Annotated in this window: 323 protein-coding genes, 2 rRNA genes, 2 pseudogenes and 2 riboswitches (2 of these 329 only partly in view); of the genes and pseudogenes, 168 read left to right on the top strand and 159 right to left on the bottom strand. The window is 72.7% G+C overall.

The window, feature by feature from the left end; all coding sequences use genetic code 11:
* The 12 genes from ACGH52_RS07420 to ACGH52_RS07365 all read left to right on the top strand — a co-directional run.
* A 23S ribosomal RNA gene (locus ACGH52_RS07420) occupies positions 1-1,461 on the top strand (it extends 1,662 nt beyond the left edge of the window).
* An 85-nt stretch (positions 1,462-1,546) separates the two neighbouring features.
* Positions 1,547-1,663, top strand: a 5S ribosomal RNA gene (gene rrf / locus ACGH52_RS07415).
* Between the two features lie 110 nt (positions 1,664-1,773).
* Positions 1,774-2,382: a CDP-alcohol phosphatidyltransferase family protein gene (locus tag ACGH52_RS07410; RefSeq protein WP_052838778.1), complete on the top strand. Its 609-nt coding sequence runs from the start codon at positions 1,774-1,776 to the stop codon at positions 2,380-2,382.
* A gap of 112 nt (positions 2,383-2,494) precedes the next feature.
* Positions 2,495-4,990, top strand: a complete 2,496-nt coding sequence (locus ACGH52_RS07405; RefSeq protein ID WP_059297746.1) for a mannose-1-phosphate guanyltransferase — start codon at positions 2,495-2,497, stop codon at positions 4,988-4,990.
* Positions 4,991-5,089: 99 nt separating this feature from the next.
* Complete coding sequence (locus tag ACGH52_RS07400) at positions 5,090-5,998, top strand: DUF881 domain-containing protein (protein WP_079032760.1); 909 nt, start codon at positions 5,090-5,092, stop codon at positions 5,996-5,998.
* On the top strand, positions 5,995-6,327 hold the full coding sequence (locus ACGH52_RS07395) for a small basic family protein (protein WP_003977440.1): 333 nt from the start codon (positions 5,995-5,997) through the stop codon (positions 6,325-6,327). Before ACGH52_RS07400 ends, ACGH52_RS07395 begins: the two co-directional genes overlap by 4 nt.
* Positions 6,328-6,332: 5 nt before the next feature.
* A complete protein-coding gene (locus ACGH52_RS07390) occupies positions 6,333-7,175 on the top strand; it encodes a DUF881 domain-containing protein (RefSeq protein WP_076973374.1) in 843 nt (280 codons plus the stop codon).
* Between the two features lie 148 nt (positions 7,176-7,323).
* Positions 7,324-8,175 (top strand): FHA domain-containing protein, encoded by an 852-nt coding sequence (locus tag ACGH52_RS07385; RefSeq protein ID WP_238696783.1) that lies wholly within the window; start codon positions 7,324-7,326, stop codon positions 8,173-8,175.
* Between the two features lie 44 nt (positions 8,176-8,219).
* The gene (locus tag ACGH52_RS07380; RefSeq protein WP_399938273.1) at positions 8,220-8,957 is read left to right on the top strand and encodes a MerR family transcriptional regulator; all 738 of its coding nucleotides are present in this window, start codon (positions 8,220-8,222) and stop codon (positions 8,955-8,957) included.
* A gap of 108 nt (positions 8,958-9,065) precedes the next feature.
* Positions 9,066-9,539 carry a bifunctional nuclease family protein gene (locus ACGH52_RS07375; RefSeq protein WP_030189411.1) on the top strand — a complete coding sequence of 158 codons (474 nt, stop codon included), beginning with the start codon at positions 9,066-9,068 and terminating at the stop codon, positions 9,537-9,539.
* Positions 9,540-9,702: 163 nt separating this feature from the next.
* Entirely contained in the window at positions 9,703-10,389 is a 687-nt protein-coding gene (locus ACGH52_RS07370; RefSeq protein WP_171987048.1) for a MerR family transcriptional regulator, read from the top strand.
* 73 nt (positions 10,390-10,462) lie between these two features.
* Positions 10,463-11,896, top strand: a complete 1,434-nt coding sequence (locus ACGH52_RS07365) for a DNA polymerase IV (RefSeq protein ID WP_121702270.1) — start codon at positions 10,463-10,465, stop codon at positions 11,894-11,896.
* On the opposite strand, the gene ACGH52_RS07360 is transcribed toward ACGH52_RS07365, so the two are convergent.
* On the bottom strand, positions 11,812-12,189 hold the full coding sequence (locus tag ACGH52_RS07360; protein WP_171987047.1) for a PRC-barrel domain-containing protein: 378 nt from the start codon (positions 12,187-12,189) through the stop codon (positions 11,812-11,814). The two genes, ACGH52_RS07365 and ACGH52_RS07360, sit on opposite strands and share 85 nt — an antisense overlap.
* Before the next feature lie 150 nt (positions 12,190-12,339).
* Positions 12,340-12,435: riboswitch (glycine riboswitch) on the top strand.
* 179 nt (positions 12,436-12,614) lie between these two features.
* On the opposite strand from ACGH52_RS07360, the gene gcvP reads away from it, so the two are divergent.
* Positions 12,615-15,500, top strand: coding sequence for an aminomethyl-transferring glycine dehydrogenase (gcvP, locus tag ACGH52_RS07355; protein ID WP_121702269.1), 2,886 nt, complete (start codon positions 12,615-12,617; stop codon positions 15,498-15,500).
* A 67-nt stretch (positions 15,501-15,567) separates the two neighbouring features.
* Here the strand turns inward: gcvP and ACGH52_RS07350 are convergent, their stop codons facing one another.
* The 8 genes from ACGH52_RS07350 to ACGH52_RS07315 all read right to left on the bottom strand — a co-directional run bounded on the left by ACGH52_RS07350 (position 15,568) and on the right by ACGH52_RS07315 (position 21,844).
* Entirely contained in the window at positions 15,568-15,987 is a 420-nt protein-coding gene (locus tag ACGH52_RS07350) for a molybdopterin-binding protein (protein ID WP_399938270.1), read from the bottom strand.
* Positions 15,988-16,013: 26 nt separating this feature from the next.
* Entirely contained in the window at positions 16,014-17,165 is a 1,152-nt protein-coding gene (locus tag ACGH52_RS07345; RefSeq protein WP_399938268.1) for an ABC transporter ATP-binding protein, read from the bottom strand.
* Complete coding sequence (locus tag ACGH52_RS07340; RefSeq protein WP_399938266.1) at positions 17,162-18,022, bottom strand: ABC transporter permease; 861 nt, start codon at positions 18,020-18,022, stop codon at positions 17,162-17,164. The genes ACGH52_RS07345 and ACGH52_RS07340 overlap by 4 nt, the downstream gene beginning before the upstream one ends.
* Positions 18,019-18,861: a molybdate ABC transporter substrate-binding protein gene (modA, locus tag ACGH52_RS07335; RefSeq protein WP_399938264.1), complete on the bottom strand. Its 843-nt coding sequence runs from the start codon at positions 18,859-18,861 to the stop codon at positions 18,019-18,021. The genes ACGH52_RS07340 and modA overlap by 4 nt, the downstream gene beginning before the upstream one ends.
* A 204-nt stretch (positions 18,862-19,065) precedes the next feature.
* Complete coding sequence (locus ACGH52_RS07330) at positions 19,066-19,461, bottom strand: molybdopterin-binding protein (RefSeq protein ID WP_076973421.1); 396 nt, start codon at positions 19,459-19,461, stop codon at positions 19,066-19,068.
* Between the two features lie 27 nt (positions 19,462-19,488).
* Positions 19,489-20,541, bottom strand: coding sequence for a LacI family DNA-binding transcriptional regulator (locus tag ACGH52_RS07325; protein ID WP_399938262.1), 1,053 nt, complete (start codon positions 20,539-20,541; stop codon positions 19,489-19,491).
* Positions 20,542-20,769: 228 nt separating this feature from the next.
* Positions 20,770-20,973, bottom strand: coding sequence for a DUF5999 family protein (locus ACGH52_RS07320; RefSeq protein WP_059297722.1), 204 nt, complete (start codon positions 20,971-20,973; stop codon positions 20,770-20,772).
* 286 nt (positions 20,974-21,259) lie between these two features.
* Positions 21,260-21,844: a hypothetical protein gene (locus ACGH52_RS07315; RefSeq protein WP_076973366.1), complete on the bottom strand. Its 585-nt coding sequence runs from the start codon at positions 21,842-21,844 to the stop codon at positions 21,260-21,262.
* 560 nt (positions 21,845-22,404) lie between these two features.
* Between ACGH52_RS07315 and ACGH52_RS07310 the strand changes: the two genes are divergently transcribed.
* Positions 22,405-23,922, top strand: a complete 1,518-nt coding sequence (locus tag ACGH52_RS07310) for a glutamate-cysteine ligase family protein (protein WP_076973365.1) — start codon at positions 22,405-22,407, stop codon at positions 23,920-23,922.
* An 81-nt stretch (positions 23,923-24,003) separates the two neighbouring features.
* On the top strand, positions 24,004-24,831 hold the full coding sequence (locus ACGH52_RS07305) for a CPBP family intramembrane glutamic endopeptidase (protein WP_121700514.1): 828 nt from the start codon (positions 24,004-24,006) through the stop codon (positions 24,829-24,831).
* 28 nt (positions 24,832-24,859) lie between these two features.
* On the opposite strand, the gene ACGH52_RS07300 is transcribed toward ACGH52_RS07305, so the two are convergent.
* Positions 24,860-25,669, bottom strand: a complete 810-nt coding sequence (locus tag ACGH52_RS07300) for a PhzF family phenazine biosynthesis protein (protein WP_210976968.1) — start codon at positions 25,667-25,669, stop codon at positions 24,860-24,862.
* Positions 25,670-25,822: 153 nt separating this feature from the next.
* Here ACGH52_RS07300 and ACGH52_RS07295 point away from each other — a divergent pair, with 153 nt between their 5' ends.
* The gene (locus ACGH52_RS07295; RefSeq protein WP_399938259.1) at positions 25,823-26,485 is read left to right on the top strand and encodes a PadR family transcriptional regulator; all 663 of its coding nucleotides are present in this window, start codon (positions 25,823-25,825) and stop codon (positions 26,483-26,485) included.
* A gap of 96 nt (positions 26,486-26,581) precedes the next feature.
* Here the strand turns inward: ACGH52_RS07295 and ACGH52_RS07290 are convergent, their stop codons facing one another.
* Positions 26,582-26,749 carry a hypothetical protein gene (locus tag ACGH52_RS07290; RefSeq protein ID WP_076973362.1) on the bottom strand — a complete coding sequence of 56 codons (168 nt, stop codon included), beginning with the start codon at positions 26,747-26,749 and terminating at the stop codon, positions 26,582-26,584.
* A gap of 218 nt (positions 26,750-26,967) precedes the next feature.
* Here ACGH52_RS07290 and ACGH52_RS07285 point away from each other — a divergent pair, with 218 nt between their 5' ends.
* The 3 genes from ACGH52_RS07285 (at position 26,968) to ACGH52_RS07275 (ending at position 29,748) form a co-directional block, all read left to right on the top strand.
* Positions 26,968-27,507, top strand: a complete 540-nt coding sequence (locus ACGH52_RS07285; RefSeq protein ID WP_059297714.1) for a Clp protease N-terminal domain-containing protein — start codon at positions 26,968-26,970, stop codon at positions 27,505-27,507.
* Positions 27,508-27,606: 99 nt separating this feature from the next.
* Entirely contained in the window at positions 27,607-28,611 is a 1,005-nt protein-coding gene (locus ACGH52_RS07280) for a DMT family transporter (protein ID WP_076973361.1), read from the top strand.
* Between the two features lie 186 nt (positions 28,612-28,797).
* Positions 28,798-29,748, top strand: coding sequence for a DMT family transporter (locus ACGH52_RS07275; RefSeq protein WP_076973360.1), 951 nt, complete (start codon positions 28,798-28,800; stop codon positions 29,746-29,748).
* 99 nt (positions 29,749-29,847) lie between these two features.
* On the opposite strand, the gene ACGH52_RS07270 is transcribed toward ACGH52_RS07275, so the two are convergent.
* Complete coding sequence (locus ACGH52_RS07270) at positions 29,848-30,534, bottom strand: pyridoxamine 5'-phosphate oxidase family protein (protein WP_076973359.1); 687 nt, start codon at positions 30,532-30,534, stop codon at positions 29,848-29,850.
* Positions 30,535-30,569: 35 nt separating this feature from the next.
* On the opposite strand from ACGH52_RS07270, the gene ACGH52_RS07265 reads away from it, so the two are divergent.
* Positions 30,570-31,907 carry an aminotransferase class I/II-fold pyridoxal phosphate-dependent enzyme gene (locus tag ACGH52_RS07265; protein ID WP_076973358.1) on the top strand — a complete coding sequence of 446 codons (1,338 nt, stop codon included), beginning with the start codon at positions 30,570-30,572 and terminating at the stop codon, positions 31,905-31,907.
* 39 nt (positions 31,908-31,946) lie between these two features.
* Here the strand turns inward: ACGH52_RS07265 and ACGH52_RS07260 are convergent, their stop codons facing one another.
* Positions 31,947-32,972: a DMT family transporter gene (locus tag ACGH52_RS07260; protein ID WP_121702761.1), complete on the bottom strand. Its 1,026-nt coding sequence runs from the start codon at positions 32,970-32,972 to the stop codon at positions 31,947-31,949.
* Between the two features lie 74 nt (positions 32,973-33,046).
* Here ACGH52_RS07260 and ACGH52_RS07255 point away from each other — a divergent pair, with 74 nt between their 5' ends.
* On the top strand, positions 33,047-33,958 hold the full coding sequence (locus ACGH52_RS07255; protein WP_076973356.1) for a LysR family transcriptional regulator: 912 nt from the start codon (positions 33,047-33,049) through the stop codon (positions 33,956-33,958).
* A gap of 47 nt (positions 33,959-34,005) precedes the next feature.
* Here the strand turns inward: ACGH52_RS07255 and ACGH52_RS07250 are convergent, their stop codons facing one another.
* On the bottom strand, positions 34,006-34,473 hold the full coding sequence (locus ACGH52_RS07250; RefSeq protein WP_399938255.1) for a pyridoxamine 5'-phosphate oxidase family protein: 468 nt from the start codon (positions 34,471-34,473) through the stop codon (positions 34,006-34,008).
* A complete protein-coding gene (locus ACGH52_RS07245) occupies positions 34,470-34,967 on the bottom strand; it encodes a Rieske (2Fe-2S) protein (RefSeq protein WP_059297706.1) in 498 nt (165 codons plus the stop codon). Before ACGH52_RS07245 ends, ACGH52_RS07250 begins: the two co-directional genes overlap by 4 nt.
* Positions 34,968-35,287: 320 nt before the next feature.
* Between ACGH52_RS07245 and ACGH52_RS07240 the strand changes: the two genes are divergently transcribed.
* Positions 35,288-36,895 (top strand): S8 family peptidase, encoded by a 1,608-nt coding sequence (locus ACGH52_RS07240; RefSeq protein WP_399938253.1) that lies wholly within the window; start codon positions 35,288-35,290, stop codon positions 36,893-36,895.
* A gap of 43 nt (positions 36,896-36,938) precedes the next feature.
* Entirely contained in the window at positions 36,939-37,487 is a 549-nt protein-coding gene (locus ACGH52_RS07235) for a hypothetical protein (protein WP_076973354.1), read from the top strand.
* Between the two features lie 56 nt (positions 37,488-37,543).
* On the opposite strand, the gene ACGH52_RS07230 is transcribed toward ACGH52_RS07235, so the two are convergent.
* Complete coding sequence (locus ACGH52_RS07230) at positions 37,544-38,527, bottom strand: helix-turn-helix transcriptional regulator (protein WP_171987044.1); 984 nt, start codon at positions 38,525-38,527, stop codon at positions 37,544-37,546.
* Between the two features lie 172 nt (positions 38,528-38,699).
* On the opposite strand from ACGH52_RS07230, the gene ACGH52_RS07225 reads away from it, so the two are divergent.
* Positions 38,700-40,112, top strand: a complete 1,413-nt coding sequence (locus tag ACGH52_RS07225) for an aminopeptidase P family protein (protein WP_399938250.1) — start codon at positions 38,700-38,702, stop codon at positions 40,110-40,112.
* A 28-nt stretch (positions 40,113-40,140) separates the two neighbouring features.
* On the opposite strand, the gene ACGH52_RS07220 is transcribed toward ACGH52_RS07225, so the two are convergent.
* Both ACGH52_RS07220 and ACGH52_RS07215 read right to left on the bottom strand, forming a co-directional pair.
* Complete coding sequence (locus ACGH52_RS07220; protein ID WP_399938248.1) at positions 40,141-42,867, bottom strand: LuxR C-terminal-related transcriptional regulator; 2,727 nt, start codon at positions 42,865-42,867, stop codon at positions 40,141-40,143.
* A 63-nt stretch (positions 42,868-42,930) separates the two neighbouring features.
* Complete coding sequence (locus ACGH52_RS07215) at positions 42,931-43,503, bottom strand: ATP-binding protein (RefSeq protein WP_399938246.1); 573 nt, start codon at positions 43,501-43,503, stop codon at positions 42,931-42,933.
* A 263-nt stretch (positions 43,504-43,766) separates the two neighbouring features.
* Here ACGH52_RS07215 and ACGH52_RS07210 point away from each other — a divergent pair, with 263 nt between their 5' ends.
* Positions 43,767-44,522 carry a HipA family kinase gene (locus ACGH52_RS07210; protein WP_076973350.1) on the top strand — a complete coding sequence of 252 codons (756 nt, stop codon included), beginning with the start codon at positions 43,767-43,769 and terminating at the stop codon, positions 44,520-44,522.
* The gene (locus tag ACGH52_RS07205) at positions 44,519-44,902 is read left to right on the top strand and encodes a DUF3037 domain-containing protein (protein ID WP_399938244.1); all 384 of its coding nucleotides are present in this window, start codon (positions 44,519-44,521) and stop codon (positions 44,900-44,902) included. The genes ACGH52_RS07210 and ACGH52_RS07205 overlap by 4 nt, the downstream gene beginning before the upstream one ends.
* A gap of 48 nt (positions 44,903-44,950) precedes the next feature.
* Here ACGH52_RS07205 and ACGH52_RS07200 read toward each other — a convergent pair whose 3' ends face one another.
* Entirely contained in the window at positions 44,951-45,721 is a 771-nt protein-coding gene (locus ACGH52_RS07200; RefSeq protein WP_399938243.1) for a hypothetical protein, read from the bottom strand.
* 266 nt (positions 45,722-45,987) lie between these two features.
* Here ACGH52_RS07200 and fabG point away from each other — a divergent pair, with 266 nt between their 5' ends.
* The 5 genes from fabG (at position 45,988) to ACGH52_RS07175 (ending at position 50,732) form a co-directional block, all read left to right on the top strand.
* Entirely contained in the window at positions 45,988-46,749 is a 762-nt protein-coding gene (gene fabG / locus ACGH52_RS07195; protein ID WP_059297697.1) for a 3-oxoacyl-ACP reductase FabG, read from the top strand.
* Between the two features lie 43 nt (positions 46,750-46,792).
* Entirely contained in the window at positions 46,793-47,554 is a 762-nt protein-coding gene (locus ACGH52_RS07190) for an SDR family oxidoreductase (protein WP_059297696.1), read from the top strand.
* A 208-nt stretch (positions 47,555-47,762) separates the two neighbouring features.
* Positions 47,763-49,349: an ABC transporter substrate-binding protein gene (locus tag ACGH52_RS07185; protein ID WP_210976980.1), complete on the top strand. Its 1,587-nt coding sequence runs from the start codon at positions 47,763-47,765 to the stop codon at positions 49,347-49,349.
* A 72-nt stretch (positions 49,350-49,421) separates the two neighbouring features.
* Positions 49,422-50,105 carry a uracil-DNA glycosylase gene (ung, locus tag ACGH52_RS07180; RefSeq protein ID WP_210976981.1) on the top strand — a complete coding sequence of 228 codons (684 nt, stop codon included), beginning with the start codon at positions 49,422-49,424 and terminating at the stop codon, positions 50,103-50,105.
* Positions 50,106-50,189: 84 nt separating this feature from the next.
* Positions 50,190-50,732 (top strand): hypothetical protein, encoded by a 543-nt coding sequence (locus tag ACGH52_RS07175; protein WP_076973345.1) that lies wholly within the window; start codon positions 50,190-50,192, stop codon positions 50,730-50,732.
* A gap of 40 nt (positions 50,733-50,772) precedes the next feature.
* Here the strand turns inward: ACGH52_RS07175 and ACGH52_RS07170 are convergent, their stop codons facing one another.
* The 3 genes from ACGH52_RS07170 to ACGH52_RS07160 form a co-directional block, all read right to left on the bottom strand.
* The gene (locus tag ACGH52_RS07170) at positions 50,773-51,267 is read right to left on the bottom strand and encodes a hypothetical protein (RefSeq protein ID WP_076973344.1); all 495 of its coding nucleotides are present in this window, start codon (positions 51,265-51,267) and stop codon (positions 50,773-50,775) included.
* A gap of 102 nt (positions 51,268-51,369) precedes the next feature.
* Positions 51,370-51,882, bottom strand: coding sequence for a DinB family protein (locus ACGH52_RS07165; RefSeq protein WP_076973343.1), 513 nt, complete (start codon positions 51,880-51,882; stop codon positions 51,370-51,372).
* Positions 51,883-51,924: 42 nt separating this feature from the next.
* On the bottom strand, positions 51,925-52,545 hold the full coding sequence (locus ACGH52_RS07160; protein WP_399938239.1) for a TetR/AcrR family transcriptional regulator: 621 nt from the start codon (positions 52,543-52,545) through the stop codon (positions 51,925-51,927).
* A gap of 102 nt (positions 52,546-52,647) precedes the next feature.
* On the opposite strand from ACGH52_RS07160, the gene ACGH52_RS07155 reads away from it, so the two are divergent.
* On the top strand, positions 52,648-53,838 hold the full coding sequence (locus ACGH52_RS07155; RefSeq protein WP_210976982.1) for an FAD-dependent monooxygenase: 1,191 nt from the start codon (positions 52,648-52,650) through the stop codon (positions 53,836-53,838).
* Between the two features lie 13 nt (positions 53,839-53,851).
* On the top strand, positions 53,852-54,757 hold the full coding sequence (locus ACGH52_RS07150) for a Gfo/Idh/MocA family protein (protein WP_399938237.1): 906 nt from the start codon (positions 53,852-53,854) through the stop codon (positions 54,755-54,757).
* Here ACGH52_RS07150 and lnt read toward each other — a convergent pair.
* Entirely contained in the window at positions 54,681-56,255 is a 1,575-nt protein-coding gene (gene lnt / locus ACGH52_RS07145) for an apolipoprotein N-acyltransferase (protein ID WP_121700809.1), read from the bottom strand. The genes ACGH52_RS07150 and lnt overlap by 77 nt on opposite strands.
* 170 nt (positions 56,256-56,425) lie before the next feature.
* Here lnt and ACGH52_RS07140 point away from each other — a divergent pair, with 170 nt between their 5' ends.
* Positions 56,426-57,166 (top strand): SDR family NAD(P)-dependent oxidoreductase, encoded by a 741-nt coding sequence (locus ACGH52_RS07140; protein ID WP_210976984.1) that lies wholly within the window; start codon positions 56,426-56,428, stop codon positions 57,164-57,166.
* A gap of 47 nt (positions 57,167-57,213) precedes the next feature.
* Here the strand turns inward: ACGH52_RS07140 and ACGH52_RS07135 are convergent, their stop codons facing one another.
* From ACGH52_RS07135 to ACGH52_RS07125, 3 genes are all read right to left on the bottom strand, one after another.
* On the bottom strand, positions 57,214-57,393 hold the full coding sequence (locus ACGH52_RS07135) for a hypothetical protein (RefSeq protein WP_063124331.1): 180 nt from the start codon (positions 57,391-57,393) through the stop codon (positions 57,214-57,216).
* A gap of 63 nt (positions 57,394-57,456) precedes the next feature.
* On the bottom strand, positions 57,457-58,332 hold the full coding sequence (locus ACGH52_RS07130; protein ID WP_059297687.1) for an undecaprenyl-diphosphate phosphatase: 876 nt from the start codon (positions 58,330-58,332) through the stop codon (positions 57,457-57,459).
* Positions 58,333-58,527: 195 nt separating this feature from the next.
* Positions 58,528-59,304 carry a TVP38/TMEM64 family protein gene (locus ACGH52_RS07125; RefSeq protein ID WP_076973338.1) on the bottom strand — a complete coding sequence of 259 codons (777 nt, stop codon included), beginning with the start codon at positions 59,302-59,304 and terminating at the stop codon, positions 58,528-58,530.
* 49 nt (positions 59,305-59,353) lie between these two features.
* On the opposite strand from ACGH52_RS07125, the gene ACGH52_RS07120 reads away from it, so the two are divergent.
* The 3 genes from ACGH52_RS07120 to ACGH52_RS07110 all read left to right on the top strand — a co-directional run bounded on the left by ACGH52_RS07120 (position 59,354) and on the right by ACGH52_RS07110 (position 62,404).
* Positions 59,354-60,076 carry a DNA alkylation repair protein gene (locus ACGH52_RS07120; RefSeq protein ID WP_399938234.1) on the top strand — a complete coding sequence of 241 codons (723 nt, stop codon included), beginning with the start codon at positions 59,354-59,356 and terminating at the stop codon, positions 60,074-60,076.
* A 272-nt stretch (positions 60,077-60,348) separates the two neighbouring features.
* Positions 60,349-61,527 carry an elongation factor Tu gene (tuf, locus tag ACGH52_RS07115; RefSeq protein WP_121701339.1) on the top strand — a complete coding sequence of 393 codons (1,179 nt, stop codon included), beginning with the start codon at positions 60,349-60,351 and terminating at the stop codon, positions 61,525-61,527.
* Positions 61,528-61,558: 31 nt separating this feature from the next.
* Complete coding sequence (locus ACGH52_RS07110) at positions 61,559-62,404, top strand: fused MFS/spermidine synthase (RefSeq protein WP_059297683.1); 846 nt, start codon at positions 61,559-61,561, stop codon at positions 62,402-62,404.
* Between the two features lie 24 nt (positions 62,405-62,428).
* Here the strand turns inward: ACGH52_RS07110 and ACGH52_RS07105 are convergent, their stop codons facing one another.
* Positions 62,429-63,457, bottom strand: a complete 1,029-nt coding sequence (locus ACGH52_RS07105; RefSeq protein ID WP_399938231.1) for a hypothetical protein — start codon at positions 63,455-63,457, stop codon at positions 62,429-62,431.
* A gap of 75 nt (positions 63,458-63,532) precedes the next feature.
* Positions 63,533-64,504 (bottom strand): hypothetical protein, encoded by a 972-nt coding sequence (locus tag ACGH52_RS07100; RefSeq protein ID WP_399938229.1) that lies wholly within the window; start codon positions 64,502-64,504, stop codon positions 63,533-63,535.
* Between the two features lie 84 nt (positions 64,505-64,588).
* On the opposite strand from ACGH52_RS07100, the gene ACGH52_RS07095 reads away from it, so the two are divergent.
* Together ACGH52_RS07095 and ACGH52_RS07090 are read left to right on the top strand one after the other, a co-directional pair.
* Complete coding sequence (locus ACGH52_RS07095; RefSeq protein WP_059297680.1) at positions 64,589-65,026, top strand: DUF4442 domain-containing protein; 438 nt, start codon at positions 64,589-64,591, stop codon at positions 65,024-65,026.
* A gap of 82 nt (positions 65,027-65,108) precedes the next feature.
* Entirely contained in the window at positions 65,109-65,732 is a 624-nt protein-coding gene (locus ACGH52_RS07090; protein ID WP_121701184.1) for a DedA family protein, read from the top strand.
* 87 nt (positions 65,733-65,819) lie between these two features.
* On the opposite strand, the gene ACGH52_RS07085 is transcribed toward ACGH52_RS07090, so the two are convergent.
* The gene (locus tag ACGH52_RS07085; protein ID WP_121701185.1) at positions 65,820-66,356 is read right to left on the bottom strand and encodes a gamma carbonic anhydrase family protein; all 537 of its coding nucleotides are present in this window, start codon (positions 66,354-66,356) and stop codon (positions 65,820-65,822) included.
* 107 nt (positions 66,357-66,463) lie between these two features.
* On the opposite strand from ACGH52_RS07085, the gene ACGH52_RS07080 reads away from it, so the two are divergent.
* The 3 genes from ACGH52_RS07080 to ACGH52_RS07070 all read left to right on the top strand — a co-directional run bounded on the left by ACGH52_RS07080 (position 66,464) and on the right by ACGH52_RS07070 (position 68,599).
* Positions 66,464-67,270 carry an acyltransferase gene (locus tag ACGH52_RS07080; protein ID WP_059297677.1) on the top strand — a complete coding sequence of 269 codons (807 nt, stop codon included), beginning with the start codon at positions 66,464-66,466 and terminating at the stop codon, positions 67,268-67,270.
* A gap of 155 nt (positions 67,271-67,425) precedes the next feature.
* Positions 67,426-67,998, top strand: coding sequence for a helix-turn-helix domain-containing protein (locus tag ACGH52_RS07075; RefSeq protein ID WP_059297676.1), 573 nt, complete (start codon positions 67,426-67,428; stop codon positions 67,996-67,998).
* A 43-nt stretch (positions 67,999-68,041) separates the two neighbouring features.
* Positions 68,042-68,599 carry a YbaK/EbsC family protein gene (locus ACGH52_RS07070; protein WP_121701187.1) on the top strand — a complete coding sequence of 186 codons (558 nt, stop codon included), beginning with the start codon at positions 68,042-68,044 and terminating at the stop codon, positions 68,597-68,599.
* A gap of 4 nt (positions 68,600-68,603) precedes the next feature.
* Here the strand turns inward: ACGH52_RS07070 and ACGH52_RS07065 are convergent, their stop codons facing one another.
* Complete coding sequence (locus tag ACGH52_RS07065; protein WP_399938226.1) at positions 68,604-69,833, bottom strand: 4-hydroxybenzoate 3-monooxygenase; 1,230 nt, start codon at positions 69,831-69,833, stop codon at positions 68,604-68,606.
* Positions 69,834-69,995: 162 nt separating this feature from the next.
* Here ACGH52_RS07065 and ACGH52_RS07060 point away from each other — a divergent pair, with 162 nt between their 5' ends.
* The 3 genes from ACGH52_RS07060 (at position 69,996) to ACGH52_RS07050 (ending at position 74,118) form a co-directional block, all read left to right on the top strand.
* Positions 69,996-71,450 (top strand): hypothetical protein, encoded by a 1,455-nt coding sequence (locus ACGH52_RS07060; protein WP_399938224.1) that lies wholly within the window; start codon positions 69,996-69,998, stop codon positions 71,448-71,450.
* 110 nt (positions 71,451-71,560) lie between these two features.
* Entirely contained in the window at positions 71,561-72,817 is a 1,257-nt protein-coding gene (locus ACGH52_RS07055; RefSeq protein ID WP_399938222.1) for an AAA family ATPase, read from the top strand.
* Between the two features lie 5 nt (positions 72,818-72,822).
* A complete protein-coding gene (locus ACGH52_RS07050) occupies positions 72,823-74,118 on the top strand; it encodes a VWA-like domain-containing protein (protein WP_076973328.1) in 1,296 nt (431 codons plus the stop codon).
* 12 nt (positions 74,119-74,130) lie between these two features.
* Here ACGH52_RS07050 and ACGH52_RS07045 read toward each other — a convergent pair whose 3' ends face one another.
* The gene (locus ACGH52_RS07045; protein WP_399938220.1) at positions 74,131-74,538 is read right to left on the bottom strand and encodes a CoA-binding protein; all 408 of its coding nucleotides are present in this window, start codon (positions 74,536-74,538) and stop codon (positions 74,131-74,133) included.
* A gap of 150 nt (positions 74,539-74,688) precedes the next feature.
* Here ACGH52_RS07045 and ACGH52_RS07040 point away from each other — a divergent pair, with 150 nt between their 5' ends.
* From ACGH52_RS07040 to ACGH52_RS07025, 4 genes are all read left to right on the top strand, one after another.
* On the top strand, positions 74,689-75,417 hold the full coding sequence (locus ACGH52_RS07040; RefSeq protein WP_210976993.1) for a hypothetical protein: 729 nt from the start codon (positions 74,689-74,691) through the stop codon (positions 75,415-75,417).
* A gap of 30 nt (positions 75,418-75,447) precedes the next feature.
* Positions 75,448-76,074: a YigZ family protein gene (locus ACGH52_RS07035; RefSeq protein ID WP_399938218.1), complete on the top strand. Its 627-nt coding sequence runs from the start codon at positions 75,448-75,450 to the stop codon at positions 76,072-76,074.
* Positions 76,075-76,179: 105 nt separating this feature from the next.
* A complete protein-coding gene (locus tag ACGH52_RS07030; protein WP_399938216.1) occupies positions 76,180-77,343 on the top strand; it encodes an exonuclease SbcCD subunit D in 1,164 nt (387 codons plus the stop codon).
* On the top strand, positions 77,340-80,336 hold the full coding sequence (locus ACGH52_RS07025) for an AAA family ATPase (protein WP_399938215.1): 2,997 nt from the start codon (positions 77,340-77,342) through the stop codon (positions 80,334-80,336). Before ACGH52_RS07030 ends, ACGH52_RS07025 begins: the two co-directional genes overlap by 4 nt.
* Before the next feature lie 29 nt (positions 80,337-80,365).
* Here the strand turns inward: ACGH52_RS07025 and ACGH52_RS07020 are convergent, their stop codons facing one another.
* Positions 80,366-80,812 (bottom strand): Lrp/AsnC family transcriptional regulator, encoded by a 447-nt coding sequence (locus ACGH52_RS07020; protein WP_076973323.1) that lies wholly within the window; start codon positions 80,810-80,812, stop codon positions 80,366-80,368.
* A 121-nt stretch (positions 80,813-80,933) separates the two neighbouring features.
* Here ACGH52_RS07020 and ACGH52_RS07015 point away from each other — a divergent pair, with 121 nt between their 5' ends.
* Genes ACGH52_RS07015 through ACGH52_RS07005 form a run of 3 tightly spaced genes read left to right on the top strand, consistent with a single transcriptional unit; the run spans position 80,934 to position 82,864 of the window.
* Positions 80,934-81,425, top strand: coding sequence for a rhodanese-like domain-containing protein (locus ACGH52_RS07015; RefSeq protein ID WP_399938213.1), 492 nt, complete (start codon positions 80,934-80,936; stop codon positions 81,423-81,425).
* 21 nt (positions 81,426-81,446) lie between these two features.
* Positions 81,447-81,965, top strand: coding sequence for an immunity 21 family protein (locus ACGH52_RS07010; RefSeq protein WP_059297663.1), 519 nt, complete (start codon positions 81,447-81,449; stop codon positions 81,963-81,965).
* A gap of 53 nt (positions 81,966-82,018) precedes the next feature.
* Positions 82,019-82,864 carry an SDR family oxidoreductase gene (locus ACGH52_RS07005; RefSeq protein ID WP_121704799.1) on the top strand — a complete coding sequence of 282 codons (846 nt, stop codon included), beginning with the start codon at positions 82,019-82,021 and terminating at the stop codon, positions 82,862-82,864.
* Between the two features lie 22 nt (positions 82,865-82,886).
* Here the strand turns inward: ACGH52_RS07005 and ACGH52_RS07000 are convergent, their stop codons facing one another.
* Positions 82,887-84,575, bottom strand: coding sequence for a DUF885 domain-containing protein (locus ACGH52_RS07000; RefSeq protein WP_076973321.1), 1,689 nt, complete (start codon positions 84,573-84,575; stop codon positions 82,887-82,889).
* Positions 84,576-84,653: 78 nt separating this feature from the next.
* On the bottom strand, positions 84,654-85,181 hold the full coding sequence (locus ACGH52_RS06995) for an Lrp/AsnC family transcriptional regulator (RefSeq protein ID WP_399938210.1): 528 nt from the start codon (positions 85,179-85,181) through the stop codon (positions 84,654-84,656).
* 59 nt (positions 85,182-85,240) lie between these two features.
* On the opposite strand from ACGH52_RS06995, the gene ACGH52_RS06990 reads away from it, so the two are divergent.
* A complete protein-coding gene (locus ACGH52_RS06990; RefSeq protein WP_059297659.1) occupies positions 85,241-86,464 on the top strand; it encodes a PLP-dependent aspartate aminotransferase family protein in 1,224 nt (407 codons plus the stop codon).
* A 17-nt stretch (positions 86,465-86,481) separates the two neighbouring features.
* On the opposite strand, the gene ACGH52_RS06985 is transcribed toward ACGH52_RS06990, so the two are convergent.
* The 3 genes from ACGH52_RS06985 to ACGH52_RS06975 all read right to left on the bottom strand — a co-directional run bounded on the left by ACGH52_RS06985 (position 86,482) and on the right by ACGH52_RS06975 (position 91,247).
* A complete protein-coding gene (locus ACGH52_RS06985) occupies positions 86,482-87,840 on the bottom strand; it encodes a GNAT family N-acetyltransferase (protein ID WP_399938208.1) in 1,359 nt (452 codons plus the stop codon).
* Between the two features lie 188 nt (positions 87,841-88,028).
* On the bottom strand, positions 88,029-89,615 hold the full coding sequence (locus ACGH52_RS06980) for an alkaline phosphatase D family protein (protein ID WP_399938206.1): 1,587 nt from the start codon (positions 89,613-89,615) through the stop codon (positions 88,029-88,031).
* A gap of 168 nt (positions 89,616-89,783) precedes the next feature.
* A complete protein-coding gene (locus tag ACGH52_RS06975; RefSeq protein WP_399938204.1) occupies positions 89,784-91,247 on the bottom strand; it encodes a PLP-dependent aminotransferase family protein in 1,464 nt (487 codons plus the stop codon).
* A 162-nt stretch (positions 91,248-91,409) separates the two neighbouring features.
* Between ACGH52_RS06975 and ACGH52_RS06970 the strand changes: the two genes are divergently transcribed.
* The 9 genes from ACGH52_RS06970 to ACGH52_RS06930 all read left to right on the top strand — a co-directional run bounded on the left by ACGH52_RS06970 (position 91,410) and on the right by ACGH52_RS06930 (position 100,394).
* A complete protein-coding gene (locus ACGH52_RS06970) occupies positions 91,410-91,916 on the top strand; it encodes a hypothetical protein (protein WP_076973316.1) in 507 nt (168 codons plus the stop codon).
* Positions 91,900-92,862, top strand: coding sequence for a bifunctional lysylphosphatidylglycerol flippase/synthetase MprF (locus tag ACGH52_RS06965; RefSeq protein WP_121704804.1), 963 nt, complete (start codon positions 91,900-91,902; stop codon positions 92,860-92,862). Before ACGH52_RS06970 ends, ACGH52_RS06965 begins: the two co-directional genes overlap by 17 nt.
* A 72-nt stretch (positions 92,863-92,934) precedes the next feature.
* Positions 92,935-94,068, top strand: coding sequence for an acyl-CoA dehydrogenase family protein (locus ACGH52_RS06960; RefSeq protein WP_121704805.1), 1,134 nt, complete (start codon positions 92,935-92,937; stop codon positions 94,066-94,068).
* Positions 94,069-94,122: 54 nt separating this feature from the next.
* On the top strand, positions 94,123-95,244 hold the full coding sequence (locus ACGH52_RS06955; protein ID WP_399938201.1) for an SDR family oxidoreductase: 1,122 nt from the start codon (positions 94,123-94,125) through the stop codon (positions 95,242-95,244).
* Entirely contained in the window at positions 95,241-96,602 is a 1,362-nt protein-coding gene (locus tag ACGH52_RS06950; protein WP_399938199.1) for an aspartate aminotransferase family protein, read from the top strand. The genes ACGH52_RS06955 and ACGH52_RS06950 overlap by 4 nt, the downstream gene beginning before the upstream one ends.
* Positions 96,603-96,682: 80 nt before the next feature.
* Complete coding sequence (locus tag ACGH52_RS06945; RefSeq protein WP_210976999.1) at positions 96,683-97,150, top strand: aromatase/cyclase; 468 nt, start codon at positions 96,683-96,685, stop codon at positions 97,148-97,150.
* Positions 97,122-97,721 (top strand): flavin reductase family protein, encoded by a 600-nt coding sequence (locus ACGH52_RS06940; protein WP_193777937.1) that lies wholly within the window; start codon positions 97,122-97,124, stop codon positions 97,719-97,721. The genes ACGH52_RS06945 and ACGH52_RS06940 overlap by 29 nt, the downstream gene beginning before the upstream one ends.
* Positions 97,718-99,040, top strand: a complete 1,323-nt coding sequence (locus tag ACGH52_RS06935) for an FAD-binding oxidoreductase (RefSeq protein WP_210977001.1) — start codon at positions 97,718-97,720, stop codon at positions 99,038-99,040. Before ACGH52_RS06940 ends, ACGH52_RS06935 begins: the two co-directional genes overlap by 4 nt.
* Positions 99,041-99,152: 112 nt before the next feature.
* Positions 99,153-100,394, top strand: coding sequence for a wax ester/triacylglycerol synthase domain-containing protein (locus ACGH52_RS06930; protein WP_121704809.1), 1,242 nt, complete (start codon positions 99,153-99,155; stop codon positions 100,392-100,394).
* 58 nt (positions 100,395-100,452) lie between these two features.
* On the opposite strand, the gene ACGH52_RS06925 is transcribed toward ACGH52_RS06930, so the two are convergent.
* The 6 genes from ACGH52_RS06925 to ACGH52_RS06900 all read right to left on the bottom strand — a co-directional run bounded on the left by ACGH52_RS06925 (position 100,453) and on the right by ACGH52_RS06900 (position 106,886).
* The gene (locus ACGH52_RS06925; protein WP_399938196.1) at positions 100,453-101,331 is read right to left on the bottom strand and encodes an SAM-dependent methyltransferase; all 879 of its coding nucleotides are present in this window, start codon (positions 101,329-101,331) and stop codon (positions 100,453-100,455) included.
* Positions 101,332-101,375: 44 nt separating this feature from the next.
* On the bottom strand, positions 101,376-102,953 hold the full coding sequence (locus ACGH52_RS06920; protein WP_399938194.1) for an ABC1 kinase family protein: 1,578 nt from the start codon (positions 102,951-102,953) through the stop codon (positions 101,376-101,378).
* A gap of 92 nt (positions 102,954-103,045) precedes the next feature.
* The gene (locus ACGH52_RS06915) at positions 103,046-103,768 is read right to left on the bottom strand and encodes a hypothetical protein (RefSeq protein WP_398912063.1); all 723 of its coding nucleotides are present in this window, start codon (positions 103,766-103,768) and stop codon (positions 103,046-103,048) included.
* A gap of 53 nt (positions 103,769-103,821) precedes the next feature.
* Positions 103,822-104,406, bottom strand: coding sequence for an RNA polymerase sigma factor (locus ACGH52_RS06910; RefSeq protein WP_079032753.1), 585 nt, complete (start codon positions 104,404-104,406; stop codon positions 103,822-103,824).
* 90 nt (positions 104,407-104,496) lie between these two features.
* Positions 104,497-106,254, bottom strand: a complete 1,758-nt coding sequence (locus tag ACGH52_RS06905) for an NAD(P)/FAD-dependent oxidoreductase (RefSeq protein WP_210977814.1) — start codon at positions 106,252-106,254, stop codon at positions 104,497-104,499.
* A gap of 50 nt (positions 106,255-106,304) precedes the next feature.
* Positions 106,305-106,886 carry an HD domain-containing protein gene (locus ACGH52_RS06900; RefSeq protein ID WP_399938192.1) on the bottom strand — a complete coding sequence of 194 codons (582 nt, stop codon included), beginning with the start codon at positions 106,884-106,886 and terminating at the stop codon, positions 106,305-106,307.
* A 455-nt stretch (positions 106,887-107,341) separates the two neighbouring features.
* Between ACGH52_RS06900 and ACGH52_RS06895 the strand changes: the two genes are divergently transcribed.
* The 9 genes from ACGH52_RS06895 (at position 107,342) to ACGH52_RS06855 (ending at position 115,423) form a co-directional block, all read left to right on the top strand.
* Positions 107,342-108,460 carry a thioester reductase domain-containing protein gene (locus ACGH52_RS06895; protein ID WP_399938190.1) on the top strand — a complete coding sequence of 373 codons (1,119 nt, stop codon included), beginning with the start codon at positions 107,342-107,344 and terminating at the stop codon, positions 108,458-108,460.
* Between the two features lie 70 nt (positions 108,461-108,530).
* Complete coding sequence (locus ACGH52_RS06890) at positions 108,531-108,803, top strand: acyl carrier protein (RefSeq protein ID WP_399938188.1); 273 nt, start codon at positions 108,531-108,533, stop codon at positions 108,801-108,803.
* Positions 108,803-109,765, top strand: a complete 963-nt coding sequence (locus ACGH52_RS06885) for a ketoacyl-ACP synthase III (protein WP_121704815.1) — start codon at positions 108,803-108,805, stop codon at positions 109,763-109,765. The genes ACGH52_RS06890 and ACGH52_RS06885 overlap by 1 nt, the downstream gene beginning before the upstream one ends.
* Positions 109,766-109,775: 10 nt before the next feature.
* Positions 109,776-110,747 (top strand): thiamine pyrophosphate-dependent dehydrogenase E1 component subunit alpha, encoded by a 972-nt coding sequence (locus tag ACGH52_RS06880; protein WP_399938186.1) that lies wholly within the window; start codon positions 109,776-109,778, stop codon positions 110,745-110,747.
* Positions 110,744-111,757 carry an alpha-ketoacid dehydrogenase subunit beta gene (locus ACGH52_RS06875; protein ID WP_399938184.1) on the top strand — a complete coding sequence of 338 codons (1,014 nt, stop codon included), beginning with the start codon at positions 110,744-110,746 and terminating at the stop codon, positions 111,755-111,757. Before ACGH52_RS06880 ends, ACGH52_RS06875 begins: the two co-directional genes overlap by 4 nt.
* Positions 111,754-112,872 (top strand): 2-oxo acid dehydrogenase subunit E2, encoded by a 1,119-nt coding sequence (locus ACGH52_RS06870; protein WP_210977820.1) that lies wholly within the window; start codon positions 111,754-111,756, stop codon positions 112,870-112,872. The genes ACGH52_RS06875 and ACGH52_RS06870 overlap by 4 nt, the downstream gene beginning before the upstream one ends.
* 89 nt (positions 112,873-112,961) lie before the next feature.
* Positions 112,962-113,219 carry an acyl carrier protein gene (locus ACGH52_RS06865; RefSeq protein WP_059297636.1) on the top strand — a complete coding sequence of 86 codons (258 nt, stop codon included), beginning with the start codon at positions 112,962-112,964 and terminating at the stop codon, positions 113,217-113,219.
* The gene (locus ACGH52_RS06860) at positions 113,216-114,517 is read left to right on the top strand and encodes a beta-ketoacyl synthase (RefSeq protein WP_076973297.1); all 1,302 of its coding nucleotides are present in this window, start codon (positions 113,216-113,218) and stop codon (positions 114,515-114,517) included. Before ACGH52_RS06865 ends, ACGH52_RS06860 begins: the two co-directional genes overlap by 4 nt.
* 36 nt (positions 114,518-114,553) lie before the next feature.
* Positions 114,554-115,423 (top strand): alpha/beta fold hydrolase, encoded by an 870-nt coding sequence (locus ACGH52_RS06855; protein WP_210977822.1) that lies wholly within the window; start codon positions 114,554-114,556, stop codon positions 115,421-115,423.
* Here the strand turns inward: ACGH52_RS06855 and ACGH52_RS06850 are convergent.
* On the bottom strand, positions 115,375-116,253 hold the full coding sequence (locus ACGH52_RS06850) for an alpha/beta fold hydrolase (protein ID WP_399938180.1): 879 nt from the start codon (positions 116,251-116,253) through the stop codon (positions 115,375-115,377). The genes ACGH52_RS06855 and ACGH52_RS06850 overlap by 49 nt on opposite strands.
* A gap of 153 nt (positions 116,254-116,406) precedes the next feature.
* On the opposite strand from ACGH52_RS06850, the gene ACGH52_RS06845 reads away from it, so the two are divergent.
* Positions 116,407-117,294, top strand: coding sequence for an RNA polymerase sigma-70 factor (locus ACGH52_RS06845; protein WP_399938178.1), 888 nt, complete (start codon positions 116,407-116,409; stop codon positions 117,292-117,294).
* A 183-nt stretch (positions 117,295-117,477) separates the two neighbouring features.
* Positions 117,478-118,239: a GntR family transcriptional regulator gene (locus tag ACGH52_RS06840; protein WP_399938176.1), complete on the top strand. Its 762-nt coding sequence runs from the start codon at positions 117,478-117,480 to the stop codon at positions 118,237-118,239.
* A gap of 24 nt (positions 118,240-118,263) precedes the next feature.
* Here the strand turns inward: ACGH52_RS06840 and ACGH52_RS06835 are convergent, their stop codons facing one another.
* The 3 genes from ACGH52_RS06835 to ACGH52_RS06825 all read right to left on the bottom strand — a co-directional run bounded on the left by ACGH52_RS06835 (position 118,264) and on the right by ACGH52_RS06825 (position 121,353).
* Entirely contained in the window at positions 118,264-119,418 is a 1,155-nt protein-coding gene (locus ACGH52_RS06835; protein ID WP_399938174.1) for an ROK family transcriptional regulator, read from the bottom strand.
* Positions 119,419-119,518: 100 nt separating this feature from the next.
* A complete protein-coding gene (locus ACGH52_RS06830; protein ID WP_399938172.1) occupies positions 119,519-120,181 on the bottom strand; it encodes a response regulator in 663 nt (220 codons plus the stop codon).
* Between the two features lie 14 nt (positions 120,182-120,195).
* The gene (locus tag ACGH52_RS06825) at positions 120,196-121,353 is read right to left on the bottom strand and encodes a sensor histidine kinase (RefSeq protein ID WP_399938170.1); all 1,158 of its coding nucleotides are present in this window, start codon (positions 121,351-121,353) and stop codon (positions 120,196-120,198) included.
* Between the two features lie 107 nt (positions 121,354-121,460).
* On the opposite strand from ACGH52_RS06825, the gene ACGH52_RS06820 reads away from it, so the two are divergent.
* From ACGH52_RS06820 to ACGH52_RS06810, 3 genes are all read left to right on the top strand, one after another.
* The gene (locus ACGH52_RS06820) at positions 121,461-122,381 is read left to right on the top strand and encodes an ABC transporter ATP-binding protein (RefSeq protein WP_399938168.1); all 921 of its coding nucleotides are present in this window, start codon (positions 121,461-121,463) and stop codon (positions 122,379-122,381) included.
* Between the two features lie 2 nt (positions 122,382-122,383).
* The gene (locus ACGH52_RS06815; protein WP_210977827.1) at positions 122,384-123,109 is read left to right on the top strand and encodes an ABC transporter permease; all 726 of its coding nucleotides are present in this window, start codon (positions 122,384-122,386) and stop codon (positions 123,107-123,109) included.
* A 70-nt stretch (positions 123,110-123,179) separates the two neighbouring features.
* Positions 123,180-123,620, top strand: a complete 441-nt coding sequence (locus ACGH52_RS06810) for a hypothetical protein (RefSeq protein WP_059297626.1) — start codon at positions 123,180-123,182, stop codon at positions 123,618-123,620.
* Between the two features lie 3 nt (positions 123,621-123,623).
* Here ACGH52_RS06810 and mug read toward each other — a convergent pair whose 3' ends face one another.
* The 7 genes from mug to ACGH52_RS06775 form a co-directional block, all read right to left on the bottom strand.
* Entirely contained in the window at positions 123,624-124,139 is a 516-nt protein-coding gene (mug, locus tag ACGH52_RS06805; protein WP_121704826.1) for a G/U mismatch-specific DNA glycosylase, read from the bottom strand.
* Between the two features lie 44 nt (positions 124,140-124,183).
* The gene (gene purB / locus ACGH52_RS06800; RefSeq protein WP_076973286.1) at positions 124,184-125,626 is read right to left on the bottom strand and encodes an adenylosuccinate lyase; all 1,443 of its coding nucleotides are present in this window, start codon (positions 125,624-125,626) and stop codon (positions 124,184-124,186) included.
* 85 nt (positions 125,627-125,711) lie between these two features.
* Complete coding sequence (locus ACGH52_RS06795; RefSeq protein WP_059297623.1) at positions 125,712-126,494, bottom strand: SGNH/GDSL hydrolase family protein; 783 nt, start codon at positions 126,492-126,494, stop codon at positions 125,712-125,714.
* A gap of 85 nt (positions 126,495-126,579) precedes the next feature.
* Positions 126,580-127,593 carry a hemolysin family protein gene (locus ACGH52_RS06790; protein WP_076973285.1) on the bottom strand — a complete coding sequence of 338 codons (1,014 nt, stop codon included), beginning with the start codon at positions 127,591-127,593 and terminating at the stop codon, positions 126,580-126,582.
* On the bottom strand, positions 127,590-128,972 hold the full coding sequence (locus ACGH52_RS06785) for a hemolysin family protein (protein WP_210977828.1): 1,383 nt from the start codon (positions 128,970-128,972) through the stop codon (positions 127,590-127,592). Before ACGH52_RS06785 ends, ACGH52_RS06790 begins: the two co-directional genes overlap by 4 nt.
* Positions 128,973-129,054: 82 nt before the next feature.
* Positions 129,055-129,480 carry a GNAT family N-acetyltransferase gene (locus tag ACGH52_RS06780; protein ID WP_399938164.1) on the bottom strand — a complete coding sequence of 142 codons (426 nt, stop codon included), beginning with the start codon at positions 129,478-129,480 and terminating at the stop codon, positions 129,055-129,057.
* Between the two features lie 72 nt (positions 129,481-129,552).
* The gene (locus ACGH52_RS06775; protein WP_121704828.1) at positions 129,553-130,443 is read right to left on the bottom strand and encodes an LLM class F420-dependent oxidoreductase; all 891 of its coding nucleotides are present in this window, start codon (positions 130,441-130,443) and stop codon (positions 129,553-129,555) included.
* Between the two features lie 119 nt (positions 130,444-130,562).
* Here ACGH52_RS06775 and ACGH52_RS06770 point away from each other — a divergent pair, with 119 nt between their 5' ends.
* The gene (locus tag ACGH52_RS06770) at positions 130,563-130,790 is read left to right on the top strand and encodes a toxin-antitoxin system, antitoxin component (protein ID WP_076973281.1); all 228 of its coding nucleotides are present in this window, start codon (positions 130,563-130,565) and stop codon (positions 130,788-130,790) included.
* A gap of 22 nt (positions 130,791-130,812) precedes the next feature.
* On the top strand, positions 130,813-131,187 hold the full coding sequence (locus ACGH52_RS06765) for a hypothetical protein (RefSeq protein ID WP_059297618.1): 375 nt from the start codon (positions 130,813-130,815) through the stop codon (positions 131,185-131,187).
* 12 nt (positions 131,188-131,199) lie between these two features.
* Here ACGH52_RS06765 and ACGH52_RS06760 read toward each other — a convergent pair whose 3' ends face one another.
* The 4 genes from ACGH52_RS06760 to bioB all read right to left on the bottom strand — a co-directional run bounded on the left by ACGH52_RS06760 (position 131,200) and on the right by bioB (position 135,153).
* A complete protein-coding gene (locus tag ACGH52_RS06760; protein WP_059297617.1) occupies positions 131,200-131,874 on the bottom strand; it encodes a class I SAM-dependent methyltransferase in 675 nt (224 codons plus the stop codon).
* An 88-nt stretch (positions 131,875-131,962) separates the two neighbouring features.
* Positions 131,963-132,679: a dethiobiotin synthase gene (bioD, locus tag ACGH52_RS06755; RefSeq protein WP_399938161.1), complete on the bottom strand. Its 717-nt coding sequence runs from the start codon at positions 132,677-132,679 to the stop codon at positions 131,963-131,965.
* Position 132,680: 1 nt separating this feature from the next.
* Positions 132,681-133,967, bottom strand: coding sequence for an adenosylmethionine--8-amino-7-oxononanoate transaminase (locus ACGH52_RS06750; RefSeq protein WP_399938159.1), 1,287 nt, complete (start codon positions 133,965-133,967; stop codon positions 132,681-132,683).
* Positions 133,960-135,153, bottom strand: coding sequence for a biotin synthase BioB (bioB, locus tag ACGH52_RS06745; protein ID WP_121704830.1), 1,194 nt, complete (start codon positions 135,151-135,153; stop codon positions 133,960-133,962). Before bioB ends, ACGH52_RS06750 begins: the two co-directional genes overlap by 8 nt.
* 150 nt (positions 135,154-135,303) lie before the next feature.
* On the opposite strand from bioB, the gene ACGH52_RS06740 reads away from it, so the two are divergent.
* On the top strand, positions 135,304-136,431 hold the full coding sequence (locus tag ACGH52_RS06740; RefSeq protein ID WP_399938157.1) for an 8-amino-7-oxononanoate synthase: 1,128 nt from the start codon (positions 135,304-135,306) through the stop codon (positions 136,429-136,431).
* A 42-nt stretch (positions 136,432-136,473) separates the two neighbouring features.
* Here the strand turns inward: ACGH52_RS06740 and ACGH52_RS06735 are convergent, their stop codons facing one another.
* A complete protein-coding gene (locus ACGH52_RS06735) occupies positions 136,474-136,704 on the bottom strand; it encodes a DUF397 domain-containing protein (protein ID WP_076973414.1) in 231 nt (76 codons plus the stop codon).
* A gap of 21 nt (positions 136,705-136,725) precedes the next feature.
* Positions 136,726-137,586, bottom strand: a complete 861-nt coding sequence (locus ACGH52_RS06730) for a helix-turn-helix transcriptional regulator (RefSeq protein ID WP_076973276.1) — start codon at positions 137,584-137,586, stop codon at positions 136,726-136,728.
* A gap of 217 nt (positions 137,587-137,803) precedes the next feature.
* Between ACGH52_RS06730 and ACGH52_RS06725 the strand changes: the two genes are divergently transcribed.
* Complete coding sequence (locus ACGH52_RS06725; RefSeq protein ID WP_076973275.1) at positions 137,804-138,316, top strand: ATP-binding protein; 513 nt, start codon at positions 137,804-137,806, stop codon at positions 138,314-138,316.
* On the opposite strand, the gene ACGH52_RS06720 is transcribed toward ACGH52_RS06725, so the two are convergent.
* The 3 genes from ACGH52_RS06720 to ACGH52_RS06710 all read right to left on the bottom strand — a co-directional run bounded on the left by ACGH52_RS06720 (position 138,287) and on the right by ACGH52_RS06710 (position 140,226).
* A complete protein-coding gene (locus tag ACGH52_RS06720; protein ID WP_059297610.1) occupies positions 138,287-138,760 on the bottom strand; it encodes a C40 family peptidase in 474 nt (157 codons plus the stop codon). The two genes, ACGH52_RS06725 and ACGH52_RS06720, sit on opposite strands and share 30 nt — an antisense overlap.
* 3 nt (positions 138,761-138,763) lie before the next feature.
* Positions 138,764-138,897: riboswitch (cyclic di-AMP (ydaO/yuaA leader) on the bottom strand.
* Between the two features lie 377 nt (positions 138,898-139,274).
* Positions 139,275-139,583 (bottom strand): hypothetical protein, encoded by a 309-nt coding sequence (locus tag ACGH52_RS06715; protein ID WP_059297609.1) that lies wholly within the window; start codon positions 139,581-139,583, stop codon positions 139,275-139,277.
* A gap of 7 nt (positions 139,584-139,590) precedes the next feature.
* Complete coding sequence (locus ACGH52_RS06710) at positions 139,591-140,226, bottom strand: ATP-dependent Clp protease proteolytic subunit (protein WP_399938154.1); 636 nt, start codon at positions 140,224-140,226, stop codon at positions 139,591-139,593.
* Between the two features lie 111 nt (positions 140,227-140,337).
* On the opposite strand from ACGH52_RS06710, the gene ACGH52_RS06705 reads away from it, so the two are divergent.
* The 8 genes from ACGH52_RS06705 to ACGH52_RS06670 all read left to right on the top strand — a co-directional run bounded on the left by ACGH52_RS06705 (position 140,338) and on the right by ACGH52_RS06670 (position 147,278).
* The gene (locus ACGH52_RS06705; RefSeq protein ID WP_059297607.1) at positions 140,338-140,619 is read left to right on the top strand and encodes a type II toxin-antitoxin system Phd/YefM family antitoxin; all 282 of its coding nucleotides are present in this window, start codon (positions 140,338-140,340) and stop codon (positions 140,617-140,619) included.
* A 264-nt stretch (positions 140,620-140,883) separates the two neighbouring features.
* Positions 140,884-141,186, top strand: coding sequence for an urease subunit gamma (locus tag ACGH52_RS06700; RefSeq protein WP_059297606.1), 303 nt, complete (start codon positions 140,884-140,886; stop codon positions 141,184-141,186).
* A gap of 13 nt (positions 141,187-141,199) precedes the next feature.
* Positions 141,200-141,511, top strand: a complete 312-nt coding sequence (locus ACGH52_RS06695) for an urease subunit beta (protein ID WP_059297605.1) — start codon at positions 141,200-141,202, stop codon at positions 141,509-141,511.
* Positions 141,504-143,225 carry an urease subunit alpha gene (locus ACGH52_RS06690; RefSeq protein ID WP_399938151.1) on the top strand — a complete coding sequence of 574 codons (1,722 nt, stop codon included), beginning with the start codon at positions 141,504-141,506 and terminating at the stop codon, positions 143,223-143,225. The genes ACGH52_RS06695 and ACGH52_RS06690 overlap by 8 nt, the downstream gene beginning before the upstream one ends.
* A gap of 8 nt (positions 143,226-143,233) precedes the next feature.
* Positions 143,234-143,908: an urease accessory protein UreF gene (locus ACGH52_RS06685; protein ID WP_076973270.1), complete on the top strand. Its 675-nt coding sequence runs from the start codon at positions 143,234-143,236 to the stop codon at positions 143,906-143,908.
* Between the two features lie 164 nt (positions 143,909-144,072).
* Positions 144,073-144,750 (top strand): urease accessory protein UreG, encoded by a 678-nt coding sequence (ureG, locus tag ACGH52_RS06680; protein ID WP_210977835.1) that lies wholly within the window; start codon positions 144,073-144,075, stop codon positions 144,748-144,750.
* On the top strand, positions 144,747-145,511 hold the full coding sequence (locus ACGH52_RS06675) for an urease accessory protein UreD (RefSeq protein WP_399946664.1): 765 nt from the start codon (positions 144,747-144,749) through the stop codon (positions 145,509-145,511). The genes ureG and ACGH52_RS06675 overlap by 4 nt, the downstream gene beginning before the upstream one ends.
* Positions 145,512-145,664: 153 nt before the next feature.
* Positions 145,665-147,278: an alpha/beta hydrolase gene (locus ACGH52_RS06670; protein ID WP_399938149.1), complete on the top strand. Its 1,614-nt coding sequence runs from the start codon at positions 145,665-145,667 to the stop codon at positions 147,276-147,278.
* A 63-nt stretch (positions 147,279-147,341) separates the two neighbouring features.
* Here ACGH52_RS06670 and ACGH52_RS06665 read toward each other — a convergent pair whose 3' ends face one another.
* Both ACGH52_RS06665 and ACGH52_RS06660 read right to left on the bottom strand, forming a co-directional pair.
* A complete protein-coding gene (locus ACGH52_RS06665; RefSeq protein WP_399938148.1) occupies positions 147,342-148,367 on the bottom strand; it encodes an NAD-dependent epimerase/dehydratase family protein in 1,026 nt (341 codons plus the stop codon).
* Between the two features lie 77 nt (positions 148,368-148,444).
* A complete protein-coding gene (locus ACGH52_RS06660; RefSeq protein WP_059297599.1) occupies positions 148,445-149,167 on the bottom strand; it encodes a 1-acyl-sn-glycerol-3-phosphate acyltransferase in 723 nt (240 codons plus the stop codon).
* A 217-nt stretch (positions 149,168-149,384) separates the two neighbouring features.
* Here ACGH52_RS06660 and ACGH52_RS06655 point away from each other — a divergent pair, with 217 nt between their 5' ends.
* Both ACGH52_RS06655 and ACGH52_RS06650 read left to right on the top strand, forming a co-directional pair.
* Complete coding sequence (locus tag ACGH52_RS06655) at positions 149,385-150,827, top strand: helix-turn-helix transcriptional regulator (RefSeq protein ID WP_121704837.1); 1,443 nt, start codon at positions 149,385-149,387, stop codon at positions 150,825-150,827.
* Positions 150,828-151,079: 252 nt separating this feature from the next.
* Positions 151,080-154,280 (top strand): M20/M25/M40 family metallo-hydrolase, encoded by a 3,201-nt coding sequence (locus tag ACGH52_RS06650; protein ID WP_399938147.1) that lies wholly within the window; start codon positions 151,080-151,082, stop codon positions 154,278-154,280.
* Positions 154,281-154,368: 88 nt separating this feature from the next.
* On the opposite strand, the gene proP is transcribed toward ACGH52_RS06650, so the two are convergent.
* Positions 154,369-155,883, bottom strand: a complete 1,515-nt coding sequence (gene proP / locus ACGH52_RS06645; RefSeq protein WP_059297596.1) for a glycine betaine/L-proline transporter ProP — start codon at positions 155,881-155,883, stop codon at positions 154,369-154,371.
* 141 nt (positions 155,884-156,024) lie between these two features.
* On the opposite strand from proP, the gene ACGH52_RS06640 reads away from it, so the two are divergent.
* The gene (locus ACGH52_RS06640; RefSeq protein ID WP_059297595.1) at positions 156,025-156,483 is read left to right on the top strand and encodes an RpiB/LacA/LacB family sugar-phosphate isomerase; all 459 of its coding nucleotides are present in this window, start codon (positions 156,025-156,027) and stop codon (positions 156,481-156,483) included.
* A gap of 15 nt (positions 156,484-156,498) precedes the next feature.
* On the opposite strand, the gene rocD is transcribed toward ACGH52_RS06640, so the two are convergent.
* From rocD to ACGH52_RS06625, 3 genes are all read right to left on the bottom strand, one after another.
* Positions 156,499-157,722, bottom strand: coding sequence for an ornithine--oxo-acid transaminase (rocD, locus tag ACGH52_RS06635; protein ID WP_121704840.1), 1,224 nt, complete (start codon positions 157,720-157,722; stop codon positions 156,499-156,501).
* A complete protein-coding gene (ddaH, locus tag ACGH52_RS06630) occupies positions 157,719-158,576 on the bottom strand; it encodes a dimethylargininase (protein ID WP_399938146.1) in 858 nt (285 codons plus the stop codon). Before ddaH ends, rocD begins: the two co-directional genes overlap by 4 nt.
* 125 nt (positions 158,577-158,701) lie before the next feature.
* Complete coding sequence (locus ACGH52_RS06625) at positions 158,702-159,205, bottom strand: Lrp/AsnC family transcriptional regulator (RefSeq protein ID WP_061446010.1); 504 nt, start codon at positions 159,203-159,205, stop codon at positions 158,702-158,704.
* Between the two features lie 77 nt (positions 159,206-159,282).
* Between ACGH52_RS06625 and ACGH52_RS06620 the strand changes: the two genes are divergently transcribed.
* The 4 genes from ACGH52_RS06620 to ACGH52_RS06605 are packed head-to-tail and all read left to right on the top strand — an operon-like array spanning position 159,283 to position 163,438.
* A complete protein-coding gene (locus tag ACGH52_RS06620) occupies positions 159,283-160,044 on the top strand; it encodes a LytTR family DNA-binding domain-containing protein (protein WP_121704842.1) in 762 nt (253 codons plus the stop codon).
* 3 nt (positions 160,045-160,047) lie between these two features.
* Positions 160,048-160,443 carry a hypothetical protein gene (locus ACGH52_RS06615; RefSeq protein ID WP_121704843.1) on the top strand — a complete coding sequence of 132 codons (396 nt, stop codon included), beginning with the start codon at positions 160,048-160,050 and terminating at the stop codon, positions 160,441-160,443.
* Positions 160,440-162,203 (top strand): cation acetate symporter, encoded by a 1,764-nt coding sequence (locus tag ACGH52_RS06610; protein WP_399938145.1) that lies wholly within the window; start codon positions 160,440-160,442, stop codon positions 162,201-162,203. The genes ACGH52_RS06615 and ACGH52_RS06610 overlap by 4 nt, the downstream gene beginning before the upstream one ends.
* Positions 162,204-162,211: 8 nt before the next feature.
* Positions 162,212-163,438: a sensor histidine kinase gene (locus ACGH52_RS06605; RefSeq protein ID WP_059297814.1), complete on the top strand. Its 1,227-nt coding sequence runs from the start codon at positions 162,212-162,214 to the stop codon at positions 163,436-163,438.
* Here the strand turns inward: ACGH52_RS06605 and ACGH52_RS06600 are convergent.
* From ACGH52_RS06600 to ACGH52_RS06580, 5 genes are all read right to left on the bottom strand, one after another.
* Positions 163,404-163,574, bottom strand: a complete 171-nt coding sequence (locus ACGH52_RS06600; protein WP_107291848.1) for a hypothetical protein — start codon at positions 163,572-163,574, stop codon at positions 163,404-163,406. The genes ACGH52_RS06605 and ACGH52_RS06600 overlap by 35 nt on opposite strands.
* 43 nt (positions 163,575-163,617) lie before the next feature.
* Positions 163,618-164,568 (bottom strand): cytochrome c oxidase assembly protein, encoded by a 951-nt coding sequence (locus tag ACGH52_RS06595; RefSeq protein ID WP_059297588.1) that lies wholly within the window; start codon positions 164,566-164,568, stop codon positions 163,618-163,620.
* A gap of 201 nt (positions 164,569-164,769) precedes the next feature.
* Positions 164,770-165,795 carry a 6-phosphofructokinase gene (locus tag ACGH52_RS06590; RefSeq protein WP_076973257.1) on the bottom strand — a complete coding sequence of 342 codons (1,026 nt, stop codon included), beginning with the start codon at positions 165,793-165,795 and terminating at the stop codon, positions 164,770-164,772.
* 192 nt (positions 165,796-165,987) lie between these two features.
* Complete coding sequence (locus tag ACGH52_RS06585) at positions 165,988-166,716, bottom strand: type 1 glutamine amidotransferase (protein WP_059297586.1); 729 nt, start codon at positions 166,714-166,716, stop codon at positions 165,988-165,990.
* A gap of 23 nt (positions 166,717-166,739) precedes the next feature.
* Positions 166,740-167,978 (bottom strand): MurT ligase domain-containing protein, encoded by a 1,239-nt coding sequence (locus ACGH52_RS06580; RefSeq protein WP_076973256.1) that lies wholly within the window; start codon positions 167,976-167,978, stop codon positions 166,740-166,742.
* Positions 167,979-168,156: 178 nt separating this feature from the next.
* Between ACGH52_RS06580 and def the strand changes: the two genes are divergently transcribed.
* Complete coding sequence (gene def, locus ACGH52_RS06575) at positions 168,157-168,696, top strand: peptide deformylase (protein WP_171987039.1); 540 nt, start codon at positions 168,157-168,159, stop codon at positions 168,694-168,696.
* A 58-nt stretch (positions 168,697-168,754) separates the two neighbouring features.
* Here def and ACGH52_RS06570 read toward each other — a convergent pair whose 3' ends face one another.
* Positions 168,755-169,411: a TetR family transcriptional regulator gene (locus tag ACGH52_RS06570; RefSeq protein WP_059297584.1), complete on the bottom strand. Its 657-nt coding sequence runs from the start codon at positions 169,409-169,411 to the stop codon at positions 168,755-168,757.
* 170 nt (positions 169,412-169,581) lie between these two features.
* On the opposite strand from ACGH52_RS06570, the gene ACGH52_RS06565 reads away from it, so the two are divergent.
* Positions 169,582-170,808: an acyl-CoA dehydrogenase family protein gene (locus ACGH52_RS06565; protein WP_121704845.1), complete on the top strand. Its 1,227-nt coding sequence runs from the start codon at positions 169,582-169,584 to the stop codon at positions 170,806-170,808.
* Here the strand turns inward: ACGH52_RS06565 and ACGH52_RS06560 are convergent.
* From ACGH52_RS06560 to ACGH52_RS06525, 8 genes are all read right to left on the bottom strand, one after another.
* On the bottom strand, positions 170,805-171,338 hold the full coding sequence (locus ACGH52_RS06560) for a cupin domain-containing protein (protein WP_076973253.1): 534 nt from the start codon (positions 171,336-171,338) through the stop codon (positions 170,805-170,807). The genes ACGH52_RS06565 and ACGH52_RS06560 overlap by 4 nt on opposite strands.
* Positions 171,335-172,549, bottom strand: a complete 1,215-nt coding sequence (locus tag ACGH52_RS06555; protein ID WP_399938144.1) for a cytochrome P450 — start codon at positions 172,547-172,549, stop codon at positions 171,335-171,337. The genes ACGH52_RS06560 and ACGH52_RS06555 overlap by 4 nt, the downstream gene beginning before the upstream one ends.
* A complete protein-coding gene (locus tag ACGH52_RS06550) occupies positions 172,546-173,763 on the bottom strand; it encodes a type III polyketide synthase (protein ID WP_399938143.1) in 1,218 nt (405 codons plus the stop codon). The genes ACGH52_RS06555 and ACGH52_RS06550 overlap by 4 nt, the downstream gene beginning before the upstream one ends.
* A gap of 75 nt (positions 173,764-173,838) precedes the next feature.
* Positions 173,839-174,075 carry a DUF6213 family protein gene (locus ACGH52_RS06545; protein WP_059297580.1) on the bottom strand — a complete coding sequence of 79 codons (237 nt, stop codon included), beginning with the start codon at positions 174,073-174,075 and terminating at the stop codon, positions 173,839-173,841.
* 25 nt (positions 174,076-174,100) lie between these two features.
* The gene (locus ACGH52_RS06540; protein ID WP_399938141.1) at positions 174,101-175,486 is read right to left on the bottom strand and encodes an NADP-dependent succinic semialdehyde dehydrogenase; all 1,386 of its coding nucleotides are present in this window, start codon (positions 175,484-175,486) and stop codon (positions 174,101-174,103) included.
* A gap of 95 nt (positions 175,487-175,581) precedes the next feature.
* A complete protein-coding gene (locus ACGH52_RS06535; protein ID WP_399938139.1) occupies positions 175,582-176,043 on the bottom strand; it encodes an NUDIX domain-containing protein in 462 nt (153 codons plus the stop codon).
* The gene (locus ACGH52_RS06530) at positions 176,040-177,578 is read right to left on the bottom strand and encodes an ATP-dependent DNA ligase (protein WP_399938138.1); all 1,539 of its coding nucleotides are present in this window, start codon (positions 177,576-177,578) and stop codon (positions 176,040-176,042) included. The genes ACGH52_RS06535 and ACGH52_RS06530 overlap by 4 nt, the downstream gene beginning before the upstream one ends.
* Before the next feature lie 83 nt (positions 177,579-177,661).
* Entirely contained in the window at positions 177,662-178,627 is a 966-nt protein-coding gene (locus tag ACGH52_RS06525) for an NAD(P)/FAD-dependent oxidoreductase (RefSeq protein WP_076973410.1), read from the bottom strand.
* Positions 178,628-178,704: 77 nt separating this feature from the next.
* Between ACGH52_RS06525 and ACGH52_RS06520 the strand changes: the two genes are divergently transcribed.
* The 6 genes from ACGH52_RS06520 to ACGH52_RS06495 all read left to right on the top strand — a co-directional run bounded on the left by ACGH52_RS06520 (position 178,705) and on the right by ACGH52_RS06495 (position 184,024).
* Positions 178,705-179,280, top strand: coding sequence for a helix-turn-helix domain-containing protein (locus ACGH52_RS06520; protein ID WP_121704851.1), 576 nt, complete (start codon positions 178,705-178,707; stop codon positions 179,278-179,280).
* Positions 179,281-179,427: 147 nt separating this feature from the next.
* A complete protein-coding gene (locus tag ACGH52_RS06515; RefSeq protein WP_399938135.1) occupies positions 179,428-180,408 on the top strand; it encodes an NADPH:quinone oxidoreductase family protein in 981 nt (326 codons plus the stop codon).
* Complete coding sequence (locus ACGH52_RS06510; RefSeq protein WP_121704852.1) at positions 180,405-181,586, top strand: acyl-CoA dehydrogenase; 1,182 nt, start codon at positions 180,405-180,407, stop codon at positions 181,584-181,586. The genes ACGH52_RS06515 and ACGH52_RS06510 overlap by 4 nt, the downstream gene beginning before the upstream one ends.
* On the top strand, positions 181,583-182,671 hold the full coding sequence (locus ACGH52_RS06505; protein ID WP_399938133.1) for an acyl-CoA dehydrogenase family protein: 1,089 nt from the start codon (positions 181,583-181,585) through the stop codon (positions 182,669-182,671). The genes ACGH52_RS06510 and ACGH52_RS06505 overlap by 4 nt, the downstream gene beginning before the upstream one ends.
* A 179-nt stretch (positions 182,672-182,850) precedes the next feature.
* Positions 182,851-183,714, top strand: a complete 864-nt coding sequence (locus ACGH52_RS06500) for a phosphatidylinositol-specific phospholipase C/glycerophosphodiester phosphodiesterase family protein (protein ID WP_076973244.1) — start codon at positions 182,851-182,853, stop codon at positions 183,712-183,714.
* Between the two features lie 115 nt (positions 183,715-183,829).
* On the top strand, positions 183,830-184,024 hold the full coding sequence (locus ACGH52_RS06495) for a hypothetical protein (protein ID WP_003977636.1): 195 nt from the start codon (positions 183,830-183,832) through the stop codon (positions 184,022-184,024).
* Here ACGH52_RS06495 and ACGH52_RS06490 read toward each other — a convergent pair.
* Positions 184,014-185,503 (bottom strand): annotated as a pseudogene (locus ACGH52_RS06490) (MDR family MFS transporter). The gene ACGH52_RS06495 and the pseudogene ACGH52_RS06490 overlap by 11 nt on opposite strands.
* A gap of 102 nt (positions 185,504-185,605) precedes the next feature.
* On the opposite strand from ACGH52_RS06490, the gene ACGH52_RS06485 reads away from it, so the two are divergent.
* Complete coding sequence (locus ACGH52_RS06485; protein WP_399938132.1) at positions 185,606-186,175, top strand: TetR/AcrR family transcriptional regulator; 570 nt, start codon at positions 185,606-185,608, stop codon at positions 186,173-186,175.
* Positions 186,176-186,202: 27 nt separating this feature from the next.
* Here the strand turns inward: ACGH52_RS06485 and ACGH52_RS06480 are convergent, their stop codons facing one another.
* A complete protein-coding gene (locus ACGH52_RS06480) occupies positions 186,203-186,571 on the bottom strand; it encodes a DUF779 domain-containing protein (protein WP_059297808.1) in 369 nt (122 codons plus the stop codon).
* A gap of 162 nt (positions 186,572-186,733) precedes the next feature.
* Here ACGH52_RS06480 and ACGH52_RS06475 point away from each other — a divergent pair, with 162 nt between their 5' ends.
* Complete coding sequence (locus tag ACGH52_RS06475) at positions 186,734-187,207, top strand: MarR family winged helix-turn-helix transcriptional regulator (RefSeq protein WP_121704855.1); 474 nt, start codon at positions 186,734-186,736, stop codon at positions 187,205-187,207.
* Between the two features lie 73 nt (positions 187,208-187,280).
* The gene (locus ACGH52_RS06470) at positions 187,281-188,882 is read left to right on the top strand and encodes an MFS transporter (RefSeq protein WP_399938129.1); all 1,602 of its coding nucleotides are present in this window, start codon (positions 187,281-187,283) and stop codon (positions 188,880-188,882) included.
* Here the strand turns inward: ACGH52_RS06470 and ACGH52_RS06465 are convergent.
* The 10 genes from ACGH52_RS06465 to ACGH52_RS06420 all read right to left on the bottom strand — a co-directional run bounded on the left by ACGH52_RS06465 (position 188,845) and on the right by ACGH52_RS06420 (position 207,461).
* Positions 188,845-189,270, bottom strand: coding sequence for a luciferase family protein (locus ACGH52_RS06465; protein WP_076973240.1), 426 nt, complete (start codon positions 189,268-189,270; stop codon positions 188,845-188,847). The genes ACGH52_RS06470 and ACGH52_RS06465 overlap by 38 nt on opposite strands.
* Before the next feature lie 157 nt (positions 189,271-189,427).
* Positions 189,428-190,525, bottom strand: a complete 1,098-nt coding sequence (locus ACGH52_RS06460; protein ID WP_399938127.1) for a lytic polysaccharide monooxygenase — start codon at positions 190,523-190,525, stop codon at positions 189,428-189,430.
* 173 nt (positions 190,526-190,698) lie between these two features.
* Positions 190,699-191,853 carry a cellulose binding domain-containing protein gene (locus ACGH52_RS06455; RefSeq protein ID WP_399938125.1) on the bottom strand — a complete coding sequence of 385 codons (1,155 nt, stop codon included), beginning with the start codon at positions 191,851-191,853 and terminating at the stop codon, positions 190,699-190,701.
* A 226-nt stretch (positions 191,854-192,079) separates the two neighbouring features.
* Entirely contained in the window at positions 192,080-193,105 is a 1,026-nt protein-coding gene (locus ACGH52_RS06450) for a LacI family DNA-binding transcriptional regulator (RefSeq protein WP_121700644.1), read from the bottom strand.
* A 65-nt stretch (positions 193,106-193,170) separates the two neighbouring features.
* Positions 193,171-195,180: a hypothetical protein gene (locus ACGH52_RS06445; RefSeq protein ID WP_399938123.1), complete on the bottom strand. Its 2,010-nt coding sequence runs from the start codon at positions 195,178-195,180 to the stop codon at positions 193,171-193,173.
* Positions 195,177-198,884 carry a DUF5682 family protein gene (locus ACGH52_RS06440; protein ID WP_399938121.1) on the bottom strand — a complete coding sequence of 1,236 codons (3,708 nt, stop codon included), beginning with the start codon at positions 198,882-198,884 and terminating at the stop codon, positions 195,177-195,179. Before ACGH52_RS06440 ends, ACGH52_RS06445 begins: the two co-directional genes overlap by 4 nt.
* Positions 198,885-198,889: 5 nt before the next feature.
* Positions 198,890-200,059, bottom strand: coding sequence for an AAA family ATPase (locus ACGH52_RS06435; protein ID WP_121703166.1), 1,170 nt, complete (start codon positions 200,057-200,059; stop codon positions 198,890-198,892).
* Between the two features lie 53 nt (positions 200,060-200,112).
* Complete coding sequence (locus ACGH52_RS06430; protein ID WP_399946661.1) at positions 200,113-205,302, bottom strand: hypothetical protein; 5,190 nt, start codon at positions 205,300-205,302, stop codon at positions 200,113-200,115.
* A 5-nt stretch (positions 205,303-205,307) separates the two neighbouring features.
* Complete coding sequence (locus ACGH52_RS06425) at positions 205,308-206,162, bottom strand: DUF4132 domain-containing protein (RefSeq protein WP_076973233.1); 855 nt, start codon at positions 206,160-206,162, stop codon at positions 205,308-205,310.
* A gap of 120 nt (positions 206,163-206,282) precedes the next feature.
* Entirely contained in the window at positions 206,283-207,461 is a 1,179-nt protein-coding gene (locus ACGH52_RS06420) for a MerR family transcriptional regulator (protein ID WP_399938118.1), read from the bottom strand.
* A gap of 118 nt (positions 207,462-207,579) precedes the next feature.
* Between ACGH52_RS06420 and ACGH52_RS06415 the strand changes: the two genes are divergently transcribed.
* A complete protein-coding gene (locus ACGH52_RS06415) occupies positions 207,580-208,338 on the top strand; it encodes a YqjF family protein (RefSeq protein ID WP_121703163.1) in 759 nt (252 codons plus the stop codon).
* A 20-nt stretch (positions 208,339-208,358) separates the two neighbouring features.
* On the opposite strand, the gene abc-f is transcribed toward ACGH52_RS06415, so the two are convergent.
* Complete coding sequence (gene abc-f / locus ACGH52_RS06410) at positions 208,359-210,062, bottom strand: ribosomal protection-like ABC-F family protein (protein ID WP_399938116.1); 1,704 nt, start codon at positions 210,060-210,062, stop codon at positions 208,359-208,361.
* Between the two features lie 300 nt (positions 210,063-210,362).
* On the opposite strand from abc-f, the gene ACGH52_RS06405 reads away from it, so the two are divergent.
* Positions 210,363-211,019, top strand: coding sequence for a hydrolase (locus ACGH52_RS06405; protein ID WP_399938114.1), 657 nt, complete (start codon positions 210,363-210,365; stop codon positions 211,017-211,019).
* Between the two features lie 551 nt (positions 211,020-211,570).
* Here ACGH52_RS06405 and ACGH52_RS06400 read toward each other — a convergent pair.
* On the bottom strand, positions 211,571-212,038 hold the full coding sequence (locus ACGH52_RS06400; RefSeq protein WP_076973228.1) for a MarR family winged helix-turn-helix transcriptional regulator: 468 nt from the start codon (positions 212,036-212,038) through the stop codon (positions 211,571-211,573).
* A 184-nt stretch (positions 212,039-212,222) separates the two neighbouring features.
* Here ACGH52_RS06400 and ACGH52_RS06395 point away from each other — a divergent pair, with 184 nt between their 5' ends.
* The 3 genes from ACGH52_RS06395 to ACGH52_RS06385 are packed head-to-tail and all read left to right on the top strand — an operon-like array spanning position 212,223 to position 213,912.
* Complete coding sequence (locus tag ACGH52_RS06395) at positions 212,223-212,531, top strand: GNAT family N-acetyltransferase (RefSeq protein ID WP_399938112.1); 309 nt, start codon at positions 212,223-212,225, stop codon at positions 212,529-212,531.
* A 30-nt stretch (positions 212,532-212,561) separates the two neighbouring features.
* A complete protein-coding gene (locus tag ACGH52_RS06390; RefSeq protein WP_399938110.1) occupies positions 212,562-213,551 on the top strand; it encodes a pirin family protein in 990 nt (329 codons plus the stop codon).
* A gap of 22 nt (positions 213,552-213,573) precedes the next feature.
* A complete protein-coding gene (locus ACGH52_RS06385) occupies positions 213,574-213,912 on the top strand; it encodes a GNAT family N-acetyltransferase (protein ID WP_076973226.1) in 339 nt (112 codons plus the stop codon).
* A gap of 339 nt (positions 213,913-214,251) precedes the next feature.
* Here ACGH52_RS06385 and ACGH52_RS06380 read toward each other — a convergent pair whose 3' ends face one another.
* The 3 genes from ACGH52_RS06380 to ACGH52_RS06370 all read right to left on the bottom strand — a co-directional run bounded on the left by ACGH52_RS06380 (position 214,252) and on the right by ACGH52_RS06370 (position 218,519).
* Entirely contained in the window at positions 214,252-214,953 is a 702-nt protein-coding gene (locus ACGH52_RS06380; protein WP_121703158.1) for a response regulator transcription factor, read from the bottom strand.
* Positions 214,950-216,191 (bottom strand): sensor histidine kinase, encoded by a 1,242-nt coding sequence (locus ACGH52_RS06375; RefSeq protein ID WP_399938108.1) that lies wholly within the window; start codon positions 216,189-216,191, stop codon positions 214,950-214,952. Before ACGH52_RS06375 ends, ACGH52_RS06380 begins: the two co-directional genes overlap by 4 nt.
* Positions 216,192-216,287: 96 nt before the next feature.
* Positions 216,288-218,519 carry an MMPL family transporter gene (locus ACGH52_RS06370; RefSeq protein WP_399938106.1) on the bottom strand — a complete coding sequence of 744 codons (2,232 nt, stop codon included), beginning with the start codon at positions 218,517-218,519 and terminating at the stop codon, positions 216,288-216,290.
* 390 nt (positions 218,520-218,909) lie between these two features.
* Here ACGH52_RS06370 and ACGH52_RS06365 point away from each other — a divergent pair, with 390 nt between their 5' ends.
* Positions 218,910-219,485: an SMI1/KNR4 family protein gene (locus tag ACGH52_RS06365; RefSeq protein WP_399938104.1), complete on the top strand. Its 576-nt coding sequence runs from the start codon at positions 218,910-218,912 to the stop codon at positions 219,483-219,485.
* 63 nt (positions 219,486-219,548) lie between these two features.
* Here ACGH52_RS06365 and ACGH52_RS06360 read toward each other — a convergent pair whose 3' ends face one another.
* Positions 219,549-224,021, bottom strand: a complete 4,473-nt coding sequence (locus ACGH52_RS06360; protein ID WP_399938102.1) for a hypothetical protein — start codon at positions 224,019-224,021, stop codon at positions 219,549-219,551.
* Positions 224,022-224,739: 718 nt separating this feature from the next.
* Here ACGH52_RS06360 and ACGH52_RS06355 point away from each other — a divergent pair.
* The 4 genes from ACGH52_RS06355 (at position 224,740) to ACGH52_RS06340 (ending at position 228,664) form a co-directional block, all read left to right on the top strand.
* Positions 224,740-225,165, top strand: coding sequence for a hypothetical protein (locus tag ACGH52_RS06355; RefSeq protein ID WP_076973221.1), 426 nt, complete (start codon positions 224,740-224,742; stop codon positions 225,163-225,165).
* 277 nt (positions 225,166-225,442) lie between these two features.
* On the top strand, positions 225,443-226,036 hold the full coding sequence (locus ACGH52_RS06350) for a hypothetical protein (protein WP_399938100.1): 594 nt from the start codon (positions 225,443-225,445) through the stop codon (positions 226,034-226,036).
* A 97-nt stretch (positions 226,037-226,133) separates the two neighbouring features.
* Positions 226,134-228,458 carry a transglycosylase domain-containing protein gene (locus tag ACGH52_RS06345; RefSeq protein ID WP_399938098.1) on the top strand — a complete coding sequence of 775 codons (2,325 nt, stop codon included), beginning with the start codon at positions 226,134-226,136 and terminating at the stop codon, positions 228,456-228,458.
* A gap of 53 nt (positions 228,459-228,511) precedes the next feature.
* Positions 228,512-228,664, top strand: a complete 153-nt coding sequence (locus tag ACGH52_RS06340) for a hypothetical protein (protein WP_399938096.1) — start codon at positions 228,512-228,514, stop codon at positions 228,662-228,664.
* A 91-nt stretch (positions 228,665-228,755) separates the two neighbouring features.
* On the opposite strand, the pseudogene ACGH52_RS06335 reads toward ACGH52_RS06340, so the two are convergent.
* The 5 genes and pseudogenes from ACGH52_RS06335 to xylB form a co-directional block, all read right to left on the bottom strand.
* Positions 228,756-230,278, bottom strand: a pseudogene (locus tag ACGH52_RS06335) (aldehyde dehydrogenase family protein).
* Positions 230,279-230,417: 139 nt separating this feature from the next.
* Positions 230,418-231,713 (bottom strand): GAF domain-containing protein, encoded by a 1,296-nt coding sequence (locus ACGH52_RS06330; RefSeq protein WP_399938094.1) that lies wholly within the window; start codon positions 231,711-231,713, stop codon positions 230,418-230,420.
* A gap of 97 nt (positions 231,714-231,810) precedes the next feature.
* Positions 231,811-232,416, bottom strand: a complete 606-nt coding sequence (locus ACGH52_RS06325; RefSeq protein WP_076973218.1) for an N-acetylmuramoyl-L-alanine amidase — start codon at positions 232,414-232,416, stop codon at positions 231,811-231,813.
* Positions 232,417-232,755: 339 nt separating this feature from the next.
* Positions 232,756-233,964 carry an ROK family protein gene (locus tag ACGH52_RS06320; RefSeq protein WP_399938091.1) on the bottom strand — a complete coding sequence of 403 codons (1,209 nt, stop codon included), beginning with the start codon at positions 233,962-233,964 and terminating at the stop codon, positions 232,756-232,758.
* 214 nt (positions 233,965-234,178) lie between these two features.
* A complete protein-coding gene (gene xylB / locus ACGH52_RS06315; RefSeq protein WP_059297541.1) occupies positions 234,179-235,624 on the bottom strand; it encodes a xylulokinase in 1,446 nt (481 codons plus the stop codon).
* 155 nt (positions 235,625-235,779) lie between these two features.
* Between xylB and xylA the strand changes: the two genes are divergently transcribed.
* Positions 235,780-236,943, top strand: coding sequence for a xylose isomerase (gene xylA, locus ACGH52_RS06310; RefSeq protein ID WP_059297540.1), 1,164 nt, complete (start codon positions 235,780-235,782; stop codon positions 236,941-236,943).
* 178 nt (positions 236,944-237,121) lie between these two features.
* Here xylA and ACGH52_RS06305 read toward each other — a convergent pair whose 3' ends face one another.
* Together ACGH52_RS06305 and ACGH52_RS06300 are read right to left on the bottom strand one after the other, a co-directional pair.
* Complete coding sequence (locus ACGH52_RS06305; protein ID WP_399938089.1) at positions 237,122-238,390, bottom strand: SWF or SNF family helicase; 1,269 nt, start codon at positions 238,388-238,390, stop codon at positions 237,122-237,124.
* Positions 238,387-241,251, bottom strand: a complete 2,865-nt coding sequence (locus tag ACGH52_RS06300; RefSeq protein ID WP_399946658.1) for a DEAD/DEAH box helicase — start codon at positions 241,249-241,251, stop codon at positions 238,387-238,389. Before ACGH52_RS06300 ends, ACGH52_RS06305 begins: the two co-directional genes overlap by 4 nt.
* Positions 241,252-241,474: 223 nt before the next feature.
* Between ACGH52_RS06300 and ACGH52_RS06295 the strand changes: the two genes are divergently transcribed.
* Positions 241,475-241,657 carry a hypothetical protein gene (locus tag ACGH52_RS06295; protein ID WP_059297537.1) on the top strand — a complete coding sequence of 61 codons (183 nt, stop codon included), beginning with the start codon at positions 241,475-241,477 and terminating at the stop codon, positions 241,655-241,657.
* A gap of 4 nt (positions 241,658-241,661) precedes the next feature.
* Here ACGH52_RS06295 and ACGH52_RS06290 read toward each other — a convergent pair whose 3' ends face one another.
* The 3 genes from ACGH52_RS06290 to ACGH52_RS06280 form a co-directional block, all read right to left on the bottom strand.
* Positions 241,662-243,053, bottom strand: coding sequence for a tannase/feruloyl esterase family alpha/beta hydrolase (locus ACGH52_RS06290; RefSeq protein ID WP_121701637.1), 1,392 nt, complete (start codon positions 243,051-243,053; stop codon positions 241,662-241,664).
* Positions 243,054-243,229: 176 nt separating this feature from the next.
* The gene (locus ACGH52_RS06285) at positions 243,230-244,159 is read right to left on the bottom strand and encodes a hypothetical protein (protein ID WP_121701636.1); all 930 of its coding nucleotides are present in this window, start codon (positions 244,157-244,159) and stop codon (positions 243,230-243,232) included.
* Positions 244,160-244,301: 142 nt separating this feature from the next.
* Positions 244,302-244,628, bottom strand: a complete 327-nt coding sequence (locus ACGH52_RS06280) for a hypothetical protein (protein ID WP_076973211.1) — start codon at positions 244,626-244,628, stop codon at positions 244,302-244,304.
* 79 nt (positions 244,629-244,707) lie between these two features.
* Between ACGH52_RS06280 and ACGH52_RS06275 the strand changes: the two genes are divergently transcribed.
* Positions 244,708-245,604 (top strand): oxygenase MpaB family protein, encoded by an 897-nt coding sequence (locus tag ACGH52_RS06275; protein WP_121701634.1) that lies wholly within the window; start codon positions 244,708-244,710, stop codon positions 245,602-245,604.
* Here the strand turns inward: ACGH52_RS06275 and ACGH52_RS06270 are convergent.
* Positions 245,590-246,114, bottom strand: coding sequence for a PadR family transcriptional regulator (locus tag ACGH52_RS06270; RefSeq protein ID WP_076973209.1), 525 nt, complete (start codon positions 246,112-246,114; stop codon positions 245,590-245,592). The two genes, ACGH52_RS06275 and ACGH52_RS06270, sit on opposite strands and share 15 nt — an antisense overlap.
* 124 nt (positions 246,115-246,238) lie before the next feature.
* On the opposite strand from ACGH52_RS06270, the gene ACGH52_RS06265 reads away from it, so the two are divergent.
* Positions 246,239-246,994, top strand: a complete 756-nt coding sequence (locus ACGH52_RS06265; protein ID WP_121701633.1) for an alpha/beta fold hydrolase — start codon at positions 246,239-246,241, stop codon at positions 246,992-246,994.
* A gap of 1 nt (position 246,995) precedes the next feature.
* Here the strand turns inward: ACGH52_RS06265 and ACGH52_RS06260 are convergent, their stop codons facing one another.
* Positions 246,996-247,592, bottom strand: coding sequence for a class I SAM-dependent methyltransferase (locus ACGH52_RS06260; RefSeq protein ID WP_076973207.1), 597 nt, complete (start codon positions 247,590-247,592; stop codon positions 246,996-246,998).
* 152 nt (positions 247,593-247,744) lie between these two features.
* Between ACGH52_RS06260 and ACGH52_RS06255 the strand changes: the two genes are divergently transcribed.
* The 5 genes from ACGH52_RS06255 to ACGH52_RS06235 all read left to right on the top strand — a co-directional run bounded on the left by ACGH52_RS06255 (position 247,745) and on the right by ACGH52_RS06235 (position 252,677).
* Entirely contained in the window at positions 247,745-248,521 is a 777-nt protein-coding gene (locus ACGH52_RS06255) for an MHYT domain-containing protein (RefSeq protein ID WP_210976091.1), read from the top strand.
* A gap of 62 nt (positions 248,522-248,583) precedes the next feature.
* Positions 248,584-251,190, top strand: a complete 2,607-nt coding sequence (locus ACGH52_RS06250; protein ID WP_399938084.1) for a nitrate- and nitrite sensing domain-containing protein — start codon at positions 248,584-248,586, stop codon at positions 251,188-251,190.
* Positions 251,187-251,624 carry a roadblock/LC7 domain-containing protein gene (locus ACGH52_RS06245; RefSeq protein WP_076973204.1) on the top strand — a complete coding sequence of 146 codons (438 nt, stop codon included), beginning with the start codon at positions 251,187-251,189 and terminating at the stop codon, positions 251,622-251,624. The genes ACGH52_RS06250 and ACGH52_RS06245 overlap by 4 nt, the downstream gene beginning before the upstream one ends.
* An 18-nt stretch (positions 251,625-251,642) precedes the next feature.
* Positions 251,643-252,056: a DUF742 domain-containing protein gene (locus ACGH52_RS06240; RefSeq protein WP_059297526.1), complete on the top strand. Its 414-nt coding sequence runs from the start codon at positions 251,643-251,645 to the stop codon at positions 252,054-252,056.
* Positions 252,057-252,071: 15 nt separating this feature from the next.
* Positions 252,072-252,677, top strand: coding sequence for an ATP/GTP-binding protein (locus ACGH52_RS06235; RefSeq protein WP_059297525.1), 606 nt, complete (start codon positions 252,072-252,074; stop codon positions 252,675-252,677).
* A 33-nt stretch (positions 252,678-252,710) separates the two neighbouring features.
* Here the strand turns inward: ACGH52_RS06235 and ACGH52_RS06230 are convergent, their stop codons facing one another.
* Positions 252,711-253,139, bottom strand: coding sequence for a PPOX class F420-dependent oxidoreductase (locus tag ACGH52_RS06230; RefSeq protein ID WP_121701406.1), 429 nt, complete (start codon positions 253,137-253,139; stop codon positions 252,711-252,713).
* Between the two features lie 105 nt (positions 253,140-253,244).
* Between ACGH52_RS06230 and ACGH52_RS06225 the strand changes: the two genes are divergently transcribed.
* Both ACGH52_RS06225 and ACGH52_RS06220 read left to right on the top strand, forming a co-directional pair.
* Positions 253,245-253,658, top strand: a complete 414-nt coding sequence (locus ACGH52_RS06225; protein WP_059297523.1) for a roadblock/LC7 domain-containing protein — start codon at positions 253,245-253,247, stop codon at positions 253,656-253,658.
* 149 nt (positions 253,659-253,807) lie between these two features.
* Positions 253,808-254,743 (top strand): DUF6397 family protein, encoded by a 936-nt coding sequence (locus tag ACGH52_RS06220; protein ID WP_121701407.1) that lies wholly within the window; start codon positions 253,808-253,810, stop codon positions 254,741-254,743.
* A gap of 1 nt (position 254,744) precedes the next feature.
* Here the strand turns inward: ACGH52_RS06220 and ACGH52_RS06215 are convergent, their stop codons facing one another.
* Both ACGH52_RS06215 and ACGH52_RS06210 read right to left on the bottom strand, forming a co-directional pair.
* The gene (locus ACGH52_RS06215; RefSeq protein ID WP_399938082.1) at positions 254,745-255,611 is read right to left on the bottom strand and encodes an acyl-CoA thioesterase; all 867 of its coding nucleotides are present in this window, start codon (positions 255,609-255,611) and stop codon (positions 254,745-254,747) included.
* 19 nt (positions 255,612-255,630) lie between these two features.
* Entirely contained in the window at positions 255,631-258,144 is a 2,514-nt protein-coding gene (locus ACGH52_RS06210; protein ID WP_193777513.1) for an RNA helicase, read from the bottom strand.
* A 145-nt stretch (positions 258,145-258,289) separates the two neighbouring features.
* Here ACGH52_RS06210 and ACGH52_RS06205 point away from each other — a divergent pair, with 145 nt between their 5' ends.
* Complete coding sequence (locus tag ACGH52_RS06205) at positions 258,290-259,084, top strand: metal-dependent hydrolase (RefSeq protein ID WP_059297519.1); 795 nt, start codon at positions 258,290-258,292, stop codon at positions 259,082-259,084.
* 20 nt (positions 259,085-259,104) lie between these two features.
* On the opposite strand, the gene ACGH52_RS06200 is transcribed toward ACGH52_RS06205, so the two are convergent.
* The 4 genes from ACGH52_RS06200 to ACGH52_RS06185 form a co-directional block, all read right to left on the bottom strand.
* A complete protein-coding gene (locus ACGH52_RS06200; RefSeq protein WP_059297518.1) occupies positions 259,105-259,377 on the bottom strand; it encodes a type B 50S ribosomal protein L31 in 273 nt (90 codons plus the stop codon).
* 63 nt (positions 259,378-259,440) lie between these two features.
* The gene (locus ACGH52_RS06195) at positions 259,441-259,911 is read right to left on the bottom strand and encodes a DUF5709 domain-containing protein (protein ID WP_059297801.1); all 471 of its coding nucleotides are present in this window, start codon (positions 259,909-259,911) and stop codon (positions 259,441-259,443) included.
* Between the two features lie 363 nt (positions 259,912-260,274).
* A complete protein-coding gene (locus tag ACGH52_RS06190; RefSeq protein ID WP_210976089.1) occupies positions 260,275-262,056 on the bottom strand; it encodes an ABC transporter ATP-binding protein in 1,782 nt (593 codons plus the stop codon).
* The gene (locus ACGH52_RS06185) at positions 262,053-263,930 is read right to left on the bottom strand and encodes an ABC transporter ATP-binding protein (RefSeq protein WP_210976088.1); all 1,878 of its coding nucleotides are present in this window, start codon (positions 263,928-263,930) and stop codon (positions 262,053-262,055) included. Before ACGH52_RS06185 ends, ACGH52_RS06190 begins: the two co-directional genes overlap by 4 nt.
* A 230-nt stretch (positions 263,931-264,160) precedes the next feature.
* On the opposite strand from ACGH52_RS06185, the gene ACGH52_RS06180 reads away from it, so the two are divergent.
* Positions 264,161-264,919 carry a L,D-transpeptidase family protein gene (locus tag ACGH52_RS06180; RefSeq protein ID WP_059297515.1) on the top strand — a complete coding sequence of 253 codons (759 nt, stop codon included), beginning with the start codon at positions 264,161-264,163 and terminating at the stop codon, positions 264,917-264,919.
* A gap of 77 nt (positions 264,920-264,996) precedes the next feature.
* On the opposite strand, the gene ACGH52_RS06175 is transcribed toward ACGH52_RS06180, so the two are convergent.
* Positions 264,997-265,458: a MarR family winged helix-turn-helix transcriptional regulator gene (locus ACGH52_RS06175; RefSeq protein WP_059297514.1), complete on the bottom strand. Its 462-nt coding sequence runs from the start codon at positions 265,456-265,458 to the stop codon at positions 264,997-264,999.
* Between the two features lie 146 nt (positions 265,459-265,604).
* Between ACGH52_RS06175 and ACGH52_RS06170 the strand changes: the two genes are divergently transcribed.
* Positions 265,605-267,407, top strand: a complete 1,803-nt coding sequence (locus tag ACGH52_RS06170; RefSeq protein ID WP_399938078.1) for an ABC transporter ATP-binding protein — start codon at positions 265,605-265,607, stop codon at positions 267,405-267,407.
* Positions 267,408-267,615: 208 nt separating this feature from the next.
* Positions 267,616-268,437 (top strand): endolytic transglycosylase MltG, encoded by an 822-nt coding sequence (mltG, locus tag ACGH52_RS06165; protein ID WP_171987053.1) that lies wholly within the window; start codon positions 267,616-267,618, stop codon positions 268,435-268,437.
* Positions 268,438-268,449: 12 nt separating this feature from the next.
* On the opposite strand, the gene ACGH52_RS06160 is transcribed toward mltG, so the two are convergent.
* Positions 268,450-269,529: an NAD(P)-binding domain-containing protein gene (locus ACGH52_RS06160; RefSeq protein ID WP_121701645.1), complete on the bottom strand. Its 1,080-nt coding sequence runs from the start codon at positions 269,527-269,529 to the stop codon at positions 268,450-268,452.
* Between the two features lie 82 nt (positions 269,530-269,611).
* Between ACGH52_RS06160 and ACGH52_RS06155 the strand changes: the two genes are divergently transcribed.
* Positions 269,612-270,034, top strand: coding sequence for a YjbQ family protein (locus ACGH52_RS06155; RefSeq protein WP_121701646.1), 423 nt, complete (start codon positions 269,612-269,614; stop codon positions 270,032-270,034).
* 461 nt (positions 270,035-270,495) lie between these two features.
* On the opposite strand, the gene ACGH52_RS06150 is transcribed toward ACGH52_RS06155, so the two are convergent.
* From ACGH52_RS06150 to ACGH52_RS06135, 4 genes are all read right to left on the bottom strand, one after another.
* Positions 270,496-270,819 (bottom strand): putative quinol monooxygenase, encoded by a 324-nt coding sequence (locus tag ACGH52_RS06150; protein WP_076973191.1) that lies wholly within the window; start codon positions 270,817-270,819, stop codon positions 270,496-270,498.
* 91 nt (positions 270,820-270,910) lie between these two features.
* Positions 270,911-272,410: a tripartite tricarboxylate transporter permease gene (locus ACGH52_RS06145; protein ID WP_399938075.1), complete on the bottom strand. Its 1,500-nt coding sequence runs from the start codon at positions 272,408-272,410 to the stop codon at positions 270,911-270,913.
* A gap of 1 nt (position 272,411) precedes the next feature.
* The gene (locus ACGH52_RS06140; RefSeq protein ID WP_121701647.1) at positions 272,412-272,957 is read right to left on the bottom strand and encodes a tripartite tricarboxylate transporter TctB family protein; all 546 of its coding nucleotides are present in this window, start codon (positions 272,955-272,957) and stop codon (positions 272,412-272,414) included.
* The gene (locus ACGH52_RS06135) at positions 272,954-273,940 is read right to left on the bottom strand and encodes a Bug family tripartite tricarboxylate transporter substrate binding protein (protein ID WP_399938073.1); all 987 of its coding nucleotides are present in this window, start codon (positions 273,938-273,940) and stop codon (positions 272,954-272,956) included. Before ACGH52_RS06135 ends, ACGH52_RS06140 begins: the two co-directional genes overlap by 4 nt.
* Before the next feature lie 273 nt (positions 273,941-274,213).
* Between ACGH52_RS06135 and ACGH52_RS06130 the strand changes: the two genes are divergently transcribed.
* Positions 274,214-275,860: an ATP-binding protein gene (locus ACGH52_RS06130; RefSeq protein ID WP_399938071.1), complete on the top strand. Its 1,647-nt coding sequence runs from the start codon at positions 274,214-274,216 to the stop codon at positions 275,858-275,860.
* The gene (locus tag ACGH52_RS06125; protein WP_399938069.1) at positions 275,857-276,657 is read left to right on the top strand and encodes a response regulator; all 801 of its coding nucleotides are present in this window, start codon (positions 275,857-275,859) and stop codon (positions 276,655-276,657) included. Before ACGH52_RS06130 ends, ACGH52_RS06125 begins: the two co-directional genes overlap by 4 nt.
* Here ACGH52_RS06125 and ACGH52_RS06120 read toward each other — a convergent pair.
* Positions 276,620-277,210 carry a TetR/AcrR family transcriptional regulator gene (locus tag ACGH52_RS06120; protein WP_059297503.1) on the bottom strand — a complete coding sequence of 197 codons (591 nt, stop codon included), beginning with the start codon at positions 277,208-277,210 and terminating at the stop codon, positions 276,620-276,622. The genes ACGH52_RS06125 and ACGH52_RS06120 overlap by 38 nt on opposite strands.
* Positions 277,211-277,408: 198 nt before the next feature.
* Here ACGH52_RS06120 and ACGH52_RS06115 point away from each other — a divergent pair, with 198 nt between their 5' ends.
* The 4 genes from ACGH52_RS06115 to ACGH52_RS06100 are packed head-to-tail and all read left to right on the top strand — an operon-like array spanning position 277,409 to position 282,276.
* Positions 277,409-278,011: a 2Fe-2S iron-sulfur cluster-binding protein gene (locus ACGH52_RS06115; protein WP_123621966.1), complete on the top strand. Its 603-nt coding sequence runs from the start codon at positions 277,409-277,411 to the stop codon at positions 278,009-278,011.
* The gene (locus ACGH52_RS06110; RefSeq protein WP_399938066.1) at positions 278,008-279,000 is read left to right on the top strand and encodes an FAD binding domain-containing protein; all 993 of its coding nucleotides are present in this window, start codon (positions 278,008-278,010) and stop codon (positions 278,998-279,000) included. The genes ACGH52_RS06115 and ACGH52_RS06110 overlap by 4 nt, the downstream gene beginning before the upstream one ends.
* The gene (locus tag ACGH52_RS06105; protein WP_399938064.1) at positions 278,997-281,147 is read left to right on the top strand and encodes a xanthine dehydrogenase family protein molybdopterin-binding subunit; all 2,151 of its coding nucleotides are present in this window, start codon (positions 278,997-278,999) and stop codon (positions 281,145-281,147) included. Before ACGH52_RS06110 ends, ACGH52_RS06105 begins: the two co-directional genes overlap by 4 nt.
* Positions 281,140-282,276 carry an XdhC/CoxI family protein gene (locus tag ACGH52_RS06100; protein ID WP_059297499.1) on the top strand — a complete coding sequence of 379 codons (1,137 nt, stop codon included), beginning with the start codon at positions 281,140-281,142 and terminating at the stop codon, positions 282,274-282,276. The genes ACGH52_RS06105 and ACGH52_RS06100 overlap by 8 nt, the downstream gene beginning before the upstream one ends.
* A 32-nt stretch (positions 282,277-282,308) precedes the next feature.
* Here ACGH52_RS06100 and ACGH52_RS06095 read toward each other — a convergent pair whose 3' ends face one another.
* From ACGH52_RS06095 to ACGH52_RS06080, 4 genes are all read right to left on the bottom strand, one after another.
* The gene (locus ACGH52_RS06095) at positions 282,309-284,087 is read right to left on the bottom strand and encodes a glycoside hydrolase family 15 protein (protein WP_399938062.1); all 1,779 of its coding nucleotides are present in this window, start codon (positions 284,085-284,087) and stop codon (positions 282,309-282,311) included.
* A gap of 10 nt (positions 284,088-284,097) precedes the next feature.
* Positions 284,098-284,964 (bottom strand): polysaccharide deacetylase family protein, encoded by an 867-nt coding sequence (locus tag ACGH52_RS06090; protein WP_399938060.1) that lies wholly within the window; start codon positions 284,962-284,964, stop codon positions 284,098-284,100.
* An 89-nt stretch (positions 284,965-285,053) separates the two neighbouring features.
* Entirely contained in the window at positions 285,054-285,962 is a 909-nt protein-coding gene (locus tag ACGH52_RS06085) for a DMT family transporter (protein ID WP_076973179.1), read from the bottom strand.
* A gap of 16 nt (positions 285,963-285,978) precedes the next feature.
* The gene (locus ACGH52_RS06080) at positions 285,979-286,833 is read right to left on the bottom strand and encodes an SDR family oxidoreductase (RefSeq protein WP_079252570.1); all 855 of its coding nucleotides are present in this window, start codon (positions 286,831-286,833) and stop codon (positions 285,979-285,981) included.
* Between the two features lie 253 nt (positions 286,834-287,086).
* Here ACGH52_RS06080 and ACGH52_RS06075 point away from each other — a divergent pair, with 253 nt between their 5' ends.
* The 3 genes from ACGH52_RS06075 to ACGH52_RS06065 all read left to right on the top strand — a co-directional run bounded on the left by ACGH52_RS06075 (position 287,087) and on the right by ACGH52_RS06065 (position 289,193).
* Positions 287,087-288,172 (top strand): galactosyldiacylglycerol synthase, encoded by a 1,086-nt coding sequence (locus tag ACGH52_RS06075; protein WP_399946655.1) that lies wholly within the window; start codon positions 287,087-287,089, stop codon positions 288,170-288,172.
* Between the two features lie 97 nt (positions 288,173-288,269).
* The gene (locus ACGH52_RS06070) at positions 288,270-288,656 is read left to right on the top strand and encodes a DUF2267 domain-containing protein (protein ID WP_121700868.1); all 387 of its coding nucleotides are present in this window, start codon (positions 288,270-288,272) and stop codon (positions 288,654-288,656) included.
* Between the two features lie 45 nt (positions 288,657-288,701).
* On the top strand, positions 288,702-289,193 hold the full coding sequence (locus tag ACGH52_RS06065; protein WP_059297492.1) for a DUF1360 domain-containing protein: 492 nt from the start codon (positions 288,702-288,704) through the stop codon (positions 289,191-289,193).
* A 27-nt stretch (positions 289,194-289,220) separates the two neighbouring features.
* Here ACGH52_RS06065 and ACGH52_RS06060 read toward each other — a convergent pair whose 3' ends face one another.
* Positions 289,221-289,619 (bottom strand): DUF5997 family protein, encoded by a 399-nt coding sequence (locus ACGH52_RS06060; protein WP_059297491.1) that lies wholly within the window; start codon positions 289,617-289,619, stop codon positions 289,221-289,223.
* A gap of 58 nt (positions 289,620-289,677) precedes the next feature.
* Between ACGH52_RS06060 and ACGH52_RS06055 the strand changes: the two genes are divergently transcribed.
* Positions 289,678-290,451: a LysR substrate-binding domain-containing protein gene (locus tag ACGH52_RS06055; protein WP_121700869.1), complete on the top strand. Its 774-nt coding sequence runs from the start codon at positions 289,678-289,680 to the stop codon at positions 290,449-290,451.
* A gap of 34 nt (positions 290,452-290,485) precedes the next feature.
* Here the strand turns inward: ACGH52_RS06055 and ACGH52_RS06050 are convergent, their stop codons facing one another.
* From ACGH52_RS06050 to ACGH52_RS06040, 3 genes are all read right to left on the bottom strand, one after another.
* Positions 290,486-291,226, bottom strand: coding sequence for a DUF4142 domain-containing protein (locus ACGH52_RS06050; protein WP_059297489.1), 741 nt, complete (start codon positions 291,224-291,226; stop codon positions 290,486-290,488).
* Between the two features lie 111 nt (positions 291,227-291,337).
* Complete coding sequence (locus ACGH52_RS06045; protein WP_399946652.1) at positions 291,338-292,033, bottom strand: HAD family hydrolase; 696 nt, start codon at positions 292,031-292,033, stop codon at positions 291,338-291,340.
* A gap of 38 nt (positions 292,034-292,071) precedes the next feature.
* A complete protein-coding gene (locus ACGH52_RS06040; protein WP_059297488.1) occupies positions 292,072-292,548 on the bottom strand; it encodes an Lrp/AsnC family transcriptional regulator in 477 nt (158 codons plus the stop codon).
* A gap of 218 nt (positions 292,549-292,766) precedes the next feature.
* Here ACGH52_RS06040 and ACGH52_RS06035 point away from each other — a divergent pair, with 218 nt between their 5' ends.
* Entirely contained in the window at positions 292,767-294,257 is a 1,491-nt protein-coding gene (locus ACGH52_RS06035) for an FUSC family protein (RefSeq protein ID WP_399938056.1), read from the top strand.
* Between the two features lie 138 nt (positions 294,258-294,395).
* Positions 294,396-295,436 carry a lactonase family protein gene (locus ACGH52_RS06030; protein ID WP_121701310.1) on the top strand — a complete coding sequence of 347 codons (1,041 nt, stop codon included), beginning with the start codon at positions 294,396-294,398 and terminating at the stop codon, positions 295,434-295,436.
* A 173-nt stretch (positions 295,437-295,609) separates the two neighbouring features.
* Here ACGH52_RS06030 and ACGH52_RS06025 read toward each other — a convergent pair whose 3' ends face one another.
* The 5 genes from ACGH52_RS06025 to ACGH52_RS06005 all read right to left on the bottom strand — a co-directional run bounded on the left by ACGH52_RS06025 (position 295,610) and on the right by ACGH52_RS06005 (position 301,347).
* Positions 295,610-296,536, bottom strand: a complete 927-nt coding sequence (locus ACGH52_RS06025) for a sirohydrochlorin chelatase (protein WP_123621935.1) — start codon at positions 296,534-296,536, stop codon at positions 295,610-295,612.
* A 139-nt stretch (positions 296,537-296,675) separates the two neighbouring features.
* The gene (locus ACGH52_RS06020) at positions 296,676-297,662 is read right to left on the bottom strand and encodes an N-acetylglucosamine kinase (protein ID WP_121701308.1); all 987 of its coding nucleotides are present in this window, start codon (positions 297,660-297,662) and stop codon (positions 296,676-296,678) included.
* Positions 297,659-298,336: a uracil-DNA glycosylase gene (locus ACGH52_RS06015; RefSeq protein ID WP_030182040.1), complete on the bottom strand. Its 678-nt coding sequence runs from the start codon at positions 298,334-298,336 to the stop codon at positions 297,659-297,661. The genes ACGH52_RS06020 and ACGH52_RS06015 overlap by 4 nt, the downstream gene beginning before the upstream one ends.
* Positions 298,337-298,406: 70 nt before the next feature.
* Positions 298,407-299,561 carry a sialidase family protein gene (locus tag ACGH52_RS06010; protein WP_121701306.1) on the bottom strand — a complete coding sequence of 385 codons (1,155 nt, stop codon included), beginning with the start codon at positions 299,559-299,561 and terminating at the stop codon, positions 298,407-298,409.
* 82 nt (positions 299,562-299,643) lie between these two features.
* Entirely contained in the window at positions 299,644-301,347 is a 1,704-nt protein-coding gene (locus tag ACGH52_RS06005) for a DNA alkylation response protein (protein ID WP_399938052.1), read from the bottom strand.
* 102 nt (positions 301,348-301,449) lie between these two features.
* Here ACGH52_RS06005 and ACGH52_RS06000 point away from each other — a divergent pair, with 102 nt between their 5' ends.
* A complete protein-coding gene (locus tag ACGH52_RS06000; protein ID WP_399946649.1) occupies positions 301,450-302,205 on the top strand; it encodes a PaaX family transcriptional regulator C-terminal domain-containing protein in 756 nt (251 codons plus the stop codon).
* Between the two features lie 4 nt (positions 302,206-302,209).
* Here ACGH52_RS06000 and ACGH52_RS05995 read toward each other — a convergent pair whose 3' ends face one another.
* Both ACGH52_RS05995 and ACGH52_RS05990 read right to left on the bottom strand, forming a co-directional pair.
* A complete protein-coding gene (locus tag ACGH52_RS05995; protein WP_121701303.1) occupies positions 302,210-303,013 on the bottom strand; it encodes a pectate lyase in 804 nt (267 codons plus the stop codon).
* 201 nt (positions 303,014-303,214) lie between these two features.
* Positions 303,215-304,294 carry an NADH:flavin oxidoreductase/NADH oxidase gene (locus ACGH52_RS05990; protein ID WP_399938050.1) on the bottom strand — a complete coding sequence of 360 codons (1,080 nt, stop codon included), beginning with the start codon at positions 304,292-304,294 and terminating at the stop codon, positions 303,215-303,217.
* A gap of 173 nt (positions 304,295-304,467) precedes the next feature.
* Between ACGH52_RS05990 and ACGH52_RS05985 the strand changes: the two genes are divergently transcribed.
* Entirely contained in the window at positions 304,468-304,830 is a 363-nt protein-coding gene (locus ACGH52_RS05985) for a transcriptional regulator (protein WP_210976071.1), read from the top strand.
* A 180-nt stretch (positions 304,831-305,010) separates the two neighbouring features.
* On the top strand, positions 305,011-305,466 hold the full coding sequence (locus ACGH52_RS05980) for a DUF6214 family protein (RefSeq protein WP_210976070.1): 456 nt from the start codon (positions 305,011-305,013) through the stop codon (positions 305,464-305,466).
* 148 nt (positions 305,467-305,614) lie between these two features.
* On the opposite strand, the gene ACGH52_RS05975 is transcribed toward ACGH52_RS05980, so the two are convergent.
* Positions 305,615-306,271, bottom strand: coding sequence for a DUF305 domain-containing protein (locus ACGH52_RS05975; protein WP_121700688.1), 657 nt, complete (start codon positions 306,269-306,271; stop codon positions 305,615-305,617).
* A 207-nt stretch (positions 306,272-306,478) separates the two neighbouring features.
* On the opposite strand from ACGH52_RS05975, the gene ACGH52_RS05970 reads away from it, so the two are divergent.
* Complete coding sequence (locus tag ACGH52_RS05970; protein WP_059297475.1) at positions 306,479-307,981, top strand: LVIVD repeat-containing protein; 1,503 nt, start codon at positions 306,479-306,481, stop codon at positions 307,979-307,981.
* Here the strand turns inward: ACGH52_RS05970 and ACGH52_RS05965 are convergent.
* The 5 genes from ACGH52_RS05965 to ACGH52_RS05945 form a co-directional block, all read right to left on the bottom strand.
* Positions 307,969-308,685: a TetR/AcrR family transcriptional regulator gene (locus ACGH52_RS05965; RefSeq protein ID WP_399938048.1), complete on the bottom strand. Its 717-nt coding sequence runs from the start codon at positions 308,683-308,685 to the stop codon at positions 307,969-307,971. The genes ACGH52_RS05970 and ACGH52_RS05965 overlap by 13 nt on opposite strands.
* Positions 308,686-308,828: 143 nt before the next feature.
* Entirely contained in the window at positions 308,829-309,518 is a 690-nt protein-coding gene (locus tag ACGH52_RS05960) for an HAD family hydrolase (RefSeq protein ID WP_210976068.1), read from the bottom strand.
* Positions 309,519-309,541: 23 nt separating this feature from the next.
* Positions 309,542-310,213 carry a phosphatase PAP2 family protein gene (locus tag ACGH52_RS05955; RefSeq protein ID WP_210976067.1) on the bottom strand — a complete coding sequence of 224 codons (672 nt, stop codon included), beginning with the start codon at positions 310,211-310,213 and terminating at the stop codon, positions 309,542-309,544.
* A gap of 57 nt (positions 310,214-310,270) precedes the next feature.
* Positions 310,271-311,206 carry a M56 family metallopeptidase gene (locus ACGH52_RS05950; RefSeq protein ID WP_210976066.1) on the bottom strand — a complete coding sequence of 312 codons (936 nt, stop codon included), beginning with the start codon at positions 311,204-311,206 and terminating at the stop codon, positions 310,271-310,273.
* A 128-nt stretch (positions 311,207-311,334) separates the two neighbouring features.
* Complete coding sequence (locus ACGH52_RS05945) at positions 311,335-311,883, bottom strand: DUF5134 domain-containing protein (RefSeq protein WP_076973159.1); 549 nt, start codon at positions 311,881-311,883, stop codon at positions 311,335-311,337.
* A 212-nt stretch (positions 311,884-312,095) separates the two neighbouring features.
* Here ACGH52_RS05945 and ACGH52_RS05940 point away from each other — a divergent pair, with 212 nt between their 5' ends.
* Both ACGH52_RS05940 and ACGH52_RS05935 read left to right on the top strand, forming a co-directional pair.
* Positions 312,096-313,781, top strand: a complete 1,686-nt coding sequence (locus tag ACGH52_RS05940; RefSeq protein WP_399938045.1) for an FUSC family protein — start codon at positions 312,096-312,098, stop codon at positions 313,779-313,781.
* Positions 313,778-314,341 (top strand): MarR family winged helix-turn-helix transcriptional regulator, encoded by a 564-nt coding sequence (locus ACGH52_RS05935; protein ID WP_076973157.1) that lies wholly within the window; start codon positions 313,778-313,780, stop codon positions 314,339-314,341. Before ACGH52_RS05940 ends, ACGH52_RS05935 begins: the two co-directional genes overlap by 4 nt.
* A gap of 217 nt (positions 314,342-314,558) precedes the next feature.
* On the opposite strand, the gene ACGH52_RS05930 is transcribed toward ACGH52_RS05935, so the two are convergent.
* Both ACGH52_RS05930 and ACGH52_RS05925 read right to left on the bottom strand, forming a co-directional pair.
* Complete coding sequence (locus tag ACGH52_RS05930) at positions 314,559-315,323, bottom strand: VOC family protein (RefSeq protein WP_399938043.1); 765 nt, start codon at positions 315,321-315,323, stop codon at positions 314,559-314,561.
* 121 nt (positions 315,324-315,444) lie between these two features.
* Complete coding sequence (locus tag ACGH52_RS05925) at positions 315,445-315,837, bottom strand: VOC family protein (RefSeq protein WP_361465508.1); 393 nt, start codon at positions 315,835-315,837, stop codon at positions 315,445-315,447.
* A gap of 79 nt (positions 315,838-315,916) precedes the next feature.
* Between ACGH52_RS05925 and ACGH52_RS05920 the strand changes: the two genes are divergently transcribed.
* Positions 315,917-316,456: a GNAT family N-acetyltransferase gene (locus ACGH52_RS05920; RefSeq protein ID WP_076973155.1), complete on the top strand. Its 540-nt coding sequence runs from the start codon at positions 315,917-315,919 to the stop codon at positions 316,454-316,456.
* 42 nt (positions 316,457-316,498) lie between these two features.
* Here ACGH52_RS05920 and ACGH52_RS05915 read toward each other — a convergent pair whose 3' ends face one another.
* Positions 316,499-317,182, bottom strand: a complete 684-nt coding sequence (locus tag ACGH52_RS05915; protein WP_059297464.1) for a glycerophosphodiester phosphodiesterase family protein — start codon at positions 317,180-317,182, stop codon at positions 316,499-316,501.
* 240 nt (positions 317,183-317,422) lie between these two features.
* On the opposite strand from ACGH52_RS05915, the gene ACGH52_RS05910 reads away from it, so the two are divergent.
* The 4 genes from ACGH52_RS05910 (at position 317,423) to ACGH52_RS05895 (ending at position 321,359) form a co-directional block, all read left to right on the top strand.
* A complete protein-coding gene (locus tag ACGH52_RS05910) occupies positions 317,423-318,826 on the top strand; it encodes a DUF6421 family protein (RefSeq protein WP_399938040.1) in 1,404 nt (467 codons plus the stop codon).
* A gap of 59 nt (positions 318,827-318,885) precedes the next feature.
* On the top strand, positions 318,886-319,632 hold the full coding sequence (locus tag ACGH52_RS05905; RefSeq protein ID WP_399938038.1) for an SDR family NAD(P)-dependent oxidoreductase: 747 nt from the start codon (positions 318,886-318,888) through the stop codon (positions 319,630-319,632).
* A complete protein-coding gene (locus ACGH52_RS05900) occupies positions 319,629-320,699 on the top strand; it encodes a low specificity L-threonine aldolase (protein WP_121702975.1) in 1,071 nt (356 codons plus the stop codon). The genes ACGH52_RS05905 and ACGH52_RS05900 overlap by 4 nt, the downstream gene beginning before the upstream one ends.
* Before the next feature lie 87 nt (positions 320,700-320,786).
* Positions 320,787-321,359, top strand: a complete 573-nt coding sequence (locus tag ACGH52_RS05895) for a transglutaminase family protein (protein WP_171987033.1) — start codon at positions 320,787-320,789, stop codon at positions 321,357-321,359.
* Between the two features lie 10 nt (positions 321,360-321,369).
* On the opposite strand, the gene ACGH52_RS05890 is transcribed toward ACGH52_RS05895, so the two are convergent.
* Entirely contained in the window at positions 321,370-322,098 is a 729-nt protein-coding gene (locus ACGH52_RS05890; RefSeq protein ID WP_052837115.1) for a 1-acyl-sn-glycerol-3-phosphate acyltransferase, read from the bottom strand.
* 264 nt (positions 322,099-322,362) lie between these two features.
* Here ACGH52_RS05890 and ACGH52_RS05885 point away from each other — a divergent pair, with 264 nt between their 5' ends.
* From ACGH52_RS05885 to ACGH52_RS05865, 5 genes are all read left to right on the top strand, one after another.
* Positions 322,363-322,743: a TlpA family protein disulfide reductase gene (locus ACGH52_RS05885; RefSeq protein ID WP_399938036.1), complete on the top strand. Its 381-nt coding sequence runs from the start codon at positions 322,363-322,365 to the stop codon at positions 322,741-322,743.
* Positions 322,744-322,889: 146 nt separating this feature from the next.
* Positions 322,890-323,399 carry a flavin reductase family protein gene (locus ACGH52_RS05880; protein WP_399938034.1) on the top strand — a complete coding sequence of 170 codons (510 nt, stop codon included), beginning with the start codon at positions 322,890-322,892 and terminating at the stop codon, positions 323,397-323,399.
* A gap of 220 nt (positions 323,400-323,619) precedes the next feature.
* Positions 323,620-324,408 carry an electron transfer flavoprotein subunit beta/FixA family protein gene (locus ACGH52_RS05875; protein WP_059297456.1) on the top strand — a complete coding sequence of 263 codons (789 nt, stop codon included), beginning with the start codon at positions 323,620-323,622 and terminating at the stop codon, positions 324,406-324,408.
* Positions 324,409-324,463: 55 nt separating this feature from the next.
* Positions 324,464-325,426, top strand: a complete 963-nt coding sequence (locus ACGH52_RS05870) for an electron transfer flavoprotein subunit alpha/FixB family protein (protein WP_399938032.1) — start codon at positions 324,464-324,466, stop codon at positions 325,424-325,426.
* 168 nt (positions 325,427-325,594) lie between these two features.
* On the top strand, positions 325,595-326,893 hold the full coding sequence (locus ACGH52_RS05865) for a DUF6986 family protein (protein ID WP_059297454.1): 1,299 nt from the start codon (positions 325,595-325,597) through the stop codon (positions 326,891-326,893).
* On the opposite strand, the gene ACGH52_RS05860 is transcribed toward ACGH52_RS05865, so the two are convergent.
* Complete coding sequence (locus ACGH52_RS05860) at positions 326,874-327,737, bottom strand: hypothetical protein (protein WP_399938029.1); 864 nt, start codon at positions 327,735-327,737, stop codon at positions 326,874-326,876. The two genes, ACGH52_RS05865 and ACGH52_RS05860, sit on opposite strands and share 20 nt — an antisense overlap.
* Before the next feature lie 121 nt (positions 327,738-327,858).
* Positions 327,859-328,935, bottom strand: a complete 1,077-nt coding sequence (locus ACGH52_RS05855) for a LacI family DNA-binding transcriptional regulator (protein ID WP_059297452.1) — start codon at positions 328,933-328,935, stop codon at positions 327,859-327,861.
* Between the two features lie 213 nt (positions 328,936-329,148).
* Here ACGH52_RS05855 and ACGH52_RS05850 point away from each other — a divergent pair, with 213 nt between their 5' ends.
* The 4 genes from ACGH52_RS05850 to ACGH52_RS05835 all read left to right on the top strand — a co-directional run bounded on the left by ACGH52_RS05850 (position 329,149) and on the right by ACGH52_RS05835 (position 331,781).
* Positions 329,149-330,102 (top strand): ROK family protein, encoded by a 954-nt coding sequence (locus tag ACGH52_RS05850; RefSeq protein WP_076973146.1) that lies wholly within the window; start codon positions 329,149-329,151, stop codon positions 330,100-330,102.
* Positions 330,103-330,193: 91 nt separating this feature from the next.
* Positions 330,194-330,388: a hypothetical protein gene (locus tag ACGH52_RS05845; protein ID WP_076973145.1), complete on the top strand. Its 195-nt coding sequence runs from the start codon at positions 330,194-330,196 to the stop codon at positions 330,386-330,388.
* A gap of 166 nt (positions 330,389-330,554) precedes the next feature.
* A complete protein-coding gene (locus tag ACGH52_RS05840; RefSeq protein WP_399938026.1) occupies positions 330,555-331,598 on the top strand; it encodes an NUDIX domain-containing protein in 1,044 nt (347 codons plus the stop codon).
* 27 nt (positions 331,599-331,625) lie between these two features.
* Complete coding sequence (locus ACGH52_RS05835) at positions 331,626-331,781, top strand: hypothetical protein (RefSeq protein WP_399938024.1); 156 nt, start codon at positions 331,626-331,628, stop codon at positions 331,779-331,781.
* A gap of 2 nt (positions 331,782-331,783) precedes the next feature.
* Here ACGH52_RS05835 and ACGH52_RS05830 read toward each other — a convergent pair whose 3' ends face one another.
* Both ACGH52_RS05830 and ACGH52_RS05825 read right to left on the bottom strand, forming a co-directional pair.
* Positions 331,784-332,488: an MBL fold metallo-hydrolase gene (locus ACGH52_RS05830; RefSeq protein WP_121702970.1), complete on the bottom strand. Its 705-nt coding sequence runs from the start codon at positions 332,486-332,488 to the stop codon at positions 331,784-331,786.
* A 75-nt stretch (positions 332,489-332,563) separates the two neighbouring features.
* Positions 332,564-333,919, bottom strand: coding sequence for a dipeptidase (locus ACGH52_RS05825; protein ID WP_121702969.1), 1,356 nt, complete (start codon positions 333,917-333,919; stop codon positions 332,564-332,566).
* 144 nt (positions 333,920-334,063) lie between these two features.
* On the opposite strand from ACGH52_RS05825, the gene ACGH52_RS05820 reads away from it, so the two are divergent.
* The 3 genes from ACGH52_RS05820 to ACGH52_RS05810 all read left to right on the top strand — a co-directional run bounded on the left by ACGH52_RS05820 (position 334,064) and on the right by ACGH52_RS05810 (position 337,348).
* The gene (locus ACGH52_RS05820) at positions 334,064-335,332 is read left to right on the top strand and encodes a geranylgeranyl reductase family protein (RefSeq protein WP_121702968.1); all 1,269 of its coding nucleotides are present in this window, start codon (positions 334,064-334,066) and stop codon (positions 335,330-335,332) included.
* 89 nt (positions 335,333-335,421) lie between these two features.
* Entirely contained in the window at positions 335,422-336,651 is a 1,230-nt protein-coding gene (locus ACGH52_RS05815) for a sensor histidine kinase (protein ID WP_076973403.1), read from the top strand.
* A gap of 31 nt (positions 336,652-336,682) precedes the next feature.
* On the top strand, positions 336,683-337,348 hold the full coding sequence (locus ACGH52_RS05810; protein ID WP_121702967.1) for a response regulator transcription factor: 666 nt from the start codon (positions 336,683-336,685) through the stop codon (positions 337,346-337,348).
* Here ACGH52_RS05810 and ACGH52_RS05805 read toward each other — a convergent pair.
* The gene (locus ACGH52_RS05805; RefSeq protein WP_121702966.1) at positions 337,309-337,593 is read right to left on the bottom strand and encodes a DUF6332 family protein; all 285 of its coding nucleotides are present in this window, start codon (positions 337,591-337,593) and stop codon (positions 337,309-337,311) included. The two genes, ACGH52_RS05810 and ACGH52_RS05805, sit on opposite strands and share 40 nt — an antisense overlap.
* A gap of 76 nt (positions 337,594-337,669) precedes the next feature.
* Here ACGH52_RS05805 and ACGH52_RS05800 point away from each other — a divergent pair, with 76 nt between their 5' ends.
* Complete coding sequence (locus tag ACGH52_RS05800) at positions 337,670-338,065, top strand: MarR family winged helix-turn-helix transcriptional regulator (protein ID WP_121702965.1); 396 nt, start codon at positions 337,670-337,672, stop codon at positions 338,063-338,065.
* 18 nt (positions 338,066-338,083) lie between these two features.
* Here ACGH52_RS05800 and ACGH52_RS05795 read toward each other — a convergent pair whose 3' ends face one another.
* Both ACGH52_RS05795 and ACGH52_RS05790 read right to left on the bottom strand, forming a co-directional pair.
* Positions 338,084-338,824, bottom strand: a complete 741-nt coding sequence (locus ACGH52_RS05795) for a maleylpyruvate isomerase family mycothiol-dependent enzyme (protein WP_121702964.1) — start codon at positions 338,822-338,824, stop codon at positions 338,084-338,086.
* A gap of 79 nt (positions 338,825-338,903) precedes the next feature.
* On the bottom strand, positions 338,904-339,669 hold the 3' portion of the coding sequence (locus ACGH52_RS05790; RefSeq protein ID WP_399946646.1) for an MFS transporter. The gene runs 407 nt beyond the window's last position; the window shows 766 of its 1,173 coding nt (coding positions 408-1,173); the start codon falls outside the window, past its right edge — the gene reads right to left on this strand; the stop codon is at positions 338,904-338,906.

The following is a 339,669-nucleotide window of genomic DNA, read 5'->3' as shown; positions in this document are numbered from 1 at the left end:
ATCCCGGGCGGTGGTTGTCCCGGGGTAAGGGTGTAGGCCGCAAGGTAGGTAAATCCGCCTTGCATACGGCTGAGACCTGATGCCGAGCCGATTGTGGTGAAGTGGATGATCCTATGCTGTCGAGAAAAGCCTCTAGCGAGTTTCATGGCGGCCCGTACCCTAAACCGACTCAGGTGGTCAGGTAGAGAATACCGAGGCGTTCGGGTGAACTATGGTTAAGGAACTCGGCAAAATGCCCCCGTAACTTCGGGAGAAGGGGGGCCACACCCGGTGACCGGATTTACTCCGTGAGCTGGGGGTGGCCGCAGAGACCAGCGAGAAGCGACTGTTTACTAAAAACACAGGTCCGTGCGAAGCCGTAAGGCGATGTATACGGACTGACGCCTGCCCGGTGCTGGAACGTTAAGGGGACCGGTTAGCTCCATTTCGGTGGGGCGAAGCTGAGAACTTAAGCGCCAGTAAACGGCGGTGGTAACTATAACCATCCTAAGGTAGCGAAATTCCTTGTCGGGTAAGTTCCGACCTGCACGAATGGCGTAACGACTTCTCGACTGTCTCAACCATAGGCCCGGTGAAATTGCACTACGAGTAAAGATGCTCGTTTCGCGCAGCAGGACGGAAAGACCCCGGGACCTTTACTACAGTTTGATATTGGTGTTCGGTTCGGCTTGTGTAGGATAGCTGGGAGACTTTGAAGCTCGCACGCCAGTGTGGGTGGAGTCGTCGTTGAAATACCAGTCTGGTCGTGCTGGATGTCTAACCTGGGTCCGTGATCCGGATCAGGGACAGTGTCTGATGGGTAGTTTAACTGGGGCGGTTGCCTCCTAAAGAGTAACGGAGGCGCCCAAAGGTTCCCTCAGCCTGGTTGGCAATCAGGTGTTGAGTGTAAGTGCACAAGGGAGCTTGACTGTGAGACCGACGGGTCGAGCAGGGACGAAAGTCGGGACTAGTGATCCGGCGGTGGCTTGTGGAAGCGCCGTCGCTCAACGGATAAAAGGTACCCCGGGGATAACAGGCTGATCTTCCCCAAGAGTCCATATCGACGGGATGGTTTGGCACCTCGATGTCGGCTCGTCGCATCCTGGGGCTGGAGTCGGTCCCAAGGGTTGGGCTGTTCGCCCATTAAAGCGGTACGCGAGCTGGGTTTAGAACGTCGTGAGACAGTTCGGTCCCTATCCGCTGTGCGCGTAGGAGTCTTGAGAAGGGCTGTCCCTAGTACGAGAGGACCGGGACGGACGAACCTCTGGTGTGCCAGTTGTCCTGCCAAGGGCATGGCTGGTTGGCTACGTTCGGGAGGGATAACCGCTGAAAGCATCTAAGCGGGAAGCCTGCTTCGAGATGAGGACTCCCACCCCCTTGAGGGGTTAAGGCTCCCAGTAGACGACTGGGTTGATAGGCCGGATCTGGAAGCACCGTGAGGTGTGGAGGTGACCGGTACTAATAGGCCGAGGGCTTGTCCTCAGTTGCTCGCGTCCACTGTGTTGGTTCTGAAACCACGAACAATCAGACCGTGTTGGTCACCGGTTGGTTGTCTGTTTCATAGTGTTTCGGTGGTCATAGCGTAGGGGAAACGCCCGGTTACATTTCGAACCCGGAAGCTAAGCCTTACAGCGCCGATGGTACTGCAGGGGGGACCCTGTGGGAGAGTAGGACGCCGCCGAACTCCTTTTAGAGCTCTGGCTCTTGGGCACGCAGCCCGAGAGCCAGAGCTTTTTTGCGTTGAGGTAAGGTCAGTGGGCATCATTGACTCGTTTCCCACCAGGAGGCCCCCGCGTGGAGGTCCAGGAGACCCGCGTGCAGACCGACCGGGTCCTCACCATCCCGAACATCCTGAGCATGGCGCGCCTGCTCGGCGTGCCGCTGTTCCTGTGGCTCATCCTGCGGCCCGAGTTCGGCGGTCCGCAGAGCGACGGCTGGGCGCTGTTGGTGCTGGCCCTGAGCGGGGTCAGCGACTACCTGGACGGAAAGCTCGCGCGGCGTTGGAACCAGATCAGCAGCCTCGGCCGGCTGCTGGACCCGGCGGCCGACCGGCTCTATATCCTCTCGACACTGGTGGGCCTCACCTGGCGCGAGATTCTCCCGCTCTGGTTGACCCTTGTACTGCTTGCCAGGGAGGCGATGCTGCTGGTCATGGTGGGCATCCTCCGGCGCCACGGCTATCCGCCGCCGCAGGTGAACTTCCTGGGCAAGGCCGCCACGTTCAACCTCATGTACGCCTTCCCGCTGCTTCTGCTCAGTGACGGAAGCGGATGGATCGCGTCACTCGCCGCAGTCTTCGGATGGGCGTTCGCCGGATGGGGTACAACCCTGTACTGGTGGGCAGGTGTTCTCTATGTGGTGCAGGTCCGCCGTCTGGTGCGTGCGGACGTCGCAGCCGATTGAACTCGCTGATTCCGCGGTCCCGGTGGCCGGATGGCCCCCGCTGGAAAAGTGCGGGACCCTGGACGGGTGAAGTCGGCTAAACCGTCGTCTCTCAGAGGAGGACGCTTCCGACATGAAGGCCGTCGTGATGGCTGGAGGCGAAGGCACACGCCTTCGTCCCATGACCTCGAGCATGCCCAAGCCGCTCCTGCCGGTGGTCAACCGGCCGATCATGGAGCACGTTCTCCGGCTGCTCAAAAGGCATGGGCTCAATGAGACCGTCGTGACCGTCCAGTTCCTGGCCTCGCTGGTCAAGAACTATTTCGGTGACGGCGAGGAGCTCGGTATGGAGCTCACCTATGCCAACGAGGAGAAGCCACTCGGTACCGCCGGAAGCGTCAAGAACGCCGAGGAAGCATTGAAGGACGATGCCTTCCTCGTGATTTCCGGCGATGCCCTGACCGACTTCGACCTCACCGACCTGATCAATTTCCACAAGGAAAAGGGCTCGCTCGTCACCGTGTGTCTGACGCGCGTGCCCAACCCGCTGGAATTCGGCATCACCATCGTCGACGAAGAGGGCAAGGTCGAGCGCTTCCTGGAGAAGCCGACCTGGGGCCAGGTCTTCTCGGACACCGTGAACACCGGAATCTACGTCATGGAGCCCGAGGTCTTCGACTACGTCGACCCCGATGTGCCCGTGGACTGGTCCGGTGACGTCTTCCCGCAGCTGATGAAGGAAGGCAAGCCCATCTACGGCTATGTCGCCGAGGGCTACTGGGAGGACGTCGGTACCCACGAAAGCTATGTGAAGGCCCAGGCCGACGTCCTGGAGCGCAAGGTCGACGTCGACATCGACGGCTTCGAGATCTCGCCCGGGGTCTGGGTGGCCGAGGGGGCCGAGGTGCATCCCGACGCCGTGCTGCGCGGGCCCCTGTACGTGGGCGACTACGCCAAGGTCGAAGCCGGCGCCGAGATCCGCGAGCACACCGTCATCGGGTCCAACGTCGTCGTCAAGAGCGGCGCCTTCCTGCACAAGGCCGTGGTGGCCGACAACGTGTACGTCGGACCGCACAGCAATCTGCGGGGCTGCGTGGTCGGCAAGAACACCGACATCATGCGTGCCGCGCGGATCGAGGACGGCGCGGTCATCGGTGACGAATGCCTGGTCGGTGAAGAATCGATCATCCAGGGGAACGTGCGGGTCTACCCGTTCAAGACCATCGAGGCCGGTGCCTTCGTCAACACCTCGGTCATCTGGGAGTCCCGCGGCCAGGCGCACCTGTTCGGCGCCCGCGGGGTCTCCGGCATCCTGAACGTGGAGATCACGCCCGAGCTCGCCGTGCGGCTGGCCGGTGCGTACGCGACGACCCTGAAGAAGGGCTCCACCGTCACCACGGCCCGTGACCACTCCCGTGGTGCCCGTGCCCTGAAGCGGGCGGTGATCTCCGCACTGCAGGCCAGCGCCATCGACGTACGCGACCTGGAGAACGTACCGCTGCCCGTGGCACGGCAGCAGACCGCGCGGGGCAGCGCCGGCGGAATCATGATCCGGACCACTCTGGGGGTGCCGGACTCCGTCGACATCATGTTCTTCGACGGACAGGGCGCCGACCTGTCGCAGGGCAGCCAGCGAAAGCTGGACCGGGTCTTCGCGCGGCAGGAGTACCGGAGGGCGTTCCCCGGAGAGATCGGGGACCTGCACTTCCCGTCCAGCGTGTTCGACTCGTACACCGGGTCCCTGCTGCGCAACGTCGACATCACCGGCATCGCGGACTCCGGGCTCAAGGTCGTCGTCGACGCCTCCAACGGCAGCGCGGGGCTGGTGCTGCCCAGCCTGCTCGGGAAGCTGGGCGTCGACTCGCTGACCATCAATCCCGGTCTCGACGAGGCCAGGCCCACCGAGTCGGCCGACATGCGGCGGTCGGGGCTGGTGCGGCTCGGGGAGATCGTGGCGTCCTCGCGGGCCGCGTTCGGTGTGCGGTTCGACCCGGTCGGTGAGCGGCTGTCGCTCGTCGACGAGAAGGGCCGGATCATCGAGGACGACCGGGCGCTGCTGGTGATGCTCGACCTGATCGCGGCCGAGCGGCGCAGCGGCCGGGTCGCGCTCCCGGTGACGACCACCAGGATCGCCGAGCAGGTCGCCGCGTACCACGGCACGCAGGTCGAGTGGACGACCACCTCTCCGGACGACCTGACCCGGGTCGGCGGCGAGGAAGGGGCGATCTTCGGCGGCGACGGCAAGGGCGGCTTCATCGTCCCCGAGTTCAGCAGCGTCTACGACGGCACGGCGGCCTTCGTGCGGCTGATCGGGCTGGTCGCCCGTACGCAGCTCACGCTGAGCCAGATCGACGCGCGGATTCCGCGGGCCCATGTCCTCAAGCGTGATCTGGCGACCCCGTGGGCCGTCAAGGGCCTGGTGATGCGGCGGGTCGTCGAGGCGGCCGGAGACCGGTTCGTGGACACCACGGACGGGGTGCGGGTGGTCGAGACCGACGGGCGCTGGGTGATGGTCCTGCCCGACCCGGCGGAAGCGGTCACCCACCTGTGGGCCGAGGGTCCCGACGACGCCTCCGCCCAGGCGCTGCTGGACGAGTGGGCCGCGGTGGTGGACAGCGCGGGCCGCTGAGAACGCGCCGCACGCGTGCGTGCCGGACAAGTGTCCCCAAGGGGGCCTGTCCGGCACGCCGGTGGGGCCGTTCGGAGGTAGTGGCCGTGGCGTGCGACGATGTGCGGCATGCCGCAGCCACCCCCCGTTCGGAGCACATCCACGCGGCCCGCGCGCCCGGACGCGTCCATGTCGCTGCTCACCAACGTCATGGACCACAGCCTCGACGACGGCTACGCCGAGGCCGCCGCGCGGAAGAAGGCCGACGGCAGGGGCGGCATGCCGAAGACGCTGCGCGCCAAGCTGGGGCTGGCGGCCGGTCTGGTCCTCGCGGCCCTGGTCGTGACGGTCGGCGCGGCCCAGGCGCGGGTCGCCGCTCCCGTCGTTGCGAAGGAGCGTGAAGAGCTGGTCGACCGCATAGAGGGGGAGACCTCGGCGGCCGACAAGCTGGAGAAGAGCGTCGACGAGCTGCGCGACGACGTGAACACGCGACGGCGCGAGGCGCTGGAGAAGAGCGGCGACGGCGACCGCACCGACCTGGTGGGGATCCTGTCGGGCGCGGTGGAGGTGCACGGCCCCGGCGTGAAGCTCGTGGTGAACGACGCCAAGGACGTCGGCGGCGCAGGCGCCGACGGGCAGCCGCGCGGCACCTCCGGGTTCTCCGACACGGGCCGGGTGCGGGACCGGGACATGCAGCGCGTGGTCAACGGTCTGTGGGAGTCCGGCGCCGAGGCGATCTCCATCAACGGCCAGCGTCTGACGGCACTGTCGGCGATCAGGGCCGCCGGTGACGCGATACTGGTCGACAACAGGCCGCTGGTGCCGCCGTACACGGTGCTCGCGGTGGGGGACGGCGAGCGGCTGAGCAGGGGCTTCCAGGACAGCGCGGACGGGCTGTACCTGCATGCGCTGGAGGAGAGCTACGGCATCCGGACCGCCATCTCCGTCGCCGACGACCTCAAGCTGCCGGCCGCACCGAGTGTGATCGTACGTACAGCACAGCCGATAACCGAGAAGGGCACATCGTGATCGCCGTACTGGGCCTCGTCGTGGGAGTCGTGGCCGGATTGCTGGTCCGGCCCGAGGTGCCGGCGGCCGTGGAGCCGTATCTGCCGATCGCCGTCGTGGCGGCGCTGGACGCCGTCTTCGGTGGTCTGCGGGCCATGCTCGACGGCATCTTCGACGACAAGGTCTTCGTGGTGTCGTTCCTGTCCAACGTGGTGGTGGCCGCGCTGATCGTGTTCCTGGGCGACAAGCTGGGCGTCGGTGCCCAGCTGTCCACCGGCGTCGTGGTGGTCCTCGGCATCCGCATCTTCTCCAACGCGGCGGCGATCCGACGCCACGTCTTCCGGGCGTGAGGCCGATGAGCGACCACGAGGAGCGGCCCGCGCACCGGCTGCGCAAGGAGCTGCCCGACGAAGTGCCGCCCTCGCCGTCCGCGGCCGGGGAGGACCGGGGAGGCGCACGGCCGGAGCGGAACGGAGTGACCGGCAGGCAGCGGCTCCTGAAGGGGCTGTGGCCGCCTCGCCTGACACGGGCACAACTCATCGTCGCCCTGCTCCTGTTCGGGCTCGGATTCGGCCTTGCGGTCCAGGTGGCGTCCAACAGTGACAGCGACAGCGCACTGCGTGGCGCCCGCCAGGAGGATCTGGTCCGCATCCTCGATGAACTGGACGACCGAACTCAGCGTCTTGAAGACGAGAAACAGGGTCTCGAGAAGCAGCGCGACGAGCTGGAGAACAGTTCCGACCAGGCGGAGGAGGCCCGCAAGCAGACGCTCGAGAAGGAGCGGCAACTGGGCATCCTCGCGGGCACCGTGGCCGCGCAGGGGCCCGGCATCACGGTGACCATCGAGGACACGAAGGGGACGGTCGAGGCGGACATGCTGCTCGACGCGATCCAGGAGCTGCGCGCGGCGGGTGCGGAGGCGATCCAGGTGAACGGGGTACGGGTCGTCGCCGGCACGTACCTCGCGGACGCCGACAAGTCCGTCAGCGTCGACGGGAACAAGATCAACGCGCCCTATCGTTTCCAGGTCATCGGCAAGCCGCAGGACCTCGAACCGGCTCTCAACATTCCTGGAGGAGTGGTGCAGACTCTGGAGAAGGAACAGGCCACCGTTACTGTTGAGCGGTCGAGCAAGATCGTCGTGGACGCCTTGCGAGCGGCGGAGCGGCCTGACTACGCTCGGTCGTCCTCCCAGTGAACCGACGGTGCATGGGGGACGTCCGGCGAGGGCATGAGGTTGCGGGGGGTCGGCGCACCGATTGGGTGGTGCGTGGTGGAAACTGTCTGGTGGAGACGGACGTTGTGAAGGTGTCCGGGTCGGCCAGTGCGTTCAGTAAGGGTTCGTCCTGCCCCACGGGCGGGTCTGTTTCGGTCAAGGGGAATCGCCCGTGAAGTTGTTTGCGAAGTTGTTCGGCAAGAGCGCGCGAGAGGGCAGCGGCGACAACGCGACCGCCCGTCATCGCGCACAGCCCGACGCGGAGGGCCGACGCCCGATGTACCGGGACCAGGTGGGTGGTCCGGGCGCGCCGTCTGTTGACCCTGCTCAGTCCGGCGGCATAGGTTTCGGCCAGCCCTCGGCCGCAGGTCCGGGTGGAGGGTTCAATCCCGACCCGTACGCGTCGAACGCCCCGGCGGGGCAGCCGCGGCAGGAGGATCCGTCCATGTCGGCCCTGGTGTGTACGAGGTGCGGCAACCGCAACGCGGAGAACAGCCGCTTCTGCTCCAACTGCGGCGCTCCGCTGCGGCCCGGGGCGGTCCCGGAGCGCGCGTCCGAGACGACCTCCACGATCTCCATCTCCGGCCTGGAGGCCTACGACGCGGAGGTCACCGGCCAGACGGCGGTGCCGGCGCTCTCCCCCGAGGCGCAGGCGGCCGTGGACGCGCTGCCGCTGGGCTCCGCGCTCCTGGTCGTGCGGCGCGGTCCGAACTCGGGCAGCCGCTTCCTGCTGGACGGCGAGCTGACGACCGCCGGTCGTCACCCGCAGAGCGACATCTTCCTGGACGACGTGACGGTCTCGCGTCGGCACGTGGAGTTCCGCCGCAGCCCGGACGGTTCGTTCACGGTCGCCGACGTCGGCAGCCTGAACGGCACGTACGTCAACCGGGAGCGCATCGACCAGGTCGCCCTGTCGAACGGTGACGAGGTGCAGATCGGCAAGTACCGGCTGGTGTTCTACGCGAGCCAGCGGGGTTACTGACCCGCCCCCGGGCGGCCCGCCCGGGGAACCTCCAGGGAAGGTCCATGTTTCAAACACCGAGCGGCGGTGCCGGGCAAGGCGCCGCCGTCACGGACAGTGGGCTGATGAGCATCGGCGCAGTGCTGAACGCGCTGCGTGACGAGTTCCCCGACATCACCATCTCCAAGATCCGTTTCCTGGAGTCGGAGGGCCTCGTCGAGCCGCGGCGGACCCCGGCCGGGTATCGCAAGTTCAGCGCGCACGACGTCGAGCGCCTCGGCCACGTGCTGCGCATGCAGCGGGACCACTATCTGCCGCTCAAGGTCATCCGCGAGCATCTGGACGCCGTGGAGCGCGGCGAGGCCGTCGCGCTGCCCCGGGTCGGCCGGCAGCGGGACGGCGAGCCCGTAACGGAGTCCGCCGAGAGCCCCACCGTGGCCCGGATCGGGCGGGACGAGCTGCTCGCCACGGCCGGGATCGGTGACCAGGAGCTGAAGGAGTGGGAGTCGTACGGACTCCTCGCCCCGCTGCCCGACGGTGCGTACGACGCCGAGGCGGTCACGGTGGCGTCCTTGGTCGTGCAGCTGGGACGCTTCGGCATCGAGCCGCGGCACCTGCGGGTGATGAAGGCCGCCGCCGACCGGGAGGCCGGGCTGGTGGACCAGGTGGTGGCCCCGCTGAAACGGCACCGCAACCCGCAGACCAGGGCACACGCGGAGGCCCGCACCAAGGAGCTGGCCGGGCTGGCGGTGCGGCTGCACGCCGCATTGGTGCAGACCGCCCTGGGCGTGCGGCTGCCCTGAGACGAGCGGGACCGCGGATCCGGATCACCGACCCGATCCAGACCCGGATCGCCCACCCGATCCCGGCCCGACTACCCAAACGTCCCGGGCACGGCCTAGGGTTGCTGTGTGAACGAGCTCGATGTCGTAGGTGTCCGGGTCGAGATGCCCTCCAACCAGCCGATCGTGCTGCTGCGCGAGGTGGGCGGCGACCGTTACCTTCCCATCTGGATCGGACCTGGGGAGGCGACGGCGATCGCCTTCGCCCAGCAGGGCATGGCGCCCGCGCGGCCGCTGACCCACGACCTGTTCAAGGACGTGCTGGAAGCCGTCGGCCAGGAGCTCACGGAAGTGCGCATCACCGACCTGCGGGACGGCGTCTTCTACGCCGAGCTGGTCTTCGCGAGCGGGGTCGAGGTCAGTGCCAGGCCGTCCGACGCCATAGCGCTGGCCCTGCGCACCGGTACGCCGATCTACGGAAGCGACACGGTCCTCGACGACGCCGGCATCGCCATTCCGGACGAGCAGGAGGACGAGGTGGAGAAGTTCCGCGAGTTCCTCGACCAGATCTCGCCCGAGGACTTCGGGACCAGCAACCAGTGAGACGCGGCCCCGTCCGCGCACATCCGGCTAGCCTTTCCCGGGAACAGGGCACGCGAAACCACTCGTAGGGTGATTATCACTCGGCGTGCCGAGTGTGGCGATCGTTGACGCACCCTTGGTGACTGCCTACCTTCGAGGAGGCAGGTCAAGGACGGAGGTCGGCGTGAGAATCAGCGGCGACGGTACGGTTGGGGGTGGCCCCGGGCACAGTCTCGGGGCAGGCGGTCCGTACCCGCCCCCGGGTTCCCGGTTGCGCGCGAGCGCGGGTCACGCCCAGCACGGTGGCGCGGCCGATCACGGTCCGCAGCGACCGGCGGGCGTGCCGACCAGCGGAGGGGCGGCGTCCATGGCGTCCGAGCAGATCGGCTATCGCGGCCCGACGGCCTGCGCGGCCGCCGGCATCACCTACCGGCAACTCGACTACTGGGCCCGCACCGGCCTCGTCGAGCCCAGCGTGCGGCCCGCGCACGGTTCCGGCACACAGCGCCTGTACAGCTTCCGCGACGTGGTCGTGCTGAAGATCGTCAAGCGCTTCCTCGACACCGGTGTCTCCCTGCAGAACATCCGCTCCGCCGTCCAGCACCTCAGGGAGCGCGGCTTTCGCGACCTGGAGCGCATGACGCTGATGAGCGACGGCGCCACCGTCTACGAGTGCACGTCTCCCGACGAGGTGCACGCCCTGCTCCAGGGCGGCCAGGGTGTCTTCGGGATCGCCGTCGGCGTGGTGTGGCGGGACGTGGAGAGCGCGCTGTCCCAGCTGCACGGGGAGCGGATCGACACGGGGGAGACCCTGGTCGGGCACAATCCGGCCGACGAGCTGGCCCGGCGGCGGAACAACCGGGCGGTCTGAACCGTACGCCGCCGCGGGGTTCCTCCGGCCGGTGATGGCGGGATTGTCAGTGGCGTAGGGCAGCATCGGGGATGTGAGAACCGCGCCCACGATCCTGCATCTCGACATGGATGCCTTCTTCGCCTCGGTGGAGCAGGCGTCCAAGCCGAGCCTGCGCGGGAAGGCCGTGGTGGTGGGTGGCCTCGGACCGCGCGGCGTGGTCGCCACCTGCTCGTACGAGGCGCGGGTGTTCGGCGTGCACTCCGCGATGCCGATGGGCCAGGCCCGCCGGCTCGCGCCGCACGCCGCCTACCTCGTTCCGCGCTTCGAGCTCTACCGGTCGATCAGCGAGCAGGTGATGCGGCTGCTGCGGGAGCTGTCGCCGCTGGTGGAGCCGCTGAGCCTGGACGAGGCCTTCGTGGACCTGGAGGCCGGCGGGACGGCCTGGGACGCGGAGTCGGCGCGGCTGGCCGGGGTGAAGCTGCGCACGGACATCCGCACCGCCACGGGCCTCACCGGGTCCGTGGGCCTCGCCGCCTCCAAGATGCTCGCCAAGATCGCCTCGGAGGAGGCGAAGCCCGACGGACTGGTGCTCATCCCGCCGGGGACGGAGCGGGCCATGCTGGAGCCGATGACCGTGCGGACGCTGCCCGGGGTGGGTCCGGCCACGGGTGACCACCTGCGGCGGGCCGGGATCACCACGGTCGGCGAGATCGCCGAGGCGGGCGAGGACGAGCTGGTGCGGCTGCTGGGCAAGGCGCACGGCCACGCCCTGTACGCCATGGCGCTGGCGCGGGACGAGCGGCCGGTGGTGGCCGAGCGGGAGACCAAGTCGGTGTCCGTCGAGGACACCTACGACGTGGACATCCACGACCGGGTGCGGGTCGGCGTCGAGGTGGGGCGGCTCGCGGACCGCTGCGTCCGGCGGCTGCGCGGCTCCGGTCTGTCCGGGCGGACCATCGTGCTCAAGGTGCGCCGCTACGACTTCTCCACGCTGACCCGCTCCGAGACCCTGCGCGGGCCCACCGACGACCCCGCGGTGGTGCGCGAGGCGGCGGCCAGACTGCTGGACTCGGTGGACACCACGGGCGGCGTACGGCTGCTCGGGGTCGGCGTCAGCGGCCTCGCCGACTACACGCAGGAGGACCTGTTCGCCCAGGCGGCGGGGGAGCGGGCCGACGAACCGGCCGAGGAGATCGAGACCCGGCCCGCCGAGGAGCACAGACCCTCGCCCACCGAGCGCCGGTGGGCGGCGGGGCACGACGTGCGGCACACGGAGCTGGGGCACGGCTGGGTGCAGGGCAGCGGCCTGGGGCGGGTCACTGTGCGGTTCGAGACGCCGTACTCGGAGGTCGGGCGGGTGCGGACCTTTCCGGTGGACGACCCCGAGCTGACCCCCGCGGACCCGCTGCCGCTGGTCGCCGCTGCGGAAGGCGCGGCGGGTCAGCCCTCGTCGTTGCCCCTGCCGGCCAGCTTGCCGAAGTCGTGGTCGGGAGGCGGGGGAGCGGCCGCCACGTCCAAGCCGTAGTGGTGGTAGAGCTGGAGTTCCTGCTCGGGCGAGAGGTGGCGGCCGACGCCGAAGTCGGGCGCCTCCTTGATCAGGGAGCGGTCGAAGGGCACGCGCAGGGTGCCGTCGACCAGCTCGCTGGGCTCCAGGGGGACGAAGGCGTCCCTGCTGAAGAGGCCGGTTCGTATCGCCGCCCACTCGGGGACGCCGGTGGCATCGTCGAGGTAGACCTCGTCCACGGTGCCGATCCTGGTGCCGTCGCGGTCGAACGCCTTGCGGCCGATCAGGTTCCGCGGATCGATGTCAGTACGCACGGGGCCCTCCACTTGATCGCACCACTGGGCCGCACTGGGGTCACACACCAGCCGCCTAATCATCCGTAAGTACTACAAAAGAGCACAAGTGGCAGGTCGGCCACTCGAAGTCCGTGCGGCGGCCTCGCTGGTACGCTGGCAAACGGCTGCTGACCCCGCGCGGGAGAGTCCTCCGGACACCATCGGAGGCGCCGAAGGAGCAAATCCTCCCCGGAATCTCTCAGGCTCACGTACCGCACGGACGAGGTCACTCTGGAAAGCAGGGCGGGTGTCGACGGCTTCCGCTCTCACCGACGGTGAAAGCCGGGAGGAGCCCCAGGGCTCGCCCGGTGAAGCTCTCAGGTTGAGATGACAGAGGGGGAGGCCGTCCGGGTACCCGCGCCGTGGTGCCCCTCGAAGGTCGTCAGACCAGGAGGCCTCCGCACATGACCGCCCATCGCACTCCGCTCTCCGAACTCGAACAGGCCATGCCCTTCGAGCAGCGCCACATCGGCCCCGACCACGAGGCCAGGGCCAAGATGCTCGCGCAGGTCGGTTACGGCTCGCTCGACGAACTGACGGCCGCCGCGGTGCCGGATGTGATCAAGAACGCCGACCGGCTGGATCTGCCGGGCGCGCGCTCCGAGGCCGAGGTGCTGGCCGAGCTGCGCTCCCTGGCCGACCGCAACCAGGTCCTCGACTCCATGATCGGCCTCGGCTACTACGGCACCTTCACCCCGCCGGTCATCCTGCGCAACGTCATGGAGAACCCGGCCTGGTACACGGCGTACACGCCCTACCAGCCGGAGATCTCCCAGGGCCGCCTGGAGGCCCTGCTGAACTTCCAGACGATGGTCGCCGAGCTGACCGGCCTGCCCACGTCGGGCGCCTCGCTGCTCGACGAGGGCACCGCCGCCGCCGAGGCGATGGCCCTCTCCCGGCGCATGGGCAAGAACAAGAAGGGCCTGTTCCTGGTCGACGCGGACACGCTGCCGCAGACCGTCGCCGTGATACAGACCCGTGCCGAGCCGACCGGCGTCGAGGTCGTCGTCGCCGACCTGAGCGAGGGCATCCCCGCCGAGGTCGCCGAGCGCGAGATCAACGGCGTCCTGCTCCAGTACCCGGGCGCCTCCGGAGCCGTCCGCGACATCAAGCCGGTGATCGACCGGGCGCACGAGCTGGGCGCGCTCGTCACCGTCGCCGCCGACCTGCTCGCGCTCACGCTGCTCACCTCGCCCGGCGAGCTGGGCGCGGACATCGCCGTCGGCACCACCCAGCGCTTCGGCGTACCGATGGGCTTCGGCGGACCGCACGCCGGCTACATGGCCGTGCACGAGAAGTTCGCCCGCAGCCTCCCCGGCCGCCTGGTCGGCGTCTCCGTGGACGCCGACGGCAACAAGGCCTACCGCCTGGCCCTGCAGACCCGCGAGCAGCACATCCGCCGCGAGAAGGCCACCAGCAACATCTGCACCGCGCAGGTGCTGCTCGCCGTCATGGCCGGCATGTACGCCGTCTACCACGGCCCCGAGGGCCTGCGGGCCATCGCCCGGCGCACCCACCGGTACGCCACCATCACCGCGGCCGGTCTCGCCGCCGGCGGCGTCGAGATCGTGCACGGCGCGTACTTCGACACGGTCACCGCGCGGGTGCCCGGCCGGGCCGACGCGATCGTCCACGCCGCGCGCGACAACGGCATCAACCTGCGGCTCGTGGACGCCGACCACGTGTCCTTCGCCTGCGACGAGACCACCACGCGTGCCCAGGTGGGCGGGGTGTGGAACGCGTTCGGCGTCGAGGGCGACGTCGAGGCGCTGGACGCGGAGGCCGGGGAGGCGCTGCCCGAGGCGCTGCTGCGCACCGACGACTTCCTGACCCACCCCGTCTTCCACCAGCACCGCTCCGAGACCGCGATGCTGCGCTACCTGCGCCGCCTCGCCGACCGGGACTACGCGCTGGACCGCGGCATGATCCCGCTGGGCTCCTGCACCATGAAGCTCAACGCGACCACCGAGATGGAGCCGGTCACCTGGTCCGAGTTCGGCGCGCTGCACCCCTTCGCGCCCGCCGAGCAGGCGCAGGGCTACCTGACCCTCATCCGCGAGCTGGAGGAGCGGCTCGCCGAGGTCACCGGGTACGACAAGGTCTCGCTCCAGCCCAACGCCGGGTCGCAGGGCGAGTTCGCCGGACTGCTCGCCGTACGCGGCTACCACCGGGCCAACGGCGACGAGCAGCGCACCGTCTGCCTCATCCCGTCCTCCGCGCACGGCACCAACGCCGCCAGCGCGGTGATGGCCGGGATGAAGGTCGTCGTCGTCAAGACCGCCGAGGACGGCGAGATCGACGTCGAGGACCTTCGCGCCAAGATCGAGAAGCACCGCGACGAGCTGGCCGTGCTGATGATCACGTACCCCTCCACGCACGGCGTGTTCGAGGAGCACGTGGCCGACATCTGCGCGCAGGTGCACGACGCGGGCGGCCAGGTCTACGTGGACGGCGCCAACCTCAACGCCCTGGTCGGCCTCGCCAAGCCCGGGCACTTCGGCGGCGACGTCTCCCACCTGAACCTGCACAAGACCTTCTGCATCCCGCACGGCGGCGGCGGTCCCGGCGTCGGCCCCGTGGCCGTACGGTCGCACCTGGCGCCGTACCTGCCCAACCACCCGCTGCAGCCCGCGGCCGGTCCGCAGACCGGCGTCGGACCGATCTCGGCGGCGCCGTGGGGCTCGGCCGGGATCCTGCCGATCTCCTGGTCGTACGTCCGGCTGATGGGCGGCGAGGGCCTCAAGCGCGCCACGCAGGTGGCCGTGCTGTCCGCCAACTACATCGCCAAGCGCCTGGAGCCGCACTTCCCGGTGCTGTACACGGGCCCGGGCGGGCTGGTCGCGCACGAGTGCATCATCGACCTGCGCCCGCTGACCAAGGCCACCGGCGTGAGCGTCGACGACGTCGCCAAGCGTCTGATCGACTACGGCTTCCACGCGCCGACGATGTCCTTCCCGGTGGCCGGCACGCTGATGATCGAGCCGACCGAGTCCGAGGACCTGGCCGAGCTGGACCGGTTCTGCGAGGCGATGATCGCCATCCGCGCGGAGATCGAGAAGGTCGGCTCCGGTGCCTGGTCCGCCGACGACAACCCGCTGCGCGGCGCTCCGCACACCGCGGGCGCGCTGGGCGGCGAGTGGGACCACGCGTACACGCGCGAGGAGGCCGTCTTCCCGGCCGGTGTGTCCGCCGCCGACAAGTACTGGCCGCCGGTCCGCCGCATCGACCAGGCCTACGGCGACCGGAACCTGGTCTGCTCCTGCCCGCCGCTGGACGCGTACGAGGACTGAGTCCCGCCGCAGCAGTGAGAGAGGCTCCGTCCGGGCTCCCCAGCCCCGGACGGAGCCTCTCGGCGTCTCATCCCGTGGCGAGCGACACCTCCGTCGACTTGACCAGTGCGACGACGGGAACGCCGACGGACAGCTCCAGCTCGTCGGCGGCCTGCCGGGTGATGGCGGCGGTCAGTTCGGCGCCCTCGACGGCGACCGCGACGGAGACCATCGCCGCGCCGATGGTGAGGGCGGTGACGGTGCCCGGCAGCCGGTTGCGGATGGACAGGCCGTCGACGCGCCCGGTGGCCAGCGCCACCTCCGTGGACTTCACCAGGGCCCGTACGGCGGTGCCGGGGGCGAGCGCGAGGTCCTCGGTGGCCTCCCGGGTGATCGCCGCGGTGAGGTCCTGGCCGCCGGAGAGACGGACGCCGACCGTCGCCATGGCCTCGCCCGGGGTGACGGCGGTGACGATGCCGGGGAGCTGGTTGCGGATGCTCAGGCTCATGGGGGCACCGTAGCCCGGCAGAGGCGCTATGCCGGGTATGCGTGGGTCTGCGTCGCTTTGACCGTCGCCCACACCGGTGCGCCCGGGTGGAGGCCCAGTTCGGCCGCGGCGACCGTCGTGAGGTCGGCGGCGAGCGCGAGTTCGCCCGTGAGGTCCACACGGATCTGGTCGCCGTGACTCTCCAGGCCCGCGACCTCGCAGCGCCACAGGTTGCGGGCGCTGGAACCGGTGGGGCGCGCGCCGTACAGGGTCACGGCGCTGGGCGGGAACGCGACGAAGACCGGGCCCGCGAGGTGCTCGGTGGTGGTGATGGCGGGGCCCGCGTCGAGCCGCACGGTGTGGCCCTCGGCCCGTCCCCGGTAGAGGTTCAGGCCGACCAGCCGCGCGATGTAGTCCGTGCGGGGCCGGCGGGCGATGTCGGCGGGCCCGCCCTCCTGGACGACCGCGCCGTCCTCGACCACGACCAGCCGGTCGGCCAGCACCATGGCGTCCAGCGGGTCGTGCGTGACCAGTACGGCGACGGCCTCGAACTCCGCGAGATGGCGGCGGAGCTGGGACCGCACCTCCAGCCGGGTCCGGGCGTCCAGGGCCGCGAGGGGCTCGTCCAGCAGGAGCAGTCGCGGGTGGGTGGCCAGTGCGCGGGCCAGGGCGACGCGCTGGGCCTGGCCGCCGGAGAGGCGGCGCGGCTTGGCACCCGCGTGGCCGGCCAGGCCCATCCGGTCCAGCCACGCGGCGGCCCGCGTCCGGGCCTCCGCCTTGCTCGCGCCCCGGCAGCGCGGTCCGAAGGCGACGTTGTCGAGGGCGGTCAGGTGCGGGAAGAGCAGGTAGTCCTGGAAGACGACGCCGACCGGGCGGGACTCCGGCGGCGTACGGTCCAGCTCCGCGCCGTCCAGGCGCAGGTGACCGCCGGTGAGCGGGACCAGACCGGCGAGCGCGCGCAGGGCGGTGGTCTTGCCCGCGCCGTTGGGTCCGAGGAGGGCCACGACCTCGCCGGGCGCGGCGGTGAGCGCGACGTCCAGGCGGAAGGTGCCGCGGTCCACGACCAGGCGGGCGTCGAGGCCGTCCTTGAGCCGAGGGCTGTCGGGGGTGGGGGCGGCGTCGGCGTTGGCGTTGGCGTTGGCGTTGGCGTCGGCGTCGGGGGAGTCCATGGCGGCCTTCCGTTCGTCGGTGCCGGTCATGACGCGCTCATCCAGCGGTCCCGCAGACCTGCCAGGACGGCGATGGAGACGGCCAGCAGGACCAGGCTGAGGGCGATCGCCGCCGCCGGGTCGTTCTGCAGGGCGAGGTAGACGGCCAGCGGCATGGTCTGGGTCCGGCCGGGGAAGTTGCCCGCGAACGTGATCGTCGCCCCGAACTCGCCCAGTGCCCGCGCCCAGGCCAGCACGGCACCCGCCGCGACGCCCGGCGCGATCAGCGGGAGCGTCACCCGGCGGAAGGCGGTGAAGCGGTTGGCGCCGAGGGTGGTGGCGGCCTCCTCGTAGCGCGGGTCGGCGGCGCGCAGGGTGCCCTCCACGCTGATGACCAGGAACGGCATCGCCACGAACGTCTCGGCGAGGACGACGCCCGTCGTCGTGAACGGCAGGGTGATCCCGAACCACGCGTCGAGCCACTGCCCGATCACGCCGTTGCGTCCGAACGCCAGCAGGAGCGCGACGCCGCCCACCACCGGCGGCAGCACCAGCGGCAGCGTCACCAGCGCGCGGACGAACCCCCGGCCGGGGAAGTCGGTACGGGCCAGCAGCCAGGCCAGGGGCACGCCGACGAGCAGGCTCAGCACCGTCGCGGACGTCGCGCACAGCAGCGACAGCCGCAGCGCCTGCCACACCTCGGGGCTGGACAGCTGCTCCGGCAGGCCGCTCCACGGCGCGCGGATCACCAGGGCCAGCAGCGGCAGCAGCAGGAACGCCAGGCCGATCAGGGCGGGCACCAGCAGGGGGACCGGCACCATGCGCCCGCTGCGGCGGGGACGGCGCGGCCCACCGGCCACGAGGTCGGTCCCGGGTGGCGCGGGCTTCGTTCCGGCGGCCCTGGTCATGGCGTGCGGAACCCGGCCCCGGTGAGCACCCGCTGTCCCTCGGCGGATTTCACCAGCTCGACGAAGGCCCTGGCCGCGTCGGCGTTGGGGGCGTCCTTGAGGAGGGTGATCGGGTAGTCGTTGACCGCCTTGGCCGACTCCGGGAAGTCGACGCCCGTCACCTTGCCGCCGGCCGCCATCACGTCGGTCTTGTAGACGACGGCGGCGTCCGCCTCCTTCAGTTCGACCTTGGTGAGGGCAGCCTTGACGTCCTGCTCGTAGGAGACCGGGGTGAGGTCGAGACCGCCTGCGTCCAGGGCCTTCTGGGCCGCGGCACCGCACGGCACGGTCCGGTCGCACAGCACGACCTTGAGGCCGGACCCGGTGAGGTCCTTCAGGGAGGAGATGTGCTCGGGGTTGCCGGGCAGCGTGGCGATCTCCAGCTGGTTGCGCACGAAGGTGGCGGGGGTGCCGGCCGCGGCCCCGGCGTCGGTGACGGTGGCCATCGTCTTCGGGCTGGCGGAGGCGAACACGTCCGCCGGGGCGCCGCCGGTGATGCTGGCGGCGAGGGTGTCACTGCCGGCGAAGTTGAAGGTGACCTCGGTGCCCGGGTGCTGCTTCTCGAAGGTCTCGCCGAGCGTCGTGAAACTCTCCTTGAGCGAGGCCGCGGCGAAGACGGTGACCTGGCCGGAGAGCTTCGCGGAGGAGGACGACGAGGCACCGGCGGAGTCCGAGCCCGTGTCCGTGTCCGCGTCCGACGATGACGAGCACGCGCTCAGGGCGAGCAGCGCGGCGGCCCCGGCTCCGGCCACCCGCGCGGTACGGGGGATGCGGTGGGTCCTGCGCACGGAACGGGTCATCACGGGCCACTCCCTCGGCGTTCTGGGCAGGGGCCGACGGCTCGGCGGCCGAGTGAACGGTGTCCCCCTTGCGCCGATCATACTTCCGCATGTGCGAGGGCAATGTCTCCTGTCGCATCGCATGAGCGAGCCATGGGTGAGGAAAGGCTGGCATGTGCGTTCTCACGGTCGGCGGGTGCCGACGTGCGTCCGCAGGGCGGGTGCTCACGTCCTGTCGATATGGACATTCGTCGACTTCACCCGGGCGGTGGCCTCCACACCCACCTCCAGACCGAGTTCCTCCACCGCCTCCCTGGTCAGCAGGGAGACGAGCCGGTGTGGACCGGCCTGGATCTCGACCTGGGCCGCGACGTCCCCGAGCTTGATCGCGGTCACGATCCCGGGAAACGCGTTGCGGGCCGAGGTGTACGGGGTCTCCTCGTCGGCGCCGTCCGAGCGGGCGAGTTCGACCGAGAACGCGGCCAGGTCGCGCCCGTCGACGACACGCCGTCCGCCCTCGTCGCGACGGGTGGTGATCCGGCCCGCGTCGGCCCAGCGGCGCGCGGTGTCCGGGCTGACGCCGAGCAGCCGCGCCGCCTGGCCGATCGTGTAGGACTGCATGCCGGTCACGATAGGCCGCGGGAGCGCTCAGCGGGGAACGGGCGGGGGCGCCGTGCTGGAGCGCAGGATCAGGTCCGTGCCCAGTTCGACCCGTGGCGGGTCCGGCCGCTCGTCGCGGGTCCGGCGGAGCACCGCGCGAGCGGCCGCCCTGCCCATGTCGGCGAGCGGCCGGCGCACGGTCGTCAGGGGCGGTGCCGACCAGCGGACCTCGGGAAGGTCGTCGAAGCCGACGACGCTCAGGTCCTGCGGCACCCTCAGTCCGTGCCGGCGCAGCGCCTCGATGGCACCGAGCGCCATCTGGTCGCCGGCCGCGAAGACGGCCGTCGGCGGTTCGGGCAGGCCCAGCAGGGCCTCGCAGGCCGCGAAGCCGGACTCGTGGCGGAAGTCGCCGGGGACGATCAGGGACTCGTCGACGGCGAGGCCCGCGCCCTCCAGGGCGGCGCGGTAGCCGGCGCGGCGGTCCCGCGAGCAGAGCAGCCGCGGCGGCCCGGCGATCAGGCCGATCCTGCGGTGTCCCAGCTCCAGCAGGTGCTCGGTGGCCGCCAAGGCGCCCGACCGGTTGGCGGCGCCGACGGCGGGCACGTCCGGGGCGGGAGAGCCCGCCGGGTCGACGACGACCAGCGGGACGCCGAGGATCCGCAGCTCCTGGTGGAGCACGGGGTCCAGGGCCGAGGTGACGAGGACGACGCCGTCGGAGGCCCGGGCCCGCAGATTGCGCATCCACTGACGGGCGTCGCCCGAGCGTCCGCGGACCGCGGAGACCACGGTGCCGACCCCGGCGGCGTGGGCCACCTCCTCGACCCCGCGGATGATCTCCACGGCCCAGGGGCCGTCCAGGTCGTTGAAGACCAGGTCGATCAGGTCGGCCCGGCGGCCGGGCGCCGTGGCGCGCTTGCGGTACCCGTGCCGGCGCAGCAGTTCCTCCACCCGCGCCCTGGTTCCGGGCGACACGTCCGAGCGGCCGTTCACGACCCGGGACACGGTCGGCACCGAGACGCCCGCGCGGCGGGCGATGTCCGTGATCGTGACCCTGCCCCGGCGGCCGGAAGGCGTTACGGCCCGGGCCTCGTCTGCTGCCACTTCCCCACCCCCGCCGATACCGACCGCGAAAACCCCAGGAGCCTTCCGGAGTCCGGGCGCGCGGGGAAGGCGTTCCGGGCCAGGAAACGGGACCGGTCGTCGCGGCGGAGCGGACATGTCACGCGGAGTGACCGGCCCCGGACGCGCGTGGGGGCCGGTGCGCAGCAGTGGCTGCGATCCGGCCCCGTGATGCACCGGGCGCGGTGACGGGCACCGCCCGGCGGGTGGTCAGGCGGCCGGCGTCAGGCCCGCGCCGACGGGTCGGTGCGGGGCGATGGCCTGACCGTCCGGCAGTAGCTCACCGGTGTCCTCGAAGAGGACGACACCGTTGCACAGCAGGCTCCACCCCTGCTCCGGGTGGTGCGCCACGAGACGGGCGGACTCCCGGTCGGCGGAGACGGCTGAGGGGCACGGTGGCTGGTGCTGACACATGAGTGGGGTCTCTCGGTCTGTGGTGATGGGTGAGTTCGTCGTGTTGTCTGTCCCGCGGCGTGAAGCCTCGTTCATGGCCGCCCCCCGTTGGTGTGAGTCGTTCCGAACCCAGTGTTGCCCCACGGGCGTCGATCCGCAGGTATTTCGCAGCACCGCTTCTCACTGGTTGATGACGCGTCACCCGCGCGGACGGTTCAGCTCAACTGCACTGTCACTTCGGATGGTTCGGCATGGCCGAATGGGGCTAGTCCGCGCGGGTGGGCGGGGGAGCGGTGCGGCGGGACGGTCAGGCGGGAGAACCCAGCAGCCGCGTCGGCGTCACCCGGTGCGTGAGGACCGGCAGCAGTTCGGCGACCCGGTGCGGCCGGTGCGCCGCGATGCCGGGCGGGGCCGGTGCCAGCGGCACCAGCAGATCGGTGGCCGCGGGGTGCCCGGCGGCAGGGTCCGCGGTGCAGTCGCCGTGCAGCCACAGCGTGAGCATGTACAGCTCGGGAACCGACAGCAGGCGCGGCTGGTAGGGCTGGGGCATCGACTCGGCCTGCCGCAGCGCGCGCTCGGTCGAGGCGACGTAGGGGCCCTCGAAGAAGTGCGAGAACGCCCAGCCGTCGGGGGTCAGCATCGTCTCCGCCGCCGCCACCGCCCGGTCGCCGCACCGGATGTGGAACCGCCACCCGGCCAGTCGCGTCGCCGCCACGCCCTCCGCCGTGACCCGGTCGAGCACATGCACGGGAAGCGGCAGTTCGGGTGTCGCGGGTCCCTGGGCGCCGAGCAGCGCGGGGGTCCGGGCCTCGCGGACCGCGGTGGGCGAGGAGAGGGCGGTGAGGACGGAGCGCAGGGCGGGCGCGGGGGCCACGGGGACACGCAGGGGCATGATGGGTCGCCTCTCATTCGAAGGCACGGTGGCGCGAGGGCGGAGCTGGGCGGACGACGCTGTCGGCTCACAGGGCTGGGGAAGGCAGGGGCCGGGTCCGGGAACCGAGATGCGGGAGAGGTCTGCCGCGCGTCGGCGCGACGGCAGGATCCTTCGACCGTGGGCGCCGATCCGCTGCCTTGTCCGCGGAGTTTATACGACATGTGTTCAGACTGTGTTTCGGCTAGCCGATTCCGGCAACGAGTACAAGGTTGAATTCGGTCGTCGAGATGCGGTAATCCTCCGCATTTCGGGCCAGGTGTACGGCGATGACCTCGGGGAATGTTCACCGCGCGGTCGGCCAATTGTCGTCGGCGTTTTTCACGAGTTGCCGACCCGGGAAACTGCTCGCCGTGCCATGCCCGGTGAATGTGCCACCGGTCACACCGGCACAGCGTAGCGGCTGCCGGGTCGGCGCGGGGACGTTATCGATCGCTTCGGCGGGGCATCATCCCACCTGACCGGCCACCGGACGGCGGCGGCCGGATCTTCCACTCATCGCTCCGAGAAGGGACTCTTCCATGGGGGAGAAGGTCGTGGCAGGTCAGTACGACCTGTCCGATCGCCAGCGCTACCGCGAGAAGCTCCAGCGGTGCCTGACGGGCCTGGAGCGACTTCTGGCGGAGAAGCGGTTCGACCGCCCGAAGAACCTGATGGGGCTGGAGATCGAATTGAATCTCGTCGGTGCCGACGGGATGCCGAAAATGTTGAATGCGCAAGTCCTTGAGCGCATCGCGAGCCGGGACTTCCAGACCGAGCTCGCCATGTTCAACCTGGAAGTCAACATCGCTCCCCACCGCCTCGGCGGCCGGGTATTCGACCGGCTCGCCGAGGAGATCCGAACCTCCTTGGCATATGCGGACCGCAAGGCGGGCGAGGTGGACGCGGGAATCGCGATGATCGGCATTCTGCCGACGCTGGACCGGGACGACCTGGTCTCCTCCAACCTCTCCGCCGTCGACCGCTACGCCCTGCTCAACGAACAGATCGTGGCCGCCCGCGGGGAGGACTTCACCCTCGACATCGAGGGCGTCGAACGTCTGACCTGCACCTCCAAGTCGATCGCCCCCGAGGCCGCCTGCACCTCGGTGCAACTCCACCTCCAGGTCACCCCGGACCGCTTCGCCGACGTGTGGAACGCGGCCCAGGCGGTGACCGCCGCCCAGATCGCCCTCGGCGCCAACGCGCCCTTCCTCTTCGGCCGCGAACTGTGGCGCGAGTCCCGGCCCCCGCTGTTCCAGCAGTCCACCGACACCCGCCCGCCCGAACTGCAGGCCCAGGGCGTCCGGCCGCGCACCTGGTTCGGCGAGCGCTGGGTGACCTCGGCGTACGACCTCTTCGAGGAGAACCGGCGCTACTTCCCGGCACTGCTGCCGATCTGCGACGACGAGGACCCGCTGGAGGTGCTGGACGCGGGCGGTGTGCCCTCGCTCTCCGAACTCGTCCTGCACAACGGCACCGTCTACCGCTGGAACCGCCCCGTCTACGACATCGCCGACGGCGTCCCGCACCTGCGCGTCGAGAACCGCGTCCTGCCCGCCGGCCCCACCGTCACCGACGTCATCGCCAACGCGGCCTTCTACTACGGCGTCGTGCGCGCGCTCGCCGAGGAGCCCCGGCCGGTGTGGACCCGGCTGCCGTTCGAGGCCGCCGCCGCCAACTTCGAGGCCGCGTGCCGCCACGGCATCGACGCCCGCTTCGAGTGGCCCCGGCGCGGTCGCCTCGGCGGCACCACCGAGGTCGACGCCGCCGTCCTCGTACGCGACGAACTGCTGCCGCTCGCCGCGGCCGGTCTCGACGCGTGGGGGGTGGAGCCCGCCGACCGGGACTTCTACCTCGGTGTGATCGAGGAGCGGTGCCGACGCCGGGTCAACGGAGCGTCCTGGCAGGCGGCCACCTTCCACCGGGCGCTGGAGGCGGGTCTGTCCCGGGAGGCCGCGCTGGCCGCCACGACCCGCCGCTACGTCGAGCTGATGCGCGAGGGCGACCCGGTGCACCTGTGGCCGGTGGGCCTGCCGGAACCGGCCCCGCTGAGCTGACCGCCGCCCGGCCCGCCCCCGCCGCGCGCCGCCCCATACTGATCGGGCAAGCTGTGACGTCCCAGCTGGAGGCAGGTGTGCATGGCGGAGGCGGGCCCGGTGGACGACGCGTTCCCTCAGAAGCGACTCGGCGAACAGCCCTTGGCCGAGGAGCGGCTCTCACGGCGGATCCTGCGTGACGAGACGCTGCTCGTCCTCGCGCTGTCGCTCGGTGCGAGCGGCGTGTCCGCGCTCATCAGCTTCATCGGCTCGGTCACCCGGCCGGGCGGGCTCAAGGACCAGGCGGCCACCCTCAACGCCTCCGCCGCACCGGGCCGCCCCTGGCTCGACCTGGCCTGGCAGCTCTTCGGGATCACCACCGCACTGGTCCCGGTCGCCCTCGTCGCGCACTTCCTGCTGCGCGAGGGTCGCAGCCTGCGCAGCCTCGGCTTCGACCGCACCCGTCCGTGGCCGGACCTCGGCCGCGGGGCCGCCGTCGCCGCCGTCATCGGCAGCACCGGCATCGCCTTCTACCTCGCCGCCCGCGGCCTCGGCTTCAACCTCACCGTGGTGCCCGAGGCCCTGCCCGAGGTGTGGTGGAAGTACCCCGTCCTCATCCTCTCGGCGGTGCAGAACTCCGTCCTGGAGGAGGTCATCGTCGTCGGCTACCTGCTGCGCAGGCTGGACCAGCTCGGCTGGAGCACGGGCGCGTCGCTGGCGGCCAGCTCGGTGCTGCGCGGCTCGTACCACCTGTACCAGGGCATCGGCGGGTTCATCGGCAACATGGTGATGGGCGTCGTCTTCGTCTACCTCTACCGCCGCTGGGGGCGCGTGGGACCGCTGGTCGTGGCGCACTCGCTGCTCGACATCGGGGCCTTCGTCGGTTACGGGCTGCTCGCCGGGAACGTGGACTGGCTGCCGACGGCGTGACCGCCGGGAGCCGCGTCCCTTCGCGAGGTCAGGCCAGCAGTTCGCCGTCGATCACCGTCACCGCGTGTCCGCTCAGCAGCGTGCGCTCTCCGCGCACCTGTGTGCGCACCAGGCCGGAGCGGGACGACGCCTGGAGGCCGGTGAGGTCGGGGCGGCCGAGACGCTCGGACCAGAACGGCGCCAGGGCCGTGTGGGCGCTGCCGGTGACCGGGTCCTCGTCGACGCCGACGTTGGGGAAGAAGCAGCGGGAGACGTAGTCGTAGCCGCGGGCCGGGTCCTCGGCGCGGGCGGTGGCGATGACGCCGCGCTCGGAGTGGGCGGCCAGCGCCTTGAGGTCCGGCTTCAGTCCGCGGACGGTTTTTTCGTCGGCGACCTCGACCAGCAGGTCCCCGATGCCCGGCCCGGTGTCCAGGACGGTACGGGGCTCGGCGCCCAGGGCCGCGGCGACGCCCGCCGGGGTCGCGACCGGGGTGAGCGGCGCGGTCGGGAAGTCCAGGGTGATCGAGCCGTCCTCGCGGGGCGTCGCCACCAGGACGCCGCTGCGGGTGGCGAACCGCACGGGTCCCTCGTGCGCGCCGGTGGTGTGCAGGACGTGGGCCGTGGCGAGGGTGGCGTGGCCGCACATCGCGACCTCGGTGGCCGGAGTGAACCAGCGCAGCGCCCAGTCGGCCTCGCCGCCCGCCGCCAGCGGGTGGGCGAACGCCGTCTCGGAGTGGTTGACCTCCAGGGCGACCCGCTGGAGCCGGTCGTCGTCCGGGAAGGAGTCGAGGAGCAGGACCCCGGCGGGGTTGCCGGCGAACGGCCGGTCGGTGAAGGCGTCGACGATTCGGATGCGCATGCCCCGACGCTAGGGCCTGCCGGGGGCAGCGGACCAAGGCCAATTCCGGAGCGCTGGACCGGTTTCCGGGCACCGAGGGGGCTTGCCGCGCGATACGTTCCGATATATCGTTGAGGCATCGCGACTGATCAACGACTGAATGGAGTGATCGTGATGCACAACCACGGATACGAGCGTGGACATGGTGGACACGGCCCCGGGCGCGGAGAGGGCGGTCCCTTCGGAGCCTTCGGCCGCGGCGGGTTCGAAGGGCGGCGCGCGGCGTTCGGTCCCTTCGGGCCGGGCGGTCCCGGCGGCGGCCCCGGCGGCCCCTTCGGGCCGGGCTTCGGTCACGGGGGGGCCTGGGGCGGCCGAGGGCGCGGCGGGCCCAGGGGGAGGGCACGGCGCGGCGACGTGCGGGCCTCGATCCTGGCCCTGCTGAAGGACCGGCCGATGCACGGCTACGAGATGATCCAGGAGATCGCCGAGCGCAGCGGCGGGGCGTGGAAGCCCAGCCCCGGTTCGGTGTACCCCACCCTCCAGCTGCTGGAGGACGAGGGGCTGATCGCCAGTGAGAGCGAGGGCGGCAAGAAGCTCTTCGCGCTCACCGAGACGGGCCGCACCGCCGCCGAGGAGGGCCCGGAGGCGCCCTGGGAGGAGGCCTCGCGGGGTGTCGACTGGGAGGCGCTCAACGACGTCCGGCAGGCCGGTTTCGGACTGATGGAGGCCTTCGGCCAGGTGTGGAAGACCGGCAGCAAGGAGCAGCGGGAGAAAGCGCTCGCCGTCATCGGCGACGCCCGCAAGAAGCTGTACCTGATCCTCGCCGACGAGGACTGACAGCCGACGAGGACTGACACCGACCGAAATGATGGGGCTCCGCGGAGAGGATCCGCGGGGCCCCTTCGTGTGCGGTGCGGTGTCCGCGGGGGGCGTTCAGTCCACCCGTCGTATCACCGCCGCGTCGAAGACGTCCCACGCGCGCGGGAAGGCGCTCTCCTCGTGGCAGTGCCAGGCGTCCCAGAACAGGTCGGCGAGCAGCGCCTCCGCGGGGGCGTCCACCCGGTACACGTACTGCCTGCCGTCGACGGCGGGCAGTGCCACGAGCCAGCACCTGCTCCTCATGCCCTGTCCGACCCGCGAGGCGGCCTTTCGGTTGCCCCCAGGAGGCGCGGCAAGGCGGCGCGCACCCCATCGGCCGGAACGACCTGATCTCATCCCCAAGGAGGAGATTCCGCCCGGCCGGGTCCACTCTGTGTGGGACGACGAAATGCTTCCCTTCGGGGATGACCGGGCCCCGCGGGACTGATGTGCTGGGAGATGTGCAACCCCGTATCCCCCGGCAGTCGGCCGGCGAGCAAGGCGGCCGGTGCCCGGACGGCACCGACCTCGAGGACAGGTTCAGCGCGGAACTGGCCTCGGCGGTCTCCGGTGCCCGCCGCCGGGCGGTGCGGGACGGGGACCGGCAGATCGACACCGCCCACCTGCTGCACTCGCTGCTGGAGTGCGACGCGCAGGCCCGTGAGCTGCTCGGGGACGGACCACGGATCGTCCGCGTCCTCGGCTACCTCGTGCAGCGCAGCATCGGTTACGGCCTGCGTTGGCAGAGCTCCGTCGAGGACTCCGGCGCCGTGCCCGTCGTGACCGGCGTCGCCGGGTTCTCCCCGCCCGCCGCGGCGGCCCTGGAGGACGCCTGCGCCCGGGCGGCCGGGCGCGGGGCCGTGCGGGCCGGTGGCGTGGACCTGCTGGCCGCCCTGGTCGCGGAACCACGGACGCGGGCCGCCGAGGTGCTGGCCCGAGCCGCCGTCGAGCCGCACACCGTGCTCGCCCGCGTCGAGAGCCATGTCGAGCCGACACCCTGAGCGCCCGTCCCGTCGCGCCCGCCACGGGCGCCACCCCGCCGTCCAGTCGGTGAGACAGGTGTCATCGGGGGTGACGGTCATGTCGACCCCTGTCATCATGTGCCGGTGCATACGACTGACAGCGCCCGCGGCAACCGCGGCAAGGGCACCGGGCTCGGCCTGGCACTGGCCTCCGCGGTCGCCTTCGGCGGCTCCGGAGTCGCGGCCAAACCGCTGATCGAGGCCGGACTCGACCCGCTCCACGTGGTCTGGCTGCGGGTGGCCGGCGCGGCCCTGGTGATGCTGCCGCTCGCGGTGCGCCACCGCGCGCTGCTGCGCCGCCGCCCCGCCCTCGTCGCCGGGTACGGCCTGTTCGCCGTGGCCGGTGTCCAGGCCTGCTACTTCGCCGCCATCTCCCGTATCCCGGTGGGCGTCGCGCTGCTCGTCGAGTACCTGGCGCCCGCCCTGGTCCTCGGCTGGGTGCGGTTCGTGCAGCGGCGGCCGGTCACACGGGCCGCCGCGCTCGGCGTGGTCCTGGCGGTCGGCGGCCTCGCCTGCGTGGTCGAGGTCTGGTCGGGACTCGGCTTCGACGCCCTCGGACTGCTGCTCGCCCTCGGCGCCGCCTGTTGCCAGGTCGGCTACTTCGTCCTGTCCGACCAGGGCAGCGACGCCGGTGAGGAGGCGCCCGACCCGCTCGGCGTCATCGCCTACGGGCTGCTCGTCGGCGCCGCCGTGCTCACCCTCGTCGCCCGGCCCTGGTCGATGGACTGGTCGGTCCTCGGCGGCACCGCACCCATGGACGGCACACCCGTCGCCGCCGCCCTGCTGCTGGCCTGGATCGTGCTCATCGCCACCGTGCTCGCCTACGTCACCGGCATCGTCGCCGTACGCCGACTGTCGCCGCAGGTCGCCGGGGTCGTGGCCTGCCTCGAAGCGGTCATCGCGACCGTCCTGGCCTGGGTGCTGCTCGGTGAGCACCTCTCCGCCCCGCAGATCATCGGCGGCGGCGTCGTGCTGGCCGGAGCCTTCATCGCCCAGTCCTCGACCCCGGCCAAGGGCTCCGCGGACCCGGTGGCCAGCGGCGGGCCCGAAAGGGAGTTGTCGAGCCGAGGGACGGCGACCTAGGGTGCGGACCATGCATTCCGACGCACTCGTCCTCCCGCCTCCGGCCGCCTGAGGCGGGCCCCTTGACGAGCCCGGCGCGCTGTCGCCGGGCCGGATGGTGCTGCCCGCAGACGAAGGTCCCCGCGTCCCGGTCGTTCCGGGCCGCTCCGAACTTCCGCGCCTCGTGCGCGTCTGCGGAGAGAACTCGTGTCGAATGCCGTCTCCGGCCTGCCCGTCGGGCGTGGCCTCCTGTATCTGATCGTCGCCGGTGTCGCCTGGGGCACCGCCGGTGCCGCCGCCTCACTGGTCTACCGCGCCAGCGACATGGGCCCGGTCGCCCTGTCGTTCTGGCGCTGCGCGGTGGGGCTCCTCCTGTTGCTCGCCGTCCACCCGCTGCGCCCGCGGGTGCGCCCGGCCGTCCGCGTACCGTTCGCCCGCAAGGCGCTGCGCGCCCTCGTGACCGGTATCGGGCTCGCGGTGTTCCAGACCGCCTACTTCGCCGCCGTGCAGTCCACCGGGCTCGCCGTGGCCACGGTCGTCACCCTCGGCGCGGGCCCCGTGCTGATCGCCCTCGGCGCGCGCCTCGCCCTCGGTGAACACCTGGGGGCGGGCGGTGCCGCGGCGGTCGTCGGCGCGCTCGCCGGGCTCGTGGTGCTCGTCCTCGGCGGCGGGGGTACGACCGTCCGCCTGTCGGGTGTGCTCCTCGCGCTGCTGTCCGCCGCCGGGTACTCGGTGATGACGCTGCTCACCCGCCGGTGGGGCCGGGACGGCGGGGCGGACGCGGCCGGTACCTCCGTGGGGGCGTTCGCCGTCACGAGCCTGTGCCTGCTGCCGCTCGCGCTGGTCGAGGGCCTGGTGCCGCACACCGCCGAACCGGTCCGGCTCCTGTGGCTCCTCGCGTACGTCGCCGCCGTCCCGACCGCGCTCGCCTACGGGCTCTACTTCGCCGGTGCGGCCGTCGTCCGGTCCGCGACCGTCTCCGTGATCATGCTCCTCGAGCCGGTCAGCGCCGCGGCGCTCGCCGTCCTGCTGCTCGGCGAGCACCTCACGGCGGCGACCCTGGCGGGCACACTGCTGATGCTCGGCTCGGTCGCGGGGCTCGCGGTGGCGGAGACGCGGGCGGCGCGGGAGGCGCGGACGCGGCCCGCGCCCGCGTGACGGCGGGGCCCGCGTGACGGCGGGGCCCGCGTGACGGCGGGGCCCGCGTGACGGCGGGGCCCCTCCCGAGGGGCCTCGCGCCTCCCGCGCGGGCCGGTGTCACCCGGCCGACAGGTAGTCGGGCAGCCCGGTGCCGGGCGCCAGGGCCGGGTCGGCGACCGGGGCCGCGTACCCCTTGCGCAACGGGACGAGACCGGCCCAGTGCGGGAGGGCCAGGTCCTCCGGCTCGTCGTTCACCCCGCCGGTGCGGAGCTTGGCGGAGACCTCGTCCAGGTCGAGGCGGATGACGGCGGTGGCGGCCAGCTCCTTCTTGTTGGCCGGCCGCGAGTCGCGGGAACGGCCCGGGACGACGTGGTCGACCAGGGCGTCCAGGGCCGTGCGCCGCTCCTCGGGGTCCGTCACCTCGTACGCCGTGCCGTGCACCACCACCGACCGGTAGTTGATGGAGTGGTGGAAGGCCGAGCGGGCCAGCACCAGCGCGTCCACGTGCGTCACCGTCAGGCAGACCGGCAGCCCCGGGTCGGCCGCGCCCGTCATCCGCAGCGGGCGCGAGCCCGTCGAGCCGTGCACGTAGAGCCGCTCGCCCACCCGGCCGTACAGCGTCGGCAGGACCACCGGGGCGCCGTCGCGCACGAAGCCGAGGTGGCAGACGTAGCCCTCGTCGAGTATCGAGTGCACCAGCTCCTTGTCGTACGCGGCCCGCTCGGGGGAGCGGGTGGGGACGGTGCGGTCGGTGGGCGGGTAGGTGTCGGCGGGCCGCGACGGCGTCCCCGTGGTCCCCTGCATGGCGCTCTCCATTGCACTAGTGCATAATTGTCTTTGTGCTAGGAGAGTATCGGATCACAGGGCGGGGCGCAGCGGAGATTTCCGCGAGCGTCGAGCGGGCGGTCGGCTCGGGGGAGCTGCGACCGGGACAACCCCTGCCGCCGATGCGGGAGTTGGCCGAGCGCCTCGGGGTCAACCCGAACACCGTCGCCGCCGCCTACCGCACCCTGCGCGAACGCGGGGTCATCGAGACGGCCGGGCGGCGCGGCAGCCGGGTGCGCGCGAAGCCGGCCACCACCGGGCGGGAGTTCATCCGCGTCGACGTGCCCGCGGGCGTGCGCGACGTCTCCGACGGCAATCCGGACCCGGCGCTGCTGCCCGCGCTGGGCCCGGTCTTCGCCGCGGCGGCCGGACAGGGCGACCGCGAACCGGTGCTCTACGGGCACGCGCCCGTGGACCCGGAGCTGGCCCGCGTCGCGCGGGCCGAACTGGACGCGGACGGTGTGCCGGACGGGCCCGTGGCGGTGACGTCCGGCTCGCTGGACGCGATGGAGCGGGTCCTCGCGGCCCACCTCAAACCCGGGGACGCCGTCGCCGTCGAGGATCCCGGCTGGGGCAGCCTCCTGGACCTGGTGCCCGCGCTCGGCCTGCGTACCGTCCCCGTCTCGGTCGACGACCAGGGGCCGCTGCCCGAGGACGTACGCCGGGTCCTCGCGGCCGGTGCCCGCGCCCTGGTGGTCACGGACCGCGCGCAGAACCCGACGGGAGCCGCGGTGGGCCCGGCCCGCGCGCGTGCCCTGCGGTCCGTCCTGCGCGACCACCCGGAGACACTCCTCATCGAGGACGACCACGGCCACGGCATCGTCGACCTCCCCCTGCACCCCCTCGCGGGCACGACCCGCAGCTGGGCCTTCGTCCGCTCCGCCGCCAAGGCCTGCGGCCCCGACCTGCGGCTCGCGGTGCTCACCGGGGACCCCCTCACGCTCGACCGGGTGCGCGGGCGGCAGCGGCTCGGCCCCGGCTGGGTCAGCCGCATCACCCAGCGGGCCGTGGCCCGGCTCTGGGCCGACGGCGCGGTGGACGCCCGCGCGGTGGCGGGGGTGTACGGGCGGCGCAGGGACGCGCTCCTCGGCGCCCTCGCCGAGCACGGGATCACCGGACACGGCCGCAGCGGCATGAACGTGTGGATCCCGGTGCCGGACGAGACCGGCGCCGTCGCCCGGCTCCTGCACGCGGGCTGGGCCGTGGCCCCCGGCGCCCGCTTCCGCCTGGGCGCGCCGCCCGGCATCCGGATCACCGTCTCGACGCTGGGGGAGGAGGACGCCGGGCCGCTGGCGGCGGCGGTCGCCGCGGCGGTGGGGCCGGGGGAGGGACCGCCACGCAGCTACGTCTGAGCGACTTTCCTCAGACGTGGCTCCGCGCGCCCCCGCACCTCAGACCCGCGAGCCTTCACGTGCCCCGGGAGACGTCCGCGGTGACGGTGCGGGCGCGGTGCCGCCCCGGTCGGTCCGGTCGGCCCGGTGGGCCCCGTCGGTCCTGTTGGCCCTGGGGCGGGACTGGGTCAGTGCCGCGCCGGCGAGGACGACGGCCGCGCCGACCGGTGTCGACCAGGACAGCGACTCGCCGAGGAGCGCGACGCCCGCGGCCGTGGCGATGACCGGGGTGAAGTACGTGACCATCTGGGCCGTCGTCGGGCCGACCTCGGCGACCAGGTCGTACTGGATCAGGAAGGCGAGCCCGGTGCCGAGGACGCCCAGGGCCGCGACCGCCAGCACGGGGAGCACCGGGAAACCGGTCGGCACCGAGGTGAACACCGGCGTCACGACGGCCAGTTGCAGCGTGGCCAGACCCAGCTGGGCGCCGGTCAGCGACAGATGGGAGTGGCTGGACCCGGCCAGGGTGCGGCGGACGTAGATCCAGCCGACCGGGTAGCTGAACGACGCCAGCAGGGCCAGCGCCGTGCCCGTGACGTCGAGGCCGTGGAAGCCCTGCCAGACGCCGAGCACCGTCAGGACGCCGAGAAAGCCGACGCCGAGACCGGCCACCCGGCGTCGCGTCGGGCGGTCCTCGGACAGGGCGACCAGTGACAGGGCCATGCCCCACAGCGGCGAGGTCGCGTTGCAGATGCCCGCGAGCGACGACGGGATCGTCAGCTCCGAGAAGGCGAACAGGGAGAACGGCAGCGCGTTGAGGAGGAACCCGGCCACCGTCAGGTGCACCCACGTCCACGCCCCGCGCGGGAGCCGCTCCCGCTTCACCGCCATCGCCGCGGCCACCACCGCCGTACCGAACGCCAGACGGCCGAGCGTCACCTGGAACGGGGCGAAGCTCTCGGTGCCCACCTTCATGAAGAGGAAGCTGAAACCCCAGACGAGGGAGAGGAACCCGAAGCGCAGCCGCCAGTCGAGGACGCGGCGGGCCGGGGAGGGGACGGAGGGGGACGGGGCGCTGCTGCTCATGCAGGCAACGATGAGGCAGTCGTCCTCGTAGCACAATCGAGATTTCGCACCGGGTATCTCGTAGTATCGCTTACATGTTGAACCTGGAGCGCCTGCGGACCCTCGACGCCCTCGCCCGGCACGGATCGGTCAGCGGTGCCGCGGCCGGACTGCACATCACCACCTCGGCCGTCTCCCAGCAGATGGCCAAGCTGGAGCGCGAGGCCGGTCAGCGGCTCCTCGCGAAGAACGGACGCGGCGTGCGCCTCACGGACGCCGGCCGGCTGCTCGCCGAGCACGCGGCCCGCATCCTCTCCCAGGTCGAGCTGGCCCAGGCCGACCTGGAGGCGCAGCGCGGGCAGGTGGCGGGCGAACTGAGGCTGTCCGCGTTCCCGACGGCCGCCCGCGGACTCTTCCCCGCCGCGCTGGCCGCCCTGCGCACCGAGCACCCCGCGCTGCGCATCCGCTCCTCGGAGCTGGAACCGGAGCGCGGCATCAACGGCGTGGTCCGCGGCGACCTGGACCTGGCCGTCGTGCTCGACTGGTACAACAAGCCGATGCCGCTGCCCGACGGCCTGATCAAGGCGCCGCTCCTGGACGACCCCGCCGATGTCGCCATGCCCGTCGGCCACCGGCTCGCCGGCCGGGACGAGGTGGACCTCGCCGAGTTCGCCGAGGACGAGTGGATCACCTGGGGCGAGGGCGAGTTCTGCCACGAGTGGCTGATGTTCACGCTGCGTTCGAGGGGCATCGAGCCCATCGTCGGCCACCGCGCCGCCGAGACCCACACCCAGCTCGGGCTGGTCGCCGCGGGGCTCGGCGTGTGTGTCGCGCCCCTGCTCGGGCGCCATCCGATGCCCGCCGCGGTGGTCACCGTGCCGCTGAAGCAGCGGGTGCGTCGGCACGTGTACGTGGTCTGGCGCGCGGACGCCGACCGCCGCCCGTCGATCCGGGCGGCGGTGGACGCGCTGCGGGCGACGGCGCGGGAGGTGGGCGAAGTCGGTTGAACGGCGGGCGGGGATGCCGGGGCTACCCGGCATCCCCGCCCGTCGGGCTACCCGGACGCCAGCTTGCGGAAGTCCCAGGAGACGACCTTCTCCGGCGTCAGCCGCAGCCAGGCGTGCCGGCCGTCGTGCGGCATCTCGTGGAGGCCGAAGTTCTTGCGGGCGAACAGCGTCTCCGGGAAGTCGAGTTCGGCCCACAGCTCACCGGTGCGCGGTGCCTCGCCCACGAACTCCACCCGGCCGGACAGCTCCGCGCCCCGCAACTCGTCGTACTCCTCACCGGCGTCGACGACGACCGCCACCCGCGGATCGCGCCGCAGGTCCGTCCAGCGCCGGCTGCGCACGACCGAGTAGAGCCACATCGAGGCACCGTCCCAGACGAACCAGAGGGTGCTCACGTGCGGGTCGCCACCGGCCGAGACGGTGGCGACCCGGCAGGTGCGCTGGGTGGTGAGGAACGCCTCCAGCTCGCCGGGGGTCATCATGATCCGGCGCCCCCGGCGCTGCGTCACGGTCATCCGGCCAGCCGGATCGAGTCCCCGCTGACCGTGATCTGCACGGCGGGCAGGGGCTTGGGCGCGGGACCGCCCTGCACGCTGCCGTCGGTGATCGAGAAGCTGCTGTTGTGGCAGGGGCAGTTGATGAGACCGTCGGCCACGCTCTTCACGGCGCAGCCCTGATGGGTGCAGGTGGCGGAGAACGCCTTGAAGTCGCCCGCCGCGGGCTGGGTCACCACCACCTTCTGGTCGGGGAAGACCTTCCCGCCGCCCTCGGGGATGTCGGCCGTCGCCGCGAGGGCGGCCCCGGCCCCTGCGTTCTCACCGCCGCCCGAACCGCTGCCGCCCCCCTCCTGGGAGGGGCTGCCGGAGGGAGCCGTGCCGGTGTCGCCGGACGCGTCGTCGTCCGAGCCCGAGCAGGCGGCCAGCACGGCGGTGAGTCCCGCCGCCCCGGCCGCCGCCACGACGGTTCGACGGGCCGGTCCCGCTGCCGGATGAAACGGTGCGCTGGTCATGCTGGGGTCCCTTCCGGGGTGGGTGCGTGATGATCTGCCGAGAGGTACGGCCCCGCGGCACGTGTTGTTCAGAACCGGCAGCCGCCCACGGCCGACCGGCCGCCGGGCCACCACGTGTGGAACTCCACGAGCCGTACCGTGCGCCGTAATTACTTGCGTGTACGTGCCGGTGCCACCCGGATAGGCGGGCGCCGGGCCGGTGCCTAGGTTCCCTTCCACGAGACACCGTCGCACCGATCCGCGCCCCGGGAGGCGTGGATGGCGTGAAAGGTGGCTCGAACCCCGACATGTCATGCGCACGACACCCCACGGAGATGCTCATGGAACGCATGAAGTTCGACGGCCGTGCCGTACGGGGGCTGCTCGCCGCCGGTGCCGCGTCCGCCCTGCTCGTAGGCGCCGCGGCCACCACCGGCGCAGCGGCCCCCGTACCGCCCGACGACGGGGGCCGCGTCGTCGGTGCCGACCGCGCCGGAGCGGTCGAGGGCTCCTACATCGTCACGCTCGAGAACGACGTCCCCAGAGCCGACATACCGGCCTCCGCCAAGGCGCTGGCCAAGCGCCACGGGGGCAGCCTGCGCTACACCTACACCACCGCCCTGCGCGGCTTCGCGGTGAACATGACGGAGCAGCGGGCCGAGGAACTCGCCGCCGACCCGTCGGTCGCCCGCGTCGAGGCCGACGCCGTGGCCTACGCGGTCGGCACCCAGCCCAACCCGCCCTCCTGGGGCCTGGACCGCGTCGACCAGCGCGACCTGCCGGTCGACCGTTCCTACACCTATCCCGATGGCGCCTCGGACGTCACCGCCTACGTCGTCGACACCGGAGTCCGCCTCGGCCACCGCGACTTCGGCGGCCGCGCGGTCAGCGGCTACGACTTCATCGACGACGACTCCAACGCCTCCGACTGCCAGGGCCACGGCACCCACGTGGCGGGCACCGTCGGCGGCACCGCCCACGGCGTCGCCAAGGACGTCCGGCTCGTCAGCGTCCGGGTGCTCAACTGCCAGGGCACCTCGGGCAACACCTGGGCGCCGGTGCTCGCGGGCATCGACTGGGTCACCAGGAACGCCGACGGCCCCTCGGTGGCCAACATGAGCATCGGCGGCGGCCGGACCCAGTCCGTCAACGACGCCGTCGACGCCTCCGTCGCCTCCGGCGTCACCTGGGTGGTCGCGGCCGGCAACAACAACGCCGACGCCTGCTCGTACTCGCCCTCGTCCACCCCGGCGGCCGTCACCGTCGGTGCCACCGACAGCCGTGACGCCCGCGCCACCGGCTGGTCGAACGGACAGGGCTCCAACTACGGCTCCTGCCTGGACATCTTCGCCCCCGGCGACGACATCGTCTCCACCTCCAACGCGGGCGACTCCGCCTCCCGCGTCGACAGCGGCACCTCGATGGCCTCCCCGCACGTCGCCGGTGCCGCCGCGCTCCTGCTGTCCGCCCACCCGGACTGGTCCCCCGCCCAGGTTCGCGACCGGCTCGTCGCGGACGCCACGTCCGGCAAGGTCACCGACCCCCGCAACGGGTCCCCCAACCGCCTGCTGTTCACCGGCACCGGCGACACCCCGCCCCCGGACGGCGAGCGGTTCGAGAACACCGACGACCACCCGATCCGGGACGGGGCCACCGTCGAGTCGCCCCTCACGGTCACCGGCACCAGCGGCAACGCCCCGGCCGACCTCTCCGTCGCCGTGGACATCCGCCACACCTACCGCGGCGACCTCCGGGTCGAGCTGGTCGCCCCCGACGGCGGTGTCTTCCGGCTGAAGGACTACGCCGCCAACGACGGCGCCGACGACGTCCGGGGCACGTTCGCCGTCGACGCCTCCGGCAAGGCCGCGAACGGCACCTGGAAGCTCCGGGTGAGCGACAACTGGGTCAACGACACCGGCTACGTCAACGCCTGGTCGCTCCAGTTCTGAGCGCCGCCCGCCCTCCTCACCCCCCCACATGAAAGGACCCGACATGTCCGTGCTCAAACGGGGCGCCGGAGCGCTCCTGGCCTCCCTCCTGCTGGCGGCCCTGCCCTTCACCGCCGAGGCGGCCGAGACGTCGGCCACCACCCCCGCCGTGCCCGCCGCGTCGGCCGAGGCCACCGCCGCGACCGGGGTCGTCGCCCTCACCGGCGACCGGGCCGGGGACCGGGCGACCGCGCGGCCGCCGAAGCAGCCCGCGAGCGCCGCACAGGCGAGCTGGTACTACCACATCACCGCCTCCTGCCGGGGCTACGAGAACGCCATCACCGCCGGTGCCGACTACTGGGGAGGCGGTGTCCGCACCGCCTCCAGCGGCACCCCGGTCTCCTGCACCAACGGCTACGTGGCGGGCTGCGGCATATCCAACGCCGTCGGCTGCAACTGGAACTACGGCGGCCGTATCGCCCTGTCCACCATGGTGCGCGACTTCGCCCTGCTCTCCGCGCACGAGTTCGGGCACAACTGGTACGACCACAGCGCCGTGGGCTGCGCGAGCTGGAACAGCGCCTACGACGTCATGAAGACGCAGATGTGCTGACGACCGCGTCGACGACCCCCGTCCGGGACCGGGCGGGGGTCACGGCCGGGGCGGGATCACAGCCAGCCCGCGCGCTGCGCCTGCAGGGCCAGCTGGAAGCGGTTCGCGGCACCGAGGCGGGCCATGAGGACCTGGAGGCGGCGGAACAGCGTACGGCGGCTGATGCCCAGCTCGCGGGCGGTCACCTCGTCGGTCGCGCCGCCGGCCAGGAGCCGCAGCAGACGCCGGTCGGCCGGCGCGAGCCCGGCGGGACGGGGCGCGAGACCGTGCAGCGGGACGGCGTCGCGCCAGGTCTGCTCGAACAGGGCCGTCAGCGCGGAGAGCAGACCGCAGGGCTGCACCACCAGCATGGTGTTGTGCACGTCGACGTCCCTGATCGACAACGACACCAGTGCGTACGCCTCGTCGATGATCAGCAGCTTGACCGGCACCGACGGCAGCACCCTGGCCTGCTCACCCGCCTCGACGCAGGGTTCGATGACGTGCTCCAGCTGGCCGGGCCGCTCCAGCGCCTCGCGGGCGTACACGACCCGCTGCGTCACCCCGCGGGCCAGCGTCGCGAGGGCGTCGTCGGTCGCGCCCGGCAGGTGGACGTAGGGCGGGGACTCGAACTGCCGGATCTGCTCGCGGGCACTGGCCCACGCCTGACGCATCCTCGGACCGATGTCCTCCCCGGTGACGACTTCGACGAGGTCGTCGTTGTAGGCGGCGAGCCGTCGGCGCCGGAACGACTCGAACGCGCCTCCGACGGCGACGCGCGACTCCTCCAGCTCGGCCGCCCGGTGCCGGGCGAGGACCTCCAGGCCCGCCGCGGGCGGCACCGGGGCCACCATGTCCCCGCCCCCGGCCGCGGCACTGGCCAGACCGGCCTCCGCCAGAGTGGCGTACGCCGCGGTGAGCCGGGCCCCGCTCAGGCCGGTCGCCGCGCCGATCGCCGCCAGCGGCGCGGGGGACAGCTCCAGGAGGGCCAGATACACCCGGCGGGCCGTGGGGTCGAGCCCCAGTACGCGGAGGGACTCGCCGAGTTTCTCGTTCGCCATGAGTCGATTATCGGCCCGACCGGTCCCGTGGTGGCCGATCGGTGCCACTGGCACTCCTGGGCCCCGGAGCCCGTCCCGGGGCGGTACCGTCCGTGCCGCCGCGGGCACGGACCCGCGGCGGCGGGGCCCGCGTACCGGCCCCCCGGCAGCCCAACGGAAGAAGGTGCACGACGTGGCGAACCGTCGGAAGAACAGCCTGTACCCGAAGCTCTCGGCGGAGCTGTCCGCCCTGATGCGCACGGGCTGGGCGGACACGGAGCGGCACGACCTCACGCCCGCCGAACAGGCCCCGTACGCGGCCCGGCGCCGTGCGGCCCTCTCCGCGCGGTTCCCCGGCGAACGACTGGTGGTCCCCTCGGGCAACCTCAAGGTCCGCTCGAACGACGACACCTACCCCTTCCGCCCGTACTCCGGCTACGTGCACATGACCGGGGACCAGGCCCGGGACGGAGCCCTGGTGCTCGAGCCCCGCGCGGACGGCGGACACGACGCCTACTGCTACCAACTGCCCCGGGACAGCCGGGACAACGACGAGTTCTGGACCGGCGCCCACGCCGAACTGTGGACCGGCCGACGCCGCTCGCTGGCCGAGTCGGAGCGCGTGCTCGGCCTGCCGTGCCGCGACGTGCGCGCCGCTGCCGCCGACCTGGCGGCCGTCCAGGGCGTGCCGACCCGGATCGTGCGCGGTGTCGACCCGGCCCTGGAGGCGGCCGTCACCACCGACGTCGAGCGGGACGACGAGCTGGAGGACGCCCTCAGCGACCTGCGCCTGGTCAAGGACGCCTGGGAACTCGGGGAGCTGCGCAAGGCCGTGGACTCCACGGTGCGCGGCTTCACCGACGTCGTGGGTGAGCTGTCCCGGGCGGTCGCCTCCTCGGAGCGCTGGCTGGAGGGCACCTTCTTCCGCCGGGCGCGCCTGGAGGGCAACGCGGTCGGCTACGGCACGATCTGCGCCGCCGGCGAGCACGCCACGATCATGCACTGGACGGACAACGACGGCCCGGTCCGCCCGGGGGACCTGCTGCTCCTGGACGCGGGTGTGGAGACGCGCTCCCTCTACACCGCCGACGTCACCCGCACCCTGCCGATCAGCGGCACCTTCACGCCGCTTCAGCGCGAGGTCTACGACGCGGTGTACGAGGCCCAGGAGGCCGGGATCGCGACGGTCAAACCGGGCGCCGCGTACCGCGACTTCCACGAGGCGGCCCAGCGGCACCTGACGGCGCGGCTGGTGGAGTGGGGCTTCATCGAGGGCCCCGTCGAGCGGGCGTACGAGCTGGGTCTGCAGCGCCGCTTCACCATGGCCGGTACCGGTCACATGCTGGGCCTGGACGTCCACGACTGCGCGCGGGCCCGCACGGAGGAGTACGTGGACGGCCTGCTGGAGCCCGGCATGTGCCTGACCGTCGAACCGGGCCTGTACTTCCAGGCGGACGACCTGACCGTTCCCGAGGAGTGGCGCGGCATCGGCGTCCGGATCGAGGACGACCTGGTCGTCACCGACGACGGCCACGAGAACCTCTCGGCGGGACTGCCCCGCGGCGCGGACGAGGTCGAGGCCTGGATGGCCCGCTTCGCGGGCTGAGCCCGCGGCACGGACGAAGCGGCAGGTCTCAGGGGGCCGTGCGCAGGAGGTCACGGCGGGACAGAGCACCCGTCTTGCGTATCGCGCGGGCGACATGCTGTTCCACCGTGCGCGGCGAGAGGTGCAGCACCACCGCGATCTCACGGTTCATCAGTCCGCGGGCCGCGAGCTGCGCCACCTCCCGCTCCCTGGGGGAGAGCCGGTCGTCGAACGCGGGGCGGCCCGGCCGGCGCACCTCCGGGGGCTGGTGGGAGCGCAGCAGGGTGCGGGCCCGGGCGGCGTCGTAGACCGCGCCGAGTTCCGTGTACCGCTCGACGCAGCGCCGCAAGGACGCGACGGCGTGGGCCCGCCCGTCGTCGTCCCCGGCGGCGCCGTCCGCGCTGCCCCGGGCCGCCGCCTCGTCGGGCGCACCGGAGTGCTCCGCGCCGTGGGCGAGCGAGCAGCGTGCCGCGCCCTCGGTCGTCAGGGCCCGGGCGTAGGGGCGGGACAGCTCCCGGTAGGCGGCCGCGGCCTCACGGTACGAACCGGCTGCCTCCCGGTGGCGGCCCTCGCACTCCTCCAGCGCCGCCCGGCTCCAGGCGACGGCGGCCCGGGCGGACGGCGCGTCCTGTCCCGCCAGCCCCTGGACGAACTCCGTGGTCATCCGGCGGGCGGCCGCGGCGTCCCCCGCCCGGGCCACCGCCTCGACCGCCCAGGGCGCCAGCTCCGCGGCCCACGCCCAGATTCCCTTGTCCGCGACGGCCGTCCAGGCCGCGCGGGCCTGTTCCGCCGCGGTCGCCAGGTCGTCGCGGACCAGGGCGAGACGGATCAGCGCGCCCGCCGTGGCCGCCGCCAGCGGCATGCGCGTGCACTCCGGCGCGGGCGCCCCGAGCGCGGTCAGCCAGTGCACGGCCTGCGTCCAGTCCCCCTGGGTGAAGGCCAGCATGCCCCGCACCAGATGGGCGTCGGCCGCCACCACGGGCATGTCGGCCGTGTCCGCGACGAACCGCTCGCACCGCTCACCCAGCCCGGTCCACCGCCCGGCCCACCAGTCCAGCAGCAGACGGGTGCCCTGCGCCGTCTGCTCGGTGTACGAGGCACCGATGCGGGCCGAGAGGTCCAGCCCCGTCGACAGCAGCTCCTCGCCCCACTGGTACGAACCCCGCCAGAGCGCGGCGTCCGCGGCGTTGCACAGCCCCCGCGCCGCGTGCTCCCGGCAGCCGGCCCGCGGACCGTCGACGGGCAGGGCCGCCACCAGCTCCCGGGCCTGCGGATCACCGCAGGCGACGGCCAACGAGGCGTGGTTGGCGGCGACGGCCGCCCGCGCGACCTCGCTGTCACCGGCACGGGCGAGCTCGGCGGCCCTGCGCAGCCACTCCCGGTGCCCCGCCAGCGTCCCCGTCGGCCACTCCGGCATGGCCAGCGCCACCATCGCCCGTGAGGTGAGCACCGGACGGACCTCGCCCAGCTCGTCGACCGCCGCCTCCAGCTCGCGCATCCCGGCGGCGAGGTCCCCGACCTGGTTGGCCAGCATCAGGCCCAGGTCCAGCCGCAGTTGACCCCGGACGTCCACCGGCAGACCGGGGTCGCGGACGGCCTGGGTGAGCACCTCCACCGTCTGGTCCGAGCGGAGCCCGACGACGGCGCTGCGGGCCAGCAGCGGCGCCAGCCGGGCCCGGTACCGCGCCGGTACCTCGCGCACCGCGAGCGTCCGTTCCAGGAGACCGATCGCCTCCTGGTGACGTCCCTCCTCGACCGCCGCCAGGGCGGCCTTCTCCACCGCCTTGAGCCAGCCCTTGCGCCGCCCCGCGGCCCCGCGGTGCCGGGCCACCTCCGCCCACGGCACCGGCCGTCGGCGGGCGAGCACCCGCGCCGCCCGCCCGTGCAGCTCCTCGCGGACCGGCCCGGGCACCCGCTCGCGCACGGCCGTCGCCGCGAGCGGCACGGAGAAGCCGTAGCGTCCCAGCGGTCCCCGCGACACCTCCGACAGCGCCGCTCCTGCCAGGGCAGCGAGCAGCGCCGCACGGCCCCGCTCCGGGTCCATTCCCGCCACGGACAGCAGTTCGTCCCGCCCCGCCGGCTCGCCCAGCACCGCGGCCGCCCACACGACGGTCCGGTCCCCGGCGGCCAGCGCCTCGGTACGGCTCAGCACCAGTTCGGCCAGCCTGACCGGCACACCGGCCGCGTCCACGTCGGCGGCCGTGCACCGGGAGCCCGACCCCGCGCGCAGTGTGCCGAGCAGGTCGGCCACGACCTGCGGCACCCCGCCGGAACACGCGTACAGCCTGGCGACGGCCTCGTGCGTCGCCCGCTCGCCGAGGACCTCCGAGGCGGCCCGGCGCACCCGGTCCACGCTCCAGGCGCGCAACCGGTGCCGGAAGACCGCGAGACCGGGAGGGTAGGAGACGGCCGGCGCGCCCAGCGGCAGACCGCCGGCGCCCAACTCCTCGGGACGGTAGGCCACCACGGCCGCCAGCCCCTCCCACGGCCGTTCCAGAAGCCCGCGCAGCCACTCCCTCTCCTGCGGCGTGGCCCGGTGCGCGTCGTCCACCAGCAGCAGGGCGGGGCCGGGAGCCGTCTCCGGCCGCTCCTGCGCCGCACCGCACCGCCACAGGGTCCGACGGGCCTCGGCGGCCTCCGGCAGGCAGCTCAGGCCATGCAGCGCACGGCTCTTCCCCAGGCCCGCGCAACCCTCCACGAGAACGAGGACCGAGCCGCTCCCTCCGAGCGCCTGACGCAAGGGGGCCAGCCAGGGGGACCGTCGCACAGCGGCCATGTCGTCGACCATCGCTTTCCGTCGGCCCGCGCGGCCGAGGACACGCCACCGCGAGTGGGCGTCCTAGGCGAACGGGACGTTCTCCTTCCCCATCCTGACCACGCCGCTTCCCACCGCGGCAAGGGCCGCTCCCGCGGGCTCCACCACCCACCGCGTGCTCCCCAGCCGTTCCAGGTCCGACGACGCGGCGGGGAGCACCCCGCCGGGAAGCGTGACGACGGCCCAGAACCGCGGCCCGGCAGGCGTGCGTTCGGTGCCGTGCGCCGTGCAGTGGGCGTCGACCAGGGCGAGACCCCAGCCGTCCTCGTCGTGGGTGTCGGGGTGCGCGGTACGGACACCGGCGGGCGGCGGGGCGCCGCCGAGCACGTCGACGATGAGCTGGTCGCCCTCCACGTCGACGCCCACCGCGAGCCGACCCTCCGGTCGTCCGGCCGCCCGCCGTACCGCGCGGGCGAGCAACTCGCCGCAGACCACGGTGAGTGACCAGGCGGAGTCGTCGTCGAGACGTAGGCCCCAGGAGAGCAGTGCCGTACGGACGCGGTGGCGGCCCTCGCGGACGGCCGAGGGCACCGCGGGGAGGAGGAAGGACGCCGTCCTGGACGCCGCGGGACACGGATCGAAGACCGAGTTGGCCAAGGCAGGCTCCTGGTGCGATGAACGGCGGGAAGGGGAGGCACGCGTGCGGGCGTGGCCGGCCGATGTCGGCAACCTAGGGACCGCGGCCGCCACACGTACATCCGGGCACGGGCGCTACGGATACGTAAGAAAAGCGTTCCGGAGGACGTCGGCCCGGGCCCGTCTCGCCGACGGTCACCCGCGGTCACTATGCTCACCCCATGCCCGGGGGGAAGTCTCCCCGCGGGGACGGGCAAGGCTGAAGAGACGGGTGGCCCGCACAAGTGTTGAGAGAGGTCCTCGCGACCCGCTACATCACGCCGCTGCGTGAGGGCGGCTCGCTGCCGGGACTCGTCGAGGCCGACGACCTCGGGACCTACGTCCTGAAGTTCACCGGCGCGGGCCAGGGCCGCAAGACGCTCGTCGCCGAGGTGGTCTGCGGCGAGCTGGCCCGCAGGCTGGGTTTCCGGGTGCCGCGGCTGGTGACCGTCGACCTCGATCCGGTGCTCGGGCTCGGCGAACCCGACCAGCAGGTGCAGGAACTGCTCAAGTCCAGCGGCGGCACCAACCTCGGCATGGACTTCCTCTCCGGCGCGCTCGGCTTCGACCCGCTCGCCTTCGAGGTGAGCGCCGAGGAGGCCGGGCGCATCGTCTGGTTCGACGCGCTGGTCAACAACGTCGACCGCTCCTGGCGCAACCCCAACCTGCTGCGCCTGGGCGGCGAGACGTGGCTCATCGACCACGGCGCCACCATGATCTGGCACCACAACTGGCCCGGCGCCGAGACCTCCGCCGCCCGCCCCTACGACGCCGCCGACCACGCCCTCGCGCGCTTCGCGCCGGACGTCCGCTCGGCCGCCGCCGCACTCGCGCCGCTGGTCACCGAGGATCTCCTCGCCGAGGTCACCGCCGAGATCCCGGACGTCTGGCTGCGCGACGAACCCGGCTTCGCCACCCCCGACGACCTCCGCAGGGCCTACGCCGGACCCCTGCTCGCGCGGGCCGCCACCATCCACGAACGCGTCAAGGGGGTGCGGTGAGCGACCGCCACGTCTTCGAGTACGCGCTGCTGCGCGTCGTACCGCGCGTCGAGCGCGGGGAGTGCGTCAACGCCGGAGTCCTCGTCTACTGCCGCGCCAAGTCCTACGTCGGTGCCCGCACCCACCTCGACGAGAACCGGCTGCTGGCCCTGGACCCGCGGGTGGACCTGCCCGGGGTGCGCGCGGCGCTGCGCGCCGTGGAGGGCGTGTGCGCCGGAGGGGACGCGGCGGGCCAGGCGGCCGAGGACGACCCCGGCCGCCGGTTCCGCTGGCTGATCGCGCCCCGGTCGACCATCGTCCAGCCGGGCCCCGTCCACACCGGCCTGACGGCCGATCCGGCGGCCGAGACGGAACGGCTCCTCGACCTGCTGGTGCGGTAGGGGCGGGACCCGTCCGGACGACCGGGCACGTGCCGCCCGGGGCGGATCTCAGGCGCGTCGGCGGCGCCTGATCACGTAACCCGCGGCGAGCGTGGCGCCGGTGACGAAGCTCAGGCCGATGCCGAGGTCCCAGTCGCTGGGCCCGGCGCCCGAGGCGCCGCCCAGGCCGCCCTGCGTGCCGAGGGTGGGTGTCGCGGCGGGGGAGGCCACGGGCGCCGGTGTGGTCACGGCGGGGGCCGGTGCCGTGGTGGCCGGACGCGGCACGGAGGTGGCGGAGATGGTCGGGAGCCGGTCCCGGTCCGAGCGGGCCGCGCCGCCCGCGCCGTCGTCGTTCCGGATCTCCCTCTTCCCGCCCTGGCCCTGGTCGAAGGGGCCCTGTCCGGTGGCGTGCGACTGCCCGGACATGTCCTGGTCGATCCGGCCCTCGTCGGGCCGGTCCTGGCCCGGTCCGCCTGAGCCGGGGCCGTTCTCGTCCGGTCGGACCTGTCCCGTTCCGCCTCCGTCGGGCAGCCCCCCGTCGAGTCGCCCGTCGTCGACTCCGCCCCCGTCGACTCCGCCTCCGTCGAGTCGGCCGTCGTCGAGTCGGCCCTCTTCCGGCGGGGCCTCGGCGGACGGGTCTTCGGACACTTCGTCGGGGCACGACGGGTCCGGGACGCCCGGATCCTCGTCCAGCCCGATCGGTACCGCTTCCTGGTAGGTGAAGCTCCGGCAGTCCGGCTCCAGGTTCGAGTCGAGGTCCTGAGCGGGTGCGGGGTTGGCCAGCGGCACGATCGCGGCGATCGCGACGGCTATGCCTGCTGCACCGGTACGACGGCGCATGGACGCCTCCTTTCCGGCCACGAGTGGCTCGCGCTTCGACGCTAGGGGCCCGGCGGCCGGGCGGCCCGCAGCGCTGGGCCGATCGGGCGAGGGGGGCGGCGCGGCGCTCCGGGAAGGCCAGGTAATGGATCACACCGGGCCGGTGTCCCGTTGACACCGGGTGCCAGGGCTTCTAGCGTCACGTCTGCGGAAGGTACTAAGCGGTCGCTCACCCCAGGGCGCACGCTCCGCACGGGCCGCATCCCCAGGACGAGGAGAAGCAGCGAATGTCCACCACTGAGCAGCGGGTCGCCGTAGTCACCGGAGCCGCGCGCGGCATCGGCGCCGCCACCGCCGTACGACTGGCCGCCGAGGGCCGCGCCGTCGCCGTCATCGACCTCGACGAGGCCGCCTGCAAGGACACCGTGGAGAAGATCACCGCGGCCGGCGGCAAGGCGATCGCGGTCGGCTGCGACGTCTCCGACGAGGCGCAGGTCGAGGCGGCCGTCGCGCGGATCGCCGAGGAGCTGGGCGCGCCGACCATCCTCGTCAACAACGCGGGCGTGCTGCGCGACAACCTGCTGTTCAAGATGAGCGTCTCCGACTGGGACACCGTCATGAACGTGCACCTGCGCGGTGCCTTCCTGATGTCGAAGGCCTGCCAGAAGCACATGGTGGACGCCAAGTTCGGGCGCATCGTCAACCTGTCCTCGTCCTCCGCCCTCGGCAACCGCGGCCAGGTCAACTACTCCGCCGCCAAGGCCGGTCTCCAGGGGTTCACCAAGACCCTCGCCAAGGAACTGGGCAAGTTCGGCGTCACCGCCAACGCCGTCGCCCCCGGCTTCATCGCCACCGAGATGACCAAGGCCACCGCCGACCGCGTCGGCATGGGCTTCGACGACTTCAAGGCCGCCGCCGCCACCCAGATCCCGGTCGCGCGCGTCGGCGAGCCCGACGACATCGCCAACGCCATCGCCTTCTTCACCGGCGAGGCCGCCGGCTTCGTCTCCGGCCAGGTGCTGTACGTGGCCGGCGGACCGCTCGACTAGGGCGCGCGGAGACTAGGGAACACTGGGATTAGGGACCACTGACATGACTGAACTCCCCGCCCTCTCCGGCAAGGTCGCGCTCGTCACCGGCGCCAGCCGCGGCATCGGCTACGGCGTCGCCGAGGCCCTCGTCGCGCGCGGCGACCGGGTCTGCATCACCGGCCGCAACGAGGACGCGCTGAAGGAAGCCGTTGAGAAGCTCGGCTCCGACCGGGTCATCGGCGTCGCGGGCAAGGCGCACGACGAGGCCCACCAGGCCGTCGCCGTCGAGCGCGTGATGGAGGCCTTCGGCCGCGTCGACTTCCTGGTCAACAACGCCGGTACCAACCCGGTGTTCGGCCCGATCGCCGATCTCGACCTGAACGTCGCGCGCAAGGTCTTCGAGACCAACGTGATCTCGGCGCTCGGCTTCGCCCAGCGCACCTGGCACGCCTGGCAGAAGGACAACGGCGGCGCGATCGTCAACATCGCCTCCGTGGCGGGCCTCTCGCCCTCGCCCTTCATCGCCGCGTACGGCGTCAGCAAGGCCGCGCTGATCAACCTCACCGCGCAGCTGGCGCACGAGTTCGCGCCCAAGGTGCGGGTCAACGCGATCGCCCCGGCGGTCGTGAAGACCAAGTTCGCCGCGGCCCTGTACGAGGGCCGCGAGGAGGAGGCCGCCGCGGGTTACCCGCTGGGCCGGCTCGGCGTGCCCTCGGACATCGGCGGCGCCGCCGCGTTCCTCACCTCGGAGCAGTCCGCCTGGGTCACCGGCCAGACGCTCGTCGTCGACGGCGGCATCTTCCTGAACGCCGGCGTGGCCTGATCTCGCCCACGAGGACCCCTCCAGACCGATCCCGGACACGGGCGCCGTCGACGCGAACGGCGCCCGTGTCCGCGTATCGGAGCCCCGCGCACGATGACAACGTAGTCATCCTCAAATGATCAAAACCCCTGTTCAGAAGGGGGTTCAGGGGGCCGGGCGCTGCGGTATGGTCTGCCGACCTTGGTACGGCGGATCGAGGAGCGTGCGCGTGTTCAACCGGAAGCGAGGCCTGCGGCGGGTCGCGGCCATCGTGTCCATATCGTCACTGGTCACCGGATGCGGCATCCTGTCGTCCGACAGCTCGCAGGACGAGGGGCCGATCGTCGTGGGGACCACCAGCGCCCCCAGCACCCTCGATCCGGCCGCGTCCTGGGACGGCTCCTGGGAGCTGTTCCGGAACATCTACCAGACGCTCCTCAGTTACCCCAGCGGGGCCACCGCGCCCCAGCCCGACGCCGCCGAGCAGTGCTCGTTCACCGACAGCACCAACCAGGTGTACCGCTGCGAACTGCGCGAGGGCCTGACCTTCTCCAACGGCGACCGGCTCGACGCCCGGGCCGTCAAGTACTCGATCGATCGGATCAAGGACATCAACGTCAACGGTGGTCCGGCCGGCCTGCTCGGCAGTCTCGAACGGGTCCAGGCGCCGAGCGAGCGCGAGGTGGTCTTCCACCTCAACAAGCCCGACGCCACCTTCCCGTTCGTGCTCGCCACGCCCGCCATGTCGATCGTCGCCCCCGGCGGCTACCCCGCGGACGCCCTGCGCGAAGGCGACGGCGTCGTGGGCTCCGGCCCGTACACCCTCCAGACGTACGAGGACGGCGAACGGGCCGAACTCGTGCGCAACGACCGCTACGAGGGCTTCGCCGAACGGCACAACAAGGCGGTGACCATCCGCTACTTCAAGGACTCCGCCGGCATGGTGAAGGCGCTGCGCGACGGGGACATCCAGGTGACCTACCGCGGCCTCGCCGCCGACGACGTCGTCACGCTCCAGGGCCAGGAGGGCAAGGAGGAGAACCTCCAGTTGGTCGAGGGCAGCGGTACGGAGATCAGCTACCTCGTCTTCAACCCCGAGGACCCGTGGGCGGGACGCAAGGAGGTGCGCCAGGCCGTCGCCCAGGTGATCGACCGGACGGTGATCGCCCACAAGATCCACCAGGACACCGTCGACCCGCTGTACTCGATGGTCCCCAAGGGCCTCACCGGTCACACCACGGGCTTCTTCGACGAGTACGGCGACCCGAACGTGCCCAAGGCCCGCGAGACACTCGAGGACGCCGGTATCACCGACCCGGTCCCGCTCACCCTCTGGTACACCACCGACCGCTACGGCTCCGAGACGGCCAAGGAGTTCGAGGAGATCAAGCGCCAGCTCGACGCCTCCGGCCTGTTCAAGGTCACCCTCAAGAGCCGCCCCTGGAAGACGTACGTCGCCGGCTACCAGAAGGGCGAGTACCCGGTGTTCGGGCGGGGCTGGTCCCCGGACTTCCCGGACGCGGAGAACTTCATCGCACCCTTCGTCGGCGAGCAGAACGCGCTCGGCACGCCGTACCTCACACCGGAGATCACCGGCAAGCTGCTGCCGCGCTCGCGCCGGGAGAGCGACCGCGCCAACGTGGAGCGGGAGTTCGAGCTGGCGCAGCAGATCATGGTGGACGACGCACGGCTGCTGCCGCTGTGGCAGGGCAAGCAGTACGTGGCCGCCAGCACGGACATCTCGGGGGCGGAGCAGGCCCTGGACCCGTCGACGATCATGATGATGTGGCAGCTCGAACGGAAGACGAGCTGGTAGGGCCCGCGTTGTCAGTGGTCGGCGGTAGGTTCTTGGGCAGTGGAAGCGACCGCACAGCGTAAGGAAGCCGACGTGACCGACATCGCCATGCTGCCCGAGTCCTGGCGCGAGGTGCTGGGCGGCGAGCTGCAACAGCCCTACTTCAAGGAGCTGATGGAGTTCGTCGAGGAGGAGCGGGCGAACGGCCCCGTCTACCCGCCGCGCGAGGAGGTCTTCGCCGCGCTGGAGGCCACGCCGTTCGACCGGGTGAAGGTGCTGGTCCTCGGCCAGGACCCGTACCACGGCGAGGGACAGGGGCACGGGCTGTGCTTCTCGGTCCGGCCCGGCGTGAAGGTCCCGCCGTCCCTGCGCAACATCTACAAGGAGATGCACGCGGAGCTGGACACCCCGATCCCGGACAACGGCTATCTGATGCCGTGGGCGCAGCAGGGCGTCCTGCTGCTCAACGCGGTGCTCACGGTCCGGGCCGGTGAGGCGAACTCGCACAAGTCCCGCGGCTGGGAGCTGTTCACCGACGCGGTGATCCGCGCGGTGGCCGACCGGAGCGACCCGGCGGTGTTCGTGCTGTGGGGCAACTACGCGCAGAAGAAGCTGTCGCTGATCGACGAGACGCGGCACGTCGTGGTCAAGGGGGCGCACCCCTCCCCGCTGTCCGCGAAGAAGTTCTTCGGCTCCCGCCCCTTCACGCAGATCAACGAGGCGGTCGCCGGGCAGGGCCACGAGCCGATCGACTGGACCATCCCGAGCCTGGGCTGAGCCGGGCCCGGTGCCGCCTGACGGGCAAAGCGGGTGCGTGCGGTTAGCGTCGTCGGGACAGCCGACGAGGGCACGGAGGACGCGGTGGCGAAGGGACAGGAGCAGGCGGCGCCGGACGCCGTGCTGACGCGGATCGGCCAGGTCGCCATGCTGCACCACGCGGGCGACCGTGAGGAGGCCCGGCACCGCTTCCTCGGCCTGTGGGCGGAGATCGGCGAGCACGGCGACGCCCTGCACCGCTGCACGCTGGCCCACTACCTGGCCGACACCCAGGACGACCCCGAGGAGGAGCTGGCCTGGGACCTGCGGGCGCTGTCCGCCGCCGAGGAGCTGACGCAGGACCTGTCCGCCGACCGGCACGAGGGCACGCCCGCCGCCCGGGCCCTGTACCCCTCCCTCCACCTGAACGTGGCGGCGGACTACGACCGGCTCGGTCACCGCGAGGCAGCCCGGCTGCACCTCGGGCGTGCCCGCGCCGCGGCCGAGTCCCTCGCGCCCGGGCGCTACGGAGAGGGCGTACGCGCCTCGATCGACCGACTGGAACTGCGCCTGGACCGCACGGCCCGGGGCACCGACGGACCCGACCGGCCCGGCGAGTGGGGCCGACCGCCGCGGCAGCGGCCCTAGCCCCGGCCTCGGCCCGTTCCGGTGCGGCGTGGGGTCGGGCTCAGTGGCCGTAGGCCTGCTCGCAGATGCGGGCCTCGGGGCTGCCGGGCCGCCAACCGCCGTACTGCTTGCCGAGGGAGCACACGTCCGCCTTTCCGCCGGTGCCGTCGCCGGACACGGGGGGCAGGTCCGGCACCCGGGGCCGGGAGGGCTCGGGCGCACGGGTGTGTGCCGGTGGCGCCGGGCGGGCCGGCCGCGGTTCGGGGGCGCGGGTGGCCGGGGGACGGTGCGGCGCCGCCGGGGGCCGCGTGCGGCGCGGTTCCCCGGTGCGCTCCGGGCTCGGGGAGGGGCCGATCATCTCCAGCGCCTCCCGGGCCGGGGCCTGGACGACCCGGGGCTCGGCCGGGCCGTCCGGGCGCGGCGCGGACGAGCGGGCCCCGGGCGCCGACGGGTCGGCCGGGGCCGGGCCCCTGACCGTCGTACAGCCGGTCAGGGCCGAGACAGCCACGGTCACCAGAAGCGTTGCGGTGGTCGTCGTTCGATGCACCCGCGCCACTCTGCTGGTCCGGGCACCCCGACCGGCGCCGGACGGGCGGAGGTTGCCCCGCACGGGTGATCTCCGGCCCCGTACGGAGTCCCGTGGCGGCCCGGGGTGACGTCAGTCGCCGGTGGCCCCGTCCAGGCGCTCGCGGATCAGGTCCGCGTGCCCGTTGTGACGGGCGTACTCCTCGATCATGTGGGTGTGGATCCAGCGCAGCGTGTAGCGCTCGCCGGTGCGCAGGTGCCTGCCCCGGGTCGGTTCGTCCAGCGGGACGCCGGCCGCGTTGCGCCGGGCCGCCTCGATCTCGGCCTGCCAGGTGGCGTGGGCCTGCGCGAAGGTGTCCGACTCGGTGAGCCGGAACTCGCCTTCCGGGTCCTCGTCGGAGTAGTAGATCGGGCCCGCGTCCTCGGCCGCCAGCACCCTGCGGTACCAGCTGCGCTCCACCTCCGCCATGTGCCGGACCAGTCCCATCAGGGACAGTGTCGACGGTGCCACGGCGGCCGTCCTCAGCTGCTCGTCGGTGAGCCCCTCGCACTTCCAGGCCAGGGTCTGCCGGTGGTACTCGAGCCAGCCCTCCAGCATCGTGCGTTCGTCGGCGTCGACGGGTGGTTCACGGCGTTCGGTCGTCATCCTGGCATCCTCGCCCACAACGGACGGTCCCACCAGGGCTTTTCAGCTGTCCGAACCGCCGCCCAGCATTCCCCCGAGGAGTTCCCGCAGCCCCGACCGCACCTCCTGGAGGCTCGGCACCTCGGCGTGGAAGGTCCCGGCCACACAGCTGAACATCAGGCCGTCCGCCCAGGCGACCAGCGAGAGCACGTGCCGGGCCGGGTCGGCCGAGCCCATCGCGGTGACGAGGGCGCCCAGCTGCTCCCGGAAGCGGGCGCCCGCCGTGTCGAAGTGCGCCCGCAGCTCGGGGCGGCGGGTGGCCTCCAGCGCCAGTTCGTACCGGGCCAGCGTCAGCGCGCGGTTGCGGGTCAGGGCGCGGTGCGTCGCCAGCGCCAGCGCGTCCACCAGGCCGGCGAGGCCCGCACGCGGGTCCGGCAGCTCGTGCAGCGCCAGCACCCGGGCCTCCCGGTCGGCCAGCCGCCGCACCGCCAGCTCCAGCAGCGCCTGCCGGGTCCGCGCGACGTTGGAGGTGGAGCCCTGGGGGAGTGCGGCCGCCTCGTCGACCGCCCGGTGCGTGAGCCCGCGCATCCCGCGCTCGGCGAGCAGGGCCAGGGCGGCGTCGGCGACCAGGTCGGCGCGGGAGGCGCCCGCCGAGGGTCCGGGGGGTGCGGTGTGTGCGGACATGGAGATCAACCTACCCGCCTCACTACGGCTGTAGTACAGTCGGCGGCAGGTGCTACTACATCTGTAGTGAGCCATGGGTCGAGAAGAGAGCCGAGGAACGTCATGACACGCATGAAGACGGCCGTCGTGATCGGCGGCGGCATCGGCGGCCTGACCGCGGCGGCCGCCCTGCACCTCAGCGGCCTGCGGGTCACCGTCCTGGAGCGCGCGCCCTCGCTCCGCCCGATCGGCGCGGCCATCTCGCTGTCGCCCAACGCCCTGCGCGCCCTGGACGTGATCGGCCTCGGCGAGGAGATCCGCGACCTCGCCGCCTGGCAGGGCGACGGGGGACTGCGCACCCCCGGCGGCCGCTGGCTCTCCCGGTCCAGCGCCGAGGCGGCGGCGGCACGCTTCGGCGGTCCGCTGGTGCTGCTGCACCGGACCACGCTCATCGAGAGCCTCGCCCGGCTGCTGCCGCCGGACGCCGTCCGCACGGCCGCCGACGCGACGGTGGCCGACCCCGGGGGCCGCGACCGTCCGGCCACCGTCCGCACCCCGGACGGCGAACTGGAGGCCGACCTGGTCGTCGCGGCCGACGGCATCCACTCCGGCGTGCGCCGCGCGCTCTTCCCGGACCACCCGGGCACCGTCTACTCCGGGTTCACCACCTGGCGGGTCGTGATCCCCGTCCCTGGCGCCGAGTTCGCCTCCCACGAGACCTGGGGCCGGGGCCGTATCTGGGGCACGCACCCGCTCAAGGACGGCCGGGTCTACGCCTACGCCGCCGCGGTCGCCCCGGCCGGAGGGCACGCGGCCGACGAGCGGGCCGAACTGCTGCACCGCTACGGCGACTGGCACGACCCGATCCCCGCCGTCCTCGCCGCCGCCCGCTCCGAGGACGTCCTGCGCCACGACGTGCACCACATCGCCGAACCGCTGCCGGCCTACCACCGCGGCCGGGTCGCCCTGCTCGGGGACGCCGCCCACGCCATGCCGCCCAACCTCGGCCAGGGCGGCAACCAGGCCATCGAGGACGCGGTCGTGCTCGCCCACCACAGCGGGGACCTCGCCGCCTACACGGCCGCCCGGCTGCCCCGCACCACCGCGATCGCCCGGCAGGCCGTCAGGGTCGCCCGCCTCAACCTGATGAGCAACCGGGCCGGGATCGCCGTCCGCGACGTCGTGATCGCCGCCCTGTCCAAGACCGGACCGGCCCTCTTCCTGCGCGGCTTCGACGGCATCGCCGACTGGCGGCCCCCACGGCCCCCGTATGCTTCCCGGCGGACCCAGGTCGGCGAGCGTTACGAGCGTTAGAGGAGCACATCCCGTGAAGGTCGGCTGCATCGGACTCGGCGACATCGCGCAGAAGGCCTACCTGCCGGTGCTCGCCGCCCTCCCCGGGATCGAACCGCACCTGCAGACCCGCACCCCCGCCACCCTCACCCGGGTCGCGGACCGGCTGCGCATCCCGCCGGCGCAGCGCCACGCCGACCTCGACGCGCTCCTCGCCCAGGGCCTGGACGCCGCCTTCGTGCACGCGCCGACCGCCGCCCACCCCGAGATCGTGACCCGGCTCCTCGAAGCCGGTGTCCCCACCTACGTGGACAAGCCCCTCGCCTACGAACTCGCCGACTCCGCGCGCCTGGTGACCCTCGCCGAGGAGCGCTCCACCAGCCTCGCCGTCGGCTTCAACCGGCGCCACGCCCCCGGGTACGCGCAGTGCGCCGAGCACCCGCGCGAGCTGATCCTCATGCAGAAGAACCGCACCGGACTGCCCGAGGACCCGCGCACGATGATCCTCGACGACTTCATCCACGTCGTCGACACGCTGAGGTTCCTGGTGCCGGGACCGGTCGACGACGTGACCGTCCGCGCCCGGACCGAGGGCGGCCTGCTCCACCACGTGGTGCTCCAGCTCGCCGGGGACGGCTTCACCGCGCTCGGCGTGATGAACCGGCTCAGCGGCTCGGCGGAGGAGATCCTGGAGGTCTCCGGACAGGACACCAAGCGCCAGGTGGTCAACCTCGCCGAGGTGATCGACCACAAGGGCCAGCCCACCGTGCGGCGGCGCGGCGACTGGGTTCCCGTGGCCCGTCAGCGCGGCATCGAGCAGGCGGTGCTCGCCTTCCTCGACGCGGTGCGCTCCGCGAAGGTGCTCAGCGCCCGGGACGCGCTGGAGACCCATGAGCTGTGTGAGCGGGTGGTCCGGGCCGTGCAGGACGGCCCCGCCTGAAGCGCACCGCCCGCACGCCCTCGGCGGCGCCCCAGGCGGCGAGGATGCCCAGCGCCGCGTACACCGTCCAGTCTCCGTAGCGGACGTACGGCGTGCTGCCGTGGGTGAGGGGGATCTCGTACACCCGCGAGGCGCTCGCGTCGGTGCCGAGCCAGGAGCCGATCCGTGCGCCGTTCGCGTCGTAGACGGCGGAGACTCCCGTCAGCGTCGCGTGCACCATGGGCCGGCCGGTCTCGGCGGCGCGCAGCGCGGCGAGCGAGGCGTGCTGCTCGGGCGCCCAGGTGTGCTGGAAGGTCGAGGTCGAGGACTGGGCGACCAGCACCTCGGCGCCGTCGGCGACGAGGCTGCGGCTCATGTCGGGGAACGCGCTCTCGAAGCAGACCATCGGCCCGATCCGCAGGCCGTCGCCGACGTCCATCACCACCTGCTCGGTGCCCTGCCTGCGGTCCTCGCCGGCCGCCTTGCCGACGGAGGTGGCCCAGCCGAGCACCGAGCGGAAGGGCACGTACTCCCCGAAGGGGACGAGCCGCATCTTGTCGTACCGGTCGCCGGTCGGGCCCTCGGGTCCGACGAGCACCGAACTCTTGTAGATGCCGGGTTTGTCGGAGCGCCGCGCGTCCACGTTGACCAGGATGTCCGCGCCGGTCTCCCGGGAGAGCGCGGCGAGCCGCCGGGCGAGGTCCGGCCGGTCGTCCAGGTCGAAGCCGACGCTGCTCTCGCCCCAGACGATCAGATCGAGGTCCCGGTCCGCGAGCCGCCGGGTCAGCTGCTCCTCGCGGTCGAACCGCCGGTCGGCGCTGTCCGCCCCGGCGACGACGCCCGGCTGCACCACGGCGATCGCGGCCCGCTCGTCGGTGCCCGGGCGAGGTGACCAGACCCACGCCGCCGAGGTGGCCGCGGCCGTGGCGACGAGCCCCGCCAGGGCCGGCACCCTCGCCCGGCGCACGGCGACGAGGACGGCGAGCGCGACGTTGACGGCCACGACCAGGAAGCTGAGCAGCCACACGCCGCCCACCGAGGCGAGGCGCAGCGCCGGGGCGACCTGCCACTGGCTGGCGCCGAGCATCCCCCAGGGGCCGCCGAGCCCCTGCCAGGAGCGGACCAGCTCCGCCAGCAGCCAGCCCGACGGCAGCACCACCAGGGCCGCCGCGACCCGGCCGGTGGACGGAGCCCCGCCCAGCGTCCGGCGCACCAGCCAGCCCCAGGGGACCCACAGCGCGCCGAGCAGCGCCGCGATGACGAACGTGAACACGTGCAGGTTGGGCAGCAGCCAGTGGTGCATGGCCAGCACGAACCCGAACCCGCCGCACCACCCGTCGTACGCCGCGCGCCTGCCGCCCGGCGCGGTCCGGGCCAGCAGGATCCAGGGGACCAGCGCGAACCAGGCCCACCACCACAGGGCGGGGCCCGGGAAGGCGAGCACGGGCAGGGCCCCGACGAGCACGGCGAGGGTCGAGCGCCGCCACGGGGAGGCGAGCCAGCGGTCGAGCGTCTTCATGGGCTCCTCCCTACCGATGTGTTCCCTACCCGGTGATCCCTACAGTGTGCGCACGCGACGAGGCGAATTCAGTTGATCACACCGAAGCCCGTGTGGATCACACCGAACCCTGTCCAGCGCGTGAAGCCTCGCCTAGGATGATCGATGATCGATCAAAAGTGGAGGTACTCATGGCACGGCCCATCACGGTGGTCACCGGCGGCAGCCGGGGGATCGGTGCGGCGACCTGTCTGCGCCTCGCGGCGGACGGCCACGACGTCGTCGTGGGCTACGCGCGCGACTCCGCGGCCGCCGAGACGGTCGTGGCAGGGGTGCGCGAGGCGGGCGGGAGCGGTGTCGCGGTGCGCGCGGACACGTCCGTCGAGTCCGACGTCGAGCGGATCTTCGACGTGGCGGAGGAGCGGCTCGGCCCGGTGACGGGGCTGGTGAACAACGCGGCCGTGACCGGCCCGCTGGGACGGCTGGCCGACAGCGACACCGCGGACCTGCGACGGGTCCTCGACGTCAATCTGCTGGGCGTGCTGCTGTGCGCCCGGCGGGCGGCGCGGCTGATGACGCCGCGGGGGAGCGGTGCGATCGTGAACGTGTCGTCCGGCGCCGCGACCCTCGGCAGCCCGGGGGAGTACGTGCACTACGCGGCGAGCAAGGCGGGTGTCGACGCGCTGACGCTGGGGCTGGCCAAGGAACTCGGCCCGGACGGGATCCGGGTCAACGCCGTCGCGCCCGGGGTGATCGACACCGAGATGCACGCGGCGGCGGGCGATGCCGGCCGGGCGGCGCGGATGGGGGCGGCGGTGCCGATGGGGCGCGCGGGCCGCGCGGAGGAGATCGCCGCGGCGATCTCCTGGCTGCTGTCGCCCGAGGCGTCGTACACGACGGGGACGGTGCTCCGGGTGGCAGGCGGGCGCTGACCGGGGCCGGGGGACCGGGTCGCGGCGGGCGGGGGCCGGGCCCCCGCTCAGGCCGCCTCGATGACCTCGCCGCGGAGCGCGGTCGCCCACTCGACCACCAGCAACTCGTACTCCACGCGCTCCTGCGCGGACAGGGTCCCGCCCGCGCGCCGCCACAGCGCGCGGATCTGCTCGTTCAGCTCCGCGGCGGACCGCACGGAACCAGGCGTCACGTAATCGGGGGACATGCGGACAAGCCTAGGGGCAAGCACTGACACTGCGCTACCGGACGGCTACACAAGCGGTGCGCCTCAGCCGGAGGACTCCGCGGCGTGCGGGCTGAGGGCACCCGTCGCGACCAGGGCGATGATGACGATCCCGAGCGCGATGCGGTACCAGACGAACGGCATGAAGCTCTTGGTGGAGATGAACTTCATGAACCATGCGATGACCACGTAACCGGTGCCGAAGGCGATGACCGTGGCGAAGAGCGTCGGTCCCCACGAGACGTGGTCGCTCTCCATCGCGTCCTTCAGCTCGAAGACGCCGGAGGCGAGCACCGCCGGGATCGCGAGCAGGAACGAGTACCGCGCGGCGGCCTCGCGCCGGTAGCCCATGAAGAGGCCGCCGCTGATGGTCGCGCCGGAGCGGGAGACGCCGGGGATGAGGGCCGCCGCCTGGCACAGGCCGTAGATCAGGCCGTCCCGCACGCCCAGGTTCTCCAGCTCCTTGCGCTGCTGCGGCGCGCGGTGCCGGCCGCCCTTCTCGTCCCGGGCGGCCATCCGGTCGGCGATGCCGATGATCACACCGACGACGATCAGCATCGTCGCGGTGATCCGCAGGTCGCGGAAGGGGCCCTCGATCTGGTCCTTCAGCGTCAGGCCGAGCACCCCGATCGGGATCGAGCCGACGATCACCAGCCAGCCCATGCGCGCGTCGGGGTCGTGGCGCATCGACTTGTCGGTGAGTGAGCGCGTCCACGCCGAGATGATCCGCCCGATGTCCTTGCGGAAGTAGATGAGCACCGCGGCCTCGGTGCCGATCTGGGTGATCGCCGTGAAGGCCGCGCCCGGGTCGTGCCAGCCGGAGAACGCCGCGGTCAGCCGCAGGTGCGCGCTGGAGGACACGGGCAGGAACTCGGTCAGCCCCTGGACGAGTCCGAGGATGAGGGATTCAAACCAAGACATGGAGTTGCGTCAGTCCAAGCGGCGATCGAGGAACGGCGAGAAACGGTCGGCGGACACGCCGAACCGTCGCGTGCGGTGATCGGGACCTGGCGTGCCGAGGGGCAGCGTAGCGCCCCGAAATGAACCCCGGACGTCGGGGGGTGAGCAGGCCCCCGCACCACCGCGGGGCCCGCCCGGCGGCGGTGCGACGCCTCGTCAGTGGCCGCGCAGCCGGTGCCGCTTGCGCCAGGCCACCACGGCACCCGCGAGCCCCGGCAGGGCGATGCAGGCCAGCGCGATCAGGAAGGCGGGCGAGGTGGGCGTCGAGGCACGGGCGCCCGCGACGACGTAGGCGGCGGTGTTGGGGATCGAACCGAGCCCCGTCGCCAGCAGGAAGGGCAGCAGGCCCATCCGGGAGACGGCGGCGCAGTAGTTGGCGGCGGCGAACGGCACCCCGGGGAACAGTCGCGCCGCCAGCATCGAGCGGAAACCGTGCCGGCTGAGCTGACCGTCCGCGGCCTTGAGCCACTTGCCCCGCAGCAGCGGCCGCAGCGCCTCCTGGCCCAGCACCCGGCCGAGACAGAAGGCGATCCCGGCGCCGAGCACCGTCCCCGCCAGCGCGGAGCCCAGCCCCAGCTGCGAGCCGAACAGGGCGCCGGCCGCCAGATTGAGCAGCGGGCGCGGCACGAAGGCGACCGTGCACAGCCCGTACGCCACCGCGTACGCGAGGGCCGCCGCCGCACCCCCGAGCTGCGGCGGCCAGCCGTTCGTCAGCAGCTGCTGCGGCTGGAACAGCACCACCGCCGTCGCGGCCGAGGCCAGCAGGGCGACAAGCAGGGAGAGCCGGGACCACGGCGACAGCAGCACTCTCGTCACACGCGCGGCGAAGCCGGTCGGCGCGGCGGGCCCGGCGGCGGTGGCGACGGCGAGTTCGGCGGCGGCCCGGGGAGAGACCGTGGCGGTGCCCCCAGAGCGGGTGGTGGCATCGAGCATCCGGTGACACTAACCGACATATGTGTGTGATCGCCGTATGGTGCGTCTCATGAGCGTCACAGCCCGGCCGATTCCGGACGCGCCGCACAGCGCCCTCGCCGACACGGTACTGGAGCGGCTCACCGTCGAGTACCCCGCCGCGGCCGACCCCGAGCGGGCCGCCGGGATGCGGGCGTACATGAAGGACGTGGCGCCTTTCCTGGGCCTGACCTCGCCCGTTCGCCGCTCCCTGTCCCGCACGGTGCTGGCGGACGTGCCCCGCCCGGACGAGTCGGACTGCGCCGCGGTCGCGCTGCGCTGCTGGCGGCTGCCCGAGCGCGAGTACCACTACTTCGCCGTCGACTACCTGCGCCGGTATGTGACGCACTGCTCGTCCGGTTTCCTGCCCGTGACCCGGTATCTGCTCACCACGGTCCCCTGGTGGGACACCGTCGACCTGCTCGCCGCGCACGTCGTCGGGGGCCTGGTCGCCGCCGACCGCGGCCTCACGGCCGACATGGACGCCTGGATCGAGGACGAGGACCGCTGGCTGGTCCGCGCGGCGCTCCTGCACCAGCTCCGTTACAAGGAACGCACCGATACCGACCGCCTCTTCGGCTACTGCCTGCGCCGGTCGGACCACGGCGACTTCTTCGTCCGCAAGGCCGTCGGCTGGTGCCTGCGCGAGTACGCCAAGACCGACCCGGACGCCGTGCGCGCCTTCGTGGCCGAGCACCGCACCCGCCTCGCACCCCTGTCCGCGCGGGAGGCGCTGCGGACCATCGGCCGGTAGCCCGCGATACGCGGCATCGAACTCCCGTTCCCGTGAAAACCATTCGACGGGGGACGAAGCGTCGGCGATGATCGGCGTCATGTTCCGGTACGCCTTCCACCTCGCAGCATCCGCGGTCGCGGATGCCCCGAAGGCTGCCGTCGCCCACTTCACCGCCGCAGTCGACGGCGCCCGAAGCTGACCCTCCCCGGATCGTCCGGCGGACCCCGCAGGGGGAGGGTCGGCCGGCCCCAGGGGTCCCCACCACCGCCACGAGGCTTCGAGGTACCGCCATGTCCAAGACGGCGTACGTCCGCACCAAACCGCATCTGAACATCGGCACGATGGGCCATGTCGACCACGGCAAGACCACCCTGACCGCCGCCATCACCAAGGTCCTTGCCGAGCGCGGGGCCGGCGGCACCACCCAGTACGTCTCGTTCGACCGCATCGACCGCGCCCCGGAGGAGGCGGCGCGCGGCATCACCATCAACATCGCGCACGTCGAGTACGAGACCGACACCCGGCACTACGCGCACGTCGACATGCCCGGCCACGCCGACTACGTCAAGAACATGGTCACCGGCGCCGCCCAGCTCGACGGGGCGATCCTCGTCGTCTCCGCCCTCGACGGGATCATGCCGCAGACCGCCGAACACGTGCTGCTCGCCCGCCAGGTGGGCGTCGACCACATCGTGGTCGCGCTCAACAAGGCCGACGCCGGGGACGAGGAGCTGACCGACCTGGTGGAGCTGGAGGTCCGCGAACTGCTCAGCGCGCACGGCTACGGCGGCGACGCCGTGCCCGTCGTACGGGTCTCGGGGCTGAAGGCCCTGGAGAACGACCCGAGGTGGACGGCGTCCGTCGAGGCGCTGCTCGACGCCGTGGACACGTACGTGCCCATGCCCGAGCGGTACCTGGACGCGCCGTTCCTGCTGCCGGTGGAGAACGTGCTCACCATCACCGGCCGCGGCACCGTCGTCACCGGCGCCGTCGAGCGCGGCACCGTGCGCGTCGGCGACCGGGTCGAGGTGCTCGGCGCGTCCGTCGAGACGGTCGTCACCGGCCTGGAGACCTTCGGCAAGCCGATGGAGGAGGCGCAGGCCGGGGACAACGTGGCGCTGCTGCTGCGCGGAGTCGCCCGCGACGCCGTGCGCCGCGGGCACGTGGTCGCCGCGCCCGGCAGCGTCGTGCCCGCGCGCCGCTTCACCGCGCGGGTGTACGTGCTGTCGACGCGCGAGGGCGGGCGCTCCACTCCCCTGACCACCGGCTACCGGCCGCAGTTCTACATCCGGACCGCGGACGTGGTCGGCGACGTGGACCTCGGCGAGGTGGCCGTGGCCCGGCCCGGGGACACCGTCACCATGACGGTCGAGCTGGGGCGGGACGTGCCCCTGGAGACGGGGCTCGGTTTCGCCGTCCGCGAGGGCGGGCGGACCGTGGCGGCCGGGACCGTGACCGCGGTGGAGTAGGCGTGCCGCCGGGCACCGGCACAATGGGCGGGTGAACGAAGCCATACCCGTCAGCCGCGTCACCGACCACGGCACCGCCAAGCTCATGCCCGACGTCGACCGCGAACGGGCCTGGCTGCTCACGGTCGACGGAGCGCCGCAGTCGTACGTCGACCTGGACGAGCCGGCGCACCTGGAGTTCGAGTACACGCGCCGGCTCGGCCACGTCCTGGACACGGTCGCCGAGCCGGGGCGTGCGCTGGACGTCCTGCACCTGGGCGGCGGCGCGTTCACCCTGCCCCGGTACGTGGCCGCGACCCGGCCCGGCTCGCGGCAGCACGTCGTCGAGGCCGACGGGGGGCTCCTCGACCTGGTCGCCGAGCACCTTCCGCTGCCCCCGGACGCGGGCGTCACCGCACACGGCGCCGACGCCCGCGCCTGGCTCGCGGCCGCGCCCGCGGACTCGGCCGACGTGCTGGTCGCCGACGTCTTCGGCGGCTCACGGGTGCCCGCGCACCTGACGTCCGTCGGCTACGCGCGCGAGGCGGCCCGGGTCCTGCGCGCCGACGGTGTCTACGTGGCCAACCTGGCCGACGGGGCGCCGTTCGGCTTCCTGCGCGGCCAACTGGCCACCTTCGCCGCGTACTTCGCGGAGCTGGCGCTGATCGCCGAACCGGGCGTGCTGCGCGGGCGCCGCTTCGGCAACGCGGTGCTCGTCGCCGCGCACCGGCCGCTGGACACCGCGGCCCTGGCCCGGCGCACCGCCGCCGACGCCTTCCCCGCCAGGGTCGAGCACGGGCCCGCCCTGCGGGACTTCACCGGCGACGCCCGTCCGGTGCGCGACGAGGACGCCGTACCGTCGCCCGAGCCGCCCGCCGGGGCGTTCGGCATCGGCTGAACGGCGCCGCCCGGCCCGGTGTGCCTACGACTCGGTCGGCGGTTCCTCGGTGAGGCGCACGGTGCTGAGGATCTTCTGGACCGTCGCCTCCGGGACCTCCTCCTTGACGCCCTTGGCGCCGTACAGGTTCCAGGTGACGTAGTCGCCCGCGCTGTTCTTGAACGCGAAGGTGATCGCCTTGCCCTCGGTGTCGCACTTGCCCTTCTGGGGCGTGCCCTCCGAGTGCGCGGTGATGACGCTGCCCTTGATGCCGGACGCGGTCGTGTACGCCTTCGGCTTGCCGTACTTCACGCTCTTCTTGTCGGGCTGGGTGTAACCGCCGTAGATCCACCACGGCACCCGCGTCTCGGCCGCCTGGTCGGTGGTCTTCGCGCCGCTCTCGCCCCGGGTACCGACGGTGGCGAGGGAGGTGCTCTCCTTGCGGCCGTCCTTGTTCTCGTCGGTCGTGCACCACTCGGACTTCAGATAGGCCGGGGCGGTGACGGTGGTGCGGTCGGTCTTGCCGTCCTCTTCCCACTCGAAGCCGACGCTGGTGTCGGTGCTCTCGATCTCCCAGTCCGCCGGCACGTCGAACATGGTGCCGAAGCGCGGGTTGGCGACGACCTTCCAGCCGTCGACGGTGGCCTTCGCCCCCTCGCCCCCGCGCGGGTTCTCGGCGGAGCCGGACGCGCTCGGGTCGGCGGAGGGGGACTCGGACTTCTCCACGGTCGGACTCGCGGACGTCTTCTTGTCCTTGCCGTCGTCCGCCTGGTCGTCCTTGTCACCACCCAGCACCAGGAACCCGGTGACGCCCGCGGCCACGACCACGGCGAGGGACGCGATGATCGCGACCAGCTTCGTCCGGTTGCCGCCACCGCCGCCCCCGCCGCCGCCCGTCACCGGCTGCGGAGCGGTGGCCGGCTGCGGCGTGCTCCACTGCTGCTGCCCGTACGCGCCGGGCTGCTGCTGGTAGCCGGGCTGCTGATACGGATTCGGCTGCTGGTACCCCGGCTGCTGGTACGGATTGTTCTGCGGGTTCTGCTCGCCCCCGGGCGGCTGCTGTCCTGGCCACATGAGCAGTCACCCTAACGCCGCCCAGGACACGATTCGGTCACCGGGCCTTGTCAGGGACGTACCGAAACGGGGGACTCAGGACTCCGACGGGGCGTACTCCCTGACGGTGGCGAGGATTTCGCGGACGGTGGCGTCGGGCACCTCGTCGGCGACATCCGCCGCGCCGAAGAAGGACCACGAGAGGAAGTCGCCGTCGGCGGACTCGAAGGCGAAGGTGGTCGCCTTGCCGTTCACGTCGCACTTGTCCTTCTTCGCCACCCCGGACGACCGGGAGGTGGCCACACTGCCCTCGATGCCGGAGGCGGTGGTGAACGACGTCACCGGCCCGGTGGTGACCTTGTCCCGGTCCGGCTGGGTGAAGGCCCCGTAGACCCAGGCCGCGGAGTCGTTCCGGGCGATCTCCTCGGTGCTCCGGGCGCCGTTGTTGCCGCGGGTGCCCGCACTGGCCAGGGGTGTGTGGTCGACCGAACCGTCCCGGTCGTCGTCCGACCCGCACCACTTCTCCTTCAGCACGGCGGGGGCCTTCATGGCGACCAGGGGCTTCTCGTCGGGGTCGTCGTCCTCCGCGACGTAGGTGACCCAGTCGCGCGACTGCGGCACCCAGGACGCCGGTACGTCGAAGGCGATGCCATGGTCGGGGTTGGCCACGACGGTCCAGCCCTCGACGGTGGGCTTCGGGGCGTCGTCACCGCCGCGCGGGTCGTCGGCGGCGGACGCGGCCGGGGAGGAGGCCGCCGCGGAGGAGGCGGCGGGACCCGGCCGGGCCTCCTCGTCCTCGCCCCCGCCCAGCAGGACGGCGCCGGTCACGGCCGCGGCGACCACCACGGCCGCCGCGGCGACGACCGCGATCACCTTCGTACGGCCGTTGCCGGGCCCCCGGCCGGCCGGGCCCCCGCCCGGACCGCCGGAGGCGACCGTCGGCGCGTTCCAGGGAGCGGGCTGCGGCTGCCCCGCGTACGGCGGCTGCTGCTGGTAGCCGGGCTGCCGGTACGGGTTGGGCTGGTGGGGGTCCGGTCCGCCGGTGGATGACTGCTCTCCTGGCCACATGGGCGCCCAGCATACGGCGATCTTCCCGGGTGCCTGGCCCCGGTTGCTACTCACGGGTAACCTGCGGGCATGAGCGCAGATCAGATGTCGATCGGCGAGTTGCTCGCCGCCACGGTGCCGATGGTCAGGACCCTGAACCTCGCGTACCTGGAGACCACCCCGGAGAAGGCCGTCCTGGCCCTCCCCGACCAGGCCGAGTACCGCAACCACGTCGGCGGGCCGCACGCCGGAGCCATGTTCACGCTGGGCGAGTCGGCCAGCGGCGCGATCGTGCTGGCCGCCTTCGGCGACCAGCTCTCCCGGGCGGTGCCGCTGCCGGTCACCGCGGAGATCGCCTTCAAGAAGATCGCCCTCGGCCCGGTCACCGCCACCGCGACCCTCGGCCGCCCCGCCACGGAGGTCGTCGCCGAACTGGACGCCGGCAGCCGCCCCGAGTTCCCGGTGAGCGTCGCCATCCGGCGCGAGGACGGAGCCGTCACCGGTGAGATGACCGTCATATGGACCCTGCGCCCCAACGGCTGACCCCCGCAGACCCGGTACGCTTCCCGGTGCGCCCCGATCGGGGCGCACCGGGAAGCAGCCACGCGAAGCGGAGGATGGGGCGTTGCACGTCCAGGAATGGCTCGACACGGTGCCCGCGGCGGCCGTCTACGCCGTCGTCGCGCTGGTCATCGGTCTGGAGAGCCTGGGCATCCCGTTGCCCGGCGAGATCATCCTGGTGTCGGCGGCCCTGCTGTCGTCGCAGCACGGCGGGGTCGACCCGCTGGTCCTCGGCGCCTGTGCCAGCGCGGGCGCGGTGATCGGCGACTCCATCGGATACGCCATCGGCCGCAAGGGCGGCCGGCCCCTGCTGGCCTGGCTGGGCAGAAAATTCCCCAAGCACTTCAGCGAGGGGCACGTTGCCACCGCCGAGCGGTCCTTCCAGAAGTGGGGCATGTGGGCCGTGTTCTTCGGCCGCTTCGTCGCCCTGCTGCGGATCTTCGCGGGCCCGCTGGCCGGTGTGCTGCGGATGCCGTACTGGAAGTTCCTGATCGCCAACGTCCTCGGCGGCATCGTCTGGGCGGGCGGCACCACCGCCGTCATCTACTACGTCGGCGTCGTCGCGGAGGACTGGCTCAAGCGATTCTCCTGGCTGGGCCTGGTCCTGGCCGTCGTCATCGGCGTCGCCTCGATGCTGATCGTCAAACGCAGGGCGGGCAAGGCCCAGCCGATCACTGCGGGGGAGTGAAGCGCGCCCGAAGGGGCGCGGGGCTGTGTCGATGTGCGGCTCCGCCGCGTGAGCGCGAGCAACCACAACCGAGCCGCGGACGGCCGATTACAGATCGTCCCCCACCGCATCCCGATGCTCCCCGGCCAGCGCCGCGTACATCGTGCCGTTCAGCGTGACCCCCTGACGCTCCTCCTCCGTCAGCTCCCGCTTCACCTTCGCCGGCACCCCCGCGACCAGCGACCCCGGCGGCACCCGCATCCCCTGCGGGACCAGTGCCTGGGCCGCGACCAGTGAACCGGCGCCGATCACCGCGCCGTTGAGGACCGTGGCGCCCATGCCGATCAGGCAGTCGTCCTCGACGGTGGCGCCGTGCACCACGGCGTTGTGCCCGATGGAGACGCGCTCCCCGACGGCGACGGGGAAACCGGGGTCGGCGTGGAGCGTGCAGTTGTCCTGGACGTTGCTGTCCGCGCCGACGGAGATCCGCTCGACGTCGCCGCGCAGCACCGCGCCGTACCAGACGCTCGCCCCGGCGTGCAGCGTCACGTCCCCGACGACCGCGGCCGTCGGCGCCACGAAGGCCTCCGCGTCCACCTTCGGGTCCTTGCCCGCGATGCCCGTGATCAGCGCCTTCTGCGTCATCTTCGCCTCCTGCTCGGTTGTTGTACGGCACCGTACGCCACCCGGTGGGGTGAAGATCACAGCACGGCGCGGACCTGTCCGCCGCGCGCGCGGACTACCGTGAGCGGGTGCCCCACCGCAAGAACACGTTCTCGTCCTGGCGGAGCCGCCTCGCGCAGCGGGCCGTCCACGCGGGCTGGGCCTGGGTGCAGCGCACCGGTTCCGTCACCGCCGCACACCCCGGGCGGTTCCGCTTCGGCGCGCTGGGCACGGGCACCCGGCTCGCCTTCCCGCTGGGCACGGTCTTCGGCGAGCCCTGGATCCACGTCGGCGCCCACTGCATCATCGGCGAGCAGGTCACGCTGACCGCCGGGCTCATGCCCGACCTCGACCTCGGCCCCGAGCCGATCCTGCGCATCGGCGACGGCGTCGTCCTCGGCCGCGGCAGCCACGTCATCGCGGACACCACCGTCACCATCGGCAGCGACTGCTACTTCGGCCCGTACGTCTACGTCACCTCCACCAACCACTCCTACGACGACCCGCACCAGCCCATCGGCAAGCAGTGGCCGCGGATGGACCCGGTGGAGATCGGCCCCGGCTGCTGGATCGGCACCGGCGCCGTGATCCTGCCCGGCGCGCGGATCGGGCGGAACGTGGTCGTGGCCGCCGGCGCCGTGGTCCGGGGCACGGTCCCCGACCACGCCGTGGTGGCGGGCGCCCCGGCCCGCGTCGTACGGCGCTGGACACCCGCCGAGGGCTGGCAGCCGCCGCTCAGGACCCCGGCCCCGGTGCCGATCCCCGACGGGATCACGCCGGGGCAGCTGCGGGAGCTGTCGAAGCTGGACGACGAGGCGGTGGCCCGTCTCGCCGCGTTGGACGCGGACCCGGAGCGAGCGCCGGGCAGGCTCGCGGAACCGGCCGCGGAGAGCTGACGGAACGGCCCGCGGACGACGGCCGGGCGCGCTGTCATGATCCGGTCGCCTCGCAGTACAGTGCGGTGCACCTTCGGGTGCGGCGGAATGTAGTCCAGTCCGCCGCGCCACGTCGTGCACACCTGCACGTACCTGTACGACTCCCTGGACGGAACGTGGCGGACCTCGACCTGCTGACCCAGTCCCTGGCGCGCAACGTCAAGCGCTGGCGCACCGAGCGCGGCTTCACCCTGGAAGCGCTCGCGGCGCGCGCCGGGGTCAGCCGCGGCATGCTCATCCAGATCGAGCAGGCGCGCACCAACCCCAGCCTCGGCACCGTGGTGAAGATCGGCGACGCCCTCGGCGTCAGCATCACCACCCTGCTCGACTGGGAACAGGGCCCCACGGTCCGCGTCGTCCCCGCAGAGCAGGCCGTCCGGCTCTGGCACACCGACGCCGGCAGCTTCAGCAGACTCCTCGCCGGAGTGGAGGCCCCCGGCCCGCTGGAGATGTGGGAGTGGCGGCTGATGCCGGGCGAGCACAGCCCCTCCGACCCGCACCCCACCGGCACGGTCGAGCTGGTGCACGTCACGGCGGGTGAACTCGCCCTCACCGTGGACGGCGTGACCCACCGCGTGCCGACGGGCGCGAGCGCCTCCTTCGAGTCCGACACCCCGCACACCTACGGCAACGAGGGCGACGCGCCGATGGAGATGATCATGGCGGTCTCGGTGCCGCCCGTGCGCTGAGACGGCCGTTCTCCAAGGGCCCGGCAGTTGTTAGCGTGCCGCCATGCACGCACCCATCGGGAACTTCGACAGCGCCACGCCCGCCCCGGAACGCCTCGACGAGCTGACCCGCCCGGTCGCCGACGCCGTACGCCACTGGAGCGGCACCGTACCGGCCGACCAGATCCTCTACGTCGACACCGAACCGGAGTGGGCCGACACCGCCACCTTCGTCGAGCACTACGGCCGTGACCTGCTCGAACAGTCCGCCAACTGCGTGGTGGTCACCGGCAAGCGGGGCGGCGGCACCACGCTGGCCGCCTGCGTGGTGCTCTCCACCACCCGGGTCGACGTCAACGGCGTCGTACGCCGCCACCTCGGAGCGCGCAAGGCCTCCTTCGCACCGATGGACACGGCCACCGGGGAGACCGGCATGGAGTACGGCGGCATCACCCCGGTCGGCCTGCCCGGCGACTGGCCCGTGCTGGTGGACTCCGCCGTCGTCGACCTGCCCTACGTCCTCGTCGGCAGCGGACGCCGGCGCGGCAAACTGCTCGTGCCGGGCAAGGCCTTCGCGGAGCTGCCGGGCGCCGAGGTCCTGGAGGGGCTCGGCGTCGCCTGACCCGTCACGCGGAGTCGTGGGCGCGGACGCCGAGGTACCGCTCGGCGAAGTCCGTCGCCGCGACCGGCGAGTCGAACAGGCGACGCAACCGGGCCCGCGCGGCACCCGCGCGGGACGGATCTCCCGACGCCGTGCCGTGGTACATCTCGGCGAGCCACTGGGAGAACTCCTGGTAGTCCCACACCCGGGCCAGGCACGTGTCCGAGTAGCCGGACAGTCCGGAGTCGTCGCCCCGCGTCAGGGACGCCACCAGGCCGTCGCCGAGCAGGAAGGCGTCGTACAGGGCGAGGTTCAGCCCCTTGGCGGCGATGGGCGCGGTCAGGTGCGCCGCGTCCCCGGCCAGGAAGAGCCGCCCGAAGGCCATCGGCTCGATCACGTAACCGTGCATGTCCAGCACGCGCTTCTCGATCAGCCGCCCCTCTGTGAGCGGCGGTGCGCCGGCCGCGCCCAGCCGTTCCCGCAGCTCCGCCCAGACCCGCTCGTGCGGCCAGTCCGCCGGGTCCTCGCCCGGCCGGCACTGCAGGTAGTAGCGGGTCACCTCGGGGCTGCGTGCCATGTGCCCGGCGAAACCCCGCGGATGCATGCCGAACACCACGCAGTCCGAGGACGGGGGCGCCTCGGCCAGCAGCGCCAGCCAGCCGACGCCGTAGTCGTGGCGAGCCAGGCGGGCCCGCTCCGGAGGCAGCGACGCGCGCGTCACCCCGCGCGCACCGTCGCAGCCCGCGACGAAGTCCGCCGCCACCACGCGGCGTTCGCCGGACTCCGGGCACAGGTACGACACCGACGGCCGCCCGGACCCGAGACCGTGCAGGCGTACGTCCCGGACGCCGAACCGGATCTCTCCGCCCCGCACGTCCGCGTACTCCCGGAGCAGGTCCGTCACCAGGAACTGCTGTGGATAGATGAAGTGATGACGGCCCGTCAGTTGGGTGTACGCGAAGCGGTAGCGCTCCCCGGCGAAACGGAACTCGCACGCGGTGTGGGTCTGCGCCCGCTCCAGCAGGGTCCGCGCCAGCCCGCGCCGTTCCAGCCCGCGCACGGCCCACTCCTCGATGACCCCGGCCCGCGGCCGCCGTTCGACGAACGCACGGGTCTCCGTCTCCAGCACCAGACAGTCGACACCCGCCGCGCGCAGGATGTTGCCGACGGTCAGCCCGGCGGGACCGGCGCCCACGACCACGACGGAAAAGCGGTGCGGGGTGCCGGAGTCGGCGTGGGGGGAGGGGGCGGCCACGCGGTCATTATGCGGGCGGCGCGCGGGCCGCGGGAACGGTCGCGACGGCCCTCGCTGCGGGAAAACACCTGGCGGGTTCCGAGCGGGCGCGGCTATGCTCCGCGCGATGACTACTCCTCCTGTCGGCAGATTGGGGGACCCGTCCGCGCAAGGTGAGTGCTGATGGCCACTCACTTCGTGAACGGGGACTCCGACTCCCGCCTTTCCTTCTGGCAGCGCGTGCGCGAGTTCGCCGTGCCGCCCTCCATGATCGAGACCGCGACCGTCCGCCGCCGTGCCGGGGACTGGGCGGGCGCGTGCGCCGCCGCGGCCGTCGACGTCGACCTCGACCTGCGTTCGCCGGCGCGCACCCACGGCCACGCTCTCGCCTCCCGGCTCCGCGCCGACCTGCGGCACCTGGCTCCCGACCTGCTGCGCTGGCACCTGCCGAGGATCGCCCCGGACGGGCTGCTGCGCCCGGGCCTCACCCTCACCCTGGCCCGGTACGACACCGAGGGCCGCGACGGCCTACGCCCGCTGCACCTCGTCGTGCGCACCCCGCCCGCCTGGGCGGACGGCGGCCAGCGCATCAGCCTGGCGCTGTGGGACGGTTCGGGCGCGTACGCCGGTACCGCGCGGCATCCGCACCCCCGGCCCAGCCGGCGCTTCCGGCTCGACCTGCACCGTCACCTGTGGGACGCGCGCAGAACCGGTGAGCTGCGCGTCCGCGCGGGCGCCGACCTGCCGGCGTCCGGCGAGGCCCCGCCCGGCCTCTTGAGCGCGGGGGTGACGGTGCCGCCAGGGCGGCGCTGGGCCCTCGACCGGTGGGAGGCCGAGGCACGGCTCCTGCTCCGGGACGAGGCCCGGGCGAGAGCGGGTGCGGGGACGCGGGACGGCACCGGCGGTGACGAGCGCACCGGGCCCGCGGCGGTCGTCGTGCGGGTCGGAGCCGGACAGTGGTGGTCGCTGGAGACGTCCGGGGACCGCACGCCGTCGTCCGCCGCCCGGATCGTGGCGGCGCCCGCGGGTGGCGCCACGTCCGCGCTGCCGGTGCTCCCCGACGCCGCCACCTGGGTACTGCCCGACCTGGAACTTCTCCGCGCCGGAGCGATCGAGGCCGACCGGCTGCACCCGCTGGTCGCCCCCGCACTGGTGCCCGGCCATGCGCCGACCGCCCCGCTCCGGACACCGGACCCGGTGGCGGGCCCGCGGTTCGTGGACTGCCGGGGAGCCAGGCACCGCGTCGGCCTGGTCGACGGAGCGCTGGCGGCCCTGGACCACGATCCGGCCGAGGTGCGCCGGGAGGAACTGCTCGCCGCGCTGAGCGGCACGCCGCTGCCCTGCTTCCAGGTCATCGACGAGGCGCACCGGCGTCCGGAGTGCCTCCCCGACATCCGTGAACGCCTCAACCACGGGGACACCGCCGGTGCCCTCGCCGTCGTGGAGAGCCTGCTGGGCCCCGCCGCGCGTCTGCGGGACGGCGCCCTGCGGGACGACCTGGAGGCCGCCGCGCTGCGACGGATCGCCCACGGCATGTACCGCGCGGGCCTCGACGAGCCCCCTCCTGGACGCGTCTGCCCCGACCGGCACCGGCCCCGCGCGGGCCGCTCCCGCCCGCGCCACGCCACCTTCGACTGATCCCACCCCCGGGACGGCCGACGTCCCTTCCGCGCCCAACCTCCCTGCGCCGAGCCTTCCCGCGCCGGAACCCCACTACCGACCACCGATTGATTCCCAGGTGATGACACATGACGACACACGCGCCCGCCGTGCCCTCCCAGCTCGACGTCGCCGGTGAACTGCTGACGCTCCTGCGCGACACCACCACCGAACCGCGGCCCGACATCCAACTGGAGGCCCTCACCCTCGCCGTGGCCGCCGATCTCCCCGTCCTGTTGTGGGGCGAGCCCGGGATCGGCAAGACCGCGGCCCTCACCCAGCTCGCCGGCGCCCTCGACCTCCCGCTGACCACCGTGATCGCGAGCGTGCACGAGCCGTCCGACTTCTCCGGGCTCCCCGTCGTCGGCGACGACCCCGCGGAACAGGGCGTGCCGATGGCCCCGCCGGACTGGGCCGTGCGCCTGGTGCGGGCCGGCCGGGGGCTGCTGTTCCTCGACGAGTTGTCCACCGCGCCGCCCGCCGTGCAGGCGGCGCTGCTCCGGCTCGTCCTCGAACGGCGGATCGGCGCGCTGCGGCTGCCGCCCGGGGTCCGGATCGTGGCCGCCGCCAACCCGCGGTCCTCGGCGGCCGACGGCTGGGAGCTGAGCCCGCCCCTGGCCAACCGGTTCGTCCATCTCCAGTGGACCCACGACCAGGACGTCGTCGTACGGGGCCTCGGCGGTACCTGGCCGCGGGCGACCCTGCCGAGCCTCGACCCGGCCGGGCTGGCCCAGGCCGTGAGCCACGCGCGGCGGGCCGTGTGCGAGTTCCTCACCGCCCGCCCCGGGCTCGTGCACCGGCTGCCCGGCGGCGAGACGCGCCGGGGCGGCGCCTGGCCGTCACCCCGGAGCTGGGAGATGACCCTGTGCCTGATCGCCTTCGCGACCGCGGCCGGCTCGCCCAAGGAAGTGCTCTCCCTGCTGGTGCGCGGGACCGTGGGGGACGGCCCCGGTCTCGAACTGATGGCGAGCCTGGACCGGATGGACCTGCCGGACCCCGAGACACTGCTCGCCGACCCGGCGGGCGCCGTGCTGCCCGACCGGGGGGACCTGCGCCAGGCCGTACTGGACGGGGTGGTGGCCGTGGTGCGCAAGCGGCCGGAGAAGGCCCGGTGGGACGCGGCGTGGGCGCTGCTGGCCCGGGCGATGGAGACCGGCGCGCCGGACGTCGTGGTCGTCCCGGCGACGACCCTCGCCACGCTGCGGCAGCAGGACTGGGAGGTGCCGGCCTCGATCGACCGGCTCGCCGCGGCCATGTCCCTCTCCCGTCGCGCGGACCGCGCGGCCGACCGCGCGGCCGACCGCGCGGCGGCACGGCTCGCGGGCACCGCGAAGGCGGGCCGATGAACGCGATGAGTGCGACGAAGCCGATGGAGCCGATGACCCCGGGGCGTCCGGACCGGGTGCGGATGGACCTCGACAAGCTCTACGCCGCCCGGCTGCACGCCGCGCGGGCCCGGCCCTACCTGGCCACGGCGCTGTTCGCCCTGCACGTCGTCCCGTCGCGCAGGGTGCCGACGATGGCCGTCGACCGGTACTGGCGGTGCTACGCCTCGCCGGTCTTCGTGGACCGCACGCCGGTGGAGGAACTGGCCGGGGTCTGGGTGCACGAGGTCTCGCACCTGCTGCGCGACCACCACGGGCGCAGCGACCGGGTGGCACGCGAGCGCGGGCTGACCGGCCCGGCGGAACGGCTGCGGATGAACATCGCCGCGGACTGCGAGATCAACGACGACGTGTTCGGCGACGGACTGGTCCGCCCCGAGGGCGCGGTCGACCCGGAGTTCCTGCACCTGCCCGCGGGGCAGCTCATGGAGGACTACCTGCGCCGGTTCCGGCTCGGGCGGCTCACCGAGAGCCTGGCCTGGCTGGACTGCGGCAGCGGTGCCGACGGCCTCGAACGGGAGTGGGACCTCGGTCCGGACGGCGCGGACGGACTCAGCGAGCAGGAACGGGACGCGGTGCGCTTCCGGGTGGCACGGGGCATCACCGCCCGCCCGGGCAGCGCGCCGAAGGGCTGGCGGCGGTGGGCGGAGCAGGTGTTCCATCCGCCGCAGCCCTGGCGCGAGTTGCTGGGGGCGGCGGTCCGCTCGGCGACCTCCTCGGGCGGCGCGGGCGAGGACTACACGTACGGCCGGCCGTCGCGCCGCTCGGCCGGGACACCCGGTGTGGTGCTGCCCAGCCTGCGGCGCAGACCACCCCGGGTCGCCGTGGTCGTCGACACCTCGGGATCGGTCAGCGACGCCGAGCTGGGCAGCGCCCTCCTGGAGGTCGCCGCGATCGTCCGTGCCGTCGGCGGCCGTCGCGACCTGGTCAGCGTGGTGCCGTGCGACGCGGCGGCCCGCCTCGCGCACTCCCTGTGCCAAACCGAGGGGATCCCGCTCGTGGGCGGCGGCGGCACGGATCTGCGCACCGGCTTCGCGAAGGCGCTCGGGGCGCGTCCCGCGCCGGACGCCGTCGTGGTGCTGACCGACGGACAGACACCCTGGCCGGACACGCGGCCCGCCTGCCGGACGGTGGTGGGCCTGTTCCCCCGGGAGCGGACGGGCGGCTCCTGGGACGAGGACGACCCCGAGTACGTCCCCGGCACACCGCCCGACTGGGCCCGCGTGGTGGTCATCGAGTCCGGTCCCGGCGCGGGCGGGTGAGCCCCGGCGCGATCAGCCCAGCCGCGGGATCTCGATCGCCGGGCAGCGGTCCATCACCATCTCCAGGCCCGCGGCCCGGGTCCGTGCGTACGCCGCCTCGTCGACCACACCGAGCTGGAACCAGACCGCCCGGGCGCCCCTGGCGACCGCCTCGTCGGCGACCGGTCCGGCCAGCTCGCTGTTGACGAAGACGTCGACGACGTCCACGTCGAACGGGAGGTCCGCGAGCGAGGCGTACCCCTGCTCGCCGTGCACCGTCTCCGCCTTGGGATGCACGGGCACGACGCGCTTGCCGAAGCGCTGCAACACCTCCGCGACGCCGTACGCCGCGCGCTGCCGGTTGTTCGACAGGCCCACCACGGCCCAGGTGTCGCCCAGCTCGGTGAGGATCTTGCGGACGGTTGCCTCGTCGCCGTACACCGGCGGCCTCCTCGTGCTCCCGGGCGACCCGCGGATCGAGCCACCCGGTCCGGACAACGGACGGCGACGTTCCGGGATTCCCGTGCGCCGGGCGGGACCCGGCGAGCGCGCCCCGGTGCGCCGCCGCGCCGTCCCGCCTAGGCTCGCCTCGTGCTGCGCATCATCGACGCCCGTACCGGAGAACCCGCCCCCGCCGCCCCCGCCCGCCGGGCCCCGACCCGGGTCGAGGCGCACGTGCCGGAGCGCGACGCCACCGCCCTGCGCGTCCTGCTGGTCGCGGACCTCCTGGCGCGGGCCCTGGAACTCGACGGGACGCCCGTGTGGGCGGTGCTGACCGGCGCGGCGGCGCGGGACCGGCTGCGCGAGGACGCCGCCGCCCTCGGCATCCGGCCCTTCGAGGACGGCGCCGCCGCCGGACACGGACCGGGCACCGGGCAGGGTGTGCGGGTCGTGAGCGAAGCCGTGGCTGAAGGGGCGGGCGAGAGCGCGGACGCCCCCACGGTCGCCGTCGCCCCCGCGCACCCGGCCGGAGTCGACCTCGCCGACCCCGACGCCGTCCGCCTCGCCCTGCTGGTACGGCACCACCACGCGCGCGTGGAACTCGACGCGGCGGCGCTGGACGAGGCCCGGGACACCCTCGCCCGCCTGCGCCGCGCGGTCGCCGCCTGGGCCCGGCACCCCTCGCGTCCGGTACCGGGCGAGGTGCGCGACCGGCTGCGGGCCGCCTGGGAGGACGACCTGGACGCGCCGGGAGTGCTGCGTGTCCTGCGCCAGGTGGAGACCGACCCGGACCTTCCGGACGGAGCCCGGTTCGAGGTCTGCGCCTACGCCGACCGGTTCCTCGGCCTCCACCTCACCCGGGACGTCGGCGCCGAGTAGCGCGGCGGGGCGAGCGCATAGGCTGGCCGGATGCAGGATGAGTACCGCACGGTCGCCCGCGCGGGTGTGCACGAAACCGAGATCAACCGCTCGCGCTTCCTGTGCGCCCTCGCCCCGGCCGCCACCGAACAGGACGCCCAGGCGTTCATCGCGGGCGTGCGCAAGGAGCACGCGGACGCCACCCACAACTGCTGGGCGTACGTGATCGGCGCCGACGCCGCCGTCCAGAAGGCGAGCGACGACGGCGAGCCGGGCGGCACCGCGGGGGTCCCGATGCTCCAGATGCTGCTGCGCCGCGACATGCGGTACGTCGTCGCCGTCGTCACCCGCTACTACGGCGGCGTCAAGCTCGGCGCGGGAGGTCTCATCCGCGCCTACGGCGGCGCGGTCGGCGAAGCCCTGGACGACCTCGGCACCCTCACCCGGCGCCGGTTCCGCCTGGCCACGGTGACCGTCGACCACCAGCGCGCCGGGAAGCTCCAGAACGACCTGCGCACCGCCGGCCGGGCCGTGCGCGACGTGCGGTACGCCGAGGCCGTCACCATCGAGGTCGGCCTGCCGGAGGCCGACGTGGACACCTTCCGCTCCTGGCTCGCCGACGCCACCGCGGGCTCGGCCGGGTTCGAACTGGGCGGAGAGGCCTACGACGACGCGTGACAAGACGGACAACCGGGTCGTACCGGGGCTTAGTGGAATGCGAGTGAGGGGCGAAACGGGAGTTACCACCCGGGCTGTCGGACCCTCCCGTTAGTCTCGGGGATCATGCGACTGCTGCACACTTCCGACTGGCACCTCGGCCGGGCGTTCCACCGGGTGAACATGCTCGGCGCCCAGGCCGGGTTCATCGGCCACCTCGTCGAGACCGTGCGCGAGCACGCCGTCGACGCCGTGGTCGTGTCGGGAGACGTGTACGACCGCGCGGTGCCCCCGCTCGCCGCCGTCGAGCTGTTCGACGACGCGCTGCACCGCCTCGCCGACCTCGGCGTGCCCACCGTGATGATCTCCGGCAACCACGACTCGGCCCGCCGTCTCGGGGTCGGCGCCGGGCTCATCGACCGGGCCGGCATCCACCTGCGCACCGACCCGGCGGGCTGCGGCACCCCCGTGGTGCTGACCGACGCCCACGGGGACGTGGCCTTCTACGGGCTGCCGTATCTCGAACCGGCGCTGGTGAAGACCGAGTTCGGCGTGGAGAGGGCGGGGCACGAGGCCGTGCTCGCGGCCGCCATGGACCGGGTCCGCGCCGACCTCGCCACGCGCGCGCCGGGCACCCGTTCCGTCGTCCTCGCGCACGCCTTCGTCACCGGCGGCGAGCAGAGCGACAGCGAGCGGGACATCACCGTCGGCGGGGTCGCCGCCGTGCCCTCCGGCGTCTTCGACGGCGTCGACTACGTGGCGCTGGGCCACCTGCACGGCTGCCAGACCCTCACCGACCGGGTCCGCTACTCCGGCTCCCCGCTGCCGTACTCCTTCTCGGAGCACCGGCACCGCAAGAGCATGTGGCTCGTCGATCTGGACGCCGACGGGTCGGTCGCCGCCGAGCGCGTCGACTGCCCGGTGCCGCGCGCGCTGGCCCGGCTGCGCGGCAGGCTGGAGGACCTGCTCGCCGACCCGGAGCTGACCGGGCACGAGGACGCGTGGGTCGAGGCGACCCTCACCGACCCGGTCCGCCCGGGCGAGCCCATGGCCCGCCTCACGGAGCGGTTCCCGCACACGCTGAGCCTCGTCTTCGACCCCGAGCGCGCCCCCGACGAGCCCGGCGTGTCCTACGCCCGGCGCCTCGCCGACCGCAGCGACCAGCAGATCGCGGAGGACTTCGTGACCCATGTGCGCGGCGCCGGGCCCGACGACCACGAACAGGGCGTGCTGCGGGACGCCTTCGACGCCGTGCGCGCGGACGACACCGTGCGGGAGGTGGCCCGGTGAGGCTCCACCGGCTGGACATCACCGCCTTCGGGCCCTTCGGCGCCTCGCAGAGCGTCGACTTCGACGACCTGTCGGCCGCCGGGCTGTTCCTGCTGCACGGCCCCACCGGCGCCGGCAAGACCTCCGTCCTGGACGCCGTCTGCTACGCCCTGTACGGCTCGGTGCCGGGCGCCCGGCAGGGCGGCGGCCAGGGCATGTCGCTGCGCAGCGACCACGCGGCCGTCGGCACCCGCACCGAGGTGCGACTCGAACTGACCGTCGCGGGGCGCCGGTTGGAGATCACCCGGCAGCCGCCCTGGGAGCGCCCCAAGAAGATCGGCGTCGGCACCACCGTCGACAAGGCGCAGACCTGGCTGCGCGAGTACGACGCGGCGACCCGCGCCTGGAAGGACCTCAGCCGCTCCCACCAGGAGATCGGCGAGGAGGTCACCCAGCTGCTCGGGATGAGCCGTGAGCAGTTCTGCCAGGTCGTGCTGCTGCCCCAGGGCGACTTCGCCCGCTTCCTGCGCGCCGACGCCGAAGCGCGCGGCAAGCTCCTCGGCCGCCTCTTCGACACCCGGCGGTTCGCCGAGGTCGAAAAGCGCCTCGCCGAACGGCGCCGCGCCACCGAGGCCCAGGTCCGTGAGGGCGACGCCACCCTGCTGGCCGACGCGCACCGGATGCAGCAGGCCGCCGGTGACGCCATGGAGCTGCCGGAACTGGCACCGGGCGATCCGGGACTGGCCGAGGCGGTCCTCGGCGCCGCCGCCGTCGCCCGCGGCACCGCCCGCGAGCTGCTCACGATCGCCGACTGCCGGCTCGCCGCCGCCGAGTCCGCCCGGGCCGCCGCCGGACACCACCTGACCGACACCCGCGAACTCGACCGGCTGCAACGCCGGTTCGCCGAGGCACGGGAGCGGGCCGAGCGGCTGGCGGAGCGGGCCGACGCCCACCGGGCCGCGCAGGAGCGCATGGAGCGGGCCCGCAAGGCCGAGGCGGTGGCCCCCGCCCTGGAGCTGCGGGACGCCGCCGACGAGGAGCACCGGCGGGCGGTGGACGCGGAGGCGCACGCCCGTGCCCTGCTGCCGCGGGCCCTCGCCGACGCGGGCGCCACCGGGCTCGCCGCCGCCGCCCGCCGGGCCGCCGAGGAACTGGGCGGCCTCGAGTCGGCCAGGCGCGCCGAACGACGCCTCGCCGAACTGGTCGACGAGCGGGCCGGCCTCGACCGCCAGGAACGCGCCGACGACGAGGTCCGGCAGGAGGCGGAGACCTGGCTCGCCGACTGGGAGTCCACCCGCACCGGACTCCAGGGCCGCGTCGACTCCGCGCAGGAGGCCGCCACCCGCGCCGAACAGCTCGCCGTGCAGCGCGACCCGGCCCGGTGCCGACTGGAAGCCGCCCGGCAGCGGGACCGGCTCACCGACGACACCGAAGAGGCGCGGCGGCTCGCGCTCGCCTCGGCGGAAGACGCCGTCGAGGCCCGCGCCCACTGGCTCGACCTCAAGGAACAGCGGCTGCACGGCATCGCCGCCGAACTCGCCGCGCACCTCACCGACGGCACACCGTGCGCGGTGTGCGGCGCCACCGAGCACCCCGCCCCCGCCCGCAAGAGCGCCGGACACGTCGACCGCGACGCGGAGGAGCGCGCCCTCGCCGCCTACCAGGCCGCCGACGAGCGGCGCGCGCGGGCCGAGCGGCACCTGGGCGCCGTACGGGAGGCGCTCGCCGCCGCCACGGCGGAAGCCGGGGACGCGCCCACCGCCCGGCTGGCCGAGGAGGCCGAGGAACTGGAGGCGGCGTACGCGCGGGCGCGGGCGGCCGCCTCCGGCCTGCACCCCGCGCAGGAGGAGCTGCGACGGGCCGAGGGCGAACGCGAACAGCGGGTCGCCGCCCAGCAGGAGGCCGCCGTCCGGTCCGCCTCCCGGGTCGCGGGCCGGGACCGGCTGGAGCGCGAACAGGAGGCGCTGGAAGAGGAGTTGGCGCGGGCCCGGGGGAGCGCCGAGAGCGTGAGCGCGCGGGCCGCGCAGCTGGAACGACAGGCGGCGCTGCTCACCCGGGCCGCCGACACCGCCCGCGTCGCCGAGGACACCGCCCAGCGGCTCAAGGACGCCGACGCACGGCTCGCCGACGCCGCCTTCCGGGCCGGTTTCGACACCCCGGCGGACGCGGCCGCCGCCCTGCTCGACGACGCGGCCCACCGCGAGCTGCAACGGCGGCTCGACGCCTGGCAGTCGGAGGACTCCGCCGTCCGCGCGGTCCTCGCCGAGGCCGACACCACCGACGCGGCCCGGCGACCGCCCGCCGACCTCGCCGCGGCGGAGCGGGCGGCGGCCGACGCGGACCGGCGCCTGCGTGAGGCGTCCTCGGCCCGCGACGCAGCCGCCCGGTGCTGCGCCGAGCTGGACCGGCTGTCCGCGCACGCCACCGCCTCCGTGCGCCGGCTCGCCCCGCTGCGCGAGGAGCACACCCGGGTCGCCCGCCTCGCCTCCCTCGCCGCGGGCACCTCGGCGGACAACGAACGCCGGATGCGCCTGGAGTCCTACGTCCTGGCCGCCCGCCTCGAACAGGTCGCCGCCGCGGCCACCGCCCGCCTGCTGCGCATGTCCTCCGGCCGGTACACCCTCGTCCACTCCGACGACCGCACCGGCCGCGGCCGCAGCGGCCTCGGACTGCACGTCGTCGACGCCTGGACCGGCCGCGAGCGCGACACGGCCACACTGTCCGGCGGTGAGACGTTCTTCGCGTCGCTCGCCCTCGCGCTCGGCCTCGCCGACGTCGTCACCGACGAGGCGGGCGGCGTCCGACTGGACACCCTCTTCATCGACGAGGGCTTCGGCAGCCTCGACGACCAGACCCTCGACGAGGTCCTCGACGTCCTGGACGCGCTGCGCGAGCGGGACCGCAGCGTCGGCATCGTCAGCCACGTCGCCGACCTGCGCCGCCGCATCCACGCCCAACTGGAGGTCGTGAAGGGGCGGTCGGGGTCGGTGCTGCGTCAGCGGGGCGCAGGCTGAGCGCGCGGCGGGGTCTTCTCGCGCGGACCTCAGCGGCCCAGCGGGCGGCGGGGGAGCGGTGAGGAGTAGACGACGCTGGTGGTCACCGAGCCCAGGGCGCTGATCCGGCCGGACACCTCCTCCAGGTGCCGCATCGAACGGGCCGCGACCTTGATGACGAAGCAGTCGTCGCCCGTGACGTGGTGCGCCTCCAGGATCTCCGGCGTGACCGCGACCAGGTCGTGGAACGGCTTGTAGTTGGCGACCGGGTAGCGCAACCGCACGAACGCCAGGATCGGCAGGCCCAGCCGCTCGGGGTCGACGACCGCCGCGTACCCCTGGATGATCCCGGCCTCCTCCAGGCGCCGCACGCGCTCCGTCACCGCGCTCGCGGACATCGAGACGGCACGGGCCAGCTCGGCGAAGCTGGCCCGCCCGTCCCGCTGTAGGGCATCGAGAATGCGCCAGTCGGTGCCGTCCGGGGAATACTCGGTCATCGGAGATGGATAGCAGGGATTCCCCGGTGGAACAAGTTGACGGCCGGGAAATCGCTCTTCAGGCGCGGTGGCGTGAGCCATAGATTTCTGGCTGGAAGATCCACCGAGGAGAGGCCGGACCATGAGCGTCACCACCCCCGCCGCCGGGCACGTCAACCCCGTCCTGCGCACCGCCCCCGCACCGCCCGCCGAAGCCGCCGCGTACTTCCGGGCGAGCCTCGCCTTCCACACCGACGTCTCCGACGTCGCCGACGCACTCGCGGCCGACGGCGACCCGGGATTCGTGCTCGTCGACTGCCGCTCCACCGAGTCCTGGGACCAGGGCCACGTCCCCGGCGCCGTCCACCTCCCCACCGCGCACGTTCCCGAACGGGCCGGGCAACTCCTCGACCCCGCCGTGCCGGTGGTGACCTACTGCTGGAGCCCCGGCTGCAACGGGGCGACGCGCGCGGCCCTCGCCCTCGCCGAACTCGGCTACCGGGTCAAGGAGATGCTCGGCGGCTTCGAGTACTGGGTGCGCGAGGGCTTCGCGTTCGAGACCCGGCAGGGCGCCGAGCGCCGCGCCGCCGACCCGCTGACCGTTCCGGTGGACGCGGCCGACTGCGGCTGCTGAGCTGCGTGTAGGTTCTGCCGCATGGTGCGATACGCGGAGCCGGGCGCGGTGGAGTGGGTCGAGTCGGGCGGAGGGCCGCTGATCGCGGTACCGGAGACGGTCCTGCCGTTCTGGACCGGCGCCGACGGCGAGGAGACGGACTCCGACTACGACCGGGCCTGCGAGGTCGACGGCCACCTCGGACTGCTCCCGGTCGGCGACTCCACCGCCCTGGTGCTCGGCGACGAACCCGCCTCCACCGCCTACCTCCCCGACCACGGCGCCTTCGTCCGCTGGTGCGCCGCGGACTCCGAGGACGAGGTGCTGGCCGGGGTCCCCGCCGCCCTCGACACCGCCGAGTGGCAGCCCGAGGTGTCCTGGCACGTGCCGGGCCCCGTGTTCCTGTTCGACGCCGCCTGGCCCGGTGCCGCGTCGGACCGCGCCGACCGGGTGCGCGTCGCGCTGGACCCCGGCCGGTACGCGGTGCGCGCGGCCGAGGTGCGCCCCGGGCCGGAGACCTGGCTGAGCCTCGTACAGCTGCGGCGGCTCGCCGACCGGTAGGCGCGGCGATATTGACGTGCGGGGCGGTCGCGGCCCGCCCATCATGGGTGCCCATGCCACGACTTCCGCACCCCGCCCCCGAAGACCTGCGCCGCGACCCGCTGCCGCTGCGCGGCCGCACCGCCCTCGTCACCGGTGCCAGCCGGCGCGGCGGCATCGGCCACGCCGTGGCCCGGCGGCTCGCCGCGTACGGAGCGAGCCTCTACCTGCACCACCACGTCCCGCACGACGCCGCCATGCCCTGGGGCGCCGACCGCGTGGACGACGTGGTCGACTCCGTACGCGCGGCGCTCGGCGACCCGGACGCCGCAGTGCACGCGGGCCCCGGCGACCTCACCCGCCCCGACGCCCCCGGCGAACTCGTCGCCACCGCCGCCGAAGCGCTCGGCGGACGACTGGACATCCTCGTCGCCAACCACGCGCTGAGCGGGTCCGACGGCACCCTCGACACCATCGACGCCGCCATGCTCGACGCGCACTGGCAGGTCGACACCCGTTCGGTGCTGCTGCTGGTCCAGGCCTACGCCCGCCGCCGCGCCGCCCTGCCGCCGCGCACACCCGGCGGACGCGTCGTGCTGATGACCTCCGGCCAGGACATCGCGGGCGGCATGCCCGGCGAGATCGCCTACGCGCTCCAGAAGGGCGCGCTCGCCTCCGTCACGCGCTCCCTGGCGACGACCCTCGCCGAGCACGCCGTCACCGTGAACGCGGTCAACCCCGGCCCCGTGGACACCGACTACCTGACCGGCGCGGACTACGACGCCATCGCCGCGCTCTTCCCCGCCGGGCGGTGGGGCATGCCCGACGACCCGGCCCGCCTCATCGCGTGGCTCGCCACGGACGAGGCGGAATGGATCACCGGTCAGGTCGTCGACTCGGAGGGAGGCTTCAGGCGCTGAAGTGGACGGCCCGCTCGGGGCGTCACAGCCGCGACAGCTCGTCCACCAGGTCGTCCAGGCCCAGCGAGCCCTGGGAGAGGGCCGCCATGTGCCAGGCCTTCGGGTCGAACGCCTCGCCGTGCCGCTCGCGGGCCTTCTCCCGGCCCAGCAGCCACGCCCGCTCACCGAGCTTGTAGCCGATCGCCTGGCCCGGGATCGTCAGGTACCGGGTCAGCTCGCTCTCCACGAAGTCCGCCGGGCGGCTGCTGTGCGCGCCGAAGAACTCCTGCGCCAGCTTCGGCGTCCAGCGCTCACCCGGGTGGAACGGCGAGTCCGCCGGGATCTCCAGCTCCAGGTGCATGCCGATGTCCACGATGACGCGGGCGGCCCGCATCATCTGCGCGTCCAGGTAACCGAGGCGCTGCTCCGCGTCCGTGAGGTAGCCCAGCTCGTCCATCAGCCGCTCCGCGTACAGCGCCCAGCCCTCGGCGTTGGCGCTGACCATGCCCACCGAAGCCTGGTAGCGGGAGAGGTCCTGCGCCACGTGCGTCCACTGGGCGAGCTGGAGGTGGTGGCCCGGGACACCCTCGTGGTACCAGGTCGAGACCAGGTCGTACACGGGGAACCGGGTCTGCCCCATCGTCGGCAGCCAGGTGCGGCCGGGACGCGAGAAGTCCTCCGACGGCGAGGTGTAGTAGGGCGCCGCCGCGCTGCCGGGCGGCGCGATGCGCGACTCCACCCTGCGCACCCGCTCGGCGAGTTCGAAGTGCGTGCCGTCCAACTGCTCGATCGCCTGGTCCATCAGGCCCTGCAGCCAGTCACGGACCTCGTCGACGCCCTCGATGTGCTTGCCGTGCTCGTCCAGGTGCGCCAGCGCCACCCACGGCGTCTCGGCGCCCGGCAGGATCTTCTCGGCCTCCGCCTTCATCTCGGCCAGCAGACGGTGGTACTCGGACCAGCCGTACGCGTACGCCTCGTCCAGATCCAGGTCCGTGCCGTTGTAGTAGCGCGACCAGCGGGCGTAGCGCTCCCGGCCCACCGTGTTCGGGGCGCCCTCGATGGCCGGGGCGTACACGTCGCGCATCCAGTCCCGCAGTTCCGCCACGGCGGCGGTCGCACCCCGGGCGGCCTCGTCCAGCTCCGCGCGCAGCGCCTCGGGACCGTCGGCGGCGAAGTCCTCGAACCAGCCACGTCCCTCGCCCGTGTCCGCCCACTCGCCGAGCTGCTCGACGAAGGTGGCGGTCGGCCGGGGCGCCGCGTACAGCTCGCGCTCCAGGCCGAGGGCCAGGGACTCGCGGTAGCCCGCGAACGCCGCCGGAACAGCCCGCAGCCGCTCGGCGATCCTGGCCCAGTCCTCGTCGGTCCCGGTCGGGGTGAGGGTGAAGACCTCGCGCACCGAGTGGGCGGCGGTGCCCATGTTGCCGACCGAGCGCAGGCCCTCGTCTGCCTCGTGCACCGCGAGTTCGGCGGTGAGGCGCTCGCGCAGCAGCCGCGCGCAGCGCCGCTCCACGTCGCTGTCCCCGCCCGGCCTGCGCTCCGCCTCGGCCAGCCGGGCCAGGGTGGTGCGGGCCAGCTCCGCGAGGGCCTCCTGCCCGGCGGGTGAGAAGTCGGGCAGACGGCTGGAACTCTCCGCGACACCGAGGTAGGTACCGGTGACGGGGTCGAGGGCGATGAGCTCGTCGACGTAGGCGTCGGCGACCTCGCGGGGCAGCGGGCTCTTGGTCTCTGACATGCGGACATCCTCATACGGATACCGGTGCCGCGTCAGCCCGGTGGACCGGGCCCGACCGCGCGGGCGGCCGGATTTCGCTCAGGGCGTGGCCGGGGGAGCGGGTGCGGCCGTGGCCGGGGGAGCGGGTGCGGCCGTGGCCGGGGGCAGCAGGGGGCCGCACTCCCACTGCTGGAAGATCAGCCGGGTCTCGACGCGGGCCACCTCCCGCCGGGAGGTGAACTCGTCCAGCACCAGCCGCTGCAGATCCGTCATGTCCGCGACCGCGACATGCACGAGGTAGTCGTCCGGGCCGGTGAGGTGGAAGACGGTGCGCGACTCGGGCAGCGCCCGGATCCGTTCCACGAACGGTCCGACCAGCTCCCGCCGGTGCGGGCGCACCTGCACCGACAACAGCGCCTGGAGCCCGCGCCCCAGCCTGGCCGGGTCCAGTTCGAGCCGGTGGCCAAGGATCACGCCGGCCCGCCGCAGCCGGGCCACCCGGTCCAGGCAGGTCGACGGCGCGACCCCGACCTGGGCGGCGAGATCGCGGTAGGTGGTCCGGGCGTCGTTCTGCAGCAGCCGCAGCAGCTGGAGATCCACCGGATCCAGTACGACGGAATCGGCCATGGCCCGAACGTAACACGGAGTGCGGCCCCGAAGACCCGGCCGGTGTTCACCCTTCGGCCATGGACTCAGCGCGCACGCACACGTCACCACCCGACGACGTACGCACCACCGCACCCACGGGCAGGGCACTGGCCACCGAAGCCGTGCACGCCGGGCGCGACGATCTCGCCGCCCAGGGACTGCACGCCCCGCCCATCGACCTGTCCACGACCTACCCGTCGTACGACAGCCGCGGCGAGGCCGCCCGCATCGACGCGTTCGCCGCCACCGGCGCCGAGCCGGACGGACCGCCGGTCTACGGCCGCCTCGGCAACCCGACCGTCGCCCGCTTCGAGACGGCGCTGGCCCGGCTGGAGGGGACCGGGGCCGCCGTCGCCTTCGCCAGCGGCATGGCGGCGCTGAGCGCGGTGCTGCTGGTCCGCGGCTCGATGGGGCTGCGGCACGTCGTCGCCGTACGGCCGCTGTACGGCTGCAGCGACCACCTGCTCACCGCCGGGCTGCTCGGGTCCGAGGTCACCTGGACCGACCCGGCGGGCGTCGCGGACGCGCTGCGCCCGGACACCGGCCTGGTGCTGGTGGAGTCGCCCGCCAACCCGACGCTGGCCGAGGTCGACCTGCGGGCCGTCGCGCACGCCTGCGGGTCGGTGCCGCTGCTCGTGGACAACACCTTCGCCACCCCCGTGCTCCAGCGCCCCGCCGAACACGGCGCCCGGCTGGTGCTGCACAGCGCCACCAAGTACCTCGGCGGGCACGGCGACGTGCTGGCCGGCGTGGTCGCCTGCGACGAGGAGTTCGCCGGGCGGCTGCGGCAGGTCCGCTTCGCCACCGGCGGGGTGCTGCACCCGCTGGCCGGCTATCTGCTGCTGCGGGGACTGTCCACCCTGCCCGTCCGGGTGCGGGCCGCTTCCGCGGGCGCCGCCGAGCTGGCCGGGCGGCTGGCCGCCGACCCGCGGGTGGCCCGGGTCCACTATCCGCGCATCGGCGGCGCGATGGTCTCCTTCGAGGTCCACGGCGACCCGCACGAGGTCATCGCCGGGGTCCGGCTGATCACCCCGGCCGTGAGTCTCGGCAGCGTCGACACGCTCATCCAGCACCCGGCGTCCATCAGCCACCGCATCGTGGACCCGGACGACCGGCGGAGCGCCGGGGTGTCCGACCGGCTGCTGCGGCTGTCGGTCGGCCTGGAGGACGTCGACGACCTGTGGGCCGACCTGGACCGGGCCCTGGGGGAGCCGGTAGTGGGCGCCGCTCCGCTGCGGGAGGCACCGGCGCGGACCGTGTGACCGCAGGGACACGCCCGTCACTCCCGGCCGATGCGCTCCCCGCGCGGCAGCGGTGCCGCGGAGCGGGCGGACGGGTCCAGGCGGGCCGTGACGACCAGGGTCCCCTCCTCGATCTGGTAGTCGAGGGGGAGGCCCAGGCCGCGCATCGCGGCGACCATGCCGGTGTTGGACGCCTGAGTGACCGCGTACACGCTCTCGCAGCCCGTCTCCGCCGCCATCGCCACGAGGCGGGCGAGGAGTTCGCCGCCGATGCCCCGGCGCTGCCACCCGTCCTCGACGAGCAGCGCGACCTCCGTCTCGTCCCCGTCCCACAGCAGATGACCGAGCCCGACGATCCGCCCCGAGGCGGTCTGCGCGGCGAGGGTGCGGCCGAAGCGGGGGCTGAGCAGATGGTTGAGATACCGGTCCGCGTCCCCGACCGGGCCGTGGTAGCGCATCCCGAGCGTCCGCGGCGTGCAGCGTTCGTGCATCGCCTTGGCGGCCGGAACGTCGCGCGTGTCCGCCCGGCGGACCGTGATGTCGCTCCCCTCGGGCAGCGTCAGCACGTCCCGGCCGCGCGGGATCCGCGGACCGAGCCGGGCGTCCAGCTCGACCAGCGCCCGCGCCCGGGCGAACTCGGCCGGGGTGAACGGCAGATGGCGGCGCTCCACAGTGATCACCCCGCCCTCCGGGGCGCGCAGTCGCAGCACCGTCTCCTCCAGGGTGCCCTCCGGCGGCACGGCCTGCCCCGCTTCCGCCCCCGTCCGGGCGCCGGCCGTCGCGGGCAGGGACCTGATGGTGCACCGGCCGAGCAACTGCCGCAGCGCCAGCGGCAGTTCCGCCGCGTCCAGGGCCGTACGGGCCGCCAGGCCCAGCACCCGGGTCGGCGCGTCCACCAGGTCGTGGGCGTCCGCCCGCTCGGTCCAGGTCCGGGCACCGCCCGCCGCCGTCACCAGCTCGGCCAGCTCGGTCCCGCTCAGCTCACCCGGGGCACGGAGCAGGAACTCGTCCACCGTGCCCTCGGCCAGCGGGTGCGTCTGCAGGCTCAGGATGTCGATCCGCCGTTCGGCGAGGGCCGCGCAGAGCACGGCCAGCGATCCCGGCGCGTCCCGCACCGTCGTCCGCATCCGCCACAGCGCGCTCTCGCCGCCCGGCTCGGACCCGGCAGGGCCGCTCCCGGCCGCTCCCGTCCCGGTCGGTTCGGTCCCGGCCGGCCGCTCGGCGGTCGGTGGCCGGGCGCCGGTATCGTCCGCCGGCGGCGCCTGCCCATGGCGTCGTGACCAACGGGTGTGGAAACCCGCCGTGGCGATCAGCGCCGCCAGCGAGGCCAGGACCAGGGCGGGCACCGCGGTGCCGTGCTCGACGAGGTGCGCCACGGCGTCCGTCACATCAGACATGTCTCGACTCATGCACCCACTGTGAAGGAACGGTGTTGCGTGATCACGAACGCTCTGTGACCGATGGGTAAAGAAGGCTTCTGGGGTGCTTTGCGCCTTTTCGGGCCGATTGCGTCGGGCGACGCCGCGCACCGGGGGATGACGCCGGTGCGCGGCCCACCCGACAGGCTACGGGACCGACTTCGGGACTACTGGCCCACCCGGCCCGGCCGCAGCACCTTCGTGAACAGCACCGTGCCGTCCTGCTCGCGCAGCCGCACCGTCATCTCGGCGCTGTCGCCGTCGATGTCGACCTCGCCGAAGAACTGGTAGCCGCCCGCGGGCGAGACGTTCGAGGCGGTCGGCGCCTTCACGAAGACCCGTTCGGGACCGAAGGTGCCGTCCAGCGCACTGGCCGGGAACGCGCCCGCGTTGAGCGGCCCGGACACGAACTCCCAGAACGGCTCGAAGTCTCCGAACGCGGCCCGCGAAGGCTGGTAGTGCTGGGCCGAGGTGTGGTGCACGTCGGCCGTCAGCCACACCGTGCCGGTGATCCTGCGGTGCTTGACGAAGCGCAGCAGTTCCGCGATCTGCAACTCGCGCCCCAGGGGTGCGCCGGGGTCGCCCTGCGCGATCGCCTCGATGTTGGGGGCGCCCTCGGTGGCGTCCGGCACGACGAGGCCGATCGGCATGTCCGCCGCGATGACCTTCCACACCGCACGCGACCGCGCCAGTTCCCGCTTGAGCCACTCCAACTGCTCGCGGCCCAGGATGCCCTGCGGGTCCACGCTCTGCCCGCCGGGGGAGTTGGCGTTGCGGTACGTCCGCATGTCCAGCACGAACACGTCGAGCAACGGGCCCTGGCGCAGCACCCGGTGCACCCGCCCCTCGCGCGCGCCGGGGCGCAGGGTTGAGATCGGGAAGTACTCGCCGAACGCGCGCCGGGCGCGGGCGGCCAGTACGTCGACGCTCTTCTCCGTGTACCGGTCGTCCGTGTCCGCGATCACCTGGCCCGGGTACCAGTTGTTGCGCACCTCGTGGTCGTCCCACTGGATGACCGACGGAACCCGCGCGTTGAAGCGCCGCAGGTTCTCGTCGAGCAGGTTGTAGCGGAAGTTGCCGCGGAACTCGGCGAGGGTCTCGGCGACCTTGGACTTCTCCTCGGTCGTGATGTTCCGCCAGGTGCCGCCGTCGGGGAGGGCCGCCGTCTCCGCGATGGGGCCGTCGGCGTAGATGGTGTCGCCGCTGCACAGGAAGAAGTCCGGGTCCAGGACGCCCATGGCGTCGTAGATGCGGTAGCCGCCGAGGTCGGGGTTGATGCCCCAGCCCTGGCCCGCGAGGTCGCCGGACCACACGAAACGCACGCCCTCGCGGCGACGGACCGGCACGGTGCGGAAGGTGCCGGTGACCGGCCGGCCGGTGCGGCGCGGATCGTCCGGGTCGGCGAGGAGCACGCGGTAGTGGATCTGTTCGCCCGGCGGCAGGCCGCGCAGCCGGGTGGTGCCGGTGAAGTCCGTGTCGCGTCCGAGCAGCGGACCGTGCCACCGGCGGGGGTTGCGGAACGACTCGGTCGCCGACGTCTCGACGATCATCCGGGCCGGCCGGTCGGACCGCACCCACACCAGACCGGAGTGGGAGGTCACGTCTCCCGTCTGCACGCCCCAGCCCGCCCCCGGCCGCCCGGAACGGGCGAACGCCGGAGCCGCCCCGAGGGCGGTGGGCAGGGTCAGGGCAGCCGACGCGGCGAGCGAACCGCGCAGCACGCTGCGGCGGCCGGGCAACGGACGATGTGACATGGATGCGCCTCCAGGGACGGGATCCGGCCGGTATTCGGGCCGTTCTCGGGCCGGTTTCGGCCAGTGTGCAGAGCCAGACCTACTGGCACGGCGCGGCGCCCACGGAAATTGCGGGTGAACAACCCGGACGACCCGAGTGCTCCGCCGCCCGCGCGCGCAGGCGCGGGGTCACACGGCCCCGGCCATCCTCTCCACCCCCGCCCGGATCCGTCCCGGCGTCAGATGCGCGTACCCCAGCACCAGCCGCACCTCCTTGCCCGGTGCCGGAACTTCGCCCACCGGCCCACCGACCGCACCGCCGTGCGCGTACGCCGCCAGCGGGCGCACCGCGACGCCCGCCTCCGCCACGCGCGCGAGGAAGCCCTCCTCGGGCCCGTACCGCTCGGGAAGCGTGGCGATGGCGTGCAGCCCGGCGGCGATGCCGGTGACCCGTGAGCCGGGGAAGTACTCGGCCAGCGCGGCCACCAGGGCGTCGCGGCGCTCGCGGTAGGCGCGCTGGCAGACGCGGAGTCGGCGGTCGTAGTCGCCACGCTCGACGAAGCGGGCGAAGACCGCCTGGTCGAGGGTCGGATGGCCGAGGTCGGTGGTGCGCTTGCGTTCGACGATGTCGTCCGCGAGCCGGTCCGGCACCAGCAGCCAGCCCAGCCGCAGCCCCGGGGCGAGGGACTTGCTGACCGAGCCCGTGTAGGCGACGCGTTCCGGATCGAGGCCCTGGAGCGCGCCCACGGGGGCACGGTCGTAGCGGAAGTCGCCGTCGTAGTCGTCCTCCAGGACGATGCCGTCCACGGACCGCGCCCAGTCCAGCAGTTCGGCACGGCGGCGCGCCGAGTAGGCGATGCCGGTGGGGAACTGGTGGGCCGGTGTCGTCACCACCACCCGTACGCCCGACGCGTACAGCGGGCCCGGGGCGAGGCCCTCGTCGTCCAGGGGGAGGGGCACCGTACCGAGGCCCGCCGAGGCGTACAGGTCATGATGCTGAGGGCTGCCGGGGTCCTCCACACCGGCGGCGCGCATCCCGCGCGCGTGGAGCACACTCGCCAGCAGCGCGGTGGCCTGCGCCACCCCGGAGACCACCACGATCCGCTCGGGGTCCGCCACCACGCCCCGGCGCCGCGCGAGCAGCTCGGCCAGGGCGGTCCGCAGCCCGGGCAGCCCCCGCGGGTCCGGATAGCCCAGGGTCTCGTGCGGCAGATCGGCCAGCACGCTCCGCTGCGCCGCGGCCCACGCCGAACGGGGGAAGAGCGACAGGTCGGGCGTCCCCGGCACGAAGTCCGCCAGGTCGCCGGGGGAGCGCGGGGAGAGATCACGCGCGCGTGACGGGGCGGCCCGTACGGCATCGCCCACCCAGGTGCCCGCACCCCGTCCACTGCGCAGGTACCCCTCGGCCGTCAGCTGCTCGTACGCCTCGGTCACCAGCCCCCGCGAGACGCCGAGATCGGCCGCGAGGTCCCGGCTCGACGGCAGCCGGGTGCCCGCGGCGAGCCGACCCGAGCGGACCGCGTCCCGCAGCGCCTCCCGCAGTGCTCGGCCGCGCGCGCGTGCCGGTGCCGAGGCGGCGGGCAGCAACAACTCCCAGGCGGCGCTGCCGGCGACGGAGCCCGGAGGCCCGCCCGGACCGGGCGACGGCGTCATGAAAGAAGTCCCCCCGAACATCACGTCTGCACCACGTCTTCTCAATCGTCTCCACTTTACGAGGGGTTGGACCCGCTGGTGCGTAAACCGGAGTGACAGACCACAGCGAGGGGGCAGGCCGAGGCCGCGCCCCGGAATCGTACGCGCAATCCAGGAGCGCCCGTGGACGCCAAGAACCGTTTCGAGACGAAGACCACCTTCGCTCTCTCCCGACTCGAATGGCTGGGCTTTCTCGCCGTATCGCTCGTGCTCGCATTCCAGCACCTCACGGAAATCCGCTGGGCCGTCTTCGTGCTGCTGTTCGCGGTGATCGACGTCGTCGGATACCTGCCCGGCGCGATCGCCTTCCGGCGCAGCCCGGACGGGCACGTTCCGCGCGGCTTCTACGTGGCCTACAACACCATGCACAGCCTGGTCACAGCGGGTGTCCTGGCCGGGGCGTGGGCGCTGTTCGTCCGGCCGGAATGGGCACTGCTGGCCCTCCCGATCCACCTCATGGGCGACCGGGCCCTGTTCGGGAACTCCCTCAAACCCTTCGGTGTCGCCTTCGAGCCGGAAACCACCCCGGAGTTCCGCAGGTTCGAGCAGCGGTACCTCTCGGCGGCGAAGTCCGGGGAAAGCGCCGCCGTACGGACCTCCGTGGAGGACGCCGATGCCCTCCGTGCTTGACACACTCGCCGCGCACAGCGACAACCCCAGTTCCTTTCTCGCCCTCAACAGCGGGAACGCGTACTTCCACGACGGCGGGTTCGACGGTGCCTGCGCCTATCGCACCTCGGGCCGCTACGTACTGCAATTCGGCGGCCCGTTCACCGCGCCGGAACACCGGGCACGCCTGCTGGACGCGTTCGCCGCCCACGCCGGCCGCCGTCTGGTCGCCGTGCAACTGCAGCGGGCGGACGCCGAGCTGTACGCGGCGCACGGCTTCACGGTCAACCAGCTCGGGGCGTCGTACGCGGTCGACCTGAGCCGTTTCACGCTGCGCGGCTCACGGTTCGTCCGGTTGCGGAACAAGATCTCGCGCGCCCGGCGGGCGGGCCTGGAGGTCGCCGAGGTCATGGCCGGCGACGACTGCGCCGAACTGGACCGGATCGACCAGTGCTGGCTGCGGGACAAGGGCCGGCACGTCAAGGAGCTGCGCTTCCTCGTCGGCCAGCGCAACGGGAGCCTGCAGAGGCACCGCCGCCTGTTCGTCGGCCGGATCGACGGCGAGACGGTCGGCTACATCAACTACTCGCCGGTCTACGGCAGCCGCCCCGGCTGGCTGCACGACCTGAGCCGACGCCGCCCCGACGCTCCGCCCGGCGTGATGGAGGCGCTCAACGCCACCGTCATGGAACGGCTCACCGCCGACGGGGCCGGCTGGCTGCACTTCGGCTTCACCCCGTTCACCGGGCTCGACGCGGAGCACGAACTACCCGGTGCCAGCCGTATGTTCGCCCGGTTCGCCCGCCTCCTGGCCGAGCGCGGCGACGTGATCTACCCGGCGGCGTCCCAGCTCGAGTACAAGCAGAAGTGGGCCCCGCACGTGGTCCTGCCGGAGTACATCGCCTTCCGCGGCAGGCCCCGCCCCGGCGCGGTCTGGCAGTTGCTGCGCGCCACCAACGCCCTCTGAGCCACCGCGTCCACGGCCGTGCGAGTGCCGCGCCGATTCCGTATTCATCCCACCCTGGAGGACTGCACGTCCATGAGATTCCTAGAGCGTGAACGCGCCACCCTCGCGAAGCTGCTGCCCGAACTGGACCCCGCGCTGCGCGAGGCGCCGCTGATGGAACTGGAGCGGCCGGGCAGCCCGGGCATCCGGCACTTCCGGGACAGCGGCGGTCCAGGACTGCTCGTCCCCGAGTCCCACCAGGGCCGGGGTGCCACCGCGCTCGACGCCCTGCGCGTTCAGCGGGCCATCGGCAGCCGCTCGCCGTCCCTGGCCGTGGCCACCACCATGCACCACTTCTCCATGGCCACCCTTGTCGGGATCGGCGGCCTCGGCGACGGCTTGGAGTGGATGCTGATCGAGGGCGTGGCCTCGTCCAACCGCGTGATCGCCTCCGGCTTCGCCGAGGGCCGCCCCGGCGCGGGCATCCTCGACCCGTCGATGACCGCCACGGTGACCGCGGACGGCGTCCGGATCAACGGCGTCAAACGGCCGTGCAGCCTGGCCCACTCCATGGACGTGCTCACCGCCAGCGTGCTGATCCCGCGCGAGGACGGGCAGGGCGACGAACTCGCCGTAGCCCTCGTGCCCGCGGAGAGCGAGGGGATGAGCGTCAGCGGCTTCTGGTCCAGCGCCTTCCTCGCCGGGGCCGAGAGCGAACAGGTCACGCTCACCGACGTCCTCGTACCGCCGGAACTCCTGCTGCGCACCGGGACGACCTCCGGTGAACAGCTCGACGAACTCCAGACGGCCGGTCTGATCTGGTTCCAGACGCTGATGACGGGCAGCTACCTCGGCGCCGCGAGCGCGCTGGTGGAGCGGGTGCTGCTGAACGACCGCATCCCCGAGCACGAGCGCGTACGCCTCTTCGTCGAGACCGAGGCCGCCATGGCCACCGCCGAGGGCGTCGCCCGGCGTATCGACGCCGGTGACCTCGACGAGTCGGCGCTCGCCCAGGCGTTGTACGTGCGCTACGGCGTCCAGGACGCCATCGCCCGAGTCGTCCCGCGCGCGGTCGAACTCCTCGGCGGCCTCAACTTCATGACGTCCGACGAGGTGGGCCACCTGGCCGCCTGCGCCAACGGTCTCTCCCTGCACCCGCCGTCGCGCTCCCGGATGACCGCCCCGTTGTCCGCGTACCTGGCGGACCGGCCGCTCGCCATCGCCTGACCGCGCCCCCACCGTCCATCGGTGGGCCGAGACCCGTTGGGAGAACACACCCCCATGCCGTCAGACAACCAGCGTCTCGCCCTCCTGCCCGTCGGCCGTACGGGACGGCGCGCCCGCCCCTCCCTGCTGCTCACCGGCGGTTCCGGAGTGCTCGGACGTGCCCTGATCGACGAGCTGTCACCCGACTTCGACCTGCTGTGCCTGCGCCGCAACACTCCGTTGCGCGATCCGCGGGTGCGCGAGCTCCAGGGCGACCTGGTCGCCCCCCGGCTCGGCCTGAGCCCACTGGCCTGGCACGAACTGGCCCTCGAGGTGGACGTGGTGCTGCACTGCGCCGCTGAGACCAACTGGCGGACCCCGCCACAGGACATCACGCGCACCAATCTGAGCGGTGCCGACACCATGCTCGACCTGGCGGCCCGGGCCGACGCCCCGCTGTACCTGGTGAGTACCGCGTTCGTGGCCAACGCCCCCACCGAGGAGGACCGTCGGCGCTTCCCGGGTGCAGCCGCCTACCTCGACTCCAAGGCCAGGGCCGAGCAGATGACACGCGAGGCGGGCGTGCCCGGCGCCATCGTCCGGCCGTCGGTCGTCATGGGTGACTCCGTCAGTGGGCGGATCGCCGGTCAGCAAGGGCTGACCAAGACGATCGGCTCGATGATCCTGGGGCAGGCCCCGGTGCTGCCCGGAGCCCCCGAGACCCGGATCGACATGGTGCCCCAGGACTACGTCTCGCGGGCCATCGGCGACCTGGTCCGGGGCGGTGTGGCCGACGGAGAGTACTGGCTGACGGCCGGCAAGGAGGCCATCGACCTGCGGGAGTTCGCCGACGTCTGCGCGGACGTCGCCGTACGCCACGGCCTGCCCCGGCCCCAGCGGCCCCGGCTCATCCCTGTCGATGCCGTTCACCGGCTGCTTCTGCCCATGCTGGAGGGCACCTCGCTGCCCGCGTCGCTGCGGCGGCGGCTGGAGTACTACGCGGAACTGCTGCTGGTGTTCCAGCGGGAGCTGCCGTTCGACACCTCCCTCGGCGAACCCGACTGCGGCACCCGCCTGACCCGGACCGACGTCCGGGACGCGCTCGTACGCAACGCGGAGAGCTGGGCCGGGGACAGGGCCGGCCTGCTCAGCCGGAACCGATCCGCCGCGACCGCCCCCATGGAGGTGGCGTCATGACCATGTCTCCCCCGTCCGCCGGGACCACCCGGCCGTCCGCCGGGTCGTCCGCCTCGTCCTCAGAGCCCTCCGCCCCGTCCTCCGAGCCCTCCACCCCGCGCGCCGGAACCGCCGCGCCGACCGACCGGCCCGACATCGTTGAGCTCTACCTGAAGCACATCGGCTCCGGCCGTGCCGTGATGGGCCGTGTCATGGGCGGCATGGCCGAGGTCCGTTCCGAGGGCACCTGGATCCACGCCGACGACGGCCGCCGCTTCCTGGACTTCGGCGGCTACGGCGTCTTCATCCTGGGCCACCGCCACCCGGCCGTCGTCGAAGCGGTGCACCGGCAGATCGACACCCACCCGCTGGCCAGCCGCGTCTTCCTCGAACCCGTCGCCGCCCTGGCCGCCCAGGCCCTGGCCGCCCACACCCCGCCCGGCCTCGACTACGTCCACTTCGTCAACTCCGGCGCCGAGGCCACCGAGGCGGCCCTGAAACTGGCCCGCGCCCACGGACGCACCTCGGTGATCACCACCCGCAGCGGCTTCCACGGCAAGACCCTCGGCGCGCTGAGCGTCACCGCCAACGCCACGTACCAGACCCCCTTCCAGCCTCTGCTCCCGGACGTCACCCAGGTGGCCTACGACGACCCGGCCGACCTCGAACAGGCGCTGGCCGCCCACCGCGACCGGGCCTGCGTCATCGTCGAACCCGTCCAGGGCGAGGGCGGCGTACGCATCCCCCGCCACGGCTACCTCAGCCAGGTGCAGGCGCTGTGCCGGGCGTACGGCGCCATGATGGTCGTCGACGAGATCCAGACCGGCATGGGGCGGCTGGGCACCTGGTGGGGCGTGGACGCCGAGGGCGTGCGTCCGGACGTGCTGCTCGTCGGCAAGGGACTCAGCGGCGGTGTCGTACCGGTCGCCGCGATGGTCGCCACCGCGGAGGCCTACGCCCCCTTCAGCCGCGACCCCTACCTGCACACCTCCACCTTCGGCGCCTCGCCGATCGCCTGCGCCGCCGCCCTGGCCGCCGTACGGGCGATGGAGGAGGAGGACACCGTGGCCCGGGCCGCCGCGCTCGGCCCGCGCATCCTCACCGCCGTACGGGACGTGTGCGCGCCGTACGAGGGCGGACTGGTCCGCGAAGTGCGCGGCCGGGGTCTGCTGATCGGTATCGAGTTCGCCGAAGAACAGGCGGTCGGCGAACTCCTGCTGGAGCTGATCTCCCGCGGTGTGCTCGTCAACAACTCCCTCAACTCCACCCGTGTGCTGCGGCTGACCCCGCCGGCCGTGGTCGAGGACTCCGCGCTCGACCTGTTCCTCACCACCCTCGGCGCGGCCCTGCGCAGCACGGCCGACCGTATGACCAGCTGACACCGGCTCCTGACGCCGGCGCCGGCCACCAGCTCCGGACACCCCCGTCCGGAAACCCTCCGGGAAGGAACCGAACACCTATGCGCCACGTGGTCCTGCACGCCCTCGCCGACGGACTGGCACCCGCCGACGTCTACGCCCGCATCAGCGACTTCCGCCGCTATCCCGAGCACAGCGACACCTTCCGCGAGGTGCATGTCGAGCCTCCGCTGCCCGACGGCTCCACGGTCTCGGAGTGGACCGTCGAGTTCCGGGGCGGCCTGATGCGGTGGCGGGAACGCGACACCTACTCGCCCGAGACGTACTCCCTCGCCTTCGAACAGGTCAGCGGCGACTTCCAGACCTTCGAGGGGAGCTGGCGCTGCGAAGCGAGGGACGGCGGCACGCTCGTCGTCTACACCGCGGCCTTCGACCTCGGCATCCCTTCCATGGCCGAGATCCTCGACCCGGTGGCCGAGTCGACCCTGCGGACCAACATCGCCCGCGTGCTGCGGGGCCTCGCGGGCGCGGAGGTGATCGATGAGCGCGCGGCTGCGACTGGTGGCTGACCGGGCGGCCGTGGCGGGCGCCCCGCCCCCGGCCGCCGAGCCGCCGCACGGGGAGCCGCTGCACGAGGAACCGGGGCCGGGCGCCGCCCGCTGCCTCGGCCTGTACGCCAAACTGGCCGCCGGGGTGACCGTCGTGACCGCCCGCGGCGCGGACGGCCCGCTCGGGATGACGGTGTCCGCCGTCACCTCGCTCTCCGCCCGCCCGCCGCTGTTGCTGGCCTGTCTGCGCGACGGCTCCCGCACCCTCGCCGCCGTCCGCGCCCGCCGGGTCTTCGCCGTGCACCTGCTGCGCGAGGAACAGCGGGAACTCGCGGGCCGGTTCGCGTCCCCGGCGACGACCGCGGCCGAGCGGTTCGCCGGGACGGACACCCGGCAGGTGCTGGGCGTCCCGGTGCTGGCCGGCGCGCTCGCCTGGTCGGTGTGCCTGACCGAGGACGTACGCCGCTACGGCGACCACCATCTCGTCGTCGGCCGGGTCGCCGCCGTGCACGTGGGCGGCGGACGCCCGCTGCTGTGGCACGACCGCCGGTTCGGTGCGCTGACCGAGCCGGTGCCGGACGCCGCCGGATGACCAGGCCATCGGCCGGGACGCCGTACTGGGACCCCGCGGAACTGCCGACGCAGCCCCAGCTGCACGGCGTGGTCACCGCCGACGTGGCCGTCGTCGGGGCCGGCCTGGCCGGGTTGTCCTGCGCCTACCACCTGGCGGAACGCGCCCCCGGGCTCGACATCGCGGTGGTGGACGCCGAGCACCCGGCCGCCGGCGCCAGCGGCCGGGGCACCGGGCTGCTGGGCCCCCGGGCGGGCCCCGCCGTCGACCGCGCGGTGCGCCGCTTCGGCCCGCAGACGGCGCGCAGGATGCACCGGGCCAGCGAGCGGGCGGTGCGGGACGTCCTCGCCCTGTGCGACCGGCTCGACGTGCCCTGCGGGCTGCGGCCCGGTGAGCAGTTGGTGGCAACGCGTTCGTCCGCGGGCCTGGTGGCACTCGCCCGCCAGGCCCGCGCCTGCCGCGAACTCGGTCTGGACGTCCCCGTCCTCTCCCCGGCCGGCATCCGCGACCGGGTCGGCGTGCCCTACCGGGCGGCACTGCTGCACCGCCCCGCCGCGACCCTCGACCCGGCCGCCCTGACCTGCGCCCTCGCCCGCGCCTGCGCCGACAAGGGCGTGCGGTTCTACGGCCGCAGCCCGCTGCTGGCCCTGCGCCCGGGCGACCTGGTCGGCCCCGAGCTGGTCCTCCCGCACGGCAGGCTCTACGCCGGTCAGGCGGTGCTGGCCGTCAACTCCGCCGCGCAGGCACTGGACCTGCCGGTCGGCACCGTCCTGCCGCTCGAGGTGTACGCCGTCGCCACCGAACCGCTGAGCGCCCCGGCCTACGAGGCCCTGGGCGGGCGCGCCGGACACTCCGTCGTCGACGCCGTCCCGCTGGCGCCGTACTTCCGGCTGCTCCCGGACCGGGGCCTGGTGGCGGGCGGCGGTACCGCCACCCTCCCGGCGGGTGTCGGCGCTCCCCGTCTCCAGGCCGTCAGGGAGCGTGCCTGGGCCCGGCTGGAGAGGTGGCTGCGGTCCCTGCATCCGGACCTCGCCCGGGTACGGGTCACCCACCGCTGGTCCGGCCGCATCGGCATGACGGGCGACGACCTGCCGGTGGTGGGGCCGGTGCCGGGCTTCGACGACGTCTGGTACATCGGCGGCTGCTGCGGGCACGGACTCGCCCTGTCCGTGGCGCACGGCGCGCACGTGGCCGCCGCCCTGCTGGGTGAGCCGGAACCCGGCGAACCGCTCCCGTGGCACCGCTCCCGGGCCCCGCGCCTGCCCGCACGCGGACCCGGGCGGCCCCTGCTGCGGGCGTACGTGGACGCAATGGGGCGAATCGCTCGGCATACATGCTGACGGCGGGCGCTGCCCGCATCCGTACCCCAGCTCGGCGGACCGCGGACTCCAGCTCCGCAGCCCCCGGCCTCGCAGTCCCGCAGACCTCAGAACCCGACCAGGAGGTTCCACGATGCGACCCCACCTCGGTACGAACGGCCGCCTGCCGTCGGCCCTGTCCATGGGAACCGTAGATGTCGCCTTCCACCTGGCGACGGGCGGCAGCCCCGTGCCCCTCGCGTTCACGTTCGGGTTCGATGGCCGGGCCCCCACCCTGGACTCCGTACGCGCGCGGGTCGCCGAACGCGCCCACCGTGTTCCGACGTTGCGCTACCGCATCGCACGGGACCGCAGGAAATTCCGGCGAGTGGACCGGATCGCGGTGGACCGGCATGTGCACGAGGCGTGGCTGCCCGAGGACACCGACGGGTCGGCGACCAGCCGCCTGATGCTGTCCCGGCCGATGAGCACGGACGACGGGCCGCCCTGGGACGTGTGGCTGGTCCACGGCCCGGCAGACCGCCACACCCTGGTCTACCGGACCGACCACACCTTCCAGGACGGCATGGGCGCCGCCTACACCGCCCGCGCTCTCCTCGGAGACGACCCCGAGGGCGGACCGGCCCCACAGCATTCCGCCCGGCCCACCGCACACGGCCTCGCGGACGCCCTGGGCGAGGTGGTGGCCGCCTTCCGCGCGCCCACCCCGAAACCCGCGTTCGACGGAGAGTCCACGGGCCGCGTCGACGTCTGCCACGCCGACACCCCGCTGGCCCGGCTGCGCGCCATCGCCCGCGCCCACGGCGGTACGGTCACGGACGTCTATCTCGCGGCCCTGTCCCACGCCGTCCGCACCTGGTACCTGAAGGACACCGGCTCGGCCCATCCGCCGCTGCCCGTGTCGATCCCGATGTCGGTCCGGACCCCGGGGGAGGAGTACGCCCCGGGCAACCGCATGGTCACCGCCCGGCTCCTGCTGCCCTGCGACGAGGAGTCACCCCGGCGGGCCCTGGCCCGGGTCGTCGCCCGCACGGGCCGGCTGCGGGAGAGCCGGCGGCGCGACGCCATGCGCCTGCTGCTGTCCGCGGCACCGCGGACCCTCGGCGCCACTGTCGGCACCCGCCTGGTCCGCGGGGCGTTCGTGGCCGGCCCGGTGAGCAGCGTGAACTTCGGCACGGCCCTGGTCCACCAGGGAGTCGCGGCCCGTCGTGCGGCCGTCTTCGCCGGCGTCGCGTCGGGCATCCGGTGTGTGACGACGCTGACGAGCCAGCACGACACCGCGTGCCTGACCGTCGTTCACGACGAGGCCCTGGCGACCGCGGACGAACTTCCCGACCTGTGGCTCGCGGCGCTGTTGGAGCTGGAGCGGCCGTAGCCACGGCACCACGCGCAGGCCCCGGACGATGCGTCCGGGGCCTGCGCGTGGTGCCGTGTCAGCGAGTGCCGCGCAGCGTTCCGGTGATGAGGAAGACGCTCTTCGCGGCGGCCGTGCCGATCACCGGCAGATACGGGGACAGGCGCTCCACCGCGTACGGCAGTGTGAACAGGTCGGCGACCCCCGCGTCCCAGCCGTGCTCCGCCCACCAGCGCTCCGGCTCGGCGAGCTGCCAGTTCCAGGCCAGTCCGATCGTCGACAGGGCGTCCATGAAGGGCGCGACGAGCGGGGAGGACATGGTCGCGGAGTTCACGCACTCGGCGCCGAACATGCTGCCGGGCGCGGAGAGTTCGGTCATCGCGGCGACGACGGCCTCGACCTCCGGGGGCCGAAGGAAGTACAAGGGTGCCTCGCAGAGCCATGCGGTGGGCCTGCCGGGATCGAATCCCGCCGCCCTGAGTCCCTCCCTCCAGGACGCCGTGCCGTCGGCTCCGACGACGGTGCGGCGTCCGCAGGAGAGCCGGCCCAGGTCCAGTACCCGTTCCTTGAAGGCCAGTACGGCCGGGTCCTCCACCTCGAAGACGTGCACCCCGGTCGGCCAGTCGAGCCGGAAGGCACGGGCGTCCAGGCCGGCGCCGAGCAGCACCACCTGGCGGCAGCCCGAACGGGCCGCGGTGAGAAGGTAGTCGTCGAAGAAGCGGGTGCGTACCACCTGGTAGTCGGGCAGCAGGCGCTGCATCGGTCCGTCGCCCGGCGGGCCTCCGTCGAACCCGGCCGCGTGGAGGAAGTCGGCGGCCCACGGGTCGCGGACGTGGGGCGCGGGCCGGAGGTTCTCCGCCGCGTGCGCGGCGGCCGTCCAGAGCGCCGCGCGGGGAATGCCGTCCAGCGCTGCGGCGGCCGGCGCGAACGGTGACTGCGGACGTGCGGATTCCAGCATGGGATCTCCTTGAGGTGGGGCAGGGGTGGCTGTGCGGGCCCGGATCATCCGGAGCGGCGACGACCCAGCAGGAAGGCCGCGGCACCCAGCGCGAGCAGGCCTCCGGAGGGACGGGTGGGCCGCTGGCCGCCCATCGCGGCGGGGGTGCGCGGCTCGTGGACGTTCAGTGCGAACTGACGGTTGGCCACGTCGGACAGGACGCCCCGGACCTGTTCGGGACTGGTGACGGCGGCCAGCAGCAGCTCCATGGAGTTCCGGGCGAACTGGTTGCGGCCGAGGAACTCGCGGCCCAGTGCGAAAAGGATCTTCGGCACCTCCCCCTGGAACACCTCGGGCAGCGTGATCTCGGGAGCCAGGCACCGCACCGAACCGTCCAGGTTCGCGAAGGACTTGCCCAGCAGTGAGACGGCCGGCGGCGAACCGATCCCGCGCTTGGTCGCCTTGGCCAGCACGGTGGTGAGCGCCACGCCGAAGTTCATGTCCTCCAGTGAGAGATGGGAGACCTTGGGCACGAACGCGGCCATGTCGGCGGCGAACGCGGGCATGTTGGCCCACGGCGTCACCCGGCCCATCTCCGCCCAGTGCTGCGCCAGCCCGGCCCCGTCGTTCTGCGCCAAGGTCATGAACAGCGGCAGCAACTGAAGACTGGTCCTGCGGTCCAGGCGGCCGACCATGCCCCAGTCGATCAGCGTCGCGGGTCCGCCGGGAGCGGCGAAGATGTTGCCGGCGTGCGGGTCGGCGTGAAAGAAGCGATGGACGAAGTACCCGTGGTACATGAACCGCAGCAGGTCCTTGCCGATCTCCACGCGCTCGTCGTCCGTGAAGTGGGCGCGGTCGACGTGCCGCACCGACTTCCCGTCGGCCAGCGACTGGACGAGGACCCGGGGGCTGGCGTGCAGTACCCGGGGCACCTCCAGCGAACGGAACGGCCGGACCTGCCCGCGGGCCTCGTCCATGTTGCGGGCCTCGCCGGTGAAGTCCAGCTCCGGCTCCATGGCGTCGAAGACCGAGCCGAGCATCGCCTCGATGTCGATGACCTCGTTGAACCGGGGCGCGACGCGGGCCACGATCTTCGACGCCCGGCGCATCAGGGCCATGTCCGCGAGTACGCCCTCGCGGATGCCGGGTCGCTGGATCTTCACCACGGCCGCGCGCCCGCCGGGCAGCGTCACGCGGTAGACCTGGGCGAGGGACGCCGCCCCCAGCGGGGCGACGGTCTCGATGTCGTCGAAGCGCAGCTTCCAGTTCGGCCCGAGGTCCCGGGCCAGTACCGGCTCGAACTCCGAGAACGGCTGGACGTCGACCTCGTCGTGCAGGTTCTGCAGTTCGTCCCGGATGGACTGGGGGACCATGTCGGGCCGGGTGGAGAGGACCTGGCCGAGTTTCACATAGAAGGGACCGAGGCTCTCCAGGGCGTGCCGTACCGCCTTGGCGCGGCGTTGCTCCGCCCCGGCGGAGGCATCGGCGGCGGACCCGGCGGAGACATCGGTGTCCTCCGCCGGGGACCGCGTGTCCCGCCTCGTACGCCTCCGCAGCCGGGTCGCCTGTCCCACCTCGTCGGCCACGAGGCTGCCCAGGACCCTGACCACGAGACGCAGCCGATCGCCGACGACAGACGTCATCGTGTGTGATCCTCCTCAGATCGGGACCCGGGTACGGAACGACGGTCGGCGTGCACCACGGAGACGGCCGGACGGGACGGTGGCACGGCCGGTCAGCCCGAGGTCGAGGACTGTCCGCCCGGGGACGGCTTTCCGCCCTGCCCCTGCTGACCGGTCAGGCCTTGCAGGGCCGCCAGCCCCTGCTGACCGGCCTGGGCCGGCAGGTTGGTCAGGTTCTGCAGGCCCTGGACCGCCTCCAGGAGCTTGGGGAGCACCTGGGTGAGCTGGGCGAGCTGGGTCGGGAGCGCCATCAGGTCGCCCGCCCCGCTCGCCGCGTGTCCGAGGCCTCCGGCCAGCTGACCGAGCCCGCCGAGCGCGCCGGCCGCGCCGCCGACCGCGGCGAGTGGATTGGCCGCCCCGCCCAGCGCGGCCAGGGGGTTGCCGGCCCCGCCCAGCGCGGCCGCGAGCGGGTTGCCGCCGCCCGCGGCACCGGTGAGCGCGGCCAGGGGGTTCTGTGCCGCGCCCGCGGCCCCCGAGGCGAGGCCGGCGAGCGGATTGCCGGCCGCGCCGATCCCGCCGAGGGCGGCCAGCGGGTTGGCGACACCCGCGAGCGCGGTCGCCGGGTTGACGGCCCCGGCCAGTGCGGCGAGGGCGTTCGGGGGCAGCCCGGCCAGTGTGTTGACGGCGTTGCCGGAGTCGCGCGACGACCGTGAGCCGCGCGACGAACCTGAGTCGTCGTCTCGGTTCAGGAGGTCGTCGAAGGCCTCCTTCCAGCTGTCGGACATATCACCGACCAGATCCTTGACGATGTCTTGGATGTTCTTGCTATTGCCCATGAGTGTGGTCCCTTTCCGTTTCTCTGTGATGGGAGAGGTGCGGGTTTCGGGTGTTATCGGGCGCAGCCTTCCAAGGCTTTCGCGCAGACGTTCTTCAATCGCGCGCGGCCCCTGGTGAAGGCGGCTTCGGCCGCCTTGACGGAGATGTTGTGTATGCGGGCGAATTCCGCAGTGGAAATACCCTTGGCGCGGGCGAGTATGACCTCCTGCTCACGCCCCCGCAGGTGTTGTACCTGGCCGAGCAGCCATCTGCCGAAATCCTCGTCGCAGACGTCCTCCTCGGTCGTACCCGGGGTGTCCGCGAGCGCCGCACGCTGGAGGAGTCTGCTGCGACGCTCCATGTCACGGTAGAAGTCGATGCAGAGGCGAAGCGCCACCGACGTCAGAAAGGCACCGAGTCGATTTCTGTCCAACGCGGCGTGGGCGGCCGCCCGGGCCATGGTTTCCTGAACGCAGTCCTCGGCGTCCTGAAAACTTGGTAGTCTTCGCCGAACCAGCCGCATGAGGCGGTCCTGATGCTGGAAGATTTCTTCCCAGGAGCATTCAGCGGGCGATTGGCAGGTGGAATGTCGCACCATCGTGGATTGCAGCCCGTTGTCTCTCGGAATGAGCAGGGAGAACCACGGCCGACTTTCCATTTGTCGGCCATGTGGTTTTCCTACCCGAGGCCCTGGAGCGGCAAACCGGAATATGTTCCTCCGCCGGTCGGCAGGAATGTTTTTTCGCGCTCATTTCCGAGGAGCGGGCCGCCGCGTCCAGTCGCGGTTCCAGTTGAGCCACATGTCCCGTACGGTCTGCTGCACTTGGGAGCCGCCGGCGCGCAGCTCGGTGGTGAACGCCTGGACCGCTTCCCTGCCCACCAGCCGCGCCCCGCCGGTGAAGTAGGAGCCCCGGACGTGCCGCGGTGAGCGGTACTTGCCCCACAGCAGGATCTTCATCAGCGGCCAGAGGGTGAACACCCCGGCCGGACAGCGGTCGTCGGGGTCCAGGGTCCCCCACACCGACGGGACGAGGCCGCTCTCGCCCAGCACCTCGTAGATGCGCGCGATCGCCTCCTCCTTCGTCAACTCGCCGGAGCGGTAGGCGAGTACGGCGTCCCGTGACTGGTCGAACATCCGCTCCACCCAGGGATTGTCCATACCCTGGAGACCTCGGTACGGCGGCAGCTCCAGCATGTCGAAACAGGCCGGGTCGTGCGTCTTCTCGAACGTCACGGCGGCCTGGTTCTGGGCGTTCGTGCCGTACAGCGTGGTGATGGTCCACACGCGGTTCCAGGCGTTCCACAGGTCGAAGTCGTCGAACGCGATGTAGCTGCAGGACACCAGGTCGTCGTAGAACCGGAACATGCGCTTGGTCCAGTGGTCCAGGTACGCGAACCGGGAGGTGTCGAAGTCGTCCTGGCGCACCGCGTCGATGAGCCGGTGACTGAGCGCGTTCAGCGCCATCACGGTGACGGCGAGACCGCTGGAGAAGAGCGGGTCGATGAAGTCACTGGCGTGCGGCAGCAGGCACCACCGGTCGCCGACCACCTTCTGCGACGCGAACTGGGTGCGGTCGGTGGACACGTACGGCCGGACCGCCCGCGCCCGCTCGAACTGCCGGGCCACACTGGGGAACCGGCGCACGTACTGCCAGAACTCCTCCTCCGCCGAGATGTCCTCCGGCCGGGGGTGCTGGTCGAGATCGAGGTTGATGCCGACACTGCACAACTGGTTCGTGCCGGCCGTCTGGTTGTCGAACGGGATGACCCAGAACCATCCGCCCGGGAACATGTGGTGGAGCGTTCCCTGGCTGAACGGGCTGGGCATGCCGTGCTGTGCACGTGAGGGCGCCACGGCGTCGAAGGGGCGCACGTCCACCATGTGCGTGAAGATCGTGCGCGACCTCGTGCGGTAGGGCGGTTCCTGCCGCAGCCCGAGGCGCTCGGGCAGGACCGCCCGCATGCCGCCGGCGTCGACCACGTACGAAGCCCGGAAGGTGCCCCGGTCCCGGGTGACGAGCGTCGCGCCGTCCTCCTCGAACTTCACGTCGTCGACCATGGTGTGGGTGTACGCGGTCACGCCGTAGGACACGGCGACGTGGAACATGTACGCGTCCACGTCCTGCCGGAAGTAGTGCGAGTCGGGACCGAGCGGGGGTCCCCAGGTGGGGTACTGGGTGCACTCGTCGGGCCGGGTGGGCTCACCTTCCCGGTGGTAGATGAAGCTGAAGTTCCGTTTGACCCCGCTGTTCGACGACACGTGGCGGCGCAGTGCCGCGTTGGTCGCCAGGTGCTCGAGCTCGGGGACGTCGTAGCGGCGGGCCAGGACCCGGAGCCCGAACGTGGTCTCGGGGACGGTGGACTCTCCGATGGCGAACCGGGGGTGGCCGCTGCCTTCGAGTAGCAGCACCCGCACGCCGTGACGTGCGAGTACGGTCCCCAGCATCGTCCCGCCGATGCCGCCTCCGACGATGGCGACATCGAAAACACGCTGGTCTTCTTGCATGTCTGCGGTTCCTTTCGCGACGGGAAGGGCGAGTCGCCCGGCTTCCCCGGTCACCGGTGGGTGTCCGGGGAGCCCGGCAGCACCCGGCGCAGCCCGCAGGCCACCACCCGGGCGGAGAAGGACACGGCGAACCCGGGGGTGGGCGCCAGCCCGGCCAACAGGCGGCGGTCACCCGGCACTTGCCGCTCGCCGCGCCCGGTGACGTCGAGCCACACGCCGAAGTGCAGCAGCCGCGCCTCGGGTCCGGCGTCGCGAGCGGGGAACGGCCGCATGTGCTCGCGCACCGCACGCGTGAGGGTCGTGCGCCGCACCGTGCCCACCTGGTGCCGGGCCAGGAAGTGGTCGAGCAACTGGGCGGAGCGGCGCGGGAATCCACCGCGACCGAGCGGAGTGCGCCCTACCAGCCCGGCGTCGTGGAACGCCGCGGCGGCCAGCAGGCCGACCCGGTCGTAGGCGGTCCCGTGGGTCCGCGCACAGGCGTCGGCCAGCAGGAACGTCCGCAGCGAGTGCACGGCGACCCGGGGTGGCAGGAGCCGGCACATCTCCGTCAGCGCGGCGCCCGCGAGGGGGTGCCCGAGCAGCTCCGCGAGGGCCGGGCGGCCGAGCAGGGGCTGCCATGCCTCGGGCAACATCTTCGGTGGATCGGAGCGTGAACTCGCCCCGCTCCCACCGGGATCGGGGACCTCCGGCATCTCAGGCCCTGTGGCCATGGCTCAACCCCCCTTGCCTCGTGACCTATTGGCTGTGTCTGTCTCATCTGTCTTTACGCTCGGGCCGCTCCCAGCCCCCCGCTCCCCCTTTCGCAACGCTCCGTCCGCGTAAGCGCGTTGACGTGCAACCGAGGGCGCGCGATACCGGTAACGCGCTCCGGGCGTACGTTCTGGCCGTCCACTCGGAGGCGTGGCCTGTTCGAATGAGTGAGCCCTAATCACCCGTGGTGGTGGTGCGGGTGCGGGCGCGGGTGGCGGCCAGGAGAGTATGCGCCCTGTGCTCCCACTGGTGGAAGATTTCTGTAGTAGACCTCGTGAGGTGCGGGGAGTGTTCAGGGCAGGACCGAATCTCGCCTGTGCTGAAATGCGGTGTTGGTATGGCCAGTTTCCCGATCGCCGACGATGTGCGGCTTCCGGCGGAAATCGATGCGTCGGCTCTGACGGATGTTCCCGAAGGGCCGCCCGAGGGGATTCTGTTGACGGGGGCCACAGGATTCCTCGGCGGTTTCCTGCTCGCCGACCTGCTGGATGCCACCGACGCTCGAATCCATTGCCTGGTGAGAGCGGAGTCGGCCGCTCAGGCCCGAGAACGGCTCGCCGATCAGTTACGCGCCCGGGATGTGCCGGAGCACCACATGTCCCGGATCGACGTCGTGCCGGGCAGCCTGGCGAAGCCGCGGTTCGGCTTGACCGACGAGGAGTTCTCGGCCCTCTCGCGCGGCATCGACGTCATTTACCACTGCGGTGCTTGGGTCAATCTTCTGGCGAGTTACCCGATCCTGCGCGGCTGCAATGTGTCGGGGACCCTGGAAATCCTGAGACTGGCAACCCGGACCCGCCGAATTCCCGTGCATTACATCTCGACGATGGGGGTGATCCCGGCAGCCCGAGAGGCCGGGACCGGTGTCTCCGGTTACTGCGCCACCAAATGGGTCGCCGAGCAGTTGGTCGCGCAGGCCGCGGACCGCGGATTGCCCACGATGGTGCACCGGCCCGGTGTGATCCTGGCGGACTCGCGCACCGGCCTGGTGGGGAAGTCGGACTGGTTCGTCCACCTGACGACGGCGAGCATCCGCGCCGGCTGCGCCCCCGACCACCCCGGTCTCCTGCCGGTGGGCACGGTCGACTTCACCAGCCGCGCCATCGTCGACCTGTCCCTGAGCCGGCGTGCCCGAGGACAGGTGTTCCACGTGATCGATCCCGAACCGCTGCCCTTCCGGTCGTACTTCCAGGGCTTCGCGGACGCGGGTGTCGACCTTCCGCTCGTTCCGTTCGACACCTGGCTGGAGCGGCTTCGCGACCTGGGCGACGCGGTCCCGCGCAGCACCCTGCGGCTGGCCGGCGAGACCCTCCGGCAGATGATCCCGGCCCCGGGGCAGGACACCGCCGGCCCCACCGCGGCGTCCGCGCACCGCGCCCCGCCCGTGCTCGACTCCGACTACTTCCGCAGGATGCTCGCCTTCCTGAGCCGCGACGCCGTGCTGCCCGCCCGGTGACCCACGCGCGGTCCTCTCCTCCCGTTCCTCCCGTCATCCCTCCCCGCAACTCATCAGCTGGAGTTTCCGCATGTCCTCTTTCACCCTGGAAGACCTGGCGTCGATGGTGGCCGAGATCGCCGGCGCCGAAGCGGCCCGGGCGATCTCGGAGCAGTCGGCCGACGCACCCTTCACCTCGTTGGGGTTCGACTCGATGGCCGTCATCGAACTGGCCGAGCGGATCCAGGAGCGCTACAGGGTTCCCATCCCGGACGAGGCGGTGCACGACCTGCGCACCGTCCGGCGGACCCTCGACTACGTGAACGGCCAGGCAGCCGTCGCCGCGTCGGACGGAGCCCGCTGATGGCCCGGGGCACGGGACGGCTGACCGGCATCGGAACCTACCGCCCCGGTGGCCTGCTCACCAGCGCCGAACTCGACACCAGGTTCGGCCATGAGGAAGGCTGGATCGAGCAGATCACCGGAATCCGGACCAGGCTGAAGGCCGACCCCGACGACACCTTCGTCGAGATGGCCGCGCACGCGGCGGACAAGGCCCTGGCCCACGCGGGAGTGCTCGCCGAGGACCTGGACTGTGTCCTGTTCTCCTCCGCCAGCAGCGTCGGCCAGGCATCGTGCCGGGCGGCCAGTCTCACCCATCGCATCGGAGCCGGCCGGGCCGGCGGGTTCGACCTCAACGGCGGGTGCGCCGGATTCAGTTACGGGCTGACCCTGGCCTCCGGACTCATCGCCGCACAGCAGGCGCGTCAGATCCTGGTCGTGGCCGCCGAGCGGCTGAGCGACATCACCGACCCCGAGGACTGCGCGACCGTCATGGTCTTCGGCGATGCCGCCGGGGCCGCGGTGGTCAGCGCCGCGGAGCACGCCGGGATCGGACCGGCGGTGTGGGGAACCCACGGCCCCGGTGAGCCCTGGATGACCAGCGCCCCGCCCAAACCCGGTGCCGCCCGCCCGTACATGCACATGGACGGCACCCGGGTCGTGCGCTGGTTCGGTTCGCACATGCCGCAAGTGGCCCAGAACGCACTCGACGCGGCCGGGCTCACCTGGGACGACATCGGGGCCTTCGTGCCGCACCAGTGCAACGGGCGGCTGATCGACGCGATGGTGCGCCGACTGCGCCCGCCCGCGCACGTGGCGATCGCCCGCAGCATCGTCACCGACGGCAACACCAGTTCGGCGTCCATCCCGCTGGCTCTGGAGTCGCTGCTCGCCTCGGCCACCGTACGGCCCGGCGACAAGGCGCTGCTCCTGGGCTTCGGCGCCGGGCTGACCTGGTGCGCCCAGGTGGTCGAACTTCCATAAGGAGCACCTCATGAACGTCACGTCCGCGTCCCCCGCGGTCGACCTCGGGCCCGTCGGCGAACCCGAAGCCGGTGTCGTGGCCCGTCCCCTGTCCCGGCTGTCCGACGCCGATCTCGGCACCCTGCTGATGATCCGCCACTTCGAACTGGCCGTGCTGGAGCTGTTCTCCCAGGGCCGGCTGCACGGCACAACGCACACCTGCCTCGGCCAGGAGTACATCCCCGTGGCGCTCTACCCGCTGCTGGACGAGGGCGACTACGTCTTCAGCAACCACCGCGGGCACGGCCACTACCTGGCCCGCTTCCACGACCCGCACGGTCTGCTCGCGGAGATCATGGGCCGGGCCGGTGCCGTCTGCCACGGCGTGGGCGGCAGCCAGCACATCTACCGCGACCGCTACCTGTCGACCGGCGTGCAGGGCCAGAGCCTGCCCGTCGCCGTGGGAGTCGGCCTGCATCTGAAGCGGGCCGAGCCGGGCCGGATCGCGGTGGTCCACATCGGCGACGGCACCTGGGGCGAGGGCGCCGTGTACGAGGCGCTCAACATGGCGCAGCTGTGGCAGGTCCCGGTGCTGGTAGTGGTGGAGCACAACGGGATCGCCCAGTCGACACCGACCGAGCGGCAGATGTCCGGCACCGTCGCGGCCCGGGCGGCGGCCTTCGGCGTCGGCCACCTGCGGATCGACTCCGTGGACGTCACCGATGTACGGGCCGCCCTCGCCCCCGTGGTCGAGCAGGTCCGTGACCGGCACCGGCCGTACGTGGTCGAGTGCGTCACCCACCGCGTGGGCCCGCACAGCAAGGGGGACGACACCCGCGCGGCCGAGGTCCGGGAGCGAGCGGCCAGGCACGACTGGTACCGCCGCTACCGACAGGACCACCCCGCACAGTTCGCCGCCGCCGACCAGGCACAGGCGGAGGCCGTCGCCGCCGTCGTACGAGAGGTCGGCGCGCGTGCGGCGTCCCGATGGGAGGCCCGATGACCAAGCGCCAGCGCGTGGCCGAGAACCTCAACAGCGCACTGCACCACCTCCTCGGCGCCCACCCCGGCACCTATCTGATCGGCGAGGACGTCGCCGACCCCTACGGTGGTGCGTTCAAAGTGACCCGGGGGCTCTCCGACCGCTTCCCGGACCGGGTGCTCTCCTCACCGCTGAGCGAAGGAGGCATCGCCGGCGTGGGCGCGGGCCTGGCCCTGGCCGGCAACCGGTCCGTGGTCGAGATGATGTTCTCGGACTTCGCCGCGCTGGCCTTCGACCCGCTGCTGAACTTCGCCGCCAAGTCCGTGTCGATGTACGGCCGCAGGGTCCCGATGAGCATGGTCGTCCGCTGCCCCACCGGCGGCAACCGGGGATACGGCCCGACGCACAGCCAGAGCCTGCAGAAGCACTTCCTCGGCATTCCCTCGCTGCACCTGCGGGAGGTCTCCCCGTTCCACGACAACCAGCGGGTACTGACCGCGATGCTCGACCGCGAGGAGCCCGGTGTGCTCTTCGAGGACAAGGTGCTCTACACCCGCGCCATGTACCGGGCGGGTGTCGTGGACGACCTCTTCCGCTACGAGCTGCTGGCCGACCCCAGCGAGACCGCCCGGGTGTTCGCGCCGGACTGCGGGCCCCCCGACTGGATCGTCCTGGCCCCGGGCGGGCTCACCGAACGGGCCGTCACCGCCCTGCGCACCCTGCTCCTCGAAGAGGAGATCACGTGCGAACTGCTGGTGCCCTCCCAGCTCTACCCCTTCGACAGCAAGGCGCTGCTCCCGGTGCTGTCCCGTGCCGACCGCATCTGTGTCATGGAGGACTCCACGGCCGACGGGACCTGGGGCGAGCTGCTCGCACAGCAAATCCACGAGCAGCTGTGGAGCCGACTGGCCCGCCCGGTGCTGCCGCTGAGTGCCGAGCCGAGCATCGTACCGACCGCGGCGCACCTGGAGCACGACGTGCTGCTCCAGCCGTCCACCATCCACCGCGCGATCATGGAGGCGACGAAGTGATCGGCATCGAGCTGCCCACGCTCAACACGAACGACTCCAGCTACACCCTGGTCGAGTGGCTCGTCCCCGACGGCAGCAGCATCGAGGGCGAGGAACCGCTGGCGCTCGTGGAGACCTCCAAGGCCAGCGAGGAGATCGAGAGCACCGGCCCCGGAATCCTGCACGTCCTCGTCGGCGGCGGCCAGGACTGCAGGCCGGGGCAGACCATCGCCTACCTCTTCGAGTCGGCCGACGAGCGCGACTCCTACCGGGCGTCGGCCGCCGCCCCGGCGGCGACGTCCGCACCCCCGGGCGCGGAGCTGAGCATCACCAAGGCGGCCCGCGCGCTCGCCGACCGCCACGGCGTGTCCGAGGCCGAGCTGCGCGGTCTCGGGCGCACCGTGATCCGTACGGCCGATGTCGAGGCCCTGGTGCGGCGGGCCGCGTCGGCGCCCGCTTCCCCCGAGCGTCAACTGTCCAAGCAGCAGCGGACGGTGGGGGCGGTGGTGACCGAGTCGATGCGGACCGTTCCGGCCGCGGCCGCCTACGCCAAGGTCGACGTCGGACAGGCGGAGGAACTGGCCCGGCAGCTGTCCGAGCGCACCGGCAGTTTCGTCTCCCTGCCCGTCCTGCTGATCAAGGCGGTGGCGCGCCGGCACGCGGCACACCCCCTGATGTTCGCCGCGCTCACCGACGACGGCGCGGTGCGCGAGAGCGAACGGGCCCATGTGGGCGTCACCATGGACGCGGGCCGAGGTCTGTACACCCCGGTGGTGCACGACGCCGCCGAGCTGAGCAGCGACCGGATCGCCGACCTGCTGACCGGCTTCCGGAGCAAGGCGTTCCGGGGCACGTTCCAGTCCGCCGAACTCACCGGGGCCAACATCATGGTCGCACCGCACACCACCGAGGGCATGGTCCTGGCCACCCCCATCGTCTTCCCCGGCCAGACCTGCGTGATCTCCATCGGCGCCGTCGAGGACCAGGTGCTCCTGGACGCGCAGGGCACTCCTCGCACCCACCGGTTCGTCCACCTCGGCCTGGTCTACGACCACCGGGTGGTCAACGGCAGGGACGCGATGGCCCTGCTCAAGGACGTCAAGGAGGAGCTGGAGACACCGGTCGCGCTCGGCTGACCGCCGACCCGCCACCACGGGAACCCCACCACACGGAACCCCACCACCCCCGGGGTACCGCCCGTCGGACTGGAAAGGACGCCCCTGACATGACCACCGACACCACACCCCACAGCCGCGCCTACGACCTGCTCGCCTCGGTTCTCAGCAACAAGTTCGAAGTGCCCCCCGAGGCCATCGTCCCCACCGCGACCTTCGAGCAGCTGGACCTCGACTCGCTGGCCGTGGTGGAGCTGTTCGTCGTACTCACCGAGGAACTCGGCATCGAAGTACAGGACGGCGAGGCCGACCCGGACCTCACCCTGGCCGGCGTGGCCGACCTCATCGCCGAGGCCGTCAAGCCGTGACCGGCGCACGTCCCGACGTCGCCGTCACCGGGATCGGCCTGGTCACTCCGGCCGGCACCGGTCGCGAGGCCACCTGGGACGGCGTGTGCGCGGGCCGCCCCACCGCCCGGCACGTCCCCGAACTCAAGGGTCTCCCCGTCGACTTCGCCTGCCTCGTACCGGACTTCTCCCCCCGCGCTCACGTCCCCGGCTCACGCCCCTGGCAGTACGACCGCTTCACCCAGTTCGCCCTCTACGCCGCCCTGGAGGCGGTCTCCGACGCCGGCCTGGACCCGGCCGACTGGGACGCGGACCGCGTCGCGGTGGTCTTCGGCAGCTCGGCCGGCGGCACCGGTACCATGCTGGAACAGCACCGCAAACTGCTCGAACTGGGCACGTCACGCGTCTCACCGCTGCTGCTGCCCATGTTCCTGCCCAACATGGCCACCGGACAGCTCACCATTCACCTGCGGGCCCGGGGCCCGGCGCTGTGCACGGTCACCGCCTGCGCCTCCGGCGCCACCGCCATCGGCACCGCCCTGCAACTCCTGCGCTCCGGGGCCTGCGACATCGCCGTCGCGGGCGCCTCCGACGCGGTCGTACAGCCCTTCTGGGTCACCGGCTTCGACCGGATGGGCGCGCTGTCCCGGCGCGGCGAGGACCCGCGGGCCGCCTCCCGGCCCTTCGACACCGCCCGGGACGGCTTCGTCATGGCGGAGGGCGGCGCGGCCCTGGTCCTGGAGCCGGCGAGTGCGGCCAGAGCCCGCGGACGCCCCGGCTACGCCCTGCTGGCGGGCTACGGAGCATCGTCCGACGCCCACCACCCCGTGGCACCCGACCCCGAGGGCAAGGGCGCCGACCTCGCCGTGCGGCGGGCCCTCGACGACGCCGGCGCCCGCCCCGCGGACGTGCAGCACATCAACGCGCACGGCACCAGCACGCCGCTCAACGACGCCGCCGAGGCCCGTCTGATCCGCCGCCTCTTCCCCCACCAGCCCTCCGTGACCTCGGTCAAGGGCACCCTCGGCCACCTGCTCGGCGCGGCCGGGGCAGTCGAAGCGGCGATCACCGCCCTGTCCGTGGCCCACGGCCGGGTGCCTCCTGTGGCCAACCTCGAGAAGCAGGAAGGAGACGCCGAGATCGACGCCGTCACCGGCACCAGCCGGGCGCAGCCCGTCGACCTCGCCCTGAGCCATTCCTTCGGCTTCGGCGGCCACAACGCCGTACTCGCCTTCAGAAGCTGCCCCACCGACCCGGCTCGGGAGCCGGCCGCTCCTTCACCGGCAACCGTGCCCGCAGACCCCCCACCATCTCGTTGACCAGCCTCAACACACACCAACGAAAGCGAGAAGACCATGAGTTTTCTCAATCCCCGTATCCCCGGTGCCAACTCGGACGACGTCGTCACGGACATCACCGAGGCACCGCACCGCGCGGGCGCGGTCGTCCAGGCCGGGGGTGCGCAGGTCATCGCCACCGTCGACATCCAGGCGGGAGAGGACGACTGGAACGTGCCGCCGAGCGAGGAACATCCGCGCCCGGTGGTGCTCGTGCACGGCACCTTCGGCAACCGCGGCTACACCTGGAACACGGCGACGCCCCTGCTGCGGCAGCACGGCCACCGTGTCTTCCGGCTCGACTACGGCCAGCACGGCAACCCCGTGATCTTCGGCCTCGGCGACATCAAGCACTCGGCCCGCCAGCTCGCCGAGTTCGTCGACGAGGTGCTGCGCCGCACCGGCGCCCAGCAGGTCGACATCGTCGGCTTCTCGCAGGGCGGCATGATGCCGCGCTACTACCTCAACGCGCTGGGCGGCGGGCCCAAGGTGCACAACTTCGTCGGCATCTCACCCAGCAACCACGGGGTCACGGCCCAGGGGCTGATGAACCTCGCCCGCCAGATCCCCGGCGCGGTGGAGGTGCTCGAACAGGGCGCCGTCGGGGAGGTCGTGCCGGCCTGGCCGCAACTGCAGCACGACCACCTCTTCCAGCGGGAACTGGCCGACCTGGGCGAGACGACGGAGGGCGTCCGCCACACCGTCATCGCCACCCGGTACGACGACGTGGTCACCCCGTACACCTCGTGCGCCCTGGAGCAGACGGAGGGGCGCTACGTCAACAACATCGTCCTCCAGGACATCGACCCGGACGACCACACCCCGCACGTGAGCATGCCCTACAACGCGACCGTGCTGAACGAAGTCCTCAAGGCCCTGGCCGACTGAGCCCTGCTGCCGTCCAGGAGAACGCGGGCGACCAGCGCCGGGTCGTCGTTCATCGGAACGTGGCCGCAGCCGGGCAGCCGCACCAGGCGGGCCCGCGGGATGGCGCGCTTGGCGCGTATGCCCTGCCGGGGCAGGAGCAGCCGGTCCCGGTCGCCCCACGCCACGGTGACGGGGACGCCGGGCACGTCGTCGGTGAACAGCACGCTCCGTCCGGCCCGGAGCGTCTCGGAGAACCCCTGCGCGTGTGCGAGCGCCAGCGTCTCGGCGACGACCGCCTCGGGGGAGCGGCGGCCGGGACGGGAGTAGATCGTGCTCGTCAGCGCCGTGCGGCCGACCGAGGTGCGGGACAGCCGCTCGACGAGCGGGAGGGGCAGGCTCCGGGCGGTCCAGCGCATCCCCATCAGGACGCCGAAGGCGTAGTGTCGTTCGGCCTGCGTCCAGAACCCGGCCGGGGACAGGGCCGTCACCGACCGCACCAGGTTCTCCCGGCCGAGTTCCAGGGCCAGCAGGCCGCCCAGCGAGTTGCCCGCCACGTGGGGGCGATCGAGGCCCAGCGCCGCGCAGAAGGCGCCGAGCACCGCGCTCGTCGTCGGCAGGTCGTGCGGCAGCCCGGGCGGCAGCGCGGACGACGCCCCGAACCCCGGCAGGTCCACGGCTATCACGTCGCGTTCGGTGGCGAGGATGTCGACCACCGGGTCCCAGGCCTGCCGGTGATGGCCGATGCCGTGCAGCAGCACCAGCGGCTCGCCGGTGCCCACGCGCGCGTAGGCGAGGGTGATCTCCCGCGGACCGTGGGCGGTGGAGGCCGTGAAGGAAAGCGTTGCGGACATGGGGCTCCTTGTCGGGAACAGGCGTTCCGGGAACGGGTGCACGATGACGTCGCGTAGACAGCTTGTCAGCAAGAGCTACCGACGGGTAGCCCCGGTGTCGGGTCCGAGCGATTCCGTCTGGACACCACCGGACGCGTCCGCTGGGATGGAGGGGTGACCACCGACACCGCGACCGACGTCTTCGAAGAACACCGGCCCGTCCTCCTGGGCGTCGCCTACCGCATGCTGGGCCGCCTGGCCGACGCGGAGGACGTGGTCCAGGAGGCATGGCTGCGCTGGTCCGGCGCCGACCGCTCCGCCGTGCGCGAGCCGAGGGGGTACCTGGTGCGCGTCACCACCCGCCTCGCCATCGACCGGCTGCGCCAGGTCAAGTCGCGCGGCGAGACCTACGTCGGCCCGTGGCTGCCCGAGCCCTGCGTCACCGACTTCGGGGATGTCGTGCCGGACGCCGCGGAGCGGGCCGTCCTCGCCGACTCGGTCTCCCTCGCGGTGCTCGTCGTCCTGGAGTCGCTGTCGCCGCTGGAGCGGGCGGTGTTCGTCCTCAGGGAGGCGTTCGGCTACCCGTACGCGGAGATCGCCGCCATGCTGGAGCGCGGCGAGGCCGCGGTGCGCCAGCTCGCCGGACGCGCCCGCAAGCACGTCGACGAGCGGCGCCCCCGTTACGACGTCGACCCGGCGCAGCGCCGCGACCTCACCGAGCGCTTCCTCGCCGCAGCGGCCGACGGCGACCTGGCCGGTCTGCTGGCGACCCTCGCGCCGGACGTCCGGCTGGTGGGCGACAGCGGCGGCAGGTCCAGGGCCCCTCTGCGCGTGCTGGAGAGCTCCGACAAGGTGGGCCGCTTCCTGCTCGCCGTCGCGCAGCAGGGCATCCCCGACGCCACCTTCCACTTCCTGGAACTCAACGGTGGCCCCGCCCTGCTGGTCCGCTCCGGCGGGAAGCCCGACTCCGTCGTCCAGGTGGACGTCGCGGAAGGCCGCATCCAGACCGTGTACGTCATTCGAAACCCGGACAAACTGGGCTCTCTGGTCGACGTCCCCTAGCCCGCCCCCGAGGCGGCCCACGGCCCCGGCACCCGTCCCGTAACGGGTGCCGGGGCCGTTCCGTCCGCCGGATTGGTCTTGACCAAGGGGGTGGGGCGTTTTATGGTCGCAGAGAACTGCAACAACCTTTAATAAACAAGGGCGTCAAAACGCCGCCGGACCACGGCGATTGCGGAGGACAGGGTGGGGACCACGCAGTTGGAACCGGTGCCGGAGCCGAAGTACTGGCACCTCAGGACCGTGCTCAGCGAGGCCCTGGACTCGGAGTTCGAGGTGGGCGAGGTCCTGCCCAACGAGCGGGACCTGGCCGCCCGCTTCGGCGTCGCCCGCGCGACCCTCCGCCAGGCCCTGGAGCAGCTCGAACTGGAGGGCAGGCTCCAGCGCCGCCGCGGCGTCGGTACGACCGTGGCCCCGCCACGCGTCGGTGTGGCCGTCGGCACCCGGGAGCACACCTGGCCAGGGTCGGCCGACGACGCCTGGCAACCGGCCGACTGCCACCTCGCGGCGCCTCCCGCCGCCGTCGCCGACGCGCTGGAGACGGACCGCGACGAACCCGTCCACACCGTCCGCCGCTCCCGCGTGAGCCACGGGCAGCCCGTCGCCGCGGAACTGCTGTACATCCCGTCGTCCGCGGTGCCCGACCTCACCGCCATCGACGCGCCCTCCGGCCCCGCCCGCGCGCGTGCCGTGCTGCGCGAACTGCAGCGCGGGGAGCTGGAGCGGCAGGAGAGCGCCGTCGAGCTGGGCTCGGCCGGCGCGGACGACGCGAAGGAGCTGGACCGCCTTCCGGGCGCGCCCGTCCTCGTGGTCACCACCCGCTACCTCGCCGAGGGCCGCACCGCCGCCCTCTCCGTCGCCACCTACCGCGCCGACACCTGCCGGCTGACGTTCGGCGACTTCGGCGGCGTCGAGATCCACCACGGCCCCCAGACCCGGGCGTCCTGACCCAGGCCCCCTGACCGCCCCCGGTCAGCGGCGGGCCGTCGCGCCCTCGACCGCGAACAACTGCTCCTCCACGTGGTCGAGGGCGAGCCGCAGCGCACCCGTCGCCACGGCGGCCTCGCCGAGCAGTGACAGGGCCACGCGCGGCGGACGCAGGCAGTAGCGGGCCAGCTCTCGCCGCAACGGTTCCAGTACGCCGTCGAGTCCGGCCGCCCAGCCGCCGATGACGACCATCTCGGGATCGAGCGCCAGCGCCAGCGCCGCCACGTCGTGCACCAGCCGCTGGATGAAGCGCTCGACGGCCGCGCGGGCCCGCTCGTCGCCGTCGCGGGCCTCGGCGAAGACCTTGGCCACCGCCTGCTCGTCCAGCGGGTGCAGCGGCTGGTCCGTGGTGGACAGCAGCGTCTCCGGCGTCACGTCCCGGCCCAGCAGATGCAGCGCGCCGATCTCCCCGGCCGCCCCGCCGTACCCCCGGTGCAGCCGGCCGCCGATCAGCGCCCCCGCCCCGGGACTGAGCCCGGCCAGCACGAACACGATGTCGTCGCACTCGGTGGCGGTCCCCTTCCAGTGCTCGGCCACCGCCGCCGCGTTCGCGTCGTTCTCCACCAGCACCGGGCACTTGAAGGAGCGGCTCAGCCGCTCGCCCAGGCCCAGACCCGTCCACCCGGGCAGCGCCGTGCCCAGGCGGACCGTGCCGTCCGCCTCGACGATGCCGGGCGTGGCCGCGCCGACCGCCCGCAGCGAGCCGCGCGCCACACCGGCCCGGCGCAGCAGTTCGGCGACGGCCGTGCGCAGCCGCTCCAGCCGCTCGTCGGCCGACGCGTTCTCGTCCACGTCCTTGGCCTGGGCACCGATCACCCGGCCGTCCAGACCGGACAGGAGCGCGGCGACGCGGTGCGGACCGATCTCCAGGCCCAGCAGGTGTCCCGCCTCCGCCCGGAACCGGAACCGCCGCGCGGGCCGCCCCTGCCGCCGGGCCGTCCCCTCGTCGGCGGCCGCCTCGACGACCAGACCGGCCTCGATCAGCCCCTCGACGACGCCCTCGACGGTCGGCCGGGACAGCCCCGTCACCCGGGTGATCTCGGTCAGCGTCGCGGAGTCCGTCGCACGCAACGCGTGCAGCACCACGGCGGAATTGATCCTCCGCAACAGCGACGGGTCCCCGCCGGTCAGGCCTGCCAAGGTCCGTCCTCCCAGCTCGTGCGCGTGTGGGCCGGATGGTACTCGGCCCGTCGGACCCCGGCGAGCGCCGGTCTCCGTTCCCGGCCCCCGAGGGGCGTCCTCACCCGGGTGCCACGAACCCCGACTCGTACGCCGTGATCACCGCCTGGGTGCGGTCCCGCGCCCCCAGCTTCGCCAGTACGGCGCTCACGTGCGACTTCACCGTCTCCGTGCCGACCACCAGCCGGGCGGCGATCTCCGCGTTCGACAAGCCCCGCGCCATCAGCCGCAGCACCTCCCCCTCCCGCTCGGTCAGCCGCGCGCGCTCCAACGCGGCGCGGGCCGCGCGGTTCCCGCCGCTGTCCCCGTACTCGGCGGCCAACTGCCGCACCGAAGCCGGGAACAGCAGCGACTCGCCCTCGGCGATCAGCCGCACCGCGTGCACGATCTCGGCCGGGCGGGCGCGCTTCAGCAGGAACCCGTCGGCGCCCGCGCGCAGCGCCTCGTACACGTACTCGTCGTTCTCGAAGGTCGTCACCACGAGGATCTTCGGCGGATCGGCCACCGTCCGCAGCAACGCGCGCGTGGCCTCGATGCCGTCCAGCAACGGCATCCGGACGTCCATCGCGACCACGTCCGGCCGCGTCTGCCGCACCAGCGGAATGACCGCGGCCCCGTCGGCCGCCTCACCGACCACCTCGATGTCCGGCTGCGCCTCCAGCACCGCCCGCAGACCGGCGCGCACCAGCGGTTCGTCGTCGACGAGGAGCACTCTGACCGGCATCCGCCCAGCGTAGATCAGCCCGGCGGCAGCTCGACCCGCACCTCCCAGTCACCGGCGCCGTCCGGGCCCGTGTGCGCCCGCCCGCCCAGCAGCGCGGCCCGCTCGCGTATCCCGCGCAGTCCGCTGCCGCGACCGGGCGCGGCCCGCCCGTCCGGCAACGGATTGCGCACCTCCAGAGTGAGCGCGCCGTCCGCGACCTCGACGCGCACCCGGGTCGGCACGGCGCCCGCGTGCCGCAGCACGTTGGTCAGCGCCTCCTGGAGGATGCGGTAGCCCTCGTGCGAGACCGGACCCGGCAGGGTCTCCAGCGGGCCGGCGACCTCGGCCTCGACCTTGGCGCCGGAGGCCCGGGCGGACTCCAGGAGGCGGTCGGCGTCCGCGAGCGTCGGCCGGGCGCCCACCGGCCGCTCCGCCTCCCGCAGGACGCCGAGGACCCGTTCCAGATCCTCCAGCGCGGCCCGGCCGGTCTCCTCGATCGCGGTCAGCGCGCGGTCGGTGAACTCGGGGCTGTTCGCCGCGCGGGCGGCCCCCGCCTGGACGACGGCGACGGTCAGCGCGTGGCCGATGGAGTCGTGCAGCTCGCGGGCGATGCGGTTGCGTTCCAGGAGCTGTTCGGTGCGCTCCTCCAGGGCGGTGAGCCGCTCGGCGGCGGAAGGACCGAGAAGGGCGCGGGCCCCCGCCGTCGCCAGGAGGCCGAGGCCGACCACGGCGCCGTACAGGGCGAGGAGCGGGAGCGGCGCGAGGAGCGCGTACGCCCAGTGCGGCGCGGTGTCCCGCAGCACCGGGATGTCGTCGACCCGGTGCCCCGCGGCGTGCCGGACCAGTTCGACGGCGAGGATCGGCAGCCAGACGCAGGCACCCGCGGTCAGCAGTCCCAGGACGAGCCGGCACTGCAGCCACACCACCGTGCGCAGCCGGTCCCGCCAGGTCGCCGACGGGGCCACCGAGAAGCCGCCGTCCCCCTGGCCCGGCGTGAGCAGCCACCGGGCCTGCACGCCCTCGCCGGTCCGCACCGCCGGAAGGAGACCGACCGGAAGCAACAGGGCCGCCGGCACCCACATGTTGGTGTCGTCGACGAGCACCCACACGCTCACGATCAGCATCGGCACCCACAGGTACACGAGCCGTGTGTAAGTGGCCCCACGGAACAGCGGGCGCAGGAAGCGGACCATTCGCCCATCGTGCCAGCGGCCACCGACACCCGGCTCCCCCGCACGGGGGAGGCGTTCTCCACCGGCGGGGGAGGCACCGCCCCCGCACCGACCGGCACGCTGCTGCCATGACCAGCATCGACGTCCAGAACCTCACCAAGGAGTACGGCACCCGACGAGCCGTCGACGACCTCACCTTCACCGTGCGCCCCGGCCGCGTCACCGGCTTCCTCGGCCCCAACGGCGCCGGCAAGTCCACCACCATGCGACTCGTCCTGGGTCTGGACCGGCCCACCTCCGGGACCGCGACCGTCGGCGGACGCGCCTACACCGCCCTGCACGAGCCGCTGCGGCACGTCGGCGCCCTGCTCGACGCGGACGCCGCGCACGGCTCGCGCACCGCCCGGAACCACCTGCGCGTCCTGGCGGCGAGCAACCGCGTCCCCGCGCGGCGGGTCGACGAGGTGCTGGAGGAGACGGGCATCGCCTCCGTGGCCCGCCGCCGGGTGAAGACGTTCTCCCTGGGCATGCGCCAGCGGCTGGGCATCGCCGCCGCGCTGCTGGGCGATCCCCAAGTGGTCATGCTGGACGAGCCGTCCAACGGGCTGGACCCCGAGGGCATCATCTGGATCCGCGAACTGCTGCGCCGGATGGCGGCCGAGGGACGCACGGTCCTGGTCTCCAGCCACCTCATGAACGAGACCGCGTCCTTCGCCGACCACCTGGTCGTCCTCGGCCGGGGCCGCCTGCTCGCCGACACGCCGATGCGGGACTTCATCGACGCGCGCGTGCGGCCACGGGTGCGGGTCCGGACGTCGGACGCGACCGCGCTGAAGGCCGCGCTCGCCCGGCACGGCCAGGACGCCGTGGAACACGACGACGGCCACTGGACCGTGCACGACGCGCGCGTGGAGGACATCGGCCGGATCATCTCCGGCACGGGCGTGCCCGTCCTCGAACTGGCCGCGGACGAAGGCACGCTGGAGCAGGCCTACCTCGACCTGACCGCCGCCGAGACCGAGTTCACCGCACAGCCCCAGGAGGCCTGACCATGAACCTCACGCCCGTCCTCCGCGCGGAGGCGCTCAAGGCGCTCACCCTGCGCTCGCTGTGCGGCACCCTGCTGGCACTGTTCGCCGCCACCACGGCGTTCTCCGCGCTGGCGGGGGTGTCCGACACCTCCGACCCGGACTTCGACCCGCTGTTCATGGCTCTGTCCGGAGTCATGCCCGGCCAGATCGCGGCCGTCGCCTTCGGAGCCGTCGTCGTCTCCAGCGAGTACCAGGGCAACGGGATCCGGCTCACCCTGGCCGCGGTTCCGCAGCGCGGGCGGTGGTTCGCGGCGAAGCTGGTGGTCGTCGCCGTACCGGTCCTCGGGGTGGGGCTGGTCACCGCACTCGCCGCGCTGCTCGCCGCGCGTGCGGGTCTCGGCACGGCGGCGGACGCCCTCACCGTCGGCGAGCAACTCCGGGGCGTCGTCGGCTGCGGGATCTACCTCATGCTCATGGCCCTGTTCGCGGCCGGACTCACCGCCCTGTTCCGCAGTGGCGTGGCCACCCTGTCCACCTTGATCCCGTTCATCCTGATCGTCTCCTTCGTGATCGGGGACGCGACGGGCACCGTCGCCGACTTCCTGCCGGACAAGGCCGGGCAGATCGCCCTGTACCAGACGCACGAGGGGGCCCTGGGGCCCTGGACGGGGCTCGCGGTGACCGCGCTGTGGGCGGCGGCGGCGCTGCTCGCCGGATTCTGGCGGCTGCGCCGCCGGGACGCCTGACACCGCGCGGGCGGGCGGAGGGCCGACTGACGCCCCGCCAATTGTCAGTGGCGGCGGGTTTACTGGACACATGAACATCGCGCGGCACCTCGCCCTCGTCGACGAGCTGTGCTTCCGGCCCTTCCCGGCGGAGCACGGCCCGTCGGACGAGGGCACCGCGGCGCCCGGGTACTTCACGGCGGTGCTGGAGAGCAGCCACGGCCTGGGCGGCCGGGACCCGGGGGAGCGGGCGGCGACGGTCGAGCAGTACGAGAAGGTCAGGGACGCTCTCTACGAACGACTCGCCCCGCGCTGGGGCGAGACGGACCCCTACAACCTGCACACGGTCCTGCTGCGGACCGAGCGGGAGGAGATACCCGAGCCGTGGGCCGGCCTGAGCGCCCGCGCGCGGGTGGCGTACCTCTGGGAGGCCGAGGGCACCGGCCGCTGGGTCGCGCTGGCCGTCGCCGACCGCGACGGGACGGACGAGGTGCGGCTGCTGGCGGTGGTCACGCAGGAGGCGCCACCGTGACCGTCACGCCCGCGCCTGCGACCCCATCTGTGCCGCGACCCGCAGCCGGGCGAACTCCTCCGCCATCGTCTGCGCCGTCCAGTGCGCGTTCAGCCCGCTCGGGTTCGGCAGCACCCACACCCGCGTGTCGCCGAACGTCCGCTCCTGCTGCCCCACTTGCGCGTGCCGCTCGTCGAACGCGGTCCGGTAGGCGGTGACGCCGACCACGGCCAGCCAGCGCGGACGCAGCCGGGCCACCTTGGCGGCCAGCAGCCGCCCGCCCTCCCGGTACTCCTCGGCGGTCAGCTCGTCCGCCCGCGCGCTGGCCCGCGCCACGACGTTCGTGATGCCGAGCCCGTACGAGGGCAACTCGTCCTGCTCCGACGGCTTCAGCAGCCGCGGTGTGAACCCGGACAGATGCAGGACGGGCCAGAAGCGGTTGCCGGGACGCGCGAAGTGGTGGCCCGTCGCCGCCGTCATCAGACCGGGGTTGATGCCGCAGAAGAGCACCCGCAGGCCGTCCGCGACGACGTCCGGCACGAGACGGTCGCGGGCGGCCTCCAGCTCGGCCCGGGTGAAGCGGGTCAGAGGATCGCCCCGGGGGTGTAACCCGCGGCCTCGGGGTGCCGCTTGACGATCTCCTCGATCCGGCCGACGACGACACCGACCTGGTCGGCCGCGGCGCCGGTGAAGGAGAGCTTGTCGGCCATCAGGGCGTCCAGAGCCGCCCGGTCCAGCGGGATGCGGTCGTCGGCGGCCAGCTTGTCCAGCAGCTCGTTGCGCTCGGCACCCTGCTCGCGCATGGCCAGCGCGGAGGCCACCGCGTTCTCCTTGATGGCCTCGTGCGCGACCTCGCGGCCGACCCCGGCCCGCACCGCGCCCATCAGCACCTTGGTGGTGGCCAGGAACGGCAGGTAGCGGTCCAGCTCCCGGGCCACGACGGCCGGGAAGGCACCGAACTCGTCGAGCACGGTCAGGAAGGTCTCCAGCAGCCCGTCGAGGGCGAAGAACGCGTCGGGGAGGGCCACGCGGCGCACCACCGAGCAGGACACGTCGCCCTCGTTCCACTGGTCGCCCGCCAGCTCACCGGTCATCGAGGCGTAGCCGCGCAGGATCACCATCAGGCCGTTGACGCGCTCGCAGGAGCGGGTGTTCATCTTGTGCGGCATCGCCGAGGAGCCGACCTGGCCGGGCTTGAAGCCCTCGGTGACCAGCTCGTGTCCGGCCATCAGCCGGATCGTCTTCGCCAGCGAGGACGGCGCCGCCGCCAGCTGCACCAGCGCGGTGACGACCTCGTAGTCCAGCGAGCGCGGGTAGACCTGGCCGACCGAGGTGAAGGCCTGCGAGAAGCCGAGGTGCCCGGCGATCCGCTGCTCCAGCTCGGCGAGCTTGCCCGCGTCGCCGCCGAGCAGGTCCAGCATGTCCTGGGCGGTGCCGACCGGGCCCTTGATGCCGCGCAGCGGGTAGCGGCCGAGCAGCTCCTCCACCCGGCCGTGGGCGACCAGCAGCTCGTCGGCGGCGGTGGCGAACCGCTTGCCCAGCGTGGTGGCCTGCGCGGCCACGTTGTGCGAGCGACCGGCCATGACCAGCTCGGCGTACTCGCCGGCCAGCTTGCCGAGGCGGGCTAGGACGGCCACCGAGCGGTCCCGGATCAGCTCCAGCGAGAGCCGGACCTGCAGCTGCTCGACGTTCTCCGTGAGGTCGCGGGAGGTCATGCCCTTGTGCACGTGCTCGTGCCCGGCGAGGTCGTTGAACTCCTCGATCCGTGCCTTCACGTCGTGCCGGGTGACCTTCTCGCGCTCGGCGATCGAGGCCAGGTCGACCTGGTCGAGGACGCGCTCGTAGTCGGCGATCGCGGCGTCGGGCACCTCGATGCCCAGGTCCTTCTGGGCGCGCAGCACGGCGAGCCAGAGCTGCCGCTCCAGCTTCACCTTCTGCTCGGGCGACCAGAGCGTGGCGAGCTCGGCGGAGGCGTAGCGTCCGGCGAGGACGTTCGGGATGCGGGGCTTGGCGGGAGCGGAAGTCACGTAGACGGATTCTACTGGCGATTCGTGCAGGTCGGCGCCGCGGGGCCGTTCGTCGGAAGCTACGAAGGGGCCGCGACGCCGGGGATCACCGCGCGGGATCCTCGTAGGGCAGCAGGTCCGGGCGCTTGGGCGGCAGGCCGTCGCCGGACGAGCGGCCGGTCAGCCTGCGGCCTATCCAGGGCAGCAGGTGCTGCCGGGCGAACCGGACGTCCGCGGTCCGGCGCGCCGTCCAGCCCGGCGGCGGCGTCGCCGGGATCGGCGCGTGCCACTCGGCGTCCTCGGGTTCGTGACCGAGCGACTGCCACACCGCCTCCGCGACCCGGCGGTGCCCTTCGGCGGTCAGGTGCAGCCGGTCCACGTCCCACATCCGGGGGTCGGCCAGGGACTGGGCGCCGTACAGGTCCACGACCACGGCGCCGTGCCGCTCGGACAGGTCGTCGATGATCGCGAACAGTGCCTCCATGCGCGGGCGGAACCGCTCCAGCACCGGGCCCTGGCGGCCGGGGCTGCGCATCAGCACCAGCTGCTTGCAGCTCGGGGCGAGCCGCTCCACGGCCTGCGTCAGCAGATCCCGCACCCGCGCCATGTCGCACTTGGGCCGCAGGGTGTCGTTGAGCCCGCCGACCAGCGTGATCACATCGGCTCCCATGGCCGCGGCCACATCGACCTGCTCGTCGACGATCTGCCCGATCAGCTTGCCGCGCACCGCGAGGTTGGCGTACCGGAAGCCGGGGGAGCGGGCCGCCATCCGCGCGGCGAGGAGGTCGGCCCAGCCCCGGTAGGAGCCGTCGGGCAGCAGGTCCGACATGCCTTCGGTGAAGGAGTCGCCGACGGCGACGAGACTGGTGTACATGGGGTTCGTCTGCATGGCGACGGAAATGGTATCCCCTGCACATACCCGCCGGTCGGTCGCCCTCCGCGGCCCTGGACCGCGCGCTCGCGGCGCGGCGGGCTCACGCCCGCTGCCCGAACAGCTCCCGCAGTACGTCTTCCATGGTCACCAGCCCCGCCAGCCGCCCGTCGGAGCCCAGGACCGCCGCCAGGTGCGTGCGGCTGCGCCGCATGGCGGTGAGTACGTCGTCCAGCGGGGTCCGTTCGCGCACCCGGGCGATGGGGCGCATGTCGCGCAGGCGGAACGGCAGGTCCCGCGGCGAGGCGTCCAGGGCGTCCTTCACGTGCAGGTACCCCACGATCCGCCGCCCGTCGTCCACCACGGGGAAGCGGGAGAACCCCGACTGCGCCGACAGCCGCTCCAACTGCTCCGGAGTGATGCCCACGCGCGCGTGGACGACGCGCTCCAGCGGCAGCACCACGTCCCGCACCGGCCGGCGGCCCAGCTCCAGGGCGTCGTACAGCCGCTCCCTGGCCCGGTCGTCGATCAGCCCGGCCTCACCGGCGTCCTTGACGATCTCCGCCAGCTCCGCGTCCGTGAACGTCGCCGCCACCTCGTTCCTGGCCTCGACCCTGAGCAGCTTGAGCAGCCCGTTGGCCAGGGAGTTGATCGTGAAGATCACCGGACGCAGGGCCCGGGACAGCGCCACCAGCGGCGGACCGAGGAGCAGCGCGCTGCGCACCGGCTCGGCCAGCGCGATGTTCTTCGGCACCATCTCGCCGAGCAGCATGTGCAGATACGTCGCCAGCGCCAGGGCGATCACGAAGGACACCGCGTGCCCGGCGCCCGACGGCACCCCCACCGCGTGGAACACCGGCTCCAGCAGATGGGCGATCGCCGGTTCCGCGACCACACCGAGGACCAGGGTGCACAGCGTGATGCCCAGCTGCGCCGCCGCCATCAGCGCCGACACGTGCTCGAGGCCCCACAGCACCCGCTTCGCCCGGGCGTCGCCCTCCTCGGCGTACGGCTCCACCTGGCTGCGGCGCACGGAGATCAGCGCGAACTCGGCGCCCACGAAGAACGCGTTGACGACCAGCGTCGCCAGACCGATCAGCAGCTGTACGGCGGTCACCGTCCGGCCTCCCCTTCGTCCTCGTCGGCGTCGGTGCCGGGCCCGTCGGCGGTGTCCGCGGCAGCGGCCGCGTCGTTCAGCGGAGCGTGCATCAGCACCCGGGCCGCCCGGCGCCCCGTGGCGTCCACGACGTCCAGCCGCCAGCCGGCCACATTGAGGCTGTCGCCGACGGCGGGGATGCGCCCGAGACCGGCCGCGACCAGCCCCGCGACCGTCTCGTACGGGCCCTCCGGCACCCGCAGCCCCAGCCGTTCGAGCCGGTCCACGCGTGCCGAACCGTCGGCCCAGTACAGCGCGTGCCCTGCCTCGTCCGTGCCGGCCGGGTCGAGGTCGGGGGTCTCGTGCGGATCGTGCTCGTCCCGTACCTGGCCGACCACCTCCTCGACGATGTCCTCCAGCGTGGCCACGCCCGCCGTACCCCCGTACTCGTCGATCACCACGGCCATCGTGCGCCGCCCGGAGAGCCGGTCGAGAAGCCGGTCCACGGTCAGTGACTCGGGGACGAGCAGCGGCTCGCGCATCAGGTCGGCGACCGGCATCCCGGGCCGCCGCTCGGCGGGCACCGCGAGGACGTCCTTGACGTGCGCCGTCCCGACCACGGCGTCGAGGCTGTCGCGGTAGACCGGGAACCGGGACAGCCCGGTCGCCCGCGTCGCGTTCGCCACGTCCTCGCACGTCGCCCGGGCGTCGAGGGCCACGACCTGGACACGCGGGGTCATCACCTGCTGCGCCGTCAGGTCGGCCAGGTTCAGGGTGCGCACGAACAGCTCGGCCGTGTCGGGCTCCAGCGCGCCCTCCTTGGCGGAGTGCCGGGCGAGCGCCGCCAGCTCCTGCGGCCCGCGCGCGGACGCCAGCTCCTCGGCGGGCTCCACACCGAAGCGGCGCACGACGCGGTTGGCGGTGTTGTTCAGGTGCGTGATGAAGGGCCGGAAGACGGCGCTGAACCAGCGCTGCGGGCCGCCCACCCGCTTGGCCACGGCCAGCGGCGAGGAGATCGCCCAGTTCTTCGGCACCAGCTCGCCGACGATCATCAGGAAGACCGTCGACAGGGCCGTGCCCAGCACCAGGGCCAGTGAGGACGCCGCCGAGCGCGACATCCCCAGGTCCGCCAGCGGCCCCGAGATCAGCGCGGCGACCGACGGCTCGGCGAGCATGCCGACCACCAGGTTGGTGACCGTGATGCCGAGCTGCGCGCCGGAGAGTTGGAAGGTCAGGTTCCGGACACCCTTGAGAGCGCTCGCCGCGCCCCGCTCGCCCCGCGCCGCGGCCCGCTCCAGTTCGCCCCGTTCGACGGTGGTCAGCGAGAACTCGGCCGCGACGAAGGCGCCGCACGCGAGCGAGAGCAAAATCGCCACCAGCAGCAGGAGCACTTCGGTCATCGGGTCACCTCGGATCCATGATCGACCAGGGTTCGGAGGTTCGCCCGATGTTCAAGCCTTCAACCTTTCGCTCCGCGGCCGCTCAGCCGGTGAGGTGCTTCACCCAGCGCCGCCACTGCTCCTGCGGCTCGTACCCGGCGGCCCGCCAGGCATGCTGGGCCCGCTCGTTGCGCACCAGCACCATCGCGTCCCCGCGGCGTCCGCCGAGCCGGACGAACCGCTCGTCGGCCGCGGTGAGCAGGGCCGAGCCGATGCCCCGGCGCCGGTGGTCCGGGTGCACCGCCAGCCGGTACAGATGGCAGCGCCAGCCGTCGAAGCCCGCGATCACCGTGCCCACCAGCTCCCCGTCGCGCTCGGCCAGGAGCAGCGCCCCCGGGTCGCGCGCCACCAGGCGCTCCACGCCCTCCCGGTCGTCGCTGATGCTCGTCCCCTCGGCGGCCGTCTTCCAGAAGGCCAGCACGGCGTCCAGGTCCTCGGGCCCGGCGGGCCGTATCCGCAGCTCAGTCATGCCGCGATCCCACCACGCGCGCCGCGCCCCCGTGCGGTGATTCCGGTATGCGGACGGTGGGGCGCGCGACGGTCAGTCCGCGCGCAGGGCCCGCAGCACCGGCGCGAAGGCCTCCATGAACGGCTCCAGCACCGTCAGGTAGGTGAAGCCGTACCGCTCGCGCTGTGCCCGCACCTGCGCGGTGATCTGCTCCAGGGTTCCGGCCAGGAGGATGGGCAGCTCCAGCACCTGCTCCGGGGTGAGGTGGGGGATGTGCTCCAGGTAGGGCCGGACGGTGGACTCGCGGTCCTCGGTGACGGCGACCATCTGGATGAGCAGGTTCAGCTCCGCCGGTTCCCCGCGCCCGGCGGCCAGCTCCCGGTACCGGGCGACGCGCTCGTCGAGTTCCCCGGCGGTGATCGGCGCCAGCTGTCCCGTGGTGGTTCCCCGCACGGTGCGTCCGCCGGTGAACGCGGCGATGTCGGCGTGCCGGGCGGTCAGCTCCAGCATCCGGTCGCCGTTCGCGCCGATCAGCAGCGGAACCCCGGGCCGCTGCGTGGGCCGGGGCAGGTACTCCTCGTCGCCCAGCAGCCGCTCCAGCTCCTCCACGGTGCGCCGCAGGTGGTCCACCCGCTCGCCCGGCGAGCCGAAGGCCAGCCCGGCGGTGTCGTGCTCCGCGCGCACGTAGCCGGTGCCGAGCCCGAGCTCCAGACGCCCGCCGGTCAGGGCGTCGGTGGTCGCCACCTCCCGGGCCAGCAGCGCGGGGTTCCAGAAGCCCGCGTTGAGCACGAACGTGCCCAGCCGGGGTCGTTCGGTGGCCCGGGCCGCGGCGACCAGGGCCGGGAACGGGGCCGGCATGCCGAGGTGGTCCGGCACCAGGATCACGTCGTAGCCGAGTTCCTCGGCCCGCCGGCACTTGGCGTCCCACTCGTCGGCGGGGGCGGCGCTCATCAGGTTGACGCCGAAGCGGAAGGGACGCGACATGAACTCTCCTCACACACGGGGGACTTCCGGTCACGGTGAGTCCATCACTCCCCGGCCCGCGGGAGGAAGACACCGTCCGGCCTTGCCGCTGCTAGCGTTCCGGCGCTAGCTTCGAGGGTATGGCGAAGACCCAGAAGGCCCAGCTGAACGTGCGGGTGGACGAGGGCACCGCCCGGGCGGCCCGGGAGAAGGCGCTGGCCCGGGGGATGAGCGTCAACCGCTACATCGAGGAGCTGGTCCGGCAGGACACCGGGGAGGCCGGCCGGACCTTCGTGGAGGCCGCCGCCGACTTCATGCGGCAGTACGAAAAGGTGTTCGACGAGGAGATCGGCGAGGGTCGTCGCTGAGCCGCCGCCGCGCACGTACCGGATGAACGACCTCACCATCGATCTCGCCTGGCTGCTGATGCTCGCCGAGCAGCGCACTCCCGGTGATCCGCAGGTCACCGACTGGGGAGCCCTCGTCGCCGCGGTCGCCCGCCACCGCGCCGAGATATTCGACACGCCCGTCTACGACACCCCGCACGCCCGTGCCGCGGCGCTGCTCCAACTGCTGATCCACGTCCCGGCGCTGGAGCGCTCCAACGCGCTGTTCGCCTCCGCGGTCGCCTACGCCTACCTGGTCGCCAGCGGGGTCGAGGTCGCGACCACGCCCGAGCGGGTGCGGGACCTCGCGCTGCTGGTGAAGAAGGGGGAGGCGTCGGTCGAGGAGATCGCCGGCGAACTGCGCGGCTGGAGCGGGTGACCGCGCACCGGCTCAGGACGGTCGCCAGGCCGTGCCCAGGGCGCAGTACGAAGTCGGCAGGGCCGGGCCGTTCTCCGGCATCATCACCCGCCGGTACGGCCCCAGCGTGAACCCCGCCTCCCGCAGCGCGGCCACCGGTTCGCGGGAGAGGTGGCAGCCGCCGGACAGGGGAGGCCACAGCGTCCGGTCCAGCGCGCGCTGGGTGAAGGTCATCACCCGCCCGCCGCCCCGGCCGTGCTCGAAGAACCGCACCTGGCCGCCCGGGCGCAGGACCCGCCGCAGCTCCGCGAGCGCCCGTGGCACGTCCCGGACGCTGCACAGCACCAGCGAGACCACGGCCGCGTCGAAGGCCTCGCTCTTGACCGGCAGGGCCTCCGCCGCGCCCGGCGCCACGTCCACCGGCACCTCGGCGCGCAGCGCCGCCTCCACCGCCAACTGCCGCAGCAGCCGCTCCGGTTCGATGGCGACGACCTCGGAGACGGTGCCCGGATAGTGCGAGAAGTTCAGCCCGTTGCCCGCGCCGACCTCGATCACCCGCCCGGACAGCCCGGCGAGCAGCCGTCGGCGTACGCGGGCCATGCCCATCCGGGTCTCGGCGCCCACACTGCACCGGGCGTAGTAGCGGGCGAACAGCGGATGGTGCACGGCGTCGCGCGGCGCGCGGGCACGGGCGGATCGCTGCGGCATGGGGACCTCCCTCACGAGGCGGCGCCTCACCGCGATTGTCCCCCGCGCGGCCGCCCCGCACCCACCTCACGGTCGAAACGCGACCCGGTCAGGGAGCCGCTCGGGCGCCGAACGCGGCAGCGTCCCAGGTGCCGTCCAGCACAGGCGCCAGCCACTGGGGCGCCGTCGAGCGGAAGGCTGCCGGGGCGAGGGCCCCCGCTCCGGCGGGCACGGCGCCGAGGAGCGGGGCGCCGGACACGTCCGGAAGGTCCGCGAGGTTGCAGCGGGCGGCGAGGTCCGGGTCCCGGGGCCAGCTGCCGATCACCAGCCCCGTCAGCTCCAGCCCCCGGGTACGCAGCTCGCGCGCCGTCAGCTCCGTGGTGTTCAGCGTGCCCAGCCCCGCCGACGTCACCACGAGCACCGGTGCGCCCAGCAGACCGGCGGCGTCCGCCAGCGTCCCGCCGGCCGCGTCGAAGCGTACGAGCAGCCCGCCCGCGCCCTCGACCAGCACCAGGTCGTGCTCCGTGGCCAGCTTGGCCGCCGCCTCGGCGACCTCCCCGGGACGCACCGGGGCCCGCCCGGCCCGGCGCGCGGCCGTACCCGGCGCCAACGGCTCGGGGAACCGCGCCACTTCGGCGACCGTCACCTCACCCGCGAGCCGCGCCACCTCCTCGGCGTCCCCGGCCTCGTCCGGCCGCACGCCCGTCTGCGCGGCCTTCAGCACGGCCACCGACCGGCCGCCCGCCAGGGCCGTCGCGGCGACGGCCGCGGTCACGACCGTCTTGCCGACCTCCGTGCCCGTGCCCGTGATCACCAGTACCGGCATGTCATCCCTCCTTCGCCGCCGCGCACACCGCGCGGGCGATGCGCGCCACGTCCGCGTCGCCCGTGACGTACGGCGGCATGGTGTAGACCAGGTCGCGGAACGGGCGCAGCCACACGCCCTCGCGCACCGCCGCCTCCGTCGCCGCCCTCATGTCCACCGCGTGGTCGAGCTGCACCACGCCGATCGCGCCGAGCACCCGCACGTCGCGCACGCCCGGCAGCCCGGCGGCGGGCGCGAGCCCCTCGCGCAGGCCCGACTCGATCCGCTTGACCTCCGCGAGCCAGTCCTGGCCGAGCAGCACTCCGATCGACGCGCAGGCCACGGCCGCCGCCAGCGGATTGCCCATGAACGTCGGTCCGTGGGCCAGCACCGGCACCTCGCCCCGCGAGATGCCGTCGGCCACCCGCGCGGTGCACAGCGTGGCCGCCATCGTCAGATAACCGCCGGTCAGCGCCTTGCCCACACACATCACGTCCGGCGTCACCGCCGCGTGCTCCGCCGCGAACAACGCCCCCGTGCGCCCGAACCCGGTGGCGATCTCGTCGAACACCAGCAGCACGCCGTGCGCGTCGCACGCCTCGCGCAGCACCCGCAGATACGCGGGGGAGTGGAAGCGCATCCCGCCCGCGCCCTGCACCACCGGCTCCACGATCACCGCGGCCAGTTCGTCGGCGTGCCGTTCGATCAGTGACCGCAGGTGGTCGGCGTACGTCTCGTCGTACTCCGACGGCGGCGCGTCCGCGAAGACCTGGCGCGGCAGGACGCCGGACCACAGCTCGTGCATCCCGCCCTCCGGGTCGCACACCGACATGGGCTGCCAGGTGTCGCCGTGGTAGCCGCCGCGCCAGGTGAGCAGGCGGCGCTTGCCGGGGCGGCCGAGGGAACGCCAGTACTGCAGGCACATCTTCACGGCGACCTCGACCGACACCGAGCCGGAGTCGGCGAGGAACACGTGCTCCAGGCCCTCGGGCGACATGTCGACAAGGAGCTTCGCCAGTCGCACGGCGGGCTCGTGGGTGAGCCCGCCGAACATCACGTGGCTCATCCGCTCCAACTGCTCGCGCGCGGCCTCGTTCAGCACCGGGTGGTTGTAGCCGTGGATCGCCGACCACCAGGACGACATCCCGTCGACCAGCTCCCCGGAGCCGTCGGCCGGCCGCAGCCGGACCCCGCTCGCCGACTCCACGACGAGCGGGTCCTGCCGGCCGGGCATGGGCCCGTACGGGTGCCAGACGTGGCGCCGGTCCAGCGCCAGCAGTTCGGCGACGTTCAACGCGGGCTCAGGCATTGGGCGCGAGGTCCGTCCCGGCGCCGCGACGGCGTACGGCCACGAGGTCGGTGCGGGGCTCCTCGGCGGGGCGCGGCGCCGCGGGCTCCTCGGCGGGCGCCGGGGCGCACACCCCGCCGCCCGCGTGCGAGCCGCACCCGCCACCGCCCTCGGGTGAGCCGCAGCCGCCGCCCCGGGCGGCCACGCGGTGCTCCGGCAGGGTGACCTCCCCGGCGCCCTCCACCTCGAAACCGGCGTCCGCGATCATCTCCAGGTCCGCGTGGCCCGCCTGTCCCTCGCTGGTGAGGTAGTCGCCGAGGAAGATCGAGTTGGCCAGGTGCAGCGCGAGCGGCTGCATGGTGCGCAGATGGACCTCGCGCCCCCCGGCGATGCGCACCTCGGCGTCCGGGCAGACGAACCGCGTCATCGCCAGGATGCGCAGGCACCGCTGCGGGGTCAGGTGCCACTCCTTGGCGAGCGGCGTGCCCTCCATCGGGATCAGGAAGTTGACCGGCACCGAGTCCGGGTCCAGCTCCCGCAGCGAGAAGACCACGTCGACCAGGTCCTCGTCGCTCTCGCCCATGCCCGCGATGAGACCCGAGCAGGCGGACAGCCCGGCCGCGTGCGCCTTGTTCACCGTGTCCACCCGGTCGGCGTACGTGTGCGTGGTCGTGATGTCGCCGTACGTCGACTCGGAGGTGTTGAGGTTGTGGTTGTAGGCGTCGGCACCGGCCTCCCGCAGCCGCTCCGCCTGGCCGTCGGAGAGCAGCCCCAGGCAGGCGCACACCTCGACCGACTCGTTCTGCTCCTTGATGGCCTTGATGGTGTCCGAGACCCGGTCCACGTCCCGGTCGGTCGGGCCGCGTCCGCTGGCCACCAGGCACACCCGCTTGGCGCCCCCGGACACCCCCGCCGCGGCGGCCGCGGAGGCCTGGTCGGGCTTGAGCCAGGTGTACTTGAGGATCTCCGCCTTGGAGCCCAGCCGCTGCGAGCAGTAGGAGCAGTCCTCGGGACACAGGCCCGACTTGAGGTTGACGAGATAGTTGAGTTTCACCCGTCGGCCGAACCAGTGGCGGCGCACCTTTCCGGCCGCGGCCACCACGTCGAGCACGTCGTCGTCGGAAGTGGCGAGGACGGCGAGCGCCTCCTCGCGGGTCGGCGACTCGCGCCGAAGCCCCTTGTCCACCAGCGTGTTCAGCAGGTCCATGAGAGCCGATCCTGTCCTAAGGGGCCGTCCGCGGCCAAGGAGACTTCGCACAACACTGACAGATCGACGTGTGGGTATTGCCACACCTCGCGGGGGTGGCCGGGCCGCTAATGTCTGTTCATTGCCTACAAAACACCGGAGGGCCACCCCATGGCGTTCGGCTGGATCGACGAGCAGGACCGGGCGCGCCGCGAGGCCGGACTCGTACGGGGGCTGCGCCCCCGCCCGGCGACGTCGGCGCTGCTGGACCTGGCGAGCAACGACTACCTGGGACTGGCCCGGCACCCGGAGGTCGTCGAGGGGGCGGCGGCGGCCGCGCGGACCTGGGGCGGCGGCGCGACCGGCTCGCGGCTCGTGACCGGCACGACCGAGCTGCACGCCGAACTCGAGCGCGAACTGGCCGAGTTCTGCGGTTTCGAGGCCGCGCTCGTCTTCTCCTCCGGCTACGCGGCCAACCTCGCCGCGGTCACCGCGCTGGCACCGCACGGCAGCCTCGTCGTCTCCGACGCGGGCAACCACGCCTCACTGATCGACGGGTGCCGGCTCGCCCGCGGCGCCACCCAGGTCGTGGGGCACGCCGACCCGGACGCCGTGCGCAAGGCACTGGCGACCCACGACGGACCCGCCGTGGCCGTCTCCGACACGGTCTTCTCGGTCGACGGCGACGCCGCGCCCCTGGCCGCACTCGCCGAGGTGTGCCGGGCGCACGGGGCCGGACTGGTCGTCGACGACGCACACGGCCTCGGCGTCCTCGGCGACGGCGGCCGGGGCGCCCCGCACGGCGCGGGTCTCGCGGGCCGCGACGACGTCGTGGTGACCGTGACGCTGTCCAAGTCGCTCGGCGCGCAGGGCGGCGCCGTGCTGGGCCCCGCCCGGGTGATCGGTCACCTGGTCAACGCGGCCCGTACGTTCATCTTCGACACCGGACTCGCCCCCGCCGCGGCAGGGGCGGCCCTGGCGGCGCTCAGGCTGCTCGGCCGCGAGCCGGAGCGGGCCGCGCGGGCCCGTTCCGTCGCCGCCGAGCTGCACGCGCGCCTGACCGCCGCGGGTCTGGACGCGGTACGTCCGGACGCCGCGGTCGTCTCGGTGCGCGCGCCCTCCCCGGAGGGGGCCGTGCGGTGGGCGGCCGACTGCCGGGCGGCCGGCCTGGCCGTGGGCTGCTTCCGCCCTCCTTCGGTGCCCGACGGCATCTCACGGCTCAGGCTGACCGCGCGTGGAAACCTCTCCGGGGAACAGATCGAGCGTGCCGTACGGGTGATCGGCGACACGCGGCCATGAGTCGGCGGGACACGGCCGTGCGCCGTCCGGAGCCCGTCGGGGTCAGTCCCGGTGGACGCGGGCGGTGAACGCCGTCCAGCTCCCGGGGGAGAAGAGCAGGGCGGGCCCGGCCGGGTTCTTGGAGTCGCGCACGGCGAGCAGTCCGGCCCAGCGGCCGGCCGACGGACGGGCCGTCTCCACACAGTTGTTCGCTCCGGTGCTGTAACTGCTGCGCAGCCACCGCACACCGGTCATGTCGGTGCTGACAGGGATGTTCCGGGGACGTTCGGACATGAAGCCTGACATGGTGCCTCCTTACGCGCCTGCCGCGGTGGCGGCGATGAAGTCCAACGAGTCCTCGGGCGAAAGGGCATGGATCAGAAGGGCGTTGAAGGCCTCGGTATAGGCCTCTAGGTCTTCTTTCCGTTCGAGGTGCAGGCTACTCGTCAAGTGGTCGAGAACAACCACATCCAGATCAGAAGTGCTCGAAAAAGAGAAGATTACGAAAGGGCCGGTGACACCGATGTGCGCCCCGGCGGCAAACGGCAGGACCTGGAGGCGGACATGGGGGAGCCGCGCGGCCTCGACCAGTCTGGCCAGTTGACGGGCCATCACCCCGGGCCCGCCCACCTCCCGGCGCAGCACCGCCTCGTCCAGGACCGCGCTCAGCTCCAGGGGCGGCTCGCCGCGCAGCACGTCCTGCCGGGCCAGCCGGACCTCCACCAGCGTCTCCAGCCGTTCCGCCGGCATGCCGTCCACCGCGGCCCGTGTCACCGCGCGGGCGTACTCCGGCGTCTGGAGCAGGCCGGGCACCACCGTGGTCTCCAGCGTGCGCATCGCGCTGGCCTGCGACTCCAGGCTGATGAAGTCGCGGTAGGTCGGTGGCAGCACCCCGCGGTACGCGTGCCACCAGTGGTTGCGTCCCCCCGCGTCCTCGGAGCGCGCCAGCATCTCCAGCAGCCCCCGCAGCTGCTCGTCGTCCACGCCGTAGACGTCGAGCAGTAACCGCACGTCGGCCGGTTTCACCCCGCTCGTCCCCGTCTCGATCCGGCTGACCTTCGACTGGTGCCAGCCCGCGAGCCGGGCCGCCTCGCCGCTGGTGATGCCCGCCGACATGCGCAGAGCGCGCAGTTCCGCGCCCAGCTTCCGGCGGCGCACCACGGGACCGTGCTGCATGGGACAAACTCCCTTACTCCTTATGAGCCGCCCAAATACGCTCTGCCGTCGCAGAGTTCACCGCTTCGAGCGACAGATATATGCATATCTTGGTGGATCGCCGCCCTTCACGGGTCCGGTGATGGCAGTCTGGCGGCGAAGCACCAGTCCGGGACCGTACTCGAACCATCCGCTCCGTGTCGGGCCTGCGGTCCCGTGAGAAAGGGACGACGTCGCCATGGCAGACCATCTGGAAGCATCCGTCACTCTGCCGAGCGATCCCGCCTCGGTGGCCGCCGCGCGGACCTATGTGGTCGGCACCCTGGCGGAATGGGGGTTGCCGCTCGACGCCGACCTGTCCGAGACCGTGCGGCTCATCGTCTCCGAACTGGCGACCAACGCGGTCCAGCACACGTTCGGGCAGTCGCCCACCTTCACGGTGGACCTCGTCCTCGACCGCGACGAGCGGCTGCGTCTCGGCGTCACCGACAGCCACCCGCGCTTCCCCAAGCGGCTGCCCGCCGCCGTTCAGCAGGACAACGGGCGGGGCATGGTGATCATCCGCTGGCTGACCGCCGAGTGCGGCGGCAGGCTGAGGGTCCGGCCCACGCGCGAGGGGGGCAAGACCGTCTCCATCGAGCTGCCCTGGTCACCCCCGAGCGGGCCGGAGGCACCCGCGGGAGTGACGGCGGGGCAGAACGCCGTCACTCCCGCGGGCGGGCTACTTGACCCGGCCGTACCAGACGCTTGAGGTCCAGATCTTCTGCAGCCGCACCACGTCCCCGGTCTTCGGGGCGTGCCAGAGTCTGCCCTTCCCGGCGTAGATGCCCACGTGGTAGACGCTCCGACCGGAGTGGAAGAACACGAGGTCACCCACCTTGCGTTTCTTGGCGGAGATGTGGCGGGTCTTGTTGTACTGCTGTGCCGCGGTGCGTGGCAGCTTCTTGCCGGCCTTCTTGAACGAGTACAGCGTCAGGCCGGAGCAGTCGAACCGATGGGGTCCGATGGCGCCCCAGCGGTACGGGGAGCCCTGCTTGGAAGCGGCGATCTTGAGGGCCTTCGTCGCATGGCTCGCCGCGGCCGCCTCGGAGGCGGCACCGGGGACCACGACGGAGCCGCCCACGGCGGCGAGGGTGAGGGCCGAGGCCGTACCGGCACGAGCCATCAGCGACGGGACACGATTGAGCGCGGACATGCGCAACCCTTCGTCAGCCGCCTGTGAAGGATGACCTGTCGGATTCGGGCTGGCGAAGTTGCCCGGCCGCACGAGTGCGGCTTCACCCCAAGGACCGCTCGGTCCGGCACCTCTCGCGGAGGCGGCCGTGCCGGCGACCCGTCGTGCTCGGGTCCTCCACTCCTGCCGATCCACTTCCTCGCGACCGGTCGTCCGGACGGCGGCAGGACTCGGCGTCCGCCCGGACCGCCCCGCCGCGGCGGCGGGGGCTTGTCGTCGTGACGGATCCTGTCCCGCCCGAAGGGAAAATCCCAACGGAACGTGCCCTTTGTGTTGTTACATCCCACTCACCCGTTCGGGTCGCCCCTTCGTGTTCGACGGGCCGCCGGGCACGGCGGCGGCGCCGGGACCAGCGGCGGAGCGGTGCGGGGGACCGGCTGGACGCGGGGCGCCGCAACTTCGGCCGGTCAGCAATCGGAGGTGTCCCTACGCCGAAAGGGGGTACGCCGTTTGGTCCGTTTCGACGCGGGCTTCCTCAACTCCCGGAGCGCGGCGGAAGGCAGACCCGCGCCGTCCGGCGTTCCCCGTCCAGTACGCGCAGCGCCCGGGCGAGGGTGGCGGCGTGCACCTGGGTCTCGCCGCGCCGGTGCATCAGCGCCAGCGCGTCACGCAGCGCCGCCGCCTTGCCCACCAGCGCCTGAGCGGCCCGCAGGCCGCCGTAGGTGTCGCCGTCCCGCCCGGGGTTGATGCGCCCGAGCAGATCGACGACGTCCAGGAAGCGGTCGATGACCTCGGCCTCGGCGCGGGTCAGGGCCGGCAGCGGGGGCAACTCGGGTGGCAGCACGGACGGCTCACCTCGCGCCGGGTGCGGTGGGCGGGGTCCTGCGGGCGGGCACGATCCGGTCCACCAGGCCGTACTCCAGCGCCTGTTGGGCGTCGAGGACCGTTTCCCGCTCGATGTCCGCGCTCACCTGTTCGGGGCTGCGGCCCGTGTGGCGTACCAGGATCTCCTCCAGGCGGGCGCGGACGCGGAGCAATTCGTCGGCGTGGACGACCAGGTCGCTCGCCTGCCCCTCCACCGGTTCGGTGAGCACCGGCTGGTGGATCACCACCCGGGCGCCGGGCAGGACGGCGCGCTTGCCGGGGGTGCCCGCCGCCAGCAGCACCGCGGCGGACGAACCGGCCTGTCCGAGGCAGGTCGTCGCCACGTCGCAGGCGACGTAGCGCATCGTGTCGTAGATCGCCGTCATGGCGGTGAAGGAGCCGCCGGGCGAGTTGACGTAGAGCTCGATGTCCCGGTCCGGTGCCTGGTGCTCCAGGTACATGAACTGCGCCATCACGTCGTTCGCGGAGGTCTCGTCGACCGGTGTTCCGAGGAAGACGATCCGCTCCTGGAGCAGCTTGGAGTACGGGTCGGACGTCCGGGCCCCGGAACTCGTGCGTTCGGTGAACTCGGGCAGGACATGGCGGGCGGACGGTCGGGTCATGACGAACCCCTCCTCGTGGCGGAACCCTCTTCGGCTGCGCCGTCTCCGTAAAAAATGTACAGGACGTACGCTTTCCGGGAGTGGATTCGGGCGAAACCGTAAGCTGGGGTCATGGCCTACGAGATTCCGGTGACGCAAGCCAGGGCTGAGCTCGCCGACCTGATCAACCGGGTGGTGTACGGCGGCGAGCGCGTCGTCGTGACGCGGCACGGCAAGCCTCTCGTCGCCCTGGTCTCCGCTTCCGACCTCGAACGACTCGAAGAGGCTCAGGAATCCCCGGACGGTCAGGTGATCAGCTCGGTCGCCGCGGTCCACGACCCGGCCGCGGCGACACCCCGCGAGCACCACCGCTTCGGCATCGCCGCGGAGCACCGGGGGCCGAACCCTTCGTAGCACCGGCGGCCGAGCCCGTCTCGGGGCGGCGTGTGTCCGGGCGAGGGCACGCCGGAAGCCGCCGACGGCATCGGTAATCAATCGGTCAAAACCGGGTGACGTGGCCGTAACACTCTAGCCCTAGTCTGCACCCCGATCCACCTGCGGTTTCTCGGGAACGGCGGGTGCGTTCGGGCGGCTGTATGTGTGTTACATCTAGAGCCGTCGCGGTGGCCGCGGCTGCCGGGCCGTCCGGTCCTGGCGTGATGCCCTGTGAGGTGGTAAATGCAACTGACCCCGCACGAGCAGGAGAGACTGCTCATCCATGTGGCCGCGGACGTGGCGGAGAAGCGCCGCGCACGAGGTGTCAAGCTCAATCACCCCGAGGTCGTCGCGCTGATCACCGCGCACATCCTCGAAGGCGCCCGGGACGGGCGCAGCGTCGGTGAACTCATGGCCTCCGGACGCAAGCTGATCCAGCGCGACGAGGTCATGGAGGGCATCCCCGAGATGATCCACGACGTGCAGGTCGAAGCCACCTTCCCCGACGGCACCAAGCTGGTCACCGTCCACGAACCGATCATCTGACGGGGCGGCAGTCGTGATCCCCGGAGAGATCCTCTTCGCCGACGAGCCGGTCGCCTTCAACGAAGGTCGCGAAGTCACCCGCCTGACCGTGCTCAACACCGCCGACCGGCCCGTCCAGGTCGGTTCCCACTACCACTTCGCCGAGGCCAACCCCGGCCTCGAGTTCGACCGCGCCGCGGCGCACGGCAGGCGGCTGGACATCGCCGCCGGCACCGCCGTCCGGTTCGAGCCCGGCATCCCCGTCGACGTCACGCTGGTCCCCCTCGCGGGCGCCCGTGTCGTCGTCGGACTGCGCGGCGCGACCGGAGGTGCCCTCGATGCCTGAACTGTCCCGCACCGCATACGCCGACCTGTTCGGCCCGACCACCGGCGACCGCGTCCGCCTCGCCGACACCGACCTCCTCGTCGAGATCGAGGAGGACCGCTCCGGCGGCCCCGGCCGCTCCGGCGACGAAGCCGTCTTCGGCGGCGGGAAGGTGCTGCGCGAGTCCATGGGGCAGGGGCGCACCACCCGCGCCGAGGGTGCCCCCGACACCGTGATCACCGGGGCCCTGATCATCGACCACTGGGGTGTCGTCAAGGCCGACATCGGCATCCGCGACGGACGGATCACCGGCATCGGCAAGGCCGGAAACCCGGACACCATGGACGGCGTCCACCCCGACCTGGTCATCGGCCCGGAGACCGAGGTCGTCGCGGGCAACGGAAAGATCGTCACCGCGGGCGGCATCGACACCCACGTCCACTTCATCGCCCCCGACGCCGTCCACGAGGCCCTGGCGTCCGGCATCACCACCCTCATCGGCGGCGGCACGGGCCCGGCCGAGGGCAGCAAGGCGACCACCGTCACGCCCGGTGCCTGGCACCTCGCGCGGATGTTCGCCGCCCTGGAGTCGAGCCCCGTCAACATCGGCTTCCTCGGCAAGGGCAGCACCATGTCGAAGGAGTCCATGCGCGACCAGCTGCGCGCCGGCATCCTCGGCTTCAAGATCCACGAGGACTGGGGGGCGACCCCCGCCGTCATCTCCGCCTGCCTGGACGTGTGCGAGGAGTCCGGCGTCCAGCTCGCCGTCCACTCCGACACCCTCAACGAGGCCGGCTTCGTCGGCGACACCTTCGACGCGGTCGCGGGGCGCACCCTGCACGCCTTCCACGTGGAGGGCGCCGGCGGCGGCCACGCACCTGACATGATCACGGCGGTGTCGCTGCCCAACATGCTGCCGGCGTCCACCAACCCGACCCGGCCGCACACCGTCAACACCGTCGAGGAGCACCTCGACATGCTGATGGTCTGCCACCACCTCAACCCGGCCGTCCCCGAGGACCTGGCCTTCGCCGAGTCCCGCATCCGGCCCAGCACCATCGCGGCCGAGGACATCCTGCACGACATGGGTGCCATCTCGATCATGTCCTCGGACGCCCAGGCCATGGGCCGCATCGGCGAGGTGATCCTGCGGACCTGGCAGACCGCGCACGTGATGAAGCGCAGACGCGGCTTCCTGCCCGGAGACACCCGCGCCGACAACCTGCGCGCCCGTCGCTATGTCGCCAAGTACACCATCAACCCCGCCGTCGCCCAGGGCATCGAGCACGAGGTCGGCTCCGTCGAGACCGGCAAGCTCGCCGACCTGGTGCTCTGGGACCCCCGCTTCTTCGGCGTGAAACCGCAACTCGTCATCAAGGGCGGCCAGATCGCGTACGCGCAGATGGGCGACGCGAACGCCTCCATCCCCACGCCGCAGCCCGTCCTGCCGCGCCCGATGTTCGGGGCCCTGGGGACCGCCCCGGCCACCAACTCGGTCAACTTCGTCTCCGAGCAGGCCGTCGCGGACGGGCTGCCGCAACGGCTCGGACTCGGGCGGGAGTTCGTGCCCATCCGCTCCACGCGCGGCCGCACCAAGGCCGACATGCGGCAGAACGACGCGCTGCCCCGGGTGGAGGTGGCCGCGGACTCCTTCGCGGTGACCATCGACGGCGAACTCGTCGAACCCGCCCCCGTCGCCGAACTGCCGCTGGCCCAGCGGTACTTCCTCTTCTGAGCGCCGGGATGAGCCGCGCCGCACTGCTCGTCCTCGCGGACGGCCGCTTCCCCGCCGGAGGGCACGCCCACTCCGGCGGGGCGGAGGCCGCCGTCCGGGCGGGACGTATCACGGATGCCGCGAGCCTGGAGGCGTTCTGCCGGGGGCGGCTGCACACGAGCGGGGTCGTCGCGGCGTGCGTCGCGGCGGCCGCCGCCCTCGGCGTCGACCCCGGGGACCTCGACCGGGCCGCCGACGCCCGCACCCCGTCGCCCGCCCTGCGGGTGGCGGCGCGCAGACTGGGGCGGCAGCTGATGCGGGCCGCCCGGGCGACCTGGCCCAGCACTGAACTGGACGCCCTGGCCTCGCTGTTCCCCAAGGGGGCCCATCAGCCCGTCGTGCTGGGACTGGCGGCGCGGGCGGCCGGTCTCGGGGCGCTCGACGCGGCGTACTGCTCCCTCTACGAGGGGGTGAGCGGGCCCGCGACGGCGGTCGTGCGGCTGCTCGGTCTCGATCCGTTCGACGCGACGGGGGTGCTGGCGCGGCTCGCGGGCGAGATGGACCGGGCCGCCGCGGAGGCCGTGGAGGTGGCGCGGCGCGTGGTGGCCGACGGGGTCGAGGTGCTGCCCGCCCGGTCCGCGCCGTTGCTGGAGATCGGGGCGGAGGCGCATGCCGCTTGGGCTGTGCGGTTGTTCGCCTCGTAGGTGGGTTCGCCCCCGCCGCCCCTTCCCGTCCCGAACCCAGGGGCTGTGCCCCTTCGACCCCGCCAGGGGGCTCTGCCCCCTGGACCCCCCTTCGGCCTGGACGGCCTCGTCCTCAAGCGCCGGACGGGCTGAGAACCATCCCAAGCTTTGACAGGAGCCGTCGTATGCATCTTGACCATCACCACGAATCTCCCGCCGCCGTCTCCGCCGACGCCCGGCGGCCCGACGGGAGCCGGCGTGCGCTGCGGATCGGGCTCGGTGGGCCCGTCGGGTCGGGGAAGACCGCCACGGTCGCCGCGCTGTGCCGGGCGCTGCGGGAGGAGTTGTCCCTCGCCGTGGTGACCAACGACATCTACACCCGGGAGGACGCCGAGTTCCTGCTCCGGGAGGCGGTGCTGCCGCCCGAGCGGATCAGTGCCGTGGAGACCGGCGCCTGCCCGCACACCGCGATCAGGGACGACATCTCCGCCAACCTGGAGGCCGTCGAGGACCTGGAGGACGAGGTCGGGCCGCTCGACCTGGTCCTGGTGGAGTCCGGTGGGGACAACCTCACCGCCACCTTCTCCCGGGGGCTCGTCGACGCGCAGGTGTTCGTCATCGACGTGGCGGGCGGCGACGACATCCCGCGCAAGGGCGGGCCCGGCGTCGCCACCGCCGACCTGCTGATCGTCAACAAGACCGACCTCGCGCCCTACGTCGGCTCCGACCTCGCGCGCATGGCCGCGGACGCCAAGGCGGCGCGCGGGGAGCTGCCCGTCGTCCTCCAGTCGCTCAGGAGCGAGGGCGGGGTCCGGGAGGTCGCCGACTGGGTGCGGGAGCGGATCGCCGCGTGGACCGCGTGACCACCACCGCGGGCGGCGTCCGGGCGAGCGCCCGTGTGCTCGCCCGCGGCGACGGGCGCGGCGGGACGGCCCTGCCGGTGCTGGAGGGCGAGGGACCGCTCGCCGTGCGGCGCACCCGGGGGAGCGGTGCCGAGGCCCGGGTGATGCTGGTCGGCGCGATGAGCGGACCCCTCGGCGGCGACCACTTCACGGTGGCGGCCCACGCGGCGGACGGCGCCCGCCTGAGCGTCGGCTCGGCCGCCGCCACCCTCGCGCTGCCGGGGCAGGACAAGACCGGGGCGCGCTACGACGTCCGGCTCACCGTCGACGACGATGCCGAACTGCGCTGGCTGCCCGAGCAGTTGATCTCCGCGGGGGGCAGCGACCTGCACGTCACCACCACCGTCGACCTCGCCGCCGGGGCGCGGCTGCTGCTGCGCGAGGAGCAGGTGCTCGGGCGGGCCGGGGAGGAACCGGGGCGGCTCACCAGCCGTCTGACCGTACGGATCGACGGGCGGTGCGTCCTCGACCAGGAGCTGGCGTGCGGGCCCGGGGCGCCGGGCGGCTGGGACGGGCCCGCCGGGCTGGCGGGACACCGTGCGGTCGGCCAGCTGGTCGTCGTACGGCCCGGGTTCGCCGGCGAGCCACCGAGGGCGCGCGTCTTCGAGGAGGGCGCGGCCGTCCTGCCGCTCGCCGGACCGGCCGCGCTCGTGACCGCCGTCGCACCGGACGCGCTGCGGCTGCGGCGGCTGCTGGACGGGGCGCTGGCCTCGCTGGACTGAGGGTTCCGTCGGCGGTTGGGCGGGCAGGTTCGCCGATCGAACGCCTTTCTCCGTTTATCGGATTGGCAAAGAAGTAGCACTGGCTCTGTTCTCAGGAATCCCACAGCCGCGAGGATCCCCGTACTTGTCGCGAACACGTACGGGGAGGGCCACTTGAGCACGAGCAGCATGCGGCGGAGGGCGACCGCGTTCGGCACGGCCGGAGCGCTGGTCACCGCCACGCTGATAGCGGGCGCCGTCTCGGCGCCCGCCGCGAGCGCCGCCCCGGCCGCCGGGCACGGGCACGCGCGGGGCTGGGACAAGGAGGCGCGCGGCGCCGCCATCGCCGCCGCCCGCGCCTCCCGGGCCGGCGTCGACTGGCGGGACTGCGCCGCCGACTGGAACCTGCCCAAGCCCATCCAGTGCGGCTACGTCACCGTGCCGCTGGACTACGCCAAGCCGTTCGGCAAGCAGATCAAGCTCGCCGTCGACCGGATCGGCAACACCGGGGGCAAGAGCGAGCGCCAGGGCGCGCTCCTCTACAACCCCGGCGGCCCCGGCGGCTCCGGACTGCGCTTCCCGGCCCGCGTCACCAGCAAGAGCCCGGTGTGGGCCAAGACCGCCAAGGCCTACGACTTCGTCGGCTTCGACCCGCGCGGCGTCGGCCACTCCGCGCCCATCTCCTGCGCCGACCCGCAGGAGTTCGTCAAGGCGCCCAAGGCCGACCCCGTGCCCGGCTCGGAGGCCGACAAGGCCGCCCAGCGCAAGCTCGCCCGCGAGTACGCCGAGGGCTGCCTCGAACGCAGCGGCGAGATGCTCCCGCACATGACCACGCCGAACACCGCGCGCGACCTCGACGTCATCCGCGCCGCGCTCGGCGAGAAGAAGCTCAACTACCTCGGCGTCTCCTACGGCACCTACCTCGGCGCGGTCTACGGCACCCTCTTCCCGGGCCACGTGCGCCGCATGGTCGTCGACAGCGTCGTCAACCCGTCCCGCGACAAGATCTGGTACCAGGCCAACCTGGACCAGGACGTCGCCTTCGAGGGCCGCTGGAAGGACTGGCAGGACTGGGTCGCGGCGAACGACGCCACCTACCACCTCGGCGACACCCGCGCCGAGGTCCAGGACCAGTGGCTGAAACTGCGCGCCACCGCCGCGAAGGAGCCGCTGGGCGGCGTCGTCGGACCGGCCGAACTGATCTCCTTCTTCCAGAGCGCCCCCTACTACGACTCCGCCTGGGCGCCGACCGCCGAGATCTTCGGCAAGTACGTCGCCGGTGACACCCAGGCCCTCGTCGACGCCGCCGCACCCGACCTGTCCGACACCGCGGGCAACGCCTCTGCGGAGAACGGCAACGCCGTGTACACGGCCGTCGAGTGCGCCGACGCCAAATGGCCCACCGACTGGAACACCTGGGACCGGGACAACACCCGGCTGCACCGCGACCACCCGTTCATGACCTGGGCCAACGCCTGGATGAACCTGCCCTGCGCCACCTGGCCGGTCAAGCAGCAGACCCCGCTGGACGTCAAGACCGGCAAGGGACTCCCGCCGGTGCTGATCGTCCAGTCCGAGCGCGACGCGGCCACCCCGTACGAGGGCGCCGTCGAACTGCACCAGCGGTTCAAGGGCTCCCGGCTCGTCACCGAGCGGGACGCCGGTTCGCACGGCGTCACCGGGCTGGTCAACCCGTGCGTCAACGACCGGGTCGACACCTACCTGCTCACCGGCAAGGTGGACGCCCGCGACGTGACCTGCGCGCCGCACGCCACGCCCAAGCCGTAACCCGGCGGACGGACAAGGAGGGAGGGGCGACCGGCCCGACCGGTCGCCCCTCCCGGCTTGCCGCTACCGCCCGTCGGCCCAGGCGTCCTCCGCCGCGTAGTCGAAGAGGTCGCCGTACGCCCGGAACATCTTCGGGTACGCCTCCCGCCAGTCCCGGCCCGCCAGCCGCTCCTCGATGAAGGCCACCGTCTTGGGCAGGGTGTCGGCGTACCGGGCCACCGGGCGGTAGCCCAACTCCTCCCGGGCCGCGCTCATGTCGCACACCACCGGCGCGGGCACGCTCCACGGGGTGTCGCCCACGCCGTCCACCGGCGGGCCGTCCAGCAGCACGTCCTCGGTCTCGACGCCCATCACCGCGTCGATCGCCGCCGCGATCTCCGCCACCGTCGGGGCGTCGGGGTCCACCGCGTTCAGGACGCGGGTGCCCGGCCGCGGGGCGGCCAGCCGGATCAGCTCGGCGATGTTGCGCACACCTGCCGGGTGGAAGCGGCTCGCACCGCCGTACGCGAGCACGCGCCGGCGCCTGCCGTCGAGGTTGCGCTTGACGAAGTACAGCTCGCGCGGCGTCCGGCAGTACGGGCCGTGGATCGCGCCCGCCCGCAGCAGCGTCACCGGCAACCGGTCGCCCGCCGCGAGGAGTTCCCGCTCCAGCGCCGACTTGCCGGTGCTGTACGAGTCGTCGCCCGGGCGGACGGTGCGCTGCGTCTCCGGGAGCGGCACCGGGTACTCGGGGAAGCCGTCGGGCTCGCCCTGCGTGTCGAAGTTGCGGCCCTTGTCGTCCTCGTAGACCGAGACGCTGGAGATCACCACCGCCGAGCCGACCCGCCCGGCGAGCGACACCAACTGCCGCGCCTCCCGCTCCCCGTAGGCCACCATGTCCACCAGGACGTCGCAGCCCTCGCCCACCGCCGCCGACAGCGCCGCGTCGTCCTCCCGGTCGGCCCGCGCCACCCGTACCTCCTCGGGCCACCCCGCGTCCCGGTCGCCGCCCCGCGAGACGGCCGTCACCTCCCAGCCGTCCCGGGCCAGCGCGTCGACCGCCGCCCGTCCGATCTGTCCCGTCGCCCCGATCACCACTGCACGTGTCATAGGGCGACCGTAGGCGCCCCGTCACCGGTCGGCCACGTCCTTCTGCCGACGGCAGACGACGGAACCCGCGGCCCCGGCTAGCGGTGCGGCAGCCGGGGGAACCTGCGGCCCTGGGCGGCCTTCTCGGCTTCCTCGGCCTTCACGTCGGCCGCGTACCGGTCCACGTACTCCTGACCGGACAAGGACAGGATCGCGTAGACGATCTCGTCGGTGACGGCGCGCAGCACGGCCTTCTCGCCCTCCATGCCCGCGTAGCGGGAGAAGTCGAGGGGTTCGCCGAAGCGGATCACCACCGGATGCAGCTTCGGGATCTTCCGGCCCGGCGGCTGCGCCTCGAACGTGCCGATCATCGCGCAGGGCACCACCGGCACCCCGGCCCTGAGCGCCATCACCGCGACGCCGACCTTGCCCTTGTAGAGCCGGCCGTCGTGCGAGCGGGTGCCCTCCGGATAGATGCCGAGCAACTCGCCCCTGCCCAGCACGCCGAGCCCCTCCCGGATCGCGGCCTGCCCCGCCTCCTTGCCGGAGCGGTCCACGGGGATCTGTCCCGCGCTGCGGAAGAAGAACGCGGTCAGCCTGCCCTTGAGGCCAGGACCGGTGAAGTACTCGGCCTTGGCGAGGAAGGTGATGCGGCGCCTGAGCACCGCGGGCATGAGGAAGTGGTCCGAGAAGGAGAGGTGGTTGCCCGCGACGATGGCCGCCCCCGAACCCGGCACATGGTCCAGGCCCTCGATGCGGGGGCGGAAGACGACCCTCAGCAGCGGGCCCAGCAGTACGTACTTGAGCACGTAGTAGAACACGGTGTGTCTCCCAGTTCTCCGGGCTCTCGGCCGGTCGTCCGCGACCGGTGATCGATCGTAGCCCGACCGCGCCGAAACCGGACGGGACCGGTTCGGCCGCTCTTCGGTCAACTCGATTGACGGGACACGGCAGCCTCCTCTGTGCTGTCCGGTGGCGGAAGGCGCGCAGCCCGGGTGGCGCACGGCCCGCGGCGGGGGCGCGACCGGGGGAGGGCGGATGACCGGTGGATCGGCACGGGCGGCCGGACCGGCTCGGGCGGCCGGGGCTCCATGGGCGGAGTTCGGGCGGCAGTTGCGCTCCCTGCGCAGGGCGGCCGGGCTCACCCAGTTGCAACTCGGGCTGCGGGTGGGCTACCACCACTCCGCCGTGAGCAAGCTCGAGGCGGGCCTGCGCGAGCCGCCCGTGGGGCTGGTGCGGAGGCTCGACGCCGTGCTGGAGACGGGCGGGGAACTGGCCGCGATCGTCGCCGCGCCGCGCGAGATGCCGGGTCGGCCGGGCCGGTTACCGGCCGACCCGGCGCTGTTCGCCCCGCTGCCCGGCGCGGACGCCCCCGCGGGGCAGGGGGCGCCGGACTCCCGGATGTGGCCCGCGCGGCTGCCCGCCGAGGGGCTGGCGTGCCCGCTGCACGGCACCGCGGGGTGCGCGGTGCCCGACCCCGGTGAGTTGCCGGCGCTGCTCGACGGGCCGGGTCCGGCGGGCGGTCCAGGCCCGGCGTGGGGCACGGGCGGCACGGCGGCGGTCGCCGAGGCGGAGTTGCTGCACGGCCTCACCGCCGTCCTGGCCTGTCTGATCCGCGAGGCGTTCCGGCGCGAGGGCCGGGTGACGGCCGTCGAGGGACTGCTGCGGGCCCTGGCCCGCTGGGCCGGTGAGGTCAACTCCGCCGGGCGGCTGCCGTACGGGCAGTTGCGGCTCGGCGCGCAGTACGCCCAGGTGGCGGGCCGGCTGCGGATGGAGCGCGGGCAGATCGGCGTGGCGATGGCCTGGTTCGGCCACGGACTGCGCTGGGCGGACGCCGTCCAGGACGCCTCGGCCCGCGCGACCCTGCTCAGCGACATGTGCACCCTGGTCCGGCTCGACGGTGACCCCTCGTTGATGCTCGGGTACGCCCAGGGCATCGGCGCGGTGGACGCGAGACGCCGGTGGATGGCCACCCTGTCCGACCTCTACCAGGCGCGCGGCCACGCCCTGGCGGGCGACGCGGGGGAGTGCCGGCGCCACATCTCCCTGGCCCGGCGGGGGTTCGCCCGCCTCGGCCCGCAGGACCACCTGGAGGCACCCTGGATGGCCGGGGCCGAGGGCGCGATGCGGGTCGACTCGGCGATCGGCGGCGCCCTGCGCGACCTCGCCGTGGCGACCGGGGACCGGGCGGCGGCCCGACGCGCGGTGGACGCCACCGCACGCTCGCGCGCGCAGGTGCCGCCCCAGATGCGGGGAGCGCGGCTGCTGCTCACCCTGCGCCTGGCGGACAGCTGGGCGTGTGCCGGTGATCCCGGCGCCGCCGTCGCCCTCGCCTCGGAGGTCCTGCCGGAGGCGGTGCGCTCGCGCGAGTCGATGGTCACCGCCGAACTGCGCGGCCTGCACAGCCGGCTCACCGGCCGGTGGGCCGACCTGCCGGAGGTCAGGGCGTACCGGGAGCGGCTGCTGGACGCGGGGGAGTGAGACGCGGCGCTCCGGTTCCACCGGGGCGGTCCCTCTCCCGGGGCGCGCCCGTACTTGCCGGATTTTGACAGGACCGTACCGCGCCCGCGGAGCCGTTGATTCCGGTGCGGCGGGGTGTGAGGGTTCCGCCAGCCCGCGACATGACATGCAACCGACACCCAAGGGACGCGTCTCCGCACCCCAGGCTGCGCGTCCGGCATGTCCTGGCCGGGTCGGCCCGCATGGAGCCCCCCACTCTCACAAGGAGCCACGATGCTCAGACAGACCGCGGTGGCCGGGACAGTCCTGGCCATGACGCTCGCAGGGGTGGTGGTACCGACCTCCCTCGCCTCGGCCTCGGAGCGGTCCGCGCCCGCCGCGGCGGAACCCACGCCCGTCCAGAAGGCCGTCGCCGCCGCCGACCAGGCCGTACGCAGCGGCCTCGACGCCCTCGTCGCCGGCGGCCCCGACGAGCGGTACGACCGCCACCAGGTCACGCCCTGGGACAAGGACCTGTTCTCCGTCGCCTACGAGCGCACCTACCACGGTCTGCCGGTGGTCGGCGGCGACGCCGTCGTCCTCGCCGACGGCAAGGGCCGGGTCCGCGCCGTCCAGTCCGCCACCGAGGCCGCGATCGCCGTACCCACCGAGGCCGGGATCAAGGTCGAGCAGGCGGTGCGGACCAGCCGCGAGCGGCTCGCGAAGGTCGACAAGGTCGACTCCAAGCGGCTGGTGGTCCGGGTCGAGGACGACGTCCAGACCCTCGCCTGGGAGACCGTGCTCGTCGGCACCACCAAGGAGCATGTGCCCAGCAAGCTGCACGTCTTCGTGGACGCCCGCACCGGCAAGGTCGTCGACAGCTACGACGACGTGAAGGCCGGCACCGGCCACAGCGAGTGGAACGGCCCCGACCCGCTGACCATCGACACCTCCCGCTCCGGCAGCCAGTACGTCCTGCGCGACACCACCCGGCCCGGCCTGCAGTGCTCCGACTACAACGGCGGCCTGTTCACCGGACCGGACGACGACTGGGGCACCGGCAACGCCTCCAGCAAGGAGACCGGCTGCGTCGACGTCATGTACGCGGCGCAGAAGGAGTCGGACATGCTCCGCGACTGGCTCGGCCGCAACGGCCACAACGGCAACGGCGGCAGCTGGCCGGTCCTCGTCGGCCTCAACCAGCTCAACGCCTACTGGGACGGCTCACGGGTCACCATCGGCCACAACAGTGCCAACAAGTGGATCGCCGGCATGGACGTGGTGGGCCACGAGTTCGGCCACGGGCTCGACAGCTACACCCCCGGCGGCGCCAACCACGAGAGCGGCCTGGGCGAGGCCACCGGCGACATCATGGGCGCCCTGACCGAGGCCTACGCGAACCAGCCGGCCCCCTACGACACCCCCGACTACACCGTCGGCGAGGAGATCGACCTCCAGGGCCGCGGCCCGATCCGCAACATGTACAACCCCCGGCTGGTCAACAACGACCCCAACTGCTACTCCGCCGCCATACCGAACACCGAGGAGCACGCGGCCGCCGGGCCCATGAACCACTGGTTCTACCTCCTCGCCGAGGGCTCCAACCCCGGTGGCGGCAAGCCCTCCAGCCCCACCTGCGACGGCAGCCAGGTGACCGGCATCGGCATCCAGAACGCCGGAAAGATCTTCTACGGCGGAATGCTGCTCAAGACCAGCGGCATGACCTACAAGCGGTACCGCACCGCCACCCTCACCGCGGTCAAGAACCTGGACGCGTCCTGCGGCCTGTTCGACGCGACCAAGGCGGCCTGGAACGCGATCGACATCCCGGCCCAGAACGGCGACCCGACCTGCACCGGGCAGCAGACCGACTTCTCGCTGGCCCTGAGCCCGGCGAGCGGCAACGTCGAGGCCGGCTCCGCGGTCGACGCCACCGTCAACACCACCACCGTCACCGGCGCCGCCCAGCAGGTGTCGCTGACGGCCACCGGCACACCGCCCGGCGCGAGCGTCACGTTCAGCCCCTCGACCGTGACCTCCGGCTCCAACTCGGCCATGCGGGTCTCCACCACGGCCGGCACCGCCGCGGGCACCTACTCGATCACCGTCAAGGGAACGGCGGGCAGCAAGAGCCACACGGCCCAGTACACCCTCACCGTCGGCGGCGGCACCAACCCCGGCACACCGCCCGACGTCGACGTCGCCCAGGTGCAGGCCCACCTCGCGCAGTTCGGCACCATCGCCGCGCAGAACGGCGGCAACCGCCGGTCCACCGGCTCCGGGTACGACGCCTCCCTCGCGTACGTGAAGGGCAGGCTCCAGGCGGCCGGCTACACCGTCACCGAGCAGACCTGCACCTCCGGCTGCTCCGCCGGCGCGGGCAACAACCTGATCGCCGAGTGGCCGAAGGGCGACGCGAACAGCGTCTACATGTACGGCGCCCACCTCGACGGCGTCGCGGCAGGACCCGGCATCAACGACAACGGCTCCGGTTCGGCCGCGCTCCTGCAGACGGCACTCACCCTGGCCGAACAGAACCCGACCATGAAGAACCGCGTCCGCTTCGCCTGGTGGACCGACGAGGAGCAGGGCCTGAACGGCTCCGACTTCTACGCCCGCGCCCTGTCCTCCACCGACCGCGCCAGGATCAAGGCGTACTACAACTTCGACATGGTCGCCTCCGTCAACGGCGGCTACTTCATCAACAACCTGACCTCCTCGGCCTCCGCCCCGATGCGGGAGTACTGGACCTCCCTCGGCCTCGCCCCGCAGGAGAACGTCGAGGGCCAGGGCCGCTCCGACGACTACTCGTTCCAGCAGGTCGGCATCCCCACCTCGGGCTACGCCACCGGCGCCTCCGCGATCAAGTCGTCCTCGGAGGCCGCCAAGTGGGGCGGTACCGCGGGCCGCTCCTACGACCCCTGCTACCACTCCGCCTGCGACACCACCTCCAACGTCAACGCCACCGCGCTGAACCGCAGCGCCGACGGCATCGCGTACACGATCTGGAAGACCGCCGTCGGCGACGCACCGAACCCGCGGGACGACTTCTCGCTCTCCGCGAACCCGTCCTCGGGCACGGTCGAGCCGGGCAGCTCCGCGACGGTCACCGTGAACACCGCCACGACCAGCGGCGACGCCCAGACCGTGCGGCTGTCCGCGTCCGGCGCGCCGACCGGAGTGAGCGTCGGCTTCAGCCCGGCCTCGGTCACCTCCGGCCAGTCCTCGACCGCCACGGTCCAGGTCGCCGCGGGCACCGCCCCCGGCACCTACACCCTGACCCTCACGGGCACGGGCACCGTCACGCACACCACCACGTACACCCTCACCGTGCCCGGCGACGGCGGCGGCGAGACCACCTGGCGGCTGGGAGCCACCTACGCGGCCGGTGACCTGGTGAGCTACGACGGCGTCGGCTACCGGTGCGTCCAGGGCCACACCGCCTACCCCGGCTGGGAGCCGCCCAACGTCCCCGCCCTGTGGCAGCGCCTCTGACACACGGCTGGGAAACGCCTGACACGCCGACGGGCGGTGGGGATCGCAGTGATCCCCACCGCCCGTCGGCGCGTCTGACGAGGCGGCGTCAGAACTTCGGCGTCGGCGCCTGCGCCTCGACCATTTCGGCGGCCTCCTCCTCGGTCCCCACCGACGGCGGGGAGCCCGCGAGCGGCTGCTGGGCCGTCTCCTTCATGCACGCCACGGCCACCACACCGATCAGGGCCGCCGCCATCGCGTAGTAGGCGGGCATCATGTCGGATCCGGTCACGCTGATCAACGCGGTGATCACCAGCGGCGTGGTACCGCCGAAGATGGACGCCGACAGGTTGTAGCCGACCGACAGGGACCCGTAGCGGACGTTGGTCGGGAACATCGCCGGGAGCGCCGCCGACATCGTGCCCAGCAGGCAGACCAGCGACAGGCCGAGCATCAGCATGCCGCCCGAGACCGCGAGCAGACTGCCGTCCTGCACCAGCACGAAGGCCGGGGCGGACAGCACGAAGAAGCCGATCATGCCGGTCATCAGGAGGGGCTTGCGGCCGAAGCGGTCGGACAGCCGGCCCACCTGGTTGATGATCAGCATCAGCAGCACCATCGTCGCCACCAGGATCATCAGACCGTGGCTCTCGCTGTAGTCCAGCTCGTCCGACAGGTACGTCGGCATGTACGACAGCAGCATGTAGTCGGTGATGTTGTACGCGCCGACCAGCGCGATGCACAGCACCAGCGACCGCCAGTGGGTGCGGAAGATCTTGGCGAGGTCGCCCCGCGCGGTCGTCTCCACCGCGGTCGCCGCGTCCGAGATGTGGACGTTGGAGTCCTCCAGCTTCAGGAAGGCGGGCGTGTCGTCCAGCTTCAGCCGCAGGTAGATACCCACGATGCCGAGCGGCGCCGCGACCAGGAACGGGATCCGCCAGCCCCAGGCGTCCATCGTGTCGCTGCCCAGCCACGCCGTCAGCGCCGTGACGAGGCCGGCCGCGCCGGTGTACCCGGCCAGCGTCCCCAGTTCCAGGAAGCTGCCGAAGAACCCGCGCCGCTTGTCGGGCGCGTACTCGGCGATGAAGGTGGAGGCGCCGCCGTACTCGCCTCCGGTGGAGAAGCCCTGGAGCAGGCGGAACAGGATCAGCAGCAGCGGCGACCAGAAGCCGATCGCGTCGTAACTGGGGATCAACCCGATGGCGGCCGTGCCGATCGCCATGAGGATCATCGTCAGCGCCAGCACCTTCTTGCGGCCGACCTTGTCGCCCATGGGACCGAAGACCATGCCGCCGATGGGCCGCACCAGGAACGCCACGGCGAACGTGGCGAACGAGGACAGCAACTGCGCGGTGTCGCTCCCGGAGGGGAAGAACACCCGGCCGATGGTGCCCGCCAGATAGGCGTAGATGCCGAAGTCGAACCACTCCATGGCGTTGCCGAGGGAGGCCGCCTTCACGGCACGTTTGACGGCGGCCTCGTCCGTGATGGTGATGTCCGACCGGCGCAGTCGGGGGTTCTTCCGGCGCTTGATCGCCCGGAACAGGGCGGGGTGGCGGCGCACCGCCGCGGCGTCGGTCTCCGGGCCGTTCTCGGTGGGGGACGTGGCGGCCTCCCTTTCCACGCGCAGACACTCCGGTCGGAGCCCTGCTCGGTCGTACGTCTTTCAGCTCGTACCCCTTCCCTCGATCATGCTGGGTATGGTCGTGACTTCGGTCATGTGAATGGGCCGATGAGGTGAGCGCCCGGTGAGTACGCTTCGCACATGCGTATCTCCGTCTCTTCCGACATGGACGAACCCGTGGCCCGTCTCCTCGTCGAGGAACTGCGCGCACGCGGTCACGAGGTGCGCGCGCACGGCGCGCTGAGCCCCGGGGCGGACCCGCGGTGGGCCGTCTGCTCCGAGCAGGCCGCGCGCGAGGTCGCCGAGGGGCGGGCCGACCAGGCCGTGGTGTGCTGCTGGACCGGCACCGGCGCGTCCATCGCCGCCAACAAGGTGCCCGGCGTCCGCGCGGCCCTGTGCGCCGACGCGTACACCGCCGACGGGGCCCGCCGCTGGAACGACGCCAACGTGCTCGCCCTGAGCCTGCGGCTGACGTCCGGCCCGCTGCTGCGGGAGATCCTCGACGCCTGGTTCGCGGGCGGGCCGAGCGAGGACGCAGAGGACCGGGACAACGTCACGCACGTCGAGCGGCTCGACGAGGACCGCCGAGCCGCTCGGTGAACTCCTGCGGGCGGGTCAGGAGGTCAGGACCTTCTCCAGCGTCCCGAGGGCGCCGGTCAGCTCCTCGGCCGTGACGGTCAGCGGCGGGGCCAGGCGGATCGTGGAGCCGTGGGTGTCCTTGACGAGGATGCCCTCGCGCATCAGCCGCTCACTGATCTCGCGTCCGCCGCCCAGCGCCGGGTCCACGTCCACGCCCGCCCACAGCCCCCGCGCCCGGAAGCCGACGACGCCCCTGCCGACCAGGGCGGCCAGGCCCTCGCGCAGCACCGCGCCCAGCTCGGCCGCCCGGCGCTGGAACTCGCCGGTCTCCAGCAACTCCACCACCGCCGTGCCCACCGCGGCCGCCAGCGGATTGCCGCCGAACGTCGAACCGTGCTCGCCCGGGTGCAGCACCCCCAGCACCTCACGGCTGCCGACCACCGCCGACACCGGGACGATGCCACCGCCCAGCGCCTTGCCGAGCAGCACCACGTCCGGCACCACCGACTCGTGCTCGACGGCCAGGGTGTGGCCCGTGCGGCCCAGACCCGACTGGATCTCGTCCGCGACGAACAGACAGCCCTTGCGCCGGGTCAGCTCCCGCACCCCGGCCAGATAGCCGTCGTCCGGGATCAGCACCCCCGCCTCGCCCTGGATCGGCTCGATCAGCACGGCCGCCGTCGTCTCGTCGACCGCCGCCTCCAGCGCGGCCAGGTCGTTGTACGGAACGACCCGGAAGCCCGGGGTGAAGGGACCGAAGCCGGAACGGGCCGTCTCGTCGGTGGAGAAGCTCACGATCGTCGTCGTACGGCCGTGGAAGTTGTCCGCCGCGACCACGATCGTCGCCCGGTCCGCCGGGACGCCCTTGACGTCGTAGGCCCACTTGCGGGCCACCTTGATGCCGCTCTCCACCGCCTCCGCGCCGGTGTTCATCGGCAGCACCATGTCCGTGCCGGTCAGTGCGGCCAGCCGCTCGGCGAAGCCCGCGAGCCGGTCGTTGTGGAAGGCGCGCGAGGTCAGGGTCAGCCGGTCCAGCTGCCGGTGGGCGGCCTCGATCAGCGCCGGGTGGCGGTGGCCGAAGTTGAGCGCCGAGTACCCGGCCAGCATGTCCAGGTAGCGGCGGCCCTCGACGTCCTCGACCCAGGCGCCCTCGGCGCGGGCCACCACGACGGGCAGCGGGTGGTAGTTGTGCGCGAGGACGGGCTCCTCCGCGCGGATCAGTTCCTCGGAGCCGCGGGCGGTGCGGGCGGGTGCGGTCATGAGCGGGTCTCCCGGATCTCCTGGGTGCAGCACTTGATGCCGCCACCGGCCTTGTGGAACTCGGACAGGTCGACGGGGACCGGCACGTAGCCGAGGCCGTCGAGTCGCTCGGCCAGCCCCCTGGCCTCCGGAGCGATGAACACGTGCCGTCCGTCGGACACGGAGTTGAGCCCGAACGCCATCGCGTCCTCGCGGGTGGCGATCATCGCGTCCGGGTAGAGCCGCTCCAGCACCTCCCGGCTGCCCGGCGAGAAGGCGCCCGGGTAGTAGGCGATGTTCCCGCCGTTCCCGCTGCTCCCGCCGTCCGTGCCGGTTCCGTCGTCGAGCACGAACAGCGCCGTGTCCAGGTGGTAGAAGTACGGGTCCACCAGGGTCAGCGAGATCACCGGCACGCCGAAGAACTCCTGCGCCTCGCGGTGCGCCGTACGGGTGGTGCGGAACCCCGTGCCGGCCAGGATGAAGCGGCCGGCCGGGACGAGGTCGCCCTCGCCCTCGCAGACCGACTCGGGATGGTGGACCTCGAAGCCCTCCGTCTTGAACCACGTCTCGAAGGGCACGGACTCCGGACGCCGCTCGGGCGCGTGGAAGAGGGAGCCGAACACCCGGCCCTCGACCACGACCGCGCAGTTCGCGGCGAAGACCATGTCGGGCAGGCCGGGAACCGGCGCCACGGTGTCCACGGTGTGGCCGTGGGCCCGATAGGCATCGACCAGCGCCTGCCACTGGTCGAGGGCGCGGATGACGTCGACCGGTCGGTCGGTGCTCATCCACGGGTTGATCGCGTACTGCACGGCGAAGTGTCTGGGTTCGCAGACGAGGAAGCGCCGCCGGCGCGGCACACGGGACTCGGTCACAGAGGGGTACCTCCGCTTTTCACGGTGTGTGACGGGGTGTTGACACCACGGTAAGAAGTGACGCCCGAGCCCGACAAGCGAGGAAGGCTGCGTGTTCCCGCACGATCGCTGCGTCCTCCACCGGATCAGCGCACGTCTGCTGCGCCGTCCGGAGCGAGCAGGGCGGCTCCCGCCTCAGGACTGTCCGGGATCAGGTGGGACAGCACCATCACGCTGATCGTCTTCCGGATGAACGGCTCCGCACGAATCCGCTCCAGCACCTCCTCGAAGTGCTCCACGTCCCGCGCCCGCACGTGCAGCAGCGCGTCCGCGCCGCCGGTCACCGTCATCGCCGCGGTGATCTCCGGATAGCCCCGCACCACCTCCGCCAGCCGCCGCGGCGGCGCCGCCCCCTCGCAGTACACCTCCACGTACGCCTCCGTGCGCCACCCCAGCGCGGAGGGCCGCACCGTCGCCGTGAAACCGGTGATCACGTCGGTTTCGCGCAGCCGGTCCACCCGGCGCTTGACCGCCGTCGAGGACAGCCCGATCTCCGCGCCGATCTCGGCGAAGGACGTCCGGGCGTTCTCCATCAGGGCGGTGACGATCTTCCGGTCGAGTTCGTCGAACGAAGCGGGCCTGCTGTTCATGCGGGCACTGTATCCAGCGGATACCGGCACGTCGCAGGCGTGTGCAGGCGCGCGGATCGCCCCTACACTCCACGTTCATGCTGCGCGCCCTGGCTGTCGACGACGAACGCCCCACCCTCGAGGAACTCGTGTACCTGCTGAACGCCGACCCCCGCGTCGGCACGGCGGAGGGAGCGAGCGACGCGACCGAGGCGCTGCGCCGCATCAACCGGGCCCTGGAGTCGGGCCCCGACGGACCGGACGCCATCGACGTCGTCTTCCTCGACATCCAGATGCCCGGCCTCGACGGACTGGACCTCGCCCGGCTGCTCACCGGCTTCGCCCGGCCGCCGCTGGTCGTGTTCGTCACCGCGCACGAGGACTTCGCCGTCCAGGCCTTCGACCTCGAAGCCGTCGACTACGTGCTCAAACCGGTCCGCAGGGAACGGCTGGCCGAAGCGGTGCGCCGGGCCGCCGAACAGTGCGGTCCCGCCGCCGTGCCCGCCCAGCGCATCCCCGTGCACGAACCCGACCCCGACCACATCACCGTGGAACTCGGCGGCGTCGCCCGCTTCGTCCCCGTCGACGACATCACCCACGTCGAGGCCCAGGGCGACTACGCCCGCCTCCACACCGAGCGGGGCAGCCACCTCGTCCGCATCCCGCTGTCCACCCTGGAGGAGCGCTGGCGCGCCCGCGGCTTCGTCCGCATCCACCGCCGCCACCTCGTCGCCCTGCGCCACATCGGTGAACTCCGCCTCGACGCCGGCACCGTCAGCGTCCTGGTCGGCGCCGAGGAACTCCAGGTCAGCCGGCGCCACGCCCGTGAACTGCGGGACCTGCTCATGCGGAGGCCGTGAGCCGTGCCCCAGGACCCCACCGAGCGCCGCGTCACCGTCACCGCTCCGCCCAGGCGCGCCCTGCCCCACGCCCGGCTCCGCTCCCGCGGGCGGCACCCCCAGACCTCCGGGCACTACCGCCCGCGCACCGAGATCGACGAGCAGACCACCCTCGGCCACACCTACGTCCGCTCCCTGATGCGCAGCCAGCTGCGGGCCGGCCTCACCGCCCTCGCGGTCCTCGGCCTCCTCGTCGGACCGCTCCCGCTGCTCTTCGCGGCGATGCCCGACGCCCGCCGTCTGGAGTGGGCCGTCCTCGGCTTCGGCCTGTACGTCCCACTGGTCCTCCTCGCCCGCTGGTACGTGCGCCGCGCCGAGCGCAACGAACGCGACTTCGTGCGCCTCGTCGAGGACCGATGAACTCCAGCTACGCCATACCCGCCGTCGCCCTCGTCGTGGTCGCCACCGTCCTCGTCGGCGCCTTCGGCCTGCGCATCTCCCGCACCACCTCCGACTTCTACGTCGCCTCCCGCACCGTCGGCCCCCGCCTCAACGCGGCCGCCATCAGCGGCGAGTACCTCTCCGCCGCGTCCTTCCTCGGCATCGCGGGACTGGTCCTCGTCCAGGGCCCCGACATGCTCTGGTACCCGGTCGGCTACACCGCCGGCTACCTCGTCCTGCTCCTGTTCGTCGCCGCCCCGCTGCGCCGCTCGGGCGCCTACACGCTGCCCGACTTCGCCGAGGCCCGGCTCGCCTCGCAGGGGGTGCGGCGGCTCGCGGGGGCCTTCGTCGTCGGAGTCGGCTGGCTGTACCTGCTGCCCCAGCTCCAGGGCGCCGGGCTGACGCTGAGCGTCCTCAGCGGGGCGCCCGACTGGCTGGGCGGGGTGATCGTCGCCGTCGTCGTCACCGCCATCGTCGCCGCCGGCGGCATGCGCAGCATCACCTTCGTCCAGGCCTTCCAGTTCTGGCTCAAACTCACCGCCCTGCTCGTCCCCGCCTTCTTCCTGGTACTGGCCTGGCAGGCCGACGGCGCCCCCGGCCGTCCCTTCGACGAACCCGCCACCTTCCGCGAGCAGCGCTCCGTGAGGGTCGACGACAGCCTCACCCTCAAGCTGGAGGAGCCGCTGACCGTCACCGTCGACGGCACCGTGGACGGCCGCGCCCACGACGGCGACAGCGTCGCCCTGCCCGTCGGCACCCACCGCATCGAGGCCGGCGCCCGCCTCACCTTCGCCGCGGACACCCCCGTCCCGGCCGCCGGGCACGGCGCCGACGACGCCCTGTCCCCGTCCCGGGCCGAGAGCCGCACGGAACGCCCGCTGTACGCGACGTACGGCCTGATCCTCGCCACGTTCCTGGGCACCATGGGCCTGCCGCACGTCGTGGTCCGCTTCTACACCAGCCCGCACGGCGTCGCCGCCCGCCGCACCACCGTCGCCGTGCTCGGCCTGATCGGCGCCTTCTACCTGCTGCCGCCCCTCTACGGCGCCCTCGGCCGCCTCTACGCCCCCGAGCTGACCCTCACCGGCGACGCCGACGCCGCGGTCCTGCTGCTGCCCGACCGGGTGATCGGGGGAGTGGGCGGAGATCTGCTGGGCGCGCTGGTCGCGGGCGGTGCCTTCGCCGCGTTCCTGTCCACCGCGTCGGGGCTCGCCATGGCCGTGGCCGGCGTGCTCACCCAGGACGTGCTGCCGTCCCGCGCCGTGCCGCACTTCCGGCTCGGCACCCTGCTCGCCATGGCCGTGCCGCTGGCGGCGAGCGCGCTGGTCGGCGGGCTGCCGGTGGCCGACGCCGTCGGGCTGGCCTTCGCCGTGTCCGCCTCCTCCTTCTGCCCGCTGCTCGTCCTCGGCATCTGGTGGCGGCGGCTGACCCCGCCCGGCGCCGCCGCCGGGATGCTGGTGGGCGGCGGCTCGGCCCTGCTCGCCGTCGCCGCCACCATGGGCGGCTTCCCGGGCGGCGGCGGATCACTGCACGCGCTGCTGGCCTGGCCCGCCCTGTGGTCGGTGCCGCTGGGCTTCCTCACCATGGTGCTGGTCTCCCTGGCCACCCCCGGCCGGGTACCGGCCGGGACGGGGGCGATCCTGGCCCGCTTCCACCTGCCGGAGGAGCTGGGCTCGGAGGAACTGCCCGCCGACGCTCTGGAGGCGGCGGCCGGCCCGCGCAAGGAGACGACGCGGTGAGCGGCTCCCTGGGCGGTTTCCTGGCGGGCCTGGCCGTCGCCCTGCTCCCCCTGCTGGCCGCCGGTTTCTGGCTGGGGCGGCGCACGGCCCGGCCGGAGCACCTCGGCGGCCTGGGCACCCCGGTCGAGCACGCCACCTTCCAGACCCTGCACACCGCCTCCCTGGCCACGCCGCCGCTGCGGGCGGGCCTGACCGAGGAGACCGCCGGGAAGTCGGCCCGCAAGCTGCGCTCCCTGCTGGGCACGGACGCGCTGTGCCTGACCGACCTCAAGGAGGTCCTGGTCTGGGACGGCGTGGGCACCCACCACCGCGCCGAGATCATGGAACGACTCGCCGGACCGCTGGAGACCGGCCGCGGGGAGGCCTTCCGGCTCACCTGCGACACCCCGGACTGCACGGTGCGCTGGGCCGTCGTCGCCCCGCTGACCGTGGACGACCGGGTGCACGGCGCCCTCGTCGCCTGCGCGCCCCGCGAGTCCGCCGTACTGGTCCGGGCCGCCGGGGAGGTGGCCCGCTGGGTCTCCGTCCAGCTGGAGCTGGCCGACCTCGACCAGTCCCGCACCCGGCTCATCGAGGCCGAGCTCAAGGCGCTGCGCGCCCAGATCTCCCCGCACTTCATCTTCAACTCGCTCGCGGTGATCGCGTCCTTCGTCCGCACCGACCCCGAGCGCGCCCGCGAGCTGCTCCTGGAGTTCGCCGACTTCACCCGCTACTCGTTCCGCAGGCACGGCGACTTCACCACCCTCGCCGACGAGCTGCACGCCATCGACCACTACCTGGCGCTGGTGCGGGCCCGCTTCGGCGACCGCCTCGCCGTCACCCTCCAGGTCGCTCCGGAGGTGCTGCCGGTCGCCCTGCCCTTCCTCTGCCTCCAGCCGCTCGTCGAGAACGCCGTCAAGCACGGCCTGGAGGGCAAGTCCGACCGGTGCCGCATCCAGATCACCGCCCAGGACGCGGGCGCCGAGGCCCTGGTCGTCATCGAGGACGACGGTGCCGGAATGGACCCCGAGCTGCTGCGCCGCATCCTCGCGCGCGAGGTGAGCCCGTCGGGCGGCATCGGACTGTCCAACGTCGACGACCGCCTCCGCCAGGTCTACGGAGACGACCACGGCCTCGTCATCGAGACGGCCGTCGGCGCGGGCATGAAGATCACGGTCCGGCTGCCGAAGTACCAGCCGGGCGTGCACTCGGCGGGGCGGCTCAGGCGCTCCGCGTGGCCACCATCCCCAGGGTGATCAGACCCAGCACGACCCAGCCGAACCACAGCCAGCCGTTGCTGCCGAGCGCCACCGTGTAGGCCGTCACCGCGACGAGGCCGCCGATGGTGAGCGCCCCCATCGTCTTCGTCGAACTGTCCGTGGAACCGGGCATCGCAACACCCTCCTCGTGTCCGTTGCCCTCCATGGTGCCCCGTTCAGCCGCCGCGTGTGTTCAGTGAGGCCAGATAGGCGTTGTAGGCCGCGAGCTCCTTGTCGCCGTCGCGGTCGGCGGCCCGGTCGCTGCGCCGGGCCTGGCGCTCCTCCGAGGCGTACCACTGGAAGAGCAGCGCGAGCAGTACCAGCACGGACGGGACCTCGCTGAACGCCCAGGCGATGCCACCGGCGGCGTTCTGGTCGGAGAGCGCGTCGATGCCGAGCGAGGCGGGCGGGTTCTCGAACGTCTTGACCATCGGGGAGGAGGCCATCATCAGCGCGATGCCGAAGAACGCGTGGAACGGCATGCCCGCGAACAGCTCCAGCATCCGCATCAGGTAGCCCGGCCGGTGCGGGCCCGGGTCCACGCCCATGATCGGCCAGAAGAACACCACACCGACGGCGAGGAAGTGCACCATCATCGCGATGTGCCCGGCCTGCGAACCCATCAGCGTGTCGAAGAGCGGGGTGAAGTACAGCGCGTAGAGGCTCGCGATGAACAGCGGGATGGTGAACGCCGGATGCGTGATGATCCGCATGTAGCGGCTGTGTAGCAGCATCAGCAGCACCTCGCGGGGCCCCTTGCGGCCGCGGCCCGCCGGGGGCAGCGCGCGCAGGGCCAGCGTGATCGGGGCGCCGAGCAGCAGCAGGATCGGGGACACCATGCTGATCACCATGTGCTGGACCATGTGCACGCTGAACATGACCATGCCGTAGTCGTTCAGCTTGGTGCACATCATCAGGGCGACGCTCAGCACACCGGCCACGAAGGCCACGGTCCGGCCGACGGGCCACTTGTCACCGCGCCGCACCAGACGGACGACGCCCCAGCCGTACAGCGCCAGTCCCAGCAGGCAGGCGACGAGGAAGAAGGGATCCGCCGACCAGGCGAGACCCCGCCCCAGCGTGAACGGCGGCAGATCCATCGTCATGCCGTGCCCGCTGTGATCCATCCACCCGCTCCTGTTTCGTGGGGGTTGAGCGCGGTTGAGCGCCGCTTGTCCGAAGGCAAGCCTAGAACCGCCCCCGGTGACATCTGCGACCGGGGGCGGTGAAACGCGCCCTTCAGGGGCGCGGGGCTGTATCAATCTGCGGCTCCGCCGCGTGGGCGCGAGCAACCACGAGTCACCCGCGGACGGAGTGCTTCAGCAACTTCAAAGAACGCATTCCGCTTCCGCGTACCGCGCGTCCGGCACCGTCTTCAAGGACTCCACCGCCTCGGCGAGCGACACCATCTCGATGTCCGTCCCGCGCAGGGCCGTCATCTTCCCGAACTCCCCACGGTGCACCGCCTCCACCGCGTGCCATCCGAACCGCGTCGCCAGCACCCGGTCGTATGCCGTCGGCGTCCCACCGCGCTGGACGTGACCGAGTATCACCGGCCGGGCCTCCTTGCCGAGGCGTTCCTCCAGCTCGATGGAGAGCTGGCGGGCGATGCCGGCGAAGCGCTCGTGGCCGTAGACGTCCTTGCCGCCCTCGTCGAAGTCCATGGTCCCGGCCCTCGGCTTGGCGCCCTCCGCGGCCACCACGATCGCGAATCGCTTGCCCGCGGAGAAGCGCTCGCCGACCTTCGCGGTCAGCTCGTCGATGTCGAAGGGCCGCTCCGGGACGACGACGGCGTGCGCGCCGGCCGCCATGCCCGAGTGCAGCGCGATCCAGCCGGTGTGCCGGCCCATGACCTCGACGATCAGCACCCGCTGGTGCGACTCGGCGGTGGTCTTCAGCCGGTCCAGGGCCTCGGTGGCGACGGTCACCGCGGTGTCGAAACCGAAGGTGACGTCGGTGACCGCTATGTCGTTGTCGATGGTCTTCGGCACGCCCACGATCGGCAGGCCGTTGTCGGACAGCAGCCGGGCCGCCTTCAGCGTGCCCTCGCCGCCGATCGGGATGATCGCGTCGAGACCCAGTTCCCGGACGTGTCCCCGGGCCCGCTCGACGCCGTCCCGCAGGTGCTCGGGACGGACCCGGGAGGAGCCGAGGATGGTGCCGCCGCGCGCCAGGATGCCGCCGACCGCGTCGAGGTCGAGCTTGAGGTAGTCGCACTCCAGGAGGCCCTTCCAGCCGTCCCGGAAACCGATGACCTCGTCGCCGTGGTCGACGACGGCACGGTGCACGACGGACCGGATGACGGCGTTCAGGCCGGGGCAGTCGCCGCCGGACGTGAGGACACCAATGCGCATAGCCCGAAATACCTTCTCAACGTGGCACGGGTCCGGACCGCGCTGTCCGGCTCGATCCCCGCCACCCTAGCGGTACGAGGGGGCGGGGCCGAACCACGCGTCCGCCTACTGGACGCACCCGCTCACCTGTGCGGATACGCCATCAGACGGGCCGTCGGGAAAGATCTCAGGCGGGCTGCTGCGCGGCCGTGTTCACGCAGGCTGCTGCGCAGCCGCGATGCGCTCGTTGCGGAGCGCCTCGTACCAGCGGTCGTCGGTGGGCGGCAGCGCGTTCACGTCGAGGGCCAGCTTGAGCAGCAGGTCCGCGATCTGCGGGTTGCGCGCCAGCACGGGACCGTGCATGTACGTGCCGAAGACCGTGTCGTTGTACGCGCCCTCGGTGCCGTCCCCCGTGCCGTTGCCGTTGCCGAAGCGGACCTGGGCGAGCGGACGGGCGTTGGGCCCGACGTGGGTGACGCCCTGGTGGTTCTCGAAGCCGGTCAGCGGGGGCAGGCCGAGGCGCGGGTCGATGTCGCCGAGGACGTCGCCGACGCACCGCGCGCCCTCGCCGCGGGTGGAGACCACGTCGAGCAGGCCGAGGCCCGGCTCGCGCTGGCCGAGGTCGTTGATGAACTCGTGGCCCAGGATCTGGTAGCCGGCGCAGACCGAGAAGACGATCGCGCCGTTCTCCACCGCCCGGTACAGGCCGCCGTCGCGGCGCAGCCGCTCGGCCGCGAGCCGCTGCGGCCGGTCCTCGCCGCCGCCGATCAGGTAGATGTCGCCGGAGGTCGGGATGGGCTGGTCGCTGCGCACGTCGAGCCGGGCCACGTCGAGGCCGCGCTGGCGGGCCCGGCGCTCCACGACCAGGGCGTTGCCCTGGTCGCCGTAGGTGCTGAGCAGGTCCGGGTAGATCCAGACGATCCGCAGTTGGTTGTCGCTCACGAAAATCCCCTGAAGTCTCGCGGTCAGTTGCCGACGCGGCGGCGCAGGTCCTGGAAGGCGGTGTAGTTCGCGATGACCTCGATGCGTCCCGGCGGGCACAGCTGCACCGCCTGGTCGAGGTCCTCGCACACCTGGAACTGCTGGTTCGCGACCTCCAGGCGCACCGCGAGGTCCAGCTTCCGGTCGCCGACCACGCAGATCGGGTGTCCGGACAGCCGGGTGTAGTCCACGTCCCACAGCCAGGAGGTGTCGGTGCCGTCGGCGCCGCGCGCGTTCACCGAGAGGATCACCGGGGCCGGCGGCGGGTCGATCAGGGAGAAGGTCTCCAGCCAGCCCGCCGGGTTCTTGGCGAGCAGCAGACGCAGGTCGCGCCCCTGGAACTGGACGACGTCGTAGCGCCCGGCGACCGCCTGCACCTGGTACATGCGCTCCAGGGCGACCTGCGGCGGCACCCCGAAGACGGCGGCGACGGCGGCCGAGGAGGCGGCGTTGGCCTTGTTGGCGCGGCCCGGCAGCTGGAGGTGGATCGGCCAGGCGGAGCCGTGCGGGTCGAGGACGTGGTCGCCGGACAGGGCCCAGCTCGGCGTCGGGCGCCGGAAGCCGCACTCGCCGCAGAACCAGTCGTCACCGGGGCGCTGCATCACGCCGCCGCAGGACGGGCAGGACCAGGCGTCGTCCTTCCACATCTGGCCCGCGGCGACCCAGATCACGTTGGGGGAGGAGGAGGCCGCCCACACCACGAGCGGGTCGTCGGCGTTGGCGACGACCACGGCCTTCGAGCCGGCCAGGCCCTCGCGCCAGTTCTCGGCGAGCATCCGGGTCTCGGCGGCGCGGTCGAGCTGGTCGCGGGAGAGGTTGAGCAGCGCGATGCACTTCGGCTCGGTGGCCTGGGCCACGCCGACGAGGTACTTCTCGTCGACCTCGATGACCCCGTAGCGGGAGTCCGCGCCGCCAGCGAGCGCCGAGGTGATGCCGGCCGGCATGTTGGCGCCGAGCGCGTTGGAGACGACCGGGCCGGCCGCCTTGAGCGCCTCGGCGATGAGCCGGGTGGTGGTGGTCTTGCCGTTGGTCGCCGAGACCAGGGTCACGTCCAGGTGCCCGGCGAGCCGGTGCAGGAGGTCGGGGTCGAGTTTCAGCGCCACCCGGCCGCCGATCACCGAACCGCTGCCGCGCCCCGCGGCGCGCGATGCCGCCGCGACCGCCTTGCCCGCGGTCACGGCGATCTTGGCCCGCGGCGTGAGCGGGTCCGAGTTGCCTGCCATCAGTTCTCGATCCTCCTTGCCGTACGCGCCGCGCCTGAAGCCTGTGAAGCCTGACGGCCACGTGGTGTGGACCTCAGCCTATCGAGATCCATTCGCACTCCCGAATCGCGGCACCGGCCACCGGTTCCGGCGGTGGGCGCGCGCCGCCGGGGGACACAGGGACCTTACTCTGGCCGCCATGCGACAAGGCTCCATCCCGGGCGCCCACGGGCGCGTCCGTTCCCTCGGTCTCCTCGGCGACCCCGTCCTGCACGCCGACTGCGCGGAGGTGACGGACTTCGGTCCGAAACTCGCGGCGCTCGTGGAGGACTTGTTCGCGACCATGTACGCCGCCCACGGCGTGGGCCTGGCCGCGAACCAGATCGGCGAGGCGCTGCGCGTCTTCGTGTACGACTGCCCGGACGACGAGGACGAGCGGCACCTCGGGCACGTGGTGAACCCCCGGCTGGTGGAGACCGGCGGGGTGGTGGTGCGGGGTCCGGAGGGCTGTCTGTCGCTGCCGGGCCTGGAGGCCGGGACCGAACGGCACGACGAGGCGGTGGTGACCGGCTTCACGGTGACCGGGGAGCCCGTCACCGTACGCGGCACGGGGTTCTTCGCCCGGTGCCTCCAGCACGAGTGCGACCATCTGGAGGGGCGGGTCTACGCCGATCGCCTGACCGGCCGGCGTCACCGGAAGCTGATGCGCCAGGTGGCGCGGGCGTCCTGGCACCGCTGAGCGCCTCCACCGACGGCGGCCGGGGCGCGGCCGTCCGGGGGCACGGCGACCGGGGCGGTCAGAATCCGGGGCCGCCCGCCTTGTCGCCGGCCTCGGCGAGGCGGCCCCACAACAGGTCGGCCAGGGTGCGGACCAACTCCTCCCGGGGGCAGGGCCGTTCGCCCAGCCACCAGTCCCCGGCGGCGTGCATCATGCCGACGATCCCGTGCCCCCAGACCCGGGCCAGCTGCTGGGTGCCCGGTCCGACGTCGAGCCGCTCCTCGATGACCTGGGCCAGCTCCTCGCCCATGCGGCGCAGCAGCGGCGCCGAGTGCTTGCCGACGTCGAAGCCCTGCTCGGACTGGTCGCCCGGGGTGCCGGCGCTCTCCGCCGGATGCATCAGGAAGCGGTACACCTGCGGGCGTGCCTCGATGGCCGCCAGATAGGTGTCCAGGGTGGCCTCGACGCGCTGCCGCCGCTCCGCCGGAGCGTCCAGGGCGGCCCGCAGCGAGGCGAGGAGGGCGTCCGTGTGCCGGACGGCGAGGGCGGCGTAGAGTCCGCCCTTGTCGCCGAAGTGGCGGTACAGGATGGGCTTGGTGATGCCCGCCTCGGCGGCGATGGCGTTCATCGAGGCGTGCGGGCCGTCGCGCAGCACCACCCGGTCGGCGGCCTCGAGCAGCTCGCGCCGTCTGCGGTCGGCCGACGTCTGCTGATCGGTCCGCTGCGTGGTGTTCATGTGCTCTCCCCACCCGTGCTGTTTCGGTGACGCCTGCGCAAACTAGCACTCAGGGGACGAGGGCCATCGAACGGGAGGGCGAGGGTGCCCCGGGAGTTGACTTTTCTTACCCGTGGGTAACACACTCGGTGTTACCGCAAGTAACATGCACGGGCGTCACTGGAGGGGACATGGCCGAGTTCACCATGGAGCTGAGCGACGAACAGAAGGAGGTCCGGGACTGGCTGCACGGCTTCGCGGCCGACGTCATCCGCCCCGCGGCCGCCGAATGGGACGAGCGCGAGGAGACTCCCTGGCCGGTCATCCAGGAGGCCGCCAAGGTCGGCATCTACTCCCTGGACTTCTACGCCCAGCAGTACTTCGACCCCACCGGCCTCGGCATCCCCATGGCGATGGAGGAGCTGTTCTGGGGCGACGCGGGCATCGCCCTGTCGATCGTCGGTACCGGCCTCGCCGCCGTCGGTGTCCTCGCCAACGGCACCGAGGAGCAGATCGGCACCTGGATCCCCCAGATGTACGGCGACGCCAACGACGTCAAGGTCGCCGCCTTCTGCTCCTCCGAGCCCGACGCCGGCTCCGACGTCGCCTCCATGCGCACCCGCGCCGTCTACGACGAGGCCAAGGACGAGTGGGTGCTCAACGGCACCAAGACCTGGGCGACCAACGGCGGCATCGCCAACGTCCACGTCGTCGTCGCGGTCGTCGACCCGGACCTGGGCTCCAAGGGCCACGCCTCCTTCATCGTCCCGCCGAACACGCCGGGGCTGTCCCAGGGCCAGAAGTTCAAGAAGCACGGCATCCGCGCCTCGCACACCGCCGAGGTCGTCCTCGACAGCGTGCGCGTCCCCGGCTCCTGCCTGCTCGGCGGCAAGGAGAAGCTGGACGCCCGCCTCGCCCGCGCCCGGGAGAAGGCCAAGCAGGGCGGCGAGCGGGTGAAGAACGCCGCGATGGCCACCTTCGAGGCGTCCCGCCCGGCGGTCGGCGCGATGGCCGTGGGCACGGCCCGTGCCGCGTACGAGGTGGCGCTGGAGTACGCGCAGACCCGGGAGCAGTTCGGACGCCCGATCATCGACAACCAGGGCGTCGCCTTCCAGCTCGCCGACATGCGGACGTCCATCGACGCGGCCCGGCTGCTGGTGTGGCGGGCCTCCTGGATGGCGATCAACGGCAAGCCGTTCACGGCGGCCGAGGGCTCGATGTCCAAGCTGTTCGCGAGCGAGACCGCGAAGACGGTGACCGCCCAGGCGGTCCAGATTCTGGGCGGCAACGGCTACACGCGGGAGTACCCGGTGGAGCGGATGCATCGCGACTCCGCGATCTACACGATCTTCGAGGGGACGAGTGAGATCCAGCGGCTGGTGATCGCGCGGACGCTCGCCGGGATGCCGATCCGCTAACCGTGTCGCAGCGGCGTGAGCTGCTCGATGTCGTACTTGGCCCGCAGCGCCTCGATGGCTTCGTGGTCCGGTGGGCCGCCGTTGCCGAGGATCTCCAGCAGTTCCTCGAAGTAGTGCTCGTGGTCCGGGGGCGGGCCGGCCTGGAAGAACATCTTGGCCGGCTCGCCCGTCGGGTTGGCGAAGGCGTGCGGGCAGCCGGGAGGTACGACGATGACCGTGCCGGGGGTGGCGCGCACCACCCGGTTGCCCGAACTCGACTCCCACCTCTGCCAGTTGTCCGGCGTACGGATCCTCGGCTCGAAGGCGAGCACGTCCAGCTCGCCCTCCAGCACGTAGAACAGCTCCTCGCTGCGGGTGTGCACATGGGCGCCGACGTCGAACCCGGGCGGCACGATCACCTCGAAGGTGGATGCCATGCGCGAGTGCGAACCGGTCACCTTGAAGGTCACGTGCTGGGCCGGCGCCTGCACCACCCTGCCCTGACCGGGCGGGACCAGCAGACCCTCGGCCGCCGCCACCAGGCCGCTCACCAGGTCACCGGAAGGGCCTCGGGCCCGCGGATCAGCGCACCCTTCTTGAAGGGCACGTCCTCGGGCGCCACCGCCAGCTTCAGCCCCGGCACCCGGTCCAGGACCGCGTCGACGAGCAGCTCCGACTCCAGCCGGGCCAGCATGCCCCCGGGGCAGTAGTGCGGGCCGAAGCCGAAGGACACGTGCGGGTTGGGGGAGCGGTCGAAGTCGATCGTGTCCGGGTCGGGGAAGACCTCCGGGTCGCGGTTGGCCGCCAGGTAGGACACGTAGACCGCGTCGCCCGCGCGGATCCGCACGCCCTTGACCTCCACGTCCTCCAGGGCGATCCGGGACAGGCCCACGGCGTTGCGGTGGGGGATCCAGCGCAGCAGTTCGTCGATGGCCCGGGGACGCAGGGCCGGTTCCGAGCGCAGGCGTTCGGCCAGCTCCGGGCGGGACAGCAGCAGGTGGAACATCTGCCCGCTGTTGTTGGTGACCGCCTCGCCGCCGATCTGGAGCAGCACCGCGAGCCCGACGGCCTCCGTCAGCGTGATCTCCTCGCGCCCCACGGCGGCGCCCAGCAGCGAGGTGACGTCCTCGCCGGTGCTGTCCGAGCGGAGCCCGATGAGATCCGAGAAGTAGGCGTTCATCTCGGTCTTGGCCCGCTCGCTGACCTCGGCGCCGTGTGAGGAGGACAGGATCAGCTGGGTCCAGGTGTGCATGGCGTGCCGGTCGGTGGCCGGCACGCCCATCAGCTCGCAGATCACCGCGATGGGGAAGGGGCTCAGCACCGCCTCGGTGAGGTCGGCGGGCGGCCCGGCCCTCAGCATGGCGTCGACCAGCTCGTCCAGCATGCCGCGGGAGCGCTCGCGCACACGCTCCACGCCCCGCGCGGTGAAGGCCGCGGCCACCGAGCGGCGCAGCCGGGTGTGGTCGGGCGGGTCCAGGAAGCCGACCGCGCCGCGCGCCGGGATGAAGTGCGGGGCGAGCCGGGTGACCTGCCGGTCCATCACGGCCTCGCGGCCGAACCGGGGGTCGTTGGTGACCAGGCGGACGTCGTCGTGGCGGGTCACCAGCCAGGCCCAGCCCTCGCCGTTGGGCAGCGAGATCCGGGTGACGGGGCCCTCGCGCATCAACTCGGTCAGCACCGGGTCGAAGTCGCTGCCGGGCAGGTCGACGGCCGGCCACTCCCGGACGGGCGGCACGGTCCGGGACATCGTCTCTTCGCTCATGGCTGCCTCACACTCCGCGCCACACCCCGTGCCGGGGTCTGCGTCACGTCCTGTCGTACGCCCTGCCGCACGTCCGCGGTCTGCCAGCAGCCCAGGGACATCTCGGCGGTGATGCCGGGGCCGAAACCGGCCAGCAGTCCGCGTGCCCCGTCGGCGATGCCGCCCTCGTCGAAGAGCCGGCGCAGCGCGTCCAGGACGACGGCGCTGGCGATGTTGCCGTACTGGGTGAGCGTCGCCCGGCTGAAGCGGAACGCGTACGGGTCCACCTGAAGGAACGTGCTGAGATCGTCGAGGATCCGGGGGCCGCCCGCGTGCACGATGTAGAAGTCCAGGTCGGCGGCGTCCCACCCGTGCTCGCTCGCCAGGTCCTTGAGCGCCGGTGCGAGCGGCTCCATGGTGGCCGGCACCCGCTTGTCCAGCAGGAAGTGGAAACCGGTCGCCTTTACGTCGTACATGATCCACTCTTCGGTCTTCGGGATCAGGTACGAGCCGTTGTGCTCCAGGCGCACTCCGGTGCCGCCCTGGCCGCGGACCACCGCGGCGGCGATGCCGTCGCCGAAGAGGCCGTTGGAGAGCAGGGACCCCACGCCGAGGTCGGTGGGCTGGTAGCACAGCGAGCAGAACTCACAGGCCACGATGAGCGCGTTGGCCTCGGGATAGGCCGTGCAGAAGTCGTGGGCCCGGTTGATCGCCGCGCCGCCGGCCGCGCAGCCCAACTGGGCGATCGGTATCTGGCGCGTGGTGCTGTCGAAGCCCATCTCATTGATCAGCCACGCCGTGAGCGAGGGCATCATGAAGCCCGTGCACGAGACGTAGATGATCACGTCGATGTCGGTGGTGAGCAGCTCCGCGTCGTCCAGGGCTCGCTGGACGACGGCCGGGACACGGGACTTCGCCTCCCGCTCGTAGACCTTGTTGCGGTCCTCGAAACCGGGGTGCTTCAGCGTCTCCTCGATGGGCTGCACGATGTGCCGGGTGCGGACCCCGGTGTTCTCTATCAACCGGAGGGCGAGCGGCAGTTGCGGATGGTCGGAGTGACGCCGGCGCGCCAGCTCCAGCGTCTCCTCCATCGTGATCACGTGCTCCGGGACGGACACCGAGGGTCTGCACAAAGTCGCCATGAACCGTGCCTGCTTTCGCCTCGCGGAAGGCTCTCGCCCCCCGGCCGGAAAGTGGTGCCACCTTTTCAGGGGTGCCCACCCACGATCACTCACCGGAGCGGTGATCTCTCGCCGGATTACTCCGTTCCGGGGACGGCGGGGCGGCGACGGCAGCGGGGACCGGCGTCGTCAGGAGGAGGGGCCGCTGCTGTGGGCGATGCACGCCACGTCGATCCGGTCGGCGAGCTTGGCCAGCTCGATGGTGAGGGCCGCGACGGTGTCCTCGTCCAGGCTCCCCTCGCCGGTCTCCACCAGCCGCAGCCACCGTCCGCCGACCGTGCGCAGCAGCTTGCTCACGTCGGACGCGGCGACCTGGAGCGTGCCGCGGTCGTCGACGATCAGAGGCAGGGTCACTTCGCGGTTCACAATGGGGATCGTAGTCGCGGAAGGCTCACGCTCCGTGCCATACGGTGGTGATGTTGCAGAACTCGCGGATTCCGTGCCCGGACAGCTCACGCCCGTAGCCCGACCGCTTGACCCCGCCGAACGGGAACGCCGGGTGGGACGCGGTCATCCCGTTGACGTACACGCCGCCCGCCTCCAGGTCCCGGACGAAGCGGTCCACGTCCGCGTCGTCGCGGGTCCACACGTTGGAACTGAGCCCGAAGTCCGTGTCGTTGGCGATCAGCACCGCCTCGTCCAGGTCGGCCGCCCGGTAGAGCGTGGCGACCGGGCCGAAGGCCTCCTCGCGGTGGATGCGCAGGTCGCGGGTGACGCCCGCCAGGACGGTCGGCGGGTAGTACCAGCCGGGACCGTCCGGACGTTCGCCGCCGCACAGTACGTTCGCGCCGCCGCGCACCGCGTCGTCGACCAGCTCCACCAGGTCGTTCAGGCCTTGCTCGCTGGAGAGGGGACCGACGTCGGTCTCCTCGTCCATCGGGTCGCCGACCTTCAGCGCCTTCATGCCCTCGGTGAAGCGCTCGGCGAAGGCGTCGTACACGTCCGTGTGCACGATGAACCGCTTGGCGGCGATGCACGACTGCCCGGCGTTCTGGGTGCGCGCGGTCACCGCCACCTCGGCGGCCCGCTCGACGTCGGCGGACGGCATGACGACGAACGGGTCGCTGCCGCCCAGCTCCAGCACCGTCTTCTTGATCATCTCTCCGGCGGTGGAGGCCACCGCGCGGCCCGCGGGCTCGCTGCCGGTGAGGGTGGCGGCCCGCACCCGCTCGTCGCGCAGGATGTCGTCCACCGCGGCGGAACCGATGAGCAGGGTCTGGAAGCAGCCCTCGGGGAATCCCGCCCGGTGGAACAGGTCCTCCAGGTAGAGGGCGGTCTGCGGCACGTTCGAGGCGTGCTTGAGCAGCCCGACGTTGCCCGCCATCAGCGCGGGCGCCGCGAACCTGATCACCTGCCAGAGCGGGAAGTTCCACGGCATCACCGCGAGCACCGGACCGAGCGGCCGGTAGCGGACCAGGGCCCGGGAGGCGCCGGAGTCCTTCACGTCGGCCTCGGCGGGCTCCTCGTCGGCGAGCAGTTCCGCCGCGTGGTCGGCGTACCAGCGCATCGCCTTGGCGCACTTGGCCGCCTCCGCGCGGGCCTGCTTGACCGGCTTGCCCATCTCCGTGGTGATGACGTTGCCGATCTCCTTCTGGTCCGCCTCCAGGAGATCGGCGGCCCGGCGCATCAGCCCGGCGCGCTCGTAGAACCCCGTGGTCCGGTAGGTGCGGAAGGTGGCCTCCGCGAGCTCGATCCGGCGCTCGATCTCCTCCTCGCCCATGGCCTCGTACGTCTTGAGCGTCTCGCCGTTCGCCGGGTTCACCGTCGCGATGGGCATGGCCGACCTCCCTGGGTGCATGCGTGCTTCGACCTTGGCGCGCGGCGCGGGGCACCGCAACGCGGACGGGTCGCGTCGTTCCTCGTCGCGTCTCCTCAGTGCGAGTGCTCAGCCAGCCGGTCGAGAAACGCGGACTGCGCCTTCACGATCACCTCGCGGGCCCGCTCCAGCGCGAACCACGCCACCCGGTCCAGCTCGGGGAACTCCTCGATCCGCCCCGACCTGGGCGGCCACTCCATGCGGAAGGTGCCGGGGACGACCGAGGCCGGATCGAGGTCGGCCCGAACGGCCCAGACCGTGACGACCTTCCCGCCCGCCTGCCGCACCTCGCCGAGCGGGACCGCCTCGCCCTCGGGCGGCGGCAGCCCCAGCTCCTCCTCGAACTCGCGCCGGGCCGCCTCCCACGCGGGTTCCGCCGGGTCGTACTCGCCCTTGGGGACGGTCCACGCCCCGGCGTCCCGGCGGGCGTAGAACGGGCCGCCCATGTGGCCGAGGAACACCTGCATCTCCCCGCCCGGTCCGCGCCGGTGCAGCAGCAGGCCCGCGCTGCGCCTCACGGGGCCACCCCGGGGTGGGCGGCGAGCAGGGTGTCCACGGTGTCCGCGTCCTCGGGGCGCTTGTCCTCGCGGTAGCGGACCACGCGGGCGAAGCGGAGGGTGACGCCGGCCGGGTAGCGGGTGGAGCGCTGGAGGCCGTCGTAGGCGATCTCGACGACGAGTTCGGGCCGTACGGTCACACCCCAGCCGTGTTCCTCCACGGCCAGTTCCCGAAGGCGCTCGGTCTGCCAGGCCAGCAGCGCGTCGGTCATGCCCTTGAAGGTCTTGCCGAGCATCGCGAAGGAGCCGTCGGCGGTGCGGGCGCCCAGGTGGAGGTTGGAGAGCTTGCCGGTGCGGCGGCCGTGGCCCCACTCGGCGGCCAGCACCACCAGGTCGAGCGTGTGGACGGGCTTGACCTTCAGCCAGGACGCGCCGCGCCGCCCCGCGCTGTAGGCGGCGTCGAGCCCCTTGACGACGACGCCCTCGTGCCCGCGCGCCAGCGTCTCGGTGAGGAACTCCTCCGCGGCCCGGGTCTCCTCGGGGCCGTGCACCAGCGTGCGCCGTACCCGCAGCGGTTCGGGAACCAGGCGGGCCAGCTCCGCGTGCCGTTCGGTCAGCGGCAGGTCGAGCAGGTCGCGGCCGTCGACGGAGAGCGCGTCGAAGAAGACGGCGGAGACGGGAACCGCCCGCGCCGCCGTGGCCACGTCGGTGCGGGAGCCCACCCGGCCGGCGGTCTCCTGGAAGGAGCGGGGACGCCCGCTCGCGTCGAGCGAGATGGCCTCGCCGTCCAGGATGAACCGTTCGCCGGGCAGCGCGAGGGCCGCGTCGGTGACCTCCGGGAGCCGGTCGGTGATGTCGTCCAGGGTGCGGGTGTGGATCCGTACGGTGTCGCCGTCCCGGTGCACCTGGACGCGGATGCCGTCCAGCTTCTCCTCCACGGCCGCGGCGCCCAGCTTGCCGACCGCCTCGGCGACCGAGGACGCGCTGTGCGCCAGCATCGGCAGCACGGGCCGTCCGACGGTGAGCCGGAACCGGTCCAGGGCGCCGGGCCCGTCGGCCAGCAGGGCCTCGGCCACCGTCTGGAGCGACCCCGCGAGCATCACCGCGCGCCGTACGTCCGCCGGGGGAGCGTCCGTCGCCGCGGCCAGGCCCTCGACGGCGGCCGCGTCCAGGGCACCCTGGCGTACCTCCCCGGTGAGCAGCCCGATCAGGAAGCGCTGCTCGTCCTCCGTGGCCGCGCCCATCAGCTCGCCGACCAGCCGGGCCCGCTCGGCCTGCGAACCGGCGCCGGAGACCGCGCCGAGCCGGGTGAGCCGGGCGTCCACGTCCCGCACGGTCAGGCTCGGCACGTCGGCCGGCGGGACCCGGCGGCTCAGCACCTTCCAGCCGACGCCGATCCGGCCCTGCGGGAGCCGTCCCGCCAAGTACGGGATGACGACCGGCACGTCCGCCGCCTCCGCCTCGCTGAACAGCTCCGCGAGCAGGACGGTCTTCCGGGACCGCGCCGACGTGGCGGCGACCTCCCGGGACACCTGGGCCAACCGGGCAAGCAGCATGCAGTCATGGTGCACCGGAGCGGGCCCGCTCACACCCCGCGGCTGCCGCGCACCGGCGTCCTGTGCGGGTGCTCCGGGGTGTCTCACTCGGCGATGGCCGTGTCCAGGTCCGACATGATCAGGTCGCCGACGATCGCCGCCGCCGCGCGGTAGCCGCCGCTCGCCGCGTGGACGACCTGTTCGGCGAAGCCCATCGCGTTGCCGGCGGTCCACACGCCGGGCACGCTGGTCCGGCCGGTCGGGTCCACCACCGGATAGGAGCCGAACGGCGTCTCCTGCAGCTGGGCCCCCAGCCGCTCCATCAGGCCGGTCTGCGGGACCGCCTTGGGGGCGACGAACAGCACCGTGCGGTCGTGCGCCGTGCCGTCCGCCAGCCGGACCCCGGTGAGCCGGTCGTCCTCGACCCGCAGGGCGGCGACTTCGCCGGGCACCACCTTGACCCCGGCCGCGGCGAGCCGCCGCAGGTCGTCGTCGGACAGCTCCCGCTCGGCGACCGTGTGCAGGAAGAGCGTCACGTCGTCCGACCAGCCGGACACCATCAGGGCCTGGTGCACGCTGAGCGGGCTGGTGGCCAGGACGCCGAAGCGCTCGTCCCGCACCTCCCAGCCGTGGCAGAACGGGCAGTGCAGCACGTCCCGGCCGTACCGCTCGGCGACCCCGGGCACGTCCGGCAGCTCGTCCCTGAGCCCGGTGGTGACGATCAGCCGCCGGGCGTGCACGGTCTTCCCGCCGGCCAGCCCCACCGCGAAGTCCGCGTCCCGGGACACGTCCACGGCACGGTCGCGGACCAGCTCCACTCCGTAGCGCGCGATCTCCTCCCGGCCGAGCGCCAGGAACTCGGCCGGGGACATGCCGTCCCGGGTCAGGTAGCCCTGCATGTGGGCCGAGGGCGCGTTGCGCGGCTCACCGGCGTCGACCACCAGGGTGCGCAGCCGGGAGCGGCCCAGGACCAGCGCGGCGGACAGTCCCGCCGCGCCGCCGCCGACCACCACCACGTCGTACGTGCCGGTCAGGTCCTTGTCCCGGGTGACGTCCTTGTTCTGGGTCATGGTGACCACCTCCACGTAGAAGGTCGCTCGGACAGCACGGTATTGACAAACAAGTTTGCCGGAACTGCAATAAACACATGACGACCGCAGACGATGTCCTCGCCGGTGTCGGGCCGAGACTCCGCCAGGTGCGCAAGGAGCGTGAGGTGACCCTGACGGCGCTGTCCGAGGCGACCGGGATCTCGGTGAGCACCCTGTCGCGGCTGGAGTCGGGCCTGCGCAAGCCGAGCCTCGAACTGCTGCTGCCGATCGCCCAGGCCCACCAGGTACCGCTGGACGAACTGGTCGGCGCCCCGCAGGTCGGCGACCCCCGGGTGCGCGCCAAGCCCATCGTGCGGCACGGCCGCACCCACTGGCCGCTCACCCGCCAGGCGGGCGGCCTCCAGGCGTTCAAGGTGCTGGAACCCCAGCGCAGCGAGGAGCCCGACCCGCGCACCCACGAGGGGTACGAGTGGCTCTACGTCCTCTCCGGCCGGCTGCGGCTCGTGCTCGGCGAGCACGACGTGGTGCTGTCGGCGGGGGAGGCCGCCGAGTTCGACACCCGGGTGCCGCACTGGTTCGGGTCGACGGGGGAGGGGCCGGCCGAGTTCCTCAGCCTCTTCGGCCCGCAGGGCGAGCGGATGCACGTACGGGCGCGGCCCGCGCAGGCGTGAGCCCCCCGGCTGTTCGCGCTCCGGTTCCCGCTCCTGTCCCGCCCCCGTTTCTCCGTGATCCGGTCTCCGATCCTGTTCCCTGATCGACAAGCGACCGCTTAGTATGCGGATGACCCGGTCGGACGACGCAGTCGGTGGAGGCCCCGCATGCAGGCATGGCAGGTGCACGAGAACGGCGAGCCGGGCGAGGTGATGCGCCTCGCGGACGTGCCGGCGCCGACGCCGGGCGAGGGCCAGGTCCTGCTGAGGGTCCGCGCCGCGAACATCAACTTCCCGGACGCCCTGCTGTGCCGGGGGCAGTACCAGGTCCGGCCGCCGCTGCCGTTCACGCCGGGCGTGGAGATCTGCGGCGAGACCGAGGACGGCCGCCGCGTCATCGCCAACCCGGCACTGCCGCACGGCGGCTTCGCCGAGTACGCCCTCGCGGACGCGCGCGCCCTGCTGCCCGCACCGGACGCCCTCGACGACGCCGAGGCCGCCGCCCTGCACATCGGGTACCAGACCGGCTGGTTCGGCCTGCACCGCCGGGCCCGGCTGGAAGCAGGCGAGACCCTGCTCGTGCACGCCGCCGCGGGCGGCGTCGGGAGCGCCGCCGTACAGCTCGGCAAGGCGGCCGGTGCCACCGTCATCGGCGTCGTCGGCGGCCCGGACAAGGCGGCCGTCGCCCGCGAGCTGGGCTGCGACGCGGTCGTCGACCGGCACGCCGAGGACGTCGTCGCCGCCGTGAAGGAGGCCACCGGCGGGCGGGGCGCCGACGTGGTCTACGACCCCGTCGGCGGGCAGGCGTACGCCCAGTCCGCCAAGGTCGTCGCGTTCGAGGGCCGGATCGTCGTCGTCGGCTTCGCGAGCGGCACGATCCCCAGCCCCGCGCTCAACCACGCGCTGGTGAAGAACTACGCGATCCTCGGCCTGCACTGGGGCCTGTACAACACCAAGAACCCCGAGCTGGTCCGGCACTGCCACGAACAGCTCACCGAGCTGGCGGCACGGGGCGCGATCAAGCCGCTGGTGAGCGAGCGGGTGCCGCTCGCCGACGCCGCCGACGCCGTGCAGCGCGTCGCCGACGGCAGGACGACCGGCCGCCTGGCCGTCGTACCGGAGAACCTGGACAAGGGAGCCGCCGCATGACCGACGCAGCGGAACTGCGCCACCGTACGCGCGAGTTGCTCGCCGCGCACCCACCGGCCGGCACGGACCGCCTGGACTTCCTCCGGGCCCGCTTCGACGCCGGACTGGCCTGGGTGCACTACCCGCAGGGGCTCGGCGGTCTCGGTGCCCCGCGCGCCCTCCAGGCCGTCGTGGACGCCGAGCTGGCGGCCGCGGGCGCCCCCGACAACGACCCCCGGCGCATCGGCATCGGCCTCGGCATGGCCGCCCCGACCATCCTCCAGTACGGCACCGAGGAGCAGAAGCGCCGGCTGCTGCGTCCGCTGTGGACCGGCGAGGAGGTCTGGTGCCAGCTCTTCAGCGAGCCGGGCGCCGGGTCCGACCTGGCCGCCCTCGGCACGCGCGCCGTCCCGGACGGCGAGGACTGGGTCGTCAACGGCCAGAAGGTGTGGACCTCCAGCGCCCACCTCGCCCGCTGGGCCATCCTCATCGCCCGCACCGACCCGGACGTGCCCAAGCACCGGGGCATCACCTACTTCGTGTGCGACATGACCGACCCCGGCGTCGAGGTGCGGCCGCTGCGCCAGATCACCGGCGAGGCCGAGTTCAACGAGGTGTTCCTCACCGACGTCCGCATCCCCGACTCCCGCCGCCTGGGCGAGACCGGCGACGGCTGGCGGGTCGCGCAGACCACGCTGAACAACGAACGCGTCGCCATCGGCGGCACGCCGATCCCCCGCGAGGGCGGCATGATCGGCAAGATCGCCGCGACCTGGCGGGAGCGCCCCGAACTGCGCACCCACGACCTGCACCAGCGGCTGCTCGCCCTGTGGGTCGAGGCCGAGGTCGCCCGCCTCACCGGCGTGCGCCTGCGCCAGCAGCTGGCGGCCGGCCAGCCCGGCCCGGAGGGCGCCGGGATGAAGCTGAACTTCGCCCGGCTCAACCAGGAGATCAGCGGCCTGGAGGTCGAACTCCTCGGCGAGGAGGGCCTGCTCTACGACGACTGGACCATGCGCCGTCCCGAGCTGGTCGACTTCACCGGCCGCGACGCCGGATACCGCTACCTGCGGTCCAAGGGCAACAGCATCGAGGGCGGGACCAGCGAGGTCCTGCTGAACATCGTCGCCGAGCGCGTCCTCGGCCTGCCCGCCGAGCCGCGCACCGACAAGGACGTCGCATGGAAGGACCTCGCCCGATGAGCGCACAGCCGGAGCCCGCGCTGCTCCACTCCGAGGAGGAAGAGGCGCTGCGCGCCGCCGTACGGGACCTGCTCACCGACCACTGCGACCCGGCGGGCGTCATCACCCGCACCGAGACGGCCGCACCGCACGACGTGCCGCTGTGGAAGTCCCTCGCCGGTTCGATGGGTCTCGCGGGCCTGCTGATCCCGGAGGAATTGGGCGGCCAGGGCGCCACGCACCGGGAGGCGGCCGTCGTCCTGGAGGAGCTGGGCCGCGCGGTCGCGCCGGTGCCGTACCTGACGAGCGCCGTCGTCGCCACCGAGGCCCTGCTGGCCTGCGGGGCCGAGGACCTGCTGGGAGAGCTGGCGTCCGCCACGACCGTCGCGGTACTCGCCGCCGGACTGCACGTCGCACCGGGCGCCGCGGCCTCGTCGGCACGGCTCGAAGCAGGCGTACTGCATGGGGAGTTGACCGGCATCGCCGACGCCTCCGCGGCGGACGTGCTGCTCGTGCCCGCGGACGACGGGGGCCTGTACGCGGTCCGCGCCGCCGACACGACGGTGACTCCGCAGGTCTCGCTCGACCCCACCCGGCCGCTGGCGCGCGTGACCCTCGACGGTGCACCGGCGCGTCGCCTCGGTGAGGCGGAGCCCGCCGTGCGCCAGGCCCTGCGGGCCGGTGCCGGGCTGCTCGCCTCCGAACAACTGGGCCTCGCCGACTGGCTGCTGACCGAGACGGTCCGCTACCTCAAGGAGCGCAGGCAGTTCAACCGCCAGGTCGGCGGCTTCCAGGCGCTCAAGCACCGGCTCGCCCGGCTGTGGCTGGAGGTGGCGGGCCTGCGCGCCGCCGCCCGCAACGCGGCCGACGCCCTGGCGACCGGCACGGACAGCGAGGTGGCCGTCGCCGTGGCCCAGGCGTACGCGGCCCAGGTCGCCGTCCACGCCGCCGAGGAGGCGCTGCAACTGCACGGCGGCATCGGCATGACGTGGGAACACCCGGTCCACCTGTACCTCAAGCGGGCCAAGGCCGACTCGATCGCCTACGGCGCGGCGGGCAGCCACCGCGCGGCGCTCGCCGAACTGGTCGACCTGCGGGCTCCCTGACGTACCCGACGCACCCGACGTATCCGCTCGGACACGCGGGTGCGTTCGGTGCGGCGACCGCGCCGGTGAAGTGAACGACCGGCGGCGGTCCGGCCAACTCCCCGCACGGCTCTGCTCCCTGAGAGGGACGGGACCCCATACTCACTGGGTCCCGTACGGCACCTCCAGGGAGGCAGAGCATGGCCCTCACCACCCGACGCAGAGCCCTCACCACCCTCGGCGCCGCCCTCGCGGGCGCGGTCGCCCTGCCCGCCGGCACCGCGCTGGCGTCCGAAGGCAGGCACGGACCGCGCCCGCTGTGGCGCGCGCACGCCCACAACGACTACGAGCACCCCCGCCCCCTCCTCGACGCCCTCGACCACCGCTTCGGCAGCGTCGAGGCCGACATCTACCTGGTCGGCGGCCAACTCCTGGTCGCCCACGACCCCGAGGACCTCGACCCGTCCCGCACCCTGGAGTCGCTCTACCTCGACCCGCTCGCCGCCCGGGTCCGCGCGCACCACGGCCGGGTCTACCGGCGGGACCGCGGCTCCCTGCAACTCCTGATCGACATCAAGACCGAGGGAGCGGCGACGTACCTCGAACTCGACCGCCGACTGCGCCGCTACCAGCACCTGTTCACCTCCTACGCCCATGGACGGGTGTTCCCGGGCGCGGTCACCGCGGTGGTCTCGGGGGACCGGGCCGCCCGCGCGCCCATGGAGGCCCAGCGCACCCGTCGCGCCTTCTACGACGGCCGCCTCAGCGACCTCGGCACCCCCGTACCGGCCTCGTTCGTCCCGCTGATCAGCGACAACTGGACGCTCAACTTCACCTGGCAGGGCGTGGGCGCCTTCCCGGCGGCCGAGCGGCGCAAGCTGCGGGACATCGTGGGCGCGGCCCACGCCCGCGGGCAGCGGGTGCGCTTCTGGGCCACCCCCGACGTGGCGGGGCCCGCGCGGGACGCCGTCTGGGCCGAACTGCTCGCCGCCGGTGTCGATCATCTCAACACCGACGACCTCGCGGGCCTGGAGGCGTTCCTCGACGCCCACCGGGGCGCGTAGGGAAGCGCCGGAACACCACTCGTTCGGAGGACAGGTCAGCCGCCCGGACGAACCCTCCGCTACGCCACACTTACGGCCGAACGCCGCGAAGTGGACGTGGCGGAGGAGGTTGACGATGGCCGTTTCCATCTCTGTGGTGCTCTTGCTGTCCATCCTGGCGGTGCTCTTCCTGCGCAACGGCGGACTGAAGGTCTCGCACGCCCTGGTGTGCCTGCTGCTCGGCTTCTACCTGGCGAGCACGAGCATCGCCCCCACCATCAACAGCGGACTGACCGCGACGGCGGACATCGTGGGCAGCCTCAGACCGTAGGGCGGCGGGGTCGGCCACCGCGTCCGTCGGCGCCGTCCCGACGGCGGGCGGGGGCTCCGGCCGACCGGGCAGGAGCAGGCAGAGCGGGACGGCGAGTGCGGTGAGGGCCACCGACCACCAGAAGGCCCGGTCGAACGCGTCGGCCAGGGCGCTCGGTCCGTGGGCGTCGAGGGAGGCGTGCTGCAGGACGACGGCGAGCACCGCGATCCCCACCGAGCCGCCGATCTGCTGGGCGATGCGGGTGATGACACCGGCGTCGGGGATCTCCTGGTGCCGCAGCCCGACATAGGCGGCGCCCATCGGCGCGATCATCGCGGCGCCGAGCGCGACACCGCGCACGAACAGCGCCGCCATGAGCAGGGGTTCGCCGGTGTCGGCGGTGACGAAGGCGAACGGCACCGTGGCCACGGCGACGAAGGCGAAGGCGGTCACGGCGACCCGGCGGGGACCGACGCGGTCCATGTACCGGCCCGCCAGGCCGCGAGCGAGGAGCGCCCCGACGCCCTGGGGGATGAGCAGGAGCCCGGCGCCGAGGGCGTCCTCGCCGCGGACCTGCTGGAAGTACAGGGGCAGCAGCATCATCGGCCCGTACAGGGCGATGCCGCCCAGGAAGAGCAGAGCGCCCGAGGAGGCCACCGCCCGGTGGCGGAACAGTCGAAGATCGACCAGGGCGCCGCCGGTTCGGGTCAGTGACCGCGCGGTGAACCCGCCGACGAGGGCGAGTCCGCCGAGCAGCGGCACGAGGACCTCGGCGCCGGTGAAGCCCGCGCTGCCCTCGACCCGGGACAGGCCGTAGATCAGGGCGGCGACGCCCGGGCAGAGCAGGAACAGCCCGACGACGTCCAGACGGACGCGGGGGCCGCCGGGCTCCGGCCGGTCGTCGGGGAGATTGCGCAGGGCCAGCCAGCCGCCGACGACGCAGAAGGGGACGTTGACGAAGAACATCCAGCGCCAGTCGGCCAGATGCAGGGTGAGGCCGCCCAGGACCGGGCCGAGGATCGGGCCGAGCGCGGTGGGCACCGTGATGATCGCCATGACCTTGCCCGGGTGGCGGCCCTTGGCCGCCTGCATGAGCAGCGTGGCCGTGAGCGGCATCATGACGCCGCCCGCCAGGCCCTGGACGACACGGAAGACGATCAGGCTCGCGGCGCTCCACGCCAGCGCGCTCAGGACCGAGCCGAGCAGGAACCCGCCCAGGGCCCCGATCCACAGCCGCCGGCCGCCGAAGCGCGACTGGGCCCACACGGCGAGCGGGATGGTGACGAACACCGCCAGCAGATAGCCGGTGCTCACCCACTGGATGGTGGCCAGCGGGGCGTCGAACTCCTGCGCCAGGTCGCCCAGCGCGACGCTGACGACGGTGGTGTCGAAGACGACGGCGAGCGCGCCCACCACGAGGGTGGCCCCCATGCGCCACACGGTGGGGTCGATGCGATCGGGATCCGCCGCCGGGGGCGCGGTCCCATGGGGGGTGGTCACGAACCCCCACCTCCTTAAGATAGAGAAGTCTTTCTTACTTAGATCAGAGTAGGGCCGCTAAAATAAGAAAGGCAACTCTTTCCCAAGCGAGAGGTGGCGTGGATGGCTCAGCGGCGCCGCGGAGCGGCACTGGAGAAGGCGCTCCTGGACGCGGCCTGGGAGGAACTCGCCGAGCGCGGCTACGCCAGGTTCACCATGGACGCCGTCGTCAAGCGCGCGGGCACCAGCCCGCCGGTGCTGTACCGCCGCTGGTCGCACCGCGACGAGCTGGCCCGGGCGGCCGTCGCCCACGCCTTGGAGGAGGCGCGCGTCGCCACCCCCGACACGGGCAGCCTGCGGGGGGACGTCCTCGCCCTCATGCGGGAGATCGGGACCGCCAACGCCCGGCTCGTCATCCTCATGTACGCGCACCTGGCCGGGTATTACCAGGAGACCGGCACCAACCCCGGCGACCTGATCGACGCGGCGCGCGGGAAGTCCGCGGAGGCGCTCGCCGAGGTCTACGACCGGGCCGTCGCCCGCGGCGAGGCGAGGCCGGAACGGCTCACCGGGCGCGTCAGGTCCCTCCCCTTCGACCTGCTGCGCCAGGAGATCCTCGCGACCCTCGCGCCGGTCCCCGGCGACGTCGTCGAGGAGATCGTCGACACGATCTTCCTGCCCCTGGTGAGCTGACGGCCGAGGCGGGAGGGGGCCGGTCCCCTAGGCGTCCACGACCCGGGAGCGGATGAGGAAGCGCACTCCCTCGGGCGCCTCCAGCGAGAAGCCGCTGCCCCGGCCCGGGACGACGTCCACGGTCAGCCGGGTGTGGCGCCACGCCTCGTACTGGCTCCGCGACATCCAGAACTCCACCGGCTCCGCCACGCCGTCGACGGTCAGTTCGCCGAGCAGGATGTCCGAGGCGCCGGTGCGGAACTCGCCGGCCGGGTAGCACATGGGGGCGCTGCCGTCGCAGCAGCCGCCGGACTGGTGGAACATCAGCGGGCCGTGCGCCTCGCGGAGCCGCCGCAGCAGTACGGACGCCTCGGGGGTCAGCTCGACGCGCGGGGTCTCCTCGTATGTGTCACCCATGCCGTGCATGGCAGCACGGCGAAGGTTGCGAGTGCGTTGCGCGCGGGTGCGAGTGGGCGCGCGGGTGCGGGTGCGGGTGCGGGTGCGGTGGCGGGGCCCCGAGGGCCGGTCTCTCGGCTACCTCCTTTGACATACCTATCTCGTCATATCTATTGTGCGCGGGTGACCGACTCCAGCACCCCTCGCCGGGACGCCGACCGCGTGGCCTCCGGGCTCGCGGCGTGCCTTCCCGCGCTGCACCGGGCGCTGGACCGACAGGTCACCGCCCGGTACCCGCACCCCAAGCCCCCCGAGGGGCAGCTCGCCCTGCTGCGGTACGTCGCGCAGCACGAGGGCGCCACGGTGCGCGAGGCCGCCGAGGCCCTGCTGATGAAGCCGAACAACGTCAGCGCCCTGGTCTCCCAGCTCACCGAGCAGGGCGACCTGGAGCGCCGGCGGGACAGCGCCGACAAGCGGGTCGCCCACCTCCACCTCACGGCCACGGCCCGTGAGCGGGTGTCCGAGGTGCGGGAACTGGAGACCGCGTTCATCCGGCACGCCCTGACCTCCCTCACCGAGGGCGAGCAGGGTGCGCTCGGCTCCGCCCTGGGAGCACTCGAAGCGTTGACGCGGCACCTCCACCCCGGCGTCCGCTGACACACGTGCCCGCCCTCTCGGCGGGCCGTTCGCTTCCCGCACCACCCCTTGATCCGGAAGAGAAGACTCCGTCATGCCCTCCACATCCGTGGACCACTCCGCCGTGCCCGCGGCCGAGACCGCCCCCGTCCCACCGGTGGCCGGCCGCCTGCGGTCCAACCCGTGGCTGACCCTCCTCGCCGTCGCGTTCGGCCTGTTCATGGTCCAGCTCGACGGGTCCGTCGTCGCCATCGCCAACCCTGAGATCGGCCGCGACCTGCACGCGTCCACCGCCCAGCTCCAGTGGGTGACCAACGCCTACCTGCTCGCCCTCGCCGCCACCCTCATCCTGGGCGGCAAGCTCGGCGACCGCTTCGGCCGCCGCACCTACTACCTGGTCGGTGTCGCCGGCTTCACCCTCGCCTCCGTCGCCATCGGCCTGTCCGGTTCGATCGAGGGCGTCGTGGCCTTCCGCGCCCTCCAGGGTGTCTTCGGCGGCCTGCTCATGCCCAACACCCTCGGCCTGCTCCGCTCCGTCTTCCCGCCGAAGAAGTTCGGCATGGCCGTGGGCATCTGGGCCATGGTCTCCGCCGTCGCCACGGCACTCGGGCCCATCGTCGGCGGCCTCCTCGTGGAGCACGTCGACTGGGAGTCGGTGTTCTACATCAACGCTCCCATCGGTGTCGCCGCCATCGCCTTCGGTGCCCTCGTCCTCCCCGAGAGCCGCAACGCCGCGGGCCGCGAGCGCTTCGACATACCCGGCCTCGTCCTGCTCGCCCTCGGCCTCCTGGCCGTCGTCTTCGGCGTGGTCAAGGGCGAGACCTGGGGCTGGACCTCCGCCGGCACCCTCGGCGCCGTCGCCGCCGGCCTCGTACTGCTGCTCGTGTTCGGCCGGTACGAGACCCGCGTGGAGCACCCGCTGCTGCCCATGCGCCTGTTCCGCAGCCGCGCGCTGACCATCGGCGCGGTCATCACCGCGCTGAACTTCTTCGTGATGCTCGGCGTGATCTTCTTCGTCATGCTGTACCTGCAGAACGTGCGCGGCTTCACGCCGGTCGAGGCGGGCGTGCGGACCCTCCCGCTCAGCCTCGCCTCGCTGGTCGCCTCGCCCCTGGGCGCGGCCCTGACCCAGCGCTTCGGGCCCCGGCTGACCATGCCGCTGGGCATGCTGCTCCAGGCGGCGTCCTGCTTCGGCATGCTCACCTGGCAGACCGACTCCTCCTACGCCACGATGTGGCCGCCCTTCATCGCGCTCGGCCTCGGCGTCGGCATGGTGATGTCCGCCTCCTCCGACGCCATCGTGGGCAACGCCCCCGTCCGGGACGGCGGTGTGGCCGGAGGTCTCCAGGCGACGACCCTGCAGATCGGCGGCGCGCTCGGCACCTCCGTGCTGGTCTCCCTGATCAGCGCCAAGGTGGGCAGCACCCTCACCGGTGAGCTGACCGGCGCGGGCGTGCCCCCGGCCGTGGCGGGTGGTCTCCAGGAGGCCAAGGACGCGGTGGCGATGGGCGTGGCGCCCGTCTCCGGCGACATGCCGGCCGGGCTGCGGGCCGCCGTGGTGGAGGGCAGCGGGCAGGCGTTCATGAACGGCGTCCACGTGGCCGTCGTCGTCACCGGCGCCCTCTGCGTGCTCGGCGCGGCGCTCGCCGCGGCCGGACTCAGGCCTCCCCGGCCGCGGCGCGCGGAAGCACCGTGACCCGGCGGAAGTTGCACCCCTGGGACGCCGAGAGCCCCGTCGGCCCCATGAGTCCCGGGGCGCCGTCGGCCGGGGGGCGCGACTGATGGGCCTTGAGCGCGATGCTCACCAGGCTCAGCAGCAGGTCGACGTCCGCGTCGCAGTCCAGGTGCACGGTCACCCAACGGGAGCCGGGCACCAGACGGATGGCGGTGGAGCCGCCGAGGTCGTACTGGAAGCGCTGGATGGCCCGGTGGGTGAGGTGGAGGTCCACGTCCCGGTCCGAGTGGAAGTGGACGATCTCGTCGCGGACGGAGCACAGAGCCCGTCCGGTTCCGCAACTGGCCTGACCCGCCGAGAGGTCGGGCCAGGCTTGCAGCCGCTCAAAGGCGTGCTGGGCCGGAGTCATGGCCCTATCGTCGCTCGATCACCGCGTCGCAACCAGAGGTTGAGCGATTCGTAACCGGCACGTGAGGTCGGCGGGAGCCTGCTGGGGTCCCGCCGACCGTGCCCCGACGCGCGCCCGACGTCTATCGTGCGCGCGTCGAGCGTGCGTCAGGCATACGTCAGGAAGTCACGCAGCCGATCGAGTCGGTCGGGAAGTCGTTGCCCGTCGACGTGGCGGTGAAGCCGAACGTCACGCTCCCGTCCGGTGGGACGACACGGTTGTGGTCCACGTTGCGGACCGTGACCGTACCGTCCGAGCCCTTGGACAGCGATCCGTTCCACACCCCGCCGAGCGTGGTCCCGCTGCCCGGCTTCCACTGCACGGCCCAGCCGTTGAGCGGCTCGGTGCCGTGGTTCATCACCTCGACCGAGCCCTGGAAGCCACCGCCCCAGGAGTTCTCCACGGAGTACACGGCCATGCAGGAACCGGTGTGCGTGGGCGGCGGGGTGGTCGGGTCCGTCGGGGTCGGCGTCGGATCCGGGCTCGGGGTGCTGCCGGAACCGCGGATGCCGGTGACCTCTCCGTTGCCGCCGTCGAAGACGATGTCCGAGCAGGAGAAGAAGTTCTCCTGGCTGTCCGAACGCACCCACTGCATGAAGATCAGCGCGTCACCCGAGCGGCCCGAGGGCAGCGCGAGATCCCAGTAGTAGTGGCCTCCGTCGGTGCCCGCCGAACCCTGCTGGGGCGGGTTGGTCACCGTCTGGATCAGCTCCAGGTCGTCCCAGCCCACCTCGGAGGTGGGCGACCAGCCCGGCTTGGTCAGGTACACCCGGAAGTCACCCGGGTGGGCCGCCCAGTTGCTGTACTGCACCGGGATCGTCGCACCCGACGTCAGATGCGTGCGGGGCCAGTCCGAGCGGGCGGCGTTGTAGGCGGAGAAGTCGTACGGCGAACGGTCACCGGCGCTGCACAGGGTGCCGTCCGGCACGTATCCGGCGCCGCGGCCGCCCGCGTTGGAGTCGAGTACGGCGAACCAGTTGTACAGGGCCGTCGCGCCGCTCTGGTCGAGCGCGGCCTGACACGCCGGGTTCGTCGGGTCGAGGGCGCCGGTGCCCGTTTTGGCGTCCAGCTGGCACAGGTAGGTGCGGGAGCCGGGCATCATCGCGACGCCGTGCGCCTCGGCCCGCCCCTGTCCGAACAGGAGGGTCACGCCGAGCGAGCCGAGCAGGGTGGCCAGCACCGCCGCCAGGGAAAGGAATCTGGTGCGTCGAACCATAGGGGTCTCCTGGTTCCGGTCCGTAAGTGAGCTGTGAGCAGTGAGCAGTGAGCTGACGGATGATCCGTCCATGACAAGATCAGGGTGTCGGTGTCGGTGTCGGGGACGGGATGGAACCCCCGCCCGTCCGGGGCAGGCGCTTCGACCGGACGGGCGGGGAGGCGGTGGGGCCGTTATGCCGTGGTGCAGGCGGTGTCGTTCAGCCGGAACCCGGTCGGCTCGGCGAACGCTCCGCCGTGGGTGCCCTGGAAGCCGAACGACAGGCTGCCGCCGGGTGCGATCCGGGCGTTGTGGCTCGCGCCGGTCGCCGTGACGGCACCCGTGGACGGTGTCACGGAGGCGTTCCAGGCGTGGGTGATCCGTTGGCCGGAGGGCAGCGTGAAGGCGAGCCGCCAGCCGTCGACGGGGGCCGTACCGGTGTTGGTGACGGTGACGTCCGCGGTGAAACCGTTCTGCCAGGCGTTCGTGCCGTACGACACCGCGCACGCCGACGCGTCACCCGGCTCGCCGGGGTCGGGGTCCGGGCCGCCCGGGGTGCCGCCGGTCTCGACGGTGGACGAGAAGGAGTTCACGGCCAGTCCGGCGCCGTTCTGCCAGGGCTCGAACCCGGCCTGAACGCTCGTCAGGTACCAGTCGTCCTCGGCGAGTCCACGCGCGACGGTCGCCCGGACGAAGTCCATGACGTCGAAGCTCCAGCCGGTGATCGCCGACGGTGCCACGAACGACAGCACGTCGTTGGAGCCGTTGCCGCCGCTCCAGACCTCCCAGGTCCGTCCGCCGACGGTGGCCGTGCCCACCGGTGAGCCGATGGGCTGGATCGGGCCCACCCTGTTGAACCAGATCATGATCTCCGTCTGGTTGACCCCGTCGGTCCGGGGCGTCGGGTCCAGCCAGATGTCGTACGAGGCGTTGTATACGGCGCCGTCGACGAAGCCGTACGAGATGCTGGACGGCGCCCGGGAGACGGTGTCGAGCCGGGCGGGCAGGCTGGTGCCCGGCGAACAGTTCGTGTAGTGGCAGCCGTTGAAGACCGACGGGTACGACTTCGGTGCTCCGTTGGTCGGCACCGAGCCGTCGGCCTGTGTGACCCGGAAGCCGGTGTCGGTGGCGGTGACGCACTGGGTAGCGCTGGAACCCCAGCGGTTGTTCTGGACGACGTACCGTCCCTGGATCGTCGTCGTCCCGAACGGCTCGCAGAGGGTGGTGTCCGCCTGGGCCGGTGCCGCGGCGGTCACGAGTGATGCGACGAGGGTGAAGATCGCCAAGGCCGCGCCCAGGGCGCCTAAGAGGCCGCGAGGGGGGCGGGCTTGGGGCCGTAGCGTTCGCATGGGGCCTCTCCGGGAGGGTGGGGGTAGGAGGAGGGGCCGGTGCGGGAGCGCTCCCAACTCCCCACTGATGGGAGCGCTCCCACTTACCGGTTGATGGGGACTGTAGGAGCGGTTCATGTTCCTGACAAGACTGTGCGCGCCAGAGTTGTCGAACGAATCTCGAAGCCGCAGGTGGAACAGGCCCCCGTCGGGAGCGCTCCCGACGGCGGCCTGACGGCCACACCGCTCAGGCGGAGTCCCGAAGCACCAGTTCCGTAGGGAGGATGACATGCCGCCAGGCGGCGGCGGAGTCCTCCATCTCCTCCCGCAGCAGCCGCACCATCGTGCGGCCGATCTCCTCCAGCGGCTGTCGGACCGTCGTCAGCGGCGGGTCCGTGGGACGGGCCGGATGGAAGTCGTCGAAGCCGATCACGGCGACGTCCCGAGGCACCCGCCGGCCCGCGGCGCGCAGCGCGTTGAGCGCTCCGGCGGCGAGTGTGTCGGAGGCGGCGAAGACCGCGTCCAGGTCCGGATGCCGGGCGAGCAGCTCGGTCATCGCCCGCTGTCCGCTCTCCTCGGTGAAGTCGCCCCCTTCGACGACCAGCGACGCCCCCGCCGCCGCGCCCGCCAGCTCCAGGGCCTCCCGGTACCCGCGCAGGCGGCACTGGGCGACGTACATGTCGAGCGGTCCGCTGATCGCCCCGATCGTGCGGCGCCCGGTGTCCAGCAGGTGCGTGACCGCGCCGCGCGCACCGCCCGCGTTGTCGGCGTCGACATAGGTGACGCTCTCCTCGCCGGAACGCCGCCCCAGCATCACGGTGGGCAGTCCCGCCTTGGCGAGCATGTCCGGCAGCGGATCCTCGGCGTGCACGGACATCAGCAGCACCCCGTCGACCCGGCCGCCGCGCGCGTACTCCACGAAGCGCCGCCGCTCGGTGTCCGTGCGGACCAGGGTGAGCAGCAGCTGCAAGGAGGTGTCGGTGAGGGCGTCGCCGACGGCGTGCACGACCTCGGTGAAGAACGGCTCGCCGAACAGCCGCCAGTCCGGCTCCGTCATCACCAGCGCGACGGCGTCGGCACGGTGCCCCGCCAGGGAACGGGCCGCCAGATTCGGCACGTACCCCAGCTCGGCGATGGCCCGCTGCACGGCGCGGCGCGTCGAGTCCCGCACGCCGGTCGCGTTGTTGATCACCCTCGAGACGGTGCCACGGCCCACGCCTGCGAGGGCGGCCACCTCCTCCAGCGTCGGCGTACCGGGACGCTGCCTGCCCATGTCGCCCGCCTTCCCCCAAGAGATCATCCGATACTACGGCGAGCCGCCCGGGCTCGGCGGGCCGATCACGAGGGCGGGGGATCCACGCCCCACGCGGCGGCGCACAGGGCGCGGTCGACCTCCTCCGCGTAGACGGCCGCGCCGAGCCATGCCGCGGCGAAGCGCCCGGTGTCGGCCGGGAGCAGGCGGCCGAAGGGGTCGCGCGCCCGTTCCGCGGCCGTGGCGTGCAGCGCGGTGAGCAGCTCCCCGGCGGTGCCGAGACCGTACTGACGCAGGCGGGCGGCCTCGGAGTCCCGGCTTCCGGGGAAGGCGAGCACGCGGCGGCCGCCGGACACGGCCTGGTGGACCCGGCGCCGCAGCAGATGCACGGGAGCCTCGTCGGCGACGGTCGCGTGCCGAACGTGCGGTGCGGTCCGGGAATTGCCCGCGGTGCCCGGTGCGTCCGGCGTCGGTGCGGCGGGCAGGTCCGCGCGGCGGAGCCGGTCGAGACCGAGGTCGACGTGCGTGGCCGGATCGGTGGGACGGCTCGCCGCCAGCAGCAGCGCACGGGGGAGCGGGGCAGGCGTGAGCCGTGCGACCACGCGCAGCCGGGCACCCCGCCCGGAGGCGAGCAGCGCGAGGAGGCGGAGGTTCTCACGGTGGGGCAGCGCGGGGTCGTCGTGCGCGGCGGCGAGACGCAGGGTCAGGCCGTCGCAGTCGGCGAGCAGACACTCTCCCGCCGCCTCGCGGACCGTACCGATGAGCGTGACGTCGAGGAACAGCAGGTCCCCGCCGTCTCGGCCGTCCCGGCTGTCCCGGGCGTCTCGGTCGCCTCCGCTGTCCCGACTGTGCCGACCGGCGCCACCGTTCCGGCCGTTGGGGTCCTTGGTCCCGCCGGTGTCGTATGCCTTCGCTACGTCCAGGTCGCTCGCCAGCGCACGGGAGATCTGCTCGGCCACCGGCACCGCCCACAGCCGGTCGAGTGGCTCGGCCTGCCACGAGACGCCGGGCGCGCGCACGGCCCGTACACCCGCCCCCGCCCCCAGGCGGCCCGCCGGGGAGACCGTCGCCCCGGACACGGCGAGTCCGGCGCGGGAGAGTTCGCGAGGGGTCAGGGAGGTGTCGCCGATGCGCACGGCGCGGTCCGCCGAGCCCGTGGCCCGTTCGGCGCCGCCCGGGGCCACGTCCGCGACCGTGTGGAGCCGCCCCGCGGCATCGGCGGTCCAGGTGACCGTACCCGCGTAGCCGGTCGCGGTGAGGACCGGCTCGGCGAAGAGCCCGTACAGGCGCAGTGACCCGTCCGGTGTGTAGGGCTGGCGTACCCTGCCGCGCAACCCGGCGAGTTCCGGCCCGGTGGCCACCGGGAGGCGGTGCGCGAGGACCAGGACGTCGCGCAGGGCGGCGGTGAGGTCGCTCAGACGGTGCGCGGGGTCGTGGTCACGGGCCGCGCGCAACGCCGTGACCACGGCGACAGCACGCCCGGCCGCGCGCGAGAGGCCGGCGAGTCGCGCGGTGTGCGCCGCCCGCAGCAGCTCCGCCTGAAGCATGGCTCCGGCTCCTTCGGCGCCTGCCTCCAGCACGGCTGCCGCGGCATCGTGCAGGGCGGCAGCGGCCGCGCGTTGTGCGGGGGTGGCCGATTCGGGGACGGGGCCGTCGGCGGAAACCGGGGCCGGAACGTGCGGTGAGTCCGAATCCGAGCCCGAGTCCGAGTCCGATGCCCGAGGCGCCTGCTGCGCCGGTCCCGTGAACGGCGCTTCCGTGACAGGCGGTTCCGTACGCGGCGGCTCCACGATCACCGGATCCGTGGGCTCGGCGACCGGGGCCGCCGACGCCGCGGCGGCCCGGTGCAGGCAGTCGGGCGCGAGCAGGCATCCGCAGCGGATCGCCTCCGCACTCGTCACGACCCCGTCGGGAGCGTGCAGTTCGAGGTCGGTGTCGTCGTCGACCGCGATGCGCACGATGTCGCCGTCCCGGACCACGGGCCGCCCCGCGACCTTGGCGACTCCCGCGTCCAGCCGCTTGCGCAGCCTGGGTGTGAGCGCCCCGACGAGCTGGGCGGTCACCGAGGGACTGACCGGGGGAAGGAGTGGGCTCATGCGATCTTCTCCCCTACCCAGCGGGCGAGTTCGAGTGGACTGAGCGCGGCGACCGGCATGCCCGCGGCGACGAGCTGCCCCGCCACCCCGGTGGAATAGCGGGGGCGGCCCGTGTCGTCGAGGCTGGCGCACCCCAGCACATGACAGCCGGCCCCGACCAGGGCGCGGACCTCGGCGAGCAGTCCGCCCAGCGGGTAGCCCTCCTCGAAGTCGCTGACGACGACCACGAGGGTGCGGGAGGGCACGGTGACGAGTTCGCGGGCGTGCCGCAGCCCCGCGGCGATGTGGGTGCCGCCGCCCACGCTGACTTCGAGCAGCAGGGACAGCGGATCGTCGACGTGGTCGGTGAGGTCCATGACCTCCGTGGAGAAGGCCAGGAAGTGCGTGGACAGCGTGGGCACGCCCGCCAGCACCGATGCGGTGAGGGCGGCCCAGACCGTGGACGCCTCCATGGATCCCGACACGTCCGTCACCAGGATCAGCCGCCAGTCGGCGGACCTCCTGGCCCGGGTGCGGAAGACGGGGTGCTCCGGGACGACCCGGACCGTGCCGTCCGGACCGCGGTGCGCCGAGGCGAGGTTGGCCCGCAGCGTGCGGGGCAGATCCAGGCCACCGCCCGGTCGGCGGCTGGGGCGCGGCACGACGCTGCCGTGCAGTGCGGGGCGCAACCGGGTGGCCAGCTGCCGGGTGAGTTCCTCGACCAGTCGCCGCACGAGCGGCCGGAGCGCGGCCAGCCGTGCCTCGGGCAGGCCACCCGCATGCCGTAGCACGGTGCGCAGCAGATCGACGGAGGGCCGCACGCTGTCCGGGTCGAGTTCGGTCAGGACGTCCGGCCGGCCCGACGCGGCCGCGGCCGCCAGGACCTCCTCGCGGATGCCCGGTCCGAACAGCGCCGCCAGGTCCTCCGACCACTCCCGCACACCCGGGTACGCAGGCTCCCGGCCGCCGCCCGAGCCGCCCCGGCCCGGCCCGGTCAGGTCGCCCCGGCTGCCCTCGCCCCGACCGCTGCCGTACAGCTCGTCCAACGCGGTGGCGGCCGCGGCCGCCACCGGAGGCAGCCGGTCGGTACGGCGGCCCAACAGGAGCCGCCAGCGGTCGGCAGAGGCCAGGTGCTGGTGTGCCTGGTGGTTGTGGGGCTGATGATTGTGGGGCTGGTGGTTGTGGGGTTGGTGAGGACGGTAGGGGGCGGCGGGCTCGTGGAGCGGAGGGGCCGGGACGGCGGAGGGCAGGAGCCGCAGTCCGTCGAGGGTGGTCCGTGCCATGAAGTCCGCGCGGGTCCACAGGGCGAGCGCCACGGGATCCACCCCTCCCGTGTCGGCCGGCCGGTCGGCGTCCAGACGCTCCTCGACGACGGACAGGAGACGGTCGCGGGCAGCCGGGCTGAGGGTGTCGAAGCCGCCGCGCAACGCCGGCAGCCGGTCCAGGAACTCCCGGTCGGCCAGCTCCGACACCCGGTCGAGGAGCGGCTCCATTGCCGGGGCCGCCGACTCCAGCAGCGGACCCGCGGCCGTCAGCAGCCCCGTGAGCCGGGCGGTGAGCGCGGAGCGGGACGCACGGTCGCGGGCCGCGTCGACCCAGGAGGCGACGCGCTCGCCGAGTACGGCGGGATCCTCGTGTCCCAGGAGAACCCGGACGGCTCCGGCGGCGCCGCGCATCAGGGGCGAGCCCTCGTGGGCCAACCGGGCGAGCGCGTCGGTCAGCCGGACGCCGCCGAGCACGTCGGCGCGGTGGGCGAGCTCCAGCAGGGCGTGCGCGTCCGCCGGGTCCTCGGCACCGCTGAGCCCGTCCACCTGGCGTACCGCCGCGGCGGTGAGCAGCTCGGCCACGGCGGTGGCCCGGAGGGCGCGGTCCTCGTCGGCGCCCAGCCCCGGGACGTGCCCCGCCCGCAACCGGTCCAGGAGACCCAGCCCGGTCAGGAGTTCGGGCAGTGTGGCGGCACCCGGCAGTACGTCGGCGCTCTCCACGAGCCGGGCGTCCGCCAGGTCCGGCAGGCCGCACTCGGCCGCCTGCCGCAGTCCGTCCAGGGTCTGTGCGGCGGTGGGACCACCCTCGTCCCGCTCCGCCCGCCACCGCTCGCGCAGCACCCCCTCGGCGGCCTGGGCGGGCGTGACACCGTGAACGCCGACCGCGGACAGCATCGCCTCGGTGGCGGGTGTCCAGCGCACCTCCCACCGTGTCGTCAACGTCTCGGCGCCGCCCGCACCGACGACGCCCCGCGCCTCGGCGTACGGCACGCCGCACACCGTCAGGCGGCGGAGCAACAGGTCGCGTGCGCGGTCGAGGGCGGACCGCAGGGGGTCGAGACGCAGCTCCCGCGCGGTCGTGGCCGACGCGGTGGTGCGCGGCGCGGTGTCGGCCCGGGCGGTGCCGTCCGTCCCGGGCCCGGGCAGCCCCAGAGCCGTCAGCTCGGCCTCGACCGCCGGAGCGAGGCCGCTGCGCGGTGCGCCCGGGGCCGGGCTGCCGCTGCGGGTGCCGACCAGGACCTGCTCCATCGCCCTGGCGACGGCCCGCCCCCTGCCGTACGGCTCACCCTGCGCGAGTACGGTCTGCACCGCCTCGACCAACTCACCCCGACCGGCCGCCGGCAGCCCGCGCAGCCGTGCCAGGTCCGAGGCCAGCCGCACGATCTCGCGCGCGTCGGCGGGCCCCGACGGGTGCCCGAGCCCGCGCAGCGCCGCACACACCCGTACGGCCGTGTGCGTCAGCGCCTCCTCCAGCGCGCCCGCATCACCGGCCGCCCGCACCACCAGATGCTGCCACTCGGGGTCGCGGATGCCCGCGGGGTAGCCGGACCGCTCGTCCAGGAGCGCGTACGTGTACGGGATGAGAGAGGTGATCCAGTCGGGCCGGTCCGCAGGGCTGCCGGTGGGCTCGCCGGAACCGTCCCGCTCGGGTTCGGCAGCGCCGATCGCGGAGGTCAGTGCCGGGGCGTGGAACGCGCCCACCACCAGGGCCGCCCGCGCACCGTCCGCGGTGGCGGCGGCCAGCCGGGAGCGCATCCACGCCTCACGCCGCAGATCCAGTGCGGGCACGCCTCCGGAGGCCAGGGCCTCCTCGCGGAGCGCCCAACCGGTCAGGAGCGCGGCCCGGCGCAACGACTCCGGTCCGGACCCCGGAGCCATGGCCTCGACGAGGCGGTCCCACAGGTCCTCGCCGGGACGACCGGTGAGCCGCGCCCGCAGCGCCATGCCGAGTCCGGAACGGTCCGATCGCTCCGAACGGTCCGGCTCGGGCGCGGCGGATCCCGAGGGCACGGCGGGCGAGGCGGGTGCGGTGGGCGCTCCCGAATCCCTCCCCTCCCGCCACGCGCGGTCGGCCAACGGCAGGTCGCAGGCGACGACCGGAACGCCCTGCCGGGCCGCCCAGCGCAGGGCGGCCAGCTCCGGGGAGAAGTCGGCGAACGGATAGAAGGCCGGCCCCGCCCCCGCCTCGCGACTTGCCGCGGCCAGCGCGACCGGCGCCCGCGTCTCCTCGTGGCCCAGCCAGGGGAGCCACTCCTGCATCTCGGCGGGCAGCTCCACCAGCAGGACGTCCGGAGCCGCCCGGTCGAGGAGCGCGGGCACGGCCGCGGCCAGGGACGGCGCGTGATGCCGTACGCCGATGAGGAACGGCGCCCCGGGACCGGTGAGCGCCGCGACCGCCTGGTCCGCGGACAGCAGCGAGGAGGGGATGGGGGAGCCCAGGGAGGACGGGGAGCGGGACACGGCCGTCAGCCCTCCAGGACCGTGCGCAGGTCCCACAGGGTGCGCCAGGTGGCAGAACCCTGCTCGGCGCGCCGCCGGACCGGACCGTCCCAGTACCCGCGCAGCCGTGCCGCGTCGGCGGGGTCGTCCTTGCGGACCACACCGAGGAGATGGCCCGGCAGCAGGCCCAGCACGTCGCGGTCCCCGGGGAAGTACGCCGCGGCCAGCCCCAGCGCGCCCGCGACCGACACGGCCTCCGCGGTGCTCATGACCGTGGAGGGGCGCTCGACCTCCCAGCCCTCCGCCGACCGGCCCTCGCGCAGGTCGCGGAAGGCGACGACCAGGGCTTCCAGGACCGCCTCATCTACCTTGAAGGGGGCACCGGCCCGTTCGACCGAGGCCCGTGCCTGGCTGCGGACCAGGGCCGTCTCGGCGTCGAGGTCCGGGATGGGGCCGACCGTCTCGAAGTTGAAGCGGCGCTTGAGGGCGGCGGACATCTCCGACACGCCCTTGTCACGCAGGTTGGCGGTGGCGATGAGGCTGAAGCCGGGGGCGGCGTGCGCCAGGGCGTCCTCGGTGCCCGCGAGTTCGGGGACCGCGATGCGCCGCTCGGAGAGCAGGGAGACCAGGGCGTCCTGCACCTCCGGCAGACAGCGGGTCACCTCCTCGACGCGGGCGATGCCGCCCCGGGTCATCGCGGTGAGGACCGGGGAGGGCACGAGTGCGGTCCGGCTGGGGCCCTGGGCGAGCAGCAAGGCGTAGTTCCAGCCGTACTTGAGCTGGTCCTCGGTCGTACCCGCCGTGCCCTGCACGACCAGGCCACTGGTGCCGCACACGGCTGCCGACAGCAACTCGGACAGCAGGGACTTGGCGGTGCCGGGCTCGCCGACGAGCAGCAGTCCGCGCTCACCGGCGAGCGTGACGACGCACCGCTCGACCAGCGCCCGGTCACCCACGAACTTGCCCTCCACCACCAGCCGGCGCGGCACGCCCTCGGGCGCCTCGGCTTCCTCGGGCAGCCGCAGGGCCCGGCCGTCGCTGCCCATGACGAAGGTGACCACGGCGCGGGGCGTGAGCCGCCAGGCGGGCGGGCGCGGGCCGTCGTCGTAGGCGGCGAGGAAGGCCAGTTCGGAGGCGTACCGGTCCTCGGGCGGCACGATCTGTCGGGCGGTGTCGGGGGAGAGGATGGTGGTCATCGACTGATCTTCCGGTGGTCTCGGGCAGCGGGTCACTGGGTCTTCGCGCGGGATCATCGTCGGCGCCCCCCGCGGGTGGCGCGGGTGGTGAGTTCCTCGTAGGCGGGCGTGTCCTGGGCGCACACCCGCTCCCACGCGCGCGTGAACAACACGGGCACCGGGACCAGCGGAACGGCCCGGGACCCTTCGCCGACCGGGTAGAGGCACTCCTTCCACGTCTCCACCGGCAGGGCGGGCGCCTTGAGGTCGCGCCAGCCACACGGCAGGAAGAGGGAACGCCCGGCCCGCGACCGCTTGGCCTCGACGACCAGTCCGGTGGCGGCCAGCTCGGCCCGGGCCTTCTTCAACCGAGCGGGTCTCCAGCCGGTCCAGCGCGCGCAGTTGCGGTCGGTCGGGTCGGGCAGGGCCAGCAACTGCAGGTAGAGCGCCGCCGCGTCCTCGCCCAGACCATGGGCCGCGGCCACCTCGGTGACGAGCGCCGGAACACTGACCACGGGGTTCTGGGCGGCTCCGGCGGGCCCTTCGGGGTCCAGACCGGCGTCGAGAGCGCGCGCGAGGTCGTCCCCGAGGATGGTGCGCAGCGCCCGCACCCCGCTGCCGCGCGCGGCACCCACCAGCCCTTCGAGCAGCCCGAACACGGCGTCGTCCGGGCCGGTGAGACCGGCCGGTCGCACCAGTACGGTCTCCCTGTCGCCATGCCAGGGGCGCAGGACGAGGGCCTCGCCGACCCGCGTCGAGCCGCCCTCGTCGGCGCCGCCCGCGGCGGGCAGTCCGTACGCCTTGCGCAGTTCGGCGGCGGTGGTGCCGCCCTTCTCCGTCCACCCCACCTCCAGGTCGAGCAGCAGGCCCGGGTCGGCCAGGCGGCGGCGCAGCGCGGCCAGACCGTGCGGCAGGGACGCGCGCAGTGGGTGGCCGTGAGGGAGGGCGTAGGCGAGCGAGGCGAGCGTGTCGACGGCGGAGGTCAGCGTGTGACGGTGCGGCACCGCGGCGGGGTCCTCCGCGACCAGCCGGCCGTTCTTGTCCGGCCGTTGGACCGTGGTGCGGCTGAGCCAGGGGGTGCGCGCCGGGTTGAGTACGGCGTCGGCGGCCCCCGCGGGCAGGCCGTCGAGCGCGGTGGCCAGGTCCTCGGGCACCCGGACCAGGGCACCCAGGCGCTCGGCCCAGGCCCGGCCCAGGGCGGCCGTGTCCGGCCCCGCCGTCCACAGCTCGGCCGGATCGTCCGGCAGCAGGGCGCCGATGAGCGCCGCCCGGTCCTCGGCGGTGAGTGAGTTCAGCATGCGGTTGCCCGCGTCCAGCTGACGGGGCTTGAGCCCGGCCGTGACGAGTGCGTCGGCGTCGAGGCGCTCCGGCTGCCCGGCGAGGAGTACCGCGGCCTGGAGCGGTCCGAGACCTCCGTGGGTGGCCGCGGCGAGGGCGGCGGGTGCCTCGGGCTGCCAGGGCGCGGCACCCTTCTCCCGGGTCAGCCGGGCGACCGCGGCGAGTGCGTCGGCGGTCGGCGCCGCGGCGTGCCGGGTCTCCGCCTCCAACGTGAAGTGGGCGACGGCTCCGAAGACACCCGCCGGATCGTGGTCGAGCGCGAGCCAGTTGACGCGGTCGCGGGCGGTGTCGACGTTCTGGCAGCCGAGGACGACCACGGTCCGGCCGTCCCGGCGCAGCACCTGACCCGCACGCTCCCGCTGCCGGTGCTTGTCGTACGGCTCGCCCAGGACGATCTCCCGGAGACCGTCCCCCGGAGCGGCGAGCGGACCTTCGGCGAGCGCCTCGAACAGGAGGAGCAGCGCCTCCCGTTCCGCGGCCGGCAGGGTCGGTGCGGTGGCCCGGTAGGCCAGGGGCCGCAGCACGCCCAGCAGCTTCGGCCAGGTCATGCCGATGCGGGGGACGGTGTGCTCGTCGCTGTGCCATCCGTCGCCGAGCGGGGACCGGCGGGTGCGGTCGGGCAGGCGCGTGCCGTCGGCGGGCTTGCCCGACAGCACGTGGTTCACGGCCCGGATCTGCCGGAGCGCGGTCCACTGGTCCTCGCCGCCCCACGATCCCCACATCCGGGCCAGGCCGTCGGCGGCCGCGCGCAGGGTGCGGTCGTCGCCGTGCCGGGGCCGGTAGTCCGCGAACATCCCCTCGGTCCGCTTCCGGTCCGGCTTCGGCTGATCCACGGGCGGCGTGACGAAACGGGTGACCGCGTCGGCGATCTGGACCGTGGTGCGGACCAGAGCCGTGACACCGGCGAGGAGCCGCTTGTCGGTGAGTCCGGGAAGCGCACGGGCCACGGTCCGCCGTACCACGTCGTCGGCGGACGGCACCACGGGCTTGTTCCGGTCGGTGGCCGACCCGCCGGCCACCGAGGTGGCCGCTCCGGGGTCACCGGCCGCTTCGTCCGCGGCCTTCGCCGCGGTCACCTGTGCCTGGCGTTCGGCCAGCGCCCGCCCCACCTCGTGCAGCAGGTCGGCCGCCTCCTCGTCGGTGAAGGCACGCAGGACGGCCGACGCACGCTCGTCCCGGGGCCGCAGCGCGTGCCAGAAGGAGACCGGCGGGACGAACGGTGTGCCCGCGGCGAATTCCCCGCCCCGCTCGTTGGGCGTCACTCGGCCGAGTACGCCCCCGTCGCCGCCGTCGTCCGGCGCGAACAGGGCGATCTGGCGTCGCGTGCGGGCCACGACGGGTGCGGCGCCCCCGGGCAGCCGCAGCGCGCCGAGCGGGGTGACGCGTTCGCCGTGTCGTGCGGTGCGCAGCGTGACGGTCCGGCCGTCGGGCGTGCCCGCCGTGGTCAGCGTCTCTCCCGCCGCATCCTCGGTACGCACCCAGCGTCCCAGTACGACGCCGTCGGTGCCGAACGGGGTCTGCTCCATGCCGGGTTGCAGCGGCAGCACCTCGCACCGGTCCTGCAGCAGGGTGGCGTCGTCGTCGATGCCGGAACGCAGGAAGGCGGGCAGGGACGCGCGACTGTGCGAGCCCGTCGCCGGGTCGTACTCCAGCCACACGTGCCGCCGCCCCTGCCTGCCCTGCCGCCAGTACGACGTGCCGTCGCCGATGACGGGCCTGCTCGCGGGCAGGACGGTGTCCCCGGCGTGCAGGGTGCGTCCGCCGGTGGCCCGGCCGCCGCCGGGCAACGGAAGGGAGGGGGCGACGTCGTCGTTGCGCCACCAGTGGGAGATCTGCTCGCCGGTGAGGGTGAGGACCTCGGACGGGCGGCTGGACCAGTAGCCGCGCTGTTTGCCGTCCTGCCACCACACCACGAGCAGTTCCCCGTCGGTGTAGCGGAACTGCGGGCGCTGCCAGCGGTCCAGGTCGGCCGGCAGCCGCAGGTCGTGTTCGAGCAGGATCCGGTCCGGGCCGACGACGACCGCCTTGTGCCCGCGGTTCAGGATCAGGCAGGGCCAGGCCTCGTTGACGGTCAGCGCGGTGTCGCGGTCCCTGCGTGTCCCGGCTCCGGCCCCGCCCCCGTTTCCGGAGCGGGCCCGGGTCTCGGTGTCGAGCAGTCGCAGGGCCTCGTCGAGGGCGGGCCAGCCGAGTTCGTCCAGGATGCCGACCCGCAGCGTACGCCCGAGCAGCGGAGCCGCCGCGTATCCGGCGGCGCGGGCGAGGGCCTCGGGATTGACCCGGGGAGCCACCGACCGGAAGGGGCTCAGCCGGTTCAGCGCCTCACGGGCCCCGGGCAGGCCCGCCGCGCCCGCGAGTTCACCGACGGCGCCGTCCAGCCACTCCCGCAGCACCCCGCCGAGCACGGGATGGTCGGCGAGGTGGTCCAGTACCCGGCCCGACTGCCGCTCGTGCCCTGCGGCGCCGACCGCTCGCAGCAGCAGGGGGCGCAGTCGCGGGTCCGCGGCCACGGCGGCCAGGTCACGTCGCTCGGGCCGGGTGTCGCGTACCCAGCGGTCCAGTCCGAGGTGGACCTCGGCGTCGGGAGCGGGCAGGGCGAGGGGAACGTCCTCCGCCGCGCACAGGTCGAGCAGGGAGATGTCGACGCCCGCGTGCCGGCGGCCGGTGAACAGGTCGACGGGCCGTCCGTCGGCGCGCAACCGGGGTGCCATCCGCGCGACGAGACCGAGCGTGGCGGGGGAGCTGTCGCACACCGTGGCGCCGCGCTTGCGGTGGGCGGCCCAACGGCTCAGCCAGTCCGCCGCGTCGACCCCACCCGTGGCCTCGACCGCGGCCTCGCCGTCCGCCGCGTCCTGGCCGTCCGCCGTCCCGGCGTCCTCACCGGTCAGCAGCCGGTCGGCACCGCACTCGGCCAGCAGGTCCAGCCAGAACTCGTCGCTCTTGGCGTCGTGCTCCAGCCCCGTCGGCATGATCTCCAGGAGCCGGGCCCGAACGGCGGGCCGCTGCTCGGTGAGGACGCTCAGGGTCGCCCGGTAGGCGGTCCAGAAAGAGGCCGGAGCGCGGACGGCGGCGGGCGAGGCGACGAGGTCGGCGACGAGGTCGCACTCCGCCTGCACCCTGGGCAGCCCGGCCGCCTTGATCAGCACGCGCGCGTCCTGCGGCAGCGACGCGTACGGCGGCACCCCGGCCGCACAGCGCTCCACGGCCAGCTGTCGGAACTGGGCCCACGCCTCGGCGGCGTCCAACCGGGCGGCGAGATCCTTCACATGCTGCTTCAACGCCTTGACGGTCAGCGCCCCGGCGAACGCGAACTCCAGGAACACCGCACGCTGCCGCTGTTCGTCGACGGCGAGGGCGTGCACCCGCTCCGCCTCTCGGGCCTTGCCGAAGAAGGCTGCGGCATAAGTGGTGTTGTCGAACTGGAGGAAGATCCGTGCGGCCTGCTCGTAGAAGGTCGGCAGGAAGTGCGGCACGGCGCGGCCGAGCCGTTCGCCGAGCTTCTCGAAGCCCTCCTTGGCGGTGCCGGGACGGGACTTGGCCTGGCGCGCGAGCCGCTCCACGTCCTTGACCAGGGCCAGCGCGTGATGTCCGTTGGCCGGGTCGTTGACCAGGGCCCAGGCGGGGAATCCGAGGGTCTCCCGCCTGACCTGCCCCACCTCGGGGGTCTCCGCGTCCCGCACGAGCCCCAGGAAGTCCAGGGCGAGGTCCTCGGCCTCTCCGAGGGTGCCCGGCACCAGCCGGACGACGCTGCGCTCGCCCAGCGCGGCATGGGTGTACGTACGCACGGTGAGGGTGTCGGCGTCCTCCCGGGCGCTGCTGCCGGGCGGCAGCAGCGCACCGGCTTCGAGCAGGGCGGAGGCCGCGGCGTCGGCGGTCCCGGTGGCCTCACGGACGCCGGTGACGCCGTGCGCCGGGGTGGTGGTGTCCATGGCGCTCACGCGGCCCGCTCCTCGTCCTCGATGTCGCGACCGGCGTACAGCGCGGCAGCCATGCGCATGCCCTCCGACCAGGCCACCGGCCCGACCCGGCCCAGCTTCAGCACCCGCCCGGCGGTGTCGGTCCACACGAGGGGACCGGTCTCCGTCTCCTCGTAGCCGTCGTAGTCGCCGACCCAGACGCGGGCCTCCACAGCCCGGCCGTCCTCCCAGACGGAGCAGACCGCGTATCCGCCGCGTACCCGGTGGCCGAGCTGGGTGACCCGGCCGTGCAGGAAGCGGAGCTCCTTGAAGGCGCCGCCCGCGTACTCCTCGACGGAGGTGGCCTCGGCGTCGAGTACGGCGGGGCGGTGCCACACCTCGCGGAAGAGCTGCTGGGCCCGCTGCTCGACGCCGAGTTCGACCGCGAACTCCCGCAGCTCCTCCAGGTCTTCGAGGAGCACGGGATGCGGGAGACGGACGAGGTCGGGGGCGATGCGCACCGTGTCACCGTCCAGGTCGACGAGGCCGAGGCCGCGCTCGGGGTCGGCGTCCCGCAGGAAACCCGCGACCTCGCCGTCGGCACCGGTGACCACGAGGTCGCGCAGGGCGGACCGCCAGGCCGGGTCGGGCCACACCCGGGCGAGCACGGCGAGGGGCACGGGCAGCGACCGCACCATCCACCGCTCCACGTCGCTCAGACACTGGCGTTCGTGCCGCTCCAGCCACTCGACGAGCTGCCGCAGTCCGACCACCGCGGGATCGTCCGCGAGCTTGGCCGGCACCGACTTCAGCCGCCGTCCGGCGGCGTTGCGGCACACCACCTTCCCCTCGTCCAGGGCGACCTCGTAGTCCCCGGCCGTCACCCACCCCATGAGTGCCTCCCCGCACCGCAGTGATCAAGTGCTGACGACTTTAGGCGAGCCCACTGACAACGCCGTCGGCGCGGGAGACCGAGCGCGGAGGACGGGCCGCGGGGAGGGACCTCGGCCCCGTCAGTCGTCCAGGCGGACCGGCATCAGCAGCGAGAACGTGCCCTCGTCGTCCGTCCGGCGGATCGCCAGCGGTGCCGTGGGATCGGCGCCGAACTCCAGCACGATCCGGTCCCGGCCCGCGGCGGCGAGCGCGTCCAGCAGGAACCCGCGGTCGACGCCGACCCTGCCCCCGTTTCCGCACCCGCTCCCGTCCTCGTCGCCGTCCCCGCAGACGATCACCGTGCCGTCCTCGACCGTCGCCAGCACGCTGACCTCGCGCGCGGACCGGCCGGGCTCGCGCTCCTCGGCCGCCCGGACGGCACCGGTCTCCAACGCCATCCGGAACGCGGGCACGTCGACGGCGACCCGGCGCCCGGGCGGCAGCTGGACGAGACGGCGGTAGTCGGGGAAGTCGTGGGCCAGGCACTGCCCGGACGCCTGGCGCTCGCCTGCCTCCAGCGTCACGCGCTCACCCTCCACGGCGAGGCGGGCGGGCTCGTCGTCGGTCAGCAGCGCGCGCATCGCGTCGACGAGCGGCGCGGGCACGACGACGCGTGCGCGCGAGCCCTCGTGCCCGCCGGCATCCGTGCGCCCGGTGGAATCCGTGCGCCCGCCGGCATCCGTGCGCCCGCCGGCATCCGTGCGCCCGGCGGCATCCATGCGCGCGACGGCCATCCGGTACCGGTCGGTGGCCACGACGTGGAGCGCGTCGCCCTCGACGTCGAACAGGACCCCGCCGAGCATCGGCAGCTCCGGGTCCTCGCCGGCGGCGAAACGGACCGCGTCGAGCGCGGCCGCCAGGGCGGAGGCGGGAAGGGACAGGCGGACGGTGCCGGTACGCGGCGAGGGGGACATGGGATTCTCCCGGTGATCGAGTAGCGCTCGGAGCGCGGAGAACTCGCTGCGGGCCTCGGCCAGCCCCAGTTCGAGACGGCGCAGGTGCGCCTCGAGAAGCCTTCGCACCAGAGACTTGTCCGTGCCGGACCAGCCGGCCATGACCAGCCGGATGTCCGCCAAGGGCATGCCGGCCCGCCGCAGCCGGACCAGCAGCCTCGCCTCGTCCACCTGCTCGGGGGCGTACCAGCGGTAGCCACTGGCCGGATCGACCCAGGCGGGGACCAGCACACCGGCACGGTCGTAGAACCGCAGGGCGCTCACGCCCAGTCCGCTGTCGCGGGCCATCTCCCCGATGCTGCGCATCTCGCTCTCCACATCCCGCACCCTGGTCCCTCGACCAGGTCGAGGGTCAATCACGGGACGGCTCCCGCGGTGGCGGCCGGCCGTTCAGCGGGGCGCGTCCGTCTGTCATTCTTGCGCCGTGCAGAAGCCCAGTGCCGTCACCCCGGACGCTCCCACGCCGATACGGCTGCCGCTCCTCACCCAGGAGTGGCTCGACCTCGCCTTCCTCCACTGGGCCGTCGAACCCGCCGCCGTGGCGGGACTGATGCCGCGCGGCACCGTCCCCGACACGCACGACGGGCTCACGTACGTAGGCCTCGTCGCGTTCCGCATGCACCGGGTCGGATGGTTCCGGCTGCCCGGGATCCCGTACTTCGGTTCGTTCCCGGAGACCAACGTGCGTCTGTACAGCGTGGACGCGCACGGGCGGCGCGGCGTGGTCTTCCGGTCGATGGACGCCTCGCGGCTGGTACCGGTGCTGATGGGCCGGGCCGGTTTCCGGCTGCCCTACCAGTGGTCCCGCATGACCGTCCGCTCCGTGGGCGACACCGTCACCTACACCAGCTCACGCCGCTGGCCGGGACCGCGCGGCGCCCGCAGCCGCATCACCCTGCGGACCGGCGAGCGCATCCAGGAGCCCACGCCCCTGGAGCACTTCCTCACCGCCCGCTGGGGCATGCACAACATGTTCTTCGGCGGGGCGGCGTATCTGCCCAATCACCACCCCCGCTGGCCCTTGTACCGGGCCGGGCTCCTGTCGTGCGACGAAGATCTGGTCGCCAGCGCCGGGATACCCGCCCCGACAGCCGACCCGGTCAGCGTCCTCTACTCACCCGGTGTCCCGGTCCGCCTCGGCCGTCCCGCCCGGCAGGTCACCGCCGTACCGGTCGGCCCTTGACCTCGGACGGGACCGCGACGTCACTGCGCGGCGCCCGGCGGCCGCGCCGCCGAGGGCGGCGTTCGCCCCGATGAGCCACGGCCGGCGCGCAGTTCCAGCCGTTCGGCCTCGAAGCGCGCCCGGAAGTCACGGTCGTGCGAGACCGCGACGACCGCCCCCGGGTACGCCGCGAGCGCTGCCTGGAGGTCCTCGACCAGGTCGAGGGCGATGTGGTTGGTCGGCTCGTCGAGGACGAGGAGGTCCGCGGGCCGGGTCACCAGGGTCGCGATCTGCAGCCGCCGCTGCTGTCCCTTGGACAGTGCGGCGACCGGCACCCGCAGATCCTCCTCGCGGAACAGGCCCAGGGACATCAGCTGTTCGGCGTACTCGTCCGGCGGTCCGGGCCGTCCGGCGGCGAACGCGGCCAGCAGCGGCTGCCGTGTGGTGTGCCCCGGCAGTTCCTGGGGGAGGTAGCCGATCCGCGCGGAGCGGCGCGCGGTGCCCGCATCGGGACGCAGATCACCTGCGAGGACGCGCAGCAGCGTCGTCTTGCCGGCGCCGTTCTCGCCCGTGACGAGGAGGCGCGCGCCGGGCTCGATCGCCAGAAGGCCGTTGAAACGCAGCCGTTCGCCGACCCGTACGTGGTCCAACTTGGCGAGCGTGCCCCGGGGCGGGGCGCCGTCGGCCGGCAACAGCGGTGTCGTGAACCGGAGCGGTTCCGGCGGCGCCGTCACCGGGTTGCGCCGCAGCTGGGCCAGGCGCTCCCGCACCGTGCGCACCTGCCCGCCGAGCTTCGCCTCGCTGGACCGGCGGTGCTTGCCGAAGCCCTGCTTCGGGTCGCGGCCGGTGGTGGCGAGCCGCCTGCCCGCGGCCTCCAGCAGTTCCTCCATGCGGTTCACCTCCTCGACCCAGTCCGCGTACCGCTGCTCGGCCCCGCGCCGGGCGGCGTCCTTCGCGGCGCGGTAGCCGGCCCAGCCGTCGCCGTAACGGTGCACGGTGCGTTCGTCCCGGTCGACCTCCAGGATCGTGGTGGCCAGGCGCTCCAGGAAGCCGCGGTCGTGGGTGACCGCGACGACGGTGCCGCGGTGCGCGCGCAGGCGTTCCTCCAGCCAGCGCACGGCCGCCCCGTCGAGGTGGTTCGTCGGTTCGTCCAGGAGCAGCAGTTCCGGGGCGGCGGCCAGGACACAGGCGAGCGCGAGGCGTGACTGCTCCCCGCCGGACAGCGAGCCCAGCACGCGGTCCCGCGTGATCCGGGCCAGCCCGAGTCCGTACAGGGCGGCATCCACCCGGGCGTCCGCCTCGTAGCCACCGCGTTCCTCGTAGGCGGTCAGCAGCGCGCCGTACGAGGCGAGTTCCTCGTCCGACGCGTCGGCGAGGGTTTCCTCCGCCGCACGGAGCCTTCGCTCCATACCGCGCAGCTCGGACAGGGCGAGGTCGACGGCGTCCTGCACGGTGGCGTCCGCGTCCAGGTCCAGCGTCTGGGCGAGGTGGCCGGTGCCGCCGGGGAAGCGGAGGGTGATCTCCCCGGTGTCCGGGGTCTCGGCCGAGGCGAGCAGTCGCAGCAGGGTGGACTTGCCGGAACCGTTCTCACCGATGACGGCGACCTTCTCGCCCGGCCGGACGGTGAAGGAGACCTGGTCGAGGACGGTTCGGGTGCCGTACGACTTGGTGACGGACCTGACGGACAGCTGGGCCACGGCGGCGGGGGCGTGAGTGGGCAGGGTGGTGCGGGCGCGGTCGCGCATGGGGCCTTCCCTGGACATACGAAGGGTCTACGGGCAGCAGTGACGGCGGCATCGGCCGTGCCCGGACTCAGACGAAGAAGAGGAAAGCCATGACCTCACTGTAACAAGACGAACCGTCTCGCCTCAACCCGTTATGTGCGGCATCGCGGTCCGCTTTGGTGAAGGCCATCAGTGCCTCTGAATGCTTGCACCCAACGGTAGTTGACGTATCAATCACAGGGCGCCTAGCGTAGATGACGCGTCAACCAATAGGTTCAGCCCGCGAGCGGGCGGGCGCGTAGTTCCAGAAGGGGAGTCCCCGTGAGTACTGAGAACAAGGCCGGCCTCGGCGCGCTGCTGACGCCGGAGGAGAGCGTGCTCGCCCTCATCGACCATCAGCCGTTCCAGGTCGCCAACCTGCACAGCCACGAACCGACGATGGTCATCAACAACGCCGTCGGGCTCGCCAAGGCCGCCAAGGTGTTCGACGTTCCGACCATTCTGACCACCGTCCTGGAGGAGCGCGGCGGCCTCATCCTCCCGGGGCTGCAGGAGGTGTTCCCGGAGCAGAAGCCGATCAACAGGACCTTCATCAACACCTGGCAGGACGAGCGTGTCGTGAACGCCGTGAAGGCGACGGGACGCAAGAAACTGATCATCGCAGGCCTCTGGACGGAGATCTGTGTGGCCATGCCGGCGATACAGGCGGCGGGGGAGGGCTTCGAGGTCTTCGCCGTCACCGACGCGTCGGGCGGTGTCTCCAGGGAGGCCCACGACATGGCGGTGCAGCGCATGATCCAGGCGGGCGTGGTCCCGATCACGTGGATGGCCGTGCTGGGCGAGTGGCAGCGTGACTGGGCCCGCGAGAAGACCGTGCCGGGTGTCGCCGAGGTCCAGGCGCAGCACGGCGGTGCCAGCGGTGTGGCCTTCGCCTGGGAGACGCAGCTTCTGGCCACGCCGACCGGAAACGAAGCCTGACGGCACCGCCGCATCCGGTCTGCCGGGCCCACTCCGTCCCGGCCCTCCTTTCTCTCCCTGCCCGTCCGTCGGCCGTCTGCGGCCGGGAGGGGAGCGGGCGGTCAGTCCACCACTACTGCGGCACCTCTTCGGGGTTGTCCTCGCGGGCGACGAGGAACGGCCGAGGACGGCACGGTCACGCCCGAGGCGAGCCGGATGCGCTTCGCGGCCGACGCGACTGGCGAGATCCGCCCGGAGTCGGCACACGGCAGTGAGGTCGCCGCCTTCTACCGTGCCCACTTCGCCGCCCACGCCGAGATGAAGCACTTCTGAAACAGCAAGGTCCTCGACGACGGCCCTCTCCGGGCCGAGTGGGTCTGCGCGGCACGCAGGACGGACGGCGGTCTCATCACCGTCGCCGGGGTGGAACACGCGACGCTCGACGCTCAGAGGCTGATCGGCCATCTCCGCAACGAGTTCACCCGCATCCCCGGCTGAGCCTGCCCGTCGTCATGCCGCAGCCTCGGCAGCGCCGCCCGACGTCGGCCTTGCCGCCGCGTCCCCCCGCCCGGTCAGTCCGGCTGCTTCTCCATGTGGTCCAGGACGCGCTGGGAGAGGCGGCCGAGCGTGTTGAGCTGGTGCGGCGTCAGGGCGTCGATGAAGAGGCGGCGGACGTGCTCGACGTGCTGGGGTGCGGCCTCCTCGATCGCCTTGTAACCGGCCGGGGTGGCGACGATGAATGCTCCGCGTCCGTCGTCGGGACACTCCTCCCGGGCCACGAGGCCGCGTTTCGCCATTCGCGTGACCTGGTGGGACATCCGGCTCTTCTCCCACTCCACGAGTTTGGCCAGATCCAGGAAGCGCATGCGGCCGTCGCCTCTTTCGGTGAGGCTGACGAGCACGACGTAGTCGGCCGCTGACATGCCGGAGTCGGCCTGGACGCGTCGGGAGAGTCGTCCGATGAGTGTCTCCTGCATGCGGATGAAGCTTTCCCAGGCTGCTTTCTGCTCCGGGTCGAGCCAGCGCGGCTGTGCGTCCATGGGGGCAGTCTACGAAATCGTTGACAGCTCATCTACTGGCGGTAACGGCGGCGCGGTCCTCGGCGCGGCGTGGGGGTGCCAGGGCCAGGTAGGTTGATGCATCAACTGTGTCCGGCTAGGCTGATGCCCTGGCCGACGGGACCCTGCCGAGTCGAGCGGGACCGGGCCCCCGCAAGGAGGACACATGACGGTCGAAGTGAGCGACGTGCCCGAGGCCAAGCGCTACGAGGCCCGTGTCGACGGAGGCCCCAAGGTGGCGGGCGTCGCGGAATACATCCGTACGACGGAACTCGTGGCGTTCGTGCACACCGAGGTCGAGACGGAGTACGAGGGCAGGGGTGTCGGGTCGGCGCTGGTGCGCACAGCCCTGGACGAGGCGCGCGCCGCGGACCTGCGGGTGCTGGCCACCTGCCCCTTCTTCGCGGGCTGGATCAGTCGGCACCCCGAGTACCAGGACCTGCTGTACCAGTCCCGCAGCAAGGTCAGTGACTGAGACGACAAGACTGTTGAAGGGATGCTCTGGGTGAGCAACCAAGAAGGCGATGCCGAGGCTCTGTGCTGCGGTGTGCTCGTGGATGGCGACCGGCCGGCCGATGCTCCCCGGGTCGATGTCCTGTCGGCGCGTGAAGTCCCCCTCGGCGGTCCCCGTGCGATGCGCGTGCGGCGGACGCTGCCCCAGCGGGCGCGCACCCTCATCGGTGCCTGGTGCTTCGTCGACCACTACGGCCCGCACCAGGTCGCCGAGTTGGGCGGCATGAACATGCCCCCGCACCCGCACACCGGACTGCAGACGGTGACCTGGCTCTTCAGCGGAGAGGTCGAGCATCGCGACACCCTGGGCACCCACTCCCTGGTCCGGCCCGGCGAGGTGAACCTCATGACCGGCGGATACGGCATCGCCCACTCGGAGATCTCCACGCCGGACACCAGGGTCATCCACGGCGTCCAGCTGTGGGTCGCGCTGCCCGAGGAACACCGCGACGCCGCCCGGGACTTCCAGCACTACGTGCCCGAACTCGCGCGGGTCGACGGGGCGGAGATCCGGGTCTTCCTGGGCTCGCTCGTCGGGCGGACCTCTCCGGTCCGGGTCTTCACGCCGCTGCTCGGCGCCGAGATCGTCCTCGAACCCCACGCGGCGCTCTCGCTCGCCGTGGACGCGGCTTTCGAACACGGTCTCCTCGTGGACAGCGGGGACATCCGCCTGATCGACACGGTGCTGCGGCCCGCCGAACTCGGCTACGTCCCTCGCGGCGCGGACACCCTGACGATGGTGAACGAGACCGACGCCCCGGCGCGGGTCATGCTCCTCGGGGGACCGCCCTTCGGGGAGGAGATCGTCATGTGGTGGAACTTCATCGGTCGCAGCCACGAGGACATCGTGAAGGCCCGCGAGGACTGGGAGGCCTCCTCCGAACGCTTCGGCGTCATCGAGGGCTCTCCCGGCGGCCGCCTTCCCGCACCCGCCCTGCCGAACGCCGTCATCACGCCGCGCCGGAACCCGCCGACCCGCTGACCCTCCTTACGAAAGGCGCATCATGAGCGAGTCCTCCACCGTTACGGTCGTCGAGCGTGCGGACGCCGATCGCCGGTACGAGATCCTGGTCGACGGCCGACGTGCCGGTCTGACCGCCTACCGTGACCTGAACTTGCAGCGCGTCTTCTTCCACACCGAGGTCGACGAGGCCTTCGCCGGCCAGGGGCTGGCCTCGCAACTGGTCCAGCAGGCGCTCGCCGACGTGCGCGCATCCGGAATGCGGATCGTCCCGGTCTGCCCCTACGTCGCCAAGTTCCTCAAGCGACACGACGAGTTCGCCGACATCACCGACCCGGTCACGCCCGATGTCCTGCGGTGGTTGAAGGCGCAGCTCGACTGAGCCTCCGATGGTGGACGTCCTGCGCCAGGCGGGCCCGGAGTGAGGCGTCTTGGGGTTCTGGCCGGCCACCGCCCGCTTCGCCAGTCTCGGTACGCAAGGGTTCCGTTCGGTACCTCACATACTCACTGTCCGACTGCCCGATGCAGCCGGGCTGGAGGCCGCTGTGGCCGGTGGCCATCGTCAGTGCGTCGACCACCGGGGATGCACGGTGGTGGCCGGCCATCAGGTGGCCGACGATCTCGGGTGATGTCACCGACCGGTTTCCGCCCCGGGACGGCGGCCGCGAAGTCAGGGCCGACCAGGTCGTGAGCGGACCGGACCCCAGGGGATTCGAGTGTATTAGTTCCTGGCCGCGGCGGAGGCCCCGTTCGCCCCTCCCGCCTGGACCAGGCCCGTCTGGTAGGCGATGACGACGAGCTGTGCCCGGTCGCGGGCGTTGAGTTTCGTCATCGCGCGGTGGATGTGCGTCCGTACCGTCAGCGGGCTGACCACCAGCAGCTCGGCGATCTCCGTGTTGGACTTGCCCTCGGCCGCCAGCGCCATCACTTCCCGTTCCCGTCCGGTGAGGTCGGCGAGCCGTTCCGGGGGCACCAGGTGGGTGCCGGGGGCCGGGGAGGTGAGGAAGCGGGTGATCAGGGTGCGGGTGGCGCCGGGCGAGAGCAGGGCCTCCCCGGAGGCCACCGTGCGGATGCCGGCCAGCAGGGCGTCCGCGGTGACGTCCTTGCCGAGGAAGCCGCTGGCCCCGGCCCGCAGCGCCTCGGCGACGTAGTCCTCGGTCTCGAAGGTGGTCAGGATCAACACCCGGGTGGTCGCCAGCTCCGGATCGGCGCAGATCGCCGCGGTGCCGGACAGCCCGTCCGTCCCGGGCATGCGGATGTCCATGAGCACCACGTCCGGGTGATGGGTACGGGCCAGCTCCAGTGCCTGAGCCCCGTCGGACGCCTCTCCGACGACCTCCATGTCCGGGCAGGAGTCGATCAGAATGCGGAACGTGGCCCGCAACAGGGCCTGGTCGTCCGCGAGCAGCACCTTCACGGTCATGGGGACTCTCCTTCGACGGCGGCGGACGGCTGCAGCGGCAGCGCGGTGGTGACCTCGAAGCCGCCCTCGGGGCGGGGGCCCGCGCACAGGTCGCCGCCGATGGACTGGGCGCGCTCCCGCATGCCCCGCAACCCGAAACCGCCGGACGTCCCGTTGACGGTGGTGGCGGTGGCCGGGCCGTCGTTGCTGACGGTGATGAGCAGCCGGGAGTTGGCGTAGGTGAAACCGACGTGGGCGGCGCGTTCAGGGGCGTGCTTGGCGACGTTGGTGAGGGCTTCCTGCACGATCCGGTACGCGGTCAGGTCCACGCCCGGCGTCAGCGGGCGGCGCACACCCTCCTGGTGAACGACGACTTCCAGGCCCGCCGTGCGGTAGGAGTCGATCAACTCGGGAAGGCGGGCGAGCCCCGGCGCCGGTTCCAGGCCCGCGCCCTTGGGCCGGTCGTCCTGGCGCAGCAGGCCCAGGGTGGCCTTGAGCTCGCGCAGCGCCGAGGAGGTGGTGTCGGTGAGGTCGTCGAGGATCTTCCGGCTCTGCTCGGGGTTGCTGCGCGAGAGGTGGGCGGCGGTGCCGGCCTGGGCGTTGGCGAGGGCCAGGTGGTGGGCTACGACGTCGTGCAGTTCGCGGGCTATGCGCATGCGCTCCTCGGTGACCCGCAGCCGGGCCTCCTCCTCCCGGGTGCGTTCGGCGTGCTCGGCGCGGGACTTGACCGCTTCCAGATAGTCGCCGCGCAGCCGGGCCAGGCTGCCGCCGACGAGCGGCAGGGCCATCCAGAACACCGGGCCGATCACGGTCAGGACAGGGGAGAGGTCGCGCATGCCGTCGGAGAACAGGTTCACGGTCAGCAGGGCCACCGTGACGACGAGCGCGTACAGGCGGACGGTTCGGCGGTCGCACAGGACGGCCAGCCAGTACATCGCGGCGAGCAGTGGGGCCAGCAGCATCGGGGTGAGCAGGTAGCCGCGCGCGATCGCGGCGATGGTGACCCCGGCGACCACGACCACGACCGTGCGGGTGTGGGTGCGGTACTTCAGCAGGACGAAGCAGGACAGGCCGAGCATGACCTCCAACGACTTTCCTGCGTCCGGGCTGTTGACGCCGGGGAGGCTGAGGTGGGTGCCGAAGAAGGCGCAGCCGATGAGGGCCAGCACCATCGTCACGTCCAGGAAGCGGGGGAAGCGCGGGAAGCGCGACGCGTACTGTTCCACGCGCTCGGCGTAACGCTCCAGGCTGCGGCTCATGGTCGGCTCTCTCGGTGAGGGGCTGGCATCCATGGTGGACGATGCGAAGCCGCCCGGGGTCACTGGGACGATCCCGGGCGGCTCCTGCGCACCCGGTCAGGCGCGGGCCAAGTCCTTCTCGGCCGGTTCCGCCTCGGGCACGGTCGGGCGGGTCAGGGCCTCGCCCTCCACGTCGACCCGGGGCAGGATCCGGTCCAGCCACTTCGGCAGCCACCAGGCCCGCTCGCCGAGCAGGGCGAGGACGGCCGGGACGATCGCCATCCTGACCACGAAGGCGTCGAGCAGGACGGCCGAGGCGAGGCCGAAGCCGATCATCTTGATCATGGCGTCGCTGTCCCCGATGAACCCGGAGAACACCGCGATCATGATCAGCGCGGCGGCCACGACGACCCGGGCGCTGTGCTGGAACCCGGAGGTCACGGCCTGGGCGGGCCGCTGGCCCTGGACGTACGCCTCGCGCATCCGCGAGACCAGGAAGACCTCGTAGTCCATGGCGAGGCCGAAGACGATGCCCACCAGGAAGATCGGCATCAGGCTCATGATGGGGCCGGTGGTCTCCACGCCCAGCAGGTCGGCGCCGTGGCCCTGCTGGAAGACCACGACCACCGCGCCGAGCGAGGCGAGCACCGAGAGCAGGAAGCCGGCGGCCGCCTTCAGCGGGATGAGGATCGAGCGGAAGACCACCAGCAGCAGGATCACGGCGAGCCCGACCACCACGAGCAGGTACGGCACCAGCGCGGACTGCACCTTCTCGGAGATGTCGATGTTCATCGCGGTGGTCCCGGTGACCTCGAAGGTCGCCCCGGCCTCGGACTCGATGCCGGGCCGGTCGCCTCGGATCGTGTTGACCAGGTCCTTGGTCTCCTGGCCGGTCGGCGCGGTGGTGGGGACGACGGAGAAGACGGCCGTGTCGCCGGATTCGTTGAACTGGGCCGGGGACACCGACACCACGCCCTCGGTGCCGCCGATCCGCTCGGAGACGGTCTCGGCCGCGGCCTTCGGGTCGTCGGCGTCCTTGGCGTCCACGACCACGGTCAACGGTCCGTTGAAGCCGGGCCCGAAGCCCTCGGCGAGCGCGTCGTAGGCCCGCCGCTGGGTGGTCTGCGTGGACTTGGCCTCGTCGCCGGGCATACCGAGCTGGAGGTCGGTCATCGGCAAAGCCAGGGCGCCGAGGCCCGCGACGGCCGCGAGCAGCACGGGCAGTGGGCGGCGCAGCACGAAGCTCGCCCAGCGGGTGCCGCCGTTGACCTTGCGCGTCTCCCGCGGCGCACCGCCCGCTCGGCGGGCCTTGAGGTCCTTGCGGGCCTTGAGGTCCTTGCGGGGCAGTATGGCGTTGGGCCAGAAGCCGAGGAGGGCCGGGACCAGGGTCAGCGCGATGAAGACGCTGACGACGACCGCGCCCGCCGCGCCCAGGCCCATCTCGGTCAGCATCGGGATGCCGACGACGGAGAGACCGGCGAGCGCGATGACGACGGTGAGCCCGGCGAAGACCACGGCGGAGCCCGCGGTGCCGGTGGCCAGGGCGACGGCTTCCTGGGGCGCCCGCCCCTTGGCGCGCTCCTCGCGGTAGCGGGAGACGATGAACAGGGCGTAGTCGATGCCGACGGCCAGACCCAGCATGATCGCCACGGTGCTGGTGGTGTCGGTCAGGCCCAGCGGACCGGCCAGGGCCGTGATGGCGAACAGGCTGATGCCGACGCCGATGAGCGCGGTGAGCAGCGGGAGTCCGGCGGCGGCCAGTGAGCCGAAGGTGATCAGCAGGACGACCGCGGCGACGGACATGCCGATCGCCTCGGCGGTGCCGCTGGGTCCGCCCATCTCCTCCATGGCGTCGCCGCCTGCCTCGACGGTGAGCCCGGAGTCACGGGCGTGCTCGAGCGACTCGTCCAGGTGGCTGCGGCTGGCGTCGGTGAGGCCGGCGGCGTCGACCTTGTAGGTCACGGTCGTGTACGCGGTGGAGCCGTCCTCGCTGACCGCGCCGGACTCGTACGGGTCGACGGTGCTCGCGACCTGCGTGCCGTCCCCGAGTTCGGCTATCGCGGCCTCGACGGCCTTCTTGTTCTCGGTGGCGGTGACCTTCTCGCCGTTCGGCGAAACGAAGACGACGCGGGCGGTGGCGCCGTCGGCGGCGGCGCCGGGGAACCGCTCCTCCATCAGGTCGAAGGCTTCCTGCGATTCGATCCCCGGCATGGAGAAGGGTTCCTCCTCCGCCTCCGGCGCGGTCATGCCGGCGAGTCCCACGGCGGCCAGCACGGCCGCCCAGACAAGGGCAACGGTCCAGCGTCGCCTGAAGGCCAAGCGGCCTATTCGATACAGAAAAGCAGCCACGGGGAGGTCTCCACATCCGGTTCTCGAAGGTGCCTCCAGACTCCTGAAGAGGGGGGTGTCCTGTCGTCGTCCGGCTGCCGACACTGCGCGGTACTGAATCCGCAGTACTACGCCCTCCGCAGGTCCCACCAGGGGACGAGAGCGGGTCGGCCTCAGGTCGCGGGGCAGAGTTCGCCAACCCCCGAGAATGGCACGGCGGATGGGCCGGTCAACCGTCACGGGCAGCGTCCCGCGGCGGCTGAGGACGAGGGCCTCGCCGACGCCGCCCGGGCCCTCTCAGATCTGTTGCTGGTTCTCCCGCAACGCCTTCTCATCGGCTGCGCTACGGTGACAGGAGGAACTGACAGCTCGGCTGTCCCGCGCGGGAATCATATGGACGGGATGCACAACATGCAGGAACTGTGGCGTCGATTCGAAGAGTGGCTCCGGGAGAACGCACCGGGCGACTATGCCACACTCCGCCCAGGATTGTCCGACGGTGATGTATCCAGGTTGGAGAGCCGAGTCGGCTTCCCGCTCCACACCGAGCTGAAGTCGCTCCTCTCGGAACGCAACGGTGTCACACCGCCCAGATCCAGCATGGCGCCCGGTGCATTTATTCTCGGGTACAGCCTTTTGGATGCCGACGGAATCACGGAATGGCATCAGAATCTTTCCGTCATGGCGCACGAAGCGGTCGAGGAAGGTTACGAGGAAGAGGTGGTCGGGCGCACCGCTCACACCCAATGGGTTCCCTTCGCTCAGGCCCTCACCGGTGACCTGCTGTTCGTCGACCACCGTACGGACCACTATGGAGAAGTCGGCGAAATCTCGTTCGGCGACCCCGAGTACCTGCGGCTCTGGCCGTCGATGACTGCCATGCTGACCGACCTGAACAACGCGGTGGAGGGATCGCTGCCGCTACCCACCGCACGGCGTCGTCCCTCGGTCCATGAAGGGCGCATGCTGGAGTGGGTCACGGGCTGACGGAAAGCGAAGCGTCCTGCCGGATCACCATGATCCGGCAGGACGCTTCCTTTGGTCCCACTGTCAGCTGATGTTGCAGACCGACTTGATGTCGCAGTACTCGAACCCGGTCTGGACGAAATACGCGTCATTGTCGAGCAGACGAATCTCGGACGTGAACCGCCCAAGGTCGCCGCCGGCATCCGTGTTCTGCTTGACAGGAACTGCGGCGCGGCCGCAGATCTCGTTCCATGTCGGATACGGGTAGTTGTTGTCGAGCTCCAGCATCCAGCTGCCGTCGGACTGCTTGTCCGCGTAGAACTGCGCGCAGGACTTGCCCGAGGCCAGTGTCATCCCGCCGCTCTCACGGGATTTCGCGAACGGGTACTCGTCGCAACTGGTGCCGTCCGCGTTCGGGTGTGGATTCCACTCCGCGACCGCGAGCATGCACATCTTGTCCCGGTTCTCCTTGGCCTTCGTGTCATCCGCCAGGCGGTGCAGCGGCTTGTTGTGCTGCTCGCTTCCCGGGTGGGAGGCCAGCTTCTCCATGAGCACCCAGTAGTACGCGGCAGCGGCCGGGTACTTCTTCGTGTTCATCTGAAGCGTCGGAGTGTAGTTGGGGAACACGCAGCCGGTGTTGCCGCCCACCTTGTTGTCACAGCGGACATCGAAGGCTCTGTTGCTCCACTTCGGAACGGCCTGAACCCCGGCGCTGGGTGTGGACCACATGGTGTCCCAGGTGAAGTCCAGCTTCGATTCGCCTCCGGTGGTCTTCTTCCAGGTGTAGGTGTTGGTCCGGGTGGCGACGTGCGTGTCACCGGGGGTCCAGGTGGTGCTGCCGATCCAGGAGCCGAGGCTTTCGGTGCAGTCACCGGTCGGCCAGCAGTCCTCCGCGAACGATGTCAGCGTGGTGGAGGTGAGCCCCGTCATGTTGACCAGGGACAGCTCGGTCCACGTGGTGAACACGTTGGACTTGGGGTTGAGGTTGATCTCCTGGACGACCTTCATCGTCGCGTTGCCGACGGGGGCGCCGTCGCGTGTCGCGGTCAGCGGAAGCAGGCCGCGCAGACATCCTTGCGTCCTGGTCTGCATGGCCGCGCCGTTGACGTTCGAGCACCACCCGACGGGCCCGGCAGCGGCTGCGGCGGCGCTCTTGAGCAGGTTCGGGGTCTTGGCCTTCTCCTCGTCCAAGGGGACGTAGGAGCCGCACCATCTGATCCCGTCCCGACCGGTCGCGCACGTCGGCTTGCTCGGCTCAGCGGCCGCCAACGACTTCAGAGCGGCACCGGCGGGGACTTCCTTGGCGTCCTGAGCGCCGACGAAGTCGACGTCGGACGCGTTCGGGTCCGCCTCGGGGAAGATGATGTCGTTCAGGCCGTCGTAGTCCCCGGGCACGAACGCTACGGCGTCGAAGGCGATGTCCTTGGAGCCGTCGCCGCCGTTGAAGTTGTCGAGGCTTACCTCGGGAACGGTGTCGTTGAACTGGTAGGCGCCCAGGTCCACCCACTTGTTGGACTGGTTGGCGTCCTGGGAGATCGCCTTGACGGTGGTGCCGTGTGCGTGCTTGATGCGGTATTCGGCCTTGGAGGTCTGCGCCCCGTGGTCGGGGATGTGCGCATAGACCTTGGCCTGGCCGCCGTGCTCGGTGATCTTCTGACCGAGCTTCCAGGTGCCGGTGACCTTCATCCGGTCGCCGGGCTCCGGGAAGGATTCGGGGGAACGGGTGTGGGCGAACCAGAAGTGGTTCCCGTACCCCGCGCCGATCTGGTGCGTGTCGATCTTCCCCGGATAGGTGGTGATGGTCTGCCCGGTCTCGGCGTCGATGACCTCGGAGGGCTGATAGGTGAGGGTGAAGGTGCCGTCCGACTGCACTGCCCCGCAGCCGCGTGAAGCGGACCCTGCCGGGGTGGTGCCGTCGCGAACGTCGTCGACGATCAGCGCGTTCGAGGGCAGGCCGCTGCTGCAGCGCGGCGGGTAGGAGTTGGCGTCCGGCTGTTCCGGATACGAGGTGTTGAAGCGGTGGACCTGGTGGCCGCACTCGGCCAACCGGTCGCAGTCCTTCCACTTGGCCGACTTGTCCCACCAGCAGTGCAGCCAGTGGGGGTTGGTGTCGGAGTCGCCCGCATCGAGCTTGCAGGCGCCCATGCCGGGGTCGTTGGAATCGCCGTCCGCGATCTTCGACGGGTCACAGGAGTTGGACTCGTCGCAGAAGGTGTCCAGCGGCGGCTTCACCGTGGAGCGCTGTTCGTTGCTGTTCCACCAGGCGGCCAGGTAACCGGGCCGGAAGTCGCCGGGCGCGAACATCGCGGAAATCGGGCGGGCGGCCCAGCCCAGCACCTTCTCCTGGTACGGCCAGTCCTGCGGGTGCGCGGCGTGGGAGTAGTCGTCTCCAGCCGGATCGGCTGCGCTTTGCAGGAACGGGACCCGGTTGGCCTTCCACAGCGGGTTGGCCGGGTTGTTCGTCCAGCCAAGCCCCTTGTGGCCGGCGGAGTCGGCGGCCGGGTAGAAGCCCGAGTTGTACGCCCACAGGGCAAAGAACCAGTTCTCGATCCACTGCGGATGACCGTCATTGATCATCATTTCCTGGCCGTGGAGATCGTTCCACTTGCGGGAAAGGATCGTGACGCCGTAGGCGATGTTCGCGGCGTAGTCCAGGGCGACGGCTTCCTGAGTGGCGGGCGGCAGTGCCGTCTCGCCCTCTTTGGTCTTCCCGGCGAGCCGCATGCCGTCGGTGGCCTGCGTGATGCCGTAGCCGCAGTCCGCCTCGGAGAAGTTGACCCGCCAGGGGTCTGCCTGCGTCCCGTCCGAGGCGTACTGGGTGCCGTAGTAGTTGCCGATGAGGCTGTTGGCGGTGACGCCGGGCACGGCGAAGCGGGTCGCCTGCCACATGTTGGATTCCTGTGCGGTGATGCCGAGCATCACCTGCGAGGGTATGTGCCAGCGGTCGGTGACGTCCGGGTCCTCGTTGTCGAGGGTGCCGTTGGGGTCACCGGCCAGCGTGACAGGCGGGAACAGTCCCTGCGGGGTGTAGGAGTCCATGCCGGTGTTCTTCCAGTTCGCCGGCCGGGGAACGTGCAGCTCTCCCACGACGGCCTGGTCCACGGCCCATTCCACCTGTCGCGGGGTCGGCTGGAACGCCTGCTTCTTCACGTCGTTGCGGGCCACCGCGCAGTAGCGCTCGTCGGTGCCCTCGCTGGGACCGGTCGGTGATGCCGCGAGCGCCTGAGTGCGCACCGTCTGCGTGGAGAGTGCCCTGCTGTCACCGCTGCCCGACGGCTTCGCGGACGACTGCTTCCCCGTGGGGACGCCCAGCGCCGGAGAGAGTCGGCTTCCGGCTTCGGCACGTTCGGCGGACAACTGCGGTGTGGCGTCCAGTTCGGCGTGTTCGCCGGTGGCGACCACGTCCAGAGTGATCCGCGCGTCACGGACCTGCTTGGCTTCCTTGGGCGTGATCAGGCTGGTCTTGCCGTCCGCCCAGGAGGTGGACACGCCCACGTGGCCCAGATTGGACATGCGGGCGCCCTTGGCGAGGTGTCCCGGATTCTTCACCGGGCCCGGCAGACTCCCCTTGTTCTTGGCCTTGCCCGTGAGGAACACCGTGCCGCCAGGGGTGGCGGACAGGTCCCAGTCGGCGAGGTTGCCTTCAGCCACCGTCTTCGGTGTGGTCTTCTTGCCCTTCACCTGGGCGGCATCCAGGTGCTTGGCCCAGGACTTCGCCCTGGCCTTCTCGCTGTCGCCTTCCCGGTCGATGAAGGTCACGCCGTCGCCGCTGTCGGCCGCGATCTGGAACGGCACATGCTCCGTCACGGCCAGGACGGTCTCCCGCTGTCCGTTGATACGGACGAGTCTGTTGCCGTGACCGGCGACGATGCCGTGCCGGGTCGGGACAGCCGAGGTGACCTGACCGGGAAGGCCAACCGGCCGGGACTGCTTGCCGGTGGCCGCGTCCACGGTGATCAGACGGGTCTTCTGTTCCTTGTCCCCGTCATGGGTCAGCTGAGTGAACACCACATCGTCCCCGGTGCCGCAGCCCGGAGAGAAGTAGGCCAACGAGGCGGTGAACGGCAGCTTGGTGACCTGGCCGCTACCCAGGTCGACCACTGCGGTGAACGCCCCTCGCACCATCAGCTCGGGGTTGTTGGTGAACGTCCGGGGCGCATAGGCGACAGCCGCGTACTTCCCGGACCCGGTCACGCACGCGTTGCCCAGCCAGGTGTCCGCGGCGAAGCCCTCTTCACGCAGGGTGGCTACGGTGGTGAACTTGTAGCCGTCCTTCTCCTTGCCCGTAAGAACGTGGAACCCCGTGCCATCGCCGGACGTGGACAGGGCCACGTCCTTGGAGGAGCGGTAGTTCTTCCCCAGGACGGCGGCGCGGTCCTCCTTGCCGACCTGACGGGGCTTACTCGTGGCTTTCGGTAGACTCTTCCCTCCTTGAACGGCGTTGTCAGGAACTTTCGGTCCCTGAGCCTGCGCAGAGATGGTCAGCGAAGAAGCGAGAATCGCAGTCACTGCCGTCACTACCAGCGCGCGTTTTCTCTGTCTGACACGCACGTGCATGTGTTTCCTTTCGTTGGCTCGCTTGAACTCGGCGCACACACCGCTGATGTCCGGTGGCGCTTTCGACGAGGTCTCTCTACGCAGGGCAGGTCTACGGCGATGCGCAGACGCTCTGCGCTGTCGCGCCCCTCCCTAAAGAACAACTTTCAACTGCCTTGCCCTGGACGGCTTTGAGCAGGGCACCGCGACGTCTTCAGTCCCCCTGGGGCGCTCATTAGATCATCACAACAACGGGATGAAACGGACGTACATCCCTTACGTGTACGTCACAACTACATCACAAGAGGCTTTGCAATCTATTTACTGGAGCCTGAATCCGACTGTGCAGCGAGCGACGGAAGGGGTCTTCGCCGGCCCGAGAAGATGCAGGACGCAACGACGAACTGGTCGTGTTGCAGGCGGAGTTGACGTGCGGCCTCCGGGCGAAGACGAGAGGTGCGTCGCTCGGCCCAGAGCCGAGGGCTGCACTCCGCGCAAACGACATGCCAGGTTCACAGGACCTCAACAGTCTGTTTAAGTTGTGCCCTGCGTCCCTCGCGGCTCGACCGCTTGAGGGGCCGTCACAAGTGGTGACGTGTACGTCAGTTCACGTCAGCCGGGCGGGACCTCGCTTCAGGCGACATCTGGTCAATCCCTTCGTGCGGGACTGCCGACTTGCGCCACCTCCGGGACGACTCTTCACCTACAACAAGCACCTACCTGTTTCACGGGAGTTGAAATGAACAAGATCATGAGAGCTCTTGGCATCGCGGTTGCCGCCATCGCATTCACGATGTCGAGCGCGGCCACCAGCAACGCGGCAGTCAGTCAGGACGGCACGGCATACGCCAAGCCGGTCGGCGGCTCCTTCCCGGCAAAGGCGCACTTCAAGGCCTACGGTGAGATATTCACTATCTCTGACCTCAAGGCAGACGGGCGCTCCGGTATCGGCGTCCTCAGCTACGGGAGCGCAGCGAGCACCTACTACTACTGGAACCACAGCGGCTCCGGCACGACCCTCACGAAGAACCTGGACATCGCAGAGGGAACCCCGCTGCACATCTGGTCGTGCACCGGTAACTTCCAGGGCACTCCGACTGGCGGACTCGACTGGAGTTCCGGCTGCAACCCGAACACCGACGCCGGCACCTCCGTATGGGCCTGAGCTCAGCAACTTGCTGCCAACTGACCATACGGGCTTGAGAGTTGACCGCAGGGCCTCGACTCACAAGCGGGCTTGCGGGCGCCGCTGACCAGGCAGGTTCCACTGCGAACCCTCCCCAGCCGGGTGGTGGGCGGGCATGGCGAGCGCAAGAGGTTTCGCCACTGCCCGCCGACCCGCGCGGCGTTGAGCCCATCAATCACAGGCGGTACCGTTTCGCACCCACCGGGGAATCGTCGGTGCGGCTGCTGCGCAGCGTACAGCAACGGGAAAGTGTGTCATGAAACTGAAATTGCTTGGCAGGAGCATAGCTTCGATTCTGGCAGTTACCGTCTTGAGCGTGGGCTGCTCGAACCATTCGTCCGACGGCACAGCTTCGGCCACATCAAGTGAACCTGCACCTACGGCCCTACCTCCAGACAGCCTGCCGGTCAAAATGAAGGAAGCCGCCAAGAAAGGCCTCGGCTTCTCCGCCCGAGATGCGACAGACCTTGGCCGAACAGTGGATCTGCAACACGCAGAACTGTGGCGGGCTTGCCTGACGAGAGAAGGCGCCGGTCCGGACTCCATTGATTTCGGTGCCGTCCCGCGCGGGGAAGAGTGTCCAACTCATTGGAACGCCCATGTCCCCACCCCCAAGACGCCCGATCTCATAGGGAAGGACTTCGAGAAGTCCTACGTCCAGCTACTGAAGAAGGGGTACAACAGCCGGTTCATTGACGTGTTCTACGGAACCGACGGTATCGTTGACCAGCAAGACGTTTCTCGGGTGCACGGAGAAATCTGCAGCCAAAGCCCGAAACCTGGCGAACCATACGACGCCTCGGAAAACGTAGAACTGCACGTCGCGCTAGAAAAATGCCCGTCGGCTTGAATTTGCACTCGTGATGTCGGCGGTGTCGAGCGACGAACCTGTGTGACGCGTGAGTGAGGCGTGTCCACAGATGACCGAAGCGGAGCGGATCGGATCCATGGGGCGAGCGGAAGAGAGAAAAGCGCGGCAGCGCGGTGGACGCCGCGCGGCGCCGAAACGCCGCCGTTCTGCGGGTGCGGCCGCGGGCGCGGGCGGGAAGGGCCGGATACGGCGGCTGTTCACGTGGAAGAAGATCGTCGGCACGTTCTTCGGCCTGTGCCTGCTCGGCATGGGCGCCTTCATCGTGCTGTACATGATGATCGACATCCCCGAGGGCAACCCCGAGGCCGAGCTGCAGAGCAACGTCTACAAGTACAGCGACGGCAGCATCATGGCCCGCACCGGCGAGCGCAACCGTGAGATCGTCGACCTCGCGAAGATTCCCAAGGACGTCCAGCGGACCTTCGTCGCCGCCGAGAACAAGACGTTCTACAAGGACGCGGGCGTCGATCTGAAGGGCACCGCGCGCGGTGTGCTCAACACCCTCTCCGGCAAGGGCGCGCAGGGCGGTTCGACGATCACCCAGCAGTACGTCAAGAACTACTACCTGACCCAGGAACAGACGGTCTCGCGCAAGCTGAAGGAACTGGTCATCTCGCTGAAGCTGGACCGGGAGAAGTCCAAGGACTACATCCTCGCCGGCTACATCAACACCAGCTACTACGGCCGCGGCGCCTACGGCATCCAGGCCGCCGCCCAGGCCTACTACCGCGTCGACGCCGAGGACCTGACGGTCGAACAGGGCGCCTACCTCTCCGCGCTGCTCCAGGCGCCGAACCAGTACGACTGGGCGATCGCCAGCGAGACGGGCAAGAAGCTGGTCCAGGAGCGCTGGAACTACGTCCTGGACAACATGGTCGAGCAGAAGTGGCTGAGCGCGGGCGACCGGCAGGGCATGACGTTCCCGACACCGAAGGAGCCGAAGGCCGCCGCGGGGATGGACGGCCAGACCGGGTACCTGGTGGACGCGGCCAATGCCGCGCTCAGGAAGCAGCTCGTCGCGCAGGGCGCCGCCGAGGACATGGAGCAGGCCAAGGCCCTGGTGGACCTCGGCGGCTACACCGTCACCCTCAACATCGACCAGAAGAAGCAGGCCGCGCTGGAGAAGGCGGTCAAGGAGAAACTCACCAGCAAGCTGGACCCCGACAAGCGCAAGGTCGACGCGGACGTCCAGGCCGGTGCCGTCTCCGTCGACCCCAAGACGGGCTCCGTCGTGGCGATGTACGGCGGCGTCAACTACCTGAAGCACTACACCAACAACGCCACCCGCGACGACTACCAGCCCGCCTCCACCTTCAAGCCGGTGATCCTCGCCGCCGCCGTCGACCACGACGCCGAGACCCAGGACGGCGTGCCGATCACGGCCAACACCCTCTACGACGGCGACAGCGAGCGCCCCGTGATGGACGGCGACCAGAAGGTCGGCTTCGCACCGCCCAACGAGGACGACCGGGACTACGGCGAGATCGACGTCCAGGAGGCGATGAACAAGTCCGTCAACTCCGTCTTCGCGCAGATGGGCATCGACGTCGGCATGAGCGAGGTCATGAAGGTCGCGGCCGACCTCGGCATGGACACCGAGGGCGAGCAGGCCGTGCCCGCGCAGACCCTGGGCAGTATGGGCGCCAGCCCGCTGGAGATGGCCGGCGTCTACGCCACCCTCGACAACCACGGCAAGAAGGTCACCCCGCAGATCGTGAAGTCGGTCGAGCACAAGGACCGCACCATCGAGATGCCCGACCCGATCGGTGAGGAGGTCATCAGCCGGGAGGCCGCCGACACGGTGACCTCCGTACTCACCGGCGTGGTCGACGACGGTACGGCCAGGACGTCGGTGCGGGAGAACCCGCTGCGCGACGGTCAGCAGGTGGCGGGCAAGACCGGTACGTCGGACAACAACAAGTCGGCCTGGTTCACCGGTTTCACCCCGGGTCTGGTCACCTCGGTCGGCCTGTTCGGCGAGGACGACAAGGCACCGCACCCGCAGGTCCCGATGTACAAGGCCGCCGGTGTCGACTACCGCGTCAACGGTGGTGGCCCCCCGGCGGAGATCTGGGCCGCGTACACCTTCGGCGTCATGGACGAGGTCACCAAGTTCCAGCTGGACACCAAGCAGGGCGCCGCCGTCAAGCCCAGCAAGTCGCCGTCCACCTCCCCGTCGCCGAGCAACTCGCCGACCCACGAGGAGACGACCGAGGCACCGCCCCCGTCCAAGGACCCGACGACCGAGGCACCCCCGTCGACCGACCCGACGACCCAGCAGCCGCCCGAGTCGCCGACGAACTCGCCGTCGAACAGCCCGTCCACCGAACCACCACCGGACGGCGGCGGCTCCACCGAACCCGAGAACCCGCTCTTCCCCGACTGGGGCCGGCAACCGTAGCCCGCCAGGCGTCGCGTGTCAGCTCGAACCACATCCGAGGGAGACTCCGCGAGGTGCTGAAGCTCGCCGCGGCATATCTGCCGCAGGCACTCGCCCAGCCCGCGACGACCACCCTGGTCCGGGTCGAGGCGCTGATGGCGGCCCTTCCGGCGCTGAAGCACCTGGCGGAGCTCGAAAGCCGGGACCGCGAACGGCCGAAGCGGTGACCGGACAGCCGGTCGACGGGACCGCGGCGACGGCGTTGCCGGGGGTGCCTGACGAGGCAAGTCGCCTGGTCAGGCACCCCCTTTGGGGTCTCTAGAAGAAGCCCAGCTTCTTCGCGGAGTACGACACCAGGAGGTTCTTCGTCTGCTGGTAGTGCTCCAGCATCATCTTGTGGTTCTCCCGGCCGATGCCCGACTGCTTGTAGCCGCCGAAGGCGGCATGCGCCGGGTAGGCGTGGTAGCAGTTCGTCCACACGCGTCCCGCCTGGATCGCGCGGCCGGCACGGTAGGCGGTGTTCATGTCGCGGGTCCACACACCGGCGCCGAGGCCGTACAGGGTGTCGTTGGCGGTCTTGATCGCGTCGTCGAAGTCGTCGAAGGACGTCACCGACACGACCGGACCGAAGATCTCCTCCTGGAAGATCCGCATGCGGTTGTGGCCCTCGAAGATCGTCGGCTGGACGTAGTAGCCGCCCTTCAACTCGCCGTCGTGCTCGATCCGCTCACCGCCGGTGAGTACCTTGGCGCCCTCCTGGCGGCCGATGTCCAGGTAGGAGAGGATCTTCTCCAGCTGGTCGTTGGAGGCCTGCGCGCCGATCATCGTGTCGGTGTCCAGCGGGTGGCCCGGCTTGATCAGCTCGGTGCGGGCGACGGCGGCCGCCATGAACTCGGCGTAGCTGCCGCGCTGGACGAGCGCCCGGGACGGGCAGGTGCAGACCTCGCCCTGGTTGAGCGCGAACATCGTGAAGCCCTCGAGCGCCTTGTCGCGGAAGTCGTCGTCCCGTGCCCAGACGTCGTCGAAGAAGATGTTCGGCGATTTGCCGCCCAGCTCCAGCGTGACCGGTTTGATGTTCTCCGAGGCGTACTGCATGATCAGCCGCCCGGTGGTGGTCTCGCCGGTGAACGCCACCTTCGCGACGCGGGGACTCGACGCCAGCGGTTTGCCCGCCTCCACGCCGAAGCCGTTGACGACGTTCAGGACGCCGGGCGGCAGCAGGTCCGCCACCAGGCTGAGCCAGTAGTGGATCGAGGCCGGGGTCTGCTCCGCGGGCTTCAGGACCACCGCGTTTCCGGCGGCGAGGGCGGGTGCCAGCTTCCAGGCCGCCATCAGGATCGGGAAGTTCCACGGGATGATCTGCGCGACGACTCCCAGGGGCTCGTGGAAGTGGTAGGCCACAGTGTCGTCGTCGATCTCGCCGAGCGAACCCTCCTGGCCCGGACCGCGCCCGCGAAGTAGCGGAAGTGGTCGATGGCGAGCGGGATGTCGGCCGCCAGCGTCTCGCGCACCGGCTTGCCGTTCTCCCAGCTCTCGGCGACCGCCAGGCGCTCCAGGTTCGCCTCCATGCGGTCGGCGATCTTCAGCAGGATGTCGGAACGCTCGGTCACCGAGGTACGGCCCCAGCCCGGAGCGGCCTCGTGCGCGGCGTCGAGCGCCAGCTCCACGTCGTCCGCCGTGCCGCGCGCGATCTCGGTGAACGGCAGGCCGTTCACCGGGGACGGGTTCTCGAAGTACTGTCCGCGCGCCGGCGGCACGTACTCGCCGCCGATGAAGTGGTCGTAGCGCGACTGATAGGAGACGATCGCGCCCTCGGTGCCGGGTGCCGCGTAACGGGTCATCCTCTGTGCCTCCCTCATCGAGCGCTGCCCGCCGTTGGACAGCTCTGCGCGTGAGGCTAGGAAGCCGGACGTTGCAGGGACGTTGCGCGCGCCGCCTGCCGACGCGCGGCTCTGCCCGAAGGCCGCCGACCGGCGGCGCTCACCCCGCGTACGGCGCCCCCAGTTCCGACTCCAGTGCCGCGAGCCGGGAGTGCGTCGCCGCCGTGGGCCGGACCGCCGCGAGTGCGCGCCACACGTCGAGATCGTCCTCCCCCCACGGAGCGTGGGCCCAGTCGGCCAGCAGGTCGGGATCGCCACAGTTGATCAGCGCCGCGCGCAGACCGTCGGCGAGCCTGCGCCTGAGCCGTACGACCGCTGGGGCCTGGGAGCCGGGCAGCAGCGGACCCGCGTACATCGTCGCCGCCGCCGTCACCGCCCCGGCCCGCAACCGGCGTTCGACGACGGCCGCGTCGGAGTCGACGGGCAGCGTGAGCCGGTACGGCCGCGAGGCCAGCCGGCCGGGCCCCAGGATGCCGCGCAGGCGTGCCAGCTCCGCCCGCAGCGTCACCGAGGGCACCGTCTCGTCCTCGTACAGCGCGCAGAGCAACTCGTCGCCCGTCAGACCCTCCGGATGGTGGGCCAGCAGCACGACGATCTCGCTGTGCCGCCGACTCAGCCGGACCCTGCGACCGCCCGCGCTCAGCAGGGCCTCGTCACGGCCCAGCGCGGTCAGCTCGGCTGCCTCGGGACCGGACCGCTCAGGCGTGAGCAGCGCCAGCTGCGACTCCGCGGCACGCGCCGCCGCCTGGACGAAGCCCAGACTGTGCGGATGCGCCAGACCGTCCCCGCCCGTGATGTCCACGGCACCGAGCACCCGGCCGGTACGGGGATCGTGCACCGGAGCGGCGGCGCAGGTCCAGGGCTGGACCCGGCGTATGAAGTGCTCGGCCGCGAAGACTTGCACCGGACGGCCGACGGCCACCGCCGTCCCCGGCGCGTTCGTCCCGACGGCCGACTCCGACCAGCGGGCCCCGGGCACGAAGTTCATCCGTCCCGCCCGGCGCCGGGTGGCCGCGTCCCCCTCGACCCACAGCAGCCTGCCGTGCGCGTCGCACACCGCGAGCAGATGCTCGCCGTCGGAGGCGAACGTCCCCAGCAGCTCCCGCACCAGCGGCATCACCCGCGACAGAGGGTGTTCCGCCCGATAGGCGCCGAGGTCACCGTCCATCAGCTCCACGCTCGCGGTGCCGTCCGGGCCGACACCAGCACGGACCGACCGTCGCCACGACTCCGCCACCACGGCGCGCACGGGCCGCGGCACCGTCCCCGCTGCGGTGAAGGTCTCGTGCGCCCGCCGCAGCGTCCGCGCGCGCTCGGCGGGGTCGGCTCCCGGTTCCAGAGCCAGCCATGAATCGGTCAACTCGGCCTCCCCGGACGGTGTGGTGGTGGGGGACATCGTGACTCCGCTGCTACGCGCGGACAACCGGTTCGACCAGCCGGATCACCCGAAGGTGACGTTCCGAGTGGCCCGGGCCGAAGAGACCCGGTGAGGGTCAGACGAAGTTGACCAGTCTGATGTAGCGGGTCCAGTCCCAGAAGGGCCCAGGGTCCGTGTGGTCGCTGCCGGGCACCTCGTGGTGCGCGATGATGTGCGTGCGGTCCTTGGGAATGCCGTAGGCGGTGCAGATCGCCGCGGTGAGCCGGGCCGACTGCTCGTACAGGGCGTCGGTGAAGTACTCGGGCCGGTCCACCCACCCCTCGTGTTCGATCCCGATGCTGCGGGTGTTGTAGTCCCAGTTGCCCGCGTGCCAGGCGATGTCCGCCTCGCGGACACACTGCGCGACGTGTCCGTCGGAGGACCGGACAACGTAGTGCGCGGACACCTGCTTCTCGGGGTCGCGGAAGATGGACAGGGTGTCGGCGTACGTCTCCTGAGTGACGTGGACGACCACGTAGTCGACGGGGTAGGCCGTGGGGCGGCTGGACCGGCTGTAGTTCGACGTGTTCGCCGGCAGCCACTCCGCGGAGGGGTAGTCGACGGCACGGGCTCGCGCGGTGGCCTGTGTACCGGAGAGCAGGGTGTACGGAACGGTGGCCAACGCGGCGCCCTTGAGGAGCCGCCGCCTGGTCGGAGCGGGTGCTGTCCTTTCCCTTTCCATGGGATTGCCCTTTCGTCGGAGGGGCCCGGGGCCCGGTGGGGGGTGGCTGCTCGGCCGTGCGACGTGACGGAGCGATCTGAAGGAGCGACATTCAGGAACGACATGACGCAACGACACGACGCAACGACATGAGCCGCGGAGCAGAACGCCGAGGCGGACGTCCGACCGCCCCCGGGGCGAGGTGCGTCCGCGTGAATCACCGTACGGCGAGCGGGGGTTGCGCAGTAGGGCGCCGCGCCGTTCCGTGGACAGCCACCGCCTTGTGGACACAGCGCTCACTCGATCGAGTGAACCGGCGTGGCGGGACAGGGCGTCGGCGAACCCGCTGCCGGGCAGGTGTCAGGCCCGCTCCGCCACCGCGCCCGGGTCGTCCAGGACGGCCCGCACCACCGAGTGCGCGGCGCCGAGCAGCGGTCCCTGCGGACCCAGCTCCGAGACCGCGACCGGGCAGGCGGGACCGGCCGTGCGCCGGGCCAGTTCGTCCCGCAGTGACGGCAGCAGCCAGGGCGCGAGACCGGCCAGGGCGCCGCCCAGCACCACGCCCTCGGGGTCCAGCAGGTTCACCGCCCCGGTCAGGGCGATGCCGAGCGCCGTACCCGCCTCGCGCAGGGCACGCCGTACATCCTCGTCGCCCTCCGCCGCACGTCCGGCGAGCAGCCCGACACGGTCCTCCCCGGGCTCCACCCCCGCCGCACGCAGTACCGCCTTCTCACCGGCGTACTGCTCCAGGCACCCCCGCCCGCCGCAGGCGCACTCGGGCCCGTCGGGATGGACCGGCACATGCCCCAGCTCACCGGCGAACCCTCGGGTACCGCGCAGCAGCCCACCGTCGAACACCACGGCCGCACCGATGCCGATCTCGGCCGAGACGTGCAGGAAGTCCCGGGGAGTGCCGTCACCGAGCCAGAGTTCGGCGAGCGCGCCGAAGTTGGCCTCGTTGTCTACCGTCGGCGGCAGGTCCGCGGGCAGCAGCGCGCCGAGGTCCGCGTCGTGCCAGTCCAGGTTCGGGGCGCGTACGACGGTCCGGCCGTCCCGGGCCACGAGACCCGGCACGGCCACGGCGAGCCCGGCCGGCCACAGTCCCTCGGCCTCCGCCTCCGACACGACCTGTCGCACCAGCCCGGTGAGCTGCGCGAGCACCGGCTCCGGCGAACGGCCTCGATTGCTGCCGTACCGTACGGCACGCGCGCGTACCCGGCCGCGCAGGTCGACCGCGCAGACCGCTAGATGGTCGACGCCGACCTCCGCCCCGATACCGGCCGGACCCTGCGCGCTGACGGCGAGCGCGGACCCGGGCCTGCCCACGCGGCCGGGGCGCTCGGGGCCCAGCTCCTCCAGCAGGCCCGAGCGGACGAGTTCGTCCACGAGGGTCGACACCGCCGCTCGCGTCAGCCCGATCCGTGAGGCGACCGCCGCCCGGGACAGGGGGCCCTCGGCGCTGACGGTGTGCATCACCCGCGCGAGATTGCGGCGCCGCATCCCCTGCTGGGTGTCCGGCAGCGCGCGTCCGGGACGGGCCGGGTGGGCTTCGTGCGGCGGTGCGGTCATGCCTCCGTCAGTCCTCGTTCCGTCGTCGCTCGATCCGGCCTCCGGCCTCCCGGCCGGTGACCACTGATCGCGGTGCACGCGTGCGCGCCGTCCGATGCCGGAGAGCCCGGACGGGGCGCCTCCGACACGTCCCGGCCCGGCCGCGCCCCGCTGCGGCGCGCCCGCGACCGTTCGCGGACCGTCCGCCGGTGGCCGCGCCCGCGCGAGCGCGTCCTCAGCGGGAGGCCGCGTCCCGTTCCAGCAGCGGTGCCGCGTCGGAGAGTACCCCGGTGATCCGGTTCAGCGTCGCCTGGTCCCGCTCCACGGCGTCGAGCACCGGCCCGGCGGCCGTGTTCCAGCGCCGGGCGACGGCGGCCGCGTCCTCGCCGGTCAGCAGGCCGGCCGCCTGCGCCGCGGCGCCGAGCGCGACCAGCTCCTTGGCCTCCGGGATCTGGACCGGACGGCCCGACAGCCGCCGTACCGTCTGCTGCCAGGCCGTGCCCCGGGCGCCGCCGCCGATCAGCAGCAGGGGCGCGGACGGGTCCGCGTCGGCGTCCAGGACGAGGTCGAGCGCGCCGAGCAGCGAGTGGACGGCGCCGTCGTAGGCGGCCTGGAGCAGCTGGCCCGCGGTCGTGTCGTGCCGCAGCCCGTACAGGAGACCGGAGGAATGCGGCAGGTTCGGTGTGCGCTCGCCGTCCAGGAACGGCAGGAGCGTGGCGTCGGTGCCCGGTTCGACGGCTTCCCGGTCCAGCCCCAGCAGGGACGCGACGCGGTCGACGGCGAGCGTGCAGTTGAGGGTGCAGGCCAGCGGAAGCCAGTCGCCGCGCGCGTCGGCGAAGCCCGCCACCGTGCCGGTCGGGTCGGCGGGTCGGCGCTGCGACACGGCATACACCGTGCCCGACGTGCCGAGGCTCATCACCGGGACGCCGGGGCGCAGCCCGAGGCCCAGCGCGGCGGCCGCGTTGTCACCGGTGCCGGCGGCGACCAGGGTGCCCTTGGAGAACGGCAGGCCGTGGCCGTCGCGTACCGTGCCGGCCACCTCGCCGGGCCGGACCACCCGGGGCAGCAACGCCGGATCGAGCCCCACGCGCGCGAGGATCTCCTCGTCGTACGCCTCCGTGCCCGACGCCCACCAGCCGGTGCCGGACGCGTCGCCGCGGTCGGTGGTCCCCTCGCCGGTGAGGCGCTCGGTGAGGTAGTCGTGGGGGAGGCGTACGGCCTTCACCGCGCGGGCCGCGTCCGGCTCCTGCTCGGCCAGCCAGGCCCACTTGGTGACCGTGAAGGAGGCGCTGGGGACACTCCCCGTGCGCTCCGCCCAGGCCTTGGCCCCGCCCAGCTCGTCGATCAGGCGGCGGGCCTGCGGGGCCGAGCGCACGTCGTTCCACAGCAGGGCCGGGCGCACCGGCTCGCCCCGCGCGTCCAGCGTGACCAGGCCGTGCTGCTGCCCGCCGATGGAGACCGCGGCGGCCTCCCGGGCGGCGTCGCCGCACTGGCTCAGGGCCTCGCCCAGCGCGTCCCACCACTGGCGGGGGTCACTCTCCCGGCCGGCCCCGGAGGACACGGTGTGGGGTGCCTGGCCGCTCGCGACGACCCGGCCGGTGGCCGCGTCGACGACCAGTGCCTTGGTGGACTGGGTGGACGTGTCCACGCCGACGACGAGCGGACCCTCGGCTGCTGACATCGGGCTTCTCCCTCTTCCGCGGGTGCTGGGACCCGGCCTTCACTCCTTGGGGGACACCTTGTGCCTTCCCAGGACCGTGTGTGCATACTAATTTGTAAAGCGCCATGACGAAATAGTCGGCAGCGATTGACCGGCAGCGAGTGAGGAGCCGCGGAATGAACTACCAGCCCACTCCCGAGGACAGGTTCACGTTCGGTTTGTGGACGGTCGGCTGGCAGGGCCGTGACCCGTTCGGTGACGCCACCCGGCAGGCCCTGGACCCGGCGGAGTCCGTGCGGCGTCTGTCCGAGCTGGGCGCGTACGGCGTCACGTTCCACGACGACGACCTGATCCCCTTCGGGTCGAGCGACACCGAGCGTGAGTCGCACATCAAGCGGTTCCGGCAGGCGCTGGACGCGACCGGCATGAAGGTGCCGATGGCGACGACGAACCTGTTCACGCACCCCGTGTTCAAGGACGGCGCCTTCACGGCCAACGACCGTGACGTGCGCCGTTACGCGCTGCGCAAGACGATCCGCAACATCGATCTCGCGGTCGAGCTGGGCGCGAGCGTCTACGTGGCCTGGGGCGGCCGGGAGGGCGCGGAGTCCGGCGCGGCCAAGGACGTGCGGGACGCCCTGGACCGGATGAAGGAGGCCTTCGACCTGCTGGGCGAGTACGTCACCGAGCAGGGCTACGACCTGAAGTTCGCGATCGAGCCGAAGCCGAACGAGCCGCGCGGTGACATCCTGCTCCCGACGGTCGGGCACGCCCTGGCCTTCATTGAGCGTCTCGAGCGGCCCGAGCTGTACGGCGTGAACCCGGAGGTCGGCCACGAGCAGATGGCCGGTCTGAACTTCCCCCACGGGATCGCCCAGGCGCTGTGGGCGGGCAAGCTCTTCCACATCGACCTCAACGGCCAGTCGGGCATCAAGTACGACCAGGACCTGCGGTTCGGCGCGGGCGACCTGCGGGCCGCCTTCTGGCTCGTCGACCTGCTGGAGCGGGCCGGGTACGCGGGGCCGCGGCACTTCGACTTCAAGCCGCCGCGGACCGAGGACCTCGACGGCGTGTGGGCGTCGGCGGCCGGCTGCATGCGCAACTACCTGATCCTCAAGGACCGGGCCGCCGCCTTCCGCGCCGACCCGCAGGTGCAGGAGGCGCTGGCCGCGGCCCGGCTGGACGAACTGGCCCGCCCGACCGCCGAGGACGGTCTCGCCGCGCTGCTGGCCGACCGGACCGCCTACGACACCTTCGACGTGGACGCGGCCGCCGCGCGCGGCATGGCCTTCGAGCACCTCGACCAGCTCGCCATGGACCACCTCCTCGGCGCCCGCTGATCTCTTCGGCTCCCGTGTGCGCGCTCCGGCCCCCTCCCTCGTGGACGGGGCCGGAGCCCGTACGGCTCGTCAACCGCACGGATTCCCGGGCATTGGACGGGACGGCGGGCGAAGAGACAGCACGGGGCCGGGCCAGGCAGCGCCGGACTGGGCAGCGCCGGACCGGCCGGACCCGGTGTCAGGTCTCGTCCCCCGTCGGGAGCGCCGCCGCGGCCAGGGCCGTCGCCGGGTCCTGGTCGGCGCCGCCCACGGGGACCCAGCGGCCGTGCTCCTCGCGGTACGGCCACCAGCGCCCCTCGCGGTCCAGGCGGAGCTGGTGCGGTGCGCCGACGACCGTCCACCGGTTGGCCTTCGCCCGGAGCGACGGTCGCTCCCTCTCCTCCCACGCCGACTCCAGTGCCGCACGCGCGCGTGTCAGCGTGTCGCCGTCCACCGCCCACTCCTCCTCCAGCACGGACAGGGCGGCCGCACCGCCGAGCCGCCAGGCGCGTACGGCCAGGGCCATCGCCTCCCGCGTGCGCCCCGAACCCTCCCCCAGGCGGTCCAGCAGATCCGGTCCGGGATCCCCCGCGGCCAGGCGCACCGCGTCCTGCGCCACGGTCGGCTCCGGGGCGACGGCCCGCCGGTCGTGCCCGCCGCTCAGGGCCTCGGCGAGCAGGCGGTGTGCCTCCGCCGCCGTCCGGGAGGCCAGGAAGAACAGGCCGGACGGGTCGACGCCCGGCGGGGAGGCCTCCTCCGTGTTCAGGGACGGCGGGACACCCGGCCCCTCCCCGAGGGCGGGCGGCGCGGGCAGCGGCGGCAGCACCTGCCCCGCCGCGTACGCCTCGGCGGCGTCCACACCCTCCGGCCGGGAAGCGACCTCCTCCGCAGGTGCCGAGCCATGTGTCTGGAGGGCCTCCAGCACGGCGCCCTCCGCGCGGCCCCGCATCAGCAACAGGACGAAGGGATCCTGGTCCAGCAGCCTGGCCACCTGGTAGCAGAGCGCCGCGGTGTGCCCGCAGTGGTCCCAGGCACCGCAGTCGCACTCCGGCTCCAAGTCGCCCATGCCCGGCAGCAGGTCGATGCCGGCGGCCGCGGCGTCCTCCACGAGGTGCGGCGGCATGTCGCGGTCCAGCAGCGCCGCGACATGCCCGGAACGCTCGATCGCCATGTCGGCGAAGCGGTCCCACTGGGCGTCGGAGAGCTGTTCCAGCAGGACGTCGGCCCGATGCGCCGTGCGGTCCCGGTCCTGGACGACCGCGGTGATGCGTCCCGGCCGCACCGACACCGCGCCGACCGCTCCCGCGCGCGCGAGCCTGCGCCCCGTCTTCACCTGCGCCGCGTCCATCGCCGCGTCCTCCAGCGCCTTCAGCCAGGCGCGACCCCACCAGGACTGCGCGAAGCCCCGGCCCTCCGCGGGCGGCAGCGCTACGAACGTCCGTTCCACACTGTCGTCGTACCGAGTCATCGCGTACCCCCTCGCAGCTCGACCAGGTCGGCCAGTTCGGCGTCCGTCAGTTCCGTGAGCGCCGCGTCCCCCGCGCCCAGAACGGCGTCGGCGAGTTCCCTCTTGCGGTTCAGCAGGGCGGCGATGCGGTCCTCGATCGTCCCCTCCGCGATCAGCCGGTGCACCTGCACGGGGCGGGTCTGACCGATGCGGTAGGCACGGTCGGTGGCCTGTGCCTCCACGGCCGGGTTCCACCAGCGGTCGTAGTGCACGACGTGCTCCGCGCGCGTGAGGTTCAGTCCGGTGCCCGCGGCCTTCAGCGACAGCAGGAAGACCGGGACCTCGCCGTCCTGGAACCGCCGCACCAGCGACTCCCGCGCGGTGACGGACGTGCCGCCGTGCAGGAACATCGACGACACGCCGCGCGCGGCCAGGTGCTGCTCCAGGAGCCGCGCCATCTGCACGTACTGCGTGAAGACCAGCACGCTCGCCTCCTCGGCGAGGATCGTGTCGAGCAGTTCGTCCAGCAGTTCCAGCTTCCCGGAGCGACCGGTGATCTTCGGCCGGTCCTCCTTGAGGAACTGCGCCGGGTGGTTGCAGATCTGCTTGAGACTCGTCAGCAGCTTCACGATCAGGCCGCGCCGCGCCATGTGATCGGCCCCGGCGATCTCCGCGAGCGCCTCGCGCACCACCGCCTCGTACAGGCCCGTCTGTTCCGCCGTCAGCGACACGGGATGGTCCGTCTCGGTCTTCGGCGGCAGCTCGGGTGCGATCCCGGGGTCCGATTTGCGGCGCCGCAGCAGGAAAGGCCTCACGAGCCGGGCCAGTCGCTCCGCCGCCGCCGGGTCCTGGCCGCCCTCGACGGCCTGGGCGTAATGCCGGCGGAAGCTGCCGAGCCGGCCCAGCAGCCCGGGTGTGGCCCAGTCGAGGATGGCCCACAGTTCCGAGAGGTTGTTCTCCACCGGGGTGCCGGTGAGCGCCACGCGCGCGCGGGCGCCGATGGAGCGCAGTTGCCGCGCGGTCTCGGAGTACGGGTTCTTCACGTGCTGGGCCTCGTCCGCCACGACCATGCCCCACGGCACGGCGGAGATCCGGTCGGTGTCCAGGCGCATCGTGCCGTAGGTGGTCAGTACGAACTCGCCGTCCGCGAGGTCGTCGAGGTCGCGGCGGGTGCCGTGGAAGCGGCGTACGGGCGTGCCGGGCGCGAACCGCTCGATCTCCCGCTGCCAGTTGCCCATCAGGGAGGTCGGGCAGACCACCAGGGTGGGGCCGGCGGCGTCCGCGTCCGTCTGCCGGTGCAGATGCAGGGCGATCAGTGTGATGGTCTTCCCGAGCCCCATGTCGTCGGCGAGACAGCAGCCGAGGCCCAACGACGTCATGCGGACCAGCCAGTCGAGGCCGCGCCGCTGGTAGTCGCGCAGGGTTGCCCGGAGGGCGGCGGGCTGCGCCACGCCCTCCTGAGCCTCGGGGTCGGCGAGGCGCTCCCGCACGGTCGCCAGCCATCCCCTGGGACGCACCTCCACGCGGTGCCCGTCGACCTCCGTCGAGCCCGTCAGGGCGGCGGCGAGCGCGTCGACCGGCGTGACCTTGTGGTCCTGCCGGGCCCGGGCGCGGTGGGCCTCCTCGGGGGCGACGAGCACCCACTGGTCGCGCAGGCGCACGACAGGACGGTTGGCCTCGGCGAGCAGGTCCAGCTCCTCGCGCGTGAGGTCCTCGCCGCCCAGGGCGAACGTCCAGTTGAAGGCGAGCAGCGCGTCGGCGGACAGGAACGACGTGCCGGCCTCGGACGGACCGGTACGCGGCTCAGGGGCGCCCTCGGGGGGCCCCACCTCGACGCGCTCGGTCAGGTCGCGGGCCAGCTCCCTCGGCCAGTGCACGTCGACTCCGGCGCCGGCGAGCGCACGGGAGCCGGGGCCGAGCAGCTCGGCCACCTCTTCGTCGGTGAGCGCGACCGCGTCCGGTACGGCCGCCGACAGCAGGGGCGTGAGCGAGGACCAGGCCCGTGCCGCCCGGCGCAGGGCGAGCAGGGCGTCCATCCGCGCGCGCGTGCCGAACGCGGCGCCCACGGCGCCGGCCCACACCTGAGCGGTGTCGGCGACGAGCGCCGGATCACTGACGCTGTGCACCTGGGGCACGGCCCGGAACGTCGGCCGGGCGTCCGGGGGAGCCGCGGCCGACAGTCCCCGCACCTCGATACGCAGTGACAGCCGTATGCCCGCGTCGTGCCCCGCGGTGACGTCCAGGGCCCATTCGCGCAGCTCGGGCGAGAGCCGGGGCTCCCGCGAGGCGTAGGCGGGTCCGTCCGTCAGGAGTCCGGCGGCGGGGGAGCGGGGGAGCGTGTCCGCGACGGCGTCCAGGAAGGAGCGCACCAGCTGCTCCTGGTCGGGCAGGCGCGGGAGATCCGTGTCGTCGACCGGGACGGCGTGCGCCTCGGGCGGCATGGCGGCGGCCAGATGGCGGACCCGCTCGGTCTCCTCCGCGCCCAGCGGACCCGCGCGCCAGGCGTCGTGCCCGGCCGCGGACAGGCCGGGCAGCAACAGCCCGCGCGCCGCGAGGTGCAGGGCCTCGACCGCGACCGCTCCCCAGAACACCGACGCCCGATGTCCGCCCGCGCGGGCACGCGCGCGGGTGAGCACCGGCAGGGCGGCCCGCACCGGGAGCAGCACCGCCGGCACGCTCACCGCTTCCACGCCTTCGTCGTCGGGCAGTACGACCGTCAGGCTTCCCGCGGTCCCCGACGGGACGGTGCCGGGTGCTTCGCCGTCGGTCCGCCAGAAGGCGACCGTGCCGGTACGGGCTGGATCGCCGGGCAGGAAGACGGCGCAGCAGTCGACGAGTGCGGAGATCTCGGAGGGGGTCGGAAGAGCGTTCTGCGCAGCGATGACGTATTCCTCAAATTTGACTAGCCGGGATGCGGCGGCTGAGTATATGTGATCACTGAGGTTTTGGGTTGCGAATATTGTGTGGTGTGGCTCACTCTTCAGGTCTCAGGGGTGCGTAGGGGTAGGTCCTCAGGGAGTTCTCAGGGTCGCGTCGCGGAACCGCCGGGAGCGCGGGTCCGTTTTCAGGACAGAGAGCGGCAGTGGCCGCGAAGGAGGCGACATCATGTCGAAGAACGCCAAGGTCGCAGCGGGGGGTGTGGCGGTCGGGCTCATCCTGCTGATCTGGCTGCCCTGGTGGGCCGCCCTGCTGATAGTTCTGGGAGTCCCGGCCGCCGCTTACCTCACCCTCGATCCGTCACAGCGGCGCAGGCTGCGCCGTGTCTCGCGCAAGGAGATAGGACGTTGAGGCGCTAACGCCGCGTCGTGTCCGCCTCGGTCAGGGCGCAGGAGTCCAGCACGTCGCCGTCCGAGGGCTCACCGACCGAGTGGTCCGCCGGTGGCGGGGTGCCCCGCTCCACCCACCCGGTCAGCACGTCGAACGCGGACCGGAAACAGGGGAGGATCGGCCGCAGCCTGTCGGGATGGGTGTCGTACAGCCCGTCGACGTGGGTTCCGCCCTGGATCGTGTAGTAGCGGTGCAGCCGGCCGCGCCCGCTCGCGTCGATCATCCGTGCGTACGCGTCGGAGTCGGCGGCCCGGGGAAGCAGCGCGTCCAGATCGCCGTGCAGCGTGATCAACGGCTTCCCGATGCGCCCGGTCAGTGCCACCCGTGCCACCGCGCGGTGGACGGAGGCAGGGCGTGTCGCGAAGTCGTACGTCGCGTCGGACGGGCACGGCGCCAGTATCTCCGCGGGGGACGACCCGGCGCTGGGACCCGGACAGTGAGGGTCGTAGGCCGGGTCGAACTCGGCTCGGTAGATCTTCTGCGTCACACCCCAGTAGGCCTTCTCGTGGTACGGCCACAGGAACTCCGAACCGCGCGCGAACCCCACCGCGTACAGCTCCTCGTCCCGCGCCGCGCCCAGCGTCCGGGCCACCGTCGCCGGAAGAGAGGTGAGCAGTCCGGGACCGTCCTCGGCCCACAGTGCCCCCTCCCAGTCCACGCCGCCGTCGTAGAGCTCGGGGTGGTTCTCCAACTGCCAGCGGGTGAGATAGCCGCCGTTGGAGATGCCGGCGATGTACGTGCGCCGCGGGGCGTGCCCGTAGCGCCGGGCGGCGACCTGCCGGGCGGCCCGGGTGAGCTGGGTGGTCCGCGCGTTCCACTCCGCGACCGCGTCTCCGGGCCGCTTGCCGTCCCGGTAGAAATCCGTTCCGCTGTTTCCCTTGTCGGTCGCGGCGTACGCGTACCCCTGCGCCAGTGCGCGGTCGGAGATCGCCTTGTCCGTGGCGTACTGCTTGCGGGTGCCCGGCGCCCCCGTCACGACGAGGCCGCCGTTCCAGCGGTCCGGCAGCCGGATCACGAACTGGGCGTCGTGCCGCCAGCCGTGCGTGGCGTTGAAGCGCGAGGAGTCCGGGAAGTACCCGTCGACCTGGATGCCGGGAACCCCGGACGGCGTCCTGGTCCCACTCGCCGTCAGCCCGGCCTGGTCCGCGAGGTCGGTGTACGGGGTGCCCGCCAGTCCCGTGGTCGTCAGATCGGCCAGGCAGGTGCTGCGCTGCACGGCCGCGCCCGGCACCCGCACGCGCTCCTTGCGGGCGCAGTGTGCGCCCGTGTCGGCGGCCGCGGCGGTGGGCGACGGTCCGGTGAGCGCGACGGCGGTCAGGACGGCGGCGAGGAACGGGACACCACGGCGCAGACGCATCAGGTCCTCCGAGCGATGGGGAAGTGGAGCCGAGGGCTGCCCCATCGTGCGGGTCCGCCTCCACCTGCTCCATGGGCTGGAGCCACATGTGCGGAGAGCGGGTCATGGTGGTTGAAGACAGTCGGGGACCCGTGCTTCCCCGGCCCCGGACGGCGGGACGCCTTCCGTGTCCCGGGTCAGCTCGGCCGTACGGCCATCTTGTCGAGGGCCTCCAGGAGTCCGGGCAGCGACGGTCCCCGCCCCACCGGCAGGACCTCACCGGGCTCCTCGTCGAGCAGGACGAACGCGATGTCGTCGGTCCTGGCGACGAGCGACCAGCCGGGGCCGTCCGCACGCAGCGTCCGCGCGTCTCCCGGCGCGAACGAGGACCGGACCCGGCCGAGCGGCGGCGGTGTGTCGATGTAGGCGCGGGCTTCGGCGAGGACCCGCCGGACACCCCCGTGCCGGAAGGTTTCGGCGCCGGTCCGGTCGTCCGTGGCGACGGCCTCGTCCGCGGCATCGCCCGACGCGTCCCCGTCGGTGCTCTCCTCGGAGCCCGCGCGGGCTTCCCGCGCATCGCCCGGGGCACCGTCCGACGCACCGGCGTCGCCGCCCGGCGTCGGGAACTCCGCGTCGTCGATCTGCTCCCGCCACTGGGCCCACTGCAGGGCGATCTCGTCGGCGCCCAGACGGCGCTGCGCCGGACCCCAGACCGTGGTGTCCGGCGGGCACAGCGCGGGCTGGTCGGTGGACTCGGGCCCCGGGTCGTGCGGCACGGGCACACCGGGTGCTGCCACGGCGACCGCGAGGGGCCAGCCGGGCAGCGCGGTGACGACCGTCCGCTCGTCCGGCGACAGGTCGTACTCCATGCCGCAGTCCCAGGACGCCACGGCGACCGCGACCAGCGAGACGTCGTCGATGACGACGGTCCACCGGGCGCCGTCACCGTCCTGGCCGAGCACCAGGCCGTAGCCGTCGGCCAGCGGCGGGAGACCGAGCGCGGCGCACGCCTCTGGGTAGTCGTCGCCCAGCACACTCGGAAACTTCGCCGGCGTCAGCAGCACCGCCGTGAGCACATAGAGCGCATCGTCCGCGGCGGCGACGGCGTCCTCGTCCGTCCCGGCCATCCCAGCCTCCCCATCGGTTCGTCCAATGGCGGGCACCCTAGTGTGCCCGGGAAGCCCTTGTCACGACTCCCAGACGCACCCGAGCTGCAGCTTTCCGGTTGGACGGGGGCGAATCGACCACTCGGCACCCGGGGTGCGACGCTCACATCGCGGGCAGTCCGAGGAGCGCGCGGGCCACGTCCCGCGGGGGCTCGTCCCGTTCCCGCGCGAGGGCTAGCACGGCCCGGCACGCCAGTTCGTTGACCCCGAACGACAGGGCCTCCGGCGACACGCGGCCCGCCGCCTCGTCGATCCGGTCCTGATCGTCGTCCACACACGCCGAGACGTAGGCGGCCGCGGCCTCGAAGAGGTTGTGCGAGCGGGACCCGCCTCCCGCGTTCCCCTCCTTGTTCCGCTCCGTGCGCCGAGCGGCGCGGGATCTGTTCCAAGTCTCGCGGATCCTGCCGAACAAGCGGACCACCCTCCCCATGCGATCGTCCTCACCGACCGCACATATCCTGCTGCTCAACGTAGAGTTGAAGTTTCGGCGGCAGAAGGGGGCGGTCAGAATGCGGCGGTTCGAACTACTGGCACGGATCCGGCGCATGGATCCGCACGAGGACGCCTCGGAGATCTATCGGCTGTCCTCGGCCTACGAGTTCCCCTGGGACTTCGCCCGTGCCCTGGAGTTGGCGCTCTACCGCACCTACGCCGTGCCGAGCATCGGCCGGCTGCTCGCCGAGACGGCGGAGTTCACCGACCGGCCCCAGAAGCGGTACGACGACACGGCGCTGCTGCTCGACGCCGTGGTCGAGCACGGCTTCGACAGCGAGCAGGGTCGCACCGCCATCCGGCGCATCAACCGGATGCACCGCAGCTACGACATCACCAACGACGACATGCGGTACGTCCTGTGCACGTTCGTCGTCATCCCCAAACGCTGGATCGACACCTACGGGTGGCGCAGGATGTCGCGCCACGAGACCGTCGCCTCCGCCGTCCACTACCGCACGCTGGGACGGCACATGGGCATCAGGGACATTCCCGGTTCCTACGAGGAGTTCGAAGCCTGTCTCGACGCCTACGAGGAGGCCCACTTCGCCTGGGACGAGGGCGGGCGCCGCGTCTCCGACGCCACGCTCGACCTCATGGCCTCCTGGTACCCACGCCCTCTCGCGCCGCTCCTGCGCGCCGGGACCCTCGCCCTGCTCGACGAGCCCCTGCTGCGAGCCTTCGGCTACGCCCCGCCGCGCCCCGCCACCCGCGCGGCCGTGCGCCGCGCCGTCAGGCTGCGCGGACGCGTGGTCCGGCTGCTGCCGCCGAGGCGAGCCCCGCACCACGCCCGTCAGAACCGGGAGATCAAGGGCTACCCGAACGGCTACCGGCTGGCCGATCTGGGCACCCGCCCGGTTCCCGGCGTCCGCGGCTGCCCGGTCCGCCACATCGGCTCGTCAGCCGCCGAGTGAAGCGATCGTCTCCCGCAGCCAGCCCAGTTCGGCCCGGGAGGTGGCCCTCGCGACGATCAGTACGCCACGCCGGAAGGGGTCGTCCAACTCCTCGGCGCCCAGGGGGCGGTCACCGTCGTAGAAGAAGCTCGCGGGTTCCTCCAGGAAGGTGAGCCGGCGGCGCAGTACGGCGGCCTGGGCGGGGGCGTCGTCCAAGTGCCGGAGGAAGGCGAGCACCGTGAACCAGCGGTTCTCGTCGGTGATGTCGCGCTGCACGGGCTCGGCGAGCCGTCGGCGCAGCTCCCGTCGCCCCTCCTCGGTGAGGGTCAGCACGTGACGCGGCGCGGCGACGGAGCCGGGCTGTGTGGTGCGCGCGAGGAGCCCCGCCTTCTCCAGACGCTTGATCGCGGGGTAGAGCGTGCTCTCGGCGACCGGACGCACGTGTCCCGTCAGTGCGGTGATGCGCTTGCGCAGCTCGTAGCCGTGCAGCGGGGCGTCGTAGAGGAAACCGAGGACGGCGAGCTCCAGCATGCCCGCATTATCCCTCACGGCGCTCGCGGCTTCCGTGATCGGTGTACATCGACCGCTCAATACATCGATAGCGATGTATCCTCTTCGTGGACATGGGAAACCTGGCACTCCACAGGGGGACGCTTTGAACGAGGCACGGTTCGACGACGAGGGGAGCCGCATTCGCTGGACGGAGACGCCCGGCGAGGAACCCGCGCGGGTGTACGTGCACGGGCTCGGCTCGGTCTCCTCCGTGTACCACGCCCACATCGCGGCGCATGCGGAACTGGCGGGCCGGCGCAGCCTCTTCGTCGACCTGCCGGGCCACGGCATCAGCGACCGCCCGGAGCACTTCGGGTACACACTCGTCGACCACGCCGACGCGCTGGCCGCCGCTCTGGACGAGGCGGGACTGGCCGGAGCCGAACTGGTCGCGCACAGCATGGGCGGTGCCGTCGCCGTCGTCCTCGCCCACCGGAGGCCCGAGCTGGTGTCCCGCCTGGTCCTCACGGAGGCCAACCTCGACGCTGCCCCGCCGCCGACCGCGGGCAGCAGCATCATCGCCTCCTATCAGGAGGACGATTTCGTCCACGGCGGCCACGCGCGCGTGCTGGAGGCTGTCGGCACCCGGTGGGCGGCGACGATGCGGCTGACGGATCCACGCGCCCTGCACCGCTCCGCCGTCGGGCTGTGCCGGGGATCGGCTCCCGTGACGCGCACCCTTCTCGAGGGGCTCCCGGTCGAGCGCGTGTACCTCCAGGGCGGACTCAGCGGCGAACTGGCGGGCCGGGAGTCCCTGGAGGCCGCGGGCGTGCAGGTGACGGTCGTGCCGGGAGCCGGGCACAACGTCATGCTCGACCGCCCCGACGCGTTCGTGGCGGCGGTCGCCGGGCGGGGCTGACTCAGCTCGCGCGGGCCAGGGCCAGGAACCGGGCGTCCTCGTCGACGTACGCCGTCATGTCCCACCCCGAACCGGCCAGCAGCGGACGGAGGTTGCGCTCGGCGCGCAGATCGTCCGGCGTGAGTTGCCGTCCCTGCCGGGCCGCGAGCGCCGCCCGGCCGATCGGGTGGAACAGCGCCAGCACACCGCCGGGACGCACGACGCGCGCCAACTCCCGCAGATTCCCGGCGGGATCGGGCAGGTGCGCGACCAGACCCGCCGCGAACACCGCGTCGAGCGCGCGGGAACGCAGTGGCAGCGCGGCCACGTCGGTCAGCAGCAGGCGCCCGTCACGGTCCCTGCCGGCCCGTACGGCGGCCTGGAGCATGGCCGGAGTCAGATCGGCCCCGACGACCAGCCCCGTCGGTCCCACGGCCGTACGCAACGGGGACAGGGCCCGGCCGGTGCCGCACCCCGCGTCCAGTACGCGATCACCTTCGCGCAGCCCCAGCTCGGCCACCGCGGCCGCGTAGGCCGGGCCGTCGTCGGGGAACCGGCGGTCCCAGTCGGCGGCCCGGGAGCCGAAGAACTCCTGCACGTGCGTGTGGTCGTCGCTCATGCTTCGCATGATTCCCCAAGAGCGCAGAAGACACCGCAGCGCACACGTTCGAGCATGACGCGATCGTTCCAGTGTCCCTCTGGGTCAGATAGCAACACCTTTCGAAGTGCGCCCCCGTTGTGCGCCCTGTTCGGGACTAGCGTCCCGGGGCCATGGGACACCTGGACCACGCCGCCCTGGGCTGGCTGACACCCGCGCTGTCGTACGCGATGGCCTGTATCGGCGCGGCCCTCGGACTGCGCTGCACCGTGCGGGCGCTGGCCGCCACCGGGCGCACACGCCGCAACTGGCTGCTGACCGCGGCCTCGGCGATCGGCACGGGCATCTGGACGATGCACTTCGTCGCCATGCTGGGCTTCCGGGTCGACGGCACCGACATCCGGTACGACGTACCGCTCACCCTCGTCAGTCTCCTCGTCGCCGTGCTCGTCGTCTGCGCCGGGGTCTTCGCCGTCGGCTACGGCCGCAACCGGGTGCGAGCGCTGCTGCTCGGCGGACTCACCACGGGGCTGGGTGTGGCGAGCATGCACTATCTCGGCATGGCGGCCATGCGCCTGCACGGCGAGGTGAGCTACGACCCGGTACGCGTGGGGCTCTCCGTGCTCATCGCCGTCGCAGCCGCCACCGCGGCCCTGTGGGCGGCGCTCCACACCGAGTCGCCCCTCGCGGTCGCCCTCGCCTCGCTGATCATGGGGGCCGCGGTGAGCAGCATGCACTACACCGGCATGTTCGCGGTGAGCGTCCGCGTCACGCCCTCCGGCGAGGCACTGCCCGGGGCCACGGCGATGCAGTTCATCTTCCCCCTCGCCGTCGGCCTCGGGTCCTACCTCTTCCTGACGTCGGCCTTCGTCGCGCTGTCGCCGACGGCCGGGGAGCATGCGGCGACCGCCTCGGCCAGGCAGCAACCCGCTGGGAGCGCAGCCCCGTGACGGCGGACCCGGGCCGCAGGGCCCGGCGACAACGCACCGACCCCGTCCCGAGCGAGGAGGCCATGCGCCCACCCCGAGCCACCCCCGAACGCGCCACCCCCGAACGCCCCACGCCCGAACCAGGCGTCGGGCCGCAGCCCCGTCCGTCCGTGCGTGGCCGTCGCGCGCACGCCGGACCACCCGCCGACGAGGGTCCGACGGGGCCCGTTGGCGTGGCGGGTGACCCGCCCGCCACCCGGGCGTGGCCCGGCCGCATACGGCCCCGCACCGTGCGCGCCAGGATCGTCTGCCTCCTGATGGTGCCCGTCGTCTCCCTCCTGGCCCTGTGGGCGTACGCCACCGTCAGCACCGCCCAGGACATCTCCCGGCTGCGGCAGGTCCAGCGCGTGGACGCCCGGGTTCGGGTCCCCGTGAACGCCGCCGTCGCCGCCCTGCAGGCCGAGCGGCTCGCGGCCGTCCGCCACGCCACCGACCCGTCGTCGGTGCCGGGTGCCGACTTCCGGGACCTGACCGCGCGCACCGACCGCGCGGTGGGAAAGCTGCGGCTCGGCGACCACCACACCGTGGCCGACAGCGAGGAACTGCCCGCCGGAGTGGCCCGGCGGCTCGAGGCGTTCGTCACCGGCGCCGAACGCCTGGGGCCGCTGCGCACCGCCGTCCTCGACCACCGCGCGGACTGGGAAGAGGCCTACCGCCGCTATACCGCAGCCATCTCGGCGGCCTTCCACGTGGGCGGCGCGCTGAGCGGAGTCCAGGACGCCGATCCGGGATCCGACGCGCGCGTACTGGTCGAGTTCGCCCGCGCGGGCGAGGCACTGGCCCAGGAGGACGCCCTGCTGGCCGGTGCCCGCCCGGCCGACGAACTCGCCGGTGCGCGGCTGCGCCTGTTCACCGGCGCCGTGGACACCCGCCGGACGCTGACCGAGTCCGCCGTCGCAGATCTGCGCGGCGACGAACGCGCGGCCTGGCGGGATCTGGCCGACAGCGACTCCTACCTGGCCGTGGGCGCCGCGGAGGAGCGGCTGCTCGGCAGCGGTCCGCGGGGACGACCGGTCGAGGCGACGGCACCCCGGTCCGCCTGGGACGAGGCGCACGCGCGCGTACGGGACGGCATGCGGGCGATCGAGCGGGACGCCGGACGCTCGGCGGCCGACCGGACCGACCCCTTCACCCGCGGTGTGCTCTCTCCGGCCGGAGCCGCGGTCCTCTTCGGCCTCCTCGCCGTCGTCGCGTCGCTCGTCATCTCCGTCCGCATCGGCCGCGGGCTGGTGGTCGAGCTGGTGAGTCTGCGCGACAGCGCCCTGGAGATCGCCCGGCACAAACTCCCCGAGGCGATGCGCAGACTGCGCGCGGGGGACGAGATAGACATCCGGTCCGAGGCACCGCCCCGGCCTCCTGCCGAGGACGAGGCGGGGCAGGTCGCCGAGGCCCTGGCCAGCGTGCACCGGGCCGCCCTGCGCGCCGCGGTGGAACGTGCCGAACTCGCCGGCGGCATCGCCGGGGTCTTCGTCAACCTCGCCCGCCGCAGTCAGATCCTCGTCCACCGTCAACTGAGCCTCCTGGACAGCATGGAACGCCGTTCCGACGACCCGAACGAACTCAGTGACCTCTTCCGGCTCGACCACCTCACCACCCGCATGCGGCGCCACGCCGAAAGCCTGATCATCCTCTCCGGAGCGGCGCCCGGCCGTGCCTGGCGGATGCCGGTCTCCCTGACCGACGTGGTCCGTGCCGCCGTCTCCGAAGTCGAGGACTACGCGCGCGTGGAGGTACGGCAACTCCCCGAGGCGTCCGTCAAGGGCGCCGCCGTCGCGGACGTCACCCACCTCCTGGCCGAGGTCATCGAGAACGCCGCCCAGTTCTCCCCGCCCCACACGCGCGTGCGGGTCACCGGTGAACCCGTGGGCAACGGCTATGCGATCGAGGTCGAGGACCGCGGCCTCGGCATGGGCAAGGACGCCCTCGCCGAAGCCAACCACCGCATCACACGGACCGAGACGCTCGACCTGTTCGACAGCGACCGGCTCGGCCTGTTCGTCGTCAGCCGACTCGCCGCGCGGCAGGACATCAAGGTGCACCTCAAGACCTCCCCCTACGGCGGCACCACCGCGGTCGTCCTCCTGCCCACCGCACTCCTGCACGGCGAACCGGCGGCGCCCCCTCCCGGGGCGGCACACGAGGCGGCCCGGCCCGAGGAGCGCCTGTACGCGCGCGTGCCCGGTGCCGCCGGGCAGCAGGAACCCGTGACCGCACCGGCAGGCCGGCCGGCACTGGCATCCGCCGCATCGGCGGGAACGCGCACCACCACACCCGGCCGGCCTCCGGGAGCGCCCGCCCTGCGACTGCACCTGTCCTCCGACGACCCCGATGCCTCCCGGGCCCACGCGAAGAGCGACGGCGATCGCCCACCGGAGCCGACCGGGGAGTCCGACGACCTTCCCCGCCGGGTACGGCAGGCCAGTCTCGCCCCCCAACTGCGCGACGGGGGCCCCGTGGGCCCCGCGCGCCCCGGCCGGGCGCGCGGCGACGAGGAGCGCACCCCCGAGGCCGTGCGGGACCGCATGGCCGCCTACCGCGACGGCTGGTGGCGCGGCGGTGGCCGTCGCCCCGGCCGCCCGGCACCGCCGGAGCCGCCGACCGGCGACCGTACCGAAGGAGACCCCGCATGATCCAGAATCCCGACACGGGAACCGCCCGGCGGCCCCGCGAACTCGACTGGCTCCTGGACGACCTCGTCGGACACGTGCACGAGGTACGGCACGCCGTGGTGCTGTCGAACGACGGGCTCGCCGTGGGCGCCTCGAACGACCTGGGCCGCGAAGACGCCGAGCACCTCGCCGCCGTCGCCTCCGGCTTCCACAGCCTGGCCAAGGGAGCGGGCCGGCACTTCGGCGCCGGGGGCGTGCACCAGACCATGGTCGAAATGGACGACGGGTTCCTGTTCGTGGCCGCGGCGGGAGACGGCTCCTGCCTCGCCGTGCTCACCGCGGTGACCGCGGACATCGGTCTCGTGGCCTACGAGATGGCACGGCTGGTGCGACGCGTCGGCGAGCACCTGCACACCGCGCCACGCGCTGCCGCGCGGCCACCCTTCGGCTCATGACCCGGAAGGGCCTCACGAATGACCGACGACATCACGGGCGGCGGCCGGGAAGGACCTGGCAGCCAGTGGTACGACAACGAGGCCGGACCCCTCGTCCGTCCCTACGCGATGACCGGCGGCCGCACCCGGCCGGGACCCTCGGGAGTGCGGTTCGACCTGATCGCCCTCGTCACGCGCGCGGTCGGCGCACCGGGCGTCGACGACACCGTGCTCGGACCGGAACACCGCACGCTGATCGGCCTGTGCCGCACCGAGACCCAGTCGGTCGCCGAACTCGCCGCCGACGCGGATCTGCCCGTGGGTGTCGTCAGGGTGCTCCTCGGCGACCTGGTGGAACTGGGGTGCGTGACGGTCAGCCGCCCCGTGCCACCCGCGCAGCTGCCCGACGAACGGATCCTGCGCGAAGTGATCGACGGACTGCGCGCACTGTAGAGAGAGAAGTGATCGATGGTCTCCGAACGCTCCGACGCCACGGACGACGACACGACCGCGCTGGCGCTGAAGATCCTGGTCGCCGGAGGGTTCGGCGTGGGCAAGACCACCCTGGTGGGGGCGGTCAGTGAGATCAGGCCGCTGCGCACGGAGGAACTGCTCAGCGAGGCCGGACGGCTGGTGGACGACACCGACGGCATCGACCGGAAGGTCACCACGACCGTCGCCATGGACTTCGGCCGCATCACCATCCGCTCCGGCCTCTCCCTCTACCTCTTCGGCACGCCGGGGCAGGACCGGTTCTGGTTCCTCTGGGACGAACTGGCGCAGGGCGCGCTCGGCGCCGTCGTCCTCGCGGACACCCGGCGTCTGGCGGACTGCTTCCCCGCCGTGGACTACTTCGAACACCGGCACATCCCGTTCGTGGTGGCCGTGAACTGCTTCACGGGTGCACGCCGCCACGACGAGCACAGCGTTCTGCGGGCTCTCGACCTCGACCCGGGAACGCCCGTGGTGCTGTGTGACGCCCGGGACCGCGACTCGGGCAAGGAGGTACTGATCCGGCTCGTCGAGTACGCCGGGCGGATGCACACCGCCCGGCTTCTCGACTCCGTCCGCTGACCGGACCGGCTCCCCCCACCGACTGTGTGGCCCTCAGTCCGCCACCGACTTCTGGGCCAGGACCTTGTCCACGGTGACACGGACGAGGAGTTCGCCCGGCACGCCGTTGCGCGCCCCGAACTCCTCGGCCCGTTCCTCGCCCATGTAACGGGCGGCGATGCGGGCGGCCCAGTGCCGCAGTTCGCCGAGGTCCTCCGAGATCCGCGCACGCCCCTGCAGCACGACGAAGTCGAAGGGCGGCCGGTCGTCGTCCACGCACAGGGCGATGCGGCCGTCGCGGACGAGATTGCGCCCCTTCACGGTGTCCTTGCCGGTGTTGAACACCAGGTCCTGCCCGTCCAGCAGGAACCAGATGGGCGCCACATGCGGGCTGCCGTCGGCCCGAACGGTCGAGAGCTTTCCGGTGCGGGTGCCGTCCGAGACGAACGCCCGCCATTCCTCATCGGTCATCTTCTGTGCCATGCCTCCATCCTCCTTGCCCGGAGCACGGGCGTGGTGAAGGCTGGCGGACGAATCCCCCGGCCAGGGGGAGGCAACGCGTACGGGGAGACACGGGGAGATCGGATCATGGTGCAGAACCAGGGACTGGGCTGGTTGCTCGACGACCTGACCGCGCGCGTCGAACACGTACGGCATGCGTTGGTCCTGTCCAACGACGGATTGGTGACCGGGGCGAGTACGGGCCTGCGACGCGAGGACGCCGAGCACCTCGCCGCCGTCTCGTCCGGACTGCACAGCCTGGCCAAGGGCTCGGGCCGTCACTTCGGCGCCGGTCAGGTACGGCAGACGATGGTCGAGTTCGACGACGCCGTGCTGTTCGTCACCGCCGCGGGTTCGGGCAGTTGCCTGTGCGTGCTCAGCGGGGCGGAGGTCGACATCGGGCAGATCGCGTACGAGATGACACTGCTCGTGAACCGGGTGGGCGAGCACCTCGACGTCGATGCGCGGCAGCCGGGACGGATATCGCCCACCGAGCCCTGACCTGCGCTTTCGATGCCCTCGATGATGCCCTTGGTGGTCGGCCGCGGAGTTTTCCACAGGCTCGCCACGCATGTCGCGGCAGCGGCTACGGTTTTTGTGTCAGCGGGCGCGGACAGCGCCGGCCACACACTCCACGGGGGAGACGCATCATGTCCGGCAACACCATCACGCACGGCTTCGCCCCGGTCACCCTCTCTCGCGCGGCGCGGGAACTGGGCCTCAGGCGAAGCGAGTTCGACCTCGCCGTGCAGCTCGGCCGGGTCCGGACGGTACCCGACGACGCAGGAGGCGGGCGGCGGGTCCCGCGCGACGAGATCGACCGGATCCGGACGGCGGACGGTTTCCCCGAGGCGCTCCGGGCCGGTGTCCGGGCCGTCGGGACCACCGAGGGCGCGGCCCTCATGGACGTGACCACGGCACGGTTCACCCGTCTCGCGCGGCTGGGGCTGCTGGTGCCCGTCAAGTTCTACGTCAATCGGTACCGCGCCGTCGTCTGGCTGTATCTGGCGGACGAACTGCGGCAGTTCAGGGCCGACGAGCGCAACACCGCACTGCTGAAGGGCCGCACACCCGAAGGGCTGCGGGACCAGCTGGGAGAGGGACTTGACCTGCGTCCCCGCAACTGGCGGGGAAGGCACCTGGGATTCCTGCTCCGGCAGACGGACGACCCGTGGGCCCGGGCCGCGGCGATTGCGTCACTGCTCGACGCCGCCGAGATCTCGGACGTCGTCATCGATCCCTACGAGCGCTCCCATCTGCGCCGGTTCCGCCCCGCACTCGCCACGCACGGCTCACCGGGCTCCCCGGCCGCGCAACTCGCCGAGGAGATCGTGACGGCCGCCGACCCGGACGAGATCGACTGGCTCCGCTCCGACCTGGCGGCCGCGGTGGACACGGCCCGCCGACACCGTCCGGCCCCTCGCCCGCCCCTGCACGCCGTGCCGGTCCCGCCCGGTCCGGAATGCGTACCGGGCGGGGAGGCGGAACCGGTGCGGTCCGAGGCGGAGAACCCCGCGACGCCAGAGGTGGAGCGACCCCGACGGGTGCGCGGCCTGTTCGGCAGGCTCTGGCGCAGAGACTCCTGACCTACAGCGCCCGGAAAAGCCCCTCCTGCACCACGGACACCAGCATGCGCCCCTCTATGTCGTAGATCCGCCCACGGGCCAGCCCACGCCCGCCGGTCGCGATCGGCGACTCCTGGTCGTACAGGAACCACTCGTCGGCCCGGAAGGGGCGGTGGAACCACATGGCGTGGTCGAGCGACGCCATGTCGAACCCCCGAGGACCCCACAACGGCTCCACCGGGATGCGCACGGCGTCCAGGAGCGTCATGTCACTGGCGTAGGTCAGGGCGCAGGTGTGCACGAGCGGGTCGTCGCCGAGCGGCCCGACCGCGCGCATCCACACGGCGCTGCGCGGCTCGGCGCCCTCGACCTCCTCGGCACTCCAGCGCAGCCGGTCGACGTAACGGATGTCGAAGGGCTGACGGCGGGCCATTCGCTCCAACTGCTCCGGGAGCGCACCCAGGTGCTCCCGCACCTCCTCGGTGACCGTCGGCAGGGACTCCGGATCGGGGACCTTGCGGGCCGGCGGCAGCTGGTGCTCGAAACTCCCCTGCTCAGGCTTGTGAAAGGAGGCGGTGAGCGTGAAGATCGTGCGACCCTGCTGCACCGCGGTGACCCGGCGGGTGGTGAACGACCGTCCGTCCCGGTCCCGTTCGACCTGGTACACGATCGGCACGCCGGGGCGTCCGGGACGCAGGAAGTACGCGTGCAGCGAGTGCACCGGGCGGTCGCCGTCGGTGGTGCGGCCCGCGGCGACCAGCGCCTGGCCGGCCACCTGGCCGCCGAAGACCCGCTGCAGCGACTCTTCGGGGCTGCGGCCACGGAAGATGTTGACCTCGATCTGCTCCAGGTCGAGCAGGGCGACGAGGCTCTCGGCCGGATTCGTCATGGGTGGGGTTCTCCTGTGCTCACAGCTGGCCGACATCGGAGACGCGGACGACCGCACGGCCCTCCGCGTCGGAGGCGGTGAGGTCGACCTCCGCGCTGATGCCCCAGTCGTGGTCGTCGTTCGGGTCGTCGAAGATCTGCCGCACACGCCACAGCCCGTTCTGCGGCTCCTCCTCGATGATCAGCAGCTTCGGACCGCGGGCGTCCGGACCGGTACCGAGGTCGTCGTACTCGTCCCAGTACTTGTCCATGGCCTCGCCCCACGCGTCGGCGTCCCAGCCCGCGTCGGCGTCCATCTCGCCCAGCTCACCGACCTGGTCGAGGGCGGCCAGCTCGACACGGCGGAACATGGCGTTGCGGACCAGCACACGGAAGGCGCGCGCGTTGGCGGTGACCGGCCGCACCTGATCGGCCTTCTCCTGAGCCTCCTCGGCGGTCATCTCCGCCGGGTTGGCGAGCTGCTCCCACTCGTCGAGGAGGCTGGAGTCGACCTGGCGCACCATCTCGCCGAGCCACTCGATCAGGTCCTGGAGGTCCTCGGACTTCAGGTCGTCCGGCACCGTGTGGTCGAGGGCCTTGTAGGCGCTCGCCAGGTAGCGCAGCACGATGCCCTCGGTGCGGGCCAGTTCGTAGTGGGAGACCAGCTCCGTGAAGGTCAGCGCCCGTTCGTACATGTCACGGATGACCGACTTCGGGGACAGCGGGTGGTCACCGACCCAGGGGTGGCTCCTGCGGTACGTGTCGTAGGCGTGGAAGAGCAGCTCCTCCAAGGGCTTCGGGTACGTGATGTCCTGGAGGCGCTCCATGCGCTCCTCGTACTCGACGCCGTCCGCCTTCATCGCGGCCACGGCCTCACCACGCGCCTTGTTCTGCTGGGCGGCGAGGATCTGCCGCGGGTCGTCCAGCGTGGACTCCACGACCGACACCATGTCCAGCGCGTACGACGGCGACTCCGGGTCCAGCAGTTCGAAGGCGGCCAGGGCGAACGTGGACAGCGGCTGGTTCAGCGCGAAGTCCTGCTGGAGGTCCACCGTGAGACGCACGATGCGCCCCTCCGCGTCCGGCTGGTCGAGCTTCTCCACGATGCCGCCGTCCAGCAGCGAACGGTAGATGGCGATGGCCCGCCGGATGTGCCTGAGCTGCTGCTTACGCGGCTCGTGGTTGTCCTCCAGCAGGTGCCGCATCGCGGAGAAGGCGTCGCCGGGGCGGGCGATCACCGACAGCAGCATGGTGTGGGTGACCCGGAAGCGGGACGTCAGCGGCTCCGGCTCCGAGCCGATGAGCTTGTCGAACGTGCTCTCCGACCAGGCGACGAACCCCTCGGGAGCCTTCTTCCGGACGACCTTCCGCCGCTTCTTCGGGTCGTCACCCGCCTTGGCGAGCGCCTTTTCGTTCTCGACGACGTGCTCGGGCGCCTGGGCGACCACGAACCCCTCCGTGTCGAACCCGGCCCGCCCGGCCCGCCCGGCGATCTGGTGGAACTCCCGGGCCCTCAGCGTGCGAACCCGGGTGCCGTCGTACTTGGTCAGCGCCGTGAACAGCACGGTACGGATCGGGACGTTGACGCCCACGCCGAGCGTGTCCGTTCCGCAGATCACCTTCAGCAGGCCGGCCTGCGCGAGCTTTTCCACCAGCCGCCGGTACTTGGGCAGCATGCCGGCGTGGTGGACCCCGATGCCGTGCCGCACGTAGCGGGAGAGATTGCGGCCGAACTTCGTGGTGAAGCGGAAGTTGCCGATGAGGTCGGCGATCCGCTCCTTCTCCTCGCGCGTGCACATGTTGATGCTCATCAGCGCCTGCGCCCGCTCCACGGCCTGCGCCTGGGTGAAGTGCACGATGTAGACGGGGGCCTGCCGGGCCGCCAGCAGATCGGTGAGCGTCTCGGTGAGCGGTGTGTAGCGGAACTCGTAGGAGAGCGGCACCGGCCGGGTGGCCGAGCGGACCACCGAGGTGGGACGGCCGGTACGGCGCGCGAGGTCCTTCTCGAAGAAGGAGACGTCACCGAGCGTCGCCGACATCAGGACGAACTGGGCCTGCGGCAGTTCCAGCAGGGGAATCTGCCAGGCCCAGCCGCGGTCCGGCTCCGCGTAAAAGTGGAACTCGTCCATGACGACCTGGCCGATGTCCGCGTGCTTGCCGTCACGCAGCGCGATGGACGCCAGGACTTCCGCCGTGCAGCAGATGACGGGGGCGTCGGAGTTCACGGAGGCGTCGCCGGTCAGCATGCCCACGTTCTCGGTGCCGAAGATCTTGCACAGCTCGAAGAACTTCTCCGACACCAGCGCCTTGATCGGTGCCGTGTAGAAGGTGACCTCGTCGCGGGCCAGGGCGGCGAAGTGCGCGCCCGCCGCGATCATGCTCTTGCCGGAGCCGGTGGGGGTCGACACGATCACGTTCGCGCCGGAGACCACCTCGATCAGCGCCTCCTCCTGGTGGGGGTAGAGCGTGAGACCGCGTTCCTGGGCCCACGCCTCGAAGGCTTCGTACAAGGCATCGGGGTCGGCGGTCCGCGGCAGCTGATCGATGAGGGTCACGCCCCCATCTTGCCTGCCCCGGGCCGCGATGGGGGAATCGGCTGTCCGCGTGAAGATCACGAACGCTACGCTGGGTCGCCGGCGCGGCAACAGCGGACCCGGACAACTGCACAGCGGCACACGAGGAATGGGGCGGACAACGGCGATGATGGGACCAGCACACTCACTGTCGGGCGCCGCGGCGTGGCTCGGCGTCGGGGCGGCGACCGCCGCCGCGGGACAGCCGATGCCCTGGCCGGTGCTGCTCGCCGGAGCCCTGATCTGCGCCGGAGCGGCGCTCGCCCCGGACCTGGACCACAAGGCGGCCACCATCTCCCGGGCCTTCGGGCCGGTCTCCCGGGGGCTGTGCGAGATCGTCGACAAGCTGTCCTACGCCGTCTACAAGGCCACGAAGAAGCCGGCCGACCCGCGGCGCTCCGGTGGACACCGCACGCTCACGCACACCTGGCTGTGGGCGGTCCTGATCGGCGGGGGCTCGTCGGTCCTGGCCATCACGGGCGGCCGTTGGGCGGTGCTGGCGCTCCTCTTCGTGCACATGGTGCTGGCCATCGAGGGGCTGCTCTGGCGGGCCACCCGCGGCTCCAGCAGCGACGTGCTGGTCTGGCTGCTGGCCGGGACCAGCGCCTGGATCCTCGCCGGCATCCTGGACAAGCCGGACGGTGGCGCGGACTGGCTGTTCACGGCGCCGGGCCAGGAGTACCTGTGGCTGGGGCTGCCGATCGTGCTCGGCGCGCTGGTGCACGACATCGGGGACGCGCTGACCGTTTCGGGCTGCCCGATACTCTGGCCGATACCGGTGGGCCGCAAGCGGTGGTACCCCATCGGCCCGCCGAAGGTCATGCGGTTCCGGGCGGGCAGCTGGGTGGAGCTGAAGGTGCTGATGCCGGTGTTCATGCTGCTCGGGGGAGTGGGCGGCGCGGCGGCGCTCAACTTCATCTGAGCGACGCGGGACCGGTCGGCTCAGCCGGTTTCCCCGGTGTCCTGCCCCTCGCCCGCGCCGTAACGCCGCTCGAAGCGGGCGACGCGGCCCTCCGAGTCCACCGTGCGCGCCTTGCCCGTGTAGAAGGGGTGGCTCTCCGAGGAGATCTCCACGTCCACCACCGGGTAGGTCTCGCCGTCGTCCCACGCGATGGTCTGGTCGCTGGTCGCGGTGGACCGGGTCAGGAAGGCGTACCCGGCACTGCGGTCCCGGAAGACGACGGGCCGGTACTCCGGGTGCTTGTCCTGCTGCATGGCTGCTCCTCGTACCGCTCGGTTCGTCGGAGCGACGGCAGGGTGCTGCCGTCGCCAGTGGTGTCAGCCGGGCAGGGAGTCCTCGTCGACGACGTGCATCGCGGCCTCCTCGGCGGAGGCGGCCGCGCCGTCGATGCCCACGTCCATGGCGACCAGCGCCGGCTCCTCGTCCTCGTGCGCTCCTTCGTCGGGTGCCACGAGCCGGCCGGAGCGGTCCGCGCCGACCTCGTTGTCCAGCAGTTCCCCGTCGGTGCCGTCGGAGTCGCCCAGGCCGTCGCCGTCGGGCGCGAGCTCGTCCGGCCGCTCCTCGGCGAGCCGCTGGTCCAGCGTTTCGCCGCGGCGACGTTCGGCGGCGGTCACGCCGGTGTGCTCCACCGCCCAGGGGCGCTCGGGCGGCGACCAGCCCCGGTCGAGGGGGTCGTCGACACCGTCCTCCTCGAGGGTGTCCTCACCGTCGAGCAGCCCGGTGTCCTCCCTCTGCTCGGATCCGTCGGGCTGGTAGACGTCATCTCCCCATCCGTCGACGCTGTTCACGGACACCTCCAGGGGGTGGGGACCGGCCCCTTCTCACCGTGGACCGCGGCGGGCCGCCGCTGCACGGGGCACAGGCCTTACCTGTCGCGGAACCGCGCGGTTCCCGGGCCTGCCTCGAGCCGGTGCCTTCTCCCAGCCTTCCACCCCCGTTCGGGACCGCGCAACGGCACGGGTCCCGCCGGGGTACGCGACAGGCCCGCCCCCGCGGTCCCACCGGGCCGGCCGGTCCGCGCCGAGCCCTTCGGCACCGGCGGCGCGCCCACCCCCGGCCCATCACCCGGCCTTCCCCCTGGGCCCCGCCCGGCCGAGCCCGCCCCGGCCACCCCGGCCGGAGCCGGTCCGCCCCGAAGGTGCGCGACGTGGCTACCCGTGCCAGGACCGCCACAGCGCTGCGTAGGCGCCGTCCGCCGCGACGAGTTCGTCGTGGCTGCCCAGCTCACTGATCCGGCCGTTCTCGACCACGGCGATGACGTCCGCGTCGTGGGCGGTGTGCAGGCGGTGGGCGATCGCGATCACCGTGCGTCCGTCCAGGACCCGGGCCAGGGACCGTTCGAGGTGGCGTGCGGCCCGCGGGTCGAGCAGGGACGTGGCCTCGTCCAGCACCAGGGTGTGCGGGTCAGCCAGCACCAGGCGGGCCAGCGCGATCTGCTGGGCCTGCGCCGGGGTGAGCGCGAAGCCGCCGGAGCCGACCTCGGTGTCCAGCCCCTCGTCGAGCCCACGGGACCAGTCGTCCGCGTCGACCGCGCCCAGCGCCGCCCACAGCTCGGCGTCGGTGGCGCCGGTCCTGGCGAGCCGGAGGTTGTCGCGCAGGGAGCCCACGAAGACGTGGTGCTCCTGGTTGACGAGGGCGACGTGCGAGCGGACCCGTTCCGCGGACATCCGGGACAGTTCCGCGCCGCCCAGGGTGATCCGGCCCTCGCGCGGACCGTAGATGCCCGCGAGCAGCCTGCCCAGGGTGGACTTGCCGGCGCCCGAGGGCCCGACCAGGGCCAGCCTGGTGCCGGGGGCGACCTCCAGCGACACCTTGCGCAGCACGTCCACACCCTCGAGGTAGCCGAAGTGCACGCGGTCGGCGTGCACATGCCGTCCCTCGGGGGCCAGCGTGCCGTCACCGGCGTCCGGCTCGATGTCCCGGACGCCCACCAGCCGGGCCAGGGAAACCTGGGCCACCTGCAGCTCGTCGTACCAGCGCAGGATGATGCCCACCGGGTCGACGAGCATCTGCGCGATCAGGGCGGCCGTAGTCAGCTGCCCGACCCCGATCCAGCCCTGGAGGACGAAGGCACCGCCGATGAGCAGGACGGAGGCGAGCACGGTCACATGGGTGACGTTGATGACGGGGAAGAGTACCGACCGCAGCCAGAGGGTGTAGCGCTCCCAGGCAGTCCACTCCTTGATCCGGCGCTCCGACAGCTCGATGCGACGGGCGTCGAGGCGGTGGGCCTCGACGGTGCGTCCGGCGTCCACCGTCTCGGCGAGCACGGCGGCCACCGCGGCGTACCCGGCGGCCTCCGAGCGGTAGGCGGCGGGTGCCCGGCGGAAGTACCAGCGGCAGCCGATCACCAGCAGCGGCACCGCGATCAGCACCGCGGGCGCCAGGGGCGGTGCCGTGACCACCAGGCCGCCCAGCAGCAGCACCACCCACACGGCGCCGATCGCGAGCTGGGGCACGGCCTCGCGCATGGCGTTGGCCAGCCGGTCGATGTCCGTGGTGATCCGGGAGAGCAGATCACCGGTGCCGGCCCGTTCCAGCACGCCGGGCGGCAGCCCGACCGAGCGCACGAGGAAGTCCTCGCGCAGATCGGCCAGCATCCGCTCGCCGAGCATGGCCCCCCGCAGCCGGACCTCGCGCACGAACACGGCCTGCACCACGAGGGCCACCACGAAGAGCGTGGCCGTGAGGCCGAGGCGCAGCTCGCGCGCGTCGTCCGAGACCCGCTCCACGAGCCCGCCCAGCAGGTAGGGGCCGGCCATCGAGGCGATCACGGCGACGGTGTTGACGGTGACGAGGAAGAGGAAGGCCCGACGGTGCCGGCGCAGCAGCTCCCCGACGTAGGCACGCACGGTCGGGCGGGCGCCGACGGGCAGGGTGCTGGCCGTGGTGGGGGCCGCGGGGTCGTAGGACGGTGGCGCGAGGCCGATCATGCCGTCTCCTCGATCTCTTCCAGTCGGTGCAGTACGTCGTCGTCGCTCAGGGCACCGTCACGGTCCTCGACCTGGCCGTCGTCGGCCAGGGGCTGCGCCGGCTTCCCGCCGGACGGCAGGGTGTCCGGGTGCGCCGCGGCCTCCTCGTCGGTCTCGCGGGTCACCACCGCCCGGTACCGGGGTTCGGTGTGCAGCAGTTCCCGGTGGGCGCCGACCGCGGCGACCTCGCCGTCGTGCAGGAACACGATCCGGTCCGCGCGGTCCAGCAACAGCGGCGACGAGGTGAACACCACCGTGGTGCGCCCCGCGCGCAGTGCTCGCACGCCCTCCGCGATCCGCGCCTCGGTGTGCGAGTCGACGGCCGAGGTCGGTTCGTCCAGGACCAGCGCCTCCGGGTCCGTGATCAGGGACCTGGCCAGTGCCAGCCGCTGGCGCTGGCCGCCCGACAGCGACCGGCCCCGCTCGGTGATGCGGGCGTCCATCGGGTCGTCGGCGCCGAGCGAGCCCTGCGCGAGCGCCGTCAACACGTCACCGCACTGGGCGGCGGCCAGCGCCTCCTCGGCGGTGACGGCACCGGACGCGGGCACGTCCAGCAGTTCGCGGAGCGTCCCGGAGAGCAGCACCGGGTCCTTGTCCTGCACCAGGGCCGCGGTGCGCGCGGACTTCAGGGGCAGTTCGTCCAGCGGCACCCCGCCCAGCAGGGCCGACGCCCCCTGCTCCGAGGGGTGCCCGCCGAGCCGTTCCGCCAGCCGCCCGGCCGCGTCCGGGTCACCGCACACCACGGCGGTGAGCCGCCCCGCCGGAGCCAGGAGACCGGTGGTCGGGTCGTACAGGTCCCCGGTGGGGATCTCGGCGGCGCGCGAACCTCCGGTGTCCGTGGCACGTTCCAGGGCCAGCACGCGTGCGGCCCGCTTGGCCGAGGGCCGGGAGAAGGAGTACGCCATGGCGATCTCCTCGAAGTGCCGCAGCGGGTAGGTGAGGATCATGACGGAGCTGTAGACGGTGACGAGTTCGCCGACGCCGATGCGGCCCTCGCGGGCCAGGTGGACGCCGTGCCAGACCACCGCGATCAGCAGCAGCCCCGGCAGCAGCACCTGGATCGCGGAGATCAGGGACCACATGCGGGCGCTGCGCACGGCCGCGTGGCGCACCTCCTGGGAGGCGCTGCGGTAGCGGTCGAGGAAGAGTTCCTCGCCGCCGATGCCGCGCAGCACGCGCAGTCCGGCGACGGTGTCCGAGGCGAGTTCGGTGGCGCGGCCGGCCTTGTCGCGCTGGACGTCGGCCCGCCGGGTGGCGCGGGGCAGCAGGGGCAGCACCGCGAGGGCCAGCACCGGCAGGCCCACGATCACGACGACGCCGAGCGCCGGCTGGTAGACGACCAGCGCCACGCAGACCAGCACGATGGTGAGCGCGGCGGCGGTGAAGCGGGAGACGGCCTCCACGAACCAGCCGATCTTCTCGACGTCTCCGGTGGACACGGCCACGACCTCACCGGCCGCCACACGCCGGGTCAGCGCCGAGCCCAGCAGTGCGGTCTTGCGGGCCAGCAGTTGCTGGACGCGGGCCGCGGCGGTGATCCAGTTGGTGACGGCGGCGCGGTGCAGGAAGGTGTCGCCGAGCGCGTTGCCGACGCAGCACAGGACCATGATGCCGCCCGCGAGGGCGAGCCGGCTGCCGGAGCGGTCGACGACCGCCTGGATGGCGAGACCGACACAGAAGGGCAGGGCGGAGACGGAGGCGAAGTGCAGCAGGCCCCAGGCCAGTGACTTGAGTTGGCCACCGAGCTGGTTGCGGAACAGCCACCACAGGAATCGGGGGCCCGAGCGTGCGTCCGGCACACCCGGGTCGGGATACGGAAGGTCTTGGATCTGCATGACGTCCCAGTGGCTCGTGTCAGGGGGTGCCGTTGCCGTACGGCATCAAGAGGCTGCAAACCGTGAAAGGTTCGCGTCGCCACGTGCCCAAAATCAAGCGGTTTTCCGCGCGAGGGTACGAATCCGGCTGCGGAGCGCGGTGCGCCGTCCGCCCGCGTCGGCAGCGGCCCACCCGCTCCCCTCCGCCGCCGTCCCGACGGCAGGCCCGCGGGGGATGCGACGATGGACGAATGGCACGTGGTGGTGGACGGCGTACGGCGGTCGCGACGGCGGCCCTTGGCTCCCTGCTGGCGGTGACGGCGCTGTCCGCCTGCGGCGGTCCGTCGGGGGACGGCGCGGACTCCCGGGCGAGCGGCCCCCCGGGCGGGGACGGCCGCAGCAGTGCGGCGGCCGATCCCACGAGGATCCCCGGCGTGGGCGACCGGCTCCAGAAGCGCATCCCCGGCGACTCGCGCCAGGTCGTCGCGGTGTACGGGGACGGCAGGGATTCCGCCGACTCCACGGTCGTGCTCTACACGAAGCAGGGCTCCGCATGGCACCGAGCCCGGAGCTGGGCGGCGCACAACGGCACGAAGGGGTGGACGACCGACCACCACGAGAACGACAAGCGCAGCCCGGTCGGTGTGTTCACCCTCAGCGACGCGGGCGGCGTGCTCCCGGACCCCGATCCGGCCCCCGGTACGGGGCTGCCGTACAGCAGGTCCGCGAGCTTCGCGGCACCGCGGTGGTGGGCGAAGTCGTACTGGCACGACTTCGACTACGTCATCGCCATCGACTACAACCGCGTCAAGGGCACCCCGCCGAACGACCCGACCCGCCCGGAGGGGACGTCGAAGGGCGGTTCGATCTGGCTGCACATGGACCACGGCAGCGGTACGTCGGCCTGCGTCAGCCTGCCCAAGTCGGCGATGGAGTACCTGCTGCGCACGTTGGACCCGGACCGGCACCCCGTGGTGGTGATGGGGGACAGGGCGCACCTGAAGGCCTGAGCACGGGCCTTCCGGTTCCCGGCCCACCTAGCCCGTGGGGACCACACCGACTGCCCGGGCCGCATCGGCTGTCCCGATCACGCCGTCCGGCGGCACTCGCCCGCGTCCGGGCCGTCGATCAGGGTGTCCAGCAGTCCGCCCAGCACCGCGCGCTGCTCGCCCGTCAGCGGGGCCAGGATCTCCTCGGCGGCGGACCGGCGCGCACCGTGCAGTTCCCTGAGCGCCGCGCGCCCGTCGTCGGTCAGCTCGATCCGGATGACCCGGCGGTTGGCGGGATCCGGGACGCGGCGCACGTTCCCGGCGGCTTCCAGCCCGTCGACCAGCGTCGTCACCGCCCGGGGCACGACCTCCAGGCGCTCGGCGAGGTCCGCCATGCGCGGGGGAGAGCCGTAGTGCGCCAGCGTGCGCAGCAGCCGGGACTGGGCCGGGGTGATGCCGAGGTCGCGGTGCTCGAGATGACGCTTCTGGATGCGGTGCACCCGGCGGGTGAGCCGCAGCAGCTGCTCGGCGAGCAGGCCGTCGGGATCGGGAGCGGTCATGGGGGAACAATATCAGGATGACGTTCATTGTGAGTATAGGTAACAATGACCTATGATCCGTAAGGTCCGCGCATGCCCGCGGCAGGCCCCCGAGGTCTGCGCCCGAAGGCTCCGCGGGCCTCCCCTCGCCGCTTCCGAAGGAGCCCATGCACCCCGATCGCGCATCCGCCTGGACCGCACCCGCCGACGCCAAGGAACAGCCCCGGCAGGTGCGGCGCATCCTCAAGCTGTTCCGTCCCTACCGCGGCCGCCTCGCGGTCGTCGGCCTGCTGGTCGGCGCCGCGTCCCTGGTGTCGGTCGCGACGCCCTTCCTGCTCAAGGAGATCCTCGACGTCGCGATCCCCGAGGGGCGCACGGGCCTGCTGAGCCTGCTCGCCCTCGGCATGATCTTCGGTGCCGTCCTCACCAGCGTCTTCGGCGTGCTGCAGACCCTGATCTCCACGACCGTGGGCCAGCGGGTCATGCACGACCTGCGCACCGCCGTCTACGGACGGCTCCAGCAGATGTCCCTCGCCTTCTTCACCCGCACCCGCACCGGCGAGGTCCAGTCCCGCATCGCCAACGATATCGGCGGCATGCAGGCCACCGTCACCTCGACGGCGACCTCGCTGGTGTCCAACCTCACCAGCGTGGTCGCCACGATCGCCGCCATGGTCGTCCTCGACTGGCGCCTCACCGTCGTCTCGCTGCTCCTGCTCCCGGTGTTCGTGTGGATCAGCCGCCGCGTCGGCAGGGAGCGCCGGAAGATCACCACCCGGCGCCAGAAGCAGATGGCCGCGATGGCCGCCACGGTCACCGAGTCGCTCTCCGTCAGCGGCATCCTGCTCGGCCGCACCATGGGCCGTTCCGACTCGCTCACCCGCGCCTTCGCGGACGAGTCCGAGAGCCTGGTCGACCTGGAGGTGAGGTCGAACATGGCGGGCCGCTGGCGGATGGCCGTCATCACCATCGTCATGGCCGCCATGCCGGCCGTCATCTACTGGACCGCGGGCATCGCCCTCCAACTCGGCGGACCCGACGTCTCCCTCGGTACCATCGTCGCCTTCGTCTCGCTCCAGCAGGGTCTGTTCCGACCGACCGTGAGCCTGCTGTCGACCGGTGTGCAGATCCAGACCTCGCTCGCACTCTTCCAGCGCATCTTCGAGTACCTCGACCTGCCGATCGACATCACAGAGCGGGAGGACCCCGTCCACCTCGACCACATCAAGGGCGAGGTCCGCTTCGAGGACGTCGAGTTCGGCTACGACGGCAAGGGCGGCCCGGTGCTCGACGGCATCGACATCACCGTCCCCGCCGGCAGCAGTCTCGCCGTCGTCGGCCCCACCGGCGCCGGCAAGTCCACGCTCGGCCACCTGGTGCCGCGGCTGTACGACGTGACGGGCGGCCGGGTCACCCTCGACGGGGTCGACGTGCGCGACCTCGACTTCGACACCCTCGCCCGCGCGGTCGGCGTCGTCTCGCAGGAGACGTACCTCTTCCACGCCTCCGTCGCCGAGAACCTGCGCTTCGCCAAGCCGGACGCCACGGACGCGGAGCTGGAGGCGGCGGCGAGGGCGGCCCAGATCCACGACCACATCGCCGCCCTGCCCGACGGCTACGACACCGTGGTCGGCGAGCGCGGCCACCGTTTCTCCGGCGGCGAGAAGCAGCGCCTGGCCATCGCCCGCACCATCCTGCGCGACCCGCCCGTCCTCGTCCTGGACGAGGCGACCAGTGCCCTGGACACCCGCACCGAGGCCGCCGTGCAGGACGCCATCGACGCCCTGTCCGCCAACCGCACCACGATCACCATCGCGCACCGCCTCTCCACCGTCCAAGGCGCCGACCGGATCGTGGTCCTCGACTCCGGACGCCTGGCCGAACAGGGCACGCACGAGGCACTGCTGGCGCTGGACGGGAGGTACGCCGCGCTGGTCCGCCGGGACGCCCGACTGGAGCCGACAAGATGACGATATGCCGGGTTTGTGCCTCTATGGGGGTTACCGTGCCCGCATGCAGATGAACACTCCGCCACGGAGCGCGAGAAGCGTGCGAAGCGCGAGGAGCGCGATGAGCGCCAGAGGCCCCAGGGGGGGCCTCAGAGGCTCCACGGGGCTCAGAAGCTCCACGGGACTCAGAGATCCCAGAAATCCCAGAGGCCCCAGGAGAACGATCCGGCTGACGCGCCGGGGCCGTGTCGCCCTGATCGCGATCGGCGCCGTCGTCGCCGGTACCGCCGTGGCGGTGCCGTTGCTGACGACGGACGAGGAGGGCGAGTCCCGCCCCACCTCCCTGGTGATCCCCGAGGGCTGGCGCGCGACCCAGGTCTACGACGCCGTCGACAAGATCCTTGCCCTGCCCGCGGGCACCACCAAGAAGTCCCTGGCCAAGGCCAACCTCGAACTGCCGAACGACGCCGAGGGCAACCCGGAGGGCTATCTCTTCCCCGCGACCTATCCGCTGGGCGAGAACCCGACCCCGGAGAAGCTGCTGACGGCCATGGTCGACACGGCGAACAAGAAGTTCACCGGCGCACCGGTCGCGGCAGGCGCCCAGCGCAACGCGCTGAACGTCTACCAGGCGGTCACCATCGCCAGCATCGTGCAGGCGGAGGCCGCCGCCAAGGAGGACATGGGCAAGGTGGCCCGGGTGGTCTTCAACCGGCTGGAACGCGGCATGCCGCTGCAGATGGACTCCACCATCAACTACGCCCTGGGCCGTTCCACCCTGAACACCACCGACAAGGACACGAAGATCGACAGCCCCTACAACTCGTACCAGCGCATGGGACTGCCGCCCACCCCCATCGCCAATCCGGGCGACGAGGCGATGACGGCCGCGATCAACCCGACCCCCGGTGACTGGCTCTACTTCGTCACGGTCAAGCCCGGCGACACCCGCTTCACCGCCGACTACGCCGAACACCAGCGCAACGTGGGCGAGTTCAACCGCCTCCGGCAGAGCGCCTCGAAGCAGGCCGAGGGCGAGGCCGCCAAGTGACCGGTCGGGGCGTCACGCGGCGACCGGCTCCCCCTCGGCCAGCAGCCGCCTGATGTCCCGCACGGCCGCGCGTCCCGCCCGGTTGGCGCCGATGGTGCTGGCAGAGGGCCCGTAGCCGACGAGGTGGATCCGCGGGTCGTTGACCGCGCGCGTCCCCTCGACACGGATACCGCCACCCGCCTCGCGCAGCCGCAGCGGCCTCAGATGGTCGATGGCGGCCCGGAACCCGGTCGCCCACAGGATGACGTCCGCGGACACGCGCCGCCCGTCGCCCCACTCCACCCCCTCGGGGATGATCCGGTCGAACATGGGCTGCCGGTCCAGCACGCCCGACTCCAGTCCGGCCCGGACCGCGTCGTTCAGCGGCAGCCCGGTCACCGACACGACACTCTTCGGCGGCAGCCCCTGCCGTACCCGTTCCTCCACGAGCGCCACCGCCGCCCGGCCCGCGTCCTCGTCGAAGGGCCCCTCGCGGAAGACCGGGGGCCTCCTGGTCACCCACGTGGTGGCCGCCGCGTACGGGGCGATCTCCATCAGGTGCTGCGTCCCCGAGGCGCCGCCGCCGACCACGATCACGCGCTGCCCGGCGAACTCCTCGGGACCGGCGTACTGCGCGGTGTGCAGCTGCCGCCCCCGGAAGGTCTCCTGCCCCGGATAGCGCGGCCAGAAGGGCCGGTCCCAGGTGCCGGTCGCGTTGATCAGCGCACGCGTCGACCAGGACCCCGCCGACGTCTCGACGAGCAGCCGTCCGTCCGTCCCCTCACGCACGGCGCGCACATCGACCGGCCGCAGCACCCGCAGGTCGAACCTCCGCTCGTACTGCGCGAAGTACCCGCTCACCACCTCGGCGGACGGCCGCGCCGGATCCGCGCCGGTCAGCTCCATCCCCGGCAGGGCGTGCATCCCGTGCACCTTGCCGTACGTCAGGGAAGGCCAGCGGAACTGCCAGGCGCCGCCGGGACCGGGGGAGTGGTCGAGCACCACGAAGTCGCGCTCGGGCTCGAAACCCGTGCGCCGCAGGTGGTAGGCGGCGGCGAGCCCGGCCTGACCGGCACCGATGACGACGACCTCGACCTCGCGTGTGTTGTTCACGCTTCTACCAACTGTGTGGCAGGCCCCGATCTTCCCCGGTGTCAGGACCGGATCACGCTGCCCCCGGTGTCACGATGGGGTCATGCCAGATGCCTACATCACCCGAGTCCTCAACGTCGCCACCGGCTCGGCGGAACGGGTCGCCGACATCACCGGCGACTGCGAGTCCTTCCTGCGCGAGGCGGCGTCCGGTCGCGACGGCCTCCTCAACGTCTTCGTCCCGCACGCCACCGCCGGGATCGCGATCCTCGAGACCGGCGCCGGCAGCGACGACGACCTGCTGTCCGCCCTGCACACCCTGCTCCCCGCCGACGACCGCTGGCAGCACCGCCACGGCAGCCCCGGGCACGGCCGCGACCACGTCCTGCCCGCGTTCGTACCCCCGCACGCGACGCTGCCGGTGATCGGCGGGCGCCTGGAACTCGGCACCTGGCAGTCGGTGTGCCTGGTGGACACCAACCGGGACAACCCCGACCGCCAGGTGCGGTTGTCGTTCCTCGGGTAGGGCTGCCTCTGCCGTCACCGCACCTGTCGCGCCGACACGCGGCCGGGCGGCGCTAAGGTGCTCCTGACGTTCCTTGCCGAGCCCGTCTTTCCCGGCGACGCACGGGTGAGCGACCACGAGGTGAACAGCGGGCAGCCGTTCATTCCGTGTCACAGCACCTACTCAAGCTCGACTCCGTCTACGACCGGATCGCGCAAACCGTCGCGGAGACCAGGCGATCCACACAGTCCGCCGACTCGGTCCGTGCGCCCGGAACGGACGTTCGCGTGCGCGGCCCCGCCCGCGACGCGCCGCGCTTCGCGGCAACGGTTCACCGGCCCCGCCCAGGTACCGTCCTTTCGCCGCGAGGTCGAGCAGTGGCTCGGTCCATATCGAGCTGGAGTTCGGCGGGACCACGACCCCCGAGCCCGGCCCGCACGACCCCATGTGACGACCGAGCCGGGCGAACGGGCTCCGGCGACCTACTCCACCGCCATCTCGCCCAGCTCCGACCAGCCCTCCTGGTCGACCGTCGCGTTCACGATGCGGGGTGTGCTGGCCAGGTGGCGCGGCAGCTTCTCCTGGGCGGCGCGGAAGTGCGCGGACCCGACGTGGGCGGCGCCCGCCGCGTCGTCGCGGAACGCCTCGACCAGTACGTACTCCGTGGGGTCCTCGACGCTGCGCGACCAGTCGAACCAGAGGCAGCCGGGTTCCGCCCGGGTGGCCCGGGTGAACTCGCCGGCGATCTCCGGCCACTGGTCGGCGTGCTCGGGGAGCACCTGGAACTTCGCCGTGATGAAGATCATGGGTCTCGGTTCGCTTTCTGTGATCGCGGGATCCGGAGGGCGTAGCTGCCGACGAGGTTACCGATGAAGTCGCGGCGTACCGGGCAGGGGATCAGGCGTCCGCGCGGGTCCGTGCCCGGACCACCAGCCGCTTCACCAGGGGCCAGGCCAGCAGCAGCACGATCACCGCGTACACCGTCACCGAGAACGGCGTGTTGACCAGCCCCGTCGCGCTGCCGTCGCTGATCTGCAGGGCGCGGCGCAGTTGCTGCTCGGCGTTCGGGCCGAGGATGACGCCGATCACGGCGGGCAGGACGGGCAGTCCGTAGCGCCGCATACCGAATCCGATCAGACCGATGACCAGCAGGATCACCAGGTCGACCACCTCACCGCCGACCGCGTACGCGCCGACCGCCGCGAAGAACATGATCCCCGCGTACAGGTACGGCCGCGGGATCCGCAGCAGTTTGGCCCACACCGGGGCCAGCGGCAGGTTCAGGGCGAGCAGCAGCACCATGCCGACGAAGAGGGAGGCGATCAGACCCCACACCAGCTCGGGCTCGCGTTCGAAGAGCAGCGGGCCCGGCTGGATGCCGTACTGCTGGAAGGCCGCCAGCATGACCGCCGCGACCGCGGTGGTCGGCAGGCCTAGCGTCAGCATGGACACCAGCGTGCCCGCCGCCGAGGCCGATGCCGCCGACTCGGGACCGGCCACGCCCTCGATGGCGCCCTTGCCCCACTCGTCCTTGTGCTTGGACAGCCGCTTCTCCGTGACGTACGACAGGAAGGTGGGGATCTCCGCGCCGCCCGCCGGGATCGCGCCGAACGGGAAGCCGATGAACGGGCCGCGCAGCCAGGACTTCCAGGTGCGCTTCACATCGACGCGGCCGAGCCAGGGACGGCCCACCGGGATCGGTTCGGCCGCCCCGCGCCGCAGGTGGGCCGCCACCCACAGCGCCTCGCCGATCGCGAACAGACCGACCGCCACGATCACCACGTCCACACCGTCGGCGAGTTGCAGCGAGCCGAAGGTCAGTCGCTGCTGGCCCGTCATCTGGTCCAGGCCCACCAGGCCGATCGTCAGGCCGATCAGCAGCGAGGCCAGCCCTCTGATCCGCGACGAACCCAGTACCGACGTCACGGCGATGAACGCCAGCACCATGATGGCGAAGTAGTCCGGAGCGCCGATGTCCACCGCCAGGTCGGCGACCGTCGGCGCGAGCGCCACCAGCAGGACCGTGCCGATCATGCCGCCCGCGAAGTGACCGATGGCCGCGGCCGCCAGCGCCTGCGCGCCGCGCCCCGCCTTGGCCATGGGGTTGCCCTCCATGGCCGCGACCACGGCGGCGCTCTCGCCGGGGGTGTTGAGCAGGATGGAGGTGGTCGAACCGCCGAACATCGCGCCGTAGTAGATGCCCGCGAACATGATGAACGCCGCGACCGGCTCCAGCCCGTACGTGACCGGCAGCAGCAGCGCCACCGCCATCGCCGGACCGATGCCGGGCAGCACGCCGATGGCCGTGCCGAGCAGCACGCCGAGGGCGGCCCACAGCAGGTTGAGCGGGGTCAGGGCCGTGCCGAACCCGTCGATGAGGGAGTTGAGGGCGTTCATGTCAGAGCACTCCCATCAGCGGACCGCCGGGCAGCGGCACGCCGAGCAGCTTGTCGAAGACGACGTAGGTGATCAGGGACAGCACCGCGGCGATCAGCGGATCGCGGTCCACCCGGCGGCTGCCGAGCGCGAACGCGGCGCCCCAGAAGAGCAGCGCCCCGGCGACGGGGAAGCCGGCCGGTTCGATGAGGGCGGCCGCGCCGAGGAAGATCCCGGACAGCAGCAGCACCGTGCGCCAGTCGGCCGGTTCGGACAGGTCGACGTCCTCGCCGCCCTCGGCCTCGCCGCGGCCGCCGCGCAGCACGTCGACGGCGAGCAGCGCGGCGATCACCAGCAGGCCGATGCCGACCACGACCGGCACGGTCTTCGGGCCGACCGGGCCGCGCTGGGTGATGTCGACGTCCATGGTGAGCGCGTCGGTCAGCACGAGCACGCCGAGCGCCAGCAGCAGGGCGCACACGCCCAGTTCGGAGTGGTCGCGCAGCCACGAGCGACGGCCGGTGGCCGTGCCCTCGCGGTCCTCGGGGAGTTCGGTCGGCGTCGTCACAGTCCCAGCTCCTTCAGCACCGACACCACACGCTTGTCCTGCGCCTCCAGGAAGTCGCCGAACTCCTCACCGGTCAGGAACGCGTCGTCCCAGCCGTTCTGGTCCATGGACTTCTTCCACTCGGACGAGTCGTGCAGTTCCTCGAACAGGCGGATCAGCTTGTCGCGCTGCGCGTCGGACAGACCGGGCGGGGCGACGATGCCGCGCCAGTTGGTGAAGTCCACGTCGTAGCCGGACTCCTTGAGGGTGGGCGCGTCCTTGAGGTCGTCCACCCGTTCGGGACCGGTCACCGCGAGCACCCGCAGCTCGCCCGCCTTGATCTGGTCCAGGTACTCGCCGACGCCGGAGACCCCGAAGCCGACCTTGTCGCCGAGGATGGAGGCGAGCAGCTCGCCGCCGCCGTCGAAGGGGATGTAGTTGACCGACTTCGGCTGGATCCCGGCGGCCTGCGCCATCAGCATCGGCGCGAGGTGGTCGGGCCCGCCCGGCGACGAACCGCCGCCCACCGGGATCTTCCCCGGGTCCTCCTTCCAGGCGTCGATCAGCTCGTCGATCGTCTTGTACGGCGAGTCCTTGGCGACCACGACGACGTCCTGCTCCTCGGTGAGCCGCGCGATCGGCGTGGCGTCGGCGAGGGTCTTGGGCGCGTGGTTGGAGCGGGCGGCGCCCACGACGCCGAGGCCCATGGACATGGCGAGCTTGCCGTTGCCGTGCTCGCTCACCAGCCGGCTCAGGCCCACGGTGCCGCCCGCGCCGGGCAGGTTGAACACCTCGATGCCGTGGGTGAGCCCGGCGTCCTCGGCGTTCTTCGCGGCCGTGCGGGCGGTGATGTCGTAGCCGCCGCCGGGCGTGTTGGGAACCATGAAGCGCAGGCCCGGAATCCGGGTGCCGGAGTCCGAGTCGTCGCCCGAGGAGAGCAACGGCGGTCCGGCCAGCACGAGGACGGCGGCCCCGAGCAGGGCGAGGGGGGTGCGCAGGCGCACGTATGACACCACCTGTCGGTTGGGTAGAGGGGTACGGGGAGCCCTGTGGGGGAGGGTGACGTGGGCCACATGGTGCACGCGCGCCCGCCGCCTGTCTTCCTTGCGGAACCAAGGGAGGTTGTGTTCATTGCGGTCGCCGTGGCCGCGGGACCGACATCGCTGTCGGATCGCCGGTTCATTGCGATGCAGGCACATCCCTTTCCCTCGCCGCAGGTGGGCGCCATGATGGCGACCCGGCCCCCCGCCCCTCCATGAGCCCAGAACGAGTCCGCCGTGGCCCCCACCTTCCGCCGTCAGACCCTCGCGGGCGAGATGCTGGTCCTCCAGCTCGCCATCGTCGTGGTCGTCCTGCTCGCGGTGGCCGCCGTCTCGCTCGCCCAGTCCGAGGCCACCTTCAACCGCGTCGAAGGCCGCCGGGTCACCGCGCTGGCCGAACAGCTGGCCGCCACGCCGCTGGTCCGCAGTCAGCTGCTGCGCCCGGTGCCGCAGGAGGCCCTCGCCCCGCTGGTCAACTCCACGCAGACCCAGTCCGGGGTCACCTCCGTCACGGTGGCCGACGCCGACGGCCGCGTCGTCAGCTCCACCGACCCCACCCTGATCGGCGCCCGGCTGCCGCGCGGAAAGGGTGCCGGTGTCACGAGCGGCTGGTCGGGGCCGCTGACGGTGCAGGGCAGCCGGGAACTCGTCGCCCAGGTCCCGGTGCTCGGTGCCACCCGGCAGACCCTCGGCCGCCACCTCGGCACGGTGATGGTCGGCGAGGCGGACCCGACGGTGTGGCAGCGCCTCAACGGCGCCTCCTCCTACCTCCTCGCCTACCTCGGCATCGCCAGCGGCCTCGGCGTCGCCGGTTCCTGGCTGCTGGCCCGGCGCGTCAAGCGGCAGACCCTCGGCCTGGAGCCGCGCGAGATCGCCGGCCTCGCCGAACACCGGGAAGCCATGCTGTACGGCATCGCCGAGGGCGTCGTCGCCCTGGACCCGCAGCACCGGCTCACCCTGGTCAACGAGATGGGCCGGCGCCTGCTCGACCTGCCCGCCGACTGCGTGGGCCAGAGCCTGGACGGACTCGGCATCGACGGCCGGCTGCGCGACGTGCTCGCCGGTGCCACGCCCGAAGCGGCCGGGCCGCGCGACGAGGTCGTCGTCCGCCACGGCCGGGTCCTGGTCATGAACCGCATGACCGTCAGCAAGGACGGCCGTCCGCTCGGCTCGGTCACCACCCTGCGCGACCGCACCGAACTGGCCCGCCTGGAGCGGGAGATCGGCTCCTTCCGCTCCACCTCCGAGCTGCTGCGCGCCCAGGCCCACGAGTTCGCCAACCAACTGCACACCATCTCCGGGCTCATCCAGATCGGCGAGCAGGACGAGGTGGTGCGCTACATCCGCGGGCTCAACCAGCGCCGCCAGTCCCTGGACGTCACCCTCAGCCGCCGGGTCCGGGACACGGCCGTGGCCGCGCTGATCACGGCGAAGTCCTCCCTCGCGGCCGAGCGCAGGGTCACCCTGCGCGTCTCGGACCGCACCGCGCTGGAGCGGCTGGAGCCCGCGGACGCCGCCGACGTGGCGACCGTGCTCGGCAACCTCGTCGACAACGCCGTGGACGCCGCCGCGGCCCCGGGCGACGCACACGAGGCGTGGGTCGAGGTCGAACTGCGGCAGGACGCCGCCAGCGTCGAGATCGTGGTCCGCGACTCCGGGCCCGGCGTGGCGCCCGAACTGGCCCGGGAGGTCTTCTCGCACGGCTTCACCACCAAGGCCGCCCGGCAGGGCGAGCGCGGCATCGGCCTGGCGCTGACCCGGCTGGTCTGCGAACGTCACGGCGGTGAGATCTCGGTGGCCAACACCCCCGAGGGGGCCATGTTCACCGCACGCATGACCGTCAGCCACCTCATCGACGCGGTGGCGGAAGGAGCAGCACCATGACGGCTACGAGCGGCACGTCCGACCCGACCGCCGCGAACGCCGCGACCGCCCCGAACACGGGCACGTCCCGTGCCGCCGCACCGATCGGAGTGCTCGTCGTCGACGACGACTTCATGGTGGCCCGCGTCCACCGCGCGTTCGTCGAACGGGTCGAGCCGTTCCGGGTCGTCGGCGTCGCCGGCACCGGGGAGCAGGCGCTGGCCGCCGTCGCGGAACTCCGCCCCGACCTGGTCCTGCTCGACCTGTACCTGCCGGACGTCTTCGGTCTCGACGTCATCCCACGGCTGCGGGCCGCGGGCCACGACTGCGACGTCATGGTCATCAGCGCGGCCCGGGAGGCGGACGCGGTGCGCGGCGCCGTGCGGCACGGTGTGGTCGACTACCTCCTCAAACCCTTCGAGTTCGAGGACCTGCGGGTCCGGCTGGAGCGCTACGCCGTCCAGCGCGGCCGGCTGCTGGGCACGGTGGTGCGCAGCCAGGCCGACGTCGACCGCGTACTGGCCGGGGCCGCGGCACAGGCCGCACCGGCCCCCGCGCTGCCCAAGGGGATGAGCGTGGAGACCGCCGGACTCGTCGAGCGAACCCTCCGAGGAGCCGACGGCACCCTGTCCGCCAGCGAGTGCGCCGCGCTGACCGGCATCTCCCGGGTCAGCGCCCGCCGCTACCTGGAGTACTTCCACACCGTGGGCAGCGCGGAGGTGTCCCTGCGCTACGGGGTGGCGGGCCGACCCGAACGCCGCTACCGCTTCCGGGGCGCGGTCACCGGCCCGGCGCTCCGGCCCGCAGGCCGTCCATGACGAAGTCCAGGAACTTGGTGACCCGCGGCTGCCGGTCCTCGCCGGGGCCGATCAGCCACAGACCGCCCAGGACGAGGAAGAAGTCGTCCCCGGTCACACCGGGCCGGATCGTGCCGGCCTCGTCGTTGGCCCGGAGCAGGAGTTCGGCCGCGTCCTCCAGCGGGGTGGGGCGCGGCTTCTCCGGGGCCCCGGGTGCGCTGGTGACCAGCCGGATCGCGTCCGCCAGACCCGCCTTGGTCATGGCGAACTCGGCGAGGCGGTCCATCCAGTCGCGCAGGGCCCGGTCGGGTTCCCGGGTGGCCAGCATCTCGGGGGCGGCCTCGGCCACCTGCTGCATCCCGTGGCGGTAGATCTCCAGGACGAGCGCCTCGCGGTTCGGGAAATTGCGGTAGAAGGTGCCCTGCCCGACCCCCGCCTTCTTGGCGATGGCGCTCAACGGCGCCTTCGCGCAGTGCGTCAGCTCCTCCGTGGCCACTGCCAGGATGCGCTCGCGGTTGCGCTGGGCGTCCGAGCGCAGGGGACTGTCCGGCTTGTCCTTGTTCGACTGCGGCACTCGTCCTCCTTCCGGGTTCGTGGCCGAATCCCGACCTTGCTAAGCGGACAACTGTCCGTTACGTTTTCCGTGAGTGGACAGTTGTCCGTTTACCCCACCCACTCTACCGGCGGAAAGCGGCCGACGGCCCCCGCCCACCCGTGAACCCACCGCCTACAGCCAGTTTTCCCGGTCACCAGACACCAAAGAAGGCTGATCATGGCCCCAGCGCCCTCGTCGACGTCCAGCGCCGTCGTCCTGAACATCAACGGCGAGAAGCACCAGCTGACCGTCGACCACCGCACCACCCTGCTCGACGCCCTGCGCGAGCGCCTCGACCTCACCGGTACCAAGAAGGGCTGCGACCAGGGGCAGTGCGGTGCCTGTACCGTCCTGGTCGACGGGCGTCGCGCCGTGTCCTGTCTGAACCTCGCCGTCGCCGCCGAGGGACGCGAGATCACCACCATCGAGGGGATGGCCGAGGGGGACCGGCTGCACCCGGTCCAGCAGGCCTTCCTCGACCTCGACGGCTACCAGTGCGGCTACTGCACCCCCGGGCAGATCTGCTCGGCGATCGCCGTCATCGAGGAGCACGCGGCCGGCTGGCCCAGCGCCGCCACCGAGGACGTGCGCCCCGAGGCCGGACCGCCACCCCTGACGCCCGACGAGATCCGCGAACGGATGAGCGGCAACCTGTGCCGCTGCGGCGCCTACGTCTCCATCGTCCAGGCGGTCACCCGCGCCGCCGAGGCACACGAGGCCGCCGCCCACGACGACGACCGCGCCGACCGGCCCGGGACCACCGAGGAGACGGCCGCATGAGGGAGTTCGCATACCAGCGCGCCGACGACGTCTCCGGCGCCGTGGCCCTGCTCGCCGCCGACCCGGACGCCCGCTTCCTCGGCGGCGGCACCAACCTCGTCGACCTGATGAAGACCGGCGTCGAGCGCCCCGCCCGGCTCGTCGACGTCCGCGAACTCCCCCTGGACGGCATCGAGGAGACCGCGGACGGCGGACTGCGCATCGGCGCCACCGTCACCAACAGCGACCTGGCCGCCCACCCCGAAGTGCGCCGCCGCTACCCGGCCCTGGCACAGGCGGTCCTGGCCGGGGCCTCCGGCCAACTGCGCAACATGGCCACCGTCGGCGGCAACCTGCTCCAGCGCACCCGCTGCGGCTACTTCACCGACCTGAGCAAGCCCTGCAACAAGCGGTCCCCGGGCAGCGGTTGCTCCGCGCTCACGGGCGAGCACCACAATCACGCCGTCCTGGGCGCCTCCGACCACTGCGTGGCCGTCCACCCCTCCGACATGGGCGTGGCCCTCACCGCCTTCGACGCCGTCGTCGGCTACGAGACCCTCGACGGGCCCGGCCGGTTGCCGCTGGCCGACTTCTACCTCCCCGTCGGGGACACCCCGCACCGGGAGACCGCCCTGCCGCCCGGCGCGCTGATCACCGACGTCACCCTGCCGCCCGCCCCGGTCGCCGCCCGCTCCCGCTACCGCAAGGTGCGCGAGCGCGCCTCGTACGCCTTCGCGATCGGCTCGGTCGCCGCCGCGCTCGACATCGAGGACGGCGTCGTGCGCGAGGCCCGGCTGGCCTTCGGCGCGGTCGCCTCACGGCCCTGGCGGGCCCGCGCGGCCGAGTCCGTGCTGACCGGCGCACCGGCCGACGGCGACACCTTCGCCGCCGCCGCGGACCTCGAACTCGCTGCCGCCAGGCCGCTGCCCGACAACGGATACAAGGTGACCCTCATGCGCAACCTCGCGGTGGCCGTCCTGACCGAACTCGCCGAGGAGACCGCCCGATGACCACCGCCACGACCGGCCGTACGGCGCTCAGGGGCGTCGTCGGCACCTCGCACACCCGCGTCGAGGGCCGCGACAAGGTCACCGGGGCGGCCCGCTACGCGGGCGAGATCCCCTTCGCCGACCTCGCGCACGGCTGGCTGGTGCTCTCCACCGTCGCCCGCGGCCGTATCCGCGAGATCGACACCGAGCCCGTCCTCGCCATGCCCGGCGTGCTGGCCGTCCTGCACCACGGCAACGCCCCGCGCGTCGACACCGACTACATCGGCCTGCTGGGCATGCCGCCGGACCCCACCGCCGCGGTCTTCCAGCAGGACCGGGTGCACCACGTGGGCTGGCCGGTCGCCCTCGTCGTCGCCGAGACCCCCGAGCAGGCCAGGGAGGCCGCCGAGGCCCTCGTCGTCGCCTACGACGAGGAGCCGCACGACACCACCCTCACCACCGGCCACCCGGGTGCCCACCCGGCCGGCGGGGTCATGCCCGGCGAGACCGCCAAGGGCGACCTGGCGGCCGGTCTCGCCGCCTCCGCCGTCGTGGTGGACGAGGAGTACACCACTCCCGAAGAGCACCACAGCATGATGGAGCCGCACGCCGCCACCGCCCTGTGGGACGGCGGCCGCCTGGAGGTCGTCGACTCCAACCAGGGCACCACCTGGATCCAGAGCGAACTGGCGAGCATGTTCTCCCTCGACGCCTCCGCGGTACGGGTGCGTTCCGAGCACATCGGCGGCGGCTTCGGCAGCAAGGGCCTGCGCGCCCACCAGGTCGCCGCCGTGATGGCCGCGACCGAGTTGCAGCGGCCGGTGCGCGTGGTCATGACGAGGCGGCAGATGTTCTCGCTGGCCGGTTACCGCAGTCCCACCCTCCAGCGCGTGCGGCTCGGCGCCGACGCCGACGGCCGGCTGCGCGCCCTCGAGCACCGCTCGCTGAACCAGACCTCCACGGTCTACGAGTTCGTCGAGCCCAGCGCGGGCGTGGCCCGGGTGATGTACGACGCCGAGGCCCACCACACGGCCAACGAGGTCGCGCCGCTCGACGTGCCGTCGCCGACCTTCATGCGGGCGCCGGGCGAGGCACCGGGGTCCTTCGCCGTCGAGGCGGCCCTCGACGAACTGGCCGAGCGCTGCGGCGTCGACCCGATCGAGCTGCGCCTGCGCAACGAACCCGAGGTCGGCCCCATCTCCGGTCTGCCCTTCAGCAGCCGCAACCTGGACGCCTGCTTCCGCGAAGGGGCCCGGCGGTTCGGCTGGGCCGAGCGCGACCCGCGCCCCGGGACGCGCCGGGACGGACGCTGGCTCCTGGGCACGGGCACGGCCGCCGCCTCCTTCCACGCGGGCGCCGGCCCCTCCACGGCCGTCGTCACCGCGCAGGCCGACGGCGGCTTCACGGTGCGGATCGCCGCCGCCGACATCGGCACCGGCGCCCGTACGGCGCTCACCCTTGTCGCCGCCGACGCCCTGGAGGTCGCGCCCGACCGGGTCCGGGTCCGGATCGGGGACAGCGACTTCGGCCCCGCGATGATCGCGGGCGGCTCGATGGGCACGCGTTCCTGGGCCTGGGCGATCCGGCTGGCGGCCCGCGAACTGCGGGAGCGGCTGGCCCTCGGCACGCCGATCCCGCCGGAGGGCATCACCGTACGGTCCGACACCACCGAGGCCCTCGGCGCCCTCGCCCAGAAGGAACGGCACTCCTTCGGCGCGCAGTTCGCCGAGGTCGCCGTGGACCCCGCCACCGGCGAGGTGCGGGTGCGCCGCATGCTCGGCATCTTCGCGGCCGGCCGGATCGTCAACCCGCTCACCGCCCGCAACCAGCTCGTCGGTGGCATGGTCTGGGGCATCTCCATGGCCCTGCACGAAGAGGCGGTCCGGGACCGGACGAGCGGCGGCCTCTACGCCCCCGACCTCGCCGGATACCACGTGGCCACCAACGCCGACGTGGGCGACATCCAGGCCGACTGGGTGGACGACCCCGACCCGGACGACCCGGTCGGCATCAAGGGCGTCGGCGAGATCGGCATCGTGGGCGCCGCCGCGGCCGTCGCCAACGCCGTCTGGCACGCGACCGGCGTACGCCACCGCAACCTGCCCATCCGGCCGGACCGGGTGCTGTCGGCGGGGGTGCCCGCAATCGAGGGCGGCCCGCATGCTTGACATCGCCGACGAGCTGGACGGCTGGCTCGCGCAGGGCCGGGAGTTCGCCGTCGCCAGTGTCGTCTCCGTCGGCGGCAGCGCACCGCGCGGGCCCGGCGCTGCCCTCGCCGTCGACCGCGACGGCACGGTGATCGGCTCGGTCTCCGGCGGCTGCGTGGAGGGCGCGGTGTACGAGCTGTGCGCCGAGGCCCTGGACAGCGGCGAGAGCGTGCGCAGACGGTTCGGCTACAGCGACGAGGACGCCTTCGCGGTCGGGCTGACCTGCGGCGGGGTGATCGACGTGCTGGTCACGCCGGTCGGCGCGGACGCACCGGCGCGCGAAGTGTTCCGGGCGGCGCTCTCGACCGCCGCCCGGGGCGGGACCGTGGCCCTCGCCCGGGTCGTCCAGGGCCCGTCCGACCTACTGGGCCGGGCACTGCTGGTCCGTCCCGACGGCACCCACGAGGGCGGTCTCGGCGGGCATCCCGACCTGGACCGCACCGCGGCCGCCGAGGCCGGTGCCCTGCTGGACGCCGGACGCACCGGCACGGTCGGACTCTCCGAGGACGGCTCGCACTGCCCCGGCGGGCTCACCCTCCTCGTCGAGTCCAGCGTGCCGCCGCCCCGCATGATCGTCTTCGGCGCGGTCGACTTCGCCGCGGCGCTGGTGCGGGCCGGGAAGTTCCTCGGGCATCACGTCACCGTGTGCGACGCCCGGCCGGTCTTCGCCACGCGGGCCCGCTTCCCGGAGGCCGACGAGGTCGTCGTCGACTGGCCGCACCGCTATCTGCGGCAGACCCGGACCGACGAACGCACGGTGCTGTGCGTGCTCACCCACGACGCCAAGTTCGACGTGCCGCTGCTGACCGAGGCCCTGCGCAGACCGGTCGCGTTCGTCGGCGCCATGGGCTCGCGCCGCACCCACGAGGACCGCGACCGCAGGCTGCGCGAAGCGGGCCTGAGCGAGGACGAGCTGTCCGGGCTGCGCTCACCGATCGGCCTCGACCTCGGCGCACGCACCCCGGAGGAGACGGCCCTGTCCATCGCCGCGGAGATCGTCGCGGCCCGCCGCGGCGGAACGGGCGTGCCCCTGACGGGCGGTTCGGCACCGATACACCGGGAGCGGGAGGTGACGGGAGCGGCCGCCTGAGGGACGAACGGGCCGGACGGACGCCCGGAGGCTCAGGGCAGGGCCGACTCGTCGGCCAGGCGGACCGCGCACTCCAGCATCATCGCGTGCACGAAGGCCTGCGGGAGATTGCCGCGGAGCTGGCGCTGGCGCACGTCGTACTCCTCGGCGAACAGCCCGGGCGGTCCGCAGGCCGCCCGGGTGCGCTCGAACCAGCGGAACGCGCCCACCCGGTCACCGACCCGGTGCGTGGCGAGCGCCATCGTGAAGCCGCAGAGCAGGAAGGTCCCCTCGGCCTCGCCGAGCGGCACCCCGGGGTGTTCGAAGCGGTACAGGTACCCGTCCTCGGCCAAGCGGGACTCCACGTACGCGCGAGTGGCGGCGTCACCGTCGCCGTCCCCGAACGCGCAGCCACGGGCCATGGGCACCAGCAGCGCGGCCTCCGGCCCGTCGTCGTCCTCGGCCCGCCGCCAGCGGCCGTCGGGGCGCAGACAGCGGCGCCGCGTCTCCCGCAGCACCGTGTCGGCGAGGTCGGCGCACCGGCGCCCCGCGGCCCCGGGCAACACCTCCAACATCCGCCGCAGCCCGCACACCACGCTCAGCCGGGAGTGGGTCCACCACCGGTTCTCCAGCTCCCACAGCCCGGCCTCCGGCTGCAGCCAGTGCCGCTCGACGACGTCCACGGCGACGGCCGCGGCCCGTTCCGCCTCGTCGGTCAGGCGGTCGTGCGCGGCGGCCGCGGCGAACAGTTGCAGCGCCTCGCCGAAGGTGTCCAGCTGGAACTGCGCGCCCGCGTCGTTGCCGACGTGGTCGTTGCCACCGGGATAGCCGGGCAGTCGCAGGGAGCGTTCCTTGCCGACCGGCCGCCCGTCGACCGTGTAGGCGGGGCGCACCCCGTCGCCGTCCGCGAGAACACGCTCGGCGACGAAGCGCACGGCGTCGTCGACCAGTGGGTTCGGTCCGTGCGCGGCGACCGCGAGACCGGCGTAGCACTGGTCGCGGAGCCAGGCGTAGCGGTAGTCGTAGTTGCGCCCGCTGTTGGCCCGTTCCGGCAGGGATGTGGTCGCGGCGGCGACCATCCCGCCGGAGACGCTGGTCAGGCCGCGCAGCACGGCGTACGCGTGCCGCGCGTCGCGGGGTGCGACCAGCCGCGAGCAGTCCGGGACGGCCTGCCCCCACTCCCGTTCCGTGGTCCGCCACAGCGCGTCGGCGTCCAGCGGTCCGGTCTCCGGCCCCTCGGACAGTTCCAGCACGAGGTCGTGCGTCTCGCCCTCGCGCAGCCGGAACTCGCCGCACAGCCCCGCCCCGTCCCGCCACACCGCGTCCGGAGCCCCGGCGAGCCGCATCCGCAGCCCCCGCGCCCCGGCCGTCCACACGCCTGCTTCCAGCCGGGGGTCGCGCATCCGGACCTCCCCGAAGCCGGGCCGCGGGTCCAGGTCCATGCGCAGCCGCGCCTCGCCCCGCTCCACGCGCATGCGGCGCAGCAGTACGAGCCGGTCCGTGCGGGTCGGCAGGGCCAGGGCCTCCCGGCACTCGATCACGCAGTCGGCGGTCACCCACCGGCTGATCCGGATCAGTGTGCCCTCCTCGTAGGAGCCGCCCCAGACGTGCCAGGGGTCCGCCGGCTCCACGGTGAAGTGCCCGGCCCCGCCGATCAGCGCGGAGAACACCGCGTCGTCGTGCCACCGCGGGGCGCACAGCCACACGATCCGGCCCCGGGGGTCCAGGACGGCTCCCCGCTCACCGTCGGCGAGTACCGCGTACTCGCGCAGCGCCCAGGGCGGGCACGACGTGTCGGGTGTCGGCGCGCGCCGATCGTCGCTGTCCTCCATGACGCTACGGCTATCCCGGCGCCGTTGACCGAAACGACGCCGTCCCGGTAGTCCCCGTAGCCCCCGTAGCCCCCGCAGTCCCCGGGCTCTCTCCGGTCACCGCAGTCACCGCAGTCACCGCAGTCACGGGCGTCAGCGGGCCCCCGCCCGTCCCGTGCTCGCCCAGGGGCCCCACCGCCAGCCCCGCCTCCCGGCAGTCGCGCACGATGTCCGGCAGCGCGCCGAGGGCGGCCCGCCAGCTGCCCGGGGCGGAGGCGTGGTCGGTGTCGTGGAGGAGGAGCGTGCCGCCCCCGCGCAGGTCCGCCGCCACGGTCGCGCGTACCGAGGCGGGCGTGGCGTCGTGCCGCCAGTCCTTGCCCCACGCGGTCCACAGCACGGGCCGCAGCCCTGCCCGGCGGGCGGCCGCCCAGCGACCGGAGGTGAGGATGCCGTAGGGCGGCCGGTACCAGCGCGGCACACTTCCGGCCACCTCGGTCACCACCCGGACGGCACGCCGCACCTCGCGCGCGTCCCGCGCCGGTGACGGCCACCAGGGGCGGTCGTGCGTCCAGCCGTGGACGGCGAGTTCGTGTCCGCGCCGGACCAGCTCACGGGCGAGCGCGGGGTGGCGCGCGGCGTTCTCGCCCAGCACGAAGAACGTGGCCCGTACCCCGAGCCCGTCCAGTACGTCGAGGAACCGCGGCGTGGACGCCGGGTCGGGGCCGTCGTCGAAGGTGAGCGCGACGTGGCCGGGGTCGCCCAGGCCCGCCAGATCCGGGAACCGGCGGCGGCGCAGTTCCGGCAGCCAGGTCGCCGCCGGGCCGATGTGGGCCAGCGCGGCGGCGAGGACCGGAGCGACGGCGTACACCGCCCGTCCGGCGCGAAACCCGTGACGCATCCGTGGTACCTCCGGTCAGTCCCCCTGCGTTCCATCCCCTGCGTACCGCACCCGTGCCGTCCGTACCGCACCCGTGCCGTCCGTTCCGCTCACCGCCGCACCGCCCGCCCGGGGCCGTCCCGCGCCGCCGGGGCCGTGTCCCAGGCGCCGTGCACCGACGGTGCCCGGGCCAGCCCGACGCTGCCGAGGCCGATCAGCGCCACGCCGATCAGTTCGGGCACTATCCGCACCCCGAGCAGGATCTCCTCGCCGAACAGGGCCCAGCCCAGGGCGACGCTGGTCAGCGCGTCGCCGAGGGTCAGGGCCGGCTGCGAGGCGGCCAGGGTCCCCGCCCGCAAGGCGCTCTGCAGCAGCAGGAAACTGGCCACGCCCACCACCGCGGTGGCGTACGGCGGCCACTGGGTCAGCACCTCACCCACCCCCTGCGGAAGCCGTCCGGTCACTTCCTTGAGCAGCGCCGCCGTACCGCCGAACCCCACCGCGGACGCCGATCCGAACAGCGCCGCGCGCGGCGCGCCCCGCACCAGGCTGCCGACCGAGGCGAGGACCGTCATCAGGACGAGCAGCGCCAGCCCCGCCCAGATCCACCGCCCCCCGGTGGCGGTGTCCTGACCGGCCGAGGGAGCGGCGGAGCCCAGGAACAGCGCGAGCCCCACGGCCAGCGCGACGAAGGCCAGCCACGTCCGCGTGTCCGGACGCCGGTGGAAGACCGCACTGCCGACCATCAGCGTGAACAGCAGTTCGGTGGCCATCAGCGGCTGGACGACGGCCAGACTGCCCACCGCCAGGGCGGCCGCCTGGAGCACCGTCGTCAGCGCGAGCAGCGCCGCCCCGCCGAGCCAGTACCGGTCCCGCACCAGCCGCAGCAGCGAGCGCACCACCGTGTGCCTGGCCCCCGCCCGGTCCTCGTCCTGCGCCGCGGCCCGGCGCTGCAGCACCGACGCCGCAGCGTTGGACAGCGCCGCGAACAGGGCGAGGACGACGGTGAGGACACTCACCGCGGCGCGCTCCCGGTCATCCGAACCGTGCGGCCAGCCGTCGGTACAGTCCCGGAGCCGCGCCCCGCACCCGGCACGGCAGACGCAGCCACGAGGGCACGTACACCTCGTCCCGGCCCCGGTCCACCGCGGCCCGCACCGCGTCGGCCACGCGCTCGGGAGGCACCGGACGCGGCCTGGAGCGCTGGTAGGGAGCGCCCCGGCGCTCGAAGAAGGGGGTGTCGACGACGCCCGGCACCACGTGGGTGACCCCGACGCCCGTGCCCCGCAACTCGTAGCGCAGCGAGTCCGCGAAGGCGCCGATCGCGGCCTTCGCGGCGGAGTACACGGCCTCGTCGCGCACCGCGACGCTGCCCGCCAGCGACCCGATGAGCACCACCCGCCCCGAACCCGCCGCCACCATCCCCGGCAGCAGCAGCCGCACCAGCCGCAGCGTGGCCAGCACGTTGATGTCGAGCACGTCGTCGATGGTGTGCGGCGGCATGTCCAGGAACTCCCCGGCCCAGCCCACCCCGGCCCCGGCCACCAGCAGGTCCACCGGGCCCGCCGTGGCCAGCGTGAAGTCGGTCAGCTGCCGGTCGGCGCCGGGCAGGGTGAGGTCCGCGGCGAAGGCGGTGGCCGACGTGTCGTCGGCGACCTGGCGCAGCCGCACCGGGTCACGTCCGGTGAGCACCAGCCGCCAGCCGTCCTCGTCACCCAGCCGTCGGGCCACGGCCGCGCCGATGCCGGAGGACGCCCCCGTCACCAGCGCCGTGCGGGTCCGCGTGTCCCGGACCCCGACGGGCCGCCGCGGGGGCCGTACGTGGTCCGCGTCGGGTGCGACGACCTGCGGTCCGGGACCGGACCGGGGACGGGAGAACGCATGGACCATGGGGACCACCTAGGCTCGGGGCGGGCACCGGGAGGCGACCGACCGGGCGGTCGGGCTCCGGCGTCCGGCCGGACGGGCGGTCACGGAGTATCCCCCAGAGGCCGCCCGAAACGCCCGCCTGTGTGGTGGTTTGGAAGCGGCGGTACCGGCAACTTGGTCCGCCGTGCATCCCCGCAGCTCATCAGCGCCCCGCCGCCCCGGTGCCCCGCGCGGCCCGCAGGGCGGCAGACGTCTGCTGGTGATCACCGCGAGCATGGGCGCCGGACACGACACGGTCGCCGCCGAACTGGTCCGGCGGGCCCGGGAGGGCGGCGACAGCGCCCAGGCCGTGGACGTCCTCGCCCTGCTTCCGTACGGTCTGGGCACGGCCCTGAGGTGCTTCTACCGCGGCTCCGTACGGCACTTCCCGTGGGCGTACGCCGCCCTGTACCGCCTCTTCCTGCGGCCCGGCGCGGGACGCCGACCGAGCGGGACGCCCCTGGCCCGGCTCGCCGGGGGCAGGCTGCGCGAGCTGGCGGAGCGCACCGGCGCGGACGTGGTCGTGCCCGTCTTCCACCTGGGCGCCCAGCTGACCGGCCACCTCCGGGACCACGGGCTGCTGTCCGTGCCCAGCGTCGTGCTCGTGATCGACTTCGAGCCGCACCGGCAGTGGTTGCACCCCGGCAACGACCACTGTCTGTGTCTCAGCGAGGAGGCGGCGCGCGCGGTACGGGGGAGCACCGGCAGGCCCGCGACGACGTGCGGCCCCGTCGTGGCGCCGGAGTTCTCGGCCGACGACGCCCCGGGGGCGGCCCGGTGGCGGGAGACGTTCGAACGGCTCGGCTCCGGGCGGCCCGCCGTGCTGCTGTCCGCCGGTGCCTGGGGCGTCGGCTCGCACCTGGACGCCACCGTCCGGCTCCTGGCCGGACACGGCTACCTCCCGGTCGTGCTCTGCGGCGACAACCAGCGGCTGCGCCGCACGCTGTCCGGCACACCGGGCGTCCTCGCCCTGGGCTGGGTGACGGACATGCCGGGCCTGCTGCACACCGCCCGGGCCCTGATCGACAACGCGGCCGGCCAGACCGCCGTACAGGCGCTCGCGGCCGGGCTGCCGGTCGTCGGCCACCGCCCCATACCCGGCCACGGCGCGGACGGCGTACGGCGGATGGCCGCGCTCGGGGTGTCCGAGGTCGCCGAGGACGCGACCGCGCTGCTCAATGCGCTGGGGCGGCTCACCGCACCGGGCCGGGACCGGCGGCGTCGGATCGCCGCCGGACGCGCGCTGTTCACCGAGCACGCGGACGCCCTGTCCCTGGTGACCGACGTCGCCGACGCCGCGCGTGCGGGCGCACGGCGGTGAGGGAGCGATGCGCGAGCGCCGTCGGCGCACGCCCGTTTCCCCGGTCCGTCACAGGGCACCCGCCCCGGAGCGCGTACCGGCACAAGGAGGCGACGCCGTGCGGCTCGACGAATTCCTCACCCGGGTCCGCGACCGCGGTGAGTACCACGGCGACGACGAGGCCGAGCAGGTCACCACGGCCGTCCTCTGGGTGATCGCGTCCCGCATCCCGCCGGACGAGGCCGCCGACCTGGCCCGCGACCTGCCCGCGCCCCTGGACGACGCGCTGCGCCTGGAACGCGGGAGACCCGAGACCTTCGGCCGTGCCGAGTTCCTGCGGCGGGTGGCCCAGCAGACCGGCGCCCGGCCGCGCACCGCCGAATGGGACGCGGGCGCCGTGCTGTCCACCCTCGCCGAGGCGGTGCCGCGCGAACGCGTAGACCGACTGCTGGCGAGCCTGCCCGCCGACTGCGCCGATCTCTTCGGCGGCCCGGCACCCCACTGAGAACCGCCTGGCGACGGGCCGCCGAGACCGACCGAGGAGACACCCATGACGGACCTGGAGCAGCGCTACGCCGACGGGGAGGAGACGCCCCTCGGCGGATACGCGGCGCTCGCGACGACCTTCGCGGCCACCGCCGGAGCGTTCGCGGTGACGGCGTGGCGCCGCGGGGTCCGGCTGCCGGACACCGTCCCCGCCTGGGACGTGGCCCTGCTGGGAACGGCGACGTTCAAGGCCTCACGGCTGCTGACCAAGGACAGGGTCACCAGCTTCCTGCGGGCGCCGTTCACCAGCCGGGAGGGCGAGGGCAACGCCAACGAGGTGATGGACGCCGGGCGCGGCACCGGACTGCGCCGCGCCGTCGGTGACCTGATCTCCTGCCCGTTCTGCACCTCGGCCTGGGTGGCCGGCGGACTGGTCGGCACCTACGCCGTCGCGCCCCGGGCCGGGCGGCTGCTGTCCGCGGGCCTGAGCGCGGTCGTGGTGTCGGACTGGCTGCAGTACGCGTGGAGCCTGACTGCGCAGAAGGCCGAAGAATGACCGGCTGACCACCGGCCGGGCGGCCGGTCAGTCGCGCTCGGCGCGCTCCGCCCGCTCGGCATGCAGCTTCTTCACCCGGGCCGTCTCCTTGCGCACGTCGGCCTGGACCGCCTGCTCCCGCTCCAGCCACTCCGGGCGCTCCTGCTTCAGCGCGTCGATCTGCTCCGTGGTGAGCGGCTCGGTGACGCCGCCCCGGTGCAGACCCGCGATGGAGACGCCCAGCTTGGCCGCCACCACCGGCCGCGGGTGCGGACCGTCGCGCCGCAGCTCGCGCAGCCACGCCGGCGGGTCGGTCTGGAGCGCGTTCAGCTCGGCGCGCGTGACGACGCCCTCCCGGAACTCGGCGGGTGTGGCTTCGAGGTACACACCCAGCTTCTTCGCCGCGGTCGCGGGCTTCATGGTCTGGGTGTTCTGGTGCGACGTCATGCGGTCAAGGGTATCGATCGTGTGAGCGGCTCCCGACCACGCCCGGTAACCTGGCCGGGTGACAGGCTCGGAAGCTCCCCCCTCGTTCCGGCTCGCGTACGTCCCGGGGGTGACGCCCGACAAATGGGTGCGCATCTGGAACGAGCGGCTGCCGGACGTCCCCCTCGCCCTGACCCAGGTGACCGCCGCGCAGGCGGGCGACGTCCTGCTCGGCCGCGACGCCGACGCCGGACTCGTACGGCTGCCCGTCGACCGTACGGCGCTCAGCGCCATCCCCCTCTACACCGAGACCACGGTCGTGCTGATCCCCAGGGACCATCTCGTCACCGCGGCCGACGAAGTGACCGTCGAGGACCTCGCCGAGGAGATCGTGCTGCACCCCCTGGACGACGTCCTCGACTGGGAGCGGCCACCGGGCAGGCCCGCCCTGGAGCGCCCCGCCACCACCGCGGACGCCGTCGAACTGGTGGCGGCCGGGATCGGTGTGCTGCTCGTGCCCCTGTCGCTGGCTCGCCTGCACCACCGCAAGGACCTCACGTACCGCACGGTCACGGACGCTCCCGAATCGAGCGTGGCCCTGTCCTGGCCCGAGGACGCGCACACGGACCGCGTCGAGGACTTCATCGGCATCGTCCGGGGCCGCACCGTCAACAGCACCCGGGGCCGGCAGCCCGAACCGGCGCGGTCCAAGGGCGCCAAGCAGACCGCCGCGAAGCAGACCGGCGGCGCCCGGCGCGGCACCGCGGGCGGCCCCCGGGGCGCGAGCGGCGGCAAGGGCGGGAGCAAGGGCGGGAGCAAGGGCGGCCGCGGCGGCAGACCGCGCCGGCGCTGAACCCATCGACTCGGACCCACCGGGCCCCGACGCGTCAGCGGACCGTCGGACTCGGCGTCGGCGCGGAGGTGTTCACCTCCAGGCCCGGCGGCGAGGTGAGCGAGAGCACCGGCTCGCCGGGCTGCGGAGCCGGCGGCGTGAGCTGCGCCTTGGGCAGGTTCGGCGGTGCGGTCTGCTGGAAGTTGACCTGGTCGAAGTTGACCAGCCCGGTCTTCTCCAGCACGGTGATGTGGTCCAGGACGGTGTCGTTGGCCTGGTCGGCGAGCTGCCGCACCAGAGAGTTCTTGGTGTTGGCGCGGATGTTGGCGATGGCCGGGAAGATCTGGCCGTGGGTGATCCGCATGATGTTGACCGCGGTGGTGTCGAACTGCTTGCCCGTGGTCCCGTCCACCGTCGACACGAACTGCTGCTGCTGCGGCGAGGCCAGGTTGGGCAGGGTGACGCCCAGCTCCGGCGCGATCCTGCGGCAGGTGGCGTCCAGCCGGGAGTGGCCGACGACCAGGTGCTCACCGGCCTCCCGCATCTCCGGTGTCGTCCCCCGCTCCATGGCCATCAGCCCCAGCGGGTGCTCCCACAGCCCCGCGGCACGCACCTTCACCACGAAGTCCCGGTCCTGCTCGGTGAGCGGCCCGTACCGCGTGTTGGTGACGACCCGGGCCTGGTCGCTGCCCGCGTTCCGCACCCCGAGCATGGTCGGGTAGGCGAGCGCGGTGAGGGTGAGGACCAGGGCACCGGCCACGAAGGCGGTCCCTGCCGTGGTGCGCGTGATGCGCATCGTGCCTCCTGGGGCGAAGACAGGCTCGGACACCAGGAGGTACGGATACGAGGGACGATCTGATCACCGTTCCGGGCAAAATCCGCGACGCGAGGCGTGCTTCATCTCACCTCACCGGTCGCGCGCCGTCCGCACCAGCCAGTCGTGCGCCGCCCGCGCGGTGAACTCCTCCTGGCCCCCGCGCACCAGCAGCCCCGCGGTGGCGAACTCCGGGGCGTCGGCCTGCCCCGCGACGTACGGGATCGCGATGCAGCGCATCCCGGCCGCGTACGCGGCGGCGGCACCGGGGGCGGCGTCCTCCAGGACCACGCAGCGGGCCGGTTCCGCGCCCAGTCGGCGGGCCGCCTCCAGGAAGACGTCGGGGGCGGGCTTGCCCTGCGCCACCTCGTCGGCCGAGACGACCGTGCGCAGGTGCGCGTCCAGACCGGTGCGGCCCAGGATCGCCGCGATGGCCTCGGGCGACGAACCCGACGCCACCGCCATCGGTACGCCCTCGCCCGCCAGCAGTTCGACGAACTTCCGCATCTCCGGGTAGGCGCGGGCCGAGCTGCGGGCGAGCCCCAGGTAGTGGCGGTTCTTGACGGCGAGCAGCTCCTCGACCGTGGCCCGCAGCCCGTACCGCCGCTTCCAGTCGGCCACCGTCTCCCGGGTGCTGATGCCCACGTACGCCTCGTGGTCGGCCCAGGTGAAGTCCGGGACGCCGTACTCGGCGAGGGTGCGCCGGCCGGCTTCGTAGTAGTTCGGCTCGCTGTCCACGAGTGTTCCGTCGAGATCGAAGATGACCGAGATGCCGCCGAGCGGGCCCATGGTGCTCATGGTGCTCATGGTGTCCAGGATGCCAAGGATCACCTGCGGGCCGAGCGGCCGATCGACTCCACGAGCGGGAGCAGCCGGTGCGGCACCCGCTCGCGCAGCGCCACCTCGCTGCGGGTGCGGACCACGCCGGGCAGGCTGATCAGCTTCTGCACCACGTCCTCCAGGTGCGCGTTGTCGCGGGCCACGACGCGGGTCAGCAGGTCTCCGCCACCCGTGATGGAGAAGGCCTCGACGATCTCCGGCACCGCCGCCAGCGCCTCGCCCACCTCGTCCAGATGACCCTGGGTGACCTCGATGTGCACGAACGCGAGCACCGGGTGGCCCAGCGCGGCGGGGGAGAGGGACGGAGCGGTACCGGTGATCACGCCGTCGCGCTCCAGGCGGTCCAGCCGGGCCTGGAGGGTGCCGCGGGCGATCCCGAGGAGGCGGGCGTACTCCCGCACGCTGGTGCGCGGCTGCTGGAGCAGCAGCCGCAGGATGCGGGTGTCGAGCTCGTCGACGGCCATCGCGGGTCCGGCCTCCTCCGGTCGGCCATTGGCTCTCCGATGGCCGCAGGCATGCGGTGATCACTGTACCAATGGCCCACTCCGTCAGCGGCCTGTTGAGCCAGTGGTGGAAGAGATGCTCCTATAGAGAGGTCGATGGCGCTGCGGATCCCGCGGCGCCTTTTGCATGCGGTGACTTCCGGGCCAGTGGGCGTGAGCGAGCGAGGGGGCGGTAAGCAGTGCTGAAGAAGGTGTTCGTGAGCCCGGACCCGGGGCGGTCCCGGCTGCGGTTCGCCACCCGGGCCGTCCTCGGTATCGGGCTGGCCGTCGTGGCGTGCGGGCTGGCCGGTACCTCCCTGATCGGCGCGATCATCGGCGGCCTCGCCGCCCTGCTGGCGCTGTTCACCGTCACCGACGCCACCGTGCGCGGCCAGGCCGTCACCACCGCGTTGCTGCCGGTCGCCGGGCTGCCCGTGCTCACCGCCGCCGCCGCGCTGCACGACCTGCCCGTGGCCCGGGACCTCACCTTCCTCGCCGTCGTCGGCGCCGGCGTGTACGCGCGCCGCTGGGGCCCGCGCGGGCACAGCCTCGGCGTCTTCGCCTTCATGACGTTCTTCATCGCCCAGTTCCTGCACGCGACCACGGACCGGCTGCCCGAGATGTTCGCCGCCGTCCTGCTGTCCGTCGCCGCCGCCGCGACGGTGCGGTTCGGGCTGTGGTGCTACGAGCGCCGCCGGCCCGCGCCCGCCGTCCCCGCGCCGCCCCCCGGCACCGGGCTGGCCCGCATCACCACCCGGCAGGCCGTGCAGGCCACCGCGGGCGCCGGTTTCGCCCTGGTCGTGGGCCAACTGCTGTCGGGCGACCGCTGGTACTGGGCCGTCGGCGCGACCTGGTGGGTGTTCGTCAACACCACCTCGCGCGGCGAGACGCTGGTACGCGGCTTCCGCCGGGTCCTCGGCACGGTCGTCGGCATCGGCCTGGGCTTCCTGATCGCCGTGCCGGTGGCCGGGTCCCCGGTGCCCACCGCCGTGCTGGCCGCCGCCTGCGTCTTCGGCATCTTCTACACAGCCGCGGTCTCCTACACCTGGATGATGCTCTGCGTGACGCTGCTCGCCGAGCTGCTCTACGGCCTTCTCGGCGTCCTCAGCCCCGGCCTGCTCGCCCTGCGGATCGCCGAGACCGGCGTGGGCGCGCTCGGCGCCGCGCTCGCCGTGCTCTTCGTCCTGCCCGTCACCACCCACGCCGTCACCGACGTCTGGATCCAGCGCGCGCTGCGCTGTGTGCACGCCTGCACAGCGGAGGCCGCCGCCCGCCTCGCCGGAACCGAGGGCGCCGACCCGGCGCCGCGCGTGGCGGAACTGGAGCAGCTGCTGGGCCGGGTACGGCTGTCGGTCGCGCCGCTCGTGCACCCGCTCAGCCCGATGCCCGGACGCAAGCGACGGGCCCGCCGGGTCCTCGGCCTGCTGGACGACTGCGCCCGGGAGATCCGCGGCCTGGTCGCCGTCGCCGCCGATCCCGAAGCCTCGCACGATGCCCGGCTGGCCGCCGCCTGCTGGCGTGTCGAGGCCGCGGTCGAGGCACTCACCGGCGGAGGCGCCGTCCCCGCCCGCGCGGGCGGGCCGCGCGCCGCCGAACCCGCGTTGGCCCACCTCCACGACCTGGAACACGCCCTCGCCGAACTCGCCGCTCCGCTGCGCAGCCCCTCCGGTTCACGGCCGGCCGGTGCCTGACCCGTCTCACCGGACCGCCCCCCGCTCCACCCGTTTGGTCTAGACCGCAGGTGATCGACTGCTACCGTCGCTCCGGGGCGGACGACCAGGGTCGGCGCTCCGGGCGACGCAGCACGAAGCGGGACGAGAGGGGCAGCGGTGACGGACGGCGGCAGGCGGCAGCGGCGGGCATACATCGGGTCGTTCACGGCGGCCGGCGGCCCCGGGATCCTGACGGCGACCGTCGCCCCCGACAGCGGCGCCCTCACGGTCGTGAGCGGCACGGACGGGCTGGCCGACCCCTCCTACCTGGCTCTGGCGCCCGACGGAGACACGCTCTACGCCGTCAGTGAGACGACCGAGGGCGCCGTGGCCGCCTACCGGGTGAGCGGGGACAAGCCCGAGCCCACCGGGCGGCCGGTGCCCGTCGGGGGCGACGGACCGACCCACCTCAGCCTGTACGCCGGGCACGTGCTGACCGCCAACTACGGCTCCGGCACCGTCACCGCCGTCCCGGTCCGCCCCGACGGCACCCTCGCCCGCTCCGCGTCCGGCGTCCTGCGGCACACCGGCTCCGGCCCGCACGCCCAGCGGCAGCAGGGACCGCACGCCCACCAGGTGCGGCCCGACCCCAGCGGTCGGTGGGCCGTCAGCGTCGACCTCGGCACCGACTCCGTGCGGGTCTGCACCGTCGCGGACGGTGCCCCCGCCGTGCACCGCGAGATCGCGCTGCGGCCGGGGTCGGGGCCGCGGCACCTGGCCTTCCATCCGGACGGCTCGCACGCCTACGTCCTCAACGAACTGGCGCCCACCGTCACCGTCTGCCACTGGGACGCCGCCGACGGCGCGCTCAAGCCCCTCACCGAGGTGCCGGTGCTGCCGGGCGCCCCGGCGGGCGACGCCTACCCGTCCGGCATCGTCGTCTCGCCCGACGGCCGCTTCGTGTGGACCGCGACCCGCGGCGAGGACGTCCTGTCCGTGTTCGCCGTGGAACCGGACGGACTGCGGCTGTCCGCCACCGTGCCCTGCGGCGGCCACTGGCCCCGCGACATCACCGTGTCGGACGGCTTCCTGTACGCGGCCAACGAGCGCTCCGGCGACGTGACCTGGTTCGCCCTGAACCCGACCACCGGCATCCCCCACCACACCGGCTCCGTATCAGTCCCGGCAGCCTCCTGCGTGATCTTCGCCCCGGCCTGAGCCGTCCCTCCCCAAAGCCGCGGGCAGTCGTGCCTCCCCCAGTGCCTGAACGGCCTGGGAGGTACCCCCACGCGGCACGGGTGGGCGCAGCGGCACCGGGCGACGAAGGGGCCCGCTCCTCACCCGGAGCGGGCCCCTTCACACACGCCTGAATACGCCAGCGCACGCGCCCCTCACCGAACCGGCGCCCCCTGCGCCTGCTGCGGCGAGATACCGAGCGCCGTCGTGTACTTGGCCAGCGCCAGCTTGCCGATCGCCGGGTACGGGCCGAGCGGCTCGGCCGTGGAGCAGCCCGCCTCCTTGGCCGCCTCCTCCAGCACGGACGCCTCGATCTCCGGGCCGATCAGATACGGCGCGAGCGCCAGCTGCTGGGAACCCGAGGAACGCAGCTGCTCGGCCACGGACGCGATCGAGCCCTCCTCGTCCAGCGCCGCCGCGATCACCGGCACGGCCAGGCGCGCGGCGAGCAGCATGCCGGTGATCCCGGCCGCCTGGACGGCCTCGTCACCGCCGACGGAGGCCAGGATGATGCCGTCCGCCGCGGTCGCCACGGTGAACAGGCGGGCCCGGTCGGCACGGGCGAGACCGGCCTCCGAGAGTCGCACGTGCAGGGCCTCGGCCAGCAGCGGGTGCGGTCCGAGCACATCGGTCAGCTCGGCCGCGATCTTGCTGTCCATCACGGCCTGCCGGATCCGGCGCAGCAGCGCGTTGTCCGGCCCGGCGAGCAGCGGCACGACGACCGCGACGGGGCCCTCGGGCTCCTTCACGTCCAGGCCCGCGGCACGTGCCTGCTCGAAGCGGGCGGCGCGCTCCTCGGCGGCCCGGACGAGCACGCTGGTCAGGGAGGGGAACTCGGCGTCGTCGTCCCCGTCGAGGTGGCCGATCCGGGCGTCCAGCCCGGGCAGCTCGGAGCGGGCGATGCTGATGACCTCGTCGGCGAGGCTTCGGGTGGCGCTACTGGGCGTCCCCGGCACCGCGAGGACGAGCGCCGGCGCGCCCTCGGGAGCCACCAGTGGTTCGGGACGGCGGTGCCGTCCTGGCTGGCGGGGGCGCGGCATTCGTACTGGCAGGCCGGACGCGGGCCCAGTGGGGGAGCTCATGGCGCCGCATGTTACTGGTTTCCGGGGTTTCCCTGTTCGGGGAGGGTGCAGGTGAGCGGTATCCGTCCGGTTTTGTCTGATGAGTGATGTACGGATCGGCCGACATCGGCATGAATTCACCTCGTTGGCGGACCACTTCTCAGCCGCCCCGCACGGTCGTCACCCACAGCATCTTGTCGTCACTCGGAAGGGTGAGTGAGCCGGTCGCCAGGCCGGTCGCGATCCGGACCGCGCCGTCCAGCGGATCGCCCTCCGCGGGCGTCCACCGCGCCTGGGGCAGCCGCTCCGTCAGCTCCTCGCCCAGCGGTGCGAGGAGCGGATCGCCGAGCCGCAGCAGGCCGCCGGTGACCGCGACGAGGGGTTCACCTTCGGTGGGGCAGACCGCGGCGGCCGAGTCGGCCAGGTGCCGGGCGGCGGACCGCAGGATCTCCGCCGCGACGGGGTCGGTGGCCGCACACGCCGCCACCTCGGGTGCGAAGGAGGCCAGGACGGCCGGACGGTCGGACCGCGGATACACCTGCCCGGGCAGTCCGGCCGCCGGGCCGAAACGCTCCTCCGCGCGGGCCAGCAGCGGTGCGGAGCCGCCCGCCCGCCCGTCATGGGCGCGCAGCGCCGCCTCGAGGCCCGCCCGCCCGATCCAGGCGCCGCTGCCGCAGTCGCCCAGCAGATGCCCCCAGCCGTCCGCCCGGCGCCAGCGGGTCAGGTCGGTGCCGACGGCGATCAGGCCGGTACCGGCGGCCACCACCACCCCGGCCCGCGGACCGAGCGCGCCCACGTACGCGGTCACGGCGTCGGCGGCCAGGGCGACCGTCCGCACGCCCAGCTCCCGGGCCAGCGCGCCCGGCAGTTCGGCACGCAGGGCGTCGCCCAGGGTGGCCATCCCGGTGGCCCCGACCACGACGGTGTCGAGCCGGGTCACACCGGTCTCGGCGGTCAACGTCCTCGCCATGGGCAGTAGTTGCCCCATGAGGTGCCCGGGGTCGATCCCGCGCGCACCGGTGCGGACGGGCTCCCGCGAGACCCGCCGACCGAGGGGGCCGTGACCGCCGCCACCGCCACCGCAGTCGCCGACGGCGACGCGCAGCCCCGAGCCGCCGGAGTCCACGGCCAGGAAGCCGGTGCTCACGGCAGGCGCCAGTCGACCGGCTGACCTCCCAGGCGCATCAGCAGGTCGTTGGCCCGGCTGAACGGACGGGAGCCGAAGAAGCCCCGGTCGGCCGACATCGGGGACGGGTGCGCCGACTCCACGGCCGGCAGATCGCCGAGCAGCGGCCGCAGATTGCGGGCGTCGCGACCCCAGAGGATGGACACCATCGGCTTGCCGCGCGCCGCGAGCGCCCGGATCGCCTGCTCGGTGACCTCCTCCCAGCCCTTGCCGCGGTGCGCCGCGGGCTTGCGCGGGGCCGTGGTGAGCGCCCTGTTGAGCAGCAGCACGCCCTGCTGGGTCCAGGGCGTCAGATCCCCGTTGGAGGGCTGCGGGAGATTCAGGTCGGTGTGCAGCTCCCGGAAGATGTTGACGAGGCTGCCGGGCAGCGGGCGTACCTCGGGCGCGACGGAGAACGACAGTCCGACGGCGTGCCCCGGAGTGGGGTAGGGGTCCTGTCCGACGATCAGGACCCGTACGTCGTCGAAGGGCTGTTGGAAGGCTCGCAGGACGTTCGCCCCCGCCGGGAGGTAGGTGCGTCCGGCGGCGATCTCCGCGCGCAGGAACTCACCCATCGAGGTGATCCGCCCGGCGACGGGTTCCAGGGCCTTCGCCCAGCCCGCTTCGACGATTTCGTTCAAGGGTCGTGGTGCCACGGGCGTCACCCTACTGCCGTACGGGTGACGCCGATCAACCGGTGGCCGCGGCCGGTCCCCCCGGTCCGGTTCATCCGACGACCGCGGCCCGCACGCACAGCACGTCCGGCAGGTGGGAGGCCAACTGCCGCCAGCTGTCGCCGTCGTCGGCCGAGGCGAACACCTCGCCGTTGCGGTTGCCGAAGTACACGCCCGCCCGGTCCGCGTCGTCCGTGGACAGCGCGTCGCGCAGCACCGTGCCGTAGTGGTCCTCCTGGGGCAGGCCCGCCGAGAGCGGCTCCCAGCTCTTGCCCGCGTCCGAGGTGCGGAAGACCCGGCACCGGTGGTCGGCGGGCACCCGGTCGGCGTCGGCGTTGATCGGGAAGACGTACGCCGTGTCGCCGCGGTGCGGGTGGGCGGCCACCGCGAAACCGAACGTGGAGGGCAGGCCCTCGCCGATGTCCGTCCAGTGGCCGCCCGCGTCGTCGCTGCGGTACACCCCCCAGTGGTTCTGGAGGTAGAGGCGGTCGGGGGTGGCCGCGTCCCGCGCGACCTTGTGCACGCACTGGCCGAACTCCGGGTCGGGATCCGGCAGGAAGACGGCGGAGACGCCCGAGTTCGACGGCGCCCAGCTCGCGCCGCCGTCGACGGTGCGGAAAACCCCCGCGGTCGACACGGCGACCGTCACCGACCTGGGGTCGCGCCGGTCGGTGAGGACGGTGTGCAGCCCCTCACCGCCACCGCCCGGCACCCACTTCGAGCGAGTGGGGTGCTCCCACAGCGGGCGGACCAGCTCGAAGCTCTCACCGCGGTCCTCCGAGCGGTACAGCGCCGCCGGTTCCGTGCCCGCGTACACCACGTCCGGCTCGGCGGCCGCCGGGTGCAGCTGCCACACCCGCTCCAGGGAGGCGCCGGTGTCCTTGGGGAACTTGACGGCGGGCGCGGCCGGTTCGGTCCAGGTCCGGCCCAGGTCGTCGGAGTGGAACACCGACGGCCCCCAGTGCGCGCTGTCCCCGCCGGCCAGCAGCCGCGGGGTGTCGCCGCGGGTGTCGAGGGCGACCGAGTAGACCGCCTGTGCGTTGAAGTAGGGACTCTCGTCGAACTCCCATGCGCCACCCCGCCGGCGCCCGATGAACAGGCCCTTGCGGGTGCCCACGGCGAGCAGTACCTCGGTCATGCCGATCACCTCCGCGGCGTCCTCGTCGACGCCTTCGTCTCGGACACGGGCCAGTCTGCACCCAGCCACTGACAGTCACCCCTGGAAAGGGTGTCGTCCCAGGTCAGGTGGTGGTGTCGGGTCCTGCTCGGGGTGTCTCGGCGTTGACCGCTCAGCTGTCGCCCGGTAGGGCCCGGGCCAGGATCCCGCCGAGGTCGGCCGTGTCCGGCAGCGTGCCGAAGGCGTGTCCCCAGTCGCCGCCGAGCCTGCTCGCGCAGAAGGCGTCGGCGACGGCCGGCGGGGCGTGCCGGACCAGGAGGGAGCCCTGGAGGGTGAGGGCCATCAGCTCCACCAGGCGGCGGGCGCCGGTCTGGGACGCCTCGCCGAGCCCCGCCCGGAGCCGGGCCACCGCCGCGTCCAGCCGGGCGTCCGCCCCACGCGCCAGGGCCAGTTCCTCGAAGAGGGCGTGTGCGCAGGCGGGGGAGCGGCCGAGGGCCCGCAGCACGTCGAGGGCGTTGACGTTGCCCGAGCCTTCCCAGATCGACAGCAGCGGCGCCTCGCGGTAGTGGCGCGGCATGCCCGACTCCTCCACGTAGCCGTTGCCGCCCAGGCACTCCAGGGCCTCCGCGGTGAACGCCGGACCCCGTTTGGTCACCCAGTACTTGCCGACGGCGGTGGCGATCCGCCGGAACGCCGCCTCCCCCTCGTCCCCGCGCACGGCACGGTCGGCCGCGCCGGCCAGCCGCAGGGTGAGCGTCGTCGCGGCCTCGGACTCCAGCGCGAGATCGGCCAGGACGTTGCGCATCAACGGCTGGTCCACCAGCCGGGCGCCGAACGCGCTGCGGTGCCGCACGTGGTGACCGGCCTCCACGAGGGTCTTGCGCATCAGCGTCGCCGAGGCCATCACGCAGTCCAGCCGGGTGCAGTTGACCATCTCGATGATGGTCTTGACGCCCTGCCCCTCGGGCCCGACCAGCCAGGCCACCGTCCCGTCGAACTCGGGCTCCGAGGAGGCGTTGGACCGGTTTCCGAGCTTGTCCTTCAGGCGCTGGACGCGGAAGGTGTTGCGGGTGCCGTCGGGCAGCACGCGGGGCACCAGGAAGCAGGACAGCCCCCCGGCCGCCTGGGCCAGCACCAGGAACACGTCGCACATCGGCGCCGACGTGAACCACTTGTGCCCGCGCAGCGTGTAGACCCCGGGCTCGGCGGTCGCGGTGGCCGTCGTGGTGTTCGTACGGACGTCCGAGCCGCCCTGCTTCTCGGTCATCCCCATCCCGGCCAGCAGACCGCGCTTGTCCGTGGGCGTCCGCAGCCCCGGTTCGTACTCCCGGGAGGTCAGCAGCGGCTCGTAGACCTCCGCCAGCTCCGGCTGGGCACGCAGCGCCGGGACGGCCGCGTACGTCATCGAGGTGGGGCAGCCGTGCCCCGCCTCCGTGTGACCCCAGACCAGTCCACCGGCGGTCCGCGCGACGTGTGCGCCGGGCCGCTCGTCGGCCCAGGGCGCCCCGGCCAGGCCCTCGCCGACCGCCACCCGCATCAGGTGGTGCCAGCTCGGGTGGTACTCGACCTCGTCGACCCGGTTGCCGTAGCGGTCGTGCGTGCGCAGCACGGGCTCGTGCCGGTTCGCCAGGTCGCCCCAGTCCTGCGCCTCGACGCTGCCCGCCCGACGGCCCAGCCGCCGCAGACCGTCCTCGGCCCACCCGGCGCCCTCCCGCCGCACGCCCTCCAGCAGGACCGGGTCGTCGGAGGCGTCGTAGGGGGCCAGGGGAGGGGGCTGGTTGGTGACCTCGTGCGTCGCGCGCCCCTCCGGACGGCCCCAGGGCTCCTCGGACGGCTCGTAGGACTCGTACGGCGGTTCCTGCGCGAGTGTCGTCATGAGTCGAGTGTTGCACTCTCTCTGCGGCCGCAGCAATAGTGCAACGTCACGGACGCACGTACAGTACGTGCTCATGTGGACGAACGACACGTGCCCGCGCGGATGAGCGGTTCCGGGGCCGCCGCCGACGGACTCACCCTGCGTCCGCTGTCAGCGCGGTCGGTGGTTCTGAGCATGCTGCTCGGCACGCACCCCCCGGAGCTGCCGGCCCGGGACCTGGTGCGGCTCGTGGAGGGGTTCGACGTCGGTGCCTCCACCGCGCGCGCGGCCCTGAGCCGGATGACCGCCGCCGGGGACCTGCGCCGCACGGACACCGGCTACCGGCTCAGTGAGCGCCTGCTGGAGCGTCAGCGGCGCCAGGACGAGGCCCTGCGCCCGCACACGCGCGCGTGGGGCGGCGACTGGGAGACGCTCGTGATCACCGCGACGGGGCGCGGTCCCGCCGCCCGTGCCGAACTGCGGGCGGGGCTGGCCGCCCTGCGCCTGGCCGAACTCCGCGAGGGCGTCTGGCTGCGCCCCGACAACCTCGACCGCCCGCTGCCCGCGGATCTCGACCGGGTGGCCGAGCGGCTCGTCGCACGCCCCGAGGCCCCGGCCCGCGCACTGGCCGCGCGCCTGTGGCCGCTGGGCGACTGGGCGGACACCGCGCGGGCGCTGCTCGCCCACGTCGACCGCGCCCGGCGTCCGGCCGACCGCCTCACCGCCTTCGCGGCCGTCGTGCGGCACCTGCTCGCCGACCCGGTGCTGCCCGCGGAACTGCTCCCGCCCGACTGGCCGGGCGCGGCCCTGCGGGACACCTACGCGCGCTACCAGCGGGAACAGTCCGGGCAGGTCCGGGCGCACGGCACCCGGACCTGACGCGTCACTTGTAGGTGATGTCGGACGAGGAGTACTTGCAGTGGGTGCCGTCGGCGCCCGAGCCGTTCGAGTCCGGCTCGTCGCCGTCGTCGTTGCCGATGTACTTCTGGCACGGGACGATCTTCTTGCTACTGTCCCCGAGGATCGTGATGTTGCGCAGGGTCGCGCTGTCGCCGTAGTTGGTGTTGATGCCGGCGATCCTGCTGCCCTTCCAGGTCACCTCGATGCCGCTGAGGTTGATCGTCCGCTTGTACTGCGTCGAGCAGTTGCCGCACGAGCGGACGAAGGTGCCGAAGTTCTTGACGGCGAAGCCGGAGACGTTGAGGGTGCCGGCGCCGTTGAACTGGAACACCTTGTCACTGGCCTCCTTGGCGCCGCCGCCCGAGACCGTGTAGACGTTCGACGACGAGGAGCCCCGGAAGGTCGCCGCGTCCTCGCCGACGTCCTCCCACCAGACGTTCTGGAGCGTACAACTGCCCTTGCAGTGGACGCCGTCCGCCGCCGGGGCGCCGATGATCACGTTCTTGAGGACGGCGCCCGGGGCGAGTTCCAGGATCGGGCCCTGGTCCTCGTCCTGGCCGTCGGAGCCCAGGTCGCCGGTGCCGTAGAGGCGCTTCATCCCGTAGTCCTTGGTGCCGGACACCGAGATGGTGGAGGACACGCCTTCGCTGCCGTTGGGGGTCGGCCAGGTGGCGGCGTGCGCCGAAGAGGCCCCGGAGGTCATGAGCATGCCAACCGAGAGGCCGAGAGCGGCGAGCCCGCCGGTCACCGCGCGCCGGGGTGCGCGAAGGGGTTTCGCAACGGTCATGTTCTGGTCCCTTCCATAGGGAGTGGGGGTGGAACGGAACATGTACGTGAACGTTGTGCTCCATCATGGCCGGGATCGCGGACGCCGGGGCCAGACTGGTCCGGAAAGTCTGGGCCCGGCGTTCGCGACGGTCATGCTGATGAACGGACCGTAGAGGGTAAGCGCTTTCTAGTCAACGCCCCGTGCGAAACCCCTCCTGCCTCACATGCCCCAGCCGTACTGGTCCGGCATCCGGGCGTCCACGCCGAGCTCACGCGCCGCGTGCTGGGCCCAGGACGGGTTGCGCAGCAGCTCGCGTCCCAGCAGCACCGCGTCGGCCTCGCCGTTGGCCAGGATCTTCTCGGCCTGACCGACGTCGGTGATCAGGCCGACGGCGGCGACCGGCAGCGTGGTCGCGGCCTTCACGCGTGCGGCGAAGGGCACCTGGTAGCCGGGCCCGGTCGGGATCCGGACGCGCGGGACGTTGCCGCCGGTGGACACGTCGAGCAGGTCGATGCCGCGGGCCTGGAGGTCGCGGGCGAAGCGGACGGTGTCGTCCGGCGTCCAGCCGCCCTCTTCCAGCCAGTCGGTCGCCGAGACGCGGAAGAACAGCGGCTTGTCGTTGGGCCAGACCTCCCGTACCGCGTCGACGACCTCCAGGGCGAACCGGGTGCGGTTCTCGTACGAGCCGCCGTAGGCGTCGGTGCGGTGGTTGGAGTGCGGGGACAGGAACTCGTGGATCAGGTAGCCGTGGGCGCCGTGGATCTCGGCGATCTCGAAACCGGCGTCCAGCGCCCGGCGCGCGGCGTCCGCGAACAGGGCGACAACTTCCTGGATCTGGGCGACCGTCAGCTCGGTCGGTACCGGGTGCCCCTCGTCGAACGCGAGCGCGCTCGGGGCCAGCGGCTGCCACCCGTGGGCGTCCGCTCCCACCGGCCCACCGCCCTTCCAGGGCTGCGCGGTGGAGGCCTTGCGGCCGGCGTGCGCCAACTGGATCGCGGGAACCGTCCCCTGGTCGCGCAGGAATCCCGTGATCCGGCGGAACGCCTCGACCTGCGTGTCGTTCCACAGCCCGAGATCCTGCGGGGAGATGCGCCCCTCGGGCGACACGCCGGTGGCCTCCACGACGATCAGGCCGGTGCCGCCCACCGCGCGAGCGCCGTAGTGCGCGAAGTGCCAGTCGCCGGGCACACCCGCCGACGGGCCCTCGGGTGCGGCGGAGTACTGGCACATCGGCGGCATCCAGATCCGGTTGGGGATCGTGGTGTCACGGAGCCGGAGGGGCTCGAAAAGGACGCTCATGGCGGGCTGCTCCTGGGTCGCGGCAGGTCGGGACGGGATGGTCGGAACGGTTCGGGTCGGCTCGTACGGTAACTCTCGTAGTACGTCGAGTGTCAAACTACGGCGTCCTTCGTACAATGGGGAACCCCGAACCCCTCCTGATCGGTGGGACCCCTGGACGAACTGGAGTCGCCGTGACCCCCGCCACCGCCCCCGCCGGTCCCCGCGAGCTGCCGCACCCGACGCGTGGCGAGATCCGGCTGGAGGGCCTGCTGCATGCCTTGGCCGACCCGGTGCGGCTGCGGATCGTGCGGGACCTCGCCGCGGACAGCGGCGCGCTGTTCTCCTGCTCGCACTTCGACCTGCCGGTCACCAAGTCCACCACCACGTACCACTTCCGGGTGCTGCGCGAGAGCGGGGTGATCCGGCAGACCTACCGGGGCACGGCCAAGATGAACGGCCTGCGCAGGGACGACCTGGACGCCCTCTTCCCCGGGTTGCTCGACGCCCTGCTGGCCGCGGCCGCCCGCCAGGCCGCCGTCGTCGGGGGCGCCTGACCCGCGAGGCCCGCCGTACCTCGACGGGGTGCGCTCCGCTGACAGGGTGTCGCCCTCGGTGAACGAAGCGTGTTCCGTTCGTATGGAATGTGATCATTCGGTTACGTTGCGTATGTGCTCGAAGCATCCTTCGTTGATCGTTCTCTTCAGCTTTCCGACCGCTGTCCGGACGACGGTGAGATGTCGGTGCGGCACGCCTGGGCGGTGAGCGAGGGCGGCGCCACGACCTCCTGGTTCGATGTCCGGCTGGCCTTCGCCGACGGTGCCCGGGTGGACGCCCTCGCCGTGCTGCGCGGTCAGGACGTGCGGGTCGAGGACGTACGGGCCCAGCCGCCGCTGTCCCTCGACGACCTGGCCGTGCTCGCGGAGTGGCTGGAGAACCCCCTGTTCGAGGCCTGCGTCCCGGCTCCCGCCCGTCGCGCGCCGACCGCCTCGCGGCGGGCCAGGCCCGCGTGGCCGCGCGGGCGGGAGGGGCGCAGGCTCGTCGCCCAGGAGTACCGGGCGGCCCGGGAGGAGGGCGGCGATCCGGTCCTCGCGGTGATGCGCGCGACCGGGCACAGCAGGCGCAGGTCGCTCAGGCTGATCGGCCAGGCCCGCGACGAGGGATTCCTGGCGCCGCGTCGCGCGCGCCGCTGAGACACGGCCGAGAGACCGTCCCGAGGGACCACCCCGAGGGACCACCCCGAGGGACCACCCCGAGGGACCACCCCGAGGGACCACCCCGAGGGGCCCACCCGAGGGGCCGACTCGCCGTCGGTCTGCCCGCCGTCGGTCCGCCGCGTCGTCAGAGCATCGCGCGCATGCGGGAGATCTCGCTCGTCTGCTGGGCGACCACGTCGTCGGCCATCTCCTCGATCAGCACGTTGTTGCCTTCCGACTTCACGTCCGTGGCCATGCTGATCGCGCCCTCGTGGTGAGTGATCATCAGGGTGAGGAAGAGCCGGTCGAAGGCCTTGCCCTCGGCCGCGCGCAGCTTCTTCAGCTGGGCCTCGGTCGCCATGCCCGGCATCGCGGTGTGCTCGTGCCCGCCGCCCGTCACCTTCTCGCCGTGGGTCCCGAGCCAGCCTTCCATCGCCTTGATCTCCGGCCCCTGCGCGGCCGAGATCCGTTCCGCCAGCTTCTTGACCTGGCCGGACTCGGCCTGTTTCGGCGCCAGTTCGGTCATCTTCAGCGCCTGGGCGTGGTGCTGGATCATCATCCGCGCGTAGGAGACGTCCGCCGAGTTGGGGGAGTCGTCGTCGGCGCGCTCTTTCCCGGCGTCCTCGGCGGACAGGGTCCGGTTGCCCTCGCCCGGCTTGCCCGGCGCGATCACCGAGGGTCCGGCGGCGGCCGCCGAACCGCCGTCCGATCCGGAGTCGCAGGCCCCCAGTCCGAGCACGGCCAGTGCGGTCAGCGAGGCCGTGACGAGTGACGCGCTGGACATCGCGGGGCGAAAGGACACAACGACCTCCTGTGGCTGGGGATGCCCCCTCTGTGGGAGGGATGCGGAACACCTTGTGGGTGCGGTGACCGTCCTAGCACGCTTCCGAGCGTCACTGATCAAAAAACTTCATTGCGAGTTTGTTGCCCCCTGTTGGTATGTGCATGCCGAAGACGATACTGCCTGGTGCGTGAACCGTTCCGACGGGAACGGACGTTGGGAGGAACAGTGACCCTGTTGAGCGACCCGCGAACGCGGCGCAGACGCCTGGGAGTCGCGGCTGCCGCCGCCGGACTCCTGTCCGCGCTGCTCACCGCCGGCCCTGCCGTGGCCACCCCCGACCCCGGGGACGGTCCGGCCACGTCGAAGGAGGTGTCCAAGAGTGCGCGCGCCGAGGTGCGCGACGCCGTCGAGAGCGGCGAGATACCCGGCCAGGACGAGATCGTCCACTCGGACAACATCGAGCACCTGACCAACATCCCCAAGGACGCATTGCCCGGCACCAACTCGGACCTGGCCTTCCAGGGCCAGTACGCCTTCGCCGGGAACTACGACGGCTTCCGCATCTTCGACATCAGGAACCCGAAGAAGCCGAAGACCGTCGCCCAGGTGCTGTGTCCCGGCTCGCAGAACGACATCTCCGTCTCCGGGGACCTGCTGTTCCTGTCGACCGACTCCTCGCGCAGCGACGACAGTTGCAACAGCACCACGCAGCCCGCGACCGAGAAGTCCTCCTGGGAGGGCATGAAGGTCTTCGACATCAGCGACAAGCGCAACCCGAAGTACGTCGCCGCCGTCGAGACCGCCTGCGGCTCGCACACCCACACGCTGGTGCCCGAGCGGAAGAACGTCTACATCTACGTCTCCTCCTACTCGCCGAACGCCGCCTACCCCGACTGCAAGCCGCCGCACGACGGGATCTCCGTGATCAAGGTGCCGCGCAAGGCACCCGAGCGGGCCGCCCTCGTGGGCTTCCCCGTGCTGTTCCCCGGTGAGGGTCCCGACGGCGGCGGCAACCCGGGCGGGCCCACCAACCCGGGCGTCTCCAAGACCACCGGCTGCCACGACATCACCGTCCTGCCCTCCGAGGACCTCGCGGCGGGCGCCTGCATGGGCGACGGCATCCTCTTCTCCATCAAGGACCCCGAGCGCCCGAAGGTCATCGACCGCGTCCAGGACAACGTGAACTTCGCGTTCTGGCACTCGGCGACCTTCAACCAGCAGGCGAACAAGGTCGTGTTCACCGACGAGCTGGGCGGTGGCGGCGCCGCCACCTGCAACGCGGAGATCGGCCCGAACCGCGGCGCCGACGGCATCTACGACATCGTCGGCCGGGGCGACCACCGCAAGCTGGTCTTCCGCAGCTACTTCAAGATTCCGCGCCACCAGGCGGACACCGAGAACTGCGTGGCCCACAACGGCTCGCTGATCCCGGTCAAGGGCAAGGACATCATGGTCCAGGCCTGGTACCAGGGCGGCGTCTCCGTCTGGGAGTTCACCGACTCCTCGCGGCCCAAGGAGATCGCCTACTTCGAGCGGGGCCCGCTGAGCACCGACACGCTGAACACCGGCGGTTCCTGGTCGGCGTACTACTACAACGGCTACATCTACTCGAACGACATGGCCAAGGGCTTCGACGTCCTCAAGCTCAGCGACCGGCGCACCGACCCGGCCAAGCGGGTCCACCTGCGGGAGCTGAACACGCAGACGCAGCCGGACTACTTCGACTGAGCGGTCCGGTCCGTCAGGTCCCGCTGCTCCACCCGGTCCGGCTGATCGACTACGCCGGTCGCGAAGAACCGTGACAGGTCCGGGTTCGTCGTCCCGCCGGGCGCTTCGGCGTCCGGCGGGACACCCAGCTTCCAGTCCAGCCGGTAGCGCTCGAACAACTCGGCGCGCAGCGCCGGCACCGGCATCGGAACCCCGGGCACGAGAGCCGCGAACACGGCGCCCATCAGCAGTGCGCGCAGCATCGGGTAGTCGCGGTCGACGTCCTGTGAGCCGTGCCGGGCCACCGTGTCCCTCAGCAGCTCCGCCAACCGCCGCTGCTCCGGGCACGGTACGAAGCCCACCTCCGCCTGGAGCAGCCCCGCCATGTGCTGGCGCATGAGCACCGGCCGGTCCCGGGCGAGCCCCAGGATCGCGTCGATGGCCCGCGCCAGCCGCTCGCGCCCCTCGACGGTGCGCGGCTCGCGCTCCAGGGCCTCCTCCAGGGTGCGGTGCATCAACCGGTGCACGGCGGACTGCACCAGATGGCGCTTGCCGGGGAAGTAGTACGAGACCAGCCCCCGCGCCGAGCCCGCGCGGTCCGCGATGTCGCCCAGCGTGGTCGCCTCGTACCCGCGCTCGCCCACCAGCTCCACGGCGGCCTGCAGGAGACGCTCTTTCGAGCGCCGCCGCAATTCTTCATTGACCGAGGCGCTGCGCGGGGACATGCTGTACTCCTGCGTTGACTGGCTGGCAGCCAACTATACTCGGCGCAGGCGGACGGTCCCCCAGGACCGTTCGGCAACCGTCTGTCTCGGGCGACACGGGGGATCGTCCGAGACGGACGGGACCACCCGGTGGTTGCCTCGGGCTACGTGACGAGATCCAGCACCGGCCGCAGCCCGGCCGGGCGTTCCGCCACCGGCAGGTGGTCGACGAAGTGCACTCCGCAGCCGAGCGCCGCCGCGCCACCGTCCGCCCGCCGGTCGTCACCGACCATCAGCGTCCGCCCCGGCTCCACGCCCAGCGCCGCGCAGGCGACGCCGAACAGCCGGGGGTCGGGCTTGCGGATGCCGTGCTCGTACGACAGGACGTACGTGTCGACGTACCGGTCGAGGCCGTGCGCGCGGAACACCGTTCGCAGGTCCCAGCCGATGTTGCTGACCACTCCCACGGCGATGCCGCGCCCGCGCAACGCGCTGAGCACCTCGGCGGCGTCGGCGTACGGACTCCAGGCGCCCGGCGACATGTGCCGCTCGTACAGCGCGTCGTGCAGGCCCGGGTGAGGCAGTGGCACCTGCCGGGACAGTCCCGTGTAGGCGGCCCGGTGCAGGGCGGAGCTGTCGTCGCGGGTCTCCCAGACCTCGGCGAGGTGCTCCGGCACCCGCAGCGGCGGTGCGCCGCCGGGCAGCGCTCCCGCTCGCTGGAGCGCCTCGGCCGTCCGGGCCAACTCCGGTGCGGCCAGCTCCAGTCCGGCACCGTCGAGCGCCGCACGCAGCCAGGCTTCGGTGGATTCGATACGGAACAGGGTTCCGGAGAAGTCGAACAGAACGGCCGTCATGGGCCGGATCTCAGGGGCGCCGCTCACGGATGCCGGCGCTGGTGCGCCAGTACCGCGAGTGCCACGACCAGGGCGCCCAGGAGCCAGCCGCCGAGGACGTCCGTGGTCCAGTGCACGCCGAGCCACACCCGGGTCACGCCGACGCCCGCCACGGAGACCACGGCGACGGCCAGGCCGATGCGGCGCAGGTCGCGGCCGACGCCGTAGTGGTGGAGCAGCCACACCAGCAGGCCGCACACGAACGTCGCGGTCATCGCGTGCCCCGAGGGGAACGCCGCGTAGTGCGCGGAGTCCACGGGATCGGGCCAGACCGGGCGGGGGCGGTCCACCGCCGCCTTGAGGACCTGCTGCAGAAGGCTGCCCAGCAGACAGGTCGCCCCCAGCCACACGGCCGTGCACCGGTCCGCCCGGCGCCACCACAGCCACACCACCACCGCCGCGCACAGCAGGCGCATCGTCCAGGTGTCCCACACCCAGTCGGTGAGGACCCGCATGGCCTGGGTGATGCCGTCCTGCTCGACGGCCCAGCGGTGGGTCGTGTCGGCGACGTCCTCGTCGAACCGCACCAACGGGCGCCATTCGACGGCCACCAGGGTGAGCAGGAGGACGGAGCACACCGCCAGGACCCAGGTGACGCGGAGGGCGGTGCGTGGCTGTGGCGGGGCGGGCGGGGAGTCGACCGGCGGCGTCTGCATGCTGCGATCCTCGCCGAACCGATGCCTCCGGGGCCACTGCCGGGGCGGGCACACCCCCTAGCCCAACGCCCGCAGCCCCGGCGCGAACGCCAGCAGGACCGGGACCACCGGCACCAGCGCGCCCGCGGCCGTCAGCCGCAGCCTCCGGGCCGCCGTCAGCCGGTTCGGCGGGGTGAGCAGCCGGTGGACCCGCTGCGGAACGTCGGCCCGGGCGGTCGGGCACGGGCCGAAGACCCCGCGGTCCTCGTTGAGTTCGACCAGGGCCAAGGCAGTCGTCAGCCGGCCGAAGCGGCGAGAGGCCACGTCGTCGGCGGCGAGTTCGACCAGGCGGTGCATCTCGTCGCGGAACGCGGCGAAGACCGGAACCTGCGGAAACCCGTCCGCCAGGGCGGAGGAGCAGTGCAGCAGCCAGTCGTGCCGCGCCTGCGCGTGCCCCTTCTCGTGGGCGAGCACGGCGTCCAGCTGCCGGCCCTTGAGACGGCGCAGCGCGGCGGTGGTGACCACCAGTTGAGGGGCCGTGCCGGGCAGCCACCAGGCGTCCGGCCGCTCACCCTCCAGGACGACGAGCCGCCCCGGGCCGGGCTCCTCGCCGGGCAGCAGCGGAGCGCGCTGCCGCAGCTCCGCCCGGCGCAGCCGACGCCGGGAGCGGGCCCGTGCGACCTCGCGGGCCAGCATTACGACGCTCCACAGTCCACCGCAGGCCAGGGTGACGGCGGTGGTGTCCGCCCAGAGGCCGGAAGTGCCCAGGGCGTAGGCCTCGACCACCGGGCCGGGAGCGGTCGCGAAGACGTGTCCGCCCACCGCGTGCCAGGCCGCCGCCGCGCTCAGCGTCATCGACAGCGCGCAGCACACGATCACCGCCGCCACCACGCACTGCCAGACCCACAGGGCGACCACCGGTTCGCGATCCGGCCAGTCGGCCCGGGCGAGCAGCCTGGGGGCGAGCACGGCGGCCAGTGCGCCGAGCAGCAGCAGTGCCGCGGGGAGAATCATGGGAGCAGCCTATGAGCGCCACGCCCTCGGCAGTACGGTCCGGGGCGCGAAGTGACGCAGTCAACGACGGCGAACGGCGGGCGGCGGACCGGGCAGTGCGGGCAGTGCGGGCGCCCGGGCCGCCGGTGTCACAGCGGCAGCAGCATCGCCAGCATCCCCATCGCCATGGAGAGCCGGCAGGCCCGCGCCAGCTCCGGCCGGTCGCCCCACCCGGCCGCCGCCCGGCCGTCGGCCACCGCCACGACGGGTATCAGCCGTACGCCGGTCAGCAGCACGTATCCCGTGAAGTAGAGCAGCAGCGCCCCCGTCAGCACCGGTGTGCCGGACGTGCCGTGGCCGTGTGCGTGGGCGGGGGAGCCGGCCATCACCACCGCCATGTAGACCATGGCCGCGGCGCCCACGAGGTGGTGCAGGTGGTGACGCCCCGACCGGGCCGCCCACAGCGCCCGCAGCCCGGCGGCACCGAACACCACCGCGTAGGCGGGCCAGACCCAGGCGGGCGGGGTGAACACCGCGGCGGGTACGGCCATGGCGGCCATGCCGAACCCCATGAGGGCCTCACCGCCCGCGGCGCGGCGCTGTTCCTCGACGCTGCTGCGCATCCGCAGCAGGCAGTAGGCGCCGGTCGCCGCGCACAGCGCGACCAGCAGCCATCCGGGCGACGCCGGTCCGTGCACACGCACCTCCCCGTTAGGCGGTCCACGGTCTGTCAAGAACTGCCCGGGCCATGCGGCGCGCACGCGAGCGCAAGGGTGTACGCGGGGGCATCCGGGGGAGCGCGCGCTCTCGCCGCGGTGGATCTCCGCTGGTCGGCGGCGGGGGTGAGGCTGCACCCGCGTCTATATCCATCGTTTGATTTACAGGTAAAACACTTGTTAATCTAAATCTCATGAGCAGTGCGACCCCCACCTCCGGCACCTCACCGGTCCGACGTCTGTCCCTGGCAGGCGTGCTGCGCCTGCGCCGGCCCTCCGAGATCTGGTTCAAGCCCGCCCTCAGTTCGGTCGCCGCCGTCGCCCCTCCCAACCTGCTCCTGCTGGCGCTCGGGCGGCTCGACCTGGCGATGTACACGATGGCCGGATCCCTGTGCGCGCTCTACGCCCACAACCGCCCCTACGCCGCCCGCGCCCGCACCCTGGCGTGGGTGGTGCTCGGCATGCTCGGCGGCCTCGCCGTCGCCCTGGTCACCGCCTCGCTCACCCGGAACGCCGTCGTCCTCGTGACCGTCGGCGCGCTGCTGGCCGCCGTGCAGAAGGCCCTGTGCGACGCCACCCGCGTCGGTCCGCCGGGCAACGTGGTCCTGACCTTCATCAGCTCCGCCGCCCTGTTCGTCCCGCAGACCCTCGGCCAGGTCCCCGGCCACCTCGCGCTGGCCACCGCGGCCGGGGTCTGGGCCTGGCTCGTCGGCATGGCACCCGCCCCGATCCGCCCGCACGGCCCGGAACGCCGGGCCACCGCCCAGGCGCTGAACGCCGCCGCCGCGTACGCCGCCTCCCACCGCACCGGCGAGGACGCCCCCGCCCGCGCCGCCGGGTACGCCGCCGTACAGGCCGCCTGGCAGACGCTGCTGGCCCTGCCGTCCACGGGCGCCCGCGCCACCACCCGGCACGCCCTGGAACGCCTCGTCGTGCGTGCCGAGGTCGCGCTGGCCGCCCCCGCCGACGCCGACCCGGAGCGGTTGCGCGCCTGGGCCCACGCCCTGCGCGGTGGCGGCCGCATCCCCCGTACCGGCGACGCACCGGGGGACCGGGACGAACTCCTCGGCGTGGACGCGGAACTCGCCGCCCGCCCGGCGCCCCTGTGGCAGCGGCTCGGCCCGCTGGCCCCGATCGCCGCGCGCACCGCCCTCGGCTGCGCGCTGGCCGGGTACGCCTCCCTCGCCCTCGGCATCGGCCGCCCCTACTGGGCCCTGGTCACCGCCGCCGCGCTCTATCAGGCCAACCTGACCTTGACCTGGAGCCGGGCCGTGCAGCGCGTGGTCGGCAACCTCGCGGGGGTGCTGCTGTTCGCCGCCATAGCCCCGCTCGCGCACCTCGGTCAGGCGCTGCTCGTCCTGTGCTGCCTCGCCCTCAACTTCGGCGCCGAGGCCCTCATCACCCGCAACTACTGGCTCGGCAGCGTCTGCGTCACCCCGATGGCCCTCCTCGTCACCGAGTTCGCCGGTTACCAGGCCCCCGGCGTCCTGATGACCGAGCGGGCCGTGGACACCCTCGTCGGGGCCCTGGTCGGCTTCCTCGCCGCCGTCGTCGTCACCAACCGGCGCGCCGGGAACCGCGTCGAAGAGGCGGTGACCGCGGCCGACCGCGCCCGGGAGCGCGCCGCGCGCCTCCTCGCCGAGGCCGCCCCCGCTCCCGGTGCCCTGGAGGCCGCCCGCCGGGGCCTGGCCGCCGCGCTGACCGACCTGCGGGCCACCGCCGACGGGGCGGCCGGTGAATGGTGGGGACGCGCACTGCCCCAGGAGAGGGTCGTGCTCGCCGAGCGGTCCGGACACCGTACGCTCGCCGAGGCGGTGCGACGCCAGGCAGTGCGTCCGGACCGGGACGCGGGCACGAGAACGGAGGACGTACGGCCATGACCGCAACCGACGGGGGAGCGAACGGCGGGGGAGCCGGTGACGGCGGGACGGGACGTGGCGGCGACACCGTGGCCGCGGTCGTACGGCAGTGGCGCGCGGTCCACCCGGATCTCGACACCGGGCCGATGGAGATCATCGGGCGCATCAACCGCTGCGCCGCCCTCCTCCAGCAGGCCGAGGACGCCCCGCTGCGCCGGGCGGGCCTCAGTCGCGCCGAGTTCGACCTGCTCGGCGCGTTGCGCCGCACCGGGCACGAGCTGACCCCCGGGGAGCTGGCCCGGGAGACCTTCTCCTCCGGCGCCGCCGTCACCAAGCGCCTCAAGCAGCTCACCGAGCGCGGCCTCGTCGAGCGGCGCGGCGACACCCGCGACCGCCGGGTCGCCCACGTCCGCCTCACGGACGCCGGACGCGACCTCGTCGACGGCATCCTCCCCGAACAGCTCGCCTACGAGTCGGCCGTCCTGTCCGGCGTGGACGGCCCCCGCCAGGACGAGCTGGCGGCGCTGCTCGGCGGTCTCCTGGGCCAGCTGGAGGGCCGTCTGGACGCGCTGCGGGCCTGAGTGATCTGCCGAAAGGCGGCGGCCGGGCGGGTCGGCGTTTATCGCCGTCCGGCGTTCGGTGAGCCTCCCGGGCCCTGCCGGGCGGTCCTGTCCGGCGTGTTCGTGCCCCGGCAGGGGGAGTCGGCGGGCGCTGCTCGGTGGGTTGCTGGGTCAGCTGGAGGGCCGTCTGGACGCGCTGCGGGCCTGAGTGGTCTGCCGAAAGCGGCGGCCGGGCGGGTCAGCGTTCGTCGCCTGCCCGGTACACGCCGAACATCGCGCCCTGCGGGTCCCGCAGCACCGCGATGCGCGGGCCGTCGGGCACGGAGGTCGGCTCCATGAGGACGGTGCCGCCGCCGTCGGTCGTGTCGACCGCGACGGTGTTCACGTCCGCCACCGCGAAGTACGGCAGCCAGTGCGCCGGCACCTCGTGCGGGAACTTGTCGTCCATCGTCACCATGCCGCCGAAGTCCGCCCCGTCGATGCCCCACTGCGGATAGCGGTCCGAGGCGCCGACGCTCCAGCCGAACACCGTCGTGTAGAAGTCGGCGGCCCGGTCGGGCTCCCGGGTCAGCAGCTCCACCCAGCCCAGTGAGCCGGGCGCGTTGAACAGCCCGGCCCCGGGGAACGAGCGGCCCTGCCAGAGCTGGAAGACCGCGCCGGTCGGGTCGGCGGCCACCGCGAAGCGGCCCGAGTCGAAGACGTCCGTGTGCCCCTGGAGCGCCGCACCGCCGGCCGCCGTCACCGCCCGCACGGCCGCGTCCGCGTCGCGCACGGCGAACGACACGTTCCACGCGACCGGCTGCCCCTGCTGGTACAGCGGCGTCAGGGCGGCGACCGCCGCTTCGTCGATCCGGGCGACCGTGTAGCCGCCCGCCTGCTGCCGCGGGTCCGGCTCCGGATACCAGCCGAACAGCTTGGTGTAGAACCGCTTGGCCGCCGCCAGGTTGGTGGTTCCCAGCTCCGCCCAGCAGGGCCCACCGATCACCGGTTCGTGGAGCTTCATCGTGCTGGCGTCCTTCCGCCGGGGCCGCAGACCGTCCGTCCCCCTCCAGCACGCTAAGGCCGGTCCGGTGCCGCGGCCATCCGGCACGTACGCGCCCCGGCCGCCGTGCCTCCCCGGCGGCTCAGATCCCGGGCCGGTAGCGCAGCGGATGCTCCGCGGGCACCTCCACCAGCACGATCCGGGTGCCGTCCGGGTCCGCGATCCACATCTCCACCAGCCCCCACGGCTCCTGGACCGGCGGCCGTACGATCTCGACCCCCTTGGCACGCAGTTCCTCGTGTGCCGCCGCCGCGTCCTCGACCTGGAGCCACAGGACCAGCCCCGGCGTGAGGGGCGCCTCGGAGCGCCCGGAGACCTCCAGGAATCCGCCGCCGAGGAAGTAGACGGTGCCCCGCTGCGGACCGGTGCCGAACTCCCGGTGGACGGCGAGGCCGAGCTGCTCGCCGTAGAAGGCGCGCGAGCGGTCGGGGTCGGTGGGGCGGAGCAGGGTCCGGCTGCTGAGTACGTGCACCATGCGTCCCGACCCTAGTGGTGGCCACCAACGGCGTTACGCTCATCGGTGCCCGCGCCCAGAACGAACCGGAGACGCCCCCATGGACACCGCCGCCAGCCCGCTGACCTACCGCGACGCCACCGACGCCGACGTGGACGCGCTCGTCGCGCTCATCGAGTCCGCGTACCGGGGCGACGCGAGCCGGGCCGGGTGGACCACCGAGGCGGACATCCTCCAGGGCCGGCGCACCGACCCGCAGGGTGTGCTGGACGTCGTCAAGGCGCCGGACAGCCGCCTGCTGACGGTGGAGCGGGACGGCGTGATCGTGGCCTGCTGCCAGCTGGAGCACCGCGGGGCGCACGCCTACTTCGGCATGTTCGCCGTCAGCCCGGCGCTCCAGGGCGAGGGGCTGGGCAAGACGATCATCGCGGAGGCCGAGCGGCGGGCCCGCGCGACGTGGGGCGTCACGGAGATGCACATGACCGTGATCTCCGTGCGCGAGGACCTCATCGCCTGGTACGAGCGCCGCGGCTACCGCCGTACGGGAGAGATGACCCCCTTCCCGTACGGCGACGAGCGCTTCGGCATCCCGCAGCGCGACGACCTCCAGTTCGAGCTGCTGGTCAAGCCGCTGGTGTGACGCGCCTCCGACCGCCCCGACCGCGGCGGCCGCCCCCGCCGCTCAGGCCGTGAAGCGGCCGGTGCGTTTGATCTCCGGGTAGTCGGTCGTCGCGCCGTCGAGGCCCAGGGCGCGCACCAGCCTCAGGTGGTCCTGGGTGTTCACGGTCCAGCAGAACACCCGCAGCCCCGCCTTGCGGGCCTTGCGCACGATCTCCAGCGTGACCCTGTTGATGTCCAGACACAGGGTCCGGGCGCCCGCCGCCACGGCGCGGTCCACGACCTCGGGGCCGTAGTACTGCGCGACCAGGGCGGTCCGCACCCCCGGCACCAGCCGGGCGATCTCGACGATGGCCTCGTCGTGGAACGAGATCACCTCCACCCGGTCCACCAGGTCCCGGCGGAGCATCACCTCGGCGAGGCCCCGTGCGGCCGCCGCGTCCTTGATCTCGGCCTGCAACGGCACCGAGACGGCGTCCAGCACCTCCTCGAAGACCGGGATCCGCTCCCCGCGGCCGGCGTCCAGGGCGCGCAGCTCCTCGAGGGTCTTGTCGGCGATGGCGCCGGTGCCGTCGGTGGTGCGGTCCACGTCGGCGTCGTGCATGACGACGAGCGCGCCGTCCTTGCTCAGGTGCAGGTCCAGTTCGACGACGTCGAGGCCGGCCTGCTCGGCGGCGACGAAGGAGCGCAGGGTGTTCTCGGGTTCGACACCCATCGCTCCGCGGTGACCGATGGTGAGGAAGTTCAAGGCTCGACTCGCTTCCGTCGACGTCGGCGTGGGCAGGGCGGCAGCCTAACGGCCTTGCCGGACCGTTTCCCCCCACCGTTTCCCCCGTGCCGCGCCGGGTATACGAATCCGGCGTTCGACAGGAAAAAATGCGGCGGTGCCGGGGGTGAGGCAGGATAATTTACGGAGCCTCCCCTTGATTGGAGAAACGTCGTATGTCTACGGTGTCTTGACGCAAGCTTCTCCCGTGGAGGATGGGACATGACGGAAATTCTTGTGCAGGTGGGCGTGGAGGAGAGCGTTCCTCCGGCGAGCAGGGTGGTGGAGCACCCGGCGTGGCCCGTGCTCAAGGATGCCGTGGAGCGGATCCGGCCATGGCAGTCCAAGGACGGGTCGATCGACTTCGACGCCGAGGGTGCCCCCGAGCGGGCCGCCGCCCATGACGCCGTACGCCGCGTCACCGAGGCCGTGCGCGAGCTGTCCCCGCTGCTGCCGCACGACAGCGCCTACCACGAGGCACTGGTGGCCGACCTCGGCCGCTGGGTCGACGGAGGCTTCGAGGTGCCCGACTTCCTCGACTCCCTGCTGGCCTTCCAGCCCGCCGCGAACCGCGCGGACGGCCTCCAGCACCTGGTCGTCTTCCCGATGTACACGCAGAACGGCAACCCGGACCGCAACCTCGAAGCGGTCGTGCTGCGCATGGTCTGGCCCGACTGGCTGGCCGAACTGGAGCGCACCCGCTACGACAACCCGCTGTTCTGCGGCATCACCTTCGAGGACTTCACGGCCGGCTACGACACCAACTCGGCCGTCCTCTTCCCGGAGACCATCGCCGTGCGCGAGGCCCCCGAGCGCTTCTCCTGGGGCGGCATCTTCTGCGACCGCGAGGCCGCCCGCTTCCGCCGCGTCACCGAGGCCGCCGTGGACCTGCTGGGCCTGGAGCTGCCCGAGGACGTCGCCGCCATGGTCCACGACCAGAAGCGCTGCGAGGAGGCGTTCGTCCTGTGGGACATGGTCCACGACCGCACCCACAGCCACGGCGACCTGCCGTTCGACCCGTTCATGATCAAGCAGCGCCAGCCGTTCTGGATGTACGGCCTGGAGGAGCTGCGCTGCGACCTCACCGCCTTCAGGGAGGCCGTGAAGCTGGAGGCCGACGGCGTCCCGCAGGCCCGCGACGTGCAGTACGCGGTGCTCTTCGACCGCATGTTCCGCTTCCCGGTCACCGGCGAGCGGGTGCGCAACTACGACGGTCTCGGCGGCCAGCTCCTCTTCGCCTACCTGCACAAGCACGACGTCGTCCGCTGGACCGACAACAAGCTCTTCATCGACTGGCAGCGCGCCCCGCAGGTCACCAACCAGCTGTGCGCCGAGATCGAGAAGCTCTACCGCGACGGCATCGACCGCCCGAAGATCGTCCACTGGTTCGCCGGCTACGAGCTGGTCTCCACCTACCTCGCCCCGCACCCGGGCTCGAAGTGGGCCAAGGGCCCCGACGCCCTGGACCTGTCCCTGCCGCCGCGCAAACTCGTCGACGACGTGCTTCCGGACGAGTTTCCGCTGAGCATGTTCTACGAGGCCCTGTCCAAGAAGCTCAAGAAGGTGATCGCCTCCACCCGGGGTATCACCGCGGCGGCGGACGGCGCCGAGCGGGCCGCCGCGTGAGCGACGGCACCGGCGGGCAGGAACAGGCAGCACGGCAGCAGGCTCGGGAGGCGAGGACCATGGGGAACGGGGCGCTCGACGGCGCGGTGATCGCGGTGGCAGGGGCGGGCGGACCCGCCGGACGGGCCGCGCTGCTGCGGCTCGCCGAGGCGGGCGCGACCGTCGTCGGCGCGGACAACGACCCGGAGCGGCTCGCCGAGGCGGTGGACGCGGCCCGCTACGCGCACGGCGGTGCCACCGTCACCGGCGAGACGGTCGACCTGCTCGACCTGGACTCCACCCGGGCCTGGGCCGACCGCATCGAGCAGGAGTTCGGCCACGTCGACGGCGTGGTCCACCTCGTGGGTGGCTGGCGCGGCAGCAAGAGCTTCACCAAGACCGAACTCGGCGACTGGGACCTCCTGGAGAAGCTGCTCGTCCGCACCGTGCAGCACACCTCCCTCGCCTTCCATGAACCGCTCCAGCGCAGCGACCGCGGCCGCTACGTGCTGATCAGCGCGGCCGGCGCGTCCAGTCCCACCGCGGGCAACGCCGCCTACTCGGCCGCCAAGGCCGCCGCCGAGGCGTGGACGCTGGCGATGGCGGACTACTTCCGCAAGGCGGGGGGCGAGCAGGGGCCGATGTCGGCGGCTGCGATCCTGGTGGTCAAGGCGTTGGTGCACGACGCGATGCGCGCCGAGCGCCCCAACGCGAAGTTCGCGGGCTTCACGGACGTGCGTGACCTCGCCGAGGCCGTCGTCGGCGTCTGGGACAAGCCCGCCGCGGAAGTGAACGGAAACCGTCTGTGGCTGACCGAGAAGCCGTGAACCCCCCGAAGACCGACGCGCGTCGCCATCACGACCCCGAGGTCCGCGGTTTCGCCAGTGACAACTACGCCGGGGCCCACCCGGAGGTGCTCGCCGCCCTGGCGCTGGCCAACGGCGGGCACCAGGTCGCGTACGGCGAGGACGACTACACCGCCGACCTCCAGCGGGTGATCCGCAGCCACTTCGGCTCCGGCGCCGAGGCGTTCCCGGTCTTCAACGGCACCGGCGCCAACGTCGTCGCGCTCCAGGCGGTCACCGACCGCTGGGGCGCGGTGATCTGCGCCGAGAGCGCGCACATCAACGTCGACGAGGGCGGCGCCCCCGAGCGCATGGGCGGCCTCAAGCTGCTCACCGTCCCCACCCCGGACGGCAAGCTCACGCCCGACCTGATCGACCGGCAGGCGTACGGCTGGGACGACGAGCACCGGGCGATGCCGCAGGTCGTCTCGATCACCCAGAGCACGGAACTCGGCACGCTCTACACGCCCGACGAGATCCGCGCCATCTGCGAGCACGCCCACGCGCACGGCATGCGGGTGCACCTGGACGGCTCCCGGATAGCCAACGCCGCCGCCTCCCTGAACGTGCCCATGCGCACGTTCACCAACGCGGTCGGCGTCGACCTCCTCTCGCTCGGCGGCACCAAGAACGGCGCCCTGTTCGGCGAGGCGGTCGTGGTGCTGAACCAGGACGCGGTGCGCCACATGAAGCACCTGCGCAAGCTGTCCATGCAGCTCGCCTCCAAGATGCGCTTCGTGTCCGTCCAGCTGGAGGCGCTGCTGGCCAAGGACCTGTGGCTGCGCAACGCCCGGCACTCCAACGAGATGGCCCAGCGCCTGGCCGAGGGCGTGCGCGCCGTGCACGGCGTCGAGATCCTCTACCCGGTGCAGGCCAACGCGGTCTTCGCCCGGCTGCCGCACGACGTGAGCGAGCGCCTGCAGAAGCGGTTCCGCTTCTACTTCTGGGACGAGGCCGCCGGGGACGTGCGCTGGATGTGCGCCTTCGACACCACCGAGGACGACGTCGACGCGTTCGTGGCCGCCCTCAAGGAGGAGATGGCGCGCTGACGCGGGATCGCTCTGCGTCTGCATAGGTATGCGGTCACCTGAAAAGTCATTGACTGGTGGGTGATCGCTTTCCTATGCTCTGCGGGCATGGAGCTGATCCAGCAAACCCCTGACCTGTCCGCCTATCTGGCTGCCGACGAGGCCATCGACCACGAGCACCCGCGCGTCCGGGAGGTGGCCGGCCGATTGGCGAAGGATGCGGAGGACTCGTATGCCTATGCGCGGCTGGCCTTCGAGTTCGTGCGCGACACCATCCCGCACTCACAGGACTCCGGGGACCCGCGCGTCACCTGGCGGGCCTCCGACGTCCTGGAGCGGCGCACCGGCATCTGCTACGCCAAGGCCCATGCGCTGGCCGCGCTGCTGCGGGCCGAGGACATCCCCACCGCGCTGTGCTACCAGCGGTTCGACGTGGTGCACGGACTGGTCGCCGTACGCCTGGACGGCGCCTGGCACCGGCAGGACCCGCGCGGGAACAAGCCCGGCGTGAACGCGCAGTTCTCCCTGGACGGGGAGCGACTGGCCTTCGCGCCGGACCACGCGGCGGGCGAGGCGGACTACCCGGAGCTGTACGCGGCGCCGCACCCGGCGGTGCTGGACGTCCTCAAGGCGGCCACCGACCGCCCGCACCTGTGGCAGACCCTCCCCGCCGCGCTCTGAGGCGCCCGGCTCAGTGTGCCTGGGCCGTGCGCAGCTGCTCGGGCGTCGGGGCGGTACCGCCCAGGTGGGCCGGCATCCACCAGGTGTCGTCGGCCCCCTTGGGGCGCACCGGGTAGGCGCGCTGCGCGGCCTCCAGCAGCTCCTGCACCCGCTCGCGCAGCCGCCGGGTGATGGCGCCCGCGTACTGCTCGCGGGAGGCCTCCATCGCCTCGCCGACCCGGATGGTGATGGGGGTGTGGCTGCGCTTGAAGTTGCGCGGGTGGCCCTTGGTCCACAGGCGCTGGGTGCCCCACAGGGCCACGGGGACCAGGGGGACGCCCGCCTCCTGCGCGAGCCGCGCGGCTCCCGACTTGAAGCTCTTCAGGGTGAACGACTCGGAGATCGTCGCCTCGGGGAAGACGCCGACGATCTCACCCGACTTCAGCGAGTCGAGGGCGTGCGCGTAGGCCGCCTCGCCCTGCTTGCGGTCGACCGGGATGTGCTTCATCCCGCGCATCAGCGGTCCCGAGATCCGGTGCCGGAAGACCGACTCCTTCGCCATGAAGCGCACCAGCCGCTTCTGCGGCAGCGCGGCCAGGCCGTCGAAGATGAAGTCCAGGTAGCTGATGTGGTTGCTCACCAGCACGGCGCCGCCCGAGCGCGGGATGTTCTCCGATCCCTGGCAGTCGATCTTGAGGTCCCACGCCTTGAAGAGGGTGCGGGCGAGACCGATCACCGGGCGGTAGACGAGTTCTGCCATGGGCGGGTCGAACCCTTCCTTGTCAGCCTGGGAAGGGGGCTCCCAGTCGAAAGTTACGCACCCGTAGGTTTACGGGCTTGTCGCAGATCGTGCCCCAAGAACGGCCGGTGTACCAGCCTTGGTGCCCGTGCGCGGCGAGATCCTCATCACTTGCCCGGCCTCCTGTGGCCGAAATGCGACGGTGAGCGGGAATCTCCGGCGCTCCGCGAACGCTGCACCTTCGGAGTACCGAACCGGTGGCGTGCGGGGTACGCGCGCCCATGAGTGCCGCGCTGGCGGCGGAACGGGGGCACGCCGGTGCGCGGCCAGGACGACCACGGGCGGGCGGCGGCCGCCGCCCAACGGCTGGACGCGGCCGATCTCGGTGCGGAACTCGGCGCCCGCGCGACGCTCGTTCAGTTCTCCAGCGCCTTCTGCGCGCCCTGCCGCGCCACCCGGCGGGTACTGGGCGAGGTGGCGGGCCTGGTCCCCGGCGTCGCCCACGTCGAGATCGACGCAGAGGGCCATCTGGAACTCGTCCGCGCGCTCGACGTGGTCAAGACCCCCACGGTGCTGGTCCTGGACGCCGACGGCCGCGTCGTGCGGCGTGCCGTCGGGCAGCCGAGCAGGGCGGACGTGATCGCCGCGCTGGGCGAGGCGGTGTGACAAGCGCCACCCCGCCGGTGAGGTCCTGTCCACAGCCTCCACATCCCGGGACGTAATTGACTGTGTGTGCCACCCGTCGTCAGCCCGCCCCCATGCCCCGCTCGCCGTTTCCGGGACCGAGGCGCAACGCAGAAGGGCCATCCCCTATGACGGCCACACCCGGCCTCGCCGCACCACGGCCCGCCACCGGCGACCTGCTGCGGTCCGTCTTCCGGCGGCACGCGGCGGGCGTCGCAGTGATCACAGCGCGGGGTCCTCGCGGCCCGGTCGGCTTCACGGCCACCTCCCTCACCTCCGTCTCCGCCCGCCCGCCGCTGCTCTCCTTCGGTATCGGCACCGGCTCCTCCAGCTGGCCCGCGGTGTCCGAGGCCGAGCACGTCGGCGTCCACGTGCTCGGCGAGCACCAGGAGGAGCTGGCGGCCACCTTCGCCCGCAGCGGCGCCGACCGCTTCGCGGCGCCCACCGGCTGGCGGGAGGGCCCGCAGGGGGTGCCCGTGCTGGACGGCGTGCTCGCCTGGCTCGTGTGCCGTGTGGTGGGCCGGGTGCCCGCGGGGGACCATCGGATCGTGCTGGCGGAAGTCCTCCTCGGCGATTCCGCCGGAGCCGGTGAGCCGCTGCTGTACCACCAGGGGCGTTACCGGGGCCTGCGCGACTGACCGGTCGGCGCGACGGCTTCTGCGAGGGTGTCGGGTTCCGGTTACGCTGCGTTGCGAAGGTCACAGTTCAAAGCGCTTGCTTAGCGGGCAGGAACTGGATGTACTGACGAGTAATATTCCGGGCGGAGCGCAGGTCGCCCCGACCGGGATCGGCCGCTTGGGGCGCCTATGCTGCCTGCAAGAGGCAGCACAGAAATGTCGACGCAGTAGGAGAGCCGGCGTGAGCTTGAGGATCGTTGTCACTGTGAAGTACGTGCCCGACGCCACTGGCGACCGGCACTTCGCCGATGACCTGACCGTCGACCGGGACGACGTGGACGGTCTGCTCTCCGAGCTGGACGAGTACGCGGTCGAGCAGGCGCTGCAGATCTCCGAGAATTCCGACGACGACGTCGAGGTCACCGTCCTGACGGTGGGCCCGGAGGACGCCAAGGACGCGCTGCGCAAGGCGCTGTCCATGGGCGCCGACAAGGCGATCCACGTCGAGGACGACGACCTGCACGGCACCGACGCCATCGGCACCTCCCTGGTGCTGGCCAAGGCGGTCGAGAAGGCCGGTTACGACCTGGTCGTCTCCGGCATGGCCTCCACCGACGGCACCATGGGCGTCGTCCCCGCGCTGCTCGCCGAGCGTCTGGGCGTGCCGCAGGTGACGCTGCTGTCCGAGGTCTCGGTCGAGGGCGGCACGGTGAAGGGCCGCCGTGACGGCGACTCGGCCACGGAGCAGCTGGAGGCGGCGCTGCCGGCGGTCGTGTCGGTCACCGACCAGTCGGGCGAGGCGCGTTACCCCTCCTTCAAGGGCATCATGGCGGCCAAGAAGAAGCCGGTGGAGTCCTGGGACCTGTCCGACCTCGACATCGACGAGGACGAGGTCGGTCTGGAGAACGCCTACACGGTCGTCGAGTCGGCCGCCGAGCGTCCGGCGCGCACCGCGGGCACGATCGTCAAGGACGAGGGCGAGGGCGGCAAGCAGCTCGCCGAGTTCCTCGCGGGCCAGAAGTTCATCTGAGGCCCCACCCCCCTCACCGCCCCTCATCTTCCGCAAGCAGGAGAGAAGAAGTCCCATGGCTGAAGTTCTCGTCTACGTCGACCACGTGGACGGTGCCGTCCGCAAGCCGACCCTGGAGCTGCTGACGCTGGCCCGCCGCGTCGGCGAGCCCGTCGCCGTCGCGCTGGGCGCCGGCGCCGGTGACACCGTCGCCGCTCTCGCCGAGCACGGCGCGGTCAAGGTCCTCACCCACGAGGCCGCCGAGTACGCCGACTACCTGGTCGTCCCGAAGGTCGACGCCCTCCAGGCCGCCCACGAGGCCGTCTCCCCGGCCGCCGTGCTGGTCCCGTCCTCCGCCGAGGGCAAGGAGATCGCCGCCCGTCTGGCGCTGCGCCTGGGCTCCGGTGTCATCACCGACGCCGTCGACCTGGAGGCCGGTGACGAGGGCCCGGTGGCCACGCAGTCGGTGTTCGCCGCCGCCTTCACCACCAAGTCCCGTGTCTCCAAGGGCACCCCGGTCATCACGGTCAAGCCGAACTCGGCCGCCGTGGAGGCCGCCCCGGCCGCCGGTGCGGCCGAGGCCCTCTCGGTCACCTTCTCCGCCGCCGCGACCGGGACCAAGGTCACCTCGCGCACGCCGCGCGAGTCGACCGGCCGCCCGGAGCTGACCGAGGCCGCGATCGTGGTCTCCGGCGGCCGTGGCGTCAACGGCGCGGAGAACTTCGCGATCATCGAGGCGCTCGCCGACTCGCTCGGCGCGGCCGTCGGTGCCTCGCGCGCCGCGGTGGACGCGGGCTGGTACCCGCACACCAACCAGGTCGGTCAGACCGGCAAGTCCGTCTCCCCGCAGCTGTACATCGCCTCCGGCATCTCGGGCGCGATCCAGCACCGCGCCGGTATGCAGACCTCGAAGACGATCGTGGCGATCAACAAGGACGCCGAGGCCCCGATCTTCGAGCTGGTCGACTACGGCGTCGTCGGCGACCTCTTCGACGTCGTCCCGCAGCTCACCGAGGAAGTCAAGACCCGCAAGGGCTGAGCCGCCCCGTCGCACCGCACACCGAGGCCCCCGGTGACGTCCACGGACGTCGCGGGGGCCTCGGTGTACGCACAGGATGGTGTTGACCGGCGAGAGAGCGGCAGATAACTTCACTCTACGGATAAGTGATTCCGTTCAGCGGAAAAATGAACATCAGGAGGGTGTCGAATGGGTCAGCAGGAGAAGGTGGCAACGAGCCTCGCGGGCGCCGTCGGCGAGGAGATCAGTGCCTCCCTCGCACCGGTCGACGCGGAGCTGGAGCGCCGCTACCCCGGAGACCCGGGCACCCGCCAGCCCGTCCACACCGTCTATGTCCCCGGCGACGTCTTCGCCGCCGACACCGTCCGCTCCTGGGGCGACCGGGCCCTCGCCGCGCTCGACGAACACGCCCCGGACGCCGCTTCCTTCGCCGCCGTGCTGGGTCTCTCCGACGACCTCGCCGAGCCCGTGTACACCCGCGTGCGCGCCAAACTGGAGCGCGAGCCGATCGAAGACCTGCGCGTCGACTTCGAGGACGGCTACGGCAACCGCTCGGACGCCGAGGAGGACGAGGCGGCCGCCCGCGCCGCCCGCCTGATCGCCGAGGCGTACGAGCAGGGCACGGCCGCCCCCTACATGGGCATCCGCATGAAGTGCATGGAGGCTCCGGTGCGCGCCCGTGGCATCCGCACCCTCGACGTCTTCCTCAGCGGCCTGATGGAGGCCGGCGGCCTGCCCGAGGGGCTGGTGCTCACCCTGCCCAAGGTGACCTACCCCGAGCAGGTCACCGCCATGGTGCGGCTCCTGGAGGCCTTCGAGAAGGCGCGCGGCCTCACGCCCGGCCGGATCGGCTTCGAGATCCAGATCGAGACCAGCCAGTCCATCCTCGCCGCCGACGGCACCGCCACCGTCGCCCGCATGATCCAGGCCGCCGAGGGCCGCGCCACGGGGCTGCACTACGGCACCTTCGACTACAGCGCCTGCCTCGGTGTCTCCGCCGCCCACCAGGCCAGCGACCACCCGGCCGCCGACCACGCCAAGGCGGTCATGCAGGTCGCCGCCGCCGGCACCGGCGTACGCGTCTCGGACGGCTCGACCAACGTCCTGCCGGTCGGCCCCACCGCGCAGGTGCACGACGCCTGGCGGCTGCACTACGGCCTCACCCGCCGCGCCCTGGCCCGCGCCTACTACCAGGGCTGGGACATGCACCCCGGCCACATCCCCACCCGGTACGCGGCCGTCTTCGCCTTCTACCGCGAGGGCTTCGAGCAGGCCGCCGCCCGCCTGGCCCGCTACGCCAACCGCACCGGCGGCGACGTCATGGACGAGCCCGCCACCGCCAAGGCCCTCAGCGGCTACCTGCTGCGCGGCCTGGACTGCGGCGCCCTCGACATCGGCGAGGTCGCCCGGCTGACCGGCCTGACCCGCGCCGACCTGGAGGGCTTCTCCGGCCCGCGACGCGGCGACCTCACGGCATCGGCGCACTAGGTCCCGCCGACGGCGTCCGGCTCCCCGCGAAGGGATCGTCCGGGCCTGAGCCCACGTACCGCTCCAGGCCGGACGCCGTCACCCGCTTCTCCTCGGCGAACAGCCGCGTCCCCCGGTCGCACAGCCGCCGGTCCGCCCGCGCCCGCGCGCAGAACTCCTCGGGCGTCACCCCGAACAGCTCACGCAGCCGCGCCGAACCGCGCAGCAGTTCGGTGATCAGGGGGCGTTGCGCCCCGGGATGGCGCCGCGGCGCGCCGGTGCCGTCGTGCAGCACGCCGTGGCGGTTGACGTACGCGTACGCGCCGCGCAGCACCGAGCCGTCCCCGGGCTCGACACGCACGTCGGGCGCGGGCAGCCAGACGCGGTCGAAGTTGCCGCCCGCCATCGGCACGCCCTCGCTGGCGTCGATCACCGCGAGCTGCTCGGCGTCGAGCCACAGGACGAACAGCTCCCGTACGACGCCGGGGGCGCCCACCGGCGAGGCGGACACGTAACCCATGCGGCTCACGTGGGCGGAGACGCCGATGTCCAGCCCGGTGACGCGCGACCTGACCATCGGGACCGGCGAGGCGATCCCGAACTCGGCCATCTTGTGCCGCAGCTGGCCGGGGCTCGCGTTGGAACCGATCGCCAGCACCGGGACCCGGCCGTCCCCCTCCTCGTACACCGCCCGGTCCAGCGGCAGCAGCCGGTCCCCGACCAGCAGCCCGGACTCCCGGGGCCACGCGCCCGGGTACAGCAACGGCTCCTCGCGCGGCACCCCGGCCAGCCCGAGCGCGTCCAGCGTGCGGTCCTGGCCGGGCGGCCGCGCGGACGGCCCGCCCTCGGTCGGTGCTGGCGACACGGTGTGTTTCCTCCCGGTGGCACGGACGGGCGGGACGGTGTGTCCGGCCGCCCGGGCGGTGGGGGACCGGCTCGGACGCCGCACCGACGCCCGGGTCCGCGCGGTCGTCCGGCGCGGCGGATCAGTCCGACGGCGGCAGCTCGCCCGAGCCGCGGGTGACCAGCCTGGTCGGCAGTTCGATGCGGTCGGGGGCGAGGAGGGTGCCGTCCAGCTGCCGGAAGAGCCGCTCGGCGGCGGTGCGGCCGAGGGCGGACGCGTCCTGCGCGACCACGGTGACGCCCGGCTGGAGCAGGTCGGCCAGCTCGATGTCGTCGAAGCCGACCAGGGCCACGCCCCGGGTGTGCTCGGCCAGGACCCGGATCACGGTGACCGTCACCCGGTTGTTGCCGGTGAAGATCGCGGTGACCGGATGCGGGTCGGCGAGCATCTCCTCGGCCGCCCGGCGCACCCGCACCGGGTCGGTGACGCCCAGGGACATCCAGGAGTCCTTGACCGGTATACCGGCGTCCTCCATGGCGGCCCGGTAACCGCGCAGCCGCTCGGCGGCCGTGTGGATGCGGGGCATGTCGCCGATGAAGCCGATCCTGCGGTGCCCGTGCGCGATCAGGTGGGCCACGCCGTCGCGGGCACCGCCGAAGTTGTCCGAGACCACCACGTCCGCGTCGATCCGGCCCGCCGGACGGTCCACGAACACCGTGGCGACGCCCGCCTTCAGCTCGGGCTCCAGATACCGGTGGTCGTCCCCGGCGGGGATCACCACGAGACCGTCCACGCGCCGTGCGCACAGTGCAAGGACCAGCTCCTGCTCGCGGTCCGGGTCCTCCGCGCTGGACCCGTTGATCAGCAGGGCACCGTGCGCGCGGGCCACCTCCTCCACGGCACGGCTGAGCGGCCCGTAGAACGGGTCGGCCAGATCCTCCAGGACCAGGCCGATGCTCGCGGTGCGGCCCTTGCGGAGCACCCGTGCGCTGTCGTTGCGGCGGAAGCCCAGCGCGTCGATGGCCTCCTGGACGCGGCGCTCGGTCTCGGGAGTGACGCCGGGCTCCCCGTTGACCACCCGGGAGACGGTCTTGAGACCCACCCCGGCCCGGGCGGCGACGTCCTTCATGGTCGGGCGGTTGCCGTAACGGTTCCCCGGGAGGCGGTCTGCGCGGCGGGTCGTGTCGGGCACGATGCGGTGTCCTGTCCTGTCGTCCACGGGATTGCGTCGGCTCCTGCTGTCCGGGGGGATGTGTCGGTCATGGGCTTGTATGAGGATGTGGCGTCGAGCATAGAGCCTGGACAACGTTGTCAGATGCGGGAGACACTGTCCATCGCACTCTGCCGGTCCTCGCCCCCACCGCGGGACCGGTCGCTGCGCGCTCTTGGGTACGACTTTTCGCTTTCGGTCCGACGGGGAGATCCGACTCTGATGCACACCGACCTCGTGGCAGCGCTGGACATCGGCGGCACCAAGATCGCCGGCGCTCTGGTGGACGGCCACGGCCGCATCCAGGCGCGCGCACAGCGTGCGACACCCGCCCGGGAGGACGGTGACACCGTGATGGGAGCCGTCGAGGCCGTGCTCGCGGAGCTGACCGCGTCGCCGCTGTGGGGTCGGGCCACGGCCGTCGGCATCGGCAGCGCCGGTCCGGTGGACGCCTCGACCGGCACCGTCAGCCCGGTGAACGTGCCCGGCTGGCGCGACTACCCGCTGGTCCGACGGGTCCGGGACGCCGTCGGCGGTCTGCCCGTGGAGCTCATCGGCGACGGGGTCGCCATCACGGCCGCCGAACACTGGCAGGGCGCCGCCCGCGGCCACGACAACGCCCTGTGCATGGTGGTCTCGACCGGCGTCGGCGGCGGTCTGGTGCTGGGCGGCCGGCTGCACCCCGGACCGACCGGCAACGCCGGGCACATCGGCCACATCAGCGTCGACCTGGACGGCGACCCCTGCCCGTGCGGTGCGCGCGGCTGCGTGGAGCGCATAGCGAGCGGCCCCAACATCGCCCGCCGCGCCCTCGACGCCGGCTGGCTGCCCGGCCCGGACGGCGACACCTCCGCCGCCGCGGTCGCCGCCGCGGCCCGCCTCGGGGACCCCGTCGCCGTCGCCTCCTTCGAACGGGCCGCGCAGGCGCTGGCCGCCGGCATCGCCGCCACCGCGACTCTCGTCGAGATCGACATCGCCGTGGTCGGCGGGGGAGTGGGCAAGGCGGGGGACGTCCTGTTCGCCCCCCTGCGCAAGGCCCTCACCGACTACGCGACGCTGTCCTTCGTCCAGCGGCTCGCCGTCGTCCCCGCCCAGATGGGGACGGACGCCGGGCTGGTCGGCGCGGCCGCGGCGGCGCTCTCGCGGACGACGACGGCGACCGCCGCGCACGTCTGATCCCCGGGCGACGGGTACGCCTCGGTGTCGTCGTACGAGGCTTCCCCGGCGCAGACCGTGACCCCCGCGCGGCGGCGTAGTTGAACCGGGCATGAAGAAGCGCAGCATGCTCGCCCTCGCGTCCCTCGCCACCGGCTTCGTCGTCGCGGCCGTCACCCCGTCCCACGCCGCGCCGAGCGACCTCCCGCTCGGCCTCGGGGTGGACGACACCGTCAGCACCCTGGAGGACACCGTCGCCACCGAGAGCCTGACCCTCGACGACGACGCCCTGGGACAGCTGGGCTGACACCCTCGGCCGGGCCGCTGCGCCCGGCCCGGTCCACGCGGCGCCGGTGCCCCGGGAGGGGGTCGGCGCCGCTGTCATATGCCCTTTCTCCCGCCCCCGACCGGACTGGTTTCCGTGGCAGGGTGAAGCGGGCAAGCCACAGGGGGCCAACAGAAGAGGGGGACCTGTGACCGTCGTCTGGATCAACGGCGCGTTCGGTGCGGGGAAGACCACCACCGCACGGGAACTGATCGAACTGATCCCGAACAGCACGCTCTTCGACCCCGAGGTCATCGGCGGGGCGCTGGCGCAGCTGCTGCCGCCCAAACGCCTGGCCGAGGTGGGCGACTTCCAGGACCTGCCGATCTGGCGCCGACTGGTGATCGACACGGCGGCCGCACTGCTCGCCGACCTCGGCGGGACGCTCGTGGTCCCGATGACCCTGCTGCGCCAGGAGTACCGGGACGAGATCTTCGGCGGTCTCGCCGCCCGCCGGATCGAGGTCCGGCACGTCCTGCTGGCCCCGGCCGAAACGATCCTGCGGGAGCGAATAGCGAGCCGCGAGACACCGGACGACCCGCCGGACGGCGAGACGCGGGTCCGGCAGTGGTCCTACGACCACATCGAGCCCTACCGCGCCGCTCTCGCCTCCTGGCTCACCGCCGACGCCCATCCCGTCGACACCGGCACCCTCACCCCGTACGAGGCTGCCGTCCGGGTCGCCGAGGCCGTCGGCACGGGCGCCGTACCGGCCTGCGAGATCGTGCAGACACCGGAACCCACCGGCGAGACCGTCGCCGCCGGGGTCCTGCTCTTCGACGAGCGGGACCGGGTGCTGCTCGTCGACCCCACCTACAAGCCCGGCTGGGAGTTCCCCGGCGGTGTCGTCGAACCCGGCGAGGCACCGGCCCGGGCCGGCATGCGTGAGGTCACCGAGGAGACCGGGCTCAGCCTCGACGACGTACCGTCCCTGCTGGTCGTCGACTGGGAACCGCCGGCGCCCCCCGCCTACGGCGGCCTGCGGCTGCTGTTCGACGGCGGCCGACTCGCCACCGCGGACGCCGGGCGGGTGCTGTTGCCGGGACCCGAGCTGCGCGACTGGCGCTTCGCCACCGAGGACGAGGCTGCCGCCCTGCTGCCCCCGGTCCGCTACGAGCGGCTGCGCTGGGCGTTGCGGGCCCGGGAGCGCGGTGCGGCCCACTATCTGGAGGCGGGCACGCCGGTCGGCTGACGTCGGCTCGCCGCCGGGCGGGTGCTGTTGCCGAGGCCCGAGCTGCGCGGCTGGCGTTTCGCCTCCGAGGACGAGGCTGCTGCCCTGCTGCCCCCGGTCCGCTACGAGCGGCTGCGCTGGGCGTTGCGGGCCCGGGAGCGCGGTGCGGCCCACTATCTGGAGGCGGGCACGCCGGTCGGCTGACGTCAGTCCGTCGCCCCGTACGTCCGCGCCGAAGCCCGCAGTACCTCCCCGGCCCGCGCGGTCACCGGATCCCCGTGGCCGAAGCAGGCCACCTCCGTGTCGAGGGCCGCCAGCCGCCCGAAGGAGGCGACGGCCCGGTCCCGGTCGAGGTTGAACACGCCGAGCAGCACACCGCCGTCGACCGGCGAGGCGGCGACCGCGTCCCCCGTGAACAGCACCCCGTGGGCCGGGAGGTGCAGCGCGATGCTCCCGTCCGTGTGACCCGGCGCGTGCACGACCCGGGCCCCGCCGCCGAAGTCCAGGACGTCACCGTCCACCACCTCGGTCACCCGGGCCGGGCGGGCGAAGTCACCTCGCGGGAGCAGGCGCAGGGCGTTCTCGTGCAGCGGGCGCTCCCAGTCCTCGAGCACGGGCGGCGGACCGGGTACCTCGCCCCGCACGAAGGGCGCCTCCAGGGCGTGCGCCACCACCTCGGCCCCGGTGAGCGCGGCGGCCTCCTGCGCCCCGCCCGCGTGGTCCTCGTGGAAGTGGGTGAGCACGACACGCCGTACGCGGCCGACGGCCCGCGCGGACTCGGCGACGCGCGCACCGTACCCGGCCGGTCCGGCGTCGATCAGCGTCACCTCGTCCCCGTCGCGCCAGAGGTAGGCCTGACCGACCGGGAAACGCAGCAGACTCAGGCGCGGGAGGAGTTCGACGACGTCCATGGGACGACCGTAGGCGGGGCCCCGCCCGGCGGCGAGGCCCCTCTGCCGACGGCAGAACCCGGAACGCGACCCGGCTCAGCTCGCCGCGTAGTTGCGCAGGAAGTGCGCCTCCGCCACCGACAGCCGCTCCAGCTCCTCGGGGGACACACTCTCGTTCACGGCGTGGATCTGGGCCTCCGGCTCGCTCAGGCCGATCAGCAGGATCTCCGCATCCGGGTAGAGGGCCGCCAGCGTGTTGCACAGCGGGATGGAGCCGCCCTGACCGGCGTACTGCATCTCCTCACCCGGGTACGCCACCGCCATCGCGTCCGCCATGGCCTGGTACGCCGGGCTCGTGGTGTCGGCGCGGAACGGCTGGCCCTGGCCGATCTGCTCGACGGCGACCCGCGCGCCCCACGGCGTACGGGCCTCCAGGTGGGCCCGGAGCAGCTTGGTGGCCTCGGCGGCGTCCACACCCGGCGGCACCCTGAGGCTCACCAGCGCCCGCGCGCCCGCCTGCACCGACGGGGTGGCGCCGACGACCGGCGGGCAGTCGATGCCGAGCACCGTGACGGCGGGCCGCGCCCAGATCCGGTCGGCGACCGAGCCGGAACCGATCAGCTCCACGCCGTCCAGCACCCGCGCGTCCCGGCGGAACTGCTCCTCGTCGTAGGCGAGGCCCTCCCACGTGTTGTCCGCCGCCAGCCCGTCGACGGTCGTCGAGCCGTCCTCGGCGCGCAGCGAGTCCAGTACGCGGATCAGGGCGGCCAGCGCGTCGGGCGCCGCACCGCCGAACTGGCCGGAGTGCAGGTTGCCTTCGAGCGTGTCGACCTGCACGCGCAGCATGGTCATGCCGCGCAGCGTGGAGGTGACCGTCGGCAGACCGACCCGGAAGTTGCCGGCGTCGCCGATGACGATGGTGTCCGCGGCCAGCAGCTCGGGGTGCGCCTCGGCGTACCGCTCCAGGCCGCCCGTGCCCTGCTCCTCCGAACCCTCGGCGATCACCTTGACGTGCACCGGCACGCCCCCGTTCGCCTTCAGCGCGCGCAGGGCCAGCAGGTGCATGAGCACGCCGCCCTTGCAGTCCGCGGCGCCCCGCCCGTACCAGCGGCCCTCCCGCTCGGTCAGCTCGAACGGCGGAGTGGCCCAGCCGGCCTCGTCCAGCGGCGGCTGCACGTCGTAGTGGGCGTAGAGCAGCACCGTCTTCGCGCCCTCGGGCCCCGGCAGGTACCCGTACACCGACTGCGTGCCGTCCGGCGTGTCCAGCAGTTCCACGTCCTGGAAGCCCTCGGCGCGCAGGGCCGCCGCTATCCAGTTGGCGGCCCCCACGCTCTCGCTGCGCGGGAACTGGTCGAAGTCGGCCACCGACTTGAAGGCCACCAGCGCGGCCAGTTCCTCCTTCGCGCGGGGCATCAGCGAAGCGACGGTCTCGGCGACCGGGTTCGACGACATGGGCACGCTCCTTGTGGGTGCGACGTTGTACCAAGGAGTACTTGGAATGACCGGCCGATCCTCCCACAGTGGCCTGCGGCGATGCCCGCCGTAGGATGCGGGGGTCAGGTGCGGCATGCGGTTTGATCGGAGCAGTAGACCATCGTGAGCAGCGAGAACTCTTCGGCGGACGACGCGCGTCAGGTCTGGGACGTGGTCGTGGTGGGCGCGGGACCGGCAGGGGCCTCGGCCGCCTACGCGGCGGCGGTCGCGGGGCGGCGCGTGCTGCTGCTGGAGAAGGCGGAGCTGCCCCGCTACAAGACATGTGGCGGCGGCATCATCGGTCCCTCGCGCGACACCCTCCCACCCGGCTTCGAGCTGCCCTTCCGGGACCGTGTGCACGCGGTGACCTTCTCGAACAACGGGCGCTTCACCCGGACCCGGCGCTCCCGGCAGATGCTGTTCGGGCTGATCAACCGGCCCGAGTTCGACCTGCAGCTCGTCGAGCACGCCCAGAAGGCGGGCGCCGAGCTGCGCACCGGGGCGACCGTGACCCGGGTGGAGCAGCACGGGTCGGCGGTTCCGGACCGGCGCACGGTGGCCGTCGTCCTCCAGGGCGGCGAGACGGTCCTGGCCCGGGCCGTCGTCGGCGCGGACGGCAGCGCCAGCCGCATAGGCGCGCACGTCGGGGTGAAGCTCGACCAGGTCGACCTCGGCCTGGAGGCGGAGATCCCGGTGCCCGAGACGGTCGCCGAGGACTGGAAGGGCCGGGTGCTCATCGACTGGGGCCCGATCCCCGGCAGTTACGGCTGGGTCTTCCCCAAGGGCGACACGCTGACGGTCGGGGTGATCTCGGCGCGCGGCGAGGGCGCGGCGACCAAGCGGTACCTGGAGGACTTCGTCGCCCGGCTCGGGCTGGCCGGGTTCGAACCCAGCGTCTCCTCCGGCCATCTGACCCGCTGCCGCGCGGACGACTCGCCGCTCTCGCGCGGCCGGGTCCTGGTCTGCGGGGACGCGGCCGGGCTGTTGGAGCCGTGGACCCGCGAGGGCATCTCCTTCGCGCTGCGCTCGGGACGGCTCGCGGGGGAGTGGGCGGTGCGCATCTCCGAGGCGCACGACGCCGTGGACGCGCGCAGGCAGGCCCTGAACTACGCCTTCGCGATCAAGGCCGGTCTGGGCGTGGAGATGAGCGTCGGCAAGCGGATGCTGACGGTCTTCGAGCGTCGGCCGGGCCTCTTCCACGCGGCCCTGACCGGCTTCCGCCCGGCCTGGAAGGCGTTCAAGGACATCACGCAGGGCTCGACCTCGCTGGGTGAGCTGGTCCGCAGCCACCCGCTGGCGCAGCGGGCGCTGGGAGCGATGGACCGGCGGCCCGCGCCCGCCGAGCCGGCCGAGCCGTCCGCGCCGTCCACGGGGGAGGAGACCGGCGCCTGACCACCGGCGGCCGTACTTCGCCGGGAGTACGTGTGGTCACCACGCGCGGGTGACGCCGCCCGCGGGGCCCGGCGTCTAGCGTGGCGGACATGGACGGACAGCGCGAGCGCGCGGGCCGGGCGCCGCAGTGGTGGCGGCACGGGCCCCCGTGGTGGACCCTGCGGGGCGACGAGGAGCGGCGTCCCCGGTGGCCCTGGCGCTCCACCGCGCTCGTCACGGCGTTCGTGCTGTTCGGCTCGAACTTCGCCGCCCACGCGCAGGAGGGGGAGCGGGCGGCCCTCGACCCCTTCGCCCGCACGCTGCTGTTCGTGACGGGGGCCGCCCTGCTCTGGCGGCAGCGCCACCCGGTGCCGGTCGTGTTCGGCACGGCGGTCACCACCCTGCTCTACCTGGGCGCCGGATACCCCTACGGCCCGGTGTTCGTGGCCGTCGCGGTGGCCTGCTTCAGTGCCCTCGTCGCCGGGCACCGCAAGGCCGCGTGGACGGCGATGGGGACCCTGTGGGCGGGGCACGCCCTCGTGGCGCACTGGCTCTACCGGTGGCTGCCGCCGCCCGGGGACTCGGCCGCGCCCTGGGGGCAGGAGGTGGTGATCGCCGCCTGGGTGGTGGCTGTCGCGGCCCTGTCGGAGCTGGCCAGGGCCCGCCGCGAACAGTGGGCGCGGGAGCGGGCCGAGCGGGCCCAGGCGGCGCGGCGGCGCGCGGACGAGGAGCGGCTGCGGATCGCCCGTGAACTGCACGACGTACTCGCGCACAGCATCTCCGTCATCAACGTGCAGGCCGGTGTCGGACTGGCCCTCCTGGACACCGACCCGGAACAGGCCCGCGCCGCGCTCGGCACCATCAAGGACCAGAGCAAGGAGGCGCTGGGCGAGGTGCGGCAGGTTCTCGACACGCTGCGCACGCCCGGGGACGCGCCGCGCGCTCCGGCCCCCGGCCTCGACCGGCTCCCCGAACTGGTCGAGCAGGCGGCGAGCGCGGGCCTCACCGTCGAGGTCGAGGGGAAGCCGCCGCGCCTGTCGCCCGGTACCGACCTGGCCGCGTTCCGCATCGTGCAGGAGGCGCTCACCAACGTCGTACGGCACTCCGGTTCCCGGCACGCGCGCGTCCGCCTCGAACGGGACGGGGGCACGCTGCTGCTGCGCGTCGACGACGACGGCCCCGCGACCGGCGCCGACGCGGGCGGCAGCGGCAACGGGCTGGCCGGGATGCGGGAGCGCGCGGCGGCACTGGGTGGCACCATCGAGGCGGGCCCGCGTCCGGACGGCGGCTTCCGGGTGCTGGCGGCCCTGCCGATCGACGTGAAGAGGGCGGCCACGTGACCCGTACGGCGCAGGCGAAGGAGGACGACCGGTGATCCGTGTACTGCTCGCCGACGACCAGTCACTGGTCCGGGCCGGTTTCCGGGCCCTGCTGGACGCGCAGGCGGACATCGAGGTGGTCGCCGAGGCCGCCGACGGCGAGGAGGCGGTGCGCTCGATCCGCGCTCTGCGCCCGGACGTCGTCCTCATGGACATCCGCATGCCCCTGCTCGACGGCCTCGCCGCCACCCGCCGGGTCACCGGCGACCCGGGGCTGCGCGAGGTGAAGGTGGTCATGCTCACCACCTTCGAACTCGACGAGTACGTCTTCGAGGCGATCCGTTCCGGGGCCTCCGGCTTCCTGGTCAAGGACACCGAACCCGAGGAACTCCTGCGCGCCGTGCGGGCGGTGGTGGACGGGGACGCGCTGCTGTCGCCGGGGGTGACGCGCCGTTTGATCGCCGAGTTCGCGGCGCGATCCAAGGAGCCCGCGGCGGTCGGCGAGATGGCCCGGCTCACCGAGCGGGAGCGCGAGGTGATGGCCCTGGTCGGCATCGGACTGTCCAACGAGGAGATCGCCCGCCGGCTGGTCGTCAGCCCGCTGACCGCCAAGACCCACGTCAGCCGCACCATGGTGAAGCTGGGCGCCCGCGACCGGGCGCAACTGGTCGTGCTGGCCTACGAGTCGGGTTTGGTGCGGCCGGGCTGGCTCGGCTGACCACCGCGCTCGAACCGGACCAGCACGCTCACCACCCGGACGAGGAACACCACCACGGCCGACACCGTGCCCGCCCCGACGAGCGCGGTGCGCACCCCGCCCGTCGGACCGAAGAGGAACGCGGGCCCCGCCACCGCCCCGAACAGCACCGCCGCCGCGAACGCCGCACTGCACAGCGCGTAGCCGATCTCGACCGTGACGGCGTCGCGCTCGGCCTGCGTGCGCCGTCGCCCGTAGCTGTCCATGTCGCCAAGTCTCCCAAAGGGGGCGGGGTTTGGGCAGTGCGGTGACCGTCGCGACGGGCTCTGCTACGGTGCGCGGATGGCGGCGAAGAAGGCCGAACAGGCGCTGGTGGGGCGGTGGCGCTCGATCCTGGTCCTCCACGCCCGCGTCCAGTGCGAACTCGACCGTGCGCTGCACGGACACGGGCTGTGCGGAAGCGACTTCGAGGTTCTCGACGTCCTGGCCGGGTCACCGGACGAGGGTCACGGCTCCCGCGGATACCGCGTCCAGCAGATCTCCGAGCGAGTCCACCTCAGCCAGAGCGCGTTGTCGCGGCTGGTCGACCGGCTGGAGAGGGACGGCCTCGTCGAGCGCGCCATGTGCCCCGAGGACCGGCGGGGCGTGCGGGTGGCGCTCACTCCGAAGGGGCGCGCCAGGCACGGCGAGGCGCTCCCGGTGCAGCGGGCGGTGCTGCACCGGCTGCTGGCCGGCTGACGGACGCCGCCGCCCGGCTCACCTCCAGGTGACGCCCGACCGCTCGCGCCACAGCGCGGCGAGCGAACCGTCGCCGGTCACCTCCGGGAACGGCCGGCGGTTCCACAGCGCCGGGTAGAGCAGCGCGGCGGGGCCGGACAGCTCGCAGTCGGCGTCCCCGGCGTCCTCCCGCACGGCCACCGGCGGCTGCGCGGACAGCCGTACGGTCCACACGGCGTCCGGCGCGTCCGTCGCCCGGACCCGCAGCGTGCGGGGCTCCTCGGTGCGTACGGCGCTCTTGTCACGGGCGTGGAAGGCGCACAGCAGTTCGTCGACGCCGTCCACCGCGAAGTCCACGCCGACGCCGGTGGGTTCACCGCCGCGGGCCGACTCGGCGTCGATCCGGTGCACGGCCGTCTCGTGGGCCTGCCGCCGGGCCCAGAAGGCCAGCGGTGACGGCGCGGGCAGGAAGTGCCAGCACCGCACGTCGGGCGAGGCGCCCGCGAGAGTGTCGACGAGCCGCCCGTGCCCCTCCCGGAACCAGGTCAGGAGCGGAATGCCGTCGAGGTCGGTGAGGTCGTCGGCGGGCCGGGGACCGGTGTGCCCCTCGGCGACGAACGCCGTCGCCCAGCGGTGCACCATCCCCGTGTGCCGCAGCAGGTCCCGCACCCGCCAGCCGGGGCAGGTCGGCACCTCGGCGTCACTGCCCGCCGCCTCGGCGGCCGCGGCCAGCAACACACCTTCACGGTCCAGGATCTCGACGTACGCGGCGGTCTTCATGGCAGGTGAGTCTGCCGCACGGAGCGGACTCGACGGCAGGTCCCGCCGGCACATTTCCCACGGGGCCGCACGGACCGGCTCAGCCGGGAACCGCCGCGCGCCGTGTCGCGACCGCGATCAGCACCGCCACCGCCGCGAGGGCGGCCACGCTGGTGAGGGCGGCGGACAGGGACAGCCAGTCGGCCATGAAACCGATCGCGGGCGGACCGAGCAGCATGCCGCCGTAGCCCAGGGTGGACGCGGTCGCGACACCGCTGGGGCCGCCGAGCGCGCCGGCCCGCTCGATGGCGACCGGGAAGATGTTGGCGAGCCCGAGGCCGGTGATCGCGAAGCCGAACAGCGCCACCCCCACGGAGGGGGCGAGCGAGCCGAGCAGCATCCCGGCCACCGCGGTGGTGCCTCCGGCCACCACCGTGGCCGTCCGGCCCAGGCGTTCCAACAGCGTCGTCCCGGTCAGCCGCCCGACGGTCATGGCGAACGCGAAACACGAGTAGCCCGCCGCCGCCAGGCCCGGGGAGGCGTCGAGGTCCTGCTCCAGGTGCAGGGCGCCCCAGTCGGCCATCGCGCCCTCGCCGTACGCCGTGCACAGGGCGATCAGCCCGAAGGTGACGACGAGGCGACGGGTACGGCGGTCCGGGCGGTGCGGGGTGCCGTCCGGCTCGGGCGTGCGCTCCGGCGGCGCGGCGGGCTCGCAGCGCAGCAGGGCACGGCCCGCGAACAGGGTGACCAGCAGGCCGGTCACGGTGAGGACGAACAGGTGCCGCGTCGGCGACAGCGTCCCGGCGACCAGCCCGCCGAGCCCCGCGCCGACCATGCCGCCGAGGCTGAACGCCGCGTGGAAGCTG

Source organism: Streptomyces sp. BBFR25, from assembly GCF_044590125.1.
Lineage (GTDB): Bacteria > Actinomycetota > Actinomycetes > Streptomycetales > Streptomycetaceae > Streptomyces > Streptomyces canus_D.
This window is presented reverse-complemented; position numbering and strand designations above follow the sequence as displayed.

Bases quoted from the DNA above. Each gene is read 5' to 3' on its own strand.
- ACGH52_RS07405 (WP_059297746.1), top strand. From the start codon at position 2,495: ATGAAGGCCGTCGTGATGGCTGGAGGCGAAGGCACACGCCTTCGTCCC.
- ACGH52_RS07400 (WP_079032760.1), top strand. From the start codon at position 5,090: ATGTGCGGCATGCCGCAGCCACCCCCCGTTCGGAGCACATCCACGCGG.
- ACGH52_RS07390 (WP_076973374.1), top strand. From the start codon at position 6,333: ATGAGCGACCACGAGGAGCGGCCCGCGCACCGGCTGCGCAAGGAGCTG.
- ACGH52_RS07380 (WP_399938273.1), top strand. From the start codon at position 8,220: ATGTTTCAAACACCGAGCGGCGGTGCCGGGCAAGGCGCCGCCGTCACG.
- gcvP (WP_121702269.1), top strand. From the start codon at position 12,615: ATGACCGCCCATCGCACTCCGCTCTCCGAACTCGAACAGGCCATGCCC.
- ACGH52_RS07350 (WP_399938270.1), bottom strand. From the start codon at position 15,987: ATGAGCCTGAGCATCCGCAACCAGCTCCCCGGCATCGTCACCGCCGTC.
- ACGH52_RS07345 (WP_399938268.1), bottom strand. From the start codon at position 17,165: ATGACCGGCACCGACGAACGGAAGGCCGCCATGGACTCCCCCGACGCC.
- ACGH52_RS07340 (WP_399938266.1), bottom strand. From the start codon at position 18,022: ATGACCAGGGCCGCCGGAACGAAGCCCGCGCCACCCGGGACCGACCTC.
- modA (WP_399938264.1), bottom strand. From the start codon at position 18,861: ATGACCCGTTCCGTGCGCAGGACCCACCGCATCCCCCGTACCGCGCGG.
- ACGH52_RS07330 (WP_076973421.1), bottom strand. From the start codon at position 19,461: ATGCAGTCCTACACGATCGGCCAGGCGGCGCGGCTGCTCGGCGTCAGC.
- ACGH52_RS07320 (WP_059297722.1), bottom strand. From the start codon at position 20,973: ATGTGTCAGCACCAGCCACCGTGCCCCTCAGCCGTCTCCGCCGACCGG.
- ACGH52_RS07315 (WP_076973366.1), bottom strand. From the start codon at position 21,844: ATGCCCCTGCGTGTCCCCGTGGCCCCCGCGCCCGCCCTGCGCTCCGTC.
- ACGH52_RS07310 (WP_076973365.1), top strand. From the start codon at position 22,405: ATGGGGGAGAAGGTCGTGGCAGGTCAGTACGACCTGTCCGATCGCCAG.
- ACGH52_RS07305 (WP_121700514.1), top strand. From the start codon at position 24,004: ATGGCGGAGGCGGGCCCGGTGGACGACGCGTTCCCTCAGAAGCGACTC.
- ACGH52_RS07300 (WP_210976968.1), bottom strand. From the start codon at position 25,669: ATGCGCATCCGAATCGTCGACGCCTTCACCGACCGGCCGTTCGCCGGC.
- ACGH52_RS07295 (WP_399938259.1), top strand. From the start codon at position 25,823: ATGCACAACCACGGATACGAGCGTGGACATGGTGGACACGGCCCCGGG.
- ACGH52_RS07270 (WP_076973359.1), bottom strand. From the start codon at position 30,534: ATGCAGGGGACCACGGGGACGCCGTCGCGGCCCGCCGACACCTACCCG.
- ACGH52_RS07260 (WP_121702761.1), bottom strand. From the start codon at position 32,972: ATGAGCAGCAGCGCCCCGTCCCCCTCCGTCCCCTCCCCGGCCCGCCGC.
- ACGH52_RS07255 (WP_076973356.1), top strand. From the start codon at position 33,047: ATGTTGAACCTGGAGCGCCTGCGGACCCTCGACGCCCTCGCCCGGCAC.
- ACGH52_RS07250 (WP_399938255.1), bottom strand. From the start codon at position 34,473: ATGACCGTGACGCAGCGCCGGGGGCGCCGGATCATGATGACCCCCGGC.
- ACGH52_RS07245 (WP_059297706.1), bottom strand. From the start codon at position 34,967: ATGACCAGCGCACCGTTTCATCCGGCAGCGGGACCGGCCCGTCGAACC.
- ACGH52_RS07240 (WP_399938253.1), top strand. From the start codon at position 35,288: ATGGAACGCATGAAGTTCGACGGCCGTGCCGTACGGGGGCTGCTCGCC.
- ACGH52_RS07235 (WP_076973354.1), top strand. From the start codon at position 36,939: ATGTCCGTGCTCAAACGGGGCGCCGGAGCGCTCCTGGCCTCCCTCCTG.
- ACGH52_RS07230 (WP_171987044.1), bottom strand. From the start codon at position 38,527: ATGGCGAACGAGAAACTCGGCGAGTCCCTCCGCGTACTGGGGCTCGAC.
- ACGH52_RS07220 (WP_399938248.1), bottom strand. From the start codon at position 42,867: ATGGCCGCTGTGCGACGGTCCCCCTGGCTGGCCCCCTTGCGTCAGGCG.
- ACGH52_RS07200 (WP_399938243.1), bottom strand. From the start codon at position 45,721: ATGCGCCGTCGTACCGGTGCAGCAGGCATAGCCGTCGCGATCGCCGCG.
- fabG (WP_059297697.1), top strand. From the start codon at position 45,988: ATGTCCACCACTGAGCAGCGGGTCGCCGTAGTCACCGGAGCCGCGCGC.
- ACGH52_RS07190 (WP_059297696.1), top strand. From the start codon at position 46,793: ATGACTGAACTCCCCGCCCTCTCCGGCAAGGTCGCGCTCGTCACCGGC.
- ACGH52_RS07165 (WP_076973343.1), bottom strand. From the start codon at position 51,882: ATGACGACCGAACGCCGTGAACCACCCGTCGACGCCGACGAACGCACG.
- ACGH52_RS07160 (WP_399938239.1), bottom strand. From the start codon at position 52,545: ATGTCCGCACACACCGCACCCCCCGGACCCTCGGCGGGCGCCTCCCGC.
- ACGH52_RS07155 (WP_210976982.1), top strand. From the start codon at position 52,648: ATGACACGCATGAAGACGGCCGTCGTGATCGGCGGCGGCATCGGCGGC.
- lnt (WP_121700809.1), bottom strand. From the start codon at position 56,255: ATGAAGACGCTCGACCGCTGGCTCGCCTCCCCGTGGCGGCGCTCGACC.
- ACGH52_RS07140 (WP_210976984.1), top strand. From the start codon at position 56,426: ATGGCACGGCCCATCACGGTGGTCACCGGCGGCAGCCGGGGGATCGGT.
- ACGH52_RS07135 (WP_063124331.1), bottom strand. From the start codon at position 57,393: ATGTCCCCCGATTACGTGACGCCTGGTTCCGTGCGGTCCGCCGCGGAG.
- ACGH52_RS07130 (WP_059297687.1), bottom strand. From the start codon at position 58,332: ATGTCTTGGTTTGAATCCCTCATCCTCGGACTCGTCCAGGGGCTGACC.
- ACGH52_RS07125 (WP_076973338.1), bottom strand. From the start codon at position 59,304: ATGCTCGATGCCACCACCCGCTCTGGGGGCACCGCCACGGTCTCTCCC.
- ACGH52_RS07120 (WP_399938234.1), top strand. From the start codon at position 59,354: ATGAGCGTCACAGCCCGGCCGATTCCGGACGCGCCGCACAGCGCCCTC.
- tuf (WP_121701339.1), top strand. From the start codon at position 60,349: ATGTCCAAGACGGCGTACGTCCGCACCAAACCGCATCTGAACATCGGC.
- ACGH52_RS07105 (WP_399938231.1), bottom strand. From the start codon at position 63,457: ATGTGGCCAGGACAGCAGCCGCCCGGGGGCGAGCAGAACCCGCAGAAC.
- ACGH52_RS07100 (WP_399938229.1), bottom strand. From the start codon at position 64,504: ATGTGGCCAGGAGAGCAGTCATCCACCGGCGGACCGGACCCCCACCAG.
- ACGH52_RS07095 (WP_059297680.1), top strand. From the start codon at position 64,589: ATGTCGATCGGCGAGTTGCTCGCCGCCACGGTGCCGATGGTCAGGACC.
- ACGH52_RS07085 (WP_121701185.1), bottom strand. From the start codon at position 66,356: ATGACGCAGAAGGCGCTGATCACGGGCATCGCGGGCAAGGACCCGAAG.
- ACGH52_RS07070 (WP_121701187.1), top strand. From the start codon at position 68,042: ATGCACGCACCCATCGGGAACTTCGACAGCGCCACGCCCGCCCCGGAA.
- ACGH52_RS07060 (WP_399938224.1), top strand. From the start codon at position 69,996: ATGGCCACTCACTTCGTGAACGGGGACTCCGACTCCCGCCTTTCCTTC.
- ACGH52_RS07055 (WP_399938222.1), top strand. From the start codon at position 71,561: ATGACGACACACGCGCCCGCCGTGCCCTCCCAGCTCGACGTCGCCGGT.
- ACGH52_RS07050 (WP_076973328.1), top strand. From the start codon at position 72,823: ATGAGTGCGACGAAGCCGATGGAGCCGATGACCCCGGGGCGTCCGGAC.
- ACGH52_RS07035 (WP_399938218.1), top strand. From the start codon at position 75,448: ATGCAGGATGAGTACCGCACGGTCGCCCGCGCGGGTGTGCACGAAACC.
- ACGH52_RS07030 (WP_399938216.1), top strand. From the start codon at position 76,180: ATGCGACTGCTGCACACTTCCGACTGGCACCTCGGCCGGGCGTTCCAC.
- ACGH52_RS07020 (WP_076973323.1), bottom strand. From the start codon at position 80,812: ATGACCGAGTATTCCCCGGACGGCACCGACTGGCGCATTCTCGATGCC.
- ACGH52_RS07015 (WP_399938213.1), top strand. From the start codon at position 80,934: ATGAGCGTCACCACCCCCGCCGCCGGGCACGTCAACCCCGTCCTGCGC.
- ACGH52_RS07010 (WP_059297663.1), top strand. From the start codon at position 81,447: ATGGTGCGATACGCGGAGCCGGGCGCGGTGGAGTGGGTCGAGTCGGGC.
- ACGH52_RS07005 (WP_121704799.1), top strand. From the start codon at position 82,019: ATGCCACGACTTCCGCACCCCGCCCCCGAAGACCTGCGCCGCGACCCG.
- ACGH52_RS07000 (WP_076973321.1), bottom strand. From the start codon at position 84,575: ATGTCAGAGACCAAGAGCCCGCTGCCCCGCGAGGTCGCCGACGCCTAC.
- ACGH52_RS06995 (WP_399938210.1), bottom strand. From the start codon at position 85,181: ATGGCCGATTCCGTCGTACTGGATCCGGTGGATCTCCAGCTGCTGCGG.
- ACGH52_RS06990 (WP_059297659.1), top strand. From the start codon at position 85,241: ATGGACTCAGCGCGCACGCACACGTCACCACCCGACGACGTACGCACC.
- ACGH52_RS06985 (WP_399938208.1), bottom strand. From the start codon at position 87,840: ATGTCTGATGTGACGGACGCCGTGGCGCACCTCGTCGAGCACGGCACC.
- ACGH52_RS06980 (WP_399938206.1), bottom strand. From the start codon at position 89,615: ATGTCACATCGTCCGTTGCCCGGCCGCCGCAGCGTGCTGCGCGGTTCG.
- ACGH52_RS06975 (WP_399938204.1), bottom strand. From the start codon at position 91,247: ATGACGCCGTCGCCCGGTCCGGGCGGGCCTCCGGGCTCCGTCGCCGGC.
- ACGH52_RS06965 (WP_121704804.1), top strand. From the start codon at position 91,900: ATGCCCTCCGTGCTTGACACACTCGCCGCGCACAGCGACAACCCCAGT.
- ACGH52_RS06960 (WP_121704805.1), top strand. From the start codon at position 92,935: ATGAGATTCCTAGAGCGTGAACGCGCCACCCTCGCGAAGCTGCTGCCC.
- ACGH52_RS06955 (WP_399938201.1), top strand. From the start codon at position 94,123: ATGCCGTCAGACAACCAGCGTCTCGCCCTCCTGCCCGTCGGCCGTACG.
- ACGH52_RS06950 (WP_399938199.1), top strand. From the start codon at position 95,241: ATGACCATGTCTCCCCCGTCCGCCGGGACCACCCGGCCGTCCGCCGGG.
- ACGH52_RS06945 (WP_210976999.1), top strand. From the start codon at position 96,683: ATGCGCCACGTGGTCCTGCACGCCCTCGCCGACGGACTGGCACCCGCC.
- ACGH52_RS06940 (WP_193777937.1), top strand. From the start codon at position 97,122: ATGAGCGCGCGGCTGCGACTGGTGGCTGACCGGGCGGCCGTGGCGGGC.
- ACGH52_RS06935 (WP_210977001.1), top strand. From the start codon at position 97,718: ATGACCAGGCCATCGGCCGGGACGCCGTACTGGGACCCCGCGGAACTG.
- ACGH52_RS06930 (WP_121704809.1), top strand. From the start codon at position 99,153: ATGCGACCCCACCTCGGTACGAACGGCCGCCTGCCGTCGGCCCTGTCC.
- ACGH52_RS06925 (WP_399938196.1), bottom strand. From the start codon at position 101,331: ATGCTGGAATCCGCACGTCCGCAGTCACCGTTCGCGCCGGCCGCCGCA.
- ACGH52_RS06920 (WP_399938194.1), bottom strand. From the start codon at position 102,953: ATGACGTCTGTCGTCGGCGATCGGCTGCGTCTCGTGGTCAGGGTCCTG.
- ACGH52_RS06915 (WP_398912063.1), bottom strand. From the start codon at position 103,768: ATGGGCAATAGCAAGAACATCCAAGACATCGTCAAGGATCTGGTCGGT.
- ACGH52_RS06910 (WP_079032753.1), bottom strand. From the start codon at position 104,406: ATGGAAAGTCGGCCGTGGTTCTCCCTGCTCATTCCGAGAGACAACGGG.
- ACGH52_RS06905 (WP_210977814.1), bottom strand. From the start codon at position 106,254: ATGCAAGAAGACCAGCGTGTTTTCGATGTCGCCATCGTCGGAGGCGGC.
- ACGH52_RS06900 (WP_399938192.1), bottom strand. From the start codon at position 106,886: ATGTTGCCCGAGGCATGGCAGCCCCTGCTCGGCCGCCCGGCCCTCGCG.
- ACGH52_RS06895 (WP_399938190.1), top strand. From the start codon at position 107,342: ATGGCCAGTTTCCCGATCGCCGACGATGTGCGGCTTCCGGCGGAAATC.
- ACGH52_RS06890 (WP_399938188.1), top strand. From the start codon at position 108,531: ATGTCCTCTTTCACCCTGGAAGACCTGGCGTCGATGGTGGCCGAGATC.
- ACGH52_RS06885 (WP_121704815.1), top strand. From the start codon at position 108,803: ATGGCCCGGGGCACGGGACGGCTGACCGGCATCGGAACCTACCGCCCC.
- ACGH52_RS06880 (WP_399938186.1), top strand. From the start codon at position 109,776: ATGAACGTCACGTCCGCGTCCCCCGCGGTCGACCTCGGGCCCGTCGGC.
- ACGH52_RS06875 (WP_399938184.1), top strand. From the start codon at position 110,744: ATGACCAAGCGCCAGCGCGTGGCCGAGAACCTCAACAGCGCACTGCAC.
- ACGH52_RS06865 (WP_059297636.1), top strand. From the start codon at position 112,962: ATGACCACCGACACCACACCCCACAGCCGCGCCTACGACCTGCTCGCC.
- ACGH52_RS06855 (WP_210977822.1), top strand. From the start codon at position 114,554: ATGAGTTTTCTCAATCCCCGTATCCCCGGTGCCAACTCGGACGACGTC.
- ACGH52_RS06850 (WP_399938180.1), bottom strand. From the start codon at position 116,253: ATGTCCGCAACGCTTTCCTTCACGGCCTCCACCGCCCACGGTCCGCGG.
- ACGH52_RS06830 (WP_399938172.1), bottom strand. From the start codon at position 120,181: ATGCCGGTCAGAGTGCTCCTCGTCGACGACGAACCGCTGGTGCGCGCC.
- ACGH52_RS06825 (WP_399938170.1), bottom strand. From the start codon at position 121,353: ATGGTCCGCTTCCTGCGCCCGCTGTTCCGTGGGGCCACTTACACACGG.
- ACGH52_RS06820 (WP_399938168.1), top strand. From the start codon at position 121,461: ATGACCAGCATCGACGTCCAGAACCTCACCAAGGAGTACGGCACCCGA.
- ACGH52_RS06815 (WP_210977827.1), top strand. From the start codon at position 122,384: ATGAACCTCACGCCCGTCCTCCGCGCGGAGGCGCTCAAGGCGCTCACC.
- ACGH52_RS06810 (WP_059297626.1), top strand. From the start codon at position 123,180: ATGAACATCGCGCGGCACCTCGCCCTCGTCGACGAGCTGTGCTTCCGG.
- ACGH52_RS06795 (WP_059297623.1), bottom strand. From the start codon at position 126,494: ATGCAGACGAACCCCATGTACACCAGTCTCGTCGCCGTCGGCGACTCC.
- ACGH52_RS06785 (WP_210977828.1), bottom strand. From the start codon at position 128,972: ATGACCGAAGTGCTCCTGCTGCTGGTGGCGATTTTGCTCTCGCTCGCG.
- ACGH52_RS06780 (WP_399938164.1), bottom strand. From the start codon at position 129,480: ATGACTGAGCTGCGGATACGGCCCGCCGGGCCCGAGGACCTGGACGCC.
- ACGH52_RS06775 (WP_121704828.1), bottom strand. From the start codon at position 130,443: ATGTCGCGTCCCTTCCGCTTCGGCGTCAACCTGATGAGCGCCGCCCCC.
- ACGH52_RS06770 (WP_076973281.1), top strand. From the start codon at position 130,563: ATGGCGAAGACCCAGAAGGCCCAGCTGAACGTGCGGGTGGACGAGGGC.
- ACGH52_RS06765 (WP_059297618.1), top strand. From the start codon at position 130,813: ATGAACGACCTCACCATCGATCTCGCCTGGCTGCTGATGCTCGCCGAG.
- ACGH52_RS06760 (WP_059297617.1), bottom strand. From the start codon at position 131,874: ATGCCGCAGCGATCCGCCCGTGCCCGCGCGCCGCGCGACGCCGTGCAC.
- bioD (WP_399938161.1), bottom strand. From the start codon at position 132,679: ATGCCGGTACTGGTGATCACGGGCACGGGCACGGAGGTCGGCAAGACG.
- ACGH52_RS06750 (WP_399938159.1), bottom strand. From the start codon at position 133,967: ATGCCTGAGCCCGCGTTGAACGTCGCCGAACTGCTGGCGCTGGACCGG.
- bioB (WP_121704830.1), bottom strand. From the start codon at position 135,153: ATGGACCTGCTGAACACGCTGGTGGACAAGGGGCTTCGGCGCGAGTCG.
- ACGH52_RS06740 (WP_399938157.1), top strand. From the start codon at position 135,304: ATGGCGTTCGGCTGGATCGACGAGCAGGACCGGGCGCGCCGCGAGGCC.
- ACGH52_RS06735 (WP_076973414.1), bottom strand. From the start codon at position 136,704: ATGTCCGAACGTCCCCGGAACATCCCTGTCAGCACCGACATGACCGGT.
- ACGH52_RS06730 (WP_076973276.1), bottom strand. From the start codon at position 137,586: ATGCAGCACGGTCCCGTGGTGCGCCGCCGGAAGCTGGGCGCGGAACTG.
- ACGH52_RS06725 (WP_076973275.1), top strand. From the start codon at position 137,804: ATGGCAGACCATCTGGAAGCATCCGTCACTCTGCCGAGCGATCCCGCC.
- ACGH52_RS06720 (WP_059297610.1), bottom strand. From the start codon at position 138,760: ATGTCCGCGCTCAATCGTGTCCCGTCGCTGATGGCTCGTGCCGGTACG.
- ACGH52_RS06710 (WP_399938154.1), bottom strand. From the start codon at position 140,226: ATGACCCGACCGTCCGCCCGCCATGTCCTGCCCGAGTTCACCGAACGC.
- ACGH52_RS06705 (WP_059297607.1), top strand. From the start codon at position 140,338: ATGGCCTACGAGATTCCGGTGACGCAAGCCAGGGCTGAGCTCGCCGAC.
- ACGH52_RS06700 (WP_059297606.1), top strand. From the start codon at position 140,884: ATGCAACTGACCCCGCACGAGCAGGAGAGACTGCTCATCCATGTGGCC.
- ACGH52_RS06690 (WP_399938151.1), top strand. From the start codon at position 141,504: ATGCCTGAACTGTCCCGCACCGCATACGCCGACCTGTTCGGCCCGACC.
- ACGH52_RS06685 (WP_076973270.1), top strand. From the start codon at position 143,234: ATGAGCCGCGCCGCACTGCTCGTCCTCGCGGACGGCCGCTTCCCCGCC.
- ureG (WP_210977835.1), top strand. From the start codon at position 144,073: ATGCATCTTGACCATCACCACGAATCTCCCGCCGCCGTCTCCGCCGAC.
- ACGH52_RS06665 (WP_399938148.1), bottom strand. From the start codon at position 148,367: ATGACACGTGCAGTGGTGATCGGGGCGACGGGACAGATCGGACGGGCG.
- ACGH52_RS06655 (WP_121704837.1), top strand. From the start codon at position 149,385: ATGACCGGTGGATCGGCACGGGCGGCCGGACCGGCTCGGGCGGCCGGG.
- ACGH52_RS06650 (WP_399938147.1), top strand. From the start codon at position 151,080: ATGCTCAGACAGACCGCGGTGGCCGGGACAGTCCTGGCCATGACGCTC.
- ACGH52_RS06640 (WP_059297595.1), top strand. From the start codon at position 156,025: ATGCGTATCTCCGTCTCTTCCGACATGGACGAACCCGTGGCCCGTCTC.
- rocD (WP_121704840.1), bottom strand. From the start codon at position 157,722: ATGACCGCACCCGCCCGCACCGCCCGCGGCTCCGAGGAACTGATCCGC.
- ACGH52_RS06625 (WP_061446010.1), bottom strand. From the start codon at position 159,205: ATGAACAGCAGGCCCGCTTCGTTCGACGAACTCGACCGGAAGATCGTC.
- ACGH52_RS06620 (WP_121704842.1), top strand. From the start codon at position 159,283: ATGCTGCGCGCCCTGGCTGTCGACGACGAACGCCCCACCCTCGAGGAA.
- ACGH52_RS06610 (WP_399938145.1), top strand. From the start codon at position 160,440: ATGAACTCCAGCTACGCCATACCCGCCGTCGCCCTCGTCGTGGTCGCC.
- ACGH52_RS06600 (WP_107291848.1), bottom strand. From the start codon at position 163,574: ATGCCCGGTTCCACGGACAGTTCGACGAAGACGATGGGGGCGCTCACC.
- ACGH52_RS06595 (WP_059297588.1), bottom strand. From the start codon at position 164,568: ATGGATCACAGCGGGCACGGCATGACGATGGATCTGCCGCCGTTCACG.
- ACGH52_RS06590 (WP_076973257.1), bottom strand. From the start codon at position 165,795: ATGCGCATTGGTGTCCTCACGTCCGGCGGCGACTGCCCCGGCCTGAAC.
- ACGH52_RS06580 (WP_076973256.1), bottom strand. From the start codon at position 167,978: ATGGCAGGCAACTCGGACCCGCTCACGCCGCGGGCCAAGATCGCCGTG.
- def (WP_171987039.1), top strand. From the start codon at position 168,157: ATGCGACAAGGCTCCATCCCGGGCGCCCACGGGCGCGTCCGTTCCCTC.
- ACGH52_RS06570 (WP_059297584.1), bottom strand. From the start codon at position 169,411: ATGAACACCACGCAGCGGACCGATCAGCAGACGTCGGCCGACCGCAGA.
- ACGH52_RS06565 (WP_121704845.1), top strand. From the start codon at position 169,582: ATGGCCGAGTTCACCATGGAGCTGAGCGACGAACAGAAGGAGGTCCGG.
- ACGH52_RS06555 (WP_399938144.1), bottom strand. From the start codon at position 172,549: ATGAGCGAAGAGACGATGTCCCGGACCGTGCCGCCCGTCCGGGAGTGG.
- ACGH52_RS06540 (WP_399938141.1), bottom strand. From the start codon at position 175,486: ATGCCCATCGCGACGGTGAACCCGGCGAACGGCGAGACGCTCAAGACG.
- ACGH52_RS06530 (WP_399938138.1), bottom strand. From the start codon at position 177,578: ATGCTGCTTGCCCGGTTGGCCCAGGTGTCCCGGGAGGTCGCCGCCACG.
- ACGH52_RS06525 (WP_076973410.1), bottom strand. From the start codon at position 178,627: ATGACCCAGAACAAGGACGTCACCCGGGACAAGGACCTGACCGGCACG.
- ACGH52_RS06520 (WP_121704851.1), top strand. From the start codon at position 178,705: ATGACGACCGCAGACGATGTCCTCGCCGGTGTCGGGCCGAGACTCCGC.
- ACGH52_RS06515 (WP_399938135.1), top strand. From the start codon at position 179,428: ATGCAGGCATGGCAGGTGCACGAGAACGGCGAGCCGGGCGAGGTGATG.
- ACGH52_RS06510 (WP_121704852.1), top strand. From the start codon at position 180,405: ATGACCGACGCAGCGGAACTGCGCCACCGTACGCGCGAGTTGCTCGCC.
- ACGH52_RS06505 (WP_399938133.1), top strand. From the start codon at position 181,583: ATGAGCGCACAGCCGGAGCCCGCGCTGCTCCACTCCGAGGAGGAAGAG.
- ACGH52_RS06500 (WP_076973244.1), top strand. From the start codon at position 182,851: ATGGCCCTCACCACCCGACGCAGAGCCCTCACCACCCTCGGCGCCGCC.
- ACGH52_RS06495 (WP_003977636.1), top strand. From the start codon at position 183,830: ATGGCCGTTTCCATCTCTGTGGTGCTCTTGCTGTCCATCCTGGCGGTG.
- ACGH52_RS06485 (WP_399938132.1), top strand. From the start codon at position 185,606: ATGGCTCAGCGGCGCCGCGGAGCGGCACTGGAGAAGGCGCTCCTGGAC.
- ACGH52_RS06480 (WP_059297808.1), bottom strand. From the start codon at position 186,571: ATGGGTGACACATACGAGGAGACCCCGCGCGTCGAGCTGACCCCCGAG.
- ACGH52_RS06470 (WP_399938129.1), top strand. From the start codon at position 187,281: ATGCCCTCCACATCCGTGGACCACTCCGCCGTGCCCGCGGCCGAGACC.
- ACGH52_RS06465 (WP_076973240.1), bottom strand. From the start codon at position 189,270: ATGACTCCGGCCCAGCACGCCTTTGAGCGGCTGCAAGCCTGGCCCGAC.
- ACGH52_RS06460 (WP_399938127.1), bottom strand. From the start codon at position 190,525: ATGGTTCGACGCACCAGATTCCTTTCCCTGGCGGCGGTGCTGGCCACC.
- ACGH52_RS06455 (WP_399938125.1), bottom strand. From the start codon at position 191,853: ATGCGAACGCTACGGCCCCAAGCCCGCCCCCCTCGCGGCCTCTTAGGC.
- ACGH52_RS06450 (WP_121700644.1), bottom strand. From the start codon at position 193,105: ATGGGCAGGCAGCGTCCCGGTACGCCGACGCTGGAGGAGGTGGCCGCC.
- ACGH52_RS06445 (WP_399938123.1), bottom strand. From the start codon at position 195,180: ATGAGCCCACTCCTTCCCCCGGTCAGTCCCTCGGTGACCGCCCAGCTC.
- ACGH52_RS06435 (WP_121703166.1), bottom strand. From the start codon at position 200,059: ATGACCACCATCCTCTCCCCCGACACCGCCCGACAGATCGTGCCGCCC.
- ACGH52_RS06430 (WP_399946661.1), bottom strand. From the start codon at position 205,302: ATGGACACCACCACCCCGGCGCACGGCGTCACCGGCGTCCGTGAGGCC.
- ACGH52_RS06425 (WP_076973233.1), bottom strand. From the start codon at position 206,162: ATGGGGTGGGTGACGGCCGGGGACTACGAGGTCGCCCTGGACGAGGGG.
- ACGH52_RS06420 (WP_399938118.1), bottom strand. From the start codon at position 207,461: ATGCGCAGCATCGGGGAGATGGCCCGCGACAGCGGACTGGGCGTGAGC.
- abc-f (WP_399938116.1), bottom strand. From the start codon at position 210,062: ATGCGCGACCGCGCCCGCACCACCCTGCCCACTCACGCCCCCGCCGCC.
- ACGH52_RS06400 (WP_076973228.1), bottom strand. From the start codon at position 212,038: ATGGACGCACAGCCGCGCTGGCTCGACCCGGAGCAGAAAGCAGCCTGG.
- ACGH52_RS06395 (WP_399938112.1), top strand. From the start codon at position 212,223: ATGACGGTCGAAGTGAGCGACGTGCCCGAGGCCAAGCGCTACGAGGCC.
- ACGH52_RS06385 (WP_076973226.1), top strand. From the start codon at position 213,574: ATGAGCGAGTCCTCCACCGTTACGGTCGTCGAGCGTGCGGACGCCGAT.
- ACGH52_RS06380 (WP_121703158.1), bottom strand. From the start codon at position 214,953: ATGACCGTGAAGGTGCTGCTCGCGGACGACCAGGCCCTGTTGCGGGCC.
- ACGH52_RS06375 (WP_399938108.1), bottom strand. From the start codon at position 216,191: ATGAGCCGCAGCCTGGAGCGTTACGCCGAGCGCGTGGAACAGTACGCG.
- ACGH52_RS06365 (WP_399938104.1), top strand. From the start codon at position 218,910: ATGCAGGAACTGTGGCGTCGATTCGAAGAGTGGCTCCGGGAGAACGCA.
- ACGH52_RS06360 (WP_399938102.1), bottom strand. From the start codon at position 224,021: ATGCACGTGCGTGTCAGACAGAGAAAACGCGCGCTGGTAGTGACGGCA.
- ACGH52_RS06355 (WP_076973221.1), top strand. From the start codon at position 224,740: ATGAACAAGATCATGAGAGCTCTTGGCATCGCGGTTGCCGCCATCGCA.
- ACGH52_RS06350 (WP_399938100.1), top strand. From the start codon at position 225,443: ATGAAACTGAAATTGCTTGGCAGGAGCATAGCTTCGATTCTGGCAGTT.
- ACGH52_RS06345 (WP_399938098.1), top strand. From the start codon at position 226,134: ATGGGGCGAGCGGAAGAGAGAAAAGCGCGGCAGCGCGGTGGACGCCGC.
- ACGH52_RS06330 (WP_399938094.1), bottom strand. From the start codon at position 231,713: ATGTCCCCCACCACCACACCGTCCGGGGAGGCCGAGTTGACCGATTCA.
- ACGH52_RS06325 (WP_076973218.1), bottom strand. From the start codon at position 232,416: ATGGAAAGGGAAAGGACAGCACCCGCTCCGACCAGGCGGCGGCTCCTC.
- ACGH52_RS06320 (WP_399938091.1), bottom strand. From the start codon at position 233,964: ATGACCGCACCGCCGCACGAAGCCCACCCGGCCCGTCCCGGACGCGCG.
- xylB (WP_059297541.1), bottom strand. From the start codon at position 235,624: ATGTCAGCAGCCGAGGGTCCGCTCGTCGTCGGCGTGGACACGTCCACC.
- xylA (WP_059297540.1), top strand. From the start codon at position 235,780: ATGAACTACCAGCCCACTCCCGAGGACAGGTTCACGTTCGGTTTGTGG.
- ACGH52_RS06305 (WP_399938089.1), bottom strand. From the start codon at position 238,390: ATGACTCGGTACGACGACAGTGTGGAACGGACGTTCGTAGCGCTGCCG.
- ACGH52_RS06295 (WP_059297537.1), top strand. From the start codon at position 241,475: ATGTCGAAGAACGCCAAGGTCGCAGCGGGGGGTGTGGCGGTCGGGCTC.
- ACGH52_RS06290 (WP_121701637.1), bottom strand. From the start codon at position 243,053: ATGCGTCTGCGCCGTGGTGTCCCGTTCCTCGCCGCCGTCCTGACCGCC.
- ACGH52_RS06285 (WP_121701636.1), bottom strand. From the start codon at position 244,159: ATGGCCGGGACGGACGAGGACGCCGTCGCCGCCGCGGACGATGCGCTC.
- ACGH52_RS06280 (WP_076973211.1), bottom strand. From the start codon at position 244,628: ATGGGGAGGGTGGTCCGCTTGTTCGGCAGGATCCGCGAGACTTGGAAC.
- ACGH52_RS06275 (WP_121701634.1), top strand. From the start codon at position 244,708: ATGCGGCGGTTCGAACTACTGGCACGGATCCGGCGCATGGATCCGCAC.
- ACGH52_RS06270 (WP_076973209.1), bottom strand. From the start codon at position 246,114: ATGCTGGAGCTCGCCGTCCTCGGTTTCCTCTACGACGCCCCGCTGCAC.
- ACGH52_RS06260 (WP_076973207.1), bottom strand. From the start codon at position 247,592: ATGAGCGACGACCACACGCACGTGCAGGAGTTCTTCGGCTCCCGGGCC.
- ACGH52_RS06255 (WP_210976091.1), top strand. From the start codon at position 247,745: ATGGGACACCTGGACCACGCCGCCCTGGGCTGGCTGACACCCGCGCTG.
- ACGH52_RS06250 (WP_399938084.1), top strand. From the start codon at position 248,584: ATGCGCCCACCCCGAGCCACCCCCGAACGCGCCACCCCCGAACGCCCC.
- ACGH52_RS06245 (WP_076973204.1), top strand. From the start codon at position 251,187: ATGATCCAGAATCCCGACACGGGAACCGCCCGGCGGCCCCGCGAACTC.
- ACGH52_RS06240 (WP_059297526.1), top strand. From the start codon at position 251,643: ATGACCGACGACATCACGGGCGGCGGCCGGGAAGGACCTGGCAGCCAG.
- ACGH52_RS06235 (WP_059297525.1), top strand. From the start codon at position 252,072: ATGGTCTCCGAACGCTCCGACGCCACGGACGACGACACGACCGCGCTG.
- ACGH52_RS06230 (WP_121701406.1), bottom strand. From the start codon at position 253,139: ATGGCACAGAAGATGACCGATGAGGAATGGCGGGCGTTCGTCTCGGAC.
- ACGH52_RS06225 (WP_059297523.1), top strand. From the start codon at position 253,245: ATGGTGCAGAACCAGGGACTGGGCTGGTTGCTCGACGACCTGACCGCG.
- ACGH52_RS06220 (WP_121701407.1), top strand. From the start codon at position 253,808: ATGTCCGGCAACACCATCACGCACGGCTTCGCCCCGGTCACCCTCTCT.
- ACGH52_RS06215 (WP_399938082.1), bottom strand. From the start codon at position 255,611: ATGACGAATCCGGCCGAGAGCCTCGTCGCCCTGCTCGACCTGGAGCAG.
- ACGH52_RS06205 (WP_059297519.1), top strand. From the start codon at position 258,290: ATGATGGGACCAGCACACTCACTGTCGGGCGCCGCGGCGTGGCTCGGC.
- ACGH52_RS06200 (WP_059297518.1), bottom strand. From the start codon at position 259,377: ATGCAGCAGGACAAGCACCCGGAGTACCGGCCCGTCGTCTTCCGGGAC.
- ACGH52_RS06190 (WP_210976089.1), bottom strand. From the start codon at position 262,056: ATGATCGGCCTCGCGCCACCGTCCTACGACCCCGCGGCCCCCACCACG.
- ACGH52_RS06185 (WP_210976088.1), bottom strand. From the start codon at position 263,930: ATGCAGATCCAAGACCTTCCGTATCCCGACCCGGGTGTGCCGGACGCA.
- ACGH52_RS06180 (WP_059297515.1), top strand. From the start codon at position 264,161: ATGGCACGTGGTGGTGGACGGCGTACGGCGGTCGCGACGGCGGCCCTT.
- ACGH52_RS06175 (WP_059297514.1), bottom strand. From the start codon at position 265,458: ATGACCGCTCCCGATCCCGACGGCCTGCTCGCCGAGCAGCTGCTGCGG.
- ACGH52_RS06170 (WP_399938078.1), top strand. From the start codon at position 265,605: ATGCACCCCGATCGCGCATCCGCCTGGACCGCACCCGCCGACGCCAAG.
- ACGH52_RS06155 (WP_121701646.1), top strand. From the start codon at position 269,612: ATGCCAGATGCCTACATCACCCGAGTCCTCAACGTCGCCACCGGCTCG.
- ACGH52_RS06150 (WP_076973191.1), bottom strand. From the start codon at position 270,819: ATGATCTTCATCACGGCGAAGTTCCAGGTGCTCCCCGAGCACGCCGAC.
- ACGH52_RS06145 (WP_399938075.1), bottom strand. From the start codon at position 272,410: ATGAACGCCCTCAACTCCCTCATCGACGGGTTCGGCACGGCCCTGACC.
- ACGH52_RS06125 (WP_399938069.1), top strand. From the start codon at position 275,857: ATGACGGCTACGAGCGGCACGTCCGACCCGACCGCCGCGAACGCCGCG.
- ACGH52_RS06115 (WP_123621966.1), top strand. From the start codon at position 277,409: ATGGCCCCAGCGCCCTCGTCGACGTCCAGCGCCGTCGTCCTGAACATC.
- ACGH52_RS06110 (WP_399938066.1), top strand. From the start codon at position 278,008: ATGAGGGAGTTCGCATACCAGCGCGCCGACGACGTCTCCGGCGCCGTG.
- ACGH52_RS06105 (WP_399938064.1), top strand. From the start codon at position 278,997: ATGACCACCGCCACGACCGGCCGTACGGCGCTCAGGGGCGTCGTCGGC.
- ACGH52_RS06100 (WP_059297499.1), top strand. From the start codon at position 281,140: ATGCTTGACATCGCCGACGAGCTGGACGGCTGGCTCGCGCAGGGCCGG.
- ACGH52_RS06095 (WP_399938062.1), bottom strand. From the start codon at position 284,087: ATGGAGGACAGCGACGATCGGCGCGCGCCGACACCCGACACGTCGTGC.
- ACGH52_RS06090 (WP_399938060.1), bottom strand. From the start codon at position 284,964: ATGCGTCACGGGTTTCGCGCCGGACGGGCGGTGTACGCCGTCGCTCCG.
- ACGH52_RS06080 (WP_079252570.1), bottom strand. From the start codon at position 286,833: ATGGTCCATGCGTTCTCCCGTCCCCGGTCCGGTCCCGGACCGCAGGTC.
- ACGH52_RS06075 (WP_399946655.1), top strand. From the start codon at position 287,087: ATGGGCGCCGGACACGACACGGTCGCCGCCGAACTGGTCCGGCGGGCC.
- ACGH52_RS06065 (WP_059297492.1), top strand. From the start codon at position 288,702: ATGACGGACCTGGAGCAGCGCTACGCCGACGGGGAGGAGACGCCCCTC.
- ACGH52_RS06060 (WP_059297491.1), bottom strand. From the start codon at position 289,619: ATGACGTCGCACCAGAACACCCAGACCATGAAGCCCGCGACCGCGGCG.
- ACGH52_RS06050 (WP_059297489.1), bottom strand. From the start codon at position 291,226: ATGCGCATCACGCGCACCACGGCAGGGACCGCCTTCGTGGCCGGTGCC.
- ACGH52_RS06045 (WP_399946652.1), bottom strand. From the start codon at position 292,033: ATGGGCCCGCTCGGCGGCATCTCGGTCATCTTCGATCTCGACGGAACA.
- ACGH52_RS06040 (WP_059297488.1), bottom strand. From the start codon at position 292,548: ATGGCCGTCGACGAGCTCGACACCCGCATCCTGCGGCTGCTGCTCCAG.
- ACGH52_RS06025 (WP_123621935.1), bottom strand. From the start codon at position 296,536: ATGAGCTCCCCCACTGGGCCCGCGTCCGGCCTGCCAGTACGAATGCCG.
- ACGH52_RS06005 (WP_399938052.1), bottom strand. From the start codon at position 301,347: ATGACGACACTCGCGCAGGAACCGCCGTACGAGTCCTACGAGCCGTCC.
- ACGH52_RS06000 (WP_399946649.1), top strand. From the start codon at position 301,450: ATGAGCGGTTCCGGGGCCGCCGCCGACGGACTCACCCTGCGTCCGCTG.
- ACGH52_RS05995 (WP_121701303.1), bottom strand. From the start codon at position 303,013: ATGACCGTTGCGAAACCCCTTCGCGCACCCCGGCGCGCGGTGACCGGC.
- ACGH52_RS05990 (WP_399938050.1), bottom strand. From the start codon at position 304,294: ATGAGCGTCCTTTTCGAGCCCCTCCGGCTCCGTGACACCACGATCCCC.
- ACGH52_RS05980 (WP_210976070.1), top strand. From the start codon at position 305,011: ATGTCGGTGCGGCACGCCTGGGCGGTGAGCGAGGGCGGCGCCACGACC.
- ACGH52_RS05965 (WP_399938048.1), bottom strand. From the start codon at position 308,685: ATGTCCCCGCGCAGCGCCTCGGTCAATGAAGAATTGCGGCGGCGCTCG.
- ACGH52_RS05960 (WP_210976068.1), bottom strand. From the start codon at position 309,518: ATGACGGCCGTTCTGTTCGACTTCTCCGGAACCCTGTTCCGTATCGAA.
- ACGH52_RS05955 (WP_210976067.1), bottom strand. From the start codon at position 310,213: ATGCAGACGCCGCCGGTCGACTCCCCGCCCGCCCCGCCACAGCCACGC.
- ACGH52_RS05950 (WP_210976066.1), bottom strand. From the start codon at position 311,206: ATGATTCTCCCCGCGGCACTGCTGCTGCTCGGCGCACTGGCCGCCGTG.
- ACGH52_RS05940 (WP_399938045.1), top strand. From the start codon at position 312,096: ATGAGCAGTGCGACCCCCACCTCCGGCACCTCACCGGTCCGACGTCTG.
- ACGH52_RS05935 (WP_076973157.1), top strand. From the start codon at position 313,778: ATGACCGCAACCGACGGGGGAGCGAACGGCGGGGGAGCCGGTGACGGC.
- ACGH52_RS05930 (WP_399938043.1), bottom strand. From the start codon at position 315,323: ATGAAGCTCCACGAACCGGTGATCGGTGGGCCCTGCTGGGCGGAGCTG.
- ACGH52_RS05925 (WP_361465508.1), bottom strand. From the start codon at position 315,837: ATGGTGCACGTACTCAGCAGCCGGACCCTGCTCCGCCCCACCGACCCC.
- ACGH52_RS05920 (WP_076973155.1), top strand. From the start codon at position 315,917: ATGGACACCGCCGCCAGCCCGCTGACCTACCGCGACGCCACCGACGCC.
- ACGH52_RS05910 (WP_399938040.1), top strand. From the start codon at position 317,423: ATGACGGAAATTCTTGTGCAGGTGGGCGTGGAGGAGAGCGTTCCTCCG.
- ACGH52_RS05905 (WP_399938038.1), top strand. From the start codon at position 318,886: ATGGGGAACGGGGCGCTCGACGGCGCGGTGATCGCGGTGGCAGGGGCG.
- ACGH52_RS05895 (WP_171987033.1), top strand. From the start codon at position 320,787: ATGGAGCTGATCCAGCAAACCCCTGACCTGTCCGCCTATCTGGCTGCC.
- ACGH52_RS05890 (WP_052837115.1), bottom strand. From the start codon at position 322,098: ATGGCAGAACTCGTCTACCGCCCGGTGATCGGTCTCGCCCGCACCCTC.
- ACGH52_RS05880 (WP_399938034.1), top strand. From the start codon at position 322,890: ATGACGGCCACACCCGGCCTCGCCGCACCACGGCCCGCCACCGGCGAC.
- ACGH52_RS05870 (WP_399938032.1), top strand. From the start codon at position 324,464: ATGGCTGAAGTTCTCGTCTACGTCGACCACGTGGACGGTGCCGTCCGC.
- ACGH52_RS05865 (WP_059297454.1), top strand. From the start codon at position 325,595: ATGGGTCAGCAGGAGAAGGTGGCAACGAGCCTCGCGGGCGCCGTCGGC.
- ACGH52_RS05850 (WP_076973146.1), top strand. From the start codon at position 329,149: ATGCACACCGACCTCGTGGCAGCGCTGGACATCGGCGGCACCAAGATC.
- ACGH52_RS05845 (WP_076973145.1), top strand. From the start codon at position 330,194: ATGAAGAAGCGCAGCATGCTCGCCCTCGCGTCCCTCGCCACCGGCTTC.
- ACGH52_RS05830 (WP_121702970.1), bottom strand. From the start codon at position 332,488: ATGGACGTCGTCGAACTCCTCCCGCGCCTGAGTCTGCTGCGTTTCCCG.
- ACGH52_RS05825 (WP_121702969.1), bottom strand. From the start codon at position 333,919: ATGTCGTCGAACCCGGTCGCCGAGACCGTCGCTTCGCTGATGCCCCGC.
- ACGH52_RS05815 (WP_076973403.1), top strand. From the start codon at position 335,422: ATGGACGGACAGCGCGAGCGCGCGGGCCGGGCGCCGCAGTGGTGGCGG.
- ACGH52_RS05805 (WP_121702966.1), bottom strand. From the start codon at position 337,593: ATGGACAGCTACGGGCGACGGCGCACGCAGGCCGAGCGCGACGCCGTC.
- ACGH52_RS05800 (WP_121702965.1), top strand. From the start codon at position 337,670: ATGGCGGCGAAGAAGGCCGAACAGGCGCTGGTGGGGCGGTGGCGCTCG.
- ACGH52_RS05795 (WP_121702964.1), bottom strand. From the start codon at position 338,824: ATGAAGACCGCCGCGTACGTCGAGATCCTGGACCGTGAAGGTGTGTTG.